We start from the raw sequence: 461,373 nt of genomic DNA, 5'->3' as shown, positions 1-461,373 counted from the left end.
GCAATGGCATTATCCCAGTTCTTTTCGTACAGGGCTGCACGTGCCTGTAATGCAGATACAGCGACTGATGTGATCCTGATCCTGTCGTCAAAACCAGCAGGTATCAGGTTTTTGGCATTGGTAAGATCTGTATTGATCCTGGCCATTGTTTGTGCAAAAGTGAGGCGGGCGGGTTTGCTGTTCATGGAGCTGTCCATATAAGGAACACCCAATGCATCCGGTTCATATCTCGCAGCAAAGTTCCTGATCAGTTCCAGATGGCAGTAGGCACGCAGGGCCAGCAATTCTCCCCTGTACTGACTGATAGCTTCCTGCTCTGAGGGTTTTACCGGAATTTTCCAGGAAGCACTCAAAGCCCTGTTCAAACGATCGATGGCAACATAGTTATCCTTAAAGGCCGGGTGCAGGAAACTACCATCATATTGCCAGCGGTGTGTGGCAAAACCTGATCCGGTGCTGTTTTCGGAAGGCAGCATGTTCTCATCCGTGATGATGGAAGTGTAATACATGCTGGAACGGAAATCGAGTGTGGAATAAGCTCCCAGCAATCCTTTATTGATATCGTCCACTTTCTGGTAAGCGCCCTCCGGGTCTATGAAATCGGAAGGGCGCAGGTCTATCTGCTTATTGCAGGCAGTTGTGGCAAAGGCTATGAGGAGTGTATATAGAGAATATTTTCTGATGCGCATAATGAAGGATTAAAAGTTAACATTTAAACCAACCACGTAAGTTCTCGGAGCAGGATAACTGAAACGGGCATATTCGTTACCATTTTCAGGATCGAAACCTCTCCATTTTGTCCAGGTGAAAAGGTTTTGCCCCTGTACATAGATCTGTAATCCTTTTATGTATTTCATGTTACCCAATGCACTCTTCGGAAGATTGTACCCGATGTTTGCATTCCTTAAGCGCAGGAAAGAAGCATCCTGTATATCCCTGGAAGTGTAATTACGATCTGCATCTATGCGAGGCAGGATAGCATTATCACCTGGTTTCTTCCAGCGGTTGTACAACAAGCGGGTGGATTGATTACTGGTGATGAAGCTGGGATTCTCATTAAAATAATCCTCATTATTATACCGCATCACTCTTGCATTAAAGCTCAGTAAAGCATTGGCATAAAAGTTCTTCCAGGTGAGGGAAGTATTGAAACCACCGGTTATTTCAGGAATGTAGGTACCAAATTCTGCTACACTCATGGTAGCTGCATTGTAGTCTGTGGTGATCTCTCCTGTTGCTGTATAATACTGCGGATCTCCGTTAGCAGGATTCACGCCTGCCCATTTAGGTGCATAGTGTGCGCCAAAAGGAAGGCCCACACGGATGATACCGGTATAACCATTTTCAAATTCTTCCGCACCACCCAGGTCCAGCACTTTGTTTTTGTTGTAAGCCATGTTCACACCCACCGTCCAGGTTAGGTCGTTCTTTCGTACGATATCTCCCTGCAGATCTATCTCCACGCCCCTGTTCCTCATTTTACCGGAACTGATCGGTAATGTTTCATCCGGTACACCGGCAGTGAAAGACAATCGCTGATCTATGAACAGGTTACTGGTGATCCTGTTGTAATACTCCATCGTCAGGCGGATGCGGTTGCTTTTTGTGAGCCCGATATCGAAACCTGCGTTGAACTCTTTTGCATATTCCCAATCATACTCAGGGTTACCGGGCTGGCTGGGAACAATAGCGGCATTACCTCCATAAGAAGCCCTGGCAAAAGTGGCCAGGTAAGCAAAGTCGCTACCAAACTGGCTGGCAGTGGTACCATAGCTGGCCCTGAAACGCAGTGTAGCAATAAAGCTGACATCTTCCAGGAACTGTTCGCGCTTAGCTTCCCAGGCTACCCCTGCAGAATAGAAACCATGCCACCTGTTAGTGGGCGGCACCATGGAAGAACCATCCCTTCTGTAACTTCCGTTGAAGGTATACTTATTGTTGTAGGTGTAACGCAGCAAACCGATGTAAGAAGCGGTAGCATTCTTAGACTTGCCCCCGGTAAGCAGCGGCGTATATGTTCCCGGGTCTCCCACACCAGCAGGTGTTTCAGGTAATCTCGGATCTAATCCGTAACCGGTAAAACCGAAAGTGCTGTACCTGTTCTGCAGGTATTCAAAATAACCGGAGACCTCCAGTTCATGTTTTGAATTGAATGTAGTATTATAAGTAAGCCCGGAAGTGGAGATCAGGGAAGAATTCTTTACAGAACCTTCATTATAACTACCAAGTCTTCCGTTAGATACCCTGCGGCCTGCATAAGAATCCGGGTTGATCCATTCTTCATTCACCTGATCGCGGTAATCGATACCCAATCTTGTTTTAGCCACGAGTCCTTTTACGATCTCATAACTGAGCGAAGTGCTCACAATCAGTTTCAGTTGGTTCTGTTTCCTGGTAGTGTTCAGCATCCTTTCATAGGAATCACTTCCTTCCCTTAAGTCCAGCACCGGATAATTGGAACCATCGCCTGTGGTAACCAATTTGCCATCAGGCGCAAAAGGGTATTCATAGGGCAACGCATAGTACACGGCAGATAAAGGGTTATTAGCCCCTGAACCACCTTCGTTCTGAATGAGATTACCCTTTGAATACCCTGCGTTCACGTTTAAGTTGGCAGTTAATTTACCTGCCGTGAAGTCCAGATTGTTTTTTAGTGTGTAACGTTTAAGGTCTGATACTCTTACCAATCCCTGCTGATCAAAGTAATTGAGGGAGGAGTAAAAGCGGATATTTTCATTACCGCCGCTGGCGCTAACCTGTTGTTCCATATAACGGCCGTTGCGCATGAACAGGTCTCTCCAGTCTGTATCCAGGTGGAGAAGACTATCTACAATACGGTCTGCTTCAGCTTTTTCAGCAGGAGATTTACCTGCATAATCCGGGTTCAGTTTGGAATAGATCCAGAAAGGACCCGCTTCCGCGCCGGTTTCCACACCAATGCCCTCTTCAAATTCTTTCCGCTGTGCGGAGTTCATCATATCGAAACGGGGAGTGGTTAATGTAGAAACTCCATATTGTGACCTGTATTCCACGGCTACTTTTCCTGACTTCCCTTTTTTGGTAGTGATCACGATCACGCCATTGGAACCTCTTGAACCATACAGTGCTTTTGCAGAAGCATCTTTCAACACGGTTACAGATTCAATATCTCCGGGGTTAATAGACTGAAAAGTACCTGCTTCAATAGGCACACCATCCATCACATACAATACAGAGGTATTACCGGCAATGGTACCCACACCACGCAAAGTAACTTTAGCACTGGTACCCGGCTGACCGGATACAGCGTTTACCTGTAAACCGGGAACGCGGCCCTGCAGGGCCTGTTCAAAAGTGGCGGAAGGGACATCATTGATCTTATCACCACCGATAGTAGTGGCAGCAGAAACAGATTTACTTCTGTTATAACCGGTGTAACCTGTTACCACTACTTCACCAAGACTGGTGGTAGAAGGTTGCAGTACTACATTGATCTCTTCCCGGTCACCTATCGTTACCTGCTGGGCAATGAAGCCCAGGAGAGAGAAGTCCAGTGTTTTAGCGCCATCCGGCACAGCTACTGCAAAGCGGCCAGTCGCATCTGTTACGGTGCCGGTAGCGGTTCCGGTCACCTGGATGGTTACGCCCGGCAGGGCTTCATTAGAAGAACCTGTTACGCGCCCTTTCACTACTTTATCTACCGGGGCATTTTTGTTGGAAGGCATGATCACCACCAGGTTATCTTCCTTCACCACATAACCCAATCCCAGTCCTGCAAAAGCGCGGGAAAGTACCTGGGCCAGGTTGGCATTCTGTACAGAAATACTCACCCGCTGGTTATCCGGCAAAGTGCCTGTGTGGTATACAAAACGGTAGTCCGTTTGTTTTTCCACCTCGTTCAGGATCTGCCGGATGCTGCTTTTCCGCAGGTCCAAGCTGATCTTATCCTGCCCTGCACCGTTCACGGCATAAACCTGCAGGCCTAAAAGAAGCAGTAGCGTAATTAGTTTCATAGCTAATATTAGCGCGCGTTTAGATGGAAACGGGCATATAAAACCCGGCTCCAACACATTTTTTCTCATAACTTTGTTATGGTTTAGTGAATGAATACCCTAATTCTTTTAACTAACCGCCGGGAAGTGCGCCAACACTTCCCACTTTATTTTTATTTACTGATTACGATCCTGCTCTGCTCCATCTGAAAACTGAAGGGATAAGATAACTGTAGTGCTTCCAATGCTTTGATCACTGTTTCACTTTCAAAAGTGCCCGAATAGCTGTATTGCTTCACGGCTTCGTCTGTGATAACGATCTGTATGCCATACCATTTCTGCAAACGGATGGCGATCTGCTCTAATGATTCATCCTGGATCTTCAGCCTGCTTCTTACCCATGCAATTTCCTTTGCTTTATGGTCCTGGGGGTCTACCGCCAGGGAGCGTACTTTTAATGCAGCAGTATCTTTTGCCTTACCGGCATAGACTACGAGTTTTTGATTTGGTGTAAGGATGGTTTTGTGCTCCGGGTTTGTTTTAGAGGTAACGGATACCTTTCCCCTGAAAAGGGCTGTTTCTGTATATACGTTCTCCGGATAGGCGCTCACGTTGAATACGGTGCCTAATACTTCTATACTAACGTCTTTTGTATGTACGATGAAGGGATGTGCAGGATCTGGTTTTACATCAAAAAAGGCTTCACCGGAAAGGGTGAGAATCCGGTTGCTTTTTCCAAATCCTTCTGAGAGAGAGACGGTACTGTTGTTCCTCATGGTCAGTACGGAACCATCTGAAAGCACCAGTGTTTTCCTGGGTTCGGTGCCGGACTGGATGGTTGCGGCCAGTGCGGGCATCTTATCTTTATCAGTGGTGTATTTCCAGATCAGCGGAAGGCTGAGTAATACCACAAAAGCGGCGGCGATGGAGATGTAGCGGAATTTGCGTCTAGGTGTTTCTTCCAATGCTTCTTTCAGTAAGATAGAACGGTCCATCCCATCCTGCAGCTGGGCAGCCTGCTCCTGCAGGTTTCCCTGGTTGGCATTCAGGATAGCAAAGATCTTTTTGGCTTCTGCTATATCCGCAGCGGCTTCCGGATGCGCTTCCATCCATTCCTCCCACTGTGCAGTGGCAGATGGGTCTGTACCCAGGCAATAACGTTGAAAGGATTCATCACAGAGGAAATCCTCTGCGTTACGGTAATTTTGGTCCATCTACATACACCTTTCTACTACTGACGGCAGAAAGGTGCGTTTTACCCAAAGAAAATTTAAATTTTTTATTTGAGGAGCTGCCGGAGCAGGTGGATGGCATTATAGATGGTATTATATACCGTTTTTACACTTTGAGAAGTATGCTCTGCGATCTGCTGATAAGAATATCCTTCAAAAAACATCAGCCCGATCAATTCTTTCTGGCGGGGAGTTAACTGCTGCAGGGCATGATACAGTTTGCGTTTCAACTCTTCATCCTGCTGCACACGTACAATTATCTCTTCATAGGGCAGTTCTGTTGTTACCTCCTGCTGAGCCATCCGCTCAATAGCCGTGTCTATCTTTGCATGGTATTCCAGCTGATCTATCAGCATCCTGCGCAGGGAGGTGAACAGGTAAGCCCTTACCTGCGTTACTTCATTTAGCCTGTGCCGCTTTTCCCAGAGCTGCAGAAAGAGCTGCGTAACCGTATCTTTCACCAATTCATCATTGGCCGTGACTTTCAACCCAAACCGCACCAGGTGGAAATAGGTATTGTTATAGAGATCAAAAAAGGATTGTTTATTTCCTTTCCTGATGCCTTCCCAATAAGCGCTATTGTTTTCTTCCCCTGTCACTTCAGATCTTTTATCAGTTCCCGGATGGCTGCCTGCAGTTGCTGGTCCTCTCCTTTGGCCACTTTATCAAATTCATTCATCACCTCAACGTCCGGTTGTGTACTTACATTTTCAAGATATCTTCCCTGCAGGTCTTTTACTCCTACAGTGGGTACACTGAAGTGCATGGTATTGTCCATCATCGTTTGCCCCGTCATCCAGGTACAGCTTCCGGGAACAGGCATGCCTACCAGTTTGCCCATTTTCAATACCTGGTAATCATGTGCAAAACATTGGCCATCGCTGTAATTCGCTTCGCAGGCCAGTACGATGGAAGGTTTCGCCCACCTGAAAGAAGGCTCGCTGTTCACCAGGAAATGGTCTGTGGTGTTATCCCTTACCTTTTTACCACCGAGGAACATGATCAGTTCCGATGCCAGGTCCCCACCCCTGTTGAAGCGCGTATCCACCACAATGCCTTTCCTGCCGGGATATTTGCCCAGTACTTCTTCATAGGTCTGACGGTAAGCATTATCATTCATACGATAGAGATGCACGTATCCCAATGTGCCATGGCTGAGTTTACTCACTTCTTCCTCATTACGTTTCACCCACCGTTCATATACAAGATCAAATTCTGCTGCCGGATTGATGGGCTTTACTTTGATCTGCCTCCCTGATACGGTAAGTACGATCTCTTTCCCGGCTTTGCGGTTAAGGTAGGCTGCAAAGTCTTTGTCTGGTTGGTTTTTTTCTCCATCTATTGCTTCTATCACCTCACCGGGTTTCACTAAACCTTCCAGCGGGCCGCCCTTCATGATCTCCTTGATGGTTGTGCCCTGATAGAATACGCCCAAAGAAGCTGTGATATCCCCGTCCTTTCTGTCAGGGCGATAGGTAGCTCCAGTATGGCTTACATTTAATTCACCTAACAACTCATTGAGCATTTCAGCCATGTCATAATTATTATCGATGAAAGGAAGGAATTTTCCATAGCTTACTTTCAGTGCATCCCAATTTACACCATGCATGCCGGCAGTATAGAAGGTCTTTTTAGTTTTGTTCCAGATGTAATCAAACATCTCTTTTCTTTCTTCTCTTACATTTACAGGAAAGGTGCCTGTGAATACTATCTCCTCTTTCTTTCCGGCAAGGGGATCTACTTTTAGTATCTTTCCATCTGCCAGCATATAGATCAATTTCTTCTCTTTATCCCATTGCATGACTGTTTCCTCTATATTCAGCGACAGCAGCATTTTCGTTTCTTTTGTACGGAGGTTGCAGGACCAGAGGTCATAATTCTTTCCCTGTTTAGCCAGGTAATACAGCATTTCCCCGTTACCACTTACCAATGCACCGGCCAGCAGGGATGGATAATTTGTTAGCCTTATCTTCTTATTTGCGGGTAGTTCCAAAGCATACACATCATTCTGGCGGGTACTGCTATTTGCATAGCTATGTAAACCATTCCGGTCTGTGAACCAAACGATCATTTTCCCATTCATCGCCCAGTGCGGTTCCGTATCGCTGTATCCGCTTTGCGTGAGATTGATCAGTTTTCCTTTTCCCGATGTGCTGATCATACCTACTTCATCATTTCCGGCTCCCGGTTCATTGAATTTCACCAGCAGCCAGTTGCCGTCGGGGCTCCATTCAAAATACTGATCATGTTCCTTCCGGCTGGTGAGTTGATCAGGGCCAAGGATAGTGCGGAATTTCCCCGATGCTATATTGTAGATCTTCAGCGTTGTTCTGTCTTCAATAAAAGCAATCTCCTTTCCATCCGGGGAATATACCGGCTGGTAACAATCATGCTCACTGGCTATCACTGCAGACGAAGAAGTGATCCTCCATTTGCCCTCCATAAAACTGGCAAACAACAGATCTTTCCCATCCGGGGAAAAGCTGATGCCTGTTACCTGGTTACCTGCATAAACAGAACGCTTCCATGTTTTACCCGATGTACTACCGGTGAAAATATAACCTCGCGCAGTAAAAGCCAGTTCTTTACCGGAAGGTATAGCCAGTTCTGTTATATCCCTGAGTGGCACATTTATTTCATCTGTATGTTTTGCAGGTGCTACTATATCAATGGCTACCTTAACAGGCTTTTTGTTCTTAGCCTGCAGATATATATCACCGTCATAACCAAAACAAAGTGTGGCATCCTGCGATATGCTGAGGAAGCGGACAGGATGTTCTTTGAAGAAGGTCACCTGCTGTATGTTATTTCCCATATCAGTAGTGAATACATTAAAGCTGCCTCCTCTCTCACTCAGATAATAAATATTCTTTTCACCCGCCCATACGGGATTTCGATCTTCTCCTTCAAAAGAAGTGATCTTTTTATGTGTGCCTGTCTGGTTGTCGTACAACCAGATATCCCGTGCAATGGAAGATACCTGGTGTTTCCGCCAGATGTTTTCCCGGCCTTTTCTGTCGTGGTAGATGATATAACGGCCTGCCGGACTCACCTTTGCATCTTCAGCCGGTGTAGTAAGTAATTGCGTGACAGGGCCTCCATTTGCCGGCACTTCATATAGTTCCTGCAAAGCATCTGAAGGGAATTGACGGTTATCGGGATCATCGAGCCTTACTGCACCGAAGATCACTTTGCCGTTCTTTATATCATAAGGGTATTCATCCACAGAATGCCAGGTGAGGCGTTTAGGTGCTCCTCCTGTGGTAGGGATAATGTATATATCAAAGTTACCGTTCCTGTCACTTGCAAAAGCTATAGACTGTCCATCCGTGCTCCACACCGGCATGAATTCATAAGTCTTATCTGTAGTGAGTTGGGTAGCAGATCCCCCTGCTGCGGGCACCTTATAAAGATCTCCCCGGTATGTAAAAACAATGGTCTTCCCATCTGGTGAAATAGCGGGATAGCGTAGCCATGAGGGAATCTCAAAAGCAGACACGCTGTGGCATAGCAGGATAAAACATAGCAACGGGAAGATGCGTTTCATCCGAGAAAAGTACAAAAGATTTATGGAACCTGCTGATTTTAACTATTCATACCGCAAAGCCTCAATAGGATCCAGCCGGGAAGCGGCCTGTGCAGGATAATATCCAAAAAACACCCCAGTCAGCGCACACACCATAAAGGATAATACAATGGAGGATTCAGACACCAGCGTAGGCCATCCTAATGTGAGCGTGATCACCTGTGCTGCAGTGATACCCAATAATACCCCAATAATACCACCGGTGATGCTGATAATGATAGCTTCTACCAGGAACTGTAGTAGTATATCTACTCCCCTTGCCCCGATGGACATACGCAAGCCTATTTCCTTCGTTCGTTCCGTTACAGAAACATACATGATATTCATGATACCGATCCCTCCTATCACCAGGGAGATCCCTGCAATAGCAGTGAGCAGCACAGTTAACAAACTACTGGTGGAACCAAGTGTTTTGATCAGTTCCTCCATTGTTCTTACCTGGAAGTTATTTTCATCCGCTGGCCGCAGCCGGTGTGTTTCCCGAAGGATGGCAGTGATCTCATTTGTAGCCGGTACAGAGGAATTCTCATTGATAGCAGAAGCATAGATACTCTGAAAGTAGGTAGTGGCGAGTATTCTTTTCTGTACGGTTGTATATGGTGTGAGAATAATATCATCCTGATCCTGCCCGAAGGAACTTTGCCCCTTGGGTGCCAATGTACCTATTACCTGCAGGGGAATTGAGTTGAGGCGGATCACCTTGCCTACAGGGCTTTCACCACTGGGGAACAGATTGCTGATCACCGTTTGCCCCAATACACATACTTTAGCCGAGCTGACTACATCAGCATCCGTAAAACTCACGCCATCCTGTACCACCAGCTTGCGGATATCAAAATAGGAAGGTGCTACCCCCTGCAGACTGGTAGGCCAGTTCAATGCACCATAAATAGCCTGCCCTCTTGTAGAAGATACCGGCGATACTTCACTCACATATTCCGCATCCCGTTGTATGGCTTTTACATCTTCAATAGTAAGACTTTGAAAGCTGGTTCCTTCTATCCTTACACCACCGCTTACATTACTGCTGGGCAGGATAGTGATCATATTGGATCCCATACTGCTCAACTGCGACTGAATACTTTGCCTGGAACCCTCACCAATAGCTACCATGGCAATCACGGCGGCCACCCCAATGATGATACCCAGCATGGTGAGGAATGCCCGCAGCTTATTACGCTGCAGTGCTTTTAATGCGATCCGTATGAGGTTCATTGCATGCATACCCTCAGATTAATAGTCGTCCGTTACAGGTAATGCAGCCAGCGCTTCCTTTGCCGAACGTACGTTTTCATTCATACTGTCTTTTACCACTTTGCCATCCCGCAACATCACCGTTCTGCTGCTGAATGCGGCAATATCCGGTTCGTGCGTAACGAATACGATGGTCTTTCCCTGTTGCTGATTCAGTTCCTGCATCAGCAGCATGATCTCATAGGATGTGCGTGTATCCAGGTTACCGGTTGCTTCATCTGCTAAGATCATCACTGGTTCGTTCACTAATGCACGCGCAATGGCCACCCTTTGCTGCTGTCCGCCGGAAAGTTGATTGGGCATATGATCCAGCCGGTCTCCCAACTTTACGGACTGCAATGCTTTCACTGCTCTTGCTTTTCTTTCCTGCGTGCTTAGTGAAGGATTATAAAACAAAGGCAACTCTACATTTTCCAATGCAGAGGTACGCGGCAACAAGTTATATGCCTGGAACACAAAACCTATTTTATGATTGCGCAACCTTGCCAGTTCATTACGCGACAAGTCTTTTATATTCACACTATCCAGCAGGTAATTGCCGGATGTGGGCTTATCCAGGCAGCCCAGCAAATTCAACAGGGTTGTTTTGCCGGAGCCGCTGCTCCCCATGATGGTAACGAATTCACCAGCATGCACGTCAAAGGAAACACCCTTGAGCGCGCGCACTACTTCAGTGCCCATCACGAACTCACGCCGGATCTCCTGTAGTTCAAGTATTTTGTTGTTCATCGTCTGCGCCCTCCCATTCTTGGTAAAAAAGGACTGCCCGTGCCACTTGCCGCTATTGGGCCACTGCTGCCATTCATGGCCATCACCACCACGTCCTGAGGTGTTAAGCCAGACAGTACTTCAATATGTGTGTTATCATTTAAACCGGTGCGGATATGTTTCTGCTGCAGTGTATCGCCCCGCATCACCCAAACGTAATTGGATGAACCAACCCGTTGCTTTGGTTTGTCTTTAGTTGGATTCTTATGTACTGCACTCAGGATCACATAATCTTTCAAACCTGTGGAATCAGGACGGAACTTCAGCGCCTTTACCGGCAACAGTAAGGCAGTATCTTTTTCCGCGGTGAAGATGGTAACGTTGGCAGTCATGCCCGGTTTCAGCTTCATCGCTGAGTTGGTGGCATTGATAATAGTGTTGTAGGTAACTACGTTGGATGATACATACGGGGACAACCTGATCTCCTGCACCTTTCCATCAAACACATCATCGAGGTATGCATCTACTGTGAAGGTCACCCGCTGTGAATCTGCTACGTTGCCAATGTCTGCTTCATCCACACTCGTTTCCACCTGCATGTGTGCAATGTCTTTTGCGATCACAAACAAGGTGGGCGTATTAAAACTGGCGGCTACTGTTTGGCCCAGGCTCACATTTCTGTTGAGTACCACACCATCTATCGGGGAATATATTTCAGTGAAGGAAAAGTTCTTTAACGCCGTTTGCAGTTGTGCATTTACACTTGCCAGATTTGCCTTAGCCTGGTTGATCTGATTGTAGGCTATATCATAATCTGCTTTGGCAATTACGCCTTGTTTATATAACATTTCCTGTCTTGAAAAATTATTCTGCTGATATTCCAGGTTACTTTTCATTACCTGCAGGTTAGCCCTGAACTGGTCTACCTGTGCCTGGAACAAAGATTTATCCAGCTCCGCCAACAGTTGCCCCTTCTTTACCTGTGTATTATAATCCACATAAAGGTGCTTGATGGTACCGGATACCTGTGTACCTACTGCCACTGTATCTACAGGCCTGAGTGTGCCCGTTGCCGTGACCGTGGTGGCGATGTGCCCATATTCCGGCTGTGCGGTTTCAAAGCTCACAGGCACCTCCTTTTTCCTGATAAAGAAATACCAGATGGCCACCACTGCAACAAGGATCAGTATAATTGAAATAATACCCTTTCTATACTTTTTCATCTGTCATACCCATTAATGTTATCAATGACTACAAAGCTGGCAATAGGGTTTAAATAGATAATGTTATTTAACAAATATTATACAGATTATGCTGGTCCTAACGACAATGGTCCGCCGGCCATGTTTTCACATAACCGGCGGACCATTATCTTTCTTTTAAAGAGTTATTTCAGGTTATACAAGATCACAAACTCCACCCGGCGGTTCTTTGCTTTTCCGGCTTCCGTGGTATTATCCCCGATAGGATCACGATCTGCAAGGCCCCAGGTGAACATACGTTCATTATCTACCTTGTTATTATTGAGTAATTGTTTGGCACTTACCGCGCGTCTTTCAGACAGGTCCCTGTTATAAGACGCAACACCGGTATTATCTGTATGCCCGGTGATCATGATCTTTGTTTTATCATACTTATTCAGCACACCCGCAAAACGTTCAAACGTGGGTTTGATATCATCTTTTAACTGGTCAGATGCGGTAGCAAACAATATATGATCCGGGAAGATCACTTTCAGACTGTCGTTGAGGATACTTACTTCTGCTTCATTCAATGCCGTCTTTAGTTCTTTGTATTGCTTATTCATGTACTGCTGTTCAGCTGTTAGTTTTTTAGAAGCAGCGCAGGAGGTTAATACAATCAATGCGGTAATTACCGGGAGTAACATCTTTTTCATTATGCATAATTTTGCTGCGAAGATATCTAAAATATAGATTATCAGCGTTTTATGCGGTTTTAGTTTAATATTTTGGATTTGGATGATATGAGTTTCTCCAGGTTACGCCTGGCGCCGGCATTACTGGGATCTAATTGGAGGGACTTTTTGTACATGGCTATTGCCTGTGCATTCAGCCCACCATTCATCAAAGCTTCTGCATAGCTATCATATGCATTGGTACTTCCCGGGAACAGCAGCGTGTTCAGCTTAAAGACTTCCAGTGCTAATTCCACCCGGTTTTCGAAGTCGGACTTTAACAGCAGATGATACCCCAGTTCATTCATTTCGTGCTCATAAAAATACCATCCCGTATCTGCTTTTAACTCGTTAAACCTGCATGCGGCAGGATGAGGCCCGTACTTTACGAGCGTGGCTCCATATTCTCTTACAAGGGACTTTTGCAGCGAAACAGGAGCAGGTTTCCTGCCATCCATTATATTTTGAATAGCCAGGTACCTGCGGAAAAAGTTGGGAACATTGCGGTTTTCATACATCATATAAGTGATGCTGTCTGTGAGGTTCCTGAAAAATATAGTGGTGAGGCCAACGAGGCTGCCATCGTGCCAGACAGCGAACTTACCTGAAGCATCTTTTTCATTAACATTCCAGCCCAGCGTATATGTTTTTGAGCCGCCCATGAAAAAATTCTTCCCGTTTGCCAGCTTCACCGGTTGATACATGAGTTTGACCAGGTGAGATGGTAGCAGTTTTCCATTGTTCAGGGCTTTGTCGAACATTACCATATCCTGCAGGGTGGTGATCACATTATTATCTCCCTGTGTGCCACCCAGCGGATAGTCTGTATAAATCTTACGATTGGTTACCGAATCAACATGCTGAAATGCGGTATCATAAAAAGTGGGTAGAAAGTAACGTGCAGTGTTGGGGCTATTAGTACCACGAACATAAGTGTCCTTCATACCTGCTTTCCTGAAAATATTCCGTTGCATGTAGGCCTCAAACGGCGTCTTTGTAATTTTCTCTACTAGCACTGCCAATAAGATGAAGTTAAGATTGTTATAGAAGTGTTTCTCCCCTGCAGCTGCTAATGGCGGAGGTTTCAATTGTACCAGGTGTGCATAGATCTTCCTGTTAGAAAGTATTTCAGCGAAATAAGGTTTTTCAAACTGGTCTGCTTCCGGAAGACCTGATGTATGTGAAAGCAACTGCTCAATAGTAACAGCAGGATAAGGGAAGTCTGGTAAATATTGTGCGAGTGCATCATTCAGCTTCAGCTTGTTCTTGTGAACCAGCTGAAGGATCGCAATGGCAGTGAATGGTTTGGATACAGAGGCCAGGTTGAAAGGAGTTGTTTCAGTATTTCGAGCGCCTGTTTCAAAGTTGGCATAACCGGCGGACCGTTGGTAAACAACATGACCTTTTTGTACGATGATAACTCCGCCATTGAAAATGCCATGAGCGTTCCAGGTATTGATCATACTGTCTATAGACTGTGCCCGGCAGGGCAGGTATAATACCAGCAGCAATATGGCTAAAACTACATGTTTCATATGGATATAAATTTATCCGTATGGTGGGTATAAATGGGGGAAATGGTATGAACCGGATTGAAAATGGGGTAAACTGAACGTCTTGTGTGATGGTGTTATATGGGATGCCCGGCAGCAGTCTTACTACCGGGCATTGGCATAAAAAAATTGTGCATTTTCTATTTTATAACAATAGCATACATCATATAGCTTTTTTTATCCTCCGCAGGTTCTCTATATGCAGCAGGGGGCATTGTGGATCCAACCCTCACGCCTTCTACGTTGATGTTAGCAGAAGGAATGTCAATCCTGATACCAGAGATCTTGCTGGCAGTACGCCTGAATATTATGTAACCACCATATCGCTCTACCTTAAAAGTATCTGCTACCTGACGGCTCAGGTCTGCAGTACCAGCATGACTGCTGGCAGTAAGGATACCATCTTTCAAAATTACTTTCACTTCATCCTCATCATAGCCAGTGCCCACTTTATAGGTACCTACATATTCCATCATATCGTCTACACGAATACCTTCCACATCTATATTGGCTGCAGGAATGTTTACTTTGATACCGGAGATCTGTTTGGCGGGGTTACGAAGGAAGATGACTTCGCCACCATATTCATCAACAGAGAAGGTATCAGATTTCAGCATGCTGAGATTAGCACTCCCCCTGCTACCGCTGATAGTCAATTTGTCTTCTCTCAACTCCACCTTCGTATCTTGTGCGGCTTCACCTGTACCCAATTTGTAAGTACCCGGATATTCCGTTAATGAACTTTTCTGTGCATGCACCGCAAGCGTCATAAAAAGCGCTGTGGCCAATAAAACATGTTTCATAAAATGAATAGTTTAGGCAGGGAAATTAGTCTGGTTGCATGGGCCAAACAACAAAACAGGTATGAAATAATTGTTATAAAGTAAATGAGGCCCGGGGAGAGGTAATAAAAAAAGAGAAGACCTGTGAAGATCTTCTCTAACCCTTTGTTGTCCCACCTGGATTCGAACCAAGACAAACAGAACCAAAATCTGTCGTACTACCATTATACTATGGGACATCGTTGATTGGGATTGCAAAAGTATACTTTTTTTTATTTCTGCAAAAAAAACTTCCGCTTTTTTTGAAAAAAACCTTGGAATCCTTGTCCCCACAAGCATTTCATCAAATCAACATCCATATTTTTTCAACAATCCGTTCCGGGGATAATTGTTCCATACAAGCATGATCTCCTCTGAAACAGGGCTTATTTCCGAAAACAGAACATGGTCTGCAATACAGGTCGATCTGTGCCGCAAACTCCTCTTTTTGGCCATACCCCATAAACCCTGCATAAGGATGCGTAGCCCCCCAGACAGATACTACGGGTACGCCAAACAGGGAGGCCAGGTGCATATTAGCGGAATCCATACTTACCATCAGTTTTAACCTGCTGATAATGGATAATTCTTCTTTCAGGCTGAAATTCCCTGCCATTACCTGCACACGGCTAAACCTGGCAGCCAGTGCATTTAATTGTGCCACTTCCTGTGCTCCGCCGCCAAACAACAACACTTCCACCTCTTCTCTTGCAGTGAGCTGCCGGATCACCTCTTCCATTTTTTCAACGGGATAGGTCTTTTCCTTATATGTGGCAAAGGGGGCAATACCGATCTGGAGTTTATCATTGGCCTGCCGGGGTAATGTTCCTGAACCCGGTATTCCTGGTTCCAGCCCCAGCTCCCTGAAAACCTGCCGGTATCGTTCAATGGTAGTGGTCAGTGGCTGCAGCACCTTCCCTTCCTTCCTGGTCAGCCGTTTTTTCCCTTCCCGCCCTTTATCGATCACCGCCACCGGAATTCCCCCGAGCCGGAAAAAGGTTCTCACAATACGGGAACGCAGTACCTGGTGCAGGTCTGCTACCGCACTGATCTCCGGAAAGGCTTTACGCAGGGAAGAAAAGAGCCGGTACAGGCCCGGAATCCCTTTATGCACCCCTTTCAGATCAGCCGGCACAAATACCAGCCGGGGAATCCCCTCGCAAAGTGGCCCCCAGTTCTTATTGGTCACGAAAATGATGGTAAGTTCCGGATGCGCATCCAGCACCTCTTTCATCACGGGAATGGTCATAGCCACGTCTCCCATGGCAGAAAACCGTATAGCCAGGATACTACGGCTTTTGGCCATATAATACAGGATTGAGGGAAGGATCGTTGTACATCTTCATCTGTTTGTACACTTTCATGTATTTGCGGCCCTTGCTGATATCTTCCAGCAACTCCTCGATGGCGGTAGAAAGGTCTTTTTGCTGTTCCAGCAGGATGTCCAGCTTCCGCTGGCAGGTTTTGCGATGCTCTTCACTGGCATCCGGGCGGGTAGCTTCCTCCTGCATGTGGTAGATCTTGAGCCCCAGGATGGAGAGGCGGTCTATTGCCCAGGCGGGGCTTTCCGTGTTAATGGTAGCCTTCGGCTGGGGGATCGCGTCCTTATATTTATCAAGAAAGTAGCTGTCTATGTATTCCACCATATCTGTCCGTTCCTGGTTGGAGCGGTCGATCCAGCGTTTCAGGTCCAGGGCTTTTACCGGATCGATATGCGGGTCCCGTACCACATCTTCCAGGTGCCACTGAACAGTATCTATCCAGTTTTTCCCGTATAACAGGTGTTCCACGGTAGTTTTTCCGTATGGGTTCTCCACTTTCCGGTAAATATCATTGTGAACATGGTAATCCCGGATACTCTGGTCAAAAATGCCAATACAAAGTTCAGTAAACATGCAGCAAATGTAGTCTGGAATTTTGAAAATCCCATACCCGGCATCCCCCGGGCCAGGCAGGGGCTAACGCAGAACCCTACACGTTACCCACAAAAAAAAGCACACTGTAGATACAATGTGCCGGGCATAAATCATGTGAATGTTCGAGAATGCAATTGTGTAGGCTCTTAATGGTTCTCTAAAGAGGGCTTTTCAAAAAGCTCGCGCCATTGCAATCAGTTGAATACACATGCTGTTTATTAGCAAGTTGGTGACGACAGCAACAATGCTAATAACAGCATGGTAAATATCTTATCTGTGAGGAGGACCTTTTGGGGAGATCGTCCGTGTCTTTATCTGGTTATATTTCTAATTCAGGTATTGTTGGGTTATCAAGTTGACTGTTCACTTATTTGTCAGGCTAAACTGGTAAATCTGTCTTAAGTCTTTTGCTTGAGTGCACTACTAAATTACAACGCCCCGCTGTGATAATATTGCAGTGGTTAATTTTTTAACGAATGAAAAAAAGGACTTCGCAACGCATTGAAAACTGCGATGTTAGTGATCAGCACAAGGCTGAAACTTAATATTAATTTTACCCGGATTACTTGGTAGCGCTGAATTAGCGCGGTAGATTTATTCTACAATCAATCCCCGTGAAACCATTTTTTTGTTATATCCTTTGCCTTTTGCTGTTAACCGCTTGCCGCAAAAATGACACAACCCCGCCGCCTGAACGAAGAGACAGTCTGGGCCGCGTTAATCAATGGATACTGGATAGTATGCGGCGGTTCTATTACTGGCAGGATGAGATACCGGCCCAACCGGATTTTTCACTTCCTTCTGACCAGTTCTTTACCAGCCTGTTATCCAAAAAAGACCGTTTTTCCTACCTCAGCGGAAATGGTATCGCTCCATCTTCCAACAGCTATTTCATATTTGGTTTTCACTACATTATCACCCAGGTACGTAGCCAGGTTATTGGTGTGGTTACTTTTGTGAATACAAACGGCGCCGCCTACAATGCAGGATTGAGAAGAGGCAGTTACTTCATGGCAGTGAACGGGCAAACCATTACTGCGGAAAATATGAACACCATTAATAAAGTATTGAATAAAGCAGGGTCACTCACCATCGCAGCTGCTGTATATAAGAATGAGGTGTTTATGCAGGAAGGGGGCAACATCCAGCTCTCCCCCGGTTATGCCAATGAGAATGCTGTTCACTATACCCGTGTATTTCAGCAGGACGGGAAAAAAACAGGTTATCTCTATTATTCATCTTTCGATGAAAATTATGATGCCGCCCTCCTGACCGCTTTTAATAAATTCAAGCAGGCCGGTATTACAGAGCTGATCCTGGACCTGCGGTATAATGCGGGCGGCAGTGTAGCCAGCAGTGCAAAATTAGGTACGCTGATAGCTGATAAATTAACCCAGCAGGAAGTATATGTTATTTATCAGGGTAATAAATATGAAGGAAGAAAAACACAAACCCTGCAGGCAGCATTGCAAACATCCGCTTCCAATGCCGGAAAACAATATACAGAACTGGCCAGCGCCGGTATACATATAAATAAAGTATACATTCTTACCACAGGGGGTACCGGGTCCGCATCAGAATTATTGGTGAACAACCTTCCTCCCTTCCTGGAAGTGGTTCAGATAGGCAGTAATACCCATGGAAAGGACGAAGCCTCCTTTTCTCTAAGGGATCTCCGGAGCCCCAGGCAGGTGAACTGGGTACTTACACCTATTATATATAAGCTGCAAAATAAACTGGGGCAAGGAAGCTATGCAAACGGCATCCTGCCCAAATACCCGATAGATGAAACAGCTACCCTGCCGCTCAGCGAAGTGGGGGCTACACAGGATGTATTGTTACGCAAAGCGCTGGAACTGATCTATGGAGCCACAATCCCTTCAAACCCTGTGAACCTGCGCCTGGCGCATCCGGCTATACCCGCCAGAACCCTGTACCGTTCCAGCGACAATATTACCAAATTGTAAACTCCGTTTTCCGGTTGGTACATCGCTTAGTTGCTAACGTACTCTTTATATGGACCAGCAATTGATCGAAAAGTACTTTAAAGGAAACTGCACGGCGGAAGAAGTGGAGCGCGTGGAAGCGTATCTGCAAAAAGGGGAAACGGAGGAAATGGACGCTTACCTGCATGAAGTATGGTCTGCTACGGCAGAAGAAGAAGTAATTGTTCCGGTAAAAAAAATAAGCCGCTGGTACGGTATTGCTGCAACAGTAACTATGCTGATACTGGGGGGCACATGGCTATGGCAGTCTGAAAGGAAAGATACCGGCAGAGCCGCAACCGTTCATAATGATACCGTTGTTAACAAAAGCGACCATGTACAGTTGCTGACCCTTACAGACGGATCTAAAGTATTCATGGGACCATTTTCATCCATTATTTATACATCGCAGTACAATGACACCAGCAGAGAGTTGTGGCTGAACGGAGAAGCTTATTTTGAAGTGGCGAAGGACAGTCGCCGCGCATTTAAAGTACATACAGACGGGCTGGTTACTACTGCCCTGGGAACCGCTTTCAATATTGCTACCGGTAATCAGGCAGATGGAAGTATACAGGTGAGCCTTACTGCCGGAAAGGTGTCTGTATCTACAGTCTCCGAAAGCTACCTGTTAGAGCCGGGCCAAATGGTACGGTACAGGAAAGGTAAATCACTGGAACTACCTGCAGCATTTAATGTAGCAACAGTGCTGGATTGGAAGAACGGGAAGGTGGTCTTTGAAGGTACTTCGCTTGAGGATGCTTTTGCCAAATTACAAAGCCGCTATGGATGCACCATCATATTCGACAATGCCCAGTTAGGGAAACGGAAAGTAACCGGAGTATTTAACAGGAACGAAGGAGCCATACATATTCTGAACGTTTTACGGTATGTTCATAATTTTTCTTATCGCTTATCAGGAACTAATCATTTTATCATTACCGGGGATGAGCGCAAGCAATAAAACCTGTTTCCCACTTTCTTAACAATAAAAACAATTCAATCGCGTATGCAAAAATCTACACAAAGATTTTGTAAAGGGACCACTATGTTCTTTTGTGTGATCCTCCCGTCCTCTTTATTTGCACAATCTTATAAAGGACTGGCAGATAAGGTATCCCTTAATATGGAACATGCTACTGCCGTTCAGGTGGTAAAATCACTGGAAAAACAAACGAAGTACTCTTTTACCTATGACCCTGAATACCTGCAGGCCTGTACTTTAAGCAACCTTCGCTTTAAAGACAGTAAACTGGAAGATGTTCTGAGTTATATGGATATCTACGCACCATTGGATATTGAATTTTCAAACAATGCCATTGCACTACGCAAGGGCCGTCAGGAAAAAAAACCTGTGGAAGAAAAAGGCCGCATCAGCGGGAAAGTAGTGGACAACAAAAATGAACCGCTGCCAGGTGTAACTATCATAGCCGAGAATGGCCCCGGTGTTGTAAGTAATGTGGATGGAACATATGAATTAAACCTCTCTCCCGGCATATACAACCTTACCTTCAGCTATATCTCCTACGAAACACGCAAAGTAACAGAGATCACTGTAAAAAATAAAGAGAACGTTCCGCTGGATATCGTATTAAAAAGCGAGGGGTCACGTCTGAAAGGAGTAACTGTAACAGCCAATTACAAACGTGCTTCCGTAGAAGGTTTATACGCTATACAAAAGAATAACTCAGCTATTACAGATGGTATAAGTGCTGAACAGATCAGCCGCACACCGGATAAAAATATCGGGGAGGTATTAAAAAGAGTTAGCGGTTTGGCCACTGTGGATAATAAATATGTGGTAGTACGCGGATTAAGTGAGCGTTACAACCAGGCTGTACTGAATGGCCAGGTTATGCCCAGCACAGAACTGAACCGTAAAAACTTCAGCTTCGACCTGATCCCTTCTAACATTGTAGACAACGTAACGGTAGTAAAAACGTTAACTCCTGACAGGAATGCAGAATTTGGTGGCGGCCTGGTAGAAGTAAATACGCTGGACATTCCAGTCAATAACTTTTTAAACATCGGTGTTGGCGGTAGTGTAAACTCTAACACTACAAATAAGAACTTTCGCAGTCTTGAATTAGACGGAAGTGAATACCGGGCACAAGCAGCTCCCCACCGGAACCTTTTAGGTAAACTGGATTGGAGTAATACAAAGGATGTAATAGCTGCATATAATGCCGGTGGCAAAAATCCCCGGATGTTCAGCAACAACTGGGGCCTCTATGATATGAATGCCAGTCCTTCGCAGAACTATCAGCTCTCTGCAGGCCGCGCTATCCGTTTATCTGCAAAAGATCAGCTGGGTGTGATACTGGCACTGAGCTACAGGAATACCTTCGCTACCCAGGATATCCGCATGAGCCGTGATGGATTTGAAGGCAGTTCCGAAGGCGAGCAGGTTAGCTTTAATGGTAAAAGATATGGTTTCACCACCAACCTGGGAGGAATGTTCGGTATCGGTTACCGTAATGAAAAGCTACGGCTTTCTTACCAGGCTATGTACCTGCGTATGTACGACCAGCAACTTGTATTTGGTAAAGGTGCACACGCAAATCCTTCTGCAACGCTGTTAGGTTATTACGACCTTACCACGCAAACAGCGCTCACTCAGCACCAGCTGAAAGGAGAATACGCACTGGGTAACAAAGGTGTTAAACTTAAATGGCTGGGTGCTTATATTAACCTGGACCGTAATAAGCCAGACAATCATCAGTTTAAGGCTGACATTATTGAAAGCGACTACCTGGCAACAAATGATATGAACATCTCCAACCCATTTAGCAATGGGATCAATGCCGGGGCGCTGCGTTTATGGAGCCGTGCTTTCGAAAAGAACTATACATGGGATGTTTCTGCCTCCATACCGTTTAAACTGTTCAATTGGGACCATACATTTAAAACCGGCTACGGCGGATGGTCGAAAGATCGTTTGTTCTATGTACTGAATACCGGATCACAACAGTACAACACCCAGGATTTTCCACCCATTTCAAAAACATTTATACCGGAAAGAGGAGGACAGATAGTAGTAAGCCAGTTCGCAGATGACTTTGATAAAACCGCAAACCTGCACGCCGTATATGGTATGTTCGACAATAAATTTGGTGAGAAATTACGCCTCGTATGGGGTCTGAGAGCTGAGTATTATAACATGAACAATGTAAACGCATTACTGGACAGCACCTATAGTGACGCAGTAAAAGACAGAGACCCAAACTGGCGCCTCTTCCCTTCTGCTAATCTTACCTATAGCCTCACTTCAAAAATGAACCTCCGCCTGGCCTATGCCAATAGTATCATCCGTCCCGATCTGCGTGAATTATCCTATTTCAGTGAGTATGATTTTGAACTGGGAGGCCAATACCATAGCGCACTTGTAAGATCTACACTGGTAAGGCACCTCGATTTCAGATACGAATACTATCCAGGCCCCGGAGAGATACTTTCGCTCTCTCTCTTCCACAAAGAGTTTAAACACCCAATGGAAATATATAAAGAAGGAGATAACAGGAGTTACAAACTAGCCAATAACGCCAGCGCCACTAACCTTGGATTGGAAATAGAAATGCGGAAAACGTTGGCTTTCACAAAAGTACCGGTGTTGAAGAACGTCACTTTATATGGCAACTTTACGGCCCTGGATGCAAAAGTGAAACAAGGATACTCCAAGACTTTCACAGATCCGGCTACCAGCAAACTGATCATCATAGATTCTGTTGGCAGAACAGAAAAACGCCCACAAACAGGAGCCAGCAACTATATGGTGAACGCAGGTATTTATTATGATACCAAACCGTTCTCTCTCAGCCTTGTATACAATTATGTTACTAACAGGATGTTCCGCCCCTCTGAATTCTACAGGGAGTCGCTATTTGAAAGGCCAATACAGGCCCTGGATGGACAGGTTGCTTTCCGTTTCCTGAAACAAAAAGCGGAGGTGAGACTAGCCATTGCTAACCTGTTAGACAGCTACAACATTGTATACCGGAACTTTTATGCAGACGGGGAAATCACAAATGGAAGAAAGGACCCTTCCATAAAAGACTTACTCTATCAGAAAGGAAAAGACCAGATTGATTATGAAGCAAGACCAGGCCGCACATACAGCGCCACCCTTTCTTATAGTTTTTAACATGCACATATGTACGTACTATGTATAGCCCTGATCAGGCACTCATTGTTAACTTAAATCAGAAATCAAAATTTTATGAAAACGACAACCCTAATTCTCACAGTTGCAGCCGGTCTGATGGTACTCGGAACTGCATGTAAGAAGGAAAACAAAGTACAACAACAAGGTGATTTCCGTGCTCTGAATGCCGGCCCCACGCCATTGTCTCCGTGCACTGATACATTAGGCCCTGTAATTTTAAGTGGTAAGATCTCTACCAACACTACTTTAAACAGCAACACCCTTTATTATCTGGATGGTGTGGTAGCTGTTGAAGGTGCTACACTCACTATTCAGCCTGGTACTATCATCCGCGGTTTAGCTGGTACTCCTGCATCAGGTGGTAATCCTGGTACTCCAGGTGGTGTTCTCGTGATCACCAAAACAGGTTTTATTGATGCTCAGGGAACTGCATCATGCCCTATCGTATTCACTTCTTACAGAGAAAGGTCAGGAATTCCTGCTCCCGGAGATTGGGGTGGCATTGTGATCCTGGGTGAAGCGCCTACCAACAGATCAACTTCTTCTGTTGTTGAAGGCATTCCCAATAACCTCGCTGGCGGTGTTACTTATGATAACACCTATGGTGGTAGCTCAACAGGTGATAATTCCGGTATCCTCACGCACGTTCGTATTGAATATGCTGGTTGGGAACTGGCTGTTGACAATGAGCTCAATGGTTTAACCCTGGGTGGCGTTGGTAACGGTACTGTGATCAGGAATGTAGAAGTATTCAAATCAAATGATGATGGCTTCGAATTCTTTGGTGGTACTGTAAATGCTTCTCACCTTGTATCTATCGATGCACTGGATGATGCACTGGATTTTGACAATGGTTATGTAGGTACAATTGATACTGCTTTGGTTGTTGTTGACCCTGCCCGTGCAGATAAGAGCCAATCTAACGGTATCGAAAGTGATAACAACGCTGCAGGAGATTCTACTGCAACTCCTATCACTAAACCTGTACTCAGCCACATTACCCTGGTAGGTGTTTCTTCCGCTGCAGCAGCTTCCATTACTAATGGCGCTCCTTCAGGAACAGGTAGATATGGCCGTTCTGCACACATCCGCAGATCTTCTCAAACTACGCTTTCTAAAAGCATCTTTATCGGTTTCAACAACGGTATTGTTTTTGATCAGACCCCGATCATCAGCAATAGCTACAATGCATACAATAATGGTCAAACTGTTCTGACCAGCGTATTGTCTAATGCATTTGTTCGTCCGTACGCGCAAGAGGTAAGTGGTGTGTTCACTCCCCTGACTACGCCTTCAGGTAACCTGGGCTACACTGCTGCACAATCACTGAATGTAAGACTGGTGAATCCTTTTGTTCGCCCTTCTGAATTCGGTGGCGCAGCTAACTACTTCCCACAAGCCAGCAGCCCTGCAAATTCTCCGGTTGATGCTGGTGCATTTGTTTTCGGTGGTACAGACTGGACCGGATCATGGGTTAGATTCCAATAATCGGTATTCTTCAATTTCTAATTTTTGTAAGTGTGGAAAGGAAAGCTTTCCACACTTACTTTCAAATCAGAAAATATGTCACGGCTTTTCTATTACATCATTGCTGCAGTGCTATCCGTAGAAAATACTTCAGGCACAACAACCCTTACCATCGAATCCGGAACCCTTATTCGTGGCATACCTGGCATACTTCCTTCGGGCGGTAACCCAGGTACACCAGAGGGTGTAACAGATGCACAAGGCATTGCCAGTTGCCCGATCGTATTTACCTCCTGATAAGCCAACCACACAACAGTAGAAGGCGTTACCGGAACTAATGGTCATTCTCACTTACATTAAAATATATAAATCAACGAAAAGTATGCTAAGAACATTTACATTTTTGAGCGCTGCATTCCTCTTATTAACAATGGCCTGTAAAAAAGGTAATCCAGTGGAAGAACAATCCTTTGGGTTATTGGAACTGGAGTTGATACAACTACCAGGCACACCAGCATTGCAGGTATATATGGAAAGCAGCATGCTGAAAGATTCGCTGGTTGCAGGTCCTGCCGGGAGTTACAAAGCACAGATCCTGGCAGCTGACAAAAAAACAAAGGTCACTTTCCGCAAGAAGGGGTCAAATGAAGTATTGCTGGACACGAACGTACTGGTAAAGAGTGGAGAAAAAATGAATTTACGCCTGGCCTTCAGTGAAGATCTTGGCATTAAAAGTTTCCTGAAAGGTAAATCAGGCTTTGGTAACGATTCTGCATCCTTTCAGTTATTCAATAAACTGCCCACAGCCATACAGAGTAATACGTTAAAGGTAGATGTTGTGTTATATAAACTCAATAATACAACCGGTGAATTTGACGAATTAACCGTATTTGAAAATTATCAACGCCTGAAACTGCACCCAAAAGTGGTTATAGTGCCCATGAAAGACAGTGACCAAATGGATATTACCTATTTTATACGGTATAAAAATGCGGATACAGGTGAATTTATATTAGATACCAGTGGCAATGATCTGGCTGTACTGGGCTTTACTGCCGGAAAAGAACATATTATCAGCACCACAGCAGATGAATTAGATCTGGGAGGCGGAACAGTTATGTATTTCTATAGTGTGCAGCCAATTGAGCTCTAAAGTGATTTACCGGAAACCCGGCTTTGAAAACAGTGTTCAAATTTTTCGTGCATTCAGAAATGCATTCTCCACAAGTTCATTTATCAGATAGCAGATCACGCTGTTTTTACAGCGTGATCTTTTCCATATCATAACGAGCCATCAGCTCTCTTCGAATGAATTGTGCCGCCAGTTGCAGATGATTCCTGACGGTCATAGGTGATAGGGACAATTGGGCAGCAATTTCTTTGTGGGTATGCCCCTGATCCCGGCTCAACAGGTAAATATTCCTTCGCTGTTCCGGCAACCGGGCTATGAGTTGCTGCATTTCTTTACGCAACTCTTTGTACAATAAGGTATTCTCAGCAGATCCCTCTTCGCGGACCTCCTTTTTATGAAGGGTTAACTCACCAAGGTTTTTCTTTTCCCGGTATAACCTGCGGGTTTCATCAATGATGATATTCTTTACGTACACAAACAATAAAGGGAAAATATCCTGCCCTGGCTGCACTTTATCAATATTCTCCCATAACCTGATAAAGCATTGCTGCGTAACTTCTTCTGCTCTTGCGGCATCATTGGTTAGCTTGAACGCAAAGCGGTAGATCTTGTCCCGGTTTGTGACAAACAACTCGTCAAAAAGCACTTTAGCTGGGATTTCAGGCATTGCGGAACAATTGAAATTAACGTGGATAAATGTAAGCGTTACATGTTACTTGAATGTTAACATACTAAAAGCAAAAACCCCAAAGTGACGGATCACTTTGGGGCCTGCATACACATGGTTCTTTATTATTTTTTAGTCATCTGCAAAATAGCCACCAGCGGTAAATGGTCTGAGGCCAGCTTTCCGGTGACCGGGCCATAACTGATCACCCTGAAATGATTTCCGGGTTTATACATAATATAATCGATCGTTCTGTCCGGCTTATCCGAAGGAAAAGTATAAGCACAATTCAAACATCCCATGGTGAACTGCTGTTTTAAGATGCCAATCGTCTGGCTCGTTGGCAAAGCATTCAGGTCACCTGCCAGGATCAAAGGAGTTTGCGTGAGATCCTTCACCAACCTGTTTGCCTGGAGAATGCGGTTATCTTCTGCTCCCAGGTGATCCAGGTGCGTAGCAGCGAAGTTGAACTTCATACCTTCTGCTTCTACGGTGATCATAGCCACAGACCTTGGTTCAGAACCTGCCAGCGCGATCGGTAATTCCAGCCGCAGGGAATCCAGGATAGGGAAACGGGAAAGCACGGCATCTCCATACTCACCACCATCATATGCCATGGCTTTGGTGAAGTAATGATACATACCGGTTAACCTGCCCAATTCTTTTGCCTGATCTACTGTAGCACCACTGCGTTTTGTATAGCGGTCCACTTCAGAAAGGGCTACCAGGTCCGGCTGAATAGATTTGATCACATCTGCGGTTCCCTGCAAATCTATCGCAGTGCCGGTCATGGGAATACCCCTGCGGATATTATAACTCAGCACTTTAACACGCACCTTTACGGAAGTATCCACCGGTACCGGAGGATTGGTACCGCCATTACTTTTACCACAGGAGAGCGCCAGAAAGGACAATAAAATCAATCTTATCATACTACTAATAATAAACCTGCATTTGAGAAATTACAGGAAGGTGATCACTGGTGGAAACAGTTCCTACTCTATTCTCTACTACCCTGAAACGGTTAGCAGGTGAATAGATAATATAGTCTGTGTTACTGGCAGGGTTGGTAGCCGGGTAGTTGAAAGCGCAACCTTCTGTACAGATCAGCGTAAAGCGTGTTTTTAAGGCCAGGTAGGTATCTCCTGCCAATTGATCATTGAAGTTACCGCCAACAATAACCGGCCCGTCATAAGGCTGTAAGAACTCCAGTAACTTAGCCGGCTGGCCAGCTCTTAAAGTAACGTTCGCATTGAAATGTGTACCGGCAAATGTGAGGATCTGCCCTTCTTTTACTTTCACTTTGATCACAGCCAGCGGACCGGGTTCGCCGGAAGGTGTGGGCAGTATAAATGCCGCACTGTCTGTGATCGGGAATTTGGATAACACGGCGGTACCATATTCTCCGCCATCATGATTAATAGCTTTGGCAAAGTAGCTGAACATACCCAGCTTCTTCGCGATCTCCGCAGGCATATCTACGTAACCGCTGCGTTTAGTATTCTTGTCTATCTCCCTGATCACGATCAGATCTCCACCTAATGGACGTAAAACATCTGCCACCGCATTCACATCAAATACGGTTGACTTCTTACCATAAGAGATCACTTTCAGGTTCAGGCCGTCTCTTTGTGCTTCCACTAAAAAGTAGGCGGTGCGCAGGTTCTCATTCACCGGTAGATTTCCTGTTACCTGCTCTATCGTAACCGGTAAAAGATATTTCTTCAGTGATTCCAGTACACCCGCTGTTTTAATCTGCAACTTCAGCGGTGCAGTACTTTGCTGCCCTTTGGCAATGATACCGCTGGTTTGCAACAGTTCATAACTGCCGGCCGGCATCACTTCGTAGGCAGTGCCGTTCAATTGATTGTAAGCTGCTACAAGCGATGCATCTACCTTGAACTTTACTTCCAGGTTATTGCTGTTATTACGCGGCCCGCCAAAGGCAGCGCCGAAGATGATGGTCTGTGGTGTATCTGCCATCACCAGGTTCACGATGGAAGGCAGGTTCACGGCCTGTGGCATATATACCTTTTCATACAATTCCGGATGAGGGATATCCTTATCGTACTTACAGGCGGAAATGAGAATAATTGATAGTATACTGAGTAAATACTTCATATCGAATAATGTTAAACGTGATCAATTACCATCCCGGGTTCTGCACAATGTTCTTGTCAATGTCTATTTCAGATTGCGGTACCGGGAAGAGATAATAGTTCTTCCTGAACACTCTTGTTTCAAATACCGACCTGCGATAGAATGCCGGTGGATCTGCATCTACGTTCATACCATAAAATGCACCACCTTCTGTTTGTTCTGCGATCTTCCAGCGGCGGGTATCAAAATACCGGAGGTATTCAAATGCCAGTTCTACCTGCCGTTCATGACGGATGGCTTCTCTCATTGCTACCTGTCCATTGGGCACAGGCAAAGGATTGGCGCCCTGGCCGTATTGCGGCACACCTGCCCTGTCCCGGATCATGTTCAGGTACAAGAGGATATCGCTATGCCCGGGTTCTGCTTCATTCAATGCTTCTACATAATTCAGCAGCACTTCTCCGAAACGGAACATGAGATAGGCCCGGTCCTGGTATTTACTGAGACGTGGATTGGTTAAAGGCGATACATTTTTACGGTTCAGGTAACCAGTGCGGGAATGGTCCCAGGAGCCTTTCTTACCTGATTCTCCGGAGAACCAGGTCTGGATCACTTTATTCCCTTCTGAAGGATTGATCCAGTAGCTGCCCGGATAAGATACGGCTACATAAAAGCGGGGCTCTCTTCCCACATACATATTGTAGGTACCAACAGTCGTGTATTTGGTTGCTGCGGTAGACATGCCTGTTTCCTTATAACCGGAAGCTGTATTGATGACAGGAGAACCATCTGCATTATAGCCGGTAATGGGCCGCATACCATTTTCCATTTCATAGGCATCTACCTGTTTTTGTGTAGGGCCTGTTGCAGAATATCCTGCAGCAATACCTCTCGGTGTAGCGGTACGCTCCCAGGCAGAGATGGAACTTTTTGCACGTGCAAAGATCCATTCGCTGTTCCAGGTATCTAAGAAAAGATCACGCAGGGAAATGATGGGATCGCTCTTTTTATACAAAGAGAAAAGCCCTTCATCTATGATTGCCTTGGAGGCATCTGCTGCCCTGCGCCATTTGGTGATATCTTCTGTTTGGTTGATCAGTTGTTTACCATCTGTGTTCTTAAAATTTGCATAGTCTTTATTCCCGTTGAATAAAGGACTCGCCGCATACAGCAGCAGGCGTGCCTTCACAGCCATGCAGGCTGCTTTGGTAGCACGGCCATAATCCATTTCACTTTGTACAGTGAAATGCAGCGGTAATTCCGTAGCTGCTTTATCCAGTTCTTCCACTACATAATTCACACATTCATCAAAAGAACTGCGCGGCAGATTGAGCCGCGGATCACTGATCGGTAAGTCAACAGGAATAGCATCATCCCCTACCAATACTGCAGGACCATATTGCTCCATGATCAGGAAGTAACAGTAAGCCCTGAGGAACCTGGCTTCTCCTGTATATTGTTTGATCAGTTCTGCACCGTTCGGTTCAAGGAGCAATTGCTCATTCTTACCTATGCGGGATATAAAGTAAGTAGCAGAACGGATACCCTGGTAGTATCCCTGCCAGAAGTTGTAGTAATTGGACAATGCATTCCAGTTACCGATATTGATCTTGAAAGAATAGTAATCAACACGGTCGTAGGACACATCTCCTTCATCAGAGCAACCAATCCAGGGAATACCTGCGGTAACGCCTGCATGGTCCCTGATAGCAGTGTTGTAAATATTGGCCAGGTATTGTTCAGAGAGGTCTCTGCGGTTAAACACCTGGTCTATGGTAATACGGTCATCCGGCACCTGGTCCAGGAAATTCTTCTGGCAGGCAGTTAAGGAAAATATCGTCAGCAGAAAAAGAGCGATTCCTGATCTGTACATGAGTTTGTGATTTTAGAAAGTAAAGTCAATACCGGCGCTAAATGTTTTGATCAGCGGGAAGGCAGCACCACTGCCATTACCCAGTTCAACATCCCATAGTTTGAATGGAGAGAACGTAAGGATGTTCACACCCTCTACGAATACAGACGCACTCTTCACCTTTGCCCTGTTGAGGAAAGCTTTGGGCATACTGTAAGCCAGCTGTGCATTCCTTAAACGGATGTAGCGGCCATTCTGTAACCACCAGGTACTTTCTGCATAGTTATCATTTACGGTACCGGGCGCTAAGCGCGGATAGAATGCTTTGGGATTTGGGTTCTCTTCCGTCCACCGGTCCCCGATATTACTGAAGAGGTTGCCATTGGCCATACCTTGCTGGAAGGGGATCATACCCTGACCGGTGAGATAGATATCTACATTCCCAATACCCTGGAACAAACCAGAGAGGGTGAAGTTTTTATAAGAGAGCGTTAACCCTACGCCATATACAATCTCCGGAATAGGACCGTAACCGATCGCTGTTTTATCATTTGCATCGATCACACCATCAGCATTCAGATCCTTGTATTTAATATCACCTCTGCGGGTATCACCTGTTTGCCTTGGGCTGTTGGCTACTTCATGATCACTTTCAAAGATCCCCAAAGCAATGTATCCAAACTTCTGCTGCACTTTCAAACCACGCTCTTCCAGCCATGGATAACGGCGTGCTGGTTCATCATTTTCAATCACCTTGTTGCGGGTGAAAGTGAAGTTGCCCAATAGCTGGAACTTAATATCCTTGCCTATTTTGCCGGACCAGGTAACGGAACCATCCACACCTTTGTTCTCAATGATCCCTACGTTGCCGAAAGGTACTCTCCGCAAACCGGCATAAGCAGGCACAGATTCTTTACGCAGGAAGATGCCTTCTCTTCTTTCTTTAAACAGGTCCACCTGTACATTAATACCTTGCAGGATCTGCAGGTCAAAACCCAGGTTGGATTTCTCTGATGTTTCCCAGGTTACATCTGACGCATATTCTCCCAGTTCCCTTCCTATATAGTTATTGTTCATGTTCTTACCGAAGGTATAGGCATTGCCACTGGCAGGAATAGTTTCTACTGTAGCGATGTACGCAAACCTTCTGCCGGTGATGTTGCTGCTGCCCACAATACCATGTGAGAAACGTATTTTGGCCACCTGTACAACCTGTTTCAGCGGTTCAAAGAATTTCTCTTCAGATAACAGCCATCCTACACCACCTGAAGGGAAAAATCCATAACGGTTCTTCGGTGTAAAGTTTTCAGAACCATTATAACCAAAGTTCAACTCCAGGAAGTATTTGGAGTTATAGCCATAGGTAGCACGGCCGGATACTCCTCTGAAACGGGTAGGCAGGGAGAGGATGAGGTCTTCTGTCTGCGTGTCTATCTTATCGCTTTGGTTATAGATCAGCATAGCACCTATGCTGTGTTTACCAAATTCATTCACATAGTTCAGTGACGCTTCATTATACAGAGAACGGTTACCTTGCCTTGCATTGGAATAACCGAGGAAATCATCTCCGCGCAATACTTCCTGGTAGATCAGCTTGCCATCAGCATCTCTTCCGGTAGCGCGGTAGGTGCTTGGTTTTTTTGTACGGCGCTGGCTGGTGTAATTGTAAGCATCAAAAGCAAACATGGCATTAATGGAAAGGCCTTTCACAAGAAAATCCAGGTCCTGCCTTACCTGTAAGTTTGAATATAACTGATTGCGCCACTGATTCGCATAACCGGAGTGTGCCAGCAATGCCCAGGGGTTCTGTACGGCGGCACCTGCAGGGATATCAGGTATCTTTCCATCTTTGTACATGGTAGGATACATGATGGGCGTTACAAAGTAGGCTTTCGCAAAAATGTCCGCAGCATTGGAGCCGGGGTAATTCACATTCGCGAGCCAACCCTGTAAACCTAACTTAACATTCGTAGTGCGTGTAGGTTGTAAAGTGATGTTAGTGGTAACGTTGTATCGCTTCATAGCGATTTCACTATTATAGCTATTGAGTGCATCTTTTTTGTACATACCCACTTCATCAAAATAACCGGCGCCTACATAGTAGCTGGCTTTTTCCGCACCGCCATTGATATTGAGGTTCACGCGGCGGCTACGGCCATATTTATCGAACAGTTCTTTAAACCAGTTCACATCAGGATATAATTCAGGGTCCGTTTGGTTACGCGTCATTTCTATCATTTCATCCGAATACATAGGAGCACCGCCTCTTGTGGTCAGCGCTTCGTTGGAAGCTTTCATATAGGTAACGCCGTCTGCAAAGTCAGGGATCTTGGTGAGCTGTGTGATCCCTTCATTGTACCTTAAACGTACCACTGGTTTTCCGATCTTACCGGTTTTGGTGGTGATCAGTATTACACCGTTTGCACCACGCACACCATACACTGCAGTAGCAGATGCATCTTTCAGCACAGTAAAACTGGCAATGTCTTCAGGGTCCAGGCTGCCCATATCACGAGGCACCCCATCTACAAGGATCAATGGTTTACTCAGTGCATTATCGAAAGTAGATACACCCCTGATCCATACATCGGCGCCGGCGCCGATCTCACCATTACGCTGTACGGAAATAACACCGGAGAGGCGGCCACCCAGCACAGTACTTAAGTTAGAAGCCGGGATCTGCAGCTCCGAGGGTTTTACGGAAGATTGTGCGCCAACAAGACTGATCTTTTTCTGTTGCCCGAAACCGATCACCACTACTTCATTCAAACCACCTTCCAGCGCTTCCATCACTACATTGATCTCATCCCTGTTGCGCACGGCTATGGTTTGTATTTTGAAACCGATGTAGCTGAACTCCAGGGAGTCTTTGGGATCTGCATTGATCTTGTATACCCCTTTTTCGTCCGTGATGGTACCGCCGGATTTTGCTTTTACGCGTATCGTAACACCTGGCAGCGCATTGCCTAAACCATCTTTCACGAAACCCGTGATCTCAAGGTCTATGCGTTTTACAGCAGCAACAGGAGCTGGAGCTGCCGCACTGCGGATCACTACACTCCGGCCTACCAGTTCCCAGTTCAGCCTGGCCGGCAGTAATAACTGGTTGAGCAGGTCGCTCAGCTTCTGGTCTGTAACCTTTAAGTTCACAGGCTGAGACAGGGAGGCATGTGTGCTGTAGATAAAAGCCACATCGGCCCGCTCGCCCAGTAATTTCAGCGCAGTTTCGAGCGATTCGTTCCTTAGCTGCAAACTGACCTTTTTGTCTAATACAGTCTGACCTTCCGCACTGCGTGAAAATGCCATTTGCAGTGAAAATAACAGGAAGGCAAACCCAATAACTGACCCTCTCATAATGACAAGGATTGTGTGTTTAGAGAACCGGTAAAAATCCATACATTTGATCGTTTTTAGGAACATTAAACATGGCCCCCATGTGCAGGTTGGCGCTCGCACGGGGGGCTTTTTCTTTATAGCTACAGGAATCCCGTTCAGGCTTGTTGCCAAACCTGTCAGGTATTTTTAAACTTCCGGGAAATAATAATTTCTAGTCTTTAATGATGACAGCCGTTCTCTGCGTGGATAATGACCCTTTTTCCATCTGCTTTATACGTGGCATCAATTGTTTTACATATTAATTGCAATACTTCATCTATCGTTTGGTTGACATGGAACCTGCCTGTTATTTCACATTGTTTTGAACTATTATTACTGATCTCTATGCTGACATCATAATGGCGTTGCAATACCACCGTAACTTCTGACAGCGGCATATGGAAAAAGTTGAGCTCTCCTTTCACCCATGCTTCCGGCTCCTTCTGAAACACCCCATGGCTCAGCTTTCCCTGCTGTTTATCAAACACACCGGCTTCTCCTTTTTCCAGTATTATTTTTTCTGCGGCTTTACTCATTTCCACTTTCCCGGTGATCACACCTACACTGATCTTTCCATCTTTGGGATAAGCCTGGATGTTAAAACTCGTACCCAATACCCGCGTACGCACTTCACCGCTGGTGATCACAAAAGGCAATTCGCTGCTGGCCTTTACATCAAAGAAAGCTTCCCCTTCCAGGATCACTTCCCTTGTTTCCCAGTCTGCCATATAGTGCAGTTTACTTGCTGCATTCAGCACCACCACAGAACCATCGGGCAGCTGGATCCTTTTGGTGCCTGCAAGGCTCTCTATGGTTTCCATCTGCTCAGGCCTGTTCATCAATATATACATCAATGCAGCACCCAATACCACTACGGCAATGGCTGCTACGCGCAGGATCATACGCAGCGGCTGCCGGCGGGCCGGTATTTTAATTGACTGGCGAACATCCTTGTACAGCGCATCCAGGTATGCCTGCTGCGCCGTAGCCGTCATGTTATGCCATTCACCCTGATCTGTATTCCTGCTGTTTAACCAGTTCAGCACCTGCTCTTCCTCTTCAGGAGTACAGGTGCCGGCCTGGTATTTATCCAGTAGTTTGCTTAATTGCTCTTGATCCATCGTTGGACTTTACATCTATATTGTCGAATGAAAAAATACGGTGGTACTATAAGGGGCAAAAATATTTTCAGAGAAAGAAAAAGAACATCCGCTTCAGGGAAAAGCGCAATTGCTTCAAAACCATGGTGAGTTGATTCTTTACGGTTTGATTGGAGATATTGAGGGTGCTGGCAATCTCATTCACACTCATGTGCTGTTGCCTGCTGAGGCGGTAAATTTCACGGGCCCGGGGCGGCAAACGGTCCAGCTCTGCTGAAACCGCATTGTCAAGGTCTTTATAGATCAGGGTATTACCGGTGCTGTTATCTACATCATTATCCGATGTTTCTACTGCTGCCAGATAGTTTTCGTGTAACATATTACGGCGTAAATGATCGATCACCCTGAAACGCACGGCTTTCATCAGGTAAGCACGAAGGGATTGTTCAATGTGAAGCTGCGCACGTTTTCCCCAGAGTTCTACCAACAGGTCGTGAATGATATCTCTTGCCTCTTCCAGGGAAACCAGTTTCCCTGCAGCAACATCCATCATTTCCTTTGCATATTGATGGTATAACCATTCAAACGCAAGAAGATCACCTTCCCTGAAACGGCGCACCCATTCGGCTTCTTCTATGTTGGTCATTCCGCTCATGAATTGTTAAAATACCCAAAAATAACTAAGAATCAAATTAACAGTTAACCGCTGCCCTTTAGTTTATTGTTAAGAAAAAAGGCCCGATGGATCACCGGGCCTTTTCTTTATTTTTTACTGCGTTGTGCAATGAAGTATAGTGGTATACCTAACAGGATGATACCCAATCCCGGAATAGCGTAATTAGGCTCATAGATCAGGAGCAGAATAGCCAGTGACAATGCAATCAGGATGTACAATGCCGGCAATACAGGATACCCGAAAGCTTTGTAACTACGGGGAACATCCGGCCGTGTTTTACGCAGGATGAAGATCCCCAGGATGGTGATCACATAGAATACCAGTACACCAAATATCACCATGGCCAGCAGGTCGTTATACTTACCGCTGAGGCAAAGTACACAGGTCCAGGCACATTGGATCCAAAGGCCAAAACCCGGTACATCATCTTTATTCAGTTCACCGGCCTGTTTGAAGAACAGTCCGTCTTTAGCCATGGTATAATAGATGCGCGCACCGGATAAGATCAATCCGTTATTACAACCAAAAGTAGAGATGATGATCATCACTGCAATGGTTGCAGCACCAACCCCCGCTCCGAAAATGCGTTCTGCTGCTGCTACACCCACCCTGTCTGAAGGCGCAAAAGCAATCTCGTTGAAAGGCAGTACAGCCAGGTACATGAAGTTGGCGGCTACATAAATAATGGTTACAATAAAAGTACCCAGGAACAATGCCCTGCCAATGTTCTTCTGCGGATTTTTGATCTCTCCGGCAATGAAGGTTACATTATTCCAGGCATCGCTGGAAAACAGAGTACCTTTCATGGAAACAGCCACTGCACCAAAGAAAGCCATAGTGGTTAAACCGGTGGTCACCAGCTGGCCATCCGCCATACTGAGACTGTTCAGCTCCCAGGCATTTGCCCAGTTGGCATTCCAGATCTCTGCTTTGGCGCCGATGATCAATCCGAAGATGATTAATCCAAAAAGAGAGAACAGTTTGGTAAAGGTGAAAACAGTTTGAATGATCTTACCATTTTTCACTCCCTTTGTATTAATAAAAGTGAGCAGGATAACAGAGAGCATGGCCACCACCTGTGCTACAGACACATGAAAGCTGCCTATTTCAAAGAGATAATTCTTCTCCCCCAGTTCCGGCGCCAGGTAACCTACATACTTGGCAAAAGCCATGGCCACCGCAGCAATGGTACCCGTTTGGATCACCCCGAACTGCGTCCATCCAAAGAGGAAGGCGATGAATGGATTGTAAGCTTCCCGCAGGTACACATATTGCCCACCTGCTTTAGGGAACATGCCGGACAGTTCTCCATAACTGAGCGCAGCAATCAGGGTTACAATACCCGCCAATACCCACATGGCCATCATCCATCCGGAAGAGCCCATGGAGCGTGCTACCTCCGCGGATACAATAAAAATACCGGATCCTATCATGGAACCGGCTACGATCATGGTGGCATCCACCAGACTTAGACTTGGTTTGAAAGAGTTTTCCTGGTTGATTGACATGTGAGGTTGATAAGGTGGTTTATAAAAAAATCCCGGTGTAATATACCGGGATTAAATTTAATATATTTCAGGATTACATCCTGCGACTTATTTTTTAGCGGCTGCGTTCAACTCCTTGATCACCTCGGTGGTCACATTGTAAGCCTCATCCTTGTACAGGATATTGGTAGCTCCGCTGCGATAGGAGAAAATGAAAGCATAACGATTGTCTGCATTGAATTTCTTCACGCTTTCATCCAGGCGTTTTTGCAGGTCTTCATTGAACTGTGCTTCTTTGGTTTGCAGTTGTGCATACAGGTTCTGGCGATTTTGTTCATGCTGCTGGGCTTTCTTCTGAAGGCCCATTTGCGCTGCTTCACCTTCTGCCTGCGTCATAGTAGGCGCTTTTTGCTGCAATACCTGTAATTCGTTCTGTAATTGCCTTTCGCGGGCACTGATCTCATTCTGGGCTTGCTCTTTTTCTTTTTCAAGTGCCGCCTTTTTTTCTTTAAAGTAGTCGTAGTGTGCTTCCAGGGAATCAATATCTACATACGCCAGCTTTAGAACTGCGCCCGAGGCGGGTTGTTGTACAGAAGAATTATTAGCTGCGGCGTTCTTTTGATTAGCTTGTTGGCAGGATGCGAATACACCGGCTACCGCCGCCAGGAATAATCCATTTTTCACAAAAAGTTGACGAGTGTACATGTTGATCGGTAGATTTTTAACCCTTATAATATGAAATAGAAATCTTGAGGCGGCTAAAATAAGGTTTTTGGGATATAAAAAAACGTTAAAATGGATTTTTATAAAGATGTGCAATTAATCTTGTGAGGCCACCTGCCTGTTATATACAAAAGGCCGCCCCCATAAGGAAACGGCCTCTTAGTTGGCATATTAATGTCTTATTTAACTTTTTCCAGCAATATCTCGGGTTCATCGGTAGTCAGGTAATCCACACCTGCTTTCAGGTAAGCATCCATTTGCTCGGGTTTGTTCACCGTCCAGATATTCACGTTGATGCCGTTTTTCTTCGCATCCTTAATGATATTGATGTCTTTATCTATCACCTTGAAGTTGTAGTCAAAACCCCAGATCTTGTCTGCTTTCAGCTCTGCGGGTGTTTTATCTCCATTCAGGTAAGCCACCTTGGCAAAAGGGTTCAGTTCCACGATCTTTTTGCAGATATTATAGTCGAAGCTGATGTACAGCATCCAGGCCTCACATTGATGTTTGCGGATCAGTTCCACACATTTGGTGGCCAATTCCTCTCCCCTTACCTTGCCTAAACCGGAAGGTTTCAGCTCCAGTACCAGGTGGGTAGTATTCTGTTTCATGCCTTCGAGGATGTAATCTTCAAATAAAGGAACATGATCACCTTTATTTAATGGTATGGTGGTAAGATCTGCCACTAATGTTTCCTCGACCTTTTTACCCCCGATATGGTTATCATGAGAAAGTACGGGTATGCCGTCCTTTGACAGCCATACATCGAATTCAGTACCTTCTGCACCAATGCGGATAGCATCTTTCAGGGAGCTGAGGGAGTTCTGGCTGGAGCCTGTATTTTTCCAAGCACCGCGGTGAGCTACCACTTTATTACGGTGAAAATCATCTCTTACAAGGATAAAAGTTTCGCGCGCATCGCCACTCTGAACGGTTACGGCATATTTGAAGGAAGGCACATTCGCCGCCACACTGTTTTTCTTATTCAGGCGTAATTCCCCTTTTTTGCTGATGATGAAGAGGCCTGAGGTATCTTCCACCAGTTTAGCTGCCTGGGCAACACCCTGAGCATTAAACACCTGTCCCACCAGGGCACCTTTTTTAGCCGCGGGGATCTTGTAATTGTTCAACAGCAGGGAAGGCACCTGCCCATGAACCGCAACTGCTGCCATCAATGCAGGGATCATAATCAGACTTTTGCTCAGTCTATAACGTAGACGCATGGTATTGTGTTTTTATCTTTCAAATAGTTACTTTTCGGCTTACAATATACTTTTATATTGTTGTATTTTACTTACAATTTAATTTCTCGCCAAGGTAATATGAATCTCTTGTAAACGTGAATGGTTTTGATTAAATTACCATTAAAGAATAAAAACCGCCAAAACATTAACCATATACCATCGCATGCCCCTTCATATCCATGTAAAAATGATAATCCATGTGGCTTAAGCTCCAGATCCGCTCCATCCTGTATGCAGGCACCGCTAACATTACAGACGATGATCAGCGTGCCCGGATACTACGCAACAATGCTGTTGCGCTCTTCACCGGCATGCTGGCATTGATCTTTGGCCTCTATTATTATTTTATATCCAAAGAGGAAGGGATCCTCTATGGTGTACTCACAGAAGCTGCCTGTTTTTTTACGGGTATTTTATGTAACAGATTAAGGCTGTATACCGCAGCTACCATCATTGTTCAGTTCACCAACCTGCTGGCAGTGGTCTATTTCGGCTGCCTGCTCAGCCTGAATATGGAAGCCAGCCTGCTGGCCATCTTTATTGTTGGTACATCCTTCCTGATCCTGAAGGACATCAGCTCCCGGGTTATTTCCATTACCGCCACCTTTGTGGCCCTGGCTTTAATGGAACTTAACCGGCATTATCCGGTGATCATTCCTATTGTTTTTGAACCAGCCACTGCACTGATGGTGCATTATACAGCCCTGTTCGTGATTGTACTGCTTAGCTGCCTCACCATTGTATTATACGTCTGGCAGAACGACCGGCTGCTGCTTAAAATAAAAAGCACTACGCATAACCTTGAGCAGCATGCTGTGGAACTGGAACGCACGAATGAAGCTTTGGCAAAAGCCAATCTCACCAAAAGTATTTTCCTTCGGGAAACCAGCCACGAGATCCGCAATCCGCTGAATGCCATTTACGGGATCAGCCAGTTACTGATGATGGAAATGGATAAAACAGACCAGTTAAAGTCCATCTCCAAACTGATCATCCATCTTCATTCCGCCAGCTACAATGTTACCCAGATCATCAATAATGTGCTGGAATTATCCAAGCTGGAAGCCGGTGTGCTGGACGATGTGCGGAAGGATCATTTCAATATGCAGGAATGGATCAGCAACATTATCCATATCTACCAATATGTGGCTGACCTGAAGGGTGTAAAAATTGAACTGGAAATAGACCTGGATATGCCGGAAAGGATGATCAGCGATAAAGTAAAACTTACACAGGTTGCCAACAACCTGCTGATCAATGCTATTAAGTTCACCGCTGACAACAGCGTAATTAATGTTCACCTGTACCCGGAAAATGATCAGTGGGCTTTGGCCGTGAGTGACCAGGGCGCAGGCATTCCGGAAGAAATGGTGCAGGCCATCTTTGATCCTTTTATCACAAAGCAGGATGCCTTTATTGATGGCACCGGCCTTGGCCTGCCCATCGCCAAACGGCTGACGCAGTTACTGTATGGAGAGATCAAAGTGCGGCGTAATGAAGATGGCGGCAGCACTTTCATTGCCGCCTTCCCTAAGGAAGAACATGTGCTCCCTCCTGCCGCGGCTGAAACTAATTTCCTGCCAGATGATGTGGATTACAGCGATAAAGTAATATTAGTGGTGGAAGATAATATGATGAACCAGATGGTGTTCTCTAACTTCCTTTCCCGTTCCCGCTGCAAACTGATCCTGGCAGATAACGGCCTGCAGGCATTGGAAAAAGCCAGGGTCCAGGTACCGGACCTCATACTGCTGGATATGCATATGCCCGTGATGGATGGATATGAAACACTCCTTGAGCTGAAGAAAGACCCCAGGTTAAAAGATATTCCGGTGGTAGCTATCTCAGCAGATTCATTCAAAGAAGCGGTGGAAGAAGTGATGCAGGCCGGTGCGAATGACTATGTATTGAAACCTGTTCAGTTCAGGCCTTTGTATGAAGTGGTGGGGAAATACCTGAAACCACAACCCGTGGTTATCTGAAACCCGAACCGACAACAGCCTGCTTGCCTGCAATAATCTAAAAATCCTTTCCTATAAAAAAAGGGAGCACTTGTGGTGCCCCCTTTATTCTCTATCATTAACTACGTTCGAAGTTGTAACTATTCCTCTTCGTCAAACTGGAACACTTCTTTAGAAGATGCCAGGATATCATACTCTTCTTTAGAACCTACGATCATATTTTCAAACTCTCTCAAACCAGTACCGGCCGGGATCAGGTGACCAGTGATCACATTCTCTTTCAGGCCAAGCATGTCGTCTGTTTTACCGTTGATGGCTGCAGAAGACAGTACTTTGGTAGTTTCCTGGAAGGATGCGGCAGAGATCCAGCTGTGTGTACCCAGAGATGCTTTGGTGATACCAAGCAACAGCGGGCTGGACGTTGCAGATTCCGCATCGCGGTATTCCACAAGCTTTTTGTCCGCACGGCGCAGTACAGAGTTCTCTTCACGAACCTGGCGCAGGGAAACGATCTGACCAGCTTTCATGGTACTGGAATCACCTGCTTCGGTTACTACTTTCTTATCGTATATCTGATCGTTCTCTTCAAAGAATTCAAACTTATCGGTAGTATCGCCTTCCAGGAAGCGGGTATCTCCCGGATCCTCGATGGTTACTTTACGCATCATCTGACGCACGATCACCTCAATGTGTTTGTCGTTGATCTTCACACCCTGTAAGCGGTATACCTCCTGAATTTCATTCACCAGGTATTCCTGAACAGCAAACGGTCCTTTAATAGACAGGATGTCTGCAGGTGTGATAGAACCATCGGACAATGCGGTACCGGCTTTCACGAAGTCACCATCCTGTACAAGGATGTGGCGTGTCAACGGAACGAGGTACTTCTTGATATGTGATTCGCGGCTTTCGATGATGATCTCACGGTTACCACGTTTGATGTTACCAAATGCTACCACACCATCAATTTCAGAAACGATGGCAGGGTTGCTCGGGTTACGTGCTTCAAAGAGCTCCGTAACACGTGGCAGACCACCCGTGATATCCCTCAGCTTACCGATCACGCGTGGGATCTTCACGATCACCTGACCCGCTTTTACGGAAGCACCTTCTTCGAGTATTACGTGAGAACCTACAGGTAAGTTGTAAGATTTGCTTTCCTTGTTGCCATCAACGATGAGGGAAGGGATCTTATTCTTATCCTTAGTTTCGATAACCACTTTTTCACGGTGACCTGTTTGCTCATCCGCTTCTTCGCGGTAAGTGATACCATCGATGATGCTATCAAAACGGATCTTACCGGCAATTTCAGAAACGATAACGGCGTTGAACGGATCCCAGAAGCAGATCACATCACCTTTCACTACTTTCTGACCATCTTTCACTACCAGGGTAGATCCATAAGGTACGTTGTTAGTGATCAGGAGACGGTCGTTCTTCACATCCATGATCCTCAATTCACCGGTACGGCCGATAACCACCTGTACTTTCTCACCTTCGCTGTTTTCGAATGTGGTAGTACGCAGACCATCGAACTGAACAGTACCATCAAATTTAGCGGCGAGGGTAGACTCTACTGATGCAGAGCCGGCCACGCCACCCACGTGGAAGGTACGGAGTGTCAACTGTGTACCTGGTTCACCGATGGACTGTGCTGCGATGATACCAACGGCATCCCCACGTTGTGTGGTGTAACCGGTGGCAAGGTTTTTACCATAACATTTCACGCACACTCCTCTGCGGCTTTCGCAGGTAAGTACGGAACGGATCTCCACTGTTTCAATGGTGCTATCTTCAATATGTTTGGCAATTTCTTCTGTGATTTCCTGACCTGTAGATACGATCAGCTCTTCAGTGATCGGATCAAACACATCGTGCAGGGAAGTACGGCCCAGGATACGATCGTACAGTGGTTCTACCACCTCTTCGTTATCTTTCAGGGCAGATGTTGCAATACCACGCAGGGTACCGCAATCTTCTTCCGTGATCACCACATCCTGTGCAACGTCTACCAGACGGCGGGTCAGGTAACCCGCATCCGCCGTTTTCAACGCTGTATCCGCAAGACCCTTACGGGCACCGTGCGTAGAGATGAAGTACTCCAATACGTTCAGACCATCTTTGAAGTTGGAAAGGATCGGGTTCTCGATGATCTCGGAACCGGAAGAACCACTCTTACGTGGTTTTGCCATCAATCCTCTCAAACCAGCCAGCTGTTTGATCTGTTGTTTAGAACCACGCGCACCGGAATCCAACATCATGTATACTGAGTTGAAACCTTGCTTATCATTGGCGAGCTCACGGATCAGTGTTTCGGTCACTTTCGTGTCCACACGGCTCCAGATGTCAATGATCTGGTTGTAACGTTCGTTGTTGGTGATCAGACCTGTGTTGTAGTTATCCCACACTTCATCCACCTCGCCGGCCGCCCCATCGATCATGAGTTGTTTGGCTTCAGGGATGATCAGGTCATTGATATTAAAGGACAGTCCGCCACGGAATGCTGTACGGAAACCAAGGGTCTTGATATCGTCCAGGAATTTCGCGGTTTTTGGAATGTCTGTTGCTTTAATGATATCACCGATGATCTCGCGCAGTGATTTCTTGGTGAGCAGGGCATTTACGAAGCCTGCTTCACGCGGAACGAACTGGTTAAAGATCACACGGCCTACTGTAGTTTCGATCAGCTTTCTTTCCAGCGTGCCGTCCGCTTTACGCAGATCTGCTTTTACGCGGATATTAGCGTGAAGGTCAACACGGCCTTCGTTGTAAGCAATGATCACTTCTTCAGCAGAGTAGAAGGCTTTACCTTCTCCTTTGATCACTTCTTCAGCCGTAGTTTTCTTACCCTTGGAAATGTAGTACAGTCCGAGTACCATGTCCTGTGAAGGCAGGGTGATGGGCGTACCGTTCTGCGGGTTAAGGATATTGTGGCTGGAGAGCATCAGTAACTGGGCTTCCAGGATAGCAGCGTTGCTCAATGGAACGTGTACCGCCATCTGGTCACCGTCAAAGTCAGCGTTGAACGCAGAACACACCAGCGGGTGAAGCTGAATGGCTTTACCTTCCACCAGTTTGGGCTGGAATGCCTGGATAGACAAACGGTGAAGGGTTGGAGCACGGTTGAGCATCACCGGGTGACCTTTCAGTACATTCTCCAGGATATCCCAAACCACTGCTTCTTTTCTATCTACGAGCTTTTTAGCTGATTTAACTGTTTTTACGATACCTCTTTCGATGAGCTTACGGATAATGAACGGTTTAAACAGTTCAGCAGCCATATCTTTCGGTAAACCACATTCATGCAGTTTCAGTTCAGGCCCTACCACGATAACGGAACGACCGGAATAGTCAACACGTTTACCAAGCAGGTTCTGACGGAAACGGCCTTGTTTACCTTTCAGTACATCGGAGAGAGATTTCAGTGCACGTCCGCCTTCTGCTTTAACGGCATTGGATTTCCTGGAGTTATCGAACAGGGAATCCACGGCTTCCTGCAACATCCGTTTTTCGTTCCGTAAGATCACCTCTGGTGCCTTGATCTCGATCAGGCGTTTGAGACGATTGTTACGGATGATCACACGGCGATACAGGTCGTTCAGGTCAGAAGAAGCAAAACGGCCACCATCCAATGGTACAAGCGGACGTAATTCCGGTGGTACAACTGGAATGTATTGCATCACCATCCATTCAGGACGGTTATCAACACGGCCATTGGCATCACGGAAAGCTTCTACCACACTCAAACGTTTCAGCGCTTCCGCTTTACGTTGCTGGGAAGTTTCAGTGGCAGCCTGGTTACGGAGTTGGTAAGAAAGACCATCCAGATCTATGCGGGACAGCATCATTTCTACCGCTTCAGCACCCATTTTGGCGATGAATTTATTCGGATCTTCATCCGGCAGCATCTGGTTGTCTTTCGGAAGGGTATCCAGGATATCCAGGTACTCTTCTTCAGTCAGCAGATCGCTGTAGTTCAGTCCTTTCTCTTGTTTCACTCCGCTTTGGATGATCACGTATCTTTCATAATACACGATCGTTTCCAGTTTCTTGGAGCTCATACCGAGCAGGTAACCGATCTTATTAGGTAATGATTTGAAATACCAGATATGAACAACAGGCACTACTAAACGAATATGACCCATTCTTTCACGACGTACTTTCTTCTCTGTCACTTCAACACCACAACGGTCGCACACAATGCCTTTATAACGGATACGCTTATATTTTCCGCAATAACATTCGTAATCCTTTACAGGTCCGAATATCCTTTCGCAGAACAAACCATCACGCTCGGGCTTGTAAGTACGGTAGTTGATGGTTTCGGGTTTCAGCACCTCTCCATAAGAACGCTCCAGGATGGTATCCGGAGAAGCGAGACTAATGGTGATGTTACTGAAATTTGATTTAGGACGATTTTCTTTTTTGATGGCCATTATATGTTATTTAAAGAAAACTCATTGGAAATGCATGGTCTGAGATGCCATGGCCTGTTTGTCTTCACATGATTATACGACAGCTCCCGCTTGTGCGGGAACTGCCTATATATAATAATCTTAATCAAACTTCAGGTCCAGACCGAGACCACGTAACTCATGGATCAATACGTTGAAGGACTCTGGTACACCGGCTTTCGGTATATTGTCTCCCTTCACGATTGCTTCATAAGCTTTCGCACGGCCTACGATATCATCGGACTTAATTGTGAGCAACTCTTGCAGGATGTTGGCGGCACCGTATGCTTCCAGGGCCCATACCTCCATCTCACCAAAACGCTGACCACCGAACTGGGCTTTACCACCCAGGGGCTGTTGCGTAATGAGACTGTATGGTCCGATAGAACGGGCGTGCATCTTGTCGTCCACCATGTGGCTCAGTTTAAGCATGTAGATAATACCTACTGTTGCTTTCTGGTGGAAGCGCTCGCCGGTTTCTCCATCACTCAGGTAAGTGTGGCCGAAGCTTGGCAATTTAGCTTCAGTGATGTATTCTGCGATCTCTTCCACGCTCGCACCATCGAAGATAGGCGTGGCGAATCTTACACCCAGTTTCTGACCGGCCCATCCAAGAACGGTTTCATAGATCTGGCCAAGGTTCATCCGTGAAGGTACCCCAAGTGGGTTCAACACGATATCAACCGGGCTTCCATCTTCCAGGAATGGCATATCCTCATCGCGTACGATCTTGGCCACGATACCCTTGTTACCGTGACGGCCTGCCATCTTATCCCCTACTTTCAGCTTACGTTTGCTGGCCAGGTAAACCTTTGCCAGTTTCAGTACGCCCGCTGGCAGTTCATCACCGATAGAGATGTTGAACTTCTCACGTTTGTAGCGGCCCAGCTCCTCGTTGTACTTAATGTTAAAGTTGTGGAGGAGGAAGTTGATCTGGTCGTTTGTTTCCTGATCAGTTGTCCAACCCAATGGGTTTACAAACTGGAAGTCAACATTCGCCAGGTTCTTGTTGGAGAATTTAGAGCCTTTGGAGATCAGTACTTCACCGTAAGTGTTGGTGATACCTGCAGACGTTTTGTCTTTCAGCAGCAGCAACAGTTTACCCATCAGCACTTCCATCAGGTCTTCTTCATTCTTCTGATGTATTTTTTCCAATTTCTCCAATGCCGCTTTTTCACGGGTCTTGGAGTTCTTGTCTTTCTTAGCGCGGGAGAACAGCTTCTTGTCGATCACCACACCTTCTGTAGATGGTGGTGCCTTCAGGGAAGCATCTTTCGCATCGGAAGCTTTATCACCGAAGATCGCTCTTAAGAGTTTTTCTTCAGGAGAAGGGTCAGATTCACCACGTGGGGTGATCTTACCGATCAGGATATCTCCTTCTTTAATATGCGCACCTACACGGATGATACCGTTCTGATCCAGGTCCTTGGTGGCTTCTTCGCTCACGTTCGGAATATCCGGAGTCAGTTCTTCTTCACCCAGTTTGGTATCACGTACTTCCAGTTCGTATTCATCGATATGAATAGAGGTGAACCAATCTTCTTTGGCAACACGCTCAGAGATCACGATCGCATCCTCAAAGTTGTATCCTTTCCATGGCATGAAGGCCACTTTCAGGTTACGGCCGAGGGCCAGCTCACCTGCACGGGTAGCGTATCCTTCTGTTAAGAAGTCTCCTTCTACCACTCTTTGTCCTTTCTTCACGGCAGGACGGAGGTTGATACAGGTGCTTTGGTTGGTTTTAACGAACTTGGTCAGTTGGTAGATGATCAGATCATCTTCAAAGCTTACCAATTTCTGCATTTCGTCACGCTCATAGCGAACATGGATCTCATTTGCATCCACGAACTCTACCACACCCTTACCATTTGCAGTGATCTGCAGACGGGAGTCGCGTGCTGCTTTTCCTTCCAGGCCGGTACCTACGATAGGCACCTGTGGATTGATCAGCGGTACAGCCTGACGTTGCATGTTTGATCCCATCAACGCACGGTTGGCGTCATCATGTTCCAGGAACGGGATCAGGGAAGCACTCAAACCAACGATCTGGTTTGGAGCCACGTCCATATATTCTACTTCTCCACGGTCCAGGATCGGGAAGTCGCCGGTTTCGCGGGACTTCACTTTCTCGTTGGTGAAGGAGCCTTTATCGTCCAACGGAGCGTTGGCCTGGGCTATTTTAACAGAATCTTCTTCTTCAGCGCTCAGGTATTCGATCTTGCTCATATCCACTTTACCGTCTTTTACTTTACGGTAAGGCGTTTCAATGAATCCCATTTCATTCACCATGGCGTGTACGCACAGGGTGGAGATCAGACCGATGTTTGGTCCTTCAGGGGTTTCGATCGTACAGAGACGGCCGTAGTGGGAATAGTGTACGTCACGTACCTCAAAGCCTGCTCTTTCCCTGCTCAAACCGCCGGGCCCGAGTGCGGAGATCCTGCGTTTGTGCGTGATCTCAGACAGTGGGTTGGTCTGATCCAGGAATTGAGACAATTGAGAAGTACCGAAGAAGGAGTTGATCACGGAGGACAATGTTCTCGCATTGATCAGGTCCACTGGTGTGAACACCTCGTTATCCCTTACGTTCATTCTTTCACGGATGGTACGGGCCATACGAGCCAGACCTACGCCGAATTGTGCATAGAGCTGTTCTCCCACGGTACGTACACGGCGGTTGCTCAGGTGATCGATATCATCGATATCAGCTTTACCGTTGGTCAGTTGAACCAGGTATTTGATGATGGCGATAATATCCAGCTTGGTGAGCACCTTCATGTCCAGCGGAGTAGGCAGGCCCAACTTACGGTTGATCTTGTAACGGCCTACATCTCCGAGGTCATAACGTTTATCAGAGAAGAATAATTTATCAATGATACCCCTTGCTGTTTCATCATCCGGCGCATCGGCACCACGCAATTGGCGGTAGATGTGCTGAACGGCTTCCAGCTCGGAGTTAGATGTATCTTTGTTGAGGGTGTTGTAGATGATGGCAAAGTCGCCGCTCACCTCTTCTTTCTGTACAAATACAGATTTCACGCCCATGTCTGTGATCAGCTCGATATTGGTTTCATCCAGGAAACTGTCGCGTTCCAGAACGATCTCATTTCTTTCGATGCTCACCACCTCACCGGTGTCCTCATCCACGAAATCTTCCACCCAGCTACGTAAAACGCGGGCAGCCAGCTTTTTGCCGGTGTACTTTTCCAGGTTCTTGCGGTCTGCTTTAACTTCGTCAGCCATACCAAACAGCTCCAGGATATCCTTGTCTGTTTCGTAGCCGATGGCACGCAACAGGGTGGTTACCGGGAATTTCTTCTTACGGTCGATGTACGCGTACATCACATTATTGATGTCCGTTGCAAACTCCATCCAGGCTCCTTTGAAGGGGATTACCCTTGCAGAGTAGATCTTGGTACCGTTTGGATGTACAGATTGACCAAAGAATACACCAGGAGAACGATGGAGTTGAGATACAACTACCCGTTCAGCACCGTTGATCACGAAAGTGCCCCTTGGGGTCATGTAAGGGATATTCCCGAGGAATACGTCCTGTACAATTGTCTGGAAATCTACGTGCTCCTCGTCGTTACAGCTCAGACGGAGTTTTGCTTTGAGCGGCACGGAGTACGTAAGCCCCCGCTCAATACACTCTTCGATGGTATAACGCGGAGGGTCTACGAAATAATCAAGGAACTCCAGATTGAAGATATTTCTCGTATCTGTGATCGGGAAGTTTTCCTTGAATACTTTAAAAAGGCCTTCGTTGTTTCGCTTGTCTGGTGTGGTTTCTAATTGGAAGAAATCCTTGAAAGATTGAATTTGGATAGCCAACAGATCCGGTGTCTCAGCAACTTGTTTGATCTTTCCAAAATTAATTCTTTCGTTAGTTTGGGCTTTTTTTAGAGACATATTCGAAGTTAGCAGTTAATATAACTTGTATGAATAAGGGAAATTAATGATTCTTTGTCAAATACATCAAAATTCTTGTCTTTTGAAGGACACTTTCCCAAAGGGGTAAGGTCAAAAGTGCAAAAGCACTTTTGACCTCAAAAAGATGTATCTAAAACAAAGAATTACTGAATTTCAACTTCAGCGCCAGCTTCAGTCAGCTTCGCTTTCAGATCTTCTGCTTCAGCCTTGGCTACGCCTTCTTTGATAGCTTTAGGAGCACCGTCTACCAGTTCCTTAGCTTCTTTCAGACCAAGACCGGTCAGATCTTTAACGATCTTCACTACGTTCAGCTTGCTAGCGCCAGCAGATTTCAGGATTACGTTAAAGGCAGTTTTTTCCTCTACAGCAGCGGCTCCACCACCACCATCAGCAGCTACAACAACTGCAGCAGCAGCTGGTTCGATACCGTATTCGCTTTTCAGTACGTCTGCGAGTTCTTGAACTTCTTTAACAGTAAGACCTACTAATTGTTCAGCTAATGCTTTTACGTCTGCCATTGTATGATATTTTTGAAATTGTTTTTTAAAATTTGTTGTTGTTTATATTGTGACTTGGAAGCCATGTTAATTGGGCCACTGTAGCTTATTCAGCTGCAGGTGCTTCTGGTGCTGCATCAGCTGCGGGAGCTTCAGGAGCAGATGGTGCGGAAGCTTCGGGAGCTGCAGCAACTGCTTCTCCTTCTTTCTTTCCTTTCTCGAGCAAAGCAGCGATAACGCGTTTTGCAGGAGACTGCAACAGACCGATAACTTCGCCGATGAGTTCGTTCTTGGTTTTGATCTTCACCAGGCTAGCCAGCTGGTTGTCGCCCAGGTACAGTTCGTCAGCGATGAAAGCTGCTTTCAGTACTGGTTTTTCCAGTTTAGCGTTTTCCTTACGGAAAGTGGAGATGATCAGCGCAGGCTCTTTCGGGCTGTCTGAGAACATGAGGGCAGTTACGCCATGCAGTGCTTCGTAAACACCAGCATATTTCTCATTGTCCAGGCTTTCCAAAGCTTTTCTGATGAGGGTGTTTTTAGCCACCTTCATTTCTACCTTCTTATCGAAGCACACCTTTCTGAGGTGGTTCACCTGCTCAACGCTCAGTGACTCAGTATTGGTGATGTAGAAGTTGCTATATTGAGAGAACTTACCTTTCAGCAGCTCTATTGCCTCTGTTTTTTGATCTTTCGTCATTACTCAATAATTAGTTTTGAACAGATTTGGTGTCAATTACAATACCAGGGCTCATGGTGCTCGCCATGGATAAGCCTCTCAGGTAAGTACCTTTTGCAGTAGCCGGTTTCAGCTTGATGATCGCATTGATCAACTCCTGGGAGTTTTGCTCGATCTTATCAGGTGCAAATGAAATACGGCCGATAGAAGCGTGGATGATACCAGCTTTATCTACTTTAAAGGTGATCTTACCGCCTTTAACCTCGTTAACAGCAGCTGCTACATCGTTGGTAACAGTTCCTGTCTTAGGGTTCGGCATCAGGTTACGTGGACCGAGGATCTTACCCAGTTTACCGATCTTAGGCATCACGGAAGGAGTAGCGATGATTACATCGATATCCGTCCAGCCAGCTTCGATCTTTTGGATAAATTCATCCAGACCAACGAAATCTGCACCCGCTTCTTTAGCAGAAGCTTCTTTATCAGGTGTGCAAAGAACCAATACTTTCTTAGTCTTACCAGTACCGTGTGGAAGCGTAACAGAGCCACGGATCGCCTGGTCAGCTTTCTTAGGATCAACGCCTAAGCGGATATGTAAATCGACGGAAGAGTCGAATTTAGTACAGTTAATGTCTTTAACGAGCGTGGATGCCTCTTTCAGGCTGTATGATTTATTCTTGTCCACCTTCACGTCAGCCACTTTTCTTTTCTTCGTTGCCATTGCAGAATGATTTAAAAAAAGTTAAGATTAGTTTTCCCAGGGGGCTTTACCGTCTACAGTAATACCCATGCTACGTGCTGTACCGGCAACCATTTTCATAGCGCTTTCCAGGGTGAAGCAATTCAGGTCAGGCATCTTGTCTTGAGCAATAGCCTCAACTTGTGACCAGGATACTTTGCCTACCTTGTTACGGTTAGGCTCTTTAGAACCACTTTGCAGTTTGGCAGCTTCCAGCAGCTGTACAGGTGCAGGAGGCGTCTTAATTACGAAGTCGAATGATTTGTCAGTGTAAACTGTCAGCAAAACCGGCAATACCTTACCCATTTTATCCTGGGTACGGGCATTGAACTGTTTGCAGAACTCCATGATGTTCACACCTTTGGAACCCAAAGCGGGACCAATCGGAGGTGCAGGGTTGGCTTGGCCGCCTTTCACCTGCAATTTCACGTACGTTGCGATCTCTTTTGCCATTGATGTCTGTTTTAATTTGGTTAAACGTCCTCCTCCTCGTTTTACCGGGAAGAAAACTCCCAAAACTCAAAAGTCTTTAAAAGACCTTTCAAGGGGGATGCAAAGGTAGGTATTAATTAAATAAATAGCAAAAATTGTTTGGAGTTCGGCATTTTTTTTGCTATTATCCGGAGATTGGGAATAAAATTAATAGCTAAAGCCCTATTCATCAATATATTAGGTTTCTAATACAGCTTACAAAGATACGGATTTATATTGTATTTTATGCCACAAATACCTCGTATGCGTCTTTTGATCTCCCTTTTTAGTCTATTACCAGTTATTACCATGGCCCAGGCTCCTAAAGAATACCGCTTTCTCGTTGGCACCTACACAAAAGCAATGCATGTTTGCAGCTTTAATCCCGCCACCGGCAACATTTCACTGATAAATACAGTGGAAGGATTAAATAATCCCTCTTTCCTCACCATATCTGCCGATGGGCAACATGTATACGCCGTCAGCGAAGCAGGGAAAACGGAAGGCGGGGTCTATGCCTTTACATTCGAGAAAACCAGCAGTAAGCTAACGCTCCTCAATACCCAGCCTTCCGGGGGTACCAGCCCCTGCCATATCAGTATAGATAAAGCCGGGCGAAATGCGATTGTTTCCAATTACGGAAACGGCAGTGTAACCGTACTGCCCATCCTGGAAGACGGCAGCCTCGGCGCTCCGGTACAAACCATTCAGCATACAGGCTCGGGCCCTGTAGAAGGCCGGCAGGAAGGGCCGCATGCACATTCTGCCACTTTCTCCCCGGATGAGAAACAGGTGTTTGTAGCAGATCTGGGTATAGATAAGATCATGGTGTACGATTATCACCCGGAAAATAAACAGGCTCCCCTCACTCCTGCCGCCATTCCTTTTATTGTTACACCGCAGGGTATGGGCCCCCGTCACTTTACCTTCCACCCCAACGGCAAATATGCTTATGTGGTGGGAGAGCTCAGAGGGAATGTAGTATCCTACGCTTATGAGAACAAAACACTGAGACTACTCCAGTCCGTTTCCACCTCCCCCTGGGCAAGTCCCAAATTTGGCCTGGCGGATGTGCATATCTCCGCGGACGGCGATTTTCTTTATGTGAGCGACAGGGAGCGGCAGAATTACCTGGTTATCTTTACGATCGACAGCAGCAACGGGGAGATACGCTATTTCAAACGGGAACCCACTTTAGGCGAAACCCCACGGAACTTCCTCATAGGCCCTTCCGGTAAATTTGTGCTGGTGGCCAACCAAAACTCTGATAATATCGTTGCTTTTAAGAGGGATACCGCCACAGGCCTGCTCAGCCGACCTACCAATCAACAGTTCAGTATAAAGGCACCGGTCTGCCTGCAAATGATCCCGTAAAATAGGTGTGGCACCATGCATAAAGTTGTCAAAACAAGTATTTTGTAACTTTAGTGCCCTAAAAACCACCCCTTTATGAAACGCACATTGTTAATTCTCATCACCTGCTTTATTGCTTTTTCTGTGAATGCTCAGGATGAAGCTGCACAAAAGAACTGGATGGAATATGCTACTCCCGGTTCCATGCAAAAAATGATCGCCATGTCTGACGGAACATGGGCTACGGACATGACCTTCTGGATGGCCCCCGGTGCCCCTCCTTCCAAATCAAGCGGCACCTGTACCAACAAAATGATCCTTGGAGGCCGGTTCCAGGAATCCAAACACACCGCCTCCTTTGCCGGTCAGCCTTTTGAAGGCATTGGCACAATGGGGTACGACAATCTGAAAAAGGTATTCCAAAGCTCATGGGTGGATAACATGAGTACCGGTATTATGTACATGGAAGGCAAATGGGACGATGCCACCCGTTCCGTTACCTTTACGGGCAAATGCACCAATCCTGCCACAGGCAAGGAAATGACCGTTAGGGAGGTGTACAAGGTCATAGACGACAACACCCACCAGATGGAGATGTTCCAGATGGAAAACGGAACAGAATACAAGTCTATGGAAATGAAGATGACCCGTAAATAAGCTGATACTAAACAACATTTAAGCAAAAAAGCCTCCCGGAGTACCGGGAGGCTTTTTAAATATAATGAGCAGCTTAGCTGATCTTTTCTACCTGCATGAAGTTCAGTTCCACTGGTGTAGCACGGCCGAAGATCTTCACCGTTACTTTCAGTTTCTTCTTGTCTTCCAGTACTTCTTCGATCACGCCATTGAAATCGTTGAATGGTCCATCGATGATCTTGATGGTTTCTCCCACGATGTATGGTTCGCTCATGGTGAGGCCCTGATCGGAGATCTCATCCACTTTACCCAGCATTTTGTTTACTTCTGATTTGCGGAGTGCGATGGGTTTTTCTTTTCCGAGGAAGTGGATCACACCTGAAACGTTGCGGATAGCCTGGATCACTTCATCCGTCATCCTGCCTTCCATGGCTTCGATCATGATGTAGCCCGGATAGAAGTTCTTTTCGCGCATCACTTTTTTACCAGCCTGCACTTTATAGACTTTTTCCACGGGCAGGAAGATCTGGAAGATCACATTGCCCCAGTCGCTGCGGCGCACTTCGATATCGAGGTATTCTTTTACTTTCCGTTCTTTACCGCTAACTACGCGCAGCACGTACCATTTGGTTTCGTGAGCGGGAGCCTGCGGTGTTTCCACCTTTGGCTTTTCCGGTGCAGGGCTTTGTTCCTGTGGCGTTTCGTCCAGTGGGGTATCTTCTAATTGGATATCATCCATTATTGAAACAGTTTATAGTATTGCGATAAAACGAGGTGAGAGGCTGAATCCATTCCCCAAACCATCAGGGTGATGATGATAGTGGCGATCAGAACGATCATGGTAGAGGATTGCAGTTCCCGCCAGGTTGGCCAGGATACTTTATGAACCAGTTCGTGGTATGATTCTCTGAAGTAGTTGGTGATTTTGTTCATGGTAATAAGTTATCCTGATATGAACGATAAAATTGCCGAGGAGTAAAATTGTTTGTTTTCTTTCAAAACCAATCAATTTAACTATCCGGCAATTCAATTCTTAAGCACGGGTACTAGGATTCGAACCCAGATCAAAGGTTTTGGAGACCCGTATGCTACCGTTGCACCATACCCGTTTGTGAAAAAGCCATTAGCCGCAATTCTCTCTGCTCAGCAAATATAATCCGCTAATGAAAGCAAATTACAACTAATGGCCTTTTTATTATACAGTATTGCTACTGATATGATTATTTCAGGATTTCTGTAACCTGACCAGCACCTACGGTACGTCCGCCTTCGCGGATAGCGAATTTCAGACCTTTTTCCATAGCGATAGGCTGGATCAGTTTAACAACCAGACCGATGTTATCACCGGGCATAACCATTTCAACACCTGCTGGTAATTCAACCTCACCAGTTACGTCAGTTGTACGGAAGTAGAACTGAGGACGGTATTTTTGGAAGAATGGAGTGTGACGGCCACCTTCTTCTTTGCTCAGTACGTATACTTCGCATTTGAAGTCAGTGTGCGGAGTGATAGAACCTGGCTGGCAGATAACCATACCACGACGGATCTGAGTTTTCTCAATACCGCGGAGCAGCAGACCGGCGTTGTCACCAGCTTCACCTTCATCCAACAGTTTTTTGAACATCTCAACACCGGTGCAGGTAGATTTCAGAGACTCAGGGATCAGACCTACGATCTCAACGTTCTCACCAACTTTGATACGACCGCGTTCGATACGACCAGTAGCAACGGTACCACGACCAGTGATAGAGAATACGTCTTCTACAGACATCAGGAACGGTTGATCAACCGGACGAGGAGGCAGCGGAATGTAAGTATCTACAGCTTCCATCAGTTCATCGATCTTAGATACCCAGTTAGCATCGCCAGCGAGAGCGCCGGTTGCAGAACCTTGGATGATGGGCACATTATCGCCATCAAAACCGTATGAAGACAACAGGTCGCGGATCTCGATCTCAACCAGTTCCAGCAATTCCGGATCATCAACCAGGTCAACTTTGTTCATGAATACTACGATACGGGGAACACCTACCTGACGAGCGAGGAGGATGTGTTCTTTCGTTTGTGGCATTGGACCATCTGTAGCGGCTACCACGAGGATTGCACCATCCATCTGAGCTGCACCGGTGATCATGTTCTTCACATAGTCGGCGTGGCCTGGACAGTCAACGTGTGCGTAGTGACGGTTTACAGTCTGATACTCAACGTGTGCTGTATTGATGGTAATACCTCTTTCTTTTTCTTCAGGCGCTGCATCGATCTCATCATATCCTTTCTTCTCAGCCAGACCCTTGTTTGCCAGAATTGTAGTAATGGCAGCAGTCAAGGTAGTTTTACCGTGGTCCACGTGACCGATGGTACCAATGTTAACGTGGGGTTTATCCCGCTTAAAGGTTTCTTTTGCCATTGTATTTTTTTTTAAGATGGTTTGTAAAGTTGTATTATGTTGTTTTTTAAAAACTGTTTTTACAAACTTGAGCCAATGACGGGGATTGAACCCGCTCCTTTCTCTTTTCCCGGAGAACGCTCATCCATTGAGCTTATCGGCTTAGTTAAACTTCGAAATTCCGGATACTGATCTCCTGAACCTTCCCGAAGGATAATCCGTTGACCTGCTATCCGAAACTTATTTGATTTGATGATGAGGGTTACTCTTCAAAAATTCAAAAATATCTAGAGTAGATGTTGTGAATTGAACTTACGACCTTCCCGATTACATCGGGATTGCTCTATCGTAATCCCGTTCGCTTCAATCCCTTCTAAATTTCTAGAGCTGTTGATGAGAATTGAACTCACGACCTTCCCGATTACATCGGGATTGCTCTATCGTGAATCCTTTTCCTTTCAATAATCCTATAGAGCTGTTGATGAGAATTGAACTCACGACCTCTTCCTTACCAAGGAAGTGCTCTACCCCTGAGCTACAACAGCGAATTCAAAAACGAATTACGAATCTCTATTAAAAATTATCAACCCGTAATTCGTAATTGATAATCCGTATTGACTCAGAGCGGGAGACGAGGTTCGAACCCGCGACCTACAGCTTGGAAGGCTGTCGCTCTACCAACTGAGCTACTCCCGCATATATTGGTATCCTTATATCAATCACTCTATTTCCTTGCACAACTTTGTTCCGCCCCTGATTGCACAAAAGCGGAACAAAATAAAGCGTGGGCAGGATAGGATTCGAACCTATGAAGTCGAAAGACAGCGGATTTACAGTCCGCCCCATTTGGCCGCTCTGGAACCTGCCCAACTTACAAACTTTGCCCGGAGCCATCCGGTAAATCTGAGCCAGCAGAGGGATTCGAACCCCCGACCCACTGATTACAAATCAGTAGCTCTGGCCAACTGAGCTATGCTGGCATGTTTTGTCAAGAAAAAGATTCACACTCTTCTTAAAAGGAAGCGCAAAATAAATGGTTTACTTCTTAAGAAACAAATATTTTTTTCAGCTTCCGAGTGCCCATCAATTCCCTGATGTAAGTCGGCTAAAATGCCCTACAGTAAAGAACTTTACTACCCTTGCGGATCCCTTTTTGATTCGGGATGGCAAAGGTAGTAAAGAGAAAACTAACTTCAAAATATTTTTGGGAAATTAATGTAAATTCTTCTCCTTCTGGCGTTTGATCTGATTTACAAGCGCTTCGAAAGCAAGATCGACGGACTCTTCGAAAGATTTAGACTCGTGTTTCACGAAGAAATCGTGGCGGGGGATGTGTACTTTAATCTCGGCTATCTTATCTTTTACCTGGTGGGCTAACTGATCAAGTTTGAGGAACACTTCAACATTTACGATACGGTCATAAAAGGTGGTGAGTTTTTGAATACGTTTGTTCACATGATCAATAAGTTTTGCGTCAGCATCGAAACGCACAGTTTGAATTTGAACATTCATAGCACTAAAATTTAACATTTAACAATCTAATTTCAAGCAAGTAATCATCTTTTCATAGGCTGCTTTTTTGTGAGGAACTCTGTATTACTAATTTACTGAACTTTCAATGGCTTTCCAGTTTTTGTGCAAAAATTTTTGTTAAAATCAGTATACAGCAATAATAACTTCCCTCACAACAATAACAGCTGATCCGCATCAACTGTGTTTATGATCTTAGTGCATATAAAAAAATGTTGATAGCTGTGCTAGGCTTTGGGATGTGCCTGACGATATGCCTTTTTCAGACTTTCAATGGTATTATGGGTATATACCTGGGTGGAAGCAAGACTGGAGTGCCCCAGCAGATCCTTTACTGCATTGAGTTGTGCCCCGTTGTTCACCAGGTGGGTGGCAAAGGTATGCCGCAGTACATGGGGACTTCTTTTTGAAATGGTGGTCACCTGGCTAAGCGCAGCTTTTACCAGTCTGTACACATATCCTTTGCTGACCCTGCTTCCCTTTTCGTTCACCAACAGGTATTCCAGCTCAGGATTTTCCAGTTCCTGCCGTTTACGGGCATCGTAGGCCTGAATGTGATGAACCAGTTCATTGCTGAGGGGTATGATGCGTTCTTTATTGCCTTTTCCCAATACTTTGATCTGGCTGTTGCTTACATCTACATCATAAAGTTTAATGCCCAGCAGCTCTGCCTGCCGGATACCGGTTTGGTACAATAAGGCAATAATGAGTTGAGCAGTAGCTCCTTTGAAATCATCCCCAAAGATCTCCTCTCCTTCTACTGAATTCTGCTCCAGCTGCTCCATGCCCTTCTGTTCCACAAATACGGGCAGGCGTTTCCGCAGTTTTGGGCTGACTACTTTCACCATAGGACTCTGGCCGATCACCTGCTGGCGAACGGCGTATTTGAAAAACGACCTTAAGGTGGATATTTTATGACGGATGGTACCGGGGGCAATGGTATCAGGGCTTTCCGGCCTGCCTTTTAAGCCGTCTACTAACCAGGATTGGATGTGAAGGGAACGAATATCCTTTAAAGGGATTCCATCGTACTGAAGGGCCAGGTATTCGAAAAACTGGGAAAGGTTCACCGTGTACAGTTCCACTGTTCTCGGTGATTTCCGCTTAACGCCTGCATAGTAGGCGAGGAACTCTTTTGCCAGTGGTATCAGATGGTCTTCCTTCATGCCAACACAAAAAAATTGATGACTGTAAAGTTATAGAAAACCTTACAATCATCAATCTTATGTATTAGAAATTAATTTCTGATCTTAATTTACCAGATTACTCGAATTTACCGGAAGCTACCTGCAGTTTGTAAACAGCTTTCAGCACTTCAGTCCTGCGACGGATAGAAGGCTTGGTAAATGACTGACGCTCTCTGAGTTGCAGCAAAATCTTCGCTTTCTCAAATTTCTTCTTATACTTTTTAAGCGCTTTGTCTATGTTTTCGCAATCTTTAGAATCGATGATTAACATATTTCTCCTTTATTTTTACGGACAGCAAAGGTACTGCAAGTTTTTTATTTTCCAAAATTAAATCAGCTCCATTTTCCTCCCCCATCATGTTAGTGTGTAATTGCCTAATTTTGTGGTCCAATATTAAGACTATTTATGTTTACAGGCATTATTGAAACCATGGGTACGGTTACTTCGGCCGTAAAGGAAGGAGCAAACCTGGAATTAACCATCAGCTCGGCATTGGCACCTGAATTAAAGGTGGATCAAAGTATCTCTCATAACGGCGTTTGCCTCACTGTTACCGCTATTGCAGCGGACCAATATACAACTACCGCGGTGGCGGAAACTTTGTTAAAAAGCAACCTGGGCAGCCTGCAGACGGGCCAGACGGTGAACCTGGAAAGGGCTATGATCTTCAACAGCCGTATAGACGGGCATATTGTACAGGGGCATGTGGACAGTACCGGCACCTGCCTTTCCGTTGAAGAACAGAACGGCAGCTGGTTATACCGCATTGGCTTCCCTCCGCAATTTGCCTCCCTGATCGTGGAAAAGGGTTCTATCTGCATGAACGGCATCAGCCTTACGGTATTTGACATCACCAATGATGCTTTTTCAGTAGCCATCATCCCTTATACTTACGAGCACACTAATATTCAGCATCTTACGCCCGGTGCCTCCGTGAACCTGGAATTTGACATCCTTGGTAAATACGTGGCCCGGCAATTACAAATCAACAAATGAACCATCCTCTTTCCCGGGAACTGGGTATGAAATATCCGCTGATCATGGCGCCCATGTTCCTTGTGAGTAATGAACCCATGATAAAAGCAGCCATCCGTGCAGGTATTGCAGGCACTTTCCCTTCCCTCAACTATCGTAAGGAAGGAGAGCTCCAGGCTTTGCTGGAGAGGTTGAATGAAACCAGGGCACAGCACCAGCAAGGCACTTATGGTGTAAACCTGATTGTACAGAAAACAAACCCGCTCTATAAAAAACACCTGGATGCCAGTGTGGCGGCCAAAGTTCCTTTTTACATCACTTCCCTGGGAAATCCCAAAGAGGTGATAGAGGCCGCTCATGCTTATGGCGGCAAAGTGATCTGTGATGTAACGAACATGGAGCATGCGCAAAAAGCTGTGCAGTATGGAGCGGATGGCCTTATTGCCGTATGCTCGGGTGCAGGCGGCCATGCAGGCCCCTACCCTATGCATGTATTAATCCCGGCGCTTAAAAAAGCATTCCCGCATATTCCGATCATTGCCGCCGGTGGTATTGCTACGGGTCAGCAAATGGCCAGTGCTTTGGTATTGGGGGCAGATATGGTATCCATAGGCACCCGTTTTATTGCCAGCCTGGAAGCTACGGTAAGTGAGGAATACAAACAGGCGATTGTGGACCATGGCATGGAAGATATTGTACTCACGGAACGCCTTTCCGGCACTCCCTGCAACATCATCAATACACCTGAAGCAAAGAAGATGGGATATAAACAAACTGCCTGGGAGAAATGGCTTTCCCGTAATCCACGCACCAAGAAGTATTACAAAATGATGGTGCAGCTGAAGGGAATGAAGAAACTGCAAAAGGCCGTGAAACCCGGTAACTATGCGCATCTCTGGAGCGCAGGGCAGAGTGTGGAAATGGTGGATGATATCATTGGTGTGGAAGAGATCGTTGCACGCCTGATACATGAATATGATCAAAGCCTGCTGGCCTTCAAATCTTAATTATCTTTGCAAAATGTCCGAACCAATTAATTACCAGGAAGGCGCTGTGCTGTTGTTCAATAAACCGTTAACCTGGACCTCCTTTGATGTAGTAAGGAAGGTTAGAAATACCACCAAAGCCAAGATAGGCCATGCCGGCACTTTAGATCCCCTCGCAACGGGACTGCTGATCTGCTGCACAGGTAAAATGACCAAAAAGATCAACGAATACCAGGCACAGGAAAAAGAGTACACGGGCACTTTCACACTTGGCGCCACCACCCCTACTTTCGATCTGGAATCTGCGCCGGAAAACCAGCAACCTGTTCCCGCATTGGACCAGGCAGGGTTACAGGCTTTTGCGGATAAATTCGTGGGCGCCATTCAACAACTTCCTCCCATTCATTCCGCCATCAAACAAAATGGCACGCCTATTTACCACCTGGCCCGCAAAGGCGTGGATGTAAAAGTGGAGCCCCGGAATATTACGATCTATGCTTTTGAGATAACGAAAGTGGCTTTGCCTGTGGTGCATTTCAGGGTACAGTGCAGTACGGGTACTTATATCCGTTCACTGGCCAATGATTTTGGTGCTGCTATCGGCTGCGGAGGTTACCTGAGCAGTTTATGCCGTACGAAGATCGGTGCCTTTAAACTGGAAGATGCGATGGAGGTAGCTGATTTCATTGAGCAGTATAAACAGGCACATCAGAACGGATAACCGATCGCTACGTTCCAGGTTACGTTCTCCCGCCTCCAGCGGCTATCTCCCAATGTCCATTCACCAATATACCAGCCACTGTTATTTTTGGTGGGGTATGGCTTTTTGAGCGGGATACCAAAGTCCAGCCGGATCACGAAGTAACTGAAATCCACTCTCAGGCCCGCGCCTGTACCAATTGCAAGGTCTTTATACAAATTACCCACCTGGAACTCTGCACCAGGGCGGGAAGTATCTTTCCGCAACATCCAGATATTTCCGAGGTCCACAAAGGTGGCGCCTTTGAGGTTTATGCTGCCGCCAAATAAGCGGATCAGGTTAAAACGGTATTCTATGTTTCCTTCGAGTTTCATATCCCCCGTTTGATCCGGGAAGATCTGTGCTACCCTTGACGTGTCTGTATAAGAACCGGGGCCTAATGTACGTAACCGCCATGCGCGGATACTGTTAGGGCCACCAGCTGTGAACTGACGGATATAAGGCAATACGGAACTTTGCCCATAAGGAATACCCAGACCTACATAGGCACGGGTGGCAACAGCTGAACCCTCGTAATTCCAGTAGTGCCGGTAATCCAGCTCCAGCCTTACAAACTGGGAGATGTTCACCCTGGAAAGTGTTTCCAGGTTCTCTCCTTTACTGCTCAGTACATCCAGCGCGCCATTCACCCCTTTCAGCCAGAGACCGGATTCTTCGAAGTTAGCGCGGAAATAAGTGTTCTGCCGTTGATGGAACACATCGTTATTACTGAAAATGTAGGTGATATTCTCCCCTCCCACAAAGGCAGGCTCAAAGCTCCTTCGCAGGTATGGACTGGTGCTCACCACACTGTCTATGAATTCCTGGTTTAACACCACACCCACATACGTGAAAGTTAAAGGTTTTACATTCCAGCGTTTGTAAACAGATTCGTTCCATTCATATCCAAAAGAGCCGGTCACATTCCGGATATTGAACCTGTCGATACGCCGGAGATTATTGAAACCGGCAGAGATGCGTGTTTTAGCAGTGGAGCGGTTGTTCTGCCGCAAACGGAAAGGGGTCACAAAACGCGGCAGGATGAGGTCTGCCGTGATGCCATATTCCTGTGCCTGCAGATCGAACTTACTATCATTCTTCACTACTTCCACCCCTCCCTTTACATTTACATGCAGTTCATTGGCGGCGCGGTTCAGGTTGTAATGACGATAACCAAAAGACACGCCACTACCCACAAAGTAATCGCTACTGGTAGAGATATCGAAGTTGGTACTGATCTCCTGTTTTTTCCTGGGTGTCAGCTGAATGTAGGCATCCAGCTTCTGCACGGTGTCCGGGCTCTCCCTGTAAGTAAGCGTTACAAACTGCCAGAGATTGAGATCGTACAAACGATTTACAGTATTGTTATAGTTCTGGATAGAATACTTATCGTTGGTACGTAATTGAATGGCACGTGAAAGCACCCGCGGCCGGATAATATTCTCGTAGTACTTGATAGTGAGGAAGCGGCTTTGTGTAGTATGATAATTTGTATCATTCACATTTCCCTGCAGTTTGAAATCAGGGAACACATAGATCTTGTTCAGGTAAAAGAGTTTGGTAAGATCACTGGCGGAATCCTCCGGCAGCTTTATTTCCACGTCTATATCCAGTAAAGGCTTCTGGTCTGAACTCAATACCGTAGGCATGCTTTCAAAAGGGTTCAGCGGATCTACGAAGAGCGATTTGTTCAGCGTATCCACGGTAAAGGAGATCAGCTCCCGGTTGAACTTGTAATATCCTGCATCGCGGATCACCCTGGTGAGCCTTTCCCGCTCCCTGTCCAGGTTACCCGCTTTATAAGCATCGTTGGATTTTAGGAGGGAGAACTGCAGGTTGTCTTTTACGATCTTGGAAATGGCCGTGTCCGGTATATCGTAATTGATCTTTTTGATCACAAAGTTTTTGCCGGTGTTCACTTCATACTCCACGCTGGCTTTCTGGCGCCGGATGTTCTCTTTATAAGTAGCCGTGGCATAAAAGTATCCCTGGTTATTGAGATAAGAGATCATGCGGGTAACGGACTCCTTTGTTTTCAGGGAATCGTAAATAACAGGTTCCTGGAGGTTGCGCTCTGCCAGCATCAGGTTCCAGAACCAGTTACTTTTCTTTTCGTAATTCTTCTGATTGTACAGCCAGACCTTCAGGCGGGTGCCCAGTAATTTCTGGTTGGGCTGTTGCAGCATCAGGGATTTGGAGGAGAGATCGTTTTTCAGGTCCGTTTTTTCAGTTGAGCTGAGTTTACCCGTGATGTTCACATCCGTGCTGGTGAGCAGGTTCTGATCTTTCTGCAGGTACCGGGTGTTGGAACAGGCAGTCCATAACCCGCATACCATCAGCAGCACAGCCAGGTGAGGCATCTTTACATATAACGGGTATGTACTTCTCTTCAAGATATTCTGAATTAACGGGTATTGATACTTCCCGAAACTACGGGGCTGCTTGGCTGAATGCCGGAATTCCTGTAGGTTTGATCCTATGATTTCAAAGGCGCAAATTAAATATATTCAATCATTACAGCACAAAAAATACAGGCAAAAATTTGGCCAGTTTGTAGCGGAGGGCGATAAGATCGTGCAGGAACTGTTGCAGGGCACTTATGGTGTAAAAGCCGTATATGCTACTAAAACATGGCTGGAAGCACAGGCCCCGCTGGCCCAAAAGAGTATGGAAGTGCTGGAAGTGGATGAAGCGGTTTTGAAACAGCTCTCTTCTCTTTCCACCCCTAACCAGGCGGTGGCGCTGGTGGATATACCTTCTGCCCCGCAGCCTGTACTGCAGGGTAATATCACCCTGGCCCTGGAAGCCATCCGCGACCCCGGGAATATGGGTACCATTATTCGTATAGCCGACTGGTTTGGTGTGCGCCAGATCATCTGCACGCCGGATTGTGTGGATGCCTATAATGCTAAAACCATCCAGGCCACCATGGGCAGCATTATGCGGGTGCCCGTGATAGAAACGGACCTGGCGGCATTACTGAAAACTCCCGGCCAGGTGGCCAGCTACGCTGCTACCCTCCATGGACACAATATTGCCAACACCAAAAAGCTGCAGGAAGGAATTATCCTGATCGGTAACGAATCCCGCGGACTGAGCGAAGAAATTATAGCACTGAGCACTCACCAGATCACTATTCCAAGGATCGGACAGGCAGAATCGCTGAATGCTGCCGTGGCCACGGGGATTATCTGTGGCAGACTGCTTATTTGAACTGGATAGCTTTAACCGGGGTAATGGTGCGGATGAGTAAGGATGGAATGATCAGTATCAGTACGCAAATACCTAAGGTGCCCACGTTGATCATACCTACTTTCCACCATTCAATGGCAATGGGCGCCACGGCCATATAGTAAGATTCTTCCGGCAATTTAAAGAAACCCGTGTACTGCTGCAGCAGGGCTAAACCAATACCCAGCACATTACCGATAATGATCCCTGCCACTACAATATAGGCCGCCTGGTAAATGAACACCTGCTGGATGGTGAAATTAGGCATGCCTAATGCTTTGAGAATGCCCACCATATTGGTGCGTTCCAGGATAAGGATGAGGATGGCCGTGATCATGTTGATAACAGCCACGATGGTCATGATCACCAGGATAATGGTTTCGTTCTTATTCTGTAAACCCAGCCAGTCGAAGATATTAGGGTATACCTCTTCCATACTGCGGATGTTGAGCTCGTCAGACATCAATTCACCGATAGCGCTGCGGGCACTGTCTATCCTCCGGTAATCCTTCAGGTATATTTCGTAACCGCCGATCTCACTGGGTGCCCAGTCGTTCAGCCGGCGGATCAGGTCAATATCCCCGATCAGGTAAGCTTTATCATATTCTTCAATGCCGGTTTTGTAGATGCCGCAGATAGTGAGTTTCCTGGCGCGGGGTGGCAAACCGTCTCCCCTAACAAAGTAGACCACCACTGCATCGTTGAGTTTTAACTGTAACAGGGCCGCAGTGTTGGCGGATACAATGATCTCGGGCGCATAACCACTGTCCTGGAACCGGATATTGCGGCCTTCCGTAATAAAAGGCAGCTCGTTGTTCCGGTCTATCCCTTTGAAGATCATACCTTCTGTTTCCCGGTCTTTTTTGATGATCACGGATTTGGTGGCAAAATCGTGGATGGCAGTAACATCGGGGAGCGCGCGGATACCGGCTTCCAGCGAGGAATCTGCTTTAAAGGGAATTTGTTCTGTTAAAGGACCGGCATTGGCCTGATATTGGGTAATATGCATATGCCCCCAGAAACTGAAGATCTTTTCGGAGATCTTCTGCTGGAAACCGTTGATCATTGCTGTAGCCAGGATCATAACAGCCACACTGAAGGCTGTAGCGATCATCGCTATGTTGATGATGAATTTAGTAAAAGAGGAAAACCGGTTGAAGGCGATCCTCCGGGCAATGAACACTGATATGCGCATAGCGCTAATTTAATGGAATATTGTAAATTACAGTTATGAAGAAAGTAGCATCCACATGCTTCACCCTTATAGCGATCCTGGCAGGTTTCCACCTGAGTGCGCAGGAAAACAAGATCACGCCGGATCATGTTTACCATCAGAACATCAGAACAGTAAAGCTTAACCGTACAGGCGACCCGGTTAGTTTACCCCTGATAACACTGAACAGTGGTGAAAAACTTGAGTTGAACTTTGACGATCTTCAATACGAAGTTAAAAGTTATTACTATACTTTGGTATTATGTAATGCGGACTGGACGCCCGTACGCATGAACGCCATTGAATACCTCCGCGGATTTTCAGAGAACCAGATACAGGATTACCGTTTTTCCAGCGTGGCTTTGCAGAAGTATGTGCATTACCGCGTAGAGATCCCGAATAAGAACTGCACACCGGTTAAGTCAGGGAATTACCTGCTGAAAGTGTACCTGGACAGTGATACCAACAAACTCGCTTTCACGCGCAGGATGATGGTGATAGATAATAAAGCCAGTGTGGGCGGATTCGTTTCCCAGCCCATCAACCCTAAAGTATTCAGAACTTCGCAGAAGGTAAATGTTTCCATCAATACAAAAGGGCTGAACCTTCCCAATCCTTTCGATCAGTTAAAGGTGGTGATACAGCAGAACTTCCGCTGGGATAATGCCATCACCGGCATCAAACCACAGTTTATTAAAGGTGATGTACTGGAATACAACGCAGAGCAGAACATTATTTTTCCAGGTATGAAGGAATGGCGATGGATAGACCTGCGCAGCTTCCGGCTGCAGACAGAAAGAGTGGAGAAAACAGATTACCAGCGTACGGGCACCACCGTATTTGCCATGCCGGATTTCCCGCGGGATAACCAGGTGTACCAGTATATCAAAGACATCAACGGGCGTTATTTCCCCGCTACCATAGATGATTACAATCCCAACTTTGAAGGAGATTATGCACGGGTGAATTTTGTATTCCCTGCAAAAGAACCTTATGCCGGATACGATCTCTACATCTTTGGCGAGCTGACGGATTACGAATGTAACACTGCTAATAAGCTGGTTTATAACGGTGCCCGCAGGGCTTACGAAGGAGCCCTTTTTCTCAAACAGGGTTTTTATAACTATGTGTACGGCCTGATAGACAGAACTACTAACCAGTTCAGTACAGAATATACCGAAGGTGATTCCTGGGAAACAGAGAACGTTTATACCGTTCTGGTTTATTACAGGGCATTAGGCGGCCGGTACGATGAACTGATCGGCCAGCTTAACCTGAATTCCATTCAAAACCGCAGATGATCAGATATTGGAAGCCGTTGTCTGATCCATCGTTTTACCCAACTTCACAATATTTGCAGCTCCGCGTTTGATAATGATCCGCGTTCCGCGATCGTAGGTGAAATAGCGGTAGAACCAGTTGATGAACACTACCAGTTTATTCCGGAAACCTAAGAGGTTCAGTAAGTGTACTGCCATCCAGGCGATCCAGGCAATGTAACCGCTCAGGCGGAAGCCCGCAAATTCTGTTACTGCCCTGTTACGGCCAATGGTGGCCATACTGCCAAGGTCTTTATACCTGAAAGATTTCATCACCTTTCCACGCAAACTGTTTTTGATATTGGCACCCAATTGTGCACCCTGTTGTATAGCCACCTGCGCCACCATGGGGTATCCTTTCGGGAAACGTTCATCATTCAGCATTTGTGCCATATCCCCTATCGCATAGATATTGGAATATCCTTCCACGAGGTTCACTTCATTTACTTTCAAGCGGCCATTCGGTAAAATCACGCTATCCAGGAAACCTTCCAGCGGAAAGCCTTTCACACCTGCGGACCATAAGAGGGATTGTGTTTCAATGCTATCTCCATTACTCAGTTTCAGCGTAGTACCGTCATATTCCTTTACGGCAGTGTTCAGTAATACTTTCACGCCTAAGAAGTCCAGGCCCTTTAAGGTGTTAAGACTGGATGCTTCGGACATAGAGGCTAATACCCTTGGCCCTGCTTCTACCAGGTAGATGTTCATCATGTGGATGGGCAATTCAGGATAATCCTTAGGCAGAATGTACTTGCGCAATTCTGCAAAGGCGCCCGCCAACTCCACACCGGTGGGGCCACCGCCTACCATCACAAAATTCAGTTTCCGGCGGATAAGCTGTTCATCGTTCAGTAATAAACATTCTTCAAATTGTTTCAGCACATAGTTGCGGATCTGCACCGCTTCTATGAGCGATTTCATGCCAATGGCATTTTCCGCGATCTGGTTATTACCGAAGAAGTTGGTGTTACTGCCCGTGGCGATCACGAGGTAGTTATACCTGATCTCCCCGATATTGGTTTCCAGGATGTTTTCCTCAGAACGTACCGCTTTTACCTCGGCCATGCGGAAGTGCAGGTTCTTTTGGTTCTTGAAGATCCCCCTCAGCGGAAAGGCAATACTATCCGGTTCCAGGCCTGCGGTAGCTACCTGGTAAAGGAGGGGTTGAAAAAGATGATAATTGTTTCTGTCCAGCAACACTACTTGTACGGGCGCGTGTTTCAATGCCTTGGCCAGGTTAATGCCACCAAATCCACCTCCAACTATTACCACCCTGGGCCTGTCTGATTCCGGAATGTTCGGCTGTATCATGTCGTTTTTATTTTGCAGTATGGTCTTTCTAGGTTTCAAAAGCCATACCATCATATTACATATCAAAATTACAAAACTTTCAGTAAAAAATGAAAGATTAGTCTGAAAGGGATTGTTAAATTGTACAGTGCTGTGCAGAATTTATGCAATGGTAGTTTGATCTTTGCTTTATTCTTGTGTAAACCTTGCTTCATCCTAGCTTCATTGTTGTGCAAACCTGCTCCGGACAAGGGGATGAAGCTAGGATGAAGCATAGATAAAGCATAGATAAGGCAAGGATGAAGCAAGGGTGAAGCAAGGATGAAGCTAGGATGAAGCAAGGTTTAAGCATAGAAAAAGGGCTGCCTCTTTATGCGAGACAGCCCTTTTTGTGTATTGCAATTATTTTATTTCAGCGCCATGTGCAAGGCAGCAGCCAGCAATGCACCGATCACTGGTCCTACAACAGGGATCCATGCATATCCCCAATCGCTGTTCCGTTTGCCTTTGATAGGCAGGATGAAATGCGCGATCCTTGGGCCGAGGTCCCTTGCAGGATTGATGGCATACCCGGTAGGCCCGCCTAAAGAAAGGCCGATGGCTAATACCAGGAGTGCAACGGGCAAAGCATCTACAGCACCCAGCCCTACTTCTGACTTAGTAATGTAGAACACCCCGAAAATGAGTACGAAGGTGCCGATGATCTCTGTAACAAGGTTTGGAATGGTGCTTCTGATAGCCGGTGCTGTACAGAAACAGGCCAGGATACCATCTGCATCCGTAGTGGCATCAAAGTGCTGTTTGTAAGCAGCCCATACCAGGCTGGCTCCTATGATGGCACCGACCAGTTGGGCGAAGATATACACGGGCACGAGGTCCCAGGAAATACCGCCGGTAACAGCCAATGCCAGTGTTACGGCTGAATTGAGGTGAGCACCGCTGTAAGCACCTACTGTAAATACGCCTACAAAAACAGCCATGGCCCAGCCCATGGTGATCACCATCCACCCGCCGTTCTGACCTTTACTTTTATTCAATACGCAATTAGCTACTACCCCGTTCCCTAAAAGAATGAGCAATGCAGTGCCTAATATTTCTGCCAGGAAAATTGACATCGTTGGTTGTATTAAGGTGAGTGTTATTTTTCAGCCCAGGCTTTAGCTGCGCGGATAGCGCGCTGCCAGTCATTTGTGAGCGCCGTTCTTTTTTCTGCATCCATGGAGGGCGTGAACTTAGCATCTTCCTGCCACTGTTTGCGGATAGTTTCAATGCTATCCCAGAAACCGATAGCAAGGCCAGCGAGGTAAGCTGCACCCAGTGCGGTGGTTTCTGTTACTTTCGGGCGGATCACCTGGGTTTCCATGATATCTGCCTGGAACTGCATCAGCAGGTTATTGGCGGTAGCGCCGCCATCAACCCTTAATTCCCGGATCTTCATGCCGGCATCAGATTCCATGGCTTTGAGTACATCCATGGTCTGATAAGCGATACTGTCCAGTGCGGCGCGGGCAATGTGTGCGTCTTTTGTTCCGCGGGTCATACCAACGATAGTACCACGGGCATATTGATTCCAGTGTGGTGCACCCAGTCCTGCAAAAGCGGGGACCATATATACACCATCTGTGTCTTTTACAGAGGCGGCCAGTGCTTCCACATCTGCAGAATGGCGGATGATACCTAAACCATCACGCAGCCATTGAACAACGGCGCCGCCGATGAAAATGCTGCCTTCGAGGGCGTAATGAGTGGTATCACCGATCTTCCAGGCAATGGTGGTAAGGAGGTTATTGGCAGAGCTGATGGCTTTTTCGCCGGTGTTCAGCATCATGAAACAGCCGGTGCCGTAAGTGTTCTTCACCATACCTGGTTCTGTACACATCTGGCCGAAAAGGGCTGCCTGCTGGTCTCCTGCAATACCGGCAATGGGTATTTTGAAAGGTGTGAGTGTGGCTTCAGTTTCTCCATATACTTCGCTGGAAGCGCGTACTTCCGGAAGCATGGAGGCGGGAATATCCATCAGTTTCAGGAGGCTTTCGTCCCATGCCTGTTTGTGGATATTGTATAACATGGTGCGGGAGGCATTGCTTACATCTGTAACATGCAGTTTCCCTTTGGTGAAGTTCCAGATAAGCCAGGTGTCTACAGTACCGAATGCCAGTTCTCCGGCATTGGCTTTTGCACGGGCGCCTTCTACATTATCCAGGATCCATTTTACTTTGGTACCGGAGAAATAAGCGTCCAGGATAAGGCCCGTTTTGGAGCGGATATCTTCTGCCAGACCCTGTGCACGCAGTTCGTCACAGTAGGCGGAAGTCCGCCTGTCCTGCCAAACGATGGCGTTATACAAGGGTTTCCCTGTTTTACGATCCCATACGATAGTGGTTTCCCGTTGATTGGTGATGCCCATGGCTGCGATCTTGTCTCCTGTAGTGCCGGCTTTTGCGATCACTTCAGCAGCTACGCCTGCCTGGGTACTCCAGATCTCCTGCGGGTCATGTTCTACCCATCCTGGTTGCGGGTAGATCTGTGAAAATTCTTTCTGCGAAACGGCTACGATATCCCCTGCACGATTGAAGATGATAGCGCGAGAGCTGGTGGTTCCCTGATCCAGGGCCATAATGAATTGTGCTTCCATGCTTTTTAAGTATAGTTAAACGTGGTACCTTGGTTTACGAGGTAGTAAGATACTAGGAATAAATTAAAAGTAAAAAAAATTATCGGCGTGGGGAAAATGAGTGGGAGGAGGATGTGAGGGCTTGGCTAATGAGTGCAGGAAAAGGAAATGGTTGATGCTGCCAATAAGCCTGAGATGATGGAAGGCTGAGGGTTAATGTATGCAAGGGCAAGGAAATGATCACTGCCGCCTGAGGAATAAACCTGAGATGGGAGGCCTGGGTAATGTATGCAGGCAAGGAAATGATCACTGCCGCCTGAGGAATAAACCTGAGATAGGAGGCCTGGGTAATGTATGCAGGCAAGGAATTGATCGCTGCCGCCTGAGGAATAAACCTGAGATAGGAGGCCTGGGTAATGTATGCAGGCAAGGAAATGATCACTGCCGCCTGAGGAATAAACCTGAGATGGGAGGCCTGAGTAATGTATGCAGGCAAGGAAATGATCACTGCCGCCTGAGGAATAAACCTGAGATGATGGAAAGCTCAGGGCTATTGCCTGCAATGACGAGTTTTCTTTGAATCATCAACGAAGATAGGATCAACTGTTCTTTAGCCTTAGATAACCCATAGATAAGCCGTATCTATAAGGGACGGCTTATCTACGGGTTATATACGGGTTATATACGACTTATATACGGCTTATCCTATCTTAAACTCACTGTAGAGAAGACTTTAAGAATACCTCCAAAACGCAAAAAGGCCGCCCGAAGGCAGCCTTTTCTGAGAAATATCGTTAGTTCAGGAACTACATTTTCTTAGCATCTTCCAGGAACTTGGCGAGGCCAATGTCCGTGAGCGGGTGTTTCAGCAGTCCGAGGATGGAATCCAGCGGGCAGGTGCAAACATCAGCACCGCTTTCAGCACATTTCACAATGTGGAGGGCGTTACGGATAGACGCTGCCAGGATCTCAGTTTTGAATCCCTGAATGCTGTAGATCTGAGCGATCTGCGCAATCAGTTCAACACCATCCCAGCTGCTATCATCAATACGGCCGATGAAAGGAGATACATAAGCAGCACCGGCTTTTGCTGCCAGGATAGCCTGACCAGCGGAGAACACCAGGGTGCAGTTAGTACGGATACCGTTATCAGTGAACCATTTGATGGCTTTCACACCGTCTTTGATCATAGGCACTTTCACCACGATGTTCGGGTGAATAGCCGCCAGTTTCTTACCTTCTTCCACGATGGAAGCAAAGTCTGTAGATAAAACCTCCGCACTTACATCGCCGCCTTCCACGATCTCGCAGATAGCTTCATAGTGCTTAATGATGGCAGCCTCGCCTTTGATCCCTTCCTTAGCCATGAGCGAAGGATTGGTTGTTACACCGTCCAGGATACCTAAATCCTGTGCTTCTTGTATCTGTGCGAGATTTGCTGTATCAATAAAGAATTTCATAAAGTAATATTAATGTTGAATAGTTTAATGTCCAATATATGCATTTGTTCTCTGTTCCGAAATGTGTTCCGGGCAATTTCAACAAACCATCAAACTAATTTCGGAAAAAATGAAGAGAGAACTTTCTGCCAGGAGGAAAAAAAAATGGCAAGTTACTTATATCGCACCGCTACAACCACCTACCCTTGCTACATTCCTGTCCTGGGGGAGTTCAGCAGGAGCTGGTCGTATAAGACTTGCCGTTGCAAAGGTAACTGAAGGAGGGATAATATGCAAATTAAATTGCGGAAAGAAATGTTAACTGCTACTGTTTCTTCTTTTTTGAAGGCTTCTTAAAAACATCCTTTTCATTCTCTATAAGGCCTGTCTGATCCTCGGGGCCCTGTTTCACGGGAATATCTGAAGCAGCATTTATATCAGCATTGCCGCGGTAAACTGCTTTTACTGCGATGTGCTTTGTAATGCTGTCTGTGGCAGGAATTAACAGGTCCTGCCCTATTATCTGGCCGGTATTGGTATATAAACGAACGCGTGCGGTATCCAGGGGGTAGATCTTTCCGGTGTTGTAAATGCCTTCGACGTTCAGGTAAAAATGCAGGCCGCGCTTGAGACTGTCCGCATAATGATGAAAGCGGATACCTGTGAGATAAGGCAGTTGCAGGAAAACCTCATGTTGTTTGGAAGGGTTCTCGTGCAGGGTCACCAATAGTTTAATGCGGTAATTATCAGGGCGTATCCTGTTCCTGTTGAAATGCAGGATGCCGTTATTGCATTCGCCATCAGGGGATTCCACTTTGAGCTGGCTCCAGCGGTAATCTCCTTTGAGCAGGCCGGTGGTGCTGCGTTTGCTGCTATCCGCATAGGTGATCTCAAACCCTATGGGGGTGGTGCTGTATAACTCTGCCACAGCGCCGGAGTCAAATGCGGCGCGGATGTTTACTACCTCTTTTTGCTGTGCCATGGCGGGTAGCGCACATATTATCAATAGCAACGTTCTGAACATACTGTACATAGGCTAAAACCATTCCAAATTTAAGGATTGCGAAAGCAATGCACGACACTTGAAAAAATATTCTATTTTCACGCAATTTTAGAAAGCATGTCATTACCACAACATTCTGATGCCACTTTGCGCTACCAGCAGCAGGTAGATAATTCCAGGAATTACGTTTTGCCTTTTATAGCGCAGGAGTTTCCGGATATGAAAGGACTGCGTGTGATGGAGATCGGCTGTGGAGAAGGTGGTGTGCTCACCCCTTTCCTGGAGCAGGGTGCTCTATGCACGGGGGTTGATCTTTTCCCGGAAAGGATTGAACTGGCGAAGGGTTTCCTGGGGGATTATGTGGCCAGCGGGCAGTTGCAGCTGATTGCCAAGAATATTTACGATGTGGATTTCTTTGGTGAGTTCCAGCATGCTTTTGACCTCATTATCCTGAAAGACGCTATTGAACATATTCCTGATCAGGACAAACTGATCGAATACCTCAAACAATTGCTCAATCCACGCGGGCAGGTGTATTTTGGGTTTCCGCCCTGGTATATGCCGCATGGGGGGCATCAGCAGATCTGCCATAGCAAGGTGCTGAGTTTTCTGCCTTATATCCATTTACTGCCGAGGCCTTTGTATCGTGGTTTGCTGAAGGCGTTTGGAGAGCATGAGAATACGATCAAAGAATTAATGGAACTGGTGGATACCGGTATTTCCATTGAAAGGTTTGAGAAGATCGCTAAGGCTTCCGGGTTTGCTATTACGCAGCGGAAATACTACCTCATCAATCCTATCTATAAATACAAGTTTAATCTCAAGCCGAGGGAGCAGTTTGGCTGGATGAAGGGGATTCCTTTTGTGAGGAATTTCTTTACTACCTGCATGTATTACCTGATCAAGCCTGCGAAGTGATCTTTGTGTTCAAATAATTCCGCCGCTCCCAATAAGCATAAAAAAAATTCGACCGAAAAAACTAGCCCATTGGTTATCTGAGGCAATAGGGATCAGTTTTCGGTCGAATTTTTTTTATGCTTATTTCCGCTGGTGTTTTTTTTTGGATTAGTTTAAAGCTCAGTAGCGAACCCTTTGTACAAGCGTGCGACGCAACGGATGTTCAATTCTTTTTCTACTGCCGGGTCAATGAGCATTCCATATCTCCCAGGAGGCTTCTGCCTGCAGGATGAGCATTTCGTGGCCATTTTTTACAGTGGCTCCTTTTGCGGCGCCGTTCTGCATGAACCGGGTTTCTGCGGGATTGTAGATGAGATCGTATAGTAAATGTTGCGGTGTGATGAATTCGTAAAGGATGGGAGGTGCTTCCGTTATGTTGGGGTACATGCCTACGGGTGTGGTATTGATGATCAGTGTATGCTCCTGCATGATGGACTCGTTCAGGGATTCATACAGGATGGTGCCTGTAAAATATTTCCTGCTCACTTCTGTATAGGTTATACCTAACTGCTCCAGGCTGAACTTCACTGCTTTGGCTGCTCCGCCGGCACCTAATATCAATGCTTTGGTATGCTGTGGTTGCAATAAAGGTTCCAGGGAACGCTGGAAGCCGATCACATCTGTATTATGCCCTGTTAGTTTATTTCCCTGTTTGCGGATGCAATTCACGGCACCAATGGTTTTGGCGGCTTCGCTGAAATCGTCCAGGAAAGGGATCACGGCTTGTTTGTAAGGGATGGTTACGTTCAGCCCTTCCAGTTGCGGGTTGTTTTTCCAGAGATCGGGAAACTGATCTATATCGGGAATGGGAAAGTTTTCATAACTGCAACCGGTAATACCTTCCTGTGAGAACTTATCAGCGAAGAATCCTTTGGAAAAGGAATGGGAGAGCGGAAAACCAATAAGGCCGAATAAACGCATAATGATGTATATACGAATACGGATTGCCATGGGCTGACAATCCGTATCTGTTGCTATTCTTTATCTAAGAAGAGATGGAATGTGTCTCCACGGAGACCAACGCGCATAGCTTCCAAAGGAATCACTTCATTAGGAGCCAGGTTGCCGAGGTTGGCATTGCAACCTACGAGTTCCAGGAAATAGAGCTGCTGATCTTTCTGGGGTGCTTCCCAGATGATCTTTTCTGCCGGGATCTGTGTGAGGATCTCCTGCACCAGGCCTTCGCGCACTTCTCCTGAACCACGGTAAATCCCTACATTACCGCCTTCGCGGGCTTCTGCAATCACATAAGTGGCGCCGGCTTCTAATTCCGCACGCATCAGTTCAATCCATTTATAAGGAGGAATGATATGTTCTGCATCTTTGGAGCCTACTTCGCTGAGTACCAGGCCATGTTTGGTGAGTTGTTCAATATAACCGCACTTTTCTGCGTGGGGAATTGTGATGGATCCATCGGATACTTCCATCCAGGTGATACCGTAATCCTTGATTGTTTTCACATAATCATCAAACTGGTTACGGATCAGGAATGCTTCAAACAGCGTGCCGCCAAAATACACGGGAATGTTGGCTGCCTGGTATAGTTCAATCTTTGCGCGCAGGTTTGGCGTTACGAATGAGGTACCAAATCCTAACTTTACAACATCTACATGTGGTGCTGCTGCTGAGATAAAATGCTTTGCCTCCTCTACACTCAGGCCCTTGTCCATCACCATGGTTAACCCATAAGTACGTGGCTGTGTGGTTCTTTCAGGAATTTGCGTGAGATTAAAATTCATTTTTCACAATTTTATTCTTCTTAATGGTCATTCACCAAACGTTCATACGTAGCTCTTCCTACCTTGTAATTGGATTGGTTTTGGTTTTTTCAAAATGATGATCAAATTGTAAAACCGCGGCAAAAATAAGAAGTAATACAATATGTGAGGCAAAAAATAGACAAGCAGGCTAACGTTTCCGGCGATACCGGGCTATCAGCTCTACTACACTGTTATGCTGAAGGATGGAAGGGTCCAGTTCCGTGACCTTTTTAAATTGCCTTGGATGCAGCTGCAGAGCGGTTTCCAGCTGAATAAGGCCTTCTTTGGTCCTTCCCATAGAGATGAGGATCACGGCTTTATAATACAGGAATACGGGTTTGCGGCCGATCTTGCCTTCCGCGATCTCCAGCTGGGCATAGGCTTCTTCCACATGGCCAACAAGGTAAAGGCCGCGGATCAGTTCTTTCCAGGCTGCAGCACTGCCGGGGCGGATCCTGACAGCGTTGAGGAAATACACCAGGGCTTCTTTGTCGCTCCCGATCTGGAGCAGGCACTGGCCCAGGGTGATATTGTATTCCAGGTTCTGCTTATTCAGCCGGATAGCGGTCTGGAGGGACTTTATGGCATTTTCCCAGTTCTCTTCCGTCATGTACGCTTTGGCGATCTTGAGATAGAGCTTATCGTCGTTCGGGCTGAGGTGGGAGGCTTTCCGGTAGTAGTAACGGGCCTGCGTGAACTTGCGCATCTTTTCATAGCAATGGCCGATGGCTTCGTAGATCACGTCCTCCGGTTTGGCTACTTCCAGGTGTTTTTGCAGTACTTCAATGGCTTCGTTGAACTTACGCAGATGGATATACGCATCGCCCATGTTGCGGTAGGCGTAGTCGAAACGTTCGTCTATCACTACGGCATACTGGTATGCATCTACGGCCTTTTCATACAGCTTGAGGCCCTGGTAGGCGGTTCCCAGGTTGAACCAGGCGAGCTGGTTGTAAGGGTGCTCGTTGATGATGGAAGTGTGCAGGCGGATGCTTTCTTCGTTGCGGCCGGTGAACTCCGTCCAGAAGCAGATCTTGTGCAAGGCTTCTTCATTGGTGGGATCAAACTCCAGCAGCATCTTCAGGCAGTCGAACACTTTTTCGAACTCTTCCCAGTCGTCATACACATCGGCGAGTTCCAGCAGCAGGTCTGTACGATCTTCTCCATCGAACACTTTGATCTGTTCTTCGAGGAGTTTCGCGGCCTTTTCGTGCTGGTTCATGGCCAGGTAAACGTCTGTTTTGAGGATATAAAGGTTAATATCGTTACTATCCAGTACGGCGGCTTTCTCCAGCAGCTGCAGGGCTTCGCGGTATTTTTTGGTTTCGATAAGTAATGCAGATTTCTTGAGGAGCAGTGCAGAAGAAAAGGGGAACTGCTCTATAGCGATCTCAACGGCTTGCATGGCATTATTGAGTTCGTCATGCTCGTCATAATAGTCGATGATCTGTTCGAAAGAATCCTCGTCCAGAAAGGAGTGAGAACGCCCTTCTTTTAGATTTTCAAATTGCTGAAGCAAGTCCCTTAAATCTTCAAAATCCTCGTTAAACTCGTTAAATGATGGGAAATCGTGATTCATTAATACGAATATAGTGGAAATTCAAGCTGCCACCAAACCTGCCCAGCCTACCGTTTGTGTATATTTTTTAACATTTTATTAAGATAAAGGGTATCTTTGCTTTAAGATTCCGTTATGATAGATAGAAAATTCGTATATTTGTGGTACAATGAAGAAGATAAATAACATAATCAACAGATTCTCATTGTCTTGCCTCATGGTGAGTGCTTTATTCATGGTTGCACTTAACGTACAAGCCAATGATTCAGGCGGTAATTTCGATAACAACAACGATAAAGTTGTAAAAAAGACCGAAACTAAGTACACTTTAACCGCCATGCCTAAAACAAATCTGAGCCTCGATGCGGGATTCACTGCGAGTGGTATCCTGAGGACAGATTTTAAACTGAGCTCTGACAATACTGTGAATGTAAGATCTGTAGTGACTTACAAGCGCGGTAATGTTACCTATATAGTTCCTTACATTGTGCAGGTTCCGCCACCCAATGTGTCGACCCAGCATTATCATCAGCTGCAGGTGCAGGTTAAACTGCCTTTCAGGAAGAATTAAGGACAATTTGAAAAGAGATTTTACAGAAAGGGCTGCTCGGAAGAGTGGCCTTTTTTGTTTTGGGTGGGTTGAGAGCCTGCCGCGAGGTAGAGGGCGGAGTTTTTTTCTTTTTGGGGTGTTTTTAGAGAAAGAACAGGGTTGTTTCCTTTTGGGTGAGGGCGTTCTTTTGAGGGCGGGTAGAGAGCCTGCCGCGCAGTAGAGGACGGAGGTTTCTTTTTGAGTGAGGGTGTTTTTAGAGAAAGAACAGGGGTGTTTCCTTTTGGGTGAGGATGTTCTTGTGAGGGCGGGCAGAGAGCTTACCGCGCGGTAGAGGGCGGAGGTTTTTCTTTTTGGTGTGAGGGTGTTTTTTTTAGGGACGAACGGGTTGTTCCTTTTTGGGTGTTCTTTTGAGGAAGGAAAGGATGTTTTCTTTTAGAAGAAAGCGAGCTTTTTGCAGCAAACGGGCAGCGTCAGGCGAGTTGTTTTATTTAACAGAAAAACTTCTTTATACAACAAAGGCCATTCTTGCGAATGGCCTTTGTTTTTATGTTTCAGAGAGTTTTATTTTACCCCCTTATCTTCTTCAATTCATCCTGCGTGATCTCCTTATACCCTTTTGGTTCATCAAAAGTGGAGGCGGGTACGGGGCTGAGGTCTACTTTCGTAGCTACGGCCTTCATTTTGGAGCCGGCTTTGATGATGATCTCAAACTCCAGGGGAATACCTTTCAGGTTCATGAACCGGCGGTTATAGAACTTGTTCTCCGGCAGGATATCAATGGTGTAGAATACATCAAAGGTAGTACCGTCCTCATTTTTACCAATGGCTTTGCGGCATCTGTAACCGGCTATTTCCTTGGTTTCCTGCTGGTCTGTGAACTGGGTGCCCTGGTATTTCTTCAGGTCCTGTTCATAACCTTTCCTGTCTGTACGGATTAGGTATTTATCCCCATGATTATCCATGAGCGTCACTACCGTTTCATTCTGCGTATTGATCAGGTAGATGTAATTCACCACATTGAAGTTCATGTCTATACGGCTCTGATTACCCCGTATATACTGTGTCATGGAACTACCGGCAAACATAGCCTCCATCTGGAGCTGCTCGGGTGGCAATTCCACTTTATAGGTGATCCTGGCGTCCGATATGGTACGTTGTGCCAACAGCGGCGTTGCCAGGCCTGCGATGCAGCCTACCAGCAATCCCCCTATTTGTAACAATTTTCGCATAATGGTTCAATTAATTCATAGGTATAATGAAAATTCTATGCCAAAGGCAGCAGATCCGCTACCAGTCTGGTTTTAGCTTATTCAAAAATGCCCCTATCCCCTTTTGGCAATCCGGGTGCTGCCTGGTTTCCGCATTTGTGCGGGCCGCAGCTTCCAAAGCATCCTGAAGTGGCTTATCCAAAGCGGCACTTACCAGTTGCTTGGTGATCTTCAACGAGTTAGCGGAAGTTTCCACGCATAACTTTTCTGCTAAGGCCTGTACTTCCTCCTGAATTGATCCGGCAGCTATTACCCCATTGATCAGGCCATACTTTACAGCTTCTTCCGCACTGATCAGTCTGCCTGTTAAAAGCAATTCCCGGGCGCGGCCTTCTCCTATCTTCCTCACTAAAAACACACTCACCAAAGCGGGCACAAATCCTATCCTTACTTCTGTATAGCCAAATTTTGCATCCGGTACAGAATAACTCAGATCAGCTACAGAAGCCAATCCACATCCTCCTGCAATGGCATCTCCTTCTATCCGGGCAATCACCACCTTTTCCAGTGAGTAGATGTCCTGCATCAATTGCATGAGTTCCTTTGAATCGATTAAGTTCTCCTCAAAGCTGTTGCGTTGCAGCTGCTGCAGGTATTCCAGATCAGCTCCTGCACAGAACGCTTTTCCATTGCCTGCCAGTATCACCACCTTCACATTTTCATCTGCTTCTGCCTCTGCAAAAGCAGCCCTTAATTCCCGCACTACTTCCCCATTCAATGCATTCCGTTTGTCCGGGCGATTCAGTGTAATAGTAGCGATCCTGTTGCTGATATGATAGGTGATACCCTGCATGATCCAAATGTAAGGGAATTATTTTTAACGATTAAAGTGCATGTATAACATATTGTAAATTAAAAGCCTCTGTGGGAATTTACGTTCCAACAGAGGCTCTCTTTCCTGTTATTTTATACACCTATTGTGTTACTTCTTCTATCACTTTTCCTACATTACCATTTGGCATCTGGATGCGCAGGAGTGCTGCCAGGGTTGGCGCAATATCTGTCATCGCAGTTGTTCTGTTGGTTTTACCGTTACGAATACCCCATCCCATAAATACTAATGGAATATGTGCATCGTAAGGGTTCCATAGACCGTGGGTGGTTCCGGTTTTGATACCATCCAGCCAGCCGGGGAGCAGTGTGATCATGATGTCTCCACTTCTTTGTACATTGTAACCATTCACCACCATAGTTTTCAGTGGCTCAGGCAAAGCGGTGGTACCGAGTTTATGCAGGTCGAAAGCATTGGAAACACCGGGATACTTAATAGCATTTGCCAGGATCCAGCTCTTTACTGCTTCCAGTTTACCAGCTTTGGTTAACCCTTCATTATCCAGCGTGAACTGGTAGTTGTAAGTGGCAATAACCGCTTTTTTATATCCGAATTCAATGTCTATGGCGGTATTCATTGCTTTTAACATCGTAGCATCGTCCCACAAACCATTAGGCAGTTTATTCTCTTCCAGGAAACCGGGTACATGTGCCACACCGTGGTCTGCCGTGATAAAAAACAGCCATTGGCCTTTTCCTACTTTCTTATCCAGGTATTTGAAGAACTCTGCGAGGTCTTTATCCAAACGCAGGTAAGTATCTTCTGTTTCCACCGAGTTTGGTCCGTGCTGGTGACCAACGTAGTCAGGAGAAGAAAGGCTCACTGCCAGGAAATCCGTGGTGTTGCCATGGCCCAGCTTTTCGTTGTCAAGTGCTTTCTTGGCAAACTCCAGTGTGAAAGTGTTACCAAACGGTGTGGAAGATAATATGCCAAAGCTGTTACCCATCTGGCCTGCCAGTGCGTGCGGGAAAGAAGTATTGTTCTGACCTTTGAAACGGGCTTCATAAGGCTTTTCGTCAGCCGTACTTTGTACGTAAGTATCTACCGGGTACAAAGTGTTCCAGGGTTGTGCCAGGTATTTTGCAGGCAGTTTCTCATTATTGAAGGCATCTACCCAGGCAGGCAGTGCGTTCATGTAATAAGAGCTGGTCATAAAATTACCGGTAACGCCATCATACCAATAGGCTGCGTTTGCACTGTGCCCTGCGGGTAATATAGCTCCGCGGTCCTTAATAGCGATACCTATTGTTTTATTACGGAAGTTCTGCGCCAGGCGGAGTTCATCTGTAATGGTATTGGTGAGCATGTTCTTCGGGCTCATTCTTCCGGCTGCATTACTGCCGCCGATTGCGTTAACTGTCGTATCTTCCGTGCAGTACATACTGGTGTTGGAAGTCCTGTCGTTCCAGTTATTTCCGATAATGCCATGAATGGCAGGTACAGATCCGGTATAAGCACAGGTATGGCCACATGCAGTGATGGTTGGTGTGTAGGGAATAAGGGTGTTTTCACAGGAGAAACCCTCATTCAACAAACGTTTGAACCCATCATTGGAATAACGGTCATAATAACGGTACAGGAAGTCCCAGCGCATCTGGTCTACTACCATACCCACCACTAATTTAGGGCGGGCCACTTCTTTGGCTGTTTTTTTGCCATAGTTCGGCGGGAATCCGTGCGTAGGCGATGTGGCTTTTTGGCCAAATGTCACGGATGCCGTCAATAGTAATGCGACAGTTAAAAAAAATTTACGGCTCATATAAATCATTGATTGTTGCTAATTTACTCTCCGTTCAGACGTGGAAAAAATTGATTGGCAAAAGTAACCTAAGTTTACAAAAAATATAATTTTAATACCTTTGTAGGCAAATTTTAAACACTTTTTAATAATCGTCATGGATATATTCGAGAAACTGAAGCACATGGGGCCTATCGGAGAGCACTCTGAGAGAGCCCACGGTTATTTTGCTTTTCCCAAACTGGAAGGCGAAATAGGACCCCGCATGAAATTCCGGGGCAAGGAAAAGATTGTATGGAGCCTGAACAACTACCTGGGATTGGCTAACCACCCGGAAGTTCGTGCCACTGACGCAAAAGCTGCAGCTGATTTTGGATTGGCGGCCCCCATGGGTGCGCGGATGATGAGTGGAAACACTAATTATCATGAGCAACTGGAGAAAGAACTGAGCGATTACATGGGTAAAGAAGATACTACCCTGCTCAACTATGGCTACCAGGGTATCATGAGCGCTATCGATGCCATCTGTAACCGCCGTGATGTGATTGTGTATGATGCAGAATGCCACGCTTCCATTGTGGATGGTCTGCGTTTACACCAGGGACATCGTTATGTATTCAAACACAATGACATTGAAGATTGCGAAAAACAACTGAAACGTGCGGTGGAAATGTGCAAAACCACCGGTGGTGGTATCCTCGTGATCACGGAAGGTGTGTTCGGTATGGCCGGCGACCAGGGTAAACTGAAAGAGATCGTTGCTTTGAAAGAAACGTATGAATTCCGTTTAATGGTGGACGATGCCCATGGTTTTGGTACAATGGGTAAAACCGGTGCAGGTACTGGTGAAGAACAGAATGTACAGGATCAGATAGACCTGCTGTTCAACACTTTCGCCAAGTCTGGTGCTTCTATCGGTGCTTTTATGAGCGGCGACAAAGCGATCATCAACTACATCCGTTACAACAGCCGCTCGCAGATCTTTGCTAAATCCATTCCTTTACCACTCGTGATCGGGCACCTGAAACGCGTTCAAATGATGCGTCAGCAACCGGAACTGAAAGATAAACTGTGGAGCAATGTAAATAAACTGCAACAGGGCCTGCGTGAAAGAGGTTTCAATATCGGAAAAACCAATTCTCCTGTAACGCCTATCTACCTGCAGGGAGATATTCCTGAGGCAACCGCTATGTGCCTGGACCTGCGTGAGAATTATAACATTTTCTGTTCTATTGTAGTGTACCCGGTGATCCCGAAAGGCCAGATCATTTACCGCCTGATCCCCACTGCGGCACACTCTGATGAAGATATTGAACTAACGCTGAAGGCTTTCACTGAAACAAAGGCTAAGCTGGACCAGAAGGTGTATGCAGTAGCAGAAATTCCAATGGTATAAGTACGTATTTTACTGATATGTTAAGGGCATTCGCAAGGATGCCCTTTTCTATTTCAAACTATTAACAAAAGGGCAAAAAAAGAGGGCTGATGGTTAGTCAGCCCTGGCAAACAAATCGTTCTTTCACTAGGTGTAATACATGATCATAAGAATCGATCGTTCATGAGGACATGGTAATAAAAAAAGTTTGGTCATCATAGAATATGGATAACTATGAAGTAACCCATAAATATATTTTATGATAATTTTAGAACTTTAATGTCTTAAGGGGATTTTTTGAAAGCACGGCTCTATGCGCTTTTCTCGAACAAAACTAGCTGCTATCCAGCGTTTAACCAAAAATAACGTACTTCTACGGTATATCAATAACACTAACGTGGTATTTTGTTAACGCGCTGTTAAACTTCCGGTTTATTTTGTTAACGAGCTTTGTTTTTGCGTGCAAACGGACATAAAAAAGCTGGTCCGTTAACGAACCAGCTTTTCCTTTTTTTATTTCTTACAGGTGATTTTCCAAGGCTACATCGTACTTCACTTTCCAATCAGCTACCTTGCCCCAATCTTCTCCGTCTACTACAATCCCTTCTCCTTTCACCGTACCTATCTTCTCATAACGAACGGATTGATCAGAAGCATCTACCAGGCCATGCAGCAGGGCTTCAAACTTCTCTTTATCCGCAGGGCTCACACTCACTACCACACGGCTTTGTGATTCACCAAAGAGGTAAGCATCTTTACGGTATTTTTTATTGGTCACCACATCAAAGCCCAGCCCTCTTGCCATACCGCTTTCCAGCAATGTGGTAAAGAGGCCGCCTTCACTTACATCGTGGGCAGATTGGATCAATCCCGCCCCGATCAGTTTAGTGATGGCCTGTTGCAGTTTAAATTCTTCTTCCAGGTTAAAATGCGGAGCAGGGCTATGTTCAACACCTATCAGCTTGTGCAGGTATTCAGAGCTGCTGATATCATTATAGCTGCGGCCTACCAGGTAAACCAGGTCGCCGGCTTCTTTGAAATCCAGCGTCATCCGTTGCTCCATGGAATCCAGTACACCCAGCATACCTATAGTAGGGGTCGGGTAAACAGGGCCATCGGGAGACTGGTTGTAGAAGCTCACGTTACCACCTGTAACAGGGGTATTGAACTTACGGCAGGCTTCACCCATTCCTTTCAGTGCGTGTACGAACTGATAGTATACTTCCGGATCGTAAGGATTACCAAAGTTGAGACAGTTGGTGATGGCTACAGGTTCACCGCCACTGCAAACAATGTTACGGGCAGCTTCTGCCACTGCAATCTGACCACCTTTGTGCGGATCTGCATATACATAGCGGCTGTTACAGTCAGTAGTTACCGCCAGTGCTTTAGGTGTACCTTTTACGAGTACAATAGAAGCATCACTGGGGGCATTGGTGCTGGCATTGGCCGTACCTACCATGCTGTCATATTGCGTATATACCCAACGTTTGGATGCGATGTTAGGTAACTGGCTGATCTTTTCAGCTATTATTTTTGCGTTGGTGATATCCGGGATGTTCTGGATATCAAAAGCTTTGATCTTTTCAAAATACTTAGGCTCTACATAAGCGCGGTGGTATTGGGGAGCACCGCCACCCAGTACCATACTTTCTGCAGGTACTTCTGCTTCCAGTACACCATTCATATAGAAACGCAGCATAGGGTCCTTGGTTACTTCACCGATCTGTACGCAGTGGAGGTCCCATTTATCGAAGATGTCCAGTACTTCTTTTTCACGGCCTTTATGTACAACAATGAGCATGCGCTCCTGGCTTTCAGAAAGCAGCATTTCCCATCCTTTCATATTTTCCTGGCGGGTAGGTACTTTATCCAGGTGGATGATCATACCATGTTCGCCTTTTGCGCTCATTTCTGCAGTAGAGCAGGTGATACCGGCTGCGCCCATATCCTGCATACCTACCAATGCATTGGTTTTCACTACTTCCAGGCAGGCTTCCAGCAGTTTCTTTTCCTGGAAGGGGTCTCCAACCTGTACGGCAGGAAGGTCTTTGGCACTTTCTTCCGTGATATCTGCGGAAGCAAAGGAAGCACCGCCGATACCATCTTTACCGGTAGCGGAACCTACAATAAATACAGGGTTACCCGCTCCGTGAGAAGTGGCGGATACCATGGTACCTACTTTCAGTACACCCACGCTCATGGCATTCACGAGGGGGTTGGTACCGTAGCAGTCTTCAAAATATACTTCGCCACCTACTGTAGGTACGCCAAAGCAGTTGCCATAATGGCCAATGCCGTCTACCACACCTTTCAGTAAATGTTGTGTTTTCTTATCATTGATATTACCAAAACGCAGCGAGTTCAACGCAGCGATCGGGCGGGCGCCCATGGTAAATATATCGCGGTGGATACCACCTACCCCGGTTGCAGCTCCCTGGAATGGTTCCAGTGCAGAGGGGTGGTTATGGGATTCTATTTTAAATACGCAAGCCCAGCCATCTCCAATGTCTACCAGGCCGGCATTTTCTTCACCGGCTTTTACCAGCAGGCGGCCACCTTCCCTGGGGAGGCTTTTCAGCCATACAATAGAATTTTTATAGCTACAGTGTTCACTCCACATTACGGAGTACATGCTGAGTTCTGTAAAATTCGGTGTGCGGCCCAGGATGGATTTAATACGTTCAAATTCGTCAGCGGTGAGTCCTAACTGCTCGGCAGTTTCTACTGTGGTTTGCATGAATTGATGTAGATTTAGAAAAGAAGATGCAAAACTACATAGTTTTCCTGCAATTGACAAGAAGGAGTATTGATATACCTATATACACATAACATTATTTTTAATGTATCAGTTTTAGGATACCCGACCTTCAAATATTTGTTCAAATTTTAAAAATATATGCTTTTTTAGGGACAAATGCAATTTTTTGTTCGATAGAGCAGAAACAACTTGTAATTTCGACGATTCTGCCGTTCTTTTGTGGTAAAATAATTCTGACATCATGCAATCGTTACGCTTTCAAGCGCTGGAGAATCTGACCGGCGTAGATTTCAAAGTAAGTCCCGAACTGAATGGTAAGATCACAGACGTGTTCGGCACAAATGTTTTTACTGGTAAAGTAATGCGGGAACACCTGAGTGACGAGGCTTATAAGAGCCTGATGAACTCAATTAAAGGTGGTAATAAGATCGAGCGTAAGATGGCCGATCAGATTGCTTCAGGTCTCAAATCCTGGGCAATGAAAAAGGGCGTTACCCACTATACCCACTGGTTCCAACCCCTCACAGGTACAACTGCTGAAAAACATGACTCCTTCTTCACTATCAAAGGAGACGGTTCCAGCATCGAAACTTTCGATGGCGATGCACTGGTTCAACAAGAGCCTGACGCATCCAGCTTCCCTAACGGTGGTATCCGTGCTACATTCGAAGCACGCGGTTATACTGCATGGGATCCTTCCTCCCCTGCTTTCATCATTGATCAGGGCGCAGGTAAAACACTTTGCATCCCAACTATCTTCGTAGCTTATACCGGTGAATCACTGGATTACAAAGCGCCTTTGCTGAAAGCATTGTCTGCTCTGGATAAAGCTGCTGTTGACGTGTGCAACTACTTCGACAAAAACGTAACTAAAGTAACTGCTACCCTTGGCTGGGAACAGGAATATTTCATGATCGATGAAGGTCTGGCTAACGCCCGCCCTGACCTGGTGCTGACTGGCCGCACTGTTGTAGGCCACGCTCCTGCTAAAGGACAGCAACTGGAAGATCATTATTTCGGCGCTATTCCTGAGCGTGTATATGGCTTCATGCGCGATTTCGAACTGGAATCCTACAAACTGGGTATTCCTTTAAGAACCCGTCACAATGAAGTTGCACCTGCTCAGTTTGAGTGTGCTCCTATCTTTGAAGAAGTGAACATTGCAGTTGACCACAACTCCCTGCTGATGGACGTAATGAGCAAAGTTGCTAAACGTCACAAACTGAGAGTGTTACTGCACGAGAAACCATTTGCAGGTATCAACGGTTCAGGTAAACACAACAACTGGAGCCTTGCTACAGATACTGGTGTGAACCTGCTGGCTCCCGGTAAAACACCGAAGACCAACCTGATGTTCCTCACTTTCTTTGTGAACACTATTAAAGCCGTACATGATTATGATGATCTGTTACGTGCTGCCATCGCATCACCAAGCAACGACTTCCGTTTAGGTGCTAACGAAGCGCCTCCCGCAATCATCTCTGTATTCACCGGTAAATACCTCGCAGAAGTTCTGCAGGAAGTTAAGAGCCGCGTGAACAACAAGTTTGATGAGCAGGACGAAGCTATCCTGAAATTAGACCTTCACCGTCATATCCCTGAGCTGCTGCTCGATAACACAGACCGTAACCGTACTTCTCCGTTCGCCTTCACTGGTAACAAGTTCGAGTTCCGCGCTGTAGGTTCTTCCGCTAACTGCGCTTCTGCAATGACCGTGTTGAACACTATCATGGCTAAAACACTCGCTAACTTTAAAGTAGAGGTAGATGGCCTGATCGAAAAAGGTGAAAAGAAAGAGATCGCTATCATGCAAACCCTCCGCAAATACATTGTTGATTCTGAGAGGATCCTCTTCGAAGGCGATGGTTATAGCGATGAGTGGGCAGCTGAAGCTGAAAAACGTGGCTTAGCTAACGTTAAAACCACACCAAAAGCATTGGATGCAATGGTTACTCCTAAAGCTACCAAGCTGTATGTTGAAACCGGCGTTTACAATGAAAGAGAACTGCATGCCCGTCACGAGATCCTCCTGGAAGATTACGTGAAGAAAGTGCAGATCGAAGCCCGCGTGATCGGAGACCTGGCTACAAACCAGATCCTGCCTGCGGCTATCAATTACCTGAACTCGCTCCTTGCTAACATCAAGGGCCTGAAGGAAATTGGCCTGAAGGAAGATGCTTACAAAGCACAACTTCAGATTGCAACGAAAATATCTGAACACATAAATGTCATCAGTGAGAGTGTACAAGCGATGATCGAAGCACGTAAAGTAGCCAACAACCTGACTGACCAACGTCAGAAAGCAATTGACTACTGTGAGAAAATCAAAGAGAAATACTTTGACGTGATCCGCTACCACTCAGACAAACTGGAGTTTTTGGTAGATGACAAGATCTGGGGACTCCCCAAGTACAGAGAGCTGCTTTTCTTGCGATAAAAAACCGTAAGATTGTTTTGGTGTATGATGGCCCCCGGTATTTACCGGGGGTTTTTGTTTTGTTAAAATGGCTGGGTAGATTAAACCCGGGCCTTTTCCCATGGTCTATTCTCTAAATCGTCATCTATTATGAAGAAATTACTGTTATTAGCATTTCTCGCAGGTTCGGTGAGCCTGGGCTATGCACAAATCAAGCCTTCGAATGACCTGAAGCTGAGTGAACAACAAAGTCAGAAATTAAAAGACATCAATAAATCTTTCCTCGCCAGCACACAGGACATCCGCAAGAATGATGCACTGAGCAAAGAAGACAAAAAAGCGAAGTTGGAAAGCCTGCAGGCAGACCGCACCGGGCAGATCAAATCTGTGCTGGATGCCGGCCAGTTTGAGCAATGGCAGAAGAATCAATCCGCCAATAAAGAGAAAATGGCTGATCTGATGGAAAAACGGAAAGGAAAAGAAGGTAAAAAAGGTGCCGGCCGCATGAAGGATCACAGCGATGCTACCATCAAAGAACTGGGACTGACTGAAAAACAGGGTGCAGATCTGAAATCCATCAACATGGAGTATGCAGCTAAGGCAAAAGAGCTGAAGGATAAAACAGACCTTACCCAGGAACAAAAGAAGGAACAAGCGAAAGCCCTGAAAGCTGAAAGGTCCGCGAAGTTAAAAACATCTCTTGGCGATGCCCAGTATGAAAAGTATGAAGCACTGAGGAAAGAGGCTAAGGGAGAGAAAAGCAGGAAGAAGAAAACAGCACTATAATTTTCACAAGTGTATATATTTTTAAGGTTTTGAGGTTCAAGAAAAAAGGCCCCGCTTAATGCGGAGCCTTTTTCTTTTAAACTATCTTAAACGTTTCTGTGAACTTGGTAGTGAAGTTTCCTTTCCTGAAGTTCTCATCCTGCATTAACTGCTGATGGAACGGAATGGTTGTTTTAACCCCTTCGATCACGAATTCACTCAATGCCCTTTCCATTGTATTGATGGCCTCTTCCCGCGTTTGCGCAATGGCAATCACTTTAGATACCATGGAATCATAGTAAGGAGGAATTACGTAGCCTGCATAGATATGAGAATCCACCCGCACACCATGACCGCCTGGTGTATGTAACACCGTTATACGGCCAGGAGAAGGACGGAAATCATTATGTGGATCTTCCGCATTGATACGGCATTCGATCGCGTGCATTTGCGGCGTATAGTTCTTACCGGAAATTGGAATACCGGCTGCAATTTTGATCTGTTCTTTGATCAGGTCGAAATTGATCACCTCTTCCGTAACACCGTGCTCCACCTGGATACGGGTGTTCATTTCCATGAAGTAGAAATTGCGGTGTTTATCTACCAGGAACTCAATGGTACCTACACTTTCGTAATTGATGGCACTGGCAGCTTTAATAGCAGCCTCACCCATTTTCTCACGCAGTTCAGGTGTCATAAAAGGAGAAGGAGATTCTTCCACCAGTTTCTGGTGACGGCGCTGGATAGAGCAGTCGCGCTCACTGAGGTGGCACACTTTACCGTATTGGTCACCGGCAATCTGTATCTCAATGTGGCGGGGTTCTTCCACGAACTTTTCCATGTAAATGCCATCATTGCTGAAAGCAGCTTTTGCTTCTGCTTTAGCCATGGTGTAAGCATTTTCGATCTCATTTTCGTCCCAAACAACCCGCATCCCTTTACCACCGCCACCGGCAGTGGCTTTCATGATCACAGGGAGACCCATGGATTTGGCAATTGACTTTGCTTCTTCCACACTCTGCAGGAGTCCGTCTGATCCGGGAATAACCGGAACACCGGCTTTGATCATTGTTTCTTTAGCGGTTATCTTGTCTCCCATTTTACGGATCATCTCCGGTGTGGGGCCAATAAACTTAATACCGTGTTCTCCGCAGATCTCTGCAAAACGGGCATTCTCTGCTAAGAAACCATAACCGGGATGGATAGCATCTGCATTGGTGATCTCTGCAGCTGCCATCAGGTGAGGTATGTTAAGGTAAGAATCGCTGCTCTGTGGTTTTCCAATACATACGGCTTCGTCTGCAAATCTGACGTGCAGGCTGTCTTTATCCGCCGTTGAATATACTGCCACCGTTTTGATGCCCATTTCCTTACAGGTACGGATGATCCGCAGGGCAATTTCGCCACGGTTGGCGATCAGTATCTTTTTGAACATGTTTTTCTTATAGGTTATAAAAACTCAAAGGAAAAAGGTTGCAAGCAACCTTACAACCTTCCTTCCACTATCAAAGAGTTATGGTTCTACTAGGAACAAAGGCTGGTCGTATTCTACCGGAGAAGCATCGTCTACCAATACTTTCACGATCTTGCCACTTACTTCGCTTTCAATTTCATTGAACAGTTTCATGGCTTCGATGATGCACACTACCTTACCGGTGGTTACTTCATCTCCCACATTCACGAAAGCCGCTTTATCAGGCCCTGCACTACGGTAGAAAGTACCGATCATAGGAGATTTGATAGTGATCAGGTTACTGGCAGCAGGAGCTGTGGCAGCCGGAGCGCTGGCTGCAGGAGCCGTGGCAGCTGGTTGTGGGGCTACTGCTACAGGTTGTTGAACCGCTTGTATGGCAGGTACTGTTACAATCTGCTGTACTTCGTTATCCTTCTGTTTTATAGTTATTTTAAACTGGTCCTGCTCAATGCTCAGTTCGCTGATATTTGACTTATTGATCATTTTAATCAGCTCCTGAATCTGTTTAAAGTCCATGTAGACAGTTTTTGGTTTTAGTAATTTGCTGGTTCTCTGTGATAGAAATAGATAAGTATATGGCTATTCTTTTACTCTCTCGATATAGTCACCTGTTTTGGTGTTCACACGGATCAATTCTCCTTCATTCACAAATAATGGTACCATTACAGTAGCACCACCTTCAACAGTAGCTGGTTTCAGGGTACGGGTTGCAGTGTCCCCTTTCATGCCAGGCTCGGAATAAGTTACTTTCAGCACAATCTTGTCCGGTAACTCTACGCCCATGGGCAGTTCAGTTTCCGTGTTGATGGAGATAGACACTTCATCTCCGTCTTTCAGGAACTGGGGAGCGTCAATCATTGATTCATTTACAACTATCTGCTCAAAGGTTTCTTTATCCATGAAGTTGTAACCGCTCTCATCTTTGTATAAATACTGATAAGCTTTCTTTTCCACACGAACCGGGAAGATGTTATCTCCGGAGTTCCAGGTATGCTCAATTGAACGGTTGTTATCAACGCCTTTCAATTTAGCCCACACTTTTGCAGCTGCACGGGCGGTTTTGTTCTGACCAAACTCTACAACAGAATATAAGCTGTTATCCAGCTTAATGATTAATCCTGTTCTGATATCTGCGGTGGTAGCCATAAAAGGTCACTGATTTTAAAGTTAAAAATTTACGTTAGGATTGCAAAAGTAAAAATTTTCGCATATGAACAAACAAAACTTATCGGAAATTCCACAAAAGCGGTATAGTTTTGGTGCTGTTATAGCAGATTGATTATCACTTTAACAATATAAAAATATGAAAATGAGAAGATGGATGTTCCTGCTTTTATGCCTTCCTACCCTACTGAAAGCACAAACCAATACGAATACAACCACCAATATTTCTCCTTTTAAGCAATATTCGATCATTTCTCCCCTGCCGCTGACATTATATGATGGAAGCACCTTTTCCAAGAACGACCTCCCCAAAAACAAGCCGGTACTGGTATTTGTTTTCAGTGTGGAGTGCGATCACTGTGCCCATATGACGGAGGAGATCCTCAAAAACATCGGCAAGTTCGGAAAAACCCAGCTATTAATGATCACTCCTTTTAAATTGGAGCGGATGAAGGCCTGGTACGATGAATATAAGATCAAAAACTACCCCAGTATTATCATGGCAGCCGAGCCCACACGGCAGATCCTGTCTTATTACGACCTCCGCAACTTCCCCGGAACTTATATTTACAATAAGAAGCACCGGTTGGAAGCGGACTACGAAGGTACCGTTAAACTGGACACATTGTTAAAGCACTTATAAATTTCCCGTTTGGCCTGATCGAATTGGGAATTTTTAGGGGAATTGGCTGAAATTCACGTTTCGATGTCCTACTTTTGTTTTCCAAATTTATTCTTCACCTTTTTTAAAATACTCAGATACGATGAAAGTTACTGTTGTAGGAGCTGGTAATGTAGGCGCAACCTGTGCCAATGTGCTGGCCCACAGAGATTTCTTGCAGGAAGTTGTTTTGCTTGACATCAAGGAAGGCACTGCAGAAGGTAAGGCACTGGACACGTGGCAGCAAGCGCCTATTGATTATTACAGCACAAAGGTGACCGGTGTTACCAACGATTACACCAAGACCGCCAACAGCGATGTTGTAGTGATCACCTCCGGCCTCCCCCGCAAACCGGGTATGAGCAGGGACGATTTGATCTCCACCAATGCCAATATCGTAAAATCTGTGACAGAGAATGTTACCAAACACTCTCCTAACGCTATTATCATCATCGTATCCAATCCTTTGGATGTAATGACCTACTGCTCTTACCTGACTGCCAAGAAAGACAGCAGCAAGGTGTTCGGTATGGCCGGCATCCTGGATACAGCCCGTTACCGTGCCTTCCTGGCAGACGAGATCGGCTGTTCTCCTAAGGACATCCAGGCCATCCTGATGGGCGGCCACGGTGATACCATGGTTCCGCTGCCACGTTATACCACCGTTTCCGGTATTCCGGTAACTGAGCTGGTAGCAGCAGACAAACTGGAAGCTATCATTCAACGCACCAAAGTTGGTGGCGGTGAGATCGTGAACCTCCTGGGCACTTCTGCCTGGTATGCTCCCGGCGCTGCTGCTGCACAAATGGTGGAAGCCATCCTGAAAGATGAAAAACGCATCTTCCCCGTTTGCGCATGGCTCACCGGCGAATATGGCCTGAAAGATATCTACCTCGGCGTTCCGGTTGTACTGGGCAAGAATGGTATCGAAAAGATCATCGAACTGCAACTGAACGCAGAAGAGAAAGCATTGCTCTCCACTTCAGCCGTTCACGTGAAAGAAGTGATGGACGTACTGGACAATATGAAAACACCTGCGTAATCAGGGTTACCAGATACTTTATAAAGAGAGCATTCCGTTGCAAATGGGATGCTCTCTTTTTTTGTAGAACTACTACTACATATTTTGAGCGTTATAACAACTGATCTTCGTAACTTTAGGGCGCGTTTAGGGTTAACAGTTTGTCAGGTACACCAATAGCACGGCCAGAATCTATATTACATCTCATCCCAAAAAGACCATATCATGAAAAGGCTACTTTTTGTAGTGCTGATATGCAGCCCGCTAAGCATACTGGCACAGGCAGCAACATGGAAGGTAGACAGGGACCACTCTTCCGTTAATTTTTCTGTAGAACACCTGGTGATCTCTGAAGTAGACGGCAGTTTTAAAAGTTTCGATGGTGAATTGAAGGCCGCTAAGCCGGATTTTTCAGATGCACGGATCAACTTTACAGTAGATGTATCAAGCGTAAACACAGGCAATGAGCCAAGAGACAAACACCTCAGATCAAATGATTTTTTAAATGCAGAGCAGTATCCCAAAATGTCGTTTAAGAGTACTTCACTTACCAAGGTTTCAGAAGGCAAGTACTTACTGGAAGGGGATCTCACGATCCGTGACGTGACTAAACGGGTAAAATTCAACGTCAGCTACGGCGGCACTGTAAAAGATGCAGAAAACAGGCAACGGGCAGGATTCAAAGCAAATACTTACATTAACCGGTTTGATTATAACCTTAAATGGGATAAGCTCACCGAAGCAGGGGGAACAGTAGTGGACAAAATGGTGGACATAGAACTAAAACTGGAGTTTATTAAACAATAACTGTGTAGAATTTACACGTAAACCTAACTGGATGAAGGCGTTAGCAATTGCGCTTTGTATCTCCATATCATTTAAATTGCGCTATATTTTTTGCCACATATGTCCAATATCGAAAAGCTGATTTCAATCAAAACCTTTACCAGCGAACACCACAAGGGGTTAGTAAGTCTGATCTTCGTCGGAAACTGGATCATTTCAAAACACCAGCATTTTTTCAAGCAGTATGACATTACAATGCAGCAGTTCAACATCCTGCGTATCCTGCGCGGCCAACATCCAAAAGCAGCGAGCATCAATATGCTCAAAGAAAGGATGCTGGACAAAATGAGCGATGTTTCCCGCCTCGTGGAAAGATTGCGCAAAGCAGGTCTCGTAGAACGTAAAAGCTGTGAGCTCGACAGAAGAGCAGTAGACGTTATTATTTCACCTAAAGGCCTGCAGTTACTCAAGACCATCGATGGGGAAATAGGCTCGCTGGAGGATACATTGAAGTCGTCCCTCAACGAAAAGGAAGTTGTACAATTGAATAAGCTGCTGGATAAACTACTGAACGGCTATTAAACATCGTCCGCCAAAGGCTGTCCAAAATTAAGCACATACCCGTTGCAATCCCTGATCGCAAATTCACGCATGTTATAATCGAAATCCGCTAAGGGGTATACAACATCTGTGGAATCCTTTAATCGTTCCCAGAGCTGCGTTACATTGCCTGTACGGAAATACAAACTCCCCGTTAATGCGGGTGTTTGTTCATCCATATGGGCATTAAGCAACCGGAACATGATAACAGCTTCCCCATTACGCAAGGATGCCCAGCTAACAATCCCCTCTTCATCCCGAAGGGAGTTATCTAATACAAAGCCAAGAGTGTTAATGTAAAAGTCAATTGTTGCCTGCACATTACCCGTACTCAGCATGGGTGTTAGTGAACTGAACATAGTTATGTTTCTTCTACATAATCAAGGTCCTTACCAAACGTTTCCTGCATAGAAAATGCAAAAACAAAAGCCAGTGCAATACAAACAATACCGGTAATAAAACCGCTGTGCAGGTAACTGACACCTGCTGACTGTAAGCCCGTGAAAAGTAATGAGATCACCGGAAGCAATCCCCGTGCATAATTAGGAACCGTAGTGGCAGCCGTTGCACGCAGGTTGGTACCAAACTGCTCTGCAGCCACTGTTACAAATATCGCCCAGAACCCAACACTAAAGCCCATCAAACCACAGATGGTATAGAAGGCCGCAGCGGAGATCCCGTATGCGTTAAAGTATAAAATAACGCTGATCAGCGTAAGGGTGTAAAAGATATATAACACCTTCTTTCTGCTGCGCATCATCTGGCTGATAAAGCCGCTGGCAAAATCGCCGAAAGTAAGCGCAGCATAACAGATCATAATGGCCTTGCCCGGATCAATAGCTCCCTCCACGCCCATTTCTTTGGCAAATTTATTAGAGAACGTCATAAGGATCCCCACAACAAACCAGGTAGGCAACCCTATCATAATACATTTCAGGTAACGGAGGAAACGCTCCTTGCTGGTAAAGAATTTAAAGTAGTTACCACGACTTACATTTCCACTTTGCTTGATACTATTATACATACCGGACTCTACCACACTCACCCGCAGGATCAGTAAGGCCAGGCCCAACGATCCGCCGATATAATAACAAATGCGCCAGTTATCCCCGAAATACTCTGATACAAAATAAGCAACCACTGCACCGGAGATCCCAACACTGGCTACGATCATAGTACCCAGGCCACGTTTTTCCTTTGGCAGTATTTCAGACACCAGAGTGATGCCTGCTCCCAATTCACCAGCCAGGCCCAACCCGGCCACAAAACGCCAGATCATGTACCATGCAATGGCATGCTCTCCACCGATCATACCATTGGCAATATTAGCCACGGAATACAAAAGGATAGAACCGAACAGTACGGATAAACGCCCGCGTTTATCGCCCAGCACGCCCCATATGATACCACCAATAAGCATACCCACCATCTGAATATTGATGAGGTACATGCCTATCCTGTCTATATCATCACCCGTAACACCAAGGGACGTAAGGCTTTTAATACGAATAATACCAAATAAGAGAAGATCGTAGATGTCTACAAAGTAACCCAGGGATGCTACAATTACAGCTGCGTTGATCAGCTTAACGGGTTTGCCGGCGGAATTCATAAAGGTTGATATTTAATGGTATACCCTAAAAAAGAAAGAGACACAAAATAATTGTGTCTCTTCATATTATGAAATAATATTACGATTTTATTTCCTCTTTTTCTGCAGGTGTTTCTATTGGATTGCCAAATTCATCAAAATGCGCGTGAATAGTGGTTTTCCCAAATACCAGTTTAATGATCACAGGCAGGGTGGTGATCACTACTATAATGATAATGATCCATTCCAGGTGATCCTTCAGGTTCGGGAACGCTTTATTCAGGTAATGGCCTGCCAGCATCATGGAAAAAACCCAGGCAACAGAGCCTACCACATTCCAGAACATAAATTTCTTACGTTCCATATTTACGATCCCTGCTACTATAGGCGTGAACGTACGTACCACCGGCAGGAAGCGGGCAATGAAAACGGCTCCCGCACCATATTTATCAAACACTTCTTTGGCTTGCCAAAGGTGTTTCTTCTTAAATAAGAAAGTATCTTTTCTTTTAAATAAAAGCGGCCCTGATTTTTTACCAAACCAGAAACCTACCATATTTCCAAGGATACCCATGATCGCAATCAGGGCCATCACTACCACAAAGGGCATATTAAAAAAGCTCGCGCTTAATTCTTCTCCATAAATACCGGCAACAAAAAGCAACGAATCTCCCGGAAGGAAGAAACCTACAAACAGCCCTGTTTCAGCAAAAATAATTCCCAGGATCAGATACAATCCTCCATGTTGAATAATCCACTCCGGGCTAATTAAATGTTTAAAAAACTCAATGATCTGATCCATGCTAATGTTTAAAAATTGAATAGACGGCCAAAAATAGCCTATTATTTGTCAAGAGTAAGTTAATATTTTATGAAAAGCCGCACTAGGCTTTTGTTTCAGGCGGAAGCTTGGTAAAGTCCACCTCCCCTTCCCACCTGCCGATCACTGCAGTGGCCAGGCAATTTCCGATCACATTTACGGAAGTACGCGCCATGTCCATCAGTTCATCAATACCCAGGATCAGGAAAACGGGCCAGGTAGGCAGGTTAAAAGAATGTACCGTACCTAAGATTATTACCAGCGTAGCTCTGGGTACGCCAGCTACCCCTTTACTGGTCAGCATCAGGGTGAAAACCATCAGGATCTGCTGACCCCAGCTCAGTGGATGACCTGCAGCCTGGGCAACAAATATAGATGCAAGCGCCAGGTATAAGGTAGAACCGTCCAGGTTAAAACTATATCCTGTAGGCATTACAAAAGCAATCACTTTACGCGGCACCCCCATCCTTTCCATAGCCTCCATGGCTTTGGGCAGGGCAGACTCGGAGCTGGTGGTAGCAAAGGCTATAGATACCGGCTCTGAGATCTCCCGGATAAACCGGCCAATAGGCAGCTTGATGATCAGGGCTACCGGCACAAATACAATAAGCATGAAAGCCAGCAAGGCTACATATAATGTGGCCAGCAATTGTAAAAGATTACCCAATACTGCCAAACCTCCGTGCCCAACGGTAAAGGCTATTGCAGCCCCTACCCCTATCGGGGCATAGTACATCACAATATTGGTGAACTTGAACATTACTTCTGATAAGCTTTCACAGAAACTGAGCATAGGCCCGCGGAACTTCTCCTTCACCAGCAATAAAGAAATACCAAAGATCACACTGAACACTACTATAGGAAGAATGTCTCCATGGTAAATGGATTTGGCAATGTTTTCAGGGAATACATGGAGTATAACATCCTGCCAGTTCTGAGGTTTGGTTTCCGGAAGCTTTTCGTGTAAGGCATTGGGTGGCATATTGATCCCAACACCTGCCTGGCTGATATTGATAGCAGCAAGACCAATAAATAAAGCAATAGTGGTAACGATCTCAAAATAGAGCAGGGACTTCCAGCCCATCCTTCCCACCTGTTTGATATCCGAATGGCCGGCAATACCCACCACCAGTGTACCAAATAACAAAGGGGCAATAATGGTTTTGATCATGGAAAGGAAGATCTTACTCATCACCTGGAAGTTAACCGCAACCGTTGGCCAGTCGTGCCCCACTTCGGCACCCACAACCATACTTACCAGGATCCAGGTGGTCAGTGAACGCTTTTTGATAGCGAACCATATAATAGAAGCAATAGCGAGCCAACGGCTTACAGCCAAACCTATCCCGGGTATGCTGACCAGTTGCAAATGCACCAGCGTATGAAGGATAGCTACGATAGATATAAGGACCAATGCAATCAGGGCTGCCTGCTTCTTATTCATTAGAGGTGGTTTAGTTTAGTGTAATAACGCAAAAAAGATCACATGGAATACCAGCCCTGGTACCCAATGCAATAAAAATCGCCCAAAAATAAGGTTCTGGACTGAAAATCCCCATAAATGTTGACAGAAGGAGGCAGGAATAGATGGATTGCAAGCAAAATGCAATTGCATGCATTCATAAAATAAAAATACGGTGTTAGAGTTTTAGATACTATATTTGACGATCTGTAAAAAATCTAAACAAACAAAGCTTATATCAACCACCACAACTACTAAGTATGAGCATGCTCTTTGCTAAAAAACCTCTGTCAACTTTGCTCGCTGAAGCTTCCGATTCGGAAAAAGGTCTTAAACGTACATTGGGTGCCTGGGCACTGGTGGCCTTGGGTATCGGTGCTATCATCGGTGCGGGACTTTTTGTTAGAACAGCTGCTGCTGCCGGAGCGCATGCAGGTTCTGCGGTTACCATTTCCTTCATCATTGCTGCTATCGGATGTGCGCTGGCGGGTTTGTGTTACGCTGAATTTGCCTCCATGATCCCCATCGCGGGAAGTGCCTATACATATTCTTACGCCACCATGGGTGAGTTTGTTGCCTGGATCATCGGCTGGGACCTTGTATTGGAATATGCCCTGGGAGCGGCTACTGTAGCTATCGGCTGGAGTCAGTATCTCAACAAACTGCTATTCATTACATTCGGCCAGACTATACCTTATGAATGGAGCCACTCTCCCTTCCAGGTATCTGAAGCTGGTGTGAGCGGTATCGTGAACCTTCCGGCAATGTTTATCCTGCTGCTTATCTCCCTCCTGCTGGTAAGAGGTACGCAACAATCTGCCGTGGTAAATACCGTCATTGTAATAGTAAAGGTTTGTATCGTTATCCTTTTCATTGTACTTGGCTGGCAGTTCATTAACCCTGCTAACCACACTCCTTATATGATCCCTGAAACTGCAGGTGTAGTAAACCTAAGTGATGGGTCCACGGTGGATTATTCCAAGTTCTGGAACAATGGCTTTGCCGGGGTGATGACGGGCGCAGGTATCGTATTCTTTGCCTTCATTGGTTTTGATGCGGTTTCTACTGCGGCACAGGAAACAAAGAACCCTTCCAAGACTATGCCTTTCGGTATCCTTATTTCCCTCGCAGTTTGTACTATCCTGTACATCCTGTTCTCTCACGTACTCACCGGCGTTGCTCCCTATCAGGATTTCCTGAAATCAGGTAGTGAAGCATCCGTTGCATATGCTATTGACACTTACATGCCTGGTTACGGCTGGCTGTCTACCCTTATTACTGTAGCTATCCTCGCTGGTTTCAGCTCTGTGATACTGGTGATGTTACTGGGTCAGACGCGTGTATTCTACTCCATGTCTAAAGACGGATTAGTACCTAAGATATTCTCTGATCTGCATCCTAAATTCCGCACACCTTACAAATCCCAGTTGTTATTCCTGGTATTTGTATCCCTGTTCGCGGGCTTTATTCCGGATCATGTGGTAGGAAACATGACCAGTATCGGTACCTTGTTTGCCTTCGTGCTGGTTTGCATCGGCGTGATCGTAATGCGCAAAAGCAATCCGGAAGCAGTACGTACTTTCAAAACACCACTGGTTCCTTTTGTTCCCATCCTGGGAGCACTCGTTTGCCTGGCCATGATTGTGAGCCTCGGCAGAGAAAACTGGGAACGTTTAGGTGTTTGGCTGCTGATAGGTATGCTCATCTACTTTGGCTACAGCGTTAAGAACAGTAAAGTGCGCAAAAGCCTGAAATAAGAAATTACATTATAACGCAAAAAGCTGCCTTCTACTCAGAGGCAGCTTTTTGCTTTCAGGGCGCATAACTACAAATTTTTGCGCCACTACAAAGGAATTTAATAAATTTGCACCCACGTTACGCAATGCAGGATGCTCACCATTCATATTGCGTGATCTATAATTTGTAATTCTTTATGGGACGTATATTTGAAGTAAGAAAACATACCATGTTTGCCCGCTGGGACCGCATGGCCAAACAGTTTACCCGGATCGGCAAGGAAATAGCCATGGCAGTTAAGCAAGGCGGTCCTGACCCAGACAATAACCCTGCCCTCCGTCGCTGCTATGCGAATGCGAAAGGTGTGAATATGCCTAAAGACCGTGTGGAAGCTGCTATCAAGCGCGCCATGGGTAAGGATACAACCAATTATGATGAAGTTGTGTATGAGGGATATGCACCGCATGGCGTGGCCGTAATAGTAGAAACTGCTACAGACAACACCACCCGCACCGTTGCCAATGTAAGGATGCACTTCAATAAAGGCGGCGGAAGCCTCGGGAACAGTGGCTCCGTAGGATTTCTGTTCAACAGGATGGGCGTTTTCAAGATCAAGAATGAAGGACAGAACCTGGAAGAACTGGAGCTGGAACTGATAGATTTTGGGCTGGAAGACATCGGAGAGGATACAGAAGGTAATATTATCCTTCGTGCTGCCTTCAGCGAGTTCGGCAATATGTCCAAGGCACTGGAAGAAAGAGGCATGCCTGTTATCAGCGCTGAATTACACAGGATCCCAACCACACAGGTGGAATTAAATGAAGAACAAACAAAAGAAGTACTGGAAATGATTGACAGGCTGGAGCAGGATGAAGACGTGCAACAGGTGTTCTATAATCTCAAGTAAATTCTCTTTTATACTATACAACCCGGAATCAGGCGCAGTACGCCAGATTCCGGGTTCTTTTTTTAGCCTGTTACTATATTCTGAGCATTGCCTTGCTGAAAAGCCTGTACATTCTCCACCGTTTTATTCATCAGCCGCCTGCGGGCGTCCAGTGTGGCCCAGGCAATGTGCGGCGTGATCAGGCAATTCCGTGCAGAGAAAAGCGGATGATCTGCCGCAGGGGGTTCAACAGACAGTACATCCAATCCCGCCCCGGCAATAACACCATTATTTAGTGCGGCAGCCAGATCCGGTTCATTGATAAGCGGCCCCCTACTGGTATTGATCAGAAAAGCCGAAGGTTTCATGGTAGCCAGCAGACCTGCATTCACAAAACCCTTATTTTCTGCATTCAGCGGACAATGAAGGGATACAATATCTGCTTCCCGGAAGCAGGTGGCCTGGTCTTTAAAAGTAACACCGGCCATTTTATCCCTTTCCGGATGCTTATGACTAACGATCACCTCCATCCCAAATGCCAACGCAATGGTGGCAACCGCCCTGCCGATCTGCCCGAAGCCGATGATGGCGATGGTTTTATCCTGCAGTTCCATTAAGGGCATCTTCCAATAGCTAAAGTCTTTACTTTGCGCCCACTCTCCTTTTCTGACACTTTCCGCATGAACACCCACTCCCAGGCATAGTTCAAGAATAAGGGCAAAAGTAAGCTGAGCAACAGAAGCCGAGCCATATGCAGGTACATTGGCAACGATGATACCCTGCGCATGAGCAGCTTTGATATCCACCACATTATAACCTGTAGCCATTACGCCGATATACCGCAAACGGGTCAAACGCCTGATCGTATCTCCATCTACGATGGCTTTATTGGTGAGGATAATATCCGCCTGGCTGGCTCGTTCTGCCACCTGTTCAGGCAGCGATCTGTCATAGACTGTTACATTACCAAGAGCGTGAAGAGGATCCCAGCTTAAGTCTCCGGGATTGAGGGCATAGCCATCCAATACAACTATATTCATGAGAAAAAGTGCTGATCAGGGATAAATTTACGGGATAAATCAGCAAAAGGGCAGGCGCCGCCATTATTATATAAAAAGGCTCAACCAAAACCATACAAAAAGCCCTTTATATAACGCTGGCAGCGCCGGAGATTAACAATACAATTCTAATTTGCGGAGAAAAGAATCTTTATGGCATATTGATCTTTGTGAAAATGTTATTCACCTTGTCGATAATGAAATTACCATACACAGAACGATAAGTGCCGTAACATAGTTTACCATTAAGTTGGAGATTGTGTTCTTTGCCAAGTGGGTGCATACCTTCAATCAGCCGGATAAAACGCATCCTTTGCAGTTGGCCTCCGCATTTGCATCTGCTCTCTGAGATTTTTTTGTGTGACTGCACAATGTTGCTACACCTGATACATCTTGCTTCCATAAAACGTAGGTTTGAACGCTTTTAAATTAGACAATACAATTTTGATGCACTATTGTACTCAATTGTCTAATGGATACATATATCAGTGGCTTGAGCCCGGGCTGACAAACAGTAAAGACGATAATAAGCTAAATGGAATTTATGCAGGCTTAGATAGGAACGTAATGGTTGATTATAAACTACATTCCAATGTACAAAAAAAATAAAATCAGGGTAGGATAATTTTTAAAAGAACCTGGTCAGTTTTTTCTGACATTGTCAGCAATCAAAGGATGATGGTTAAAGTATTTAAATAAAAACCTGGCCAGGTTTACTGAACGCTGTCAGTGATCAATCGCGTTTGCAGAAGCATTTTCGATAGATTTCGATTATTCATGGATGATGGTTAATACTATTCTGCACTAAAGTTACGAATATCAAAGGAAAAAGAACTCATGGTTTGGTCAAAACTGAAGAGGCCGCCCCATTGAGAACGGCCCCTGTTTTCAGCCTATTTGAACCGTCTAAGCAATTTTCTTCTGTATTGATGTATCAGTGATACCCTTGCAATATAGATATTTCCATTATCCAACTTTAGTTGTATGGATAATGAACAGGGAATGAATAAAAAACGAGAATGAACAGATAAATAATTGCAAAACAGTAGATTACATTTTACAATGAACGGTACTTTCTTAGAATATGCAGTTGCGCGCTGGCCACTGCAGGATGGGAGGGATCACAATTTATGACCAGGAAATAACCGGCCAAAGGGGTCAATTGCCAGTCTTCATTCATCTGGCCTTGATAGCAACAATAGGTTCTTCTGAAATTTAAGGCTACGGGCATACCCAGGGCCGCACATGCCCTCATAGCCCGGGCCAGTGCTTCTGCAGCCTGGTCCGGTTGATAACCCAACACTTCCAGTAATTCGCTTGCATAATACGCAGGCAATGTATTTACCTCATGGCGATGTTGCGTAGCCAATACCTCATCCAGGTAATCAAATGATTGTAGCATATCATTGGATTTTATGGTTTCTTCCTCATCTCCGCTAATTGAGTGAATAACTTACGTTCTTCTTCTGTTAACTGATCCGGTACCGTGATTTTTACCTTTACATAAAGGTCTCCGGCTACTTCTTTACTCCCCTCAGGAACAGGTAAACCTTTTGCTTTTAACCGGAACAGCCGTCCGCTATCCGTACCTGCAGGTATGCTTAATTGTAAAGGACTTCCCGGCACTGCCACCTGCACCTTCCCGCCTAAAACAGCCGTGAAGAGATCAACAGGCACTTCCATATACACATCTTTTCCTTTCAGTTCGAATTGTGCATCAGGGGCAATACTTACTTCTATCAACAGATCACCTGCCTCTCCTCCACTTCTTCCCGGCTGGCCTTTTCCTTTTAACCTGAGTACCTGCCCTGAATAAGTGCCGGGTTTTATTTTGAGGTTGAGCTTCTGCCCATTTACCTCTATCTGGCGCGTAGCTCCGGTATACACATCCTGCAAACTCACCTGCATAGTAGCCTGGAGGTCGCCACCCCGGCGGTTACCACGGCCGCGCCCCTGCTGTGCACGACTGCCAAAACCACCACCAAAAAGATGCTCAAAGAAATCTGAAAACTGATTCCCCTCTCCGAACATATCATCATCATACGGCTGTTGCCGACCAGCCCCTTGCCCTGAGCGCCATTTGCTCCAGTCAAAATCTCCGCCATTACTTCCTGCCTGTTCGTAGTATTTCCAGTTCTCACCAAATTCATCATACTTTTTGCGCTTTTCTTCATCCCCCAACACCTCATAGGCCTCATTCAGTTCTTTGAACTTTTCTTCCGCCAGCTTATCATCCGGATTCTTATCAGGATGGTATTTCACGGCCAGTTTGCGGTATGCTTTTTTGATATCCGCTGAACTGGCTTTTTTATCTATGCCTAATACTTTGTAATAATCTTTGTATTCCATATCTCTTAAAATATAACGTTAAACCGGCGTTCCTTGTTTTAAACAGTTAACGGTAAAACACCGCACCCCCTGCAATGATACAGGGGGCGCGTTATTTATTATACAATAAATTAAAACTGCTACTCTCTGATCATCTCCAGTACAACCTTTACCACATCTTCCACATTCGGTTTGGAGAAATAATCCCCGTCAGTTCCATATGCCGGACGATGCGGTTGGGCAGCCAGTGTACGCGGCGCTACGTCCAGGTAACGATACCCTCCCTGTTTTTCCATCACATGCTGGAACATAAATGCTGTTCCACTTCCCGGAACATCTTCATCTACAAACAGGATGCGGTTTGTTTTCTTTAAAGACTCCACGATAGAATGGTGAATATCGAAAGGCAGTAAAGTCTGTACATCTATTAACTCACAGGAAATACCCTGCTGATCAAGGCTCTGCATGGCTTCTTCTATGATGCGTAAAGTAGAACCATAAGAAACGATGGTAATATCCGATCCTTTATGCAACACTTCCGGAATTCCCAATGGTACGGTAAATTCTTTAAGATTCTCCGGCAGCCGCTCTTTCAGGCGGTAACCGTTCAATGATTCGATCACTATTGCAGGTTCATGTGCCTGCAGTAACGTATTGTACATACCAGCCGCCTGTACCATGTTCCTCGGAACACAGATGTGCATGCCACGCAAAGAATTAATGATCATCCCCATTGGTGAACCGGAGTGCCAGATACCTTCCAGGCGGTGACCGCGTGTACGTACAATGATCGGGCAGAATTGCGTACCCTTTGTTCTGTATTGTAAGGAAGCAACATCATCACTGAGTGGCTGCAGACCATATAACATATAATCCAGGTACTGGATCTCTGCTATTGGACGAAGACCACGTAAAGCCATACCAATGCCCTGCCCCATAATAGTCAGTTCACGGATACCGGTATCGGATATACGCTCTTTGCCATGTTTCTGTTGCAAACCTGCAAAACCCTGGTTCACATCACCGATCTTACCTACATCTTCCCCGAAAGCGAATACCAGCGGGTGATAAGAGAATAATTGATCGAAATATTTATTCAGTATTTCATAACCATTCAGCAGCTGTGCATCTTCAGCATATTCAGCAGGTACTTCCGCTACTTCAAGCGCGGAGTTGGCTCCAGTGGCATGAAGGAAAGTATTGTAATTCTCTTTTTCCTGCAGAAGAAGGTTATCGTAATAAGACTGCATTTCATCCAGGCCAGCGGAGAAATTACGTGGGTGCCTGAAAATAATGCCGAAAGCACTTTTCAGAATATCCCTACGCTGTGGTTCACGGTTAGCCGCAATCTCCTCCATCAGTTGTGAAACATATGCAACATCTCCACGGCCTTCATCCAGGATAACCTGGCAACGCTCAAGGAACAATTGCACCTGGTCTTTAATAGGTGCTATATATTTATTCCATGCGTTTCTACGGCCTTCCTGCGCGATGATCTTTGCTTCTGCTTCAATCTGCTGCAGGGCAGCATCATCAGCCAGTGCATTTTCCAGCAGCCATTGACGCATCTTTCTGTTACAGTCAAAATCTTTTTCCCATGCCAGGCGCTCACGGCTTTTGTAACGTTCATGAGAACCTGAAGTAGAGTGCCCTTGTGGCTGTGTGATCTCTTCCACATGGAAAAGAACAGGAACATGTGTTTCGCGCGCTTTGCGGATCCCTTCCTCGAAAGTTTCACACAAGCCCGCATAATCCCATCCCTTTACATTATATATTTCGAAACCGTTTGTATTCTCTGTTTTTCTGAATCCTTCCAATGCAGCACTGATAGAGCCTTTTGTGGTTTGATACTTCTTGGGTACAGAAATACCATAACCATCATCCCAAACAAAAACAACTAAAGGCACCTGTAAAACGCCTGCCGCATTCATGGTTTCCCAAAAATGCCCTTCGCTGGTGGAAGCATCGCCAATAGTAGCAAAACAAACCTCGTTTCCATTACGGGAAAGGTGCTCATACTGCTGTAATTCAGGCACTTCGCGGAACAGCTTGGAAGCATAAGCAAGCCCCAGTGCCCTTGGCATCTGTGCAGCTGTTGGCGCCATGTCTGCAGCGCTGTTCTTCATGGAGGCAAGGTTTAACCAATTGCCTTCCATATCTATATTGGAAGTGGAAAAATGAGAATTCATCTGCCGGCCGGCAGAGAAAGGATCATGATTGATATCAGGATCAGCATAGAGTTGCGAGAAAAACTGCTCTACAGTAGCAATTCCGCTGGCAAACGCAAACGTCTGGTCACGGTAATACCCTGAACGGAAATCACCCGGCTTAAAGTATTTAGCCATAGCGATCTGCGCAATTTCCTTACCATCGCCAAAAATGCCAAACTTGGCCTTACCGGTCAATACTTCCCGGCGGCCCAATAAGCTAACTTCCCTACTGATACAGGCTAGCCTGAAATCACTCAATACTTCCTTGCGGAACTGCTCAAATGACAACTGGCTCTGCATATTCATAGCTAATTCGTTGTTTTCGATCATGCTTACCTGGTTAAAGCACAAATGTAGTGGAAATTGATGAATGGGTAAATGCCCTGTTGATTTCCTCAAATATTTAAATTTTTAAGAAATTTTTAATATCTTGATATCTGCGGTTCAATTTTTGGCCGTAAATTTGTTGAGGAAACTGGTAGGAACTATTACGTTTTAACCGATCGATAAAAACCAAATTAAAAAAGATGAAAACAATTATCTTATCCCTATTTGCAAGTTTGCTGGTAAGCACTGCGGTGTTTGCCCAGGCACAGAATGGATCTGGTGCAACGAATGCTGTTGATGCCAAGGTGAAATTTAAAAAAGATAATATTGATTTTGGTGTAACCAAATTCAATAAACCCGTAACGATCACATTCGAATTCACGAATATCTCCAAAGAGCCTGTATTGATCGAAAAGGCCACCGCCAGTTGCGGTTGTACTGTTCCTAACTGGACGGTAGAACCTATCCTTCCTGGTAAAGCCGGTAAGATCACTGCAACTTACAGCGCCAATCAGGTAGGTAAACCGCAAAAAACGATCTATCTTAAATTGAAAGGAGTTGAACAGGAGAAAGAATTGATCCTTACCGGTACGGTAGAAAACTAATCACACAAATCTTTCGCATATAAAGCCTCCGTTCATCACGGGGGCTTTTTTTGTTATACTTCATTACAATACCTTTGCACCGCTAAACAATACACCAAATGCCTAACATCAGTCAGCGTGGACAGATCATGCCACCCTCTCCCATTCGTAAGCTGGTCCCCTATGCTGAAGCAGCTAAGAAGAAAGGGGTTACCGTTTACCATCTTAACATTGGCCAACCGGATATTGAAACCCCTCAGCCAGTGCTGGACGCGGTAAGACATTCCACTTTTAAGATCCTGGACTACAGCCATAGCGCCGGTAATGAAAGCTATCGCCGCAAACTCATTAGTTATTATAAGAAGTTTGATATTACGGTAGATCATACGGAGATCATTGTAACCACCGGTGGTTCAGAAGCTATCCTGTTTGGTTTTATGGCCTGCCTGGATCCCCAGGATGAGGTGATTGTACCGGAACCTTTTTACGCAAACTATAATGGATTTGCCACAGAAGCGAACATCAGCATCGTTCCTGTTACTTCATCTATTGATACCGGCTTTGCTTTGCCGCCAATAGCAGACTTTGAAAAAAAGATCACGCCTAAAACAAAGGCCATCCTCATCTGCAACCCTAACAACCCTACCGGTTATTTATATAGCCGTGCAGAAATGGAAGTGTTAAAAGAGATCTGCCTTAAACATAATCTCTTCCTCTTCTCTGATGAAGCCTACAGAGAATTCTGTTATGACGGGGAAAATATCTCCGCCCTGAACCTTACGGGTATGGATAACCATGTGGTGGTATTCGACACTATATCCAAACGGTACAGCGCCTGTGGTGCACGTATCGGGGCTGTAGTTACCCACAACAGAACAATCCTTGACTCCGTGATGAAGTTTGCACAGGCCCGCCTTAGCCCGCCCAGTTTCGCTCAAATTGCTGCAGAAGCTGCGGTAGACCTTCCTGATAACTACTTCGATGGCATCAAGGCTGAATACCAAAGCCGCCGCGATACCCTGGTATCCTTACTGAATAAGATCCCCGGCGTATTCTGCCCTAATCCGGGCGGAGCATTCTATGCAATGGCGCGTTTACCCATTGATGATGCGGATAAGTTCTGTCAGTGGCTGCTGGAGTCCTTTTCATATGAAGAGCAAACCGTTATGTTATCTCCTGCTACCGGTTTTTATGCCACTCCGGGGCTTGGAAAGCAGGAAGTGCGGTTAGCTTATGTAATAAATAAGGAATCTATCACAAAAGCGATGAAAGCGCTGGAAAAAGCGCTGGAAATCTACCCCGGAAAAATTTAAATCTTGCCAATAACCGGGTAAAAACCGGGAAGATCATGTTAAAAAAACATTATTCTTCTGAAACATGACAAAAATCATGTTTCTCAATTTGGTGGCTGGAATGCTTATGAATAGTGGATATTTGCATTAAAATAAATTCTATATATCATATTTTGGCAAAAACATCCATTTTTTACAACATTGTTGTTTTGAAATACGATTTTATTGTCTATTTTTACTGTGTAATCAGGACGCAAAGGAAGATAAGTTAGATAGTAAAAATTTGAATACATGTTAGACAAAATTCTAAACCTGCTTAGCAAAAATTTAACTTGTATAATTTTGACAAATGGGAAAATGGCGCGACCTTTGCATTATCAACATTATGTAAAAAAACGGCGACAAACTAAAACGTTTTAGCTAATCAACATATTTTTGTATCAGTTTTTCATAACGTGGAATTTATAAAGGCAAACGGCTCTGTTCACAGAGCCGTATTTTTTTTCCCTAATATCAAGAATTATCTTTTTCCAACCGATTGCAATTTAAAATCCACGATTTCAAGGAAATTTCCGTCATAATAGCGGGCAGATCATTATTATTTTTTCATATTATTGTCATGTAATGAAAAGACAAGGTGGGTATTGTGCTTAACTGCATAGTACCTTTCGCTAGTTTTCATAACGTGGAATTTTAAAATGCAAAGGTCCCGATTCCTCGGGACCTTTCCTTTTAAATGAGGTCAATGAAATGGGGTCTCCCCCATTCCATTATATTTCTACATATTCGACTTGATCATAGTAAAGAAGTCATCAAACAAATAGCGGGAATCGTGCGGACCGGGAGTAGATTCCGGGTGGTATTGCACAGAAAACGCAGGTTTGTTCTTAATGCGGATCCCTTCTACAGAATTGTCGTTCAGATTAATGTGGGTAATTTCCACATTTTCAGAAGCTGCCACAGCCTTTGCGTCTATCGCAAAACCATGGTTCTGGGTAGTGATCTCACATTTACCGGTCAACAGGTTCTTCACCGGATGGTTCAGTCCACGGTGACCGTGATGCATTTTATAAGTAGGAATGCCATTAGCCATAGCCAATAACTGATGCCCCAGGCAAATTCCAAACAGCGGACGATCTGCGGCCAACACCTGTTTGATCGTATCTACCGCATAAGTCAGGGGAGCCGGATCGCCAGGACCATTGGAGATGAAATAAGCGTGAGGTTTGAAAGTTTCGCATTCTGCAAAAGTAGTTTGCGTAGGATGTACTTTCAGGTAAGCACCTTTTTCTGAAAGGCATTTCAGCATGTTACGCTTTACGCCGTTGTCAATTACTGCTATACGGATCTCTGCATTGGGATCACCAATGAAATAAGGTTCTTTCGTTGAAACTTCTGCACACAATGCCAGCCCTTCCATGGATGGAACTTTGGCCAGTTGCGCCTTTAATTCCGCTTCATCGAGTATTTCGGAAGAAATGATACAATTCATGGCTCCTTTACTGCGGATATGCGAAACAAGCGCGCGTGTATCCACTTCATGTATGGCTACCAGATTGTTTTCTTCAAGGAATTGAGCGAGGGAAGTATCCGCCATCTTGCGGGAGAAATTATGGGCGATATTCTTACAGATCAACCCGCTGATCTTTACACTGCTGCTCTCCACATCTTCATTCTTGGTACCATAGTTACCTACGTAACAGTTGTTCATGATCAGCACCTGTCCCTTGTAGGAAGGATCTGTGAACACTTCCTGGTAGCCCGTCATCCCTGTATTGAAACAAAGTTCTCCGGAAGCTGTTCCAACTTTTCCGAAAGCTTTACCATGGAAAACGGTGCCATCTTCTAATAACAGCATGGCTGGCTGTGATGATCTGGTAGTCTGCGGCATTTCTTCTTACCCTTTCTTTTTTTATGTTCCCGGAAGGAACGGTTAAAACTGTGCAAAGTTAGGGCATGATTTTGAATTTTGGACAGGTTATTTAAGATCAATTTAATCTCGCTGATCCCATCACCTTTTCCGCTATCTTTCTGCCGGTTTCATCATTCCCCCGGTGTGTTACCAACAACTGTACCCGGGTACCTCCTTTTACCGCTACCAGGCTGTTGAACTCTATGGGTGAGGATTGTTTGTAAATATAACTACCATGCTGCAGTATAGCCTGCTGCCCCAGGATGATGACCGGTTTTTCTGTATAAGTGAACTGTGATACCCCCTCTTCCCTGCTCAGTTGATTGGCCGCCTCTTTAGATGCCAGTTCCAGGCCAATATAATTGTCTGCCAGGTAAACCACTTCGTCCATCCTTATCACCAGCCCTTCCCCGGTACTTCCCCCTTTAAAGGCTTTCAGGCGCATATTCGGCTGATCCTTAACAGATACAGGAGATAAGGACAAGGGAGTCTGTATTTGAAGCATATTCCCTCTGAAAGTACGCCAGTTATCAGTATTCAGCATAGTAACAGGAACGGCCGGTTCCTGGAACATTTTAACCAATGCTGGTCCATAATAAGCGCCCAGCGTACTGCAGGCAATCAATACCACAATACTGGTGATCAAAGCTGTTTTTTTCCGGAGATCAAACCCCTGGCGGCGGCGCTTTTTCATGATCGCTTCATACTTTGCTTCCGGTACGCCTATTTCCATTTCATATGCAGCAAAAGTGCTGTTGGGGTGCTGAACCTTCCAGTCTGCATAATTAAAGGGGAATTTTTTACTGCAATGGTCGCAGAAAGTGATGTATTCGGATTTTAAGGGGCTATGCTCTGCGCAATAACCGCACTTCAGGTAGTACATAGGATATAGGTTTTCGACATATCAAATATAGTAAATATTTAATTTGTTTTAACCTTTAGGCTGGGAATGTTCACAATAAAAAAGGGACAAAGCGAAATGCTCTGTCCCTCTTAATATAATATTCAGTTCTTTAAAACTATTCAGCAGCTTTTTCTTCAGCAGCAGGTGCAGCAGCATCATCTGCTTTTTTCTTAGCACCACCGGCACGACGAGTTTTCTTAGCAGGTGCTTTTTCAGCTTCCGCAGTTTTACCATAGATCTCGTTGAAGTCTACCAGTTCGATCAAAGCTACTTCAGCATTGTCACCATGACGTTTGCCCAGCTTGATGATACGGGTGTAACCACCTGGACGGGCAGCGATCTTTTCGCTGATGGTTCCGAACAGTTCCTTGATGGCTTCTTTATCCTGCAGGTAGCTGAATACAACACGGCGGTTGTGTGTATCGTCTGATTTACCACGTGTTAACAGTGGTTCGATATACACGCGCAGCGCTTTTGCTTTAGCTAATGTAGTTTGAATACGTTTGTGGCTGATCAGCTCGCAAGCGAGGTTACTCATCAGACTCTTACGGTGAGCAGCAGTGCGGCTCAGCTTGTTTAATTTTACTCCGTGACGCATGACATTGTTTTGTTTGTGTTCCCTTGCACCGTGTCAGGAATTACAAGGTACTTGTTATAAAATACAAATCACGGATGCTTTACAGCTATCCGTGATTTGTGCTATACAGATTTTATTCTTCGTCCAGTTTCAGTTTGGACAGGTCCATACCGAAGTGAAGACCTCTTTCGCCGAGTACCTGCTCGATCTCGCTGAGTGATTTCTGACCGAAGTTCCTGAATTTCATCAGTTCCTCCTGCTCGTATTGAACGAGTTCGCTCAGGGAGTTGATCTTTGCAGCTTTCAGGCAGTTGAATGCACGAACGCTCAGGTCCAGATCTTCCAGCGGAGTTTTCAGGATCTTGCGGAGTTGCAATGTTTGCTCGTCTACAACATCTTCTTTCTCAGTATCCTTGGTATCAAAGCTGATATTTTCATCAGTGATGATCATCAGGTGCTGGATCAGAATGCGGGAAGCTTGTTTAACTGCTTCTTCAGGATGGATAGTACCGTCCGTGTGAACTTCCATGATCAACTTCTCATAGTCAGTCTTTTGTTCAACCCGGGTGTTCTCGATGCTATACTTTACATTCTTGATGGGTGTAAATACAGAGTCGATGGCGATGTATCCGAAGATTGCATCTTTGGGTCTGTTCTCTTCAGCAGGAACGTAACCGCGACCTTTACCGATCGTCAGTTCAATATCCAGCTTAGCAGAAGGATCCAGGGTGCAGATCAGCAGTTCAGGGTTCATGATCTGGAAAGAGTTGGTTGCTTTCTCGATCATATCTGCACGGAACTCTGTTTTACCTTTGATAGAGATCTGAATTTTCTCGCTTCCTACTTCATTCTCAACAATCTTCTTGAAACGTACCTGTTTCAGGTTGAGGATGATCTCAGTAACGTCTTCAGTGATCCCTTTCAGGGTAGCAAACTCGTGATCGGCGCCTTCAATCTTTATTCCCACAATGGCATAGCCCTCCAATGAAGACAACAGTACACGGCGGAGCGCGTTACCAACTGTCACACCGTAACCTGGTTCTAATGGACGGAATTCGAATTGAGCTTCAAAGTCCGTGGACTTCTGCAAAACGATCTTGTCAGGCTTTTGGAAATTAAGAATTGCCATTGATATGCTTGATTTATGAGTTTAACTTATGTTACACAGCTATAGCCACCAGCAGGCGGCTATAACATATTACTTAGAGTACAATTCCACGATCAGTTGTTCCTTGATGTTCTCAGGAACGCTTTCTCTTTCAGGATATGCAATGAAAATACCTTTCATGTCTTTTTCATTCCAATCCAACCAGCTGAACTTTGGATTCTTTCCGCGGATGTTGCTGGTGAGGGAAGTGTTACCGGCTGTTTTATTTTTCAGACCGATCACATCTCCTGGTTTCAGTTGTAAAGAAGGAACGTTCACTACAGTACCGTTTACAGTGATGTGCTTATGCGCAACAAGCTGACGGGCTGCAGGGCGTGAAGGTGCGATACCAAGACGGAAAACTGCGTTATCTAAACGAGCTTCCAGTAATTTGATCAATACTTCACCGGTAACGCCTTTTCTACGGGTAGCTTCTTCGAAAAGGTTACGGAACTGGCGCTCTAATACACCGTAAGTGTATTTAGCTTTTTGTTTCTCTCTCAGCTGTAAGGCATATTCGCCCAGTTGTTTACGTTTGCGTTGTGCACCGTGTTGACCGGGAGGATTGCTGTTCTTACCTAAATACTTGCCATTTCCTAAAATGGGCTCGCCAAAAATCCTTGAGATCTTGGTCTTGGGTCCTGTGTACCTTGCCATGTTGTTTGGTTCAGATTTTTAGTTTCGATGTACGCTCATTTAAAAATCTTAAAATTCGATCGTACACCCACATTGTTTAAAATAAATATACTAATTATACATTACGAATACGAATTACCTGATACAAATGTTCATTGTAACAGATAATTCGTAAAAATAAATGTCTTTTCTATACCCTTCTCTTCTTAGGAGGACGGCAACCGTTGTGAGGCAGCGGCGTCACGTCTTTGATCAGGGTTACCTCGATACCGGAGTTAGCGATAGCGCGGATAGCACTTTCACGACCGGCACCTGGGCCTTTTACAAATACATCTGCTCTTTTCAAACCTGCGTCAAAAGCGGTTTTTGCAGCATCTGAAGCAGCCAGTTGAGCAGCATAAGGAGTGTTCTTTTTGGAACCCTTAAAGCCCATTTTACCGGCAGAAGACCAGGAGATCACCTGACCTTGCTTGTTAGTGATGCTTACAATGATGTTATTGAAACTAGCAGAGATATGTACGTCTCCGAAGTTATCCACCTTTACTACCCTCTTCTTAGCGGCAGCTTTTGTATTAGTTGCTTTTGCCATAATTCGTTAAAATTCCAACTATGAGATTCCAAATCCCGTTTTATATAAAAACCCTTTATGCTGCCAGTTCCCGGATCTGGAAAGAGGGAGACCAGCAAAGGGATCTTACTATTTCTTTGGTGCCTTCTTCTTTCCGGCAACGGTTTTACGTTTACCTTTACGGGTACGGCTGTTGGTACGGGTACGCTGACCTCTAACCGGCAGACCTTTCCTGTGACGGAGACCACGGTAGCATGCAATATCCAGCAAACGTTTGATGTTCATCTGAACCTCAGAACGCAGCTGACCTTCTACCTTCAGTTCGCTGTTAATGATATTCCGGATGGCGCCTTGCTCGTCATCATTCCAGTCTTTCACTTTTTTGTTAAGATCAATGCCTGCTTTCTCCAGGATATACACTGAGGTAGAGTGACCAATACCAAAGATATAAGTCAGACCTATTTCGCCTCTTTTATTTTTAGGAAGATCAATACCGGCTATACGTGCCATATTAATTGTTTAATTTATAATTCGTTTAAATGAATACAGAAACTGATTAACCCTGACGTTGCTTAAAACGAGGATTCTTTTTGTTGATCACCAGCAAAACACCTTTGCGGCGAACGATTTTGCAGTCTGCACTTCTTTTTTTGATGGAAGCTCTTACTTTCATGAGTCAAAAGTTATAGTCTAAAGTTATTTTCTATTTATACCTGAAAATTATACGGCCCCTGCTCAGATCGTAAGGACTCATCTCAACGCCGACTTTATCACCGGGCAGGATGCGGATATAGTGCATTCTCATTTTTCCAGAGATGGTGGCCAAAATCTCATGTCCGTTTTCCAGTTTTACCCGGAACATAGCATTTGATAAGGCTTCTAGAATAATACCATCCTGTTTAATGAGTGCCTGTTTCGCCATAAAAAATTTTAGGAATGCAAAGATACCACAAAAAGTTATTAAACTGAAAAAAATACCATAAATAATCTTTGGAAAAGCGGCACTGTGTGGATAACTTTTGACAGACGTGGTTATGACCGCAAAAACTCATTCAATATCAGGCTATTACAAAGTGTTTTATTTCAGAATCTGCAACGGGGTTTGATCTATGATCTACCCGGTTTTTAAAACCAGATGGCAAATATAGGCTTTTCTAGTGACTTCCGGCACTAAATGCCCTAGTTCAGATAAGCAGAGTTAATAGCAGGATTGTTCTTCTCCGCCACTTCTATTCCTGCAAAAGTGGATAAAACATCCGGTTTACCTTTCATGACTGCTACTGTATGTTCATAGTGTACAGAAGACTTACGGTCGCGTGTTACCACTGTCCAGCCATCTTCCAGGTATTCCACATCACGGGTACCCAGGTTCACCATAGGTTCAATGGCTATCACCAGGCCTTCTTTCAATACGGCTCCGCTGCCCCTGCGGCCATAATTCGGCACTTGCGGATCTTCATGCAGGTTACGGCCCAAACCATGCCCTACCAGCTCTCTAACCACCCCGTAGCCACGTTCTTTCTCCACATACTCCTGGATAGCATAAGCAATGTCTCCTACCCTGTTGCCTACAATCGCTTTTTCAATCCCTTTGTTAAGGGCTGTTTTGGTAGCAGCCATCAGTTTTTGTACATGGCTGGGGATCTCTCCTATGGCAAAAGTGTATGCGCTGTCTCCATGAAATCCTTCACTAAATACGCCTACATCCACGGAAACGATATCTCCGTCCTTTATAGTGTACCCGTTGGGGATGCCGTGTACTACGGCTTCATTTACGGAGATACAGCATGTATTGGGAAAACCTTTGTAGTTCTTGAAGGAGGGCACTGCCCCGTGATCCCTGATGAATTGCTCTGCAATCGCATCCACATCCAAGGTACTCATGCCGGGTTTCAGCCTGCTGGCCACTTCTGCCAGTGTAGCACTAACGAGTTGAGCGCTTTTACGGATCAGTTCTATTTCTTCTTTCGTCTTGTAATGGATCATAACGTGCAAAATTATGGAAAAATCTGATTGTTTCCTTATGAACAGCAGAATGACCGCAGTGGTTCAGGAAGCTGAAAAGTATGACAAAAAAAACACCAGGAATCAGAGACTCCTGGTGCACTATATCTTTAATTCTTAAGACTGTTTTGATCAGGCGTTAGCCGGGCTGGTTCTGCCTTTGATCCTGCCGGAACTCATCAGGCCATCATAGTGGCGCATGAGCAACTGGCTTTCGATCTGCTGCAGGGTATCCAGGATAACCCCTACCATGATCAGCAGTGATGTACCACCGAAGAAGGTAGCGAATGCTCCGTTGATACCTACCGCGGCTGCAACACCGGGGAGGATACCTACCAGTGCCAGGAAACATGCACCGGGAAGGGTGATGCGGTCCATAACAGCTCCGATATAATCTGCGGTGGCTTTACCGGGTTTAACACCAGGTACAAAACCATTATTACGTTTCATCTCATCCGCCATTTGGGTAGGATTGAAGATCAGTGCTGTGTAGAAGAAGGTGAATACTACTACCAGTACTGCGTAGATCAGGTTATAATAAGCATTTGTATGATCGCTGAATATGCGGATAAATGCAGATGCTCCTTCGTTGTTTGTTGCAAATCCGATGGCAGTAGCCGGGATGAACATGATGGCCTGGGCAAAGATGATGGGCATTACACCGGCAGCATTCACTTTCAGGGGAATGAACTGGCGTACACCACCATATTGTTTGTTACCAACAATGCGTTTTGCATAGTTCACAGGGATCTTGCGGGTACCTTGTACCAGCAGGATAAGACCTACTGTGATCAGGATGAAGAAAGCGATCTCTACCAGGAATATCAGCAATCCGCCACCTGCACCGGTTGTTTTGAGCGACAGCTCCTGCAACAGGGCTTCTGGCAGACGGGCGAGGATCCCGGTCATGATGATGATAGAAGTACCGTTACCAATACCTTTATCTGTGATCTTTTCTCCTAACCACATTACGAACAATGTACCAGCAGTGAGCACAACGGTAGTAGACAACCAGAACATGAATGAACCATATTCAGGGATGAGTGCGCTACCGGATTGTGTTCTGAGGTAAGCCACATACGCGCTGGCCTGGAAAGCCGTAACAATTACGGTCAGGATACGGGTATATTGGTTGATCTTCTTCCTTCCGCTATCTCCTTCTTTCTGCAGTTTCTGGAAATAAGGTACAGCGATGGTGAGCAGTTGAATAGCGATAGACGCTGAGATATAGGGCATGATACCCAGGGCAAAGATGGAAGCGCGGGAGAATGAACCGCCGGCGAACATATTGAAGAGGCCCAGGATGCCTTTTTGAGACGTCTCAGAGAATTTTGCCAGCTCATTGGGATCGAGACCGGGAAGGGTGATATAGGAACCTACGCGGTACACCAGTACCAGAAGCAGCGTGGTACCAATGCGTTTACGCAGGTCCTCGATGCTCCAGATGTTCTTTATGGTTTCGATAAATTTCTTCACAGGAAGATAAGAGTTTAATAACGCGTGTAAAATTCGAAAAGACGCACTACTCCGTAGGCGCCTTCTCTATCGTAATTTCTTAAACCAGTTCTATTGATCCGCCAGCTGCTTCGATTGCTGCTTTAGCTTTTTCACTGATCGCGTTCACTTTCAAAACAACTTTGCTTTTCACTTCTCCTTGACCGAGTACTTTCACTTTAGCTGTTTTGTTGATCAGGCCGTTCATGTACAGGTTTTCAACGGAGAATTCCTGCAGACCGTATTTTTCGATGATCACATCCAGGTCACCTATGTTGAATACTTTATATTCAGTACGGGTGATAGGAATGAAACCACGTTTAGGCAAACGACGTTGAATAGGCATCTGACCACCTTCGTGACCTCTTTTGCTGGCATAACCAGTATTGGATTGAGCACCTTTGTTACCTTTCGTAGCAGTACCACCTTTACCGGATGCTTCACCACGACCTAAACGTTTTGATTTATGTACTGCGCCTTGTGCAGGCCTTAAATTCTGTAAACTCATAATTTTAATTGTTTTACTTACGCGGAAATCAACCGCTCGCTTTTACAATGATAGTTCAAAAAAGTAAGAAGCCAAATGTAATTGTTTTTTTTACATTATGCGTTTACATTCTCCACCTTTACCAGATGGTTCACGGCACGCACCATACCCAGTACCTGGGGGGTTGCTTCTACTTCAACAGTGGCATGCATCTTTTTCAGACCAAGCGCCTTAAGGGTCAGCTTTTGTCTTTCCGGACGGTCGATACCACTTTTTACCTGAGTGACTTTAATCTTTGCCATTTTACTTTATATATTCCTAATTAGAAATAATGCTTATCCGTTGAATACCTTCTTCAGGGAAATGCTACGGGTTTTAGCAATCTGCATCGGTTCGCGCAACAGGCCCAACGCTTTGAAAGTAGCTTTCACCACGTTGTGGGGATTTGCAGAACCCAGGGATTTAGCCAGAACGTCTGTAATACCAGCGCTTTCCAGCACAGCACGCATAGAACCCCCCGCGATCACACCAGTACCGTGAGCGGCTGGTTTGATCAGTACTTTCGCTGCACCTTCCTTCGCCAATTGGTCGTGAGGAATAGTACCGTGGTGTACGGGGATTTTAATCAGGTTCTTTTTAGCGTCATCGATCCCTTTAGTGATGGCTTCCTGTACTTCCTTGGCTTTACCAAGGCCGTGACCTACCACACCGTTCTCATTACCTACTACTACCAGCGCGGAGAAACTGAAAGTCCGGCCGCCTTTGGTGGTTTTGGTAACCCTGTTGATAGCTACAACCTTCTCTTTCAGCTCAAGATCGCCAGCTTTTACTTTATTGAATGAATTCTTTGCCATTTTTATTTAATAAGAATTACGATATCAGATTGATTAAAATTGCAGTCCACCTTCACGCGCGCCTTCAGCTGCTGCTTTTACACGACCATGGTAGAGGTAACCACTCCTGTCGAATACGCAGGTTGTGAGTCCCAATGCTTTGGCTTTAGTAGCCAATGCAGCGCCCACCAGCTTTGATTTCTCGGATTTGGTACCTTGCTGGGCTTTGATATCCTTATCACGGGAAGAAGCGGATGCCAGGGTAGTGCCATTGGTATCGTCAATCAGCTGCACATAGATATCCGCGTTGCTGCGGTAAACCGCTAAACGAGGGTGTTGTGCAGTTCCGCTGATCTTTTTACGGATCCGGTAGCGGATATTTTGTCTTCTGTCTGTTCTTGTACTCATTATGAAGTGTATTTAAGGCCCGATGCTGCCGGGACTATTACTCTTTATTAATTATTAATGCTGTTAGCTTTTACCGTTTATGCCGCGTTGCGGATGGTATTATTACTTACCGGCAGATTTACCAGCTTTCTTACGTACCACTTCACCTGCATAACGAACACCTTTACCTTTGTATGGTTCTGGTTTGCGGAGGCTGCGGATCTTGGCAGCAACCTGGCCCAACAGTTGATTGTCTATACCTTCCAGCATGATCTTCGGGTTCTGACCTTTTTCTGTGAGGGTTGCAACCTTCAGTTCAGATGGTATTTCGAAGATAATGTTGTGAGAATAACCTAAAGATAGATCTAACAACTGACCCTGGTTCGCAGCTTTGTAACCCACACCCACCAGCTCGAGTTGTTTTTTGAATCCTTCAGATACGCCTGTAACCATGTTAGCTACGAGTGCACGATACAAACCATGCAAAGCGCGGTGACGGATCTGATCAGTAGGACGGGAGATAATGATCTCACCATCTTTTACTTCCAGTTTGATATCACGGTCCATTTCTTTCTTCAGTTCACCCTTGGGACCTTTAACCGTGATCTCGTTAGCAGGGGATACAGTTACTGTAACGCCGCTGGCCAATTTAATAGGACTTCTTCCTATACGTGACATAATCAGTCAGTTTAATTGTGTTGTGTAATTCAGGCATTCCGTGTTCAGCGCCGGAAAAAGAAGAGCTTAATTGTCAGAATGCCATCAATCCCGCCTTTTGCAAGGCGGGATCAGTTATATTAATAAACGAAGCAAACTACTTCGCCACCTACGTTCTGTTGTTTCGCTTCCTTATCGGTCATAACACCTTTGGAAGTAGAAATGATAGCGATACCGAGACCATTCTTGATGCGTGTAAAACCATCAGGTTTGGAATACTGGCGCAGACCCGGGCGGCTGATCCTTTGCAGGTCAGTGATCGCTGGTACTTTAGTTTGCGCATCGTATTTCAATGCTATCTTAATGAGGCCTTGTTTGTTGTCCTCTTCGAACTTGTATTTCAGGATATAACCTTTGTCATACAAGATTTCGGTAATACGTTTCTTCAGTTTTGAAGCCGGAATTTCCACGATCCTGTGATTTGCCATTTGGGCGTTACGGATGCGTGTTAAAAAATCTGCTATTGGATCAGTAACCATTGTTTCGAAAAAATTTAAAACAGTTAGTACAATGCGATATCCAATCGAAAAAGAAAGGAATCAAGTTAATCTGCGAGTAAGTAATTCAATCGGAATTACCAGCTTGCTTTTCTTACACCAGGGATCTTACCTGCCAGTGCCATGTCGCGGAACATGTTACGACATACGCCAAACATGCGGATATATCCTTTTGGACGACCGGAGAGTTGGCATCTGTTGTGCAGGCGAACGGGAGATGCGTTTTTAGGCAGTTTGTCCAGCTCAGCATAATTACCCTCTGCTTTCAAAGCAGCGCGTTTTTCTGCGAACTTGGCTACCATCGCTTCTCTCTTCCTTTGTCTGGCTTTTACGGATTCTTTTGCCATAATTGATTATGAAATATTAATATTAGTTTTCTTTTCTGATGTTCTTGAAAGGCATACCCAGTTCTTTCAACAGCTCATAAGCTTCTTCGTTGGTTTTGGCAGTGGTCACGAAAGTGATATCCATACCAGTCATACGGGAAACTTTATCGATGTCGATCTCAGGGAAGATGATCTGCTCTGTAACACCCAGGGTATAGTTACCACGGCCGTCAAAAGCTTTTTCGTTGATACCTTTAAAGTCACGAACACGGGGCAGGGATACAGAGATCAGCCTGTCCAGGAACTCGTACATATTTACACCACGCAGCGTAACACGTGCACCAATTGGCATGTTTTTACGCAGTTTGAAGTTGGAGATGTCCTTTTTAGACATAGTAGCAATAGCTTTCTGACCAGCGATACGGGTCATTTCATCTACTGCAACATCTACCAGTTTCTTATCACCAACCGCACCGTTGATACCCTGGTTCAGGCATATCTTGGTAAGGCGGGGAACCTGCATTACGCTTTTATAATTGAATTTCTTATGCAAAGCAGACACCACTTCGTTACGGTATTTAGTTTGCAGCCTGGGTTGATATGATGTGTTTGCCATTATTTGATTACCTCCCCTGATTTTTTAGCGATACGAACTACTTTACCATCCTGTTTCTGACGAGCTACACGTGTAGGTGCGCCAGCCTTTGCATCCCATAACATTACGTTAGAGATAGCAATAGGAGCTTCTACCTTTACAATACCACCTTTGGTATTCTGGGCAGAAGGTTTGGTGTGTTTAGTGATGATGTTCACGCCTTCCACTAATACACGGCTTTTGTCAAGAATTACTTCCAACACCTTGCGGGGTTTGGTCCGGTCTTTGTCATCACCGGTAACCACCACAACCAGGTCGCCTTTCTTAATGTTGAACTTAGGCTTAAATCTAGTTTTCATCTGTTTGTTTATTTATAAACGCCAAACGGAACACCTGTTCCACTTGATTAATATTTATGTCGTTTTTTAAACGGGCTGCAAAGATATGCAAAGAATTCGGATCTTGAATTCCAGCTTTCAGATAAAGGTAATTTTCATATATATTACCCTTATTCTCAAAATCTTTAATTCCAGATCCGAACGTATATTTTACTCCTTAAAGCACTTCTGGTGCCAGGGAGATGATCTTCATATATCCTTTATCGCGAAGCTCACGTGCAACCGGACCGAATATACGGGTACCGCGTGGCTCGTCTGAGTTATTCAGCAATACAACGGCGTTGTCATCGAAGCGGATGTAAGAACCATCTTTACGACGGAGTTTCTTCTTTGTTCTTACAATAACAGCTTTGGTTACTGTGCCTTTCTTTACACCACCACCGGGGATAGCGTCTTTTACAGTCACTACAATCTTATCACCCACACCTGCATAATCCTGACCGGAGTTGCCGAGTACGCGGATACAGAGCACTTCTTTAGCGCCACTATTATCAGCTACGTTCAGCCTTGATTCTTGTTGTATCATCGTAATACGTTGTTAATTGTTTAAGCAGAGGCTGCGTATCAGTTGATGACGGGCAGCTTGAAACAAATGAATAATTACTTTACTTTAGCGATCACTTCCACCATGCGCCAGTTCTTGTTTTTGCTTAACGGGCGGGATTCCATGATACGTACGGTATCACCAATGCTGCACTCGTTCTTTTCATCGTGTGCCATGAACTTGGTGGTTTTCTTAATGAACTTACCATAGATCGGGTGTTTCACTTTACGTTCAACTTCAACAGTAATGGTTTTATCCATTTTATTGCTGGATACCAGTCCGATCCTGGTTTTTCTTACTTTTCTTTCTTCGGTCATTTTGAAAGGTATTTTACTCCCTAAAGAGATAATTTATCGTTTTTACTGGTTAATAGCTATCACTAGAAACCCAACGCTCTTCTGCGCAGTTCAGTCTGGATACGTGCGATGTCCCTTCTGATGAAGCGGATGCTCATCGGATTTTCGATCGGTGTTACCGCGTGGCTGAACGTGACCTTTTTCAAGCGCAACTTCTCTTCAGACAATTTGTCTTTCAGATCTTGTTCAGTCAGGCCTTTAAGGTCCAGTATTGCTTTTGGCATTTTTTAAAATTTTGTTCTGGTTATCAGGTTTGTTTACTTGATCAGGTTTAATACGCTGGTGCAATTAAGCAACATAGTCGCGGCGCACTACGAATTTCACTTTGATCGGCAGTTTCTGTGCAGCCAATTCCATAGCTTCTTTAGCTACTTGCATGGGAACACCGTCTGCTTCAAACAGGATGCGACCGGGCTTTACTACGCATGCCCAATGGTCTGGAGCACCTTTACCTTTACCCATCCTCACTTCCAACGGCTTGGCGGTGATTGGTTTGTCCGGGAAAATGCGGATCCACACGTTACCTTCACGCTTCATATGCCTGGTCAGCGCCACCCGCGCAGCTTCTATCTGACGGTCTGTGATCCACTTAGGTTCCAATGCTTTAAGGCCGAATGAACCGAAAGAAAGAGCTGCGCCCCTCTTTGCGTTACCTTTGATGCGGCCTTTGTGCATCTTCCTGTGTTTCGTTCTCTTGGGCTGTAACATCGTTTATGTTGTTAAAAAGTTTGTTTAATTAAGTTTCAACAGCTGTGTGATTATTTACGAGGACCACGGTCTCCACCACCTCTTCTATCACCGCCACCACCACGGTTGTCTCTTCTTTCACCACCACGATCTCCGCCACCACGGTTTCCACCGCCCTGATGACCACCGCCTACGCGGCCTTCACCATCTTTGCCGGATACAGCGTTAGGATTCAGATCACGTTTACCCAGTACTTCACCTTTACAGATCCACACTTTGATACCGATCTTACCGTAAACAGTAAGCGCGAATAAAGAAGCGTAGTCGATATCCATACGGAAAGTATGCAGGGGCACGCGGCCTTGTTTCATTTCTTCGGAACGGGCGATCTCAGCACCACCTAAACGACCACCGATCTTAACCTTGATACCTTCTGCACCCATACGGAGAGCGGTAGCAATAGCCATTTTGATAGCACGTTTGTAGTTGATACGGCTTTCGATCTGTTTAGCGATCGTCTCAGCAACGATGGTAGCATCTATCTCCGGACGGCGGATCTCCAGAATGTTGATCTGAACATCTTCTTTTCCGGTCAGTTTCTTCAATTCTTCCTTGATGCGGTCCACTTCGTTACCACCTTTACCTATGATGATACCAGGCTTAGAGGTATGAATGGTGATGATGAGCTTACCGAGTGTTCTTTCGATCACTACGCGTGAAATGCCGCCTTTGTTGATACGTGCATTCAGGTAAGTCCTGATCTTATTATCCTCGATCAGCTTGGAAGCATAATCCTTTTTGCTCCCATACCAATTAGAGTCCCATCCTCTGATGATACCTAACCTGTTACCAATAGGATTTGTTTTCTGACCCATGTTCTGGTTTTATTTGTCTATGAGTTTTAAATATATTTTTTTCCTACAGCTGGTCTGCTTACTTAGCAGCGCGACCATCTACCACCAGTGTTACGTGATTACTTCTTTTGCGCACACGGTAACCTCTACCTTGTGGAGCCGGACGCATCCTTTTGAGAACACGGCCACCGTCTACAAAAACAGTTTTTACGAACAGGTTAGCATCTTCAACCCTCGCGCCTTCGTTTTTGATCTTCCAGTTTGCTATAGCTGATAGCAAAAGTTTCTCCAGCGGCACGCTAGGGTGTTTAGGATGGAATTTCAAAATATTCAAAGCTTTCTCTGCATCAAGGCCGCGGATAAGGTCTGCGAGCAAACGCATTTTGCGGGTAGATGTAGGATTGTTGTTCAGCTTAGCTACTGCTTCCATTGTGATTAATTTCTGTGTTATATAAGTTTTGTGTCAGCGTTCAGAGAACGGAATGACTACATTTTTTTGTTTGCGTGTCCCTTGAAGTTGCGGGTAGGTGCAAATTCACCCAGTTTGTGACCCACCATGAACTCGGTTACGTAAACCGGGATGAACTTGTTACCGTTGTGTACGGCAAAAGTATGGCCTACGAAATCGGGAGTGATAGTAGAACGACGACTCCAGGTTTTGATAACGGTCCTTTTAGAACCACCCTCGTTCTGTTTTTCTACTTTCTTCTCTAATTTGAAGTCTACGTAAGGACCTTTTTTAATGGAACGACCCATAGTCTTGTTTATTTAAGATTTCAATCCCGGGTTTAACGGGATTGAAACTTGTTAAGCGTTATTATAATTTCTTACCGTTTTTACGGGTGATGATCAGTTTATCTGAGCTCTTATGCGTTTTCCTGGTTTTCAGACCTTTCGCATATTTGCCATTCCTTGATCTTGGGTGACCGCCTGAAGCTCTACCTTCACCACCACCCATCGGGTGATCCACAGGGTTCATGGCCACACCACGCGTACGGGGCTTAATACCTCTCCAACGGTTGGCACCAGCCTTACCGATAGATTGCAGCGCGTGATCAGAGTTAGAAACTGTACCTACGGTAGCCATACAAGTGTTCAGCACTTTACGCAGCTCGCCGGAAGGCATTTTCAACACAGCGTATTTTTCTTCCTTGTTGCTCAATTGTGCATAAGTACCGGCACTGCGTGCGATAGCGGCACCTTTACCAGGTTGCAGCTCGATATTATGAACAACAGTACCCAAAGGCATATTCTTCAACGGTAATGCATTACCCAGTTCCGGAGCAACTTCAGGACCACTGATAACAGTAGCGCCTACCTGCAGCCCGTTCGGAGCAATGATGTAACGTTTTTCACCATCTGCATAGTTCAGCAGAGCGATGAATGCGCTACGGTTTGGATCGTACTCGATCGTTTTTACTGTAGCCGGGATGCTTACCTTATCACGTTTGAAATCGATGATACGGTATTGTTTCTTGTGTCCACCGCCAATGTAGCGCATAGACCTTCTACCTTGCACGTTTCTACCGCCAGTTCTCTGAGCTGGAGCCAGGAGGCTTTTCTCAGGAGTGTCGGATGTCAGCTCTGCATATGCATTACCTATTTTCCAACGGGTACCGGCTGTAATCGGTTTGTACTTTTTCAGTGCCATTTTTCTACTTAATTCAAAATGATTAATAGACTATTTATAATTTGATCTGTATATACATCCAGGTTAGCAGCTTACGCCGCTAACGGCACTGGTATATTATATGTTAGCATACAGATCTATGGATTCTCCTTTCGCCAGTGTTACCACTGCTTTCTTATGGGAAGGTTTGCGGCCTGAGATAAAGCCTGCTTTAGTAAAGCGGGTTTTATTCTTACCTGGAACCACCATTGTGTTAACTTCTGCAACAGTTACGCCGTAGAAATCTTCCACTGCTTTCTTTATCTCCAGTTTGTTGGCTTTTTTGTCAACAATGAAGTAAAAGCGGTTAAACTTTTCAGTCGCCTTGTTTACCTTCTCCGATATCACCGGTTTGATTAAAACATCAGACAGTTTCATCTGTGAATATTTAATTTGCTCTCGGGCCAGATGGGATCTTACGATCTCATATCATTATAGCTTTGAGCTGTTATTTAAATTATTATGCTTCTACAATGTCAGCAGTCTCTTCAGTGAAGATCTTTGCTGCACTTTCAGTGAACACCAGGTAGTTGCTGTTCATGATCTCGTAAGTGTTCACATCGCTCAATACAGTACCGTCAACGGTAGGGATATTGCGGAGGGACAGGTATACGTTATCATTGTACTCAGGAAGAACCACCAGGGTTTTCTTTCCACCTACATTGATGTTCAGGTTTTTGAGAATGCTTTGGAACTGTTTGGTCTTAGGTGCATCCAGGTTGATATCCTCAACAATGATGATGCTGTTCTCTTTAGCCTTTGTAGACAGTGCAGAGATCTTAGCCACATCTTTCACTTTACGGTTCAGTTTGAAATCGTAACTGTGAGGTTTTGGCCCGAAGATGGTACCACCACCTTTATACAATGGGTTACGGATGTTACCTTTACGGGAACCGCCGGTACCTTTTTGTTTGTGTAGTTTGCGGGAAGCACCTTTCACTTCAGCACGGGTCTTTACCTTGTGCGTACCCTGACGTTGTGCAGCCAGGTATTGCTTTACAGCGAGGTAGATCACGTGATTGTTCGGCTCAACACCAAATATCTCTTCAGGAAGCTCAATAGTTCTTCCGGTCTTCTTACCTTCTATATTTAAAATATCTAGTTGCATATTACTTCTGGATTAAAACGATTGAACCAATGTGGCCGGGAACGGAACCACTTACCAGGATATAATTCTTCTCAGGGAAAATCTTCAGGATCTTCAGGCCTTTCACTTTCACTCTTTCATTACCCATTTGGCCAGCCATACGCATACCCTTGAAAACACGGGAAGGATAAGATGAACCACCTACAGAACCGGGTGCTCTCTGACGGTCGTGCTGACCATGGGAAGCTTCACCCACACCGCTGAATCCGTGGCGTTTAACAACACCCTGGAAACCTTTACCTTTGGAAGTACCTACAATGTCGATTTTCTCACCCTCAGCGAAGATCTCGCAGGTGATAGTTTCGCCAAGTGCTTTTGCAACGGCAGCATCCGGGTTGCGGAATTCTTTTACGTAACGTTTAGGGGAGGTTTGTGCTTTCGCGAAGTGATTTTGTTCTGCTTTGGGAGTGTTCTTAACTTTCTTCTCGCCATAAGCTACCTGAACAGCGTCATACCCATCAGATGATTGAGATTTCACCTGGGTAACCACGCATGGACCAGCCTCGATAATGGTACAAGCAGTTTGCTTACCATTGGCCTCGAAGATACTGGTCATACCAATCTTTTTACCAATAATACCTTTCATTGTGTTATATAATTTAGCCCAGCGCCTGAGGGATCTCTAGCTATCCTCAGGATGAGCGGTTTAAATACTGTTTATTGGGCGGCTACCCTGAAGGCGTAGCCTATTGTTTGTTGCTTTTGTCACAAAACACCTCAGGCGGGCCTTTCGCCCACCATTGCTGAGGTCTCTTAGTTACCTACGCTTTAATTTCCACTTCTACTCCGGAAGGCAGATCCAGCTTACTCAGCGCGTCTACAGTTCTGGAAGAAGAGGTGTAAATGTCTAACAAACGCTTGTGCGTGCACAGTTGGAATTGCTCACGCGCTTTTTTGTTAACGTGCGGAGAACGCAGTACCGTAAAGATTTTCTTCTCTGTTGGTAAAGGAATTGGACCTGTTACCACGGCACCCGTGTTACGCACGGTTTTAACGATCTTCTCGGCAGACTTATCCACCAGATTGTGATCGTAGGACTTCAGCTTGATTCTAATTCTCTGAGACATATGCAATGAACTTCTTCTTTATTACCCCTTACAATTTGGGAGGGCAAAGGTATGCTTTATTTTATTTATGACAAATATTTTGAGGTATATTTCTGGAGAATATTGACTTTATGCGTTTCAATCTTTAGTTTTAAAGCTATTTAGGTTAACAGCTGCAAGGTAAGAAATTTGTTTAATCATTTTATTACCAAAGCATTACATTCTTCTATGCGGTTTTTATCTATTGTATTATGCCTGTTTGTTTATTTTCCTGTTTTTGCCCAGAATCAGGACTCCATACCCCTTAGCCAGGCAGAATTAGAAGAAGCCCTCGAACAGGAACTCATAGCACTGAAAGCCGATGTACTCCCCGAATTCCCCGGCGGCTCCCGGAATATGGCAGGCTGGCTTAATTATAACCTTAACGTACCCTACTTCAACCTGCGGGAAGATACCCTGGTGAAGGTATATGTGGATTTCACAGTGGAACATACCGGCTTTGTGACGGGCGTAAAGCTCCGGCGCTCATCTGGGTTCAAACAGCTGGACAGGGAGGTACTCCTCCTGTTTTCCCGCATGCCCAAATGGAAACCAGGTGCGCTGAACGGAAAGCCGGTGGACCTGAACCTCACCATCCCCATGAATGTACAACTGGGTAACAGCATGCGTAAGCCCTACAATGTGCCCACCCCGGAAGTCTCCCGGCTACCGCAGTACGTGGGTGGCGGTAAAGCGCTGGCCTATTTCATCAGAAAAAACCTCCAGTACCCCAAAGAGGCAAAAAGCGCCGGCATCAGCGGGGCAGTAACGGTGGAATTCCTCATCCTCGCCAACGGGCGGGTGGATAATGCTGCTACCATCGGTGACGCTATTGGTTATGGCCTGGAAGAAGAGGCTACCCGTATTGTGGAAAAAATGCCCAAATGGATACCAGCGGAGCTGGATGGCAGGAAAGTACCCAGCAAACACCAGGTGATCATCCGCTTTGAACTGCCTAAACACTAAGCGAAACAGGCTGCCTCCCGCTTTTTACGCCGGGAACACAGCCTGTTTGTGATATATACGCTACTTTTTAAGGGGCTTACCTCTTCATATTTTCGCGCTCTTCCTTATAGATCTGTTTAGCCTTTGAAGTAGGGAGATAGATCTGGAAACCCAGGTTTATACCTACACCATGTGTGGTAGTGGAATTCCCAAAACCAACTGTCAGATCATATTTCAGCAACGCTTCCAATCCTACATTAGGGGTAATAAAATAGGCCAGACCCGGTCCAAAGCCAATACCTAAACCATTGGTATTGGTCTTAATGTCGCCTGCTTTGCGGTTGATGCCATTTATGCCGGCATTGGCTTCCAGGAACCAACGGCTCCTTTTGGATAGTTCCACTTTCTTATCCTTGATGTAATAGCGGCCGAAAGCCCCTACCCCATAGGAGAAATTAGTGAAACCATCGCCTGTGGATAAACCCAGCTTAACTTCACCTCCAATAGCAATGTCGTCTTTAATAAACCATCCAAGTTTTGGTGTAAGGTTGAGGTTGAAGGTACTCGCCCCACTTTGGAAAATACCGCCAATGTTAGCCAGGTTGGCGCCTACCAGCATATTGCCTTTTTCAGTTTGTGCAAACGTGGCAGTAGAACATAATACTGCAGCCAGAATAAGGGTTAAGTGACCAATTTTTCTCATAATATGTGTTTTTGATGAATGCTTGCTCATGATTTCAAGGGCCAAGGGGATAAAAAGGCGGGAGGGTTAAACTTCTTTCTTAACAGCAGGATTTGAAAAAGGTTGACTGTCAGCACATTATTTTTAATCATGGAAAAAATAACGTGGCAAACATTTTGATCATTATATATATAAATTACCTTCTTATCCGTTTTAAAATAAAACCTGCATGAAACCTGTTACCATATCTGTGGCCACCCTGGCTTTTCTCACTACTGCGGCCTGCATATTTGCCTTTGCCTGCAAAAAGAACAACACTCCCAATAATCCGCCACCGGAAGACCCGGATTGGCCAACGGATAATATCCGCACTGTGGTAGGTGCCGGTATTTCCCGCCCATGGGAGATCCTTTGGGGCCCTGATAACTTTATCTGGATGACGGAACGGAACGGCAAGGTGAGCCGCGTAAACCCTAAAACAGGGGCACTCAGCCCGCTCCTCACTATCCCGGATGCTGTTCAGGATGGAGAAGGTGGTTTATTAGGCATGGTGCTTCACCCGGACTTTACCACCACCCCGCAGGTGTTCATTGTGTATAATTACAGGAATGCCGGCAACTACCGGGAAAAGGTGGTGCGCTACCAGTATGCAGACAATACTTTAAAAGATCCCGTAATTCTGCTGGACAACATTCCGGCAGCGGGTATCCATAATGGTTCCAGGCTGCTCATTACGCCTGACCGTAAATTATTCATTACAGCAGGTGATGCGAATGTTCAGGCAAATGCACAGCTCACTACCTCCCTTAGCGGCAAAGTGCTCCGTATTAACCTGGATGGTACCATTCCGGCGGATAATCCCTTCCCGGGCAGTGCCGTATGGAGTTATGGTCACCGTAATCCACAGGGTATGGTGATGAACAATGGCATCCTCTACACTTCTGAACATGGTGCGGGTGTGGAAGATGAAGTGAACATTATTGAAAAGCAGCGTAATTATGGATGGCCGAATGTGGAGGGCCCCTGCAATCCCGGCGGCGAAGCCACTTTCTGCACGGCCAATAATGTGAAGGAACCACTCTGGTCTACCGGCAACAGTACCTTTGCACTTTGCGGGCTGGATTATTACAATAACGACCGTATACCGCAGTGGAAAGGCTCCCTGCTGGTACTGAGCCTGAAAAACCAGACCCTGTACCAGCTGAAGCTGGGTGCAGATGGCAAAACAATAGCCAGCACCAAGAATTACTTTACTAACCAGTATGGCCGGTTAAGGGACCTTTGCATCTCTCCTGCCGGCAGAGTATATATCTGCACGGATGATAATGCCGGTAAAATCATTGAGATCAGCAAACCGGAATAAAACTATTCCAGATCTCCTGCATGAATGTTGCCTGCGCTGGCCTTCCGCCAGGCAGCTTCATGCAGGATCATACAATCCCTCGCAGTGTCTACGGACGCGGAGATCCAACCCAGGTAAGGCTCATTGCCTATCATAAACTGCACCCCTATATATTTCCGGTTAGCGGCAGTCCAGGCGCCCCGCCAGGTAGTATCCGCCGGATTACCCGCCGGCAGGAGGATCTCGCACAGGTAGGTATCATAGCCATTCCATTCCCTCGGATGATCGGGGATCACAGGAATTACCTCCCCCTTTGTTAGTTTAAGAACAGAATCCGGCTGGGAAAGCAATTTTGCATGTTTCACGGCAAGTGCGGCAAACTTTGCGTGAACACCTTCTGTGTCATTGATCAGGCCTACTACGAAATACACATCATGGAGCGTATCTCCATCGATGTTAATAAACTGGGGATGCAGGTAACGCACTTCCTTATCCTGAAGAGAACGGCGTTCCAGCTTAGGCTTTGGTGTGTTGTTCCGGGATTTTTTGCAGGCAGTTGCCAGCAGCACGCAGGCTGCGAAGAGGTAAATGAGGTTACGCATGGTTTAATTGTTTGAGGTCTGCTGTAAGACGGGGCAGGAGGCAGAATGGTTACAGCCAGGCCTCAAAAAAAGACCCTCCGGAATCCGGAGGGCCTTCTTTATTTCTATCTATCAACTTGTGCTTAGGCGTTCACTTTACCTTTCACCTTAGCCACCACTTCTTCAGCGATGTTGTTCGGTGCAGGGTTATAGTGAGAGAATTCCATGATGGAAGAAGCACGTCCGGAAGACAGGGAACGCAGTTGCGTTACGTATCCGAACATTTCGCTCAATGGCACTTTGGCTTTGATCACCTGTGCACCATTGCGTGATTCCATACCTTCCAGCATACCACGGCGACGGTTAAGGTCTCCCGTAACATCACCCATGTATTGGTCAGGCGTGGTCACTTCTACTTTCATGATAGGTTCCAGCAATACTGGTTTCGCTTTTCTGCCAGCTTCACGGAAGGCTGATTTGGCGCAAAGCTCAAAGGACATTGCATCAGAGTCAACCGCGTGGAAAGAACCGTCAAACAAACGAACTTTCAGGCTCACGAGCGGGAAGTTAGCCAGTACACCATTAGTCATTGAGTTTTCAAAGCCTTTTGCTACCGCAGGAATGAACTCTTTAGGGATGGCTCCACCAAATACATCATTCACAAACTGGAAGCTCTTGCCTTCGTTCTCTTTCAACCAAACTTCGTCAGCAGGCCCGATCTCGATCTGGATGTCCGCAAACTTACCACGACCACCTGTTTGCTTCTTGTAAACCTCACGGTGTTCAACAACTTTGGTGAACGCTTCTTTGTAAGCAACCTGCGGCGCACCTTGATTCACTTCTACCTTGAACTCGCGACGCATACGGTCTACGATGATCTCCAGGTGAAGCTCACCCATACCACTCAGGATGGTTTGGCCGGTTTCTTCATCTGTCCTTGCTCTCAGGGTAGGATCTTCTTCTACCAGCTTAGAGATGGCCAGACCCATTTTATCAACGTCTGCCTGAGTTTTAGGCTCGATAGCAACGTGGATAACGGGCTCAGGGAAGGTCATTGACTCGAGGATGATCGGATGATCTTCCGCGCACAATGTGTCGCCTGTTTTGATATCTTTAAAACCAACAGCTGCTCCGATATCACCGGCTTCGATGAAGTCGATCGGGTTTTGCTTGTTAGCGTGCATTTGCATGATACGGCTGATACGCTCGTTCTTACCGGTACGGGTGTTCAGTACATAAGAACCACCGTCCAGGCGGCCTGAGTAAACCCGGAAGAATGCCAGACGACCTACGAAAGGATCGGTAGCGATCTTGAATGCCAGGGCAGCAAAAGGTTCTTTTGCGTTAGGGTGGCGCTCAATTTCTTCGTTATTATCAGGGTTGATACCTTTTACGGATTCAACGTCCAGCGGAGAAGGCAGGTAACGGCAAACGCCATCCAGCATCTTCTGAACACCTTTATTCTTGAAAGAAGAACCGCACATCATCGGGATGATCGCCATATCGATGGTGGCTTTACGGATCGCATTGTGGATCTCGTCTTCAGAAATAGAATTAGGATCTTCGAAGAATTTCTCCAGCAAAGTTTCATCGTAGTCAGCTACTGCTTCCACGAGTTTCGCTCTCCATTCTTCTGCTTCCGCCTGCATGTCTGCAGGGATAGCAATTTCCTGGTAAGTAGCGCCTTTACCTTCTTCATCCCAGATGATACCTTTCATGGTGATCAGGTCTACCACGCCTTTGAAGCTATCTTCAGCGCCGATAGGCAGCGTCAGGGGAACAGGGTTTGCGCCGAGCATTTCCTTCACTTGTTTTACCACGTTCAGGAAGTCAGCACCGGAACGGTCCATTTTGTTAACGAAACCGATACGGGGTACCTTGTACTTGTTAGCCTGGCGCCATACAGTTTCAGACTGAGGTTCAACGCCGGATACGGCGCAGAATAATGCTACCAGACCATCCAGAACACGCAGGGAACGTTCTACCTCAACGGTGAAGTCCACGTGGCCGGGAGTATCAATGATATTGAATTTGTAGTTCTTTGTATCTGCAATAGGTAAACCCTGTTGAGTCGGGAAGTTCCAGAAACAGGTAGTAGCAGCAGATGTGATGGTAATACCTCTCTCCTGCTCTTGCGCCATCCAGTCCATGGTAGCTGCCCCTTCGTGAACCTCACCGATTTTGTGGGTCTTCCCTGTATAATACAGGATACGCTCTGTGGTAGTGGTTTTACCGGCATCGATGTGAGCCGCAATACCAAAGTTTCTTTGAAATCTTAAGTCTGCCATAAAAGTAAAATGACTATAAGTAATGCAATTTGGGGGGCAAAGGTAGTCTTTTTAAATCAATTAATAAAGCTGGATTTAATGTCAAATTGTTAAATCCCCGATCCTCCGGCTGCTTTCAAAATTCAGCCAGCTATCATCAAAAATCCGCCAAATGTTAAATGAGGGTCTCCTACGTTTGGCCGGAAACGTTTTTTATCTACCTTTATTGCGTTCTAGGCTGAATTTGAACCCCAATTTCTAAGTAGCATATTTAATAACTAAAACCGGGTAACACAAAACGCACGGGAACCCCAAATACATTTCCCGATGCAGGGCAATGCATGCTTATAGGTATGTATAACCAATAGTCAGGAGCATTTAGTATCAATTACTTACAGTTTGTTTTGACGTGCAGATCTGCATGCAGGCCCTCTATTATACAGCATTTTCCATTTTCACTCATTAACCTCACACTCATGAAGCATCTTTTTACAAAGTATCTGCTTATTGCCGTGCTTATGGCAATAGCATGGCTGCCCACGAGCGCCCAGCTGGTACTGGTCCGTGATGTTGCAGCCAGTAGCGGAGGCACCGGCACGGCCGGTGGTATCACCTTCGACTATACCATCGGCGAACCCGCCGTAGCCACCATCGCCGCAGGCAGCTGGATGTTATCCCAGGGATTTCAGCAACCGGAAATCCTTCCCCCGCTGGCACCGGGAGTCAGCCCCCTTATGGATTTTATCCTCTTCCCCAACCCCGCCTCCACTACGGCCAGAATGCAGTTCAACCTCCTTGCAGAGAATATGATCACCCTCATGCTGGTGAATACGGCCGGCCAGGTGATCTATTCAGAAAGACGGATGTACGGCGCGGGTAAGGTGACCATCCCCACGCCGGTAGACAAACTTGCAGCGGGGATCTACACGGTGATCATTAAAGCGGGCGGCATGATCTACACTGAAAAGCTCATTGTTCAGTAGGCGCTCTATTCAAAATGTTTAAAATATTCATCATGAAGCATAAGCTATTGCTGTTAGTGCTTTGTTGTGCAGGAGCCATCCATCCTCTACTGGCCCAGAAATCACAACAACAGCCTATGAACATAGGCGCAGCATTCTTACTCGTTAACCCGGATGCCCGCAGCAGCGGCATGGGGGATGCGGTCACCGGCATTGAGCCGGATGCCAACGCCCTTTTCGGTAATGCTGCCAAGATCCCATTCGCCGGAAGCTGGGGCGTTAGCGCCTCGTATTCCCCCTGGATGTATGATCTGAACGACAGTAAAACCCATATGGGTTATGTATCTGCCTTCAAAACCTTTAACGACATGGAAGGCGTTGGGTTTTCCGTTAAATACTTCAACCACGGAGAAGTGACTTTCCGCGATGATAATGGCATGGAACTGCAACAATATCGTCCCAGAGAATACGCTGTGGATGGTAGTTACGCCAGAAAGCTTTCCAAAAAACTGGCTGTTGCCGTATCGCTGCGGTACATCCGCAGCGAACTGGGTTCCGGCACCTATAACGGCCTGGAACAAAAACCGGCCTCCTCTTTTGCAGGTGATATAGGACTGTATTACCAGGGCTTTGCGGACCATATCGATTATGGCAACCGTTACTGCTGGGGCATCAGTTTTACCAATCTCGGCACCAAACTGAAGTATACGGACGATAACAACCGTAAATCCTTTCTTCCCATGAACCTGCGCATTGGCGGCGGTTATTCCTTTGTACATACCCAGGATCACCAGTTCACGGTAGCAGCAGATATCAATAAACTGCTGGTGCCCACCCCTCCTATCTACAAGCTGGATGCAGGCGGCAACCCCACCAGCGAAATTGAGAAAGGAAAAGACCCCAACCGCGGCATCGTGGAATCCATCTTCTCCTCCTTTGGAGATGCACCAGGCGGGTTCGGCGAAGAGATACGGGAATTCACAATTGCATCCGGGCTTGAATATGCCTACCAGCGTAAGTTCTTCATCCGCACAGGCTATTTCTACGAGCATCCGAATAAGGGTAACCGTCAGCATTTTGCGGCGGGGATCGGCGTGAATATCCAGGGTTTCCAGGTGGACATGTCTTACCAGATGCCCACCGGAACAAGCCTGCTGCAGCGCAAAAGTTTAAAATTCACTTTGTTATACACACCTTTCACAGATCGTTAAATCTTTCACTCATGAAATCAATTACTTTCTTAATAACCGTTTTACTGGTGATGGGCCTTTCAGCAGCCCACGCACAACAAAGGACCCGGGACATCCTGTTCCCCGATTATGCAAAAGATCAGATCAGGTTAAAAGGGGCGGGCACAATACAGCCCCTGTCAGCAAAACCAGCCGAAACATTGATCACCACCCCCAAAGCGCTGCGGGAAAGGATCTTTAAAACCACTGGTGGCGGTGCAGCATCTGCACCTTCCTCTCCTGCAGTGAACAAAGAAACCAAACAGTTAGGCTCTTCCAAAAGCGCTGCAGACGCGGTGAAAGAAATGAAAGAGCAGCAGGCTGCTGTACAGGCTAAAACCGTAGCGCCTAAACTGGAACAACAGGAAACAGAACAAAAACCCAAAAACTGATCATCATGAAAAAACTATTAACCCTTTCTATATTCTTACTCATGCTGGCGGCGCAGGAAAGCTTTGCGCAAAACGGACTTTCAGGTATCAATTACCAGGCCGTGGCACGCAATGCCAACGGTACCATTGCCGCTAACCAGAACCTTACGGTAAGGTTCTCCATCCGTGGAGGATCTGCCGCAGGCCCGGTTCAGTACCAGGAAACACATACTACCAGCACAAACGCTATTGGTCTCTTCACTTTACAGTTAGGGCGCGGTACTCCTGTTAGCGGCACTTTTGCTGCTGTTCCCTGGGTGGCTGCCAACCAGTACCTGCAAGTAGAAGTGAACCCTGGTGGCGGTTTTACCACTTTGGGCACCACCCAGCTGATGAGCGTGCCCTTTGCGCAGTTTGCAGCGAATGGCGTAGCCGGTCCTGCCGGCCCCGCTGGCCCTGCTGGTCCCGCCGGCCCGGTTGGAGCAGCTGGTCCTGCCGGAGCAGTAGGCCCTGTTGGCCCTGCCGGTCCGGCTGGCGTTGCAGGCGCTCCTGGTCCGATAGGTCCTATGGGTCTTCCCGGAGCAGCTGGTCCCGCTGGTGCTCCAGGAGCCCCCGGGGTTGCTGGTCCCGCCGGCCCGGTTGGTCCAGTTGGTCCGGTTGGTCCTGCTGGTCCCGCAGGCTCGATTGCAGGTGCTCCTGCTGGTGGAGATCTTACCGGTACTTATCCTAACCCTGTGGTTGCTCAGATACAAGGTAAAGCCGTTAACAATGCGGCACCTGTTGCTGACCAGGTATTGAAATTCAATGGTGTGGAATGGGCTCCGGGCAGTGTGGTAGGTGCTTTTGTGCTTCCATACGTAGCCAACGAAAATAATCCCGCTACCCTCTTTTCCATCACCAATTCCGGGGATGGTACCTCACTGGAGGGTGTGAACAATACCACCACCAGCAATATCTCCTCTATCCGTGGGATCGTTAGCAGCACCTCTCCGGGTGGTTTCTCTTCCGGTGTCCGCGGTATCAACAATGGCACCGGTGGATTGGGTGTGGGTGTTTACGGTTCCCAGAATGGTTCAGGCTGGGGCGTTTACGGCGTTACACCCAATGGTCTTGGCGTATATGGTAACTCCTCCGCCGCGGGGATCGGGGTCTATGCTAATAGTAATACAGGAACAGGTTTGACTGCCACCAGTAACAATGGCATCCCTGCCAATATAGCCATCTTCAACAATGCCAATAATAATGCTGCGCTCACTGCTTCCACTGTGGGTAACGGTACCGTGATAAATGCTACCACTACAGGAAACGGTACGGGCGTAAACGCAACCAGCACTGGCGGGCATGGTGTCCGCGGAAGCACCGCTGCTCAGACAGCCGCCGGTGTTATCGGTTATAACACAGGTGGCGGAGAAGCCGTGGTAGGCCTCACCACCAGCGATATCGCAGGTGCTGTAGTGGGCCGTAATGACGGTGGGGCGTATGGCGTAAGAGGCTTTGTTGCCACCAATGCTACCGGTACGGGAATTGGTGTACTGGGGCAGATAGGCCTGAACGGGAGTACAGGAAGGGCCGGCCGTTTCGAAAACTTCAATCAAACCAATACAACGGGTAACGCTTTGGAAGTAGAAACCAACGGCAATGGTAACATCCCTGATAACACACAAGGTAATGCCTCCTCCTTCCTGGTAAACAATACCAACAGCGTTGCTGCAGCAGTACGCGCAGAAGTAAAAACTATCTTCGGCAACTTCGGCGCGGCGGGCCTGTTCGGCATTTCTTCCGGTACAGGTGGTTTTGCTGGTCTTTTCCATGCATCAAATCCTGCGGGTAATGGCGCCTCCCTGGTAGCTATCACCGATGGCAATGGTAACGCTATTACTGCCAATGCAAGCAAGGACGGTAACGGCGTAGAAACCAATATCGATGGCGCCGGTAATGCCCTGTATGCCTGGGTACCGAGCTTTGCCACAGGCAGGGCCGGACGCTTCAATATCTTCAATGAAAACAATACCAGCGATGTGATCACGGTAACCACTGTAGGTAATGGTACTGCCGGTAACTTCAAGGTAGATAGAGTAACAGGTACCTCTCCCGCCGTAAGAGGAGAAGTGAATTCTCAATTCGCCAACTTCGGTACCGCCGGTATCTATGGGATTAGCTCCGGCACAGGTGGTTATGCAGGTCTGTTCCATGCTTCCAACCCTGCCGGTAACGGCCCTGCACTCATCGCGATAGCTGATGGTAACGGTAATGGTATCACCGCCACTGCTTCCAACAGCGGAGATGGTGTGGAAACCACCGCAGATGGTACCGGTAGTGCAATCTATGCCTGGGTACCCAATTTCGGCGATGGCAGAGCTGCCCGGTTTGTGAATTACAATACCGGCAATACCAACCCGGTATTGACAGTTGAACAACACAGCAACGGGTCCATTGCATTATTCAAAAGCGGCAACCCCGGTACAGTGAACGTAGCCAGGATCAATGCAGCCGGCCGCGGCTTCTTCAATGGCGGCACACAGGCGAGTGGCGCTGACGTAGCGGAAGCATTTGATGTAACCGGTGCGCTGAGTGCCTATGAACCCGGTGATGTGCTGGTGATCGCTACTACCCAGGACAGGGCAATGGAAAAATCGGCTGAACCTTACTCTGCCCTGGTAGCAGGCGTATATGCAACCAAACCAGGTGTATTGCTTACAGAAAGAGAAGGGGTAGAAGATATCACAGACCAGGTACCTTTAGGTGTAGTGGGAGTGATCCCTACCAAAGTATGCGATGAAGGCGGTGCTATCAAACGTGGCGACCTGCTTGTTACTTCCAGCAAACCCGGTTATGCCATGAAGGCCGATCCTGAAAAAGTGAAACCTGGTCAGGTGATCGGTAAAGCATTACAGGAACTGGCTTCCGGTAATGGCAAGATCAAAGTACTGGTGAATGTAAAATAATGGATCTGATGGCAGACCTAAACGCTTGAGTGAAGGTTAATGTCTGGATTATGTGGTGAGGCTGTTCCGGGAGGAGCAGCCTCCTTTTTTATTTGTATATTGTTTTATGCATATCACTTTCCGCCATCTATGGAATAATAAACTCTATTCCGCCATCAACATTACCGGGCTTGCCATTGGCATCAGCTGCGTGATCCTTGCCGTGCTTTACTGGCAGGATGAAAGAAGTTATGATACTTTCCACCCACCACATCTCTACCGCGTTACCACCACCGTGAAAGGCGAAACCTCCGGTGGTACCGGCCAGGTGCAGGGACCGGCTTTTAAAGAAAGTATTCCCGAAATAACCAGGTCCACCAGGGTAATGGGTGGAGAGATCTATGGAGATGTTGTGGGAAATGATAAAGCCCTGCGCCTCCAGTTCCTCTTTGTGGACAATAGTTTTTTCAAAACATTTTCCTTTCCGCTACTCAGGGGAAATGCAGAAACAGTATTGAAAGACATCGGTTCTGCGGTGATCACAGAAAGCACAGCACTGCGGTATTTTAACAGCACAGACGTGGTAGGCAAACTGCTGCATATGGATGCAGACCCTTCCGCCAAACGTTTAGGCAGGCCCATGATGATCACAGGGGTGGTAAAAGATCCGCCAAAGAATTCTTCTATCCGTTTCGATGCTTTATTCCCTATATCATTCCTGCAACTCTCTTTTGAAGATAACAGCTGGGAAAGCTTTTACCTTGGCACTTATGTAACATTGCAAAAAGACGCAGACCCTGCGGCCGTGATGCGTAAATTCGACCGTATCCACCCTGCAAAAACAGCAGCGGTGCACTATGGTCTGCAACGCATGACGGACATACACCTTGCCCCCTACGGCCATCACATCAACAACGAAGAATCCGGCGTTACAGATGTGAGCAGCCCTGTTTACTCCTATATGTTCATGGGCATAGCCTGCTTCATCCTGCTGATGGCGGGCATTAATTTTATCAATATCAGCCTGGCCAATTCCCTGAAAAGAGCAAAGGAAGTGGGCGTAAGAAAAATAATTGGCGGAAACCGGCTGCAGATCATCCGGCAATTCCTGGGAGAATCTGCTGTTTTATGTTTGCTGGCTTTCCTCATTGCTATCCTGATCACTTATGGCGTACTGCCCGTTTTCAACCAGCTAACGGGTAAGTATATACGCTTACAGGATAGCCTGCACCCTATGCTGATCCTTTCTTTTGCGGGTATACTTTCGGCCATCATCCTTTTAACCGGTCTGTATCCGGCAAGGATCTTATCCAACTTCAAACCCACAGCTGTATTATATAACAGCCCTAAATTATCCGGTCGCAATTTACTGGGCCGCAGCCTGGTGGTGGTACAGTTCTCCCTCGCCGTTTTCCTGTTGATAGCTACGCTGGTCTATTACAGCCAGATGGATTTTATCCGTACAAAAAACCTTGGATATAATCCCATGCAGGTGATCAGAACAAACATCAGTGGCGACCGTGATCTCACACAGGTAACAGATCAGTTCCGGCGGGAATTAAGCCGTGTACCATCTGTAGAATCAGTGTCCTTTGGCGGAGAACGTGGAGGAACAGCAGACGTGATACTGAATGGAAAAACCATTCCAGCAGTGCATAGTATCATTGATGAAAACTTCCTGGCAACGTTGGAGATACCACTTAAAACAGGCCACAATCTTTCCTCAGAAAAAACCGGTACAGCCATCGTGAACGAAGCCTTTTTGAAAGCAGCCGGACTGGCAGACCCGATTGGTGTGCAGATAAAAACAGATCCCTATTTTGATACCATTCCAAAAACTATTGTGGGCGTGGTAAAAGATTTTCATTACGGCTCGCTACGCGAATCCATTCAGCCATTAGTGATGTTCAAAAGTAACTGGTATGGTGGTAGTATCTGGCTGAAGTTTAAAAAAGAAGAACATGCAGCAGCCCTGAGTGGTTTACAGGAAGTGTATGCGAAAATACTTCCGCAGGCATCATTTCAATATGATTTTCTGCATGAGCGTAATGCGAAGGAATATCTGCAGGAAGCCCAATGGCAGCAGGTGATCCGGATCGCTACATTCCTTTCCGTGTTCATATGCTCCCTGGGATTGTTTGGCCTGGCGCATCTTTCCACCCGTCAGCGTTTTAAAGAGATAGGTGTACGAAAAGTACTGGGCGCATCCGTACAACAGATCGTTGCATTGCTGGCAGCCGATTTTTTAAAACTGGTGCTGATCGCTTTTGTAATTGCCTGCCCTTTTGCATGGATAGTGATGAATAACTGGCTGGAAGATTTTGCCTATCGTATTCACCTGGGTGCAGGCACATTTGCGCTGGCCGGGGGGATCGCTATTGTGATAGCATTCGCCGCCGTAAGCATCCAGTCCATCGCGGCTGCGATGACCAATCCTGTGCGAAGCCTCCGGTCGGAATAATTTCATCCGGCAATACTTCTGCTTTGAATCCCCATTCATTCAAAAGCGCAATCAGTCCGGAAGCGTGAACAGGGCCTGTAGTGCATTTAACACGCAGTATCCTGTCGCAATCTTCGAGATCGAAATTGGCTTTGTAATCAGCATATCGCTGATGGATCTGATCTACCAGTTTGTAAGCGAAAATGGGTTCCCTTACATTGGTTTTAAATACTTCTACCATGATACAAATGTAGCTGGGCAAAAGTATTTTAACAGGGTGCATATACGTCAATCTAAGGGCTGATTTGCGACAGTTTCAATAGTGAACATTTCATGTATCAAAAGCGGACAGGAAGTTAAAAAACGTCTCTTTTAAATCATTGATTATTAATAGGATCACTATCTGGCACTACCTTTGGGCTGCAGCTGTCACTATCAATTAAAACAAGCGCATGATCCGCAATTATTTCAAACTCGCTTTCCGTAATCTGCTGAGGAATAAAGTCTTCACAACCATCAATATCTCAGGCCTGGCCATGGGCATTGCCATCTGCCTGGTGATCATGCTTTTTATAAAGAACGAATGGAGTTACGACCGCTATAATGAAAAGGCAGACAGGATAGTACGGGTTGTGTTTAAAGGCTCGGTGCAGGGCCAGGCCATGAAAGAAGCCAATGTAATGCCTCCTACTGCACAGACCCTGTTGAAAGATTATCCCGAAGTGGAAGCTGCTACCCGCATACGAACCGGCGGTTCTGCCACCTTCAGCCATAAAGAAAAAAGTTTTAAAGAAGAAAACCTGGCTTTTGCAGATGCCAGTTTATTCAGCGTATTCACACTTCCTTTTGTGAAAGGGAATCCTGAAACGGCCCTGCTGGAACCCAACAGCATCGTGATATCGGAGGCGTTGGCACAAAAGTATTTCGGGCAGGAAGACCCCATTGGTCAGCTACTGGAAATAAAAGACGAACAGAAGGCCTTTAAAGTGACCGGTGTGATGAAAGCCATTCCCGTTCAATCCCACTTTCATTTTGACCTTTTTCTTTCCATGCAGGGCTTATCCGATCAAAGTTCTGATTCATGGATGACTTCCGGTTATTTCACCTACCTCCTGCTGAAACCGGGCACCGCCTGGCAAAAGCTGGAAGCCAAATTGCCACAGGTGGTAGAGAAATACATGGGGCCGCAGTTACATCAATCCATGGGTTTCACGCTGGATGAATTCCGCAAAAAAGGTAACGACATTGGCCTGTACCTTCAACCGCTTACAGATATCCACCTGCGCTCAAACCTGATGCCCATGACGGAGATGGAGCCTCCGGGAGATATGCGGTACGTGTATATTTTTGGCGCTGTAGCTATATTCATGCTCCTGATTGCCTGTATTAATTTCATGAACCTTTCCACAGCCAGTGCCTCCAAACGCGCCAGGGAAGTAGGTATAAGAAAGGTACTGGGCTCTGCCAAAACAGACCTGGTACGCCAGTTCCTGCTGGAATCCATCCTGCTCACCGCTTTTGCCATGGTATTAGGCCTGGTACTGGTATATTTCACCCTGCCTGTTTTCAATCACCTTACCGGTAAAGAACTCAGCCTGGGCTTAACCACTAATCCCTGGCTGATCCCCTCCCTGCTGCTTTTCGGTTTGTTTGTGGGGGTACTGGCCGGCAGTTATCCTGCTTTCATGCTGTCTTCTTTCAATCCTGTAAAAGTGCTGAAAGGCCGGTTTACAGGCGGCAGGGGTACCATGAGTTTACGAAGCGGCCTGGTGGTTTTCCAGTTCGCCGTTTCCATTATACTGATCGTAGGAACAGTGGTGGTGTATAAACAACTGACGTACATCCAGAACAAAAAACTGGGGTATGACAGGGACCAGGTGATCGTACTGCCGGAAACCTCCCGGCTGGGTGCCAATGAAAATGCCTTCAGGGAACAGCTGCTGCAGGACCCACGTGTAGTAAACATCAGTACCTCCGGTTATCTTCCTGCAGGCCCTACTTATAACAATAACTTCTTTATTTATGCCAAAGAGCAGGCCGAGCAAATTAAGACGCTGCGGTACGATGTAGATGAGAACTACATCCCTACCATGAGCATGCAGGTGATAGCAGGCCGCAATTTCTCTCAAAACTATGGTACAGACTCTACCGGAGCCATCCTCAATGAAACGGCCGTAAAAGCCCTGGGCTGGACCGTGCAGAATGCCCTGGGTCAAACGATCACCCGTTCCCATAATAAGGCTGGTACAGATAAGATCACTTACCATGTGATCGGCATCGTGAAAGATTTCCATTTCAGGTCTCTCCACGAGCCAATATCTCCGCTGGTGATGGTATTGGCCCATTACAACGGCACCATGATCGTGAAAGCGAAAACAAAAGATATCAGCGGCCTGCTGGCGGACATGAATAAAACATGGAGTAATCTCAAGGCATCTGCCCCGCTTAACTATTCTTTCCTGGATGAACGTTTTAAAGCAACTTACGAAGCAGAACAAAAGATAGCCCTGATCCTGGGTATCTCTGCCGGCCTGACTATTTTCGTAGCCTGCCTGGGCCTGTTTGGCCTGGCTACTTTTACCGCAGAGCAGCGTACTAAGGAAATTGGCGTCAGGAAAGTATTGGGCGCTACCGTAACAAGTATCGTGGCTTTGCTCTCGAAGGATTTCCTGAAACTGGTATTGATCGCCAATGTGCTTGCCTTGCCAGTGGCCTGGTGGATCATGAACAAGTGGCTGCAGGAGTTTGCCTACCGGATCAATATCAGCTGGAGCGTATTTGTGATTGCCATTCTCTCCGCCATCCTGATAGCCTTAGCAGCGGTGAGTTTCCATTCCGTGAAAGCGGCATTGACGAACCCTGTGCGCAGCCTGAGGGGGGAGTAAAAATATTATTGGGTCAGCTTTTTTCTATCACTCAACCGCCGTTGTGTCACTCACTTCGGCGGCTGAATAATTTTGGGCAGGAGGCGGAGGGAAAATGCTTCCCCTTAGAGATGGTAAAAAAGCGAACATCCCTTTGCAGGATCCTCACCTGAATATTTTCTAAAAACCTTCCCTCGGAGAGAGCATAAAAAGCGAACATTCTTATAAAGAAACGTTCGCCTGAATATTCTCTAAAAACCTCCCTTGGAGAGGGCACAAAAAAGCACCCATTCTTGTAAAGAAACGTTCGCCCGAATATTCTCTAAAAAACCTTCCCCCGGAGAGGGCACAAAAAAAGCGAACATCCCTTTACAGGAATGTTCGCTTGAATATATTCTGAAAAATACTACACTTTGAAGTGGGAGAAAGCCTTGTTGGCTTCAGCCATACGGTGTGTATCTTCTTTCTTCTTGAATGCAGCGCCTTCACCTTTGCTGGCAGCGATGATCTCGTTAGCCAGTTTCTCAGCCATGCTCTTACCGTTTCTTTCACCAGCGTAACGCACGAGCCATTTGATGCTCAGGGACACTTTTCTGTCCGCACGAACCTCTGCAGGGATCTGGAAGGTAGCACCACCGATACGGCGGCTACGAACTTCAACAGCAGGAGTTACGTTAGTTAATGCTTTTCTCCAAACATCGTAACCATTTTCGTTAGTTGCTTGACTAACGCGGTCAACGGCATCGTAGAATATTTTATAGGCAATGCTCTTTTTTCCTTGTTCCATGATATTATTCACAAAACGAGTTACCAGTTTATCCTGGAACCTGGGATCCGGAGCCAGGGGTAATTTTTTCGCAGCTTGCTTTCTCATTTATTAGAAAAATTTCGACTTTTTAATTAATTATTTCTTAGCCTTTTCCTTCTTAGTACCATACTTGGAACGGCTTTGTTTCCTGTCCTTCACACCAGCGGTATCCAATGAACCACGTACGATGTGATAACGTACACCTGGTAAATCTTTTACCCTTCCGCCACGGATCAGAACGATGGAGTGCTCTTGCAAGTTGTGGCCTTCACCCGGAATATAGGCGATCACCTCTACTTTGTTTGTCAAGCGCACCTTAGCTACTTTACGCAAAGCAGAGTTCGGTTTCTTCGGAGTGGTAGTGTACACACGGGTACAAACGCCACGGCGCTGAGGACAAGCATCCAATGCTCTGGACTTGGACTTAGCCCTGATAATTTCTCTTCCTTTTCTTACTAATTGCTGTATTGTAGGCATTCTTACCTAGTTTATTTTTCTTGCTGGTTTACAATGTCAGCCAAATATCTCAGTATGAGAATTTGGGACGGCAAAGGTATCACTTACTAATTAGAATACAAAATTGTCCGGGAAGAAATTTCCAAAAAATCCCGCTTACCGGGCATTTTCTTCCAGTAAAGCGCTGGCAATCAGCTCCCATTCTGCTTCCAGCGCGCCTCCCGGCATAGATCTGCCGGCCCTGGCATACCAGTATGCTGCATTTCCCGGATCTCCCTCCTTCCTGTGCAGGTAAGCATGCACCCAGGAGCCATCCTTGGTTTCAATATCCTGGGCCAGGGTGTGCGACTGATCCCAATCCCCCTTTCCATCCCACCATAAAGCCTCCAGCAAGGGAGATAACCCTGCAGGCGGAGCTGAATTAGCCAAAGATGCCTTGAATTCCGTAATGGTCATGTCTGTGCCTGATTTGGAAGGCAAAGGTCAGGAAAACTATGCAGAAGTGCAAAATATGGCTGCCAGGGGAGCTGGTGGAGAGTGAGTATCCCCGGGTAAGCCTGGCTATGGACTTGCAGGGATAATGAATATGGCTGCCAGGGAGCTGGAGGAGAGTGAGTATCCCGGGTAAGCCTGGCTATGGACTTGCAGGGATAATGAATATGGCTGCCAGGGGAGCTGGTGGAGAGTGAGTATCCCGGGTAAGCCTGGCTATGGACTTGCAGGGATAATGAAATAAGCTGGTCATCGGCCTGCAGGAAAATCCAATAGCCCGATTATAGAACCTGCAAGATACACAGATAGGCCTGTCATTGACCTCTAGGCCCCGATAAGCTCATGATTATGAACCTCCGGGATTTCCCTACCCGGATCTAAAATCTGGCTCTGATTAGTATAAACCCTCCATAAGATATAGATAAGTCATAGATAAGCCGTATCTATAAGGGACGACTTATCTACGGCTTATATACGGGTTATATACGACTTATATACGGCTTATCCTATCTTAAATGCACTATAAGAGAGACTTTAGGGATACCTCCAAAACGCAAAAAGGCCGCCAGAAGGCAGCCTTTTTGAACTGTATATAATATTATAGGATCCTTAGATCTTAAAATTCCATCCTTTCACATCCTCCACTTTCCCGGTACGGATAGCATCCAGGCGGTCGATCACCTCTGCACCTACCTCGTATTTAGTGGTGTCCAGGGAGATCTTATGCTCCTTATAGTCCAGCTGTTCCACATAAGCCACGCTGGCGGCAGTACCTGTACCGAATACTTCCCGGAGGGTACCGTCCTTCCAGGCGGTTACCACTTCCTCAATGGAAATAGGGCGTTCTTCCACTTCAAAACCCATATCTGCCAGCACATCCATCACGCTGGCGCGGGTAACGCCCGCCAGGATGGTGCCATTGGTGAGGTCCGGCGTGATGGCCCGGTTGCCTATGATCACGAATACGTTCATGGTACCGCACTCCTGCAGGTATTTATAGTCAAAGCCATCTACCCAGAGGATCTGGTCGTAGCCCTGCTTTTTAGCCTGCATAGTGGGGTACATAGCTCCTCCGTAGTTACCGGCTGCTTTGGCATAACCAACCCCGCCAGGGAAAGCACGTACATATTTATCCTGCACCAGCAGGTGAATAGGTTTATTAAAATAAGGCCCTGAAGGGGAGTTGATGATAGCGAACTTGTAAGTATCAGAAGGGCGCACCCCTATAAATTCATCCGCAGCGATCATGAACGGACGCAGGTAAAGGGAACATCCTTCATTGGAAGGTACCCATCCCCTATCCAGGTCAATCAGCATGGCCATACCACCCACAAAAAGCCATTCCGGCACTTCGGGCATCCCCATACGCTCGGCGCTCTTGTTAAAACGGGCATAGTTGTCGTACGGGCGGAAGATCATGGGATTACCTTCCTGGTCGTTATATGCTTTGATGCCTTCAAAGATAGCCTGGCCGTAATGCCAGGCGGCGTTGGAGGGACTTACACTCAGGTTTTGAAAAGGGATGATCTCTGCGTTCTTCCATTCTTTTCCATCAAAATCGGCCACTAACATGTGGTCCGCGTATTTCTTGCCAAAAGCCAGGTTAGAAAAATCCACTTCACTCAAGCGGCTCTTTGTTGTTTTGGTTACCTTTATCTTCCGTTTCGCCTCTTCCATTACTGTAGATTTAGCGGTGGGATAGTCTGCTACCATCATGGTTTATTAGTTTTATCTCAATATTTTTGAACTTTCAAAGCAGGTTCGTTCCACCGAACGATCCGCAAATAAACGTTTTTTCCCGTACATGGGATCGTCATATTAAACCATAACAATATATTTATGAGCCTAGAGCAATTGCAACTGGATCCTTACCTGTTGGCGCAAATGTACCACCAGCCTATCATTCCGGAGATGCGGAGCGCGCAACCTGCAGTGGAGAAAGCATTGCCCAAAGTGAAATATTTAGGCGAAAATCAAAAAAACGTATTACTGCTTATACAAAATGAAAGCGAAGCGTATTTGAACGATGAATTGTTCAATCTGCTCACGAATATATTGAGTGCATGCAAGCTCGGGATGCAGGAAGTTGCATTGGTAAATGTTGCACAATATCCCGGTTTAACGCTGGCGGACTATAAACAGCTGATACCAACGCAGCAATGCATCTTTTTTGCTATTCCCCCGGAAATACTGGGCCTTCCGCCGATGCAAGCTTACCGGCTGGAGACGCATTTACAGATCCCGGTGTTGTATTCGGACCATTTGCAACAAATTGCAACCGACAAAACTTCGAAAGGGAAATTATGGATGGCACTGAAACAACTTTTTGGAATTTAATATACCTGATTGGCTATGACCTTAGTATTTGCTACCAATAACGAGAACAAAGTAAAAGAGATCCGCTCCATGCTGGGAGACGCTTTTGCGATCATCACCCTGCAGGAAGCGGGCATAGATATCGATATCCCGGAACCCCATGATACGCTGGAAGCGAATGCCCGGGAAAAATCGGAAACCATTTATAAGCTCACCGGTAAAAATTCCTTCTCTGAAGACACAGGCATGGAAGTGGATGCCTTGAACGGGGAACCAGGTGTATTGTCTGCCCGTTATGCGGGTGAACAGAAGAACGCCGCAGACAATGTGGCCAAAGTACTGCAACTGCTGGAAGGCCAGACCAATAGAACAGCCCGCTTCAGAACGGTTATTTCCCTTATAATAGATGGAACGGAACACCAGTTCGAAGGTATCGCGGAAGGTAATATCCTCCCTGCTGCACGTGGCAGCAAAGGTTTTGGGTATGATCCCATCTTTCAGCCAATAGGCAGCGATAAGGCTTTCGCCGAAATGGAACTAACAGAAAAGAACGAATACAGCCACCGCGCAAAAGCTTTTAAAAAGCTGATCGCATTCCTCCAAACACGATAGGCATGGCAAGAGTTAAGATAGATATGCCGGCATCTTTCCGGTTTTCCACTCAGATACCGGTACGGATAGGCGATGTTAATTACGGCGGCCATGTAGGGAACGATGCCATCGTGTCCATCCTCCATGAATCCCGGATGCAATACCTCCACGCTATCGGCTGCACGGAATTGAAAGCCTACGGCACCGGGCTGATCATGGCAGACCTGGCTGTCGTATATAAAGGAGAGTCCTTTTACGGCGATCAACTGACTGTTGCGGTAGCGGCAGACGAGATCAGCAGCGTGGGCTTTGACCTGTTCTACCGGATAAGCATGGAAAAAGAAGGCAAAACAGTATTGGTGGCGGAAGCAAAAACCGCCATGGTCTGTTACGATTACGATAACCATAAAGTAAGCAGAATACCTGATGCTTTAAAACAACAATTAATTTAACAGCATGGCATATAAGGACATTGAGCATGTGATCACACATCGCCGGACAGTGAAGCCGGCCAATATGAACGGGAAAAAGATAGACGATGCCATTGTGCAGGAATTACTGCAGCTGGCAGACTGGGCGCCTACTCACGGCCATACAGAACCCTGGTATTTTATGGTATATGCCGGCGAAAAAGCCCAGGCTTTTGCGGCAGACCATGCAGAGATGTATAAATCATTCACCCCTGCAGCCCAGTATATCCAGGGGAATTACGAGAAGCTGAAAACGCAGGCAGATCTTGCCTCGCATGTGATTGCCATTTGTATGAAGAGGGGCAGCAACCCCAAGATCCCGGAAATAGAGGAGATAGCGGCGGTATCCTGTGCGGTGGAAAATATCTGGCTCGGCGCTACAGCAAAACAGATAGCTGTTTACTGGGGTTCAGGCGGCATGACCTATCACCCTGCCATGCAAGATTACCTGGGTTTGGGTGATGATGATAAAGTGCTGGGATTCCTTTACCTCGGGTATTCCGAGGAAGCTCCACGCACCGGACGGCGCGTGAAGCCCCTGGAAGAAAAAGTGAAGTGGATGTAGGGATCACTACAGCCGGTAGGTTGGAATCACCCTGTAAGATTTAGTACAGCCGGATACCATGTATCCGCAGCGGTACGTTTTGCGGCGGCCTGTAAAAGTTACTACAGCAGGCACATTTTTGGCGTGCTTGAATACAATACACCGGAATTACTGCAGCTGGTAAGTTTTAGCCAGGTCCCGGAAAGAACGCACCTGCTGTTCCTCCCACTCCTTGCCTTTCCCCATTTCAGTGGCCATGATAGCGGCTACTTTGGGTGCTACCCGTACTGCTTCTTCCGCATCCAGGAATAATGCCCGGGTACGGCGGGCCAGTACATCTTCTACTGTATGCGCCATTTCTGTGCGCACTGCCCACAATACCTGCGCTTTAATAATGCTCAGCGATTCGCTAAGCGTTCCTTCGTTTCCGTTTGATAAGTTCCTAATGGCAACTGCATCAGAGCCATAATAATATAGTGGGTCCTTTTCGTCTATTTTCACCGCGGAGCCGTGAATAGGTAAATTCCGGGTCACAGAAGTGGTGGCCGGCCATTGTTTCACCTTCTCCAGTTTATCTATCACATCTTCCCCCATGCGCCGGTAGGTGGTCCATTTACCCCCCAGGATAGTCACCAGCCCGGAGGCTGAAACCATGATCTTGTGGTTACGGGAGATCTCCTTCGTTTTTTCACTCTTTTCCGGTTTAGCCAATGGCCTCAACCCTGCCCATACACTTTTCACATCAGCCCTTGTTGGGGCACGCTGCAGATATTGGCCTGCAGTGGATAGAATGAAACTGATCTCTTTTTCCATGGCCACAGGGTCCAGGCTGATATCGTTCACCGGGTTATCCGTAGTACCTACCACAATCTTATTGTGCCAGGGAACGGCAAAAAGTACGCGGCCATCGCTGGTCTTGGGGATCATGAGGGCATTCTCACCAGGCAGGAAAGAACGGTCCAGCACCAGGTGAACACCCTGGCTGGCTACGATCTTACGTTTCACGGTAGGGTCGTCCATTTCAAGGATATCGTCTACAAAAACGCCGGTGGCGTTAATGATACCTTTCGTTTTTACTTTGTACTCACGGCCGGTTTCCACATCTTCTATCGTTACCAGGGAAAGCTGTCCGTTCCCGTTCTTACCTAATCCTTTCACCCGCATATAGTTCAGGGCAATACCACCCTGTTCATAAATGGTCTGCATCAGGTTCACCGCCAGGCGGGCATCATCAAACTGGCCATCGTGGTAAAGGATACCGGCGGAAAGATTGTTGTCTTTTAAGCCGGGAAGTTTCTCAAGGGTCTTTTTCCGGGAGATATGAATAGAACGGCCCAGGCTGAGGCGCCCGGCCATCCAGTCGTACATTTTCAGACCGATCGTGTAAAAAATGCCTTCCCACCAGCTGTAGGCGGGAATAATAAAGGAGAGGTTCTTGGCCAGGTGTTTGGCGTTTTTCAACAGCAGGCCCCTTTCTACGCTGGCTTCGCGTACCAGGGCTACATCCCCCTGGGCGAGGTATCTTACACCCCCATGAAGTAATTTTGTGGCTTTGCTGGACGTGGATTTAGCGAAATCCGACTGTTCTAACAGCAGTGTTTTGTATCCTCTTGTTGCAGACTCCACCGCGGCTCCAAGGCCGGTAGCTCCACCCCCGATTATGATCACATCCCACTCCTGCGCGGTCTCCATCGCTTTCAGTTGTTCTATACGATTCATTTTCTCTTTTATTCAAGCATTATTATACAATATACATCGTAATCCGATACGTGCAAATTTAAATCATTTCCACAGGCTTTTTTGTCCTTTTTAAAGAGACGGTGCATACTGTTGAATTTTAGGGTATTAGAAAATCTGCTTGCGTATCTATGCTAAAAGTCCCAGTTCTTCACCCTTGCGATAGCCTTCTGCCATTTCTCCCGCAATACCGATTGCCCTTCCACAGGTGGATTGGGCGAAAAGGTTCTGGCCACGGTATATTGTTCCCGGATCTGCTGCAGGGTCCAGAAGTTGGTAGCTAGGCCTGCCAGGTAAGCAACACCGGTGGCACCGGAGGGCATTACCTGCGGCCGCATGACCGGGTATTGCAGGATATCGGTTTGCATCTGCATGAAGAAATCGTAAGTAGCGGAGGTGCCATCTACCCTTAATTCGGTAATGGCCCGGCCACTGTCCTTTTCCATGGCTTCCAGCGCATCGGCAATGCCAAGGGCTACTCCTTCAAGCGCGGCGCGGGCAATGTGACCGGAGGAAGTACCCCGGGTGATGCCTATGATCATGCCCCGGGCATAAGGGTCCCAGTAAGGGGTGCCCAAGCCGGAGAGGGCCGGAACAAAAAGTACCCCGCCATTATCCGGTTCGGTTTGCGCCAGTGCTTCTATCTCTGCGGTGGATTCAATGAGGCCCAGGCCATCTCTGATCCAGCGGAATACAGAACTGCCGCCAAATACACTGCCTTCCAGTGCATAGGTGACTTCTCCGCCGATCCGCCAGGCAATGGTGGTGAGCAGGTGGTTATCTGAAATAATGGGTTTGGAGCCGATGTTCATCAGTGCAAAACATCCGCTGCCGTAGGTATTTTTAACCATGCCCGGTTCCAGGCACATCTGCCCGAACAATGCCGCCTGCTGATCGCCTGCCATGGCGGCGATGGGGATGGCAGCATTCAGGATAGCCGTTTCTGTATAAGCGATCACCTCGCTGTTGGAACAGGTGTCCGGTAAAAGTTTATGGGGAATATTAAAGAGACGGAGTAATTCTTCATCCCATTGCAGGGTATGAATATTGAAAAGCATGGTACGGGAGGCATTGGTAACATCCGTTACATGTTTTTTGCCGGCGGTGAGTTTCCATACCAGCCATGCATCTATTGTTCCAAAGGCCAGCTGGCCCTGTTCTGCCCGGATGCGGGCATCTTTGATATGATCCAGTATCCAGGTGATCTTGCTGGCAGAGAAATAGGCATCAAGGATCAGCCCGGTTTTCTGGCGGATGAGGCCGGAGAAGCCCTGGTAGCGGAATTCATCACAGAGTTTAGAGGTGCGCCTGTCCTGCCAGGCAATGGCATTGTACACCGGCTCCCCGGTGATACGGTCCCAGAGCACGGTTGTTTCCCGCTGGCTGGCAATGCCTATACCGGCAATCTCTTCTGCTGCAATACCGGCGCTGGCGATGAGTTCCTCAATGGCAGACAACATGGTAAACCAGATCTCATTAGGGTCTACCTCTATCCAGCCGGGCTGGGGATAATACTTTTCGTATTCCTTCTGCACCTGCCTGATCACCTTTCCTTCCCGGGAAAACAGCACAGCCCCGGCAGCGCTGGAGCCGAGATCAAGGGAGAGGATATATTTCTTTTGACCGTTCATATCGTTTATAGCTTTTTCAGGTCTCCAATAGCCTGCATGAGTTCACCAAGGTACAGGTACATCGCTTCCAGGTATTCATTTCCCAGATCTGTGAGCTGGTAATATTTACGGGGAACGCCTTCATCCATTTCCACCCAGCGTGATTCCACGAGTTTCTCTTTCTTCAACCTGCTGAGCAGCGGATAGATAGTACCTTCAGCAATATCCATATCAGCCAGCTTTTTGATCTCGCTGATCAATTCATACCCGTAACGCTCCTTCTTTTGCAGCAGGAGCATAATGATGTATTCAAACAGTCCTTTTTTGATCTGGGATTGCCATCGGGTAATGAAATAGGCATTTTGCTTACTCTCCATAAGGGAATTAGTACATTGATAATACGTTAGATGGCTAAAAGTAATCAAAAAAAGGCTGACCGTAAGGCCAGCCTTTTAGCTATTTCAATAAATGAGGTCTTTCCTTATACAGCTTCCAGATCAATTCTCCGAAGATGGTGTTAGCCCATGCAAACCAGGCGCGGCTGAACTTGGTGGCATCATCCTTGTCGAACGACTCATGCATGAATCCTTTACCGGCATGGCATTTCTGTAATGTCTGCAGGCATTGCCTGATCTCTGCCTCATTGTTACTGGTCAGGCCCTGCATCACTAAACTGATCGTCCAGATCCTGTTCAGGCCAGTATGCGGACTACCAATTCCCTTTCCGGCTTTCCCTGAGAAAAAGAAGGGATTTTCTGAAGAGAGGATCAGTTTGCGGGTATTGATATAAACGGGGTCATTCGGTTTTATCGCACCCAGGTAAGGCAGTGATAGCAGGCTGGGTACATTGGCATCGTCCATCAGGTTGAAGCTACCGAAGCCGTTCACTTCAAACGCATATACTTTACCAAACTGCGGATGCGTAACGATGGCATATTTCTGCAGTGCATTCTCCACTTCTGTAGCCAGTGTGCGGCAGGCATTGGCCAGATTGGCATCTTTATGTAAAGCCTGCACCATTTCTGCCGCCTGCCTTAAACTCACTACAGCAAAGAAGTTGGAAGGAACGAGGAAAGGAAAGATAGTGGCATCGTCACTCGGGCGGAACATGGAACAGATCAGCCCAACGGGTTTAACCGGGTAACCGTATCCGCCAATGGGTACACCATCTGTTGCCCAGGAGGTGGTCCGCTGGAAGTGATAAGGGCCGGGGCCATCCTTACGTTGCTGCTCCTTAAATGTTTTCAGCGTCAGCTCTATGGATTGCTTCCAGGTGGCATCAAACGGAGAAGTATCCCCTGTTATTTTCCAGTACTGGTATGCCAGGCGGATGGGATAACATAAGGAATCTATTTCCCATTTGCGTTCATGGATACCGGGCTTCATATCTGTGAGGTCACTTTTCCATTCGCCCTGTTTGGTTTCATCTCCATAGAACGCATTGGCATAAGGGTCTTTCAACACGCACTTCACCTGGTGATTGATCACCCCCGCAATAAGGTGGCGCAGCTGCTCATCTTCTTTTACAAGAGGAAGGTAAGGCGATACCTGTGCGGTACTGTCCCTCAGCCACATGGCATCAATATCCCCGGTGATCACGTAAGTGTCCGGACGGCCATCTTTCATTTTATATTCTACTGTAGTGTCCAGCGTATTGGGGAAGCAATTCTCAAAAAGCCAGGATAATTCTGTGTTGGTGCTTTTGCTCTTTACAGCAGCAATTGCCTTTTCCACTGCTTCACTGCGGAACTTGCGCTGTGCTGCAGGGATACGTACAACGGGGAATTCTGCCTGGCCGGCCCAGGAAAGTGCAGGGCGTAAAATAACGGCGGACGATAATAACGCGGATTGACGTAGGAACTTTCTTCTGCTCATATTTTATGTTTGATCCTGAAAAATAGGAACTTCTTTGCCAATGGAGGCTGCTAAAATATTGCTAACGAGCAAAAAAAAACCGGTCTATAGAAATAGACCGGCCGTCATTACAGTGAACTTGAACAATTTGTTCAACTATTTTTCCAGGGAACCGCCGTAAAGAGGATCCTGAGATTATTGCTTTTGTACGCCGATCAGTATTTTTCTGCTGCGCACTGCAGGCCTGGCTTCGCCAACCGGCAATACCACTTTATTATTCCATATCACCAATGGTGTGGTAACAGGTGCGTATACATTCTCTGCTTTAATATAACCCGTTACAGACCATGTGTCTTTAACCGTATTATAACGAAGCACTTCCCTGTTAAAACCGGGATGTGCATCTTTCAGCTCAGTAACGCGTGCAGCATTTGCGCCATCATCTCCACCAAACAGTAACAGATCCGCCCGGCCGTTATTGTAGACTGGTGTAGGTGCAGCGGCCAGTACCCCGGGGAGGTCTGCGATCTGCTTCCATCCTGCACCGGGTTGATATACCCAGCTATCTTTTAAATATTTTCGTTGTAAAGTACTATCAAGGTATACGCCGCCGAAAACATAAAACTTACCTTTCTCCGTACCTGCCATGGCCAGCATGCGTGGCTGGCCGGGTAAGGGTTCCAGCACTTTCCACTGCGGAGCAGGTGCATTGAGGTCAAGGCTCCAGCAGTGTTGTGTTGCCCTGCCGGTGGGCGATGCAATCCCTCCGGCCATGTAAATGGTTTCGTTGATCAGCACACCGCAGGCATTGATCGCCGGGCCAGGCATAGGAGGTAAAGCAGTGATAGTTACTTTTCCCTTTTTATAACTGATGATGAAGGCATCTGCATAATTCAATCTGGCGTCTCCCCCACCCAGGCATACTAATCCTTTCTTGCTGCTGAGCGCTACACCATACCCTAAGGGACGTGGTAATCTGCCGGCCTGTTTCCATTTGCCATTTTCCTTTTCCAATACCCAGATAGTATCATACCAGGTTTTTACACCGCCATCCCAGGGCCTTTTATTGCCGGGGAAATTGGTGCCGCCTGCTATGATCAGGGCGCCGTTGCTTACACCGGCATAAGCTCCTGCCAAACCATCTGCCACCGGCAACTGCGTAGCCTGTTTCCAGCTAAACTGTGCTTTGGTTTGTATAGTCAGGAGGCATATAATAAATGCCAGTAATCCTCTCATTTAAGTTCTTTAAGTTTCCTTGCAGGTGCCTTTTCAAAGAAAGACAGTGCAGACAGTTGTTCATGGAACTTATCGTATGCGGCCGCATCCAGCGTAGTCAATGGAAGCCGGCATGGTCCAAGGTTCCAGCCTAACATATGCATGATTGCCTTTTGCCCTGGTATGGGCGGATATTTCACCAATATACGGATCACTTCTACCATATAAGCATGTGATGCCTGCGCTTTGGCAATATCTCCATTGCGGAACGCCGCTATTGTTTGCAGGTAAAGCGGTGCAGCAAAAGTATACGTGCTGCCAATGGCTCCCTGCGCGCCTATTGCCAATGCAGGTAATAACATTTCATCCAGCCCGTACAGGATATCAAACTTACCGTTCTCAAAATTCAGGCAGGCCTGGTATTCATGCAAAGTAGTGGCAGTGTATTTAATGCCTGCCAGGTTAGGAATGGCCGGGGCTGCTATTTTCAGGAACTCTATCATATCCATGCCCACACCTGTAAGGTGCGGGATGTGATAATAGTAGAAAGGTAATTGCGGTGCTGCCGAAGCAATCTCCGCCATACTATCTGCCAGGTTTTGAACACTAACAGGTTTGAAGTAAAAAGCTGCTACTGCGGAAATAGCATCTGCCCCTATCTCCTGTGCATGTGCCGCCAATGCCCTTGCTTCTGCAATACTGCTATGCCCAACGTGAACGAAGATCAGCAATCTCTTCTGTGCCGCTTTTACAAATGATTCCGCTACGGCCATCCTTTCGGCGGTGGTCATATTGGGCCCTTCGCCATTACTGCCGCATACAAAGATTCCTGTTAACCCATCCGCTACCAGTTTATCCACCAGGGGCTGGATGAGGGCATGATTTACAGATCCGTCCTCATGCATGGGAGTGAATGCCGCAGCAATTAATCCTTTTACCTTTTCCATGTTATAGTTATTGATAACCTTCTGTTTGTTTGATCAGTTTGTTATTGGCCAGTACCGTTGTGTTCAATGGCCAGAACAGCGGTGTTGTTTTACCAGCCAGGTTGGGCACAACTGTATAGACATTGATGGTACCACCTTTGTGGAACCTCACCAGATCGTACCAGCGTTTTTGTTCAAAGAAAAGCTCACGGCCTCTTTCATTCAGCACTTCTTTCTCTACGGTAACTTTATCTGTTGCGCCGGTGTAATCTCCGTTGCCGGTACGCACCCGCACTTTATTAAGATATCCGATGGCCAGCCCTGTCTGATCCAATGCTGCATAGGCTTCTGCTTTCAGCAGGAAGATATCTGCGAGGCGGTACATGATCACATCGTTATCTGCCACACGGTCGTCTGTATATTTAGTACCGGGATACTTAGTGATCCAGGATATTTTCGGGCCACTTGCCTGCCGTTCCGTAACCCAGGTATAAGGTTTCCGCTTGTCTGCAGGGTATTGATTGAATAAAGCTCTCGACTGAAGGCTTATCTGGTAAGCACCCTGCCCATTTGCGGTAGTATTGCAGTAAGGGAGACTATCCAGGTTGAGGGCTCCCTGCACACCGGTAAGGTAAGGTAATGCATTTACCACATAATGGCTGGCATTAGGTACCACGCTGCTACCTGTAACGGGTTCATCCCGCTGATAATAGGCAGCCAGCAACACTTCCGGGTTGGTAGCTGCACGTAAGCCTGTTACATTTTTGAAATCGGTGTTCAAAGTAGTGCCTGTTTTTTCCACTTCATCAATCGCTGCAATCGCGGCATTCAGGTCAGCAGCTCCGCCACCCAGCACTTTAGCGCTCCATAATTTCACATCTGCTTTCATGGCCTGTGCAGAGCCATAGGCAAAACGGTATTTTGAAGGGAAGGATGTAGCTGCAAACTGGCTCATAGACTTATAGATGGTAATAGCCGTGTCCAGGTCTGCATTGATCTGCTTCATCACATCTGTTGCCGGAGAACGCGCCAGCAGCGGTACATTTTCATCCACTACAGCGGTTAACATCAAAGGTGCATCTCCGATAACGCGGGTGAGATGGAAATAAAAATATGCGCGCAGGCAATACGTTTCTGCAATGATCCTTTTACGGGTATCCGGGTTGGCAGCAAATTCAAAAGCCTTGATCTTTTCCAACAACAGGTTGCAATGCCCGATGGCTTTGTACCAGTCGTTGTAATTGATAGCACCGTTAGCAGGGGTGATGATCTGCGTCCAGGCTACACCAAAGCGGGAGTTTAAGGCGGAGATCAGTTCATCTCCGCGCTCAGTACCATAGGTTATGTTGTTGGCGAAGAACCGCATAAAACCATATATACCGGTTACATAAGGATCAAAATCACCTTCGCTCTGAAAATAGGTTTCTTCCGTAATACTGGATTGCGGTGTTACTTCCAGGAGTTTCTTACATCCGGTCAATCCCACTACAACTATCAAACTAAACAGGAATATCTTTTTCATGACTGAATTTTTTATTACTTAAAACTTAACCGTTGCACCCAGTGAGAATTGTCTTGGGCGGGGATATCCTATCGCATCAAAACCTGTATAGGATTCAGGATTGATCCCTTCATATTTGGTGAGGTACCCCAGGTTGTACACACTGGCAAAAACGTTCATGCCGGTGGAACGGATCTTTTTCATGATGTTACGTGGAATATCGTAAGAGAGGGTGATCTCACGGAAAGCCAGGAAATCTCCTTTTTGATACATCACAGATACATCGGAGGAATAACTGTTATTCACACCCAGTGTTGCACCACGCAGATAGTTCCTTTGGCCGAAATCAAAATCCGCAAAAGAGAAACGTGCGTATTTCTTACCCACATCTCCTGATTTTTGCCAGATGTCCGGTCCTAAAGCCTGTTCAGGTGCGCCTTCGTTAAAGGCCCTGCCCTGTCCTAAAGAGCGGGCCAGTGCACCATTGGTGATCATATGCCCCATGGCATAGTCCATGGCCACTCTTAACGTAATGCCTTTATAGGAAAATGTATTCTGCCATCCGCCTATTTTATCCGGTGTACGGTATCCCATAAACACCTGGTCTTTGGTATCTATCACCCCATCATTATTCACATCATTAAAAATGAAATCGCCTGCTCGTTTTCCAACAGCGATGCCGGATGCGGAAGCCAGGTTATCTTTCTTTGTGGCATTCCAGGCAGCTGCTTCAGCATCTGTGGAGAACACGCCTAACACCTGGTAAGCATATAAAGCAAAAGGTCTTTCACCTTCTGCAAAACCACCGGCTTCCACAAGGGATTTAGTAGCAGGATCCCATACCACATCTCCACCCTGGCGGTTTTTCGGTCTGCCATTAGCAGGCAGTGCTTTGATCATTTGCTTATTGTAAGCAAATGAGAAGTTGGTGTTCCAGATGAAATCTTTCACCTGTAATACGGTGCCCCCTAACTCGATCTCTATACCCGTATTCTGTAAGGTCCCGTTGTTATAAAAGATAGAAGCAAATGGTGCTTCAGAAGGCAAAGGTTTTGACGCCAGCCTGTCTTTTGTGAGCTTGTTATACCAATCCACGGTAAGATTGATGCGGTTATTGAGGAAACCGGCTTCAATGGCAACGTCCATGGACTCAGTGCCTTCCCATTTCAGGTTGGGGTTGCTGAGATTAGCTCTCAATATACCAGAACCCTGGGCATAAGAATAAGCATTGTATCCACCATAAGTATCTACTACCCGCAGGTCGCTGGCACCTACCAATCCATAGCTGCCCCTGAGTTTGAGGTTGCTGATAGGTTTTACATGCCAGAAGCGTTCCTTGTGGATATTCCATCCGGCAGAGAAAGAAGGGAAATAAGCATATTTATTTTCCGGTGCAAAATTGGAGAACCCGTCATAACGCAGTGAGGCACTGAAGAGATATTTTGCTTCGTAATCATAATTCAACTGCCCGAACAAACTGGCTGATTTTGATTCTCCCAGCGAAGTACCAAAGTAGTCTGGTATTGTATTTGAAGTAGGAACGCCACCGATAACAGAGGTTGGCGGTTCATTGATCGTATAGATATAATCGTTGGTAGCTCTTTGTGAGCTGATATTAATATTGCTGTTGGTATTCCTGGTATAGTTAAACCCTCCCAATAAAGTAAAGTTATGTTTCTTGTTCAGATCAAAATCGTACTGCAATACCTGGTCTACCATTAACTGGCGGCTGTTATTAGTGGCCTCCCTCTTTTCACGCTGGTAAGTAGGTTGAATTTCATCAGCCGGCGTGGCTTTCCGCATGAACATGTAGCGGTAATCTGAAATGAGGTAAGAGATGGACGGTCTGAAATGCAGACCAGGCAGGATGGTCCAGTCTCCGGCCAGCCTTGTTACCACACGTTCTGTAGAGGTCCTGGTATCATCATATTTCACAGTATGCAACCTGTTGCGGGCAGACCATAATTCACCCAATGCAGGATTACCGTCATCCTTATAAATGCGGATCAATGGCGTGATACGCGTAGCTCTTGTGAGATCATTCGTAAAATTATCCACGTAGTTGGGTAATACATTCTGGTAGTTCAGCATGGCATCCACTTTGAAATTGTTGGTGGCCTGGAAGCTGAAGTTGCCTAATGCATCATAACGTTTATAGTTAGTACCAATAAAGGTTCCCCGCTGATCTGTATATCCGAGTGAAACGTTATAATTCGCTCTCTCGGAACCACCGTCTATAGATACATTCGTATTGCTGGACAGGCCTGTTTTCCAGATAAGGTCCTCGTAGTTATTATCTGCATATAATAATTTGGTGCCCGGATTAATGGGATCGTCCATGGTCATGTAACCATGTGCCAGCAGGTTATCCACGTAGGCCTGACCTTCAATGGCCACAATGTTATCATACAATGCCGTGAGGTTCACATTCCTTCCGTACTGACCTTTAGCCGTGTATACACGCGTACCGGCAGAGAAACCGCCATTGTTCAGCAGGTTGTTCTTATCGAGGTTATCCGCTGTATTCCTTACCGTAGTGCGGGCCAGTTTCAGGTAATCTGTTGCATTGAGGTATTTATAATCACGTGCCGGGGTTTCCCAGGTGGTGCGGTGATTCACGGCAAGGTTCATTTTGCTGTTATTCTTTCCGCCTTTTGTTTTAATCACAATTACACCGTTAGCACCACGCGCACCGTAGATTGCAGTAGAGGCTGCATCCTTCATCACTTGTATGGATTCAATGTTATCCGGGTTCACATCGCTCATGGAACGGAACACCCCATCGATCACTACCAGCGGGCTTCCTCCGTCTGTATTCACCACATTTCCGCCACTGGTACCAATACCTGTTCCATACACATTCAGCTTGGTACTACCGCGAATGATGATGTTATTCGCGCCTTCACCAGGCTGGCCGGAAGAAATGGGAATGGACATACCGGCGATCTTTCCCTGCATAGCCTGTATGGGATTGGGATTGGGAGAGTGTTTGAGTTCTTCCACATCCAGTTTGGAAATAGCGGCAGTAGCTTTTGTACGGGATTGCTGCATATACCCTACGATCACCACATCTTCCAGCGTTGTGTTGGCCGAAGCGAGTTGAACGTTCAAAACTGTACGCCCCCCTACACTCTGCTCCTTATTAAGGTAGCCGAGGTAAGAGAATATCAATATTCCATCCGCCGGAACATTGATGGAATAGCTACCATCAGCACCTGTAAAAGTGCCTCGTGTAGTGCCTTTCAGCTGTACACTGGCCCTTTCAATGGGCACACCGGTAGAGTCAGTGACCTTGCCACTAACTGTAGACTGTGCCATTGCAGCGAAAGCAGGCAACAGTAACATAGATACAAAGAATAAAAGTCCCGATCTGGAGATTAAGAGAGATAAGTTCATAACGGATCACTGTTTAGACAGAGATGGAATTTTTAACGATAGCTATGTAGATATGTACTACATATCAAATGTAAAATAAAAAGACACAACCAACCAAATTAATTTTTGGGGAATAAAAAAAGGGAACTGCTTTCCGGCAGTTCCCTTCCCATATGTTGCATGAATTATTTCAAGCGGTCGAAGTGTGGTTTGAGGTGCTCCATCATACCAGCCCTGAATTCTTCCTTGCTGCCATCCTTCAGTATGTTCACCAGGTCTATGTGGGATACGGTACCGATCTTGGGCACTTTTTCCAGGCTGATCACATAACCAAAAATAGGGAGGAGCATATTCTGGAAACGGGTGAGCGTATCGTTCCCCGTCATCTGGTAGATCTTTCCGTGAAAAGCTACTTCATTGCTGATACGGAAGGCCTGTCCTTTCCCCTTGGGCTCCTGGCTTTTGGCGATGGCTTCCAGTTCCTTCAGATCTTTTTTAGTTTTGCGGAGGTAGAGAATATCCGCCAGTCCCATTTCCAGGGTAAGCCTCAGTTCAAAGATATCCTGCAGGGTACTGTCGTCTATGATCAAGGGGTCTAATACTCTTTCGAAAGATCCAAGTATATCAGGGCGGGAAAGGATCATACCTCTTCTCTTTTTCGTTTCCACCATACCTAACATACGGAGGCGGCTTAATGCTTCTCTCACTACGTTGCGGCTCACGCCTAATGCTTCTGCCAGTTCCAGTTCTGAAGGAAGTGCATCCCCGGGTTTAAAGGATTTCTTTTTTAAATAATCGCGCAGCTCTTTCTCGACAATATCTGCCATCGTGTTCTGAGCAATGGGGACAAGATCTTTGATCAGATCAATTTTAGCCATACGGGTAGGTTAATTTTTGTATAAATGTAGTACATTATAAATAATCTCACCTGGTAAGTAAACCTATCAGCCCTGCATGCTGCGGAAACAACTGTGAGAGTGCCGCTCTTTCTGCCAGTTCAAAATCAGCAAAATCAAATCCCGGCGCAACGGTACAACCCACAAGTGCAAAGCCGCCGGTTTCTTCTACGGAGGAGGCAAACCAGCTGCCGGCGGGGATCACTAACTGCAGTTGTTCTCCCTGTGTAATGTCTCTGCCTAAGCGGTGTACATGTAATGTACCGTTTGGTTTGATCTCGTAGATATGCAGGGTAACGCCATCATAGAAATGCCACATTTCATCAGATGCGATCCTGTGAAAGGCTGAGAACTCTCCATCTTCCAGTAAGAAATAAATGCCTGTTGAAGCAGCCCTTGGCCCGGCTGGTTGTTGTAATACCAATGGTGCTCTATAAGTTTCCCTGAAAGAGCCCCCTTCTACATGTTGCGTTAATTGGAGCGTTTCGCGCCAGTAGGCTGCCGTAGTTTTCATGGCTTAAACTTACAGCGTTTTTTTCCAAATTAAAGCGCTGCCTGCTGGTATATTCTTTTTTTCAGGGATGGTTTGCCCTTTTTCCGCCTTCCCCACCAGATATAAATACCGGTAATGGGTAAGCTGGCACAGATAAGGCTGGCGAAGAACATCAGGATCTTGCCCGGTAGTGCCAGTACTGCTCCCGTATGGATATCGTAATTCATCCGGCGCAGTTTATCACCAAAACCCGCGTCTTTGTAGAATCCGGCATAGGGCCCATCTTCTTTTAATGGCTTCAGGGTGTACTGATCAAACTGGTAATTATCTGTTTTATAGTAAGTACCGGGGCGGTGATTGATGGTAACGCTTATGGGAGCATTTTTGGTAGCAGCAAAATATACACTGATCCCTGCACCTTCCGGCATGTGCTGGCGTACCTGGTTCCAGGCCATGTCAGTGGCTTTTTCAACGGCATATTCTTTTGTATAAGCAGTGGTATCAGAAGTTGCGTAGATAGCGTCATCGAGGGACTTTCCGCCGGAGGTGGCATAATACAGGGAATTGCTCCACCATTGGAAACCCCATACCAGCCCGGTGATCACAAGTACCAATGCAATAAACATGGCGTAAAAACCCAGTACGTTGTGCAGGTCGTAATTCTTCCTGCGCCATTTTGCATCCCATTTGATGCTGAACCTTTGTTTGCGTGCAGCTTTGTTCTTTGGCCACCAGAGGATTAAACCGGTTACCAGCATTACAAAGAATATGAGCGTGGCGTAAGCAACAATGGGCTGGCCGATGTGATCAGGCAGCCAGAGATAGAAGTGGCCATCGAGGATAAAGCGGAAGAAATCGTTTTCTGCATTCCAGACCTTTAGCACTTTGCCGGTGTAGGGGTCCATGAACACCTGGTAATAATATTCGGGATCGCCGCCGTAGAATTGTACAACGGTGCTGTATTTGCCCCCCTGGTAACTGATGCCGTTAGCTACTTTGCCGGGGAATTGTTTTTCAGCAATCGGGCGGAGCACAGAGGGGGGCAATGGTTGCACGTTTGCTTTTGGCTCAGTGTAGTACCAGGAACCATTCACCAGGCCACGCAGTTCCCACTCAAATGCGAGCAAACAACCGGTAATGCTTATAACAAATACAACCAGCCCGGATGTAAATCCGAGCCAGAGATGTACTTTCCCTACTATTTTTTTCATCTTACCTGTCAGGCTAAAAATTGAATATCCGGTGCAAATATGCACCGGTAATTTCCCGGTAACAAGACGGATCGGGAAAAACTATTGCGCAATCAGGAAAATGCTTTTAAATGCTAACGCCAGGCACCTAAAATGAGGCCCACAAGGGTAAAGTAAACAGTGATAAAACCTCCATTGATAAGGATGTACGCCCAGGAGCGCATTTCAAATAATGCGATAATGGCAAAGATGAGGGAGGAAAATCCAAAGCCGGCGAGGAAACCTGCGGTAGCACCCCATTGCCAGTCTGTTTGGGCATCGCCCAGGAAAAAGGCCATGTTGTAGCTGATGATCAGCGAAAAGATGAAAGCCAGCGTGTAGGTGACTGCAGGTTTTACACTTTTCAGCTGCTCGTCTGTAAAGTGGTTCGCTCTTTTCCAGCCGTTGTAGAAAAGCATGGGAGAATACCAGATAGCGCCCAGTACAAGGTTTAGAATGGCGCAGACCAATACTGCCCAGTGGTTGATAATGAAATCCATAGGTGCGACAGTTTATGTGAAAGATAGATTTGCTGCATCCGGGGTGTTAGTTCTCGTTCACTGTTTAACTAATTTAAGGAAATTATCCACGCTGCATCACATTTGCAATAAATTCGTTATATTACATACGTGCGACCTTTCCTCGCCATATGCCTTTTTGCAGTGATCAGCCTGCAGCTTGCCTTCCGGATAACCGGATATCTGCAATGTATTGTGAAGATATACATGCATGATAAAAACGTTCCGGCAGATTGCGGTTGCGTTCACTTCCTCACTCAGGCATTTGATGGTAAGGACCCTGATGCTCAATTGCAGCAGTTAAGTTCCACGCTTAAAATGCAGGACTACGTTCCTTCTCTGAACGGCCCTGTGTTGGGAACTCAGCTAATGCAGTCCCCCGTTGTGTATGGTGTTGTTTCATCACACTACCATTACAAGGGGTTGAAAAACATCTTCCATCCTCCCTGCACTATTACCTCTCTGATCTGACATTCATTATCTCACACGCGATCTGTTTTCGTGTACCCTGCCAGTTTCCAAACCTAACAGGCGTACATATATCCTCGTGTGCAATTTTGATTTTTTATTTCTCACACGCGATCAGTTTACGTGTACCCTGCCAGTTTCCAAACCTATAAAGGCAAACGTATACCCGTTGTGTGCCATTCCGGCTATGTACGGCGCATTTTGCGTTGTACGTATGCCATCACCCTTTTATGCATTTTTTATGAAAACAATATGGCTATACATGTGCTGCATAGCCGGGCTCATCACACTTATCCGATGCAGCCCACCTGCTATCGTGCAGCAATCATCATTACCTTCTCCTCCCGCCACGGTGTTATTAGGTGAACAGCTAAGATCTGCATTTGATCAACTGCCTTTTAAACACTGGTTTGATTCCATTTATCACGGCTATACTGCAGATGCTGCCCTGCTGAAAAGTGCATGGACGGATGAACAGGTGGACGTGTTCATGGGTACCTGGTGTGGAGACAGCCGAAGGGAAGTGCCGCATTTTCTCAAGATCATGGACAGCCTGGGGGTACCTCCCCAAAAAGTCCGGATCATTTGTACCAAAAGCGGCAATCCGGGTCATAAAACCAGTCCCGGCAGGGAAGAACAGGGATTGTACATTTTCCGCGTACCTACTTTCATTGTCAGAAAAAACGGCAGAGAAATAGGGAGGATCGTGGAATTCCCCGTGCAGTCACTGGAAAAAGACCTGCTGGCCATTATCCGGGGGCAACCCTACGAACCCAATTACGCCGCCGGCGATCGTTTGCGCAGGATGTTTGAAGTGAAAAGCCCGGGTATGCTGCATGCACAGTTACCCCTGCTGGCTGAGAAAGTGAAGCCTGTCAGCAAAAGCGATGGCGAATTGAACGGGTTCGGGTCTGTGCTCCTGTCTGCCGGTTATATGGAACATGCCATCACAGCTTTCCAGCTCAACACTCTCCTCTACCCCGAAAAACCGGATAGCTGGAAGTGGCTGGCAGAGGGCTACAGGCAGAACCATGATAATGAAAAGGCGGTGACCGCTTACCGGAAACTGCTGGAATTATCGCCGGGGCTGGAGCTCGCCCAGGTAAGGCTGGACAGTCTTAAAGCTTTGTAATCAAATAGTTGCAGGGAGGATGGGTCGTACAAACTCCTGAAAGGCGCTCTTTTAAAGAGCGCCTTTTTTTATCTAGAAAAAATATATTTCGTAAATAAGCGATCGCTCACTTATCTTTGTATCCTGATGAGAACAAGGGACGAAAATAAGATATGTGAACTCCATCGCAGAACGGTAGAAATGATCGTGAGGGATGGACTGGATGGCTTTGGCGTGAATAAGCTGGCCAAAGCTGCCGGTGTTTCTCCTGCCACCATTTACATCTATTATAAGGACCGGGAGGACCTCATTGTGCAAACGGCTATCCGTGTAACTGAACGTATGCTGAAGGAAAGCCTGGATGGTTTTGATCCGGATAACATGTCTTTGGAAGAGGGTTTACGGAACCAATGGCAGAACCGCGCCAGGCATTTTTTCAATAATCCGCTGGACACCCAGTTCATGGAAAAAATGCGGTATTCCCATTTGTACGATAAAGTATCCAAAGATGTGTACCATACTTTCAAAGAAATGATGGGCCGTTTCTGCCACAATGCGATAAAAAGGGGCGAACTGATCCCGCTGTCTACAGAAGTATATTGGTCGGTAGCCTATGCCCCTTTATACCAGCTGATCAAGTTCCACTCCCAGGATAAAACTTTTGGCGATACGAAATTTCATTTTACGGAAGAAGCCATGGAGCAAGCCTTACAGTTAGTATTGAAAGCCTTAAAACCCTGATCCGTCAGATCATTCATTCACCCTTAAATGAGCAACTTTATGAACAATGGTTATATCGCAGCACCCATTACGGAGGTATTGGTTTTCCGCACCAATATCAGGTTCAAGAAAGATCTCAGGCAGGTAGGTCCTTTTTTAGATAAACAACCTGGCATTCAGCGATGGAATGTAGACAGGGAGGACTCCGATAAAGTGCTCCGCATAGAAGCCCGGCACCTACTGCCACAAGATATTATCCACCTTATTACCCGGGCAGGTTTCTTCTGCGAAGAACTGCCTGAATAACCTGACAATTTCTAACACACACAATGGAAACAATGCAAGCACCTAAAGAAAGGGTATTTTCCCGGTACCAGGTTTTCGTCATTGCCGCACTTTCTTTACTTCAATTTACCGTGATCCTCGACTTCATGGTACTTAACCCCCTCGGTGAAATACTGATCACCAAAATGAACATCACCACACAACAGTTTGGACTGGTTGTATCTGCTTATGCTTTCAGTGCCGGGATCTCCGGTATCCTGGCAGCGGGTTTTGCGGATAAGTTTGACCGGAAGAAAATGCTGATGGTATTTTACTCCGGTTTCACGATCGGTACTTTCCTTTGCGCACTGGCACCTAATTATCACTTCCTGCTGGCCGCCCGCATCTTTACGGGTTTGTTTGGCGGTGTGATCAGTGCCATTGGTATGGCTATCGTGGTAGATCTTTTCCAGCCGCAGGTGAGAGGCCGTGTAATGGGATTTATGCAAATGGCATTTGCACTCAGCCAGATCCTGGGGATGCCTGTGGGCTGGGAACTGGCCAACAGGTTCAGCTGGCATGCTCCTTTCTGGGTGATTGGTGTAATGGCTGCTATCCTGGGAGGCGCTATCCTTTTTTACATGAAACCTATTACGGAACACCTGAATGCCAGAACAGAAAAGAACGTGGTGGAGCACCTGGTGCATACGGTGAGCAACAGAAAGTACACACTTGCTTTTTGCACTACCATTCTGCTGGCAACGGGAGGTTACATGCTGATGCCTTTCGGCAGTACTTTTTCCCGACATAATATGGGATTGTCCCCACAGGATATCACCTGGCTGTATGTAGCTACGGGAGCCGTTTCGCTGATAGTCAGCCCTATTATTGGTAAGCTGAGTGATAAGCTGGGCAGGATCAATGTATTTTATGCTGCCACCTTATTAACCTGTATCATGGTTTTGATCTTCACAAGGCTACACATTACACCGCTATATCTTGCTATTATCATTAACGGGTTGATGTTTGCAGGTGTACTGGGCCGGATCATTCCTGTTCAGGCTTCACTGGCCTCCATTCCCTCCCTGCAGGACAGGGGTGCTTTTATGAGCATCAATGCGTCCATCCAGCAGATCTCCGGCGGTTTTGCTTCCGTGATCGCAGGCCTGATCGTTTACAAGACAAGCAGCGGATTTTTGCTGAACTATGATATACTTGGGATTGTGATCGTTGGAGCCTTTATTATTACCCTGGTGATGATGAACCGGTTGAACAAGCAGATCGTCACGAATGCTGCGAACGCAGCTGTTGAGAAGAAAAAGGAAGAAATAGTTCCTGCATAAAGAAAAGGCGCCGGTGATCCCGGCGCCTTTTTCATTTAAATAAAGGATTGTAGATCAACCCCAGGATATTCCCCCAGGGATCTTTCACCATTGCCACCTGGATAGGTTCCCCCACGGTACGCGGTTCGCTGTGAGCAGTAGCTCCAAGTGATAACAGGTGCTCATAGGCAGCCTGGATATCCTCTACACCCCAGTAGGTTTCCACTCCTCCAGCTCCGGGATGCTCCTCTCCTTCCGGTATTGGCTGCAATCCCAGTTCATATCCTTCTATTTCAAATCCTACATAATACGGCTCGTTGTAATAAGGAATAACACCGAATGCTTTGGTATACCATGCGGTTGCTTTTGGCAGATCATTTACCCTGTAAATGGTGGTGCGCAGACCTAAAAAATGTTTACTGATATTTATCATAAAATGTCAATTGGCGAATATTTAACAAAACCGGTTAACGGTTGCCCAGTAAGGTTCTCCGCTAATATAACCCCTATCCTCCTAAATATTTATTTTTATTTCGTTCGTGGTAATTCACCGCATCGTAAATTTGTAATACCAGGCACCTGACCCATCTCCTGGAATCATCTAAAACAGTTCTTAATATGGAAAAGCATACCATTCGCGAAGCGTACAAACGCTACTGGCTCGAAAACGGTAAAAGACCCGTATCTGTTTTTGCCCTCTGCAAGATCATAGACATCCCCGAATCTGCATTTTATGAAAGTTATAGTTCATTGGACGGTGTTGAGTCAGACATCTGGCTGAGCTTCTTTGAACGTACACTTGAACAGTTGCAGGCGGATGAAACTTATCTGCAGTATTCCGCACAGGAAAAACTGCTGGCCTTTTACTTTTTGTGGGTACAAAAACTGAAAGAAGACCGTAGTTACATCCTCCTGCAAAAGGAGCGTTACCAGCTGCCCTCCCCGGCTCAATTCAAACAACTCGCTACTTTCAAACAAGCCTTCTTTGAATATGCCACCGGCTTAATTAAAGAAGGATACCTCAGTACAGAGATCAAGGAAAGAAAATTCATTTCCGATAAATATGTACATGGGTTCTGGGTACAGGCATTATTTGTTTTACAGTATTGGATAGATGACAGAAGTATCAATTTTGAAATGACGGATGCAGCTATTGAAAAAGCGGTGAACCTGAGTTTCCAGCTGATCCATTCCAACACTTTGGACAGCCTGCTTGATTTCGGAAAATTCATTTTCACCAGGAAATAGCTAATATGAAGGAGCAAACGAATATTCCTACAGGCAAAGTTGAAAGGGCAGGACGTTTTGTGACCACAGGATTAAAAGTAGGAACGAACTATATCAAACACTACACCCGCAAACTGATGGACCCTTCCACCACAAAGGATGCCCTCCACCAGGAAAATGCGGAAGACATATACGAAACATTAAGCAATCTCAAAGGCAGTGCCCTCAAGGTGGCACAGATGTTAAGCATGGATAAAGGCATGCTGCCAAAGGCTTATACGGAACGTTTTGCGATGAGCCAATACAGCGCACCTCCTTTATCAGGCCCCTTAGTGGTGAACACTTTCACGAAAACGCTGGGCAAAACACCCGCGCAGTTGTATGACAAGTTCGATATGAAAGCAACAAATGCTGCATCTATCGGGCAGGTGCATAAAGCATGGAAGGACGGGAAACCACTGGCGGTGAAGATCCAGTATCCCGGCGTAGCCAACAGTGTTAAATCAGACCTGCGCCTCGTAAAACCTTTTGCGATCAGGATCGTGGGGATGAATGAAGTGGATATGGATAAGTACTTTGATGAGATTGAATCGAAGTTACTGGAAGAAACAGATTATAAGCTGGAACTGCACCGTTCGCAGGAATTATCTGCACAATGTGCGCATATTCCCAACCTTGTTTTCCCGGTGTATTACCCGGAGCTTTCTTCAGACCGGATCATTACCATGGACTGGCTGAACGGCCAGCACCTGAAAGAATTCCTGCTCACCAATCCTTCGCAGGAAGTGCGTAATAAGATCGGGCAGGCCATGTGGGACTTTTACCAGTTCCAGGTGCATAAGCTCAAGAAAGTGCATGCAGATCCGCATCCCGGTAATTTCCTGTTGCGGCCGGATGGTACAGTAGGCATATTTGATTTCGGTTGTGTGAAAGAAGTACCGGAAGATTTTTATGTGAACTATTTCCTGCTCACGGATAAAGAGGTGTTGAAAGATGAAAAACGGCGCAGAGAGATCTACACCAACCTGGAAATGATCCATCCTTCGGATACGGAAAAAGAGATCACTTTCTTCTCAGGGCTTTTCCAGGAAATGATCCGTTTACTCACCCATCCTTTTACCGTAGAACGTTTCGATTTTGGGAACGAAGATTATTTTAATGAGATCTATGCGTATATGGATCACCTGTATAACCTCAAGGAAGTGCGGGAATCGAAAGTGGCAAGAGGAAGCAGGCATTCGCTTTATATCAACAGAACTTATTTCGGATTGTATTCCATGCTGAGTGATCTGAAGGCCGATGTGGTCACGGGGCAAGGCAGGATCCAGGAGATGATCAATGCTTCGAACTAAAACCAATGCTGATCATATTATAGCCGTATCTGTCTGATACGGCTTTTTCATTCCACGGAACTGAGTATCCCTTTCCCCAATCTGCCCCATTTTTCCATCTCTTATTCCTGCTGTTATTGATGGACTGGATTTTGTCCCTTTTCATCTTAAAAAGGATAACCATGAAAAACACACCCATTGGCATCATCAGCATTTTTGTTGTGATGATGCTTGCACAGGCAAGTATCAGTTATTCCACACAGCCGGTTATGACCGTTCAGCAGGAACAACAGGATACTATTCCCAAACACAAAAAGGATTCTTCGGTGAAGAAGAAGAAAAACAAAGACAACGACTGGCCAAAGGACACATTGAACAAGCCGCGCAGGGATACTTTCCCAAGGCTGTACAAACCTTAAAGAACAGTAGCAGGTCAGGCTTTCCTGGAAGCCAGGCCGGTCTGACCAGCTACTTTTTTTAACTAAAACTGATTTTATGAGTATAGGATTCTGGATATTTGTAGGGTTAATATCGCTATTAGTGATCTACATCATCCTGCAAACCAACAGCAGCACAAGAGACAAAGGAGTGGATAAACTTATCAACAGGAATAAACCTCCTTATGATATTGATAATAAAGCAGCGGGTAGCGGAGATTGAGATTATACAGAAGATAGTTCCGCCCCAAAATAGGGCGGAACCATTTTAAATTTTCTTCAGGCCAAAGAACCTTTCCTGCAAAGCCTGAAATATCACAAACAACACCGGAATAATAAACAACCCCAGCACTACACCAAACAACATCCCCCCTATAGCACTTGATGCAATGGAACGGTTCCCCTGTTCCGTTGCCCCCTTCGCAAACAGTAAAGGTAACAGGCCAACAATGAATGCAAAAGAAGTCATGAGAATGGGACGCAACCTGAGCGTGGCTGCTTCCAATGCCGCTTCCAGTAATGCTTTCCCTGCTCTTCTTCTCTGAATAGCAAACTCCACGATGAGGATAGCGTTCTTTGCCAGGAGGCCTATCAACATGATCAGGCTGATCTGTACATAAATATTGTTGGTAACATCCATCATGCGGATGAAAGCAAATACACCCAGGATCCCTGCAGGCAATGATAACATTACTGCCATGGGAAGAATGTAACTTTCATACTGTGCGGCCAGCAGAAAATACACGAACACTACGCATAATCCAAAGATGAAAAGGGTTTCTGAACCGGAGGATTGTTCTTCTCTTGCCATACCGATATATTCATGAGAGAAACCCATGGGTAATGCAGCCGCTACTTCATTCACAGCCTTCATGGCATCGCCGGAGGAGAAACCTTTTTTGGCCTGCACACTTACCGTGATGGCATTTGCCTGGTTCAGGTGATTGATCACTTCAGGGCCATACACACGTTCCAGGTGGGCAATAGATTTCACAGGCACCATTTCTCCGAATGCATTTTTAACATGGATATGTTCCAGGCTGTTTTCATCCACACGATAGGGAACATCTGCCTGTACCACTACGCGGTAGTATTTCCCAAAGCGGTTAAAGTCTGAAGCATATACACTGCCGTAATAGGCCTGCATAGTATTGAGCACTTCACTTACTTCTACGCCCAGTTGTTTAGCTTTCACCTCATCTACCTCCAGCTGGAATTGCGGAAAACTGGCATTGAAGGAAGTATAGGCCGTACCAATTTCAGGACGTTCCTGCAAGGTGGCAATGAAACGGTCTGCCTCTCCTGCCAGTTTACTGATAGGGCCGCCGGTATTATCTTTCAGCACAACATCCAACCCATCTATTGCTCCGAAACCTTGTACAGTAGGCATGATAAAGGTGAAGGAATTACCTTCAGGGTAACTGTAAAAGAGGGTATTTATAGAATCAACAATGCTGTTGATCTCTGAAAATTCCCCTCTTTCTTTTTTTGGCCGTAAAGTGGCGTATATAGAACCATAGGAGGGTGAAACGCTGGCTGCCATGAGGTTCTCTCCTACCACCATGGAACTGAATTCCACCGCTTCCATCTGGTTGATCTTTTTGTGTACACTGTCCAGCACTTTTTTTGTACGGGCATATCCTGCGCCGGGTTGCATATTCAAAGTAGAAATAACAATGTTCTGATCTTCTGTGGGAATAAAAGCTTTAGGTGTGGTGCGTGCCAGCGCAAAAGTAGCAACACCTACCAGTAGCAAAGCTCCCATTGCCAGCCACTTCCGGCCGATCAGGAAATGTGCGGCCCTGATATATCTTGCAGACACTGCTTCAAATCCTGCATTGAAGTAATGGAAGAAACGGCGCCATCCTTTCTTATTATCAGCATGATCTGTTTTTAATAAGAGCGCGCATAATGCAGGACTCAGGGTTAAGGCATTCACAGCAGAGAGTATAATGGCGATGGCCAGGGTAAAAGCAAACTGCCGGTAGAAAACACCTACAGGGCCTTCTGTAAGACCAATGGGCAGGAACACCGCAGCCATTACCAGTGTGATGGAAAAGATGGCGCCGGTGATCTCACTCATGGCAGTAACGGTAGCTGTTTTAGCATCAGTGCCATGGCTCATTTTACTATGCACTGCTTCCACTACCACTACAGCATCGTCTACCACAATCCCAATGGCCAGCACCAACGCAAACAAGGTCAGGAAATTGATGGTGAGGCCAAACAACTGCATGAAGAAAAAGGTACCGATGATAGAAACCGGTACTGCAATTGCCGGGATCAGGGTGGAACGAAAATCCTGCAGGAAGATGAACACTACAATGAATACAAGAATGAAAGCCTCTATCAGCGTACCTTTCACTTGTGCAACAGCTTCGTCCAGGAACCCTTTTGTACTGAAGCTTACAAGGTATTCCAATCCTGATGGGAAAGATTTCTTTGCATTCTCCATCACTTTGAGGATCTCCGTTTGGATATCATTTGCATTGGAACCCGGTGTCTGGTAAATGAACATACCTGCATCCGGCCTGCCTTTGGAGGTTACGGCGGAAGCGTAGGCATGGTCCAGCGATCCCAATTCCACACGGGCTACATCTTTCAGGCGCATCACTTTTCCGCCTGGTTCTGCACGGATCACGATGTTTTCATAATCCGGTTCTTTATTCATTTTGCCTTTATAACGGATCGCATATTCATACGCTACTGCACTTCCTTCTCCCAAACGGCCCGGCGCCGCTTCCAGGTTCTGGTTGTTGATCGCATCTATCACTTCCTGCGGGCTCATGTTGTATGCTGCCAGCTGTGCGGGATTGAGCCAGATGCGCATAGCGTAATCCTTGCTCCCGTACATTGCTACCTTGCCCACCCCCTGCACCCTTTGAATTTGAGGAATAAGGTTTATGAGCATATAGTTATTGACGAACTCTCCATCATAACGGCCATCCGTTGCCAGCAGATCAATGAACATGATCATGCTGTTCTGTTGTTTGGAAGTGATCACACCTGCCTGCACCACTTCTTTCGGCAATTGGTTAGTGGCCTGTGCAATACGGTTCTGAACGTTAACTGCTGCCTGGTCCGGATCAGTACCTGGTTTGAAAAAGACCGTGAGCACCAAAGTACCATCGTTAGAGGAGGAAGAAGACATATACGTCATATTATCCACGCCATTGATCACCTGCTCCAGCGGAGTAGCTACTGCACGGGCCACGGTTTCAGCATTGGCACCGGGGTACCTGGCAGAAACAGCCACAGCCGGAGGGGCAATATCAGGGAAGATCTCCATGGGCAGGCTTTTCAAAGCCAATAATCCCAGTATGAGTAAAATGACGGATACTACAGAGGCCAAAACGGGCCGGTCGATTATTTTTCTGAGCATAATAATTAGGGAATCCCCATTTTTTACAATGCAAAAATGTTCCGAATAAGGGGCCTAAACAATCAGGGAACAAAGATTCCATAAGGGATAAATTTATCCCTATGCGCCACTGGCGGGTATTGCCGGGAACCTTTTCAGACCAGCCGGCATTATGATATATTTGTTGTCCTTAAACCCTCCATCATGTATGTAAAAAAGCTCCCGGAATCACTGGAATATGGTGTAAATATGACGATCAAGGTATTGGGCGGGAAATGGAAAGCCTGTTTACTGGATAGTATCCATTCCGGCATCCGCAGGCCCAGTGACCTCCATCGTAGTATTCCTGAAGCCCCTCCCCGCGTGTTGAACCAGCAATTGAAAGTGCTGGAGGAACTACACATCATATATAAAAAAATCTATCCTGAAGTACCTCCCAAAGTGGAATATTATCTCACGGAATGGGGCACCAGCCTGCTTCCGGTGATTATGCAGATGGAACGCTGGGGGAATAACTATTTTGAAAAATCCACTGAAAATTCCCTATTGCGTAAATAAAATTCCGCATCCGATCCACCCGGCCACTCATTGTACCTGAATTTTGCGGCGGATTAAAGACCGGCGGTTTGTTACCGCTATCAGCCAATAAATATATTACGATGAGAAAATTTACAGCGTTTATCCTCCTGCTGATGGTATCTGCCCTCAGTCTGCAGGCACAAAATCCCACCGGACATATCAAAGGCACCATCAAAACCAATGATGGACAACTGGCTCCTTTTGTATCGGTTCAGATCAAGAACAAAAACCGCGGCGTTATAACAGATGAAAAGGGCGTATTCAATTTCCGCAGGATCGCTCCGGGACAATATACACTGCTCGTATCCCTGCTGGGTTATGAAACTACAGAACAGGATGTGACGGTAACTGCCAATGAAACGGCTACTGTAGCCATGGAGATCAAAATTTCCAATACGCAGTTACAGGAAGTGATCATCAAAGGCAATCAGAATAAATTCGGCAGAAAGGAAAGTGACCAGGTAGCCCGTTTGCCGATCAAAAATATTGAGAACCCACAGGTATATAATGTGATCGGGAAAGAACTGATGAAAGAACAGGTGGTCACTACTTTTGATGATGCTATCAAAAATGCACCGGGTGTGAACCGTTTATGGTCTTCTACCGGCCGCCCGGGTGATGGTGCCGGCTTTTTCTCTATCCGTGGTTTCTCTGTGCAACCTACTATGATCAATGGCATTGCAGGTTTAACCAATGGTGCTATCGACCCGGCTAATATTGAAAGGATTGAAACCATCAAAGGGCCCTCTGGTACTTTGTTCGGTAGCAGCCTGATCTCTTTTGGCGGATTGATCAATATAGTGACCAAACGCCCCTATGAGAATTTCGGCGGAGAGATCAGTTATACAGGTGGTGGTTTTGGATTGAGCCGTATCACGGCTGACATCAATACGCCATTGAATGATGACAAAACTGCTTTGCTGCGTTTCAATGGTGCTTATCATTCTGAAAACAGTTTCCAGGATGCAGGGTTTAAGAAGTCTTTCTTCCTGGCTCCCAGCTTATCTTACAAGGCGAGCGACAAACTCTCCTTCCTTGTGAATGCAGAGATCTATAATAGTGAAGGTACCAATGCAACGATGATTTTCCTGAACCGCAGCCGTCCTCTGAAAGCTACTACGCCTAAGGAACTGAACATGGATTTCAACCGGTCCTATACTGCTAACGATATCACTTATAAAAACCCTACCGTGAACATCTACGGCCAGGCTAATTATAAACTCTCCGATAAATGGACTTCTCAAACAAACCTTTCCAGGAGTGTGCGTAAAAGCGAAGGTTATTATTCTTACATCATGTTCCTGGACCAGGGTTTAAAAATGCCTGATGGCTCAAATCCGCCAGTGCCGTTGCCTGCTTCCATGCAAAATGATACGCTTATCAGCAGGTTCGTGTATAACCAGAATTCTATTTCTACCACTACGGGTGTTCAGCAGAACTTCATTGGCGATTTCAAAATCGGCAAAATGCGGAACAGGTTGGTATTTGGACTGGATTACCTGAGCCAGCAGACCACCAATAACCACTCTCCCTATCTGACCTTTGATTTTGTGAACGTAACCAATGCAAAAGATCCGCGTTACGGTCAACTGAGCAGGCAGGCTGTAGATGCCAAGCTGGCTGCTACTGTAGGGGGCCAGACAAAGAATGCTACCACTAACGATACTTACAGTGCCTATGTGTCTGATGTATTGAACATCACGGAGAAATTCATTGCCATGGCGAGTGTACGTGTGGATTATTTCGATAATAAAGGAACAACTGATCACCTGACGGGTGTGAAGGGTACTGGTAAGTATAACCAGACTTCCGTATCTCCAAAATTCGGCTTGGTTTACCAGATCGTAAAAGATAAGGTGGGGGTCTTTGCCAACTATATGAATGGTTTCCGTAACGTAGCTCCTGTGGTAAACCCTCCGCAGGTGAAAGTGGATGGTAACTTAAAACCACAACAGGCTAACCAGTTTGAAGGAGGTGTTAAGCTGGATGCATTGGACCACAGGCTGAGCTTCACTGCGAGCTATTATGATCTGTTGGTGACCAATATGACCCGCTCTGCTTCTATGACCGTTGAAAACGTTACCTACAACTATACGATCCAGGATGGCTCTCAACGCAGTAAAGGCGTTGAACTGGACCTTGCCGCGAATCCTGTGAACGGGCTGAACATTGTTGCGGGTTATTCTTATAACGATAGCAAAATGGAGAAGTCTGCAGTGTTTGTGTTGGGCAGACGGCCTGTTACGGCTGGTCCTGAGCACCTGGCGAACCTTTGGATCAGTTATACTATTACCGGCGGTAAAGCACAAGGTTTGGGTGCTGGTGTAGGTGGAAATTATGCGAGTGATAATAAGATCACGAATGATTCCAGAACTGGGGTGTTCACTTTGCCTTCCTATGCTATTCTGAATGCGAGTGTGTTCTATAATGCGAAGGCTTTCCGGCTGGCCTTGAAGCTGGATAATGCTACGAATAAAGAATATTTTGGTGGATGGACGACTGTTGAGAAGCAAATGCCGAGGCGGTTGGCTGCGAGTGCTACGTTTAAGTTCTAATTATATTACTAACCGTTTTAAGAAGAGGGTGTTCTTTCGGGAGCACCCTCTTTTTTTATCTTCAAAATATTCCGCCGCTCCCAATAAGCATAAAAAAAATTCGACCGAAAAAACTAGCCCAGTGGTTATAAGAGGCAAGAGGGAACAGCTTTCGGACGAATTTTTTTTATGCTTATTTCCGCTGGTGGGCTTTTTGGTTGGATTGGGGGTGAGTGGTGGTGTGTGTTTTTTGGGGAGCGTGTTTTTTTTGAAGGGGATTGTTGAGAGGGATGGCTTTTTGTGGCCGTTTTGGCCGGTAAACGGAGGTCATCTATGGCTCTACCATGGGCCTGCCATGGGCCAACCCCGGGTTTACTACGGGTCTGCGATGGTTTTATGGTGTTTTTGCATGGGCTTTGGCCATATTTCTGTTCAGTTATGCACTGCCGCAGAAGGGAGTGACACAACGATAGCTGATAGTATGGTAAAGCTGGTTCCCTAAAACTACTTATGCACTACCCTGGGTATAGGATGAGAGAAGGATTCTCCTATCTTGAGCCTATGTGAAGCCTATGTCAAGGATAGGAGGATACTACCATAAAGCAAGGAGGCGTCTCTGTTAGACACCTCCTTGTTCTTTTTTTGTTGATTATCAGAAGTTTAGTGTGATATTCTCTGAACTCAACTGTTTGTGCAGGAGGAGCAGGATCTCGCTTCTTGCTTCGGCGGATTTGGCTACGTCTATGCTCCAGCAGAAGGCTTTCAGTTCAAAACCCTCTTCCATTACTTTGGTGAATAATATCTGTGGTTCCCGGTTGGGGACTATGTATTTGGATTGAAGGATGGCTTTTTTGATGCTGGCGGATACTACTTCCATATCTGTGTTGCCGGTTACGGTCAGGTCTATTTCGAGGCGTTGCTGGCTATTGGAGAGGGTCCAGTTCACGATCTGCTGGGAGAGGATGTCGCCGTTGGGGATGATCACTTCGGCGCCATTCTGGGTGAGCAGGGTGCTGGAACGCAGGCCTATTTCTCTTACGCGGCCGGATTTATCGCCTATTTCTACTACATCGCCTATTTGCAGGGGCCTGTCGAATATGAGGATGATGCCTGATACGAAGTTGTTCACGATGTTCTGTAAGCCGAGACCAATACCAACACCTAAGGCTCCCAGTACAATGGTGATCTTGTCTACCGGAACGCCGGAGGCGGCAACGGCCAGGAGGTAACCGAGGCAGAGGAGTATCAGTCTTGCTATAAGCAGGCGCGAGCGCTGGCCTTTGTTGCTTATTTCATCATCATTTCCTGTATCGCCAAAGAAGTAACCTACGTACTTCTGCAATAAGTGTGCTATCCATATGATCAGGAAGAAGAGTAATATACCACCGATGGTAAAGGTAGCATTTCCGATGCTGCGCGGGGTTTCCAGGAATTCTATCAGGCTGTTTAATACGGTGGTATAGATATTCAGATTGGTGGTGAACACAATCAGCCACAGGATCACTACCAGGAATAAAACGGGGCGGCGGAAGCTGGTGAGCACATGCTGGAATTCAAAGTGTGTGGTAACCCCTCTTTTGATCCGGCTGGTCACAATCTGCAGCAGGATGGCTTCCATACAGATCTTGCTGAATACTGCCAGGCCAACTGCCTGCGTAAAGGCGAAAATGGCAGCATGGCCAAAGATCTGTGCGAGTGAAAAGCGGCCAAATAAATTAAAGAAGATGGCCAGGATATTCATGATATTATGCAGGATGATCACAAAACGCAGGAAACCTCTCAAATGCAGGTTTTCCTTTAGCCTTGTGAGGAAGAGCCATCCGAATACTACAGACAGGATATTGAGGATAATGAACCAGCTGCGTTGCCAGAAACTTGGATCGATAATATGATGTGCGAAAGAGAAGAAGATATACAATAACACCATCACGATCCAGTACACGAATAACCTGCGCGGCCATTTTTTCCAGCAGATAATGGTGAGAATGATCAGTAACAGGAACTGCATGGATTCAATGTAGGCAGAAGGTGCATGCAGATCAAACAGCGGAGCAATGGAGAACATGATCACGAAAGAGGAAACAATGTAACCGGAGGGCAGGTATTCAAATTCCATTTCGCGGATAGTTCCCATGCCATTGAGACGGCGCAGGGCACGGATGCTGCGGAAGATCCATATAAAGAACAGGATGCCGATGAGCAGCAGGAATAATCTTTTATTGCCGCTGTCTTTAAAATAATAATCCAGTGCTTTCCTTTCTCCCCTGACTGCTTTGTAGAAAGAGGAACGGGTGGCGGCAGATACATCCAGCGTATCTTTTTCCCAGAGGTAATTATATTCTTTTCCAAAAATGCGGGTGGCAGAAGTGTTCAGGAGGTTGTTCACTTTGTCCAGCAGTTTGGAAGTGGTGATGGCATTGGCGGAAGTATGTGTTTGCAGCAGGTTGATGGTTGCCAGGCTTTCACGCAGATGGCGGGTGCTGCTGCGCCAGGCCTCCCGCATATCTTTTAACTGCGGCGCAAACTGGATGCGCAGCAAAGAGTCTCTCATCAGTTGACGGAGTACGGTATCGCTTCTGAGGGTTGCCAGGTTGTTCCTGAGGTTATTCAGTTTGGTTTCAGCGCTGTCCAATAGTTTGCGGTGTGCCCTGAGGTCCATTTGGATATTTTGCAGCAAGGTCCTGAACACCTGGAGGTTGCGGAGGTTGAGGGCCTGGCTGTTATTGAGCACATTGTCTTTCAGCACACTGAGTACCGAATCACTGTCTGCCAGTTTTGCTACGATCAGGTCTATACCTATGCCCAATTCACTTTTGTTATCAATGTTATCCAGTACTACGTAGGAGTTTTCGATCTTCAGTTGATAATCGCTGCTGGTGAGCGCGGCGGAATCAGCAAAGATGGCAGACATTCCTCCGCCCCTTCTTGTGCGGGTGGAATCTCTTTTTATACGGGAAGTGTCCTGGGCAACGGAGACCAAAGTGGCCAACCCGAAAATGCAGCATAAAAGCAGCCGGTTTCTCATGAAGTGATGTTTTTCTGTAGCTAAACTATGAAAAGAAATTAATATGTGAGTTGGGGATTTTGAATCCGGATAAGAAGCTTAATATTCAGTTTACATCCAACCGGTAAGTTTGCTGATGATATGGAAAAGCTTTCAGATAACCGGTTGATCGATCTGATAAAAGAAGACAACCACCCGGCATTTACCATTCTGGTAAACAGGTACTGGGAGGAGTTATACCGCCATATCCATGCCAGGCTTAAGGATGAAGAAGACACCCGGGATATTCTGCAGGAAATATTTATCACTGCCTGGAAGAACAGAACTACTATTTATACGGATGCAAATGGTACACTGGCATCCTATCTTTTTAAAGCTGCCCGTTACTGCATCATCAGGCAATTCAGCCGCACAAAACAAACTATTTTTTCTGAGGAGCTGCTTGAAAACCTGTTAAACCAGCAATCAACAACATCCGCACAGGAGATGCTGGAAACGAAAGAACTGGAAAAAAGGGTAACAGATGAACTGAACCGCATGCCGGAAAGATTACAGATCGCTTACCGCTTAAGTCGTTATGCGCATTTATCCAATAAAGAAATAGCCGCTCATCTTTCATTATCTGAACAAACGGTTAAAAACAATATTTCCATCGCGCTTCATCATTTGCGTGTGTTTGTGGAGAAAAATACTTTACTCGTCATACTCTTCTTAATAATTCCTTAACGCATCTCAGCAGTACTTCCCGTCCGTAACGATCATATATAGGGTGTTATGGACAAAGAACATCTGATCAAAACTATTTTAAACAAGTATCTGCGGGGAACAGCCACGCCTGAAGAAGTGCGACAGGTAGAGCTTTGGTATGATTCTTTTCCGGAGGATGAAAGTCTTTTACAGGATGCTGACCAGAAGGAAGCATTCCGCAAGGCGCTGGTATTCCGTATCATTTCCAAAACCACCCGCCGCCGTTACAGATGGCCGAGCGTGGCAGCTGCTGCTGTTTTATTGATAGCAGCCGGCCTGGGGCTTTATCAATTTACAGCAAAGGCGCCTGCTGCATTAAAAGCAGAACTGGTGAATGTACCATTCGGGACGCATCGCTCCATCAAACTTTCTGATGGTTCAGTCGTACATCTGAATGCGGGTTCACAACTTACCATCGGAGCAGGCTATGGAAAAAAAGAACGAAAGATAACATTAAGCGGGGAAGCTTTCTTTGATATTGTAAAAGATCCTGAACATCCTTTCCTCATACAATCCGGTGGAATAACCACCACTGTGTTGGGTACCTCTTTTAACATCAAAGCCTATCCGGAACAAAAGGACTGGCAGATCAATGTAGCCAGCGGTGCGGTGAAAGTAATGAGGGAGCGGGAAGTGCTTGCGGCAGTGCTTACCGCCGATAAAGCATTGCGATATGATACAGCCACCAGATCCCTGGCCATTACAACCATGCAGGCATCTGAGGTTGCACAGTGGCGTAATAACATCCTGTATTTTAATAACAGTTCGCTGGAAGAGATGGCGCGGGAACTGGAGCGGCAGTACAACATTCCCATTTCCGTGCAGGGCAAACAGGAAGGGCATTACAAGATCAGCTTTAACAAACAGCCTTTGCCGGAAGTACTCAACATCCTGGTTGATCTAACAGGCATTACCTATACAACAGAAGATGGTAAAATTATTATTCACGCACAAAAACCTAACTAGTATATGATGGAGTAATACTAAACCAACAAAAAACCGGAAGCGGTTACGACGCTTCCGGCGAGCATGCACGCCACTGAGGGCGGGCAGGATTTTAACGGATTCACATACATTAAAACATGACAAAGATGCAAAAAATTATTGCAGGTTATACTAACCTGCTGGGACCTTTTTTTTCGCTAAAAATGAGAATCACCACCTTCCTCTTGTTATTTTCTACCATGCTTTCCTTTGCCACTACAGGTATAGGGCAATCCATGTACGAGAAGAAAGTAAGTCTCTCTGTAAAAGACCAGTTATTAAAGGATGTGCTGTCGCTCATTGAGCAACGGTCTTCTTTTGTAATAGGTTATAACAGTGACAATATCCCTGATAACATACGGATAAGTTATTCTGCCATTAATAAACCTGTCAGCAAGATATTAAGTGATCTGCTGAACGATTATCCTGTTATTGCGAAGCAGGTAAGCGAACGGCACATCCTTCTCAGGAAAGTACAACCTGCCGAAAAACTTTTATGGCAGCAGGAACTGATCATTTCGGGGAAAGTAACAGATAAGGCTTCCGGGCAGGCATTACCTGGCGTAAGCATTGGTGTTAAAGGTACTTCCGCCGGAACAATCACAGCTGAGAACGGTGTTTTCGCTCTTCATTTTCCACAGGGGAAAGAGGAGATTGTGATGGTGGTGTATTATCTCGGGTTTAAAAGACAGGAAATCAGCATTACACGTGCCAATGCAGGGAAGACCTACAACATTGCACTGGAAGCAGACCGGCTGGGGTTGGACGAAGTTGTGGTAACGGGTCAGGGCCTGGATATCAGCAAAAGAAGATTATCCACGAATGTAGTGAGCATTGGAAGCAAAGAACTGAGTGAAGCACCTTCCGGAAGAATAGACCGTATGCTGCAGGGCAAACTGCCCAATGCACAGATCAGGCTTACAGGCGGACAGGCTGGTGCAACTTCCCTGATACGCGCCAGGGGTGTGAATTCTGCCTTTGTGAACTCCACACCTGTTATTTACGTGGATGGTGTTAGGATGGATAATCTTAACACAGTATCCGCATTAGGAGGTGGAAGTACACAGGGCTCGGCCATTAGTGCTATCTCTGATATCCCTACTGACAATATTGAGAAGATCGAATACATCAATGGTGGCGCTGCTACTACTTTGTATGGTTCGGATGCAGCCAACGGCGTGATCCAGATCTTCACTAAAAAAGGAGGTGCCAACAAAACAGCCATCACAGTAGAAACACAAATGGGCATTGAAACGCCTACGAATGACTTCCTTCATTTCTCCCGCACGAAAGAATTACTGTTCCAACAAGGCCTGTACCAAAAACATCACCTTGCCATTAATGGCGGTCAGGGTAATTTCGGATACAGTTTTTCCGGCAATTACAGTAACAGCCAGGGCGTGCAGATCTTTGATCAGAACCGGAACGAACGTTTTGATTTTTCCAGCGGCTTCCGGGCAGGCATGGGCAGCAAGGTTACTTACGAAAGCTCTTTCACCTTCACGAGCAATACTTTCAAACGCAACCGCAATGGCAACCAGGGTGGCTATACGGGATTGTGGTTTGCAGAAAGCGGTGCGTCTTCCATTACGGGGCCTAAGTTCAGTCCTATTATTGATACCTTGTCTGCTGCTTCTTTTGAAAAGATGAAAGCATATGTACATGAAGCAGAAAGACTGCAGGACAACAGTATTAAAGTAAAACGGTTCCAGACCTCCCAGGTATTCAAATACATGCCACTGAAGAACCTGGTGTTTAAAGCAACAGGCGGGATCGATTACCGCGTGCAGAAGAACCAAACGATACAAACCAACCAATACCTTTCCTTTACCACTAATACGTCAGTAAAAGATCAGGGCAGTGTTTCCAATGCAGACCGTAAATACCTTGGTATTACACTTGACCTGAACGGGCAGTACGAAGCAAAGCTGCAAAACTTCTCTTTCATTACAACAGCTGGCGCACAATTATTCCGCAATGAAGATCAGCAGATAGCTTATACTGGCAGTAATATCAGGGATGGTTCGCGCAACATCAGGGATGCTGCTACAAAAACCAGCGATGAATATTACCTGGAGGTAGTGAACTATGGTATTTATATCCAGGAGAACATTGGCTACAAGAATAAATTGTTTGTGGACATGGGGCTTCGGGCAGATGGCAACCCTGCATTTGGGAGTAATATCGGTTTGCAATATTATCCCAAGGTTGGTATCTCATACATCCCCAGTGCAGAGCCCTGGTTTAATTCCCGGGTTATCTCCTCTGCCAAGATCAGGGGTAGTTTTGGTGTAGCGGGTAACCTTCCTACGGCGTTCACGAATGAAAGAACGATTGCTTTCCAGGGATACCAGTCTGAACAGGCGGCATTTTTCGGCCAGCCCGGTAATGAGGATCTGAAACCGGAGAAAACACAAACTGCAGAAGGAGCTATTGACCTGGGATTCATGCAGGACAGGTTCCTTTTGTCTGCCGGATATTATCATTCCATTACGAACAATGCATTGTTCTATGTACCCCCTACCCCCTCTACCGGGCAATCTCAATCGCAACTATATAATGTTGGGCGCATCCTGAATAAAGGATTTGAGTTCAATGTTACTGCTATCGCCATTCAACAAAAGGATATGACACTGCGCCTGAATGTGTCGGTAAATACACTTTACAACAAAGTACTGAGTTCCGGTGGTGTAGCGCCTTTCAATATCAATGGTTTCAGTGCCAGAACTATTCAGACGGTGGTACAGGAAGGATTCCCTATTGGTTTCCTGCGCGGAAACTATGGTGTGTTTGGTGCTGACGGTACATTGGCTACTACTACTGCTCAACAGAACCTGGGTACTACCATTCCGGACCTCTTTGGCAGTATGAACCTCAACTTCCGGTACAAACAATTTGACCTCTATGCCAGTGCTGATTATCAGCAGGGTGCATATGCCAACTCCTTTGATGCACAATTCCGCTTTAATTACGGCGCAGGCAATGAAGGCATCCCACAGGCGGAAATAGACAAGAACAAACGTACCAACTGGCTCAACTTTACGAATATGTTCGTGGAGAAAACGGATTTTATTAAGGTAAGGACTATCGGTATGAACTATACGATAAAATCCGGTTTGTTCCGTAATACTGTGAAGACCTTAACGATAGGGCTCATGGCTGTGAACCCGCTTAATTTCGCTGCATCCAGCTTTGACCCGGAAGCCACTATCAGTGGCGCCGCGCAAGGGCAGGGAGGTGCAACAACGGGTGGCATAGCCTACGCAACTTATTCCGCACCACGCCAGTTCCTGGGTACGCTCCGGTTAAACTTTTAAATGATCAAACCATGAAAAGACTATTATCATATTGTCTGCTGGCAGTTGTATGCTGCATGACGGCCTGTAATGTATTAAATCCGAATGTTACAGACCAGGTATACCTGAATAATCCAAATGCCGCCAAAAGCTGGGTGAACGGACTTCGCCGCCAGTTGGCACTGACCATGAACCAGGTAGTGGTAAGTACTGAACTTACATCTGATAATTATTTCAACAACCGCACTTTAAGCAGTAAAGTGTTCGACATTCCGCAGATCGATTATTTTGACCTGGATGTGAACAATCTGCAGGTACAGGTGCAGCGCCTCCGTGAAATGGCGGACTATGGATTGAACAAGGTACTGCCGGCAGACCGTTCTGCTACTGCGGCGGACTCTGCAGAGATCTATTTCAGCAAAGCATTTGCCCATTTGCTGAGTGGCGAATTATTTGTGGCATTACCCGGTAGCAGCACAGGCCCTGTATTATCTTCCACAGAACACCTGAACCTGGCACTGGCTAACCTGGACAAAGCCATAACATTAGCCACTGATGTGAATGAGAAAAAGGCTTATGCTTTATTGAAGGCCCGTGTTTATTATGCAGCAGGCGATGCCGTAAATGCTGCCAAGTTTGCCAGCGCTGCTTTAGCAGATAAAACCCTGCTGCGCCAGGTGAAGTATGATGGCGTAAATGGTACTTCCAATGATATGCAAACCTATCTCTACTCTTCCACCAATAATGAATTTGCGCCATTACCCAGGCTGGATTTCCTGGACCCTAAATATTACCACACGGGCCTTGCCAATGCAGATCAGAAACCGGTTACGATCGTAAAAGCTGAAGAAGCTTACCTCATCCTCGCAGAAACACAGCTTGCCTCCAATGAACTTCCGGCAGCAAAACTTACCCTGAAGAACCTGTTAACAGAAGTAGTAGCCTTACGCCCTGTTGTGATGATAGATGACAGTAAAGAAACCCGCAATGGCGGTAACAGAACGGATTATCCTTTAACCGCAGTGCAGGTGAAATTTGATGCCGCAGATGCTCCCCGCAGTAATCATGTGCTCAACAGAAAGGCGGGTAACATCAAAGCCTATACGGTTTCAGGCACACTGGTAACTACTGCAGACATAGATGCAACTGTTACGCAGGATGATATACTGTACCTGTTGTACCGGCTGCGCCAGGAAATATTTATAGCAGAAGGCCGCCGCATGACGGACCTGGGTATCAAATTCCCTGTGTCGCAAACAGAGCAGCTGAACAACAGTTATGTAAAAGCGGAACATACAAAAGCACAAATACCAACATTCATTCCATTGAACAGAGGTATGGATGATTTCACGGTTGCTGCCGGTATTGTGACGATGAAATATGATATGAACAAAGTGCTGGTTCAGAATAAGTCTGCAAAAGAAATATTTCCTTTTATTAATCAATAAGTATTACCGAGCATGAAAAAAGCCGTTGCTATATTTTCCTTTATTCTTTTCTTTACGCCATCACTCTTTGCACAGAAAGCAAAGTATGTAGTGCTGGTGAGTGTGGATGGCTTCCGTCCTGATTTCTATCTTGATCCATCCTGGCCTGCGCCAAACATGCAGCAGATGCTGAAAAAAGGTGTACATGCGCAAGGTGTGAGAGGTGTGTTCCCCACTGTTACCTATCCTTCTCATACTACATTGATCACAGGTGCCAAACCAGCCAAACATGGTATAGTGTACAACACCCCTTTTGAACCAAAGGGCCAGACGGGGCGCTGGTACATGGAAGCAAAAGAGATCAAAACAGAAACCCTCTGGGATGCATTGCGTAATGCAGGATTGAAATCCTCTGCAGTGTCCTGGCCGGTTACAGTAGGTGCGCCTATTGATTACAATATTCCGGAAACATGGTCTTCCAATACACCGGGAGACCGCAGAGGTGCTACCAGCGAGCAGGCGACACCTAAAGGACTGTTTGAAGAAGTACAGGAATTTGCCACCGGCAAAATGGACGCTAATGGCCTCAATCTGAAGTATAATGGCATGAACGAAAACCTGGCCAGGATAACGGCATATCTCATCGGTAAATACAAGCCTAACCTGATAGCCGTACACCTTCCCTGCACGGATGGGGCCCAGCATGAAGATGGCCGTGAAAGTGATAATGTGCGGACAGCGGTTGCTTCTGCAGACCATGCCATTGGTACTATTATCGAAGCACTGGAAAAAGCAGGGATTAAAGACAGTACTGCTATTATTATTACCGGCGACCATGGTTTTGTTGATACCCATACAGGCATCTCTCCCAATGTATGGCTGGAACAGGCGGGTTTAACCGGTAAAACAGCAGACCGCGGTAACTGGAAAGCTTCTTTCTTATCCTCCGGCGGTGCAGCTTTTCTGCATCTGAAAGATCCTAAGGATGAGAAAACGCTGATGCAGGTAAAGAAAATACTGGCAGCACTTCCCGCCAACCAACAAAACCTTTTCCGTGTAGTGGAACGCGCAGAACTGGACAGAGTGGGTGCCAGTCCTGATGCAGTTTTGGCGCTGGCCGCGAAGCAGGGCATCCGGTTCGGCAATTCTGCTGACGGTGCAGTTTTCAACCCTGCTCCCGGAGGCGCACATGGTTACTATCCTGATTTTAATGAAATACGTACCGGCTTCATCGCAACGGGTGCAGGCATTAATAAACAAGGTGTATACCAGGAAATTGGATTGGAAGATATTGCCCCGCTCATTGCTTCATTACTGGGCATTGAGTTAAAGCAGGCAGATGGCATGGTGTACCCGGGTATGTTTACACCGGTTAAGAAAAGATAAAAAGCGAGGGCCGGCTAAAAAACCGGCCCCTTTTTTTGCTTATGAGAAATCCAATCGACCTATCTTCTTTTCCGGCGGATCAGTAATACCACAGCGGAAATCAACAGTAAGGCGGGGAGGACGATAAGTAAAATGATCCGTAGGATGGTCACATCCTCTTTAGCGATCAGGATCTTGTTATCCGGTGCTTTTGGCCGGGATACATCTACGGGGTATTCATCATAGCTCAGCCATTTGAACATTTCGAACATGAAAAAGAAATTGCCCACCCTGATGTTGTAACGGCCGAGTTCCGAAGCACTCATAAAATCTGCATCACCCAACACCATGATACGTTGTTCTTTTCCTTTCATTTGCCTGGTCAGTGAAAGGGCGATGGGAGTAGTTGTTTTCACATCACCTGCTGCCGGATCAAACTGTACATATCCGGTATCCTGGTTTAGCTGACCTGTTTTGTTCCAGCTTTTGCTGCTGTCTGTAGCCAGGATTTCCGTTACTTTAAAATCACCTGGTGTATACTGCAGGCCCACTGAAGTGATCATGGACATTTTCACACTGTCTGCCCAGAAATTTTTATAGCTATTAGAACTGGCGGCAGCCGCTGTTGTAACATATCCCATTACGAGGTCAGGCGCAAAATCCCTGCTTTCCTGCAACAGGATGCCTTCTTTCAGTTGCACACCCAGTTTACTTAAGAGCGGGTTCAATACTTCCTGGCGGCCGGGCTCTCCCGCGATCAGTAAGTTTCCGCCACGATCTATATAATCGGTTATTTTTTTTGATACGGCTTCCGGGATAGGTCTTTTAGGATCAGCGATCACCAATACGGCAAGGTCTTCCGGCACTTCGCCTCCTTCCAGTGAAATGGCTGTTACATTAAAACCCTGGTTCACCAGTGATTTACGGATACTGAGTTCAGAAGTGCTGCCTTTATAATCTTTATCCCCTACTTTATCTATGGCACGTTCATTATTCCCGGTGAGGAAACCAATCTTAGGTGATGTTACCACTAATTTTTTGATGGCAGCCAGCACTTCCGCTTCTCCGGGATTGGGGTCCATTTCTCCTGCATACTCTCTGAGGAAAGACCGTTTACCATTGTATTCCAGGCATCTGACAAAACGATATTCCTCAGGCCTTAGATCAATGATCTTGCGGATCTCTGCCGGCGGCATAAACATTTTCAGGTTCAGTTCCCGCGCTTTTGCCATTCTTTTTGCGAGTGTATCCAGGGATACTCCTTTGTTGCCTTTGTATAACCACTCTGCCATGGAGGTATCATAGTAGTATACGTAGTTTATTTTCATGTCTGGCATGAAGCGCTGATAAGGCTGCCAGAAATTCACGTCTTTGTTACGGCTTTTGGGTATGCCCATATGCCAGAAATCATCCATCAGGTTCACATAGGTGGTCACCTTCAATGGTTCTTTCAATTGTTTGATGATCTGCTGGCTGGTGGCAGTGAGCGTTCTGGTTTTGGTGGCGGTCATATCTACATACAATGCCAGCCTTGGCCTGGAGCTGATATAACCCAGCATCAGCACTGTTATGGTGAGGAGCGAATAACGGGCTATCTTTACCCATAGTGGTTTTGCTTCCCTCCCGGATTGCAGCAGCATATTGGTAAGCCCCAGGAACAGCGCGATCACTAAAACAAAATAGCAGAGATCTTTACTGATGATCAAACCATCTCTCATCTGATCAGCTCTTCCGGAGATGGAAAGGAAATAGGTGAGGTCTCTTACAAAATTTACATCCTGCCATAACAAACCTACATAGTTTAATGCGGCCAGTACTACCAGGGTGCTCACTGCAGCCACTACCTGGTACCCGGTAAGGCTGGACATAAACAGGCCGATGGCAGAATAGGCGCAGATCAACAGGTAGATACCCAGCAGGCCGGATGATATGTACAGCAGATCAAAAGCCTGTATTGAATACATACCAAATACTGCGAGTATAGCCAGTATAGCTATCAGTAACAGGCAATAGACCATCATGGCCAGGTATTTGCCAAGTACGATCTCCCTGGTTTTAACAGGTGACGATAATAAGAGTTTGATGGAACCACTGCTCAGTTCCCGGCTCATCAAACCCATGGTGAGCAGGGGTATATACAGGTATACATTCCGCTGGATCTCTGCAAATAATCCCAGCGGGCCACCAAAGATGGTGGAGGTGATGAAGCTCAGCCGGCTGCCCATTTCCTGGTAACCTGCATAGAGTTTCAATTTATCTACAAATGTAAGACCGGTTTGAAATGTGAAAACAATCAGCACCAGCCATGCGATGGGAGAGAAAAATAACGTACTTAATTCAACTCTTGCTATTCTGAGTGTAACTTTCATTGCTTAATATTAATTGGTGCTTTTACCCGATAACTGCGCAAACACTTCATCCAAAGAACTTCTTTCCAGGTTGATCTCTGTTAAGCGCCATCCATTGGCTACACTGGTTTCCACTATCTTTTCCGTGATATGTTTCACACCTGAGAAATGCAGGCGGAAGGTATTTCCGTATTGCAAGGCTGCTTTTGTAATACCTTCTATCGCCTGCAGATCTGCCAGTGCTGGTGGGTTTTCGAAAGTTACGATGAGGCTGTGCGGTACGATGTAGTTGTTGAATGCATCTATTGTATCTGCAAAAACCATCCTCCCGTTTTCGATCATTTTGATGTCCTTACAGGTAGCTTGTATTTCTGAGAGAATGTGCGAAGAGAAGATAACCGACCTTTCTTCTGCGATCTCTTTGATCAATGCTCTTACTTCCGTGATCTGGTTAGGGTCCAATCCATTGGTAGGTTCGTCCAGCACCACCAGGTCCGGTTTATGAATGATGGCTTGTGCAATTCCAACCCGCTGGCGGTAACCACCGGAGAGGTTTTTGATGAGACGTTTGGAGAAATGCGCAACGCCACATTTCTCCTTTGCCTCCGCCAGTGCGGCTGGAATGTTTTTCTTTTCCATTAAGCGGATGTACGCACAATGGGTCAGGTATTCATCTACCGTGAGGTCAAGATGCAGGGGAGCGCTCTGGGGTAGGAAGCCGATCTTTTTCTTTGCTTCTTCCGGTTGTTTGCGCATATTGATGCCGCCTACAAACACTTCTCCTTCTGTTTGATTCAGTACGCCACACATGATATTCATGGTAGTGGATTTACCGGCGCCATTTGACCCCAGTAATCCCAGCACGCCTTTCTGGCTGATCTCGAAATTAATATCCCGGATAGCCCAGGCAGTACTATACCTGTGCGAGAGTCCGCGGACGCTCACAATACACTCATTGGTCATATTTCTCTGCTTAGTATTTAGTTATTATAACCGGGATTTTGATGCCCTATTAAACCGGGTGCGGTAGTTACTTCACCAGTTGGTAAAGGACATAATGCACGGAATGGCTGCCAGGTAACGGCTGGATTCTTAAGTGGCGTCACTACCGTCATTACAGCATTCAGCCTGTCTGTACGTTTAAGGTCAAACCAGCGGTGACCCCATTCCACGAACAATTCAACCTGGCGTTCATGTTCTACAGCTTGTATTGCAGCGTCCTGCGACATTGTTTTAGAAAGGTCCGGCAGGTCTCCCGGATTGGTTCCGCGGGCACGTTTCCGGAGGGCGTTGAGATCATCGATGCCCTCTCCTACTTTATTTTGTTTGATACGTGCTTCTCCCCTGATCAGGTATTGTTCTGCGAGGCGGAGCATCATCACGTATTCTGTTACAGGTTTATCTATATCCCATACTTTGTACTTGTTTGCAAACTTAAAGCCGGAACTATCGCCTACCCATTTTGTGCTGCGGGTATCTCCTGTTTCAAAAGCATTTTTCAGGAAAGGCGTGAGTACAAAAGGATAATCAGGCTTGGGACCATTGGGAACTCCGGGAGTAGTTCTCAGGATCAGGTACTTACCATCCTGTGTATTGAACCGTGCCACCAATGCAGGCAGTTGCCAGATGGCTTCCTTACTGCTCCGAAGGAAAACACTGTTCAGTTCCGGCAATTCGTAGATCGGGTTGGCGATCACTTCAGATGCTTCTGCTTCTGCTTTGGCATATTCCTTCAGGTAGAGATATACTCTTGCCAGCATAGCCGTGGCTACTGCTTTTGTGGGACGGAGGCGTTCTGTGGAAACAGTGGTTATATCTGCATTAAAATACTTATCGCTTAATAATGCTTTTGCTTCTACCAGATCGTTCACGATCAGCTGGTAGATCTCTGCTGTGGCGGTACGGCCTTTGCCGATGTTTTCGCGGTAATCCGTAGAAGTGATCAGGGGTACATCTCCATAAATATTAACGAGATAGAAATAACAGAATGCCCGTGCGAACCTGGCTTCACCCATCAATTGATTCCTCACCGGATCTGTAACTCCTTTTGAAAGCGGCAGCATTTCCAGGGCATCGTTTGTGGTGTAGATGTATTTATACATATCATACCACCAGTAAGTAGCATCTCTCATGATCCTGTTGCTGTACATGTCCTGCGTGAAGGCGTCAGATGCTGCGGCGCCATTGAGATCATCTCCTGCAACACTCATTAGAATGGGAACGCCGTATGAGCCTTCTGAAAATGATCCGAAATCCGCAAAAAGCCTGGACAATACAGATGAAGCTGTTTTGTTGTTTGCATATACGGCACTCACTCCGATCTTGTTACCAGGTGCTGATGGATCTACGAGTTTCTTACAACCTGTTTGTAGTAATGCTATGAGTAGGAGAAGTTTTATGACTGATTTCATGTTGATACTTTAAATGGTTATTTTAATACCGCCGGTTAACACACGCAGGGGAGGAAGGCTGGTGCCACTCTGGTTTTCAGGATCCATGCCTTTGAAGCTTGTAATGGTCAGCAGGTTTTGGGCCTGAATAAAGATCCTTGATTGATTCAATCCGATCTTCCTGTTAATGGCATTAGAGAAGCTGTATGTAAGTTGTACGTTCTTTAAACGGATGAAAGATGCATCTGAATAAGAACCATCACTTTCCCTGAAATAAGTATTAGGCCATGATAATGCCCTGTCTGCATTAAATCGTTGGTTCATGCTTACGTCACCAGGTTTCTGCCATCTGTCCAGCACTTCAATATGCTGGTTACCCTGCATGGCTGTACCTGCACCGGCCAGTACTGCTCCACGATAAGCCTGCCCTATCTGTTTTGCGAACTGGAAGATAAAATCAAGATCAAATCCTTTATATCTTATGCTGTTCTGAAAACCACCATAATACTCAGGGGTTCTGTTCACTGATCCTACTTTATCTGTGAGGCTGTTCAGGCTGAGGGATTGTTTTTTATTATCCTTGTCCAGGAACTGGTACATACCGGTTGCGGGGTCTACTCCCACGTAGCGGTATACCCTGGTGATATCCAGTGACTGGCCAATGAAAAGTGTTGATTTGTAACTGGTGTTATCAATACCGGGGAAGGCCACCAGTTTATTTTTAGCAAAGGTGACATTGAATGAACTGTTCCAGGTGACTTCTCCGATCTTTACATTGTTGGTACCCAATACAAATTCCCATCCTTTATTTTCAACTACAGCAGGCCAGTTAGAGGTTACGGAGGTAAAACCTGTATGAGCAGGTACACGGTAACCTACTAACTGATTATCTGAACGGTTCCTGTAATAACTGGCGCTCACAGAGATCTGATCGTTCAGGAAACCAAATTCCAACCCTCCTTCCAGTTTCTTATTCACTTCCCAGTGATAGGAAGGATTGTGCAGGTTATTAGGGCCTAATCCTCTCACACCCTGGTAAGGGTTTCCTCCAATTGTATAGTAGCGCATGAATTCATAGTCACCTATTGCATCATTACCGGTTGTACCATAACTACCGCGTAATTTACCGAAGCTGATAAAGGGCAGATGGTTTTCAATAAATTTTTCTTTGGAGAAGATCCATGCTGCGCCTACGGCACCGAAATTCCCGAAACGGTTATCCGGTCCAAACCTGTCTGAACCATCCCTTCTCATGGTGAGGTTCAGGATATATTTCTCTTCTATATTATAGTTAGCCCTTGCGAACAGGGAGTTATACTTATAACTCCTGATCAGGGAATTCATGGGAGTGATAGTGGAAGCGGAAGCCAGGTTCCCGATCAACCCGTCACTGATAAATCCGGAAGCGGTGATATACTGGCCATTCGCTGCGTTCTGCTGAATGGTTGATCCCACCAGTGTATTCAGGCGGCCTTTCCAAAGATCTTTGGTATAGGTGATCTGTGGTTCTACCAGCCATGTTTTATTATTACTGTTAGAGAATTCTGCAGACCCGTTTATATTTATCGAGGGGTTATAAGAAGAGATGGGGAAGTTCGCGGTTTCATCCACATGCATGTAAGTATAACCAAAAGTGGATTTGAGATCCAGCCCTGGTAAAATCTGATAACTGATGGCTGCATTGGTAATGAAATTATTCACCTTCCGGTTGAATTTAGCATTGAACCGGCCTAAAGGATTCGTCCAGAGCCCGCCTTGCCAGTTCAGTGAACCATCGTTGTTATACAGTTTTGGTGCAATAGGAGGTAATGAAAAGGCAAGGTCAATGATGTCATAACGTGGCATGTTATTATCTCCAATAGTGTATCCTCCGGTTAAGAGTACTTTTAATTTCTGATTGTTGGAGCTGCTGCTGATATTAAAGTGCATTGTTCCCCGCTGATCTGCTGCTTTTCCTGGAAACACGGTGGTTTCACGGTGATAACTTCCTCCTACCAGGTATTGTGTTTGTGAATTTCCGCCGGTCATGGATATCTGCGCATCTGTATAGGAGGCGGTGTTACCGAGGAATAATTTCTGCCAGTCCGTATACCTGGTAGTATCATAATTTTTCAGATCAGCGGCAGTAAACACAGTGGGGCTTCTCCAATCTGCACCATCGTTCCTATATGCTTCATAGCGCATATCCAAATACTGTCTGGTGTTGAGCAAGGGCATCATTTTGGAAACAACGGCGGTACCCTGCGCAATATTTGCGGTGATGAGGGTTTTGCCTACTTTACCTTTCTTAGTGGAGATCAGGATCACACCGTTGGCGCCACGGGAACCATAAATGGCAGTGGCATCTGCATCCTTCAATATATCGATGGATTCAATATCCAGGGGGTTGATAAAATTCAGCGGGCTTCCTCCGTTAGTGAGATCATTTGGCGCAACCCCCATGACCATGTTTGCGAGATAAGGCACACCATCTACTATATATAACGGATCGTTAGCTGTAACGCGTATGCTGTTACGGCCACGGATCTGTACTTTAAAAGAGCTGCCTGGTACACCGGTGCTTTGTGTGATCGTCATACCAGGTACTCTGCCCTGCAGCGCAGAGAGAGGATTGCTTACCGGCTGCCTTTCAATATCTTCTGCTTTAACGGTTGAGATGTTACCGGTATTGAAACGTTTGGAAGTAGTACCATATCCCATCACCTGCACCTGATCCAGTTTATTTTCTGAGGGGGAAATACGGATGGTTATACCGGTCGTAGTCTTACCATTGACACGGAATGTTGCTTCTTCAAAACCCACAAAGCTGATCACAAGCACATCCCCTTCTTCAGCATTGATCATAAAACGACCATTAGCATCCGTGACCGTACCGCTCTTATTTCCTTTGATCTTTACAGAGGCGCCGGGAAGTGGTGTGCCATCAGCGGATAATATTGTTCCCGAGACAGGAACAAAAACCGGTGCTGTTGTTACATTTTTAGGCGATAACATGATCGTCTTATCCGCCATTTCATAAGTAATAGGCTGGTCTTTCAGTATAGCAGCCAGGAATTCTGCCAGCGGCATGTTCTGTACTGTAAGGGAAACAGACCTCGCATTGCGGAGCAGGTTTTTGTTGTAGAAAACAACATATCCCGTCTGCTTTTCAATAGCAGAAAAGATTGTTTCCAGCTTAACGTCTTTACCCGCAAGCGTTACCACCTGCGACCATCCTTTTGCACTTACCTGCAAAAAGGCGACTGTTAGAAAAATGAAAGTCAGTTTCATCGCATTCACAATTGTTTTGTTCACTGTGAGCGGAAACTTCCGTCTCATCAGCATCAGATCTTTGGTTGTGAACCAGCCTTGTGAATTTGGTTGGCTTAGGCCAGGCACAGGGATTGGCCGGTTACAATTAGCATTTTTTTGCATAGATTGCAATAGTTTGGTTGATTAAAAATTGAGTTTGAACGCTCTGATTTGGATCTGACTGAACTACCTGCCGCTACAGATCTCCAGTCTGTGGCGGTTTCATTTTCAGTCGGCTCCGGTTATATATACATGTCTAAGGTGTTACGATCAGTTTAGGTCCTTCTTCCATCCGGAATTGCACGCCAGCTCCTTTTAGTCCTTTCAGTACGTCTGACAATTTGATGTTCCGGCTCATTTTACCGCCGAATTCAATATCCGGCACGTTCCCTTCGTAGCTGATATCTATATCATACCAGCGGGCAAGCTGGCGCATCACTTCTTTGAGATGTGCGTCCTGGAAGTTGAACAACCCGTTCTTCCATGCCATGGTTTTATCAAGGTCTGTATTGGATATCACTTCTATGCCCTGATCTGAAACCCTGGCCTGCTGGCCGGGAGCGAGCACTGCTTTTTCCGTACCTGCATCTATGCGTATGGCACCCTCCAGCAGGGTGGTGCGGATATAATCTTCATCGCGGTAAGCATTGATATTAAAATGAGTGCCTAATACTTCTATGGAAGTACGGTTATTCACTTTCACCTTAAAAGGTGCCTGTGCCTGTTTGGCCACTTCAAAATAAACCTCCCCGGAGATCTCCACATTTCTTTCATTATCCGGGAAGGCGGTTGGATAGGTGAGGGAACTTTCTGCGTTAAGCCATGCTTTTGTGCCATCCGGTAACTGGATGCGAAATTGGCCGCCACGGGGTGTTCTAAGCGTATTATAACTTACAGTGCCTGTATTTTCCACTGCATCATATTGCAATTGATCTCCCTGTTGGGTGATGCCTTTTAAAATTACCTGGTTGCCCGCACTATCCAAAGTAACAGTGGAACCATCTCCCAGTGTGAGGATAGCCTTGCTGTTGCCAGGGTTTACATCTTGTATGCTGGCTATGGCAGGAGTGGTTTTCCTGGGAGCCGGCTGCCAGAGGAAAGTTCCGGCAGCCAGCGCTATGATCAGAATGGCGGCGGCATAGCGGAACCAGGATCTTTTGAACAGGTGAACGCGGCGAACCGGCACGGGGCGGTCCTCCGACTCAAAGATGGCCGCCATAACAGACTGCATGGTTTCCGCTGAAATATCTTCCAGTTCTTTAGGTGACTCCAGTAATTGTGCAATGTGAGATCTGATCTGTTCCTCATTCTCTGCGTCTTTCAGCAAGGCATATAGTTCCTGCTTCTCTTCTGCCGTAGCTTGCTGAGTAAGACATAAATTAAACAGGTCCTCCAATCTATTTTGAGACATGATCCTCCCCTTTTACCTATATAGTGTAGTTAAAAATTAAAGTTGGGGGGGTTAATGGATAAATATTCTTTTATTTAATATTAACGAGCAGTAACAAAACGCTGAGTGGCAATTGGGCCAGGCAATAGGCCCTTACTTTACGGGTAGCCTCTTCCAGATTGTGTTTAACTGTTTCCGGGGAAACATTCATGGCTTTGGCGGCTTCTTCCCGTTTCAGGCCTTCCTGCCTGATCAGCTGATAAGTTTGTTTCTGGCGTGCCGGCAGGCGGTCTATGGCTTTTTGCAGTAAAGTGGTGTATTCTTTCTCCTGGAGCTGCTGTTCAGGTTGCAGTGCGGAGATGATTGATCCTTCTAATCCTTCTGTGGTATCTGTTCCTTTCTCTTTCAGCGAGCGCTGGAAGCTGTTGTAAATGGTATTCCGGGCCACGGCATTGAGCCATGCAGGGAAATTGTCTATGGTTACCAGGTCTTTACGCTGGAGCCAGACTTTCAGGAAGATGTCCTGCAGTGTTTCCTCAGCCAGCACGGTGGAATGCAGCAGGCGCAGGGCAGTGGTATAGATATTCTTTCTATACTCCTCCACCATCCTCGTAAATGCCTGTTGGTCTCCCTCCGCTATGCGGTGCAACAATTCCTTCGTATCATACATGGCCGCCTTTTGGTTGATTTCTCCGGTTAAAAATAGGCGAAAAAAAGGTTTACTGCAAACGGGGATATTTGGATATATTTAATTCACATATTAAAGAACTATGCTGATGACATCTTTTTGGGCTTTCATGCTGCTATGTTTTGCAGGCAACGAAATACAGGGCCTTACAGGGAAAGTACGTTTTGAGCTGCTGCTCTTTGATCCCGTTTCAAAAGATTTCACTACACCGGTTCTTCCCCCTTCAGAATTATGGGTTCATAATCAATATGTAATTGAAGTGAACCGCATTTATAAACAGACTATGGTGGGTGACCAGGTAGAAAAAGACAGCTATCCCGTGCAGGGTTATTTCTTTATTGACATAGATAAAAACATTTGCGCGGAGTACGATCAACTTTCAGTGAACGGGCAAAAGAAAAAATCGTATCCATTAGGGGAGAAAAAGAATGGATACCGGTTCCATAATGCGGAAGATCTATTTAAGAATACGCTGTCAAAAATAAAGATCAGCGACAGTGTTATAAATAATACTTTTTATAAAAAGTTTACACTGATAACAGACGGGCCTTCAACAATGATAACCGCCTATCTTGATACCACCATCACTACGCTACCGTTATATATGTCCAAAACCATCCGGGATAAGTACAAAGGTCATATAGCCAGAATGGATATTGAAGACCTGGCCCTTTATGCAAAAATGAGTTATAGGATGAGTTTCGAAAAGATGGCACTGCCAGACTCTGTTGCTGCGGTTATTCAGAAATGGGCACTATATTAGCTTAAAAAAAACTATTCTCTATGAAATTTTATTTATTAATGGCGGTACTGTTTTGCTCCCTGCAGGTGTTTGCGCAGGAGGGGGCCAGTAAGGAAAGCCTTGCTTATCATGAATACCGCACTAAAGTGAGCGTTCCTCCCTATGAACTGGCGAAGATTAAAAAGCTGGTGGCAGGTTTAAAAACTGTTTATGAGGAGAATGACGAAGGTCACGAGAAGATGCCTTCAAATACCTATAATTCCCTTTCTCTTCGGGAAAAGTTCACTTACAATATGATCCATGCAGAGGATTTCAGCCAGAACTGTGACGTTTTCTTTATGCAGGATGAACATAAAAAGATCTTCGGGCATTTGCCGGATATTTTCGGTGAAAGTAACTGGAGCGACCGCCAGTACAATTTCTTCAAAGAGAACCGTGATTCTGTGATGGCGTTGATCAAAGAATCTGTGCTGCGCAGCAAAAGGATGGGAGCGAATTATAAACATGCTATTGTAGAGATAAACGGATGGGAAATGATCCCTTTCCTGATCAGTACTTACAATGCAGACCGAAAAGATCATGACATTCTCACTGTATTGATGTTATTGATGGAGAAGAACAAATATCCGGCGTTTATAACCTCCGCTTCTTATACAAAACTATATAGTGAGCAGGCCGCCTACGATGGTTACATCGAATTGAATAAACCCAACCAGGACCTAATCTTGGAGCGTGCAGACAAATTCTATAAAAGCAAAAAATGATCTACGCACTGTTACTGGCAGCATATGTGCAGATCCCTGCAGGCACTTATACCCTCGGGGAAAAAGGGCATGTGCTAAATCCCTTGCGTAAAGTAACAACAACAGGCTTCCAGATCTCCACTACAGAACTCACCAATACAGACTTCGAAAAGTTTGTGCACAGCACGGGATATGTCACGGATGCTGAAAAGTATAAGAATGCCATGGTATTTGTTCCCGGGCTTGCTGAATTCAGGTGGTTAGAAGACAGTACAGCCTCATGGCGATACCCTAATGGAAAGAGCAGGGGTGGCATTGAACGGAAAATGGACCATCCTGTTACTACTATCAGTTATCATGATGCGGAAGCCTATTGCAAATGGGCGAAGGTGAGGCTTCCCTCTCTGGATGAATGGGAAATTGCTGCACGCGGGCTTAAAACAGCACCGGGTAATATCTGGCATGGACGAAATCATTTGCAGGCAGATACCAGTGATGGCTTTATGTACACTGCACCGGTTGGGAGTTTCCGGCCCAATATCATCGGGCTGTATGATATGTTCGGGAATGTGTTTGAATTCTGCTCAGGGGCTTTGCCTGGTGATAGCAAACAGGTGGTGCATGCACGGGGAGGGTCCTGGTGGTGCAGCAAAAATGCCTGTAAATTCTTTAACGCTACAGATATCGGGAGAGTGAACAGGAGGGCTTCTTTCAGCAACCAGGGGTTCAGGGTAGTGAAGATATAATCCTTAACTTTGCCCCATTATGTTTTCAGTATTAGATAACCCGGCATGGCATGCGCTTAACAGCAAACACAAAGAATTTGCTATCGGAACAGCACAGGCAAAAAGATATTCTCCTGATATAGTTTCCTTTATTGGTTTTGAGACGTCACCTGATCCATTAGATCCTTTTATGAAAGCAGGCGAGTCCTTTTTTATTATTGGTGACCTTCCTCCCCTGCCTGCTCATTGGGAAATGCAGCATAACCTGGTTTGTTTGCAGATGGTTTGTGAGCAGCCGGTTACTTTGGATAAAGATGCGCCCGTTATTGAAGAATTATCCGATAGCCAGGAGATGTATGAGCTGGTCACTAAAGTACAACCGGGATATTATCTTCCGGGAACACACCGTATGGGGAATTATTTTGGTATCAGGCAGGAAGGCAAACTGGTGGCCATGGCGGGTGAGCGAATGCGTTTAGATGGACTTACAGAACTGAGTGCTATTGTTACGCTGCCCGAATTTACGGGAAGGAAATATGCACGGCACCTGATCACACATCTGGTGAACCGAAATCTAGCAGCGGGGATCATTCCTTTCCTGCATGTATCACAATCAAATGAAAGGGCCATCGGGCTCTATGAACACCTCGGGTTTGTTACACGCAGAAAAATATCTTTCTATCTCGTAAAAAAAAGGACTGCTCAATAGTGAACAGTCCTTTAGGGGATGTTAAAATTTCCTGGAGCTTTCGATCTTTATATCTGCATACTTCCAGGCTTCGTTAAACCGGGCTTTTACTGCAAGGGCTTCCGTTTCTTTTCCTTGTCCTTTCAGACTGTTGAACAAGCCTTTGAGTGCCCAACCATTTTCTTTAAACGTTTCGAGATCTTTTTCATACACCTTTTCTGCTTCAGCATGTTTGCCTGCTTTCACCAGCCAGTGGCCTAAAGACAGGCGCACAGAGAAAAACCAATCCGGCGGTTCTGTGTAAGCCAGTTTATCTTCTATTTCAATTGCTTTTGTAAAGCGATCTGCTGCTGTTGCGTAATCTCCTTTGTAACCAGCCAGTTCACCTTCCAGGGAATATGCCGCAATCTGCACCAGGTCCATTACAGTATTCATATCCCAAATACTCAGCTCTTTCAATGATCCATCTGCCAACATGTTCTGAATAATTTTCAGTTCCTGTTCAGCTGCTTCTCTATTTCCTTTTGCGGCCAGCGCCATTCCGCGGGCATAATGCCAGATGGCAGTTGGATACTTCAGCGGTTCTCCCGGATGAGGTTCCTGCAGGATCTCATCCCAGCGGCCGAGGTGGATCATTACATAGAGCGGAATGATATAGAAATGCTGCACACCGGCCATTTCTGCGAGATACTTCCTATCCGCTTTGCGGGATACCATTCTTGCAGCATCGAGGGCTTTCTTACTACTGCCTTCCAGGAAAGCACAAGCTGCCAGGAAGTGAATGTTGTGCGGGTATAACACCAGCGGATAAAATCCTTCTGCGCGGCATTGGGCAATGTAAACACTGTCTGCCAACGAGGCTTTTTCATTTGCTACCACACCTTTGTGATAATGACCGGTGCGGATGTAAGTATGAGATGGCATATGTACCATATGTCCTGCTGCGGGCATGGCCGTACGCAGTTTATCCGCATAGGGCAAAGCAACTTCTGCCCTGTTGGATGCTTCTGTGGCATGAATATAATAATGCATGGCACCTGGATGATCCGGTATTTTCTGCAGGATCTTTTCGATCAACGCTACGATCTCCGGTGTCCAGGGTTGCGGGGTACCATCTTTAAACCAGAGGTTCCAGGGATGCAGGTTCATTAATGCATCCGCATAGATGGTAGCGATGTCCATATCCTTCGGGAATGCTTCATGCGCTTCTTTTAACGCTAGTGCATATGCTTCGTAATAAGGCGTCATGTCTTTCACCTCTTCCCTGGGGAAACGTTTCGTCATCGTATGGATCAGGGCTTTTTCTTCGGGCCTGCCCTCTTTCGAATATTTAACGGCCTTGTCGATGGCCTCGTTAATATCCGCAAGGCTCGCAGGGTTCAGGGGAGCATTGTAGTTAGGGCCCAATACCAAAGCAATTCCCCAATAAGCCATTGCACAGGTGGAATCATGTTTCAGAGCGGTTTTGAAAGAGCGGAATGCTTCGCCGTGGTTGAAACCATAAGTGAGTGCAAGGCCCTGGTTAAAGAATTTCTGGGCTTTGGCGGAACGGGTGTTCACTTTGTAATGTACGCTTCCCAATCCTTTCAGCAGGGGCGCATCGCCTTTTTTCCAGATATCCGGATCAAAGGAAGGTGCACAGTACATAAATGTTCTTTTGGCGATGGGCACTTCTTTGGAGGAAATGGCTTGCCAAAGGCCCATCATAAATAATGCAATTAATAATACATACAGTTTCATGGAAGGGGGTTGTTTTTTATTTGAAGGGGATACGCTGGGGTGTCTTATTTACAAACTCGTTGCATAATAAAGTTATTTATAATTTCTGAATAAACCCCAGCAGATCGTATACAAAGCGCTCTGGGTCTTCCCAATGCAGGGCATGGCCGGTTCCTTTGTAAGTGATCCTGGTTGAATACCTTAAAGCGGCTGCCAGGATCCGCTGGTCTGTTTCCGGCATGATGGTATCCTTATCACCATATAAGATCAGCGCGGGAGTTTTTACCTTTCTCAGCTCCTTCTCATAATCTGCTTCCAGCATGCCGTAATGAACTTCTTTCCAAACTCTTGCAGGTACTAACCGGCTTTCGGAGACATAGGTGTGCAGTTCCATTCCGTCCAGTTCTTTGGCGAGTGTGCCTTTCTGGAATTCATGTATGAAGGTAGAATCAATAGGATCCTGCAGCTGTTCTATCATTTTGCCGAACTCCTGGATAGCGGGGTTCTTTTTAAGGCTGGCGATAGCACCTACCAGCACCAGGCCTTTTGTACGCCCGGGATAATCAATGGCAAAACGCTGTGCAATGAGCGAGCCCATAGAATGACCTACTATGACAGCAGAAGTGATCTGCAGTTCTTCCATAAAAGCATCCACATCCGCGGCAAAATCTTCCGGCTTATATCCTTTCTGGGGTTTGGATGAAAGGCCGTGACCACGTTGGGAAAGTGCATATGCATGTACAGATGGCGGTAAATGCATCATCACTTTCTCATAAGAGTACCATGAATCTGTATAGCCATGGAGAAAGATAACAGGCATGCCGGAAACGGCTCCCTGTTCCACATACTGTATTTCCACACCTGTGGAAAGCTGAATTGTTTTAACGATGGGCAATTCCATAAGTGCCGCATCATAAGAAGCCTGAGCAAAAGAGAGATGGGTGCTGACGATGCAGGAAGCCATCAGCAGTACATTACGTTTATTCATCCTAATAGTTTTGAAGTCAACAATACTGCAAAACTACCTTACCGGGCATAACACAGCAATCCCGCAAGCAGGTATTATATATCCCCGAAAGCGGGCAGGAATAAGGGAGTAGATAAGTTTATACGATGCGGTTGTTGATGGCTTTGGCCACTACTTCCGTGAGTGAGGCAACATGGAGTTTTTCATAGATCTTTTTTACGTGAGAGCGAACGGTTTCATAGCTGATAGAAAGGTCTGCGGCAATCATTTTATAACTGAGTCCATTTACGAGGGCAGCCAGTACTTCTTTCTCGCGGGGTGTCAACTGGTAATCTACCTTTTCTTCCGGACGAATATGCGTGGCTACCGTCTGCATTTTATTGAGCACTTTCCTGGCAATGGAAGGGCTCATGGGAGAACCGCCATATTGTAACTCCTGTATTGAATCCAGCAATTTGGTATGCAGGAAATTTTTGAGGATATAGCCGGATGCCCCGCTACAGATAGAATCAAATACACGATCATCATCTTCAAAAACAGTTTGCATCAGGATCTGGATCTGCGGAAATTCCTTTTTGATCTTTACCACTGCTTCTATGCCCGTCATACCAGGCATTTCAATATCCATGAGGATGATATCGGGCTTACATTCCTTTACATCTGCCACACAATCCAGCACATGAGAAAAGGAGCCGACCACTTCAAACTGGGGAACGGTGGAAAGCAGCATACTGATACTTTCACGGATGTTCTTATTATCATCGAATATGGCAATCCTTAGGCTCATGGGACAAATCTGTTTATATAAAGTTCAGTTAAAATTATCAAAATAACATCCCCAAATCAGGGGATAGGGAACCTCAAAGTAAGGGTAGTACCCTCCCCCGGAACGCTATTGATCACACATTCCCCTCTCATTTCCTTTGCCCTGCGCTGCATGTTCTGCAACCCGTTACCGGAAAGGGTATTGGCAGACTTAACCGTTTTGGCATCAAAGCCTTTTCCATCGTCCTTTACTATGAGTTGCAACATATGTGGTCCCTCCTTTACTTCCACCCAGAGATTCCGGCACTGGGCATATTTGTAAGCATTGCTAACTGCTTCTTTGAAGATGAGGTAAAAGTTCTTCCGCTTCGTCATTTCCAGGTTCAGTTCCGTGATATCTATATCGAAGTTCAGGTGGAAGTTAACACCCTGTGCCTTGAGCAATGGGCGAGCAAAGGAGTCCATCCTTTGCAGGATGGTGCTCATATGATCGTTACGCGGGTTGATGGTCCATACGGTATCACTCAGTTCACTGATCATTTCACCGCAGGCATCCCGGATCTTTTCCAATGTACTTCGCAGATCGTTGTGTTTTTGCTGTTGCAGATAGATCTGTGCCACTTCGCTGTATACGCCGATGCTGCTGAGGGTGGAACCCACATTATCATGGAGGTCCTGCGCAATCTTGTTCCGGATAGCTTGCCTGTCCAGCAGTTCATTGATGCGGTAACGGTACACAGCATAAGTGGCTGTGGCAATCACGGCGGCACAGAGCAGGAAAAACCACCAGGCTTTCCAGAAGGGGGGTATAATCCTTATGCGGATGGCGGTGAACTCATTTCCCCAGTTGCCTTTGCTGCTGCTGGCTTTTACTTTCAGGATGTAATAACCGCCATCCAGGTTGGAATAGCTGGCATAGTTACGGTCACCAGCTTCTATCCAGTCTTTATCGAAACCTTCCAGCATATAAGCGTAGGTGGTATTACGCTGCATAAATTCCGGGGCGGAAAAAGTAAAGGTGAAATAATTTTCATTGTGGGGCAGCCTGATCTCTTTTTCTTTCAGCCGTTCGCTGAAAGAAGCATTAAATACCTGGAAGTCCGTAAAGAATACTTTCGGATATTTTCTTTCCTCTTTTATCTTTTCCGGCCGGAAAGCAACGATGTAATTATTTCCGGCCACATACATCTGACCGTCCGCATCTTTGAATACACTTCCGCTTACGCCACCTGACTTCTCCAGGTCCGGTAACTGATAGGTGGAATAACTGGCGATGTAAGGATCATATTTATGGAGATTGCCGTTGCTGACCATCCATACGTTCTGCCAGCCATCCAGTTGTAATCCTTCCAGCAGGTTGCTGGATGTAGTAATATGCGTGAAAGAATCCGTTACGGGATCAAACTGATTCAAACCTCCGCCATAGGTACTGATCCACAGTTTTCCTGTAGGAGCTTCCACTACATCGTATATATTATTGTTGATAGCTCCGCTGTAATAAGTAAGCCAGGGTAGTGCGTTCTTTATATTCCATTTTCCCAGACCCATTTTTCCGGTAGCCATCCAGATGTTACCTTTTGAAGTTTTATAGAGTTTCCTGATGAGGTGATCTGCTAAATTGAATTTTTTGATGATGTCGATGGTAGTGTCTTCACGGGAAGTCCAGCGTTGGGTGATAAAATCATAGTAAGCAATAAAATGCCCATAAGGCACCGTGATCAATACAGGATGCCCTGCAATGGTGTCTTTGATGATGGATATAATGCGGGAGTCTATGATGTTATAGATCACTTCATCTTTTTCTGTATTCGGTAGCAGCGATAAAGTAAGGGTTTCCGGATTGCAGATAAATAGGGTAAAGTTGGTGCCCAGATAAAGCGTACCATCATCATCCCGGAAGATCTTTGACACCACCAGTGGACGGCCTTTATATTGTAATGGAATATGGCTGAATGCAGTGTTACCTTTTGTTCTGATATACAGCCCATCGCTGGTGCCAGCCCAGAGATTACCGTTTATGGTTTGCAGATCGTAGATCTGCAGGTCTTTACCGTTTTTATCGAGGAACTGTTGTGAAAAAGGTTGCTGTGACGGGTTGAAAATACTAACACCTCGGTTGGTGCCCAGCCAAACCATTCCATCTTTTCCTATGTATATGCAGTTAATGCGATCGTCTGCTATGGTACCTTCCAGCGCAGGATCATAACGGAGATTACTGAAACTGTTCTTTTCCGGATCGTAAATGAATAAACCATTGTTCTTCCCTCCCATCCAGATATGGCCGGCTGTATCTTCTGCGAAAGACAATATATCATCTGCCGGGGATGCAAAAGCTTCTTCCCGTTGCTGTTCTTTATTAAAGCGGTACAATACCTTATCCCAGGAACCGAACCAGATATTTCCCCGTTTATCTTTATACAGTGAACTGACAGATGCATGCGGGAGATCTGCATAGAGATCGCTGTAACGATGGTCCATGTTATATTTCAGGTTGTGAATATTCACTTTCAACATACCCCCGCCCTGCCTGCCTACCCATAATGTATCGCTGTTATCTATTACAAGAGACAATGCGTTTCGGGTGCCTTCCTTCACAGGGGCTTCGAATTTCTCCGTTTGTTTATTGAAGCGTAATACCCTGTTGCCGCCGGTGGCCAGCCAGAGATAACCTTCTTTATCCGCTGTAATTGCGTTGATGATATTAATGGGGATGGAGGAGGAATCTTTCGGATTGTGGCGGTATTGTTTGAATTGCTGCGCGGCGGGCAGGCGATGATCATATCTTGTAAGACCTGCATCTGCAGAGGCGATCCATATGATGCCCTGTTCATCTTCGAGCAGAGAGGTAATGATATTTTTTGAGATGGTAGCGGTATTACCCGGTGTGTTCCTGAAAAGGGAAAAGTATTTTCCATCGAAGCGGTTCAGGCCGTCTTCCGTACCCAGCCATACAAATCCTCTTTTATCCTGGAGGATGCAATTCACTTTATTATGAGAAAGGCCGTTCTGCACGGTCAGCCGCGAGAAGATCAGTTGGGGGTGCTGCGCATGAACGAATGCACTATAATAAAGAAAAAGAGCGGTGTATAATAACCTGCTGAACATGCCGGGGTTTGTAGATAACGTATAAAAGTACAAAAATCTCCTAAATACGTTATCACCGGATTCGGGGATAGCAAAGATCATCCCTCCGGTGAGAGGGATGATCAAACTTATGGGGTTAGCTTTATTGGAGCGCTATGGGTTCACTATAAAAGAAATCGTCATACGCTACCAGGTCTTTTGTACCGCCATCGCTGAGGTCTTTTACCCCGGTGGCCAGTTTAGCATTACCTGCAATTATCCTGACTTTTGTTACCTGGGCATCCGGAAAAAACAGACCGAGGAAAGAGAATGCCGCCCCGGCTTTTTTAACAGGGGCTTTCACTACCCCAAGGCTCGTATTGCCGCTAAAGCATTCCAGGAAGGTGGAATTAACATCATCCACATCAGAGAAAATGATCCCGAAACCTTTCACAAAGGCGCTGGTGTTGGTGCCGGCTACTTTAAATTCTACCTCTGATACGTTTGAATTAACAGAAATGATCAGTTTCTTCTGGCTGAAGGGAATGAATTCATCCGCATAAGATGCATCTATCTGTGCAAAGCTGGTGCTATCCAATCTTAAAGGCAAACTGGCAGCGGTATATACCAATCCTCTTTTACGGCCGTTTGCCCCTGCAGGATCAGTGAGATTGAAGAAGTCCGCCGGAAAAAGATCGTTATTGGTAAGATTAGGGGGCACGCCATCCCAATTCACTTCTCTTCTGCCTGCCGTAGCTCCCGGTGCATTATTTACCGGATCGCCAATGAGTGCGCGGAAGTTGTTGATCTGTGTAATGATGGTGGCACTGTCTCCCGCTGATTGAAAAACGGTGACCTTTACTTTGGGGGGTGCTTCGTAATGATCGTTATTGTCCTTATCGCAACTGACCTGTAAAAGGCCCAGCAGGAATATTACGCCGAACGTGATCTGTTTCATGTGTAAGATTTGGGGTTATAAATAATGGTGCAAAGATGAAGATGGATGGAAAAGTGTGCAATCCCCGGATGTGTTAGCGGGGATCACCCAAAGTGGGGATGGCTATGTTAATTTTACCCGTTAGTGTAACCTTTGCTAAACATCCCCGTTTTACGAACAGTTGCATTCACTCTTAAAACGACCAAAATGAAATTGCCCAAAACTTTACTTAGCGCTGTTCTTATTGGCATTGCTGTTCACACAATGACATCCTGTGAAAAAGAAAAAGCACCCGATCCAAAGGAAAAGCAAAAGGAAGAGAAAAAACTGCCTGACGGCTGCCCTGCTTGCGGAATGGGTTAATCTCCCTGAACACACCATGTTATTTGATCATCTTTTAAATCGGAAGGGTGCCCAAAATATTATCAGCAGTTGCCTGCAACCTGGACAACGATATACTTGCTGCCTGCCTTCCATTAATGCAGGAATCAAGAGTGGAAGCGCTGGAATGGTCATTTGATGCATTGTATAAAGTAAAAGATGTTCCATCCTGGTTTATAGAATTATTAACCGCCTTCAGCGATGAGAAAAGGCTGATCGGGCATGGTGTGTTTTTCTCCCTCTTTTCCGGCAAATGGCTGAAAGAACAGGAGAACTGGCTGCAACAACTCAAACAGACCTGTACCGAGTTCCAGTTTGATCATATCACGGAACATTTTGGTTTCATGACAGGAAAAGATTTCCATCATGGTGCTCCTTTAAACATCCCTTATACTTCCTGCACACTTAATATTGGCCGGGACAGGCTGAAAAGGATCTATGATGTTTGTAGATGTCCCGTAGGATTAGAAAATCTTGCCTTCTCCTATTCTTTTGATGAAGTAAAACGGCATGGCGAGTTTTTAGAACAACTCCTTTCACCTGTAAATGGTTTCATCATCCTGGACCTGCACAATCTCTACTGCCAGATCCACAACTTCAATATTTCCTTTGATGATATCATTGCGTTGTATCCGCTAGACATGGTGAGAGAGATCCATATTTCAGGAGGCAGCTGGGAAGATTCTTTGGCTGATCCACCCCGGCAGATCAGGCGGGATACGCATGATGATGCTGTTCCGGAAGAAGTTTTTCAGCTTCTGGAAAATACTATTACACGATGCCCTAACCTCAAATACATTGTACTGGAACAATTGGGAAACGGCTTATCATCTGATGAAAGTAAAGCCGCATTCTATCAAGACTTCCTGAAAATGGAAAGTATCGCCGGTCGTTTTTCTGCTCCGGGCAAGCAGAGCTTTGCTCCTTTGTTACCTTTGCTCACAGGGGATCCTGTTGAAGATGAAACCCTTTACAGGCAACAGCTGGAACTTTCTTCTATCCTGGAATCTGCTACTTCTTATGAAGATGCCATGAACGCATTACAAACTTCTTCTCTTGCACGATCCGACTGGGAGATTGAGCATTGGGAGCCTTACATGATAGAGACGGCAATTAAGATAGCTCAGAAGTGGAAGAAATAAATTGGCTATATTTACTATAATAGCCTCCCTCATGAGAAAGATCATCTTAGACCTTGCTGTAACCCTGGACGGCTTCATTGAAGGCCCTAATGGAGAAATTGACTGGATATATGCCAGTCAGGATCCCAATGCTACATTTGACTCCATCTTTGGAGAACTCCTTTCCCGCATTGATACTATTTTTTATGGAAGGACCAGTTATGATCTCTGGGGAAATTTCATGACGGGAGAACAGGCGCCTCCTATGATACAGGAGTTATATCGGACTATCCATACTAAGAAGAAGTATGTTTTCTCACGTACGAAAACAGCAAATTTCATTACAATGGACCAGGTGCCCGAAATCTTACAACAGCCAGGGAAAGATATCTGGTTGTATGGTGGCGGGCAATTGGTCACAAGCTTCATTAACCAGGGGCTGGTGGATATTTACAGATTAGCGGTGTTCCCTGTTATTTTAGGAGCCGGGAAACCGTTGTTTAGCAATATTCAGGAGAGAGTGGGATTGCAATTGAATGAGGTGAAGTCTTCTAAGGCAGGAGTGGTGACGTTGAATTATGACAGGGTGAAATGAACTACCGTGAAAAACGCGGTAGTTGCAAAAAGCCAACTATCAAGAATTCCTTGACAGTTGAAAACTCACAGCTACTTAACAAAAAAGGGACTGCCCCAAAATGAGGCAGTCCGTTCCTTATCTTATACGCTATTTCATTCTTGCCATCACGTTAATTTGTAGGTAGTGGGTAATCAGTCAATGGCTTTTTATCCCACCATACTCTTGTAAAGTTTTCATCAGCTCCTTTCAACATCCCAACTGCTGCATCATATGCCGCTCTGTTAGTAGATATTTCCACCGGCGGATAAGTAACCCTTCTTACTAATTGTGTTCTGGTGATAGCCGGGCTTTCTGAAGCAATGAGTGCATACCCTCTCGGATAACCTGTTCTTCTGCGTTCTGCCCATGCTTCCCATCCATCAGGATACAGCGCCAGCCATTTCTGGGTGATGATCTGTTCCAGCCTTCTTTCAAAAGTGCCGGCATCATCATATAACACAGGAATATCACTCATGGATGGTGTGTTCCATTTATCAGCCACAGGTGCTGGTAACGAAGTGCTGGTTTGGTAAGTTGTGATCTGACCAGGCGTAGCAGCTACCCGTTCTGAAAGAGAAAGGCTGATCCCCTGGTTATACAGATCTTTTGGCGTACCACCCATGTTCCATCCTCTCAAAGCTCCTTCTGCGCGTAAGAAAGCAACCTCCGCAGCTGAAAGTACCCTGTTTGGCGTCAGCGTTCCCTTCCTGTCCGGCGACAACCATTTTGTGCCCACAAAAGAATTGAGATTCGCTAATTGTGTTCCTCTTTCCGCAGCGGGTAAACCATTGCGGATGCCGGTAAACTGGCCACCTGTTACCGCCGGTGATAAATAATCCGGTAACCTTGGATCGTTGTATCCTTTTAATGCGCTGATCAGGGAAGTACTGGCACGGAAGTCTATCAGGTAAGTAATACGTGAAAGGATATTCACGCTGTTAGTGGTGGTGAGCACATTGGCATTATCCGCATTGGTTGTGATCACCCCTTCTGTGATAGCCTTCTCTGCTTCTGTTTTGGCTTTGGCCGCATCTGCATAGGCAATGCGTAACGCGAAACGGAGCCGCAGGGAGTTGGCGAGTTTCAGCCATTTGTCTGCACTGCCGGCATACACCTGATCGTGTGCGCCGAAACCGTTGCCGCCGGGGTTTTGTTTTAATACGGCTGTTGCTTCGTCCAGTGTTTTGAAAAAATCAGCATAGATATCCTCCTGTGCATCGTAAGGCACGCTGGTGGTCTGATCACCGAAATGAGAATAGATAACAGGGCCGAAGTAATCTGTCATCCTGCTATAGATCACTACTCTCCATATTTTAGCGATGGCATTGGCTACATTCATGTTGTTTTCCCTGGTCACTTTTTCTGTGAGGAACAACTGCGGTGCTGCATTCACATAAAAATCCTTCCAGAAAAGATCTACCCAGGAACCGTTAGGGATGAACTGTTCTGTACTGAAAGCCGCAGGCACGGAGGCAAAGTATTGCGCGTAGATATCTGCATGCAGCGTTTGCCCTACTTCCACATACACGGCACATAATCCATGATACTGTGAAAAGGCAAATGACTGCCCGATCAATGCAGCGGTTATCTCATTCTCCGGCAACAGGTTTTCCGGTGTGTTCATGGCATCGAACCGCTTCGTACAGCTTTGGCTGAACATTACCAGCATGCCCATGGAAAGCAGGCTGTATATTGAAAAATGCTTTTTCATCTTTATTTATTTAAAGTTGATCTTAATGTTGGCCCCAAATGAACGGGAAGGCGGCAAGGCAAACGACTGGAAACCTTCTGAAATAGTGCCGGTGCCTTGTGTGTAATCAGGATCAAGGCCTCTTGCATCCCTGTGGATGAAGAAAAGGTTCCTGCCTACCAGGGATACCTGAATAGCTGCCAGCGGCCCTCTGTTAAAAAGAGAAGATGGTAACTGATATCCCAGTGTGAATTCACGTAACCTGGTATTGGTGGCTTTGCGCATGAACATCTCTCCTACCGGTGCTGTTCTTCCTCCCAGGAATTGCCAGAGCTGCTGTGCATTCACCGTCTTATCATTTTCTGATCCATCCGGTTTGGCAGAAGCATATCGGGTGAGGATGTTCTTTCCAAATAACAAACCTCCATCCCTGCCTTGCAGTGTAGCTTCTGTTAAACCTTCTCCATAAAGGATGGCATCTGTGAAAGAAGCAATATCTCCTCCCTGTTTGTGACTGATCACAATGCCTGCACTCCAGTTCTTATAAGCGAAGGAAGTGGAAATACCGCCCGTCCAGTCAGGGTTTACGTTTCCCAGCAATACAGTTTTTCCTGGTGTGGTCTGAGGGAGCCCATTTGTACCTACGAGCACGCGGCCTTTGCTGTCACGCACAAATCCTTTTCCATAGATCTGTCCGAAAGGGCGGCCTTCTTCCAGTACAAAATTCCGCATGTAGGTATCACCACCCACTATTAAAGAAGGGATGGCATCGGAAAGTTCCAATACTACGTTATCGTTCTTGGCAAAATTGAAATTGAGGTCCCAGGAGAAATTGCCGGATCTTATGGGCGTGGTGTTCAGGATCACTTCAATTCCTTTGTTCCTTACATCGCCGCCATTTGTGTATAAGCTCAACGCGCCGCTCCCAACAGGTAACGCCTGCAGGAAGATCTGGTTACTGGTATTAGTCTGATAGGCTGTAACATCCAGGCTTATACGATCATGTAACAGGCGTAGCTCAAGACCTGCTTCTGTAGAACGGGTTATTTCCGGTTTCAGGTTTTTATTGGGTAAAGTAGAGCTGAGTGATAAATAACCCAGGTTGCCGCCGGGGGCGCTGGCTGCAAAACGTTGTAACAGTCCGGGTGAAGCGCCGTTACCCACTTGAGCCAGGGAACCTCTCAGTTTCAGGTAAGTGATGGCTTGCGGCAGCTTCACCAGTTCTGACAGCACTGCACTGATACCCGCCGAAGGATAAAAATACGAACGGTTATTTGCTGCTAAGGTAGAACTCCAATCGTTCCTGCCCGTTAATTCCAGGAAGATGGCATCTTTCCACCCCACTTGTGCATTTGCATACAGGGACTGTGTTTCCATTTCCACCACTGGTGTGTAACCGGCAACGGCAGCTAATGAGATATTTGATAATGCAAAGAAATTAGGTACGCTCATACCGGTTCCGGTATTGGCAGTCAATAAATCTCCCGTAGTATTCCTTATTTCACCACCAGCATTTACGCCCAGCGACCAGTCTTTATTCAATTGTTTTTTATAGCTCAGCAGGAAGTCGCCATTCAGCAATAAGGCAGAACCTTTCCCTACAGCATATCTTCCGGAAGGATCGCGATAGGTGCCGTAATAAGACTTTTCTTCCGATGAATTATTTTCTCCATCAAAAGATCCACGCACCATCACACGGAATTCTTCTGTAAACTGGTAAGAAAGGGAAACCAGTCCCATCAGGCGATCCACTTTATTATAGCGCAGATTACGCAACAATGCCCAGTAAGGGTTAGCCCCTGTAACAGTACCCGCACTCCAGTAATTCTGCTTCATTACGCCTAATACGGGATCTTTATATTCAAAATGAGTAAGTTCCTGGTCCCTGATGCTGGAAGGCATGGTAGCGATCTGGCGGAGCGGATTAAAGGAAGACTCTCCTTCATCCAGTTGATTGCTGATCTTTTGCTTCATGTAGTCCAGTTTGGTATCCAGTGTTAGTTTTTTAGTGAGCTGATTAGTAACACGTAATGCCGCGTTGTGACGGGAAAGTTCGTTGCCTGGCAATACACCGTCTCCACTGGTATGGGTATAAGTGAAGAGGGTTTTGGATTTTTCTGTGCCGGTGCTTACAGAAAGATTGGTGGCGAAGTTGCTGCCGTTATTGAATACATTCTCCCGGGCTTTTCTATCCGGCAGGTAACTGTATTGTTTACCTGCATCCGCGGGATCCAGCGACCAGGTGTCCACCATACGACCATCCATTTTTGGACCCCAGGAAGATTCTGAAGTTTTCAGGAAAGTACCGGAAACACCCTGCCCGTATTCATATTGATAAGGGGTGGAATGAATGGGCGTTTCCACCATGTAAGTGGAGTTCAGGCTAACATTCACACCTTGTCTTCCTTTTTTTGTTTCGATCACGATCACCCCGTTCTGCCCTGCGCTGCCGTATAACGCAGCAGCGTTTGCTCCTTTCAGTACGTTCAGGGAAGCGATGTTATCTGTATTGATATCAGCAGGACTGGCACGGGTAACTACTCCATCTATCACATATAAAGGCTGGCTGTTACCACTGATAGATCTGTTACCGCGCAGGATCACCCTTGCCTGAGAACCTACTCCGCTGGAACCGGAACTAATATTCAAACCGGCCACTTTACCCTGCAGGGCATTCACCATATTGAGCTCTCTTGCTTCTGTAAGTTCTTTGGCGCTAACGCCCTGTGTACTGTAGGTGAGCGTTTTCTTCTTACGCTCCAGACCCAATGCTGTTACTACCACTGTTTCCAGTGCTGTAACGGAAGGTGCCATTTGAACGGTTAATTCCGCCTGTCCATTTACGGATACTTCTTTTTTCTCGTACCCCGTAAAGGTGAAAACCAGGATGGCATCTGCACCTGCACTGATACTAAAACGGCCATTCTCATCCGTAATAGCGTGACGCTCTCCTCCTTTCAGGAGAATGGTTACACCCGGCATGGGTTTACCATCTTCTCCATTTACCACTCCTTTAACAGCGCGGTCCTGCGCATGGGCGAGTATGGAGATCAGGAGCAGTATGCATCCTGCCGAAAGCCATGATGCGGCTTTGCGTAACATTCGGGAATAGCTGTGAGTTACAGGCATACAATATCCCGTACTCAACAGATAGTTTACAGCCATATACTTTTATTTTTTGGTTGACAGTACGCTCCCATGGGGGACGTTAACGTACCCGTAAAATGAATAAATGAATCCTCGTCCTATTGACCAGCTAATGATATGGTATTATTTACGCAATAATTGGTTCATGGCTTTCAGCAGCACTTTTTCTGCCTCTGCTGTAACAGCTGAGGCCTGGCCGGTTTCATACCCTCCTTCATTATAGGCTTCTGCTGTTCCTATATACCCCGGTGCATAATCTCCGTAGGCAGCCACGGTCACAAAGAGATCAGGACGCATTGCTTTGGCTGCCAGCTGGTATTCAATAAAACATTCTCCCGGCAGATGTACCATACGTGCATTGCCTATCTTTAAACAACTGATATCTACTTTCTTTCCCTGTTTTGTTCTTTCCATGAAAACCTGCTTGGATGCATTGTTGGCAACAAACACGCTGGTTTCCCTGTGTAATAGTTTTCCCAGGCTATCAAGACTGGGTTTGATGGGTAAAGCCACTGGTAATGATTCCCACTTCACATCTGCTGCGCTGATCTTTTCTTTTTTTGTCTGCTGCCAGGCTCTTAACATACCATCTGCTAAACGCTCCGCTAATAAGAGACGGTTCTCTTTTGCACCATCGTTGTATTTACCCACGGTAATATTTCCGCCGGCACCATTGAAATGCAGGTGTAGTGCATCGGGTACAGACAGTTGCCTGAAGAACCTTGCTACGCCCGGAATATCAGGATTGGCTACTCCTGTGCGGTAATAACTTTGCGGATGTGTGGCGTAATAACTTAATACAGCCAGCGGTTTGTTATTGTTCCAGAAACTAATGAGCGATACGATCGGATCTATCAGTCCCTCCGGCCTTGCCCTTATGCCTGAATCCTTTGTAGCAGAAGTGCGGGAAGCGATCACCTTTTTATCGTCCCCAAGTATACGCCTGTTGGAAGCTACTTTATATACCTCTGCTTTGCCCAGCCCGATGTGCGTAACAGGTTGTGCATTCTTCAAAGCACCAGTCATGGCAACCTTTAGCCTGCTGATCACTTCGCGGGCAAATGTACCTTCAAAACCCTGTGGGTTCATGCCTTCTTTTTTCAGCCATTGTTCTGCACCGAAATCACAAACAGGCGCATCATGCTGATGCAGTGCATGCAGTGCTACCCTGTCCGGCGTAGTGCCTGCCGCTTCAGCCATTGCTTTCCGGAATTCATCATATCCTTCATTGGCAATGCCTATCCAGTCAATGGCACAAAGTACAATTGGTTTGCCGGCGCCGGTGAGGATGATGCCTTTGGCGCGCAGGCTCTGGTCCCAGCTATTGGTCATCTTATCATACACCAATGCAGTACCTACCGGTGGGGTGGCATCTACATCAAAGCTGCATACCTTTAAAGTATCTGCCGCTTTTACGGTAGTGTGAAAACATAAGATGATCAAACCAATGCTGAGGATGTGTTTCATATATTCTTCAATTGTTCCCGCTGCTCATATACTTTCATCACAGCGTTAATAATATCGTCCATATCTGCAGTGGTGCCGAGCAAATTGCCGGAACCATGCATGGCCACCATTTCTGCACATACAGTATCGCAACCTGGCAGTGAAGCCATCTGTTCCCTGTATTGTTTTAAACGTGCAGCGGGGAACATCTTTTTGTATTCACTTAAAGAAAGGATATGATCTATCCATGCTTCTCTATGCAGGCCGTTGGGAATATATGGACTGAACGGAATACCTTCAGCCGCTATGGCTTTCAGGAATTGCTGACGGGTAGCACCTGCAAAATGTTCAGATTTATAAGACATGGCGTAGTTATAAAAACCGCCGCTTTCTGTGCCTGCATATCTTTTTTGTGGTACCAGCCCTTTGAATCCTTTCAATTTTTCATTCAGGTAAGCCACATTCCTGTTCCGTATTTCAAAACGCTCTGTTGCTGTAGGCAACTGGCCATTGAGGATAGCGCCTTCAAATTCATTCATCCTGTTCTTAGGACCAATGGTGGTATGTTTCCCTTTTCGTGTAGTACCATGGTTGTGCACGGTAAAACATTCGTCCATCAGTTGTTCATCGTTACCTAAGATGGCGCCGCCTTCTCCACAGGCGATGGCTTTACTTGCCTGGAAGCTGATACAGCCCAGATCTCCGATAGTACCCAATGTTTTGCCACGGAATTTAGCGAGTGCAGCCTGGCAGGCATCTTCGATCACTTTCAGTTTATGCTTTTGTGCCATGGCCATGAACCTGTCCATATCAGCAGCGAGGCCCATCATATGTACAGGCATGATGGCTTTTGTAGCGGAAGTTATTTTACGTTGTGTATCGTCAGGATCCATCTGATAAGAAGCAGGATCGAGATCAGCCAGTACAGGTAATGCTCTGCTGGTGAGGATTGCAGACACCGTACCGAAATCTGTGTAAGGAGAAGTGATCACTTCATCGCCGGGGCCAATGCCTAAGGCCTCTACGCAAATGGCCAATGCCTGTGTGCCGGAACCTGTGCCGATGCAGAATTTAGCACCGGTCATGCTGGCAAACTGTTTTTCAAAGGTCACTACCGTTCCATCCAGCGGGGCATTGATCCTGCTCCATTTTCCGCTTTTGGTGGTTTTCACAATTTCTTCAATCATCCTGTCATCCACATGTGGCCACTTGGGCCACTTCTTTGCTTTGGACCTTACAGGTTCTCCACCTAATACGGCAAGTTTATCACTGACCTTTGGGCCGGCAAAAACCTGTAAAGAAGCGGGTATCATTCCTGCAAGAGAAACTGCGGTGAATGTACCAATGAATTTACGGCGACCGATCTCTTTGTTAGGCATGATGACAATTATTTATTTACTGAGGCTTGTAATTATAATGTCTGAATATCTCCTGCATGCTCACGGGTTTTCCTCCATTCAATTTACTTTTCTGTGCGGCTTCAATAAAAGCACAGATCTCCAGTGTTTCTGCTGCGGGTACAGGCGGGTTGCCTGTTTCAAAGAAGAGGATAATCTCGTTCAGCAGGCTTTCATAGGAAAAAGCACCATAGGTGGCATTGCCATTCTCGCCAAAGATGGTGCCACCATACAGTGCTTTGCCGGCACGGGTTCCCCTGAAGGTACCTATCCGTCCGTCTCCCCAGACGCCTACCACAACGTCCATATTATCCTGGTAAAAACGTGTGACCGTTTTGCAACCGGTACCCATGGCCGTGAATAACATTTCCACGCCGTGAATACCGTACCAGTAAAAGTCGGTATGTGTTTTTTCAAGTTTAGCGGGGCTATATGTATCCGCTCCAATGATCTTTCCGATCTTCTTTCCGCTTTTCACCTCTTCCATACCTGCCGTGAAACGCAGGGAAGAGGAAGAGAATACGGGTACATTTTTCTCCTTCGCCGCTTTGAAGATGGCAATGGCATCTTTCATGCTATTGGCAATCGGTTTGTCTATAAACAGTTTCTTGCCAGCCTTGATCACTTCCATGGCCTGCTCATAATGCAAACGGCCATCGTTGGTTTCCAGCAGCACCACATCCACCATACCCAGTAACTCCGCAATAGAACCCGTGATCTGCACACCTTTTGCTTTTACCTGGTTGATATAATCCGGTATTCTGCTGGCACTGCTTTCAATGTCTTTACTACCATAAGGATAAGCAGCCGCTACTTTGTATCCTTTGAGTTTGTCTCCTGCTTCAGGATTGTTCAGTAAGTTGGTGAAAGCGATACTGTGAGAAGTATCCAACCCGATGATACCAATGCGTTTACCTGCTTCTCCTTTTGCGGAACCGGCAAATGCCTGGAAAGGCAACTGGGAAAGTATGCCTGCACCGATGCCTGCATATAGTGTTTGTTTGATGAACTGTCTACGCGGTTGATTCTTTTGCATCGCTTAAAGCTGTTTAGTGATAGGCTCCGTTTACGTACCCGTAAAATACACAAAAAATAATAAGATACTTATAAAATATTCCTGCCAGACTTAATAATTGTAAAACTTGTAATTCTCCCGGGTGATGATATCAATAGGCATGAAAGTGACCTTTTCCACCGGTGCGGAGGCAGCCAAGTGCTGATAGATGGTCATCACTCCTTTGTAAGCCTGCTCGAGTGGTTTCTGACAGATCAGGAAGTCGATCACTCCTTTCTCAATATATTCTATGTTCTCGTTCACAAAGTCGTACCCTACGAGGATCACCTTCCTGTCCAGGTCCTTCACAAATGCGGCCACATTGGATACCCGGGAATTGGTGACGAACACTACTTTGATCCCCGGATTTTCTTTGAACACGGTGGACAGTCCCTTTTCTATAGACTTAACATCTGTTTTATTGATATTGATCTTCAGGATCTTGTTATCCCAGCGGTGGGTTCGGAAATAATTCCTGAAACCTTCTTCTTTCTTCAACAGATGGTGCTGACCGTCCAGCTCCTTAGAGATATTCACGATCAGGATACTGTCGTTTTTCCCGATCAGGTAACTGATGAGGTGTGCAGAGAGGTTACCGCTGGCGTTCAACTGGGGGCCAATATAGGCTAGGCTTCCTTCAACCGGCAGATCAGAGTCCATCAGTACATAAGGGATGTTCTGTTTCTGGCATTTCTGTACAAAGCTCACGGACTCTTCAATAAAAGAGGGCGCGAGCAGGATGCCATCCGGTTTGCTTTTCAGCACCAGTTGCGACTGTTGCTGAAAGGAGGAGATGGAATCCTGGTCATAGAAGAATTTCTCCAGCACTACGCCATACTGGCTTATTTCGGCAGAAGCCGTGTCTATTCCTTTCAGCGGACCCTCCCAGTAACTGGTTTCTTTGGACCGTTGGGGAATGAGCGTGGCTATCCTGAACTGTTTAGCCAGGGCCAGGCGCCGGGCATGTATATTAGGCTGATAGTTTAATTCCTTGATAATATCGAGGATCTTCTCCTTCGTTTTCTTGGCGATACCAGTTCTGTTGTGGATCACACGGTCTACCGTGGCAATGGACACATTTGCTCTGCGGGCAATTTCCTTGATGCCTGACAGCTGGTTATTCTTATTGTCTTTGTCTTTATTTGATAATTTCATGAGCTTTGGTAGTTAAGGATGAACATCCGGCGTCAAATTTAACATAATTACGTGTACGCTCCCTCATTCTCAAATAAAGCAAATTTATAACTTCAGGAACCTGCTGACGTTACCGGAACAGAACAGTGCCTTATCAGCCTCCGTAGCCTCCTCTTTCCGCAAGCTCTCAATCCGCAACAGGCCGGAGTAATAGTCCAGTATGGGGAAGTGAGTGCCAAAGGCAAACCGCTCCTTCCCGAAACGTTTGAAAACAGAGGCAAAGTTCACGATATGGCGGCCGGAGGTATCAAACAGTACATTGCTGCTCTTTACCAACGCCTCTTCTTCCGGGCTCAAGGCTATACCTGTGGCCAGGTTCATCAGCATATACCTGGCATCCGGTACTGCTTTGAGCAATGGCAGGTAATCTTTCAGGGACCATTCCTTTGGCAGGTCCATCCAGGAACGCTGGCGTACATCTACCATGCGCATGGTGAGTACAATGGCCACATCTTTATCCCTGGCCATTTTGGTCAGTTCTACCAGGTTTGGATCATCTATTTCGTAATCGTGGTACCCGGGAAACACGCGGATGGCCTTCATCCCGAATTTTTCCACGCATGTTTTAAAGTCGTCCTTCCAGCCCGCATAAATGGGGTTGATGATGCCGAAGGGCATGAAACGGTCCTTATATGCTTTCTTTGAACGTATTTCCTCCATCAGCTCTTCATTGGCGGACTGGGTATTTTTATAGAAAATGCCATGGATATTGGTCACGAGGGAAAGATCCACCCCGTATTCATTCATCCTGCCCAGCAGGCCCTCGCAATTATTACTATGCAGGCGTTTGAAAGGCCAGTGGCCTACAAACGAATTAATATCAATTAACATGATAGCCTCCTTTTTTCAGGATGTTATTGTAATTATCGAAGAAGATCTTCTTTTTCTGTTCCTCTGTTAAACGGGCATCCATGATCTTACCCACAGACTGATAATACATGTTATCAGAACCAAAGAACACCCTCTCTAAACCTAATGTGGCAACAGCAAACTCCACCATATTATTTTCATTATTGCTGCCGGAAACATCCACATATACATTAGGACTATTGCGCAGACACTTGCAGGCATATTCCCAATCAGGGCCGCCGCCGGTATGTGCATACTGGAACATGGCCTCGGGGTATCTTGCAGCGATCTCCACAAAATTCTCCGGGAGGGAAACCTGTGGTTTGATCTTCTGATCATACTTCATACGATAACCGGCAATACCCAGTGTAGCTTCCGCATGCATGAGCATGATCATTTTCAGGTCTATCAGTTTTTCCACGATGGGGTAGAATAAAGGATCATTGATCTTTACCTGGTAATACACCTTCACCCCTATCATACCTTCTCCCACACAACGTTTTATCTCTTCCAGCGATTCCTTTCCATACTGCGGATTGAGGGTGAGCATACCAGCCAGTTTGTTTGGATACTTCTTCATAGCAGCCAGGATCACATCATTGCAGGCACGGAATTCATCCGGCGTGCCCAAACCCCTAGTCACGGGTTTTGAGAGGAACATCTTATCTATTCCCAACCTGTCAGCAAAATCCACATTTACTTCCGGCAGGTCCGCGGAAAGGCCCAGGTGCACGTGTGCATCTAATTTCCGGTACCCCAACATTTTTTTGATCCGGCCTTCGGGAGAATACGGCGGAATAGCGGTTTCTGCTTCAGCAGCTGCGAGCATTGTACTTCCCAGGATAATACCGGAAGCAGATGCTGCCATGTTCCTGACGAAATTCCGCCTGTCCATTGAATTTGACATGTTTGCTATTTTTAAGAAATGAACATCTCTTCATAATGGCGGGGCACTTCATAAATGCCACCGCTGGTGTTGTAGAAATCCTGGTTGAGTTCAAACACGCCATTCTTCCTTTGCATCCAGGAAGCGCCTGCTAACTTTTGATAACCGGTCATCTTTTCCCAGTTCTCATAATTCAGGTCCCCGTTGGTTTCCATGAGGCCCATTCCAATACCCGGAAAGGGCGCTATCCTTGCAGCCAGATTCTTATGCCATTCAACCAATACCGGGTTCACCGTAAGGTCTGCACAAAGGCAGGGAATGTTAAACTCCTGTGCAAAAGCCGCAATCTTCATGGACTGGCTTAGTGTTTTGGCAATACCCTTCAGCACCAGTGCACCGTAGCCCTGCGCTATCCTTTTCTCTGCATCTGCCACTACATGCACACTTTCATCTGCTGCAATGCGGATGCCCAGATCTCCCACCTCCTCATCATTGGATCCCACAAAAGGTTCTTCATACAACAGCACCTGATCCAGTGCGCCGATCTTCTTTGCATGGTCCAGGTATTTTAGCAGCAAGGATTTTGTTTCATACCGGCCGTTTGCATCCATGGTGTAAATGAGTTTGCCATTGGCGGTATGCGGCGTTCTGTAGTCTTTCAGTGTTTGATGGATCTGCGTGAGCCTTTCCATATCACGCGCCAGCATCACTTCCTGCGATCCCGGAAACCCGGTTTTAATTTTTATAACAAAGTAGCCTTCTTTCATAGCATTCACCAGGTGGGACATTGGCATGTCGTACGGCACCTGGTACATAATGGCGATCCGTTTATTATGATGCTTAAGTGCTGACTGGTAAGGAGCTGGCACCATGTCATCAAAGGAAGTGATCCCATTTTCTTTAGCGTACAACAACCAGGCAGCATTGTCTATGCTCACCATGGCGTTGTATATAAAATTCTGATTCAGGTCCTCTTTCCCCGTAACCCGCTTTGCCGTTTCCTGTAAGGCAGGCATGATCTTTTCCATCAACTCTACCGGGTGCTGAAAAGGTGTTTCCTTTACCAGCTTCAGGGCTTCATTCACCAGCACAAACATGAGCGCATTCCCGCCTGGTTCCGTATTATTCACAAAGAGGTCCGCATCCGCATACAGGATACTTTGCGTGGCTACACCAATGGCACTTTCGCCGGAGGTGGCTTTTAACTTTGATACTGCCTGCCAGAGTTCAGAAAGGTAAGCTCCCTTGAAGCCAAACGGCCCGTTCAGTTTCTCCCGTTCAAATTCTGCACCTGTATTTACAACCCTGATCGTTTTCATGAATAGTTCTGCAGATTAAACATCAAGGCCAGCAAGCAAACTTCCGCTCTTCTGATCTATGAACATTATAGCGTTTTCATGTTCCCTCAATGCAGTAGCCGGTACTGATTCCCTTAATTCCCCATGCAGCGTGTTGTATACTGCGTTTGCTTTTGTGGGACCGGGCACAATGCAATAAACAAACCTGGCGGCCATCAATGCTGGTATGGTTAACGTAATAGCGTGTGTAGGTACATCTGCAAAGGTGGCGAAACATTTATCATTCACCTGTTGTATGCGGCATGCTTCATCCAGTTCTACTACCTTCACCCGGTATGGATCGTTAAAATCTGCCACCGGCGGATCGTTGAATGCGATGTGTGCATTTTCGCCAATACCCATACATACAATATCTGTTGGATACTGTGTCAGCAGATCGCTGTACCGGGTGATGTCCTGCTCATTGCCATTCAGGTAATGAACAGAACGGAAAGGTACCTTTCCGAATATGGCATTGTAAAGAAAACTGCCGAAACGTTCCGGTGCATTTCCTTTCAACCCGATGTATTCATCCATGTGAAAGGCATTGATCCGCTCCCATTCTAATGGCGCTTTCCGCAATGCCTGCAGGAATTCGTTCTGAGAGGGTGCTGCTGCAAAGATGATATTCACCTGCGGCTGAACAGCCAATAGCTCCTGTACTTTTTCTATCACGCAACGGGCTGCATCGCTGCCAGATGCTGCGCGATCTTCATACAGCCGTACTTCCAGCTTGTCTTTCTTAAATTTCCGTATCATAATTTCTCATATAAAAACTCTCCCATTACCATTACGGCCTGTACATTGAAAGCAGCATCACAAATGGTAATGTCTGCATCCATGCCTTCCGTTAATCTTCCCTTTCTGTCCTCTACCCCTACTATCCTTGCGGGAGTGGAGGTGATCATTTGTACAGCTTCATGCACAGGCACTTCTGCCAGGTTCACCATGTTACGTACCAGTTCATTGGCGGTGGCTACACTTCCTGCAAATGCAGTTCTGTCCGGCAGTTTGGCAACACCCTCTTCAATGATCACTTTCATACCGGATTGTTTGTTGCCCAGGATGCTGCGCCCTTCCGGCATAGCCGCACCACGCATAGCGTCTGTAATGAGTGCAATGCGGCCGGGGCCTTTGATCTTATAGATCAGTTTTAATAAAGCGGCAGGAAGATGTTTGCCATCGGCAATGATCTCCACATCCATTTCATCCAGTAGAAAAGCAGTTTCTATGACACCTGCATAACGGAAAGCATTTCTGCGGGTAACGCCAGACATACCAGAATATAAATGTGTGGCCAGTGTATACCCATTCTTAAATCCTTCCAGCGCTTCTTCATAAATAGCATCTGTATGTGCGAGGGAAGGCAGTATGCCCTGTTTCACCAGGAAACGCGCAAATGCATTGGCACCCGGTAATTCAGGCGCTGCACTCCATCTTTTGACAGCACCGGCAGCTACCTGTATGATCTCTTCATACTCCGCGGGATCAGGATTGCGGATGTACTCAGGGTCCTGTGCACCGCGCTGTTCCATTGAAAAGTACGGGCCTTCCAGGTGCATACCCAGGAACTGTGCGCCTGTTTTATTTTTAGCTACTGCGCGCTGATAACATTGAACGGTTTTCAGTATACCTGCCTTATCACTTGTAAGTGTGGTAGGCAGCATGGCTGTGGTTCCATATTGCAGATGCGTACGGGCTATCTTTAAAAAGCCTTCTTCTTCCCCATCCATGAAATCGTCCCCGCCGCCGCCATGTACATGAATGTCAATAAAACCCGGCATCACATAATTCCCATGTGCATCCCATTCTTCTGCTCCTGCGGCTTCGATATTTCCTTCCTCTATCCCCACTATCCTGTTTCCCCTGATCAGTATGCTCCCGTTCGGGATCACTTTGGCAGGTGTAACAATGCGGGCATTATAAATCTTTCTTAATTTCATTCCTCTTTATTGAATAGCGACGTTTCCTTCACTGCTGCGTTTGTTGGCAGACCAATATCTCACACGGTGACCATACACCGCATAGAACACCAGGTAGAGATAACAGGGGATCAATACCCAGTATGCCTGCCTTAATCCATGTGTATCTGCAAACAGTCCGTAGATCTGTGGCAGGATAGCATTACCGCTTAATCCCATGATCAATACGGATGCCCCTACTTTTGTAAACTTGCCCAAACCATCGAGCGCCAGTGGCCAGATGCCTGCCCATATCAATGAGTTGGCTAATCCCAGCAACACTACAAACCAGATGGAAATATTTGCCTGATGCCCCAGGAAGTTCACCTGCCCGTTCGTGAAAATAATAAGCAGGGAAAACAAGGTGCCCAGTATCGTACAAACCCTCAATGCATTCACCTGGCTGATGAAGCGGGGTATAATTATGATGCCTATGATATATCCGCAAATGGTGCAGAACAAAGTATAAGAAGGAAATACTTTTGCCTCCAGCAAAGAGATATTCATTGAACCTGCATAACCAATAATGGTATCTATCGCTATTACCTGTGTACCTACATGCAGGAATATAGCAATGGCTCCCAGCACCAGGTGCGGGAACTGCATGATCTTTGATTTGCCTTCATTTGCACGTTGCTGTTCAGGAGATTCTTCGTCCGTATCAATATCCGGTAAAGGAGAAAAACGGATCATGAGGCCCAGCAGGAAAAGAAAAACACCTACACAGATGTAAGGCACAATTACCCGGCTGATCAATTCATCCAATGCTGCCGCCTTCTGTACGGCATCCATACCAGGCAACTGTTTGAACAGGTCTGTATCCGTAGCTTTCAGCACTACCGCTGCGAAGATCAATGGAGCCAGGATACCGGCTGCTTTGTTACAGATACCCATGATACTGATCCGCTGTGCTGCTCTTTCCTTAGGCCCTAATATGGTAATATAAGGATTGGCAGCCGTTTGCAGGATAGCCAGGCCTGTACCCAGGATAAACAAAGCGATCAGGAAAATGGCATAAGTGCGCGTAGCCGCGGCAGGTACAAAAAGGAATGCCCCAAATGCCATGATCCAGAAACCTACCATCATCCCTTTTTTGAAACCCGTTGCCTTCAACAGATAGGAAGCAGGTACAGACATGATGAAATAGGAAATGTAGAAAGCAAAAGTGACCAGGTATGCCTGAGAATGACTTAACTCACAGGCAATCTTGAAATATGGGATGAGAATAGCATTCACCCATGACACGAATCCAAACATGAAGAACATCACACCGATGATGGCAATGGAAATCACCACCTGCTTACGGCTGAGTGATTCTACAGAGATTTTTGCGTTTTTACTCATTCGATATTTTTTTATCAGGGCGTGATGGTCAGATCGAGCTGCTTCACCACTGTTTTCGTTTCTTCCTTATTGTGATTATAAGCTATGAAATAAACTTTATAATTTCCAGGAGTTTTATAAGTATATACATATTCCTCTACAGCATCTGTGTTAATACCCTTTACGGAAATAGCCCTATCAGGTCCGAGACTTACCGTATCTCCCTGAAGTGGTTTGGAGATCACCCATGTTTCCGTCAGCGGATCGTTATAAGGGCTGGCTGGATCGTATGGAACAAATACCGGTATCCTTGCCGATGGCTGGTAAACAGGGCTCTTGGGATCATAGATAGGGTTAAGGGGATTATAGAGCGAATAATTCCGATTGTAAATGGAATCGTTCGGATCTTTATATTTATTCCCCAATAAAGTGACCCTGGATGCAGTAATGGTGTTTTGCGCAGGTGCATCTACCGGGAACTGATTGATGGTCCTGAAACCAATATTCTCCTGGTTTGCGATCAGCAGCTCCTGTGTTCCTACAAAAGGAGCTTTGCTCCTTACTGCCATGTTCTGGATCCACCATATCCGTGCGAGGCCGTTAACAGCCTGGGGCTTTGTAATGTACCTGAAGCCGAGATAAACAGGCTTATCTGCATCTATCCATGTACTGATGTCCAGCTTACCGGAGGCTACGTTCGTAGTGGTAGTAGCGAGGGTAAAGCTGCTGGTTATATCCGTCCAGTTGGCCGCTTTTACGCTTGCAAAATCATCCTTGCCGTTGTAGTTATCAGACAGCCATACGGACACCTGGCCTGTTTGTGTGCCGGTACCTGCCAGCTGCGTGCTGAAATCCAGTGTAGCACCTTTACCGGTCACTACTATTTTACGGCCATCTTTAAATGCGTAATCGTTAAAGCCTTCTCCGGAATATAAGGAAATATTATCCTGCACGCCACTGATAGTGAATACCACCGGCTCATTTACCTTAAAGGTTGTTTTTGTGACCTTCACATCGAATACCGGATCTTCCAGTTCGCCCAGCTTATCGGAGCATGCGCCCAGAGCGAGGCCCATGCATATTAACCACAAGAATTTATGTTGCATGTCTTTATTTTTTAAGCGTGATCACCAACCGGTGTTTTGAACCATTTTATTATTCGTCACCATTTCAGCATTAGGAATTGGGAGGAACAAATGTTTCGGTATTTCTATGTTGGAATAATAAGAGATAAACACATTACCGGGAATATCAACCGTCATTGTTGCAGCCATATCGCGGTGTGTTTGTTCATATATTTCCCAACGTACAAGATCTGCCCTGCGGATGTTCTCAAAGTTTAGCTCCCGCAGGCGCTCATCCTGGAGGAATTTCCGGAATGTTTCCTTAGAGGCCGTGAATGCGGGTTTCACATCTGCATCTTCGGGTACGTAAATAGTAGCAGTTGCCTGAGCACCGGTTCCCCCTCCACCGGTTAAAGTGATGGTAGGTGCGGTTGTGTATTTTCCAGACAGGGAAAATTCAACACCGGTGGGGTCCCTGTCCAGATCAATCTTCGTTACAACACCTCCTGCAACAGTAGCTTTACCGGTAGCAGTACTTCCATTTCCCGCGGAGAAGGTTACTGTTGGTGCGGTGGTATATCCACTGCCGCCGTTTGTGATGGTGATGTTCTTCACGCCGGTAGACCAGCCTCTGCGTCTTACCTGATTCACAACGCCCTGCACTTCCGCAGTAGGCCCCTGCATCTCATTCAGCGCTTCAGCATACATAAGCAATACATCTGTATATCTTAATAGCTGTACATTAATAGGTGAACGGGTAGCACTTTTAGGGATCAGTGTTTCATATTCCCTTCTGAACTTACCCGGCGTTCTCAAATATTTAGTGCTTTCCAGCGGAACTTCGGAGATCAAAGTTTTTACGCCGTTGGCGGCAGGCAACACTGCATAATTGAAAAGCGGGATACACCAGAACTTTCTCAGGTCACCCGGCTCATAGATATTATATAATTTGGCAGTATAGGCCATGTAAGCATCTGCCCTGCCGGTATTGGTATTGGCAGTAGAAATACCATTGATCCAGCCATTCCTGCCGGTTTCAGCATAGGCTTCCGTTCCGTTGCCTATAAATTCAACTTCCCAGATACTTTCCTTTATGTCGTATTTCTCCGAAGCAAGTGTGATGAAGATATTGGAAAAACTGGGATTGAGGCGGTGTGCAGCCAAACCGTCCTCCATGATCTTCTTTCCCCAGTTGATCACTTCCTGGTAGCGGCTGGCATCTTTCAGCGGAAAACCTGCCATATAGAGGTTTACCCGCATCAATATTCCGCGGACAGCAGATTTGGAAACGCGGCCACCAAAGCCATAACTGCTGATATCTCCTACCAGCGGTTCTGCCTCCGTCATATCCTTTACTATCTGATCATACACTTCTTTGATGGTATTCTTTGGTATATGTACATCTATTGCGGACTTGCTGGATGCGAGCTTCAGCGGAACGGCACCAAAGTTCTGCACCAGCAAAAAGTGAAAATAGGCCCTCAGGAAAAGCGCTTCTCCCTTTACTGTATTCCTTTTAGCTTCCGGAATTGCGGGGTTATTATTCACTCCTTCCAATAAGGCATTCGCACGGTTGATACCATTATAACACTCTCTCCAGAAAGCTGTCACATATTGATCGCCGGGTGTATGATTCAAACGGAAAGCCCCGGTTGCAATAGAAGAACGGTTCATAAACCCCTCATCGCCGGACCAGCCTAAAAGGTAAAGTGCATTATTGCCATATAGGGCATCTGCTCCCAGGCTGGAATAAACAGCGGTCAGTGCATAATCGAGTTCCTGTTCTGTTTTGTAATAACCTCCCGGGAACAGCGCATCTTTTGGTTTGGTATCCAGGAACTTGTTACAGGAGGCTGATGATATTATTATAAAACTCAACAAAATGAAATACTTGATTTTCATATTTGAGATTTTAAGCGGGTTTAGAAATTAGCTTTTAGTCCAAAGGTGATCGTTCTCGCCTGCGGATAGGCAGAGTAGTCATAGCCGGGGGTGAGCACACTATTCCGGGTAGACACCTCCGGGTCAAGCCCTGTGTACTTCGTCCAGGTAAAAAGGTTCTGCATGGCCACGTTCAGGGACAGGCCGGACATAAACGCCCTTTTGATAAAACGCTGTGGCAGTGAATAATCAAGCGATACTGTTTTCAGGCGCAGATAAGATCCGTCTTCCAGGTATTTGGTAGAATGGTAACCGATCACCCCTTCCCCTCCTGCTCTGAAATGCTCATTGGTCTGGTTCTCGGGCGTCCACCTGTTTGCATAACTTGCAAACTGGTTCATGTTCCTTCTGCCATTTGTATTTCCTTCAAAGGTGATGCGGTTAGCATTATAGATATCGTTACCATAGGACCATTGGAAGAAAATGTTCAGGCTGAATCCTTTGTAGCTTAAATTATTCACGAACCCGCCGTAATGGATAGGAAGGCCTCTGCCAATGATGGTCTTATCATCCGCATTTACGTTTCCATCCCCGTTAAGGTCTCTGTACCTGATGTCTCCGGGTTGTATTACATTCCGTGGCCTTCCGTTGGCAGGTACCTCTGATTTCAAAATGTAAACGCCGGGAGCAGGACTGTCAAAATCGCTATACTGATAATTCCCTTCCCATACATATCCTACCATCATACCGGCAGACTGGCCGATAGTAGCAGTATACAGGTTATCACTATAGTTCACGTCTGTTTGTACTGCATTATCCAGAGACCGTTGGCCTTCTGTAAGCGCCAGAACTTTGTTCTTATTGAAGGTAATATTGAAGTTACTTTCCCACCTGAAATCTTTGGATTCAAAGATGCGTGCATTCAGGGTGAATTCAAACCCCTTATTTTCCATCTTGCCAATGTTCTTGAAAGCCGTTCCAAAACCAACCGTAGGCGGCAATTGCGCATTCAACAACAGATGATCTGTTGTCTTTTTATATACACCAGCCGTGAGTTCTATCCTGTTTTTGAACAAACCGAGCGTGTAATCGAGGTCCATGGAAGTGGTTGTTTCCCAGGTGAGGTCTTCGTTACCGAGATTATTCTGATACACAGCCAGTAAAGGCGTACCATTATTGAAGGAATATCCGGAGATATTAGTTGTGAGCTGAGAGATATAACTGAAATCTCCCACCCTATCGTTACCTATCTGGCCGTAACTACCCCTGAGCTTTGAAGTGCTGATCACCGGATGATCCTTCAGGAATGCCTCGTTGTGCATATTCCAGGCCGCAGAGGCTCCGGGAAAATATCCCCATCTGTTGCCATCTGCAAACTTGGAAGAACCATCTGCCCGAAAGTTGATGGTAAGCAGGTAGCGGGAATCATAATTATAATCTATCCTTCCACCATAAGAATTACGGGTATTATAAGAAGTAGATGCAACGGGATTGTAAGGCACACCTTCATTCAGCCCTGCAATACCCAGACTTTCATTCGGTAACAGTTTGGAAGAAAATCCGTCAGACCTGTACACCGTTTTTTGCAGACTTACCAGGCCGAGTGCAGCGATCGTATGTTTCTTATTAAATGTCTTGTTATAGGTAAGGGTATTTTCACTGGACCAGCTATTGATGAAATTATGTGCAAGGGAACCGTTAATACCTTCATTATTGCTGGGATTGGAAGGGCTTCCTTTACTTGTTTTAGAGTTATAGAATCTTTCGGCGGTACCGCTCGTTTTCCTGATCCCTCCTCCTGCTTTCAGTACGAGACCATCTATGATATCGATACTCACACTTCCCAGTCCTTCTAATACACCTGTATAATCGTACTGGTATTGATTTTCCAGGTCCCTTACAGGATTGATCCTGAAATCGCTTGCATTCACTGCGGCGTCATCAGCATCTTCTTCCAGCAGGCTCTCCTCAGAATCGGGGAAACCGATAGGGCGGTAAGCCCAGGTACGGAACATTACATAACTGGAGGTGCTGCTGGTTGGGCTGCTATTGATCACCTGGCCCCATTGCGTTACATCAGAATAGCCGGCTGTAAAATTTGCCCTTACGCGGTTACTGATGGTATGGTCGAGCGTTATCCTGCCGGTATATCTTTTGAGGCCGGTATTGATCACAATACCCTGCTGATCAAAGAAAGAGCCTGAGACGGAATACTTCGTCTGCTCATTCCCCCCTCTTACGGCCACGTTGTAGATGTTGATCTTACCCTGAGTGAAAACATGCTCCTGAAAATCTTCACCTTTCACATTTTTGTAGTCGTCCAATGTTTTGCCACCGGCCAGGTAACGCCATCCTTCACCTGAAGTGGGGAATCTTTCCAGCTGATACCTGATGTACTCATAGGGACTCATGAGTTCGATCTTCTTTCTTTCCAGCTGAAAACCGCTGGAAGCACCCAGCGATACAATTGGCCTACCCATCCGGCCTTTCTTTGTTTGGATGAGTATTACCCCATTGGCAGCCCTTGATCCATAGATAGCTGTGGAAGAGGCATCTTTCAGGATGGTCATGGATTCAATGTCGTCAGGGTTAATGGTAGAGGGATCGAGATCTTCCACGGGGAAACCATCTATCACATACAAAGGCGCTACGCTGTTTGTAAGTGATCCGGCTCCGCGGATAACAATGTTCACGCCGCCACCGGGTTGACCATCTGAGCTGGAAACCTGTACACCAGCCACACGGCCGGCAAGGGCTTCAGCAAAAGATCCCACAGGGGCCTTGGACATGTCCTTTACATTTACCACACTTACAGAACCAGTGAGGTCTTTTTTTCTTACGGTGTTATAACCTACTACCACTACTTCTCCCAAAGCTTCTTCTTTGGGAACCATGGTGAGGTTCACAATAGCGCGGCCATTCACTTTTAATTCAGTTGTTTCCATACTGATGAAGGAAAAAACGAGCACATCGTTTGGCCCGGCGTTAATGGAGTACCGGCCATTGTCATCTGAATAAACTTTACGGGTAGTACCCTTAACGGCGATTGTTACGCCAGGCATAGGGAGATTGGTTCCTGTTTCCAGCACCCTTCCGGTTACTGCAGGTTGTGTTTGTGCCTGTGCCTGCGCTTTGGACTCAAAAGGCAGGAGCACAGTGAATGACAATGCAAATAGAAGCGCGACATGAAGGAAATTCGACTTTCGTTCCATAGCAGAATAGTTGTTTTAAGTAAATGTTGGCTTTACTACTACGGGTACGTACACGACAATGAATGTAAAGAAACAGGTTAAATGAGTAGATTTTGCGTATTGAATAACGGCTGGATCAAAAATGAATTCCTTATCTGTTAAGCCCTTCCCTGATAACGTTATATTTTGCAGCAAACTTCACCGGATCCTGGTGGCAGTAGATCAGTACCCCGTCAGCATATTTTCTACTGAAAGCAAGTACCTCTTTTACGTAATCCACCGAGGACTGTCCTAATCTTGAATGACCTGTTGCATAGATATCCACGAATACCGGGAAATCTTTTTTGAATAATTTACGGATGGATGCTATCTCCGGCTCTACTTTAGTAGGATCGGTCAGGTTGCCACCTCCGGTTTCCGCCCTGTAAGGAAATAAGATGCCATCTATCAGCTCACCATAATTTGTGGCAAATGTTGGTGTGATCTGGCGGTAATAGACGCAGGGTACGAATGCCAGGTTCGGATTGATGGCCCTTGCACCTTTCAGGCAGGAGTCTGTATATGACGTTGTAAAAAGTTTCAGGTTGTGTGCAAAGTCATCGATACTCCAGGCTACCAGGTTAGGATATTTTACACTTAAACGTGCTATTTCTACCGCCCAGGTTTTGTAATCCATCTGATAAGGTTCAGAGGAATGTTTAGCTATTGGTTTTGATTCGCTGGGCGGTACCAGGCTTACCCATACTTTCAGGCCTTGTTTTTTTGCCAGGGGGAGAAAGATCTGAAGATCATCCCAGTCATTTTCATTCATCCAGATCAGCCAGTGATAAGTAGTGGCATTAATTTCTTTCAGTTCAGCCAGCAGCTGCTGCTGGTTTACACGGCCATTGGGCAGCCGCGGCGGAGCGGCATATGTGCCATAAGTGTTTTTCAGGTGCAGGGACTTTACTGCATCCGGTTGTTGCGCGATCTTCCTGTTGGAACAGGCTGTGAGCGCCAGCAGGCAGGTGAAAAAAAAGAGTTTCTGTAGCATGTGAAAATATTAATTGCTTACTTACTAACGCCTACTTTTTGCATGACCTGCTGAATAGCAGTGTTCACTTTCTTTTCCACGCTTTTGTTAAAAGGGCCGGGCATGCCGTAATAGATCATATTCGACACCGCCTCGTACCCTCCTTCTTCCAATATCTTTTCAGTAGGTATATAACAGACCACCTGGTTGCAATATCCGGCTACAAATAACTGTTCGCCGGCATATCGTTTTTTTGCATTGAGGGAATAATCCACTACTGTTTCTCCACTGAGGGATAACAGGGTGAGTTTATTTCCAATGCGCATGGCTTGCACGGGATAGCTGTGGTTAGAGATATCCCATCCTTTGTTACTTGCTTCCATGATCAGCTTCGCCCTTCTCTTTTCATACTTATTGCCATTCAGTACTTCCTGCTCTAATGTTTCCGTTTTCACAGGCTCAAAAGGCAAATCCGCTCTCACGAATGCGCTGCGCAATGGTGCGCCGATGTTCGTCGTTTTTCCGATCAGCACTTTCTGAACAGCATCCGCGAGTTCTTTGCCGTGTTGCTCAGCCAATGCCATGGTACCCCTGGGAGCAGGGTTCTGATCACCAGCGCATCCGATGAAAAAGAGGGCAGTGGCGCCGGGATATTTCTTTTCTAGTTCAATCTGCGCAAAACCCGCATAGTCTCCGCTTACCATATTATTGGTGCCGGTTAATGTAGTATTGTGACAGGCATACCCAAAAAGGATCCCCTTTTCTTTTCCCTGTGCATCCCTGGCTATGAGTACCGGTACATCATGGTCCACATGATCTGCTCTGCCCGGTGCTTTGCGGCGATTGATGGCAAAACCGGCAGATCCGTTCCCATAACTGAGCTGCATGGGTTCAAGATGTTGCATAGCCATGTCTACCACCGCTACCAGTTTATCCGTAAGGCTCATGGCGTACTTCGTGAAGCCTTTAATGGTAGTGGTATCATAATCACCGATCATGCTCAGGGCCGGCCAGATCATGGGACCTGCATGTGTATGCGAGGAATTGAACATGATCTGTGAACGGGTGATGCCATACTTAGCCATCAGCTTTTGTGCGGCAGCTTCAGAGATAGCGGGCGTAAGACCCAATACATCTGCTGTAACAATAACGATCCTGTTGGAAGGATTTTCTTCTATCACCATGGCCTTAGCCCAGAGATCATGCACTTTCTGTGTAGCCAGTGAATCCCTGCCGGCATAACCAGTCAGCTGAAAAGGCAGGTCCGGTGTGATCACGATCCTTCCTATCCCCACTTTAATAAAAGCGGCGGACGCGATCTGCTGGAGCAATACCAGCCCTATGAACAGGATATATTTCTTCATTATGCTTCCATGAGTGGATTAGGAATACTGATCAGGTCTGTAATTATTTTTCCATTCCTGTTGATACGCGCCAGGGTGTAGATAGTACCATCTGCAGCCACGGCGATTGAATTCACATACAAAGGCCTTTCTCCATTCTCATAAAATATAGGACCATGGTCCGTATACTTTGCAGAGGGAATGTGATAGGTAACGAGATGCAGGTTCTCCAAACCTTTGGCTGCGCCTTTTGCAATCTGGTTAAGCCCTCCTACCCTTTTTCCATTCACATAGATGGGGCCACCGGTGAGGTAATAGATCGTTTCTTTATCCGGCCCCAGCTGAAAACCAAGGTATCCATAACTGAACTGATCGTACATACCACTCTTCCTGGAGAGGTCTGAAGTGATCCGCTCTACCAGTTCGATCTTTTGCGCTACAGGATCAAATCTGAAGAGGTAACCGGAATTGCCGTGCACCCCATATGCCATTTCATCTTCTTCGTGCCAGCAGATCTTTCTCCAGTTGTATCCCATGCTCCCCGGTTGTTTCGGGTCGTACTTTCCAAAATAATCTATGCGGAGGTCCACTTCTTCCAGTTTCTTCAGCAGCTTCTTCTCAGGTGCATAGGTGAAAATATCCCCTTCTGCAGTAGAGAAATAAGCAGCCCCGCTGCGTGGGTCTACAAAGAGAGAGCGGCAGAGGGAACGAAAATCTGATCCCGGTGTTCCTGCTTCTCCTTTAGCTGCCGTTGCGCCCAACTGGTGCAACTCTCCTGACTCCACGTTAAAGTGAATAAATTTACCGGTAGGCCAGCTGATGCAATAAATATTCCCCCTTTCCGTGTCCATAGTCATGGATACGGCACCTTCTCCGTCAGGGATGATAGCCAGGTCCTCAAACTTGCCGCTGCGCATATCATAACACAGTATATGGCCGCCTTTGTATAATTTATAACCAGCCGGTGCATTTACCGGCAGGCGGTCCATTCCATCTATCAGTTCATAAAATCCCACATGGGTGGAAAAATATAATTTGGCATTCCTTTCAAAGAACTCCACATGGCTTTTGCCCTGTGAAATAAACTGCTGCCCCTTTTCACCACAGATCTCCGTGAGATCAGCCAATAAAGTAGTGGTATTGTTTTCCGGGTCAAATACATACACCCTTCCTGCCACATCATGTTTCTCTGAAGACAATACATAATACACCCTTCCATCACTTCCTACGGTTATTGCATTATAAGAGTCATGCGCGAACTCAAATCCGGAATCATATGTTTTGGCGATCAGTTTTTCTTCTTGTGCACTATAAGGCTCTAGTATGGATTGCTCACTTTTCTTTTCTACTTGCATGAATAATATTTAAATCCTTTACTGATTAGATCTTGTCAGCGTTTTTGCTGATATTTTTAATAACTGTTGCAATCCCTTCCATATCCTGACGGGAACCCAGTAACACATTCTGCGTGAACCATACGGCATCACTGCAGAGCTTTTCGTTTTCAGGGCAGTTGTTGCGTTGTTTGTAATTTTCGAAGTCCAGCATCTTCTTGTCGTAGAATCCTTTGTATACACGGGAGTTGAGTGCATTGCGCATGAACTCCTGGGTGTGCATCACTTTATAGCCACCGGAAGCCGGCAAGCCTTCTTTGCGTAATGCCTCGAGGAATTTTGCCCTGCTCAGCCCTTTGAACTTAGCGGGATCGTACCGGAAAGAATAAAGGTGATATGCGCCCTGTGTTACTTTGTCGTACAATTTGATAGGTGTAATGCCATCTATCTCCTTGAGCATGGAAGCAAGATATCTGGCATTTTCGTGACGGGTAGCCGTTTGTGACTCCAGTCTTTTTATTTGCGCAAGACCAATGGCTGCGGCATATTCCGTTAACCTTATTTTTGAAGCCTTCATGAAACTATCCCCTGCTACAGCACCTGTGGAAGTACCATAAGCGTAACCCAGGTTATGTGCAGCAAAACAATTGTCTATGAATTTATCGTTGTTGGATACGATAGCGCCACCTTCACCGATAGGCAGGTTCTTTGAGTTCTGGAAGCTGAAACAGCCGGCGTTGCCGATAGACCCTACCCGCTTGTTTTCATATTCCGCCAGGTGTGCCTGGCAGGCATCTTCAATAACAATGAGATTGTGCTTTTTTGCAATTGCCATAATCTTATCCATGTCTGCCGGCAGACCGAGGATATGTACCACCAGGATAGCTTTTGTGCGTTTGGTTATTTTGCTTTCCAGCTTTGCAGGATCGATCTGGTAAGTAGCCGGATCGATGTCAGCAAATACAGGCATGGCATTATTAGCCAGGATAGCCTGTACCGAGGCAATGAAAGTATAAGGAGTAGTGATCACTTCATCTCCTGCCCCGATATCGAACTGGTTGATGGCAGTGATCAGTGCGTTAGTACCATTGGAAACAGTGAGGCACCTTTTGGTACCTATGGCTGCAGCCCATTTAGCTTCAAATTCATCCACCAGTTTTGCACGGGACCATACACCACTGCGGATACTATCGATCACTATTTTTTCATCTTCGCTTTGCACCCACATTGGCCATTTCACCCAGCTTGCAGCTGTCCATAACGGTGTACCACCCAGGATAGCAGGTGTACGGCTGATGAATGATGATGCAAACGAACTATTAACAAGGCCAGATGCGAGTAACATGCCGGCTGTGCCCAATGAACCCTGCCGGATAAACTCCCTTCTTGAAGTATGACCCATTTGAATGTGTTTATGAATTTAATAAAATGTTTTGCGCCTGCGTGATGAAGGGCGTGCCCGCATCGTTATGAAACAGTTACGAAATAACTCCCTTTGCTATTGTATTCTGGTTGACCGTTAACGTACCCGAAAATAACAAAAAATATGATTGCCAGTTACTCTTTTTCCTGTTTTCTTAAAAAATATTTACTCATTGCGCTACTGCATAGACTTTTACCCCATCGAGGCTCACTTTCAGGGTGGCACTGTTCTTACTTTTACGGATAATTTCCACCGGGACCTTGCGGTCTTTCAGTTCCGGGCTGAGGATGTTCAGCGCGGTGAGCGGAACTTTCCTGGTATCCACCTCAAAAACAAGGGCATTATTCCGCATGTTGGCACCTATATGCAGTAAAATGGGGGAATTTCCCATATCGCGGATAGTTTCGTGCGGAACGGCCACCATATCTGTATTCATAAAATGCAGGATCATTTTTCCTTTGTGGTCCCTGCATCTTACAGCCCATCTTTTATCGCCCCCTGTTTGCAGAACAGCTGGTTTGAGCCATCCTTTTTTGATCAGTGTTTCTACAACCGGGCCACTCGTTGCGGTTTCTACAATTTGCAGTCCTTTCCCCTTCAATTCACCGGAAAGCGGTTTGCTGCGCTTGTTACCCTTTTCATCATGCGTACCAAATGGTAATGCCAGGAAGGCTTTTCCACCGGCAGCAAGATATTGTTGTATGGCTTTAAACTGCGCGTCTGACACACAGCCCATACTATCCAGTACAAGTGGCGTTTTTCCAGCCTGTAATGCAGCAGCATCCGCCAGTTCCTCAGCACGCAGGAAACGGTATCCTATATTATTGGCCACGAACTGTTCCGACCATTCTTTTACCTTATGCCAGTGCTCCTTTCCATCGGTTCCTCTCCAGCCATTGGCCCTGTTATAACTGTTGTTGACCAGCCTTACCTCCACCAGGTCTTTTCCCTCCATAAAATCCAGCGGGCCATGTTTCATTTCCCAATTGTTCACATCCCGGATGGCATCTTCCATTTCCAGGCTATCCACAGGATCTTCTACCAGCCTGTATTGCATGGTACTGGCCCAGTTTGCCACTCCCCAGAACCTGGCGAGGCCCCAGCCCAGGTATGCACCTTCCTCATAAATTGTATAACTCAGGGCGATAGTGGGAGAATTGCCCCTCTTTGCAGCAATATCTTTCTGCTGCAGTGCTTCAGCATCTTTTTCAACCCAGTTCACGGATTTTATATTCGTGCCTACATTTTCCAGCATGAAAAAATCCACATGCTGCGCTATCCTTTCCAGGTTGAGGGAAATAGCATTTAATGATACCGGGCCCGTGCTGGAACAGCAGGTCATCAGTGGTTTTTTACCAACAGTTTCCTTCACTAACTTAACATGATCTGCCACACTATCATCCTTCATTTTGAGCCAATCGCGGAACACAGGGTTTTCGTAATTCCCCCATTGCAGCATGGGCTTCTTTGTATCTCCCCAGAAACTTTTATCTCCGAACGGTGGTATCACATGCCCGTAATCCTTTTTAAACCTATCCCGGCAGTATTTGCAACCACAGGTAGCGAGGCCGGCATAGTTACACATATCATCTACCTGGTACCCGTCAAAACTCACTTCTTTTTCCAGTCTTTGCAGGTATTTGCGGTGCATATCCAAGAAGCCGGGATTATTATGGCAAAAGGTTTCCATCTGGTACTGCAATGCATATCCGCGGCTGCCATCCCTGAGGTCCACTTCACAGATGTCCTGGAAAAGATGGCCTTCATACTGTGCATGTGCAGCCGCCTTCGGATCATGGAAGAGCAGGGTATGGTGCCGTTGTGTTCTGTGCAGTTTTTTGAATTCTGCTTCACCCCGCGGGCGTTCCACATGATTGCAGGAATAGTGCTCTATGAATTTGATATTGTACTTATGCAATTCGTTACATACTTCCGCCAGGTAGCCATGTAACTGCCCGAAATAATTAGCAAAGTCGAAACGAATATGGAAGCCGTAGCTTACCGCCGTATCGATATCCGCTTCTGCAAAGGCGGCAGCCCTCCTTTTTATCTTGTCCGTGATCTTTTTCTGCGACCAGAGCAGGTCTTCCAGGGTACACCACCAGGACCCCAGGCGTTTAGGGACAAAAGGTATATCTGGACCGATGCCAGCATGTGTACCAGGTGCTATTATTAAGGATTGTCCCGCGACTGCAGAAAGCGGCAGTGAATGCACCACTCCCATACCCAGACCTGTTAATGAAATTGTGCGGATAAAAGCCCGCCTGCTGTTTTCCTCCTTGTGTTTCATGGTTGTACGATTAGCTGGTTGATATGATTATCCAAGCCGCCATCCCATAAATATTTTCAATTTTGAAGGGTGGACGCTACCTAGTGTTGAAAATTTAGCTATATATTCGTGTACGTTAACGGAGTTGAACAAATCTAGATGTAATAAGTTTTAAAAGCAAGCATTTTTTGCTGCGGTAAAAAAAATAATACTGTTCGATCAATCAAATTCACAAACTCAATTCATAATGCGGAATACGTTCACACTTCTCTTCGCTGCGCTGCTGATCACACTCGTTGGTTGCAAAAACAAAGAAAAATATCCCGGCCCGCTTACACCGGAAAAGGCCCTGGAAAGTATCCAGGTGATTGAGGGCTTAAAAGTGGAGCTGTTTGCAGCGGAACCACTTGTTACCGATCCCGTATCCATGGAATTTGATGAAGACGGCAATTGCTACGTGGTAGTGATGTCCGACTATCCCAACAAACCAGAACCGGGTAAAGAAAAAGGGCATATCCGTGTGCTCCGTGATACAGATGGCGATGGTAAGGCAGACACTTCTATTGTTTTTGCAGGCAAGTTATCTGAAGGCACCAGCATTCTGCCCTGGAAAGGCGGTTTACTTGTAACTGCCGCACCGGAGATACTATACATGAAAGATACTACGGGAGACTTTGTAGCAGACACCCGCGAAGTACTCTTCAGCGGTTTCTTCAAAGACAATCCTGAAACACAGATCACCAACCTACGCTTTGGCGTTGATAACTGGATATATGCCAATAACAGGGGACAAGACGGTAACGTTACCTACAAAGAGAAACCCGGTACTCCTCCCCTTTCCGTAAAGGGAGCTGACTTCAGGTTCCGCCTGGACCGCGGTCTTTTTGAACTCGAAACAGGCCCCGGTCAATTTGGCCAGGCGCTGGATGATTACCGCAACCGTTTTGTAACAGAAAACTCCATTCACATTCAGCAGATCCTGATCCCATGGCGGTACACCCACCGGCATGCTTTCCTTCCTTCCACCCGTTCCATCAAAAACATTTCCGATCATGAGCCTATCATGTTCCAGGAATCTGCCACGCCCTGGTGGAGAGCAGAAAGGACCAAGAGAAGGAACCAGGAGTTCCAGGAGAAAAAGCTGAAACGTGTAGAATACGAAAGAGATCATTTTACCGGTGCATCCGGTGGTACATTCTATAACGGCGATGCATTGCCTAAACAATTCTACGGCAACATCTTTACCGGTGAAGTAGCCGGTAACCTTGTACACAGGGATATCCTGACATCATCACCAGACAGTGTGTACTTCATTGCAAAACGCCCTGCAGAAGAAGTAAAAAGGGAATTCATCTATTCCAAAGACAACTGGTTCCGCCCCGTTAACTTCTCCGTTGGCCCTGATGGGTATCTTTATGTATTAGATTACTACCGCCAGCATATTGAAACCCCTGTATCCATCCCTGATGATCTGAAAGCAGATATGGATTTCTATGCCGGGTCAGACAAAGGCCGCATCTACCGGGTAATGCCTGCAGGCGGCACTTATAAAAAAGCAACACCCGTTTTGAGCAAAGCCAGCAGCGACAGCCTGGTACAACTTTTCAGTCATCCCAACCAGTGGTATGCATCACAGGCACACCGCCTACTGGTAGAAAGACAGGATAAAACAGTGATCCCTGCCTTACAAAAAGTTTTCCGTGAAAGCGCTGATCCGCGGGCACGTTTGCATGCATTGTATGTACTGGAAGCGTATGATGCGCTGAATGCCGGCATTGTGAAAGAAGCACTGGCAGACAGTTCCAATGATGTAAAAGAACATGCTGTGATACTGGCTGAAAATTATACTGCCTTATTGCCAGAACTGCTGGCACTGGTAAAAGATGCACCTGCCAAACTTGCTTTACAGGTGGCTTTAAGCCTTGGCCAGTTCAATGCTCCACAAGTAACGCCTGCACTGGTACAAGTGATGGAACGTTTTGGATACGACAGAACCATTCAGATGGCCGTACTTAGCTCCAATGCAGGATCCACTCCTGCCACGCTGGATGCTTTATTCAAGAGCAGCCTGGCTTCCGATTCCACTAAACTGCCCAACGTTTTTGTGCATGATTGCAGTTATGTGATCGGCAACAGGAATAACAAAGCACAGCTGCAACAATTTGTTTCCCTGCTGGAGCAACCGGCTATGGTTTTCAATAAAAGACAAGCGAATGCGATAAAAGGATTGGTGAACGGATGGGAAAAATCCACTACGATTGATGCAGACCTGAAAACAAAGGTGACTGCATTAAAAGGCAAGCTGAAAAAGATCAACGGTGAAACTATTACTCAACTGAAGGAACTGGTTGCTTCTACAAAATATTGAGATGAATACGCGCAGACATTTTATCAAAAACGCTATGAGCCTGGGCGGCCTGTTATTAGGCGGGGCCTTTATATTCAGTGGTTGCGGAGATGGCCAAAAACCTGCTGCTACCAAAGATAAAAAACCAACTTCCTGCAGTGACCTTTCCGGGATCAGCGCAGAAGAGAAAGACAAAAGGAAAAAACTGGGCTATGTAGAGAAATCGCCTATCCCGGATAGCAAATGCGGCAACTGCAAATTATACCTTCCTCCCGGCAAAGATGAACATTGCGGCAGCTGCTCCCTGTTCAAAGGCCCTATAGAAGTAGAAGGATATTGTACCTATTATGCTCCTCTTACTGAAGGGGAATAACACTTACACCATGTCAACTATCAAATACTCACTGGTTTTGCTCGCATGCTGGCTGGTAGCATTTAAACCTGCTCCGCAGGTAGCTATCACCAGGGAGCGCGCAGATGAATTATTTGCCAAACTGCCTGCAGGGGATCCCTGGGTAAGGAGTCCGGACGCCAGCACCCTGGCCTGGGGCGAATCCCCTACCCTGCATGCACTGGCAGATATGTATGAAGCCACAAATGATCCGCGTTACCTTGAAATTCTGGCTCAGCGTGGCCAGAACGTACTTTCTCACCGGGACGACAGACGCCAGGTAGCAGATGGTTCCGGGAAAATAAGGCCGGGATGGAGTATGGCCTCCAAGTATGTAGTAGCAGCAGGTAAACTAAATGATGTTTTAGATATCCGTTCCACTCCCAGTGCCTATAATAATCAAACCACCGTGGAAGTGATCCCGGCCAACGAGTCATTTACCCTCGTGGTCAATAATAAATTCTTTAAAAGGAAAGAAGTATTTACAGATCTGAGCCTTAATACTTCGGACGTGCGTTTTGTTGAAAAGGTGGTTAATGATCCCATGGCACCTTATTCCTGCGCAGCCGGCGAGTATACCGATAAATCCAACCTGATCAGGGTAAAGCTGCTGAAAAAAGGAGCATTAACAGCACAGACCATTACACTGCAGCCCATTCCATTAGCATATGGAGGATACTATGGTGTGATCTATCAACCGATGTTGCGATTTGCAGAACATGTAAAAAAGGATCCGGCATTAGCGGCCCTGGTACCTGCCGCAGACAGCTTTATTGTTGCAGCCTGTGCTTCTTATGACGATATCATCAAAAGGATCTGGCGTGAAGGACCGAATAAAGGGGAAGGATATTTTCTGACCTGTGAGAAAGGAGAATCCTTCCCGGCAGATAATGTGGGAGCACCTTTCAATTTCCAGGGCAGGCAGGTATGTGCCTTGCTGGCTTTATACCGCTTAACAGGCAAACAGGTATATAAAGAGAAAGCAGAAAAGATGTGCAGGATGTTCAAGAACCGTTTACGTTATAACCAGCAAAAAGACCTGTACGAATGGAATTATTGGTTTGAACCTATGACGACTGTAGGATGGAAACCGGAAGATAACCTCTCCGCCAACGTAAAATACTTTAAACCTTATGCCATCACAGAGGATGTATCTCATGGCATACTTGATATTGCCATGATCACCCAGGCAGCAGAACAAGGAATTGTATTTGACAACACCGATCTGAAACGCTTTGCCAATACCCTCCTGGAGCATGTAATGACACCCGATGGCTGTGATATGAGAAGAAGGGTAGATGGCTTAGGGCCTGCTCACCCGGACTACTTTAACCAATTGCATGGCTGGCTGGAACTGGCGCCGGGGAATGCCAAAGTATTTCCTGTTATTAAAAAGGCTTATCTCTGCCGGGAACGGGAGTCGTTTGAATTTTGTGCGCGGTTATTAAAATGGGAAAAGAAACTACATTAAATTCCTGATGGCCACATAAGCCATCAGGCCTGGACTTAAACGAAGTGCATCTTCATCAATATTAAAACCGGGGGTATGGAGGGAAGCGGTGATATTACGATCAGCGTTTCCCACTCCCAATAAATAAAAACAAGCGGGGAGCTCTCTGCCGTAGTAAGCAAAATCCTCCGAAGCCATCCAGATATCCAGATCTATGATATTTTCCCTGCCGGCATATTCTGCTATGTAAGTGATAACATTCTCTGTGAGCCCTTCTTCATTCACCAAAGCCGGATATCCTTTAACAATATTGAGCTCACAGGTAGCCCCCATTCCTTCCACCGTTGCTTCCACCATCTTACGGATCCGCTGATGCGCTTCTTCCCGCCATTCTTCATTCATGGTACGGAAAGTTCCTTCAATATAAACAGAATCCGGGATCACATTGATAGCCCCGTCTGCAATAAAGCGACCAAAGGATAATACACTGGGAATAGAAGGGTTCGCGGCCCTGCTCACTACCTGTTGTAAAGACACAATGACCTGTGCCGCAATGGCCACAGGATCTATATTCAAATGCGGTTGTGCGCCATGCCCTCCCCTGCCGTGAATATGCAGTGTGATCTCATCCATGGAAGCCATGAACTTACCTTTTCTTATCCCGATCTTTCCTACCGGTATGGAAGGCATCACATGTTGCCCTATGGCTGCGATGGGTGCAGGGTTCTGCAAAACACCATCGCGGATCATGTGGGTGGCCCCTCCCGGTAGTTTTTCTTCTCCGGGCTGGAATAAGAGTTTGATGGTGCCGCCAAATGTATGTTTGAGCGATTGCAGGATCTTTGCAGTACCCAGTAAGGAAGCCGTATGTGCATCATGGCCGCAGGCATGCATTACACCTTTTTGCTTTGATGCATAAGGTACTTCGTTACTTTCTGTAATGGGCAATGCATCCATGTCCGCACGCAACGCTATCACTTTGGTTCCCGAAAGGTCTCCTTTTATCAGCGCCAGCACTCCTGTTTCTGCAACAGGCGTCCATTCAATACCCAGGTTGCTCAAAGCCTTTTTTACATACGCACAAGTTTCATGCTCATGAAAAGAAAGCTCCGGATTGGCATGCAGGTGCCGCCGGTCTTTTATGACATCCGGGAAAATGGATGCGGACAATTTTTTGATCTCATCTAATAACATATCCATCAATGGTCAGTTTCTAAGAATTTCTTCACAAATTCATCATCCACCAGGTGCGGGTATGCATTCATCACCCTGGTAATTTCTTCAGCCTGCCCCGGAGAAAGCTGCTCATGGGGATTCAGGCACCAGATACCTTTCATCAGGCCCTGCCTCCTCAATACTTCATGAATACCGGCAATACATCCTTTAAATGCATTTTTAGGATCAAAGATAGCCGCATTCATATCTGTTACCTCTATGCCGGTAGCCAGCAGTGTATCCAGATCTGTATGCCCCTCCCTGATCCGGCGGAACAGTTCTACAGACTTATGCGTCCAAACTGCATAATGCCCCAGCAACCCTCCAGTGAACCGTTTTTCCTTTTCGCCAAAACGGTAAGGCGTTACCAGGTCCGCCACTATATTATCATCATTACCCGTGTAAAGTATGATATCCGTATCAGCAATAGCCCTTACCACATCCAGGGTCTGGTAGCGGTTGAAAGCAGCCACTTTAATGGCCTGCACATTGGGGATAGCAGCAAAAGCCTTCCAGAAATCATAACTCAGCACACGGCCACCAACAGCAGGTTGCAGGTAAAATCCGAAAACGGGGATCATCTCTGCAATCACCTTTGTTCTTTCAATTAATTCCTGCTCCGTGGCATTCTGCAAACCACCCATGCTCAACAGGCCCAAATCGTACCCGTATTTCAAAGCCAGTTCCGCATCTTTCACTGCACTTTCCAATGGGCCGCAGATCCCGGCAACTTTAATGAGGGGCTTATCTCCCACCTCTTCCGCAGCCATCCTTAATACCGGTTCAAGATAGTTAAATTCCGGCTGACGGACTTCAAATTGCGTAGTGTGTACCCCTACAGCAATACCATCCACCCCACTGGCCATATAATACCTGGTGAGCCTGCGCTGGCTTTTTTCATCTATAGAAAGATCTTCATTCAGCGCCAGCGGATGTGCCGGGATGAAAGCGCCTTTTTGCACCAGGGCTTTGATATGTTCTTTTAATTGTGCCATAATTAATTATTCCTTGTTAGAAATTTCCTTCCCTCTCCTGGAAATGCGTTGGTTTATTCAAAGTTTTACCGCCGGTTACCACCCATTCAGCAATGAGGTCTATCATTTGCTTGAGCGTTACCTGCGGATAACCGAAGAGTTTGAAACATTCTGCTGAATTGCTCAGCAATGCATCCGGCTGTTCCTCATTCGCCAGGATGGGCTGTTTATTGAGCCTCTTGCCAAATTCAGCCGCCAGCCAGCGAACGGGTACTGTTTCCGGGCCTGATACATTCAGCAACTTTGCAGGGGTGGAACAATGCAGTAATGCGCGGATAGCGATCTCATTCGCATCGCCCTGCCAGATCACATTCACATGGCCCATGCGCAGATCAATCTCCCGTTGTTCATTCACGGCTTTTGCTATTTCCAGCAGTACACCGTAACTCACATCATTTGCATAATTGAGCCGGTAGATACATAAAGGTGTTCCGTACAGAGAAGAGAAATACTGGAACATTCTTTCCCTGCCCAGGCAGGATTGGGCATATTCGCCTAAGGGAGCAGCAGGATCCTCTTCCGTCATTCCGCCTTTTATTACAGGGGAGAGCGGGTAAACGTTGCCGGTGGAGAAAGCCACTATCCTGGAATCCCTGTATTTTTCTGCTACTCTTCCGGGCAGGTAAGTGTTCATTGCCCAAGTGTAGGATTCTTTGCCCGTGGTGCCGAATTTCTGGCCTGCGAGGTAGATCACGTTTTTTGCAGTGGGGAGGTTTTGTAATTCTTCATCATTCAACAGATTGGCCGCGATGGTTTTAATGCCTAAACCGTTTAGTTCTGCCTGCAATCCATTCTCTGAGAAACGCGAGATACCGATAATCCTTTTATTGATGCCGGCTTTATTTACAGCCGCTTTTGCCAGCTTGGCCATAGCAGGGCCCATTTTGCCGCCAACGCCTAACAAAATGATATCTCCTTCTATTTTGGCGATATCATTCACCAATGCATCTGAAGGCGCTAACATGGCCTGATAGATCTTTTCCATTATTGCTGTTTTATTTCAAAAAGATGTCTTTAAAATTGATGATGGCCAGTGCGAGGATAACCAGTAAACCTAATGCACCGGCTACTTTTACGAAGGCACTGTTCTTGTCCTTCCCCATGATCTTTTCATCATTAGCGATGAGGTACATAGCAATCCCTACTACGGGCACAACGAAAATTGTTACACTTTGTGCAAACACTATCAGCTCCAGCGGCAGCTTTCCGAATGCGATTGCGATTATGGCCCCGGCCAGCATTACCAGTGCTATGAAGAAGCGGATGCTCTTTGCACTGAAATTGTTGCCGTAGCCTAAGGCATCACCTAATAAAAGCCCGCCTACTCCTGCATTACCGATAATAGAAGAGAAAGAGGCGCCAAATAAACCAATCAGGAATAAACCGGAGGCGTAACTACCAAAAAGTGGTTCCAGGGCCAGGGACATATCCGATGCTGTATTTACCGTTATATTCCTGGGATGCAGGATAGCTGCAGCACAGATCAAAACGATGGCGCTCATGAAACCCAGGATGATGATACCGGTGACGCTGTCGCTTCTTCTCCTGGGCTCCGCCTGGTTTGGCTGCAGCCCACGGATCCGTCTTCTTTCCTGTACCAAGTAAGATTGGTAGAATGCCCCTACGATAGAAAAGCAGGAAGCCATAAAGGCGATCACGAGGCCCTGTGAGCCTTCCGGTATGGAAGGAATGAAACCAGCGGCTGTTTGCTGCAGATCAGGGTTGATCATAAAAACGGTTACAATAAAAGACAGTAACATCAATCCTATCAAGGCAATCATCAGCCATTCCAATACTTTATAGAAGGCCCTGAAGAAGAGGAGTGCAATGCTTATAATATTAAAGGCAATGATCCATGGCGTGGTAGAAGTGTGTGTTAATTCAGCCATGGCAACTCCTACTCCAACTGAATTCCCTGCCTGGAAGGAGGTACAGACCAGGAAAACACCTATACCAATAATGATCCCCACTCCTTTTCCCCAACGTGCTTTAATGCTGCTCAAAAGAGATTGTTGCGTAGCATATCCAATACGGGCAGACATGTTGGTGAAGATCACCATAAAGAAGATGGCTACCGCAATGATCCATAATAGATCAAAGCCGTAGTTGGCACCTAATTTAGAGGTGATAGTCATTTTACTGGGCCCGAAAACAAGCGCGGCGATGATTAATCCAGGGCCGAGGCCTTTGAGCCAGGAGAGGATGTTTGATTGTTTCTGATCTGCCATATTTTAAGAAATGATGGGTGGAATGAAGATTTCGGTAACGTACCCGAAAATACTCATTTAAATGAATTATTTATAGGAAAGTGGGGAAGTGGTAAAGTTTTTTTGGGGGAATTTAAATCATAATATATGATTGAAAAAACACCAGCAATTATATTAACACACAAATGATAGCATTTATACACTTATCGTATGTTTTCCCTTCAAGAAGTGATAATTTTCATCTCTTTATATTTGTGCCATCATGCCTATAAGCACCGCAGATATAATCGTATAAAAGCAATGCTTGCCTTAAAACATAGGACTGCTAAGGAATTAGCCCATTATTTACAGATCGCCCCGCAAACCGTATCTTACTGGGCTACAAACTCCCGCCAGCCACACCTGGACGAGTTGTTTGCTATTGCAGAGTTTTTGAAAGTTGGCCCTTGCGAGTTGTTGGAGATTTAGATACCAGAGATTCTTTGCCTAAGCCTTAAAAAAGGTTCTTCCACTGTTTTGTATAAAATAAATGCAGCCAGAATAGTTCCTGCCCAACATAACAGGAACATCAGTTCCCCTTTAGGTTCAATACCCATTTTTGCAAACAATGGCTGTATCACGTGCTGAATGAGGTAGTGGGTTTTGGATGGGCGGGAGTAGACCCCGGCGTTTTGTTCCAGCGCAAGAATTATTTCCTTAAAGCGCTTGTATTACTCTTTTAGGTTGAACAGCTTAAATACTTCCCTGGTGATGATGCGGCAATTCTCCGTCAATTCATTTAATGTGCAGCCGATTATTTTTACGTTGAGCGGTAATTCATCACGCGATTCAATCAATCCTATAGAGAGTACCTGGGATTCATCAATATCCGGTTTGCCTTTCAGGGTATTAAACAATGTATATGCCATCTGCCTGTCAGTTCCTAAATAAAATCTGCCAAAAGTTTCCAGTCCATTTAGGGTTCTGATATAAAGTACAATGCAAAAAGTATTCTTCATAAACCGGTCATTGATGTGTAGCACAAAGGTAAGAAGCTGCGCTTACCGGCGGCAGGATGTTAAGGCCGATGGCACATGCCGCGGGAAAACATAAGATCAGCAAAGGAGGGCAAGCCCTCCTTTGCTGTAAATAAGCATTAGCTGATCTCAATAACACGCGACAGCTGCTGCGCTTTTTGGCTTTTGGGAAGTGTCAGGTACAAGATCCCGTTTTCGTACCTGGCAGAGATACCTCCGGCCTCAATGGAATCATCAATGGTAAAGTCACGGCTGAAAAACATTTTCTTAAATTCCTGTTTGATCCAGCCATTGTTTGTGTTCTCTTCTTTTTTCTCCTGTTCCTGCCCGCCGGAAACAGTAAGGGTGTTGCCTGCAAGATTGAGATGAAAATCCTGTTTTTGGAAACCGGGAGCCAAAATTTCCAGCTCAAAACTTTTTTCTGTTTCCCGGATGTTCACAGGGGCCTGATTCCGTTGTATCTTACCATTGAAACCCCAGAAATCGTCATCTAAAAAATGGGACAGGTTGCTTTGGAAGACCTGATCAATAACACTTCCAAAGATGGCCGGTTGGCGGCCGTTTTCTTTTTTAACCATGTTAGTCATATTTCCTCCTTTTTTATTAAGAGATGTTTTTTAATAGTCCATTCCGCCCATACCTGCAGGTGCTGCGGAGCTGGTTTCTTTCTTAGGCGTGTCTGCCACCACACATTCTGTTGTTAACAGCATGCCGGCTATTGAAGCTGCATTTTCAAGTGCAATGCGTGTAACCTTGGCCGGATCAATAACACCTGTTTCCAGCAAAGGCTCATATTGTTCTGTACGCGCATTGAAGCCATAATCGCCGGAACCTTCTTTTATTTTCTGTACCACCACGCTGCCTTCGATGCCACAGTTGTGAACGATCTGGCGCAGCGGTTCCTCAATGGCACGTTTAACAAGGTTAATGCCTGTATTCTCATCTTCATTCACTCCTTTCAGATCCTGCAGCGAGGCAATTGCACGTACGTAAGCAACACCGCCGCCTGGCACAATCCCCTCTTCAACTGCTGCACGGGTAGCATGCAATGCATCATCCACACGGTCTTTCTTTTCCTTCATTTCTACTTCCGTTGCTGCGCCAACATATAATACGGCCACGCCTCCACTGAGTTTGGCCAGTCTTTCCTGCAGCTTTTCCTTATCATAGTCTGAAGTGACCCCGGTCAACTGGGCCTTGATCTCATTTACCCTGGCGGTGATATTTTCTTTGGTACCAGCGCCGCCTACAATGGTTGTATTGTCTTTTGTAATGACCACTGATTCTGCAGAGCCCAGGTGGCTGAGTTCCACGTTCTCCAGTTTGTAGCCCTGTTCTTCGCTGATCACTATACCATTGGTAAGAACGGCAATATCCTGCAGCATCTCCTTCCTTCTGTCACCAAAACCGGGTGCCTTCACCGCTGCGATCTTAAGTGTTCCCCGAAGTTTATTAACTACAAGTGTGGCCAGGGCTTCTCCTTCAAGATCTTCCGCAATGATCATCAATGGCCTTCCGCTCTGTGCTGTTTTCTCAAGGATATGGATGATATCCTTCATCACAGTGATCTTTTTATCGCAGATGAGGATATAAGGGGCCTCCAGCTCCGTCTGCATTTTTTCTGAATTGGTAACAAAATATGCAGAAAGGTATCCACGGTCGAATTGCATACCTTCTACTACCTGTACCGTGGTATCCGTTCCTTTTGCTTCTTCTACGGTTATTACGCCATCTTTACTTACTTTCTCAAATGCTTCCGCAATCAGGTTCCCGATATTCTCATCGTTATTGGCAGAAATAGCCGCCACCTGCCGGATCTTTTGAGCACTGCTGCCTACGGGCTGCGCCTGTTCTTTCAGGTTGGCCACAACAGCAGCTACACCTTTATCAATTCCCCGTTTCAGGTCCATAGGGTTAGCGCCGGCTGCCACATTTTTCAATCCTTCGCCGATAAGCACCTGTGCCAGCACGGTAGCTGTGGTAGTTCCGTCTCCCGCGATGTCTGCAGTTTTGGAAGCCACTTCCTTCACCATTTGAGCGCCGATGTTTTCAATAGGATCGTCCAGCTCAATCTCTTTTGCCACACTTACGCCGTCCTTGGTGATATTAGAGGCGCCGAATTTCTTTTCCAGTACAACATTCCGACCTTTTGGGCCCAGTGTGACTTTTACGGCGTTGGCCAGGGTGTCCACGCCTTTTTTCATTTTGTTCCTTGCTTCAATGTCAAAGAAAATTTGCTTTGCCATAGGAGTTTAATTTTTTGTTTGAAATAAAATCTGACAAGGCTGTCATCAAATGATAGCGAGTATATCAGACTCGCGCATAATAAGCAGGTCTTCATCGCCGATGCGTACCTCTGTGCCTGCATATTTCCCATAGAGTACCATGTCACCGGCTTTTACAGTCACCGGCTCGTCTTTTTTGCCGGGGCCTGCGGCAACGATCACGCCACGCTGTGGCTTTTCCTTTGCGGTATCCGGAATGATAATGCCGCCGCTGGTTTTCTCTTCTGCCTGGGAGGGTTTAACAATCACCCTGTCGTGTAGTGGAGTAGCTGTTAGGTTGTTTGCCATTGTTGTATGATTTTGAATTTATTAGATACAAAGTCATATATGGTAATCACAATCTTAGAAGCCAAGATTGTTTTTTTTCGCTTTTCAACTTGTATGCCAATTACATTTTGTCAGATTTTTTTGAAAAACTGACATTGAAGGAGGGAAAGGGGCTTGAAAATTTGACAGTTTTTTGCAGGTTTTACCTGTGCCAATAGTGTATTTTTTTAACGCTTGCTTACTGCTGTTCAGGCATCAGATGGACCTTTGTAACAGGGTTAGTAATTTCCTGTCTAGTTTTTGGCCATACCAGTCTTCATATTGCACATCCGCTCTGCGGGAATTGAGCACGCCAAAATCGCCACTAAACTCCCATAATCCGAAGCCGATCTTATTACTTTGCAGGATATCCAGCACATCACCAAACCAGGCCAGGAAAACGGCATGCGGCGTTTTGTTCCAGCAACCGCATTCCCCGCAATGCACCCCTACTCCTTTTTTCACGAGATCGATCCAGGGTTGGTAATGTTTTTCCAGCATTTCACGGCTCAGGTATGCATTACCAACCTGCCCCGGCCATTTTGGTTCCGGCAGGTTTTCCGGATCTTTATTGGCCCAGGGGGCTTTGTAATGGGATATTATCCCGGGATAGTATCCCCGGCAACTCTGGGCAATATCCAGATCTACAATTTCAGGGATCACAGATGTACCTACATTATTGCCATCAGCAATGATCAGGCGGGAAGGGTTTTCTTTACGGATGGCAATTGCTGCCGCCTGTGCTACTTTACGATAAACTTCCCCTGGTACTGCACTCATCTTTGAATGCTGATCATTCATATCCTCCCGCATAGCAGGTTCATTTAAAAGATCGAAACTGATCTTCTTTTCGGATACTCCTTTAAAGCGTTTTGCCCAGTAATTCCAGTGGAAGCAAAATGCTTTCAATGCCTCTTCATCTTTCCATAAATTGTAGGGTTCATGAAACCCGGCATTGATGCAGTAACCCGGTGCGCGGTGAAGGTTCAGGCTTACATGCATATTGTAGCGATGGGCCATTACTACCAGTTTTTCAATTTCTTCCACCCGCTGCTCATCAATATTATATACTTCCTCCGGGGTGATCTGTTTATTGCGGTCAAAAGCCAGATAACTGGGATAAGCTACGGGGATACGCACGAAGTCAAAGCCCCAGTCACGCATCCAGCGAAAGTGATCTTCCGTTGTTTTATTAGCAGTGCCGGCAGGTTTAGGTGAGAAAAAGTCAAGGAGATTAAAGCCTTTCCAATTAGGCAGTGTATTAGCAGGTAAGCCTGCTGCGAAGGCTGCTGTGCCGGCAAGGCCTGCGCCCATAGCTAATAATCCTGTGCTTTTTATAAAGGAGCGCCTTTCCATTACTGTTTATTTAACGTGAAAATTCATGCGGTAGAAAAATATACAATTTTCAGCGTTAATCAAATACCTGTAATGCGCTATGCTCCCCATGCTGTGATCACCAGTTCTCTTTCTCCTCCTGCATCCCTGTGTTCGCAAAGGTAAATGCCCTGCCAGGTGCCCAGGGCTAGCCTTCCATTATGTATGGGGATAAGCACAGAACTGCCTAACAAGGAAGCTTTAAGATGTGCAGGCATATCGTCAGATCCCTCATAGTTATGCAGGTAATCCGGATCATCTTCCGGCGCCACCTTATTGAAGTAGGTTTCAAAATCCATTCTCACTGTGGGATCTGCATTTTCATTGATGGTAAGCGAAGCAGAGGTATGCCTGATAAATACCTGGCACATGCCGGTTTTCAACTCACTGATCTGTGGTAAAGCCCTGGTGACTTCAGTAGTGATCAGGTGAAAGCCCCTGTTCCTTTGTTTCAGCCGTAATGCCTGCTGGAATATTCTCATGCTGTAAAAGTACCTACACTTTTCTAAAATCTGTTTCTCTTCCAAAGCGGTCTCTTAACCGGAAAGAGATAACCAGATCCACCTCTCCTTCAAGGATAGTAAAACCATACGTTTCCTCCCTCGTATAATTGAATAAGATTTCCAGCTGGTCTTTTAAAAACCGGTAGGTACCTTGTTTATCGGCATTGGGAGACTGCCATATAAACTTATGACCTTCCGTGCCTGGATAGAACTCGATCGTTTGATCCGAGTTTACGGACCGAAAAACTGTGCGTGTAGCGAACAACATGGATATAATATAACAAAAAAACGCGAATACCGGCCTCAGACAATAAACCAGGCCGAAGATGCGTTAAACCCACAGAGTCATTTACCATGCGTTTTCTTCTGCAGATAATAACCATATTGTTTATTACACTACTGCTGTATAGCTGTTCCGGTGGCAGAGGAGTATTTCAGCGAAAGGAACGTATTTACCAGCCTCCCAGGCTGGGTGCCGAGTACCGCTTTGAAGAAGGCCTTCGCAGGCAAAAGAATCCGCAGAACCTGTTCAGCAAAAAAGAAAGGAAAGATATGGAGAAGATGGGGCTTGGCATGAACTCCAGGCAGCAGGAACGCTCTGCACCCAATGTACGAATTACAGCTATGCAGGCTGACAGTATACTGACTGGTAAAACAAGAGATACTACCCGTATAGACAGTACACAAACCGTACCCATTGATACTACCCTCAGGCAGCCGGCAGATACTGCCCGGCAGCAATAGATTAATGTAAAAGCCCATCGTTGGATGGGCTTTTTAGATAAGATCATTTTACCACTTCCGGGCCAGTAAGCGGTTCATCACTTCCGTGATGGCAGGTATAACATGTAACCGCTACTGCTTCATGACTTTTAAAATACTTTTTATTCAGACGTGCAGTCATCCGCATCATATCACGGGCTATCTTTTTGTGGTGATTATCATCGCTGGCAAAGTCGAGTTTCTTAGGATCATCTTTGCGGGGTGCATGGCAAAAATTACATTTTACGCCCAGTGCATCCTTAAATTCCTTCATCACTCTTTCGAGTTCTTCGTGGCTGGTATCTTTAGGGAGCACCTTCAGGTTTTTGGCTTTCTCTTGCTGTTGCGGCAGCGAAAGTGAGCAAAGCGTGACGGAAAGTAACACCGCTGCCATTAGTACAATACTGTTCTTCCTTTTCATACGTACGATTTTAATTGAGTTAGTCTATTTTGATAAAAGGGGCTACGTTAATATAGTAAAAGTAATACAAGTTGTCACTTTTATATTTGAAAATTAAAGTATTACATTGAGTTAACACTATGAAACTACGTTTTAGTCCACTATATTTCAGCCTTGCCGTTCTGATATTTGTTATTGAAGTACTTATTGCGGCCTATCTCCATGATGGATTTATCCGGCCTTATGCAGGCGATTTCCTGGTAGTTATCCTGATCTACTGTTTTGTGCGCAGTTTTGTTCAGGCTCCTGTTATACCAGTGGCACTGGCTGTGCTGGCATTCTCCTATCTCGTGGAAACCTTGCAGTACTTTAACCTGGTGAAACATCTGGGACTTGAACATTCACGGATAGCCAACATTGTTATCGGTAATTATTTCACCTGGGCAGATATCATTGCTTATACGCTTGGGATTGTGTTTACGATATTCATTGAAAAGGTCAGGTCATAATAATGGTTTGTCTTCTGCTGCTTTCTTAATCTTAAAAACAGTGGTCCTCCAATAGAACTCCAGGTGTTTACGGATAACTTCTGTGGGGAAGTTTTCGATATTCAGGGTTAACTCCGTTTCTTCTCCGGCAGGCGTTAGTACAAACTCAAGAATGGTATAGTTTTCCGGGAGATCCGGTAAACGGGATACATTACTCAGGTGGCTGTAGCTTAACCTCTTCCCTTCGTCATATTGCAGTACAATACCCTTATTCTCAAACTTCGCGTGGTGAAAACCCCGGATCAGTATAGGGAAATTAACTTTCCAGTCGGTAAATATTTCTATCTGCATCTCAGGTTCCCCCATCCATTCCACCTGGGTGGTTAAAATGGACCAAACCTGCATGGGTGCTGCGTTTACTGTAACTGTCGTTGAAAACTTCTCTGCCATATTCTGAAACTATATAAATCCGCCCTGTAAATTCTCAAATTTATTCTTAAAAATGGCTAAAGTTTAACATTTCTGGCTTGATTCTCGTATAACTTTTCTCAGTTTTTGTCGTCTTATATTATGTAACAACAGCGAATCGTATGAGAATTTTACATTCATTGCCAGCCGTACTGTTCAGCTTAATGCTGACTACCGGCGTACAGGCGCAGGACGAAACGGGTTTGCCTGGGGACAACTTTAGCCTTGAAGGCGCCCTGGAGATGTTCAAAAAGGCTCAAAATCCCGAAGAATTTGAGAAAATGCTGAATACCAAAGAGAATGGCGTAAATAACCTCGATTTGAATGAGGACGGTGAGATAGATTATATCCGCGTTGTCAGTAAAAAAGATGGAAATGTACAACTCTTTGTATTACAGTCATTAGTGTCATCCTCAGAAAGTCAGGACATTGCCGTGATAGAATTGGAGAAAACAGGAAATGAACAAGCAGTGGTACAGATCGTAGGGGATGAAGATATTTATGGTGAGTCAAAGATTGTGGAACCCACTGATGATGAAGTGAGTGCATTTAATGACGCCACGATGTCAGACAGACCACATGGACCGAATGCTGCTTTTGCACCATCCGGACTGGTGGTGAATGTGTGGTTCTGGCCTTCCGTGCGTTTTGTGTTCGCACCATATTATACCATTTGGGTATCTCCCTGGAGCTGGTATCACTATCCAAGATGGTGGCGCCCCTGGAGGCCGCTGGCATGGCAAGTTTATGAGCCCATCTGCTACCGCTACAGGCCAAGATATGTGATAGTGCATAGCTATCGTATTTCACGGGCTCCGCATATCTATCGCCCGATGCGTGTTTATTCGAGGAGTGTTTATGACAGGAACCGGGTAGTGGTAACTAACTATCGCAACAATTACAGAAGTGCGCCCTCCCGCGCTAATGGGGTGGACAGGAATGTACCATCAAGACAGTTCGACCGCAATGGCGTGAACAGAAGCGCACCATCGAGACAATTTGATCGTAGCCCTGCAGTAGTAGACAGAAATACACCTTCGCGGCAGTTTGATCGTAGCCCTGATGTGGACAGAAATGTACCGTCAAGGCAGTTCGACCGAAATGGCGTGAATAGAAGCGCACCATCAAGACAATTTGATCGTAGCCCTGCTGTAGTAGACAGAAATACACCTTCGCGGCAGTTTGATCGTAACCCTGATGTGGACAGGACTGTACCGTCAAGACAGTATGATCGTTCTAATCCGGTAACCAGACCAGAAAGGCGGATAGACCGTAGTCCCGAGAACGTTACCAGTCCAAGGCCTGAATACAATCGTAACGCTGCTCCTCAACGTCAATATAACCCGGGACCACAGCGTCAGTTTGACCGCAGCCCACGTTCAGTTGACAGACCACAGCGCCAGTTCGATCGCAGCCCACGCTCCATCTCCAGACCACAGGGAGGACAATCAGCACCACAAAGGGGTGGTGAACATGGCCGGTCCGGACGTCAAAGATCTTAGTTGAACATACATATAAGGAAAGGGAACACGTCAGGCGATGTGTTCCCTTTCTTTTTTACCATTGTTGAATGATAATACAAACATCGGATTCATCCCTCAATGCAAATTCCTTCGCTCCCCAGGGCCGAAGTGTAACTTTATTGAGATTAGGATGGAGTAATTCAGGGTGCGTTGATGCTACTTTCTCATAAACCTCTTCAATATTGTTTGTCACAAGTCTAATTTCAGGTCTGTCTTTTTCAGCGTATTCCTTATTTTGAAAAAGGTTTACCCGCAGTTCATCTTTTTCAATCACGCAAAAGGGATTATCTGAGTTCAATTCGTCATAACCAATCCTGAATTCAAGGCATTCGACAAAAAGTTTGAGACCTACTTGAATGTCTGTGTAAAATACATTCGGAACGAGCCTGGTAAATTTCATTTTGAACCAATTTACAACTGATGAAATTTTATGTGTGATGAAAGATACGAATTAGCTACGTTTATTTAGGATCAAGAAACCCCGGGATCATTGCCATTAATAAATCAGTTCTTTGTGTTAGTGCAGTATGCATTGTTCCTGGTAATATGGCAAGTTGTGATGCAGGCATCGATAATTCCCCAAGGCTCCCTCCTCCCAATAACCGATACAACTCCACGGTATGCTCTGGCTGAATGATATCCGCATCACCGGCTATGATCAAAGCAGGAGCTTTGATGTTCCTGATCTCACCAGCTGACCAGTTTTGTTCCTGTTGTTCAAATGCTCTTACTTTAGCAAGGAGCTGAGGCCAGTATCCAGGTTTCGAAGCCGTATTCAGATATTCTGTTTCGTATGGACTGCCTTTTAACACAGCCTCCATGAATTCAGGGTTAAACAGGGTGGTAAGTTCCGGATGACGCCCACTGCTCTTGTAGCTAACGGAGGCCAGTATGAGCTTTCTGACAAGGTCAGGTCTGCGGATTGCCACCTGTAAAGCTACTCCTGCCCCTGTGCTATACCCGAAAAGATCTGCTTGCGGGATATTCAAAGCACCTAATAATTCAATAACGTCATCCGTAAGCTGCTCATAAGAAAGCAGGCGTTCCGGAATATCGGCGGTATGGCCATATCCCTGAAATTCAATAGCAATAACCTTTCTTTCCGTTGCAAGTAAAGGGATTAATTTTCCAAATGCAGTACCAATCCCGGAAAGCGCTCCGGGTAAAAGCAGGAGTGGTTTTCCTTCTCCATATACTTCATAATACATCTTTAGACCATTGACATCAGCATAACCTTTTATGTTCATTTGTATTCGTTTGCTTACAAAGTTCGAAACCTGCCGGCAAACAAATCTTGGTATACACCAACATCAAAATTTAACGCTGTTGAACAGCTTACTGAAATTAGTGGCATCTATGCCCAGATAAGAGGCGATGTACTTATGCGGTACAAGTTGAAGCAGGTCAGGGTTCTTCCGGCAAAATGTTTTGTACCGTTCTTCAATGGTCATGGCGCGCAATTCTATATGGAGATCGATCATCCCTGCTAACATGGCTTCCGTCATCCGCCTGAAGAGTCTTTCTATCTGTTGTGATTGATTGACCAGGTCCTGAAGATCATCAAAGGTGATGTACTCCAATTCACTGTCGGTCAAACAAACCAGGTAATATTTGGAAGGGACCTGAAAGGAGAAGGATTCAGCTATGGCGCATAGATAAGGGAAATAAGTAAAGGAAAGGGTATAGATCTTGTCATCGGCATCAAAGTAAGACATCTGCACGCCGCTTTTCACAAAGTAAAGATCCCGCTGAACCTGCCCTGGGATGGTAATGAAATCTCCCTTCTTAAACGATCTTGTTTTAAGACGATCAGTCAACAAATGATAGTCTGCTATACTGATGCTGTGGAATTGTTTAAAAAATTCATATCGCTCCATAAGATCACGTTCAGTTCTCCCAAATATATGCAAATCGTCATCCTATTTTTGGGTAAATTGGGGGTATGAAAAGTATTACTGTTTTCTGCGGCTCCAGTTTCGGTCATGACGAAATTTATAAAAGCCAGGCAATCCTGCTCGGGCAAACATTGGCGAAGAAAAAGATCCGGTTGGTTTATGGCGGAGCAAATGTTGGTTTAATGGGTGCCATTGCAGATGGTGCTTTACATGCAGGAGGAGAAGTGACGGGTGTATTGCCAAAATTCTTACAGGAAAAGGAAATTGCCCACAAACACCTGACAGAGCTGATCCTTGTGGAAAGCATGCACGAACGAAAAATAAAAATGAACGATCTGTGTGAAGGTGTAATCGCTTTACCAGGGGGTTATGGAACATTGGAAGAGCTTTTTGAAATGCTGACCTGGGCACAGCTCGGGCTCCATAAAAAACCTATAGCGCTTTTAAATATAAACGGGTATTATGATTGTTTAACAGTATTGACAAAAAGCATGGTTGACAATGGCTTTTTGAAACAGGTGAATCAGGACATGCTTTTAATTAGTGATGATATTGAGGATCTTTTAAACAAAATGTCCGCCTATAAAGCACCTGAAGTTGGTAAGTGGGTGACAAAGGAGCGTTTGTAAACCACTCAGCTTGCAGCTACCATTGTTTGTTCATGATACTGAACAGGGGCTACGGCTTTAATTACATCATTTCGTTTGCTCATATCAATAGGATAATTCCTTTTAATTCTTTTATAGCTATAGAACGAATTCATGAACAGGGACAGCAGAAATGCTCCCATTCTTAAAGTGAATGCTCCCCGCAGGATTCGCCTGAAAGCATATAAGGGTGAAAATGATTTCTTCCACAAGGCCCTATGCGCCTGCAGTAATTGCTCCTCGTTTATCTTTTTGGGGATAAAAGCAACATTATAGCCATTGTAAAAGTTCCAGTTCCTTTCACCCAGGATCCGCCCTTCCTTATTTAAGGTGGTATAAATAGGTGTTCCTCTGAATGGCGTCATGATACTAAGAAAGGGAACATCAATACCAATCTTCATCAATTGGTCTGCCATATTGATGATACTTTGTTCATCGTCATGGTCAAATCCTGCAATGAAACCGGCCATTACCGCAATACCTCTTTTCCTGATCTCCTTTACGGCGGCGCTATAGTTATCGATCTTGTTCTGCCGCTTATTGGCGTCAGCCAGGGAATCTACTCCGAAAGACTCAATCCCTAAAAATACGCCGATGCAGCCTGAGGCCTTCATTAGATCGAGCAATTCCGGATCTTTGGCAATATCCATGCTCGCCTGTGTGAGCCACCACTTTTTCAGCGGGATCATCTTTCGCAAAAGCTCCCTGATGTAGGGCCGTTTGATAGTGAGATTATCGTCCCAAAACCAGACAATTTTTCTTTGCCACCAGTAGCTGAACTTATCATAAGAGGCATCGCGTATCACATCTTCCACCGGGCGTAACCTAAAGCCGGGATTCAGGGAAGGAACTGTACAAAAGGAACAGGAGAAAGGGCAGCCCCTGGTTGCCTGTATCACCTTTTTAATAAAGAAGCGGTCCGGCAACAGGTCGTATCGCGGAGTGGGTAAGTCCTTCATATCGCAGGGACTTCCGGTATATGCCTGTTTTAACTGCCCAAGCGTAAAATCCTTGAGCAGCTCAGACCAAACGTTCTCAGCTTCCCCGGTAACAATAGCATCAAAGTAAGCGAGCGCTTCTGACTGACAGTAAGTAACATGCGGGCCTCCTGCCACTACCGTTTTTCCTCTTTTCCTAAACTCAACCGCCAGATTGTAGGCGGCCATGGCGAATCCGCTAAAAAAAGAAATAGCGATGAGATCAGCATCCGTATCGAGGTTAATCTTGTCGATCTGCTGGTGGAATACATTTACTGTATGTTCGGCAGGCGTAATGGCAGCTAAATGAATACCCGTGATGGGTGGCACGAAATCACGTTCATGCCCGAATTCATATCGTTGTACGTATGCTATGATGATGTCTATTTTCATAAACTGATATAGGTTGTTTGAAACAAATATACATATACTTTGTATTTCAAAGTGCTTTTTATCATTATTATTTACACCCGGCTTTGTGCAACAAAATTTGGAGAAATGTAATCTATACATTACTTTTAGTATTGTAAACATTACATTTATGAGTCGAAATTCTTTCCCCTATTCCTACTGGACTAAAATATTGGGGATCCTGATAATCATTGCCGGTATTATCAGTTTCTTCCTGCAACACCATAAAAAGGGAATTTATGATTTCAATGAACTAGCTGTGGGATTAAGCTGGGGATTTGTATTTATTTTCTTTTCTAAGGAAAGGACGGATGATGAAATGGTACGAAGTCTAAAATTCAAAGCGTTGGCAATAGCAGTGATTGTTGCATTTTCAATTACCCATCTATACAATTACGTCTTCCTTAATTGGCGCTTTGAGCGTGGGAAGGATGTAATTCTTTCCATCTCAGCTTACCAGTTTTTAGCGTTAACATTAATGATCGCTACTGCTTACTTTTACTACCTGAAGTATCAGATGACTTTAAATGAAGGGGAATGAAAAATCTTATAAAGGTGGAGCGGGCGAGACAGAATTTAACACAGGCAGAATTAGCTGAAAGAGTAAAAGTAGCACGGCAAACTATTATTGCGATTGAAGCAGGTAAGTTCCTTCCTTCTACGATATTAGCCTTTAAAATTGCCAAAGTACTCAATTGTAAAGCTGATGAGCTTTTTGAGCTGGAGGACCGGGATTGGCTGTAAGTATTTACCGCCATGGTAGCTTCATCCAAGCTTAATCCTTGCTTGGTGTTAGCTCCTGGAGCGGTTTAGAGCAAGGATGAAGCTAGGATGAAGCAAGGGTTAAGCTTGGATGAAGCCACCATAGCGGATTTCAGGTAGGCTGACTTTCTAATTAGCTGATAATCAAAAGAATACTATCACATTATGTTAAATAAAATCAATGATCCATCAAATATTTGAACCGAACAGCGACTTAGCGGCATTCGTCAAATGTTATTGGACATTGGAAAGCCCGAAAGAAAAAACACCTGAGAAAAACACCATTGTTCCCGATGGCTGTATGAAAATGATCTTTCATTATGGTGATCCCTACAAATATTATCCTCCAAACGGAGACAGCATCTTCTTACCAAAATGTTTTGTAATCGGGCAACTGACCGGACCATATGAAGTAGAACCCACAGGAGAAACAGGCACTTTCTTTGTTTGCTTTCACCCACATGGATTTCTGCCGTTTGCAACCTTTCCGATCAGGGAAATGGAAAACACTGCCGTCCCTTTGGAAAAACTATTTGGAAAGGACGGACGGGAAATAGCACAAAAGATCCTACATGCCAGCACAACTCCGGAAAGGATAAACCTGATCGAAACATTTCTATTCAACCGGTTAACTGATACAGAAACCATTGATCATATTGTACAATCAGCCATTGAAACCATTTTGACCGCAAACGGGCAGCTTTCCGTTGATGAACTATCCAGAAAGAACAATACCAACCGCAGACAACTGGTACGTAAATTCGCATCCTCCATTGGCCTAAGCCCGAAACAACTTTCAAAAACCATAAGGCTACAGGCAACACTCAAAATGCTGCTGAGCAGGAAAATTACCAGCCTTACCGACCTGGCTTACGAAAGCGAATACTACGACCAGGCACATTTTATTAAAGATTTCAAGGAATTCACCGGATTGACGCCTAAAGAGTTCTACGGAGATCATTTAAAGATGTCTTTGATTTTTGACAGCACTGATTAACATTGTCCCATTTTTACAATTTTAGGGTGTAAAGTCTCTGCAACTTTGCTACCTAATAATTTGACAATGGAGAACATCATCACTTTTTTTGACATCCCAGCAACAGATTTCAGCAGGGCAGTATCCTTTTACAAAGCCATTTTAGGCGTGGAAATAAACGAAACAGATATGTTTGGTACTAAAATGGGCTTCTTCCCTACTGACGGCGCAAACGTATCGGGAGCAATTGTTGAAGGTAAAGACTACAAGCCCTCCACAGATGGAGTTATTGTTTATCTAAACGGTGGCAAAGACCTACAGAACGTATTAAACAAAGTAGAAAGCAATAACGGACAAGTAATTGTTCCGAAAACGCATATCAGCCCTGAAGTTGGATATATTGCCATGTTCATTGATACTGAAGGAAACAAAATGGCACTTCATTCCCTCAACTAAAACAGATGGAGATATCCACACTTAACTTTCTAAAAAAGTTAGAACAGAACAACAACCGTGAATGGTTTAATGAGCATAAAAAACTATTCACGGCTGCACGTGAAGATGTGCTTTCATTTGTGGAAGAACTCATAAGGGAAATTGCCGGATTTGATAAAGAAATAGGGAAAGTGGATGCGCAAAAGTCGCTTTTCAGGATATATCGTGACACGAGATTTTCCCATAACAAAGACCCTTATAAAACCAATTTCGGTGCAAATATCGGATACAGAAATGCGGGGTACTACCTCAATATTCAGCCTAAACAGTCTTTTTTGGCAGGCGGCATCTATATGCTCGAAAATGATAAGCTGAAAGCGCTTCGGAAAGAGATTTCCGGTAATGCAGAAGCCTTTCAAAAGATTGTGGACGAAGAATCTTTTCGCCGTTATTTCGGAGGTTTGAGTGAAGAGGGGAAACTAAAACGGGTACCTGCGGGCTTTGAAAAAGAAGATCCGATGGCTGAATACCTGAAACTAAAACATTTTGTAGCGGTGCGGCCTGTTTCTGATAAAGAGCTTTTGGAAAAAGATGCTCCGAAAAAATTTGCTGAGATTTATAGATCACTTAAGCCACTTAAGGATTTTTTGAATGCGCCTTTTCTGTAGAATTGAGCTTTCTGAGCCTCACAGCGATGCTGTTGTGAGGTTTGTTTTTATTACAGATCAGGTGGCATTCTTAATACCCAAACTCTTCGAAATTAGCCTTCATCATATCTACCCATCCCATCCAATAATCCCTACCCGATTTACCAGCTCCTGCCTGATCGATTTGAAAAAAATCGGGAATGATCTCAAAGCCTTTTCTATGTTTCAACTCCCGGCAATAATGCGTCATGCATTCAATCAGCTTGCTGAAAGAAGAAAAAATCACTTCTCTTAAACCAGCAATATCACCTTCATAATCATAGTCATACATTCTTACCGGAAATTCATTATCACCTTTCTGCTCCCTTCCATCAAACACCAGCATACCGGCGTCATTACCTTCTGTTGCAAAAGGATAAAGCTGTTGGGGGATAAGCTGCTCAGGTATAAACCAATTCAATCTGGTTTCCATTTCCTCCAATGGTCTCGCGGGGTTTGAATGTGGCAATCTCAGAAGGGAGCAGTCCCCATCTAAAAAGAAATAGGATCGATGCCAGGCGATAAAGCTTTGAGGAAACTGCACACTAAATTGGTCTTCCAATTTCCGGTATGCGTCTTCAGGCAACGTTCCTTTCATCAAACGCCATTCAAACCATCCGCTATTATCTACAGGTGACGATATTATTTCCTGAGGTATTTCTCCTGTATAAACCGTCCTGGGAGGGAAAGCCTCTAAATACGCCTCAAAAAATTGATCTATCCAGTTCTGCATAAATACCAAATTGAAAGAATATAAAGCCTTAAATTGTTTGTAGGCTTGTTAGTGTTGACTAAGTTGCCAAGGGAAGCATTCCTCCTTGTTTCCATAACTTTATAACTTCCATCTCCACCCCACATTCGATAAGAATCACTTCAAAATCAGCATCACTGTGCCCTTCAATGGACCAGTCAATAGCATATACAGCAAAGTTTTCAGTAACCTGTAATCTACCAAAGAGTTTGCTTTTGGTTAGAAGACCGGCAGTTTTTCTTAGCATAGTTCTACCAAGTTCCCAATCATCTTCTGCTTCCATCATTTGCTCAAGTTGTGCGAAAAGCCTCTCAAAAGGCTTTGTTTCCACATCCAGCAAATTGCTATAATCATTGACAAAGACATTTTCTTTGCCAGCCAGTTTCACGGCAACCTCTTCTTCGGATTGGCATATCAGATACGGTATGTAATTATACGCATACTGATAACTGAGTTCCAGCAGAGCAATGGGTAGTTCATTAACCTGACGGGCCAGTTTTTCACAAATTGACTTAGCCAATTCCCTGGCAAGGCTATCAGTAAGCGTTTCCGAGTCTATATGTTCCAGGGGCCTTGCATAAGTCAGGTGGTTGGTTCCATCCTCAAAAAATCTCCGTACTGCTTCAAGGACCTGGTTTTGATCATAAGTATATTCATCGTAGGAAGTAAATTTTCCAATGCCTGGAGAAATATGAATACTGGAAGCCCTTTCAATTTTGCCTTCGGTGCCATACTCATAACGTGTTACTGTTGAAATAAAAGCGCCCTCATCATTTCTTATCTTGTTAATGATCTCTTCTTTGGGCAGCTGTGAAATGGAATACACACCTGCTCTTCCATTAACCATTAAACGTTGCAGGGAAATCTTTCGGCCTTCTTTGAATTCCATACGTGTAAGAGCTGAAGGCACACCGGTATTAACGCAGAATTCTACATATTCCACAAGGTCATCACTATATCTATAAAAGCCTTCCCAGGTTACCCCATTGTAGTTGTGGTTGAATGTTACATAGCAGGGAAGACCTCCAACGTTGAAGCCATACTCGTACAGCGATTCTTTGTTCAGATCATCGTTTCTATCCAACATTGGACCATCACCGGGGAAAAAAGCCCAATCAAATTTTTCAAGGTTATATCGCGAACCCTCTGAATACCGGGTTGTTTTTACTTGTGTTTTATATACTGGAAGTGTTTGCAGATCATCGAAAGTTTGCTCCCACCGGTGAAGTAATTGTTCGAGTAGTTTCTCCATAATAATTAAAGGGAGTAAAGTATGATCTGATAAAAATACAATACTTAAGCGCTACATTCCTATTCAAAACCACAAGGCTTGCATCTAATTGATTACCAATTAAGTACAAACCTTTTGGTGAGATGAGGCGAAATATCTATCCGGTTAATACAAAATTTGATTGCTTTTACCAACTTGTCTGCTGCTTTTCCACGTTTCATGTAAGCCATTATTTTTGTAATTTATGATTTTGCAGGTATAATTTTTCATTCGGGCTAAAACATTTTTTATCGTATGGATCCAAAACAACTTCTGAAAGAACATATAACGAAAACCGTCAAACTCTCAGACGATGAATTTGACGAATTCTTCGGTTATTTCACGACCGAATCCCATAAAAAAGGACAATACATGATTACCGCAGGCGATAGAATAGATTGTGAATATTTTGTACTGCGTGGTTGTATCAAGACTTTCTACATAAATGATAACCTTAAAATGTTTGTGCTGCAGTTTGCAATGCCTGGATATTGGGCATCTGATTACAGTGCCTTATACGGTGGTTCAAGAGCGACTATCAATATAGGTTGCATTACAGATACGGAAGTACTATGTCTGTCCAACAAAGGCCGGGAAGAAGCTTGTAAAAAGATCCACCATGTAGAACATTTCTTTCGCCACCGTATGACCAGTGAATACGTGGCTTCGCAGAAAAGATTATTAAGCACCATGAACAACGATGTGAAATACCGGTATGAAGAACTTATAACTTTGTTCCCTGAATTGTATAATATAGTGCCTAAACGACTAATCGCTGCTTATTTGGGTGTTTCGAGAGAAACGCTCTACCGCCTGAATAACTCCTGAGATGTGATGCGCAAAAAAAGATGTGATCTACATCACACAATTTCTTTTTATACCCTTCCTACCTTCATGCCCTACTAAATACTCAATTAGGATGACAACGCATCAAACAGATGAAACCTCCATTGCGCAGGCATTGGAAGAATACTATTTCATGGGAAGTTATGAAGGTGATTTGAATAAGCTGAAGTTTATCTTTCATCCGGGCACCTTGCTATTCGGCGATGTTAAAGGACAGCCTTACGCCAAAACATTGGCTGAATGGCTGGACCTGGTCGCAAACCGGCAAAGCCCGAAGGATTCCGGCAAACCATTCAAAGGGGATATTCTGAACATTAGCGTGGTGAACTCTGTGGCTATTGCCGAGGTACAGGTCAAAGCATATGACATGCTGTATCATGATTTCCTGTCATTGCACCGGATTGATGGTAATTGGCTGATCGTTAATAAGATCATGAGCGGGGTCAACCAATAAACATCTCCCCACAGATCCAACCTGATTTACAACCTTTTATGATTCCGGATCCGGGAAATCACCATCAGCAGGATGCTCTATCAAATTCATCCATGATATGCGTATATTTATAGTAAACCCGGGTGATGCAACATTATTTTGATACCCTTTTTAAATATATCTCCCTGATAATTGATATTCCAGAGCATGACAGGGCTCAATGCCGCGATACCTTTAAACCACTGTGGGTAGCCAGGGATACTATGTTAGAGGTAGCCGGAAAGGTTCCGGTGTATCATAATTTCATCGTATCAGGTTTCATGCGAAAGTTTTACATCAATGATAAAGGAGAAGAAGTAACCGTTGACTTAAATAATGGCCCCCGGTTCTTTACTTCCTATTTCCCTTTCGTAAATCAGAGCATCTCCAATGAATACCTTCAATGCATTACTGATTGTGAGTTGCTTCGGATCACTAAGGCAGATGCCGACAGTTCTTCAAAAACCAGCATTACACAAAAAGATTACACGATCAGGTTATTTCAGCAAATACAGGAAGAAGACAGGCAACGGATGAATGATCTGGCCACACTTACAGCCGAGCAGCGGTATGTAAAGCTTATGAAGGATTCACCGGCTATAATAAAAAATGTGCCCCTTAAATATATTGCCTCCTATCTCGGGATAAAACCTGAAAGTCTTAGCAGGATAAGGCGAGAGATCATTTCTTAACAATTGTTAAGTAGAAAATCATGAGGCTGAAGCTATCTTTAATCAACCACTTCAGCCACATGAAACAAGTAATCCAAACTATAGCTATACCCCTCTTCAGGAATGTTACCCGTTTTTGGTTTGTGGTAACCTATTCAGGGCAATTGATCTTTGCATACTATATACTAATGCTGTATTACAGATCTGCTGCTCTTGGTGATTTCGAAAAGTGGAATACCGCCAATCCGCATTTCTACATTAAAGGTGATGTTACCGGAAACCTGATCTTTGGCATACACGTTGCATTGGCCGCTGTAATAACTATTCTGGGACCTTTACAATTAGTAAGTAAGATCAGAAATAAAGCCCCCAGGATTCATAGGATCTGCGGCAGGATATACATTTTTTCAGCGTTCCTGATTAGTGCTGCAGGCTTATACCTTACCTGGGTAAGAGGCTCCATTGGCGGGCCATTTAGTGCGATCAGTATAAGTATTAATGCGCTGATTATTATTGTGTCCGCATTTTTCGCAATCAAGTATGCCATGCAAAGGAATATAAAGTTGCATAATCAATGGGCTGTACACCTGTTATTAGCAATGAGTGGCGTATGGCTATTCCGGGTGTTTTTTATGCTTTGGATGCTCATTCACAGCGCTCCTGTTGGTTTTGATCCTGAAACATTCACAGGGCCTTTTTTAAGTGCCCTTGGAGTGTTTGTTTACATCCTTCCCCAGGCTGTAGTAGCTTTGTATTTTAGCGCTAAATTCTCAAACTCCGCCAATAAAAAACTGGCATTTTCATTATTGCTTCTTGTTATCACGATTGGCATTGCAGTGGGTACAATGGGGGCTATCCTTGGCATGTGGCTTCCCCGGATATGATGTGCTGCAAATGCAAAAAGCCTCGTATCTGTGAAGCTTTTTTGTAGCGAGAATGAGACTGCTGACTGAGCAATTCGCAGTAAGACCGCGACAGTGCCGAAGAATTAACTTTTCTCTTTTACTTTTTTGATACGATAAGCATCTGGAATCAGGACACCTTACCTGCGGCTTGTGCGATTATTGAAATGTGCTCTCTCAATTTGACTTTCTGAAGGTTCTCCGGTTTTTCAGAACCACCCAAGCTCAGTAATGGAACATATCCATAACACTCATCGGCATTCAGATCCCCGATCATTTCTTTGGCAGGTTGATAGTTTTCTAAATGTAGCTGGTCGGAAATATAGTCCCAATCGACAAGTATATTATTAAAAAATACGCTCACCTTTCTACCGACAACCGTTGAAAGCCCATGCCTTACATTAAGGTAAACTATACTTCCATTTTCCCAAACAAACAGACCTCCAAAAGCATCTCTGGCAAAGCAAATGCTAGGTTGTTCAACAGGCGAGTATATTTCCTCAGCTATGTCTTTATACTCCTCGGGATTGATGATCCAAAGATACCCATTCATATAGCTGCCTTTACCCTGTGATAACAGGGAATGTAATTCCTCTGGCAGAACGGATTTGAGCGCTGCCAGACTTTGGGGATCGATTTCCGCCTTACTTTGCAATGGGCCACATTGAGCATAAAAAGATTCAAGCATTATATTTGTATAAAAGGTGAATAATAATCGTCACAAAAGCGATGTAATTTCCAATCCAATTTTTTGAATGATTGGTCGATGAAATTTAAACTATTTTTTTTGTATCGAAGCGCGTTTGTCAATTGTAATTTTTGCTGCTGAACAGAAACTTCTGCGAAAAGTGTTTGAAGCCGGTGTAGCATTGAAGGGAATGTATTCTCTGCGGCAACAGGCGAACTCATAAAAAATTAAAAAGGTTGCCATTTTCAGCAACTTTTTTAATTGTGTATAACATTCTGTAGCGAGATCGGGAGATTTATCTAACCAAATATTGCAGGATTTGTTATCTTTTAGCTATCTAATATAACATTGGCTTAAAAACCTATTCTAAGAAGGATACAAGAATGTAAATACTATATGAATTTTCAAAGAGATAAAAAGAATATTATTAAATATCCATCAGAAAAATTAAGAACTTTCAGGGTTCTGATGTATGAGTGGATTGATAACCTGAATTTTACCCTCGCACCTGAAGATTGTTTAGCAAACGCAGAGGACTATACCAGGATTGCAACAGAAATGTTCATAGAAGCCGGTTGGGATGGAGACGGGAAAATAGAACTAATGTGGATACCTCCCTTTATGTTCAATGGAGATAGAACGGAAGAATTCACAGCTGGTATAACAATTTGGCATGTCAAGCAACTTGAAGATGGAATATCCTGGCTTCTGACACCTGTGAAATTACCTTTTGAAGATGAATAAATAATGAGTGGAAATAATCAAGTCTTCTGCCCTATGACACATGCGGAATTTTTTGAGGCTTACAAGAACATCGTTTCCTGGGATTAGATTTAAGTACTTCTTGGCAAGAGGAGGCTTAATGTCCACAACTCCATTCATTAACTAAGGAAGCGACATTGTGTCACATAAAAAAAGGTTTTCAGATGTAAGTCCAAAAACCTTTATCGTAGCGAGATCGGGCGGATTACCTAACCGGTTCATGCAAGATTTGCTGGCTTTTGGCAATCTGCCTAGCTAACGTTTTGACAGTAATAAAAATTGCCAATTAAGGCAGATACAAATTTATTACTACATTTACACTCTCTTTAGCATGTAAGACACGAGTTATAAAATCATTTTATTCAAACTCCTCCATTAATGTCTACAATTTCAAACCTTGAGAAATTCAAAGAAGACCTCAAAAAATTAATTTCAGATGGTAGAAAGCTGGATACCGCAATAAAGTATGAATGTTTTCCTTCAGAAATTGAAAACCAGTTGAAAGTAATCCATAAAACAAATTATCAAGAAGAAATAAAGAAAATCCCTGTATTTAGCAACAAATATCAGATGTGGTATTCGGAAGCAAAATCATTGATCAAACTATTACTTCCTGACCGTTTAGCTGACTTTGTAAAGCTATATGAGAAACCAAAAACAAGAAAGGATCTTGGATATGGCAATTATGTTATTGAAGATTACTTACAAGGGGTAATTGTTACTAGAGGCTCTTCTAGCTATAATAAAGAAACAATAGTAGGTAAAGATGCGGCGATTCCTCAATTCGAGCAACAATTAAATATTCTAAAATCCGTAGAAGTCAGGTTCGAAAGCTCCCTTTTTGACATTAAGCAATTAGTTCAAGCAGACTTATTTGATTCTGAATTAGACGTAGCGAAAGAGTTATTAAAAAAGAATTTCTTTCGGGCTGCGGGCGCTATTGCTGGTGTTGTGCTCGAAGAGCACCTTAAACAGGTTTGCGAGAATCATTGTCTTACATTAACTAGAACCGCAACAATTTCAAATTGTAATGACCTTTTAAAGCAGAATGATGTAATAGAAGTACCGCAATGGCGTACTATCCAATTTCTCGGAGATCTCAGGAATAAATGCGACCACCATACAGGTACAGAGCCAACTAAAGAACAAATCGATGATTTAATAAATGGCGTTGATAAACTCACAAAAACACTTTTCTAAAAAGCAGCTATAATAATAAATTATCCTCCCATGACTACTAATCTTGAAAAAGGTGACGAACTAGAAGATGCGGTTGAAGCGGTAGAAAAATTCTTAATCGCTCAGAATCCAGGGTTACGGACTCAAAACATTCGCATTCAAAGAAAAAAAATAATTATTGTTGATGGAGTGAAACATGAAATAGATCTGTACGTTGAAATTGATTTCGGCTTAGGCTCCCCCTTTATTTATATTTTCGAATGCAAAAACTGGGAAGAAAACGTCAACAAAAATGAGATAATAGTGTTCTCAGAAAAAATACAGTGCGTAAATGCCCAAAATGGATACTTTATTGCGAAGGGATTTTCTACATATGCAGAAGCTCAGGCAAAACGCGATTCTCGAATAAAATTATTAATAGCAACAAAAGAGCTAGATAAATTCCCTTTCATAGGTTTTTCTAACAGTTTTAGTACCGAAACAGCTCAAGCCGAATTTGGATTTCTGGATGAATCTGGAAGCTTGATTAAGTTTGAACCTGATGTATCCTCCTTAGTTGCGGAAGGGGGAAATCTCCTTGATTTCAAAGAATTCGGAAGTAGATTAATTAATAATTTCGTTACGAAAAAGTATGATGTTCCCATGACGATTATTGAAAGCACCGAAAAAACAGGATTTTATATGGGCTATACAGATTCTACTGAAACGGGGCTTCCTGTGGGAGAACATATATTTGAAGATCAATTTATGTCACAGATCAATGGAGGGAAAATCTATGTCAATGGAACTACAGCTATTGCAAAGGTAACTTGTAAAGTGAAGCATAAAATTGTTATAACAGCACCAATATTCATCTGGCAATATGATGTAGAAAGTAAGGGTAAAGTAGCTTTAATCAGATATGAGTTAACAAGAGGTCAGGTAGATATAAAGGCCGTGGGAGCAGATCAATATAAAGTGGTTCATCTTCATACAACAAGAAAAGATATATTGACCTAAGAAATAATTTAATTTACAAATACAAAACGGCTTCGAAGCATACTTCAAAGCCGTTTTCTGTGTAGCGAGATCGGGAGTTGAACCCGAGACCTTTGGGTTATGAATCCAACGCTCTAACCACCTGAGCTACCTCGCCATATCCAAACTGATATTTCAAATTTGGAGTGCAAAGATACAGGCTAAACCTTTAAAAGTCAAAAGTTCAGGAGAAAAATTTTCATCCCCTCCTGTAGCAGGTTTCAGCGGAATCAGGGCTGATATGGGCCTCCGGTTTCCCCCCAGCCCCACATGGGCATAGGCTCATTTTCGTTAATCGGGTTCTCTGTTGTATTGGAGTTAATGACCGCCAGGCGGCTCCCCCATTCCAGGTATCCTACCAGGGCAGAACGGAATTCCGGGTCATCGGCCAGGCCAATTTCGTCCGCACTGTCCAGCAAGAGGCTGATCCACCGGCGGCGCTGGGTTTCTGTGAGGGATTTTCCGATGTGATGCTGTACCATCCTGGCATGGCTGCCTTCATCTTCCCCGGTATAAACCGGCGGGCCGCCAAACACCTGGCCAATAAAATGGGCCACATGTTTGCTGTGCTCCGGGCTCATATGGCGAAATACAGGTTCCAGGAGTTCATCCTTCAGCACTTTGGCGTAAAAAACAGCGGTAAGCTTTTCAAGAGCAGGTTGCCCGCCTGCCCAGGTATAAAGACTTGGTATCTCTTTCATGCAATAATCACTTAGACCAGGAAATGGAAGTTTGATCGTAATGTTTCATTTCCTCAATATTATCGAAAAAAGGCCTTACCTCCTTAAAAAAGCTCCTGAACGCTGCGCTTTGCCGGAAAAGTTTCTCATGGTCTTCTTTGGACGTCCAGTGGATCCTTACGATGTACTTCTCCGGTTCTTCTATTCCGTGGATCACTTCATAATGAAGACAATAAGGAGATGCCTTCAGGGACTTCCCTCCTTCTGTATAAGCTGCTTCGAAATTCTTCTGCTGGTCTGCAGGGATCTTGTAGCGGATGATTTCAACTACGTAATTGTCTTTAGGAGGCAAACTGCTACTTCCGAAGAGTAACACGCACCACAGGGTGATCATTTTCATTTTGTGTAAATTTGTGAAAGCAATGTTACAGGAATTCACTTTTTCAAAAAATAGCTTACCAAAAGGTAAGCCCGCTTCCATATGATCACCTTACACGAAAAAACATTCACCTGCCCAATAGATGTATCCCTTTCCTTCATCAACGGGAAATGGAAAGTATTGATCCTTGGTCACCTCCATCGCTTTCACCAGAGCAGCTTCAGTAATCTGCGGGAACAGATGCCCGGCATCTCCGAGAAAATGCTCACACAGCAACTGAAGGACCTGGAGAAAGATCAGCTCATCGTAAAACAGGTGTTGTCTGCCAAACCCTACAGAGTGGAGTATACCCTTACCCCACTGGGGCAATCCCTTTCACCTGTTACAGAATTCCTCAGCCAGTGGGGTATCAGGTATCTAAAAGATAATGGTATTGATTACCTGAAGGATCAGCACCTGTACAAATAGTTATTTGGCCATTAGCTTTGCCAGGGCTTTTCTTCCCTGTTCATTGTTCGGGTTCATCAGCAGTGATTTCTGGTACATCAGGATGGCTTCTTCTTTCTTGTTGGCTAATCTTAGTGCGAGGCCATAACTATCGTATGTATTGGAACTTTTAGGATATAACATCGTATTCAACTTAAGCACTTCACAGGCCAGTTGGTAACGACCTTCAAATTTGGCATTATAGAGCAGGTTATAACCCAGGTTATTCATTTCAAACTCATCTATATAATAATTCGCTGTATCACTTTTCAGGTTATTAAAAATAACGGCAGCATGATCCGAACCTTTTTCCACGAGGGCACGGGCATAGACCTTCACCAGGGATTTGGTAAGCCGGAATGGCTTCCCTCCTCTTCCATTCAGGTAATGATAGATACTATTAATCTTTTGAAAGAAGGCTTCTGAAGAATGGTTATCATAGAAGAAAATCGTCTGGTCTTTTCTTTTAGTTTTCATCATCATCGTCACTATCCCGGACACATGACCATCGTGATATACAATTGTATCACCAAACTGATTATATACAATGTTCCATCCAAATCCGTACGAACGGCTTTTGCCATCGTTCATCTGTATAGGTGTTTGCGCTACGCGCAGTAATGCGGTATCCAATATTTTTCCGGCACTGAGGGCATTATCAAAACGCAGCATGTCTTCCAGGGTACTGAAGATATTTCCGCTTCCCTGCGTTCCTCGCAGGCTCTCGTACTCAAATAATTGAACTTTGTTTAATGAGGAGATGGATACGTATGCAGTATCATACATGTTGGGAACAATATACCTCACTACGCAATTCTCCGCTTCTTTATTTCCTACAAATGAGGATTTCATACCGGCAGGAAGGAATACATTCTTTTTCATGTATTCTCCGAAAGATAATCCGCTCAGTTTTTCCACCATTAATGCCAGGGTAATGTATCCCATGTTACTGTAATCCCATTTGTCTCCGGCAGGGAATTTTGTTTGTCCTTTCAGTGCAAGCAGGTATCCATATACATCTGTATTCGTGAATACCCTGCCTTTGTTCTTTCCAATAATGCTGTCCATGAACCGCTCCAGCTGCGGCAAACCTCCTGTATGTGAAAGTAAATGACGAATGGTGATGGCGGGATAAGGAAAGTCCGGAAGATATTTCATTACCGGGTCTGCCAGTTTGCATTTTCCACGCTGTACCTGTTGTAATACGGCTACGGCTGTCAGGGGTTTGGTAACAGATGCCAGGTTGAAGCAGGAAGTGGTGGAATTGGGGATCTTTCGCTCTTCATCTGCATAACCTGCGGCATAACTATAAATAATCTTTCCTTTTTCACTCACCATTACACAGCCGTTGAAATAGTCGTTATTGGCTGCTACGGTTAAAAAGGAGTCTAAACGGTGTTTGATCTCCTGGGCTTTTAAGGAATTGAAGATCAATACTAAATGTAATGAAAGCAGGATGTGGATTCTTTTCATGACGCAAATTTTTCAGCTAAAAGTAAGGTAATATTTGTTTCGTACGAAATATTTCCTACCTTTAAAGTATGAAGACGAACAAAAACGAAAACAACCCGGAACCAACAAAATCCGAGCTGGAGATCCTGCAGGTATTATGGCAGCATGGCCCCTCTACGGTAAGGGCTGTAAATGATATCCTGAATGAACAAAAGCGGGAAGTGCAGTATACTTCTACCCTTAAGCTCATGCAGATCATGGTGGAAAAGGAATTGCTCAGCAGGGATGAAAGCCAGATGAAACATGTTTACAGTGCAGCTGTGGAGGAACAATCCACCAAAGGCCATTTGCTGGACAGGTTTGTGGATACGATGTACAATGGGTCTGCCAGCAGCCTGATGATGCAATTACTGGGTAATAAGAAAACTTCTAAAAAAGAACTGGATGCTATCCGGGAGTTGCTGAAGAAAATGGACAAGTGATCATGTCTTAAACTAATGCTTTATGTTCCTGACGAATGAAACATTACAGGCTATCTGCCGTACCTTCCTCCATTCCATCTGGCAAGGCATGATTGCTGCTGCGCTTGCAGGGATCATACTTTGGGGCACACGTCACTCTTCTGCCCGTACACGTTATAACCTGCTGGGCTTCCTTTTACTCTTAAGCCTGCTTACATCCGGCATTACTTTCTATACTGAACTGGGTGATACTGCAGCCGCCATTGCAAATATTCCTGGTAATGATATAGACGCCGCAACTGCTGTATTACCACAACACCCCGGGCAGTTGATCATTCAATATATGAACCAGCACGCTCCCTGGTTCATGATGGTATGGGCCCTTATTTTCCTGGTAAAATGTATCAGGTTGCTGAGTGGCTTTTATTATATACACCGGATCAGAAGGATCAATATCCAACCGGCTCCGGCACATTGGGAGGAAACATTGATAAGACTATCTCATTCATTGGGTATTCAAAAAGCAATTCGTTTATTAGAATCCGGTATCGTTAAAACGCCTGTTACTATTGGATTCTTTAAACCTGTTATCTTCCTTCCCCTCGGGCTGTTAACACAATTACCTGCAGACCAGGTAGAAACCATCCTGCTGCATGAACTGGCTCATATCCGCAGGAAAGATTACCTCGTGAACATACTGCACAGCTTCACGGAAACGATCTTCTTCTTCAATCCTGCATTCCTCTGGATCTCTGCGCGCCTGCGTGAAGAACGGGAAGCATGTTGCGATGATATTGTAGTGGCGCATACCCCACACAAGGCTACCTATCTGCATGCGCTTGTTGCATTTGAAGAGCAGGCTGTTTCAGGAACTTCTCTGCAGTTAAGACTTGGTAGCACACAGGAACATTTATTACAACGTGTGAAACGTATGCTTACACGCGAAAACAAAAAGTTAACTATCATGGAAAGAATTTCACTGATCTTTGGCCTGATCGCTATAACCGCCTTTAGCTTCATGCCGGAGAAAGAACCTGAAAAACCTGCGCCGGTTAGTCCGCATTCAGCAGAATCGCTGGCGGTTTATTATGCTCCTGCACAGGTAGCTGATACTTACAGGATTAAAAAAGATAAATGGGTTTCTAAACCAGCTCCCAGGAAAAAGCTTTCATCCACAGATACTGTACGGTTCTCTAAACCTGTATTGAAGGATAAATATGTAACAACTGCCGATACAGTACGGTTCTCTAAACCTGTGTTGAAGGATAAATATTTAACAACTGCCGATACGGTACGGTTCTCTAAACTTAAATCCAGGGATAAATACCGGACAACTACCGATACAGTACAATTTGCTAAACCTAAATTCAAGGATAAAAAGGATAAATATCTAACGGATACGGTACGGTTCATCAAACCTAAATCCAGGGATAAATACGTAAAAGATACGGCAGGATTCAGCAAACCCATTCTTAAAAAGAAGAAGTATACCACTACGGATACTGTTCTGTTTAAAAAACCCGTCATCAAAAAATCTGAGAAACCTGCACAAAGCAGCCTGTACCTGAAGGAAAAATGGACAGAACTGCCACAGGAAAAGATGACTGAAAAAAAGAAAGTATTTGCCTTGGTGGAAACCAGGCTTTCAACTCATACAGATCGCCCCCGCACCAAGAAAGCTCCGCCTGCCTTAAAGCCGGCAGATAAAGATATTAAAAAGAAGAAAGAAGGTACTCAACAATTCCGTTCTAAATTCTTTGGTGATTACTTACCTGAAGGAATACGCGAGAAGGTAAACCCTAAGGAACCAACTTGTTAATCCCTGATTGCTATTTTAATGTTATAAAAAAGGCCCGTTTTTATTACGGGCCTTTGATTTGTATTACACACCAGCGATCCTTTCTTTGTAAGTAGCCAGGGCATCTTCCAATCTTTCCTTCGCTGTACTATCTCCCGGTACATTATGGGAGGGATGAATATGCAGTTTAATTCCCCTCTCTGCCAGTATTTCCGCAACAGTGCATACCGTCATCCAAACACAGGTTATAAATGCCATGGTGGAAACAGGCCCTATTTTATCCTGGTGCCCTTTTAAGGTTACGGAGGCATCTCCTATCGGTGCGCAGGAATCTACCACAATATCCGCCACATCAAAGATTGTTTTGCCGCTGGAATGGCGGGTCTGTTTACCCTTCGCTTCTGCAGCAGAACCAAAGGCAATCACTTTCATGCCTCGTTTCTTAGCATCCAGCGCTATATCTATGTTTACATTATTAATACCGGAATGGGAGAATAACCACATGGTATCCCTTGTATCAAAGTTGTAACCTTTCATGATCTCAATGCCATATCCTTCTACCCTTTCCAGGAATACAAACTGATGTACCCCCATTTCTCCAGTGATACGGGTAAAGAAAGTGAGCGGCAGTTCTATCATGGGATGAAAACCAACAAATCCACCAATGCGGGGATACATTTCTTCAATGGGAATGGTGGCATGCCCGCAACCGAAAGTATGTACCCAACGGCCGCATGCGATGCTATCCGCCATTGTTTCCGCAGCTTTACGGATATTGTCCATCTGCGTTTCTTCTATCCGGGTCATTACTTCCCGGGCATTGGTGAGCCATTTTTTTGCAAGCATATGTTGATGTTTTTATTTTAATCTCCGTACAATACTGCTGCAGATAAGCATCATCACCAGCCATTCAGCGAATGCCACCGTTATCAGATGCTGCACGCCATAATGCTGCACTACCAATCCCATCATGTAATTCACCAGCATATTACCGGTTAGGGCAATAACCAGCACAAAACTGAAAGCGGTAGCGGACTGTGTGCTATAACGCTCTCCCACAAAACCGAGCATAATAGGAAATCCCCCTGCCAGCCCTGCTCCCAATAGTATCAGTCCTGCTGCGGATACCGGGAAGGTGGTACCTGAACGTAACAGCAGGATCCCCACGGGCATGAGCAGTAATGAAATGAGTAACATATGCTGCGGGGAAACGGTACGGAAAATACTACCGGTAAGCAAACGCATAACAGTCATTCCGGCTACGTAGAGAGAAAGTGCATATAAAGCGCTGCTTTGCTCCATATGATCCCCGGCGGTTAAGTAGGTAGTGGTCCAGTTATTAATGATGGCTTCAAAGCTGCTCTGGCAGAACAGAAAGAAACCGATCAGTACCAGGGTGAGATCGGCAAACATCTTTCCACTATTCGCTAAAGGAAAACCCTTTTGTTGTTTGGCAGGCGGGAAAGTGATGCAGGTATACATGAGTGCCATCGCCAGTGTAAGCCATCCTATTGCGGAAACTATTTCATTCCATGCATAGTGATCTTTTAAAGCACCCAGTACCTGCGGCATTCCTAATGCACCAATACCAAACGATACACCCAAGAGGCTCAGCGAAGCGCCTTTTCCGCGTGTACTGATATCCGCCACCACGGCATTGGTAGCACCATTGATCACTCCGCCTGATAATCCGAAAATAAAGATGCAGCCTTTTAGCAGGTCAATTCCGGAGGCGTGTGCGATACCTTGAAAACCTGCACACAGCCCAATACAGGCCAATATCAACATCAGCTTATAACCATACCTGTCACTGATCGGGCCAAACAATAATGAACCGGTAAGGATACCAATGGGCATGATAGAAAAAAGTGTTCCTGCTTCAATGCCATCCAGTCCAAATTTCAACCGGAGGTCCAGCACTACGGTTCCTAATGTGATCAGCGTTACGCCGAATAACAACAATCCCAAACAGGCTGACCAGAATACGAGGTGTTTATTGTACATACTTTTCTAACAAATTAAACATGCAATGCGCTATACGCTGCTCCATATAATCCCGCATCATTCCCCAATCCCGAGACTTCCAGCCTTACCTGCTTCATGCTGATAGGCTGTGCCCACCTTGTTGCTTCAGCTGCAATCACAGGCAGGAATTCTGCTGCCGGGCCAAATACACCGCCACCAAAGATTATCTTCTCCGGGTTGAACAAGCTTACCAGGTTAGCTGTAGCCATGGCCCACAGCGATATACTTTGCAGGATAACTTCCACAGCGATATGATCATTTTTCCGGTAGGCTGCAAACACATCCTGCGCACTTAATGCATCCTTGCGAAGTATTCCATTATAGGCAGGATCTTTCAGGATGAGCTGAAGCGCAACTTTAACAATGCCTTCTCCGGAAGCCATACTCTCAAAACAGCCACAGTTCACATAGCTATTCTGAAAGGGCCGGTCCAGTGCCATCCAGCCGATAGCCCCGGCAATTCCTTTTGCGCCCTGTAATACTTCCCCGTTAATAAGGATCCCCGCACCTATCCCTGTTCCTACTGCCAGGAATATAGCATCTTTGCAGCCCTGTGCATTGCCCTGCCAGATCTCTCCCAGTATATAACAGGAACGATCGCTTTCAATGAAAACAGGTGTATCTCCTGCAATAGCTTTTATTTCCGCCAGTAAAGGATAATCTTCCCAGCCGGGAATATTGGGAGCCCATACGGTACCGCTCTGATGCCTGCAGATACCGGGAATGGCAATGCCTATTGCATTCACTTGTATGGGTATCCGCTGCACCGCATCTGTGATCAGTGCTCCCACAGCTTTGCCCACACGTTTATCCAGGGGATATGCAGTTCTATGCAGCACTTCGCCATCATCAGAAAAAACAGCCAGTGCCAATTTTGTTCCTCCAAGGTCAACCGCCAGTACAGCCATGAGTTAAAGCTTAAGGGTTCATAACGTATTATAAGGGTAGACAAACAAATAATTCCCATCCGTTACTTGGCGGCATAAAAAAGCCGTCCTGATAAATCAGGACGGCTTCATTAAGCAGGGTTTCAACATTAGTAACCGGGAAATTGGACCAGCTTTTTATTCCGGTCGATCTCACTTTGAGGGATGGGGTAGAAATAATATTTAGGATTCCAGGCAGCCCTGGTGAACACTACGGTTCTTTTATGGAACGCAGGATCTGAGAGGGAAGTTCCTCCTTCTATGTTCATGCCATAAAACTGGCCGCCCTGATGAGAGGCTGCATCATCTGTTACTTTCCAGCGGCGGACATCCCAGTAACGATGCCCTTCAAACATGAGTTCAATCTGCCTTTCCTGACGGATGTGTTTCCTCATTTCTTCCTGCGTACCTCCTGTTAATGCAGGAAGGCCGGAACGCTCACGCACGAGGTTGAGGTAAATAAGGATATTGGGATCAGCAGGATTGTATTCATTCATTGCTTCTGCATAGTTCAGATAGATCTCTGCCAGGCGGATCATCATGGCAGGGCGTGCGGTGGATTTATTATTCCTGAAATCTGTATTGGGGTGAATGTTCTTTCTGGCGGTATAACCTGTGCTGGGCCAGTCTCTTGCTGAACCCTGTTTACCACTGTTGCCAGTGAAATAGAACTCCACCCTTGTTTGGCCGGAGGTTGCTATCACGGGAATGGTAGCGCCATTAAAGGTCACACTCACATAGAACCTTGGTTCGCGGCCAACATACATATTGTTGGTACCTGCAACATAGTGAATGTTACCTGTGGTGGTATAACCGGTTTCAGTATAAGTGCTGGTGGGGTCTGTAATTGCCTTCCCATCTGCCATACGGTAAACATCCACACTCTCCTGCGGAACGGCAATGCCATTCCATGCATTTCCATTGGAAGCACGGGGAGCGCAGTGGCGTTCCCATTGCCCGTTTGCGGTATTGGACCTGATCCAGACACCTTCTTTAGAGTAACCATCAAAGAAGAGATTACGGTAAGAAAGGAATCCTGCCATGAAGGGATTGGGATCTGTTACTTTAAACAGCTGGAAACGGTTGATCTGGATCACTGCCAAGGCCGCATCTGCAGCAGCTTTCCAACGTTCCTTATCATACGTTTGATTAAACAGCGCGGCGCCATCCGGGTTTTTGAAACTGGCCAAAGCAGTGTTACCATTAAATAATGGGCTGGCATGGAATAACAGGATCTGTGATTTCACGGCGGCGATCACGGCTTTGTTGATACGGCCGGTTTGTGTATTATCCACTTCTGAAGGGTTACCGGGATTCATATGTTGTACCGGTACATCTTCATTGGCTTTGTCCATTTCTGCCAGTACATAAGCCACACATTCATCCCAGGTGCTTCTTGGGATCTGAAAATTTGCATTGGCTTCTGCCGGCTCCTCCCCCATTAATACTACCGGGCCATATTGTTTCATCATCAGCCAGTAATAGTAGGCTCTTAAGAACCGGGCTTCTGCTTTATACTGTTTCAACAACTGCACACCATTAGGTTGTTCCTGTATCTCCTTGTTCTGATCTGCATTCTGGAGGAAGATACCACAGAGGCGAATGGTCTGGTAGTATGGATTCCAGTTATTAGGACTGGCATTATCCGGTGTAATGGCACCAGAGTTCATGCCGGGTTGTACCCATGCGTAATCCGCTTCATCACATTGCCCGCTCCAGCCATTGGCATAAGGTTGATCCCACATATCCGGCATAGAGTTATAGCAACGGGCCAGCCATTGTTCGGTCATGCTTCTATTGGTGAAAATATCTTTCATGGTGGTGATATTGTCCGGCACCGTATCCAGGAAGCCCTTTCTGCAACCTGCCATTAATAGCAGGCTCACCATGAGTATCGCGATTTTATTTTTGTAGATCATTGTACGCAGTTTTAAAGGAAGTTTACACGAATTCCAAAATTGAAAGCGGAGAGCTGCGGATAGCGGTAACCTCTGCCTTCCGTTAATTCAGGGTCCCATATTTTCCATGGAGAGAAAGTGACCAGGTTAGTGGCCTGCAGGTATGCCCTTAAGTTCTTCACGCCGAAACGTTGCAGACTTTTTACGCCGAAGTTGTATCCGATCATCACTTCCTTGAGACGGATATAATCAGCTCTCTTTATCCACCAGGTGCTTTCATAATAGTTGGTGGTAATATCCTGGCGGGTAGACATGCGCGGGTAGAATGGACGGGGATTTGGATTATCCGGTGTCCATCTGTCAAGCGCCTGCGTGTACAGGTTACCAATGGTGGGGCCTTCATAGAATGGGTTGGTGCTATGCCCGGAAGCATACATGAAATCTACGAGTGCGGCACCCTGCCAGAACATGAAGAGGTCAAAACGTTTAACGCCAGCACTCAGGTTGAGACCATATAAGATACGTGGTACTTCTCCATAGCCGATCGCTTTTGTATCAAAGCTGTTGATCTGGCCATCGCCGTTGAGGTCCTGGTATTTGATATCTCCCGGGCGAATATCTCCTGCCTGTCTGGGGGACCGCAGGATCTCTGCCGAATCAGCAAACAGCCCGAGTGCCACATATCCGAAACGCTGACTGATGGGATGCCCTGTACGGTTCAGCCAGGGATACTGCCATGGTGGCAACCCGTCTGCTATCGCCAGGTTTTTGTTGACGTTGAAATTACCACGGAAATTGATCCGGTAATCTTTGTTGAATTCATGATTATATTCGAGTGTAAGATCTATTCCTTTATTGGAAGTAATACCTACGTTACCGTAAGGCAGGTTAGCTGCAGTATAACCGGAAGAATATGGCACATCCAGCTGGCGGGTAAGGATGCCGGTGCGGTGTTCTTTAAACAGGTCAACAATGAGTGATAACCTGTTCCGCAATACTTTTATTTCAATACCCAGGTTCTGACGTTTGCCTGTTTCCCAGCTTACATCAGATCCTGCCAGCCCTTCTTCATATCCATTATAAGATACCTGGCTGCCAGGTATGCCGAATGTAAATCCACCTGCTGTGTTGATCCTTGTCAGGAACAGGAAACGGTTACCGGTGTTACTGTTACCTGTTAATCCATATGTGTAACGGAATTTCAGGTAAGAGATGGTGTTTTTAAATGGTTCGAAAAATGCTTCGTTAGACGCTACCCAGCCTGCACCGAAAGAGGGGAAGAAACCGAAACGTTTTTTAGGCGTAAAGTTCTCCGCACCATTATACCCGAAGTTTCCTTCTATAAAGTAACGGTTGCTATAACCATAGGTAACCCTTCCGCTAAAACCCCTGATCCGGAAAGGGATAGATGCTACCAGGTCAGTAGCATCCCCGTTGATATAATCAGACTGGTTGAACAATGCTAATGCGGATACTTCATGTTTACCAAAATTATTGGCATAATTAAGTGCTGTTTCTGTATAGAAATTCCTGTTACCACCTCTTGAACCTTCATATCCCAACACGTTGGAACCTGGTTCCACGAGCATCATTTTGAGGGAAGAATCCGGGCTCCTGCCTTCTGCGAAATAGGTCTGTACATTTCTTTTCCTGTTCAGGTTATTCCAGCTATAGCTATCGAAGGCAAACATGGTAGTGAAGCTGAGCCCTTTCACCAGGAAATCCAGGTTCTGTTTTAAACGGATATTGGAACGAACGGTGTTACGGTACTCTGTTGCATAACCGCTTTGCGTCATATCACGATATGGACTGTAGAAACCACCGTTAGGTATCTTCGGCCATAAGCCATTTGAATACCGGGGAGGGATCATATGTGGCGGTACCTGTGCGGCAAGGTTGAAGAGGGTATTGGTGCCGATACCGGGATAGTTACTATTGATGATAAACCCGTTTACACCTAATTCGATTTTAGTAGTTTTAGTTACATTGACATCTACGTTTGTGGTGAAATTAAAACGGTCCAGTTTGATGGAAGAATTATAGGACTGGATCTTATCTCTTTTCAGCATGCCTGTTTCAGAGTAGTAACCTGCACCAATGTAATAAGTGGCAAATTCAGATCCGCCTCTTACGTTCAATAATGCTTTTCTGTTAGTGGCCCATTTGTTGAACAGTACATCAAACCAGTTCACGTTGGGATACAGATCGGGATCTTCTCCTGTTTCATGTTTCTTGATCCTTTCTTCTGTATACAATGGTGTGCGGCCCCGCATCTGCAGGCCTTCATTGTACATGCGCATAAATTCAGGAGCGTTCACAAACTTAGGTAATTGTGTGAAACGGGTGATGGCCTGGTTCAGTTCAACATTGATATTGGGCTTGCCTATCTTACCTGCTTTTGTATTAACGATAATTACACCGTTAGCACCACGGGTACCATATACGGCAGTAGCAGAAGCATCTTTGAGGATGGTGAATGTTTCAATATCCTCCGGATCGATATCTGTGATACTACGGCCGGGAACGCCATCCACAATAACCAGGGGGCCTTGCGGACTGGAACTGTAAGTGGAAATACCGCGGATATAAATATCTGCTCCGTCATATCCGGGCTCACCGCTTTTCTGTACGGAAACTATTCCGGCAAGGCGGCCTCCGAGTGCGTTAGTTAAACTACGGGCAGGTAATTTCAGTTCAGAAGGCCTGATGGTGGACTGTGCACCTACCAGGCTTACTTTCTTTTGTATACCAAAACCTACTACCACTACTTCATTCAAACCACCTTCTTTAGGTTCCAGTATTACATTCAGGTCCATCCGGTTCCGCACACTGATACGCTGGGATTCATAACCAATAAATGAAAACTCAAGCGTATCTGTGGGCTCTACATCAATACTGTAGAAGCCCTCCGCGTTAGTGGTAGTTCCCGTCTGGGTGCCGGGTACCCTGATACTCACGCCGATAATGATACCGCCTATCTTATCCCTGACGGTACCAGATACCTTCATTTTAACCAATTCATTCTTTATTACTTCTACTGTTGGTTTTTTTTCGGTATCCGGTGCTATGATATATTGCTGATCACTGATCTTGTTCACAACGAGGTGATAAGGTTTGAGGGCAACCTGGATAGATGCAATGACCTTTTCATTATCCTCCTGCAATACCTGCTCGGGTAATAACACATCTTTAGTGTATTTCTCATTGTGTACGATCCTCAGTTTGTATTTGCGATATACTGTTTCCAGTACGCTCTTTAGCGGGATCATCCGCCCTGTTTTGCGGGTGTCCTGGAACACCCCAGGCACTGTACTGGCAAATGATTGCTGGGCCTGCAGATCGGCAATGGCTACCTGCATGAATAGGCACAGGCCGGCCACTCTCAGGCATAGCCTTAGAGATCCAAATTTCATAACGTTTAAATTTTGGTTAGGTTTGAGGAACTATAAAGAAATGAATTCCGGTTTTCGTTCGGTTACTTTGGTTGAATAGTTAATATATCTCCCTTCCTTATAATACTGGCATTTAACATAGCTGACAGTATCTTTACTAAAGAGGCTTCATCTGCGATCTTCATATATCCGCTGATAGCGCTTCCTTCAAATGCGGAAGGAGTTATCACGGTTACTTCTAGTCCATAATTGCTATTAATCATGTCTTTTAACTCATCAATGGTTGTATTGTCAAACTGATAGTCTCCATCTTTCCAGGCGCCATATATTTGTGCGTTCACTTTATCTTTCTGTAAACCGGCTGTAGTTATCTGTACCCTTTCATTAGGCAGCACCAGCATTTCCTGGCCTTGCGCGGTTGTTTTCACTTTACCGCTGTTTACGATAATGGCTTTTTCATGTATGGTAAAGGAAGTACCGAGTACGGCAATTTCCATATTGGCGGCATGTATATTAAAAGGCGTTTCTTCTTTTGCCACATCAAAGAATGCAGTACCTGTTACCCAGATATCCCTGTCTCCTTTACCGAAAGAGGAACGATAAGATAAAGTTCCCCCGGCTTTCAGCCATACTTTGGTACCATCAGGCAAAATCTTTGATTGCAGGGTAGTTGTTTGCACCAGCTGCATTTCAGGCGTAGCAGGGCGGCCGGAATTAAAATAAGTGATAAGCCCACCAGCCAGGATCAATACGGCAACCATGGCTGCGTATTTGAGCCATTTCATCCGTTTTACCCTGGTGCGCTCTTTCAGTTGGCGTGTTACATCTTCCCAAGCGGCTGCAGGATCAATATTCAATGTATCTGCCTTTTGCTGATCAAGGATGTCCTTGACCCTGAAATAGAGTTCCCTGTTTTCTTCGGAAGCTGATAACCAGGTTTCAACCAGGGTCATTTCTTCCGGTGTGGCATTGCCATCAATTACATTTACCAGGAGGTTATAATCTATTTCTTGCATCATTTCAATATATAGACGATCAGTGATTGTTTTCTACGTACGGGAATTCAAAAAAAATTTAAAACAGGATACTAAGCAGGTAATTGAGCTTTTTGATCATACTGCGGAGTTGCTTGATACCTTTATATAACTGTGTTTCCACAGTACGGGAGGAGATTCCCATGGCATCGGAGATTTCAATTGTCTTGAGCCCTTCCTGGTAGCGGAGTTTAACGATTTCCCGGCATTTAGGGGGTAATTGTTCTATGGCATTCCAAACATTACTTTCTTCTTCCAACAGGCTTTTATTGCCGGTATCAGGGTGGAAGTACGTTAACTCGTCCTGGAGTATCCTGGCCTCATTCACATATCTGCGGTGAACTTCCTGGTGTTTGAAATAGTCCTGGCATTTATTATGGACACTACGGAACAGGTAGCTGCGGGCGTTCTCCGGTATCTTATCATACGTTTGGATAAATACATCCTGCACAAGGTCTTCTGCGGTTTGCAGCTCTACAAACTTACAGGCATACCCTACCAGCGCTACATAATATTTATGAAATATCTGCGCTGTGTCCAGGGGGTCCATGTCTTCACGCTGCGGGTCCTGCTGCATATGTGGATCTTGGTTTAATAGGCTTCTAATGAGTAGTCTGAAAACGTGGCGCCAATCTATTATTGTTCACTGTATTATTACAGGTAAAACTATCCATTTACCCAAATAATGCTATACGTATTTTACCCCAAAGTAATATAATATTAACAAAAAAAGACTGTCCGGGAACAGTCTTTTTTGTCTTTTTACAGGAATATTATTTTTCTTCTTTGATGTTTTCGGGTTCTTTTCCGGCAGCCTGCGCATCGCGGGTATTCTTTTGTACGGCAATGGCACCAAAAACGCTCAGCAGGAAGGCAAATGCATAAAATCCTTTTTCACTGGGCAGCAGGGTAGCGTTCCATAAACCTACGACCAGCAGGATCAGCGTCAGTAACATAGAGGTCCAGCTGATACCATAATAGATATCTGTTACGGGGATCCCTTCCAGCCTGTCCCGCACACATTTCTGTACTGAAACAGCTGCAAAGAGGCCATACATCAGGATGGTGAAGTAATACCCTTTTTCATTCAACTGCATAGTGGCATTCCATAACCCGATAATAAAGCCCAGCATGCCTGTAAATAAAGCAACCCAGGAAGCTGCAACAAACGCAATAGACGGTTTTTGTTTCATGGTAATAGTATAAACAGGTTAAAATGAATGGGCAAAATAAGCATTACAGGTCAGAATACTCCGTTGGACGCAGAAAGAATTGTTCGTTCTTAGATACGTTATTCTTATAGGATTCAATGGCGGAGAGGGTTTTCCAATCGGGGTCAGCTGAAAACGCTTTCCAATGGGCATCCCTGTCTGCCTTATCTTTAAAGGTGGTCATGTACATGAGATTGGGCATTTTGCTGCCTGCCAGTACTTCCCCGCAAAATACGGTGTTGAAGTTGAGCTTACGGAAAATGCCGAACTCGTTTCCTTCATTGAACATTTTTATTTTATTCACCGCATATTTCTCCGTAGGGCTTTCATAGCTGCGCAATTCATATACACGTTCGCTTTTAGGGCCTGTTACTGTTGAGGGAGTCAGTACCGGCATATCTTTAAACGCCTTCAGCAGGATGTCTTCTATACGTGCATAAGGCTTATTGTTATAGGCTGCATCCAGGTAATCCTTTCCGGCACTGGCATGGGCAGCGTCTTTTTCCAGCAGGGCTGGCAACTCCTCAAACCGGGTCAGCGTTTTAAAGGGTATCAGTACATAGATCCGCAGATCGGCCGTGTCCTGTGTAATGGGTTTAAACACACCTACCTGTTTAATACCTGCGCGGTGCAATGCAGGCAGGAAAGCCTGGCTGAGGTAGTTTTCTACCACTTGTACCTGTGCATCTGTTTTGAGATGGTAGATCCTGATCTGATAATACTCCCTTGCCGGCGGCTTTTCTCCTGCAAATACGGATAAACTGCAAAGGAGCAACAGCAGAAAAGATAAGGTGGAATTTTTCATGTAGTTCTGATTATTTAGGCACAAAATATAAAAAAATAGTAGGGAATGCTATCTGCCTGGTAAAGGGTATATTGCTTTGCTTAACGCTAAATTATTAAACATATAAATGTTTTTTTGGTAGTTTAGGCGCCAGAAACAGACCATTATTTATGTCGAATGCACCTGTAGTTTTATTAGAGCAACCCAATAACCGCGGCACGATCACGGCTGTGGTGGAGCAAGATGACCGAACAGCTTATTTTTATCTTTACCCGTCTGATGCATTAGGTGGCCGTTATAATATGCGCCCATGCTGGCTTCGTAATTTAATACCTGCGCCTGCTTCAAAAGATGTACAGGGCATGCAGCAAGGTATGGCCCCTTTACTGGAAGCGCGTTTTTGCAACCATCCGGAAGGGAAAGCACCACTTGATCCGGAAGAACTGGCCATTATGTGGACGGAAGAAGATGATGGAGCGGCTGTTTTCTACCAGGGCCAGCCCCTGGGTGTTATTCCCGGCTGGAGTTTATCCTCAGACCGCCCGGTGGGTTATGCCGTAGACTGCATAGGTTCTGAGGATGAAAGCATTTTATTCCCCCTCGGCAATCCGGAATCGAATGTATTACATCAACGGATAGCACGCAGTGCAGCTTTCTGGGAGAAGTGGGGAGATGAAGAGAATAATCCCTGGATGCCCATACAACAGGAATTTCTGAATGCTTATGAAGAGCAGTTCGATAAGATGTTGCAGTACTATGCGATCGATGAACAGAAATGGCCGCCCATGGCATTGGTCCGGTTTGAAAAAGATAACATCGTTTATTTTATATCTATAGGTATTAGTATCCGCCCTATGCCCTGGGTAGAATTATTGTATAACGACAAATCACCGGGATTCAGAAGAATGGAACTGGGCATAGCGGTTGACAAAAATGAATTCACGGAAGCAGAGATCATGGCTATGGCACAAGGGCTTTCCGGTATTGCGGATAGTCCCTGGCGGAATCTCAGCTGGTTTGGGGAAGGTCATACGATCAGTTCCCAGGTGGTACCTGCTTCTTTCGAGAGCTTCATCCTTTCTTCAGCATTATATAATGGGCCAACTATTAACCTGCCGGAAATGGAAGGAGATAAAGTGAATTTATACTGGGCCAGCCCTATTACAAAAGCAGAGCGCGAGTTTGCACACAGTAAAGCAAATGGGGGTTATGATCTTTTGGAGAAGATGATCCAAAGCGGGATCACACATGTGGTGAAAAAGCGGAAAGGTATTATATCCTAAAAATATTAAAGGGCAACCATGATGGTTGCCCTTTGCTTTTCTATTGATGTGCTCCGATACTAATTTTGCCATTCACCATCCTTGGGTTGCCTTCTATATCCAATGTTCCCTGCTTCTCTGCGGAGATCACAAACCCGGCGTTCTTTGCAGGGGATGTGGTCTGTATCCGCAGATCAGGCAGTGAGAGGTCAGTGATCAGGGGATCTGAACCATATATTGAGTTAGCATCTACATTTGTGGCTGCTTTCCATGCAGTAAAATCCGTGTAAGGTGTACCGTTAGTGTTATTCCAGATCCAACCGGGTGTGCTGGTGGTAAAGTACAGGTTATTATCAATGACGTTACCGCTTCCGGTGTTGGTGTATTTGTGCACGAACAGATCAGCCGGCCCTCCATATACAAGATTATTGCGGATCACATTATCAAAGCAATTTTCTGTGAGCCGCAGTTCTCCTTCTATTTCATCAAATGCCCCTAATACCCTGTTGTTCTTATACAGTGTGTTATTCACTACATAACAATTACGGGTGCCGCCGCCGGTATATCCCAGGTAACCTCCCAGGTATATTCCTACCCTGAAATTATTATACACAAAGTTGTTGCGGACAATGCAATCGCTGGTAGGGAAAGCATCATTCTCACTAACGATACCGATACCCCGGTCTGTATCATGCACCTTATTCCTTTCTACAATAATATTACGTGCTCCATCAATATAGATACCAATAGCACCGTAACTGTGAATACCGCCAATGGGGCCTGTTCTCATATTGATATTGTATAAATGGTTTTCGGTGATGAGGCCGTTGCGGGCATAATTGTAGGCTGGAACTGTGTTTGCAGCATATCCACCGGCAGCATCGATGCCAATGTTCTCTGCATTGTAAATGGTATTCTTCCTGATCACAAAACCATCCACGTACCCATTGATGGTCAGATTCTCGCTGTAGCCGGTATTGCAGTCATGGATCTCATTCTCTTCTACAAGAATGTTCTTCATGGGCGTAGCCGTATTACCGATGATCTCAATGGCGTGGCCGCTCCTCCCATCTTCCGGATTAACGTTGTGTTCTATGTTATAGATCTTGTTCTTCCGGATAATGATATTGCTTGATCCCTGGTCTGCCACAATGCCGTTGATATTCACCCAAGGTGTACTGCTTTTGTAGTTGCACACCTCAAATCCTTCAAACACAACGTAACTGGCATTGCGGATAAAGACCAATGCTTCTTTTCCGGTGATGGAAAGGCCAGTACCATCAATGATCGCTCTTTCTCCCGGAAAGGCTTTTAAGGTGATCAGCTTTTCAAGTCTGCCGGATCTAGGGAACACTACTTTCTCGTAATAGGTACCTCCTTTCACGATAACGGTATCTCCAGGAGTTACTTTTCCAAGCGCGGTATTGATGCTGCGCAGAGGAGCAGCAGTAGTGCCCGCATTGGCATCATTCCCTGTGATGGCAACATAGAAAGTATTCTGGCGCGGAGGTTCCTGTGTGCCGGCAGGATTGTTCTTTTTGCTGCAGGCAGAAGTCGTAACTCCCGCCAGTAGTATGATTGTTAGTAATACTCGCATGGCTATTCTGAAACTATTTTTCTAACCCTGTTATTGTTTTTGTCCAGTACATACACAGTACCGTTCTTATCAATGGCAACTCCGCCTGGTGCGCTGAATGCAGCAGATTCTCCAATGGCATCCGAATAACCGGCTGAACCACTTCCTGCATAGGTTGACACCATCCAGGTATTGGCCGCAATGAAACGGATACTTTGATCAGGGCTGTTCACATCTCCACCACCGGTACCATTTCCTGCCACGAAAATGTTGCCGGCTGCATCTACTTCCAGGCCCCAGGGGTTGGAGAACTTAGCAGTAGGTCCCGTACCATTCTGGTAACCGGCCACTCCTTTCTGCCCTGCAATGATGGTGGGTGCCCAGGTTCCTTTGGTGAATTTTGTAATGGTATGATCGCCGTTGCCTGACAAATACAGGTTACCCTCTTTATCAAAATCAAAACCAGCAGGCCAAAAAAGATCACCGATTATCTTTTCTCCTGTGTTTTGTGCTGTTATTTTATAAATGGCACCCGGATTACCACAATTAGCGTAATAAGGCAGGTTAGTAGACCTGTCTACTGCAACTGACCAGGGCTCTGCTGCAGCCCAGCACCAGGTGGTAGCTGTACCGTCCGGTGTGATCTTTCGGATATCCCAGTTGATAGGATCTACACAGAATACATTACCATCCTTATCTACCGCCACATCATAGGGATAGATGAATTTGGCTTCTATACCTTTACCATCTGCATAACCGCTGCTGTTGGGGTTACCGCAGAACAGGGTTACTTTTCCGGTGCTGTCTATTTTGCGGATGCAGTGATTACCGGGATCGGCTACATATACATTCAGGTCGTTATCTACTGTGATACCCTGACTTCTGTACCAGGGTTCTCCTTTGAAATTAAACTGTACTTCATCTCCTTTACCATTGGCATAACCTGCTACACCATTGCCTGCGAGTGTGCTCACTGTTCTGGTGAATACATAGTTGAAATCCACAGTGCTGGACACTATGTCTTTCCCGATCTTCACCGTCACCTTTCCTGATCCGCATTTTTTTGGTACTACGGCCATGATCTGTTTGGTATTGGCCCCCACGATGGCGAGTTTGTTCCCGTTGATGGTAATCTCCAGTTGGGAAGTATCACCAGTGAAATTCACACCGCTGATGAGGATGGATGTTCCGCCACCGCCTTGCAGTGGCACGAAACTTTCTACCGACATGGGTGCGCCATCCACATGAACATTTTTATCGTCCTTTTTACAACCTGTTATGAAAGCGGCTGTGAATATGATAGATCTTATTAAAGGCTTGATCATTTCCAAAAATTAAATTGTCAATAATTGATTACCATCCCGGATTCTGCACCAATGCCCTGTCTCTTTCAATATCCCCCAGGCTGATGGGGAAGAGATACATTTTATTATCCCAGAACCTTTGCTGGAAAAGTTTGCGATTATAGAAACCCGTGAAAGAGAAACCCATACCGTTATCATTGGCATTTACGTCCAACCCGTAGATGGCGGTGTATTTAGGCTGACCGAGTAATAACCTGCGTACCAGTGTGGAGTAGCGATCACTTTCAAAACAAAGTTCCACCTGGCGTTCTCTTAAAATATGCTCCCGCATTTTGGTGGTGTTCCCAACAGCGTCAGGGTAAACGGTTTCAATTCCCGGAATACCTGCGCGTGTTCTGATCATGTTCAGGTACTTTACAATATCTGCATTGTTAGGATCGTATTCATTCAATGCCTCTACATAGTCCAGCAGGATCTCTGCATAGCGGATGAGGATGTATGGGCCATGGAAGGATACATTATCCTGGCGGATATTACTATTTGGACTGATCCTTTTTAATGGCAAATAACCGGTGATGTTATTGCTGCCTGAAGATTTCTGGCCGGATTTTCCGTTGTAATAGAATTCTACGCGGCCGGTACCATCTATATTATTGTCTGAAGAAAAATAATTCTTATCATCTACGGTTTGCGCCGGCACTACTGGCCTGGCGTTGTACATGATATTAGCATAGAACCTTGGTTCACGGTTGGCGTACATGTTCCACTCTCCTTTTCTATGACCACCCCAGCTGGCGGTACTGTTGGCAGGAGCAAAACCTGTTTCAACATAATTGGAAGCAGGGTCATTGATGGTGCGGCCATTGATCATGGAAAATGCATCTACCAGGTTCTGTGTAGCATTGTACATATTGTAAGCGCCCGGGCCGGGAGAGGCACATTTCGTCCAACCCCAGCGGCTCCAGCCTACGTTCGCAAAAATGATCTCATCGTTCCAGTTGGTTAAGTGTACATCTCTTACGGATTCGTATGGGTTGAAGGTGGTTCCGCCATTATCCAGGTTGGTGAATAATTTATACTGTGCGGAGTCGATCAGTCTTTTTGCGGCGTCTGCTGCTATTTTCCATTTGTTCACATCTGCTGTGGCAGGCGCCAGGGCAGTACCGTCCTGATTTTTGAAATTAGCGAAAGCAGGATTGCCATTCCAGAGAGGGCTGGCTGCCAGTACTGCGGTTTTTACTTTTATAGCCATGCAGGAACCCTTGGTGGGTCTGCCCAGGTTGCTGGAACTGGACCAGGCTGATGGAAGTCCTTGCATAGCCTGATCCATCAATTGATTGATATAGGTTACACAGGTATCGAAAGGTGCGCGGGGGAATTTATTAAAGTCTGCATCCTGTTCAATGAGGCCTGTCACTTTTACATAAGGGCCATATTGTTTGAGCAGCATCCAGTAAAAATAGCCACGCAGGAAAAGGTTCTCTGCTTTGTATTGTGCTTTCAGGTCACTACTAAGTTGCACAGCAGGTACTTTATCGATATTCTGTTCAAAGATGAAAGACTTCCGTAGCGCGGAGTAGTATGCGCCCCAGTTGTAAAAATAACCACTGGAAACACTCCAGTTGCCGCTTACCATTTGCCTTACATTCACGGTGGAGATAGATACGGAACTTTCGTCCGATGCGCCTATGGTGGCATAGTCCCCTCCATCCATGTAATTATATACTGTGAAATAAATATTATTCAGATAAGCTTCTGCATTTGCTCTTGTTTTCCAGATCTGATCTTCTGTGAGAAGGTTATCTGGTTTTTTATCCAGGTATTTACTACAGGAGAGCAATATGCCGGCACAAAACAGTAACAGGTATTTATGCTTATTCATATGATGATCTTTATCTTATTAGAAATTAGCTCTTAGTCCCAGGGTAGCTGTTTTTGCAAACGGATAGTTTGCACCATTGCTGCCTAACTCAGGATCCCATAATTTAAACTTCGAGAAAGTGAGCAGATTGGTACCTGCCACATATACCAGTAGGCTACTGATCCCTTTTTTCCGCATGGCTGGTGTAATAATATTGTAGCTGAGCGTGGCTTGTTTCAATCGCATGAAGCTGCCATCTTTTAACCAGCGAGTGCTGTGCTGGTAGTTATTATCACTGGAATTGGTGATGGTCAGGCGAGGGTAGTAAGCATCCTGGCGGGGATTATCTTTCGTCCAGCGGTCAGATGCAATGCTGAGTATATTCGCGGGATACTGGCCAATACCTGTAAAGGGTACAACGCCCACTCCATTAGCCGAACCATCGTTCAGTGTATGCAGAGATCCGTTTGCCATGATCCATACATCTTCTATGCCCGCGAAGATGGCAGACAGCTCAAATCTCTTTATTCCCAGGTTAAAGCCCATTCCATAAGACCAGGTAGGGAAAGAATTTTTGCCCAGGTAGGTTTGGTCATTACTGTTGATCTCACCATCTCCGTTCAGATCTTTGTATTTGATATCGCCAGGAAACATAGGCCTCAACTGTCTGGGGCTTTTATCTACATCATTCTGATCTACGAATAATCCAAGATCCTCATAACCAATATATTCAAACTGAGAATGGCCTTCCCGTTGCTGATAGGCGTACAGCATTTTAGGATTATCAGCAAAAAGCACTTTGTTCCGGGCATAAGTAATGTTTCCAAACAAGCGAAGGCTAACATCATTACTGATCTTGTCAATATATTCCAGGCTGGCATCAAAACCTTTGTTCTCCATTTCTCCCATATTGGCAAAGATCTTTTGGCCACCGTAACCACCAATGGAAGAGATAGATCCTCGTTCAATAAGAATATTCTTCCTGCTATCTTTAAATACATCAAAATTCAGGGTTAGTTTATTCCAGAGGCTGAGATCCAATCCGATATTGGATTTGGTAGCTGTTTCCCATGTGAGATTTTCTGTACCGATCACATTCGCAGCAATTCCATTGTAGCTTCTGGGGGAAGAACCGAATTGAAAACCGTTAGCTCCATCCACATAAGTGAGATATCCAAAGCGGTCACCGTAAATGGCATCATTACCTGTGGTACCAATGGAAGCTCTCAATTTCAAGAGGGTAAGCGTATTTGAAATGCCCTCCATGAAATTCTCTTTGGAAATTACCCAGCCTGCAGCCACAGCTGGAAACGTGCCCCACCTTTTTCCTTTCTCAAAATTCTCTGATCCGGTAGCGCCTATATTTACTTCCGCCAGGTATTTATCCATGTAACCATATGTTACCCTGGCAGCGGCACTTTGATTGCGGAAAGGGATGGCATTTTTCAGGGTGCCTGAGTTCCCCCATTGCCTGTTCCGCATGGTACCTACTACCAATGCACCAATATTATGTTTACCAAAAGTGCGGTCGTAGGTAACATTTCCTTCCAGGTACATGACTCTTTCTCCCTGTGAACTGGAGCTATAACCCAGGAAAGAAGAACCTGTTCTTACCTGTTCAAAGATCAGTTTACCATCTGAGCCGCGGGAGCCTGCATACCAGAGATCGTTATCTCCTGTTCTGCTGGTATTGAATTCTCCATAAGTATCAAAAGAAAAACGGCCGGTAGCTTTCAGGCCTTTTGTAATTCCATCCAGGTTCTGTACGAGCGACAGAACGGATTGAACGGATGGTTTGAACTCTGTGCTGTAGCCCCTGTTCTGTACAAGATTGAAAGGATTGGCGCCTCCGTTGTTACGGGGGCCAGCCCACATATTATCCGGGTATTGCACCGGAAATGCGATTGGATTCGTGGAATATGAATTGTACCAGATAACATTTGCAGGGGAACCGGGATACCGGCTATTTACCAGCATAGCTGCAAGGTTCAGCGATAAGGTGGTTGTTTTGGTAACGTTCAGATCTATATTACTTCTGAAATCGTAACGTTTAAAATTAAGGTTGGGATTATAATCGTTGATCTTTGAAACATTGTATTGCCCATCCTGGTTGTAAAAACTCATGGACACATAGTAACGCATGGATTCACCACCACCGCTTACATTTACGTTGGCATTGGTCATGGAGGCCCAGTCTTTATAGATACGGTCTATCCAATTCACATTGGGATATAAGTAAGGATCAAGCCCACTGGCTGTTTTAGCGATCTGTTCATCAGAATAAACGGGTGTTTCACCTGCATTTTCACGGGCTTCGTTATACAGTTTCATGTAAGTAACACCATCCAGCATTTTGGGCATACGTGTTAAACCATTGAAACCACTTTCTACTTTGGCTGCCACTTTCGGTTTCCCGGCTACCCCTCTTTTAGTGGTGATGATCAGTACACCGTTTGCCCCTTTCGCTCCATATACTGCTGTGGCAGAAGCATCCTTTAACAGGGTAATACTTTGTACATCTTCCGGATCAATATTGTTGAATGCACCTCCATAAGTACTATTCACATCTTCTCTCTGCACGCCATCTACAATAATTAATGGAGAAGTGCTTCCGGTAAAAGTACCAATACCACGAATGGTGAACTGCGGGTTATCATATCCCGGTTCGCCACCACCACTCTGCATGGAGATCACACCCGCCACTTTACCAGCCAGTGCATTTGTGAGAGAGCGCACAGGGGTTTGCATATCCGCCATATTCACAGAGGATACAGAGCCGGTAACCGTTACTTTCTTTTGCTGACCAAAACCCACAACAACGAGTTCGTTGAGGTTATCTACTTTGGGAAGCAGTGTTACCTTCAGCGTTTTCTGACCGGTTATCTTTAACTCTTCCGGTTTCATGCCCAGCATAGCTACTCTCAATACTTCATTAGGAGCAGCATCGATGGTAAAGATCCCCAGGGCATCTGACACTACGCCTCTGTTAGTGCCAGGCACAGAAACAGTAGCGCCAGGAATAGGATTCCCTTCAGGGTCCATTACCTGGCCTTTTACTGTTTGCGTTTTCTTTTCCTCCTGGGCTAAGTTGGGTTTGGCGGGCGTGGCTTCCGGCGCCTTCCTGTCCAGCACAATACGGTTGCTGCGTAATTCGTAAATGATGCCTTTGTTCTTCAATACAAAGTCCAGCACTTCCTGCAAGGCAGTGTTCCTGAAATTGAGGTTCAGTTTCTCACCATCGTCCAACAATTGATTGTTGTACACCAGCGTAAAGCCCGTCTGTTTTTTAATAGCCCTGAAAACCTGTAACAGGGACATGTTGTTGCCGGAAACGGTAACCGGGGATTGAAGCGACTTTACCTGTGCTTCTGCAACATGGAATACGGAAAAAAGGATGCAGCTAAGCACAAGGGTTTGCAATGCCCTTCGCGTAGCCTGCCGGCAATCGCGCATACATTTTCTCATGTGGAAAAAATCGTTTAATTAGTTTATACGATGGTGTCAGCAATAATTCAAACTAACTACACCTGCTTTCCTCAAATGGGTGACAGCGGTATAAAAAAATTTTAGGGGGATAAGCTATTTAAGGAGGATTGTCTGTTGTTCGAAATGAAAATCCGCATTGGCGGTGGTTTTCAGATCTGTCAGGAATTCAGAGAGTTTGTCCCTGTCCATCAGGCCGGTGACAGCTATGCCGGCAAATTTATGATTATCAGGAATGAATTTTACGCCATAGAACCGGGAGGCGATCACAGTAAGTTCAGCGAGCGGCATTTTATGGAAATAGTACACGCCTTTCATCCAGGAGAGTACTTCCTCTTCATCAAATTCCTGGGTGGAATAGGTTTTACCGGAAGCTACAATTCCCTGCATGCCGGGTTTCAGCTCCCATTGGTTTTGCAGCATCACCTTCCCTTCCACCAACGAGGTTTTTTCCCGTGCGGGATCGTAAGTGTTCACATTGAAGGAAGTACCCAATACTGTTACATTGGATTGGGGCAGATGTACCACAAAAGGATGGGCAGCGTCTTTGGCCACTTTAAAATATGCCTCTCCATCCACATACACGTCCCGGGTAGTTTTGCCGAAGTGGAAAGGGAAACGTAACCTGGTAGATGCATTGAGGCGTACTTCCGTACCATCAGACAAAATGAGTTTATAGGTTTCTCCGGGAGGCACCATCAGGGTATTTTCTGTGGTATCCAGGGAATTGTAAGCCAGGGTTCCATTGCCAGCATTCAGAACAGCATTGTTGAGCTGAATGGTTTTTGCGGCACTATCCTGGCTAAGTGTAACAGATTGGCCATTAGCCGTAATAAGGCTCACGGCCTGTTTATTCTTAGCTACCAATTCAGCCAGGCTGGTTTCTTTCTCTTTAGAAGGGAACATGAAATAAGCCCCCGTGGATATTAATATTAATACAGCGGCGGCGGCAGACATGATCCTCAGCCTGCGGGTACGGGCGGACCTTTTTGATTTCAGCTGCTGTAATGCAGCTTCGGGGTCCAGGCCTTGCAGATAGTCTGTGGCCTGAATGGAGCGGTCCTGTTCTTCCAATGCATTCCAGGTATCCCGGAAACCGGCATCCTGCGCCAACATGTTCTTTACATGGGCTTCCTCTTCCGGGGAAAGATGCCCCGAAAGTTTTTGAATGTATAACTGAAATATTTTTTCCTGTGTTTCCAATTGGGTGAACAAGTTAATACTTTTTACTATTTACTGCGAACCGCAGTAGTTTCAATCCTCTTTTCAGATGCGTCTTAAAAGAATTAATGCTGATACCCATTTCTTCTGCTGCTTCCTGGTAACGTTTTCCCTGGATGTACACCATTTGAATGGCCATTTTCTTCTGGCCTGAAATGTCGTTCAGGGAGGTATGCAATTGTTTATAATAATCCGGAACGGCATCGGGTTGCGCCTGGCAGGTATTTTCCTGCAGGTTCGAAAATGCTTCCTGGTGTTCGTAACGGAGTTTTTGTTTCTTAATATAATTAAGGCAACGATTCTTCACGGCGGTATGCAGATAACCTTTTACATCCCCATCGAACTGGAGGTATAATTTCTTATCCCATATATCCATAAAGAAAGTCTGGATCAGGTCTTTTGCTTCCTGTTCATTCTGAAGGAACCAGTAGGCGTTCACGCAAAGCATCTTATAATACTTTACAAATAAAGCATCAAACGCAGTTTGGTCTCCCTCCTTTAATTGTTCCACCAAAAGTGTATCTGGAGAATGATTCATTCTATCCTATTTCCTTGGTTGATACTTGCTTATCGTAATGAATAATTCTGGTTGATTGAGAAGTAAGATAGAAAATACTTTTTATTTCCAGCCGGATTTTAAATGAGGCCGGGGAGCCAGATTGTCGTTTTTTAAGCTTTTTAAAGGCCACGGCGCAAATTTTAACGTTTTCTTTTAAAGTGTAAAATTGACGTGAAGCCTTGAAACACACTAGCCAAACTCATATTATTAATTTATACTATAATGTTTTTACACATATTGAAAAACCCTATTATCAGGATTGTTGGGTTAATAATGGTAATTTTGCACTATGAATATTTCAACTATTTCAAGACCGAGGATTCATTTTACACAGGAACATGAATGGATTGATTTTAATGGAACCGTTGGATTTGTAGGTTTATCCATGTTCAGACTCGCAGGAATAAAGAAAATAGACAATATCGAATGGGTCAATAATAAGGGCACCATTGAAAAGAACACACTCATCGCAAATATCCACTCGGGCAGTACTGTTATCCCATTGCACTCCCCGTTGCGTTGCAAATTCCTGGGCATTAATGCAAAACTAAAGACCAATCTCAACCTGATACTGGAAAGTCCGCAGGACCAGGGTTGGATCTTCTTTGTAACGCCTATGAAGTTCCAGAATAAAGATAAAGAAGAGTTACTGCAACCGGCAGACTATCAAAAACTCATTCGCAGCATTAAAGTATCCTGATACAGCGTATGCAAAATTCAAGTCTTGTAGTTAAACCTGCCAGATATACAACCGACTCTGCTTTTGACTGGTTGTACCCGGAAAGGATCCAACAACTGTCTAAACGGCACTGGACTCCCATGAGCGTAGCAAGAAAATCAGCCCAGTTCCTGGCCAACGGCCCGGGCAAAAAGGTGCTGGATATTGGCAGCGGCGTGGGTAAATTTTGTATCCTTGGCGGCATCAGCTTCCCGCATGTGAATTTTTACGGCGTGGAGCAAAGAGAGGAATTATATCATCTTTCTTTAGAAGCGAGGGAAGCGGCTAATGTGCAGAACGTGGATTTCATTCATGCCAACTTCACGCAGATAGACCTGGATGCATATGATAACTACTATTTCTACAATTCCTTCTTTGAGAATATTGATGAGGGAGATAAGATCGATCATGATGTAGAATGCTCCGCCAGCCTCTATGTTTATTACTCGCGTTTCCTTTGCAGAGCGCTGGATAAAAAACCCAGCGGCACAAGGCTGGTCACTTTCCATAGCCTGGAAAATGAAGTACCCACCAGTTACCAGGTAGTGGATGTTTCTCCGGACCTGCAATTAAAAATGTGGATTAAGCGCTAGTGGCCTGAAGGGTTACCACAAGAGTACCGGATCAAATGTTAGTGGACTGAAGGGTTACCACAAAAACACCGGCTCAAGCGCTAATAGATCTCAGGATTCACCACAAACGGCAACCGTTCTCCTTTTAAACCGGCAATGATATTCTTTGCTGCCATGATAGCCATCGCATCTCTTGCTTCAACAGTGGCAGAACCAATATGCGGGAGTATAGCCACATTGGGCAGATCCAGCAATGGACTATCAGCTGCCATTGGCTCCGGATTGGTTACATCCAGCCCTGCACCCCAGATCACTTTTTCATTAAGGGCATTCAGGAGATCTGTTTCATTATGAATACTTCCTCTCGCAGCATTGATAAAAATGGCGCTGCGTTTCATTTTATCAAAAGCTGCTTTATTGAACATACCCTGTGTTTCCGGCGTAAGGGCCGTATGCACGGATAATACATCGCTTTGTGTGAGCAGTTCATCAAAGGATACTTTTTCAGCTTTCAGCACTTCTTCTGCTTCCCGGTTGGTATGGCGGTTGTGATAGATCACTTTCATGCCGTATGCGCCAATGCAACGTTTGGCCATTTCAAAACCGATCTTTCCTAAACCGGCGATGCCCAGTGTTTTACCGGTTAGTTCTATTCCCAGGTTAGCGGTGGGTTCAAAAAAGCCCCATTGCCCTTTGGCGATCTGTTTATGCATATAAAATGCCTTGCGTGAAACGGCCAGCATCAGTAAAAAGGCCGTATCGGCCGTCGCGTTGCTTAATACGCCGGGGGTATTGCCAACAGGGATCTTTAAAGCGGTGGCAGCAGGTACATCCACATTATCAAAACCTACTGCATGTAAGGCAATTACTTTAAGGTGGCGGCATTCCTGCAAAAAACTGCTGCTGATCTTATTGGGGCCTACGCTTAATAATGCATCATGTTGTTTACAATATGCTATCAGTTCAGCCGGCGTGAGATCTCTTTTCTCCGTCCACTGTGTAAGCTGAAGACCCGCTTCCTGTAATAGTTGTAGCCCTTCTTCGGGGATCACTCTTGTAATAAAAACCTTCATGCGCTAAAAGTAAGTTTTTCTGCATTGCTTTGCCGTGAATTATTAATTAAATTAGCTGGAAATTCCATGTACATGAAACACGTAAAGCGCGCCTTACTTGCCGGCATTGCCATGCTTGCCCTGTATGGCTTTGTTACACAACAGGCTCCGGCTAAGTTCAAATGGTCCGGCGCATGGCAGCCTACCCGCAAAAGCGCAGGGGATGGGGTCACCAAACTGGATATCAAGATCGGCACCTTCATCAATCTCCCCGATCCGGCTTCACTGGCAAAAGTTATCTTTCATGTGAACAGGAAGTTTCCCGGCTCTGCCCCTCTTGCTACCTGGGCTGTAGGTGATCTCTCCAAACTTACACCTGCACATAAAGGTTTATCTGCCGAAGAGCATGAACAATATCTATCCCATATGGACAAAGCGGGAGTGACTGTGTTCCTGGAAGTATTTCCTTTTAAAGGGGATGATGTTCCGGCCATGATTGATCAATGGCTGGGAGAATTCAAGCACCACCGTTGTATTGCAGGGGTAGGGGTTGAACTGGAATATTTTGGAAAAGCAACGGACTCGCTTACAAAGGCCTGGGATGAAAAAGTAAAATCGCATAAACCCGGTTATCGTTTATTCCTCCGTCATTACAATCCTTCTTATATGCCTCCTGCTTATCGGGGCAAGGGCGATCTTTTATTCATTGACGATGCTTCTGAAGGTACCCTTGCAGAACTGAACAAAGGGTTTGCGGATTGGGCGAATCACTTCTATCCAACTGCCTGTGCATTTCAATTGGGTTATCCTGCAGATGAAGATGGTATGAATGGCAGCCAGGAACTGGGATGGTGGAAACTGAAAGATCCCATTCGTGATTGGGGAAATGACATCCTTCCGCTGATCCAGCATCCGGACCAGGAATTAGGATTGATATGGGTAACGGCTAAATCCGGGAAGTCGTACAATACTGCATGGGACCTCACTAAATAATCCGTAAAAATGGCAGATTTAAAAAGGAGCAGTAACCGCTTTCTTCATATCCTGCCTTACGGATAAAGAGCAGTCGTGGATTGGGGTACAGCCGGTGGATAATTACCTGCCCTAACAATAAAATCATGTTGCACAGCCCAACATAATTTATAATTTAGTGCCCGATACGGAACCATTTATTAGAAAATATCACGTTTACAATGGATAACAGAAGAGAGTTTCTAAAAAAATCTATGTTATTATCCGGGGCTGCCAGCGTTTCTTCTATTTTGCCGGCTTCCATACAAAGGGCCATGGCAATAGATCCGCAGCCGGGTAGTACTTTCCTGGATGCAGAACATGTGGTGATCCTCATGCAGGAAAACCGCTCCTTTGATCACTGCTTTGGCACCTTAAAAGGTGTAAGGGGCTTTAATGATCCCCGCGCAGTGACCTTACCGGACGGCAAACCAGTATGGCTGCAGACCAATGCAAAAGATGAAACCTACTCTCCTTTCCGGCTGGACATCAAGGATACCAAAGTAACCTGGATGGGCGCACTGCCCCATTCCAGAGCCAGCCAGGTAGATGCACACAACGGCGGTAAATATGATAAATGGCTGATCGCCAAAAAGCCGGGTAACAAACAATTTGATCATATCCCCTTAACCATGGGATATTATACCCGTGAAGACATTCCGTTCAACTTCGCCATGGCAGATGCTTTCACAGTATGTGACCAGAACTTCTGTTCCGCCATGACCAGCACCACGCCTAACCGTTCTTTCTTCTGGACAGGCCAGATCAATAGTAAAGAAGAAGGACTTACCAAAGCAAACATCCGCAATACGGATTACAGTTATGGTAAACTGGGCTGGAAAACCTTCCCTGAATTACTCACAGAGAACGATATCAAATGGAAATTCTATCAGAACGATATTAGTGCAGGTGGTGGTTACACAGGAGATGAACGTTCCTGGTTAGCCAACTTCGGCTGCAACCTGCTGGAATTCTTCGCTGCCTATAATGTAAAGTTCAATGAAAGATATGTGCGGAACCTGCAAAAGCAGATAGACACTTTACCGGATGAGATCAACAAATTACAGGAAGCATCCCCCTCTTCAGAAGCAACCGCTAAAAAGATCAAAACGGATATCGCTAAAAAACAGGAAGTACTGGATAATGCCATCGCTGAACTAGCAAAGTGGAATAAAGAGAGCTATGAGAAATTAACACCTAAACAGAAAGAACTTTACAATAATGCATTCGTGACCAACTCCGGCGATCCCGGTTACCGCTCCATCACTAACTTAAAGTATGATGATAACGGAACTCCGCGTGAAATGACAGTGCCTGCAGGGGATGTACTCTATCAATTACGCAAAGACGCTAAAGAAAATAAGCTGCCGACTGTATCCTGGATCGCAGGACCACAGAAATTCTCAGATCACCCCAGCGCTCCATGGTATGGTGCATTGTATGTTTCTGAGATCATGGACATCCTCACCAGTAATCCTGAAGTATGGAAAAAAACCATCTTCATTGTAACGTACGATGAGAACGATGGCTACTTCGATCACTTCGTTCCTTTCTCTATCCCTGATGAGAACAAACCTGGTACAGGTAAAGTGTCTCCGGGCATTGATACAGAAGTAGAACATGTAAGATTAGCCAATGAACTGGCACAGGGCATAGAGAAAAAACAGGCTCGTGAAGCTCCAATCGGGCTAGGTTTCAGGGTACCGCTGATGATTGCATCTCCCTGGAGCCGTGGTGGCAAAGTGAACTCTCAGATCTTTGATCATACTTCTACCCTGCAGTTCCTGGAAGAATTCGTGAATAAAAAATTCTCAAAGAAAATTCACCTGGACAATATCAGTCAATGGAGGCGTACGATCTGTGGGAATCTCACTTCTGCATTCACACCTTTTGACGGAGCCAAATCAGACCTGCCTTTCCTCCAGAAAGAAAAATTCATAGAAACCATTCATAACGCGCAGTTTAAACCAGAACCTTCAGGGTTTAAGAAATTCTCTTCCCGTGAGATTGATGAGATGATCAAACAACCAGCTACCGCCAATCCACTGGCAAAACAGGAGCCCGGTGTTCGTCCATCCTGTGCTTTGCCTTATGAGTTGTATGCAGAAGGAAAATGGAACCCTTCTACTAAGAGTTTTGATCTTTCTATGTCTGCCGGCAACCAGATATTCGGTGCAACCTCTGCGGGTTCTCCTTTCAGGGTGTATGCGCCTGTTGCGTTTGCCGGTGAAGGTTTCCGCAACTGGGATTTTGCAGTGAAAGCCGGTGATGCTTTACAATACAGCTGGCCTTTAGAACAATTTTCAGAAGGTAAGTACCACCTGCGTTTACATGGGCCTAATGGATTCTACAGAGAGTTTACAGGTAATGCAAATGATCCGGCCATGGAAGTGAGCTGTGAATATGTTCGCGATAAAAGTGGCGGGCTTGTGATTAAGGTCCGCAATACTTCTGCTGAGTCGCTGAAGCTAACAGTGAAGGATAATGGTTATAAACAGGCGGATGCGCAGCATATTATTGGAAAGAACAGTTCAAAGGATATTTTCCTGGAGCTGGGGAAGAACCATAACTGGTATGATTTCAGCATCAAGGCGAATGGGTTTAACGCTTTTGAGAAACGTTATGCCGGCAGGGTGGAGAATGGAGAGGAAGGGTTTAGCGATCCGCTGATCGGGCGTGTATAAATTTTTCGAAAGGGCTGCTGTTAAAGTGGCCCTTTTTGTTAACTTCCATGATCTTTAATCTTTAACCCATACTTATGTTACAAGTATCTAAAAGTTCCCTGTTAATTCTTCTTATCACTTTCTCCTTTGTTCCTCTTCATGCTCAAACCCTGCAGTCTGTAACAGATGGAGGAGGCAATATTTCCGCGCGTAACGGAGAAAACATCGTTTTTAAAAATGTTACAACCGGCCAGGCCAACTATTTAAGATGGTACGAGGCTAATGACCTGGCTATGGGATATATTGGTTACGGTTCGGCGAGTAATCGTTGGTTCCATATTGATAACAGCCAGAATAATCCTGTAAGGATCTGGCCCAGGTTAATTGTCGGGCTAAATACAGATGATACTGCAACAGGCCTGCAAGTAGCCAACAATATTAAGATATCAGGGCAGTTTCCCAGCATGCAGCTTACCAATGGAAAAAACTGGGACATTTCATCTCACCTAAACGGCCTTGCATTCAACGAAACCGGGATACAAACAGGTTTATATCTAAAAGATGGAGGAAATGTAGGAATTGGAACACTAAATCCCCAAAGCAGGTTGCAGATAGGAGAATTTACCAGCAATAATGCGAATAAGCTAGTTATTCCAGGCGTATATAATTTTGAAACTGTCAATTTAGGGCAGGGTGGAAATGGCAGTGCTATGCTTGAATTCATTAATCATAGTGGAGTTAGCACCTCATATGGCGTAAAAATTGGCGCGAATGTAGATACTTACGGTAATGGCCTTTATATTGTCGCTGCTCCTTCATCCAATAGTTATAACACCTTACAATACGCGGGCAACCCTGCAATATTTGTAAATACAGATAACCAGGTTGCAATAGGCACTACCAATCCCGCAGGATATAAACTGGCTGTAGCCGGAAATATGATCGCAGAAAAAATAAAGGTGAAACTGCAAACAGGCTGGCCGGATTATGTGTTTGATGAATCCTATGTTTTGCCTACACTGCAGGAAGTAGCTGCCTTTGCTGCAAAGAACAAACATCTTCCCGGTATTCCAACCGCTGAAGAGGTAAAAGCAAATGGCCTTGACCTTGGGGAAACAGACAAAAAACTTCTGCAAAAGATAGAAGAGCTTACACTGTACCTGATCGGCCAGGATAAACAACTCAGTTCCCAGCAGCAAATGATCCTCCAACAACAAAAATTAGTGCAGGCATTGGAGAAAAGAGTAAAGGAACTGGAGAAGTAGGTTTTCATCAATGACCAAACAGCTTCATCATTTCCAGCTTGGAAGATAATTTTTAATCCTTTTATCTTTGCATCATCATGAAACATACTATATCATATTGCCTTTTGTCACTGAGTTGCTCCTATAGCAACCGGGAGGTCGTGTGATTACTTGAATAAAGGATTTCGAACGCCTCTTGGTTTATACTGAGAGGCGTTTTTGTTTTTATACCTCTGTGGGCAAATAGGAAAAGTCGCCTGACTTAGGATCAGGAGTTTTGTGGGTTCGACTCCCACCAGGGGCACTTATGGGTGATCGGCTACGATGGTGGAGTAGCGTTGGACTGTAAATCCAAAACATCAGAAACGTCATAGGTTCGAATCCTATATCACCCACAAATGGAGGATAGGCAAATGTTGGTTTGTTGCGGCACCCTGCTAAGGTGTTCCGGCTATCCGGTGATGGTTCGATTCCATTGTCCTCCGCATATGATCATGTACCCAATGTTGATAGAGGGATTGGTCTGCAAAACCAATTTAACGCAGGTTCAATTCCTGTCATGATCTCTTATCCGGAAGATTGCCAGAGTTGGTAATGGCGCAGTCTTGAAAACTGACGGCGGTGAAAACCGGCAAAGGTTCGAATCCTTTATCTTCCTCCTGTCGCAAAAAGCCCCTTTAAGGGGCTTTATTTATTCCTATATCCTATCTTGAGCCTATGTCAAACCTATGTGAAGTATCCGTAACCCCTATTTAGGATAATTTAGGTTAGGATTACTGCTGATCTGTCAAAAAGCACTATATTCAGTTAAAACATTCATAGCCATACTTAAAATCGCCCTTTCCGATGAAAACGGACCAACATTATGGAGAGGAAATCCATATCCAAAAAGCCTTACAACTTGCTCCGATAGGTGCTTTTCTGACAGACGTAGAGGGAAACTGTTTCTTTGTGAACGGGGAATGGGAGAAAATGACAGGTCTCAGTTCCGGTAAATCCCAAGGCAAGGGCTGGTTAAAGATCATCCTTGAGGAAGACCTGTCAACTGTTGAAGACGTTATCAAAAAGTCTGTTGCAACACCACATACCACCCTCGTTTTTTACTTTCGGATCAAACATCCCAAAACAGGTCTGCTCTATTGCAAAGCTAATATTCGCTCGGTGACGGATGAAGAGGATAACAGCCGGTACCTCGTAGGATATGTTCAGGATATTACGGAAGAAAAGATCAGTGAGAACAGGCAGATGGAATTAAGCACCCATTTGCAGGCACTTATTATGTCCATGGAGGATATTGTGTTTGAGGTAGACGGTAATATGATCTTCAAGAATGTATGGGTGCATGATGAAAAAGTGCTGTTCATGCCTAAAAAGGAATTCCTGGGTAAAAAGATACAGGAAGTATTAGGCCCCCAGGCGGAAATGTTCATAGAAGCGTTGCAAAAAGTGTTGGAAACAGGGGAAGCAAACGATATCACTTATAAACACCTGGATGATTCCAAAGACCAATGGTTCAAAGCCAGGATCAAACCCGTGCTCAAACATCCTGATCCTTCGCAGTATCTGCTAATACTAAGCATACAGGATGTTACTGCCGAAAAGCAAGCCGAACTATCCCTTCAGGAAACCAGGGCAAGGCTTCAGCTCAGTAATCAATTGCTGGATGTTAGCCAGGGGCTCAGTGGTACGGGAGGCTGGGAATACAACATACAAACCGGCGAAATATTCTGGACCAAACATACCTACTTCATCTACGACCTGGATGAGTCATTTGTTCCTACCCTTGATACCGCCAATGCTTTTATTGCGGAAGAAGACAGCGAGATGATGAAAGCATATTTTGAGGCCGCCATGAACCAGGGTAAATCTTATGATATTGAACTGAGGATCGTTACAGCGAAAAATAACAAAAAATGGATCCGTGCAATTGGCGTACCCGTTTTTTCAGATTACAATAAGGTGGTCATGCTCCGGGGCGCTTTGAGGGATATCACCAACGAGAAAAAGGGAGAACTGGAATTGATCCAGGCGAAGAACTCCGCGGAAGACGCAGCAAAGGCTAAATCTGATTTCCTTTCTATCATGAGCCATGAGATAAGGACTCCACTGAACGGTATCATCGGCATTGCCAATCTTCTCAAACTAAACTATATCCCTGAACAGGAAGAATACATCCACAACCTTCTTTTCTCTGCAGATCACCTGTTACAACTGGTCAATGATATCCTCGATCTTAATAAAATAGAAAGGGAACAGTTCGAACTCAACTATTCTGTGGTGAACCTCCACGAACAGATCAGGAATATCCAGAACCAGTTCAAATCCCTGGCAGACATCAAGGGACTTTCCCTCGTTGGTACTATTGACGACAACATTCCAAGGAAGATCATAGCAGATGTTACGCGCCTGAACCAGATATTAAATAACCTGCTTAGCAATGCTATAAAATATACAGAAAAAGGGCAGGTGAGCATTGACGTAGAACTGGTAAAAAAGCAAACGGAAAAAGTAACGGTTCGTTTCTCTGTAAAAGATACGGGCATCGGTATTCCGAAAGAACACCTGGAAACAGTGTTTGAAAGTTTCCGGCAGGTACAACAGACCACCGCCAGAAAACAGGCTGGTACAGGGCTTGGACTAGCCATCACACAAAAACTCATCACCTTACATAACAGCCAGATCTTCCTGCAAAGTGAACCGGGTGTAGGAACTGAATTCTATTTCGACCTCGTTTTTGACCTGCCTACCAAAAAGAACAGGCCGGCTAAACGGGAAGATCTGCCTGAGATATCCAGCTATGCAAAGAAATTCAAAGACATGCGTCTGATCTTTGTGGAGGACAATCCTATTAACATACTCGTAGCAAAACGACAGCTGGAATACTTTGGTATACAGCCGGATTGCGCACTAAGCGGGCCAGAGGCACTGGAACTTTTGAAGAAGAATAAATATGATATTGCCTTGCTGGACCTCCATATGCCGGAGATGGATGGTTACGCTTTGGCAGACATCATCCGGAACGAATACAATGAAGTACACATTGTTATTTTTACGGCAGATATTATGCCGGAAGTAAGAAGGAAATTTGCGCAGAAGGGCGTGTTCGATATTCTTAATAAACCTTTCTTCCCAAAGGAGATGCTGGCTACCTTACTGAAGATTGCGCAGGTGATGAAGCTGAAGATATAGTAGGATCCCAGTTATCAGAACCTTGCAGGATGTTTTTGATGGTGTACTTCTTCGCTTCTGCCGCAGTCAATTGGTTTGACCAGGAAACACGTTCCTTTACAACAGCCCCCGGCCCTGTATTTCCATATTCAGCATAATAAGTTGTTTTCTCTTTATCCGGGAACCTTGCGTCACCAGCCCAGGGATCCCAGCCTGCGGGTACAATGTGAGGTCCTAACTCACAATGCATGAATACGGTTCGGGCATAAGGGCGCCATGGTCTTCCTAAATAGACTTTTTTTGCGGCAGTGTCCGCTATCAGTTTGCAATTCATCAGTACAAAACCGAAGGATTGTCTTGGTGAGGTAGCAGCTGCCGTAATAAAGGAATTCACCAGGCTTTTGATGGTACAGTTTTGGAAAACAACGGTGGCTTCTCCAAAAATGTAATCGGTGGTGCCTTCAATATAGCAGTTCTGGTAATACTGCCTGCTGTTTTCTTTTCCTGCATACAAAGTATCCTGGTTACCCAGCAGTTTGCAATTCTTTATAACAGCGCGGTCTCCTTCCACATGTAAGGCAACGCCCTGTCCTACCCTGCCAGCCGTGTTTTGAATGGTGATATTCTCTGCGCTGAAATCATTTCCCTGCACAAGAACCGTGTAAGATGTGAAAGTACTGAACTTCCCTTCCGGCCTGGGTTTACCTGAAAAATCATCATTGGTGATGACGGTACTGTCTTTATCTTCTCCTACGAATGCAATATTGGTTTTCCAGGAAGGGATCACTATCTTTTCATGATAGATCCCTTTCTTTATATAGATCTTTACCTGTTGCTGTGAAAGATCGCGAATGGAGTTCACAGCTTCCTGTATTGTTTTAAAGTTCCCTGTGCCATTGGCATCTACAATGATCTGCTGCGCCCTTAAGCATAGTGGAGATAATAGAATGAGCAATAATAAGGATTTCATGCTTTGGAGGTATGCGTCCTTTCAAATTTAAGCAATTTATTATATACCTCATTAAGCCCGGGCGTTTAAGGGCTGCATTTACTATCTTTATCATCATGGAAGAAGTATACGAAGTAGAAAAAACATTCGATAAGATCGATTTCTCTCAAAGTCCGTTTCCCAAAGGTGAATATGAGGAATGCCGTTTTATTAACTGCGATCTCTCCAACGCAGATCTTTCTGGTAGCAGCTTTTCCGAATGCAGTTTTTTGGGATGTAATTTAAATATGGCTAATCTTGTAAAGACGGCTTTCACAGATGTCAAATTCAGGGATAGTAAAATGCTGGGATTACAATTTGGGAACTGTAATCCTTTCCGCTTTGCTGTTGATTTTGAGAACTGCATCCTCAATCATTCTTCCTTTTACAATACCAAACTGAAAAAGGCGCTCTTTAAAAACTCCAACCTTCATGAGGTGGACTTCACTTCCTGTGATCTGAGTGAGGCTACTTTTGATAATTGTGATCTGGCGCTGGCTACTTTTCAAAGTGCCATTCTTGAGAAGGCTAATTTCCTGACAGCTTATAATTATTCTATTGATCCGGAGATGAATAAAATTAAGAAAGCCCGTTTTTCCCAAATGGGGATAGCCGGGCTTTTGGATAAATATGATATTGAGATTGAGCCTTAATACCGCAACAACTCCCCAATCTTCGCTCCTACTTTTTCTGCATTCGGTAACATCTCCTTCTCGAGTGCCATATTCAAAGGCACAGCCGGCAGGTCCATTGCGCCCATTGTCATTACAGGGGCATCCAATGCGCGGAAGCATTCTAAGGAAATGCGGCCGGCGAGGCTTTCAGCGAATGAGTTATTCAGTTGTTCTTCCGTTAACACCAAACACTTGCCATGTTTGCGTACGGTGGCAAAGATCAATTCTTCATCCAGCGGATATAATGTGCGCAGATCAATAATCTCAACTTTTCCGGGATAAGCTGCTGCAGCAGCTTTTGCCCAATAGACACCCATTCCATATGTGATGATACACATACCATCTCCTTCCTGCACTACACGGCCTTTTCCCAATGGGAGGATGTAATCTGCAGCAGGTTCTATGGTCATGGCTTCGAGGGTGCCGGGTACTTTGCTCCAGTACAGCCCTTTATGTTCCAGCATCACAACGGGATTGGGATCAAGGAAAGCGGCTTTCATCAAACCTTTCAGGTCTGCGGCATTGGAAGGATAAACGATCTTGATCCCTTTAATGCTTAGCAAAGTTGATTCCACACTTCCGGAGTGATAAGGGCCTCCTCCTCCATAAGCTCCGATAGGCACACGAATGAGTGTCTGGATCGGAAACTTACCTGCAGTGAGGTAACAACTCTTGGAGATCTCACTGACCAGTTGGTTAAAACCGGGGTAGATATAATCGGCAAACTGTACTTCCACAATAGGTTTTACACCTACTGCTGAAAGGCCAACAGTGCTACCGATAATATAGGCTTCCTGTATGGCTGTATTGTAAACACGGTGATCACCGAATTTTTCTGCCAGCGTGGCTGCTTCTCTGAATACACCTCCTAAACGGCGGCCTACATCCTGTCCGAAAAGTATTGCTTCCGGATAAGCATGCATGATCTCTTCAATGGCATGTAATGCGGCATCTACCATTACTACCTTGCTTCCATTGACAGGTATTCTTTCTCCCACTTCTTCTGCAATGGGCGTGGGTGCAAATACATGATCCGCAACAGTAGTAATATCAGGTTCGGGGCTATTGCAGGCAGCTTCAAATTCTGCATCTATGCGTTGTTTTGCTTCTTGCTCTATTTTCAGTGCCATGCCCGGCTCCAGTAATTGTTTAAGACGTGGCAGGGGATCACGCATCTGGTGTTTGCTAAGATCGTCTGTAGTGCGGTACCATTCTTTTCTGACACCGGAGGTATGATGGCCCAGCAAAGGAGTGGTGGCATGGACCAGCACAGGTTTTCTTTCTGTTCTTACATAAAGCATAGCAGATTCCATGGCATGGTAACTCGCTTCAAAATCACTTCCATCTACCCTTATCCTTTCCAAACCTTTGAAACCGGCGGCATATTCAAAGGCATCCATGGCCCTTGCTTCTGCAGAACTTACAGAAATGCCCCATTCATTATCCTGCACGAGATAGATCACCGGCAGGCCTTTTAATACGGCAAACTGGAGGGCTTCGCTTACTTCTCCTTCCGTTACACTGCCATCGCCAAGGGAGCAAAGTACCACGGGGCTTTCCGGTGTATCCATCAAGCCAACACTTTCCAGGTATTGGATGCCCTGGGCCATGCCGGTGGTGGGAATTACCTGCATACCGGTGGCACTGCTTTGATGCGGGATCACTGGTTTGCCTGCCTCGCGGCTGCTGGGATGACAATAATAGGAACGGCCGGCGCTAAAGGGATCCTCTCCTTTTGCCAGTAATTGCAGCATAAGGGTGTAGGGGGAGAAACCCATGGCCAGCATCATGCTATCGTCCCGGTAATAAGGGCTTACATAATCCCATGGCTTCAGGAGCAGGCCTGCAGCTATCTGGATGGCTTCGTGGCCAGAGGAGGTAGAATGTACGTATTTGCAGATGGGGCGGTTGGCTTCATATTTCTCTGCCATATTCCTGGCCAGGCACATCATGCGGTATGCCTTCAGTAGCAGTGCCTGAAATGCCGTATCCTGCTCGTGGTGAGTAATGGTGGCTTCCAAAGTCGGATTGCTTATACTATCTTTAAGCACAGTAAAACTGTTTTGGTGTGATGACATGGCAAATTAGCATTATTAGTTGCTACACCAACTATTGCTAATGCAAATTAAATAATATGCACGATACTTTTGTAAGTAATCCATCTTTTTTTAAGCTGGATGCAACCCTGAAAAAAATACGTAACTATTGGCAAAAGAGCTTTGATGCTTTGAATAAGGACATTACGGTAGACCAATGGCTGCTGGTTGAAAACCTCTATAAGCATAAACGCATCACACACAATGAGTTAGCCCGGTTAACCTCAAAGGACATTACTACGGTTTCCCGGATCATTGAATTATTGGTAAAAAAGGAGCTGGTGGAAAGGCAGGGGTCTACAGACGACCGCAGGAAGGTATTTGTTCAGCTTACGCCGGCTGGTGTGAATAAGTACAAAGATGTGAGGCCTTTGGTACTGGAAATGCGTAAAACGGGGTGGAAAAATCTAACGGAGGCAGATTATTCGGAGTTAACGAGGATCCTTGATGTGATCTACAGCAACATTCCGGAAGAAAGTAAAAAAGGAAAAAATTAATACGAAAAAGACTAAAAACGCTTAAGCTAAGCAGGCACGCATCCTTTTTACTTTATAATTTTTTCTTTTTACTCCTTACCTACTTCACCTGGAATTCCAGCAGGCTATCATCTTCAATGAAGGCTTCCAGGCCATCACCGATCTGAACAGGCCCAACGCCTTCAGGTGTTCCGGTAAACACAAGATCTCCGATATTCAGGGTAAAGAATCGTGAGATATACGCAATCAATTTGTCGAAAGAAAATAACAGGTCCTTCGTGTTGCCTTGCTGTACAATTTCCTTGTTCTTGTAAAGACAAAAATTGATGTCTTTCAGATCTGTGTCTTCTTTCAATGGAATAAACTTTCCCACCACAGCGGAATTATCGAACGACTTTGCAATTTCCCAGGGAAGGCCTTTGGCCTTTTGCTTCTCCTGCAAATCTCTCGCCGTGAAGTCGATGCCTACGGAAATACTATCATAGTATTTTGAGGCGAACCGCTCCTGAATGTGTTTCCCGTTCTTCGAAATCCGCAACACCAGTTCACATTCATAATGAAGGTTATCCGTAAATTCCGGATAATAGAAAGGATGGTTGTTTTGCAGCAGTGCATTCTTTGGTTTCATGAAAATCACGGGATCGGAGGGCACTTCGTTCTTCAATTCTTCTGCATGTTTGGCATAGTTTCTTCCAACGCAGATAATTTTCATAATGCGTGTATTTTGTAAGGTTAATAAAGCCTATGGTTTGACCCATAGTCCACAATACATTGCCCACTGTGCGCACTATAATTCTAATTAGCAGGTGCAATTCTGAATTATATAACGATCAGTGGTACACGGATCATGACCTATAGCGGTTAAGGTAGAGGTACCTTTCAGGCATGAAATATACAATTTACTTCTATAATGGAAAAGTAAGGTTGTTATAATTGTTCATACATCGTTGTAAACCAATGGTAGCAAAACTTTCAACAATTTCCACACACTTATCAATCTTCTGCAAAACCACAGGCTCTTCCTGGGCAGACCACCTTCCCAAAACGTAATCTACCTGCCTTCCTTTGGGGAAATTGTTTCCAATACCAAAGCGCAGCCGGGGATACTGATTGGTAGCAATGGATTCCTGAATACTTGTGAGGCCATTATGCCCGGCATCACTGCCGCCGGGGCGTAAACGGATAGATTCAAGTGGTAATGCCAGATCATCCAGGATCACCAGCATATTTTCTACGGGGATCTTTTCTTTGTCGAGCCAATACTTTACAGCTCTGCCACTCAGGTTCATATAGGTAGTTGGTTTTATAACTACTATTACCCTTCCTTTCCACTTCACTTCTGCCACATCCGCCAACCGGTCGCTTTTAAACACCACATTATGTTTTTGGGCAAGAGCATCCGCAACATCGAAGCCGATGTTGTGGCGGGTATGATGATAATCCGCTCCAATGTTTCCTAATCCAACAATGAGATATTTCATATACCAGGTAATTGATCCCTGTCAATAATAATGTATTGATCGGGATGCCAAAAATAAAAAGCCCGGCTGATATTACGCCGGGCTTTCTAATATAATTATTTTGCCAATTTATTTTTTCTTGGCATCCTTTGCTGCTTCAGCTTCTTCTTGTTTCAGCTGACGTGTCATTACCACGGATGCAACAGGGATACGGGGAGAGTTCATGATCTCGATCCCTTCTGCTTTTACATCCTGTACGCGGATGTTTGCATTCAGGTCCAGTTCAGTGATATCCACTTCCAGGTTTTCACGCAGGTGTTTAGGCAAAGCCTTCACCTTCAGTGATTTCATTTTCACTACCAGTTTACCACCGCTTTTTACACCGATGGAAGAACCTGTAAATTTCAATGGCATGGTTGCAACTACCTTCTTATCCTCTACCAGTTCCAGGAAGTCAACGTGAATCAACTCGTCTGTTACTGTATCAAATTGCAGGTCTTTCAAAATGCAACGATAAGATTTACCGCCTAATTTAACTTCAGCGATCTGGAAGTCAGGTGTATACACCAATGTTTTGAAAGCAGTGACAGGAGCTGAAAAGCTAACTGTATCTGCACCCCCGTAAATAACGCAAGGCACTTGTTGCTCAGAACGAAGTAAGCGGGTGGCTTGTTTGCCGAATTCGCTCCTGAGTTGTCCTTCGATGGTTATTGTTTTCATTGTTTAACTTTTATATAAATGATAAATAAACTTGTTGTTATTGCATCTTACGCTGGCTGTGCACAAATAAGCTTGTGATAGACTTATTCTCGTGCATATTCCTGATAGCTACTGCAAACAGATCGGCTACACTGATCACTTTCACTTTGCTGCTGTGTTGTTTTAACGGAATGGTATCACATACCACCAGTTCTTCCAGCACAGAGTTTTCAATGTTTTCGTAAGCCTTACCACTGAATACAGGGTGCGTACAAAATGCTCTTACGCTCCTTGCTCCTTTTTCCATCAGCAAAGCGGCTGATTTGGTGAGGGTGCCTGCTGTATCGCAGATATCATCTATCAACACAATATCCCTGTTAGTTACATCACCGATCACCACCATAGACGCAATTTCATTTGCCCGTTTACGATGCTTGTCGCAGATCACCATTTCAGCATTGAAATAGCTGGCCACTTCACGCACCCGGGTGGTAGAACCCACGTCAGGGGACGCAAAGGTAAGGTTTTCCAGCTTTAGATTCTCTATATAGGGAATAAAAATGGCTGAGCTATCCAGGTGATCCACGGGGATATCAAAGAAACCCTGGATCTGGGGAGCATGTAAGTCCATGGTTATCACCCTGTTAGCCCCCGCTGCGGTGAGCAGGTTGGCGATCAGTTTGGAACCTATGGCTACCCGGGGCTTGTCTTTCCTGTCCTGCCTGGCGAACCCAAAATAAGGGATTACAGCCGTAATGTGCCCTGCCGAAGCGCGTTTTGCAGCATCGATCATTAGCAGCAGTTCCATCAGGTTATCTGTTGGCGCACAGGTGCTTTGTACCAGGAAAACGTAGTGGCCACGAATGCTTTCAAGGAACACCGGCTGAAATTCGCCATCGCTGAACTTCTGGATGTTGACCTTTCCAATGCCACCGTTACCATACCTGGAGGCGATACGCTCTGCCAGAGCGGGATTACTATTTCCCGTAAAGATTTTTACAGATGAATTCATGGTTCAAGAAAAGAGGTGGCAAAACTATGACTTTATATGGGGATATGCAGAAAAAAAAATCAAACAGAATTAACATAGAGGAATACTAAAAAAATTAGTGAGGATTGTACTAAACCAATTAGTATTTTGTACATTTGGGAAAGTTGTTTTTTATGATAGTTAGCCCAACATTTCTGCCTGGTATCGGCAATTACCTTGAGCCTAAGCGTGTGTTACCTCCTATTCGCAAATGGTCTATCGATGACCGTCCCCGGGAAAAACTCGTTTCAAAAGGTGCCAGGTCTTTAAGTCACGCTGAATTACTGGCCATTCTTATCAATTGCGGCAATGCCAAACAATCTGCCATTGAGCTGGCCCAGGAAATTCTGCTTAGCTGCGAAAATGATCTTTCCGGCCTGGCCGCTATGGATGTGGAACAGTTAATGCAGTTCAAGGGTATAGGGTTTAAGAAAGCCGTTACTATCCTGGCCTCCCTGGAACTTTCCCGCCGTAAACAATCCCAGCTGCCTTGCAGCAAACCGGTGATCACCTGCGCAGATGACGTAGCCTCCTTATTAAGGCCTCTCCTCGAAGATCAATGTTATGAAACGTTTTACGTGCTCTATCTTAATCATGCCAACAAACTCCTTCATTACAGCTGTATCAGTTCAGGCGGCCTTACTTCCACTACCGTAGATCCCCGCATGATCTTCCTGGAAGCGTTGCGGCAGAAAGCCACCCGCATCATGTTATGCCACAACCATCCTTCCGGAAGCCTGCGGCCCAGTAATGCAGATGTCAATATCACGCATAAATTAAAAGCGGGAGGTAAGTTGCTGGATATCGAGGTTTTAGATCATGTGATCGTTTCTTCTGAAGGGCATTTCAGTTTTAAAGAAGATGGCATGCTCTGATCATCGCAGCAAAGTGGTCACTCCTTTCTGAAACACCCGGTTCCCTAATTCCGTATTGGTGTATTCAAGTACCCAGGCGTATGTTCCAATGCCGGCAGGAGATCCGTTGATCTTACCATCCCATTTATTCATCCAGTTGCGGGATTCAAATACCAGCTGCCCGTTCCGGCCAAATACACGGAACACGAGATCTGCAGTTTTGTATCCGTTCAGCGGATAGAGGAAATCGTTAATGCCATCATTGTTAGGCGAGAAAGCAGTGGGTACTGCTACCCTGCAACTGGCCACAGCCTTAACGGAATGAAAAACAGTATCGGCACATTGCAGATCATCTTCCACGATCAGCCTTACCTGGTAAACCTGATCCCGCCCTGATAGCGGATAACGGAAAGGTTGCGGGTCCACCATCCGGGAACCAGGCCCATAGTTGAAATCCCAGCGATGCGATATAATGTTGCCAATACTCTGGTTAGTGAAGGAAGCCATATCCAGGGGACATAAAACCGGCGTATTCACGAGGAATTCTGCTTTCAGGGTATTATTCAGCAACATCGTTTCTGTATGATCATCTGTACAAACACCATTGGAGACTTCCAGCTTTACCGTTTTCTGTCCAAATACAGTATACACTTTCTCTGGTGTACGTGTAGTCATCACAGAGCCATCCTCGAAAGTCCACTTCCAGTCATTGGCACCATGTGCGCCATTGTGTTGCAGGAAGATGGTGTCATACACACAATCCAGGCTTATCCTGTAACTGAACAATGCATTTACGGTATCCTTTGTAATGAACGGCACTACATATCCCAGCGGCGTTTGTACACCACATTCACTGATCATGGTGTTGCCATCACTCCCCCTGACCAGTTCGATCCGGTAATTACCATCGAGATAAACAGGTGCGCTGAGTGACAGTTCTATACTATCTGTCAACTGACCGGCACAAAAAGTATTGGCTTGCACAATTGTAACGGCAGGCCCTGTTCCGCTTAGCTGAAAATCACTGCCATTCGGCGCAATGGAGCTGCAAAGTACGGGATCAGGCAAACGGACTTTAATTTTTGTGGGCACACAGCCTACGGGATCAATTTTATCAAAAGGTACGGCCTGCGGAATGCTTATCACAAATGGTACATCCCTGCCAGCCTGTATGGGATTATCACAGGCATCCAGTAATGTATTGCCATCTGAGCCGTTGCGGATCCTTACGGTGTAATTTCCCCCGGGCAAAGGTCTGTCCAGCGTAAGTACAACAGAATCCATATCAAAACTTCCCGTACAATTCACTCCCACTGCGCTAATCACATTTGCTGTGCCAGCACCTGTGATCTCAAATTCACTGCCGCTTGCGGTAAGTGTGGCACATTGAAAACGTTTGTTCAATTTGATAGCTACTCGGTTATTGAGGCAATGATATCTGGCAGTGAGGAATGCACCCGGCAAAGGGTCTGTAATATTAGCTGTTCCACCCCCAAAAGCTAATTCGTACCCACTTTGTGATGTTGATGTAAAGTGGCTGACCATCAATAAATACTGATGCCCTGCCACCAATGTAGGCATGCTGCTCCATTTAGGCTCACTCAAACCTTCACAGGCCATTGGCTTTGTACCTGCTGCAGAGGCTCCTGTTGCTCCGGGAATGGCACTCCAGTTACCACCTACCTGCAGATTTGTGTTGGAATATACATCATCCACATTCCGGCCGGTAACATCAAAAAGCTGCCAGTCGTAATCATCACCGGCATCGTTAGGCGTGATCGTAAAACCAAGAGTACCTGCATCATAGCAGGTAAATTTATACCAGAAGGGGTTCAGGTCCCTGTATTCTACGTTTGGAGGACAAGTAGGGAGGCGGATCACTCTTCCTGCACATGCGGGCACAGAAGTTTGTTTCAGCGCTTTAGTTCCGCAGATGGGAAAAGCGCTGCGCGGCGTTTGTCCCAATGGCGTACAGCCCTGACCCAAAGTCTGGTTCACCGCAAATAAAAGGGGTATTATGCATATGATTAGAAAACGCATGTAATTACAGCTAGCAATATATAGATAATATATAAAGCAATAACGGCCTCTTTTGTTACATTTGCTGGAATTTTCTCTAAAAAAAATAACTCATGCTCAAAATAGGCTTGTTCGGTGTAGGGCATTTAGGCAAGATCCATTTATCTCAGCTGTCCACTATGAAGGATGTGGAAGTAACCGGTTACTTTGATCCCAGTGATGCCAATGCCGAAGGTGTACAAGCACTCTATAATAATCTCAAACGGTACACTTCAGCAGAAGAATTGATCCTTGCTTCCGATGCGATTGATATTGTGGCGCCTACCACACAGCACTTTAAATTGTGCGAAATGGCTATCCGTAACGGAAAGCATGTTTTTGTGGAGAAGCCTATGACCAATACCATGGAAGAAGCCAAACTGCTGGTGAAACTGGTGGAAGAAGCCAATATAAAATTCCAGGTAGGGCACGTAGAAAGATTTAACCCTGCTTTCCTGGCGTTGAAAGGGCATGATCTGAAACCGATGTTCATTGAGGTGCACCGCCTCGCAGAATTCAATCCACGCGGAACAGATGTGAGTGTGATCCTGGACCTGATGATCCATGATATTGATATTGTACTGAGCATTGTGAAGTCCAGCATCAGCCGTATTTCAGCGAGTGGCGTAGCCGTGATGAGCGATACCCCTGATATTGCCAACGTGCGTATAGAATTCCATAATGGCTGTGTGGCCAACCTCACTTCCAGCCGTATCTCCCTCAAAAAGATGCGCAAAATGCGCCTCTTCCAGAAGGATGCTTACATCGGTATTGATTTCCTTGATAAGAAAACAGAGATCATCAAACTGAAAACACCGGCAGATGAAGGTTTGTTCACGCTTGATATTGAAACCAATGCCGGCAAGAAAACCATTGCCATTGCTAATCCGGAGATCAAACAATCCAATGCCATCCGTATGGAACTGGAATTCTTCAGGGACAGCATCCTGGAAAACAAACCGGTGGAAGTGAATGTGATAGATGGTTTCCAGGCACTGGAAGTAGCTCACCAGATCTTGCAGAAGATTGGGAAAGGACAATCAGAGTAAAAATAAATGTAACCTTTTGAAGACGGCCCCCGTTTCATATTAAACACCCCCAACATGAAACATGCGCTAACTATTGCTATTTGCCTGCTCATGCTGGCAGGCGTTGCCTGCAAGAAACGCAGATCGGAACCAGCTCCTCCTCCGGCCAATGAACTGCATTATAAAGAAACACACTGTGCCAATCCATGGACAAGCATAGGCAATCACCTGGTTCCCAGATCAGATACGCAGGCAATAAAGACCTGGTTATTGGAAAAAGACATTACAACATTGAAAGTAACGATCACACCCTATACTGGTGGAGTAACCTGCGAAGCCTGCCATTGCCTTTCCACCAGGATAGTAAAAGTATTATTCAATCCGGCAGATATTGAAAAAGCAAAAGCACTGGGATTTTATAAGCCCTGATGCAAAAAAGCCGCTGCTATCACAAGATCCTGTGGCTTTGTGATCTTGATGTTCTGTTCCTCTCCTTCTACCAGGTTCACTTCTTCTCCAAATCGTTCCACAACTGTGGCTTCGTCTGTAAACAACGGATCGTAGGGTTGATCGAATGCGGGTAATAATATTTCTGATAAAAAGGTCTGTGGTGTTTGAATGATCCTGAAACGGGTCCTGTCTGCCGCCATATTGCCTTCATCATCTACTTCGCGGATACTATCTTTCAGTGCAATGGCCGGAATAGCGCTGCCTTTAGCTAAGGCCTGTTCATAACAGGTACGGATCAACGCAGGGCTTACCAATGGTCTCACTCCATCATGCACAAAGATCACAGCATCCTGTTTTATCAGCTTCAGGCCATTCAGTACAGAGTGGAAGCGGGTTTCTCCTCCATCCACCAAAGTAACGGAAGGCGGCTTGTCAAATGCAGTGAGCACTGCTGCTACACTGGCTTTATGGGCTTCCGGTAAAACGAGGATGATATGCATATCCTCATAGGCTGCCAGAAATGCGGCGATGGTATGATACAATACGGGTTTACCGGCCAATTCCAGGAATTGTTTGGGCACAGTGCTGCCCATCCGTTGACCGGAACCTCCGGCCACTATTATGGCAATTTTGCTACGAGACGACATTACAGAATGGAATTTAAAAAAGAAAAGGCAAACAGCAGCGAGCTATTTGCCTTTTCAAATATCCTTGGCGATGCAGATCAGATGATCAGCATAGCATCACCATAGCTGAAAAAGCGGTACTTCTCTTTAATAGCCTGTTGATAAGCTTCCATTACCAGGTCATAACCGGCAAAGGCGCAAACCATGATCAGGAGACTTGTTTTTGGCAGGTGGAAGTTGGTTACCAGTGCATTGGGAATAGAAAAATCGTAAGGAGGATGGATGAAGGTATTCGTCCAGCCTTCTGCAGCTTTCAGATGATTCTGTGCTGTTACGGAAGATTCTACTGCTCTAACGGTAGTGGTACCAATGGCGCAGATCTTGCGGTTCTCTTCTTTTGCTTTGTTCACGATCTTCACGGCATATTCATCTATGTGGAAATATTCCGCATCCATTTTATGCTTGCTCAGGTCCTCTACCTCAATGGGGCGGAATGTACCCAAACCGGTGTGCAGGGTTACTTCTGCAAATTTAACACCTTTGATCTCCAGGCGTTTGATCAGCTCACGGCTGAAGTGCAAACCAGCAGTTGGTGCAGCAACAGCTCCTTCATACTTAGCGTAAACAGTCTGATAACGCTCTTTATCGTCATCTTCGGGTTTGCGTTTGATGTACTTTGGCAATGGTGTTTCACCCAAGCTGTCCAGAACGGCTTTGAACTCTTCATCGTTTCCTTCAAAGAGGAAGCGGATGGTACGGCCACGGGAAGTAGTGTTGTCGATCACTTCTGCAACCAGGCTCTCATCATCTCCAAAATAGAGTTTGTTACCTACCCTGATCTTACGGGCGGGATCCACGATCACATCCCACAAACGGTTCAGTTTGTTCAGTTCACGGAGCAGGAACACTTCAATTTTAGCACCGGTCTTTTCTTTACGGCCATAGAGCCTGGCAGGGAATACTTTCGTATTGTTCACTACCATTACATCTTTGTCGTTGAAATACCCGAGTACGTCCTTGAAAACTTTGTGCTCAATTTTGCCGGTTGCACGGTTAACAACCATCAGGCGGCTCTCGTCTCTTGTCTTGGTGGGATGCTGTGCGATCAGGTTTAAAGGAAGATCGAACTTGAATTGTGATAATTTCATATTACGGTATGAATGAATTTTAAAGTGTGCAAAGGTACTGAATATAACGCATTGTTTCAAATATATTGCTATTTGCCGGGAATAGCCGCTATTAAATGGCGGGTATATTCCGAGGCCGGATGATGATATACCTGCCTTGCTTGCCCCATTTCCTCAATTTTCCCCTTATTCATCACCATCATCCTGTCACTCATAAAGTGTACCACAGAAAGGTTATGGGAGATAAATATATAGGTGAAATTGAATTCCTGCTGTAATTGCATCAGCAGATTGAGCACCTGGGCCTGAACACTCACGTCCAGTGCGGAAACGGATTCGTCACAGATAATAAATTCAGGATTAAGCGCTAATGCCCGGGCAATCACTATCCGCTGGCGTTGCCCTCCGGAAAACTCATGTGGGTAACGGTCGTAATGCTCCGGCAGCAGGTTCACCTTTTCCAGTAGTTCCAGTACTTTTTCCTTCCGGGCGGCATCATTCCCATACAAACCATGCACTTTCATGGGTTCCTGGATGGCCCGGCCTACCGTGATCCGCGGATTTAAGGAGGAATAGGGATCCTGGAAGATCAGCTGGATGTGCTTCCGCATATCGCACATTTCCCGGGGAGACAAACTCCTCAGGTCCCTGCCTTTATAATAAATGCTTCCGCCGGTTGGTTCTATCAGCCGGAGAAGCGTTCTGCTCAATGTTGTTTTCCCGCAACCGGATTCTCCTACCAGTCCGAGTGTTTCTCCTTCCCGCACTTCAAAGCTTACATTATCCACAGCTTTTGTCCACCCGCCCACTTTTCCCAGGAAGCTCCGCTTTTTGGGGAACCAGGTGCTCAGGCCTTCCACTTTCAATAAGGGTGGCCTTGTTGCCAGCATTTGTTCCCTGGCCAGCATTTCTGTTTCCGGAAGTTCCAGGGCCTGCACAAAAGCACTAACGTCCGCAGCTTTTTCCTTAAGGCCGCCATCTGCATCTATTTCCATAAAGTCCCGCACTACGGGCAAACGGCGGAGCCGTTTTTCCAATGGCGGACGGCAGGCCAGTAAACCTTTGGTGTAGGGATGCTGAGGATGATGGAAGATCTCAGCCACAGGGCCTTCCTCTACGATCTTCCCTTTATACATTACAGCTACGCGGGAAGCGATCTCAGCGATCACTCCCAGATCATGTGTGATAAAAACTACGCTCATGCCCATTTCCTGCTGGAGTTCTTTCAGCAGGGCCAGGATGGTTTTCTGTACGGTTACGTCCAAAGCGGTGGTGGGTTCGTCTGCTATCAGCAAACGGGGGCCACAGCTGATGGCCATGGCTATCATCACTCTTTGTTTCTGGCCGCCGGACAATTCATGGGGATATTTATCAAAAGCCAGGTCCGGATCGGGGATCCGTACTTTTTCAAACAGGCTGAGCACCTGTTGGCGGGCTTGCTTTCCGGGTATTTTTTTGTGCAGGGAAATAGCTTCGGCTACCTGGTTTCCGCAGGTATGCAATGGGTTCAGGGAAGTCATGGGTTCCTGGAAGATCATGGCTATTTCGCTGCCCCTGAAACTACGCATCTGTGCAGGGCTCAGACTTAACAGGTCAACAGGAGCCTTTTCTGGCGCGGTGTAAATGATCTTTCCACTCAGGGAGGTTGCCTCAACCAATCTCATCAGGCTGAGCGCCGTAACAGATTTCCCGGAGCCGGACTCTCCAACGATCCCTACAATTTCTCCTGGCTGAATATCCAGGGAAATACCTTTAACAGCAGTAACGGTATTAAAGGTCACTGTAAGATCCTGGAGCGATACTAGCGGTGCTGCACTCAAAAGAGGAGGTGTTTAACGGTCTGGTGATTATTGATCAGGTTTTGCAGGGAATCAATTCCCACTCTTAAATGCCTTTCTACAAATTCGGAGGTCACTTTCTTATCGCTTTCCTCTGTTTTCACACCTTCAGGTACCATGGGTGAATCAGAAACGAGCAGTAATGCTCCGGTAGGGATCTTATTATAAAAACCTACTGAAAAGATGGTGGCGGTTTCCATGTCTATGGCCATAGCACGGATCTTTTCCAGGTATTTCTTGAATTCAGCATCATGTTCCCATACCCGGCGGTTGGTACTGTAACAGGTGCCTGTCCAGTAATCGCAACCCAGTTCCCTGATGGTGGTAGAGATGGCCTTCTGCAAAGCAAAGGCTGGCAAAGCAGGTACTTCCGGTGGAAAATAATCATTAGAGGTACCTTCTCCCCGGATGGCCGCAATAGGCAGGATCAGGTCGCCAATACTGTTCTTCTTTTTCAAGCCCCCGCATTTACCTAGGAACAATACGGCTTTGGGAGAGATAGCACTCAGCAGGTCCATCACAGTGGCTGCTCCCGGACTTCCCATTCCGAAATTTATAATAGAGATATCTCCCGCCGTACAACATTGCATGGGCCTGTCCACTCCAACAACCTTCGCGTTGTGCTCCTTGGCAAACATCGACACATAATTGGAAAAGTTAGTCAGGAGGATATGAGAGCCGAAGTTCTCCAGCTTCTCTCCTGTATAACGGGGAAGCCAATTAGCTACTATTTCTTCTTTCGTCTTCATAGCTTTTTTTGACAAATGAATGTAATGTTTTTTCCCGAAACAGCCACGATTCCCTAGTTTTACAACATGATCAACATCCAGTTCCCTCCCCCGGATTTTCGCATTCAGGCTACCAACGGGCAAGAAATGATCTTTGACCCTTTCCGAAAAAAATATGTGGTACTAACCCCTGAAGAATGGGTACGTCAGAATTTCCTGAACTACCTCGTGAAAAGCCTGGAGTATCCCGGCGCACTCATGAGCATAGAAAAGGAAATGCACCTGGGGGAATTGCGTAAACGCTGTGATATTGTTATTTACAGCCGGGAAGCTGTTCCCTGGATGATTGTGGAATGTAAGGAGATGGGTGTTCCATTGGGTATGCCTGTGCTGGAACAGATCGTAAGATACAATATGGCATTGCCTGTACCTTACCTGGTGATCACCAATGGCAGTAATACCTGGTGCTGCAGACTGAATGCAGAAGCTGGGAATTGGGTGTTCGAAAATGCGTTGCCGAAATATCCGGATGTGGCTACGCCTCCTGCATAAAAAAATGGGGCCGACCCAAAAGGCCGGCCCCACCGAAAATATCCTTATGATCCTTATGGGAAAATACCCAGCTGCTCATATGCTGCGCCTACTTTATCGATAGCACATACATAAGCTGCGGAACGCATGTCCCTGATCTTTTTATGTTCCATAAATTTCTCACGTACTTCATGCAAAGCAGTGTGCATGGTTTCTTCCAGGCCGGAATATACCAGGTCTACTTCATCTGCACCATGTGCAATGAATTTCCTTTCTTTTTCTGATACCTTTTTACCGGTCAGTTCTTCTATCTGCCCCAGGATGTGAATGTTCATGTTCTCATCGAAGCGCTTACCCAAACGGCCATAACGAACATGGCTCAGGTTTTTCAGCCACTCAAAGTAAGAAACGGTAACACCTCCTGCGTTGAGGAACATATCCGGTACAACGATCACCCCTTTTTTAGCGAGGATCTCATCTGCTTCAGGAGTGAGGGGGCCGTTAGCAGCTTCGCCGATGATCTTAGCTTTGATCTTTGGCGCATTGCCGGCGTGGATCACATTCTCCAGTGCTGCGGGAATGAGGATATCGCATTCCAGTTCTAATCCATCTGTGTTTTTCTTCAGGCTTTTAGCATCGGGGAAACCAACGATAGAACCTGTTTCTTTACGATGTTTCAATACTGCATCCGGGTTCAGTCCCTTAGGATTGAAGATGGCGCCATCCCATTCTATCAGGCAGATCACTTTGGCACCTGCTTCATGGAAATATTTGGCAGCGTGGTATCCCACATTACCCATCCCCTGCACTACAACTTTTTTACCTTCAATGCCGGGTTCCAGTCCAAGGCGTTTCATGTCCTCTTTTACATTACATAATTCACGAAGACCATAAAATACACCAAGGCCGGTAGCTTCCGTACGGCCGCGAACGCCACCCTGGGAAACAGGTTTACCGGTTACACAACCATAACCGTCAATCTCTCCGGGGCGAAGGCTCATGTATGTATCCAGGATCCAGCTCATTTCGCGTTCGCCTGTTCCGTAGTCAGGAGCAGGTACGTCAATGCCGGGGCCTATAAAGTTCTTTTTTACCAGTTCAGCAGTGTAACGGCGGGTAATGTTTTCCAGCTGAAAAGGGGTATAGTTGCGGGGATTGATCTTGATACCTCCTTTGGCACCGCCAAAAGGAACGTTCACGATAGCACATTTGTAGGTCATCAGGGCGGCGAGGGCCATTACTTCATCCTGGTTCACTTCATCACTGAAACGGATACCTCCTTTACAGGGCAGTTTGTGATGCGAGTGTTGTACCCTGTAAGCTTCAATTACGTCAATACTATTTCCCACTCTCACAGGGAATTTAATACGATACACAGCATTACAGGCTTTGATCTGCTCCAGTATCCCCTTTTCCCATTTGGTGAACTGCGCAGCCTTGTCGAAACTTTGTTCCACGCTGTGGAAAAAGTTATAATGCTGTTCTTGCGCCAGCGCTTTAGCTTTAGCCATAAAAAACGGTTTTATGTATATTGTTTTGGTGTTGTACGATGCAGGGTTCCTAACTGATAATTGATATGTTATTCTTTTTCCAGCTTGCCGATCCTACGGTCCAGCCTTACAAGGTATACGATGATACAGGTGAATATGATAACCAGGATGCCCACTGCCACGTAAATTTTGTTATCACTGCGGAAGAACTCATTTATGGGACCGGTTTCCGTGTCTTGTTGATCCACCGTTTGCGCAATGGCAGTGGTGAATGATAATATCATGCAAAGAAGCAGATAGCTAAGCTTTTTAGCCATGGAGAATATTTTTTAATACTAATCTTTTATAACGTGCCCGCAGGGTGTAGATCCAGATGCCCAGTAAGGTCCATCCGATGAATGCAGGCCAGAGTACCATTTTGATGGTGCCGGCAGTATCCTGGGAACTGAAGCCCGGGCTGCTGGCGCTACCTGGATGGAGGGATTCCACCATCCGGGGAATAATATAAGTGAGCGGAATCAGTAAAGCGAATGCAAATACGTTGAAGATAGCGGAAACGCGTGCTCTTTTATCCAGATCTGTAAAAGACAGCCGCAATACGAGGTAAGCCATGTAGATGGTCAGCGCGATGGCAGTGGTCATTTGTTTGGGATCATTCACGAGCGTGCCGCCCCAGGTATAAGTGGCCCACAGCATGCCGGTAAAAAAGCCCATCACGCCAAACAGTACCCCAACACTGCCGGCACTGGAAGCACGGACATCCCGGCGAAGATCATTTGTAGCGAGGTACCAGACGGAATTCACCACAGAAATGGTGAAGAGAGTATACATGCTCATCCACATAGGTAAGTGAAAGAAGATGCTCCGGGCAGCCTGCTGATTATTACCGATCACCGGTACTTTTACCATAAAACCACCTATGATTACGTATAGTAGGATCACTACACTCAAGATTTTCCACCAATGCTTTGCCATTGTTCTAATACAATATGTGGGGGCAAACCTACACGTTTTAAAGGTAACGGCAAAGCTATTTACGTATTTTAATGAACCTGCAAAAGCCCTGCAAATCCTTAAAAAACCTTTACCATAGGGAGGTTTTTGTTAAAAAACGTATGGATTATTCCTTCCAGAGATAAGGAAATAAGATCAGTGCCAGGGCAATGACCAGTACATCCATTCCTGCCAGTAAAGCAAACATGCCCGGCAGGCCGGGTTGTACTACAGGAGCAAAAGCACTCTGCGAAATACCGGTTAACAGCATCAGGATGGGCATTACCAGGGGAAAACCCATGATGGCCATGAGCGCTGCATTCTGGCTGGCCTGTGCGGCAATGGCTGCCAGCATGGTAAAAAGAAGGGACAAACTGATCCCGCCCAGCAATACCACCCCCAGGAAATACAATGGGTGAATGAGCGGGTTACCGAGGAAGAGGATGCAGCAGAGCAGGGAAACCCCGCTGAACAAGATCATCAGCAGAACGTTATAGATCAGTTTTGCAGCAATAAAGTAACGGGGATGAACCAACGAATAGAAATACAATAAACGGCCTTTGTTCTCCTGGAGAAAGCTTTTAGCCACCGCATTCACACAAACAAAAAGCTGCACCACCCAGAACATGGCATTCCAGATGGTATCTTCCGGTTCCTTCACCATGAGGTTGATCACAAAAACGGTGGAGAACACATAGAGCAGGATGCCAAACAGCGCATGCCGCTGACGCCATTCCAGCAGCAGGTCTTTTTTTACGAGGGCGATGATCTGGGAAAGAGGACTTTTCACGGGGGCAAAGATAATAAAACCGGCTGCCCCGCATCACAATTCTAAATCCATTAACTTTAGCCCCTTATTCAAAAACAACCGGATGAAAAAGATTGTAGTAGCCAACCGTGGGGAAATAGCCCTGCGGGTAATGCGTTCAGCCAGGGAAATGGGTATAGCCACGGTAGCTGTTTTTTCGGAAGCAGACCGTACCATGCCTTTTGTGCAATATGCGGACGAAGCTGTTTGTATAGGGCCGGCCCCTTCCAGCCAAAGCTATTTACTGGGCGACAAGATCATTGCAGTTGCGCAGCAAACAGGTGCGGACGCTATTCATCCGGGATATGGCTTCCTGAGTGAGAACGCGAAGTTTGCGCAGAAAGTAACTGAGGCGGGCCTCATCTTCATAGGTCCTTCTGCTGCTTCCATTGAAGTGATGGGTAGTAAACTGGCCGCTAAACAAGCCGCGCAAAGTTTTGGGGTACCCATGGTACCAGGCACGGAAACACCTCTCCGGAGTGTGGAAGAAGCAAAAGAAGTAGTGAAGAAAACCGGGTTCCCCATTCTCATTAAAGCTTCTGCCGGCGGCGGAGGAAAGGGTATGCGGGTTGTGCAGCAGGAAAGTGAGCTGGAAGAGCAGATCCGTCTTGCTAAAAGTGAAGCCCTGAATGCTTTTGGAGACGATGCGGTTTTTATAGAGAAATATGTAGGTGCACCACGTCATATAGAAATACAGGTGCTGGGAGATAAACATGGCAATTGTGTGTACCTCTTTGAAAGAGAATGTTCCATTCAGCGGCGCCATCAGAAACTGATTGAAGAAGCCCCATCTTCATGCCTGACCCCTGCTATCCGTTCTGCGATGGGCAAATGCGCAGTGGATGTTGCCCGCGCCTGTAATTATTATGGAGCAGGCACAGTGGAATTCCTGGTGGATGAGCAGTTGAACTTTTACTTCCTTGAAATGAATACCCGCCTGCAGGTAGAACATCCTGTAACAGAAATGATCACAGGGCTTGATCTTGTGAAAGAACAGATCAGGATCGCCGATGGAGGTAAACTCCCTTTTACACAGGAAGAATTACAGATCAACGGGCATGCTATTGAACTGCGCATCTGTGCAGAAGACCCTGCCAATAATTTCTTACCGGATACCGGCAAACTGGAAACCTATATCCGCCCGCAGGGATATGGTGTTAGAGTGGATGACGGGTATGAACAGGGCATGGATATTCCTATCTATTATGATCCCATGATCGCTAAACTGATTGCCTGGGGCGCAAACCGCGAAGAAGCAAGGGAACGTTTGCTGCGGGCAATAGACGAGTACCAGGTGACGGGAATTAAAACAACACTTCCTTTCGGCAAATGGGCATTACAGCAAGTTCCTTTTATTGCCGGTAATTTCGACACGAATTTCATTGGTAAATATTTCACAGCAGCAGCGCTGGAACAGCAAGATGATGATGCCGCCAAAGCCGCAGCCATCCTGGCTTCGCAATTGTGGATATCTACAGTAAAACCTTCACAGGCAGCGCCTGTTACAGCCAATGGAGAAACGTCTCAATGGAAACAGCGCAGGACTTTACGATAGCCGCATGCTATCAAATGAATGTTAAAATCCACCTGCATTATGCTTTATTAGCATTTGATTCGTAGTTTTGCGGCGTTTTATGAAGCAATTGATCCTGGATATTCTGGCATTTTTCTATCAACCTTTTGCAAAGGTGATGCCTTTTCAAACTTTCCGTTACATCGTTTGCGGGGGTGGAAATACGGCTATGGACATCCTGCTGTATTTCATCAGCTTCAACTTTATCCTGCACAAGGAAATGGTACATTTACCATTTTTCACCATCAGTGCGCATATTGCTGCCTTTCTCATGGCTTTTGTGATCACTTTCCCTACCGGCTTCCTGTTGAATAAATACATTGTATTCTCAGAATCCAATCTCAGAGGCAGGGTACAGCTGGTTCGTTACTTTTTGCTGGTAGCTATCTGCTTCCTGTTCAACCTGGTATTCATAAAATTCTTTGTGGAGGTATGCCACTTCTACCCTACCATTGCAAAGATCCTCACTACCATCCTGGTGGTTTGTTTCAGCTACTTCACACAAAAGAAGTTCACCTTTAAAGTGAAGGTGCAGGACTAATTAATCTATTTATTATAAAAACAATGCCGGCACCGGGGTTCGTATAAATCTTTCTCCCCCAGTAATATCGTATGTGTACTGGTGCTTTTCCGATAGGAGAAGGTAGCAATGTTGCCGCATACCACGCAGATGGCATGCAGCTTGGTGATATAATCCGCTTTGGCTAAAAGGTTGGGAATAGGGCCAAACGGCTCTCCCTGGAAGTTCATATCAAGGCCTGCAACGATCACACGGATACCGCTGAGGGCCAGCTGATCACATACGTTGGGCAGCTCTGCATCAAAGAACTGCGCTTCGTCAATCCCCACTACGTCCATCCCCTGCCCTAAAAGCAGGATCTGTTGGGAACTATCCACAGGCGTAGATAAGATCTTTGATTCATCATGGGAAACAATGTTCATTTCATCGTACCGGGTATCCATTGCCGGCTTGAAAATTTCCAGAGAGAGATTAGCGATCCGGGCACGTTTCATCCTGCGTATCAACTCTTCTGTTTTACCGGAAAACATTGATCCACATATCACTTCGATCCACCCTCTTCGGCCTCCCGTAAGAGAAGGTTCAATAAACATATTCTAGTATTTTGATTATTAGATTATTAGGTTGTCAAAAAAAGTTTAACTTAGTGCAATTATAATAATTTCTACCAGATGGCGTTAACAGTTAAGGCATGGAAAAGATAAGTGCATTAATTGACAAATTACAGGAATTGAAAAATTCCAATGCTGGTCTGCAAACCATATCCTACTACACTCAGTTGCTTCAGGCGGAGATATTACATCAACGCAATAAGCAAAAGCAACAGGAGTTAAAGGGGAATAATGGTCATGTAGCCGCATCTGTGCCTGTCCAGGCTCCGGCACCTGCTCCTGTAGCAGCCACCATAACACCTCCGCCGCCTGTACAAATTCCTCCTCCTCCAGCTGAAGTGGTATTGCAATCCAATGGTTATGCACCTGATCGTGTACCTGTAAAACGGCCGGAAGAGAGACCAGTAACAGCCACGCTGTTTGATCCGCCACCGCCGCCACAACAACCTCCTTCTCCTCCGCAGCGCCCTGCCAATACGGAAAACAATAATGGCATCCGCAAGGAGTTGAATGAGCTGATCGGCAAACACAGCACTTCCCTGAATGATTCACTGCGCTCCAGCCATACGGTGGAAGTGGGTGAAAAATTAAGTGGAATGGGTGTGAATGATCTTAAGAATGCTATCGGCATCAATGATAAATTCCAATTCATCCAGGAGCTCTTCCGGGGTGATAAAACCATGTATGAACGTTCCATTAAAACTATCAATGAAAGCACTTCCCTTCAGGAAGCTGAATATTGGATAGAAAGAGAACTGAAGATCAAACTGGGTTGGAATGAAACAGACGAACTGGTGAGCCAGTTCTACTCTCTTGTGAGGAAACGTTTTTCCTGAATAAAATGCATGATCTTATTGGTAGCCCCCTGATGCTCTTCCACGAAGCGGCTCGCTATTTCTGTGATCTGCTGATGGTAATAGGGATCATTCAAAGCTTCAATAGCCCTGTTCAGGTCGTTCAGGTTAGCCACTACAATAGCACCTCTCAATTGCACCAGCGAAACTGCTTCATCAAATTGCTGGTAAACAGGCCCGATGATCACAGGTTTGGCATAGGTAGCAGGCTCCAGGATATTATGAATACCTGCTTTCCCGAATCCTCCGCCTACATAAGACACGCGGCTGTAGCGGTATAAGGCAGACAACATGCCAACATTATCTATGATCAGCACTTTGCCTTTAGGCACTTCCCCATTCACAAAAGCAGAATAACGGATGGCATCCGGGAACAATTGTTCTATTCCTTTAAGGCGGGCCTCCGTGATCTCATGCGGTGCCAGGATCATCTGACGGATATCCTGTGCTCCTCCATACCACCATTCAGCCAGTAATTTTTCATCTTCCTCCCAGGTACTACCCGCCACCATTACCTTAGGCACATTGATAAAACGCTCTATTTCAGGAAGTACCACGGGATTCTCCCGCAAAGCCCATACCCTGTCGAACCGGGTATCTCCGGCCAGTATAACCTGCCGGATACCAATGTTATGCAAAAGGGTGAGGGATACTTCATTCTGCACAAAGAGCTGGTCCATTCCCTTCAAAAGCTTCCTGAACAAACCTCCATACCATTTAAAAAAGATCTGTTTTCTCCTGAAAATGCCGGAAATCAGCAAAACGGGCACATTCCTGGCTTTTAAACCAGATAAATAATGGTACCAGAACTCATATTTTATGAAGATAGCCAGCCTGGGTTGTACTGTGGAAAGGAAACGCCGGGCATTTTCCGGGGTATCTAACGGCAAATAACATACGTAATCGGCTCCTTTATAGGCTTTTCTTACCTCGTAACCAGAAGGGGAAAAAAAGCTGAGCAGGATGCGATGACCTGGGTACTGCTGGCGTAATTCCTCCAGTACGGGCCTTCCCTGTTCGAACTCTCCCAATGAGGCGGCATGTATCCAAACAACAGGTACATCCCCTTTCATGGCGGCTTCCAGCTCAGGCCACATACTTTCCCGCCCGGCTAACCATAGCTGTGCTTTCTTATTACCACCTAACTTTGCGGCCAGCCCGAGGGAAAACCTGTAAAGACGTATACCAGTATTGTAAAAGAGAATCGATAAACCCACAGAATTGATACTTAACTCAATAATTCGAATATCTCACAAAGATAGTCCTCCTGCCTATCCCAAAATTTGTAAATTTGCGGACTCAAAAAAAGATATCCTACATGGTTCCTATTCAGATGGTGGATCTCAAACGCCAGTATAGTAAGATTAAGCCGCAGGTTGACGCAGCCATTCAGGATGTGCTGGAAAGTGCTGCCTTTATAAATGGCGCGCCCGTACAACAGTTTTCCCAGGAACTGGGTCAATACCTGGGCAGCAAACATGTGATCCCCTGCGCCAATGGCACAGATGCACTTCAAATAGCCATGATGGCCCTTGGACTGGAACCAGGAGATGAAGTGATCACCCCTTCCTTTACTTTTATTGCCACCGCTGAAGTGATTGCCCTGTTACGCCTGAAGCCGGTTTTCGTAGATATTGATCCGCAGACCTATTGCATTGATCCTGCGGCAATTGAAAAGGCCATCACCCCTAAAACGAAAGCAATTGTACCGGTTCACCTGTATGGCCATAGCGCAGCAATTGAACCGATCATGGAAATTGCCCGCAGGCATAATCTTTATGTGATCGAAGATAATGCCCAGGCTATCGGCAGCCACTATACGATGAAAGATGGTACCACAAAGAAAGTGGGTACCTTTGGCCATATCGGCTGCACCTCCTTCTTCCCTTCCAAAAACCTGGGATGTTACGGAGATGGCGGCGCGCTCTTTACAGACGATGATGCACTGGCAGCAAAGATCAGGATGATTGCCAACCATGGCCAGTCTCAACGGTATTATCATGATGAAGTTGGCGTAAACAGCCGCCTGGATACAATTCAGGCAGTAGTACTCCGTATCAAACTACAGTTGCTGGACGAGTACATAGCTGCCCGCCGTGCAGTAGCAACTGCCTATGACACAGGCTTTGCCACTATACCGCAGATCGTAACGCCTTTCCAGGCCACCAATCAATTACATGTGTTCCATCAATATACTATGCAACTTAATGGGGCAGACCGGAATAAACTTCAGGCTTACCTGCAGGAAAAACAGGTGCCAGCCATGATCTACTATCCTGTACCGGCACACCGCCAGAAAATGTTCGAGAGTATGGTTGATCCTAAGCTGTCACTGCCTGTTACAGATAGTTTAACCGGAAAAGTAATATCCCTACCCATTCACACAGAGATGGACGAGGATCAATTAACGCACATCATAGATTCAGTTAAATCTTTTTTAAACTAAGCCCCACATGAAGATTACCGTTGTTGGGACCGGATACGTTGGACTCGTTACCGGTACCTGTTTTGCCGAAACTGGCAACCAAGTTACTTGTGTTGACATTGATGTTAATAAAGTAAACAAACTCTCCGCTGGCCAGATAACGATCTACGAGCCAGGTCTCGAAAAATTATTTGAAAGGAACCTCAAAGAAGGGCGCCTTAATTTTACAACTGATCTTGAAAAAGGGATCAGTGAAGCAAAAGTGATCTTCCTGGCCCTGCCAACTCCTCCGGGAGAAGATGGTTCAGCAGACCTTTCCTATATCCTTGGCGTTTCGGAGAAATTAGGCCCTATGCTGAAGGATTACAAAGTGATCGTAGACAAGAGTACAGTACCTGTAGGCACAGCGGATAAAGTACATGCCGCTATCGCCAAAAACGCAAAGGTGGAATTTGATGTGGTATCCAATCCAGAATTCCTCCGGGAAGGCGTGGCTGTGGAAGACTTCATGAAGCCCGACCGCGTGGTGATCGGAACACAATCAGAAAAAGCCCGTAAAGTAATGGGAGATCTCTATGCACCTTTTGTGCGTCAGGGTAACCCTATCATTTATATGGATGAGAAGTCTGCAGAGCTTACCAAATATGCAGCGAACTCTTTCCTGGCTACCAAAATATCTTTCATGAACGAGATCGCCATCCTTTGCGAAAAGCTGGGAGCGGACGTAGATATGGTACGCAGAGGTATTGGCAGTGACGACCGTATTGGTAAACGTTTCCTCTTCCCGGGTATCGGATATGGTGGCAGTTGCTTTCCAAAAGATGTACAGGCGCTGGTAAAATCTTCACAGGAAGTGAATTATTCCTTCCGGATACTGGATGCTGTAATGGATGTGAATGAGAAACAAAAATTATTCCTCCTGCCAAAGGTCACCGCGCACTTCAACAACAATCTCAAAGGTAAACACTTTGCACTCTGGGGCCTGGCCTTCAAACCCAATACGGATGATATACGTGAAGCTCCGGCTTTATATATCATCGATGCATTGGTGAATGCAGGTGCTACTATATCTGTATTTGACCCGGAAGCCATGCCTAACGTAAAAGGCGTGATCGGCGATAAGGTTGTATATGCGGAAAACCAGTACGCTACACTCGAAAATGCAGATGCACTGATCATTGCAACAGAATGGAGCGTGTTCCGCACGCCTGATTTTGACAAGATCGGCACTACCCTGAAACATAAAGTTATCTTTGATGGCCGGAACCTGTTTGATGTTGCGCACATGCAGGAGCTTGGTTTCCATTATGAAAGCGTAGGCCGTTTGCCTGCCAAATCTTAAATCCCTTGCTGAACATGACTACTAAAAGAGTATTGATCACCGGTGCTGCCGGATTCCTTGGTTCCCATCTCTGTGATCGTTTCATCAAAGAAGGGTATCACGTGATCGGCATGGATAACCTCCTCACCGGGAATATCAAAAATATTGAACATCTTTTTCCCCTGAAGAATTTCGAATACTATCATCATGATGTAACGAAGTTTGTGCATGTTGCCGGGGATCTGGATTATATCCTGCATTTTGCTTCTCCTGCCAGCCCGATAGATTACCTGAAAATGCCCATCCAGACGCTGAAAGTAAGCTCCCTGGGTACGCATAACCTGTTAGGCCTGGCCAAAGATAAGAAAGCACGCATCCTGGTAGCTTCCACCTCTGAGGTATATGGCGATCCTGCTGTACATCCACAACCGGAAGAATACTGGGGTAATGTGAATCCTATCGGACCTCGTGGTGTATACGATGAAGCCAAACGTTTTATGGAGTCCATGACAATGGCATACCATAATTTCCATGGTGTAGATACCCGTATCATCCGTATATTCAATACTTACGGCCCCCGTATGCGACTGGATGACGGACGTGCATTACCTGCTTTTATGAGCCAGGCACTTACCGGTCAGGACCTCACTTTGTTTGGCGATGGCTCTCAAACACGTTCTTTCTGTTATGTGGATGACCTCGTGGAAGGCATTTACCGCCTGCTGCTGAGTGACTATCACCTGCCGGTGAACATCGGTAATCCCGTAGAGATCACACTGCTGCAATTTGCACAGGAGATCGTAGAACTTACAGGCACTAATCAGAAGATCGTTTACCGTCCGTTACCAACAGATGATCCCAAACAACGGAAACCAGATATCACCAAGGCAAAAGCGATCCTTGGCTGGGAACCGAAAGTAGACAGGAAGGAAGGTTTGAAGATCACCTACGAATACTTTAAACAGGCTTTAGGTAAATAGAGTTTATAATGAAAAGTTATTAGTATGGTCATGCTGCAAGCGCTGATCTGTTTTTAACTTTTCATTTTTTATTTTCCTCCATACATTGAATTATGAAAAGAACACTTCTTATTACAGGTGGGGCCGGCTTTATCGGCTCACATGTTGTCAGGCTCTTTGTTAATAAATACCCCGAATACACCATTGTTAACGGTGATAGTCTCACCTATGCAGGTAACCTCGAGAACCTGAAGGACGTTAAAGACCTCCCCAATTACCGTTTTGAAAAGGTAGACATCACGGATGAAAATACCGTGAATGCGCTTTTCGAAAAATATGCATTTGATGGTGTGATCCACCTGGCTGCTGAAAGTCATGTTGACCGCTCTATCCTCGATCCCCTGGCCTTTATTAAAACCAATGTGCTGGGAACAGCGGTATTGCTGAATGCATGCAGAAAATACTGGCAGAACGATCTGGAAAACAAACGTTTCTACCATGTGTCTACAGATGAAGTATTCGGCTCCCTGGGTGAAGAAGGTTTCTTTACTGAAGAAACCGCTTACGATCCCCGTTCGCCCTACTCTGCTTCCAAAGCCAGTTCGGACCATTTTGTAAAAGCATACTATCATACATATAAGCTACCGGTGGTATTGAGCAACTGTTCCAACAACTACGGTTCTCATCACTTCCCTGAAAAGCTGATCCCCTTAGCCATTCATAATATCAGGAACAATAAACCTGTACCGGTGTATGGTAAAGGTGAAAACGTTCGCGATTGGCTTTTCGTGGAAGATCATGCCCGGGCAATTGATACCATCTTTCATAATGGACGCATCGGTGAAACATACAACATCGGCGGTTTTAATGAATGGAAGAACATAGACCTTATCATGCTTTTATGCGAAGTAATGGATCGCAAACTGGGCCGGCCTGCCGGTACTTCCGCACAATTGATCACTTATGTGAAAGACCGTGCCGGTCACGATCTCCGTTATGCCATTGATGCTACAAAGCTGAACAAAGAATTAGGATGGGCTCCCAGCCTGCAATTTGAAGAAGGGCTGGAGAAAACAGTAGACTGGTACCTGGCTAACGAAGAATGGCTGCAACATGTTACCAGCGGCGCTTATCAACAATTTTACGAAACGCAATACCTAAAGAGATAATGCCTTTTATTGAAACAGGAATTCCTGATCTGCTGATCTATGAACCCAAAGTTCATGGGGACAGCCGGGGATATTTTTTTGAAAGCTATAATGCTAATACTTTCCGGGAAGAAGGTGTGGAGATTGTATTTGTGCAGGACAACCAGGCCCGTTCTACTTATGGCGTGCTGCGTGGCCTGCATTTTCAACAGGAGCCGCATGCGCAGACCAAACTGATCCGTGCACTGGAAGGTACCATACTGGATGTGGTGGTAGACCTGCGTACCGGATCCCCTGCCTACGGCAAGGTATATACGATTGAGCTATCTGCTGAAAACAAACGCCAGCTGCTGGTGCCCAAGGGTTTTGCGCATGGATATTCCGTACTGAGCCCTACCGCAGAGGTAATGTACAAATGTGATAACTTTTATCATAAAGCCAGCGAGGGCGGAATCATTTACAATGATCCTGCCTTACAGATCGACTGGGGTATTCCGTTAACGGAAGCCCTTGTTTCTGAAAAAGACCTGGTGTTGCCGGTTTTAGCGGACTGCAAGCACAATTTTGTTTATAAGTCATAATTCTGAATTCATGAAAAACATCCTGGTAACAGGCGCCAAAGGCCAATTAGGTCAGGCGCTGCAATCCATCGCCGCTCAGTATCCTGATCTTTCTTTTTTGTATACAGACAGGGAGGAGCTGGATATTACCGATGCTGCTGCTGTTAACGATTTCTTTGGTCAGCAAACGATAGATGCGGTGATCAACTGTGCTGCCTACACTGCTGTTGATAAAGCAGAGCAGGATGAAGAAGCAGCCTTTCTGCTGAATTTCCAGGCTCCCCTGATCCTTGCGGAAGCTTGTGCAGGGCATAATGCTACCCTTATTCATGTTTCTACGGATTATGTTTTTGACGGTAATGCCAACCGCCCCTACCAGGAAACAGATGATGCCTCTCCCCATGGGATCTATGGCGCGTCCAAACTTCGCGGGGAAGCTGCTGTACTGGGCTATCATCCCAATGCAGTGGTGATACGTACTTCCTGGCTCTATTCCCGCACAGGGGTGAACTTTGCGCTGCGCATGCAGCAACTCATGCAGGAAAAAGAAAGCCTGAACGTGGTATTCGATCAAACGGGTACGCCTACTTATGCTCCAGACCTGGCTGCAGCTATTTTAACCATTCTGCAACATCCGGACGGGATCACCGGCGGCATATATCACTATAGTAACGAAGGTGTTGCCAGCTGGTATGATTTTGCAGTGGCCATTAAGGCCCTTACGGGCTCCAAATGCGAGATCAAAGCTGTGACCTCAGACCAATACCCCACCGCAGCAAAACGCCCTGCTTACAGCGTTCTTAATAAAGCAAAAATAAAAGCAGCCTTTGGGTTGGAGATACCTTATTGGAGGGACAGTTTGGCAGTTTGCCTCGGAAAATAGGAATTAACTGACTATTTTCCCGTCTTTCATGACTAACTGGCGATCACTCATGGTCGCCAGTTCTTCATTATGGGTAACGATAATGAAGGTTTGCTCAAACTGGTCGCGGAGTTGCAGGAAAAGCTGGTGTAATTCCCTTGCATTGTGAGAATCCAGGTTACCGGTAGGCTCATCTGCCATGATCACATCCGGATTATTGATCAGCGCCCTGGCTACAGCCACTCTTTGCTGCTCTCCCCCGGAAAGTTCTTTCGGACGGTGTTCCAGACGGTCTTTGAGCCCCAGGGTGTCCAGCAAAAAGGCCGCCCGCTCTTTCACAGCGCTTTTACGGGTACCGGCAATATATCCGGGAATGCAAACATTCTCGAGTGCCGTGAACTCAGGTAAAAGGTGATGGAACTGAAAAATGAAGCCGATGTGGCGGTTACGGAAGTCTGCCAGCCGGGTACCTTTTAAGTCGCTGGTTTGCACGTTATTGATAAAGATCTCCCCGTTGGTAGGGCTATCCAGCGTTCCCAGTATGTGCAGCAAGGTACTTTTACCCGCCCCGGAGGACCCAACAATGGTCACGATTTCACCTTTACTGACAGAAATATCAACTCCCTGAAGGACCTGCAGATTGGAATAATTTTTGGTAACATTGCGGGCAGTAAGCATATCCGAACAAAGTAATTAGGCCGTTAAAATAGTAATAGTTGTTTATTTCAAATTAAATAATACTTTTGCGAAAATTCGGAAAAGTAAAAATTTATATACGATGTACTGGACTCTAGAATTAGCTTCGTACCTGGAGGATGCTCCATGGCCTGCTACAAAAGACGAACTCATAGATTACGCCATCCGTTCCGGTGCACCCATCGAAGTTATCGAAAACTTACAGGAACTGGAGGATGAGGGAGAAATTTACGAAGGGATCGAGGATATCTGGTCTGATTACCCGTCGCAGGACGACTTCTTCTTTAACGAAGACGAGTACTGATATTCCACAAGCCCCGTTCGTAGTAATGCGCTAATGCCCTCAGCGTATTCCTATGCTTCTAAAAAATTAACCGTCCCGGTAAACTACCAGGACGGTTTTTTATGCACATAAGTGAAAGCAAATCACAACTATGCACCTAAGCGAACAATTCTTCTTTATTTTTCCATCTGATCCACCACAGCCTGGGAGATACCGGTGAAAGAGAACCCGCCATCATGGAAAAGGTTCTGCATGGTCACCATTTTGGTATAGTCTGAGAACAGGGATACGGTGTAATCCGCACACTGATCTGCAGAAGCGTTACCCAGGGGGCTCATTTTCTCTGCATAGCTGATAAATCCGTCAAAACCTTTCACACCGCTACCGGCTGTGGTTCTGGTCGGAGACTGGGAAATGGTATTGATCCGCACTTTATTCTTCACACCATAGTGGTAGCCAAAGCTGCGGGCAATAGATTCCAGCATGGATTTGGCATCCGCCATATCGCTGTAATCAGGGAATACCCTTTGTGCGGCAATGTAGGTCAGCGCCACAACAGAACCCCATTCATTCAGCGCATCCAGCTTATAGGCTGTTTGCAATACGCGGTGGAGGGACATAGCTGAGATATCCAGTCCTTTATGGTAAAAGTCGTAATCCAGGTCAGTATAGGGCTTTCCTTTACGAACGTTCACACTCATACCAATAGAATGGAGGATAAAATCGATCTTTCCACCGAAATGCTCCATTGATTTGGTAAACAGGTTATTAAGGTCATCCATGCTGGTGGCATCGGCAGGTATTACCGGGGCATTACAGCTTTCAGCGAGTTTGTTGATCTCACCCATACGCAATGCAATAGGAGCATTGGTCAACACAATCTGCGCTCCTTCCTGTACGCAACGCTCTGCTGTTTTCCACGCAATGGAATTTGCATCCAATGCGCCAAAGATGATACCTTTCTTCCCTTGTAATAAGTTATGAGCCATTGATTAAAATTTGGGCAAATTTAGCAGTTAAAGTCGAAAATTGAAATGTTATTGCATAACCATCTCCCTGGCATTCTCTAAAGCAGCAGGAGTAGGCTTTTCCCCACTCAGCATTTTAGCAATGGCAGTGATCCTTTCATCCTGCGACAAAAGGCGTACATGTGTCTGCACTTTTTCACCTTCCATGTGTTTGTAAACAAAATAATGTGCGTCTGCTTTGCCTGCCAGTTGCGGCTGGTGGGTAATACAGATCACCTGGTGGCCACGGGCCAGCTCTTTCATGATAATACCTACCTGGCGTGCCGCCTCTCCGGAAATACCGGTATCTATCTCATCAAAGATCAGGGTGGGTAAAGCCACAGAACGTGCTACCAGTGATTTTATACAAAGCATTAAGCGGCTCAGTTCCCCGCCGGATGCCACTTTTCTTATCGGGCCAAAGTTGTTACTCTTGTTGGCATCAAACAGGAATTCAATCGTATCCTGCCCATACTGCTGCAATGCACCCTGCTGAATAGATACTTTGATCCTTGCATTGGGCATGCCTACCTGCGCCAGCAAAGCATTCACCTTTTGTTCAAAAGGCGCTACCTGCGCTATCCTTTTTTTAGTGATCTCCGCTGCTGCTTTTTCCAGTTCCTCTTTAAGTCCGGCGATCTGTTTTTCCAGTTCCAGGATACGGCCATCCAGGTTCAGCACATTTTCCAGTCCCTGTTCCAGCTGAGCTTTGATCTGCAACAGCTCTGCCGTGTTTTGCGCGTTATGTTTTTTCTGGAGCCTGTAGATCACTGCAATCCGGTCATTCAGCTGTTCCATGCGCTCCCCGTCATACTGCACCTGGTCATTTAACCTGTCCACTTCAGCAGCAATGTCCTGCAGTTCCACATAGGTGGATTGCATACGGGCTGAAAGCCCCGGTACATCCTTATGAAATTCAGACAGTGTTTGCAAAGAAGCCTGTAACTGGCGTAATTGCTGGAGCACGGGTTGTTCATCCTCCTTTAACTGAAAATGAACACGGGTGAGTGTGGCTTTGATCTCTTCTGAATGGCTGAGCATCTGTTGCTCTGCTTCCAGTGATTCCATTTCACCATCCTGCAGGTCTGCTTCGAGTAATTCATCGAGCAGGAATTTATTGTAGTCGGATTCTTTATTGGCACTGTCGCGCTGCTGGATACATTCTTTCAGTTCCTTCTGCAGGCGGGCGTATTGCTGGAACTTGCGGATATATTCCTGCAATTGATCCTGGTGGCCGGCCAATGCATCAATTACCTCCCGTTGAAAGTCTGATTTCTCCAGTTCCAGTGTATCAAACTGCTGATGCAGGTCTACCAGCAGCAACGTCAATTGAGACAACTGGGAAAGGTTCACCGGCGTATCGTTGATGAATGCGCGCGATTTACCGGCAGAGCTGATCTCCCGGCGCAGGATCACCTGGTCTTCTGCGTCCAGTTCATGCGCTTCAAAAAATGCCTGTACCTCCGGGGTTTTCACTTTGAACATTCCCTCAATCACACATTTCCTTGTTTTATCAAACAGCACGGAAGGGTCTGCACGTTCTCCCAGGATAAGGCTTAAAGCACCAAGCAGGATAGATTTACCTGCTCCCGTTTCACCGGTGATCACATTGAGGTTGCCGGAGAAATCAACCTCCAGATTGTCTATGATCGCGTAATTCTGAATAACCAGTCGGTATAACATAACTAAATTTCCAAATGCAATATCCCAATATAATTATGAATTATCAATTCGACTTATGCACGTCTATTTCCCATCCAGCCTTAACATCCCGGCTTTTGCTTTCTGGTCGAGGGAATTTTTGTAGTCATGCCCTTCCATATCCAGGCAGGTCTGAAAACTTTGCCTTGCTTTTGGCTTATCTCCCCGTTTTTCATAGATATATCCCATTTGCAGGGCTGAACGTGCGGCAAAATATTCCGGGCGGTTGCTGCCTGCTTTGATGGTGGCTTCATAGAGGCGGATGGCATTGGTATCCTGCCCCATTTCATCATAGATACGGCCAAGGCGGTACGCATACTCCAGTTTTTCTTCTATAGTATTGAAGTCGTTGGAACGTTTGGTCAGCATCAGGGTAAGGGCATTCTGGTAGAAACCGCCATCGCTGAGCAGCCTGGCTTTCAGTAATACAGGATTGGGCCAGGTACCTTTCTTCGCTTCTTTCTGCGCCTGTTTATCTGCTTCAGTTTCGGTATTACCTCTCTGGAATATCAGGCTGCGATACCTGTTTGCCTTCGCCATATCCCCTTTCATATACCAGGCCCAACTCAAACGCTGCAGCGCTTCTTTTACGTAGAACTTACCTTTGAAGTTATTCACGAAATATTCAAGATGCTCAATGGCATCATCATCCTGGCGTTCCAGTTTCATAAGCCCCAGCACATAATCCTTGTAGAATATTTCAGCGTACTCAGGACTTTGTTTACGTTCTTCCAGCACTTTGATACCTTGAGCCGCCTTTTGGTTGTTGAGGGACAGGTTGGCGACCATTAGCGCGAACAGGTAGTTGTTATGCGTATCCAGCTGTTTAGCCTGGATGAACTGCCACAACTGGTCCGGTTTATTTTCGATGAATAGTTTGAGATAGCAATAGTAGTAATAGGATTCTTCACGAAAAATTACGGCAACAGGGTCGTTGCTGTCTATAAAACCCTGTAGCAGGCGCATACCTTCTTTGATACTGCCGCGCATGCCCAGAGTATTGGTGATCCATTTGTACCCGTCCGGAATAGTGCCGAATACGGTTTGCATGGAACCCAGCAACAAATTATTGGGCAGGAACTGCGGGAATTTTCGCTGGTTATCTTTCAGCGTTACATATGCTTTACGCACCTCCCATACCGCGTCCCACCTTTCTCCGAACTTCACTTTCACCATGGCCCACTGGAATTTGATGGCCGCCTGTGTATACAGGTAATAAGGAGAATCCTCCGGGCCTTCCGCCATCAGGTCCAGCCTTACAGCCCGTTGCTTTTTCTGGCGGGCATAGATAACCGGGTCTTCATTAAAGAACAGGATAAAAAAATCTGCGTAGTTATCCAGGAAGTATGGAATGAGGTTATCAGGGTTTGCACGTTTCTCTTCTTCCAGCAATGCCTTGCCGGTGTTCAGCCGTAATTGCATGATGGCATCATAAGCCTGCTGGCAGCGGGAATTGAACTCGTATTTTTTTTGCCGCGCATGTACTGAAAGAGAAATGCCACAACAAAGTGCAATGATGAAAATAAAACGCATAGGGGCAAAAATAAGGAACTCCGCGTAATGGATATGCGCGGAGTTCTTTTAAATAAAAAAGGACATCTTTCGATGTCCTTTCAATATTATGCCTGTACAGTAGCATCGAGGTCGTTGTCTACCAGGATGCGGCCGCAATGTTCGCACACTACGATCTTTTTACGCTGGCGGATCTCAGCCTGCCTTTGCGGAGGGATAGCATTGAAGCAACCACCGCAGGAATCACGTATCACTGTTACAACAGCCAGGCCGTTGCGATAGTTCTTACGGATCTTTTCATACGCCTGCAGTAAACGCGGGTCTACTTTTTCGCGTGCGTCTTCGGTGAGTTTCTGCAATCCTTTCTCTTCCTTGTCAGTTTCACTGATGATCTTTTCCAGCTCGCCTTTCTTATGTTTCAGGTTAGACTCCTTGTCTGCCACCGCTTTTTTGGCAACATCCAGGGCGCGTGTTTTGTCTTTTACTTCTTCGTTAGCATCTTTGATATGCTTTTCAGCCAGTTTGATCTCGAGGTTCTGCATCTCCACTTCTTTGGTGATGGCTTCAAACTCACGGCTGTTTTTTACGTTATCCTGCTGCTTCTCGTATTTTTTGGCGAGGGCCTCAGCTTCTTTGATCGCCGCTTTTTTGCTGGCAATAAAATCAGTGATGCTTTTAATCTCATCCTCAATATGCCCCTGGCGGAGGTTCAAACCTTCAATCTCATCTTCCAGGTCCCGCACTTCCATCGGCAACTCTCCTTTCAGGATCTGGATTTCGTCCAACTTGGAGTCGATCTTCTGTAATTTCAGTACAGAAACCAATTTTTCCTCAACGTTGTATTCTTTAACAGTAGCCATGTATTATAAATAATTTACCGGGTTTGTACTAATGGTAGATTTAAGAGGCGCAAAATTACGGAAATTTTCGGTCAATATATGATAAAATAACTCCACTGCGAACTGTTCACTCTCAAAATGTCCCACATCTGCTATAATCAATTGATTTTCAGCATCAAAAAATTCATGGTATTTAAAATCGGCAGACACATAGGCATCTGCCCCGGCGGCAATTGCTTTCTTCAGGAGAAAGCTTCCGGCTCCTCCGCAAACGGCCACTTTCTGAACCTTTTTGCCTCTGAGAGGGGTATACCGCACGCAGCCGGTCTTAAATTGCTCCTTTACCAGCCGGAGGAAGTCCATTTCCTCCATCGCTTCCGGCAGGGAGCCGATCAGTCCGGAACCTACTTCTGCCCATTCATTTTCCAGCTTTACGATATCGTAGGCCACTTCCTCATAAGGGTGGTGTTGCAGCATGGCCCGGATCACCTGGCCTTCCAGGTGGGCGGGAAAGATCACCTCTATCTTTATTTCTCCCTCCAGGTGGCGTTCCCCGGGTTTCCCCACATAGGGATCTGTATCCGGTGATCCTTTAAAGGTGCCTGTACCATCGTGGTAAAAGCTGCATTCGCTGTATTTGCCAATATGCCCCGCTCCTGCTTCAAAAAGTGCCTGCCGTACTATCTCCGCATCTGCTGCCGGGGCAAAAGTGAATAGTTTCCGGAGCAGTTCCCTTTTGGGAGCCAGCACCCTGGTATTTTTCAGGTTCAGCCGGCCGGCCATCATGGCGCTCACCCCTGCCCGCACATTATCCAGGTTGGTATGGGCGGCATAAACGGCAATATCATTTTTGATAGCTTTAATAGCCACCCTTTCCACATAGTTTTTGCCATTGATCTTTTTCAGGCCGCCAAAAACGATGGGGTGATGGGCTATCACAAGATTACAGCCTTTTTCCAAAGCTTCGTCCAGCACAGCTTCTGTGGCATCCAGGGTGAGTAATACGCCCTTCACCTCCGTATCCCCGCTTCCGAAGATAAGCCCGGCATTATCATACGATTCCTGGTAAGATAAGGGAGCAAATGCTTCAATTACTTGTATTATATCGCGGATGGTCATATCTTTTATTGCTGGTTCAGCTTGTTCGTTAGATTTGTAAAATAAAATTGTTTTAATGACAGTGCAAAAAACTTCATCCGGGCTTTACGAAGAATATAAGGCAAAAATGCAAAAAGTGGCAGACGTAAGGAATGCCATGTCTGTCTTGGGCTGGGACCAGGAAACCTATCTGCCTGAAAAAGGCGCGTCTTTCCGTGGCCAGCAGTTGACCACCCTCAGTTCCATAGCCCACGAGCTCTTCTCTGAGGATGCACTGGGCGATATCCTGAAAGAACTCAGTTCCCGCAGCGACCTCAATGCTGTTCAGCAAAAGAATGTGGCCCTCTCCCTGGAAGATTATGAGAAAAACCGCAGGTACCCGGCAGCTTTTGTTGCCGAGCTGTCCACCGCTACCAATGCAGCCTATCATGCATGGATCCGCGCCAGGAAGGAAAATAATTTTGATGTGTTTGAGCCGCTGCTGGCCAACATGGTGGAACTGAAAAAGCGGGAGGCAGAGATCCTTGGCTATAAAGGCCATCCTTATGATGCGCTGCTGAATGAATATGAAAAAGGAGCAGATGTGCAAATGCTGGATAAAATATTCAGCGGGGTAAATGAATCCCTGTTGCCCATCCTGCAAAAAATAGCCTTACAGGAGGTGCCTGATAAACAATTCCTGCACCGGCATTACCCTAAAGATCAGCAATGGCAATTTGGCCTGAACCTTTTGAAAGACATGGGATATGATTTCAAAGCAGGCCGGCAGGATATTTCAGAACATCCTTTCACCACCAGCTTCAGCCCCCAGGATGTAAGGGTGACCACCCGCATAGATGAGCAGGACCTTGGCAACATGACCTGGAGCTGCATCCATGAAGGCGGGCATGCGCTTTATGAGCAGGGGCTTCCCACAGAAGAATATGGGCTCCCCAGCGGAGAAGCTGCCAGCCTGGGTATTCACGAATCCCAGTCACGCTTATGGGAAAACAACTTAGGCCGCAGCCTTACCTTCTGGCAATATCATTACGGCAACCTGCAGGCCACTTTCCGCAGCAGTTTGCTGGCAGTACCTATCCAGGATTTCTACAGGGCCATTAACCTTGTGCAGCCTTCCCTGATCCGCACAGAGGCAGATGAACTCACCTATCATTTCCATGTAATGATCCGGTATGAAATTGAAAAAGGATTGATCGGTGGAACATTGCAGACAAAAGACCTGCGCGAAATATGGAACCAGTACTACCGCGACTACCTGCAGCAGGAAGTGCCGGACGACCTGAGAGGTGTTTTGCAGGATATTCACTGGTCTCACGGCAGCTTTGGTTATTTCCCTACCTATTCATTAGGAAGTTTCTATGCCGCGCAGTTATATGCTTCTGCACAGAAACAGGTACCAGGGCTGGAAAATGCTATTGCAGATGGTAAATACGGTCCATTGCTGCAATGGTTAAGGGAGAACATCCATCAGTACGGCAGGTTCTATACTTCCAATGAACTATGTGAAAAGGTGACAGGGGAAAAGCTGGAGTTCAAATATTTCCTGGATTATGCGAAGAAGAAATTTGGGGAGATCTATCAACTATAATTTTGCTGAACCTGTAAAAATCTTATCTCAATATTGTACAATCCTTCGTTCATCCTTGTGCAAACCTTAGCCAGTACTGAGGTTCAACGAAGGATGAACGAACGATGAACGAAGGTTTAAACAACAAAGGACTGTTTTGAAACAGTCCTTTGTTGTTTATCTGATCGCTGATCTGAATTCTTCCAGTGTTACCACACCTTCCTTCCGCCATACTTCTTTTCCATCTTTATACAACACAAAGGTAGGCGGTGCTTTAGCTTGAATGCTGTTCATCACATCCGTATCCTTGCCGGCGTCCACATTCACCAATTTCAATTGTTTTTCTTTAACGATCTGTTTCACAACAGGTTCCATCTTCCGGCATGGCGGGCACCATGCGGCACCAACATCTACCAGCACCCATTTTCCATTGCTCACCGCTTTCTCAAAATCAGGTATGCTGAACTGCGGGCCGGTGGTACCACCTGCCAATGCTTTACCTGCTTGTTTCCAGGCTATTACACCTCCTTCCATCTCTACCACTTTCGAATATCCGTTCTCACGCATCCATTTGGCAGCAGCAGTACTGCGGCCGCCACTCAGGCAGTAGATATATACTGGTTTGGATTTATCAAGGTATTTGATGCGGTCGAAAAACTCGCTCTTCTTTGTAAAATCAGCCTGCAGGGCATCCTGCAGATGGCCTGTATTAAATTCTTTCGCGGTACGTACATCCAGCAACTGGATCTCCGGTTGCTGCATCCCTTTTTCAAAAGCATCTGCCGGTACTGCATCCTGCGCAAAACCAGCCAATACAGCCATTAATAAACAGGCTGTTAAAAGCATCTTTTTCATACCGTAAAGATACTATCGCTTCTTTGAAAGCTGGTCCAGTTTCCGGAAATTAATGAACACCTCTTTACCCTGGCGGGCCGGATGAGAATTGTAACAGGGTGCGAAGATCTTGAAATTGAAATACGGCTCGAACATTCTGCGGTATACTTTGATACCACCTCCGAAAGGAGGACCTGGCTCATCAAATTCCCTGTTGAAAAGCAGGCCTACAAGGGCACCCTTTTCCCAAAGAAGGTCATACATATGACGGGCATACGCCATCCGCAATGCAGGGTCCAGCGCGCATAAGAAGGTTTGTTCAATAATGAGGTCGTACTCGGATTCGTGCTCAAAAAAATCTCCTACAACAAATTTGATCCCTGTTTGCTGATGTTCTCTTTTTAGCCTGTCGATCAATACGGAGGATATATCCAATACCGTTATATCCTTAAACCCATTGTCCCATAGATACCTGGCTTCGTAGCTGTTGCCACCGCCGGGAATTAATACACGAAGATTTTTGTTGGGAAGCTGATCGATGTACTCTCTGAGAGGGGGGGAAACTGCTCCCATATCCCACTCCGTTTCGCCACGCTCGTAACGGGCGTTCCAATAAGACTTGTCTAATGCAGGCATACCTGTTAACTGTTTGTACTAATTGCTTGATTCAAATGGTAGAAAGGCCTGAGAATGATTGAGTAGCATACCTCCGCCAGGCAGCAAATAAGTGATAATTCAGTTAACAGTATGAAAACATAATGTTAATATAGACAGATAATTGTTTTTTAAATATTAATTTTAGATCAGATTACGAATTGGGCACATTGCCCCATGCACCTGCGACTATATCCGATATCCATGAACTACCAAAAACAGTTGTGCTGTTTTAGAACGTATTGCGCCATCCTACTGCTTGCATGTACTGCGGCTTCCCTGCATTCCAGTGCACAGACAGTAAGGTTTACTATTAATGGCAAACAAAACGATTGCGCTCCACACGCCCTTTCCTTTACCAACATGTCTGACAACGGTGCCACCGCCTACCTGTGGGACTTTGGACAAGGTTCTACCGCTACCACAAGGGATGCCGGTATCACCTATCTCAACCCCGGTACTTACAAAGTAACCTTAACGGTTACTTATCCAGGTGGCCCAAAAACATATAGCGAGAACATTGAAGTATATGCGAGACCGGTACCCCAGTTCTCAGTGTCCAACGTAGTCGGATGTACGCCCTTACCTATCCAGTTTACAGACCAGAGTACCCCCGGTTCCGGTACCCTGCAAAATGTGACCTGGGACTTTGGGGATGGTGTGATCACTTCTGACCCCAACCCTACCCATACCTATAACGTGGGCGGGAACTTTTCCATTAACATCATCGCTACCAATAGTTTCGGTTGTTCAGCCGGTCTTGAAAAAGCCCGGCTGATCAATGTTGGGGAAACGCCAAACGTGGATTTCACCTCTGATGCCTTCAGCAGCTGCACCACACCCCTGACTGTTAATTTCACCAGTACCGGCCCGGCAGGTTTAACCTATGCCTGGGACTTTGGGAACGGCACTACTTCAACAGCTGCCAACCCTACCGTGGAATACCAGCAGGAAGGGCGTTTTACTGTAACCTTAAGGGCAAGGAATGCACAAGGTTGCGAAGCAGTGATCACTAAACCTGCGTTCATCACCATTGAAAAAACAAGGGCTGATTTTACCACGCAGGGCCCGGTTTGTACAGGTGTTAATGTACCCCTGATCAATACCACCATGCCACGCCCAACGCTTTCTACCTGGACCTTACCGGATGGAAGACAAACATATGGCACGGATGCTTCCTATTACTTTTCGGCGCCAGGTGATTATGTTTTCACGCTGGAATCCGGCCTGCCGGGTTGTATGGAAACCATTACCAAAACCATTACAGTGCATCCCTCTCCGGTGGCCAGCTTTACGGCAACACCTCCACAGGGTTGCGCTATTCCTTTCAACACACAATTCACTTCTACATCCACCGGCGCCACAGAATGGTTCTGGAATTTCGGAGATGGTACTACAGGTACAGGATTGAACCCAACCCATAGCTATACACGATTTGGCAGTTATGATGTTGCATTGCGGGTGAGGTCTGACCAGGGTTGTGAGGCCAGTGTAACACTGCCTGATTACATCCGCGTGGAAGAACCGGATGTACAGATGTATATCTCAAATCCTGAAGGCTGTTTGCCGCTCAGCACTACATTCAGTGCCACCTTACTGAGTGCCGGCATGATCACCGGTTATAGCTGGGATTTTGGAGACGGCACCACTTCTACTGCTGTACAACCTTCTCATACTTATACCACAGAAGGTATATTTAACGTACGGCTGGTGGTGAATATAACGGGGGGCTGCCAATATACTATAGACACTACTGTACGCGCCGGCAGAATACCTGTTGTGCAATTTGACGGAGATCCGAAGAATCCCTGCCAGCGATTCCCGGTTAACTTTGTGAATCAATCTGTTCCCCGCGGCACAGAATGGCTTTGGTATTTCCCGGACGATGGAGGCAGTACGGAAACAGCGGAAAACCCTTCACATATTTTCCGCAATATCGGCAGGCACGATGTAACACTTACCGTGAGCAATTATGGTTGCCGCCGTACCCTTACTAAAATAGACTTTATCACTATCCTGCCTCCTATTGCCAATTTCATGATCAACAGGAATTGTAACGACAGGTATACGGTGAACTTCACAGACCTTTCAGACTTTGGCCCTATAGCGGGAACACCCCGTTTCTGGTCATGGGATTTTGGAGATAATACCCCGCTGGTGACCACTCCTTCACCTACGCACGTGTATGCAGCACCGGGAGTATATACCATCCGCCTTACGGTGAATGACGGCAATTGCGAATCTGTACATGCGGTAACGATAGAAGTGATTGATGAAAAGCCCATTATCTCTGCGCTTAATACAGAAATATGCGCAGGCGGTTCAGTTACTTTTACAAGAAGTAATACCAACCCTGCCAACATTGCTTCCTATGCATGGAATTGGGGAGATGGTACATATGCTCCGGTTCCGGGTACTTCCATTTCCAAAACATATAACACACCCGGTGATTACAATGTTGTACTGACGGTGTTAGACAGGAACGGCTGTGTCAGCGCATCCAACATCATCCCTGTAAAAGTGAACGGCGCTACAGCTGATTTCAATTTTACCGGCCGGAATTGTAAGGGAGATGAACAATTATTCACAGATGCCTCTGTTGCTTCTCATGGTTATAACATCCGCTCCTGGACATGGAATTTTGGAGACGGTACTACACCCCAGGTATTGCAAACCAAACCGGTAGATTACAAACATGCCTTTGCGCAAACCGGTACATATAATGTGCGGTTACAGGTAGAAGACAATGCAGGATGTGTGACGTCCATCACCAAACCGGTTCCAGTAACAGGCGTTACTTCAAACTTCCGTACACCTTCCACCATTGCCTGCAGGGACCAGCCTATTCAATTCAGCAATACTTCAACAGGCAGCGGGCTTACGTATGCATGGGAATTCGGAGATGGCGCTACAAGTAACCTGCAGCATCCGGTAAAAGCCTATTCAACACCCGGTGAGTATGATGTAACATTGACTGTTACTAACACCATCGGCTGTACGGAAACAGTAACGAAAGGCAAATTTGTTATTATTCCTGATCCGGTTGCAAAGTTCAGCATGCCATCCGATTTGCAGGCATGCCCTCCGGTACTCGTACAGTTCACAAATGAAAGCAGCCAATACGTGCGTTCCGTATGGGATTTTGGAGATGGCAGCCGCTCCAGCCTGCAAAACCCTTCACACGTATTTAACCTGCCCGGCACCTACACCATCCGCCTGGATGTTTATTCCGCCGGTGAGTGCATCAATTCTACCTCGCGGCAGATCACTATCAAGGGTCCTACCGGTACCCGCGACATGACACCGAAAACCGGTTGCGTGCCACATGAAATGACGATCTCTGCTACCTCTACGAATGCTGTGAAGTACATATGGGACTTTGATAACGGGAATGTTCAGATCACTACCACTAACTCTTACAAATACACTTACGATAAAGAGGGTATCTATCATCCAAGGGTGATCCTGGAAGATGCGCAAGGTTGCAGAGTGCCTGCACAAGGCCCCGAGGAAACGATCATCGTAGATAAGGCGAATGCATCTTTTGCGGTAGACGATGCACTGGCATGTGATGCAGGTGATGTATTCTTCACCAATAGCAGTACCAGCCTTTCTTATCTGAGGCTTCAGCAGCCGCAAACCTATCTCTGGGATTTTGGTATTACCAACAGAACAGATGATGTAAGCACAGCGCTCAACCCAACCTATTTTTACAGCGGCGTAGGTACCTACCAGGCTAAACTGGTGGTGACCAGTTTCTATGGATGTACAGCTGAACTCACAATGCCTGTAAAAGTAGAACCACTTCCGGAAGCACTTTTAAGCCCCGTGAATCCTATCTGTGCCGGCGATTCTATTGTTTTCATGGGATCAGAGGGCAAGGGACTGCCAGGTACCAGATGGGTATGGCAGCTGGACAATGTGCCCACCAACGCTACCGGCGCCAATCCGCGGATGGTGTTCAGAACACCCGGCAACCACCAGGTAAAACTGTTGATCCGCAACGAGAACAATAAATGCCCGGATTCAGCTATAGTACCCGTTTCGGTGAATCCATTACCGACTGTGAATGTGATGCCGAAACAAGCTGTACTCTGCGAAGGGCAGTCGCTTCAACTACAATCCAATGCAAGCCCCGGAACATACTCCTGGACCAATTACAATATTTCAGATGCAGGCAACGCCAACCCAAATGTGAATCCTGTAATGGATACTACTTACCGTGTACGCGTGATAAACAACTTCGGCTGCATAGCTAACGATTCTATGCGCATAACCGTATCACATCCTTTCGATGTAAGATCTAATAATGCGGTGATCTGCAGTGGTAAGCAAACACAGCTTTCTGCAAGCGGCGCCATGCGTTATCGCTGGATACCGGCCACCGGCCTGAGCAGGGCTGATATTGCCAATCCGTTTGCAAGACCGGCTACCACTACACAATACCAGGTGATCGGTTATGGTAATGATGCCTGCTTTACAGATACAGTGAATGTGCTGGTAACTGTAAATCCTTCCCCGGTGGTTAATCCCGGTCCGGGAAGAGTAGTGCCGGCAGGTGCCGAAGTGACCTTGGGTGTACAGGGTTCCCCTGATATCGTTCAATGGCAGTGGTATCCTGACAAATGGATCACCTGCACAGACTGCCCATCCCCTATAGCCACGCCCAAAGGAGATGTGACCTACAACATTACTGCCACTAACCAATATGGCTGCGCCACCATCGCACTGTTGCCGATCAAACTGGTCTGCCCGGCCAGCACCGCTTTTATTCCTAACTCTTTCAGCCCCAACGGAGATGGGCAGAACGACATCTTCTATGTAAGGGGGAGAGGCATAAGCGGTATCAAATCATTTAAAATATTCAACCGCTGGGGACAAATGGTATTTGAAAGAAGTAACTGCAATACAGACGATCCGGGCTGCGGATGGGATGGCAAGTTCGGCGGCGTATTGCTTAACCCGGATGTTTATATCTATTACGTGGAAATGACCTGTGATTCTAATGAACCATTGCTAGTCAAAGGGAACATCACCCTTTTGCGGTAATTTGACAATAATATTATATATTTGTATAATTCATAAGTATCCCATATCCTTTGTAAATGATGAGAACCGTCCCTGCACCTCATATGAAAAACCCGCATGCTATACGTAGCCGGCCCTTGCTGTTGCTGCTTTGCATGCTGGTTGCTCCGGCATTCATAAAAGCGCAGCAGGCTGGCTTTACTTATACCGCTTCCCCCGCTAGCCAGTGTGCCCCTGCTGTTTTTACCTTTCGGAATACCAGCACCGGTACACCTCTTTCCTGTATATGGAACTTTGGTAATGGCAACACTTCCAATGACCTCAACCCGGTGATCACCTTTCCGAATGCAGGGCCTGTAACGGTTATCCTTACTGCTTATTATTCAAACAGTACCAGCAGCGCCACGCAAAACTTTGTAGTGTATGCTCCGCCGGTACCAGACTTTTCAGTAAATACGCCCATCGCCTGTGGCCCTTACACCGCCACTTTTACAGACCTGACACCCGGAGGAGTTCAACGGATATGGGACTTCGGGGATGGCACACCAATAGTTACCACCAACTCCCCTACTGTTCAGCATCAATTCACCCGTATAGATACATTTGATATCACACTCACCGTCAGCAATACAACAGGCTGTACAAAAACACTTAAGAAGCAGGACTTTATCAGGCTGGCTGCACCTGTGATCAATGTTTCCGGAGCAGGATTGCAGGGCTGCGTACCTTTTACTGCGAATCTTTCCGCCAGTGTTACCACTATCAATAACGACCCTGTAGCCTCCTATGCCTGGGTTTTCGGAGATAGCCAAAGTAGCAATGGTACAACGCCAGGTATTACACATACCTATAACTCGGCGGGTAATTTCAATGTAAGTCTTGCCGTTACCACACAGCAGGGTTGTACAGCAACCCACAACTTTCCACAACTGGTAAAAACAGGTGCTGCACCTTCCAACGTAAGTTTTACGGCTACGCGGCCGGACAATTGTGCAGGTACCAGTGCCCGCCTCCTGGCAACTGCCACCAACGCCAGCCGCTACCGCTGGGACTTTGGAGATGGTACAACTTACGAGGGCCCCGAGAACGACATCAATCGTGTATTTCGTACAAGCGGCCCCGTTACCATACAAATGAGTGCAGGTTCCAATGGATGTTTCACCGCTGCAACACCTATCACGCTCACCAATACTGGTCCTGTAGCTGATTTCAGCTTTACCCGCCGATGTGATAACAAGAACGCTTATAACTTTACAAATACTTCTGCCGGTTCAGCTACCGATACTTATGAGTGGGATTTTGCTGATAACTCTCCATTTGACAACAGCATGCATCCTGTCCATGCCTATACCCAACCCGGCACTTACAATGTGCGGCTGACAGTAAGGAATGCAGCACAGAATTGCATGAGCACCATCTTCAAAACAATACAGGTTTTCACAGCAGATTTTCATACCGGTGTAGGTACCATTTGCCGCAGCAGCGAAGTAGATTATGGCGTGGTGCATGTGCCGCATACCCTGGTAGACAGCTACAACTGGAGGTTCGGGGATGGTACCAGCTTAACCACCACGGATGTAGACATCAAAAAAACAATGCTGGTGAAAGGGCTTTTTACAGACACACTGATCATCCGGTATAACGATCCTGCCTATTGTGCAGATACGATTGTGAAAAGAGATCATTTAAATGTAATAGCGCCTATTGCGGGTTTTACACTGGCAGCAACAGCCTGCGAAGGCCAACCGGTAAGGTTTTCCGAATCTTCTGTTCCTTCTCCCAACATCCCTCTGACAAACTGGAAATGGGATCTGGGGAATGGAACAACATCCGTCATACAGGTTCCTGCACCAACAAAATATAATGCCAGTGGCCCTTTCCCGGTGAAGCTGATCGTAACAGATGCACGTAACTGTGTGGATTCTGTTACAGTTCAAATCCCTGTGCGCCCTACTCCATTTGTGCATGCCACAACACCACAGGCTAAAATATGTGAAGGCAACAGCGTAACACTGCAGGCGATCAGCAACGATCCGGTGGCCTGGCAACCTGCTTACCAGTTAAGTTGTACCAATTGCATTAATCCTGTTGTTTCTCCATTAAAAGACACTTCTTATATAGCCATTGCCACTAATGTCTACGGTTGTTCGGCCAGTGATACGGTACAGTTGAAAGTAGTGCCTGTTGTTCGTTTACAGGTAAGCGCGGATACAGCCATCTGCCTGGGCATGAGTGCACAACTGCGTGCCGAAGGAGCTGCCACTTACAGCTGGACGCCTAATACGGATGCCATCAGCGGGCCGGCTACTGCCATGCCTATTGTTACGCCAACAGCCAATACTACTTATACCGTAGTGGCCGGTAACGATGTGGCCTGCCCTTCTGCCAGCGCACAGGTGACCGTGACCGTGAAACCGGTACCTGCCGTAAATGTGGGGCCGGACCAGGTAGTAACAGTTGGCAGCCTGGTGAACCTTACTTCCACTTACAGCAATGATGTGATCAAGTGGGAATGGAAACCTAGCACGTATCTTGATTGTTCAACATGTCCGCAAACGGTATCTGCCATCCGCCAGTCTATGGACTACGCGCTGGAAGTAACAAACAATAATGGCTGTAAAAAAACAGATGTGGTGAACATCAAGCTGGTATGTGATCAGGGCATTGTGTTCTTCCCCACCGGTTTTACACCCAACGGAGATGGTGCGAACGATGTATTTTATCCACGCGGAAAGGGTGTGCAGGTGATCAGATCCCTGCGGATCTTTAACCGTTTCGGGCAGGAAGTATTCAAAAGAGAGAATTTCAATGTAGAAGATATCAGCCAGGGTTGGGACGGTACGCTGAAGGGAAAAGCTTTGCCGCCGGACGTGTATATTTATCTTTTTGAGGCGGTTTGTGACACAAAAGAGAAATTCCAACTAAAAGGAAACGTAACTTTATTCCGATAACACCATACCATGAAAAAGCCGAAGACGATGAAAACGCTGTGGAAAAGTGCGCGCCTGCTCCTTTGCTGTAGTATGGCGCTTAGTGCTGAGGCCCAGGATATACATCTGTCACAGTTTGCTGAAACACCTATACTGCGCAATCCGGCATTGATCGGCCTGTTTAAAGGAGATGTGCGCATACAGGGAGTTTACCGCAATCAATGGAACAGTGTTACCATTCCTTATCAGACGGGCACCATGAGCGGGGAAATGAAATTCCCCATCGGGCAATATAACGACCATATCACGGCAGGTTTACAAATGTCGTACGACCGGGCAGGCTCTTCCAGGCTGCAGTCCGTTCAGGTATTGCCGGCCCTGAACTACCACAAATCGTTGAGTGAAGACAAAAGCAGCTTCCTTTCCCTGGGTTTTATGGGAGGTATGGTACAGCGGCAGTTTGATCCTACTCACCTCACTTTCAATAACCAATATACCAATGGCCGTTTTGATCCTGCCGCCGCTACCGGGGAAGAAGGAAGAATGGCCAGGATAGGTTATACTTACTGGGATGCAGGTGTGGGCATGAGTTACAATGGGTCTTTGGGAGAAGAAAGCAATTACTTTGTCGGCGCGGCCTATTATCATTTCAACCGGCCCAAGGTTTCCTTTTACGATGATAAGACTATTACGCTGGACCCGAAGTTGAGTTTTAACATGGGCATTACGGTTCCCGTGGCTGAACGGATCAAGGTGATTGCACATTACAACCAGGTGCACCAGGGCTCTTATTCAGAATTTATTGGCGGGGCCATGATAGGTTACAGCTTGTACGATGAGGGGCTGGAATCAGACAGGGGTTTCTATGGCGGGCTGTTCTTCAGATGGAACGATGCCGTGGTTCCCATGATCAGGCTGGATATGGGTACCTACGAAATTGGAATGAGTTACGATGTGAATGTTTCCCGGCTGCGGACTGCCAGCCAGGCAATGGGAGGGTTTGAACTGTCTATGGTTTTCAAAAGTTTCCTGAACAGCCGGAACTCAACTTTGAACAGTGTAACCTGTCCGAGCTTCTGAAAAACGTTAACAAGCGTTAAAATTTTCAAAAAACCGCTGCAAACAGATACATTTTGGCTTAGGTTTTGTTATATTTATAATAGGATCAAAACCGAAAAAGTTTGACAGATATTTAAAAAAATCATTATCTTTGGATACTATGTTGAAGAACTCTACACTCATTTTATTTATCCTACTCTGTACCATATCCCTTCCGGCATGGTCTCAAAGTACTAAATCCCTTCCCGAAACGGAGGGTGTGAGTAAAGTTGTCAAAGCCTATCCTAATCCTGCTACTACTAAGATCTTTTTCGAGATCCAGCGTAATAACGATAAGGTTTACGAAATTATTGTTTACAACTTCCTCGGTAAAAAAGTAGATCACCTGAAGAATATAGCACAACGCACACAGGTGAACCTCGATAACTATTATAGCGGCCTATATATCTTCCAGTTACGTGAAAAGAACGGAAACCTCGTAGAATCGGGGAAATTCAATGTGGTCAAGTAACAAGGAAGTTCCAAGATATTGAAAAAGGCTACCGCTATGGTAGCCTTTTCTTATTTAAGTTAACTTCTGAACCACATCCAGTCCGCATCAAGTCCACATCCCGTCCACATCCCGTCCACATCAAGTCCACATCAAGTCCACCTATCTCTCTACTACCTCCTTACTACCGCAGGTCTTCCCCATATCTTCCCCCCATACATGCCAGCATCCTGCCTTCCTCAAATCAGCCTTCTACTGCACCTCTACGATCAGGAACTTCAGATAGGTGGTATTCTCAATATTCCAAAGGATAGGATGGTCCTGCGCCTGTGTCATGAACGTAACCTGCCGTAACTTCTTCCGCGCATCCTTTGCCGCCATATCAATGGTTTCCAGAAACATAGAAGGATCTACCAGGTTGGTGCAACTGGCGGTAACCAGGAACCCTCCGGGCTTCAGCAACTTCATCCCCCTCAGGTTAATCTCCTTATAACCGGTGATCGCTTTCTGGATGTTCTCCCGGCTTTTGGTAAAGGCCGGCGGGTCCAGGATCACTACATCGAACTTCTTGTCTTCTTTGGTCCATTGCTTCAACTGGTCGAAAGCATTCACGGCCTGGAACTGGCAGATATCCTGCAGGCCATTCAGCTCGGCATTCCGGCGGGCAGTGGCTACGGCATGTTCTGAGATATCCAGCCCCAGCACGCTTTTAGCCCCGTAATGGGCAGCGTGGCAGGAGAAAGTACCGGTATAGCAGAACGCTTCCAGTACATCAGCACCTTTTACAATATGCTGGATAGCCCGGCGGTTATCCTGCTGGTCCAGGAAATACCCTGTTTTCTGGCCGTTTACAATATCCACATGGAACTTTAACCCATTCTCTTTCAAGATGATATTAGTGTCGAAAGGAGCGCTTAAAAAGCCCTTTTGCTGTGGTAAACCTTCCAGTTCGCGCACAGGTACATCGTTCCTTTCATAGATCCCTTTGGGAGAGAAAATCTTTTCCAGCGCAGCCACAATGGCTGGTTTCCAACGGTCTATCCCCAGCGCCAGGGTCTGGATCACGAGGTAATCGTTGAATTTATCGATCACAAGGGCAGGCAGCTCATCTGCCTCCCCGAACACGAGTCGGCAGTTTTCCACATACCCTATCTTTTTCCGGTAATCCCAGGCCTTTTGGAGTCTGTTCAGGAAGAAACCATCATTCACCTGTTCATTCCGGTCCCGGGTGAGCAAACGAACGAGGATCTGGGATTGGGGATTGATATAACCCCTCCCCACAAACACGCCTGTGTGGGTAAACACGTCTACAATATCCCCGGGATTCACTTCTCCGTCTATCTGCCCTACTTCATTCCCGAAGATCCAGGGATGACCCAGCAAAACCCTGTTCTGTATCTTTTTCTTTAGAAAAACCTTTGTCATGTATTTTATTTCGAAGGCGCAAAGGTACACATTCCCTGCTTTATGCTGCGGGACGGAAATTTCTGCCAATTTGTCCCCATTACATCCCTTGGCAAAATAATTGACCGTTGTACTTTTGCAGTTAATTTATACCATCATGACAGAAAAAGACAAAGATATGCAGGCAAATGGGCAGCCGGAGGCAGAAGGCTTCCAGGATATTAATTCAGACGAGAATATGAGTGGGTCTACTCATTTGAATGATGCCGTACCAGAGGAGAATGAACTGGATAAGGTGAAAAGCGAGCTGGATGAACTGCGGAAGAAATACCTGCTGTTAAATGCCGATTTCGATAACTTTAAGAAACGTAATGCAAAAGAGCGCATTGAACTCATAAATACTGCCAACAAGGAAGTGATCATTGCCTTACTGGATGTGCTGGACGATTCCGAGAGAGCTGCCAAGCAACTGGAAACCGCTACGGACATCAATGTTGTTAAAGACGGCGTATCCTTGGTTTTCAACAAGTTACACAGCGTATTGCAATCCAAAGGCCTGAAACCTATGGAAAGCCTCAATGAAGAATTCAATGCAGACCTGCACGATGCCATCACGGAGATCCCTGCCCCTGCAGAAGAAAAAATAGGAAAGGTCCTGGACGTTTTACAGAAAGGCTACTACCTGAATGACAAGATCATTCGTCATGCCCGCGTAGTAGTAGGAAAATGACGATGTGACAGCAATATTAAAGTCCTCATAAATCCATAACAGCCCGCTCAGAGGAGTGGGCTATTCAAGTGTATAAACATGTCCACCAAAAGAGATTTTTACGAAATTTTAGGGGTGTCCAAAACCTCGTCCCAGGACGAGATTAAGAAGGCCTACCGCAAGGTGGCTATGCAATACCATCCTGACCGTAATCCCGGTAATAAAGAAGCAGAGGAACATTTCAAGGAAGCTGCAGAAGCCTATGAAGTGTTGAGCGACCCTGATAAACGTGCGCAGTACGACCGGTTCGGTCATGCCGGTATGGGCAACCGTGGCGGACATGGCGGCAATATGAACATGGACGATATCTTCTCCAACTTTGGAGACATTTTCGGTGAAGATATCTTCGGTAGTTTCTTTGGCGGCGGCGGACGTGGCGGCGGTGGCGGAAGCCGCCGTGGCAGAGGAACCCGTGGCAGCAACCTGCGGGTGAAGATCAAACTCAATTTTGAAGAGATCGCCAAAGGCGCCAACAAAAAGATCAAGGTTAAGAAACATGTGACCTGTACCACCTGTAGTGGCCTGGGCGCAAAAGATAAAAATGCATTCCAGACCTGTACCACCTGCCAGGGTTCCGGACAGGTAAGGAAAGTGACCCAGACCTTCCTGGGCCAGATGCAAACAGTTACCACCTGCCCTACCTGTAACGGAGAAGGTCAGATCATTACCAATAAATGTTCTTCCTGTAAAGGAGAAGGCCGCCAATATGGAGAAGAAACAGTATCCATAGATATTCCGGCCGGTGTAATGGAAGGCATGCAGCTGAGCATGAGCGGCAAAGGAAATGCCGGCGAAAGAGGCGGTGCTCCCGGAGATCTGCTCATCCTTATAGAAGAAGAGCCGCATCCTGAATTACAGCGGGACGGGCTGAACGTAGCTTACGATCTTTATATCTCCTTCCCCGATGCTGCCTTTGGCACACAGGTGGAAGTACCCACCATCGATGGAAAGGCAAAGATCAAAGTACCACCCGGCACGCAAAGCGGAAAGATCTTCCGTTTGAAAGGTAAAGGTTTCCCTTCCGTGAACAGTTACGAGAAAGGTGATCAGCTGATCCACGTAAATGTGTGGACGCCGCAAACACTTACTTCAGAAGAAAAGAGTATGCTGGAGAAATTGCAGGACTCAGGAAACTTTAAACCGAATCCGGAGAAAAGTGAGAAAGGGTTCTTCGAGAAAGTAAAGGACATCTTCAGTTGATAATAAGAGATTACAATAAAAAAGGGCTGCATCACACTTTCGATGCAGCCCTTTTTTTATTGATACCAAAGAAAATTAGCAAACCGGGTTTCAGCCCCTTTTTGTAAATTTATGCGGTTGCAGTTATGCTGCTGTCTCAGTTATTTATGCGAGATACCAATGATATAGCTTTATTAGCGTTGTTGAAAGACGGGGATGAAACTGCTTTTACCGAAATTTACAACCAGTATTGGGAGCCGCTGTATTTCATGGCGCACAAGCGCCTGCAATCGGCACAGGATGCGGAAGAAATTGTTCAGCAGGTTTTTCTAACACTCTGGCACAAAAGAGCCGATCTCTCCATACAATCCCTTCCATTTTACCTGGCAGCGATGGTGCGGTATGCTATTTACCGCCACTTCGCCAATCTGAACCGTAAAAAGGAACAAACTGATACTTTACAGGCCATCACTGCTGAACAATCTCCTGCTTTTGATATCGACAATAAATTTCTACTTGAAATACTGAACAAACTGGCCAACGAACTACCTGCCAAACATCGTATTGTTTTTCTGCAGCACAAGCTGATGGATCGGCCGTTGGAAGAGGTGGCCGGAGAACTGGGTGTATCTGTACGTACCGCCGAGGGTTACGTTGCCCGTGTAATGCAGGTAATGCGCCAAAGGCGGGAATACCTGACCCTTGCGATGATCTTTATGCTGATCAAATAACCCTGAATTTTTTTTCTCCTTTTTTGCGTGTTAATTTCTTTGACAATACTCTATTATAATAAAGAGGCATAGTTTATTCTTTAATTGTAATTAATGGATACAGCGCAGATCAGTGTTCTGGCAGAAAAATATCTTAATGGCACCGCAACCGAAGCTGAAAAGGAAGCGTTGCATGAATGGTATAACCATGTGAACGAAGGCGATACGGAAATCGTTGTCAGTGCACAGCCGGATACATTGAGTGGAACTAAGGCACGGATACTAAGCCAGTTGCAGGAACAGATTGCACGGGATAAAAAACCGGATGCTCCCGTGCGGCCCATGCGTCGCCGGAAATGGCTGCCATGGGTGGCTGCGGCTTTTATAATAATGGCTGCCGGCACTTACCTGCTGCAACAGCCGTTAAAACAGAAAAAAACAACTGCTGTATTACCCATAGCCCCTGCGGGCAACAAGGCGATGCTTACACTGGGCAATGGTACCGTGGTAGATCTTAACGCAGCCACAGATGGGGCTATTACAGAACAGGGCGGCGCTACCGTAAACAAACAACAGGCCTTGCTTATATATGATGCAGGTAATAATGAAGCACAACCAACCATCAACAAACTGTCCGTTCCAAGAGGCGGCAAATACCGGCTTATATTACCTGATGGCACTAAAGTATGGTTGAATGCCGCCAGTGAACTGCAATTCCCCACTGCCTTCACTAAAGCAGAGCGAATAGTAGAACTGGACGGCGAGGGTTACTTTGAGGTAGCCCCGGATGCAGACCAACCATTCATTGTTAAAACCGCCGGACTCCGCGTAGAAGTATTGGGTACACATTTTAACGTGAAAGCTTACGCTGATGAATCCACCATCAATACTGCCCTGCTGGAAGGAAGCGTAAAAATAGTGACCCTAAATGGAAGTAGCAGCTTGTTGAAACCCGGAGACCTGGCAAAAGTAGCTGCGGATAACAACATCAGCATCACGCAAAATTCAGATCTGAACCTGGCTGTTGCCTGGAAAGATGGGGTCTTTGCTTTCAGGAACGCGGATATAGCCGTTATACTCAGAGAGATCGGCCGCTGGTATGATGTGGAAATAAATTATGAAGGCCCGGTTACACGACGCCGCTTTACCGGAAAAGTATCGCGCAGCTATAGCCTCGCTGAAACACTTTCGATATTGGAAGCCAGTGACCTGCATTTCAGGCAGGCAGGAAATAAGATCATCGTTTTACCATAAAAGCATACAAAGAACTTTACCAAAAACTAAATTACACAGGACACAAAGACCAAAATCGTACACCAGCTTCTGATAGTATTTTATTTTAATCATTAACCAACCAGTTTTATGATCTCAACTACCTTTTGCCCAAAGAGGCAAGGCAGGTTATGCCTATCAACCAAATCCGGGCTACGCCCGTTCACAAAAAGACTGATCACCGTGAAGCTGTCAATTATCATTTTATTACTTGGCGCAATGCATGTAAACGCCGCGTCTGCACAAAAGATCTCCATTTCGCAAAAGAATGCGCCGCTGGAAAAAGTACTTGGTGAAATAGAACGACAGAGTGGCTACCAGGTCTGGTACGAAGAAGGCACCCTGCCTTCCGGCGAAGTAGTGAGCATTGCAGTGAAGAATGTTTCCCTGGAGGAGGCACTCAATGCCTGCCTCAATGGCCGGCATCTCAAATGGACCATTATCCAGAAAACGATCGTGCTTAAAAAAGAAGCACAACTCCTCCCCTTTATACCCAAGCCACCGCAAAAGATCAGTGGCGTGGTAAAAGATGCCGGTACCGGCAAACCTTTGCAGGGAGCCACCGTACAGCTGAGGGGAACTTCAAAAGCAACACTTACCAATGCCAACGGCGAGTTTGAGCTGGAAACAGATGCCCGGGAAGTTATGCTGGACGTATCTTTCATCGGGTATGATGCGCAACGGGTGAAAGCAAACGGCAATCAGCCGGTGACCATCCTGCTTTCCGTAGGTACTTCAAAGCTGGATGAATTGATCATCACCGGTTACTCCGCCAAAAAAACGGGAGAACTAACCGGCGCTGTACAAAAGATCAGTGGTGACCAGCTCCGGAAAGGTATCACAACCGCGGATCCGGTTTCTTTATTAAAAGGCCGTGCTACCGGCCTGTATATTTCAGAACAGAACGCAGGCGACCCTACCAGTACAGGAGGACAGATCTTTGTGCGTGGGCAAAGCAGTGTTGTGGGAGTAGGTGTGGACCAGGTGAATGAATTTGTAATGCCCACCCAGAACTATGGGCCGCTGCTTGTGCTGGACGGGGTAATCATGCCCAACCAGAACCTCAAGGAGCTGATCAATCCGCAGGACATAGATAACCTCACCATCCTGAAAGATGCTGCCGCCACGGCCATTTATGGCTCCCGTGCCGCAGCCGGTGTAATTGTGGTCACTACCAAAAAAGGAGTAGCCGGCAAACCACAGTTGGTGGCGGAAGTAAAATACGGACTGAATGTACCCAACCGTGGATCACTGCGGTTCCTCACAGGCCCGGAATTATATGAAGTGCAAAAACGTTACTATACAGAAGACTATCGTATCAACAACGGCAGTCTCGCCCCGCAATATCCTACGCTGCAGGCATACCTGGACAATCGCCTGCCTGCTCTGGCAGATGTACAGAACAGTTTCGACTGGCAGAAATACGCCTTCCTCAACAGCAATACCAAACAGGTAAATCTCTCCGCAAGAGGCGGCACGGAAAACACCCGTTACTATGTTGGCGGCACCTATTACGATGAACAATCCACCGGTGTTAACAATGGCCTGCAACGTGGTACATTCCGCATCAACCTGGAAACCAAACTCAGCAAAAGACTCACCACCAACATATCCCTCAATGGTATTTTTGACAACGGCAGAAGGGAGAACTCCAACAGTGGAGTGTTTTTGTATGGCATGATCCCCTGGGTAAATCCATATAACGCAGACGGCTCTCCGAAACCGGTACTGGAATATAAACTGAACGGCAGAATCCAGAAGGATGAAAACCCTATCTACGAAAACCTGTTTAACTACATCCATCCAAAAGCGCAACGTTTTGCCGGTTCTATCAAGGCGGATTACAAGCTGACCGAGTGGCTTAGTTTTTCCAGTACCAACTCTGCCAACCTCAACTATACCAAAGATGAACGATATATAGATGCCCGAAGCTTTGCTGGTTCCGGCACAACTACTTCCTCAAAGGGTTTCCTGGGTACTAATACCAATTACATCAATACTTTCCTCACCTCTAACCAGCTGAATTTCCACAAAATGCTTGGCAAACATTCCCTGCGCGCTTTGGCAGCTACGGAATATGGCAGAACAAAAATGGAAAACATGCTGGTGAACGTTAACAATGTAAGGGCAGGTTATCCTGTGATATCATTGGGCAGGCAGGTAGGAAACCGGTACGACTATTCGATATATGGCATTCCTACAACCAAGAACGGCAACATAGAAGGCGGCAAGGAAGATCGTGCATCCTTCTCTGCTTTCGGCGAAGCGGGATATACCTATGATGACAGATACAGCATCAGTGCCTCTCTGAGAACGGATGCCTCCAGTAGTTTTGGTCAGGATAAACGTTACGGAACATTCTATTCCGTTGGCGGGGCCTGGGTGATCAGCAATGAGCAGTTTGCCCAACATTTCAACTTCCTCAGCAATCTCAAATTGCGCAGCAACTATGGTACCAGTGGCTCCCAGCTGGGAGATAACTTCCTTACCCGCACACTATACGATCCTCGTTATACCTATAGTACACAACCAGGTGCTACCATTTCCGTGCTTGCCAACCCTGAACTGCAATGGGAGATCACCAAAACTTTCAGTGCCGGCCTGGATATAGGATTGTTCAACAAAATTACGGCCAGTGTAGATTACTATAATCGCCGCTCGGAAGACCTGCTGCAGAAAGTTACACTGGATGCTATCAGCGGTTTTCCTACACAATGGCAGAACGTGGCTACTGTGCAGAACAAAGGATGGGAAGTGCTGATCAACTCTGATAATATCACCGGCAAAAATTTCCGCTGGAACACCTCTTTTAATATCAGCTTTAACAAGAACAAGATCGTCAGCGTAGCCAACGATTCTCTTCGGCAGGGCTTCTACAATGCCAACAGTTTTTACCTGTTCGCCGGTGATGATATCAATTCACTGAAGGCCGTTAAATATGCAGGAGTAGATCCTCAAACAGGCAAACCCCGGTTTGAAAAACTGATCTTCGATGACAAGGGGCAGGCAACCGGCATAGAGTATGTGAATACCGTATCCGAAGTGGGCGCAGCTGCTGACCCACGGCAATTCCAGTACATTGGCAACTTCCAGCCGAAATTCTACGGAGGGCTTACCAATACCTTCACCTATAAAAATTTCTCCCTGGACGTGCTGATCACATATGCATACGGCTACGTGATCACAGACGATTTGGCTGCGCAGAACCAGGGGACCAATATCACCAGCTTTAACCAGATCGCTTTCCGCAAACACCAGAAGCAATGGACCACACCCGGGCAAACAGATGCAACAGAGCCAGAGCTTTACACACATGCCACTACTGACTATTTCGGTTCCAGCAAATACATGCACGATGGCAGTCATGCCCGTCTTCGCAGCGTTCGCCTGGGATATGAGTTTCCTAAATCATTCCTGAAAAAACTAAACCTCGCGCAGGCGAATATTTATGTAAGCGGCGATAACCTGTACACACTTTATTCCAGGGACATCATTTCCTCTGACCCCGAAGGTCCGTCTGTAGGGCAGGCGCAGGACTTCGGCGGCTCCATTGGTTCCGGCATTGGTATTCCAAGACGTTATGTGTTTGGCTTACAGGTTGGGTTTTAATTTTCAGGCTTCAAATCGAAAACAACATGAGACACACTATCATAATTATATTTACCGGTCTGCTGATCACTGCCTGCAACAAGCAGATAGACAGTGTGCGGCCGTTGACGAAGATCGACAAAGAAGGAGAACTGGCCTCACTCGCCGGTATCGAGGAAACAACGGTTGGCAACTATAGCCTGCTGCAAGGCAGCGGGTTTAACAACTTCGATGTACCCATGCATGATTTTGCGGAAAGCCGTGGCAACAACGTTACGCTGCAAACCTGGGGAGCGGTGGGCAAAACTACTGACGCGTTCTTTTTCAGGAACAGCGGCAGCCCAACACAAGGCAACAGTACTGATTTTTACCGCGGCGCCTACCAGGTTATTGTGAGTGTGAACACTACACTCGAAGGGATTGCCGCTATGGAGAACACCTCGTTTTCCACTTTAACGGAAGCAGAGAAGAACCGCTTCCGTTATGCCAAAGGAGAAAATCTTTTCCTCCGTGCGCTGGTTTATTTTAATCTCGTAAGGGTATATGGTAAACCCTATTACCAATCCACCGGCGGAAACCCTGGCGTGATCATCAAAACCAGCAGTGATATTAAAGACGTTCCGCAACGAAGTACCGTAAAACAGGTGTACGACTTTATAATCAATGATCTGCAAACCGCAGCGCAACTGATGAAAGCGCCCGTCAATAAAACCAATGCCTTTGGCAGTTCAGCTGCCGCATGGTCGCTGCTCTCCCGTGCATACCTTTACATGGGTGGCACCGTTGCCGCACCTGACGCTACATCCAATCAACGCGCTATTGATTATGCGGACAGTGTGATCACCCAAACCGGCGGAAAATATATACTGCTGCAGGGAGATGCTTATAACAAGATGTTTGCTGATGACGAGTTTGGCGGCATTGGCCGTGCTAATGGCACTACCAACAAGGAAATCATCTTTGCATACGATAATGCTACCGGCGGCAGTTCCATTGGTGAATTCTATCACTATGACGCCAATTATAACGTTGGCGCTACTTTCCTCCCTTCCGCCAGTTTTAAAAGCCTGCTGCTGCCAGGAGATATCAGGGGTACTTTCCTCAAGCTGAATACCAATACCAACTTTGTGGAAACTACCAAGTATCTGGTGCTGAATGAAGCCTGGCTCACCCGTGCACCGTATATCCATTTCCGTTTGGCCGAACTGTATCTCAACCGGGCCGAAGCATATGCCAAGCTGGGTAACATGGCCAAAGCAAAAGAAAACCTGAAAGCAATTCATACCCGCGCCGGGCTGCCCGCAGCAGATGTAGACAACTTGGCCGCACAGGATGTACTGGCTGCCGTACTAAAGGAAAGAAGAATAGAACTGGCCTTTGAAGGCCATAACAGTTTCGATTATTTCCGTAACGGCCTGCCCATGACAAGGACAGCGGCGGACAATAACGGTACGGCATTCACCATCGAACCTACAGACCCGAAAGTAGTACTTGATCTACCTAAAAACTAATTGAACCAGCCATGATTAAACAAACCATTCTTGCAACATTTGCTATCGCGCTTCTGTCCGCACATGAACCCGGCGGTTTCCGGATAAAAGGAAAGATCAGCGGCCAGGTGGAAGGAAAAAAAGTATACCTGAAGTATGCGGACATTCCTTCCAAAACAGTACTGGACAGTACCGTGATCCGCAACGGGGAGTTCACTTTCAGCGGAACTGCCGCTACACCGCGCTTCTATTCCCTTGTATTCAAAAATGACGAACCTACAAACAGGATGCTGCAGGACCGCGTGATCAACCTGTTCGCCGCAAACAACGACAATATCAGTGTAACCGCGCCATACGACAGTCTGAAGAAAGAAATAGACCTCTATTCAGGCGGCGGTACTTCCCTTGCAGCAATGGTAAGCGGCAGCGCAGGAAACGATCTTTTTCTGCAGTATTACCGCCAGAAAAATGTTTTTGATGAAGAGACCGATCAATATTTTGATGGCTATATCGCATATCTGAATCCCGGGAAAGATAAGGAGAAAGGGCCACGGGAAATTGGCATGAACCTTTGCAGGAATATGGATGTGGTGGAAAAGAAGCGAAAAGCATTCCTGATGGATTTTGTGCTCCATAACAAACCTTCTGAAGTGCTGGCATTCATCGCATTGCAGGCTGCAGAGCAGCGTAGCATTGATATAAAAGAGATTGACAGGTTAATGCAGCATTTCGTGGGCGCTTCAGAAAAAGGCATGCTCACGGAACATTTCCTGCAAAAGGCGGCATCCAACAAACAGGCTGCAGTTGGCTCTATGGTAATGGACTTCACCTTGCAGGATACTACCGGTGCTCAACATCGTTTGAAAGATTACATCGGCAAAGGCAAATATGTGTTGTTTGAATTCTGGGCTTCCTGGTGCGGCCCCTGCAGGGCAGACATTCCTCATCTCCGGGAAGTGCATGCGTTGTACAATAAAAAAGGATTTGAGATCGTGAGCATTTCTCTGGATGACGACAAGGAGAAATGGCTGAAAGCCATCCGGGAAGAAAAAATGAAATGGACGCAGCTGTCTGACCTGAAAGCCTTTGACAGCGAACTGGCCAAAAACTACCGCATCCGTGGCATTCCCTCCTGCCTGTTGTTTGATCCCCAGGGAAAACTTGTAACCCGGAATATGCGCGGCTCCTGGATGGATGCTGCTTTGATAGACATGTACGGAGATCTCTTTGCGAAACATTAAAAACCCAACTATTATGCAATTAAAAAGCATCTTTATCTGCCTCTCCGCCGCTGCCATATGCGCCTGCGGCCAGGCGAAAAAACACCAGGCTACTATTACAGCCGATATCACGGGTCTTAAAGACAGCGTAGTATACCTTTCCATACCGGTAGCAGATTCCGCAAAAACGGACACCATTCCTGTTAAAGACGGCAAATTCACCTGGTCCGGAGAAGCAGCCGAGCCGGTAAAAGTATTTTTGATGTTCCCTACCCGCTACGTAGATTTCTTTCTCGAGAACGCGGATATTCACATCACCGGGCATGCGGATTCATTGAGTAATTTAAAGGTCACTGGTTCTGCAAGTAACGATGAAAACGGGGTCTATGAGGCCTCCATTAAAAGCATCACTGATCAGGAGCAGCAACATTACGGTAAATATGAGGAAGCAAAGGGCAATGATTCCGCAATGGGTGCCTGGGAAGAAAAAGCGGCTGAGCTGAGAAAGCAACGCAGAACAGAAACGATGCATTACATTACAGCACATCCTAAAAGCCCGGTAAGTCTTTCTCTCCTTTCAGACATGGCTGTGATGGGAGAATACAAGCAACTGGATAGCCTGTATCAGCTACTGGATGCTTCCGCACAAAAGACGGCTGTAGGCGGACGCCTTGCAGCGCGGATCGCTATATTGAAGAAGAGTGCTATCGGTGAACCGATGATAGACTTTACACAACCGGATGTAAATGGCAAACCTGTAAAGCTCTCTGACTTCAAAGGAAAATATGTGCTACTCGATTTCTGGGCAAGCTGGTGCGGCCCCTGCAGAGCGGAGAACCCTAATGTGCTGAAAGCTTATAATGCCTATAAGGATAAAAACTTTACAGTAGTAGGCGTATCACTGGATGAAAGCGGAGAGAAGTGGCGCGAGGCCATCAATCAGGACGGCATGCCCTGGATACAGCTGTCTGACCTGAAAGGCTTCAGGAATGATGTAGCCCATCAATACGGCATCCAGGCTATTCCATCCACTTTCCTGCTTAGCCCCGAGGGTATTATTATTGCAAAGGATCTCAGAGGCGAAGCGCTGCATAAAAAACTTCAGGAGTTATTGAACTAAATCATCCATTATGAAACAAATGTCATTGCTGATCGCCGCCTGTTTATTACAACAGGCAGCCGTACAGGCACAATCTTTCACCCTTAACGGTACGGTGGAAGGCAAACAAACAGGATATGTATATTTAAACTATTCAACAGGCGGTGACAATTACCGGATGGATAGTGCTAAACTGCAGGAAGGCCGGTTTACCTTCAAGGGTAATATCGATGGCCCCTCCATGAGCAGCCTGTTCCTGGACAGGCCGGGCCCCATGTCCTACGAAAGCGATGTAGCCAGCTTGTTCCTGGAGCCGGTCACCATGACGGCTTCCCTGAAGAAAGGTTATCTGAAAGATGCTACCCTGAAGGGGTCCAAAGCACAGGACGATATGGAACTGCTGAATGCAGCAAGGAAACCTGTTATGACCGGGCTTGCCCCATTGTCCGCCAATTACAACAAACTCAACATGGCGTACATCGCTGCCCGGAAAGCAAAGAAGGATAGCGCAACCCTGGCTTCCATGCTGGACGAGCTGGAGAAAGTAAAAGAGAAAATGGAACCTTACTATGAAAAGATGAACGCCATCGACAAAGGTTTTATTGAAAAGCATCCTGCATCATATGCCAGCGCTTATCTGCTCCGTTTCCGCATCAGCAGTATGTCTCTCCGGGAAGCAGAATCCGCTTACAATAGAATGCCACCCGTCCTGCAGCAGAGCAGCTTTGGGAAAGAGATTAAAAAAGAAGTGGATGGCTTACGCAGCGGTTCTCCCGGCAGCGCCGCCTATGTTTTCAGCAAAACGGATATTAATGGCCAGCCCCTTAGCCTGAGTGACTATAAAGGCCGGTATGTGCTGATCGATTTCTGGGCAAGCTGGTGCGTACCCTGCAGGAAAGGCAATCCCCACCTGAAAGACTTGTATGCAAAGTACAAGAGCAAAGGCCTGGAGATCATCGGTATTTCTGATGACGACAGCCGCCCGGAAGAATGGAAAAAAGCCGTCAACCAGGATGGCATCAGTATATGGAAACACGTGCTGCGGGGGCTTGATATGCAGAAAAGGCAACGCAAAGAACCCAACCCGGAAGATATCAGCGATCACTATGGCATCCATTCCCTGCCCACAAAAATATTAATTGACCCCAATGGGATGATCATCGGCAGATACGGAGGAGGAGGAGAAAACGATGAAGCCATGGATAAAAAACTGGCGGAAGTGTTGGGGAAATGATTTTCTTCCCACATACGGGGCTTCGGCCCCGTTTTTTTATGCATCTTTGCGGCTATGTCGCACAAATTCGAGATGTTCGAGAACCGGCTGACGAAAGTGCTGAAACACCTTCGTAAAACTGCAAAGCGGCAGGGCATTACCTGTTTCCGCATCTACGATCGTGACCTCCCCGAATTCCCCCTGATCATTGAACTGTACGAAGATAAAGTATATGTAGCTGAATACCGCAGCCAGCACGGCATGGAAGAAGAAGCCTATGATGAATGGCTGCATGCCAGCCTCGATGTGATCGCCAAAGTACTGCAGGTACCCGCAGACGATCTTCATCTCCGCACCCGCCAGCGTAAACAGAACCGGCAGAGCCAGTACGAGAAAATGGATTTCAGTAAAGAAGAACTGATCGTACAGGAAGACGGGCTGAAGTTCAAAGTGAACCTCTCTGATTATTTAGACAGCGGCCTTTTCCTGGACCATCGTATCACACGGCATATGGTGCGGGAAGAAGCAAAGGATAAAAAAGTGCTGAACCTCTTTTGCTACACCGGTTCCTTTTCCGTGTATGCGGCAGCGGGAGGCGCAGCCAGTGTAACTTCTATCGACCTGTCTAAAACCTATCTCCAGTGGGCAGAAGAGAATATGCGGCTCAATGAACTCTTTGATCCTGCCAAACATCAATACATCCATGCAGATGTATTACAACACCTGGATGAACTTAAAATGAATACCTACGACCTGGTGGTACTGGACCCTCCCACTTTCTCCAACAGCAAGCGCATGAAGGATATCCTGGATATACAGCGGGACCATGTGGAGATCATCAACAAAGTATTACTGGCCACAAAAAAGGAAGGTGTGATCTACTTCAGTAATAACCTGCGCAGGTTTGTGCTGGAAGAAGAAAGTATACAGGCAGGCTCCATTAAGAACATCACTGCGCAGACCGTTCCTTTCGATTTCCAGGGAAAGCTGCAGCGGCATTGCTTCCGGATCGTTAAATAAGTATATTAGCCTTTCATGTTAGTAGCATTTATCCTGGTCTACCTCCTGGTGACCATCCTCATCGGCCGTTGGGCAGCACAACGCGTAAAAAGCGCCAATGACTTTATGGTAGCGGGGCGCAGCCTTCCGTTAGGTATCAGTACCTGCGTAATTTTTGCTACCTGGTTTGGCTCTGAAACCATGCTGGGTGCTACCAGCGAGTTTGCGCAACATGGCCTGCAGGGTGTGATGGAAGATCCTTTCGGGGCATCGCTTTGCCTGCTGCTGGTGGGGTTGTTCTACGCCAGGAAACTTTATCGCAGCAATGTGCTCACTTTCTGCGACTACTTCAAAATACGGTTCGGTAAAAAAGCAGAAGTGATCTCTGCCCTGCTGATGGTGCCCTCCTATTTCGGATGGATCGCCGCACAGATCGTAGCCATGGGGATTGTGATCAATACCGTGATGGGCATCCCTTCTTCCATTGCCATGCTGGCCAGCGGGCTTATTGTAATGGCCTATACTTATATGGGTGGGATGTGGTCTGTTTCCATTACGGATTTTATTCAGACTATCATGATCATCATTGGCATACTCGTGATCACCTACAATGTAGTTGATCAGGCAGGAGGACTACAAACCGTGATAGATAAAGCGCCACCGGGCACCTTTCAGTTCTTTCCCCATAACGACTGGAACAGCTGGCTGAAATATATGGCAGCATGGTTCACAATAGGCCTAGGCTCCATCCCACAGCAGGATGTGTTCCAGCGGCTCATGAGCAGCAAGAGTGAAAAAGTGGCGCAGTACTCTTCTTACCTGGGTGCATTGATGTACCTGGTGATCGGTTCCCTACCATTACTGATCGTATTATGCGCACAACAATTATATCCCGCATTATCAGCTGGTGATACGGAAAAGATCTTACCCAACATGGTATTGCAGCATGGTAACCTGTTCACACAGGTGTTATTCTTCGGAGCTTTATTATCTGCTATCATGAGTACCACCAGTGGTGCTATCCTGGCTCCTTCCACCGTATTGGGAGAAAACATTATCCGCCCTTTCTTTAAAGATATCCCCGATGCAAAATTCCTGCGCATCATCCGCTTATCTGTTGTGATCGTATCTGCTATTTCCATGCTGATGGCATTGGGCAGTCAGAATATCTATGAGCTGGTAGCTTCTTCTTCAGTATTAAGTCTTGTTTCCTTATTTGTGCCACTTACGGCCGGGTTGTACTGGAAACGGGCTAATGAAGCGGGGGCTATACTTTCCATTATAACAGGTACAGTGGGTTATATCCTCAGTGAAATATTTGAACCGGAAACACCGTCTTTATTTATTGGATTGCTGAGTAGTATTGCGGGAATGTTGATAGGTACTTTTTTTTGGAAGAAAAAAGACACTACTCCTTCAGCCAGTTCGTATTCTTCTTCACCAGTTTGATCAGCTTTAAAAATTCACCTCTGTATCCACCGGGGTCATAACCCAGTGAATGTTTGGCAATGTCCGTTACCATATTGATGGTGCCGGTGCCTTTGTAGTGGGATTTCCTGACCAGCATGCCGAACAGTGCTACAGAAGCAGCGAACCGGAAATCATCCGAAGCTTTTACAAATTCGCCTTTGTTATTCGTGAGGGATTTTTCGAGGCTATGCATAGTGGTATCCAATGCAGGGCGGTACCAGATCTTTACATCCGTTAAAGCGCCGCCGGGGTCTGCTGCTACCGGTTCAATCTCATAGATCGCAACTACGCAATGCCCTGATCCAACGATCCCTCCTACTATCTTTTCACCATTACTATTATCTTCTTTCAATACTTTATTTTCATATCCTATCAGCCTGTAAGACTTAACCCTTGCAGGATTGAAGTTCACCTGCGCCCGCACATCCCTGGCCACGGTAAAGAGTGTGCTGCCGAATTCCTGTGCAAATACTTTCGTGGCTTCTTCCAGGTCATCTATATAAGCGAAGTTACCATTCCCTTTACTGGCAAGTGTTTCCAGCTTTGAATCCTTATAATCCTTCATCCCGAAACCAAGGCAGGTTAATAAAACGCCACCTTCCTTCTTTTTCATGATAAGGTCTTCCATATCCTGGTCACTTGTTTGGCCTACATTGAAATCGCCGTCTGTAGCCAGTATCACGCGGTTGTTACCATTGAGGATGAAGTTCTCATCTGCTATCTGGTATGCCATCTGTATAGCAGCTTCTCCTGCAGTAGCACCACCGGCACTGAGATAGTCGATAGCATTTAATATTTTCTCTTTCTGATCACCGGGTGTGCAGGGCAATACCAGGCCTGGTGCACCTGCATATGCAACAATGGCTACCCTGTCCCGCGGACGGAGGTTATTCACCAATACCCTGAAGGCAGCCTGCAATAGCGGCAGCTTATTAGGCGTACCCATGGAGCCGGAAATATCAATGAGGAATACCAGGTTACTGGCAGGCAGGCTGTCTGTTGCAATCTGCTGCGCGCGTACGGCTATCTCCAGGAGGTTGTGGGCTTTATTCCAGGGACAGTCTGTGTAGTTGGAATAAATGGTAAAAAGGCTATCGTTGCGGGGGGCGGGATAGCTGTAATGGAAATAATTAATCAGCTCTTCTACCCTTACGGCATCTACGGGAATAGGTTCACGGAGTTTTACGAAGCGGCGCATATTACTATAAGCTGCCCTGTCCACATCTATCGCAAAAGAAGAAATGCTGCTTTTCTTAGCTTCTACAAATTTGTTCTCGTAAAGTTTGCCGTATGTTTCATCAAAAAAGGAGGATACCCCCATGCCTATATTACTATAGTTGGGATTAGTGCTATGGGCAAACCTTGCCCGGGCTTTCGCTTTGGCAATAGTCGCGTTATCTTCAACAGTTTTCCTTAACGGGCTCAGCTCAATGAGCATGCGGTCATAATTGACGAGGGGCACAATTTTAGTTCTATACCCGGGGTGTTCAAAAACGAGGTGGGTGCTGCCAACTGGAATGTCTATACGAAATAGTCCATACTGGTTTGTCTTAACATTGACCGTATCTCCTAAAATACTGATCCTCACCTGTTGTACCGGACCGCGGCTGATGCTGTCCTGTACTGCTCCTGTTACCCATCCTCTCTGTTGTGCCTCTGCCATCATGCTCCCACATAGCCAACAAAGCAGTATGAGGAGTTTATGCATCGTAATTTTATTACATACAACGACACATAAAATTAAGGAAATATTTAATTAGTTGTTAAAACCGGGCTAAATTTTAGTCCGTTAACTGGTATATTTCCGGCAGATTTCTTCCTAAGCCATCATAATCAAGGCCATAGCCTAACAGAAATTTATTAGGAACGGTGAAGCCCAGGTAATCGATCTGCACTTTATGGGTCATTGCATCGGGTTTATTGAGCAGGGAAGCTACCAGGAGTTGTTTGGGCTGCTGGTGTTCCAGTTGGGGGAGGAACTGGCTGAGGGTTTTGCCTGTGTCCACAATATCTTCCACGATCACTACGGTGCGGCCATAGAGATCTTCTTCCAGGCCAATGGCCGTTATCACATTACCGGTGGATTTGGTGCCTTTATAAGAAGCCAGTTTGATAAAAGAGATCTCCGCTTCAATGGAGAGGTATTTGAACAGGTCCGCCGCAAACATAAAGGATCCATTCAGGATACCGATGAATAAGGGCTTCGTGCCATTCAGGTCATCGCTGATCTGTTTTGCCAGCTCTTTAATACGCTGCTGCAATGTAGCTTCATCCAGGTACGGCGCAAAGTGTTTATCGTGTACTTTTATCTTCATAAGCAGACTATTTTCTTACGATCAGTTGCTGACCTATTTTAATACTGTTCTCCTGTAAGTTATTCCATTGCTGCAATTGAGCAACAGTTACGCTGTATTGGCGGGAGATGCTGTAAAGTGTTTCTTTTCCTGTTACGGTATGGTATTTAGTGCCCGCTGCTGTTACTGAGCCTATTTTCTTCAGATCATCTACCATCTCAGGGGGAATGCCTTTTTCGGGAGCCTTGGCAACAGGTGCCTCGGGAGCCCTGCCTACCGGAGCAGCAGTTGCTTTCGCGATCTCTTCTTTTACATCTTTGATCACCTGGCGGGGATTCAGGTCTTTATAGTCATCCACTTTCGCTACCGTGTTACTGCCCAATTTGGGTTTTGAAGAAGCATAACCATCCAGCGCAACTCTTTCTCCAACAGCAGGCTGCTCTCCTTCTTCCATCTTATTCCGTTTACGCAGCCATTTCAGCTGTATACCTTCTGCCTGTGCAATATCGTGCATTGTTTCACCCCGGGCAACAATATGATAATCGTTCTGGCCACGTTTGTTCTTGCTTTGCAGGAAAATGAGCATGTCTTTTTCCAGTGGCACATCTTCTTCCATATCATTATAGCTTAACAGGCTGCTGAGGCGGATATTCTTTTCGCTGGCCAGTTGTATCAATGCAGTGCCTTCTTTCACCAATATCACTTTACGGCCGTTGATACGGAACTCTGTACCCTGCGGGTACTGCGGTTTAACTTCAGTTTCGTATGCTTCTTCTGTTTTCCCTGCTACCACCGGAGCGGATTCGCTGCCCGGCTCCCCGACAAATACCGGCCCTGTTGGTAGCGGTGCATTGCTCATAGCCAGGGCATTGTATTGTTGCAGGTTGTATGTTTCAATGATCTGGATCAATTGCTGCGGATAGGTTTTGCTGGTGGCATAACCTGCTGTTTTGAGTCCGTAGGCCCATGACTTATAATCTTCCGGGTTAAAGTCGAACAGGAATTTATAGCGGGGATTGTTATGCAGGAAATCAGAATGGTCCTTCCAGGATTCTGCTGCGGACTCATATTTACGGAAACATTCCTGGCGTGCATCATCGTCATAGTTCACACTTTTGCCCGTCCAGTTATTTTTGCATTTGATGCCGAAGTGATTGTTGGAATTGAGCACCAGCCAGCCGTTGCCGGATTGTGTTTCCAGGATGCCCTGTGCCAGCTTGATAGCAGCCGGAACGCCGGAGCGGCGCATCTCTTCCATCGCCAGGTTCTTGTACGTTTCAATGTACTGCGGGGTGCTTAAGCTTTGTGCTGAAGTTTTAAAAACTCCCGCCAGCACCAGGCAGATCATCAGGCAGTAAGATTTGATTTGCATGAATATGGAAAATTTAATGGGTCTTGCTGATTGATGATCTTACTTCTTGCGGATCATCAGAACGCCATCGCGCAGGCTCAACAGGAGCGTTTCTGCACGATTGTCGGCAATGGCTTTGTCTGCAAAGCGGATCATGGCCTTCGCATTATTGCTCTGCTCACTTTCTGCCAGCACTACTTCTCCATGATACAGGATATTATCCGCAAGGATAAAACCGCCCGGGCGGAGTTTCTCCCATATCATATCGTAATATCCGCCATAGCCTGCTTTATCCGCGTCAATGAACACCAGATCAAACACTTCATCCAGTTGCGGAATAATACCGGCGGCTTTACCAATGTGCTGGGTGATCCTGCTTTCCAGGCCCGCTTCTGCCACATATTTTGCACAGATGGCTTCCAGCTCTTCATTCATATCTATTGTATGTAAATGGCCGTCTTCTGCCAGCCCCTGTGCCAGGCATATGGCAGAATATCCTGTGTAAGTGCCTATCTCCAGTATCCTTTTTGGCCTGATCATCTGGCTGATCATGGTGAGGAACCTTCCCTGCAGATGGCCGCTCAGCATGTGTGGCTGTTCCACTTTCAGGTACGTTTCCCGGTGCAGACGGTACAACAGATCCGTTTCCGGAGTTGTGTACTTCTCAGCAAACGCCTGAATCTCCTGTGGTATTACCTCCATGCCAAATATTTTTTGCAAACCTATATAAAAAAAATGAGCCTGATAATAATACCAGGCTCTTTACCCCATGTTAACCATTAATAGACACAACTATTGACCTGAAAAAATTCGGGTTCAATGATAGGCGTGACTAAAGTAAATATATACAATATTTTTACGCTGGATAAATATATAGCATATGTATATATGCTAATTATAATACCTAGAAGTTCGGGCGTAACCTGTTAGTAGTGTAGAATACACGGAAATAATCCACTACTTCATCTGCAGTATCAAATACTTTCAGCAGGTTCAGATCTTCCGGATGGATATTGCTTTCCTTTTTCATCATCACGGCATCTATCCATTCCAGCAAACCACTCCAGTATTCCTTACCTACCAGCACTAACGGCGTTTCCGTCATCTTTTTGGTTTGAATGAGTGTGGCTACTTCAAAGAATTCGTCCATTGTTCCAAAACCACCTGGCATCATGATAAAGCCCTGGGAGTATTTGGCGAACATTACTTTGCGAACGAAGAAATAATCGAAGTTGACGCTTTTATCATGATCGATAAAAGTATTGGGATATTGTTCATGTGGCAGGGTAATGTTCAGGCCCACGCTTTTACCTTTTGCTTTTTGTGCGCCTTTGTTAGCTGCTTCCATGATACCGGGGCCTCCGCCTGAGATAATGCCAAATCCGTCCTCCGCCAGGCGGCTGGCCACTTCGCAGGCCAGTTCATAGTAGGGGTTACCTTCTCTTGTTCGGGCGGAACCAAATATGGAAATACAGGGGCCGATCTTCGCCAATGTTTCAAAGCCTTCCACAAATTCCGCCATGATCTTAAATATCTGCCAGCTCGAGTGTGCTTTTGTTTCTGTCCAATCACGGTCCTTCAGGTTCTTTAAAGAGTCATTCATCTGCTACGCTTTTTATTTTAGTCAAATAAAAATAACGAATTCAACTCAAAGCTGAGCAGTAAGCTCTTTTGCCAGACCAAAAGACAAGGTCATACCTGCACCTCCTAATCCATTCACAATGGTTACTCCTTTCTCCGGATGCAGCACCAGGTCGTGCTCTCCGTTGGTGAGTTTAGGATATACACCATGCCAGCGCTCCTGGATATCCAGTGTGGGCGCCTGCAGAAAATTGGGCAGGTATTGTAAGATCATTTGATTGATATGTTCTTTATCGAAAGGATCTACCGTGTGGCCGTATTCATGTGAATCACCCAGGGATAATTCACCCGCGCCATTCTGCGACACCAGCAGGTGTACACCATACTTTTGATATTCAGGGAAAGATTCGTTTATTCTTTGCTTTAATGCACTCAGGCTTTTACAATGTGCGAAAGAAGCATAATATACCATGGAAAGTCCTGTGCTCAGCGCCGGGCCTAATTGCCAGTTGCCCGGCTGCGGCACTGTACGCAGCATCTGCAATTTGCACTTTGTAAGTGGCGCCTCGGCAAATGCTTTTGGGTAAAGGGTTTCAAAGTCTGCACCGGCACAAACATACACCTGCCCTACCGTCCATTTTTCTGTGGGTGTTTCAATAAACGGCATGCTGATACCATTCACCGCTGTATTAAAACGGAAACTGACAGCATGCTGTTCTTCCAGCCAGGATGCAATGGTGGCACTGGCCTGCCGGGGATCCAGCATCATTTCCATAGGGCTCCATAATGCTGCTTTGAGTCCCTGCTGTTTATACGCTTTGCTTTTATCTGCGGTTTGTGCCGCTGTGAGCATACTACAGTGTATACCTTCCGTTTGCGCAAACTCTTCTATCACGGCAGCTTCATCATCATGATAAGCGAGATGGAGGGAACCTGTTTCCAGGCAGCGCAGACCCGTTTTTGCGGCAATATCCTTCCAAACGCTTCTGCCATACAGGGCACGTTCATAAATTCGCCCTGGAGGCTGCCCGATCGTCCAAACCAGGCCAAAGTTACGGAAGGAAGCTCCCAGGGCACGGGAGTTCCGTTCAAACACCACCACGCTCTTCCCTTGCTGAACAAGGTGATAAGCCATGGCGAGGCCTACTATGCCGGCCCCTATTATGGCAATGTCTGCTTGTTTTTGCTGCATCATACGCTCACAAATATAGCAGTATTAGTAAACAAAAGTTTACTAATTATAAACTGATAACAATTTAATATCAGAAGCCCACATTGATACCGCCGGAGAAAATGGGGCGGTTCATATAAGGAGAGTTCTTATCCTGCAGTACATCGTAGAGGATCATAAACGTGAAGGCGGAGTTTGCACCTATGGGTTGTGCATAACCACCACCTAAAAGAAGACTGGGTGCACCGTAATTATCCCTTGTTCTTTTAACAGGATCAAAATCGTATTCGGAACGTTTCAGGGTGATGCTGTTATATTCCGGCTGCGCATGCAGGAAGAATTGTTCGATGGGATAGAAACGGCCAAATATGCCACCACCGAACATGGTATAATTATTCCTTTCGTAGGTGAACCCCGTATTGTCTTTTAAACGCTGGGAAGCATACTGTGCATTGATATTGATACCTGCCGCAAATTTGGGAGAGAGGCGGTAGCCGATTAAAGGGGAAATATTGATGAATGTATAATCGCCAAATGAAAAACCCACAGATCCGCCAATGAGTAAACGGCTGGGATCAAAACCCTTTGCAGAATCTGTCTGATAGTATTGTGCTGAAGCTGCCTGAGCGCTCACGAGGAGCATAACAGCAAAGATCATACGTTTCATGGGTAGTAATTATGCCCGCTAAATTATCTGTTTTTTGCCGATCTGCATTGTACATTAACGTTTCTTTAATGCCCTTAGAAAGACGGGCATAAAGTATACCTTTTTGCATTTGCAAAACTGCGGTTCGGATAAAGGCCTGTGTAGATCAGGCTCAATTCATATGCACCCTGCCGCTGGTTGGAAGCAGCCAGCTGACTGGCCGTTACATCATAGTTGAACATCAGTTTGAACTGGTTCAACTGGTATCCTACCAGCAATGCAAAGGCATCCCCAAAACGATAATAAGCGCCACCAAAAACCTGTTTCTCTCCATTGCCGGAAAGATTGTACGCTGCATAAGCACCTGCCATCACTTCACTGGAACCTGCCTGGCGTGCGTAATATGCACTGGGGTTTAAGATGATATAATCATTCAATTTGAAACTCGCATTTAAAAAACCAATGTACCTTCTGTCTATCTGGTTATCCCCACCATAGAAAGTTTCGCGGGGTTCATTGATGTGATGCACAGAAAAACCACCATTGATATAGATCTGTTCGTTGGGGAAGAAAGCATAGTTCATCCCTACCTGCATATCAAGATATCCTACGGCAGAGTTCACAATCGGTTCGCCGGATGCCATCTGTGAGTCAAAGAAATTGCCGTTCCATTGTGTGCCAAAGGTGAGCTTATTCAGGTCCACTCGCTTATTGGCATATCCCACATTAAAACCGGCAGAGATCAGACTGCTCTGTCCCAACAACTGGTGATAAGCAATGGAGCCATATCCTTTTGTGGAAGTAAGGTTACCGGAACCCGCCACATCGCGCAGCAGCAAACCACCGATACCTACCCAGCCATACGTTAGCTTATCACGGAAAAGCTGGAAATCTCCAAATAAAGACATCGTTTTATACGGCACCGGAATGGTAGCCCACTGATTGCGGTAATTGATACCTATGCGATAGTTGCCATCCGGTATAAAACCTGTATTGGCCGGATTCGTAGACAAAGGAGAATTAAAGTATTGAGAAAAATGCAGGTCTTGCGCGGACGCCGGTAAGGCTGCCGCGAGGCAACAGATCAGTATTATATGGTAACGGTTCTTTCTCATATCCAACAATCTATCTTAACAATGTTACATTACCCGTTTTGTTGGCGGTGACGCCATCTGAGAACTCTATAGAGAGTACATAAGCATACGCATCCATTGGCTGAATGGCTCCATTGAAACGCCCATCCCATCCCTGTTTCTGAGAGGTTGAATGGAACATTAACTGACCCCAGCGGTTAAATACTTTCATATCATACTTGCTCACACCAAAACCTTTGATCTCCCATACATCATTGATACCATCTCCATTCGGTGAGAAAGCAGTAGGCACATCAAATAACGGGTTCACAATTGCACTCACGGTCTGGCAAACAGTATCCTGGCAACCAAACTTTGTGGTTGCGATCAGGCATACTTCATACGTTCCCGTTTTAACATATTGGTAGGTAGGATTCATTACCCTGGATGTATTGCCATCCCCAAAATCCCACCAGTAATGATCTGCGCCGGTAGATTCATTAGTGAAAGTAGTAGGTGTATTCTCCTGCGGCTTGTTTGGCTGGAAGGAGAATGCTGCTGTTGGTGGCGGCATGACGGTGATGATCATGGTTGTATCATCTACCAGGTTACAGGTGTTCGGATCATTTGCGATCAGCCTTACAGGATACGTGCCCGGCTGTGTGTACATATGCTCAGGGTAGATCTCTGTGGAAGAAGTACCATCTCCAAAATCCCACTGGAAGGTAACACCGCCTTTGGAGATGTTATCAAAGCGGGCAAGATATGGTGCACAGGCACTGTCCGGCAATGCAAATGCCGCGACTACGTTAGCGGCCACACGCAATTGATGTGTGATCACTTCCGGCGCGTTACAATAATTAGTATCTGTAAGGGTAAGCGTTACATTGTATATACCTTCACTGGCATAGGAATGTTGTTGTGTAGCCGTACCCGTAGTTACCCTTGGTGTACCATCTCCAAAATCCCATGTGAAAGAGGTATTCGTAAACGGTTTGCCCGCGGGCGCCACCGAGTTATTTACAAATTCATAGATGAGTGAAGTACAGGGTGGCAGTCTTGTTTCCGTGAAACCAACTGTAGCCTGGTCTGCACGGATACGGATATCCATATACGCCGTATCATATACATTACAACTTCCCGGATCATATTTGATCAGCCGCACCCTGTAATCACCGATCGCGGTGTAGGTATGCGTCATGGAAGTGCTGGTATTAGTTACTTCAGGTGAACCATCTCCAAAATTCCAGGTCCAGCTTTGTGCCGGAATCAACGTGGTGTCAATGAATGTGATGGTAGACGGTACGCAGTAATTCCTTTTTCTTTCCTGCGTGGTAAATCCTGCCCTCACCCCATCGAGGTTAAAGGCAATCTTTAAAGCGCCAAGGTTACAGCCATCCGGAATACCGGTGTAATAAGAACCTGGTGTAGTAGGGAAACGCAATCTTCTGTCTTCCTGCGGGCAGGCTGCACAAATGGCCTGGTAGATCACACCGTTCTGATCAAAGCGGCTGGTACCGCCATCCACGTGTTCCAGTAATCCGGTACCGCCATAGAAAGAACCATAAAGGATATCTGTAGCATCTCTCTTCATTACGAAGAAGTAGAAGTCGCTGTTGTCTGTTGTGGGTTTCCGCGCATCCGGCGTAACGCGCAGGCCGGCAGTTCCGGAGTTGCTGAAATGACTGCCGCTGTTCAGCAAACCACCCCAGCCGGATACGTATACGTTCTGGCACCTGTCCACCAAAAATGCCACTGGTGATAAACTTGGCTGCGGTGCTGCTTTTCCGAAAGTGGTAGAGTAGATCAGCGCAGAAAGATCCGGGCGTAATTTAGTGATGAACTGTTTTGAATTATCGTTGTAGAAAGTAGCCGTACCGGTAGGTTGAAGCACCGGCCATGTACCTTCTGTTGTTCCCATTACATATACATCTCCGTTCCTGTCCAGCTGAATACCATACACCTGGTCTGCCCTGCCGTTATCAGAGCCAATGAAAGTAGATTGCAGGATAGTGCTGCCATCTGCGGAAACGTGGGTGATATAACCATCACAGGCGCCGCCTCTGAAAGTTGGATATACGGCACCACCGCGTGAAGGAAAATTAGCACTGGCTGTTCCTCCTGCCACGTACACACTGTTTCCTCCATTCACGGCCAATACATATGCTGCATCTTCTGCGCTGCCTCCGATGAAGCTGCCCCAGATCAGGCTGTTACAGGTAGGATTTATTTTCAGCAGTACACCGTCCTGCCGGCCACCGCCATAAGTGGGCTGGAAGGTTCCCGCTGTTGCAGGGAAGTTGGAAGACTGGGTGGAACTGGCTACATAAATATTGCCTCCACCATCTACCACTACTTCACTACGGGCATCGTCACCATAATTGCGTAACAGCACATCCGTACCGCTTCCTTTACTGGCCGTCATATTAGCACCATCATTGGAGCTGCCGCCAATACGCATGGAACCGATCAATGCAGAACCGGCTGCATTCAGTTTGGTAACAACAATATCAAAACCACCCAGCGGGCCTACGGTAGCAGTAGTAGGATAATTGCTGGCGTTGGACCTTCCGGAGATAACGAGGTTGCCCTGCCCATCCACAAAAAGACTATGGGGCTGATCTTCACCGGCACCACCGATGTAAGTAGAATAAATGATTCGGGAGCCTTGCGGATTGAATTTGGTGATGGCCATATCAAACGCTTTCCCGTTAAAGGAGTTATCGTAAGCACCGGCAGATACGGGGTAACCTACGTCAAATGCGATACCGCCGCCATAGAAATTCCCCTGCGCATCGTATGTTGCGGTAAAACCCCAGTTATCAGCCCTTGAGCCGGACAGGGTAGCAAATACAATGGTGGGGTCTATCACCAGCGGATATTGATTATCATATTTACCGGATACTTTGAAGGATACCTGTTTGCCTTTCACTTCATACTGCACATTCACGGATTTCCGCTGATTATCGATATACTGGTAGGCAAAAGGCATGAGCTCAATAGTTTCCCCTACGGATGTTTGCACATGCAGGTTCCCTTTTTTCAGGGTAAGTGCAGTGGCTCCCGTGTAGGCAAATTGGATCTTGCCGGGGTCGCTGCCGGGATGTACGATCAGATCGTATTTCATCTGGCCGGTTTCTGAGTAAACCTGCAGGTCAATCCCCTGGTACAGATCTTTGTACAGCAGATTGGTATAAGCGCCGATATCTGATTTCCATTTAGAAGGGTCATTGCCTATGATATACGAGATATTCTCCTGTGTAGGTTTGGAAGGAATGATCTCCGGGTTGGGAGATGCATTGAGGAATTCCAGATCGTAAGCATGCCCCCTTACCTGGCCGGGCACATATCCGCCGCCGCCACTGCCGGGTTTGCCTAAAGTGGCATCGGGATTATTTTTTGAGCCATCGCCGGATTTGGGATAATATACGGGAGGTTTGTTGGGATCACTTACCTGGCCATGTTTGGAGGATTCCAGTTTGCTCATGTCCTCTTTGTGAAGAAGCAGGAAACGGAAACCGTTCTTCTTTGTAAAAACGCTCACATTTCCTAAAGCCGCCCTGTACTGAAAATCACCCTCCCATTGCCCCTTGTTCTCCACAAACTCAATGGGAGCGAGGTTGCTGGAGTGTGTATGTTCCTGTGCCATTGCTGGCAAACCAATCATAACCAGTATCCAGACTTGCAATACACTAAAAATGCCGATAGGGCGAGTAGATTTCAAAGCGGTTCCAATTTAAGATTGTCTGTGTAAAACTAATATACTTATAAAAACGGTTAGAGACGTCAATTTGTTACGGGGAAACAGAATTGGTTGGCGGCTGGCAGGTGACAGTACACGAAGGTTAGGGCAAGCAACTTATTCGGTATCAACCATCCCTGCCAACCAGTCCAATGCTTCAACGTAAAAGTGATTAAGATATTTTACTCCAGGAAGATTTTGACCTTTGTGTGGCCAAATATTCTGAAAGCGGTTTATTCTCAGGTAGTTCTAATTCGGGGTCTTCTGACAGTATCTTTTCTGCACATTCCCTCGCGGCTGCAAGCATCGCCCTGTCCTGTACAATATCGGCGAGTTTCAGGTCCAGCAAACCACTCTGGCGGGTACCTTCCATATCTCCCGGTCCTCTCAGTTCCATATCCTTTTCGGAGATCACAAATCCATCGTTTGTTTTCACCATTACCTTTACCCGTTCCTGCGAATCTTTTCCTAACTTATTGCCCGTCATGAGGATACAAAAACTCTGTTCTGCCCCCCTGCCTACCCGGCCTCTTAACTGGTGAAGCTGGGATAAGCCAAAACGTTCTGTACTTTCTATCACCATCACGGAAGCGTTCGGTACGTTCACCCCTACTTCAATCACTGTGGTGGCTACCATGATCTGGGTATCGCCGGCAACAAAACGTTGCATATTGGTTTCTTTCTGGGCCTGTGGCTGGCGCCCATGCACCATACTGATGTAATATTTAGGTTCGGGGAAGAAGGCTTTCACTTCTTCATACCCTTTCGTCAGGTTTTCGTAGTCCATATTGGCGGACTCTTCTATCAGCGGGTACACGATATAGGCCTGGCGCCCTTTCCGTATTTCCTCCCTGATAAAATCCATCACCGATGGCCGCTGGAATTCTGTGCGGTGTACTGTGGTGATGGGTTTACGGCCCGGGGGCATTTCATCTATGATGGACACATCCAGGTCGCCATACACGGTCATGGCCAATGTTCTGGGAATAGGTGTGGCTGTCATTACCAGGATGTGTGGCGGGGTATTGTTCTTTTCCCACAACCGCGCCCGTTGCGCTACACCAAACCTGTGTTGTTCATCCACAATGGCCATGCCAAGATGTTTAAATTTCACTTCATTTTCCAGCAGGGCATGGGTACCAATGAGGATGTGTATCGTTCCTTCAATAGTTTCCGCTAGGATGGTTTTACGGGCTTTCCCTTTTACATTCCCGGTAAGCAGGGCTACTTTTACGGGCGTGTCTTTCAACAGTTCTGAAAGACCAATATAATGTTGCTGCGCCAGTATTTCCGTGGGCGCCATCAAACATCCCTGGAAACCATTATCAATGGCCATCAGCAGGGTAAGCAGGGCTACCATGGTTTTTCCGCTGCCCACATCTCCCTGGAGCAAACGGTTCATCTGGCGGCCGGTGACGGTATCTTTCCTGATCTCTTTCAGTACACGTTTTTGCGCGCCTGTTAAAGGGAAAGGCATATGGTTATTGTAGAAATTATTGAAAACCTCCCCCACGGCATTGAACACAAAACCATGGCTCTGGTGGTGCCGCCGGATCTTGAGGCGGCAGATCCTGATCTGTGCCAGGAAAAGTTCCTCAAACTTCAGGCGCCGCTGGGCCTGTTTGGCTTCTTCTTCTGAAGCGGGCAAATGGATCTTAAAAAATGCCTGTGCCCGGGGCATGAGGCGGAAAGCCTGCAATACCGGCTGGGGAATATTCTCCCTTATTTCTGCCAGCTGCAATTGCTGCAACAGGTTGGCGGAGAGTTTTCCGATAGCCTTTGCCGTTAGGCCTTTTACTTTCAGTTTTTCTGTGGTGTAATACACCGGCTCCAGATGCTGTTTGCCGGTTGCGGTCTCTTCCGTTACCAGGTCTATTTCAGGATGCGCCATCTGCAGCGTGCTGTTGAACTGCGAGAGCCTGCCGAAAACGAGGTAGGTTACATTCTGCCGCAGGGACTTTTCCATCCACTGCCAGCCCTGGAACCACACCAGTTCTATTCTGCCGGTTTCATCCTGCAGGGTGGCCACCAGTCTTTTAGACCGTTTTTCTCCCATCACTTCCATATACACAATACGCCCGCGGATTTGTACAAAGTCCTCGATCCCGCTCAGATGCGCGATCTTGTCTACTTTGGTCCTGTCCACATACCGGAAAGGATAATATTCCAGCAGGTCGCGGAAGGTGTGCAGGTTTATCTCCTTGCGCAACAGTTCTCCCCGCTGGGGACCTACCCCTTTGAGGTATTCTATCGGATTGGATAATATGGAAGAGATAAGGTTCATCTACGATGCACGAAGTACGGTATTTTAACAAAAAAAGGCAAACAGCCGGGTGGCTATTTACCTTTTTTAAATATGCTGATCTTAATTGAGTTATTCAGCGATCGCTTCTACTTTACCTTCCACGAAAAGTTTCATCCATTCAGAAGTAACGGATTTAGGTCTTTCCAGGGAGAGGCCCAGTGCGCGGTCCCAGCAGAGGGAAGCTAAAACACCCAGTGCGCGGGATACACCAAACAGCACGGTGTAGAATTCATATTCCACCAGTCCGTAGTGCAGCAATAATGCGCCGGAGTGAGCATCCACGTTAGGCCATGGATTTTTCACTTTGCCCAGGTCCTGTAAAATTGGCGGAACGGTTTCGTATACGCTCCAAACAATTTTCACCAGTTCATCATCGGGGATGTGGTTCTTGGCAAATTCCATTTGTGCTGTGAAGCGGGGATCAGTTTTGCGGAGTACGGCGTGGCCATAACCCGGTACTACTTTACCTTCAGACAGTGTCTTCTTTACGTAAGCAGCGATTTGATCTTTTGTGGGAACACCACCACCCAGTTCTTCGCGCATGGCAAGGATCCATTTGATCACTTCCTGGTTAGCGAGGCCGTGTAAAGGACCAGCCAGACCATTCATACCGGCAGCGAAAGAAAGGTAAGCATCGCTCAGTGCAGAACCTACGAGGTGTGTAGTATGTGCGCTCACGTTACCGCCTTCGTGGTCTGCGTGGATCACCATGTACAAACGCATCAGTTCTTTAAAGCCTTCATCTTCATAACCCAGCATGTGAGCGAAGTTGCCGGCCCAATCGAGCATGCCATCCGGTTGGATGTGCTCACCATTTTTATATTTACGGCGATAGATATAAGCCGCAACACGGGGTAAACGTGCAATGAGGTTCAAAGAATCCTCATACATGTAACTCCAGTAATCTTTTTTATTCATCCCGTCAGCATAAGCTTTTGCAAACAGCGATTCAGTTTGCAGGGCCATAACCGCAACGGTAAACATCGTCATGGGGTGAGCGGAGATAGGTAATGCTTCGATAGCGTCAAACACATGGTTTGGCACATGAGAGCGGCGGCCTAATACACTGCTGATGTTCTGTACATCTGCTTCTGTTGGCAGTTCACCGATCAGCATCAGGTAGAACAGGCCTTCCGGTAATGGTTCCGCACCATTCACCGCCTTTGGCAGTTGTTCTCTCAATTCTGGTATGGAGTAGCCACGGAAGCGAATACCTTCATTTGCATCCAGCAGGGAAGTTTCTGTAACCAACCCGGTAACACCGCGCATACCCTGATAAGCCTGGGCAAGGGTTACCCCCTCATCAATCTTTTTTGTGCCATGATTCTTCAGCAGATCCTTAACCTCTGTGTTCAGCTCGTCTGCCTTAGCCTTGAATTTCTCTTTTATATAACTCATTTTTCCCCAATAATTTAGAAAAATTAACGAATTCGATCAATGAACAAAAGTAACGATTAATCGTAAAAAGTTTAGGCGAAACAGGAGATTTAACGTTTTTATTTTGGTGCACGGAAATACAGCCAGAGCGCCAGCAATCCAAACATGAAGTTGGGTATCCATGCCGCCAGTAAGGGGTCCAGGTTAGCTTTGGTGGCAAATACCGTTGAAAACTGCATAAAGAGGATGTAAGTAGCGCTGATCACAATCCCCAGGGCCAGGTGTAAACCACTTCCTCCCCTCACCTTCCGGCTGGAGATAATGGCCCCTATCAGTACCAGGATCACTACAGCCACTGCTGCAGAGGTCCTGCGGTATTTTTCCACATAATAAGTGTTCAGGCCCTCTGCCCCTCTCAGTTCCTCCCGTTCCAGGAAACGGTTCAGTTCAGGAGTGGTCATGGCTTCCTGTTTATTCTTTTCCTCTATCAGTTCCGAGGGTAATAAAGGTATCTTAATAGTGGTATCGTTCTTAAACGTGAGCTTTTCTTTCAAGCCGTCTATTGTGCGTTCTGAGGCAAACTCCAGTTTCCACTTCCTGGTAGTGGAATCCCAGGTCACCCTTTCCGCACGCATGTTATAGATCACTTTTTGCCCATCCACCCGTTTCAGCACAAAGTCAGAGCCGTTCTTATAATTGGGATCGTAATAACCGAAAGTGATATAGGTATTGCTGTCTACCCGCAAAGTCTTATCCCGCAGGGCTTCTGAATTGGTGGGAGCGCTAACGTATTTATTTTCAAAGGTGGTACGGATGCGGTTGGCATTGGGCACTACCCATTGATTCGCAGCCCAGAGGATGCCTCCGAAAAGGATGGCCCCTACCCAGTATGGACGGAGGAACCGGCGGAAACTTACGCCGGAACTGAGAATAGCTACAATCTCTGTTTTATAGGCCAGTTTGGACGTGAAGAAGATCACGGAGATAAAAATAAATAGCGGGAACAACAGGGCAGCAATGTGCGGGATGAAACCGATGTAGTAGTTCATGAGCACAAAACCGAAGGAGAGGTTGTGCGTCATGAAGTCATCTATCTTTTCCGTGATGTCTATCACTACCGAGATCACCAGCAGGATCATCAGGGAGTAAATGAATGTGCCGATGAACTTGCGTAATATGTACCAGTCTATCTTCTTCATATAATTTTTGCGGACAGGCTTTAGCGCTCCAAAGCTAGCGATCCTTCTGCATGAAATATGCAATTTTATTCTACGATGTACAATTTTAACATTGTGCTTACAGCCTGGTCTTCAGCTGCGGGATCATTTTGGCCTTCCAGGGTCCGTAAGTTCCCTGCAGGATCTGTTCCCTGGCGGCTTTTACCAGTTCCAGGTAAAAGCAGAGGTTGTGGATGCTGGCCAGGGTCATGCCCAGGATCTCACCTGCCACAAACAAATGACGCACATAGGCTTTGGTATAATTCTGACTGGCAAAACAGGGGTTTTCCGCATCCAGCTGACTGAAGTCTGTTGCCCATTTCTTATTCCGGATATTTATCACACCCTGCCAGGTGAACAGCATACCGTTCCGGCCATTGCGGGTAGGCATTACACAGTCGAACATATCAATACCCAGCTCAATGTTCTGCAGGATATTCCAGGGGGTACCCACACCCATCAGGTAACGGGGTTTTTCTTTGGGGAGGATCTCTGTAACCAGGCCGCACATTTCATACATATCTGCTTCCGGTTCTCCCACACTCAGGCCGCCAATGGCATTCCCGGCACAATTGCGGGAGGCAATGGCTTCTGCGGAGATCTTTCTGAGGTCTTTATAAGTACTTCCCTGTACAATAGGGAACAGCGTTTGCTCATGCCCGTATTCTGGGGAAGTTTCATTGAGGCGTTTAATACACCTGTCCAGCCAGCGGTGTGTGAGTTCCATACTGCGTTTGGCATACTGGTACTCGCTGGGGTATGGAGGGCATTCGTCAAAAGCCATGATGATGTCTGCTCCTATCACCCGCTGAATGTCCATCACGTTTTCCGGTGTGAACAGGTGCCGGCTCCCGTCTATATGGCTCTGGAAAAGGCAGCCCTCTTCCTTGATCTTACGGTTGGCGGCCAGGGAAAATACCTGGTATCCCCCACTGTCTGTCAGCAAAGGGCGGTCCCAGCCATTAAATTTATGTAAACCACCGGCCTGTTTCAGCACATCCAGTCCCGGCCGGAGATATAAATGATAGGTATTACCCAGGATGATCCGGGCATTGATATCGTTGCGTAATTGTTCCTGGGTGACCGCTTTCACACTGCCCACAGTGCCTACAGGCATGAAGATGGGCGTTTGGATAGTCCCATGATCTGTAGTGAGGGTACCTGCCCTTGCGCCCGAAGGATCCGTTTTTGTTAACTCAAAATTCAAAACGATGATGTTTTTAAGGGGGCAAAGGTATTGAATATTGGGGAGGTAATTTTTCCACAAACTTATATAGATAATAAAAATCTTATATTTTTGCTTCCTATGTCGGACAATCTCGGGATTATCATCTTTTATATTTTTGCCTCGGCGGCAGGTGTTCAGGTTCTCTATTACCTCATCTTCTTTTCCCGGGTAGCCTTTTATAATCGAAAGTTTGAAGAAGAGCTTCCTCCACAGGAGCCTCTTTCCGTAATTATATGCGCTAAAAATGAGGAGCGGAGCCTTCCGAAAAACCTCCCCACCGTATTACAGCAACGGTATCATGAGCGTTCGGAACCAGCCTATGAAGTGATTGTGGTGAACGACAATTCAGAGGATGATTCCAAATATTACCTTGCCTCCATTGAAAACGGTTATCCACATTACCGCCATATTGAGATCAAACAGGCTGCCCAGTTCATACCCGGTAAAAAGTACCCGCTTTCCATCGGTATCAAAGGAGCCAAACATGAAACACTGGTACTGACGGACGCGGATTGCAAACCGGGCAGTACTTACTGGCTGTCTATGATGGGCCAGGGTTTTGAGAATGGAAAAGAAATAGTGCTGGGTTACGGGCCTTACTATAAAAAGGCAGGGTTCCTCAATAAAGTGATCCGTTACGAAACGTTCTTCAGTGCCCTGCAATATCTGTCCTTTGCCCTGAGCGGCATTCCCTATATGGGGGTAGGCCGTAACCTGGCTTATAAAAAAGACCTGTTCTTCCGGCATAAAGGGTTCACTTCTCATCAGCACCTGGCTTCCGGGGATGATGACCTGTTTGTGAACAAGGCAGCCAATAGCAGGAATGTGGGGGTAGTGATCAATAAACACGCCTTCGCCTATTCAGAGCCTAAAACAAAATGGGAACACTGGTTTAATCAGAAAACCCGGCATATGAGCACCGGCAAGCATTACCGCTTTGGCCACAAACTGCTGCTGGGCCTGTTCTCGCTTTCTCATTTCGTTTTCTACCCTGCACTGGTAGCAGCCTTGTTCTATCCGCCCCTGCTGGAGATCACCTTATATATAATAGGTGCGAAAGTATTGATCCAGTCTGTGATCACCTTCTTTGCGCTGAGGAAGCTGGATGAGAAGGACCTGTTCTGGTACAGCTGGCTGCTGGACATTCTCATGTTCCTATATTACGTTATCTTTACGCCCGCTTTGTTCTTCAAAAAAGGAAAGAGCAAGTGGAAATAAGCGATGGAGATCATTCTTAAGTACTTTTCTGATTTTACGCCGAAGCAACTGGACCAGTTCCGGGCGCTGGCGCCTGTTTACAAAGAGTGGAATGAAAAGATCAATGTAATATCCCGCAAGGATATTGATGCCCTCTATGAAAAACACATCCTGCATTCCCTGGCCATTGCGGCCGTTACGGAACTGCCGGATGGTTTGCAGGTACTGGACCTTGGTACCGGCGGAGGTTTTCCCGGTATCCCCCTCGCTATTTTCTTTCCGGAAGTAAAGTTTCACCTGGTAGATTCTATCGGTAAAAAGATCAAAGTGGTGGAAGCGGTGGCCGAAGCCCTGAACCTGACTAATGTAACCACAGCCCATTCCCGTGCGGAGGAAATAAAGAACCGTAAGTTTGACCTGGTGGTATCCCGTGCGGTAGCTCCCCTGAAAGACCTCCTGCATTGGAGTAAACCCCTGATCCGTAAAGGGGCAGCTGAGGATAAACCCTCAGGATTGATCTGCCTGAAGGGTGGAGACCTGGCCCAGGAGATCTCAGAAAGTGGCAGCAGGCCCAAAATGGTGAATATCTATAAACTCTTCCCGGAGGAGTATTTCCAGGAAAAGTATGTGGTAGCTGTACGTTAATCCCCTTGAAAATCAACAGATTTTGCAGTGATCAATAAGAATCGCTAAAAATATTCTGCACCTTTACAATATGCCCCTGTAGTTGTTCGTCTACCTAATTAAGATGAATGAGGGGCTTTCCATACAACAATCCATGGCATCGGAACAAAACGAGCGCATAAAACAAACGGTGGAAAAAGAACGCCAGCGACTGCTGCATTTCATCCGGAAACGGGTGGATAATGTAGCGGATGCGGAAGATATCCTACAGGATGTGCTGTTCCAGTTCACCCAGTATTTACGCGTTGGTCCAAATATTAACTCACTCACCGGATGGCTGTTTGCAGTTACCAGGAATAGAATTACAGACTGGTTCAGGAAAAAGAAAGAAGACAGGTTCTCTGATACTGCATTGCCATCTGTGGAGGGAGACGGCCCCTTGTACCTCTCAGACATCCTGCCGGATACCGCGGCTAAAACTGATGAACCCCTGGTGCGTAAGATCATTGCAGAGGCCATCATGGAAGCCACGGACGAATTACCGGAAGAACAGCGTTACGTATTCCTGCAACATGAAGTGGAAGGCCGGTCCTTTAAAGATATCTCCGCTGAAACAGGTATATCCGTGAACACGCTCCTTTCCCGTAAACGCTACGCAGTACTATACCTGCGGGAAAAACTGGCAGCATTGTATAAAGAATTAATGAACGATTAAACTCATGAAAATGAACAAAAGATATCTTGGCTGGAAAATAGCAGGAGGCATCGTACTGGCGGTAGTATTTTTCTTCGCCCTTGGTTACGGTACCATGTACCTCTGGAACTGGCTGATCCCTTCCCTCTTTAACGGCCCCGTGATCACATTCTGGCAGGCCTGGGGATTGTTCCTGCTCGCGAAGATCCTCTTCGGTTTCGGAGGTGGTGGCGGACATGAAAAAAAGAGAAGATGGAAAGAAAAGATGAAAGCCAAAATGCAGCATATGAGCCCTGAAGAAAGGGAACGCGTGAGGAACCAATTTGAAAAATGCATGGGCGGCCGCTGGGGATGGAACGCTCCTAAAGAAGAACTTCCGAACGAAACAAAAGAACAAGTGTAACGTTTTATATAACCATATCCGTTATAAGACCACAGTATTCTTTAACCTGGCAATATGCAACTGCTTACAAACACCAGCGCTATGATCGGTATTTTCAAAACCAATGTAGCCACGTACCGGGAACGAAATCTCGTAATAAAGGCAATTTGTAATAACTTTGATGTTGGCTCCTGCCATATAGATATCGAAGATTGTGACAAGGTATTACGCATTGTTGATCTTAAAGTAGAAGAACATCACATCATCGATTTTGTAAAACAGCAGGGCTTTCATTGTGAAGTATTAGAATGATCTTTTAAAGACGAATAAACGGGACCATATGAACAAGCAAGCTATAAAAACCTTATTGAACACAAGTTTTACAGATTTCTCCACTTTTATAGACACCCTTTCCAATCACCGCTTTGTGGTTTCGCCGGAAGGCAAATGGTCCGCCGGTCAACAGCTGGACCATCTGATCCGCAGCGCCAAACCAGTGAATAAAGCACTTGGATCACCAAAATTCCTTTTACGTTTCTTTGGTAAACCCGCTGCTAAATCCCGCTCCTACGAGCAGATGAAAGAGGCTTATGTAACAGAACTGGGCAGAGGCGGCGTAACCACCAGGCCTTATATACCGCCTGTTACGGAAGCGGATCAACGGGAGATCCTACAGCAACAGATGCATGCACAACGGGATAAAATGATTGCGCTCCTGGATAAATGGACGGAAGAAGAACTGGATAAATACCAGGTGCCGCATCCCCTGCTGGGAAAGATCACCATACGGGAGTGCCTGTACTTTACGGCTTATCATAATCACCATCACTTACATACATTACAGGTGAGAGAAAAGCCCAACCAGCCCTGGGCAGAACAACTGGAAAGGGCATTATTCTAAATAGAATGGCATCTCCATATAGAAGGGGGAAATAAGGTCGGCCGGCCTTGTTTCCCTCTTTTGTTTTTGCGTAAGTGATTACTTTCGCATATTATTGTATCATGAGAAGAGATGTATTCCAGGCTATTGCCGATCCCAATAGAAGGGCCATACTGGGCATGCTGGCAGAAAACCAGCTGAACCTGAACCAGGTGGCGCAGCATTTTGATATTACCCGCTCTGCGGTATCGCAGCACATGAAGATCCTCACGGAATGCGGCCTGGTGGTGATCACCCAGAAAGGCAGGGAACGTTACTGTGAAGCAAAACTGGACAGGCTGAGTGAAGTGGCGGACTGGATGAACCAATATAAAAAGTTCTGGGAAGGCAAGTTCGACCTGATGGAAAAGGCATTGAAAACGATCCAGGCTAAACGCAAAAAACAATGACAGAACATAGAATGTCCAGCTTCCGTGTGTTTGATGCTCCGCGTGAACTTGTTTTTAAAATGTGGACGGACCCTGAGTATTTAGCCATGTGGTGGGGACCGAAAGGATTCACCAATCCTGTTTGCGAAATAGGCGTGCAACCCGGAGGGCGTATTCTCATTATGATGACGGCGCCTGACGGATCAGTATATCCTATGCGTGGCGTATTCAATGAAATCCAGGAACCGGAACGGATTGTTTTTACCGCATGGCCGGAAGATGGGAATGGAAATGTGATCCTTGAAGTAACACATACGGTTACGTTCATTGCTGAGAACGATAAAACCAGGCAGGTGATTGAATCCGTTGTGCGTAATTCTACTTTGCCACCGGAAGTGTATGAAAGTGAAATGAAGAAGGGATGGAATTCCAGCCTGGAAAAACTGGAGGCACTGCTGCAGAAGCTGGTAAAGAGTTCTTGATCCTTTTGTAACGTTGCCTGTACGTGCGGGATATAAACCTTTCAGGCGTTAGTGGCAATGCCACTAACGCTTTTTTCATTATCTTTATAGCGCAACCCCTTTCTTCATCACAGGCAGGTTCCAGGCATACCCCAAAACAAAAAACATCGCGCCTGCTACCTCCTGCTAATCGTCAATTCCATGAAAAGTAAATTCATTTTACTGTTCCTGCTATGTTGCTATCCGCTGCGGAATTTTGCGCAAAGTGAATTTCCCAAAGGATGGATCTTCCCGCTGGAACTAAGCCAGGGTGCAGTTACGGCATTTGATCAAAGCCCCGATCTGTACCTGGCCACTCTTGCATTTTCTCCGCAGATAGCTGTGATCCCCGGCAGGCTGCGCCTCGGCGTTACCGGTGGTGGGGCCTTCACCAACAAACGCATTTATGGCATCGGTGGCGGACGGCTTTCACTCATGTTATCAGATGGACCCAAAGTGATTGAAAGCACCGTGTTCAACATTCAGCTGGTGGCAGAACATCTCTGGGGCACCAAAGATCAAAGACTGGTTGGCGGAGGCCTGGCTGTTGAGATCGGTACACTTGCTACCATCTCCATTAAATCCCACAGGGATTATATGCTGAACAACTGGTGGTTCCAAGGTACACTGGGCATTAACCTGTTCAGGAAAAAGATTGCTCCCCCACCCGATCTATAACTTTTAAAACCCAACACTTATGCCCAAAACTGCATTGGTGATCAGCGGCGGTGGCTCTAAAGGAGCATTTGCCGTAGGCGTGCTGAAATACATGGCCGCTACACCCAAAATAACCTTCGATACTATCTGTGGAACCAGCACCGGCTCCTTAATTGCGCCCATGGCTGCATTAGGAGAGATCAACCTGCTGGAAAAACTCTACACCACTCATATTACCAGCGATGTGATCACTACCGGCAATGTGATCAACCGCTTTGCCAGCAAAGATTCCTATTCGCTCTTTGATGCACAACCCTTAGCTACGCTCATTAAAAACACTTTCACAGATGCACATTATGATGCGTTGCTGAAAAGTAAAAAAGAAGTATACCTCACTACGGTATGCCTGCAATCCGGCAGGATAGTGTATTTCACGAACAGTGATCTGCCCATGACCTCTTCTGATTATGATGTGATCCGCGTGCAGAACAGTAGTGAATTACGCCGTGCCATGTTTGCTTCCTCCTGCCAGCCTGTTTTTATGCCGCCTTACCAGGTGATTGAAAAGGAAAGATGGCAGTATGTGGATGGTGGCCTGCGGGAATATGCCCCTATTGAACTGGCTATTGATAATGGCGCTACGGAAGTATATGCCATCCTGCTTACACCGGAAACACCGGAAGTAGATGATCATCATTTTAAAAGCCCGTTCGAGATACTGCAGCAAACACTGGATTGGTTCACCATGGATGTGGCCATTAACGACCTGAAAATGCCAAAGTATGTGAACAGAAGCCTGCAGTATATCAAGGCCGTGAAAGCAAAAATGAAGGAAGCCGGATTGAAGCCAAAAGAGATCGAAGCCTTCTTTGATATTCCCTTTGATAATCCCTTCCTGGGGAAAACAGACCTGAAATTGCATGTTATCCGGCCGGAGAAACCCTTAGGCGGTGGCCCGGGCGGACTGACATTTGAACCGGCGGCTATGAAGAAAATGGTAGCTTATGGGGAGGAAATTGCCCGGAATTACTTTGAGGGGCTTTAGCTTATCCATGCTTCATCCTAGCTTCAAAGTAGCTTAAACCCGCACCAAATCACAACATGAAGCTAGGATGAAGCATGGATGAAGCTACCATAGCGGGTTTATAAATTCTGTTTAACATAATTAAGGGCTGTCTTTATGACAGCCCTTAAAATATTTATCTGGCAACTGCTTTGTTATTCCTTCGTTCTATATCCGCCATCCGCTGGCTGGGATCTATCTCCAGGCTTTTCAACTGGCCCAGCGGTACATCCAGCGTAAAAGTATAGGTAGGATGCGTCCATCTCCAGCCGTCATGTACTACCTGCCTGATAACAGGGTCTTCATTGGGCTTGTTGGCAAACATCAGGGTTAAAGGGATATAGTGCATTTCCTTCCTGCCATCTGCATATTCCACCTGCAGATCAATGGGCATGGGGAATTCCTCTACGCGGCGGAGGCGTATAGTGGCTTTGCCGTTCACTTCGTAAATGCTGTCCAGCGCATAATCGATATGTTTGGTGCTGTTCACAAAGTATTGCAGGTACCAGTCCAACTGAATACCGCTTTCCTTTTCCATCACCCGGATAAAATCACGGGAGTTGGGATGTTTGAAACGCCAGTCCTTATAGTAGCGTAAAAGCCCTGCATCCCGGTTAGCGGCGCCGATCACATATCCCAGTTGTTCCAGGAACACAGCGCCCTTGGAATAAGCGGAAGTGCTGTAACCATAATTGGTATTGTAATGATCGGAGTGGGTGCTCATGGGTTCTTCAAAAGGGCTGCTCACCAGGTTAAAATAACTGCGGTAAGATTCCGATTGATGCCAGCGGCCTTTGAGGGAATCCAGCGTATTACCGATCACGTTGTTTTCTGCGAATGTGGTAAACCCTTCGTCCATCCAGGGGTAGAGGCTTTCGTTGGTGCCCAGCATACACTGGTACCAGCTGTGCATCCATTCATGGATAGCCACGCCGTAAAGGCCTCTCATTTTACCGTTACCCATGATCAGTGTGGCCATGGGATATTCCATACCACCATCTCCACCCTGGATAAAGGAGTATTGTTTATAGCCGTAAGCGCCGTAGTGTTTTTTAATGTAAGCATATGCAGCAGGGATCATTTCAACCAGCTGCGGCCAGGTCTGGCGCGTGGTATCATTTTCCTGGTAGAAGAAATGTGCGGTGAAACCATCTATTTCTTTGGTGATGTGTTTATAGTCACGGTCTGCGGCCCACACGAAATCAAATACATTCGGGGCCAGGAACTTCCAGGTGAGTGTATTGCCTGCGGGCTGTGTTACTTTCACACCTTTTGCTTCATAACCGTAGCCAATGTTGTTCGGGTTCTGGAGATATCCTGTAGCTGCAATTACATATTTCTTATCCATGGTGATGTTCACCTCAAAGTCCCCCCAAACACCGTAGAATTCACGGGCAATGTAGGGAGTAGGGTGCCATCCTTCTGCATCGTACTCGCATAATTTAGGATACCACTGCGCCATGGAATAGTCGATCCCTTCTTTGTTGTTCCGGCCGCTGCGGCGGATCTGTATGGGTACCTGTGCTTCAAATTCCATGTCAAACACTGTACTGCTTTTGGGCAGGATGGGTTTATCCAGGTCTACCACCAGGACGGTTTCTTCCGTGCGGTATACCTGTTGGCGTCCATCGCGTTTGAGGGAGATCACTTTCTGGTAGCCGATCTCATCCGGCTGCAGTTTGGAGATACGGTCTGTTACCCTGGAGTCCCAGTCGTATTTATCGTTTCCCTTGGCATCTTTGCCTATAGGGCTTTTCCCCAGCTCCCTGCTACGCACATCCATCATGCTGTTGGGTTGAAAAGCATTCCATTGTAAATGGTAGAATACCCGGAACAAAGTGTCCGGTGAATTATTCGTGTACTCCAGTCGTTGTTTTCCGGTAAGGCGGTTGGTCTTTACATCCATCTGTACGTCCATTTTATACTTCACCCTTTGCTGCCAGCGGTCTGGTTGTGCCCAGGCTGTGGAAGTGGCGAGTAAGCATAAAAACGCCGGAAATAATGATTTACTCATATTCAGATCGTTGGTATAAGGGACGAAAATAATGAATTTAGAATAGGGTGCAGGGGTTTTAGGATGTATGGTTTAAGGCGCTTTCTTAATATGGCCGGCATACCGCGGATCATCAGGAAGTATGGGATCAACCGGATCAGGGAAACTATGTGACAACATATTGAGATAACGGCTTCTTAAATACGCTTCTCCCTTGAGCTTTTTCTCCAGTTCTGCGGCGGTTTCCTTTTTAATGCCATAGTTCTGCGCAACCAGCCAGTTGGCGAAAGCCGAAGGATACTTGTCATTATCCATGATGATCTTGGGTTTGTTCCCACTCAGGAACATATGCGCTTTCCCGCCACGAATATCTTTTTCGTAATCAGCCTGCGTGATTTCCGCGGAGATGTAACCGGTTTTGGCAGAGAGTGCTGCCGGAGCTACTTCGATGATCTGTCCTGCCGTCAGCTTATCGGGATCTTTGATACCCGGATTATTCTTGAGAATGTCTGCCTTCATCCCTGTACCATTAAAATGTTTGGTACAAAAATCATCCATGGTGGTAACACCTGCATCCACCGGTATCTGGCGTGCCTTCAACCAGATTTCCTGACCGAGGCTCAAATTATCAGGGTCTTTCATTTCCGGATTCAACTGCTTTATTTCGGCGGCAGAAAGTGAAAGGCTGTAACGGGTGATCACCTGATCCAACTTCGTATCCGCATTGCTGGCTACCTTGATCAGGTCCTTCTTTCGTAACCGGTTGTAGAAGTTGTAATCTTTGCCGAATTGTGCGTCATTCGCCCACAGGTCCTGCATTGATTTGGTATCTGCAGGGCTTCCGGTGAAGTTTTGAAAAGTAAGCGCGAAGAAATATTCAAACAGGTCCGGCGCAGTCACCATGGGCTGGTTTCCTGCAGAACCGAAGAAACTCCTGAAGCTTTCCAGCACATTTTTATCCTTTCCTACATTACATCCGCGGATTTCCAGATGTGTTGCGCTGGTAATGGGCTTACGGCCACTCTCCAGGTTCTTCAAAAAAGATCCTTTGCCGGAACCTTCCCGGATCCCTACTTTGATTTCATCCACCAAATCAGTCCCGGCATCATTTTTCAGTCCTTCGCCCAGGTTATCCGCTTCCGATTGGGTAAATTTTACAGTTGTTTTTTTAGCAGCCAGTGCAGTAACAGCTGCTGCCGGCAATGCTGCCAGGTTTTTCTTAAATGTAGCCGTAGCTTTCACATCCATACCTGTTGTAAGTGCTTCCGAATAACTGTTCCTCCGGAGGTTATTGAATTTGTCCAACAGGGCCTTGTTCTTGAATGTAACGGGACCACCAGTATCCGACACCGCAATATCCATAAAAACACCTTCCAGCACACCACGCAACATCAACCCTGCATTTGAACTGACGCCAGGTACAGCGGTGATCCCCAGCCCTGCTAATATAGGCTGTACGGCAGGGTCTCCCAACAATGTGGTAGTCCAGCTCGCAAAAGTAGCGTCATCCATCAATACTGCCGGAGCTACCAGATTATTAAACGCCTGTTTGGTATTAAGTTCCGCATGCGATTTACCGAACCCGCCGGGAGACAGGTCTTTCATCATTCCCAATTTCAAACCCGTTGGGTTCGCATGGGCCACAATACGGAACTTGTCGATATTGGTTTTACTTTTTGCAAGGTCCAGTAATATGTCTTCCACGGTATCTACTTTTTTGACATTGGGGTAGCCCCAATTCTTAAAGTAGCCCTCTGCTCCATTGATAAATTCTTTTCCATCCTCTGTGTTCGTGGAAATATAAGTGGCGTATTCCGCACGCTGAATACTGCGCTGCACGTTGCCGGAACGCTGCTGCATCACATGCGTCAGTTCATGGGACAGCAGGTGCTGCCCGCTTGCAGATTCCGGTGCATATTCGCCTTTATTAAAATAAATATCATTCTGATGGGTGAATGCTTTTGCCTGGATGTGGCTGCTCAATTGTGCAGCCTTCGCATCATGATGAACACGTACATTACTAAAGTCTCCCCCCATTCTGCTTTCCATAAAACCACGGGTATGTGCAGGCAAACTATCTCCACTGCCGCCGTTTGCCAATGCTTCTTCAAAACCTTCTCCGGCCTGGTTGCCATTTTCTTTTTCCTTTGCCTGTACTACGGGCGCAAAAAAAGTCTGCGGCGCTTCCTGTTGCTGGAGAGGTGTTGTGCTTTGTTGCCTGCAAATGCGTGTTCTGTAATTCATGTTTTGGATGTTTTATTCAAAACGGATCGGTATACCATAGAATTGTTGTTTCCATTGGAAGAAAGAGCCCTTCGCGGTTTTATTCATAATAAAGATAGCTGTTGCCGCAGCAATATCGGTTTTGCTCTTGTCTTTAGGCGAGAGTACAATTTGCCAGCCATCCCCTTCCTTAATCTCATCCAGGTTATGGAATTCTCCGATGGCCAGCCATTTATTTACTTTTTCTCCTTTTATTTCAGTTTCGATGAACTTGATATAAGCGCCTACCCTAGCATTGCTTTCCAGCTTCAGAAGTATCATGGCGCGCCCGTCTATCTTCGTGAACTTGCCGCTGTCCGTATCTATACTGCTCCAATCATAGCCAGTAAGGTCTGCTGTTAATTGTGCTCTGCTTGGCCAGGGGGCATCCCATACTTTTTGTTCTGCCTTGTCGATCGCTTCTTTTTCCAGGGTCTTTTCCGCCTTTTCAAATATGTTATCCTTTTTAATGCCATTCTTATTATAGAAGGCCATGGTGGTAGCCGCACCCGCAATCCCGTCCGCATGCGCACCAACGGCTTTCTGCATATCATAAACAGCATCCGCAAATTCTCTGGAGTCGGCTTTCAGGCCGGGCTTCTTCACAAAGAAGAAAGGCGTCCAGCCAAGCAGGCTTTCATACCATGCGTTGTTACGGGTTGCATTATCATAATCAATTTTACGTTCTTCTGTTCCCCCGCCTTTTTTATCACCATCCTTTTGTTCACCTGCGCCCTTTTGATCACCTGAGCCCTTAGGTTTGTCTTCTTTCGGTTTTTCTCCTGCCGGCTTATCCTCTTTCGGTTTTTCTTCCGGCACCTTGCCACTTTCCACATTTTCCAGTGCCTTTAACAGGTTGATCTTGCCGGTTTTTGCATTCCGCCCTGCTTCCACCATCTTCCTCAATTCATCCGGTGTTTTGTTGGCTTTCTTCAGCGCTTCCACCATTTTCTGCATGTCTTCCTCAGACATTTTTCCTTTACTCACTTCAAACACCTGTTGCAGATCACCCATCATCTGGTCTTTATACTCAGCTTCCCATTCTTTCCTGATCTTCACGATAGCAGGGTCATTGGGATTGATATTTTCAAGACCTTTGCCGATGGCGCCCATCCCTCCGCCACTGCCGCCGACCACTTTCTCTTTACGTTTGCAGGCAATGTCCACCATATATGGTTTCAGTGGGGTTGTTGCTAACAAGTCTATCATCAGGTTATGCAGCTTGTCACCCACAATAGCATCCATCAGCGCCTGCGCTGCAGGTTTTGCTATGTTATTTTCAAAATATTCCGTGCGGGTCAATAACTTGAGTGCGGCAGACATCCCTATTTGCGCTACCAGCCCCCACAAACAACCCAATGCCGGCGGTGTACCGCAGGAAATGACCTGCACACCCACGCGTACGGCAATCTCCACTTTATCCAGTATTTCCCGCCAGCTGTTGATCGTATCCACCGCATCAGAGAATTGTTCAATCAGTTTTTCATGTTTCTTCACTTCTTCATCCAGCTTATCGCGGAACGACATGAACTGGCAACATTCAGGTTCAATTTCCTTCAGTACTTCTTCCTTACTTTCATCCAATGCTTTTTCCAGCTTGCCTACTGCACTGTCAATGATCGAGTTGATGCAGTTCACAAACCCCTGGAATGCAATACCGATCATCTTTTTGAAGATATCTATGCCCAGCTTCACAATGAGGTTAACGGCCTCTTTCTTCCAGCCATCAAACAGCCCTTTTGACTTAACACCGCTACTCATCTTATCCCGGTGTTTCTTAAACCTTTCCTTGATCTTGTTGAACATTGCTTCGAGCTTGTCCAGCGTTTTGCCGAAACGGAAGCGCAAAGCACCGTAGATCCGGCCTTTATAACTGCTCCATAGCTTGATGCTCTGCACATCTTTGATCTGATCTGCCATTGGTTTCGGTGGCGTCAGCTTCAGTTCTTTATCTACCTTGGCTTTTTTGAGCAGCCCCTTCGCTTTTTCTTTCAGGAACTTCTTGGGCTTGGCCGTGCTATTCACCCAGTCCTTCCGTTTCTTTTCCCAATCTTTGGCCTTTACATCCCATTCATTATCTTTTTTCTGCACCCTGTTCCCCGCCTTACTCTGGATCAACGGAACTGCCGGCGCTGCATTACTGATGCGCTTGGCATCCAGCCCTGACATTTTGGGCTTCTTCTCGTGCAATGCTTTTAATACCGGGTCTATTGCCTTACGCTGGTCAGCAATTGCAACGGAGACATCTTTTTTTGGGTCAATATCCTTGATCAGGAAGTACACCATTAATCCATCTCCTACATTGTACACCCAGCACCGTTGTCCGGTATTCTTTTTCAGAATGGCGCCCTTCCCAGTTTTCAGATGTTCGGTATCAAATTTTTTGTAGTTGATGGCGTCCGGGATCAAGGGCTCCAGGTCCAGGTAATGCCCGGAAATAGTAGGCGGTGCGGGTGAACCGATATCTTTATGCACCTGCTCCACAAATTTCGGGAAGCCCTCTTTATAATAACTTTTCTGGTTAACACCGGTGCCGACTAATTCTTTTGATAATGGGAAGTCAGCAAAGAAAAGTGGTTTCAATTCACCCACCCAGAAATTAGCCGGGAAGTTCGGGCTCCAATCCCACTTATTGTTTTTGTCAAGCTTAGGCCCACGTGCGATCTTACCGGCATTCTGTTTCATCTCTGCGGCCTTCTTACCACTCTGCATGAACCGTTTGTAGGAATACTGCACGTCTTTCACATCTCCCCCGGCACCGCGTATTTCAGCCTGTACAGCGGAAACAACATGTCCGTCTGCTTTATAAAAGTCGGCATACCCTGCATTATTGATCTTCATCCCGAAGCGCGTAGCACCAGGCACGCCGGCTTCTGTGATCAGGTCTTTATCATTGCCCCGAAGCCCTTCCTGGATCCAGCTGTGCGCCCAGTTACCGATCTTTGTTTCTTCCGCCCGCTGGATCTTTGGCTGAACAGGGGAACTGCCTGTCTGTTGTACCACATGCGTCAGTTCATGGGCCAGAAGTCTTTGCCCCACAGGCGAACCCCCATCATATTTATTCTGATTGAAGTAGATGTCTGGCCCGTGCGTAAAGGCCTGGGCATTAATAGAACTGCTCATGGAAGCGGCCCGGCTGTTATTGTGAATACGCACGTCACTGAAATCCTGCCCGAACCGGCTTTCCATATTTTCCCTCACGTCTGGGGCCATGGGCTGCCCGCTTCCTTTTGTGGCGTGCAGATCTGATTCAAAAGTGCTGGTGGCTGGCGATGGTCCACCGGCTTCTGCTTTAGGGCTTACGGTTTCTTCTTCTCCCACTGATTCACCACTATCACTGTCTTTCGCCTGTTCATCTGCCGGTTCCTTATCATCATCCAACTCTTCTTTGGAAGGGGCTGGAATAAAACAATCATCGCATTTGCGTTGTACCACCGGCGAATCAAGGGAAGCACCGCTGTATGGCGAACGTTGCAATTTCCCCTCCTCCTCGCACTGACTGCATTTACGTTGCAACAAACCATTGGTTTTCGGCTGGAGTTTTTCCTCTTCTTCACAGTGCGCACATTTCCGCTGTAACGGCAGCTCCTCTTCGCTGCTTTCTTCTTCCCGCTGTAATTTTTCCTCGGCATCGCAATGCGCACATTTCCGCTGAACAGCCACAGCAGGGGCTGCGGAAAAAGGTATTCCTGATGATCCCGCTTCCGGCATCCGCATTACTGTATCTGCGACCATATCCGCTTCTCTTTCCTGCGGGTCATCGGGTGGACTGATACTCAATTTCGCCTGCACAGGCAATCCACCGAAGAAGGATGATCTGCCTTCACTGTCGAAAAAAGAACCTGACCCGGCTTCCTGCGTGAAGGCCGGTGCAGTCGGGTGTTGCACATGTGTGGTATGCCCGGTTGTTCCTGTTTGTGCGTTTGTCTGCAAGTACCTGGTTTAAACGATAGTTTTTCCTTGTGTGGTCACCGGTTGATCCAGCATCCAGTTCCCGCGTTTCATTTCATTCAGAAAACAATTAGCGCGGTAAACAGTAGGCCGCAGTACTTTTTTGGAATGTGTTGCCAGCCAATGTTTCCTGGCATTTGTATACGCAGCGATCCAGCCCTTTTCATCTCCGCCACGCAAAGGGGTGCGTTCAGAAAAACGGGTGCGCAGAAAACCGGGAATACTTCCGGAATGGATATAACTGTCATAGATCACGAGTAAACTTAATGGCAGCGCAAACTGTTCCCCATTAAAAAAATGCAGGGCTGGTTGAAAATAGAGGATCTCGAATGTTTCATCCTGAGCCTGGTGCATAATAGGATCTTCCCGCGCGCTTTTTTTCAGCAGTTCTTTAAATGCTTTGTTATCTACCAATGGAACACTACCCACTTTCGGCAGAAACACCTGGAAGTCCGCAGCAAAAACACCATTCAGGGATACATACCGTTCCAGCAAATTGCGCAGATTCCCCTGCTCCGTGGTCTGGCTTCTCCCATATGTGATCTGGCGGCTGTTATTCCTGCCGTCAGGAAATATTGCAATCAGGTCGTACTCCCCTTCCGGCGTACCGGTTTCGAATACGTTCACGATCTGCATGATCTTGGTTTTTATAACTGGAGTGATCATCTTTAAAAGATTATGGTAATGAGTGAATACTTATTTTCCTTCTTTTTCCAGCTCTCTCTTCACACCGCGGATAATGTCATTATTAGATACCGTGTACACCCCTTTTTCAAGGGCAGCCAGGCAAACGTACTGTACCACATTCATGATATGTGAACCGGTCAGTTCGTAACTGGCAGCGATGCCCCGAAGGTCCACATTTTCTTCCATGGAGATCTCCGGCGGGAAAGCTTTCTGTAGCAACAGCAACCTTTCTTCCTGCCGTGGTGGTGGGAAATAAACGATGGAGTTGAAGCGCCGGATAAATGCATCATCCATATTACTTTTGAAATTAGATGCCAGAATGGTCAGCCCGGAATGCATTTCTATCCGCTGCAACAGATAAGAAACTTCCTGGTTGGCATATTTATCATGCGCGTCCCTCACCCCTGTCCGTTTCCCGAAAATGGCATCTGCTTCGTCAAAAAAGAGGATCCAGTTTTTATGTTCCGCTTTATCGAAAAGCGTGGCCAGGTTCTTTTCCGTTTCTCCAATGTATTTGGAAATAACCATGGACAGATCGATCCTGAATACTTCCCTTCCGGTATATTTGCCGAGCAATGTGGAAGTGAGTGTTTTACCGGTACCTGGAGGACCATAGAACAACACGCGGTAACCGGGTTTCAGCTTTCTGCCCATCCCCCATCCGCGCATTAAAGTATCATGATGTTTAACCCAGCTTTCCAGTTCGCGGATCTGTTGCCACACACCTTCCGGCAATACCAGGTCATCCCATTCCATTTGTGTGGAGATATGTTCTGCCGGGAAGTTCATGGACAGTTGCGGCAATCCTACTTTTCCTGTCGTGAACACTTCGGCAAACTCTGCATCCAACAGCAGGCGCCCGCTCAGAGCAGGTTCACCATTACGCATGGCTTCAAGAGAAAGTATTTTCTCCCGGAATAAAAAACTATCCTCACTGAAGAGCGGTAATAATGCCAGCCTTGCTTTAGCATCAGATCCTGCCAGCAGGAACATGACGGTTTCTCCCGTTGGCAATGTACCCCGGTGGTTCTGGCCTTTTACACCGCCGAACTCGGGAAATTCTCCGCCCTGCGTCAGGAACTCATGGATGATACCATCAAAGAACCCGGAAACGATGTGCGGAGCCAGTGCGCTCAGCAGCAATATTGTTTCAGCTGTAGATGGCCGCGCATGCCGCACGAATCGTGCAAATGCCGATCCATCCAGCTCATTGGGCAGGCCCAGCGTAATCGGCGTAGGTTCGGCACCGGTGAAATGCATCTTCAATCTGCCTCGTACATAATGTTGCAGATAGTCCAGTCCGCTGATGAGGTAATTATCCATCAGGCCGTTAGCCTGGTTATCTGTTGCGAATGTTGTATCGGTTGCCTGATTCATGGTCTGTTATTTTTTTCAAAAACGGCGTCTTGTCCAGTTCAACGCCGGGAATCTGTTGATCATCAACTCCCGGAAAACGTTCTTTTGCGTGGTCGTCCACCCGCTTTGTGTAAACGCGATCGTTTCTTCCAGGTACGCCGTCACGTCCGCGCAATCACAATGGCAACGCAATGACTTCAGGATCCCTTCAATGCTTTCACTGCAATTGGTGATGGTTTCATTGTATTCATTCCGGAGGTTTGTCATCATCGTACTATAATCCGGCGATCTGCGCCTTACATTCTCAAAGAGTGGCGGAAATTCACTCATCTCAGCGCTCATCTCGCTCAGGAAAAATCTTACCGTATGGCCATCTATGACGGTGGTACGCAGACAGGTAACACCAGGCAGAGCAGGCCGTGCTACGGCATCGTATATGATATGCTGCAGCTCATGTGTCATGGCTATCTTGAGTTGCATCAACCAATTGTTTCTTGTCATACCACCGATCGTTGCCTGAGCCGGGTTATTCTGGAAAGTATCCGCTTCCTGTTCGAGACGATTCGGAACAAAAATACAACGGGCTGTAGCCGGGCCGGCGAATGGCGGCACCCAGGTGTCGAAGCTGGAACAGCGCATGGTAAATGCTCCGGTGTTGGGTGAAACATCCAGGTCCACAAATACGCCATGCGACGTAGGGGTAACGGCAACACCATTAGCTGCCAGCACCGCTTCTATATTTGCCGCCCTGCGCGAATGTCCGGTTGCTGCCTGCCCTACAGGATCCGCTAAAATAGCAGCCCTTCTGGCCGTTCGCGCGGGTGCTTCTATCGCTTCTTCCGATGTACCAAACGTACCCGGCGAGCCACAGATCGGAGGTGTACAAACAGCACCTGTCAGGCAACTGCGCTGGATCTTCCGCATTACGGCGGACTGTTGTTGTATGACGTGCGTTAATTCATGCGCCATTAGTCTTCTCCCACTATCTGTCCCAGGCTGATACTGATGAGAGCGGAATACTATATTGTTCCCGAGTGTATAAGCATGTGCATTAAGACTGCGGGCCGATTCATTGGCCGCGCTATCCGTATGTAACTGCACTTTTGAAAAATCATATCCAAACCTGGGCTCAAAAAAATCCCGTTCACTTTGCGGCATGCTGCTTCCCTTTCCGTTCAATGAACCGGTATAACTTTCTGCTTGTGTTGCAACGCCGCTTTCCTTTCGTTGCACTGTTTCTTCATTTTCACAGGCCGCACATTTACGCTGTACAGGTCCTTCCATATCCTCATCTTCCTGCCGCTGAATGAGGGGTCCCACTTCTTTTCGCTGTGCTTCTTCCTCTTCACAATGCACACATTTCCTTTGCAGCATTGTTGCAGGCCTGAAAAATGAGCTTTCATTTCCTCCCGCAGCTGCCGGCATGCGCATCACCTTATCTGCCATCGCGTCTGCTTCCTGCTCATAACGATCCCCCGGCTCATTTACCGTTAACTTAGTTTGAATAGCCGGGTTAAAAAAGATACCGTTTCCCGCATGCCGCCCGGCACCGGAAGTATCCTTTTTGTTTTGTATAAGCGTTTCAGACATATTTTTGTTTTAGCGTCCTTTCTATCATCATGGCGGCAATATTCCGCGCAATTCCGTTTGCTGGTCGGCCTTTAATTTTTTGAATACAATCGCCAGCGGATCTTTTGCATCATCCAGCCTCTTGACGATCTTCTTTTTCGTTTCCGGTAGCCCGACCATTCTTCTGAAGAGTTCCCGCAATATGTTCATCATCGTATCCGGGTCTTTTACCTGCAGCTTCGAGATACAATTCAGTATCTTTTCATCGTAGGTAACAAATTTGTTTATTTCCTTGAAGGCCTTTGCCGTGTCTTCTCTTGATTTAACACAGGTTGCCACATTCAGGCCTGCTACATTGCAGATATCATCATCAAGCGGGCTGCTTCCACTTGCCATAATGGATTGCGGATTATTGTACCCGGGTGTTTTGGTCAGTTCTTTACCGAACCAATACAAGCGGGTAGGAATGGCCATGATGGAATTATCCGAGTGAGCATCAATGTAATTATACCGGTCCAGTTCAAATTGCAGAATGTGATGCAGTTCATGTGCATACCCGGTAGGGCCGCCACCCGCCCAGTTCGTAGCTACTTCCGGCTGAGATGGATCCACCCCTATTTTAAACGTATTGGGATCAGCCGCCGCCTGTGCCGGCGTAACAAAATCTATGTCCACAATATATCCCATAGCAGAGGCGGCCTTTTCAATGGCATCTTCCATCCCTTTGATGGAGTCCACATAAGGATCTGTTCCGGTACCTCTCTTCTCAAGCAGTATTTTGATCTTCACATAAATATTATTCGGATCGCGGCCATCTATCTCGAATTTTCCGCCACCATACTTTCCCGCTTTAGTTGTGTATACCCGGCCTGCGCTCTTTACTGCAGCCTCTTCCAGCCCTAAACGCAGTTTCTCACCAGGATCAGCTACCCGTTTTGCCTCTGCCGTCACAGCTGTAGCAGTGGCTCCTGTATAAACGGCCGTAGCAGCGGCTGGTGTTCCCAGCGGTGTATCCATCATCAATTTCAGCTTATCGATATAATAAATACAATTAGGTTTCGGTTTTGTATCTGTTACTAATTTATCCGCAACCGCTTTATCTGCAGGAGAAAGCTTTCCATATTCCGCTGTTGCCTTCATGGCAGTTGCAGTTGCATCAAACTTAGCGTCTGTGGCAGGATCAGGGCATCGCTGAATCGCCTTTCGCTGCACGCTTCGCTGTTGCACAACATGCGTCAGTTCATGCGCAAGCAACCTGTTGCCGGATTCGGTATCCGGCTGATATTGCCGGGACGCAAACACAATATCATTCCCGTGTGTGTACGCACGCGCGCCGAGATCTTTCGCAGAAGCATTGGCAGTAGTATCTGTATGTAATTGCACATTTGAAAAATCCTGCCCGAACCTCGGCTCAAAAAAAGCACGTTCGCCGGCACTTAACTTCTGTCCCTTACCCGGTAATGCCCCCACATAACTTTCAGTCTGCGGGCCTATATGATTCGCGGTATCAGGCATTCTTTGAACCGCCGGATGAAAAAAGGTTTCACCCGGCCTTTGATGAGCCGGGGTAGAAAGTTGTACCTTATCTTTTTTATCTCTGTACATCTTGTTTATTTATGGTGTATTGCCATCTACAAGTATCATTAACTTATAAGGCACCTCAATTCCCGGGCTTGTACTTAATCGCGTCTGCACCTTCCAATCTCCATTGAATCTCGTGATCAATTCATCCTTAAAGGAGGTATGGAATGCAAGTGTTACAAATCCATCGCCTTTCGTTTTAACTGCATATTGAATCAATTCCTTACCTCCTGCTTTAACCGATGTCACTTCAGGCTCATATTGATTTGGCGTAAATAGCGTAACAGTCACCGTGTTAATTCCTTTCCTGACAGAAAAAGAATCTGTGATTATTGGAGAGGACGGGAGGCTTCCGTATTGGGCAATCGGAAATTTGCCATTGCGGACATTCACAAATTCCAGGCTGTCTCCACTTAAAATGTTTGCAAGATGACGTGTAAACATGATTGCGAAATGCGCTTCCGTTTCAAAAGTTGTCTGAAGATGCTGGTTCACAAAAGCCCCTCCATTTGCATTGCCAATGCCCTGCATCAATACAGCACCAGGATTGTTGGTCCCCAGGGAGATGGTATAGATCTTTATCTCATTGTTATCCCCCCGGAGCTTGTGCCCGTTTCCTGTGCGGATGAAAGCATCCGGACCCACGGTCTGAACAGTGTCTGTCATGAAACCCCGGCGCTGAAGCCCGTCAGAAAACACGATCATCGCCTTGTTGTTGCCGGTAGTACCGGGAATCATTTTAAAAGCAAGCCTAAGGATACCATCCGCCAAAGCATTACGGGCACGAGGTTCGTGCGTATTGTATATTGTTTGCAGCAGGGTAACATTTCCCTCCATATCTATAAGGCCACCGTTAAAGGGGGGAGGAGAAAATGTTAATTCGGCATCAGAGGTACACAACTGCACCGCGATCTTATCTCCGGGAATACGGACCGCGTCCAACTGGGCACTCAGAACGTGAAGTCCTCTTATCTGCCCCGCAAAGCGACTAAGCGTATGGTCTGTCGTAGAACTACCATCATACTTTAAACGCATGTTGCCGGACCGGTCCAGTGCTATACCAAGGTCTATCGGTTTACGCGGCGGACGCGGCGCACGCTCAAAATTTAATGTATAAGATCGTTGACATATCTCGCCATTAACGCTGGCAACAATGGTGAACCGGATGATCTTCCCAATCGCAACCGGCAAGGGAACACCTGTCATCGTTACCTTATCACCTATTGCCTGGAATGTTATTCCATGTACTGACTGCGCGCCTGCACAAGGACTGCATATATTGGTTTCGCCCACGCCATCATCAACACTCAGATTTGTAATGGTCATCGTGACCGGTGGTTTCGCTGCAGCCTTCACAGGAGAAATCGTAACATTCAGGGCAGGTCCGCCAACTATCACGGCCGGGAAAGTAAACGGCGGATTAGGATTGCCGTTAGCATATATAATATCCTGCGCCTGCAAGCTTACACTACAGCAGCATGCGATGATCAAAAAGATCCAACGCTGCTTTGCAGCCCGGCATAAAATTGAAAGCGCAGTTTGCATGTTATCGTTTATTTAGATGTTCATTTCTATGTGTATTTGTTCCGGGTCATATTTTAAGGCGTAGCCGCATCTTCCGGCGGAATTATCGGACTGCTGCCGGTGTACATCTGCCGCGGATACCAGTTCACGCGAAATGCGCTTCCACTGTACGGCGTAGGACAGGTAGCTGAACAATTTGACCTGTCAGGCGCTGGTGTACCTGCCGCCGGCCAACCGGCATAACCAGCCCCAGCCCATGCCTGCGATTCCCTGAAGTTACCGGCGGGTGTTGCCAATCCGGTGAAACCGGTGCCCTTATAAAGATTGATCAGATCCATCATAGCCCTTCTCGTAAACCTTGCATAACCTGTATTGATAGGCCCATGTGCTAAAAAGTGGTCCGCACATAATTTGCACATCGCACCAAAAACCACATAATTCGCGGACCCTGCATAGTGGCAACCGGAATTGATCTGCACAGTTGAACCGCAAAGCGGAGTGGCCCCTGCGCTCGCGCAAGCGGGCCGGTAACCTAATATCCATGCATTATTGTGCAATTCTACAATGTCCCAGGCCATGCCTCCCGTTGATAAACTATCCAAAGCATCGCATGCTTCCACTTTCTGATCATTCGTCCAACCGCCAAACCTGGTACGGATCATAGACAATGCATCTGATACCTGGGTGGTCACGTTAGGGCCACAAAGAAATGCCGGTGGCGGTGCAGGCCTCGGCACGGTCACAGATTCCGGGTCCATCGTGACCTCGCGGGACATCACGATCTCTACGCGCCTGTTTTCTTCACGGGTTGGATAAGTAGTATCCTCTCCATGCCCCTCTGTTCTGATGCGCGTTGTATCCACCCTGCCGGAACGCAGTAGCCGTAATACGATCTGGCTCCTTCTGCGGGAGAGGTCCAGATTGAAATCAGGCGTACCTTCTTCACTGGCATAACCGTGTAATACCACATTCCCATCAGGATTGGCGGCAAGGTAACTGCGGATGGAAGCCATACAGGCTGCAAACTCCCGCGCATCGGTAAATTCCGTTGTACCCTGCCTGAAATGGATCCTGCAGGAACTTAATGCAGTCGGTGTTAGCGGAGCATCCTGCCGTTGGATCTTCTTCCTGGCAAGACCTGTGTTCTGCTGCACCACATGCGTGAGTTCATGCGCCATTAATTTTCTGCTGACTGTAGAATCAGACTGATATTGATTTGCGCCAAAAACAATATTGTTACCATGCGTATAGGCATGCGCATTCAGGCTTTTTGCCGAGTTAGCAGCTGCAGTATCCGTATGTAACCTGACCGTTGAAAAATCATATCCGAATTTGGGTTCATAAAAATCCCGCTCGCTTTGCGACATGCTGCTTCCCTTCCCATTTAACGAACCGATATAACTTTCTGTTTGAGAAGACGGGCTTACAGCGGCAGTTGAAGATTCATTCCGTTGTACGCTCTTTTCCTCTTCTTCGCAATGCGCGCATTTCCGTTGTACCAAAGCTGTCCGTTGTACAGCCGGCATTTCTTCACCGCAATGTTCGCATTTACGCTGAATAGCGGGAAACCGTTGCAGTTTTTCTTCTTCTTCGCAATGCGCACATTTGCGCTGCACCGGCGTAAATGAAGGTTTGAAAGAACCCGGTAATTCCATGGAAGGATCCGATGCCATGCGCATCACACGGTCTGCCATCGCGTCCGCTTCCTGCTCATGCATATCGCCCGGTTCATTAACGGTAAGCTTGGGTTGAAAGAATAACGGAGCCTCCGTCCTTACGGTTGCAGGAGGATGATTTGTTATGATCCTATGTGATAATGTTTCAGGCATACGCCCTTTATTTTAGTTTGTATATTTATTACGGAACCGGCGGCGGTGTTCTGCTTTCAGGGCCTCCGCCCGGTAGATCGAACATAAAGTTCACGCCCAATATGTGTGAGTAACCACTGTTGCCCAGCACATCTACAAGGCCTGTGTAATTAACACCTCCGCTGAAACCACTTCCGCGGAACCCTGCCGTGAGGGACAACGGAATATTGAGTGATTCAGGGCGGGTAGGATCTGCGGGATCGTACAACAGGCCGGTATGTACATCCAGGTAGATCGGGTGCTGGAAACGATTCAGATCAAACCCGATGGTTGGTCCGAACATAAAATTGCCGCTTCCTGTATTCATCAGCGTTTCAAAACCTAAACGTGGTGTAAAAAGTCCCAACAGGTCCGTATTGCCCAGCCTGCGGTCTAACCGAAGGTCCACCACGAACTGGGGATTTGCATCCAGGGTAATACCGGTGGTGATACCAAAACGCGCCACAGGATTCACAAGAGAAGAGGATGTTAATCCGGCAGGCCGGTATGTACATCCTTCTACCGTATTACTGATAATATCCGCAAACGGCTGATAATGCCTGGGCCGCACATCATCACCGGAATGCATGATGGAGGTCCGGTCATTATGACCAGGTACTCCCCAAAAGCTCGCCCATCCGGTATATTCATCCCGCATATTCAAAGCATGCCCGAATTCATGGGCAATTCTCTGCTGCGTAATGCCATCGCCCATATTAACCGGTGTATCATGCGTATCAGATAAAGTCATATCCCGCAATGGTAAAGTAGTAAGCCCGGTTGTTGGAGCAGTGGTCACATTTGCACTGTAGCCATGCCTCCCCCGCTGCGCTTCATTGTGCGTTCGGAGATCCACTGCCACATCTACGCCGTCAGGACTGCAGGGACAACTGCCTGCAGTTGGGATCAGCCTGTGCTTGTGCGACCAGACGCCTTCCACCTGGGACTCCGCAGCAGACATATAAGCTGTCCGCCTTGTGGCATCCATTGAATCAGGGAATTGAAAATACCAATCCTGGCTATAGTTCAGCGTACACGCGGTATCATTGAACTCGTACCTTCCTGCCCAATCTGTTCCGTTATGCACTGCCCGCTGGATCATATTCCCAGGTGCGGCGCTCATTTGTATTGACTGTGCAAGTTGATGCGCCGGGATAAATGCATCATGCGTATTCGTTTTGGCATGAGGAGTAATGGCGCTGCTGGTGGCAAAATCGCTTGCACTCAGGTCTGTCTTTCTTTGTAATTTTTCTTCCTTTTCACATTCCTCGCATTTCCGTTGTATCGCAGGTTTGTAAGATGCGGGCAATCCCATCACAGGGGCCGGCATCCGCATCACCCGGTCAGCCATAGCATCCGCTTCCTGCTCATGTACATCTCCCGGCTCATTTACGGCGAGCTTGGGCTGGATATGTGCAGGTGGGAAGAAGCTACCCGTGGTTTGCGGGTAGCTTCTGTGAGTTGTTGTTGCGCTATGTATTTCCGGCGCATGCATATACACGGCTTATTTTTTCTTTTTCCTGAACAATAAGATAAGCAGCAGTAATAACAACAGGAGTATTATCCAGATCGTCCATGCAGGCAGGCCGATGCTTTCCAACCAGCACTGTATACGTTTGAAGAAGCCCTGGTTTGGCATGTAACAATCAATACTGCCAATCTTGCCGTCAATTACTTTTTCACCGGCAACACTGAGTTTGATATTACCGGAGAGATCACCTTTTACAATGATATCGTAGCTGCCATCTCCCTTATCTACTACTTTCTCAATGGTTGCACTGCCAGCGTCAAGGCTGATCGCTCCTCCCCAACCTGCACCGATCAATCTGCCATTGCTTGCCTGCGGGCGGAAAGTAATCACCGTGAAACTGTCATTACGGGTAACGGTCAGTTGTGAATTCGGCACATCGATATCCGGGAAACGAACGTAGAAATTTTCAGTGTGATAACGCTGTATTTCACCCATCAGTGAATCCGTTGCCGTTACGCGATAGATCACCTGGTAAACACCGGTTACATCTGTTCCGTTAAAACTACCGGTATAGGACTTGCTGCCAGCATCATATAAAAGATCTACCAGTTGGTCTTTTGCTTTGATCTTATTGAGGAATGCCGTGTCTTCCATCAGTTTCGCCAGTTTGGCTACGTCAGGAGATCCCGGATCATCGGCTGGTACCTGGAAGTCTACATTTGCGCGGGCAATCAGATCATTCAGGTCATCTCCCGGTTTCAGGAAAATGGCCAGTACCTTAGCGTTCGCAACAGATTGGCCACGGCGCTCCAATGTTACTTTGGGTTTAACTGCCTGGTTCACTTTAAAGGAACTGTCAACTAAAGAATAATTTGCCTTCAGATTATGATCATCTACCATCACCATCAGCACATAGGGCACAACGATCCCGGGGTTTGCACTTAGGCGGGATTCTACTTTCCACTCGCCATTGAGTTTAGTGGTATTCTCGCTGTTAAATGGCGTACGGAATGCAAAAGTTGTAAATCCATCGCCGCTCGTTTTGGTGGCATACTGTATCAGTTCTGTACTGCCCACCTTAATGGATGTCACCATCGGCTTGTATCGGGCCGGAGCAAATAATGTCACAGTGGCTATATTAATTCCCTTATTAACAGAGAAAGAATCTGTCACCATCGGAGGAGGAGGGAATTCGCCACCGGAAGAAACCGGGAATTTACCATTGCGGATATCTACAAATTGCGGACTATTCCCTTTCAGGATATTGGCAAGATGAAGGGTGAACATCGCAGCAAACTGGGCCTCCGATTCAAAGGTGGTTACCAGGTTGGGGTTGAGGGACAAACCTCCATTCGCGCCACCGATATCCTGCATTAATTGCGGGTTATGGCCGGTAGTACCCAGGCAGATCGTATAGAGTTTTATTTCATTTGCATTACCACGGAGCTTTTGCCCGCCAATGGTTTGTGTAAATGCATTTGGTGCAACGGCTTTCACTTCGTCTCCTGTATTCTGAACACCATCTGAAAACACGATCATTGCTTTATTATTCCCAACTGTGCCTGGTAACAATTGATCCCGAACGGCAATTATACCATCTCCCAAAGCAGTATTGCCAGCGGGGTTGATGGGATTGTAGGTTGCCTGCAATTGGTTGGCATTGGGATCCATCGCAACGAGACCGGCATCAAAAGGAGCAGGAGAAGCAATCACGCCGGGAGAAGCAAACATCCTCACAACGATCTTGTCCCCGGGAATATCCAAAGCAGCTACCTGCGCACTCAGCACATTAAGCCCTCTTACCAGCCCCGCCCAACGGCTAAGCGTTTTGTCTGGCGTTGTACTGCCATCATACTTCCAGCTCATACTGCCTGAGCGGTCCAGCACCAGTCCCAGATCAATCGGCCTGCGTTCCACGTTTAACGTATAGGAACGCTGGCAGGGCTCGCCGGCAACACTGGCAAGAATAGTAAACCGTATGATTTTCCCCACGCCTGCCGCCAAGGGAGCACCAGTAATGGTTACTGTTTCTCCCGTAGACTGGAATGTTATCCCGTCTATCACCTGTGCGCCTGCGCAAGGGCCGCATATAACGGTTTCGCCCAAGCCATCTTCAAAGCTCAGGGAGGTAATGGTCATCGTTATCGGCGGAACTGCACCGGCTTTAACCGGGGAAATTGTTACATTCAATGCGGCTCCCCCTCCTACTGCTGTCCCTGGAGGGAAATTGAAAGGTGGATTCGGGTTTCCGTCAGCATATATAATATCCTGTGCCTGCGATGAGAAGCTGCCACATAGTGCAATGGCCAGGAAAAAGACCCAAACGGGTCTTATTGCCCGGAATACAGATGAAAATACAGTTTGCATGTTCTTCGTTATTTAGATTCATAAATAAATACTAATTAAGCCCAGTCCACATAAACACCGGTATCCTTCATCCAGGGCAACCGGATCATAGAAATACCCCAGGGGAGCTTTCCCATCAAAACATCCTGTGCCTTCTTTTCAACAGTGATCAACCAGCCGTCTTTCTTTTCTTCCACTTTGCCCCTGCGCATGATAAATCCTTCGCGAAGCCCATCGGCAGACGTTTTACCCAGTACGCTCCAGTGATCGATCACAGCCTCCAGCAACTCCGTTCCTGATTGCCTGTGATGATCTTCCAATGGAATGGAAATATCCAGTGTTTCTTCCCAGGGCATTCCACAAAGAAGCTTAGGGATGATCAGATTGTATTCCGGTATATCTGTATGCCCATACCCCAGCCAGGTAACGAGCAACACAGCTGTGTGCTGCGCTTGTACGGAAACCCATCCTTCAGCTTGCCAGAGATCGCTGATACGGAATAATTCCGGTAGAAAAGGATGTAATAACACAAGCCCCGCCGCATCGGCGTAGAGTGCCTCTCCTTCAGTCCCGGATCCAGGCATATCATTGCCATCATTGCCCGAAACATTTTTTGTTCCGGCAACACTTTTTATATTAGAAGGTGCTGTTCCTGTCCCACGATTTTCTCTTCCGGTCTGTTCATGTGTTGCATCGCTTGTTTGCGCAACATTGTTTTTTTTGTTTGCATCCTGCTTTCCGTTGGGAAGGCCGGTATGATCATCGCCGGAAGAACTTCCCTGTTTGTCCGGCCCCAGCTCCATCGCCTCCGTCAATAATGCCTTTAACATCACAGCATCGACAGGTATGCCTGTGCCTGGCTGAGCAGGTTGCCTGGTCCGTATTTCTTTTACTAATTCTTTTTTCAACCCGGAATGATCTTCCAGCCAATATTTTAGTGCGGCAACAAGTTGTGTACCTGTAACATCATCACTGATACACCGGCTGACCACGTACGTCCAATAAGCTTTACGTAATGCCTGAGAACTGGCACCGGATATCTTTTCTATCCAACTCCAGCCTGTACTTGTTTCCTGAATAAGTTTGGGATTATGCCGCTCCAGCAGTTTTTCAATAAATGTTATGCTGAATTGTTGCACAAGGCGCTCCTGCGAATGCTTCCATCTCCGCAGCGTGGCAATAATATGTTCGTATTGTGGGGCACCAAGCTGTGCGATCCATTCATCATCCCACTCCGGTTTATTCATCTTATCCGGCTCTGCCCACCATGGCAGTCTTCCGTACACCAGGAAATGAATAAAACATTCCTGCATTGCTTCGCGCCGGCTAAAGCGCCGGTTCTGAAATTTTTCCTTTTCCTGCTCCCCGGCCCCGAAAGGCTTCGTGAGATCAGCGGCCTGCCTGATATGAGCAGCCGGCACAATTTTTTGCAGCGCAGCCGCTACAACTGCTTCCACCTTCTCGCGGATCTGCTGATCAGAAATATCCGCTGAAAGCATACCAAGGTCTACTTCCAGCCGGTTCAGCAGAATCACCTCATCTTCCTTCACAAACCGGTTAAAACATTGTTCAATACAAGGTGTGATCACATGACGCAACATATTGGCGGCACGGGATTCCCATTGCTGCGCCAGCAAAAGTGACGGGGCAGAAATGTTGAATACCTGTTTTTGAACAAGGTGTTGCATATCGTGATATCAGGTTGTAAAATATTCGCTGTATAAATTGTTCATCACCTGAACCAGGGCTTCCCGTGCAAGGTCCAGTTCCGCAGGATCTACTTCATCCGTCAGGTAAGTCCGGAGCCAGTTGAAGTATACCAGTTCAAATTCCTCGATGCACGGAGGGTCCAGGCTAAAATCGGTGCCTGCAACTGCGCGGTCTACCCACAAAACACGGGGCAGGATGTGAGCAGGACAATGTTTGCGGACCTGTTCCTCTGCATATTTCCTGAATTCGCCATCACGGTACAATGCAGGGCTGGAAAGGATTGGCGGGCTATCAACAACTGCAAAGTCACGTTCGTAACCAGAAGGGAATACGAATGTGATCTGAAATGAATGCGGATCTGTTTGTCCGGAGATCTGCAACAAATCATTTTCGTTTGCCGTATCTGAAAAAAGGAGGTGATGTTCTACCAGGAAAAATCCCTGTGCGCTCAGCATCCTGAAAATATGTTCCCTGATCCTGCGGATGCGGCTTTTTGCTGCAGCAACAGTCAGAAAAACATCGGGGGATCGGGCCAGTATTGTATTATCTGCGAGTTTCAGGGCTATGCGGAAAGTACCGCCACCGGCATCTTCCATCACATAATTCACCAGTTCCGTACCCTGGTCTATCATCAGCTGTGCGGCAGCCCTGGCCGCAGCGATGGCTTCAGGATTGGTAACGCCGGGATAATTTCCTGCGCTTTCCAGCAGTATACCCGCCGGGCCCGGTGCATCGCGAAGCCGGAAACGTTTCCTGTTCTCTGCGTTTGGAACAGGCTCGTCATAAATCTCTGCGTAATCGCTGAAAGTATGTATGAGCGGGCGCCGCTCTTTCAGATCGATGCCCAGCATGTGATATAGTCTGTATTCAAGCGGAATGAGTGTATAGGCAGACCAGACAAAACGTATCATATCCGCGATCTCGTCCATTCCGTCTTCTGCCTCTGGTAATGAAGGATAACTATCCACGCTTTCAGCCAGCCTCGTCACACCGTCCGTACTCAATATTTCCAGGATATGATCAGGGCCGTCAAGCCGGAAGGTATAATGTGATGCGTTGGTCGCAAACTTCAATGCCAGCTCTGCTGTCTGCAATGCTTCCTTCCTGGAACCGGCCAGCTCAAATTCCTTGAGCACCGGCACTCCGCGCAGATTTGAAATCTCCCAGGCAAATCCGTTATTTACCGGAGTGATGTTCATAAAATGCGTGGTATGCCACATGGGATGACCGTAAGCCTGCGGCTTGTTCTGGTTCAGTTCGGGAAGCGCATAATAAAAAGCAGATTTGTCATAGATCAGTTCCTGTAAGGTATTCATCCGCCGTTGTTGCTGCGCGGCGAGCAGCTGGATTAAATTCATGCTTTCCGCTCCCGGTACCTGCATGGCCAGCCGTAACAGCAGGTTGGTGCGATCGCGCATATCTTCACCAAGTGCAGCCAGCAAATGATCTAACAAAGCATTCCGCCGCTGCAGGAATTGCTCACGCGTTTCCGTTGTCTCTTCCAGCATTTTTGTATACTCATTCTCCTGGTCATCCACAAAATCCTGCCAGGTGGCATACTGCGGCCCGAATGCCTTATACAGCGGCGCAATATCCGGAAGATGATATAAAGGTTGTTGAAAGATCGTTTGGTTTACTTCCGGATCGGCGCTGAAAAATGTATTGAACTGTGAAAGCTGTGCCTGGTATCCGGCCAGTAATTGTTCAAATAAAAAGAGATAGCCTTTCAACTGTTTGGATTGTGCACGACGGGCGATGGTGGCATGATCAGGCAGGCCTGCTTCTCCAACTCCGTATGCCAAAGGCAAATCGTTTTGTATGGGATAATATTCAGCAATGGGGTATACTTCTCCCTGCGGCACGGCAATATCCATGGCAGTGGAAGCACTGGCCTGTATGTCCGCTTCCTTTTTATTATTGAAGATCTCCAGAACACGAACAATATTATAGGCCACTTTAACGCCATTCCGGAATATAATAATCTGGGATTTTGTTACACTCAGCACAGGGATATGCTTCTGGCTCTTTACGAGTTGCAGGCAATCCCGCGCCTTGGTGGTAATGGGACGATTGTCCATGTAATTGGCCAGTGAAAGCCCTCTTACGCCGATGATCTTCCGGGCACTTACATCCTCACGGCGATCCACATCATCTGCGGCATTGGCGTTCCGCAGTTGATAAATGATCCTTAAAATATCCGAGGTATAAAGAATAGAGGTGATCTGTTGCGCACCGATATCTTCGTTGGCCAGGAATCCTGCATCCGTCAGCGGACCGTCAAACACAAGGTCCGCACTGCCGGCCAGCTGCAGTTGCGCATCCAGGGTACTGAAATGAATACCTGTGGCAATCAGGTTGCTGACGCGGAAGAACATTTCCGCCAGCAGTTCTTCGATATTTACATCACTGCCCACTTCAATAGTGGCAGTGATGCCTACTTCCTGCTGCCGCACTGCATTGAATGTTGCAATGCTTTCACCGAGACTGCGATAAGGCAGGATATACCTCCGTATGTGCCGCATCGCGGCGTGCGCTTCCAGCACGTGCGCGTATAATTTTGGCAATGGTCTGTTTGGTCCCAGATCGCTGATCAGTGTGGTCAATTGCGCCAGTACGCCCGGTGCTTCCAATGCAACGTCCTCCATTTCAGTGGTGATCTGCGCTACGATCCACAGGTTCATTTGCAATACCGTCACGTCCGGCGGAAACTGATAATTGACGGTAGCTCTTGCGAAGAACGATGTATCGCCTTCCATCTGTTTCCATTCATTGCCGGGTTCAAACACGACGGATTGCAGAACAGCTCCTTGTAACATCGGTAAAACATCTTCATCATCCCAATGCGGGAAAGCAATGTCTATCGTATAATCACGCGGCGGGATTCCCGGCACCGTTACTACTACCGTAAGGTTGTTGCTGTTAAGTGCTTCTTGCTCAAATTCCAGCAACACGCTGTATCGGCCAAGCGGCAATGATTTCTGGGGAAACGCCCAGGCATTCCGTACCTGTGGATGGTTAATAAGCACTTTTCGTACATCCACAGCCGTTACCGGGGCGGTTGGCAGTACCCTGGATGCCGTAAAAAATTCGGGAGAACGGACCGTTCCGCTACTCGCCAGGAGGTCCTTCATATCCATTCCTGTACGAAGACCGGCTTCGGTCACAGCGTAACACATGGCCTCCAGCAATGTGATGCCGGGATCATGCAGGTTATGATCCGTCCAGGACCCGGATGCCAGTGCCTGAATGATGGTCAGGCCTTCCGAGCGCAGAAAACTGAAATCCTGGCTTTTAAGCGGAGGGGGTAATGTTGATATTTGGGGTGCTGTTTCCATATTACCTGGATCAGATTAATTCTTGGTATTTTTCTTTGCAGCAAGCTGGGCTTCCAGTTTTTCAACCCTTTCTGTCAACTCACGAACAGCGTTGATCAGCATGAAAGTCAGCGGACCGGAATCATAGGTAAGCAGATCCTTATGTGCTTCATCTTCCAGTATGCTCTTCTTTACGATAGAAGGGATCACCTTTTGAACATCGTTGGCGATCAGGCCTACATACTGCTTTTCGTCATCGGGCGTACCTACCACACCATTGAACTTATAATACACCGGCTCCAGTTTGCAAAGCTCCTTCAAGCCAATTGTAAGTGGCTGAATATCTTTTTTTACGCGCCTGTCTGATGCAAGTACGTCAAACGGGCCTCCGCCTGTTTTTGCTGCAGTACCGTTCACAGAAAAAGCTCTTGGGGTACCCGCGGTGCCGATGATGGTGTTTCCATTAATGTTCACGCTCGTTGCGGGTGATATCTGGAAATTGCCGGAAGTTGATAACTGCAGGCGCGGAGTAGCTGTTCCTCCCTGGTTCAGGCTCAACGCTGAGAACTGGCCGCAATTAAGAATGGTATTTGCAGCAGCATCCTGCTTCAGGGCAAAACTTGTATCGCCGGTCTGGCTTTCATGGCTAATGAATGCACCATCATTGGGAGCCACCGGTCCGGTATGCACCACCAGTTTTCCGAAGCGGACACGCTCGCCGGCACCTGAATTCGTACCCAGTTGTACATCCAGTTTATGTGTTGGCGCCATGTTAGTGATCCCTACATTCCCACCAGTGAATCCAACATTCGGTCCTACGCCTATTATCTGGAATGCGCCACTCTCCCCGGCAATATCACTCCATACGCCTCCAACAGAAACCTGCACCTTGGTGCCGTTAAAACGGATCGTTCCGTTCGGCCCGGCAGGTGAATTAAAAAGCGTTAAGCCTGCCGGAACAGTCAGGTTCTTATTTACGTCCAGGCTTACCTTATCATCTTCAATATTGATAAATGAATCGAAGATATCGGCGAAGTCTTTACCCGTGGGACGTTCACCATCATCGAACCCTTCCTTGAGATAAACTCTGCTTTGTGCTGACATGATACTTTAATTTAGAGTTATGAACAATAGAATACACTTATGTAATAATGATAAAATCAAGTCCGATCACCATTTGCCCGATGCCAATGGATTGTGTGCCTTCGCAAACCGATCCGTTGTCTGACAACACGCCGATGCGGTGCCGTTCATTTGATACCAGGATGGCATCTGGCCGTGTAGCCGTTGCGATATCCACCGGCACGCCGATCACAAAATCCTCCCCGATCATTTTGCCGATCCCTTCTCCTCCGATTGTGGCGTCAGGCGTAACACCCACCACAAAGTCAATCCCTATCTGCATTTCACCAATCCCGCCGCCGGCAATTCCTTTATGGCGGTGATATAATTCAAAGTCTGTTACATGCTCCACATAATCCCGCCCTTCAATGAAAGCAAGGATCTCGGATGCAGGGATCTTACCGTCAAAGACAATATCCTGTCCTTCCTCGTAAGCCCAGGGGCTGAGAAAACGCTTCAGTTCATCTTCCAGTAAGATGGAATGATATCCTGGATCAAATCCTTCTTTGAACTTAACTTTACTATCTACCAGCAGCGTTTCATATTCAGGGTTGGTGACATGTACATTGGCGAATGGTGTTGCATGCGTTGTTTCTACAAACGTTTCTACCGATCTCAGGAAAGCGCCGTTTGCTTTGGGTTTAAGCGGATTACCCGTAGCGCGTTTCCGCCAGTCCGGCACAATCACGGCTTTCACATCACCGGGAGAAAGCAGGTTCTCTTCATTGGTATGCGGCAGGCATTTCACTTTGAAGATCTCCGGAAAGGCTTCCAGTATCAGGCGCTCATGATCCCATGCAGACACTGCCCTGCTGCGGTGGCGAAGCCGTTCGTGTACGCGGCGGTGGTATGCCTGGTCAGATTCGGAAGCCCTGCCTCCGAAAGATGGATAAGGTTGTTGTACTTTTTTTACGCCCACCAATTTTTTGGTGAGCGATGAAATGGTTTCTGCAGGCAACAGTGTTGCAAGATGATCATCGTATTCTTTTTCTAAGCCAGCGGGGATCTGCAGAGACGCTCTTGCAGCCTGCGTATGCAACGCTTGCACACTACCGGCGCCATTGGCTTTAGAGAGTACACTTGCCCTCACCCAAAGCCGGTTATCCGGCATCAGTGTATGATGGAGCGTAGCATCATCTCCGATCACAAGTCGTACAAGGCCTGATACCTGGAACCCGTCTGTTTTGTCTTCCAGCACATCGGCTCTTGAAATGGTTATCCATTGCCCGCCTGCCAGGTAACTCCATGAAATTTCTTCGGAGCGCAACAGCTCGGCGCCGGGTGTGCTTCCTTCTTCCAGTTGAAAGAGCAAAGACAGCAATTGTGGCGCCACGGCATTTTCCAGTCCGATATACAGTGCCGCCTCGGGATCATGCTTCGGTATCAGACTGAGGCCGCTTCCCCTGGTGACTTCTACAGCGCCAAAAACATCCAGTTGAAATAACTGATCAGTATGGTTGGGATTATCCGGACTGAATGTATCAGCCGCCGTATAATCCAGCGCTACTTCTGTGAGTGTTGGGGTATAAGGTTGTTGTGGCAGGACCACATCCGCAACGCCAAGGGCTTTGTCAATAGCATGCCGGCTATAGACCGTTGGAAAAGTTTTATGGCCGAATGCTTCAAATGGCACATCAGCAGGCAGATTGCCAAGCTCCGTTTTAGTTGGTTTGGTCAATACCAGTTTTATGAATCCCTGCTGGGAAAACTGATCAAATGCCGTTGGCGGCGCAAGCCTTGGTTGCCTTTTGTAAGGTGTACCGGGAACATGTTGCGTGATGACAGGGGCCGGAATAATAAGTTGATGCGTGGCTGAAGGATCGGCATGATCAAACAGTAATTCAGAAAGGTTATTCAGCTTCGTCCATTTCCTGCCGGCAAGCAGATGTACGTCCGTTTTGAATTTTTCATTATTGACATTCGGATTTTCATACCCCGCATAGTGATCCACGAACGATGCCGGAGGATCCTGCCATTTTAATGATACGGCAAAGGAAGTAATGGATTTCCTGAATGCTTCTGCACTGCCGATATAAAAGTTGCCGTCTACACGCGGGAAGGAAGTAAATGGAAGTACGGGGGTACCAGCTGCTTGTACGGACAGGTCATTCTGCAATATGAGGTCTTTTACGCCTTTTACGTCCACCCCTACCGTTACTTCTGTTACGGAATACTGCCCAAGTGTTTCCAGCAGGAATACGTCCGGTTTCAATCGTATGCTGCAAGCCGGCCATCCGGTGGCAAGCCTTGCCTGGTGGATGACTTCATCATAAGCTGTAATAGCGGGCGATGACTCATTATACAGGACGGAAATATCGAGGATTGCTTCAAATTCTTTCGGATCAGGAAGCGTTGGCGCAACGGGCGTAAGCGTTATTTTCTGCACTACATCAGGAATGATCCATCCTTCAAGGCCCGTCATTTTAACGTCCATCAGATTCGTGAGTGCGATATCATCCGGTAGTTCTTCCCGTGATTTCAATCGCATGGTGATATTGATCACACGAATACCCTCTGCCAGGAAAAAGTTTGGAGACGCCAGTGCAAAGCCGATATCAGCATGTTCCATCGGAGGCAGTGTACCGGTTTTTTGCAATTGAGGTGTTCCGAAAGGTCTCCAGCTGGCACCATTCTCACGCATCAGCGTAGCATCACCGGTTTTAAAAATAATGCGTTGCCCTCCGGGATTCACATCTGCAAAACTGCTCATTAACCCCGATATCGCGGCGTGATTAAATACATGATCACTGTCCAATGCGTAATCCAGGGGCATGCCGTTAGCCGTTTTACCACCCTTCAGCAACGTTCCTTTTGTCAGTAAAGTAGGTGCTGCACTTTTCGCCAGTTCAACGAGCACGTGTACCTGGTCTGCAATAGCAGAACGGCGTTGGAGGCGCAGTACATCTTCGTAATAAAAATTGAGGCGGCTGGCCGGCAATTGGTTGAGATCGTTCTGCGCGTGTGCATATACCTGCAGGAAAGCGATTAACAGCGTGATGTGCGGCGACCAGTCTTTCCGTGACAACAGCAACCTGGTCAACGTTGTTTCATCCGGCACATTACCGCTTGCAGTAAGTACGTCCAGGAATGGCTGCCAGTCACCCATCGGCTGATTATTCAGATCAAAGAACCTGATCTGCCGGCTGAGTGCATGTAAAAAACGAAGGATATCGTGCTTGGACCGCCCATCAATTTTCACCAGTGAGGGATCCAGGGAGAGCGCACTACGATCCAGCTGGTTCACACCATCGGTGGCTAACAGGTACTGGTAAATATTTTTATCGGTCGTTTTCATTTTATTTTTCTGTTAGGTAGAAGGGGAAGACGAGGTTGCTCCGGGTATTGGTGTTGCGCACCGTATAGTCCACCAGTATCTCTATTTTCCCTGATTCTTTTGGTCCGGGCAGTAGCCGTACTTCATTGAGGTCAATACGGGGCTCGTACACCAGCAGGGCTGTTTCTATTTCATTGCGGATTGCGGTTGCCGATGTGGTAGAGAGCGCTTCAAACAGCCAGCGTTCGCGTTTCCAGCCAAAGCCGGGTTGCATCACTCTTTCTCCCAGCTCTGTGGAAAGGATGATCTCGATGCTGCTGCGAACATCTGCTTCTGCTTCCAGCATGACCACTTCTTTTTCAACCCGGTTAAAAACTGGCGGGAAGCTCCAGCCTCTTCCTAAAAATGATTCGTTTGCCATAATCAGATGAGTTTTTTTATCCGCCGATCATTACGGTAGGACATCCTACAACGATCGAGCCTCCATGAGCAGTACTGTCTCCCATGCGGGCAGCCGGCATACCGCCAATCATCACCGTGCCTGATCCTTTCACTACGGTATCCGGCGGCCCTGTGCAGGTGAGCATATCCCCAACGCGCAGGGCCGGCATTCCGCCAACGAGTACCGTGGGGCAGCCGGGAGGTAGTGCGGGGCCTCCTACATGTGGCACTGTTCCGGTTACCATCGGACAAACGTGCATATCACCTGCTCTTGCTGCTAAAGACATACTTTGAATATTTTAATTGATCTGAACCATACTTCCTTTTACGACCGTAATAGCGCTGGAGTTTAATTCCAACCCCGCAGTACCTTCTGCTTTAAATTGCATCCCTCCCTTCAGTTCCATGTTTTTGGTACTTTCTATTTTCACATCACCTGAAGCCTTTAACTCCAGATCACCTGCACTTTCTATCGTAATACCGGATGATGTCATCTCTATTTTGTTCCCATTCTTGTCTTTGATGGAAATTTTTCCATTGTCTTCATCGAGTAACAAAACATTTCCGGGGGTATCGATTGTGATCGTCTTTTTTTCATCATTAAAAAGGATCCGCATTTTCTCGCGGGAGAAGTACCCTTTTTCAGGATTGGCATCTGCTGCTTCCAATGGTGGCACTTTTGCGCTGCTGAACAGGCAGCCGAGCACAACGGGTAACCGGGGATCATCATTCAAAAAGCCCACCACCACTTCGTCATCTACCTCCGGCAGAAAAAATGTACCCCGCTCATTCCCTGCGTCCAGTGTTGCTACTCTCGCCCATACCCCGTCTCCATCCAGGCTAACGGAAGGTATCTTGACGCGGATACGTGCTTCACCATCAGGATCTGATTCCAGTGCCGCTACAACGGCTGTATGCAAACCGCTGATACCCGGCAGTAATGCGCCTGCACTCTGCGTCTGCTGCGGAAAGGTATTTGCGTGCAGCTTGGGCGTTAGCCCCAGCTGCAAATCTGTGTACCAGTTACCGCCGCTTAGTTCATGCCGTACGCCGCTTACCCATGCGAATCCGTTAAAGCGGTCCCCCAACCCTTCAAGGGCCACCGTAATGCCGGGTAATGCCGTAGCAAACCCTTCTACTTTTGCTCTGCCGCACATAAATGCCATCCTGCTGCGAAGCAGGCGTGCATCGGCCCAGCTTTGTACTTCTTCCTCCGTCAGGCGGCCGGGCTGACGAAGCGTGTAGCTGGCAGCGCCTGTTGTAGACCCTACTTCCACAGGATCTATATTGCCGGGGGCGGTCCACTCCGGCTCTGCTGATTCCGCTTCAAGCAATACCTGGCCGGAAGGGTCCCATGCCTGGGCCTTTACGCTGCCGTATTGTTTGCTCCCATCTATTTCCGCGTCAAATTCAACGAGGTTGGTTCCAAACCTGAGCGTGGCCACTCCCTCTGCAGCCACTTCGGGTTTCACGATATTGATCTTCCCTTCGTTAGCGATAGCCACAAATCCGATAGCATCCAGTCTCGTGATAAGAAAATCCCAATCCGTACAATCATACTGTACCATTTCAGCATGCGTTACGGGTGTATCGGCAATATCTCCCGTGAGCTCATAAACGTCCAGCAAAGTGGATGCGATCTCCGCATCACTCATTTCGGCAAACTGGCTGCTGTTAGGAGCAATGGTCATCGCGATGGCCTTGTGCCTGCACTCCACCAGCAACTCTGTTCTTTGATGACGCACGCGCAGCGAATGTTTGGTGACAATACCCGAAAAGATCAGTTCGTCTTCACTATGGTAACCGGCGAGTATTTCTATTTCATTTCCGGGCACAAAAAAGGTGTCGTTGCTGACCACCCATTCAGTAGATGCCGCATCGCCGTCAGCAATGCGCAGTTGTGCCATGGTGATGCGATTCGCTTCATTATGTATAATGATCGATTCAATCGGAACGTCTGTCGGCAATTGATCTCCGTTCACCTTTACGGTGAAGGTCACGAGGCTCGTGTCCAGTGCTATCGGTAATAATGGTTCTTCGTTGCTCATACCTTCGTAGTTTTTGCCGGCGGGAAAAAGATATTGCCACCTTCCTTCAGCTTGCGGAAGTTGAATAATTTATTCACCCGCGCCACTTCGATGTAATAATTCGGTACGCCATAAATGCCATGGCTCAACAGCGGGAGGGTATCACCTGCAAGCACTGTTTTCACGTGGGTAAGATCAGGAGAAGATTTTTTCTCCATCGCTTCCCGCACCATGTCTTCAATTGTACCGCTAAAACCGGCTCTGGCCTCGCAGCGCAGCGGAGTTCCGTCCGGCTTGAATAATTTATAGTTCAGGGAGAGGCTGCTCAATACGCCACGAAATACCAGCTTGCCCCAGGTCAATTGTACCTGTCTCGGACTATGCCCGGTGCCTTTGTATGTATAACAGACAAAGGCAAATTTGGCCAGCTCCGTCATTACATCATATTCCTCCTTCTCTCCTAAAAGTCCTGCTATTGCACCGGCCACAGCACCGGCAATAGGGATGCCATCGAGCGGACCGGCAGGAGGTGGAATCACACCGGTGCCATCAAAGAGGAAGGTGAATTCCAGTACCGGCGGTGAAGTATCCCGGTACTTTGCCCTGCTTCCCGATGCTCCGGCTACCCGTGTGCGGGAATAATTAACATGGTGATTGATCGAATAACTATCCGGGTTAACCTGTACCATGTATTTATCCTCTTCCACGGTGCTCAGCGCCGCAGGCTCTTTGGGGTTCTTTTGAGGCATCAGGGCACAAATGGTCATCTTCTCCATCTTGCCCGTACCGAATAAGGAATCCAGCATTATCGTTCAGTTTGTCTTTTCAGAATGCTCAATACTTCTTCCGCACACATGGCTATAATATGCTGCATTTCTTCTTCACCCAGGCCGCCCTGTGACACTGCTCCGTTGCCACCACCGCCGGTGCTTTCCCCGGCATCGCCCCCGGATGATTCCACCTGGGCTCTGATAATTATTTCACGTACTTCTATCGGCATGTGCGCAATGTTTTTTTAGATTCCGATATTAACATCCAGCGAAGCAGTAAGCCCTGCAGCAAGATCCAGTCCCACACTGATGGGATCATAGTATTTGAAATACTGGTAACTAAGCACCAGTGTTTCTACTACAATCTCATTGTTGCCCGCATTGATCCCGGAAACTTCCAGGTGCTTGGGAATGGCATTGATAAGGTACCAGTTGTACAGCGGGATGTGATCCGCATTCAGCAGGGAGATCATCACATTGCTGGGTTTGAACTTAAACTCATCAATGGCCTGGCGGGCCCAGTGAAGGATGCCCGAGCCCAGGAATTTTCCCCGCTTCAGCGTAACATCGCCATACTTGGCGCGCACCGGAAGGTTGTGCACAAAACGGTGTTCACCACCTTCCGGTTTTGTTTCCATTTCAATGTCTACACTCAGCCCGCTTACCTCCTGGAAACGAAGGTCATTCGGGAATTGAGGGAAGATCTCGAAGAATACAACGAAATGGAATCCTACCTGTGGATATTCAAATGACATCGGATCAGTCGTTTTGGATTACAAGCCCTTCATGCACCAGCTCAATGGATTCAATGGCTACTTCATTACCGTCTGCTTTCAGATCAGTACTTGTTACCTTAATAGGCCATGCACTCTTCACCTTCCATACGATCACCGGTTCATGGTTTTCGTTGAGAAGGCTGATCGTTACATCACGGCGTTCAATGGTATTCAGTGCCACAGTGTTCCACCAGTTGTAGAATTCATTGTCTCCCTGGAACGTACCACGTTTGAGGGTGATGTTGCTGAACTTCTGCATGCCCGGCATTTTTGTTTTCACATACTCCGGGCTTGCACCATCGCGGTACTCGATCGGATCTGTTTGAACATCCAGTCCGGATACTTCTGTGAACCCGATGTTTGCACCACCCCATTCAACCTGGAAGTGGAATTTAGGAAGCGGATAATTCGCCATAACTTATGGTTTTTGTTGTTTAGTCAATGATTATGATTCCTGCATTTTATGAGAGAAACGAAGGATGATAAATTCAGCAGGACGAACCGCTGCCATGCCGATCTCTACGATCAGTCGGCCTTCTAGAATGTCCAGTGCCGTCATCGTTTCGTTAAGTCCTACCTTAACATAGAAAGCTTCTTTCGTGGAAGCGCCCGCTAATGCTCCCTGCCGCCACTGCAGCGTAAGGAAGTTTTCGATCATGGCGCGGATACGGATCCAGGTATTGGCATCATTCGCTTCGAACACAAAAGGTTCGGATGCTTTTTTCGTAGATTCTTCCACGTAGTTAAAGAAGCGGCGCACGTTTACATAGCGCCATTCGTTATCATTTCCTGCGAGGGTTCGTGCGCCCCATACGAGAATACCTTTGCCTGTGAATGCGCGGATGGCGTTCACTGATTTGCCGGTATCATGCAGGTTAAGCGAGGCCTGTTCCTGGTCCGTAAGTTTGTAAGCCGGGGCTATTACACCACGGAGACTTACGTTGGCCGGAGCTTTCCAGACACCGCGGGAACGGTCTGTATTCGCATACACACCCGCTACGGCTCCTGATGGCGGCATCAGGCTCATGTCTTTCCTGATCCTTTCCTGTACTGCTTTGTAGAAAGGATGTTTCGCGAAGAGCTGTTTTTCTGCCTGATCCGTACGGAACATCGCATCTTCTACCAGCGCTGTGAACGCCGTTGCAATGGCATTAAAAGCGGTTTGCAGAATGGGTGAATTCGCGGCCGTTTTTGCAATCTGGGCAACCGTAACACCGCCGGTGGAGTAATCTGTAGGGTCAACAGGAATAGCCGTTGTTGCCGGCTGATTGATCCAGTTTTGTCCATCCAGCGAATTGTAATCTTCTTCCGCATTTTCCTCCGTGCGTGCCAGCGCAATGGAACCGAATACCTGCGGATTCTTTTCGTAACCGATCAGCAGGCTGATCTGCGTACGCAATGCTACGTCTGCTTCCAACGCAGTGAGTGCCGTACTCAATGCCGTTGAATTACCTCCATCATTTTCCAGATCGGCGAACGATAGTGCAAGTTGCCGTACGAAGGTCATCATGGCAGCAAACGCTGTTCTTGCATCGTCAGCCACCGTTGTTCCCATCAGCACACCGCGCAGTTGGTCCAGCTTTGCGGAAAGCGGATTGTAATTGCTCCTGCCGAGTGCTGGTACGGTCACTACTTTTGAGAATATGCGCTGCTCTTCGAGGATGTTCGGGCCAAGCGCCGTCAAAAGCCCATCGATCTCAGCATTTCCCGTTACTATGTTGACAGGGGCCGGGGGATCAGCGGTATCCAAAAGACTGATCTGCGTAAAACCAACTTCTTTTAAGTAAGTGCTATATAACCAGGGGTAGTAAGCTGCTGCGTATTTGAGATTATTATTTCCCACAGCATCCCGGAACTCGTCAATTGGTTGTGTAACGAGGTTATCGGGAGCGAGGTTCCCTTCCAGCACATCCAGGATACCAAAGCGGTCCTGCAGGCGGTTGCATTGTTCAATGATGGCCTGATGCAAATTGCCTGCGGCAACGAAATCCGGATCGCCGTCTCCTTCACGGAGCGCGATGGTATCCGGTGCTACCAGCAATGTAGGTTCATCAAATTTTTCCAATGCACGCAGTCCGCCACGCAGGCCTGTTGTATCATTGCCGAATGCAACAGCAGTGCTGTAATCGCCTACGGTCACGATGTAACAGGGGCCGCCGCCATTATCGAAGTAATGCCGGAGTGCATCAAACAGGTAATACCGTCTGCCGGTTGCAGGTTCGGTGCTGACAATATTGAAGGTAGCATCTACCACCACATTGTACAGCGTGGGGTTGTATTCACCGCCGAACATTGTTGTGTAATCCAGCAGAGAAGTGATGCGGATCGGCCGGTTGATCAATGTAGCGCCGGCTGTGTCCACAATCACCGCTGTATGGCCAATGAAAGCGGGAACGGCGGTAGCTACGGAGGCTACGGAAGGTGGAATCAGGGATAATTCCTCTACAAATACGCCGGGTGTTTTATAATCCATGATCGTTGTGCTTTAGAGATTAAGATTCCTGCATTTTGTGGGAGAAGCGGAGTACAATGAACTCTGCGGGGCGAACCACTGCCATGCCTATTTCCACGATCATCCTGCCTTCCAGGATATCCTGCGCGGTCATCGTTTGCCCCAGCCCTACCCTTACATAAAAGGCGTGTTCTGTTTTGGCACCTGCCAGTGCGCCTGCGCGCCATTGAAGGATGAGGAAATTTTCGATCATCGCACGCACTTTCACCCAGGTATTAGCATCGTTGGGCTCAAACACGAAGGGCTCGGAAGCTTTTTTAGTGCTTTCTTCCACCATGTTGAAGAAACGGCGGACACTTACGTAACGCCATTCATTATCATTACCGGCCAATGTACGGGCGCCCCAAACGAGATGGCCCTTGCCGGTGAAGGTGCGGATGGCATTGATGGACTTACCCGTAGTGTGCACGTTCAGATCCTTCTGCCCGGCATCGTCCACTGCGATGACCGGACGGCGTACAAAGCTCAGGCTTACATTAGCAGGAGCTTTCCAAACACCACGGGATGCATCTACCTGTGCATACACTCCTGCTATGGTGCTGCTCGGTGGTAATACTACCGGCATAGCAAGGATAGCATTGCGGATCTGGTGGTACAGGGCATTGGAGCTATGATACAATGAGCGTAACTCCTCGGCTGCATTCGCCGGAGCGGCAAGCCGTAAAAAAGTATTGGCAGGAACACCGGCACCGGTAATAGTCACCGCTTCTTCGTTATAATTAAAAGTAAGTGAGGTCACCAGGTGTGGATAATAAGCAGCACCATACAACAGGAAGTTATTTCCGATCATGGTACGGAAACCATCTGTTACATGATCAATCGGATTTTCATTGGCAGGGTTGGTATAATCCAGGTGGCCATTGAAAACATCTGCGATCGTAAAACGATCTTTGAGCCTGTCGCACTGCGCCAATGCAGCCTGATATACCTGGTAAAACTCGGAACGGCTGAGGCGTAAAGCATCAGGGAATACGAGCAGCGTAGGCTCATCTTCCTTCCCGATGGCCGCAAGCCCGGCCGTGTGATTTGCGAATGAAGGCGCTACGTTATCCTGCCCGATGGACACGATGTAACAAGGTCCGCCACCATTTGCGAAATACATTTGCAGGGAGTAGTACATGCGATACAAAGCAGCTTCAGCGGGAGCTACAGGTGGCGTGGTGATCACGCGTTGACCCTGCGGGTTATTGCCTACCACTGCCGTAAAAGTTTCAAGCCTTGCGCCGAATATGGTTTCATATTCCACGAGCGACTTGATGCGCACCGGCCTGTTCACCAGTGTATCGCCGTTCAAAAGGATATTGCGGGTATACCCGATAAAGGCCGGTATGGCCGTTTCAACCTGCGCCACGGAGGGCGGGAACTTCGGCACCTCGTCGATGTAAACGCCGGGTGTTTTGAGGTCTGCTAGATTTAACATGTTGTAATTAGTTTAATCAAGTACTTAAGAAATTAATCCTGTATTCCCGTGGCTGCGGGGCCATATGCCAGGCGTCTTTATATATTTCAATTATGCCGTTGGTAGTTGAGCCGTTTGCCTGCTGATCGAAAACAACGTGTTCCTGCACCGGTACACCACCTTCCAATCTCACCTCGTAGGCTCCTTTGGGCAGCATACTTACATCCAGGCCAACATTACTTTGCGTTACAGCTACCGGATCATTGATTGTAAAGCTGATGGGCGCTCCTGCAGCGATCTTCCCGGCTCTGAAAGTGTTATAGTCTCCCGGGACGATATCTGCCGAAAGCAGGAATGTGCTCAGGGCGCCGCGCTCTGCATTGCCTGCCGTCGCAGCTGCTGTCAGCCGTACGCTATTGGCAGCAAGATTGCTGTCAATTAAACCTGCGGCAGATAAATTATTTGCGTAGAAAATATGCCTTCCGAACCGCCGTTCACCGGTATTAAAAAAATCGACCGCATGCGAAATGCTCAGCCAGAATGTAAAGGTGATGGGCTGCGTAAGCTCCACAGCGGGCACCCACGTAACACCACTACGGTGCTGCCGCATATACGCTATCAGTCCTCCCGGAACTGCGCGCGTAATTACGCCATAGTTTCTGCACACCACCGCTGCTGCCGGTGACAGCATCACTTTGACGGCATCTCCGGCACTCGTTCCGTTGATCAGAACACCTATCCTGAACTCCGGCTGGTAGCGCCATGCATACACATCCATAAATTTTATTTTTCGGGTGACTGGTTCGCCAAAACTTTTGTTCCGAGATTGATCTCTGTAATAATGCCTGCTCCCTGGGGTTCTGCATTCTGGATCACGGCCAGGCGCATTTTGTACACAACAGAAGGAATATATTTTCCTCCCATCACACTCCATAACTGATTTAATTCTTCAAAACTGGTGGAATACAGATCTAATATGATCCGGTCAAGATTGAATGTTGCAAGTACAGGAATATCTGTTGCCGTAAACACAAACTTGCGCTGGAAGAATCCGATCACCTGCGATATGCGGTTCAGTGCTGTGCTGTAATTATTTTTGTTCGCACCGAACAACACATAGATGTTCAGATAAATCTCCGGCTGCCTTTCCTGGCCCTGCGGAATGCCTCCGGGAGTATGCACAGTTCGCCTGAAAGGCAGATTGCGCAAGCTTTCTTCCTGCTCAATATTTACAACGGAAGCAATGATCTTATCGCTAAGATTCTGTGAAGAATTATCCTGGAATGCATCTGCAAATGATACATTGCCAAGTATGACTTCAGGGTCCACAGTTCCGATGTAGGTATTGAGTTGCGTAATGATTGCATTCAAAACCTGATCAATCATATCTGATTTGATTTTTTTGGGGGTGCTACCTAAATACTCGGAATTTTTAGTTTTTCATATAAAACCAGCCTGTTAAATATATGCAGCAAGTTATCAGGGTTCACACTTTTTGGGGGACACTTATGCTGCGTTTAAAATATCGGGGTAATTACTCTCTATGTAATATTAGTTAATAAATTTCATTCGACAAAAAAATACGGATGCGTATTAATACCTTTTTTTCTGTAATTTATATCGACCTAAACATATGCTCCAAACACCAAAACAATAAGTCTATGTCAACCAGAAAGTTGATCGAGGGTTATCCTTTTGTGAGTTATTCCCGCGAAACATTTGACCAGAACACCATGGTCCGGCGCTCTGCAGAGATGCTCCAATGGATGGATACACGTAGAACCGTGCGTGATTTTTCCGGCAAACCCATCCCCCGCGAAGTCATTGAAAACATCATTCTTGCCGCAAGTACGGCACCTTCGGGTGCGCACAAGCAGCCATGGACGTTTTGCCTGATCGAAAACCCGGCGTTGAAAAAAGAGATCCGTATGGCTGCCGAACAGGAAGAGTACAAGAGTTATCACAACCGTATGAGTGAGGAATGGCTGAAGGATCTGCAGCCCTTGCAAACGAATTGGGACAAACCTTTCCTTGAGATAGCGCCCTGGCTGATTATAATGTTTAAACGCATATATGAACTGGAACCGGACGGGCACAAACACAATAACTACTATGTGCAGGAAAGTATCGGCATCGCTGCCGGTTTTTTATTATCGGCTATTCATCATGCAGGATTGGTGGCATTAACACATACACCCAGCCCCATGAATTTCTTAGGCGATATTTTAGGAAGGCCTGAAAATGAAAAAGCGTTTTTATTAATTCCGGTGGGGTATCCTGCACAGGAATGTTGGGTGCCGGATCTAGAACGAAAATCTTTAGAAGAGGTGGCGGTGTTTTATTGAGGTTGTGAATTTTTATTACGCCGGAATATGGCTGAATATTTTATTCCTCATCATCCTGCTGTGATTTTTTGCCTGGTGCTGTAAACCCTTCCACGATGATTACAATTTCGCCTTTCACACCTTTCTCCTGAAAATAATCATGTACTTCCTGCAAAGTACCGCGTTTATTTTCTTCAAACATTTTAGTGAGCTCGCGGGAAACGCAGCATTGCCTTTCTGCACCAAAGTATTTGATAAAATCGTTCAACGTTCTTACAAGGCGGTGTGGAGATTCGTAGAAAACGAGCGCACGTTCTTCCGTGGCCAGTTGCGTGAATAAGGTCTGACGACCTTTTTTAAGGGGAGGAAACCCTTCAAAAGCAAAGCGGTTCATGGGAATGCCGCTGTTAACGAGTGCGGGAACAAATGCCGTGGCGCCTGGTAAACATTCTACGGGTATACCGGCACGGATACATTCCCTTACCAGCAGAAAGCCCGGATCAGAAACACCTGGCGTACCAGCATCTGTGAGCAAGGCCATTTCTTTGCCTCCCTGCATCTGCTGTACAAGATGCTGCAACACCTTATGCTCATTGTGCTGATGATAAGGTGTTACAGGCTTGTTGATGCCATAATGCTTCAGGAGAACACCCGAGGTACGGGTATCTTCTGCCAGGATCAGTTCTACCGTTTCCAAAACCTTCACGGCCCTGTACGTTATATCCGCCAGGTTACCGATGGGGGAAGGAATGAGGAAGAGTTTTGACAAGGCTATTGAAGTTTAAGATCCGGGTATTGATAAGTAAACAGATCTATTGAATATTAACTTCGTAAGATTCCATTACCTGGTTAGCGAGCAGTTTCTGGCAGGCATTCTCCGCCAGGTGTTGCGCTTCTTCTTTGGAAGATGCTTCGATCTGAAGCGTGATATGTTTACCTATGCGCACGTCATGTACATTTCCGAGGCCCAGGTTTTTCAATCCGCCTAATACAGCTTTGCCCTGAGGGTCCAGCAATTCTTTCAGCGGCATCACGTTGATATGTGCAGTAAATGTCATTTGTCTCAAAAATTTAAGACGCAAACCTACGAGTTTTTTATCGAATTTTTAGGCGGCACTGCCAGTGAAAGGCCCACATATGCGATAAATACAAATGGTACGGCAGCATAACGCAATACAGGTATGCTTATCAGCGTAAGCACCACCAGCAGGAAGCGGGGCCAGTTATCTTTCAGGGAGAAATTCTTAAACTTCAGGCTGATCATGGGATGCGAGCTCACCATCAGGTAGCAGAGCACAAAAATGATCCCGTATAATACCCAGATATTTTCCAGCCAGTGGGCCAGGTTATAAGGGTTGTATAACATGATCAGGGGGAAAGAAGCCACCAGGAAACCTACGGCCGGCGTGGGCACTCCTATGAAATGCTCGGCCTGGCGGGTATCCAGGTTGAAAACTGCCAGGCGGTAAGCTGCAAAACAGGGGATCAGCAGGGCCGGCGCCAGGTTAAAGTAGGAAACGTCAAATACATCCGGACTTTGAAAATAAGCGCTGCGCAGCAGGCGGAACATGATCATGCCAGGCACTACGCCAAAGGACACTACGTCTGCCAGCGAATCCAGCTGTTTGCCTAATTCAGAAGAAACTTTGAGTAAACGGGCTACAAATCCATCAAAGAAATCGATAATCCCGGCCAGCACTACCAGTGCGGAAGCCCAGTAGACGGGTTCAGGATTGGTGACAACGTAATCTGTGCCATTGAATTCTGCGATATACTCCGGTGCGTGTAGGATGAAGATAATGGCGAGTGCGCCACAAAAGAGATTAGACAGGGTAAGGATATTCGGAATTTGTTTCATCAGTATTTTTTCGTTGTGCCAAAATGGAAAGGGGGTGTTCCCCCCTTCCACAATATATTACTTCTTCATTAAAGCTTCTATCTCATCCGCCGTAATGGGGATGTTCTGCATCAGGTCCACATTCCCGCCGGCTTTCAGCCAGATGTTGTTTTCAATGCGGATGCCCAGTTGTTCTTCTTCAATATAAATACCCGGCTCTACGGTCAGCACTGCTCCTTCCGGAATAGGCTGGAAGAAAGAAGGCCCCAGGTCATGCACATCCACACCCAGGTGGTGAGAGATGCCATGGTACAGGTATTTGCGGTATGCAGGTGTTTCAGGGTCCTGGTTTTTGATATCCCCTTCCGTGAGCAACCCTATCTTCACAAACTCTTTCCCAGCTTCCACGCCTACCATCTCATGATATTTGGCGATCGTGATACCGGGTTTGAGGATAGACTTGGCATAGTTATGCAGGTGAAGGCAGGCATTGTACACTTCTCGCTGGCGGGCAGTGAACTTTCCGTTCACAGGTACGCTGCGGGTAAGGTCTGCATTGTAACCACCATAGGCAGCGCCAAAGTCCATCAGGATCACTTCTCCATCTTTACATTCCCGGCTGTTCTCTACATAATGTAAAGTACGGGCACGGTCGCCGGAAGCGAGGATAGAACCATAGGCTTCTCCGGTAGCGCGGTTGCGCAGGAACTCGTGCAGGATCTCTGCATGGATCTCATATTCAAATACGCCGGGTTTAATAAATTGTAAAAGGCGGCGGAATGTTTTCTCTGTGATATCGATCGCCACCTGCTGTACTTTCACTTCCTCCGCTGTTTTCACAGCACGCAATTCTTTCAGGATCTTAGCGGCACGCAGGTAATTATGCAAAGGATAACGCTCCCGGAGTTCTGCAGCATAACGGTAATCCCTTACCGGAACGAGGTTTGCCTTACGGTTATTTTCGTTGGAATTGAGATAGATATTGGAAGCTTCATGGATCCATTGTTGTAAAAACGCATCCAGGCTGTCCAGCCACACAATGGTTTGTATACCGGAAATAGCTGTTGCTTCTTCTTTCCGCAGGCGGTGACCATCCCATTTCTCTTTCAGTTCATTCGGGCGTACGAGTACCAGCACCTCCCGGTGTTTAGGATCCGGATTGTTGGGATATAATACCAGCATGGTATCTTCCTGGTCGATACCGGTCAGCCAGTACAGGTCTGAATTCTGACGGAATGTAAAAAGTGCGTCTCCGTTAGTGGGCAGTTCATCGTTTGAGTTGAAGATGGCAATGGAATCAGGCTGCATTTTTGCAGTAAAACGTTCACGGTTCCTGATAAAAAGCTGTTGATCCAGCGGCAGATATTTCATTGAATACTTTTTTCTGATGTATGAGGGCTCAAACTTACCAGAAAATCAGCAACCTGCAAAACCTTATCCTTCCCTCTGCTGTGGCTAAACCTCACACAAAAGTTATAGTTGATTACCCAAAACTGATGCGCTATTAACAAATAATTATTCCAGCAGTCTTTTGATTTTCGCTTAAAATGAAATCGATAGAATTGAATAATATCTAAAAAACGAGGTTTTAACATGTATAATTTCATAAATTTTCGTGGTGCAACACCTATAAAATTTGATAACATCAAAAAAAGCCTAGTTTTGCCTATACACCAAAACAATCTTTCTTTATGCAAATCAGCAGTGTAAGGGACACACTCAGGGAATTGCGGGAATTGGGCATAGAGAACACCGCCGATGTACATTACCAATTAACCCCGGAAGAGCTGACTGCTCAAACCCTGGCACGCAAGCAGGGTAGTCTTAGCGAAACGGGCGCATTGGTGGTGAATACGGGGGAGTTTACCGGCCGTTCTCCTAAAGACAAGTTCATAGTGAAAGACAGCATCACTGCTACAACTGTGAACTGGAACGATTTCAACCTACCGTTCTCTGCCGAAAATTTTGACAGGCTCTATCAGAAAGTGACCCGTTATTTTGCGGGAAAATCAGTTTGGGTGAGAGATTGCCAGGCATGTGCTGATCCGGAGTACCGGCTCAACATCCGGGTAATTACAGAGACCCCATGGGCCAGCCTCTTTGCCTACAATATGTTCCTCCGCCCCCACGAGGAAGAACTGGAGCAAACGGACCCTGACTGGACGGTTATCCAGGCTCCGGGCTGTGTAGCAGATCCAGCTACAGATGGTACCCGCCAGCACAATTTTGCGGTAGTGAACTTTACCAAAAAGATGATCATCATTGGTGGCTCTGCCTATACCGGTGAGATCAAGAAAGGTATCTTCACCATCCTTAATTATGTACTGCCGCATGAAAAGAATGTACTGAGTATGCACTGCTCTGCCAACCAGGGCCGCAATGGTGATACCGCTGTATTCTTTGGCCTGAGTGGTACCGGCAAAACCACGCTGAGTGCAGATCCGGAACGTAAGCTCATTGGAGACGATGAACATGGATGGACCAACACCGGCGTTTTCAATTTTGAAGGTGGCTGTTACGCCAAAACTATCGACCTCAGCGAGGAGAAGGAACCACAGATCTTCCATGCCATCCGCGAATATGCGCTGGTAGAGAACACCGGCTTCTTCCCCGGCACACACAGGATCAATTATGCAGATAAGAGCATCACGGAAAACACCCGTGTTTCTTACCCCCTGCATTATATAGATAATGCCCTGGAACCTTCCATCGGCAGTCTTCCTAAAAACATTTTCTTCCTCACCTGCGATGCATATGGCGTGTTACCGCCCATTTCCAGGCTAAGCCCGGGACAGGCTATGTACCAGTTCATTTCCGGTTATACTGCTAAAGTAGCAGGTACGGAAGCAGGTGTTACAGAACCAAAATCCACATTCAGCGCATGTTTCGGCGCACCATTCCTTCCCTTACACCCTGCCCGTTACGCGCAGATGCTGGGAGAAAGGTTGCGTAAACACCAGGTGAATGTATGGCTCATCAATACCGGCTGGACGGGTGGCGCTTATGGTACAGGCAGCAGGATCAAACTGAACCTGACCCGCGCTATGATCAGCGCAGCGCTGAAAGGAGAACTGGAAAAGGTAGCTTACAAAAACCACGAGGTTTTTGGTGTATCCATTCCTGAATCCTGCCCCGGCGTACCTGCAGAAATCCTGGATCCCCGTAATACCTGGGCTGATGGCGCAGCGTACGACAAACAGGCAAAAGACCTTGCAGGCCAGTTCGTTAAAAATTTTGAAAAATATGCAGCACAGGCCGATAAAGAGATCCTGGCTGCCGCCCCCAAAGCATAACAGCCGCTTGGCTTTATAAATTCCTTCGTTCAATTACAATTTGGTTAGAGGGGCTGTCTGGCTGACAGCCCCTTTTCCTTGTCCCCAATTTTCTGTACCTTTGCGCATGCAAATTTTAGACGGTAAACTTGTTTCCAAGGCAATTAAAGATCAACTGGCGCTCAATGTAGCTGAACTGAAAGCGCAAGGCAAAAAGGTTCCTCACCTCGCCGCCATCCTGGTAGGCAATGACGGAGCAAGCGAGACTTACGTAGCTTCTAAAGTAAAATCCTGTGCAGAGATCGGCTACCATTCCACCCTTCTGCGTTTCGATGATCACATTTCAGAAAAGCATTTGCTGGACCACATCAATATGCTGAATGAAAATCCGGATGTGGATGGCATCCTCGTGCAATTGCCGTTACCTAAAAGCATCAACGAAGAACTGGTGATCAACACCATTGATCCCAGTAAGGATGTAGACGGCTTTCATCCCATGAACGTGGGTAAAATGGTGAGCGGCCTCCCTACTTTTATTCCTGCCACTCCTTACGGCATCATGCTGATGCTGGAGCATTATAATATTGAAACAAAAGGCAAACATGCCGTAGTGATAGGCCGCAGTCATATTGTGGGTACCCCCATGAGCATTCTGCTGAGCCGCAACAGCAATCCCGGCAACTGTACCGTTACGCTGTGCCACTCTCAAACAAAGAACCTGAAAGAACTGTGCCTGCAGGCAGACATCGTGGTAGCCGCTATCGGCCGTCCTGATTTTGTAACGGCAGACATGGTGAAAGAAGGTGCTGTGGTAATTGACGTAGGGATCAACCGTGTAGTGGATGCCAGCAAGAAAAGCGGTTTCCGCCTTGTTGGTGATGTGAAATTTGATGAAGTAGCGCCTAAATGCAGCTTTATTACCCCGGTGCCTGGTGGTGTTGGTCCCATGACCATTGCAGCATTGCTAAAAAACACCTATCATTCAGCTATTGGCCAGAAAGGTAACCGCAATTAAGCATCCAGTACTTCTGTTCTATATACAAAGCACCGTTATATATACTGCCACATTACCTGTTATGGAATCTTTCTACCCTCCCAGGGTGAGGGATTCCATCAGGGAATTAATGTACCTTAAGCATACCAATCCCGTAGTAATCCCGTATCATTCCCGTATCCATCCCGTATTAAGGTGGGGTACCTGTCAAAATAGCAGCATCAAATTACCTCAAAAGCAGCTAAATACCGCAAAACACATCAAATCCCCTCTTTTGATTTCTGCCATCACTGTAAGAGATTTACTTTCACTGCATAGTACTTAAACCGCATAATTTATCGTTATTTAGTGATCGACTATGAAACACTACCTGTTATTTTTATGCTGCATGATCAGCATCCGCCTGACGGCACAAACAGTCACGTATGAAACGGCCGGCAAAAAAGCCCAGGCCTTTTTTGATCTGGCCATTGATGCCATGCGTGTTTATCAACCAAAAGAAGCTATCAAACATTTACAGGATGCCATCAAAGCACAACCGAAATTTGCAGATGCCTACGGGCAGATGGGGCTTTCCTATGTAGAACTGAAACAATACACCCAGGCCCTGGAAGCCTTTACCAAACTACAGGAACTGGCTCCCGATGATATGCGTAGAGTACGTTTGGCCAATGCAAAAGCACTTGCCGGCAACGGCCGTTTCAAGGAAGCGCTGGACATGGTGAACCAATTCATCGAAACAGCCAAAGCGCCTGTTGCTAATGCAGATAAGCTGAAGAAAAACATGGAATTTGCGGTGACCACCACACCAGTTCCCTTTCAACCGCAAAACCTGGGAGATCATATCAATTCCATAGATCCTGAATATTTCCCTTCCCTCACCATAGACGGTAAAACGTTAGTGTATACACGAAGAGTGAAAGGAAGGAATGAAGATTTCTTTGTTTCTGCGAAAGACAGCATTCAATGGCAGGCAGCAAAAGATATGGGAGAACCTGTGAACTCCGCTTTCAATGAAGGTGCGCAGAATATTTCGCAGGACGGGGAAATGCTGGTGTTCACCGGTTGCGATTTCCCGGATGGGCGTGGCAGTTGTGATATCTATTATGCAGTTAAAACAGCAGAAGGCTGGCAGGCTCCGAAGAACATAGGCGGCGCTATCAATACCCGCGCCTGGGAATCACAGCCCTGCCTCTCTCCTGATAAACAAACATTGTACTTTGCCCGTGAAACAGATGATGCAGGTGCAGATATTTTTGTAAGCCAGCTGGGAAAAGACGGGCAATGGTCCCGCGCAGAAAAGCTGGGGCCGAATATCAATACTCCCGGCCGGGAAACTACGCCGTTCCTGCATGCAGATGGACAAACTTTATACTTCGCTTCCAACGGGCACCCCGGTTACGGTGGTCTGGATATTTTCTATTCCCGCAAACAGGCGGATGGCAGCTGGGGGCCTGCTGTAAATCTTGGTTATCCTATCAACACCATAGAAGAAGATGCAAGCCTTGCAGTAGCCGCAGATGGTAAAACCGCTTATTTTGCATCAGACAGATCGGATAGCCGTGGCGCATTGGATATCTATAGTTTTGAATTGTACGAGGCTGCAAGGCCTTTGCCTACACTGTACCTGAAAGGATATGTGTATGATGCCAAAACGAATGCAAGATTAACAGCATCACTTGAACTGATAGATCTGCAGAACAAACTGACCATTGCTACGATCCGCAGTAATGAGAACGGAGATTTTATTGTACCGCTTCCTACCGGTAAGGATTATGCATTTTCTGTAAATAAAAAAGGATACCTTTTCTATTCAGAGAACTTCTCTTTAAAGGAAGTAAAAACAGGAGAACCATTTGAAAAGAACCTTCCCCTGCAACCACTGGAAGCAAATGCTGTAGTGATCCTCCGCAACATCTTCTTTGAAACAAAACAATATGCACTGCAACCCGCTTCTGCTACCGAACTGGATAAACTCGTAGCCTTGCTGAAAGATAATCCCACCATGCAGATAGAGATCAGCGGGCACACGGATAATGTGGGCAGCGATGCAGATAATCAATTACTGTCTGAGAACCGCGCGAAATCTGTTGTACAGTACCTCATTCAAAAAGGCATTGCTGCTGAGCGCCTGAAAGCAAAAGGTTTTGGTGAAACAAAAGCTATTGACACAAATGATACAGAAGCAGGCCGTGCGCAGAACAGGAGAACAGAATTAAAGGTGATCAGTTTGTAGCGGAGGCATAATTCTGCTTAAACGTGATCAGCTTCCAACGGAATTCATCAGCAACGCCATTTATCAGGGGTTCATCAAAAACATTGCTATAACCCTCTCACGGCGTGCCGTAACACGCTGTCCATTTGTTGCGCATCCAACTTTACATTCTTTGGAAACAGAGAGGAGAGCCAGTCTCCATACATCACATTCGGCAGCATAATAAAACGCCTGCCAAACTCTGCATGTAATCTTTCCACGGCAGCATTCCTTTCATCAGATGTTTTCTTATAGAACACATCAGAAAAATCGCCGAGGTTATCCCCTACCAGCATAGCAATCTCATACTTCTTTTCTATTGCGGAACGGCGAGGCTCTTTATCTGAGCTACCGGAAGAAAGGACCAGGTGTTCATTATCTGCAAAAGGAAAATCCCATTTCTGCAGGTTCTTTAAAGTAGCTGCACGTTCAGATTCCTGCCTGTTGGTGATGTAATAAATGGTGAGCCCTGTTGAAGCCGCATATTTAAAAAAGGCCAATGCACCGGGAACGGTATCACAGATAGCTTTGGAGGTCCATTGTTCCCATGCCTGCTGTGTAAAAGGTTGGCCATTGAATGCAGATGTTACGGAGAAGGGACTGTTATCCAGCACTGTTTCATCAATGTCCGTAACAATCGCACGTGGGCGAAGCGTTTGCTGATGACTCATTTCCTCCACACGTATGGCAGCTAACTGGTAAGCCTGCAGGCATAACGCTTTATACTCTGCGGCACGCTGTTGCCATAGTGCACCCCATGCCGGACCATGCTGTAATGATGTGGTGCTTTGCGTAACTTTTTGCGTACGGCATGCGGTGATGGTTAATAACAAACAGATAAGAAAAGAGGTGTGCTTCATCCAACAAATCTAAAGTAAATTGGGGTATAAAATTGTTGGCCCATGTGTGAAGAAATGTTTAACCGGGTAGCCCTTACTTTAATCCCGCAGATCGGCGATGTGGTAGCTAAAGAATTACTGCATCACTTTGGAAACGCCGCCGATGTTTTCGCTGCCAAAAAAAGAGAACTGGAACGTATTCCCGGTGTTGGGGAATACCGGGCCAATGCCATTAAAAGTTTCTGCGAACACCACATCGTTGAAAAAGAAATACAGTTCATGGAAAGGAACGATGTGGAAGCTGTTTTTTATACAGATGCCACCTATCCTGAACGTCTGCGGCACTGCTATGACAGCCCTGTGATGTTATACCATAAGGGCAGCACTGCATTACAAGCTCCTAAAATGCTGGGCATTGTGGGTACCCGCCAGCCTACTGCTTATGGTATACAACTCTGCGAACAATTCATCGATGCATTCAAGGCAGAAGATATCACCATTGTAAGCGGTTTGGCTTATGGCATAGATATCACTGCGCACCGTGCTGCTTTACAGGCTGGTTTACCTACCATCGGTGTACTGGCGCATGGCCTGCAAACCCTCTACCCTGCAGCACATTATTATACAGCACAGCAAATGTTGCAGCAGGGCGGGTTGCTCACAGATTTTCACAGCAGCGCCAGCCTGAACAAACAAAACTTCCCCCGCAGGAACCGGATCGTTGCCGGGATCTGCGATGCCATCCTGGTCATAGAAAGTGGTGTTAAGGGAGGTTCGCTGATCACCGCAGATATAGCAGCCGGTTATAACAGGGATGTAATGGCTCTGCCGGGAAGGGTCGGAGATCCGGGATCTGCAGGTTGCCTGGAACTCATTAAACAAAATAAGGCCTCCCTGGTCACCAGCCCGCAGGATGTACTGGAAATATTAAATTGGAGGCCCCTGGCCCCGGTGGCTCAGCCCGTTTTGCAACAAACTCTTTTTAATACCCTGGATGCTGACGAAAAAGTGCTCCTTCAGTTACTGGAAGCACACAAAGCCCTCCACCTGGATGAACTCCAGCAGCGCAGCGCTTTGAGCAGATCGCAGGTATCTGAGAAGCTCATGCACCTGGAAATGATGGCATTGCTAAGGCCCTTACCGGGAAATACATACGAATTAATCAATACATGAAGTTCCGCAAAAAACCCGTACATTTGCGTGCAATTATTTACGAACTATCAAAATAATTGCGATATGCCTGCGGGAAAATCCAAACAGAAATTTGTAGCTGACGGTCTCACCTTTGACGATGTACTCCTTGTACCGGCTTACTCCGAAGTGCTGCCCAGAGAAGTAAATATCTCTACCCAACTTACCAAAAACATCCGAATCAACATACCCATGGTGTCTGCCGCTATGGATACCGTTACTGAAGCTAAATTGGCCATTGCACTGGCACGTGAAGGCGGCATCGGCATCCTGCACAAGAACATGAGCACAGAGAAACAGGCGGAACTGGTAAGGAAAGTGAAACGCAGCGAGAGCGGAATGATCCTGGACCCGCTGACACTCAGTGCCGATTCTACTATAGGACAGGCTTTGAAGATGATGCGGGAAAACGGCATCGGTGGTATTCCCATCGTTGACGGTGACAAGAAACTGAAAGGCATTCTCACCAATCGTGACCTCCGTTTCGAGAAACACAATACAAAAAGGCTCATCAGTGAAGTGATGACCAAAGAAAACCTGATCCTTGCCCCGGAAGGCACTGATCTGAAAAAAGCAGAAAAGATCCTCCAGCAACACCGCATTGAAAAACTGCCGGTGGTGAATAAACAAGGTAAACTGGTAGGCCTTATTACTTACCGGGACATCCTCCAACTCCAAAGTTTCCCTCAATCTGCTAAGGACAGCTATGGCCGTTTACTCGTAGGTGCAGCCCTGGGTATTACACCAGACGTACTGGACCGCGCAGCCGCTTTATTACATGAAGGCGTGGACGTTGTGACACTGGATAGTGCGCATGGCCACTCCATCTATGTACTGGAAGCATTGAAGAAACTCAAGAAAACATTCCCTAAACTGCAGGTGATAGGCGGAAACGTAGCAACGGCAGAAGGTGCACTGGCACTGGCTGCAGCAGGTGCTGACGCCGTAAAAGTGGGGGTAGGCCCCGGCTCCATCTGTACTACCCGCGTAGTAACAGGTGCCGGTTTCCCTCAACTGTCTGCTATCCTCAATGCTGCACAGGCATTGAAAAAATCAGGCGTTCCCGTGATTGCAGATGGTGGTATCCGTTATACCGGTGATATGGTGAAAGCCCTGGTGGCAGGCGCCTCCACCATCATGGCAGGTTCCATCTTTGCCGGTGTGGAAGAAAGCCCCGGAGAAACCATCATCTACGAAGGCCGTAAGTTCAAATCTTATCGTGGTATGGGTTCCATCGAAGCCATGTCTGAAGGCAGCAAGGACCGTTATTTCCAGGATGTGGAAGCGGATATCAAAAAGCTGGTACCGGAAGGAATTGTGGGTCGCGTACCTTACAAAGGCAACCTCTCTGAAGTGGTACAGCAATTTGCAGGCGGATTACGTGCAGGTATGGGTTACTCCGGTTCCAAAGATATCAAAACCTTACAGGAAGCGCAGTTTGTGAAGATCACTTCCGCTACTGTAAAAGAGAACCATCCGCATGATGTGGTGATCACCAAAGAAGCGCCGAATTACAGCCGCTAAGCATATTAAAAAAGAGATGTGAGTTTTCACATCTCTTTTTTTTAATCTAATCATATCCAGTTAGCAGGTTACCAGTATCTTAAGCCAGGGTTAAGCTTATATGAACAAAACAGCCGGAGAAATTATCCTCAAAGGACTTATTTTTGAGCGATATGATGCACCCGACCTTGCGCAAACGTCTTCCCCTGCTACTTAGCCTGCTTGCAGGGATCCTTATGTGGGCTGCCTGGCCTACCTCTCCTCTTACCTTCCTGGTATTTGTAGGATTAGTGCCCCTGCTGGCGCTCACAGATATGGTCAAAGGCCGCGGGGTATACTGGGGGCTTACTTTCCTCAGCTTCTGGATCTGGAACACCGGCACCACCTGGTGGGTAGGCAATACTACTGTTCCTGCCAGTGGCATCTTTGCCAATGCATTCAATGCGCTGATCATGACCATTCCCTGGCTGGGCTATAAAATAGCAAGGGACAGGATGAGCACAGCCATGAGTTATTTTGCACTCATCATTTACTGGTTAACTTTTGAATACATTCACCTGGAATGGGACTTCAGCTGGCCATGGCTTATGCTGGGCAATGCATTTGCGATGCGGCCGGACTGGGTGCAATGGTATGAATATACCGGCACCTCCGGCGGAACACTATGGGTATTGCTGGCCAACATCCTCTTCTACAGTGTGATAAAAGCCAAACCTTCTGCCGTATGGAAACCTTTAACATTAGTGATTGTTCCGCTGGCGCTTTCCTATGGGCTGTTTCCGAAACCGGGCAAAACAGATGGCATACATGTAGTAGTTGTGCAACCTAATATTGACCCCTATGATGAAAAGTTCAGTGAAGGATCTGCGCAACAGCAACTGGAAAAATTCTTTACGCTCACCAAACAAAAGATCAGGCCGGAAACACGGTATGTGATCTGGCCGGAAACAGCCCTTTTTACACAAGGGGCCTGGGAGCATGAACTGAACCTTATGCCGGATGTGATCCAGGTGCGAGCATTCTTACAGCAATATCCCAATGCTAAGATCATTGCAGGAGCTACTACCTTTAAACAATATACCGGAACAGCTGAAGTACCATTAACCGCAAGAACACGTGCAGATGGTGGCCCTCCTTATGATGCGTTTAATTCTGCTATACAGATCGATACCTCCGGCAATATACAGGTGTATCATAAAGCGAAATTAGTGCCCGGGGTAGAACTGACTCCGTATATGCGTTATTTCCCATTCATGAAAAAACTGGCCTTGGACTTTGGCGGAATTTCCGGTAGTTATGGTCTTACCCCCGGGGTAAACTTATTTACAGATTCCGCGCGGGGCTGTAATGTTTTTGATGCCATCTGTTATGAATCCGTATATGGTGATTTTGTAGCACAAAAAGTGCGGGAAGGAGCTAACATATTGGCTATTAGCACTAATGACGGATGGTGGGGCAATACCCAGGGCCATAAACAGCATTTACAATATGCAAGGCTGAGAGCGATAGAAACCAGGCGCTGGGTTGCGCGCAGTGCAAATACCGGCACCTCCGCTTTTATTGATCCCTGGGGCGCAGTGATTGATCCTCAGCCTTATTGGCAACAAGGAATTATTGCACATGATGTAACACCACGATATGATCTTACGTTTTACGTAAAATATAGCAGCAGCATCGCCAAAGCTCCCCTGATCTTTTGTATATTGCTCTTGTCATACACCATTGTTTTACGTGTAATACGCAGGCAACATGTGGAAAAAAATCAGTAACGGGAACCATGAAGGTGCCTATTGGGCAGAAGGCGAAGGCAAAGCAGTTGTATTAATACATGGATTTGCGGAAGATCATTCGGTTTGGGAACATCAAACGGCGTTCCTGAGGGTACATTACCGCGTATTGGTACCAGACCTGCCGGGAACCGGCAACTCTCCGTTAACACAACCTTTAAGCGTAGAGAGCATGGCAGAATTCATCTACGCCATGCTGGTAGCAGAAGGAGTCAGCGAGGCTACAATTATCGGGCATTCCATGGGCGGATATGTGTCTCTCGCCTTTGCAGAAAAATATCCCCATCTGCTGGAAGGGCTGGGTTTATTCAGCTCCACTGCCAAAGCAGATACCCCGGAGAAAGTGGAAGCGCGGCAGAAATCTATCCGTATGATGCAGCAATACGACAGGGAACCATTTCTGCGGCAGTTACTGCCCAATATGTTCTCTGAAGTGTTCCGCAACAAACAGGCGGCCCGTGTGGAAAGTTTTGTGCAACAGGCCCTGCCGGGCAATAAAGAACCGCTCATTGCGTATTATGAAGCAATGATCGCCAGGCCGGACAGAACAGCGGTATTAAAAGAGATTAAAGTACCGGTGCTGTTTTTCATCGGCAAAGATGACCAGGCAGTACCGCCAGATAATACATTAGGACAAGTAACGCTCCCGGCTATTGCCAGCGTACATATTTTTGACCAGGTAGGACACATGGGGCTATTAGAGGTTTACGAAGAAAGTAATCTCGTCCTTCATCATTTTATAGCTTTTTGCCAGCGGGCGTTGTAAAAGAAATTTGCGGAAAATATTAATCATCACTTTATTGGGCCTGGTATCCATGGCTGCAAGGGCCGATCATATCATCGGTGGTGAGATGTATTATACCTACCTGGGTAAAGTTGGTGTGAACAATCAGTACTCCATTACGCTCAAGCTCTTTATCCGCTGCGACGCTACTCCCACACAAATAGATCAGGATGTAAATATTACCATTTATAATGCCGGCGGTGGCAGGGTAAGGGACTTAGAGGACATTCCCCTCGGTAACCTGCAACGTTATTCCGTCAATGAAGTGGATCCCTGCATCATCAATCCACCCAATGTATGTTACCAGATCGGTTACTATACCAGAACGGTAGACCTGCCTCCTAACGCCAGCGGCTATATTGCCACTTTTGAACGTTGCTGCCGGCGTATTGGACTTGCCAATATGTTTTCCGACAACAATAATGTGGGCGGTACTTATTTCTGTAATATCCCT

At 46.3% G+C, this 461,373-nt stretch carries 398 protein-coding genes, 13 tRNA genes, 1 other RNA gene and 2 pseudogenes (2 of these 414 only partly in view); 150 read left to right on the top strand and 264 right to left on the bottom strand.

Annotated features, from left to right (window positions below):
- The 14 genes from AAHN97_RS02530 to AAHN97_RS02465 all read right to left on the bottom strand — a co-directional run.
- Positions 1-689, bottom strand: partial view of a RagB/SusD family nutrient uptake outer membrane protein gene (locus tag AAHN97_RS02530; protein WP_343305983.1) — the beginning only. Its footprint begins 718 nt before the window's first position; the window shows 689 of its 1,407 coding nt (coding positions 1-689); it begins with the start codon at positions 687-689; its stop codon lies beyond the left edge, outside the window.
- 9 nt (positions 690-698) lie between these two features.
- Entirely contained in the window at positions 699-3,992 is a 3,294-nt protein-coding gene (locus AAHN97_RS02525) for a SusC/RagA family TonB-linked outer membrane protein (protein WP_343305982.1), read from the bottom strand.
- Positions 3,993-4,144: 152 nt separating this feature from the next.
- Positions 4,145-5,185 carry a FecR family protein gene (locus AAHN97_RS02520; RefSeq protein ID WP_343305981.1) on the bottom strand — a complete coding sequence of 347 codons (1,041 nt, stop codon included), beginning with the start codon at positions 5,183-5,185 and terminating at the stop codon, positions 4,145-4,147.
- 65 nt (positions 5,186-5,250) lie between these two features.
- Positions 5,251-5,802 (bottom strand): RNA polymerase sigma factor, encoded by a 552-nt coding sequence (locus tag AAHN97_RS02515; protein ID WP_343305980.1) that lies wholly within the window; start codon positions 5,800-5,802, stop codon positions 5,251-5,253.
- Positions 5,799-8,750 (bottom strand): S41 family peptidase, encoded by a 2,952-nt coding sequence (locus AAHN97_RS02510; protein WP_343305979.1) that lies wholly within the window; start codon positions 8,748-8,750, stop codon positions 5,799-5,801. Before AAHN97_RS02510 ends, AAHN97_RS02515 begins: the two co-directional genes overlap by 4 nt.
- 42 nt (positions 8,751-8,792) lie before the next feature.
- Positions 8,793-10,013, bottom strand: coding sequence for an ABC transporter permease (locus tag AAHN97_RS02505; protein WP_343305978.1), 1,221 nt, complete (start codon positions 10,011-10,013; stop codon positions 8,793-8,795).
- 9 nt (positions 10,014-10,022) lie between these two features.
- On the bottom strand, positions 10,023-10,772 hold the full coding sequence (locus AAHN97_RS02500; RefSeq protein ID WP_343305976.1) for an ABC transporter ATP-binding protein: 750 nt from the start codon (positions 10,770-10,772) through the stop codon (positions 10,023-10,025).
- A complete protein-coding gene (locus AAHN97_RS02495) occupies positions 10,769-11,974 on the bottom strand; it encodes an efflux RND transporter periplasmic adaptor subunit (RefSeq protein ID WP_343305975.1) in 1,206 nt (401 codons plus the stop codon). Before AAHN97_RS02495 ends, AAHN97_RS02500 begins: the two co-directional genes overlap by 4 nt.
- A 164-nt stretch (positions 11,975-12,138) precedes the next feature.
- Entirely contained in the window at positions 12,139-12,648 is a 510-nt protein-coding gene (locus tag AAHN97_RS02490; protein WP_343305974.1) for an OmpA family protein, read from the bottom strand.
- Between the two features lie 59 nt (positions 12,649-12,707).
- Positions 12,708-14,201: a serine hydrolase domain-containing protein gene (locus tag AAHN97_RS02485; protein ID WP_343305973.1), complete on the bottom strand. Its 1,494-nt coding sequence runs from the start codon at positions 14,199-14,201 to the stop codon at positions 12,708-12,710.
- 158 nt (positions 14,202-14,359) lie between these two features.
- Complete coding sequence (locus tag AAHN97_RS02480) at positions 14,360-15,022, bottom strand: hypothetical protein (RefSeq protein WP_343305972.1); 663 nt, start codon at positions 15,020-15,022, stop codon at positions 14,360-14,362.
- A 147-nt stretch (positions 15,023-15,169) separates the two neighbouring features.
- Positions 15,170-15,240 (bottom strand) — tRNA-Gln (locus tag AAHN97_RS02475).
- Between the two features lie 104 nt (positions 15,241-15,344).
- The gene (locus AAHN97_RS02470; RefSeq protein ID WP_343305971.1) at positions 15,345-16,346 is read right to left on the bottom strand and encodes a glycosyltransferase family 9 protein; all 1,002 of its coding nucleotides are present in this window, start codon (positions 16,344-16,346) and stop codon (positions 15,345-15,347) included.
- On the bottom strand, positions 16,330-16,935 hold the full coding sequence (locus AAHN97_RS02465) for a DUF4254 domain-containing protein (protein WP_343305970.1): 606 nt from the start codon (positions 16,933-16,935) through the stop codon (positions 16,330-16,332). The genes AAHN97_RS02470 and AAHN97_RS02465 overlap by 17 nt, the downstream gene beginning before the upstream one ends.
- A 635-nt stretch (positions 16,936-17,570) precedes the next feature.
- Here AAHN97_RS02465 and AAHN97_RS02460 point away from each other — a divergent pair.
- The 6 genes from AAHN97_RS02460 (at position 17,571) to AAHN97_RS02435 (ending at position 25,723) form a co-directional block, all read left to right on the top strand.
- The gene (locus AAHN97_RS02460) at positions 17,571-18,923 is read left to right on the top strand and encodes a S41 family peptidase (protein ID WP_343305969.1); all 1,353 of its coding nucleotides are present in this window, start codon (positions 17,571-17,573) and stop codon (positions 18,921-18,923) included.
- Between the two features lie 49 nt (positions 18,924-18,972).
- A complete protein-coding gene (locus AAHN97_RS02455) occupies positions 18,973-19,905 on the top strand; it encodes a FecR family protein (RefSeq protein ID WP_343305967.1) in 933 nt (310 codons plus the stop codon).
- A gap of 45 nt (positions 19,906-19,950) precedes the next feature.
- Positions 19,951-23,082, top strand: coding sequence for a TonB-dependent receptor (locus AAHN97_RS02450; protein ID WP_343305966.1), 3,132 nt, complete (start codon positions 19,951-19,953; stop codon positions 23,080-23,082).
- 75 nt (positions 23,083-23,157) lie between these two features.
- Positions 23,158-24,591 (top strand): hypothetical protein, encoded by a 1,434-nt coding sequence (locus AAHN97_RS02445; protein WP_343305965.1) that lies wholly within the window; start codon positions 23,158-23,160, stop codon positions 24,589-24,591.
- Between the two features lie 75 nt (positions 24,592-24,666).
- Positions 24,667-24,867, top strand: coding sequence for a hypothetical protein (locus AAHN97_RS02440; RefSeq protein WP_343305964.1), 201 nt, complete (start codon positions 24,667-24,669; stop codon positions 24,865-24,867).
- 85 nt (positions 24,868-24,952) lie between these two features.
- Positions 24,953-25,723, top strand: coding sequence for a hypothetical protein (locus AAHN97_RS02435; RefSeq protein WP_343305963.1), 771 nt, complete (start codon positions 24,953-24,955; stop codon positions 25,721-25,723).
- Between the two features lie 106 nt (positions 25,724-25,829).
- Here AAHN97_RS02435 and AAHN97_RS02430 read toward each other — a convergent pair whose 3' ends face one another.
- The 10 genes from AAHN97_RS02430 to AAHN97_RS02385 all read right to left on the bottom strand — a co-directional run bounded on the left by AAHN97_RS02430 (position 25,830) and on the right by AAHN97_RS02385 (position 38,905).
- Positions 25,830-26,369, bottom strand: coding sequence for an RNA polymerase sigma-70 factor (locus AAHN97_RS02430; RefSeq protein WP_343305962.1), 540 nt, complete (start codon positions 26,367-26,369; stop codon positions 25,830-25,832).
- A 125-nt stretch (positions 26,370-26,494) separates the two neighbouring features.
- Entirely contained in the window at positions 26,495-27,301 is an 807-nt protein-coding gene (locus AAHN97_RS02425; RefSeq protein ID WP_343305961.1) for an endonuclease/exonuclease/phosphatase family protein, read from the bottom strand.
- Between the two features lie 4 nt (positions 27,302-27,305).
- Positions 27,306-28,490: a BT_3987 domain-containing protein gene (locus AAHN97_RS02420; protein WP_343305960.1), complete on the bottom strand. Its 1,185-nt coding sequence runs from the start codon at positions 28,488-28,490 to the stop codon at positions 27,306-27,308.
- 25 nt (positions 28,491-28,515) lie between these two features.
- A complete protein-coding gene (locus AAHN97_RS02415) occupies positions 28,516-30,342 on the bottom strand; it encodes a RagB/SusD family nutrient uptake outer membrane protein (protein WP_343305959.1) in 1,827 nt (608 codons plus the stop codon).
- A gap of 12 nt (positions 30,343-30,354) precedes the next feature.
- Positions 30,355-33,675: a SusC/RagA family TonB-linked outer membrane protein gene (locus AAHN97_RS02410; RefSeq protein ID WP_343305958.1), complete on the bottom strand. Its 3,321-nt coding sequence runs from the start codon at positions 33,673-33,675 to the stop codon at positions 30,355-30,357.
- A gap of 200 nt (positions 33,676-33,875) precedes the next feature.
- Entirely contained in the window at positions 33,876-34,817 is a 942-nt protein-coding gene (locus AAHN97_RS02405; protein WP_343305957.1) for a FecR family protein, read from the bottom strand.
- 67 nt (positions 34,818-34,884) lie between these two features.
- Positions 34,885-35,442: an RNA polymerase sigma factor gene (locus AAHN97_RS02400; RefSeq protein WP_343305956.1), complete on the bottom strand. Its 558-nt coding sequence runs from the start codon at positions 35,440-35,442 to the stop codon at positions 34,885-34,887.
- A gap of 116 nt (positions 35,443-35,558) precedes the next feature.
- On the bottom strand, positions 35,559-36,980 hold the full coding sequence (locus AAHN97_RS02395; RefSeq protein ID WP_343305955.1) for an APC family permease: 1,422 nt from the start codon (positions 36,978-36,980) through the stop codon (positions 35,559-35,561).
- 87 nt (positions 36,981-37,067) lie between these two features.
- On the bottom strand, positions 37,068-37,664 hold the full coding sequence (locus tag AAHN97_RS02390) for an OmpH family outer membrane protein (protein ID WP_343305954.1): 597 nt from the start codon (positions 37,662-37,664) through the stop codon (positions 37,068-37,070).
- Positions 37,665-37,861: 197 nt separating this feature from the next.
- Positions 37,862-38,905, bottom strand: coding sequence for a glycerophosphodiester phosphodiesterase (locus AAHN97_RS02385; RefSeq protein ID WP_343305953.1), 1,044 nt, complete (start codon positions 38,903-38,905; stop codon positions 37,862-37,864).
- 218 nt (positions 38,906-39,123) lie between these two features.
- Between AAHN97_RS02385 and AAHN97_RS02380 the strand changes: the two genes are divergently transcribed.
- Entirely contained in the window at positions 39,124-40,908 is a 1,785-nt protein-coding gene (locus AAHN97_RS02380; protein ID WP_343305952.1) for a hybrid sensor histidine kinase/response regulator, read from the top strand.
- A 119-nt stretch (positions 40,909-41,027) separates the two neighbouring features.
- On the opposite strand, the gene rpoC is transcribed toward AAHN97_RS02380, so the two are convergent.
- The 6 genes from rpoC to rplK form a co-directional block, all read right to left on the bottom strand.
- Positions 41,028-45,323: a DNA-directed RNA polymerase subunit beta' gene (rpoC, locus tag AAHN97_RS02375; protein ID WP_343305951.1), complete on the bottom strand. Its 4,296-nt coding sequence runs from the start codon at positions 45,321-45,323 to the stop codon at positions 41,028-41,030.
- Positions 45,324-45,443: 120 nt separating this feature from the next.
- Positions 45,444-49,253: a DNA-directed RNA polymerase subunit beta gene (gene rpoB, locus AAHN97_RS02370; RefSeq protein WP_343305950.1), complete on the bottom strand. Its 3,810-nt coding sequence runs from the start codon at positions 49,251-49,253 to the stop codon at positions 45,444-45,446.
- A 164-nt stretch (positions 49,254-49,417) separates the two neighbouring features.
- Positions 49,418-49,792, bottom strand: coding sequence for a 50S ribosomal protein L7/L12 (rplL, locus tag AAHN97_RS02365; RefSeq protein WP_343305949.1), 375 nt, complete (start codon positions 49,790-49,792; stop codon positions 49,418-49,420).
- A gap of 85 nt (positions 49,793-49,877) precedes the next feature.
- Positions 49,878-50,468, bottom strand: a complete 591-nt coding sequence (rplJ, locus tag AAHN97_RS02360; RefSeq protein WP_074239950.1) for a 50S ribosomal protein L10 — start codon at positions 50,466-50,468, stop codon at positions 49,878-49,880.
- Positions 50,469-50,478: 10 nt separating this feature from the next.
- Positions 50,479-51,168: a 50S ribosomal protein L1 gene (gene rplA / locus AAHN97_RS02355; RefSeq protein WP_074239951.1), complete on the bottom strand. Its 690-nt coding sequence runs from the start codon at positions 51,166-51,168 to the stop codon at positions 50,479-50,481.
- A gap of 27 nt (positions 51,169-51,195) precedes the next feature.
- The gene (gene rplK / locus AAHN97_RS02350) at positions 51,196-51,639 is read right to left on the bottom strand and encodes a 50S ribosomal protein L11 (RefSeq protein ID WP_074239952.1); all 444 of its coding nucleotides are present in this window, start codon (positions 51,637-51,639) and stop codon (positions 51,196-51,198) included.
- Positions 51,640-51,921: 282 nt separating this feature from the next.
- On the opposite strand from rplK, the gene AAHN97_RS02345 reads away from it, so the two are divergent.
- Together AAHN97_RS02345 and AAHN97_RS02340 are read left to right on the top strand one after the other, a co-directional pair.
- Positions 51,922-53,031 carry a lactonase family protein gene (locus AAHN97_RS02345; protein WP_343305948.1) on the top strand — a complete coding sequence of 370 codons (1,110 nt, stop codon included), beginning with the start codon at positions 51,922-51,924 and terminating at the stop codon, positions 53,029-53,031.
- Positions 53,032-53,106: 75 nt separating this feature from the next.
- Complete coding sequence (locus AAHN97_RS02340) at positions 53,107-53,667, top strand: DUF1579 domain-containing protein (protein ID WP_343305947.1); 561 nt, start codon at positions 53,107-53,109, stop codon at positions 53,665-53,667.
- 73 nt (positions 53,668-53,740) lie between these two features.
- On the opposite strand, the gene nusG is transcribed toward AAHN97_RS02340, so the two are convergent.
- The 12 genes from nusG to rpsU all read right to left on the bottom strand — a co-directional run bounded on the left by nusG (position 53,741) and on the right by rpsU (position 59,021).
- Positions 53,741-54,385, bottom strand: coding sequence for a transcription termination/antitermination protein NusG (gene nusG / locus AAHN97_RS02335; protein WP_343305946.1), 645 nt, complete (start codon positions 54,383-54,385; stop codon positions 53,741-53,743).
- Positions 54,385-54,579 carry a preprotein translocase subunit SecE gene (gene secE, locus AAHN97_RS02330; RefSeq protein ID WP_074239955.1) on the bottom strand — a complete coding sequence of 65 codons (195 nt, stop codon included), beginning with the start codon at positions 54,577-54,579 and terminating at the stop codon, positions 54,385-54,387. The genes nusG and secE overlap by 1 nt, the downstream gene beginning before the upstream one ends.
- 105 nt (positions 54,580-54,684) lie before the next feature.
- Positions 54,685-54,755: transfer RNA gene (locus tag AAHN97_RS02325), tRNA-Trp, on the bottom strand.
- 111 nt (positions 54,756-54,866) lie between these two features.
- Positions 54,867-56,054: an elongation factor Tu gene (gene tuf, locus AAHN97_RS02320; RefSeq protein WP_074239956.1), complete on the bottom strand. Its 1,188-nt coding sequence runs from the start codon at positions 56,052-56,054 to the stop codon at positions 54,867-54,869.
- 70 nt (positions 56,055-56,124) lie between these two features.
- A tRNA-Pro gene (locus tag AAHN97_RS02315) sits at positions 56,125-56,195 on the bottom strand.
- A 311-nt stretch (positions 56,196-56,506) separates the two neighbouring features.
- Positions 56,507-56,578 (bottom strand) — tRNA-Thr (locus AAHN97_RS02310).
- Positions 56,579-56,656: 78 nt separating this feature from the next.
- Positions 56,657-56,729 (bottom strand) — tRNA-Gly (locus AAHN97_RS02305).
- Positions 56,730-56,818: 89 nt separating this feature from the next.
- Positions 56,819-56,901, bottom strand: a tRNA-Tyr gene (locus AAHN97_RS02300).
- A 38-nt stretch (positions 56,902-56,939) separates the two neighbouring features.
- Positions 56,940-57,013 (bottom strand) — tRNA-Thr (locus AAHN97_RS02295).
- Between the two features lie 232 nt (positions 57,014-57,245).
- Positions 57,246-57,545, bottom strand: a complete 300-nt coding sequence (locus tag AAHN97_RS02290; protein ID WP_343305945.1) for an HPF/RaiA family ribosome-associated protein — start codon at positions 57,543-57,545, stop codon at positions 57,246-57,248.
- A 245-nt stretch (positions 57,546-57,790) separates the two neighbouring features.
- Positions 57,791-58,729: a tyrosine-type recombinase/integrase gene (locus AAHN97_RS02285; protein WP_343305944.1), complete on the bottom strand. Its 939-nt coding sequence runs from the start codon at positions 58,727-58,729 to the stop codon at positions 57,791-57,793.
- A 97-nt stretch (positions 58,730-58,826) separates the two neighbouring features.
- Positions 58,827-59,021 carry a 30S ribosomal protein S21 gene (gene rpsU, locus AAHN97_RS02280; protein ID WP_074239958.1) on the bottom strand — a complete coding sequence of 65 codons (195 nt, stop codon included), beginning with the start codon at positions 59,019-59,021 and terminating at the stop codon, positions 58,827-58,829.
- Between the two features lie 135 nt (positions 59,022-59,156).
- On the opposite strand from rpsU, the gene AAHN97_RS02275 reads away from it, so the two are divergent.
- Genes AAHN97_RS02275 through truB form a run of 3 tightly spaced genes read left to right on the top strand, consistent with a single transcriptional unit; the run spans position 59,157 to position 61,433 of the window.
- The gene (locus AAHN97_RS02275; protein ID WP_343305943.1) at positions 59,157-59,747 is read left to right on the top strand and encodes a riboflavin synthase; all 591 of its coding nucleotides are present in this window, start codon (positions 59,157-59,159) and stop codon (positions 59,745-59,747) included.
- Entirely contained in the window at positions 59,744-60,733 is a 990-nt protein-coding gene (locus AAHN97_RS02270; RefSeq protein ID WP_343305942.1) for an NAD(P)H-dependent flavin oxidoreductase, read from the top strand. The genes AAHN97_RS02275 and AAHN97_RS02270 overlap by 4 nt, the downstream gene beginning before the upstream one ends.
- Positions 60,734-60,746: 13 nt before the next feature.
- Entirely contained in the window at positions 60,747-61,433 is a 687-nt protein-coding gene (gene truB / locus AAHN97_RS02265; RefSeq protein WP_343305941.1) for a tRNA pseudouridine(55) synthase TruB, read from the top strand.
- Here the strand turns inward: truB and AAHN97_RS02260 are convergent.
- Positions 61,421-63,844, bottom strand: a complete 2,424-nt coding sequence (locus tag AAHN97_RS02260) for a BamA/TamA family outer membrane protein (protein WP_343305940.1) — start codon at positions 63,842-63,844, stop codon at positions 61,421-61,423. The two genes, truB and AAHN97_RS02260, sit on opposite strands and share 13 nt — an antisense overlap.
- An 85-nt stretch (positions 63,845-63,929) precedes the next feature.
- Here AAHN97_RS02260 and AAHN97_RS02255 point away from each other — a divergent pair, with 85 nt between their 5' ends.
- Positions 63,930-64,664, top strand: coding sequence for a TrmH family RNA methyltransferase (locus AAHN97_RS02255; protein ID WP_343305939.1), 735 nt, complete (start codon positions 63,930-63,932; stop codon positions 64,662-64,664).
- Here the strand turns inward: AAHN97_RS02255 and AAHN97_RS02250 are convergent.
- The gene (locus AAHN97_RS02250; protein ID WP_343305938.1) at positions 64,657-65,877 is read right to left on the bottom strand and encodes an ABC transporter permease; all 1,221 of its coding nucleotides are present in this window, start codon (positions 65,875-65,877) and stop codon (positions 64,657-64,659) included. The two genes, AAHN97_RS02255 and AAHN97_RS02250, sit on opposite strands and share 8 nt — an antisense overlap.
- Before the next feature lie 35 nt (positions 65,878-65,912).
- Here AAHN97_RS02250 and AAHN97_RS02245 point away from each other — a divergent pair, with 35 nt between their 5' ends.
- Complete coding sequence (locus AAHN97_RS02245; RefSeq protein WP_343305937.1) at positions 65,913-67,196, top strand: DUF5103 domain-containing protein; 1,284 nt, start codon at positions 65,913-65,915, stop codon at positions 67,194-67,196.
- Here AAHN97_RS02245 and AAHN97_RS02240 read toward each other — a convergent pair whose 3' ends face one another.
- From AAHN97_RS02240 to glpK (AAHN97_RS02230), 3 genes are all read right to left on the bottom strand, one after another.
- On the bottom strand, positions 67,197-68,528 hold the full coding sequence (locus AAHN97_RS02240; protein WP_343305936.1) for an NAD(P)/FAD-dependent oxidoreductase: 1,332 nt from the start codon (positions 68,526-68,528) through the stop codon (positions 67,197-67,199).
- 386 nt (positions 68,529-68,914) lie between these two features.
- Positions 68,915-69,622 (bottom strand): MIP/aquaporin family protein, encoded by a 708-nt coding sequence (locus tag AAHN97_RS02235; RefSeq protein WP_343305935.1) that lies wholly within the window; start codon positions 69,620-69,622, stop codon positions 68,915-68,917.
- 23 nt (positions 69,623-69,645) lie between these two features.
- Positions 69,646-71,142 carry a glycerol kinase GlpK gene (glpK, locus tag AAHN97_RS02230; RefSeq protein WP_343305934.1) on the bottom strand — a complete coding sequence of 499 codons (1,497 nt, stop codon included), beginning with the start codon at positions 71,140-71,142 and terminating at the stop codon, positions 69,646-69,648.
- Between the two features lie 199 nt (positions 71,143-71,341).
- Between glpK (AAHN97_RS02230) and AAHN97_RS02225 the strand changes: the two genes are divergently transcribed.
- Positions 71,342-71,701: a hypothetical protein gene (locus AAHN97_RS02225; RefSeq protein ID WP_343305933.1), complete on the top strand. Its 360-nt coding sequence runs from the start codon at positions 71,342-71,344 to the stop codon at positions 71,699-71,701.
- 226 nt (positions 71,702-71,927) lie between these two features.
- On the opposite strand, the gene fsa is transcribed toward AAHN97_RS02225, so the two are convergent.
- The 3 genes from fsa to AAHN97_RS02210 form a co-directional block, all read right to left on the bottom strand.
- Positions 71,928-72,581, bottom strand: coding sequence for a fructose-6-phosphate aldolase (fsa, locus tag AAHN97_RS02220; RefSeq protein ID WP_074239968.1), 654 nt, complete (start codon positions 72,579-72,581; stop codon positions 71,928-71,930).
- 142 nt (positions 72,582-72,723) lie between these two features.
- An RNA gene (gene ffs / locus AAHN97_RS02215) (signal recognition particle sRNA small type) lies at positions 72,724-72,823 on the bottom strand.
- Between the two features lie 62 nt (positions 72,824-72,885).
- Positions 72,886-73,542, bottom strand: a complete 657-nt coding sequence (locus tag AAHN97_RS02210) for a hypothetical protein (protein WP_343305932.1) — start codon at positions 73,540-73,542, stop codon at positions 72,886-72,888.
- 138 nt (positions 73,543-73,680) lie between these two features.
- Between AAHN97_RS02210 and AAHN97_RS02205 the strand changes: the two genes are divergently transcribed.
- Positions 73,681-74,481, top strand: a complete 801-nt coding sequence (locus tag AAHN97_RS02205; RefSeq protein WP_343305931.1) for a class I SAM-dependent methyltransferase — start codon at positions 73,681-73,683, stop codon at positions 74,479-74,481.
- Between the two features lie 225 nt (positions 74,482-74,706).
- Here AAHN97_RS02205 and aroE read toward each other — a convergent pair whose 3' ends face one another.
- From aroE to AAHN97_RS02190, 3 genes are all read right to left on the bottom strand, one after another.
- Positions 74,707-75,441 carry a shikimate dehydrogenase family protein gene (aroE, locus tag AAHN97_RS02200; protein ID WP_343305930.1) on the bottom strand — a complete coding sequence of 245 codons (735 nt, stop codon included), beginning with the start codon at positions 75,439-75,441 and terminating at the stop codon, positions 74,707-74,709.
- A 53-nt stretch (positions 75,442-75,494) separates the two neighbouring features.
- Entirely contained in the window at positions 75,495-76,259 is a 765-nt protein-coding gene (locus AAHN97_RS02195) for a phosphosulfolactate synthase (protein ID WP_343305929.1), read from the bottom strand.
- A gap of 169 nt (positions 76,260-76,428) precedes the next feature.
- Positions 76,429-77,859, bottom strand: a complete 1,431-nt coding sequence (locus tag AAHN97_RS02190; protein WP_343305928.1) for a tetratricopeptide repeat protein — start codon at positions 77,857-77,859, stop codon at positions 76,429-76,431.
- A gap of 148 nt (positions 77,860-78,007) precedes the next feature.
- Here AAHN97_RS02190 and AAHN97_RS02185 point away from each other — a divergent pair, with 148 nt between their 5' ends.
- Positions 78,008-78,409, top strand: a complete 402-nt coding sequence (locus tag AAHN97_RS02185) for a hypothetical protein (protein ID WP_343305927.1) — start codon at positions 78,008-78,010, stop codon at positions 78,407-78,409.
- A gap of 545 nt (positions 78,410-78,954) precedes the next feature.
- Here the strand turns inward: AAHN97_RS02185 and AAHN97_RS02180 are convergent.
- The 3 genes from AAHN97_RS02180 to pafA all read right to left on the bottom strand — a co-directional run bounded on the left by AAHN97_RS02180 (position 78,955) and on the right by pafA (position 82,247).
- Positions 78,955-79,617 carry a hypothetical protein gene (locus tag AAHN97_RS02180; protein ID WP_343305926.1) on the bottom strand — a complete coding sequence of 221 codons (663 nt, stop codon included), beginning with the start codon at positions 79,615-79,617 and terminating at the stop codon, positions 78,955-78,957.
- A gap of 58 nt (positions 79,618-79,675) precedes the next feature.
- The gene (locus AAHN97_RS02175; RefSeq protein WP_343305925.1) at positions 79,676-80,449 is read right to left on the bottom strand and encodes an enoyl-CoA hydratase/isomerase family protein; all 774 of its coding nucleotides are present in this window, start codon (positions 80,447-80,449) and stop codon (positions 79,676-79,678) included.
- Between the two features lie 121 nt (positions 80,450-80,570).
- Positions 80,571-82,247 (bottom strand): alkaline phosphatase PafA, encoded by a 1,677-nt coding sequence (gene pafA, locus AAHN97_RS02170; RefSeq protein WP_343305924.1) that lies wholly within the window; start codon positions 82,245-82,247, stop codon positions 80,571-80,573.
- A gap of 136 nt (positions 82,248-82,383) precedes the next feature.
- Here pafA and AAHN97_RS02165 point away from each other — a divergent pair, with 136 nt between their 5' ends.
- Positions 82,384-83,622 carry an aminotransferase class I/II-fold pyridoxal phosphate-dependent enzyme gene (locus tag AAHN97_RS02165; RefSeq protein WP_343305923.1) on the top strand — a complete coding sequence of 413 codons (1,239 nt, stop codon included), beginning with the start codon at positions 82,384-82,386 and terminating at the stop codon, positions 83,620-83,622.
- A 499-nt stretch (positions 83,623-84,121) separates the two neighbouring features.
- Here the strand turns inward: AAHN97_RS02165 and purL are convergent, their stop codons facing one another.
- Complete coding sequence (gene purL, locus AAHN97_RS02160) at positions 84,122-86,341, bottom strand: phosphoribosylformylglycinamidine synthase subunit PurL (protein WP_343305922.1); 2,220 nt, start codon at positions 86,339-86,341, stop codon at positions 84,122-84,124.
- 262 nt (positions 86,342-86,603) lie between these two features.
- Between purL and AAHN97_RS02155 the strand changes: the two genes are divergently transcribed.
- Both AAHN97_RS02155 and AAHN97_RS02150 read left to right on the top strand, forming a co-directional pair.
- Positions 86,604-88,799 carry a glutamine synthetase III gene (locus AAHN97_RS02155; RefSeq protein ID WP_343305921.1) on the top strand — a complete coding sequence of 732 codons (2,196 nt, stop codon included), beginning with the start codon at positions 86,604-86,606 and terminating at the stop codon, positions 88,797-88,799.
- 129 nt (positions 88,800-88,928) lie between these two features.
- Complete coding sequence (locus AAHN97_RS02150) at positions 88,929-89,564, top strand: hypothetical protein (protein WP_343305920.1); 636 nt, start codon at positions 88,929-88,931, stop codon at positions 89,562-89,564.
- Between the two features lie 76 nt (positions 89,565-89,640).
- Here AAHN97_RS02150 and accC (AAHN97_RS02145) read toward each other — a convergent pair whose 3' ends face one another.
- From accC (AAHN97_RS02145) to efp, 3 genes are all read right to left on the bottom strand, one after another.
- Complete coding sequence (gene accC / locus AAHN97_RS02145) at positions 89,641-90,978, bottom strand: acetyl-CoA carboxylase biotin carboxylase subunit (protein ID WP_343305919.1); 1,338 nt, start codon at positions 90,976-90,978, stop codon at positions 89,641-89,643.
- Between the two features lie 78 nt (positions 90,979-91,056).
- Positions 91,057-91,533, bottom strand: coding sequence for an acetyl-CoA carboxylase biotin carboxyl carrier protein (gene accB / locus AAHN97_RS02140; protein ID WP_343305918.1), 477 nt, complete (start codon positions 91,531-91,533; stop codon positions 91,057-91,059).
- A 63-nt stretch (positions 91,534-91,596) separates the two neighbouring features.
- Complete coding sequence (gene efp / locus AAHN97_RS02135; protein WP_074239985.1) at positions 91,597-92,163, bottom strand: elongation factor P; 567 nt, start codon at positions 92,161-92,163, stop codon at positions 91,597-91,599.
- A gap of 157 nt (positions 92,164-92,320) precedes the next feature.
- Here efp and AAHN97_RS02130 point away from each other — a divergent pair, with 157 nt between their 5' ends.
- The 4 genes from AAHN97_RS02130 to AAHN97_RS02115 all read left to right on the top strand — a co-directional run bounded on the left by AAHN97_RS02130 (position 92,321) and on the right by AAHN97_RS02115 (position 95,231).
- Positions 92,321-92,824 carry a peroxiredoxin family protein gene (locus AAHN97_RS02130; RefSeq protein WP_343305917.1) on the top strand — a complete coding sequence of 168 codons (504 nt, stop codon included), beginning with the start codon at positions 92,321-92,323 and terminating at the stop codon, positions 92,822-92,824.
- Between the two features lie 121 nt (positions 92,825-92,945).
- The gene (mdh, locus tag AAHN97_RS02125) at positions 92,946-93,884 is read left to right on the top strand and encodes a malate dehydrogenase (protein WP_074239987.1); all 939 of its coding nucleotides are present in this window, start codon (positions 92,946-92,948) and stop codon (positions 93,882-93,884) included.
- Between the two features lie 204 nt (positions 93,885-94,088).
- Positions 94,089-94,670: a YceI family protein gene (locus tag AAHN97_RS02120; RefSeq protein ID WP_343305916.1), complete on the top strand. Its 582-nt coding sequence runs from the start codon at positions 94,089-94,091 to the stop codon at positions 94,668-94,670.
- Between the two features lie 99 nt (positions 94,671-94,769).
- Positions 94,770-95,231 carry a MarR family winged helix-turn-helix transcriptional regulator gene (locus AAHN97_RS02115; protein WP_343305915.1) on the top strand — a complete coding sequence of 154 codons (462 nt, stop codon included), beginning with the start codon at positions 94,770-94,772 and terminating at the stop codon, positions 95,229-95,231.
- Here the strand turns inward: AAHN97_RS02115 and AAHN97_RS02110 are convergent.
- From AAHN97_RS02110 to AAHN97_RS02095, 4 genes are all read right to left on the bottom strand, one after another.
- The gene (locus AAHN97_RS02110; RefSeq protein WP_343305914.1) at positions 95,228-95,608 is read right to left on the bottom strand and encodes a VOC family protein; all 381 of its coding nucleotides are present in this window, start codon (positions 95,606-95,608) and stop codon (positions 95,228-95,230) included. The genes AAHN97_RS02115 and AAHN97_RS02110 overlap by 4 nt on opposite strands.
- 2 nt (positions 95,609-95,610) lie before the next feature.
- Complete coding sequence (locus tag AAHN97_RS02105; RefSeq protein WP_343305913.1) at positions 95,611-96,861, bottom strand: MFS transporter; 1,251 nt, start codon at positions 96,859-96,861, stop codon at positions 95,611-95,613.
- Positions 96,862-96,940: 79 nt separating this feature from the next.
- The gene (locus AAHN97_RS02100) at positions 96,941-97,642 is read right to left on the bottom strand and encodes a DedA family protein (protein ID WP_343305912.1); all 702 of its coding nucleotides are present in this window, start codon (positions 97,640-97,642) and stop codon (positions 96,941-96,943) included.
- An 82-nt stretch (positions 97,643-97,724) separates the two neighbouring features.
- Positions 97,725-99,104, bottom strand: a complete 1,380-nt coding sequence (locus AAHN97_RS02095) for a dicarboxylate/amino acid:cation symporter (RefSeq protein WP_343305911.1) — start codon at positions 99,102-99,104, stop codon at positions 97,725-97,727.
- 278 nt (positions 99,105-99,382) lie between these two features.
- Between AAHN97_RS02095 and AAHN97_RS02090 the strand changes: the two genes are divergently transcribed.
- Entirely contained in the window at positions 99,383-100,879 is a 1,497-nt protein-coding gene (locus tag AAHN97_RS02090; protein ID WP_343305910.1) for an amino acid permease, read from the top strand.
- A 176-nt stretch (positions 100,880-101,055) separates the two neighbouring features.
- The gene (locus tag AAHN97_RS02085) at positions 101,056-101,766 is read left to right on the top strand and encodes a YebC/PmpR family DNA-binding transcriptional regulator (protein WP_074239994.1); all 711 of its coding nucleotides are present in this window, start codon (positions 101,056-101,058) and stop codon (positions 101,764-101,766) included.
- 62 nt (positions 101,767-101,828) lie between these two features.
- Here the strand turns inward: AAHN97_RS02085 and AAHN97_RS02080 are convergent, their stop codons facing one another.
- From AAHN97_RS02080 to AAHN97_RS02060, 5 genes are all read right to left on the bottom strand, one after another.
- Positions 101,829-102,785, bottom strand: coding sequence for a D-2-hydroxyacid dehydrogenase (locus AAHN97_RS02080; RefSeq protein WP_343305909.1), 957 nt, complete (start codon positions 102,783-102,785; stop codon positions 101,829-101,831).
- A gap of 169 nt (positions 102,786-102,954) precedes the next feature.
- Positions 102,955-103,113, bottom strand: coding sequence for a hypothetical protein (locus AAHN97_RS02075; protein WP_159442276.1), 159 nt, complete (start codon positions 103,111-103,113; stop codon positions 102,955-102,957).
- A gap of 747 nt (positions 103,114-103,860) precedes the next feature.
- A complete protein-coding gene (locus AAHN97_RS02070) occupies positions 103,861-104,205 on the bottom strand; it encodes a hypothetical protein (RefSeq protein ID WP_343305908.1) in 345 nt (114 codons plus the stop codon).
- Between the two features lie 11 nt (positions 104,206-104,216).
- Complete coding sequence (locus AAHN97_RS02065; RefSeq protein ID WP_343305907.1) at positions 104,217-105,152, bottom strand: J domain-containing protein; 936 nt, start codon at positions 105,150-105,152, stop codon at positions 104,217-104,219.
- A 119-nt stretch (positions 105,153-105,271) separates the two neighbouring features.
- A complete protein-coding gene (locus tag AAHN97_RS02060; RefSeq protein WP_343305906.1) occupies positions 105,272-107,671 on the bottom strand; it encodes an alpha-ketoacid dehydrogenase subunit alpha/beta in 2,400 nt (799 codons plus the stop codon).
- Between the two features lie 197 nt (positions 107,672-107,868).
- Between AAHN97_RS02060 and AAHN97_RS02055 the strand changes: the two genes are divergently transcribed.
- Together AAHN97_RS02055 and AAHN97_RS02050 are read left to right on the top strand one after the other, a co-directional pair.
- The gene (locus AAHN97_RS02055) at positions 107,869-108,273 is read left to right on the top strand and encodes a DUF1573 domain-containing protein (RefSeq protein ID WP_343305905.1); all 405 of its coding nucleotides are present in this window, start codon (positions 107,869-107,871) and stop codon (positions 108,271-108,273) included.
- A gap of 98 nt (positions 108,274-108,371) precedes the next feature.
- Positions 108,372-109,565, top strand: a complete 1,194-nt coding sequence (locus AAHN97_RS02050) for a pyridoxal phosphate-dependent aminotransferase (RefSeq protein WP_343305904.1) — start codon at positions 108,372-108,374, stop codon at positions 109,563-109,565.
- Positions 109,566-110,322: 757 nt separating this feature from the next.
- Here the strand turns inward: AAHN97_RS02050 and carA are convergent.
- The 32 genes from carA to rpsJ all read right to left on the bottom strand — a co-directional run bounded on the left by carA (position 110,323) and on the right by rpsJ (position 129,350).
- A complete protein-coding gene (carA, locus tag AAHN97_RS02045) occupies positions 110,323-111,435 on the bottom strand; it encodes a glutamine-hydrolyzing carbamoyl-phosphate synthase small subunit (protein WP_343305903.1) in 1,113 nt (370 codons plus the stop codon).
- Positions 111,436-111,532: 97 nt separating this feature from the next.
- Positions 111,533-112,339 (bottom strand): hypothetical protein, encoded by an 807-nt coding sequence (locus AAHN97_RS02040; RefSeq protein WP_343305902.1) that lies wholly within the window; start codon positions 112,337-112,339, stop codon positions 111,533-111,535.
- 136 nt (positions 112,340-112,475) lie between these two features.
- Positions 112,476-112,958: a 50S ribosomal protein L17 gene (gene rplQ / locus AAHN97_RS02035; RefSeq protein ID WP_074240004.1), complete on the bottom strand. Its 483-nt coding sequence runs from the start codon at positions 112,956-112,958 to the stop codon at positions 112,476-112,478.
- Positions 112,959-113,070: 112 nt separating this feature from the next.
- Entirely contained in the window at positions 113,071-114,066 is a 996-nt protein-coding gene (locus AAHN97_RS02030) for a DNA-directed RNA polymerase subunit alpha (protein WP_074240005.1), read from the bottom strand.
- 69 nt (positions 114,067-114,135) lie between these two features.
- A complete protein-coding gene (gene rpsD, locus AAHN97_RS02025) occupies positions 114,136-114,741 on the bottom strand; it encodes a 30S ribosomal protein S4 (RefSeq protein WP_074240006.1) in 606 nt (201 codons plus the stop codon).
- Between the two features lie 169 nt (positions 114,742-114,910).
- Positions 114,911-115,309 (bottom strand): 30S ribosomal protein S11, encoded by a 399-nt coding sequence (gene rpsK, locus AAHN97_RS02020; RefSeq protein ID WP_074240007.1) that lies wholly within the window; start codon positions 115,307-115,309, stop codon positions 114,911-114,913.
- Between the two features lie 108 nt (positions 115,310-115,417).
- Positions 115,418-115,798 (bottom strand): 30S ribosomal protein S13, encoded by a 381-nt coding sequence (gene rpsM / locus AAHN97_RS02015; protein WP_074240008.1) that lies wholly within the window; start codon positions 115,796-115,798, stop codon positions 115,418-115,420.
- Between the two features lie 46 nt (positions 115,799-115,844).
- On the bottom strand, positions 115,845-115,961 hold the full coding sequence (gene rpmJ, locus AAHN97_RS02010; RefSeq protein WP_074240009.1) for a 50S ribosomal protein L36: 117 nt from the start codon (positions 115,959-115,961) through the stop codon (positions 115,845-115,847).
- Between the two features lie 30 nt (positions 115,962-115,991).
- Positions 115,992-116,210, bottom strand: a complete 219-nt coding sequence (infA, locus tag AAHN97_RS02005; RefSeq protein WP_012789309.1) for a translation initiation factor IF-1 — start codon at positions 116,208-116,210, stop codon at positions 115,992-115,994.
- A 257-nt stretch (positions 116,211-116,467) separates the two neighbouring features.
- A complete protein-coding gene (gene map, locus AAHN97_RS02000; protein WP_343305901.1) occupies positions 116,468-117,274 on the bottom strand; it encodes a type I methionyl aminopeptidase in 807 nt (268 codons plus the stop codon).
- Positions 117,275-117,424: 150 nt separating this feature from the next.
- Positions 117,425-118,768 carry a preprotein translocase subunit SecY gene (secY, locus tag AAHN97_RS01995; protein WP_343305900.1) on the bottom strand — a complete coding sequence of 448 codons (1,344 nt, stop codon included), beginning with the start codon at positions 118,766-118,768 and terminating at the stop codon, positions 117,425-117,427.
- Between the two features lie 79 nt (positions 118,769-118,847).
- A complete protein-coding gene (rplO, locus tag AAHN97_RS01990) occupies positions 118,848-119,294 on the bottom strand; it encodes a 50S ribosomal protein L15 (RefSeq protein ID WP_343305899.1) in 447 nt (148 codons plus the stop codon).
- Between the two features lie 95 nt (positions 119,295-119,389).
- Positions 119,390-119,575 carry a 50S ribosomal protein L30 gene (rpmD, locus tag AAHN97_RS01985; protein WP_074240013.1) on the bottom strand — a complete coding sequence of 62 codons (186 nt, stop codon included), beginning with the start codon at positions 119,573-119,575 and terminating at the stop codon, positions 119,390-119,392.
- A gap of 33 nt (positions 119,576-119,608) precedes the next feature.
- Positions 119,609-120,127, bottom strand: coding sequence for a 30S ribosomal protein S5 (rpsE, locus tag AAHN97_RS01980; protein ID WP_343305898.1), 519 nt, complete (start codon positions 120,125-120,127; stop codon positions 119,609-119,611).
- A gap of 33 nt (positions 120,128-120,160) precedes the next feature.
- On the bottom strand, positions 120,161-120,514 hold the full coding sequence (rplR, locus tag AAHN97_RS01975; protein WP_343305897.1) for a 50S ribosomal protein L18: 354 nt from the start codon (positions 120,512-120,514) through the stop codon (positions 120,161-120,163).
- Positions 120,515-120,616: 102 nt separating this feature from the next.
- Positions 120,617-121,171 carry a 50S ribosomal protein L6 gene (rplF, locus tag AAHN97_RS01970; RefSeq protein WP_343305896.1) on the bottom strand — a complete coding sequence of 185 codons (555 nt, stop codon included), beginning with the start codon at positions 121,169-121,171 and terminating at the stop codon, positions 120,617-120,619.
- A 119-nt stretch (positions 121,172-121,290) separates the two neighbouring features.
- Positions 121,291-121,689, bottom strand: a complete 399-nt coding sequence (rpsH, locus tag AAHN97_RS01965; RefSeq protein WP_343305895.1) for a 30S ribosomal protein S8 — start codon at positions 121,687-121,689, stop codon at positions 121,291-121,293.
- A gap of 95 nt (positions 121,690-121,784) precedes the next feature.
- Entirely contained in the window at positions 121,785-122,054 is a 270-nt protein-coding gene (rpsN, locus tag AAHN97_RS01960; protein ID WP_074240018.1) for a 30S ribosomal protein S14, read from the bottom strand.
- A 22-nt stretch (positions 122,055-122,076) separates the two neighbouring features.
- A complete protein-coding gene (gene rplE / locus AAHN97_RS01955) occupies positions 122,077-122,649 on the bottom strand; it encodes a 50S ribosomal protein L5 (RefSeq protein WP_074240019.1) in 573 nt (190 codons plus the stop codon).
- Positions 122,649-122,987, bottom strand: coding sequence for a 50S ribosomal protein L24 (gene rplX / locus AAHN97_RS01950; protein WP_074240020.1), 339 nt, complete (start codon positions 122,985-122,987; stop codon positions 122,649-122,651). Before rplX ends, rplE begins: the two co-directional genes overlap by 1 nt.
- A gap of 196 nt (positions 122,988-123,183) precedes the next feature.
- Positions 123,184-123,552 (bottom strand): 50S ribosomal protein L14, encoded by a 369-nt coding sequence (gene rplN, locus AAHN97_RS01945; RefSeq protein ID WP_074240021.1) that lies wholly within the window; start codon positions 123,550-123,552, stop codon positions 123,184-123,186.
- A 74-nt stretch (positions 123,553-123,626) separates the two neighbouring features.
- Positions 123,627-123,887, bottom strand: a complete 261-nt coding sequence (gene rpsQ, locus AAHN97_RS01940; RefSeq protein ID WP_074240022.1) for a 30S ribosomal protein S17 — start codon at positions 123,885-123,887, stop codon at positions 123,627-123,629.
- A 62-nt stretch (positions 123,888-123,949) separates the two neighbouring features.
- Entirely contained in the window at positions 123,950-124,150 is a 201-nt protein-coding gene (rpmC, locus tag AAHN97_RS01935; RefSeq protein WP_074240023.1) for a 50S ribosomal protein L29, read from the bottom strand.
- A 64-nt stretch (positions 124,151-124,214) separates the two neighbouring features.
- Positions 124,215-124,634 carry a 50S ribosomal protein L16 gene (rplP, locus tag AAHN97_RS01930; protein ID WP_343305894.1) on the bottom strand — a complete coding sequence of 140 codons (420 nt, stop codon included), beginning with the start codon at positions 124,632-124,634 and terminating at the stop codon, positions 124,215-124,217.
- 50 nt (positions 124,635-124,684) lie between these two features.
- Positions 124,685-125,488, bottom strand: coding sequence for a 30S ribosomal protein S3 (rpsC, locus tag AAHN97_RS01925; RefSeq protein WP_343305893.1), 804 nt, complete (start codon positions 125,486-125,488; stop codon positions 124,685-124,687).
- Positions 125,489-125,546: 58 nt separating this feature from the next.
- Positions 125,547-125,897: a 50S ribosomal protein L22 gene (gene rplV, locus AAHN97_RS01920; protein ID WP_074240026.1), complete on the bottom strand. Its 351-nt coding sequence runs from the start codon at positions 125,895-125,897 to the stop codon at positions 125,547-125,549.
- A gap of 56 nt (positions 125,898-125,953) precedes the next feature.
- Positions 125,954-126,223: a 30S ribosomal protein S19 gene (gene rpsS, locus AAHN97_RS01915; protein WP_074240027.1), complete on the bottom strand. Its 270-nt coding sequence runs from the start codon at positions 126,221-126,223 to the stop codon at positions 125,954-125,956.
- A gap of 61 nt (positions 126,224-126,284) precedes the next feature.
- Complete coding sequence (rplB, locus tag AAHN97_RS01910; protein WP_343305892.1) at positions 126,285-127,118, bottom strand: 50S ribosomal protein L2; 834 nt, start codon at positions 127,116-127,118, stop codon at positions 126,285-126,287.
- Between the two features lie 96 nt (positions 127,119-127,214).
- On the bottom strand, positions 127,215-127,514 hold the full coding sequence (gene rplW / locus AAHN97_RS01905) for a 50S ribosomal protein L23 (protein ID WP_074240029.1): 300 nt from the start codon (positions 127,512-127,514) through the stop codon (positions 127,215-127,217).
- An 82-nt stretch (positions 127,515-127,596) separates the two neighbouring features.
- Entirely contained in the window at positions 127,597-128,244 is a 648-nt protein-coding gene (rplD, locus tag AAHN97_RS01900) for a 50S ribosomal protein L4 (RefSeq protein WP_074240030.1), read from the bottom strand.
- Between the two features lies 1 nt (position 128,245).
- Positions 128,246-128,869 (bottom strand): 50S ribosomal protein L3, encoded by a 624-nt coding sequence (gene rplC, locus AAHN97_RS01895; protein ID WP_074240031.1) that lies wholly within the window; start codon positions 128,867-128,869, stop codon positions 128,246-128,248.
- 175 nt (positions 128,870-129,044) lie between these two features.
- Positions 129,045-129,350, bottom strand: a complete 306-nt coding sequence (rpsJ, locus tag AAHN97_RS01890; protein WP_012789286.1) for a 30S ribosomal protein S10 — start codon at positions 129,348-129,350, stop codon at positions 129,045-129,047.
- Positions 129,351-129,557: 207 nt separating this feature from the next.
- On the opposite strand from rpsJ, the gene AAHN97_RS01885 reads away from it, so the two are divergent.
- A complete protein-coding gene (locus tag AAHN97_RS01885; RefSeq protein WP_343305891.1) occupies positions 129,558-130,334 on the top strand; it encodes an energy transducer TonB in 777 nt (258 codons plus the stop codon).
- A gap of 76 nt (positions 130,335-130,410) precedes the next feature.
- Here the strand turns inward: AAHN97_RS01885 and AAHN97_RS01880 are convergent, their stop codons facing one another.
- Complete coding sequence (locus AAHN97_RS01880; RefSeq protein ID WP_343305890.1) at positions 130,411-131,016, bottom strand: hypothetical protein; 606 nt, start codon at positions 131,014-131,016, stop codon at positions 130,411-130,413.
- A gap of 208 nt (positions 131,017-131,224) precedes the next feature.
- On the opposite strand from AAHN97_RS01880, the gene AAHN97_RS01875 reads away from it, so the two are divergent.
- On the top strand, positions 131,225-132,358 hold the full coding sequence (locus AAHN97_RS01875; RefSeq protein WP_343305889.1) for a PQQ-dependent sugar dehydrogenase: 1,134 nt from the start codon (positions 131,225-131,227) through the stop codon (positions 132,356-132,358).
- 2 nt (positions 132,359-132,360) lie between these two features.
- Here the strand turns inward: AAHN97_RS01875 and AAHN97_RS01870 are convergent, their stop codons facing one another.
- Entirely contained in the window at positions 132,361-132,939 is a 579-nt protein-coding gene (locus AAHN97_RS01870; protein ID WP_343305888.1) for a hypothetical protein, read from the bottom strand.
- 122 nt (positions 132,940-133,061) lie between these two features.
- Complete coding sequence (gene fusA, locus AAHN97_RS01865) at positions 133,062-135,206, bottom strand: elongation factor G (protein WP_343305887.1); 2,145 nt, start codon at positions 135,204-135,206, stop codon at positions 133,062-133,064.
- A gap of 455 nt (positions 135,207-135,661) precedes the next feature.
- Here fusA and AAHN97_RS01860 point away from each other — a divergent pair, with 455 nt between their 5' ends.
- From AAHN97_RS01860 to AAHN97_RS01835, 6 genes are all read left to right on the top strand, one after another.
- Positions 135,662-136,168, top strand: a complete 507-nt coding sequence (locus AAHN97_RS01860; RefSeq protein ID WP_343305886.1) for a T9SS type A sorting domain-containing protein — start codon at positions 135,662-135,664, stop codon at positions 136,166-136,168.
- Positions 136,169-136,200: 32 nt separating this feature from the next.
- Complete coding sequence (porV, locus tag AAHN97_RS01855) at positions 136,201-137,358, top strand: type IX secretion system outer membrane channel protein PorV (protein ID WP_343305885.1); 1,158 nt, start codon at positions 136,201-136,203, stop codon at positions 137,356-137,358.
- Between the two features lie 11 nt (positions 137,359-137,369).
- Positions 137,370-137,768, top strand: a complete 399-nt coding sequence (locus tag AAHN97_RS01850; RefSeq protein WP_343305884.1) for a hypothetical protein — start codon at positions 137,370-137,372, stop codon at positions 137,766-137,768.
- A 5-nt stretch (positions 137,769-137,773) separates the two neighbouring features.
- Complete coding sequence (locus AAHN97_RS01845) at positions 137,774-140,692, top strand: beta strand repeat-containing protein (protein WP_343305883.1); 2,919 nt, start codon at positions 137,774-137,776, stop codon at positions 140,690-140,692.
- Between the two features lie 106 nt (positions 140,693-140,798).
- Positions 140,799-143,132, top strand: a complete 2,334-nt coding sequence (locus tag AAHN97_RS01840; protein ID WP_343305882.1) for an ABC transporter permease — start codon at positions 140,799-140,801, stop codon at positions 143,130-143,132.
- A 431-nt stretch (positions 143,133-143,563) separates the two neighbouring features.
- Positions 143,564-145,996: an ABC transporter permease gene (locus AAHN97_RS01835; protein ID WP_343305881.1), complete on the top strand. Its 2,433-nt coding sequence runs from the start codon at positions 143,564-143,566 to the stop codon at positions 145,994-145,996.
- Positions 145,997-146,381: 385 nt separating this feature from the next.
- Here the strand turns inward: AAHN97_RS01835 and rpsG are convergent, their stop codons facing one another.
- The 4 genes from rpsG to AAHN97_RS01815 form a co-directional block, all read right to left on the bottom strand.
- Positions 146,382-146,849 (bottom strand): 30S ribosomal protein S7, encoded by a 468-nt coding sequence (gene rpsG / locus AAHN97_RS01830; RefSeq protein ID WP_074240040.1) that lies wholly within the window; start codon positions 146,847-146,849, stop codon positions 146,382-146,384.
- 30 nt (positions 146,850-146,879) lie between these two features.
- Positions 146,880-147,260, bottom strand: coding sequence for a 30S ribosomal protein S12 (gene rpsL, locus AAHN97_RS01825; protein WP_026751391.1), 381 nt, complete (start codon positions 147,258-147,260; stop codon positions 146,880-146,882).
- Between the two features lie 135 nt (positions 147,261-147,395).
- Positions 147,396-147,695: a hypothetical protein gene (locus AAHN97_RS01820; RefSeq protein WP_343305880.1), complete on the bottom strand. Its 300-nt coding sequence runs from the start codon at positions 147,693-147,695 to the stop codon at positions 147,396-147,398.
- 645 nt (positions 147,696-148,340) lie between these two features.
- The gene (locus AAHN97_RS01815) at positions 148,341-149,447 is read right to left on the bottom strand and encodes a branched-chain amino acid aminotransferase (RefSeq protein ID WP_343305879.1); all 1,107 of its coding nucleotides are present in this window, start codon (positions 149,445-149,447) and stop codon (positions 148,341-148,343) included.
- Between the two features lie 123 nt (positions 149,448-149,570).
- Here AAHN97_RS01815 and AAHN97_RS01810 point away from each other — a divergent pair, with 123 nt between their 5' ends.
- From AAHN97_RS01810 to AAHN97_RS01795, 4 genes are read left to right on the top strand one after another with little or no spacing between them, the layout of a single operon-like run.
- Complete coding sequence (locus tag AAHN97_RS01810) at positions 149,571-150,068, top strand: hypothetical protein (protein ID WP_343305878.1); 498 nt, start codon at positions 149,571-149,573, stop codon at positions 150,066-150,068.
- Between the two features lie 15 nt (positions 150,069-150,083).
- Positions 150,084-150,659 (top strand): RdgB/HAM1 family non-canonical purine NTP pyrophosphatase, encoded by a 576-nt coding sequence (gene rdgB / locus AAHN97_RS01805; protein ID WP_343305877.1) that lies wholly within the window; start codon positions 150,084-150,086, stop codon positions 150,657-150,659.
- 2 nt (positions 150,660-150,661) lie between these two features.
- A complete protein-coding gene (locus AAHN97_RS01800; RefSeq protein WP_343305876.1) occupies positions 150,662-151,090 on the top strand; it encodes an acyl-CoA thioesterase in 429 nt (142 codons plus the stop codon).
- A 4-nt stretch (positions 151,091-151,094) separates the two neighbouring features.
- Positions 151,095-151,673: a nitroreductase family protein gene (locus AAHN97_RS01795; protein WP_343305875.1), complete on the top strand. Its 579-nt coding sequence runs from the start codon at positions 151,095-151,097 to the stop codon at positions 151,671-151,673.
- Positions 151,674-151,820: 147 nt separating this feature from the next.
- On the opposite strand, the gene AAHN97_RS01790 is transcribed toward AAHN97_RS01795, so the two are convergent.
- The 12 genes from AAHN97_RS01790 to AAHN97_RS01735 form a co-directional block, all read right to left on the bottom strand.
- Positions 151,821-153,371: a glycerol-3-phosphate dehydrogenase/oxidase gene (locus tag AAHN97_RS01790; RefSeq protein ID WP_343305874.1), complete on the bottom strand. Its 1,551-nt coding sequence runs from the start codon at positions 153,369-153,371 to the stop codon at positions 151,821-151,823.
- Positions 153,372-153,523: 152 nt separating this feature from the next.
- On the bottom strand, positions 153,524-155,020 hold the full coding sequence (gene glpK, locus AAHN97_RS01785; protein WP_343305873.1) for a glycerol kinase GlpK: 1,497 nt from the start codon (positions 155,018-155,020) through the stop codon (positions 153,524-153,526).
- A gap of 5 nt (positions 155,021-155,025) precedes the next feature.
- The gene (locus AAHN97_RS01780; RefSeq protein ID WP_074240048.1) at positions 155,026-155,376 is read right to left on the bottom strand and encodes a PadR family transcriptional regulator; all 351 of its coding nucleotides are present in this window, start codon (positions 155,374-155,376) and stop codon (positions 155,026-155,028) included.
- A 79-nt stretch (positions 155,377-155,455) separates the two neighbouring features.
- Complete coding sequence (locus AAHN97_RS01775; protein WP_343305872.1) at positions 155,456-156,874, bottom strand: glycoside hydrolase family 125 protein; 1,419 nt, start codon at positions 156,872-156,874, stop codon at positions 155,456-155,458.
- A gap of 174 nt (positions 156,875-157,048) precedes the next feature.
- Entirely contained in the window at positions 157,049-158,089 is a 1,041-nt protein-coding gene (locus AAHN97_RS01770; protein WP_343305871.1) for a galactose oxidase, read from the bottom strand.
- On the bottom strand, positions 158,086-159,015 hold the full coding sequence (locus tag AAHN97_RS01765; protein ID WP_343305870.1) for a dihydrodipicolinate synthase family protein: 930 nt from the start codon (positions 159,013-159,015) through the stop codon (positions 158,086-158,088). Before AAHN97_RS01765 ends, AAHN97_RS01770 begins: the two co-directional genes overlap by 4 nt.
- A gap of 7 nt (positions 159,016-159,022) precedes the next feature.
- The gene (locus AAHN97_RS01760; RefSeq protein WP_343305869.1) at positions 159,023-160,516 is read right to left on the bottom strand and encodes a RagB/SusD family nutrient uptake outer membrane protein; all 1,494 of its coding nucleotides are present in this window, start codon (positions 160,514-160,516) and stop codon (positions 159,023-159,025) included.
- Positions 160,517-160,534: 18 nt separating this feature from the next.
- On the bottom strand, positions 160,535-163,891 hold the full coding sequence (locus tag AAHN97_RS01755; RefSeq protein WP_343305868.1) for a SusC/RagA family TonB-linked outer membrane protein: 3,357 nt from the start codon (positions 163,889-163,891) through the stop codon (positions 160,535-160,537).
- A 164-nt stretch (positions 163,892-164,055) separates the two neighbouring features.
- Complete coding sequence (locus AAHN97_RS01750; protein WP_343305867.1) at positions 164,056-164,748, bottom strand: FadR/GntR family transcriptional regulator; 693 nt, start codon at positions 164,746-164,748, stop codon at positions 164,056-164,058.
- 46 nt (positions 164,749-164,794) lie between these two features.
- Positions 164,795-165,280, bottom strand: coding sequence for a cupin domain-containing protein (locus AAHN97_RS01745; protein WP_343305866.1), 486 nt, complete (start codon positions 165,278-165,280; stop codon positions 164,795-164,797).
- A 29-nt stretch (positions 165,281-165,309) separates the two neighbouring features.
- On the bottom strand, positions 165,310-166,470 hold the full coding sequence (locus tag AAHN97_RS01740) for a PepSY-associated TM helix domain-containing protein (RefSeq protein WP_343305865.1): 1,161 nt from the start codon (positions 166,468-166,470) through the stop codon (positions 165,310-165,312).
- 113 nt (positions 166,471-166,583) lie between these two features.
- Complete coding sequence (locus tag AAHN97_RS01735; protein ID WP_343305864.1) at positions 166,584-166,988, bottom strand: DUF1761 domain-containing protein; 405 nt, start codon at positions 166,986-166,988, stop codon at positions 166,584-166,586.
- Between the two features lie 129 nt (positions 166,989-167,117).
- Here AAHN97_RS01735 and AAHN97_RS01730 point away from each other — a divergent pair, with 129 nt between their 5' ends.
- From AAHN97_RS01730 to AAHN97_RS01710, 5 genes are all read left to right on the top strand, one after another.
- Positions 167,118-167,477 (top strand): hypothetical protein, encoded by a 360-nt coding sequence (locus tag AAHN97_RS01730; protein WP_343305863.1) that lies wholly within the window; start codon positions 167,118-167,120, stop codon positions 167,475-167,477.
- 238 nt (positions 167,478-167,715) lie between these two features.
- A complete protein-coding gene (locus AAHN97_RS01725; RefSeq protein ID WP_343305862.1) occupies positions 167,716-168,606 on the top strand; it encodes a TlpA family protein disulfide reductase in 891 nt (296 codons plus the stop codon).
- A gap of 126 nt (positions 168,607-168,732) precedes the next feature.
- On the top strand, positions 168,733-169,326 hold the full coding sequence (locus AAHN97_RS01720; RefSeq protein ID WP_343305861.1) for a TetR/AcrR family transcriptional regulator: 594 nt from the start codon (positions 168,733-168,735) through the stop codon (positions 169,324-169,326).
- 39 nt (positions 169,327-169,365) lie between these two features.
- Entirely contained in the window at positions 169,366-169,611 is a 246-nt protein-coding gene (locus AAHN97_RS01715; protein ID WP_343305860.1) for a hypothetical protein, read from the top strand.
- Positions 169,612-169,634: 23 nt separating this feature from the next.
- Positions 169,635-170,912, top strand: coding sequence for an MFS transporter (locus AAHN97_RS01710; protein WP_343305859.1), 1,278 nt, complete (start codon positions 169,635-169,637; stop codon positions 170,910-170,912).
- A 31-nt stretch (positions 170,913-170,943) separates the two neighbouring features.
- Here the strand turns inward: AAHN97_RS01710 and AAHN97_RS01705 are convergent, their stop codons facing one another.
- Positions 170,944-171,324 carry a VOC family protein gene (locus tag AAHN97_RS01705; RefSeq protein WP_343305858.1) on the bottom strand — a complete coding sequence of 127 codons (381 nt, stop codon included), beginning with the start codon at positions 171,322-171,324 and terminating at the stop codon, positions 170,944-170,946.
- Positions 171,325-171,509: 185 nt separating this feature from the next.
- Here AAHN97_RS01705 and AAHN97_RS01700 point away from each other — a divergent pair, with 185 nt between their 5' ends.
- The 4 genes from AAHN97_RS01700 to AAHN97_RS01685 all read left to right on the top strand — a co-directional run bounded on the left by AAHN97_RS01700 (position 171,510) and on the right by AAHN97_RS01685 (position 174,109).
- Positions 171,510-172,139, top strand: coding sequence for a TetR family transcriptional regulator C-terminal domain-containing protein (locus tag AAHN97_RS01700; protein WP_343305857.1), 630 nt, complete (start codon positions 171,510-171,512; stop codon positions 172,137-172,139).
- A gap of 5 nt (positions 172,140-172,144) precedes the next feature.
- Positions 172,145-173,470, top strand: a complete 1,326-nt coding sequence (locus AAHN97_RS01695) for an ABC1 kinase family protein (RefSeq protein WP_343305856.1) — start codon at positions 172,145-172,147, stop codon at positions 173,468-173,470.
- 161 nt (positions 173,471-173,631) lie between these two features.
- Complete coding sequence (locus tag AAHN97_RS01690; protein WP_343305855.1) at positions 173,632-173,868, top strand: hypothetical protein; 237 nt, start codon at positions 173,632-173,634, stop codon at positions 173,866-173,868.
- 76 nt (positions 173,869-173,944) lie between these two features.
- On the top strand, positions 173,945-174,109 hold the full coding sequence (locus AAHN97_RS01685; protein WP_343305854.1) for a hypothetical protein: 165 nt from the start codon (positions 173,945-173,947) through the stop codon (positions 174,107-174,109).
- A gap of 45 nt (positions 174,110-174,154) precedes the next feature.
- Here AAHN97_RS01685 and AAHN97_RS01680 read toward each other — a convergent pair whose 3' ends face one another.
- Entirely contained in the window at positions 174,155-177,268 is a 3,114-nt protein-coding gene (locus AAHN97_RS01680; RefSeq protein ID WP_343305853.1) for an efflux RND transporter permease subunit, read from the bottom strand.
- A 183-nt stretch (positions 177,269-177,451) separates the two neighbouring features.
- Here AAHN97_RS01680 and AAHN97_RS01675 point away from each other — a divergent pair, with 183 nt between their 5' ends.
- Positions 177,452-177,805, top strand: coding sequence for a winged helix-turn-helix transcriptional regulator (locus tag AAHN97_RS01675; RefSeq protein WP_343305852.1), 354 nt, complete (start codon positions 177,452-177,454; stop codon positions 177,803-177,805).
- A gap of 101 nt (positions 177,806-177,906) precedes the next feature.
- Positions 177,907-180,381, top strand: a complete 2,475-nt coding sequence (locus AAHN97_RS01670) for a TonB-dependent receptor (protein WP_343305851.1) — start codon at positions 177,907-177,909, stop codon at positions 180,379-180,381.
- Positions 180,382-181,012: 631 nt separating this feature from the next.
- Here AAHN97_RS01670 and AAHN97_RS01665 read toward each other — a convergent pair.
- Positions 181,013-183,385, bottom strand: a complete 2,373-nt coding sequence (locus AAHN97_RS01665; RefSeq protein WP_343305850.1) for a mechanosensitive ion channel family protein — start codon at positions 183,383-183,385, stop codon at positions 181,013-181,015.
- A 120-nt stretch (positions 183,386-183,505) separates the two neighbouring features.
- Between AAHN97_RS01665 and AAHN97_RS01660 the strand changes: the two genes are divergently transcribed.
- The 5 genes from AAHN97_RS01660 (at position 183,506) to AAHN97_RS01640 (ending at position 191,204) form a co-directional block, all read left to right on the top strand.
- A complete protein-coding gene (locus AAHN97_RS01660) occupies positions 183,506-184,090 on the top strand; it encodes an RNA polymerase sigma factor (RefSeq protein ID WP_343305849.1) in 585 nt (194 codons plus the stop codon).
- A gap of 48 nt (positions 184,091-184,138) precedes the next feature.
- Positions 184,139-185,077 (top strand): FecR family protein, encoded by a 939-nt coding sequence (locus AAHN97_RS01655; protein ID WP_343305848.1) that lies wholly within the window; start codon positions 184,139-184,141, stop codon positions 185,075-185,077.
- A gap of 125 nt (positions 185,078-185,202) precedes the next feature.
- Positions 185,203-188,412 (top strand): TonB-dependent receptor domain-containing protein, encoded by a 3,210-nt coding sequence (locus tag AAHN97_RS01650; RefSeq protein WP_343305847.1) that lies wholly within the window; start codon positions 185,203-185,205, stop codon positions 188,410-188,412.
- A gap of 11 nt (positions 188,413-188,423) precedes the next feature.
- The gene (locus AAHN97_RS01645) at positions 188,424-189,839 is read left to right on the top strand and encodes a hypothetical protein (RefSeq protein ID WP_343305846.1); all 1,416 of its coding nucleotides are present in this window, start codon (positions 188,424-188,426) and stop codon (positions 189,837-189,839) included.
- Positions 189,840-189,851: 12 nt separating this feature from the next.
- On the top strand, positions 189,852-191,204 hold the full coding sequence (locus AAHN97_RS01640; protein WP_343305845.1) for an alkaline phosphatase family protein: 1,353 nt from the start codon (positions 189,852-189,854) through the stop codon (positions 191,202-191,204).
- A gap of 59 nt (positions 191,205-191,263) precedes the next feature.
- Here AAHN97_RS01640 and AAHN97_RS01635 read toward each other — a convergent pair whose 3' ends face one another.
- The 6 genes from AAHN97_RS01635 to AAHN97_RS01610 form a co-directional block, all read right to left on the bottom strand.
- Positions 191,264-193,552, bottom strand: a complete 2,289-nt coding sequence (locus AAHN97_RS01635; protein WP_343305844.1) for a Gldg family protein — start codon at positions 193,550-193,552, stop codon at positions 191,264-191,266.
- A 9-nt stretch (positions 193,553-193,561) separates the two neighbouring features.
- Positions 193,562-194,494: an ABC transporter ATP-binding protein gene (locus tag AAHN97_RS01630; protein ID WP_343305843.1), complete on the bottom strand. Its 933-nt coding sequence runs from the start codon at positions 194,492-194,494 to the stop codon at positions 193,562-193,564.
- 17 nt (positions 194,495-194,511) lie between these two features.
- Positions 194,512-195,942 carry a RagB/SusD family nutrient uptake outer membrane protein gene (locus AAHN97_RS01625; RefSeq protein WP_343305842.1) on the bottom strand — a complete coding sequence of 477 codons (1,431 nt, stop codon included), beginning with the start codon at positions 195,940-195,942 and terminating at the stop codon, positions 194,512-194,514.
- A gap of 9 nt (positions 195,943-195,951) precedes the next feature.
- On the bottom strand, positions 195,952-199,239 hold the full coding sequence (locus AAHN97_RS01620; protein WP_343305841.1) for a SusC/RagA family TonB-linked outer membrane protein: 3,288 nt from the start codon (positions 199,237-199,239) through the stop codon (positions 195,952-195,954).
- Positions 199,240-199,468: 229 nt separating this feature from the next.
- Positions 199,469-200,623 (bottom strand): FecR family protein, encoded by a 1,155-nt coding sequence (locus tag AAHN97_RS01615; protein ID WP_343305840.1) that lies wholly within the window; start codon positions 200,621-200,623, stop codon positions 199,469-199,471.
- A gap of 70 nt (positions 200,624-200,693) precedes the next feature.
- Positions 200,694-201,272 (bottom strand): RNA polymerase sigma factor, encoded by a 579-nt coding sequence (locus AAHN97_RS01610; RefSeq protein WP_343305839.1) that lies wholly within the window; start codon positions 201,270-201,272, stop codon positions 200,694-200,696.
- A gap of 106 nt (positions 201,273-201,378) precedes the next feature.
- Here AAHN97_RS01610 and AAHN97_RS01605 point away from each other — a divergent pair, with 106 nt between their 5' ends.
- Genes AAHN97_RS01605 through AAHN97_RS01590 form a run of 4 tightly spaced genes read left to right on the top strand, consistent with a single transcriptional unit; the run spans position 201,379 to position 204,209 of the window.
- Entirely contained in the window at positions 201,379-202,053 is a 675-nt protein-coding gene (locus AAHN97_RS01605; protein ID WP_343305838.1) for a hypothetical protein, read from the top strand.
- 20 nt (positions 202,054-202,073) lie between these two features.
- Positions 202,074-202,796, top strand: a complete 723-nt coding sequence (locus AAHN97_RS01600; RefSeq protein ID WP_343305837.1) for a hypothetical protein — start codon at positions 202,074-202,076, stop codon at positions 202,794-202,796.
- Positions 202,793-203,521, top strand: coding sequence for an SUMF1/EgtB/PvdO family nonheme iron enzyme (locus AAHN97_RS01595; RefSeq protein ID WP_343305836.1), 729 nt, complete (start codon positions 202,793-202,795; stop codon positions 203,519-203,521). The genes AAHN97_RS01600 and AAHN97_RS01595 overlap by 4 nt, the downstream gene beginning before the upstream one ends.
- Before the next feature lie 19 nt (positions 203,522-203,540).
- On the top strand, positions 203,541-204,209 hold the full coding sequence (locus tag AAHN97_RS01590) for a GNAT family N-acetyltransferase (protein WP_343305835.1): 669 nt from the start codon (positions 203,541-203,543) through the stop codon (positions 204,207-204,209).
- Between the two features lie 21 nt (positions 204,210-204,230).
- Here the strand turns inward: AAHN97_RS01590 and AAHN97_RS01585 are convergent, their stop codons facing one another.
- The 5 genes from AAHN97_RS01585 to AAHN97_RS01565 all read right to left on the bottom strand — a co-directional run bounded on the left by AAHN97_RS01585 (position 204,231) and on the right by AAHN97_RS01565 (position 211,660).
- Complete coding sequence (locus AAHN97_RS01585) at positions 204,231-205,928, bottom strand: tetratricopeptide repeat protein (RefSeq protein ID WP_343305834.1); 1,698 nt, start codon at positions 205,926-205,928, stop codon at positions 204,231-204,233.
- A 76-nt stretch (positions 205,929-206,004) separates the two neighbouring features.
- Positions 206,005-206,895: an alpha/beta fold hydrolase gene (locus AAHN97_RS01580; protein WP_343305833.1), complete on the bottom strand. Its 891-nt coding sequence runs from the start codon at positions 206,893-206,895 to the stop codon at positions 206,005-206,007.
- Between the two features lie 118 nt (positions 206,896-207,013).
- The gene (locus AAHN97_RS01575) at positions 207,014-207,661 is read right to left on the bottom strand and encodes a response regulator transcription factor (protein ID WP_343305832.1); all 648 of its coding nucleotides are present in this window, start codon (positions 207,659-207,661) and stop codon (positions 207,014-207,016) included.
- A gap of 56 nt (positions 207,662-207,717) precedes the next feature.
- Positions 207,718-210,744, bottom strand: a complete 3,027-nt coding sequence (locus AAHN97_RS01570; RefSeq protein ID WP_343305831.1) for a sensor histidine kinase — start codon at positions 210,742-210,744, stop codon at positions 207,718-207,720.
- 121 nt (positions 210,745-210,865) lie between these two features.
- Complete coding sequence (locus tag AAHN97_RS01565; RefSeq protein ID WP_343305830.1) at positions 210,866-211,660, bottom strand: hypothetical protein; 795 nt, start codon at positions 211,658-211,660, stop codon at positions 210,866-210,868.
- Positions 211,661-211,846: 186 nt separating this feature from the next.
- Between AAHN97_RS01565 and AAHN97_RS01560 the strand changes: the two genes are divergently transcribed.
- From AAHN97_RS01560 to AAHN97_RS01550, 3 genes are read left to right on the top strand one after another with little or no spacing between them, the layout of a single operon-like run.
- On the top strand, positions 211,847-212,002 hold the full coding sequence (locus AAHN97_RS01560; RefSeq protein ID WP_343305829.1) for a chryseobasin-related MNIO class RiPP peptide: 156 nt from the start codon (positions 211,847-211,849) through the stop codon (positions 212,000-212,002).
- A 47-nt stretch (positions 212,003-212,049) separates the two neighbouring features.
- A complete protein-coding gene (locus AAHN97_RS01555) occupies positions 212,050-213,162 on the top strand; it encodes a multinuclear nonheme iron-dependent oxidase (protein ID WP_343305828.1) in 1,113 nt (370 codons plus the stop codon).
- 31 nt (positions 213,163-213,193) lie between these two features.
- Positions 213,194-213,736 (top strand): dihydrofolate reductase family protein, encoded by a 543-nt coding sequence (locus tag AAHN97_RS01550; protein ID WP_343305827.1) that lies wholly within the window; start codon positions 213,194-213,196, stop codon positions 213,734-213,736.
- Between the two features lie 151 nt (positions 213,737-213,887).
- On the opposite strand, the gene AAHN97_RS01545 is transcribed toward AAHN97_RS01550, so the two are convergent.
- The 20 genes from AAHN97_RS01545 to AAHN97_RS01450 form a co-directional block, all read right to left on the bottom strand.
- Positions 213,888-215,468, bottom strand: coding sequence for a SusD/RagB family nutrient-binding outer membrane lipoprotein (locus tag AAHN97_RS01545; protein ID WP_343305826.1), 1,581 nt, complete (start codon positions 215,466-215,468; stop codon positions 213,888-213,890).
- A 6-nt stretch (positions 215,469-215,474) separates the two neighbouring features.
- Positions 215,475-218,612: a SusC/RagA family TonB-linked outer membrane protein gene (locus AAHN97_RS01540; RefSeq protein ID WP_343305825.1), complete on the bottom strand. Its 3,138-nt coding sequence runs from the start codon at positions 218,610-218,612 to the stop codon at positions 215,475-215,477.
- A gap of 105 nt (positions 218,613-218,717) precedes the next feature.
- Positions 218,718-220,061 (bottom strand): hypothetical protein, encoded by a 1,344-nt coding sequence (locus AAHN97_RS01535; protein WP_343305824.1) that lies wholly within the window; start codon positions 220,059-220,061, stop codon positions 218,718-218,720.
- A complete protein-coding gene (locus tag AAHN97_RS01530) occupies positions 220,058-221,419 on the bottom strand; it encodes a DegT/DnrJ/EryC1/StrS family aminotransferase (RefSeq protein WP_343305823.1) in 1,362 nt (453 codons plus the stop codon). The genes AAHN97_RS01535 and AAHN97_RS01530 overlap by 4 nt, the downstream gene beginning before the upstream one ends.
- A 16-nt stretch (positions 221,420-221,435) precedes the next feature.
- Positions 221,436-222,473, bottom strand: a complete 1,038-nt coding sequence (locus AAHN97_RS01525; RefSeq protein WP_343305822.1) for a Gfo/Idh/MocA family protein — start codon at positions 222,471-222,473, stop codon at positions 221,436-221,438.
- A gap of 90 nt (positions 222,474-222,563) precedes the next feature.
- A complete protein-coding gene (locus tag AAHN97_RS01520) occupies positions 222,564-223,646 on the bottom strand; it encodes a LacI family DNA-binding transcriptional regulator (protein ID WP_343305821.1) in 1,083 nt (360 codons plus the stop codon).
- A gap of 84 nt (positions 223,647-223,730) precedes the next feature.
- On the bottom strand, positions 223,731-224,516 hold the full coding sequence (locus AAHN97_RS01515) for an amidohydrolase family protein (protein WP_343305820.1): 786 nt from the start codon (positions 224,514-224,516) through the stop codon (positions 223,731-223,733).
- Positions 224,506-225,441, bottom strand: a complete 936-nt coding sequence (locus tag AAHN97_RS01510; RefSeq protein ID WP_343305819.1) for an amidohydrolase family protein — start codon at positions 225,439-225,441, stop codon at positions 224,506-224,508. The genes AAHN97_RS01515 and AAHN97_RS01510 overlap by 11 nt, the downstream gene beginning before the upstream one ends.
- 11 nt (positions 225,442-225,452) lie before the next feature.
- Positions 225,453-226,739: a mandelate racemase/muconate lactonizing enzyme family protein gene (locus tag AAHN97_RS01505; protein WP_343305818.1), complete on the bottom strand. Its 1,287-nt coding sequence runs from the start codon at positions 226,737-226,739 to the stop codon at positions 225,453-225,455.
- A gap of 15 nt (positions 226,740-226,754) precedes the next feature.
- Complete coding sequence (locus tag AAHN97_RS01500) at positions 226,755-227,516, bottom strand: glucosamine-6-phosphate deaminase (RefSeq protein WP_343305817.1); 762 nt, start codon at positions 227,514-227,516, stop codon at positions 226,755-226,757.
- The gene (gene nagA / locus AAHN97_RS01495; protein ID WP_343305816.1) at positions 227,513-228,700 is read right to left on the bottom strand and encodes an N-acetylglucosamine-6-phosphate deacetylase; all 1,188 of its coding nucleotides are present in this window, start codon (positions 228,698-228,700) and stop codon (positions 227,513-227,515) included. The genes AAHN97_RS01500 and nagA overlap by 4 nt, the downstream gene beginning before the upstream one ends.
- Before the next feature lie 6 nt (positions 228,701-228,706).
- Positions 228,707-230,062 (bottom strand): sugar MFS transporter, encoded by a 1,356-nt coding sequence (locus AAHN97_RS01490; RefSeq protein ID WP_343305815.1) that lies wholly within the window; start codon positions 230,060-230,062, stop codon positions 228,707-228,709.
- 14 nt (positions 230,063-230,076) lie between these two features.
- Entirely contained in the window at positions 230,077-231,147 is a 1,071-nt protein-coding gene (locus AAHN97_RS01485) for a DUF5017 domain-containing protein (RefSeq protein ID WP_343305814.1), read from the bottom strand.
- A gap of 21 nt (positions 231,148-231,168) precedes the next feature.
- Positions 231,169-233,007, bottom strand: coding sequence for a RagB/SusD family nutrient uptake outer membrane protein (locus AAHN97_RS01480; RefSeq protein WP_343305813.1), 1,839 nt, complete (start codon positions 233,005-233,007; stop codon positions 231,169-231,171).
- 20 nt (positions 233,008-233,027) lie between these two features.
- Complete coding sequence (locus tag AAHN97_RS01475; protein ID WP_343305812.1) at positions 233,028-236,198, bottom strand: SusC/RagA family TonB-linked outer membrane protein; 3,171 nt, start codon at positions 236,196-236,198, stop codon at positions 233,028-233,030.
- 130 nt (positions 236,199-236,328) lie between these two features.
- Positions 236,329-237,210, bottom strand: a complete 882-nt coding sequence (locus AAHN97_RS01470; RefSeq protein ID WP_343305811.1) for a hypothetical protein — start codon at positions 237,208-237,210, stop codon at positions 236,329-236,331.
- Positions 237,211-237,227: 17 nt separating this feature from the next.
- Positions 237,228-238,553, bottom strand: a complete 1,326-nt coding sequence (locus tag AAHN97_RS01465; RefSeq protein WP_343305810.1) for a neutral/alkaline non-lysosomal ceramidase N-terminal domain-containing protein — start codon at positions 238,551-238,553, stop codon at positions 237,228-237,230.
- Entirely contained in the window at positions 238,553-239,887 is a 1,335-nt protein-coding gene (locus tag AAHN97_RS01460; RefSeq protein ID WP_343305809.1) for a hypothetical protein, read from the bottom strand. The genes AAHN97_RS01465 and AAHN97_RS01460 overlap by 1 nt, the downstream gene beginning before the upstream one ends.
- Before the next feature lie 25 nt (positions 239,888-239,912).
- Positions 239,913-241,268, bottom strand: a complete 1,356-nt coding sequence (locus AAHN97_RS01455) for a DegT/DnrJ/EryC1/StrS family aminotransferase (protein ID WP_343305808.1) — start codon at positions 241,266-241,268, stop codon at positions 239,913-239,915.
- A 190-nt stretch (positions 241,269-241,458) separates the two neighbouring features.
- Positions 241,459-243,579 (bottom strand): hypothetical protein, encoded by a 2,121-nt coding sequence (locus AAHN97_RS01450; protein ID WP_343305807.1) that lies wholly within the window; start codon positions 243,577-243,579, stop codon positions 241,459-241,461.
- Between the two features lie 226 nt (positions 243,580-243,805).
- On the opposite strand from AAHN97_RS01450, the gene AAHN97_RS01445 reads away from it, so the two are divergent.
- The 3 genes from AAHN97_RS01445 to AAHN97_RS01435 are packed head-to-tail and all read left to right on the top strand — an operon-like array spanning position 243,806 to position 247,767.
- Positions 243,806-245,926: a PVC-type heme-binding CxxCH protein gene (locus AAHN97_RS01445; RefSeq protein ID WP_343305806.1), complete on the top strand. Its 2,121-nt coding sequence runs from the start codon at positions 243,806-243,808 to the stop codon at positions 245,924-245,926.
- 1 nt (position 245,927) lies between these two features.
- On the top strand, positions 245,928-246,278 hold the full coding sequence (locus AAHN97_RS01440; protein ID WP_343305805.1) for a high-potential iron-sulfur protein: 351 nt from the start codon (positions 245,928-245,930) through the stop codon (positions 246,276-246,278).
- Between the two features lie 10 nt (positions 246,279-246,288).
- The gene (locus tag AAHN97_RS01435) at positions 246,289-247,767 is read left to right on the top strand and encodes a hypothetical protein (RefSeq protein WP_343305804.1); all 1,479 of its coding nucleotides are present in this window, start codon (positions 246,289-246,291) and stop codon (positions 247,765-247,767) included.
- Here the strand turns inward: AAHN97_RS01435 and AAHN97_RS01430 are convergent.
- Genes AAHN97_RS01430 through AAHN97_RS01415 form a run of 4 tightly spaced genes read right to left on the bottom strand, consistent with a single transcriptional unit; the run spans position 247,759 to position 252,223 of the window.
- On the bottom strand, positions 247,759-248,946 hold the full coding sequence (locus AAHN97_RS01430) for a M20 metallopeptidase family protein (RefSeq protein ID WP_343305803.1): 1,188 nt from the start codon (positions 248,944-248,946) through the stop codon (positions 247,759-247,761). The two genes, AAHN97_RS01435 and AAHN97_RS01430, sit on opposite strands and share 9 nt — an antisense overlap.
- A complete protein-coding gene (locus tag AAHN97_RS01425) occupies positions 248,946-249,956 on the bottom strand; it encodes a dihydrodipicolinate synthase family protein (protein WP_343305802.1) in 1,011 nt (336 codons plus the stop codon). The genes AAHN97_RS01430 and AAHN97_RS01425 overlap by 1 nt, the downstream gene beginning before the upstream one ends.
- A gap of 16 nt (positions 249,957-249,972) precedes the next feature.
- Positions 249,973-250,980 (bottom strand): NAD-dependent epimerase/dehydratase family protein, encoded by a 1,008-nt coding sequence (locus AAHN97_RS01420; protein ID WP_343305801.1) that lies wholly within the window; start codon positions 250,978-250,980, stop codon positions 249,973-249,975.
- A gap of 10 nt (positions 250,981-250,990) precedes the next feature.
- Complete coding sequence (locus AAHN97_RS01415; protein ID WP_343305800.1) at positions 250,991-252,223, bottom strand: Nramp family divalent metal transporter; 1,233 nt, start codon at positions 252,221-252,223, stop codon at positions 250,991-250,993.
- A gap of 189 nt (positions 252,224-252,412) precedes the next feature.
- Between AAHN97_RS01415 and AAHN97_RS01410 the strand changes: the two genes are divergently transcribed.
- The gene (locus AAHN97_RS01410) at positions 252,413-252,670 is read left to right on the top strand and encodes a helix-turn-helix transcriptional regulator (protein WP_343305799.1); all 258 of its coding nucleotides are present in this window, start codon (positions 252,413-252,415) and stop codon (positions 252,668-252,670) included.
- 242 nt (positions 252,671-252,912) lie between these two features.
- Here AAHN97_RS01410 and AAHN97_RS01405 read toward each other — a convergent pair whose 3' ends face one another.
- From AAHN97_RS01405 to AAHN97_RS01375, 7 genes are all read right to left on the bottom strand, one after another.
- Positions 252,913-253,110, bottom strand: coding sequence for a hypothetical protein (locus tag AAHN97_RS01405; RefSeq protein WP_343305798.1), 198 nt, complete (start codon positions 253,108-253,110; stop codon positions 252,913-252,915).
- A gap of 227 nt (positions 253,111-253,337) precedes the next feature.
- Positions 253,338-253,805, bottom strand: a complete 468-nt coding sequence (locus tag AAHN97_RS01400) for an Hsp20/alpha crystallin family protein (RefSeq protein ID WP_343305797.1) — start codon at positions 253,803-253,805, stop codon at positions 253,338-253,340.
- Between the two features lie 30 nt (positions 253,806-253,835).
- Entirely contained in the window at positions 253,836-255,464 is a 1,629-nt protein-coding gene (gene groL / locus AAHN97_RS01395) for a chaperonin GroEL (protein ID WP_343305796.1), read from the bottom strand.
- Between the two features lie 45 nt (positions 255,465-255,509).
- The gene (locus AAHN97_RS01390; protein ID WP_343305795.1) at positions 255,510-255,791 is read right to left on the bottom strand and encodes a co-chaperone GroES; all 282 of its coding nucleotides are present in this window, start codon (positions 255,789-255,791) and stop codon (positions 255,510-255,512) included.
- Between the two features lie 234 nt (positions 255,792-256,025).
- On the bottom strand, positions 256,026-257,165 hold the full coding sequence (locus AAHN97_RS01385) for a cellulase family glycosylhydrolase (protein WP_343305794.1): 1,140 nt from the start codon (positions 257,163-257,165) through the stop codon (positions 256,026-256,028).
- A 77-nt stretch (positions 257,166-257,242) separates the two neighbouring features.
- Positions 257,243-257,665: a secondary thiamine-phosphate synthase enzyme YjbQ gene (locus AAHN97_RS01380; protein WP_343305793.1), complete on the bottom strand. Its 423-nt coding sequence runs from the start codon at positions 257,663-257,665 to the stop codon at positions 257,243-257,245.
- Between the two features lie 13 nt (positions 257,666-257,678).
- Entirely contained in the window at positions 257,679-257,954 is a 276-nt protein-coding gene (locus AAHN97_RS01375) for a hypothetical protein (protein WP_343305792.1), read from the bottom strand.
- Positions 257,955-258,070: 116 nt separating this feature from the next.
- On the opposite strand from AAHN97_RS01375, the gene AAHN97_RS01370 reads away from it, so the two are divergent.
- A complete protein-coding gene (locus AAHN97_RS01370; RefSeq protein WP_343305791.1) occupies positions 258,071-258,430 on the top strand; it encodes a hypothetical protein in 360 nt (119 codons plus the stop codon).
- A 43-nt stretch (positions 258,431-258,473) separates the two neighbouring features.
- Here the strand turns inward: AAHN97_RS01370 and AAHN97_RS01365 are convergent, their stop codons facing one another.
- Complete coding sequence (locus tag AAHN97_RS01365) at positions 258,474-258,869, bottom strand: c-type cytochrome (RefSeq protein WP_343305790.1); 396 nt, start codon at positions 258,867-258,869, stop codon at positions 258,474-258,476.
- Between the two features lie 119 nt (positions 258,870-258,988).
- On the opposite strand from AAHN97_RS01365, the gene AAHN97_RS01360 reads away from it, so the two are divergent.
- Complete coding sequence (locus AAHN97_RS01360; protein ID WP_343305789.1) at positions 258,989-259,357, top strand: DUF2809 domain-containing protein; 369 nt, start codon at positions 258,989-258,991, stop codon at positions 259,355-259,357.
- Here AAHN97_RS01360 and AAHN97_RS01355 read toward each other — a convergent pair.
- On the bottom strand, positions 259,352-259,786 hold the full coding sequence (locus tag AAHN97_RS01355; protein WP_343305788.1) for an SRPBCC family protein: 435 nt from the start codon (positions 259,784-259,786) through the stop codon (positions 259,352-259,354). The two genes, AAHN97_RS01360 and AAHN97_RS01355, sit on opposite strands and share 6 nt — an antisense overlap.
- A 140-nt stretch (positions 259,787-259,926) precedes the next feature.
- Between AAHN97_RS01355 and AAHN97_RS01350 the strand changes: the two genes are divergently transcribed.
- A complete protein-coding gene (locus tag AAHN97_RS01350; RefSeq protein WP_343305787.1) occupies positions 259,927-261,306 on the top strand; it encodes a hypothetical protein in 1,380 nt (459 codons plus the stop codon).
- A gap of 55 nt (positions 261,307-261,361) precedes the next feature.
- Here AAHN97_RS01350 and AAHN97_RS01345 read toward each other — a convergent pair whose 3' ends face one another.
- The 3 genes from AAHN97_RS01345 to AAHN97_RS01335 form a co-directional block, all read right to left on the bottom strand.
- A complete protein-coding gene (locus AAHN97_RS01345) occupies positions 261,362-261,727 on the bottom strand; it encodes a hypothetical protein (protein ID WP_343305786.1) in 366 nt (121 codons plus the stop codon).
- 61 nt (positions 261,728-261,788) lie between these two features.
- On the bottom strand, positions 261,789-262,574 hold the full coding sequence (locus AAHN97_RS01340; protein ID WP_343305785.1) for an alpha/beta fold hydrolase: 786 nt from the start codon (positions 262,572-262,574) through the stop codon (positions 261,789-261,791).
- Between the two features lie 63 nt (positions 262,575-262,637).
- Complete coding sequence (locus AAHN97_RS01335; protein WP_343305784.1) at positions 262,638-263,204, bottom strand: Crp/Fnr family transcriptional regulator; 567 nt, start codon at positions 263,202-263,204, stop codon at positions 262,638-262,640.
- Positions 263,205-263,269: 65 nt separating this feature from the next.
- Here AAHN97_RS01335 and AAHN97_RS01330 point away from each other — a divergent pair, with 65 nt between their 5' ends.
- Positions 263,270-263,851, top strand: a complete 582-nt coding sequence (locus AAHN97_RS01330; protein WP_343305782.1) for a TIGR00730 family Rossman fold protein — start codon at positions 263,270-263,272, stop codon at positions 263,849-263,851.
- A 5-nt stretch (positions 263,852-263,856) separates the two neighbouring features.
- Here the strand turns inward: AAHN97_RS01330 and AAHN97_RS01325 are convergent, their stop codons facing one another.
- Positions 263,857-265,239 (bottom strand): B12-binding domain-containing radical SAM protein, encoded by a 1,383-nt coding sequence (locus AAHN97_RS01325; RefSeq protein WP_343305781.1) that lies wholly within the window; start codon positions 265,237-265,239, stop codon positions 263,857-263,859.
- A gap of 148 nt (positions 265,240-265,387) precedes the next feature.
- On the opposite strand from AAHN97_RS01325, the gene AAHN97_RS01320 reads away from it, so the two are divergent.
- The 5 genes from AAHN97_RS01320 to AAHN97_RS01300 all read left to right on the top strand — a co-directional run bounded on the left by AAHN97_RS01320 (position 265,388) and on the right by AAHN97_RS01300 (position 268,098).
- On the top strand, positions 265,388-265,798 hold the full coding sequence (locus AAHN97_RS01320; RefSeq protein WP_343305780.1) for a hypothetical protein: 411 nt from the start codon (positions 265,388-265,390) through the stop codon (positions 265,796-265,798).
- Positions 265,795-266,001, top strand: coding sequence for a helix-turn-helix transcriptional regulator (locus AAHN97_RS01315; RefSeq protein WP_343305779.1), 207 nt, complete (start codon positions 265,795-265,797; stop codon positions 265,999-266,001). The genes AAHN97_RS01320 and AAHN97_RS01315 overlap by 4 nt, the downstream gene beginning before the upstream one ends.
- Positions 266,002-266,200: 199 nt before the next feature.
- Complete coding sequence (locus tag AAHN97_RS01310; protein ID WP_343305778.1) at positions 266,201-267,016, top strand: helix-turn-helix domain-containing protein; 816 nt, start codon at positions 266,201-266,203, stop codon at positions 267,014-267,016.
- Positions 267,017-267,082: 66 nt separating this feature from the next.
- Entirely contained in the window at positions 267,083-267,451 is a 369-nt protein-coding gene (locus tag AAHN97_RS01305; RefSeq protein ID WP_343305777.1) for a VOC family protein, read from the top strand.
- A gap of 5 nt (positions 267,452-267,456) precedes the next feature.
- Positions 267,457-268,098, top strand: a complete 642-nt coding sequence (locus tag AAHN97_RS01300; protein ID WP_343305776.1) for a DUF2461 domain-containing protein — start codon at positions 267,457-267,459, stop codon at positions 268,096-268,098.
- A gap of 70 nt (positions 268,099-268,168) precedes the next feature.
- Here the strand turns inward: AAHN97_RS01300 and AAHN97_RS01295 are convergent, their stop codons facing one another.
- Both AAHN97_RS01295 and AAHN97_RS01290 read right to left on the bottom strand, forming a co-directional pair.
- Positions 268,169-268,849, bottom strand: a complete 681-nt coding sequence (locus AAHN97_RS01295) for a hypothetical protein (protein ID WP_343305775.1) — start codon at positions 268,847-268,849, stop codon at positions 268,169-268,171.
- 58 nt (positions 268,850-268,907) lie between these two features.
- Complete coding sequence (locus AAHN97_RS01290) at positions 268,908-270,119, bottom strand: hypothetical protein (protein ID WP_343305774.1); 1,212 nt, start codon at positions 270,117-270,119, stop codon at positions 268,908-268,910.
- Positions 270,120-270,392: 273 nt separating this feature from the next.
- Here AAHN97_RS01290 and AAHN97_RS01285 point away from each other — a divergent pair, with 273 nt between their 5' ends.
- The 4 genes from AAHN97_RS01285 to AAHN97_RS01270 all read left to right on the top strand — a co-directional run bounded on the left by AAHN97_RS01285 (position 270,393) and on the right by AAHN97_RS01270 (position 273,010).
- Positions 270,393-270,965 carry a Crp/Fnr family transcriptional regulator gene (locus AAHN97_RS01285; protein ID WP_343305773.1) on the top strand — a complete coding sequence of 191 codons (573 nt, stop codon included), beginning with the start codon at positions 270,393-270,395 and terminating at the stop codon, positions 270,963-270,965.
- 91 nt (positions 270,966-271,056) lie between these two features.
- On the top strand, positions 271,057-271,437 hold the full coding sequence (locus tag AAHN97_RS01280; protein WP_343305772.1) for a nuclear transport factor 2 family protein: 381 nt from the start codon (positions 271,057-271,059) through the stop codon (positions 271,435-271,437).
- Between the two features lie 125 nt (positions 271,438-271,562).
- Complete coding sequence (locus tag AAHN97_RS01275; RefSeq protein WP_343305771.1) at positions 271,563-272,147, top strand: Crp/Fnr family transcriptional regulator; 585 nt, start codon at positions 271,563-271,565, stop codon at positions 272,145-272,147.
- Positions 272,148-272,206: 59 nt separating this feature from the next.
- On the top strand, positions 272,207-273,010 hold the full coding sequence (locus AAHN97_RS01270; protein WP_343305770.1) for a DUF2306 domain-containing protein: 804 nt from the start codon (positions 272,207-272,209) through the stop codon (positions 273,008-273,010).
- A 148-nt stretch (positions 273,011-273,158) separates the two neighbouring features.
- Here the strand turns inward: AAHN97_RS01270 and AAHN97_RS01265 are convergent, their stop codons facing one another.
- A complete protein-coding gene (locus AAHN97_RS01265) occupies positions 273,159-273,716 on the bottom strand; it encodes a T6SS immunity protein Tdi1 domain-containing protein (RefSeq protein WP_343305769.1) in 558 nt (185 codons plus the stop codon).
- A 396-nt stretch (positions 273,717-274,112) separates the two neighbouring features.
- On the opposite strand from AAHN97_RS01265, the gene AAHN97_RS01260 reads away from it, so the two are divergent.
- The 3 genes from AAHN97_RS01260 (at position 274,113) to AAHN97_RS01250 (ending at position 276,656) form a co-directional block, all read left to right on the top strand.
- The gene (locus AAHN97_RS01260) at positions 274,113-274,460 is read left to right on the top strand and encodes a hypothetical protein (RefSeq protein WP_343305768.1); all 348 of its coding nucleotides are present in this window, start codon (positions 274,113-274,115) and stop codon (positions 274,458-274,460) included.
- 396 nt (positions 274,461-274,856) lie between these two features.
- Positions 274,857-275,678, top strand: coding sequence for a hypothetical protein (locus tag AAHN97_RS01255; protein ID WP_343305767.1), 822 nt, complete (start codon positions 274,857-274,859; stop codon positions 275,676-275,678).
- Between the two features lie 30 nt (positions 275,679-275,708).
- Entirely contained in the window at positions 275,709-276,656 is a 948-nt protein-coding gene (locus AAHN97_RS01250) for a restriction endonuclease (RefSeq protein WP_343305766.1), read from the top strand.
- Between the two features lie 62 nt (positions 276,657-276,718).
- On the opposite strand, the gene AAHN97_RS01245 is transcribed toward AAHN97_RS01250, so the two are convergent.
- The 3 genes from AAHN97_RS01245 to AAHN97_RS01235 form a co-directional block, all read right to left on the bottom strand.
- Positions 276,719-276,792, bottom strand: a tRNA-Met gene (locus AAHN97_RS01245).
- A gap of 112 nt (positions 276,793-276,904) precedes the next feature.
- Positions 276,905-277,375 carry a group II truncated hemoglobin gene (locus AAHN97_RS01240; RefSeq protein WP_343305765.1) on the bottom strand — a complete coding sequence of 157 codons (471 nt, stop codon included), beginning with the start codon at positions 277,373-277,375 and terminating at the stop codon, positions 276,905-276,907.
- Positions 277,376-277,382: 7 nt separating this feature from the next.
- Positions 277,383-277,754, bottom strand: coding sequence for an antibiotic biosynthesis monooxygenase family protein (locus AAHN97_RS01235; RefSeq protein WP_343305764.1), 372 nt, complete (start codon positions 277,752-277,754; stop codon positions 277,383-277,385).
- 81 nt (positions 277,755-277,835) lie between these two features.
- Here AAHN97_RS01235 and AAHN97_RS01230 point away from each other — a divergent pair, with 81 nt between their 5' ends.
- The gene (locus AAHN97_RS01230; RefSeq protein ID WP_343305763.1) at positions 277,836-278,201 is read left to right on the top strand and encodes a winged helix-turn-helix transcriptional regulator; all 366 of its coding nucleotides are present in this window, start codon (positions 277,836-277,838) and stop codon (positions 278,199-278,201) included.
- Here the strand turns inward: AAHN97_RS01230 and AAHN97_RS01225 are convergent, their stop codons facing one another.
- A complete protein-coding gene (locus tag AAHN97_RS01225) occupies positions 278,202-279,692 on the bottom strand; it encodes a serine hydrolase domain-containing protein (protein ID WP_343305762.1) in 1,491 nt (496 codons plus the stop codon).
- 68 nt (positions 279,693-279,760) lie between these two features.
- On the opposite strand from AAHN97_RS01225, the gene AAHN97_RS01220 reads away from it, so the two are divergent.
- The gene (locus AAHN97_RS01220) at positions 279,761-280,153 is read left to right on the top strand and encodes a BlaI/MecI/CopY family transcriptional regulator (RefSeq protein ID WP_343305761.1); all 393 of its coding nucleotides are present in this window, start codon (positions 279,761-279,763) and stop codon (positions 280,151-280,153) included.
- Between the two features lie 22 nt (positions 280,154-280,175).
- Entirely contained in the window at positions 280,176-281,951 is a 1,776-nt protein-coding gene (locus tag AAHN97_RS01215) for a M56 family metallopeptidase (protein WP_343305760.1), read from the top strand.
- Between the two features lie 63 nt (positions 281,952-282,014).
- Here the strand turns inward: AAHN97_RS01215 and AAHN97_RS01210 are convergent, their stop codons facing one another.
- The 9 genes from AAHN97_RS01210 to AAHN97_RS01170 form a co-directional block, all read right to left on the bottom strand.
- Entirely contained in the window at positions 282,015-282,776 is a 762-nt protein-coding gene (locus tag AAHN97_RS01210) for a sugar isomerase domain-containing protein (RefSeq protein ID WP_343305759.1), read from the bottom strand.
- A gap of 12 nt (positions 282,777-282,788) precedes the next feature.
- Positions 282,789-283,934: an MFS transporter gene (locus AAHN97_RS01205; protein WP_343305758.1), complete on the bottom strand. Its 1,146-nt coding sequence runs from the start codon at positions 283,932-283,934 to the stop codon at positions 282,789-282,791.
- Between the two features lie 14 nt (positions 283,935-283,948).
- Entirely contained in the window at positions 283,949-284,863 is a 915-nt protein-coding gene (locus tag AAHN97_RS01200) for an ROK family protein (protein ID WP_343305757.1), read from the bottom strand.
- 128 nt (positions 284,864-284,991) lie between these two features.
- Complete coding sequence (locus AAHN97_RS01195; protein WP_343305756.1) at positions 284,992-286,800, bottom strand: RagB/SusD family nutrient uptake outer membrane protein; 1,809 nt, start codon at positions 286,798-286,800, stop codon at positions 284,992-284,994.
- An 11-nt stretch (positions 286,801-286,811) separates the two neighbouring features.
- Positions 286,812-290,192 carry a SusC/RagA family TonB-linked outer membrane protein gene (locus tag AAHN97_RS01190; RefSeq protein WP_343305755.1) on the bottom strand — a complete coding sequence of 1,127 codons (3,381 nt, stop codon included), beginning with the start codon at positions 290,190-290,192 and terminating at the stop codon, positions 286,812-286,814.
- Between the two features lie 62 nt (positions 290,193-290,254).
- Positions 290,255-291,190 (bottom strand): FecR domain-containing protein, encoded by a 936-nt coding sequence (locus AAHN97_RS01185; RefSeq protein ID WP_343305754.1) that lies wholly within the window; start codon positions 291,188-291,190, stop codon positions 290,255-290,257.
- Between the two features lie 55 nt (positions 291,191-291,245).
- Positions 291,246-291,782, bottom strand: coding sequence for a sigma-70 family RNA polymerase sigma factor (locus tag AAHN97_RS01180; protein ID WP_343305753.1), 537 nt, complete (start codon positions 291,780-291,782; stop codon positions 291,246-291,248).
- 196 nt (positions 291,783-291,978) lie between these two features.
- Complete coding sequence (gene yiaA, locus AAHN97_RS01175; protein WP_343305752.1) at positions 291,979-292,398, bottom strand: inner membrane protein YiaA; 420 nt, start codon at positions 292,396-292,398, stop codon at positions 291,979-291,981.
- Positions 292,399-292,441: 43 nt separating this feature from the next.
- Entirely contained in the window at positions 292,442-293,221 is a 780-nt protein-coding gene (locus AAHN97_RS01170) for an NIPSNAP family protein (protein WP_343305751.1), read from the bottom strand.
- A gap of 149 nt (positions 293,222-293,370) precedes the next feature.
- Between AAHN97_RS01170 and AAHN97_RS01165 the strand changes: the two genes are divergently transcribed.
- Positions 293,371-294,483, top strand: coding sequence for a suppressor of fused domain protein (locus tag AAHN97_RS01165; RefSeq protein WP_343305750.1), 1,113 nt, complete (start codon positions 293,371-293,373; stop codon positions 294,481-294,483).
- 40 nt (positions 294,484-294,523) lie between these two features.
- Here AAHN97_RS01165 and AAHN97_RS01160 read toward each other — a convergent pair whose 3' ends face one another.
- The 6 genes from AAHN97_RS01160 to AAHN97_RS01135 all read right to left on the bottom strand — a co-directional run bounded on the left by AAHN97_RS01160 (position 294,524) and on the right by AAHN97_RS01135 (position 304,445).
- Positions 294,524-296,059 (bottom strand): DUF1565 domain-containing protein, encoded by a 1,536-nt coding sequence (locus AAHN97_RS01160; RefSeq protein ID WP_343305749.1) that lies wholly within the window; start codon positions 296,057-296,059, stop codon positions 294,524-294,526.
- A gap of 2 nt (positions 296,060-296,061) precedes the next feature.
- A complete protein-coding gene (locus AAHN97_RS01155) occupies positions 296,062-297,363 on the bottom strand; it encodes an IPT/TIG domain-containing protein (protein WP_343305748.1) in 1,302 nt (433 codons plus the stop codon).
- Positions 297,364-297,391: 28 nt separating this feature from the next.
- Entirely contained in the window at positions 297,392-299,224 is a 1,833-nt protein-coding gene (locus AAHN97_RS01150) for a RagB/SusD family nutrient uptake outer membrane protein (RefSeq protein ID WP_343305747.1), read from the bottom strand.
- A gap of 18 nt (positions 299,225-299,242) precedes the next feature.
- Positions 299,243-302,668 (bottom strand): TonB-dependent receptor, encoded by a 3,426-nt coding sequence (locus AAHN97_RS01145; RefSeq protein ID WP_343305746.1) that lies wholly within the window; start codon positions 302,666-302,668, stop codon positions 299,243-299,245.
- A gap of 114 nt (positions 302,669-302,782) precedes the next feature.
- A complete protein-coding gene (locus AAHN97_RS01140; RefSeq protein WP_343305745.1) occupies positions 302,783-303,901 on the bottom strand; it encodes a FecR domain-containing protein in 1,119 nt (372 codons plus the stop codon).
- Between the two features lies 1 nt (position 303,902).
- Positions 303,903-304,445 carry an RNA polymerase sigma factor gene (locus AAHN97_RS01135; RefSeq protein ID WP_343305744.1) on the bottom strand — a complete coding sequence of 181 codons (543 nt, stop codon included), beginning with the start codon at positions 304,443-304,445 and terminating at the stop codon, positions 303,903-303,905.
- A 310-nt stretch (positions 304,446-304,755) separates the two neighbouring features.
- On the opposite strand from AAHN97_RS01135, the gene AAHN97_RS01130 reads away from it, so the two are divergent.
- Both AAHN97_RS01130 and AAHN97_RS01125 read left to right on the top strand, forming a co-directional pair.
- Positions 304,756-305,166 carry a glycine cleavage system protein H gene (locus AAHN97_RS01130; protein ID WP_074240167.1) on the top strand — a complete coding sequence of 137 codons (411 nt, stop codon included), beginning with the start codon at positions 304,756-304,758 and terminating at the stop codon, positions 305,164-305,166.
- Between the two features lie 119 nt (positions 305,167-305,285).
- On the top strand, positions 305,286-305,777 hold the full coding sequence (locus AAHN97_RS01125) for a class I SAM-dependent methyltransferase (protein ID WP_343305743.1): 492 nt from the start codon (positions 305,286-305,288) through the stop codon (positions 305,775-305,777).
- A gap of 80 nt (positions 305,778-305,857) precedes the next feature.
- Here the strand turns inward: AAHN97_RS01125 and AAHN97_RS01120 are convergent, their stop codons facing one another.
- Complete coding sequence (locus AAHN97_RS01120; RefSeq protein WP_343305742.1) at positions 305,858-306,829, bottom strand: 2-hydroxyacid dehydrogenase; 972 nt, start codon at positions 306,827-306,829, stop codon at positions 305,858-305,860.
- Positions 306,830-306,901: 72 nt separating this feature from the next.
- On the opposite strand from AAHN97_RS01120, the gene AAHN97_RS01115 reads away from it, so the two are divergent.
- From AAHN97_RS01115 to AAHN97_RS01075, 9 genes are all read left to right on the top strand, one after another.
- On the top strand, positions 306,902-307,801 hold the full coding sequence (locus AAHN97_RS01115; RefSeq protein ID WP_343305740.1) for a hypothetical protein: 900 nt from the start codon (positions 306,902-306,904) through the stop codon (positions 307,799-307,801).
- 200 nt (positions 307,802-308,001) lie between these two features.
- The gene (locus tag AAHN97_RS01110; protein WP_343305738.1) at positions 308,002-310,503 is read left to right on the top strand and encodes a phosphocholine-specific phospholipase C; all 2,502 of its coding nucleotides are present in this window, start codon (positions 308,002-308,004) and stop codon (positions 310,501-310,503) included.
- A 74-nt stretch (positions 310,504-310,577) separates the two neighbouring features.
- On the top strand, positions 310,578-311,747 hold the full coding sequence (locus AAHN97_RS01105) for a hypothetical protein (RefSeq protein ID WP_343305737.1): 1,170 nt from the start codon (positions 310,578-310,580) through the stop codon (positions 311,745-311,747).
- 209 nt (positions 311,748-311,956) lie between these two features.
- Positions 311,957-312,030, top strand: a tRNA-Leu gene (locus AAHN97_RS01100).
- A gap of 5 nt (positions 312,031-312,035) precedes the next feature.
- Positions 312,036-312,121: transfer RNA gene (locus AAHN97_RS01095), tRNA-Tyr, on the top strand.
- Positions 312,122-312,126: 5 nt separating this feature from the next.
- Positions 312,127-312,211, top strand: a tRNA-Ser gene (locus tag AAHN97_RS01090).
- A gap of 5 nt (positions 312,212-312,216) precedes the next feature.
- A tRNA-Cys gene (locus AAHN97_RS01085) sits at positions 312,217-312,292 on the top strand.
- Between the two features lie 7 nt (positions 312,293-312,299).
- A tRNA-Ser gene (locus tag AAHN97_RS01080) sits at positions 312,300-312,384 on the top strand.
- A gap of 188 nt (positions 312,385-312,572) precedes the next feature.
- A complete protein-coding gene (locus tag AAHN97_RS01075) occupies positions 312,573-314,915 on the top strand; it encodes an ATP-binding protein (protein ID WP_343305736.1) in 2,343 nt (780 codons plus the stop codon).
- Here AAHN97_RS01075 and AAHN97_RS01070 read toward each other — a convergent pair.
- The gene (locus AAHN97_RS01070; RefSeq protein ID WP_343305735.1) at positions 314,872-315,864 is read right to left on the bottom strand and encodes a pectinesterase family protein; all 993 of its coding nucleotides are present in this window, start codon (positions 315,862-315,864) and stop codon (positions 314,872-314,874) included. The genes AAHN97_RS01075 and AAHN97_RS01070 overlap by 44 nt on opposite strands.
- 95 nt (positions 315,865-315,959) lie before the next feature.
- On the opposite strand from AAHN97_RS01070, the gene AAHN97_RS01065 reads away from it, so the two are divergent.
- The gene (locus tag AAHN97_RS01065) at positions 315,960-316,535 is read left to right on the top strand and encodes a pentapeptide repeat-containing protein (RefSeq protein ID WP_343305734.1); all 576 of its coding nucleotides are present in this window, start codon (positions 315,960-315,962) and stop codon (positions 316,533-316,535) included.
- Here the strand turns inward: AAHN97_RS01065 and AAHN97_RS01060 are convergent.
- On the bottom strand, positions 316,532-318,634 hold the full coding sequence (locus tag AAHN97_RS01060) for an alpha-ketoacid dehydrogenase subunit alpha/beta (RefSeq protein WP_343305733.1): 2,103 nt from the start codon (positions 318,632-318,634) through the stop codon (positions 316,532-316,534). The two genes, AAHN97_RS01065 and AAHN97_RS01060, sit on opposite strands and share 4 nt — an antisense overlap.
- A gap of 56 nt (positions 318,635-318,690) precedes the next feature.
- On the opposite strand from AAHN97_RS01060, the gene AAHN97_RS01055 reads away from it, so the two are divergent.
- Positions 318,691-319,149, top strand: coding sequence for a MarR family winged helix-turn-helix transcriptional regulator (locus AAHN97_RS01055; protein WP_343305732.1), 459 nt, complete (start codon positions 318,691-318,693; stop codon positions 319,147-319,149).
- Positions 319,150-319,228: 79 nt separating this feature from the next.
- Here the strand turns inward: AAHN97_RS01055 and AAHN97_RS01050 are convergent, their stop codons facing one another.
- From AAHN97_RS01050 to AAHN97_RS01035, 4 genes are all read right to left on the bottom strand, one after another.
- Positions 319,229-319,840: a fumarylacetoacetate hydrolase family protein gene (locus AAHN97_RS01050; RefSeq protein ID WP_074240178.1), complete on the bottom strand. Its 612-nt coding sequence runs from the start codon at positions 319,838-319,840 to the stop codon at positions 319,229-319,231.
- A 193-nt stretch (positions 319,841-320,033) separates the two neighbouring features.
- The gene (pth, locus tag AAHN97_RS01045) at positions 320,034-320,609 is read right to left on the bottom strand and encodes an aminoacyl-tRNA hydrolase (RefSeq protein ID WP_074240179.1); all 576 of its coding nucleotides are present in this window, start codon (positions 320,607-320,609) and stop codon (positions 320,034-320,036) included.
- Positions 320,610-320,717: 108 nt separating this feature from the next.
- Positions 320,718-321,308, bottom strand: coding sequence for a 50S ribosomal protein L25 (locus AAHN97_RS01040; RefSeq protein ID WP_343305731.1), 591 nt, complete (start codon positions 321,306-321,308; stop codon positions 320,718-320,720).
- Positions 321,309-321,345: 37 nt separating this feature from the next.
- Positions 321,346-322,299, bottom strand: coding sequence for a ribose-phosphate pyrophosphokinase (locus tag AAHN97_RS01035; protein WP_343305730.1), 954 nt, complete (start codon positions 322,297-322,299; stop codon positions 321,346-321,348).
- Between the two features lie 152 nt (positions 322,300-322,451).
- Between AAHN97_RS01035 and radC the strand changes: the two genes are divergently transcribed.
- Positions 322,452-323,192, top strand: coding sequence for a RadC family protein (gene radC / locus AAHN97_RS01030; RefSeq protein ID WP_343305729.1), 741 nt, complete (start codon positions 322,452-322,454; stop codon positions 323,190-323,192).
- Here the strand turns inward: radC and AAHN97_RS01025 are convergent, their stop codons facing one another.
- Complete coding sequence (locus tag AAHN97_RS01025) at positions 323,193-325,169, bottom strand: gliding motility-associated C-terminal domain-containing protein (RefSeq protein ID WP_343305728.1); 1,977 nt, start codon at positions 325,167-325,169, stop codon at positions 323,193-323,195.
- A 134-nt stretch (positions 325,170-325,303) separates the two neighbouring features.
- Between AAHN97_RS01025 and AAHN97_RS01020 the strand changes: the two genes are divergently transcribed.
- The gene (locus AAHN97_RS01020; protein ID WP_343305727.1) at positions 325,304-326,278 is read left to right on the top strand and encodes a Gfo/Idh/MocA family protein; all 975 of its coding nucleotides are present in this window, start codon (positions 325,304-325,306) and stop codon (positions 326,276-326,278) included.
- Between the two features lie 54 nt (positions 326,279-326,332).
- Positions 326,333-326,686 carry a hypothetical protein gene (locus AAHN97_RS01015; RefSeq protein ID WP_343305726.1) on the top strand — a complete coding sequence of 118 codons (354 nt, stop codon included), beginning with the start codon at positions 326,333-326,335 and terminating at the stop codon, positions 326,684-326,686.
- Here AAHN97_RS01015 and AAHN97_RS01010 read toward each other — a convergent pair.
- The 4 genes from AAHN97_RS01010 to AAHN97_RS00995 form a co-directional block, all read right to left on the bottom strand.
- Positions 326,674-327,354, bottom strand: coding sequence for a 2-C-methyl-D-erythritol 4-phosphate cytidylyltransferase (locus tag AAHN97_RS01010; RefSeq protein WP_343305725.1), 681 nt, complete (start codon positions 327,352-327,354; stop codon positions 326,674-326,676). The genes AAHN97_RS01015 and AAHN97_RS01010 overlap by 13 nt on opposite strands.
- A 77-nt stretch (positions 327,355-327,431) precedes the next feature.
- Complete coding sequence (queA, locus tag AAHN97_RS01005; protein WP_074240187.1) at positions 327,432-328,481, bottom strand: tRNA preQ1(34) S-adenosylmethionine ribosyltransferase-isomerase QueA; 1,050 nt, start codon at positions 328,479-328,481, stop codon at positions 327,432-327,434.
- Positions 328,482-328,549: 68 nt separating this feature from the next.
- Complete coding sequence (locus AAHN97_RS01000; RefSeq protein WP_343305724.1) at positions 328,550-330,280, bottom strand: ABC transporter ATP-binding protein; 1,731 nt, start codon at positions 330,278-330,280, stop codon at positions 328,550-328,552.
- Entirely contained in the window at positions 330,277-331,047 is a 771-nt protein-coding gene (locus tag AAHN97_RS00995; RefSeq protein ID WP_343305723.1) for an AMP nucleosidase, read from the bottom strand. The genes AAHN97_RS01000 and AAHN97_RS00995 overlap by 4 nt, the downstream gene beginning before the upstream one ends.
- 66 nt (positions 331,048-331,113) lie before the next feature.
- Between AAHN97_RS00995 and AAHN97_RS00990 the strand changes: the two genes are divergently transcribed.
- Positions 331,114-331,578, top strand: coding sequence for a type I restriction enzyme HsdR N-terminal domain-containing protein (locus tag AAHN97_RS00990; protein ID WP_343305722.1), 465 nt, complete (start codon positions 331,114-331,116; stop codon positions 331,576-331,578).
- Positions 331,579-331,631: 53 nt separating this feature from the next.
- Here the strand turns inward: AAHN97_RS00990 and AAHN97_RS00985 are convergent, their stop codons facing one another.
- The 4 genes from AAHN97_RS00985 to AAHN97_RS00970 form a co-directional block, all read right to left on the bottom strand.
- A complete protein-coding gene (locus AAHN97_RS00985) occupies positions 331,632-333,068 on the bottom strand; it encodes a Glu/Leu/Phe/Val family dehydrogenase (protein ID WP_343305721.1) in 1,437 nt (478 codons plus the stop codon).
- Positions 333,069-333,136: 68 nt separating this feature from the next.
- Positions 333,137-333,364 carry a CcmD family protein gene (locus AAHN97_RS00980; protein WP_343305720.1) on the bottom strand — a complete coding sequence of 76 codons (228 nt, stop codon included), beginning with the start codon at positions 333,362-333,364 and terminating at the stop codon, positions 333,137-333,139.
- On the bottom strand, positions 333,357-333,989 hold the full coding sequence (ccsA, locus tag AAHN97_RS00975; protein WP_343305719.1) for a cytochrome c biogenesis protein CcsA: 633 nt from the start codon (positions 333,987-333,989) through the stop codon (positions 333,357-333,359). Before ccsA ends, AAHN97_RS00980 begins: the two co-directional genes overlap by 8 nt.
- A 178-nt stretch (positions 333,990-334,167) precedes the next feature.
- Positions 334,168-334,830 carry a heme exporter protein CcmB gene (locus tag AAHN97_RS00970; protein ID WP_343305718.1) on the bottom strand — a complete coding sequence of 221 codons (663 nt, stop codon included), beginning with the start codon at positions 334,828-334,830 and terminating at the stop codon, positions 334,168-334,170.
- An 82-nt stretch (positions 334,831-334,912) separates the two neighbouring features.
- Between AAHN97_RS00970 and accC (AAHN97_RS00965) the strand changes: the two genes are divergently transcribed.
- Positions 334,913-336,403: an acetyl-CoA carboxylase biotin carboxylase subunit gene (gene accC, locus AAHN97_RS00965; protein ID WP_343305717.1), complete on the top strand. Its 1,491-nt coding sequence runs from the start codon at positions 334,913-334,915 to the stop codon at positions 336,401-336,403.
- Between the two features lie 79 nt (positions 336,404-336,482).
- Positions 336,483-336,962 (top strand): GtrA family protein, encoded by a 480-nt coding sequence (locus AAHN97_RS00960; protein ID WP_343305716.1) that lies wholly within the window; start codon positions 336,483-336,485, stop codon positions 336,960-336,962.
- Between the two features lie 5 nt (positions 336,963-336,967).
- On the opposite strand, the gene AAHN97_RS00955 is transcribed toward AAHN97_RS00960, so the two are convergent.
- The gene (locus tag AAHN97_RS00955; protein ID WP_343305715.1) at positions 336,968-337,534 is read right to left on the bottom strand and encodes a thymidine kinase; all 567 of its coding nucleotides are present in this window, start codon (positions 337,532-337,534) and stop codon (positions 336,968-336,970) included.
- 98 nt (positions 337,535-337,632) lie between these two features.
- Here AAHN97_RS00955 and AAHN97_RS00950 point away from each other — a divergent pair, with 98 nt between their 5' ends.
- Entirely contained in the window at positions 337,633-338,388 is a 756-nt protein-coding gene (locus AAHN97_RS00950) for a hypothetical protein (protein ID WP_343305714.1), read from the top strand.
- On the opposite strand, the gene AAHN97_RS00945 is transcribed toward AAHN97_RS00950, so the two are convergent.
- Positions 338,358-339,623 (bottom strand): 3-deoxy-D-manno-octulosonic acid transferase, encoded by a 1,266-nt coding sequence (locus AAHN97_RS00945; protein ID WP_343305713.1) that lies wholly within the window; start codon positions 339,621-339,623, stop codon positions 338,358-338,360. The genes AAHN97_RS00950 and AAHN97_RS00945 overlap by 31 nt on opposite strands.
- A 101-nt stretch (positions 339,624-339,724) precedes the next feature.
- On the opposite strand from AAHN97_RS00945, the gene AAHN97_RS00940 reads away from it, so the two are divergent.
- From AAHN97_RS00940 to rfbD, 6 genes are all read left to right on the top strand, one after another.
- Positions 339,725-340,852 (top strand): DegT/DnrJ/EryC1/StrS family aminotransferase, encoded by a 1,128-nt coding sequence (locus AAHN97_RS00940; protein WP_343305712.1) that lies wholly within the window; start codon positions 339,725-339,727, stop codon positions 340,850-340,852.
- 7 nt (positions 340,853-340,859) lie between these two features.
- Positions 340,860-342,173 carry a UDP-glucose dehydrogenase family protein gene (locus AAHN97_RS00935; RefSeq protein WP_343305711.1) on the top strand — a complete coding sequence of 438 codons (1,314 nt, stop codon included), beginning with the start codon at positions 340,860-340,862 and terminating at the stop codon, positions 342,171-342,173.
- 14 nt (positions 342,174-342,187) lie between these two features.
- On the top strand, positions 342,188-343,132 hold the full coding sequence (locus AAHN97_RS00930; RefSeq protein ID WP_343305710.1) for a UDP-glucuronic acid decarboxylase family protein: 945 nt from the start codon (positions 342,188-342,190) through the stop codon (positions 343,130-343,132).
- A 92-nt stretch (positions 343,133-343,224) separates the two neighbouring features.
- Complete coding sequence (gene rfbB / locus AAHN97_RS00925) at positions 343,225-344,280, top strand: dTDP-glucose 4,6-dehydratase (RefSeq protein WP_343305709.1); 1,056 nt, start codon at positions 343,225-343,227, stop codon at positions 344,278-344,280.
- Positions 344,280-344,840, top strand: coding sequence for a dTDP-4-dehydrorhamnose 3,5-epimerase (gene rfbC / locus AAHN97_RS00920; protein ID WP_343305708.1), 561 nt, complete (start codon positions 344,280-344,282; stop codon positions 344,838-344,840). The genes rfbB and rfbC overlap by 1 nt, the downstream gene beginning before the upstream one ends.
- 10 nt (positions 344,841-344,850) lie before the next feature.
- Positions 344,851-345,702: a dTDP-4-dehydrorhamnose reductase gene (gene rfbD / locus AAHN97_RS00915; protein ID WP_343305707.1), complete on the top strand. Its 852-nt coding sequence runs from the start codon at positions 344,851-344,853 to the stop codon at positions 345,700-345,702.
- 3 nt (positions 345,703-345,705) lie between these two features.
- On the opposite strand, the gene AAHN97_RS00910 is transcribed toward rfbD, so the two are convergent.
- Positions 345,706-346,359 carry an ABC transporter ATP-binding protein gene (locus AAHN97_RS00910; protein ID WP_343305706.1) on the bottom strand — a complete coding sequence of 218 codons (654 nt, stop codon included), beginning with the start codon at positions 346,357-346,359 and terminating at the stop codon, positions 345,706-345,708.
- 100 nt (positions 346,360-346,459) lie between these two features.
- On the opposite strand from AAHN97_RS00910, the gene AAHN97_RS00905 reads away from it, so the two are divergent.
- Positions 346,460-346,681, top strand: coding sequence for a DUF2795 domain-containing protein (locus AAHN97_RS00905; protein ID WP_012794455.1), 222 nt, complete (start codon positions 346,460-346,462; stop codon positions 346,679-346,681).
- Between the two features lie 155 nt (positions 346,682-346,836).
- On the opposite strand, the gene AAHN97_RS00900 is transcribed toward AAHN97_RS00905, so the two are convergent.
- The 5 genes from AAHN97_RS00900 to AAHN97_RS00880 form a co-directional block, all read right to left on the bottom strand.
- Positions 346,837-347,649 (bottom strand): enoyl-ACP reductase FabI, encoded by an 813-nt coding sequence (locus AAHN97_RS00900; protein WP_343305705.1) that lies wholly within the window; start codon positions 347,647-347,649, stop codon positions 346,837-346,839.
- 48 nt (positions 347,650-347,697) lie between these two features.
- Positions 347,698-349,350, bottom strand: coding sequence for a DNA repair protein RecN (gene recN, locus AAHN97_RS00895; RefSeq protein ID WP_343305704.1), 1,653 nt, complete (start codon positions 349,348-349,350; stop codon positions 347,698-347,700).
- A gap of 63 nt (positions 349,351-349,413) precedes the next feature.
- Complete coding sequence (locus AAHN97_RS00890) at positions 349,414-350,901, bottom strand: tetratricopeptide repeat protein (RefSeq protein WP_343305703.1); 1,488 nt, start codon at positions 350,899-350,901, stop codon at positions 349,414-349,416.
- Between the two features lie 86 nt (positions 350,902-350,987).
- A complete protein-coding gene (locus AAHN97_RS00885) occupies positions 350,988-351,740 on the bottom strand; it encodes a zinc ribbon domain-containing protein (RefSeq protein WP_343305702.1) in 753 nt (250 codons plus the stop codon).
- A 3-nt stretch (positions 351,741-351,743) separates the two neighbouring features.
- Positions 351,744-352,838, bottom strand: a complete 1,095-nt coding sequence (locus tag AAHN97_RS00880) for a Nif3-like dinuclear metal center hexameric protein (RefSeq protein ID WP_343305701.1) — start codon at positions 352,836-352,838, stop codon at positions 351,744-351,746.
- Positions 352,839-352,893: 55 nt separating this feature from the next.
- Here AAHN97_RS00880 and AAHN97_RS00875 point away from each other — a divergent pair, with 55 nt between their 5' ends.
- On the top strand, positions 352,894-354,405 hold the full coding sequence (locus AAHN97_RS00875; protein WP_343305700.1) for a carboxypeptidase M32: 1,512 nt from the start codon (positions 352,894-352,896) through the stop codon (positions 354,403-354,405).
- Between the two features lie 156 nt (positions 354,406-354,561).
- On the opposite strand, the gene AAHN97_RS00870 is transcribed toward AAHN97_RS00875, so the two are convergent.
- Together AAHN97_RS00870 and AAHN97_RS00865 are read right to left on the bottom strand one after the other, a co-directional pair.
- Positions 354,562-355,239, bottom strand: coding sequence for a rhodanese-like domain-containing protein (locus AAHN97_RS00870; protein ID WP_343305699.1), 678 nt, complete (start codon positions 355,237-355,239; stop codon positions 354,562-354,564).
- 12 nt (positions 355,240-355,251) lie between these two features.
- Positions 355,252-355,854 (bottom strand): methyltransferase domain-containing protein, encoded by a 603-nt coding sequence (locus AAHN97_RS00865; protein ID WP_343305698.1) that lies wholly within the window; start codon positions 355,852-355,854, stop codon positions 355,252-355,254.
- 222 nt (positions 355,855-356,076) lie between these two features.
- Between AAHN97_RS00865 and AAHN97_RS00860 the strand changes: the two genes are divergently transcribed.
- The 4 genes from AAHN97_RS00860 to AAHN97_RS00845 all read left to right on the top strand — a co-directional run bounded on the left by AAHN97_RS00860 (position 356,077) and on the right by AAHN97_RS00845 (position 365,400).
- Entirely contained in the window at positions 356,077-360,921 is a 4,845-nt protein-coding gene (locus AAHN97_RS00860) for a PKD domain-containing protein (RefSeq protein ID WP_343305697.1), read from the top strand.
- Between the two features lie 56 nt (positions 360,922-360,977).
- A complete protein-coding gene (locus AAHN97_RS00855) occupies positions 360,978-363,851 on the top strand; it encodes a PKD domain-containing protein (protein ID WP_343305696.1) in 2,874 nt (957 codons plus the stop codon).
- 9 nt (positions 363,852-363,860) lie between these two features.
- Positions 363,861-364,910, top strand: coding sequence for a PorP/SprF family type IX secretion system membrane protein (locus tag AAHN97_RS00850; RefSeq protein WP_343305695.1), 1,050 nt, complete (start codon positions 363,861-363,863; stop codon positions 364,908-364,910).
- 139 nt (positions 364,911-365,049) lie between these two features.
- Positions 365,050-365,400, top strand: a complete 351-nt coding sequence (locus tag AAHN97_RS00845) for a T9SS type A sorting domain-containing protein (protein ID WP_074240217.1) — start codon at positions 365,050-365,052, stop codon at positions 365,398-365,400.
- Between the two features lie 231 nt (positions 365,401-365,631).
- Here AAHN97_RS00845 and AAHN97_RS00840 read toward each other — a convergent pair whose 3' ends face one another.
- Positions 365,632-366,804: a class I SAM-dependent rRNA methyltransferase gene (locus tag AAHN97_RS00840; RefSeq protein WP_343305694.1), complete on the bottom strand. Its 1,173-nt coding sequence runs from the start codon at positions 366,802-366,804 to the stop codon at positions 365,632-365,634.
- Positions 366,805-366,940: 136 nt separating this feature from the next.
- Here AAHN97_RS00840 and AAHN97_RS00835 point away from each other — a divergent pair, with 136 nt between their 5' ends.
- The 12 genes and pseudogenes from AAHN97_RS00835 (at position 366,941) to AAHN97_RS00785 (ending at position 381,771) form a co-directional block, all read left to right on the top strand.
- The gene (locus tag AAHN97_RS00835) at positions 366,941-367,513 is read left to right on the top strand and encodes a nucleotide exchange factor GrpE (RefSeq protein ID WP_343305693.1); all 573 of its coding nucleotides are present in this window, start codon (positions 366,941-366,943) and stop codon (positions 367,511-367,513) included.
- Positions 367,514-367,591: 78 nt separating this feature from the next.
- Positions 367,592-368,752: a molecular chaperone DnaJ gene (gene dnaJ, locus AAHN97_RS00830; protein WP_343305692.1), complete on the top strand. Its 1,161-nt coding sequence runs from the start codon at positions 367,592-367,594 to the stop codon at positions 368,750-368,752.
- A 146-nt stretch (positions 368,753-368,898) separates the two neighbouring features.
- Complete coding sequence (locus tag AAHN97_RS00825) at positions 368,899-369,462, top strand: RNA polymerase sigma factor (protein ID WP_343305691.1); 564 nt, start codon at positions 368,899-368,901, stop codon at positions 369,460-369,462.
- Positions 369,463-369,555: 93 nt separating this feature from the next.
- Positions 369,556-370,695 (top strand): FecR domain-containing protein, encoded by a 1,140-nt coding sequence (locus tag AAHN97_RS00820; protein ID WP_343305690.1) that lies wholly within the window; start codon positions 369,556-369,558, stop codon positions 370,693-370,695.
- Positions 370,696-370,932: 237 nt separating this feature from the next.
- The gene (locus AAHN97_RS00815) at positions 370,933-374,322 is read left to right on the top strand and encodes a SusC/RagA family TonB-linked outer membrane protein (protein WP_343305689.1); all 3,390 of its coding nucleotides are present in this window, start codon (positions 370,933-370,935) and stop codon (positions 374,320-374,322) included.
- A gap of 26 nt (positions 374,323-374,348) precedes the next feature.
- Positions 374,349-375,812 carry a RagB/SusD family nutrient uptake outer membrane protein gene (locus tag AAHN97_RS00810; RefSeq protein WP_343305688.1) on the top strand — a complete coding sequence of 488 codons (1,464 nt, stop codon included), beginning with the start codon at positions 374,349-374,351 and terminating at the stop codon, positions 375,810-375,812.
- Between the two features lie 11 nt (positions 375,813-375,823).
- A complete protein-coding gene (locus AAHN97_RS00805; RefSeq protein WP_343305687.1) occupies positions 375,824-377,032 on the top strand; it encodes a TlpA disulfide reductase family protein in 1,209 nt (402 codons plus the stop codon).
- A gap of 13 nt (positions 377,033-377,045) precedes the next feature.
- A pseudogene (locus AAHN97_RS28960) lies at positions 377,046-377,375 on the top strand (DUF4369 domain-containing protein); the annotation flags it as partial.
- A gap of 384 nt (positions 377,376-377,759) precedes the next feature.
- Positions 377,760-378,131, top strand: a pseudogene (locus AAHN97_RS28955) (peroxiredoxin family protein); the annotation flags it as partial.
- Between the two features lie 10 nt (positions 378,132-378,141).
- The gene (locus AAHN97_RS00795; RefSeq protein WP_343305685.1) at positions 378,142-379,344 is read left to right on the top strand and encodes a TlpA disulfide reductase family protein; all 1,203 of its coding nucleotides are present in this window, start codon (positions 378,142-378,144) and stop codon (positions 379,342-379,344) included.
- Positions 379,345-379,398: 54 nt separating this feature from the next.
- Positions 379,399-380,343, top strand: coding sequence for a class I SAM-dependent methyltransferase (locus tag AAHN97_RS00790; RefSeq protein WP_343305684.1), 945 nt, complete (start codon positions 379,399-379,401; stop codon positions 380,341-380,343).
- A gap of 15 nt (positions 380,344-380,358) precedes the next feature.
- A complete protein-coding gene (locus AAHN97_RS00785) occupies positions 380,359-381,771 on the top strand; it encodes a sodium:solute symporter family protein (RefSeq protein ID WP_343305683.1) in 1,413 nt (470 codons plus the stop codon).
- Here AAHN97_RS00785 and AAHN97_RS00780 read toward each other — a convergent pair.
- The 13 genes from AAHN97_RS00780 to tgt form a co-directional block, all read right to left on the bottom strand.
- Complete coding sequence (locus AAHN97_RS00780) at positions 381,731-383,500, bottom strand: YfbK domain-containing protein (RefSeq protein WP_343305682.1); 1,770 nt, start codon at positions 383,498-383,500, stop codon at positions 381,731-381,733. The genes AAHN97_RS00785 and AAHN97_RS00780 overlap by 41 nt on opposite strands.
- Positions 383,501-383,573: 73 nt before the next feature.
- Positions 383,574-384,107 carry a hypoxanthine phosphoribosyltransferase gene (gene hpt / locus AAHN97_RS00775; protein ID WP_343305681.1) on the bottom strand — a complete coding sequence of 178 codons (534 nt, stop codon included), beginning with the start codon at positions 384,105-384,107 and terminating at the stop codon, positions 383,574-383,576.
- A 7-nt stretch (positions 384,108-384,114) separates the two neighbouring features.
- Positions 384,115-385,458 carry a glucosaminidase domain-containing protein gene (locus tag AAHN97_RS00770; protein WP_343305680.1) on the bottom strand — a complete coding sequence of 448 codons (1,344 nt, stop codon included), beginning with the start codon at positions 385,456-385,458 and terminating at the stop codon, positions 384,115-384,117.
- A gap of 39 nt (positions 385,459-385,497) precedes the next feature.
- Entirely contained in the window at positions 385,498-386,139 is a 642-nt protein-coding gene (locus AAHN97_RS00765; RefSeq protein ID WP_343305679.1) for an O-methyltransferase, read from the bottom strand.
- 202 nt (positions 386,140-386,341) lie between these two features.
- Positions 386,342-387,040, bottom strand: coding sequence for a TIGR00730 family Rossman fold protein (locus AAHN97_RS00760; protein WP_343305678.1), 699 nt, complete (start codon positions 387,038-387,040; stop codon positions 386,342-386,344).
- 45 nt (positions 387,041-387,085) lie between these two features.
- Positions 387,086-388,213 (bottom strand): TIGR03364 family FAD-dependent oxidoreductase, encoded by a 1,128-nt coding sequence (locus AAHN97_RS00755; protein WP_343305677.1) that lies wholly within the window; start codon positions 388,211-388,213, stop codon positions 387,086-387,088.
- Between the two features lie 67 nt (positions 388,214-388,280).
- Positions 388,281-388,856, bottom strand: coding sequence for a hypothetical protein (locus AAHN97_RS00750; protein WP_343305676.1), 576 nt, complete (start codon positions 388,854-388,856; stop codon positions 388,281-388,283).
- 74 nt (positions 388,857-388,930) lie between these two features.
- Positions 388,931-389,950 (bottom strand): PorP/SprF family type IX secretion system membrane protein, encoded by a 1,020-nt coding sequence (locus tag AAHN97_RS00745; protein WP_343305675.1) that lies wholly within the window; start codon positions 389,948-389,950, stop codon positions 388,931-388,933.
- Between the two features lie 10 nt (positions 389,951-389,960).
- Positions 389,961-393,632 carry a PKD domain-containing protein gene (locus AAHN97_RS00740; RefSeq protein ID WP_343305674.1) on the bottom strand — a complete coding sequence of 1,224 codons (3,672 nt, stop codon included), beginning with the start codon at positions 393,630-393,632 and terminating at the stop codon, positions 389,961-389,963.
- Positions 393,633-393,822: 190 nt separating this feature from the next.
- A complete protein-coding gene (gene recG, locus AAHN97_RS00735; RefSeq protein WP_343305673.1) occupies positions 393,823-395,934 on the bottom strand; it encodes an ATP-dependent DNA helicase RecG in 2,112 nt (703 codons plus the stop codon).
- Between the two features lie 90 nt (positions 395,935-396,024).
- On the bottom strand, positions 396,025-397,353 hold the full coding sequence (locus tag AAHN97_RS00730) for a citrate (Si)-synthase, eukaryotic (protein ID WP_343305672.1): 1,329 nt from the start codon (positions 397,351-397,353) through the stop codon (positions 396,025-396,027).
- Positions 397,354-397,451: 98 nt separating this feature from the next.
- Positions 397,452-398,531 (bottom strand): LptF/LptG family permease, encoded by a 1,080-nt coding sequence (locus tag AAHN97_RS00725; RefSeq protein ID WP_343305671.1) that lies wholly within the window; start codon positions 398,529-398,531, stop codon positions 397,452-397,454.
- Positions 398,532-398,628: 97 nt separating this feature from the next.
- Positions 398,629-399,756, bottom strand: coding sequence for a tRNA guanosine(34) transglycosylase Tgt (tgt, locus tag AAHN97_RS00720; protein WP_343305670.1), 1,128 nt, complete (start codon positions 399,754-399,756; stop codon positions 398,629-398,631).
- Positions 399,757-399,855: 99 nt separating this feature from the next.
- Between tgt and AAHN97_RS00715 the strand changes: the two genes are divergently transcribed.
- The 10 genes from AAHN97_RS00715 (at position 399,856) to AAHN97_RS00670 (ending at position 406,184) form a co-directional block, all read left to right on the top strand.
- Positions 399,856-400,995: a glycosyltransferase gene (locus tag AAHN97_RS00715; RefSeq protein ID WP_343305669.1), complete on the top strand. Its 1,140-nt coding sequence runs from the start codon at positions 399,856-399,858 to the stop codon at positions 400,993-400,995.
- Positions 400,996-400,998: 3 nt separating this feature from the next.
- Positions 400,999-401,619 (top strand): 16S rRNA (guanine(527)-N(7))-methyltransferase RsmG, encoded by a 621-nt coding sequence (gene rsmG, locus AAHN97_RS00710; protein WP_343305668.1) that lies wholly within the window; start codon positions 400,999-401,001, stop codon positions 401,617-401,619.
- Positions 401,620-401,752: 133 nt separating this feature from the next.
- A complete protein-coding gene (locus AAHN97_RS00705) occupies positions 401,753-402,313 on the top strand; it encodes an RNA polymerase sigma factor (RefSeq protein ID WP_343305667.1) in 561 nt (186 codons plus the stop codon).
- A 10-nt stretch (positions 402,314-402,323) separates the two neighbouring features.
- Complete coding sequence (locus AAHN97_RS00700; RefSeq protein WP_343305666.1) at positions 402,324-402,695, top strand: hypothetical protein; 372 nt, start codon at positions 402,324-402,326, stop codon at positions 402,693-402,695.
- A gap of 54 nt (positions 402,696-402,749) precedes the next feature.
- Entirely contained in the window at positions 402,750-402,986 is a 237-nt protein-coding gene (locus AAHN97_RS00695; RefSeq protein ID WP_234979686.1) for a hypothetical protein, read from the top strand.
- Positions 402,987-403,014: 28 nt separating this feature from the next.
- Positions 403,015-403,575 carry a DinB family protein gene (locus AAHN97_RS00690; RefSeq protein ID WP_343305665.1) on the top strand — a complete coding sequence of 187 codons (561 nt, stop codon included), beginning with the start codon at positions 403,015-403,017 and terminating at the stop codon, positions 403,573-403,575.
- 101 nt (positions 403,576-403,676) lie between these two features.
- Positions 403,677-404,003 (top strand): ArsR/SmtB family transcription factor, encoded by a 327-nt coding sequence (locus AAHN97_RS00685; protein ID WP_343305664.1) that lies wholly within the window; start codon positions 403,677-403,679, stop codon positions 404,001-404,003.
- A complete protein-coding gene (locus AAHN97_RS00680) occupies positions 404,000-404,464 on the top strand; it encodes an SRPBCC domain-containing protein (protein WP_343305663.1) in 465 nt (154 codons plus the stop codon). The genes AAHN97_RS00685 and AAHN97_RS00680 overlap by 4 nt, the downstream gene beginning before the upstream one ends.
- A gap of 180 nt (positions 404,465-404,644) precedes the next feature.
- The gene (locus AAHN97_RS00675; protein ID WP_343305662.1) at positions 404,645-405,160 is read left to right on the top strand and encodes a hypothetical protein; all 516 of its coding nucleotides are present in this window, start codon (positions 404,645-404,647) and stop codon (positions 405,158-405,160) included.
- Positions 405,161-405,179: 19 nt separating this feature from the next.
- A complete protein-coding gene (locus AAHN97_RS00670; RefSeq protein WP_343305661.1) occupies positions 405,180-406,184 on the top strand; it encodes a patatin-like phospholipase family protein in 1,005 nt (334 codons plus the stop codon).
- A 154-nt stretch (positions 406,185-406,338) separates the two neighbouring features.
- Here AAHN97_RS00670 and AAHN97_RS00665 read toward each other — a convergent pair whose 3' ends face one another.
- The 26 genes from AAHN97_RS00665 to AAHN97_RS00540 all read right to left on the bottom strand — a co-directional run bounded on the left by AAHN97_RS00665 (position 406,339) and on the right by AAHN97_RS00540 (position 445,520).
- Positions 406,339-408,216: a M1 family metallopeptidase gene (locus AAHN97_RS00665; protein WP_343305660.1), complete on the bottom strand. Its 1,878-nt coding sequence runs from the start codon at positions 408,214-408,216 to the stop codon at positions 406,339-406,341.
- 72 nt (positions 408,217-408,288) lie between these two features.
- Complete coding sequence (locus AAHN97_RS00660) at positions 408,289-410,439, bottom strand: DUF4157 domain-containing protein (RefSeq protein ID WP_343305659.1); 2,151 nt, start codon at positions 410,437-410,439, stop codon at positions 408,289-408,291.
- A gap of 12 nt (positions 410,440-410,451) precedes the next feature.
- Positions 410,452-414,390 carry a DUF4157 domain-containing protein gene (locus tag AAHN97_RS00655; RefSeq protein ID WP_343305658.1) on the bottom strand — a complete coding sequence of 1,313 codons (3,939 nt, stop codon included), beginning with the start codon at positions 414,388-414,390 and terminating at the stop codon, positions 410,452-410,454.
- A gap of 9 nt (positions 414,391-414,399) precedes the next feature.
- Positions 414,400-415,074 (bottom strand): chitosanase, encoded by a 675-nt coding sequence (locus AAHN97_RS00650; RefSeq protein WP_343305657.1) that lies wholly within the window; start codon positions 415,072-415,074, stop codon positions 414,400-414,402.
- Between the two features lie 30 nt (positions 415,075-415,104).
- Positions 415,105-416,472, bottom strand: a complete 1,368-nt coding sequence (locus tag AAHN97_RS00645; protein WP_343305656.1) for an ATP-binding protein — start codon at positions 416,470-416,472, stop codon at positions 415,105-415,107.
- Positions 416,473-416,487: 15 nt separating this feature from the next.
- Entirely contained in the window at positions 416,488-418,041 is a 1,554-nt protein-coding gene (locus tag AAHN97_RS00640) for a DUF4157 domain-containing protein (protein ID WP_343305655.1), read from the bottom strand.
- Positions 418,042-418,068: 27 nt separating this feature from the next.
- Positions 418,069-419,625, bottom strand: coding sequence for a DUF4157 domain-containing protein (locus AAHN97_RS00635; protein WP_343305654.1), 1,557 nt, complete (start codon positions 419,623-419,625; stop codon positions 418,069-418,071).
- A 9-nt stretch (positions 419,626-419,634) separates the two neighbouring features.
- A complete protein-coding gene (locus AAHN97_RS00630; protein ID WP_343305653.1) occupies positions 419,635-421,146 on the bottom strand; it encodes a vWA domain-containing protein in 1,512 nt (503 codons plus the stop codon).
- 53 nt (positions 421,147-421,199) lie between these two features.
- Positions 421,200-422,954 (bottom strand): eCIS core domain-containing protein, encoded by a 1,755-nt coding sequence (locus AAHN97_RS00625; RefSeq protein WP_343305652.1) that lies wholly within the window; start codon positions 422,952-422,954, stop codon positions 421,200-421,202.
- A 28-nt stretch (positions 422,955-422,982) separates the two neighbouring features.
- Positions 422,983-424,467 (bottom strand): hypothetical protein, encoded by a 1,485-nt coding sequence (locus AAHN97_RS00620; protein WP_343305651.1) that lies wholly within the window; start codon positions 424,465-424,467, stop codon positions 422,983-422,985.
- 9 nt (positions 424,468-424,476) lie between these two features.
- The gene (locus tag AAHN97_RS00615) at positions 424,477-426,810 is read right to left on the bottom strand and encodes a vWA domain-containing protein (RefSeq protein ID WP_343305650.1); all 2,334 of its coding nucleotides are present in this window, start codon (positions 426,808-426,810) and stop codon (positions 424,477-424,479) included.
- A 35-nt stretch (positions 426,811-426,845) separates the two neighbouring features.
- On the bottom strand, positions 426,846-428,477 hold the full coding sequence (locus tag AAHN97_RS00610) for a contractile injection system tape measure protein (RefSeq protein ID WP_343305649.1): 1,632 nt from the start codon (positions 428,475-428,477) through the stop codon (positions 426,846-426,848).
- A gap of 9 nt (positions 428,478-428,486) precedes the next feature.
- Positions 428,487-431,834, bottom strand: a complete 3,348-nt coding sequence (locus AAHN97_RS00605; protein ID WP_343305648.1) for a hypothetical protein — start codon at positions 431,832-431,834, stop codon at positions 428,487-428,489.
- Positions 431,835-431,849: 15 nt separating this feature from the next.
- Positions 431,850-432,917: a tail fiber domain-containing protein gene (locus AAHN97_RS00600; protein ID WP_343305647.1), complete on the bottom strand. Its 1,068-nt coding sequence runs from the start codon at positions 432,915-432,917 to the stop codon at positions 431,850-431,852.
- Between the two features lie 37 nt (positions 432,918-432,954).
- On the bottom strand, positions 432,955-436,230 hold the full coding sequence (locus AAHN97_RS00595) for a baseplate J/gp47 family protein (RefSeq protein ID WP_343305646.1): 3,276 nt from the start codon (positions 436,228-436,230) through the stop codon (positions 432,955-432,957).
- Between the two features lies 1 nt (position 436,231).
- Entirely contained in the window at positions 436,232-436,630 is a 399-nt protein-coding gene (locus tag AAHN97_RS00590) for a GPW/gp25 family protein (protein WP_343305645.1), read from the bottom strand.
- 16 nt (positions 436,631-436,646) lie between these two features.
- On the bottom strand, positions 436,647-436,937 hold the full coding sequence (locus tag AAHN97_RS00585) for a PAAR domain-containing protein (protein WP_343305644.1): 291 nt from the start codon (positions 436,935-436,937) through the stop codon (positions 436,647-436,649).
- Positions 436,938-436,949: 12 nt separating this feature from the next.
- Complete coding sequence (gene vgrG / locus AAHN97_RS00580) at positions 436,950-438,698, bottom strand: type VI secretion system tip protein VgrG (protein ID WP_343305643.1); 1,749 nt, start codon at positions 438,696-438,698, stop codon at positions 436,950-436,952.
- Positions 438,695-439,483, bottom strand: a complete 789-nt coding sequence (locus AAHN97_RS00575; protein WP_343305642.1) for a CIS tube protein — start codon at positions 439,481-439,483, stop codon at positions 438,695-438,697. The genes vgrG and AAHN97_RS00575 overlap by 4 nt, the downstream gene beginning before the upstream one ends.
- A complete protein-coding gene (locus AAHN97_RS00570; protein ID WP_343305641.1) occupies positions 439,483-439,677 on the bottom strand; it encodes a DUF5908 family protein in 195 nt (64 codons plus the stop codon). Before AAHN97_RS00570 ends, AAHN97_RS00575 begins: the two co-directional genes overlap by 1 nt.
- Before the next feature lie 15 nt (positions 439,678-439,692).
- On the bottom strand, positions 439,693-440,202 hold the full coding sequence (locus tag AAHN97_RS00565; RefSeq protein ID WP_343305640.1) for a phage tail protein: 510 nt from the start codon (positions 440,200-440,202) through the stop codon (positions 439,693-439,695).
- A gap of 4 nt (positions 440,203-440,206) precedes the next feature.
- On the bottom strand, positions 440,207-440,638 hold the full coding sequence (locus AAHN97_RS00560; protein WP_343305639.1) for a phage tail protein: 432 nt from the start codon (positions 440,636-440,638) through the stop codon (positions 440,207-440,209).
- Positions 440,639-440,668: 30 nt separating this feature from the next.
- Positions 440,669-442,696: a phage tail sheath C-terminal domain-containing protein gene (locus AAHN97_RS00555; RefSeq protein ID WP_343305638.1), complete on the bottom strand. Its 2,028-nt coding sequence runs from the start codon at positions 442,694-442,696 to the stop codon at positions 440,669-440,671.
- 19 nt (positions 442,697-442,715) lie between these two features.
- Entirely contained in the window at positions 442,716-444,155 is a 1,440-nt protein-coding gene (locus AAHN97_RS00550) for a phage tail sheath family protein (RefSeq protein ID WP_343305637.1), read from the bottom strand.
- A 16-nt stretch (positions 444,156-444,171) separates the two neighbouring features.
- Positions 444,172-444,912, bottom strand: coding sequence for a hypothetical protein (locus AAHN97_RS00545; protein ID WP_343305636.1), 741 nt, complete (start codon positions 444,910-444,912; stop codon positions 444,172-444,174).
- 5 nt (positions 444,913-444,917) lie between these two features.
- On the bottom strand, positions 444,918-445,520 hold the full coding sequence (locus AAHN97_RS00540; RefSeq protein ID WP_343305635.1) for a DUF4255 domain-containing protein: 603 nt from the start codon (positions 445,518-445,520) through the stop codon (positions 444,918-444,920).
- A 275-nt stretch (positions 445,521-445,795) separates the two neighbouring features.
- Between AAHN97_RS00540 and AAHN97_RS00535 the strand changes: the two genes are divergently transcribed.
- Positions 445,796-446,479, top strand: a complete 684-nt coding sequence (locus AAHN97_RS00535; RefSeq protein ID WP_343305634.1) for a nitroreductase family protein — start codon at positions 445,796-445,798, stop codon at positions 446,477-446,479.
- Between the two features lie 40 nt (positions 446,480-446,519).
- Here AAHN97_RS00535 and rsmI read toward each other — a convergent pair whose 3' ends face one another.
- Genes rsmI through AAHN97_RS00515 form a run of 4 tightly spaced genes read right to left on the bottom strand, consistent with a single transcriptional unit; the run spans position 446,520 to position 449,666 of the window.
- Complete coding sequence (gene rsmI / locus AAHN97_RS00530) at positions 446,520-447,227, bottom strand: 16S rRNA (cytidine(1402)-2'-O)-methyltransferase (protein ID WP_343305633.1); 708 nt, start codon at positions 447,225-447,227, stop codon at positions 446,520-446,522.
- Between the two features lie 43 nt (positions 447,228-447,270).
- Complete coding sequence (gene purS, locus AAHN97_RS00525) at positions 447,271-447,516, bottom strand: phosphoribosylformylglycinamidine synthase subunit PurS (RefSeq protein WP_074240264.1); 246 nt, start codon at positions 447,514-447,516, stop codon at positions 447,271-447,273.
- Between the two features lie 26 nt (positions 447,517-447,542).
- The gene (locus AAHN97_RS00520) at positions 447,543-448,316 is read right to left on the bottom strand and encodes a CDP-alcohol phosphatidyltransferase family protein (protein WP_343305632.1); all 774 of its coding nucleotides are present in this window, start codon (positions 448,314-448,316) and stop codon (positions 447,543-447,545) included.
- A gap of 57 nt (positions 448,317-448,373) precedes the next feature.
- Positions 448,374-449,666 carry an aminopeptidase P N-terminal domain-containing protein gene (locus AAHN97_RS00515; protein WP_343305631.1) on the bottom strand — a complete coding sequence of 431 codons (1,293 nt, stop codon included), beginning with the start codon at positions 449,664-449,666 and terminating at the stop codon, positions 448,374-448,376.
- 320 nt (positions 449,667-449,986) lie between these two features.
- Between AAHN97_RS00515 and pckA the strand changes: the two genes are divergently transcribed.
- The 3 genes from pckA (at position 449,987) to AAHN97_RS00500 (ending at position 454,797) form a co-directional block, all read left to right on the top strand.
- The gene (gene pckA / locus AAHN97_RS00510) at positions 449,987-451,588 is read left to right on the top strand and encodes a phosphoenolpyruvate carboxykinase (ATP) (RefSeq protein WP_343305630.1); all 1,602 of its coding nucleotides are present in this window, start codon (positions 449,987-449,989) and stop codon (positions 451,586-451,588) included.
- Positions 451,589-451,694: 106 nt separating this feature from the next.
- Positions 451,695-452,582 carry a bifunctional methylenetetrahydrofolate dehydrogenase/methenyltetrahydrofolate cyclohydrolase FolD gene (gene folD / locus AAHN97_RS00505; RefSeq protein ID WP_343305629.1) on the top strand — a complete coding sequence of 296 codons (888 nt, stop codon included), beginning with the start codon at positions 451,695-451,697 and terminating at the stop codon, positions 452,580-452,582.
- Positions 452,583-452,949: 367 nt separating this feature from the next.
- Positions 452,950-454,797 carry an OmpA family protein gene (locus AAHN97_RS00500; RefSeq protein WP_343305628.1) on the top strand — a complete coding sequence of 616 codons (1,848 nt, stop codon included), beginning with the start codon at positions 452,950-452,952 and terminating at the stop codon, positions 454,795-454,797.
- An 86-nt stretch (positions 454,798-454,883) separates the two neighbouring features.
- On the opposite strand, the gene AAHN97_RS00495 is transcribed toward AAHN97_RS00500, so the two are convergent.
- On the bottom strand, positions 454,884-455,675 hold the full coding sequence (locus AAHN97_RS00495; protein WP_343305627.1) for a 5'-nucleotidase, lipoprotein e(P4) family: 792 nt from the start codon (positions 455,673-455,675) through the stop codon (positions 454,884-454,886).
- Positions 455,676-455,717: 42 nt separating this feature from the next.
- Here AAHN97_RS00495 and dprA point away from each other — a divergent pair, with 42 nt between their 5' ends.
- From dprA to AAHN97_RS00470, 5 genes are all read left to right on the top strand, one after another.
- Positions 455,718-456,827: a DNA-processing protein DprA gene (gene dprA / locus AAHN97_RS00490; RefSeq protein ID WP_343305626.1), complete on the top strand. Its 1,110-nt coding sequence runs from the start codon at positions 455,718-455,720 to the stop codon at positions 456,825-456,827.
- Between the two features lie 63 nt (positions 456,828-456,890).
- Entirely contained in the window at positions 456,891-458,369 is a 1,479-nt protein-coding gene (gene guaB, locus AAHN97_RS00485) for an IMP dehydrogenase (protein ID WP_343305625.1), read from the top strand.
- Positions 458,370-458,521: 152 nt separating this feature from the next.
- Positions 458,522-460,117, top strand: a complete 1,596-nt coding sequence (gene lnt / locus AAHN97_RS00480; RefSeq protein ID WP_343305624.1) for an apolipoprotein N-acyltransferase — start codon at positions 458,522-458,524, stop codon at positions 460,115-460,117.
- Positions 460,098-460,901 (top strand): alpha/beta fold hydrolase, encoded by an 804-nt coding sequence (locus AAHN97_RS00475; RefSeq protein ID WP_343305623.1) that lies wholly within the window; start codon positions 460,098-460,100, stop codon positions 460,899-460,901. Before lnt ends, AAHN97_RS00475 begins: the two co-directional genes overlap by 20 nt.
- A gap of 7 nt (positions 460,902-460,908) precedes the next feature.
- Positions 460,909-461,373, top strand: the start of a protein-coding gene (locus AAHN97_RS00470) for a gliding motility-associated C-terminal domain-containing protein (protein ID WP_343305622.1). It continues 2,127 nt past the right edge of the window; only the first 465 of its 2,592 coding nucleotides appear in the window; the start codon lies at positions 460,909-460,911; its stop codon lies beyond the right edge, outside the window.

This window comes from Chitinophaga niabensis (assembly GCF_039545795.1).
GTDB lineage: Bacteria > Bacteroidota > Bacteroidia > Chitinophagales > Chitinophagaceae > Chitinophaga > Chitinophaga niabensis_B.
The sequence above is the reverse complement of the archived record's forward strand: the minus strand, read 5'-3'. Positions and strand labels throughout refer to the sequence as shown.

Bases quoted from the DNA above. Each gene is read 5' to 3' on its own strand.
- AAHN97_RS02120 (WP_343305916.1), top strand. From the start codon at position 94,089: ATGAAAAGGCTACTTTTTGTAGTGCTGATATGCAGCCCGCTAAGCATA.
- AAHN97_RS01840 (WP_343305882.1), top strand. From the start codon at position 140,799: ATGCATATCACTTTCCGCCATCTATGGAATAATAAACTCTATTCCGCC.
- AAHN97_RS00935 (WP_343305711.1), top strand. From the start codon at position 340,860: ATGAAGATTACCGTTGTTGGGACCGGATACGTTGGACTCGTTACCGGT.
- AAHN97_RS01635 (WP_343305844.1), bottom strand. From the start codon at position 193,552: ATGAAAGTTACACTCAGAATAGCAAGAGTTGAATTAAGTACGTTATTT.
- AAHN97_RS02195 (WP_343305929.1), bottom strand. From the start codon at position 76,259: ATGAATTTTAATCTCACGCAAATTCCTGAAAGAACCACACAGCCACGT.
- AAHN97_RS02090 (WP_343305910.1), top strand. From the start codon at position 99,383: ATGAGCATGCTCTTTGCTAAAAAACCTCTGTCAACTTTGCTCGCTGAA.
- AAHN97_RS01500 (WP_343305817.1), bottom strand. From the start codon at position 227,516: ATGATACGGAAATTTAAGAAAGACAAGCTGGAAGTACGGCTGTATGAA.
- hpt (WP_343305681.1), bottom strand. From the start codon at position 384,107: ATGAAGATAAAAGTACACGATAAACACTTTGCGCCGTACCTGGATGAA.
- AAHN97_RS00955 (WP_343305715.1), bottom strand. From the start codon at position 337,534: ATGTTTATTGAACCTTCTCTTACGGGAGGCCGAAGAGGGTGGATCGAA.
- rplB (WP_343305892.1), bottom strand. From the start codon at position 127,118: ATGGCACTGAAAAAGTACAAACCGATTACAGCCGGTACCCGTTGGAAA.
- rplQ (WP_074240004.1), bottom strand. From the start codon at position 112,958: ATGCGTCACGGAGTAAAATTAAACAAGCTGAGCCGCACTGCTGCTCAC.
- AAHN97_RS00795 (WP_343305685.1), top strand. From the start codon at position 378,142: ATGAAACAAATGTCATTGCTGATCGCCGCCTGTTTATTACAACAGGCA.
- AAHN97_RS00595 (WP_343305646.1), bottom strand. From the start codon at position 436,230: ATGAAAACGACCGATAAAAATATTTACCAGTACCTGTTAGCCACCGAT.
- AAHN97_RS01160 (WP_343305749.1), bottom strand. From the start codon at position 296,059: ATGCGAGTATTACTAACAATCATACTACTGGCGGGAGTTACGACTTCT.
- AAHN97_RS02445 (WP_343305965.1), top strand. From the start codon at position 23,158: ATGAAAACGACAACCCTAATTCTCACAGTTGCAGCCGGTCTGATGGTA.
- rplO (WP_343305899.1), bottom strand. From the start codon at position 119,294: ATGAGTTTACAGAATTTAAGGCCTGCACAAGGCGCAGTACATAAATCA.
- AAHN97_RS00835 (WP_343305693.1), top strand. From the start codon at position 366,941: ATGACAGAAAAAGACAAAGATATGCAGGCAAATGGGCAGCCGGAGGCA.
- AAHN97_RS00610 (WP_343305649.1), bottom strand. From the start codon at position 428,477: ATGCAACACCTTGTTCAAAAACAGGTATTCAACATTTCTGCCCCGTCA.
- rplF (WP_343305896.1), bottom strand. From the start codon at position 121,171: ATGTCACGTATAGGAAGAAGTCCTATTAAATTGGCCAGCGGCGTTACA.
- AAHN97_RS02075 (WP_159442276.1), bottom strand. From the start codon at position 103,113: ATGCGTTTTATCCGGCTGATTGAAGGTATGCACCCACTTGGCAAAGAA.
- infA (WP_012789309.1), bottom strand. From the start codon at position 116,210: ATGGCGAAACAGGCACTCATTAAACAGGATGGTATTATTCTAGAAGCC.
- AAHN97_RS01510 (WP_343305819.1), bottom strand. From the start codon at position 225,441: ATGTCAAATTCAATGGACAGGCGGAATTTCGTCAGGAACATGGCAGCA.
- AAHN97_RS02190 (WP_343305928.1), bottom strand. From the start codon at position 77,859: ATGAATCACGATTTCCCATCATTTAACGAGTTTAACGAGGATTTTGAA.
- AAHN97_RS02425 (WP_343305961.1), bottom strand. From the start codon at position 27,301: ATGATAAGATTGATTTTATTGTCCTTTCTGGCGCTCTCCTGTGGTAAA.
- queA (WP_074240187.1), bottom strand. From the start codon at position 328,481: ATGAAATTATCACAATTCAAGTTCGATCTTCCTTTAAACCTGATCGCA.
- AAHN97_RS02115 (WP_343305915.1), top strand. From the start codon at position 94,770: ATGTCCAATATCGAAAAGCTGATTTCAATCAAAACCTTTACCAGCGAA.
- AAHN97_RS01165 (WP_343305750.1), top strand. From the start codon at position 293,371: ATGTCGAATGCACCTGTAGTTTTATTAGAGCAACCCAATAACCGCGGC.
- purL (WP_343305922.1), bottom strand. From the start codon at position 86,341: ATGCAAACCACAGTAGAAACTGCCGAGCAGTTAGGACTCACCGCTGAC.
- AAHN97_RS02505 (WP_343305978.1), bottom strand. From the start codon at position 10,013: ATGCATGCAATGAACCTCATACGGATCGCATTAAAAGCACTGCAGCGT.
- rpmJ (WP_074240009.1), bottom strand. From the start codon at position 115,961: ATGAAAGTAAGAGCTTCCATCAAAAAAAGAAGTGCAGACTGCAAAATC.
- rpsM (WP_074240008.1), bottom strand. From the start codon at position 115,798: ATGGCACGTATAGCCGGTATTGATCTTCCTAAAAATAAAAGAGGCGAA.
- AAHN97_RS01735 (WP_343305864.1), bottom strand. From the start codon at position 166,988: ATGGATTTCATTATCAACCACTGGGCAGTATTGGTCTGCGCCATTCTA.
- AAHN97_RS01535 (WP_343305824.1), bottom strand. From the start codon at position 220,061: ATGAAACACATCCTCAGCATTGGTTTGATCATCTTATGTTTTCACACT.
- AAHN97_RS02175 (WP_343305925.1), bottom strand. From the start codon at position 80,449: ATGCAGGGTATCACCTATCATATCAGCAACAGGATCGCTACTATTACA.
- AAHN97_RS01625 (WP_343305842.1), bottom strand. From the start codon at position 195,942: ATGAAATCAGTCATAAAACTTCTCCTACTCATAGCATTACTACAAACA.
- AAHN97_RS00865 (WP_343305698.1), bottom strand. From the start codon at position 355,854: ATGCCTGCATTAGACAAGTCTTATTGGAACGCCCGTTACGAGCGTGGC.
- rpoB (WP_343305950.1), bottom strand. From the start codon at position 49,253: ATGTCTCTAAAAAAAGCCCAAACTAACGAAAGAATTAATTTTGGAAAG.
- AAHN97_RS00560 (WP_343305639.1), bottom strand. From the start codon at position 440,638: ATGGCGAATTATCCGCTTCCTAAATTCCACTTCCAGGTTGAATGGGGT.
- rpsN (WP_074240018.1), bottom strand. From the start codon at position 122,054: ATGGCAAAAGAATCCGTAAAAGCCAGACAAAGGAAGAGAGAAGCGATG.
- AAHN97_RS01845 (WP_343305883.1), top strand. From the start codon at position 137,774: ATGAAAAAACTATTAACCCTTTCTATATTCTTACTCATGCTGGCGGCG.
- AAHN97_RS02150 (WP_343305920.1), top strand. From the start codon at position 88,929: ATGAAGAAATTACTGTTATTAGCATTTCTCGCAGGTTCGGTGAGCCTG.
- AAHN97_RS01320 (WP_343305780.1), top strand. From the start codon at position 265,388: ATGAGTCGAAATTCTTTCCCCTATTCCTACTGGACTAAAATATTGGGG.
- AAHN97_RS01230 (WP_343305763.1), top strand. From the start codon at position 277,836: ATGATCACCTTACACGAAAAAACATTCACCTGCCCAATAGATGTATCC.
- AAHN97_RS00750 (WP_343305676.1), bottom strand. From the start codon at position 388,856: ATGAAACGTATGATCTTTGCTGTTATGCTCCTCGTGAGCGCTCAGGCA.
- AAHN97_RS00985 (WP_343305721.1), bottom strand. From the start codon at position 333,068: ATGGCTAAAGCTAAAGCGCTGGCGCAAGAACAGCATTATAACTTTTTC.
- AAHN97_RS01505 (WP_343305818.1), bottom strand. From the start codon at position 226,739: ATGAAAACGATCAGGGTTGTAAATACAGGTGCAGAATTTGAACGGGAG.
- rplV (WP_074240026.1), bottom strand. From the start codon at position 125,897: ATGGAAGCAGTAGCTAAGCTGAACAACAATCCTACATCTACCCGCAAA.
- AAHN97_RS01755 (WP_343305868.1), bottom strand. From the start codon at position 163,891: ATGAACTTATCTCTCTTAATCTCCAGATCGGGACTTTTATTCTTTGTA.
- AAHN97_RS01850 (WP_343305884.1), top strand. From the start codon at position 137,370: ATGAAATCAATTACTTTCTTAATAACCGTTTTACTGGTGATGGGCCTT.
- AAHN97_RS00815 (WP_343305689.1), top strand. From the start codon at position 370,933: ATGCATGTAAACGCCGCGTCTGCACAAAAGATCTCCATTTCGCAAAAG.
- AAHN97_RS00640 (WP_343305655.1), bottom strand. From the start codon at position 418,041: ATGTCTGAAACGCTTATACAAAACAAAAAGGATACTTCCGGTGCCGGG.
- AAHN97_RS00555 (WP_343305638.1), bottom strand. From the start codon at position 442,696: ATGGATTATAAAACACCCGGCGTATTTGTAGAGGAATTATCCCTGATT.
- AAHN97_RS00620 (WP_343305651.1), bottom strand. From the start codon at position 424,467: ATGCATGCGCCGGAAATACATAGCGCAACAACAACTCACAGAAGCTAC.
- AAHN97_RS00660 (WP_343305659.1), bottom strand. From the start codon at position 410,439: ATGAATTACAGAACACGCATTTGCAGGCAACAAAGCACAACACCTCTC.
- AAHN97_RS00880 (WP_343305701.1), bottom strand. From the start codon at position 352,838: ATGACCATCCGCGATATAATACAAGTAATTGAAGCATTTGCTCCCTTA.
- carA (WP_343305903.1), bottom strand. From the start codon at position 111,435: ATGCCGCAGACTACCAGATCATCACAGCCAGCCATGCTGTTATTAGAA.
- AAHN97_RS01020 (WP_343305727.1), top strand. From the start codon at position 325,304: ATGCTCAAAATAGGCTTGTTCGGTGTAGGGCATTTAGGCAAGATCCAT.
- AAHN97_RS01670 (WP_343305851.1), top strand. From the start codon at position 177,907: ATGAGAAAATTTACAGCGTTTATCCTCCTGCTGATGGTATCTGCCCTC.
- AAHN97_RS01145 (WP_343305746.1), bottom strand. From the start codon at position 302,668: ATGAGAAAATGTATGCGCGATTGCCGGCAGGCTACGCGAAGGGCATTG.
- AAHN97_RS00930 (WP_343305710.1), top strand. From the start codon at position 342,188: ATGACTACTAAAAGAGTATTGATCACCGGTGCTGCCGGATTCCTTGGT.
- AAHN97_RS00475 (WP_343305623.1), top strand. From the start codon at position 460,098: ATGTGGAAAAAAATCAGTAACGGGAACCATGAAGGTGCCTATTGGGCA.
- AAHN97_RS01630 (WP_343305843.1), bottom strand. From the start codon at position 194,494: ATGACCAATGAGTGTATTGTGAGCGTCCGCGGACTCTCGCACAGGTAT.
- pafA (WP_343305924.1), bottom strand. From the start codon at position 82,247: ATGAGCCGTAAATTTTTTTTAACTGTCGCATTACTATTGACGGCATCC.
- AAHN97_RS01595 (WP_343305836.1), top strand. From the start codon at position 202,793: ATGATCTACGCACTGTTACTGGCAGCATATGTGCAGATCCCTGCAGGC.
- AAHN97_RS01380 (WP_343305793.1), bottom strand. From the start codon at position 257,665: ATGAGAATATTCCAGCAGGCATTACGGCTGAAACAAAGGAACAGGGGC.
- AAHN97_RS01465 (WP_343305810.1), bottom strand. From the start codon at position 238,553: ATGAAGAAATATATCCTGTTCATAGGGCTGGTATTGCTCCAGCAGATC.
- AAHN97_RS01055 (WP_343305732.1), top strand. From the start codon at position 318,691: ATGCACGATACTTTTGTAAGTAATCCATCTTTTTTTAAGCTGGATGCA.
- AAHN97_RS02510 (WP_343305979.1), bottom strand. From the start codon at position 8,750: ATGAAACGCATCTTCCCGTTGCTATGTTTTATCCTGCTATGCCACAGC.
- AAHN97_RS01800 (WP_343305876.1), top strand. From the start codon at position 150,662: ATGGCAAGAGTTAAGATAGATATGCCGGCATCTTTCCGGTTTTCCACT.
- glpK (WP_343305934.1), bottom strand. From the start codon at position 71,142: ATGGAAGCACAATTCATTATGGCCCTGGATCAGGGAACCACCAGCTCT.
- AAHN97_RS00850 (WP_343305695.1), top strand. From the start codon at position 363,861: ATGAAAAAGCCGAAGACGATGAAAACGCTGTGGAAAAGTGCGCGCCTG.
- AAHN97_RS00630 (WP_343305653.1), bottom strand. From the start codon at position 421,146: ATGCAAACTGCGCTTTCAATTTTATGCCGGGCTGCAAAGCAGCGTTGG.
- AAHN97_RS00805 (WP_343305687.1), top strand. From the start codon at position 375,824: ATGATTAAACAAACCATTCTTGCAACATTTGCTATCGCGCTTCTGTCC.
- AAHN97_RS01275 (WP_343305771.1), top strand. From the start codon at position 271,563: ATGCAACATTATTTTGATACCCTTTTTAAATATATCTCCCTGATAATT.
- AAHN97_RS01070 (WP_343305735.1), bottom strand. From the start codon at position 315,864: ATGAAATCCTTATTATTGCTCATTCTATTATCTCCACTATGCTTAAGG.
- AAHN97_RS00905 (WP_012794455.1), top strand. From the start codon at position 346,460: ATGTACTGGACTCTAGAATTAGCTTCGTACCTGGAGGATGCTCCATGG.
- AAHN97_RS00910 (WP_343305706.1), bottom strand. From the start codon at position 346,359: ATGCTTACTGCCCGCAATGTTACCAAAAATTATTCCAATCTGCAGGTC.
- AAHN97_RS01265 (WP_343305769.1), bottom strand. From the start codon at position 273,716: ATGCTTGAATCTTTTTATGCTCAATGTGGCCCATTGCAAAGTAAGGCG.
- AAHN97_RS00575 (WP_343305642.1), bottom strand. From the start codon at position 439,483: ATGCTGGATTCCTTATTCGGTACGGGCAAGATGGAGAAGATGACCATT.
- AAHN97_RS01480 (WP_343305813.1), bottom strand. From the start codon at position 233,007: ATGAAAATCAAGTATTTCATTTTGTTGAGTTTTATAATAATATCATCA.
- AAHN97_RS01450 (WP_343305807.1), bottom strand. From the start codon at position 243,579: ATGAAACACAAGGAGGAAAACAGCAGGCGGGCTTTTATCCGCACAATT.
- AAHN97_RS02245 (WP_343305937.1), top strand. From the start codon at position 65,913: ATGAAGAAAGTAGCATCCACATGCTTCACCCTTATAGCGATCCTGGCA.
- AAHN97_RS01675 (WP_343305852.1), top strand. From the start codon at position 177,452: ATGTATGTAAAAAAGCTCCCGGAATCACTGGAATATGGTGTAAATATG.
- AAHN97_RS02500 (WP_343305976.1), bottom strand. From the start codon at position 10,772: ATGAACAACAAAATACTTGAACTACAGGAGATCCGGCGTGAGTTCGTG.
- AAHN97_RS01700 (WP_343305857.1), top strand. From the start codon at position 171,510: ATGGAAAAGCATACCATTCGCGAAGCGTACAAACGCTACTGGCTCGAA.
- AAHN97_RS01530 (WP_343305823.1), bottom strand. From the start codon at position 221,419: ATGCCTAACAAAGAGATCGGTCGCCGTAAATTCATTGGTACATTCACC.
- AAHN97_RS01585 (WP_343305834.1), bottom strand. From the start codon at position 205,928: ATGAAACTGTATGTATTATTAATTGCATTATTTATGATGGGCCTTTGG.
- AAHN97_RS01780 (WP_074240048.1), bottom strand. From the start codon at position 155,376: ATGGAGAGTAAGCAAAATGCCTATTTCATTACCCGATGGCAATCCCAG.
- AAHN97_RS01130 (WP_074240167.1), top strand. From the start codon at position 304,756: ATGAATATTTCAACTATTTCAAGACCGAGGATTCATTTTACACAGGAA.
- AAHN97_RS01285 (WP_343305773.1), top strand. From the start codon at position 270,393: ATGGATCCAAAACAACTTCTGAAAGAACATATAACGAAAACCGTCAAA.
- AAHN97_RS02065 (WP_343305907.1), bottom strand. From the start codon at position 105,152: ATGGAATACAAAGATTATTACAAAGTATTAGGCATAGATAAAAAAGCC.
- accC (WP_343305717.1), top strand. From the start codon at position 334,913: ATGAAAAAGATTGTAGTAGCCAACCGTGGGGAAATAGCCCTGCGGGTA.
- AAHN97_RS01065 (WP_343305734.1), top strand. From the start codon at position 315,960: ATGGAAGAAGTATACGAAGTAGAAAAAACATTCGATAAGATCGATTTC.
- AAHN97_RS00535 (WP_343305634.1), top strand. From the start codon at position 445,796: ATGTCAACCAGAAAGTTGATCGAGGGTTATCCTTTTGTGAGTTATTCC.
- AAHN97_RS01220 (WP_343305761.1), top strand. From the start codon at position 279,761: ATGAAGACGAACAAAAACGAAAACAACCCGGAACCAACAAAATCCGAG.
- rplW (WP_074240029.1), bottom strand. From the start codon at position 127,514: ATGAAACTGTCTGATGTTTTAATCAAACCGGTGATATCGGAGAAGGTA.
- AAHN97_RS01445 (WP_343305806.1), top strand. From the start codon at position 243,806: ATGCGGAATACGTTCACACTTCTCTTCGCTGCGCTGCTGATCACACTC.
- AAHN97_RS01685 (WP_343305854.1), top strand. From the start codon at position 173,945: ATGAGTATAGGATTCTGGATATTTGTAGGGTTAATATCGCTATTAGTG.
- AAHN97_RS02205 (WP_343305931.1), top strand. From the start codon at position 73,681: ATGTCATTACCACAACATTCTGATGCCACTTTGCGCTACCAGCAGCAG.
- AAHN97_RS02180 (WP_343305926.1), bottom strand. From the start codon at position 79,617: ATGCGAAAATTGTTACAAATAGGGGGATTGCTGGTAGGCTGCATCGCA.
- AAHN97_RS00885 (WP_343305702.1), bottom strand. From the start codon at position 351,740: ATGGCTACTGTTAAAGAATACAACGTTGAGGAAAAATTGGTTTCTGTA.
- AAHN97_RS00695 (WP_234979686.1), top strand. From the start codon at position 402,750: ATGCAACTGCTTACAAACACCAGCGCTATGATCGGTATTTTCAAAACC.
- AAHN97_RS01360 (WP_343305789.1), top strand. From the start codon at position 258,989: ATGAAACTACGTTTTAGTCCACTATATTTCAGCCTTGCCGTTCTGATA.
- AAHN97_RS01015 (WP_343305726.1), top strand. From the start codon at position 326,333: ATGAAACATGCGCTAACTATTGCTATTTGCCTGCTCATGCTGGCAGGC.
- secE (WP_074239955.1), bottom strand. From the start codon at position 54,579: ATGAACAAAATCACCAACTACTTCAGAGAATCATACCACGAACTGGTT.
- AAHN97_RS00585 (WP_343305644.1), bottom strand. From the start codon at position 436,937: ATGTCTTTAGCAGCAAGAGCAGGTGATATGCACGTTTGTCCGATGGTA.
- AAHN97_RS00605 (WP_343305648.1), bottom strand. From the start codon at position 431,834: ATGGAAACAGCACCCCAAATATCAACATTACCCCCTCCGCTTAAAAGC.
- AAHN97_RS00715 (WP_343305669.1), top strand. From the start codon at position 399,856: ATGTCGGACAATCTCGGGATTATCATCTTTTATATTTTTGCCTCGGCG.
- AAHN97_RS02380 (WP_343305952.1), top strand. From the start codon at position 39,124: ATGTGGCTTAAGCTCCAGATCCGCTCCATCCTGTATGCAGGCACCGCT.
- AAHN97_RS01565 (WP_343305830.1), bottom strand. From the start codon at position 211,660: ATGAAACAGATCACGTTCGGCGTAATATTCCTGCTGGGCCTTTTACAG.
- AAHN97_RS01340 (WP_343305785.1), bottom strand. From the start codon at position 262,574: ATGAACATAAAAGGTTATGCTGATGTCAATGGTCTAAAGATGTATTAT.
- accB (WP_343305918.1), bottom strand. From the start codon at position 91,533: ATGGACTTTAAACAGATTCAGGAGCTGATTAAAATGATCAATAAGTCA.
- AAHN97_RS02255 (WP_343305939.1), top strand. From the start codon at position 63,930: ATGATTTCAAAGGCGCAAATTAAATATATTCAATCATTACAGCACAAA.
- AAHN97_RS00940 (WP_343305712.1), top strand. From the start codon at position 339,725: ATGGTTCCTATTCAGATGGTGGATCTCAAACGCCAGTATAGTAAGATT.
- pckA (WP_343305630.1), top strand. From the start codon at position 449,987: ATGCAAATCAGCAGTGTAAGGGACACACTCAGGGAATTGCGGGAATTG.
- AAHN97_RS01600 (WP_343305837.1), top strand. From the start codon at position 202,074: ATGAAATTTTATTTATTAATGGCGGTACTGTTTTGCTCCCTGCAGGTG.
- rpsQ (WP_074240022.1), bottom strand. From the start codon at position 123,887: ATGACCGAAGAAAGAAAAGTAAGAAAAACCAGGATCGGACTGGTATCC.
- AAHN97_RS00730 (WP_343305672.1), bottom strand. From the start codon at position 397,353: ATGAGTTATATAAAAGAGAAATTCAAGGCTAAGGCAGACGAGCTGAAC.
- AAHN97_RS01645 (WP_343305846.1), top strand. From the start codon at position 188,424: ATGAAAAGACTATTATCATATTGTCTGCTGGCAGTTGTATGCTGCATG.
- AAHN97_RS02130 (WP_343305917.1), top strand. From the start codon at position 92,321: ATGAAAATGAGAAGATGGATGTTCCTGCTTTTATGCCTTCCTACCCTA.
- AAHN97_RS01650 (WP_343305847.1), top strand. From the start codon at position 185,203: ATGCAAAAAATTATTGCAGGTTATACTAACCTGCTGGGACCTTTTTTT.
- AAHN97_RS00960 (WP_343305716.1), top strand. From the start codon at position 336,483: ATGAAGCAATTGATCCTGGATATTCTGGCATTTTTCTATCAACCTTTT.
- AAHN97_RS01260 (WP_343305768.1), top strand. From the start codon at position 274,113: ATGAATTTTCAAAGAGATAAAAAGAATATTATTAAATATCCATCAGAA.
- AAHN97_RS01255 (WP_343305767.1), top strand. From the start codon at position 274,857: ATGTCTACAATTTCAAACCTTGAGAAATTCAAAGAAGACCTCAAAAAA.
- AAHN97_RS01580 (WP_343305833.1), bottom strand. From the start codon at position 206,895: ATGAATAAACGTAATGTACTGCTGATGGCTTCCTGCATCGTCAGCACC.
- AAHN97_RS02435 (WP_343305963.1), top strand. From the start codon at position 24,953: ATGCTAAGAACATTTACATTTTTGAGCGCTGCATTCCTCTTATTAACA.
- AAHN97_RS02465 (WP_343305970.1), bottom strand. From the start codon at position 16,935: ATGTTTACTGAACTTTGTATTGGCATTTTTGACCAGAGTATCCGGGAT.
- AAHN97_RS02095 (WP_343305911.1), bottom strand. From the start codon at position 99,104: ATGAATAAGAAGCAGGCAGCCCTGATTGCATTGGTCCTTATATCTATC.
- rfbD (WP_343305707.1), top strand. From the start codon at position 344,851: ATGAAAAACATCCTGGTAACAGGCGCCAAAGGCCAATTAGGTCAGGCG.
- AAHN97_RS02400 (WP_343305956.1), bottom strand. From the start codon at position 35,442: ATGACCAACATAGAAGAAGCCGAATGGGTGCGCCGTTTCAGGGAAGGT.
- AAHN97_RS01620 (WP_343305841.1), bottom strand. From the start codon at position 199,239: ATGAGACGGAAGTTTCCGCTCACAGTGAACAAAACAATTGTGAATGCG.
- AAHN97_RS00725 (WP_343305671.1), bottom strand. From the start codon at position 398,531: ATGAAGAAGATAGACTGGTACATATTACGCAAGTTCATCGGCACATTC.
- AAHN97_RS01120 (WP_343305742.1), bottom strand. From the start codon at position 306,829: ATGAAGGTTTTTATTACAAGAGTGATCCCCGAAGAAGGGCTACAACTA.
- AAHN97_RS01235 (WP_343305764.1), bottom strand. From the start codon at position 277,754: ATGAAAATGATCACCCTGTGGTGCGTGTTACTCTTCGGAAGTAGCAGT.
- rpsK (WP_074240007.1), bottom strand. From the start codon at position 115,309: ATGGCAAAAGCAACTAATACAAAAGCTGCCGCTAAGAAGAGGGTAGTA.
- AAHN97_RS02270 (WP_343305942.1), top strand. From the start codon at position 59,744: ATGAACCATCCTCTTTCCCGGGAACTGGGTATGAAATATCCGCTGATC.
- recG (WP_343305673.1), bottom strand. From the start codon at position 395,934: ATGAACCTTATCTCTTCCATATTATCCAATCCGATAGAATACCTCAAA.
- AAHN97_RS01745 (WP_343305866.1), bottom strand. From the start codon at position 165,280: ATGAAAACTACGGCAGCCTACTGGCGCGAAACGCTCCAATTAACGCAA.
- rsmG (WP_343305668.1), top strand. From the start codon at position 400,999: ATGGAGATCATTCTTAAGTACTTTTCTGATTTTACGCCGAAGCAACTG.
- AAHN97_RS00685 (WP_343305664.1), top strand. From the start codon at position 403,677: ATGAGAAGAGATGTATTCCAGGCTATTGCCGATCCCAATAGAAGGGCC.
- AAHN97_RS02085 (WP_074239994.1), top strand. From the start codon at position 101,056: ATGGGACGTATATTTGAAGTAAGAAAACATACCATGTTTGCCCGCTGG.
- AAHN97_RS00615 (WP_343305650.1), bottom strand. From the start codon at position 426,810: ATGCAAACTGTATTTTCATCTGTATTCCGGGCAATAAGACCCGTTTGG.
- AAHN97_RS01365 (WP_343305790.1), bottom strand. From the start codon at position 258,869: ATGAAAAGGAAGAACAGTATTGTACTAATGGCAGCGGTGTTACTTTCC.
- AAHN97_RS01195 (WP_343305756.1), bottom strand. From the start codon at position 286,800: ATGATCTACAAAAATAAAATCGCGATACTCATGGTGAGCCTGCTATTA.
- AAHN97_RS00745 (WP_343305675.1), bottom strand. From the start codon at position 389,950: ATGAGAAAGAACCGTTACCATATAATACTGATCTGTTGCCTCGCGGCA.
- AAHN97_RS01035 (WP_343305730.1), bottom strand. From the start codon at position 322,299: ATGAATTCATCTGTAAAAATCTTTACGGGAAATAGTAATCCCGCTCTG.
- AAHN97_RS01765 (WP_343305870.1), bottom strand. From the start codon at position 159,015: ATGGAAAAGGTAAAAGGATTAATTGCTGCGGCATTCACTCCCATGCAT.
- AAHN97_RS01105 (WP_343305737.1), top strand. From the start codon at position 310,578: ATGTTACAAGTATCTAAAAGTTCCCTGTTAATTCTTCTTATCACTTTC.
- AAHN97_RS00785 (WP_343305683.1), top strand. From the start codon at position 380,359: ATGTTAGTAGCATTTATCCTGGTCTACCTCCTGGTGACCATCCTCATC.
- rpsE (WP_343305898.1), bottom strand. From the start codon at position 120,127: ATGGCAAAGAATTCATTCAATAAAGTAAAAGCTGGCGATCTTGAGCTG.
- AAHN97_RS01640 (WP_343305845.1), top strand. From the start codon at position 189,852: ATGAAAAAAGCCGTTGCTATATTTTCCTTTATTCTTTTCTTTACGCCA.
- AAHN97_RS01125 (WP_343305743.1), top strand. From the start codon at position 305,286: ATGAGCGTAGCAAGAAAATCAGCCCAGTTCCTGGCCAACGGCCCGGGC.
- AAHN97_RS01545 (WP_343305826.1), bottom strand. From the start codon at position 215,468: ATGAAAAAGCATTTTTCAATATACAGCCTGCTTTCCATGGGCATGCTG.
- AAHN97_RS01330 (WP_343305782.1), top strand. From the start codon at position 263,270: ATGAAAAGTATTACTGTTTTCTGCGGCTCCAGTTTCGGTCATGACGAA.
- AAHN97_RS00540 (WP_343305635.1), bottom strand. From the start codon at position 445,520: ATGATTGATCAGGTTTTGAATGCAATCATTACGCAACTCAATACCTAC.
- AAHN97_RS01775 (WP_343305872.1), bottom strand. From the start codon at position 156,874: ATGAGCAGAAGAAAGTTCCTACGTCAATCCGCGTTATTATCGTCCGCC.
- lnt (WP_343305624.1), top strand. From the start codon at position 458,522: ATGATGCACCCGACCTTGCGCAAACGTCTTCCCCTGCTACTTAGCCTG.
- AAHN97_RS01655 (WP_343305848.1), top strand. From the start codon at position 184,139: ATGGACAAAGAACATCTGATCAAAACTATTTTAAACAAGTATCTGCGG.
- glpK (WP_343305873.1), bottom strand. From the start codon at position 155,020: ATGAACGGTCAAAAGAAATATATCCTCTCCCTTGATCTCGGCTCCAGC.
- AAHN97_RS00570 (WP_343305641.1), bottom strand. From the start codon at position 439,677: ATGCCGATAGAAGTACGTGAAATAATTATCAGAGCCCAGGTGGAATCA.
- AAHN97_RS01485 (WP_343305814.1), bottom strand. From the start codon at position 231,147: ATGCAACATAAATTCTTGTGGTTAATATGCATGGGCCTCGCTCTGGGC.
- AAHN97_RS00590 (WP_343305645.1), bottom strand. From the start codon at position 436,630: ATGGCAAACGAATCATTTTTAGGAAGAGGCTGGAGCTTCCCGCCAGTT.
- AAHN97_RS01870 (WP_343305888.1), bottom strand. From the start codon at position 132,939: ATGCGTAACCTCATTTACCTCTTCGCAGCCTGCGTGCTGCTGGCAACT.
- AAHN97_RS00645 (WP_343305656.1), bottom strand. From the start codon at position 416,472: ATGAATCAGGCAACCGATACAACATTCGCAACAGATAACCAGGCTAAC.
- AAHN97_RS00810 (WP_343305688.1), top strand. From the start codon at position 374,349: ATGAGACACACTATCATAATTATATTTACCGGTCTGCTGATCACTGCC.
- AAHN97_RS01240 (WP_343305765.1), bottom strand. From the start codon at position 277,375: ATGAAAGAGATACCAAGTCTTTATACCTGGGCAGGCGGGCAACCTGCT.
- recN (WP_343305704.1), bottom strand. From the start codon at position 349,350: ATGTTATACCGACTGGTTATTCAGAATTACGCGATCATAGACAATCTG.
- rpmC (WP_074240023.1), bottom strand. From the start codon at position 124,150: ATGCCAAAAGCAATACTGGACCTTAAAGGCCTGACTGAACAAGATCTG.
- AAHN97_RS01770 (WP_343305871.1), bottom strand. From the start codon at position 158,089: ATGAGAGGATTACTGGCATTTATTATATGCCTCCTGACTATACAAACC.
- AAHN97_RS00875 (WP_343305700.1), top strand. From the start codon at position 352,894: ATGACAGTGCAAAAAACTTCATCCGGGCTTTACGAAGAATATAAGGCA.
- rplX (WP_074240020.1), bottom strand. From the start codon at position 122,987: ATGAAAACTAGATTTAAGCCTAAGTTCAACATTAAGAAAGGCGACCTG.
- guaB (WP_343305625.1), top strand. From the start codon at position 456,891: ATGCCTGCGGGAAAATCCAAACAGAAATTTGTAGCTGACGGTCTCACC.
- rpsD (WP_074240006.1), bottom strand. From the start codon at position 114,741: ATGGCAAGGTACACAGGACCCAAGACCAAGATCTCAAGGATTTTTGGC.
- AAHN97_RS02410 (WP_343305958.1), bottom strand. From the start codon at position 33,675: ATGAGAGGGTCAGTTATTGGGTTTGCCTTCCTGTTATTTTCACTGCAA.
- rplC (WP_074240031.1), bottom strand. From the start codon at position 128,869: ATGAAAGGTATTATTGGTAAAAAGATTGGTATGACCAGTATCTTCGAG.
- AAHN97_RS01695 (WP_343305856.1), top strand. From the start codon at position 172,145: ATGAAGGAGCAAACGAATATTCCTACAGGCAAAGTTGAAAGGGCAGGA.
- AAHN97_RS00760 (WP_343305678.1), bottom strand. From the start codon at position 387,040: ATGAATGACTCTTTAAAGAACCTGAAGGACCGTGATTGGACAGAAACA.
- rpoC (WP_343305951.1), bottom strand. From the start codon at position 45,323: ATGGCCATCAAAAAAGAAAATCGTCCTAAATCAAATTTCAGTAACATC.
- AAHN97_RS01430 (WP_343305803.1), bottom strand. From the start codon at position 248,946: ATGGATATGTTATTAGATGAGATCAAAAAATTGTCCGCATCCATTTTC.
- AAHN97_RS01575 (WP_343305832.1), bottom strand. From the start codon at position 207,661: ATGAGCCTAAGGATTGCCATATTCGATGATAATAAGAACATCCGTGAA.
- AAHN97_RS00780 (WP_343305682.1), bottom strand. From the start codon at position 383,500: ATGCATAAACTCCTCATACTGCTTTGTTGGCTATGTGGGAGCATGATG.
- accC (WP_343305919.1), bottom strand. From the start codon at position 90,978: ATGTTCAAAAAGATACTGATCGCCAACCGTGGCGAAATTGCCCTGCGG.
- AAHN97_RS01790 (WP_343305874.1), bottom strand. From the start codon at position 153,371: ATGAATCGTATAGAACAACTGAAAGCGATGGAGACCGCGCAGGAGTGG.
- AAHN97_RS01690 (WP_343305855.1), top strand. From the start codon at position 173,632: ATGAAAAACACACCCATTGGCATCATCAGCATTTTTGTTGTGATGATG.
- fsa (WP_074239968.1), bottom strand. From the start codon at position 72,581: ATGAAATTCTTTATTGATACAGCAAATCTCGCACAGATACAAGAAGCA.
- AAHN97_RS01490 (WP_343305815.1), bottom strand. From the start codon at position 230,062: ATGAGTAAAAACGCAAAAATCTCTGTAGAATCACTCAGCCGTAAGCAG.
- AAHN97_RS02420 (WP_343305960.1), bottom strand. From the start codon at position 28,490: ATGAAGTATTTACTCAGTATACTATCAATTATTCTCATTTCCGCCTGT.
- AAHN97_RS00665 (WP_343305660.1), bottom strand. From the start codon at position 408,216: ATGAGTAAATCATTATTTCCGGCGTTTTTATGCTTACTCGCCACTTCC.
- AAHN97_RS01835 (WP_343305881.1), top strand. From the start codon at position 143,564: ATGATCCGCAATTATTTCAAACTCGCTTTCCGTAATCTGCTGAGGAAT.
- AAHN97_RS01425 (WP_343305802.1), bottom strand. From the start codon at position 249,956: ATGGCACAATTAAAAGAACATATCAAAGCCCTGGTGCAAAAAGGCGCT.
- rpsL (WP_026751391.1), bottom strand. From the start codon at position 147,260: ATGCCTACAATACAGCAATTAGTAAGAAAAGGAAGAGAAATTATCAGG.
- AAHN97_RS00495 (WP_343305627.1), bottom strand. From the start codon at position 455,675: ATGAAGCACACCTCTTTTCTTATCTGTTTGTTATTAACCATCACCGCA.
- AAHN97_RS00545 (WP_343305636.1), bottom strand. From the start codon at position 444,912: ATGGATGTGTATGCATGGCGCTACCAGCCGGAGTTCAGGATAGGTGTT.
- AAHN97_RS02395 (WP_343305955.1), bottom strand. From the start codon at position 36,980: ATGTCAATCAACCAGGAAAACTCTTTCAAACCAAGTCTAAGTCTGGTG.
- AAHN97_RS02210 (WP_343305932.1), bottom strand. From the start codon at position 73,542: ATGGCACAGCAAAAAGAGGTAGTAAACATCCGCGCCGCATTTGACTCC.
- AAHN97_RS01515 (WP_343305820.1), bottom strand. From the start codon at position 224,516: ATGTTAATTGATATTAATTCGTTTGTAGGCCACTGGCCTTTCAAACGC.
- AAHN97_RS01420 (WP_343305801.1), bottom strand. From the start codon at position 250,980: ATGGAAAAGATCTATCAGGCCATGTTAGCGCCTTCAGATGCATTGGTG.
- AAHN97_RS01010 (WP_343305725.1), bottom strand. From the start codon at position 327,354: ATGTCGTCTCGTAGCAAAATTGCCATAATAGTGGCCGGAGGTTCCGGT.
- AAHN97_RS01520 (WP_343305821.1), bottom strand. From the start codon at position 223,646: ATGAAATTATCAAATAAAGACAAAGACAATAAGAATAACCAGCTGTCA.
- AAHN97_RS01210 (WP_343305759.1), bottom strand. From the start codon at position 282,776: ATGCTTGCAAAAAAATGGCTCACCAATGCCCGGGAAGTAATGACCCGG.
- folD (WP_343305629.1), top strand. From the start codon at position 451,695: ATGCAAATTTTAGACGGTAAACTTGTTTCCAAGGCAATTAAAGATCAA.
- AAHN97_RS01345 (WP_343305786.1), bottom strand. From the start codon at position 261,727: ATGAAATTTACCAGGCTCGTTCCGAATGTATTTTACACAGACATTCAA.
- AAHN97_RS02030 (WP_074240005.1), bottom strand. From the start codon at position 114,066: ATGGCAATTCTTAATTTCCAAAAGCCTGACAAGATCGTTTTGCAGAAG.
- rpsJ (WP_012789286.1), bottom strand. From the start codon at position 129,350: ATGTCTCAGAGAATTAGAATCAAGCTGAAGTCCTACGATCACAATCTG.
- AAHN97_RS01590 (WP_343305835.1), top strand. From the start codon at position 203,541: ATGTTTTCAGTATTAGATAACCCGGCATGGCATGCGCTTAACAGCAAA.
- AAHN97_RS00565 (WP_343305640.1), bottom strand. From the start codon at position 440,202: ATGTCATTTGAATATCCACAGGTAGGATTCCATTTCGTTGTATTCTTC.
- purS (WP_074240264.1), bottom strand. From the start codon at position 447,516: ATGACATTTACTGCACATATCAACGTGATGCCGCTGAAAGAATTGCTG.
- AAHN97_RS01305 (WP_343305777.1), top strand. From the start codon at position 267,083: ATGGAGAACATCATCACTTTTTTTGACATCCCAGCAACAGATTTCAGC.
- AAHN97_RS01740 (WP_343305865.1), bottom strand. From the start codon at position 166,470: ATGAAAAAAATAGTAGGGAAAGTACATCTCTGGCTCGGATTTACATCC.
- AAHN97_RS01660 (WP_343305849.1), top strand. From the start codon at position 183,506: ATGGAAAAGCTTTCAGATAACCGGTTGATCGATCTGATAAAAGAAGAC.
- AAHN97_RS01725 (WP_343305862.1), top strand. From the start codon at position 167,716: ATGAAAACAATATGGCTATACATGTGCTGCATAGCCGGGCTCATCACA.
- AAHN97_RS00890 (WP_343305703.1), bottom strand. From the start codon at position 350,901: ATGCGTTTTATTTTCATCATTGCACTTTGTTGTGGCATTTCTCTTTCA.
- AAHN97_RS01560 (WP_343305829.1), top strand. From the start codon at position 211,847: ATGAAATTGCCCAAAACTTTACTTAGCGCTGTTCTTATTGGCATTGCT.
- rplL (WP_343305949.1), bottom strand. From the start codon at position 49,792: ATGGCAGACGTAAAAGCATTAGCTGAACAATTAGTAGGTCTTACTGTT.
- AAHN97_RS01680 (WP_343305853.1), bottom strand. From the start codon at position 177,268: ATGCTCAGAAAAATAATCGACCGGCCCGTTTTGGCCTCTGTAGTATCC.
- AAHN97_RS00825 (WP_343305691.1), top strand. From the start codon at position 368,899: ATGCGAGATACCAATGATATAGCTTTATTAGCGTTGTTGAAAGACGGG.
- AAHN97_RS00840 (WP_343305694.1), bottom strand. From the start codon at position 366,804: ATGACAAAGGTTTTTCTAAAGAAAAAGATACAGAACAGGGTTTTGCTG.
- map (WP_343305901.1), bottom strand. From the start codon at position 117,274: ATGATCCATTACAAGACGAAAGAAGAAATAGAACTGATCCGTAAAAGC.
- AAHN97_RS01150 (WP_343305747.1), bottom strand. From the start codon at position 299,224: ATGAATAAGCATAAATACCTGTTACTGTTTTGTGCCGGCATATTGCTC.
- AAHN97_RS00680 (WP_343305663.1), top strand. From the start codon at position 404,000: ATGACAGAACATAGAATGTCCAGCTTCCGTGTGTTTGATGCTCCGCGT.
- AAHN97_RS01205 (WP_343305758.1), bottom strand. From the start codon at position 283,934: ATGTACAATAAACACCTCGTATTCTGGTCAGCCTGTTTGGGATTGTTG.
- AAHN97_RS01795 (WP_343305875.1), top strand. From the start codon at position 151,095: ATGGCATATAAGGACATTGAGCATGTGATCACACATCGCCGGACAGTG.
- AAHN97_RS01460 (WP_343305809.1), bottom strand. From the start codon at position 239,887: ATGCAAGTAGAAAAGAAAAGTGAGCAATCCATACTAGAGCCTTATAGT.
- AAHN97_RS01355 (WP_343305788.1), bottom strand. From the start codon at position 259,786: ATGGCAGAGAAGTTTTCAACGACAGTTACAGTAAACGCAGCACCCATG.
- AAHN97_RS01185 (WP_343305754.1), bottom strand. From the start codon at position 291,190: ATGATGCAAGAAATAGATTATAACCTCCTGGTAAATGTAATTGATGGC.
- AAHN97_RS01325 (WP_343305781.1), bottom strand. From the start codon at position 265,239: ATGAAAATAGACATCATCATAGCATACGTACAACGATATGAATTCGGG.
- AAHN97_RS02440 (WP_343305964.1), top strand. From the start codon at position 24,667: ATGTCACGGCTTTTCTATTACATCATTGCTGCAGTGCTATCCGTAGAA.
- AAHN97_RS01415 (WP_343305800.1), bottom strand. From the start codon at position 252,223: ATGGCAGATCAGAAACAATCAAACATCCTCTCCTGGCTCAAAGGCCTC.
- AAHN97_RS01525 (WP_343305822.1), bottom strand. From the start codon at position 222,473: ATGCAAAAGAATCAACCGCGTAGACAGTTCATCAAACAAACACTATAT.
- AAHN97_RS01280 (WP_343305772.1), top strand. From the start codon at position 271,057: ATGACAACGCATCAAACAGATGAAACCTCCATTGCGCAGGCATTGGAA.
- AAHN97_RS00550 (WP_343305637.1), bottom strand. From the start codon at position 444,155: ATGTTAAATCTAGCAGACCTCAAAACACCCGGCGTTTACATCGACGAG.
- AAHN97_RS01350 (WP_343305787.1), top strand. From the start codon at position 259,927: ATGAGAATTTTACATTCATTGCCAGCCGTACTGTTCAGCTTAATGCTG.
- efp (WP_074239985.1), bottom strand. From the start codon at position 92,163: ATGGCTACCACCGCAGATATCAGAACAGGATTAATCATTAAGCTGGAT.
- AAHN97_RS01075 (WP_343305736.1), top strand. From the start codon at position 312,573: ATGAAAACGGACCAACATTATGGAGAGGAAATCCATATCCAAAAAGCC.
- AAHN97_RS01815 (WP_343305879.1), bottom strand. From the start codon at position 149,447: ATGATGGTAGCAGACTATCCCACCGCTAAATCTACAGTAATGGAAGAG.
- aroE (WP_343305930.1), bottom strand. From the start codon at position 75,441: ATGCGTTTATTCGGCCTTATTGGTTTTCCGCTCTCCCATTCCTTTTCC.
- rplP (WP_343305894.1), bottom strand. From the start codon at position 124,634: ATGTTACAGCCCAAGAGAACGAAACACAGGAAGATGCACAAAGGCCGC.
- rplD (WP_074240030.1), bottom strand. From the start codon at position 128,244: ATGCAACTAGATATTTTAAATATAGAAGGTAAGAAGACCGGAAGAACT.
- AAHN97_RS02040 (WP_343305902.1), bottom strand. From the start codon at position 112,339: ATGTACTACCTGAAGTGCGGTTATTGCGCAGAGCATAGCCCCTTAAAA.
- rpsS (WP_074240027.1), bottom strand. From the start codon at position 126,223: ATGGGTCGTTCCATTAAAAAAGGTCCTTACGTAGACTTCAAATTAGAG.
- groL (WP_343305796.1), bottom strand. From the start codon at position 255,464: ATGGCAAAGCAAATTTTCTTTGACATTGAAGCAAGGAACAAAATGAAA.
- AAHN97_RS02250 (WP_343305938.1), bottom strand. From the start codon at position 65,877: ATGCGCATATCAGTGTTCATTGCCCGGAGGATCGCCTTCAACCGGTTT.
- AAHN97_RS00700 (WP_343305666.1), top strand. From the start codon at position 402,324: ATGAACAAAAGATATCTTGGCTGGAAAATAGCAGGAGGCATCGTACTG.
- AAHN97_RS01540 (WP_343305825.1), bottom strand. From the start codon at position 218,612: ATGGCTGTAAACTATCTGTTGAGTACGGGATATTGTATGCCTGTAACT.
- AAHN97_RS00520 (WP_343305632.1), bottom strand. From the start codon at position 448,316: ATGAAACAAATTCCGAATATCCTTACCCTGTCTAATCTCTTTTGTGGC.
- AAHN97_RS01410 (WP_343305799.1), top strand. From the start codon at position 252,413: ATGTTTTCCCTTCAAGAAGTGATAATTTTCATCTCTTTATATTTGTGC.
- rpsC (WP_343305893.1), bottom strand. From the start codon at position 125,488: ATGGGTCAGAAAACAAATCCTATTGGTAACAGGTTAGGTATCATCAGA.
- AAHN97_RS00600 (WP_343305647.1), bottom strand. From the start codon at position 432,917: ATGTCAGCACAAAGCAGAGTTTATCTCAAGGAAGGGTTCGATGATGGT.
- tuf (WP_074239956.1), bottom strand. From the start codon at position 56,054: ATGGCAAAAGAAACCTTTAAGCGGGATAAACCCCACGTTAACATTGGT.
- AAHN97_RS02285 (WP_343305944.1), bottom strand. From the start codon at position 58,729: ATGAAGGAAGACCATCTGATACCACTGGCAAAAGAGTTCCTCGCCTAC.
- AAHN97_RS01470 (WP_343305811.1), bottom strand. From the start codon at position 237,210: ATGCTACAGAAACTCTTTTTTTTCACCTGCCTGCTGGCGCTCACAGCC.
- rpmD (WP_074240013.1), bottom strand. From the start codon at position 119,575: ATGGCAAAGATTAAAGTCACTCAGGTAAAAAGTGGTATCGACCGTCCG.
- rplA (WP_074239951.1), bottom strand. From the start codon at position 51,168: ATGGCAACGAAGAAAAGAAAAGTGGCTGACGTGAAGGTGGACAAGAAT.
- AAHN97_RS01215 (WP_343305760.1), top strand. From the start codon at position 280,176: ATGTTCCTGACGAATGAAACATTACAGGCTATCTGCCGTACCTTCCTC.
- AAHN97_RS01440 (WP_343305805.1), top strand. From the start codon at position 245,928: ATGAATACGCGCAGACATTTTATCAAAAACGCTATGAGCCTGGGCGGC.
- AAHN97_RS01295 (WP_343305775.1), bottom strand. From the start codon at position 268,849: ATGCAGAACTGGATAGATCAATTTTTTGAGGCGTATTTAGAGGCTTTC.
- rpsU (WP_074239958.1), bottom strand. From the start codon at position 59,021: ATGTTAATCATCGATTCTAAAGATTGCGAAAACATAGACAAAGCGCTT.
- AAHN97_RS02390 (WP_343305954.1), bottom strand. From the start codon at position 37,664: ATGTACACTCGTCAACTTTTTGTGAAAAATGGATTATTCCTGGCGGCG.
- AAHN97_RS01310 (WP_343305778.1), top strand. From the start codon at position 266,201: ATGATCCATCAAATATTTGAACCGAACAGCGACTTAGCGGCATTCGTC.
- AAHN97_RS00820 (WP_343305690.1), top strand. From the start codon at position 369,556: ATGGATACAGCGCAGATCAGTGTTCTGGCAGAAAAATATCTTAATGGC.
- pth (WP_074240179.1), bottom strand. From the start codon at position 320,609: ATGAAATATCTCATTGTTGGATTAGGAAACATTGGAGCGGATTATCAT.
- AAHN97_RS00625 (WP_343305652.1), bottom strand. From the start codon at position 422,954: ATGCCTGAAACATTATCACATAGGATCATAACAAATCATCCTCCTGCA.
- AAHN97_RS02455 (WP_343305967.1), top strand. From the start codon at position 18,973: ATGGACCAGCAATTGATCGAAAAGTACTTTAAAGGAAACTGCACGGCG.
- AAHN97_RS01270 (WP_343305770.1), top strand. From the start codon at position 272,207: ATGAAACAAGTAATCCAAACTATAGCTATACCCCTCTTCAGGAATGTT.
- AAHN97_RS01060 (WP_343305733.1), bottom strand. From the start codon at position 318,634: ATGTCATCACACCAAAACAGTTTTACTGTGCTTAAAGATAGTATAAGC.
- AAHN97_RS02415 (WP_343305959.1), bottom strand. From the start codon at position 30,342: ATGTACAGATCAGGAATCGCTCTTTTTCTGCTGACGATATTTTCCTTA.
- rplN (WP_074240021.1), bottom strand. From the start codon at position 123,552: ATGATACAACAAGAATCAAGGCTGAACGTAGCTGATAATAGTGGCGCT.
- AAHN97_RS02450 (WP_343305966.1), top strand. From the start codon at position 19,951: ATGCAAAAATCTACACAAAGATTTTGTAAAGGGACCACTATGTTCTTT.
- AAHN97_RS02110 (WP_343305914.1), bottom strand. From the start codon at position 95,608: ATGTTCAGTTCACTAACACCCATGCTGAGTACGGGTAATGTGCAGGCA.
- AAHN97_RS01475 (WP_343305812.1), bottom strand. From the start codon at position 236,198: ATGGAACGAAAGTCGAATTTCCTTCATGTCGCGCTTCTATTTGCATTG.
- AAHN97_RS01455 (WP_343305808.1), bottom strand. From the start codon at position 241,268: ATGGGTCATACTTCAAGAAGGGAGTTTATCCGGCAGGGTTCATTGGGC.
- AAHN97_RS01665 (WP_343305850.1), bottom strand. From the start codon at position 183,385: ATGAGAAACCGGCTGCTTTTATGCTGCATTTTCGGGTTGGCCACTTTG.
- AAHN97_RS00790 (WP_343305684.1), top strand. From the start codon at position 379,399: ATGTCGCACAAATTCGAGATGTTCGAGAACCGGCTGACGAAAGTGCTG.
- AAHN97_RS01715 (WP_343305860.1), top strand. From the start codon at position 169,366: ATGAACAATGGTTATATCGCAGCACCCATTACGGAGGTATTGGTTTTC.
- AAHN97_RS01315 (WP_343305779.1), top strand. From the start codon at position 265,795: ATGAAAAATCTTATAAAGGTGGAGCGGGCGAGACAGAATTTAACACAG.
- AAHN97_RS01040 (WP_343305731.1), bottom strand. From the start codon at position 321,308: ATGAAAACAATAACCATCGAAGGACAACTCAGGAGCGAATTCGGCAAA.
- AAHN97_RS02240 (WP_343305936.1), bottom strand. From the start codon at position 68,528: ATGATACAGCCGAACATTCCGGAATCAGACAGGCCCAGGGTGGTAATA.
- AAHN97_RS00950 (WP_343305714.1), top strand. From the start codon at position 337,633: ATGGAAAAGATAAGTGCATTAATTGACAAATTACAGGAATTGAAAAAT.
- AAHN97_RS00670 (WP_343305661.1), top strand. From the start codon at position 405,180: ATGCCCAAAACTGCATTGGTGATCAGCGGCGGTGGCTCTAAAGGAGCA.
- AAHN97_RS02105 (WP_343305913.1), bottom strand. From the start codon at position 96,861: ATGAATTCCGCCGGCAAACCCGTTAAGCTGATCAACGCAGCTGTAATT.
- AAHN97_RS02155 (WP_343305921.1), top strand. From the start codon at position 86,604: ATGCAATCGTTACGCTTTCAAGCGCTGGAGAATCTGACCGGCGTAGAT.
- AAHN97_RS01170 (WP_343305751.1), bottom strand. From the start codon at position 293,221: ATGAAAAATTCCACCTTATCTTTTCTGCTGTTGCTCCTTTGCAGTTTA.
- AAHN97_RS00845 (WP_074240217.1), top strand. From the start codon at position 365,050: ATGTTGAAGAACTCTACACTCATTTTATTTATCCTACTCTGTACCATA.
- AAHN97_RS00995 (WP_343305723.1), bottom strand. From the start codon at position 331,047: ATGAAGACGAAAGAAGAAATAGTAGCTAATTGGCTTCCCCGTTATACA.
- AAHN97_RS02050 (WP_343305904.1), top strand. From the start codon at position 108,372: ATGCCTAACATCAGTCAGCGTGGACAGATCATGCCACCCTCTCCCATT.
- yiaA (WP_343305752.1), bottom strand. From the start codon at position 292,398: ATGAAACAAAAACCGTCTATTGCGTTTGTTGCAGCTTCCTGGGTTGCT.
- AAHN97_RS02100 (WP_343305912.1), bottom strand. From the start codon at position 97,642: ATGGATCAGATCATTGAGTTTTTTAAACATTTAATTAGCCCGGAGTGG.
- AAHN97_RS02485 (WP_343305973.1), bottom strand. From the start codon at position 14,201: ATGAAACATGTAGTTTTAGCCATATTGCTGCTGGTATTATACCTGCCC.
- AAHN97_RS01880 (WP_343305890.1), bottom strand. From the start codon at position 131,016: ATGAGAAAAATTGGTCACTTAACCCTTATTCTGGCTGCAGTATTATGT.
- AAHN97_RS01435 (WP_343305804.1), top strand. From the start codon at position 246,289: ATGTCAACTATCAAATACTCACTGGTTTTGCTCGCATGCTGGCTGGTA.
- AAHN97_RS01570 (WP_343305831.1), bottom strand. From the start codon at position 210,744: ATGTTCAGCAGGTTATTATACACCGCTCTTTTTCTTTATTATAGTGCA.
- AAHN97_RS01110 (WP_343305738.1), top strand. From the start codon at position 308,002: ATGGATAACAGAAGAGAGTTTCTAAAAAAATCTATGTTATTATCCGGG.
- truB (WP_343305941.1), top strand. From the start codon at position 60,747: ATGTCCGAACCAATTAATTACCAGGAAGGCGCTGTGCTGTTGTTCAAT.
- AAHN97_RS01720 (WP_343305861.1), top strand. From the start codon at position 168,733: ATGAGAACAAGGGACGAAAATAAGATATGTGAACTCCATCGCAGAACG.
- AAHN97_RS02185 (WP_343305927.1), top strand. From the start codon at position 78,008: ATGAAGAAGATAAATAACATAATCAACAGATTCTCATTGTCTTGCCTC.
- rdgB (WP_343305877.1), top strand. From the start codon at position 150,084: ATGACCTTAGTATTTGCTACCAATAACGAGAACAAAGTAAAAGAGATC.
- AAHN97_RS01300 (WP_343305776.1), top strand. From the start codon at position 267,457: ATGGAGATATCCACACTTAACTTTCTAAAAAAGTTAGAACAGAACAAC.
- radC (WP_343305729.1), top strand. From the start codon at position 322,452: ATGATAGTTAGCCCAACATTTCTGCCTGGTATCGGCAATTACCTTGAG.
- AAHN97_RS01225 (WP_343305762.1), bottom strand. From the start codon at position 279,692: ATGAAAAGAATCCACATCCTGCTTTCATTACATTTAGTATTGATCTTC.
- rplJ (WP_074239950.1), bottom strand. From the start codon at position 50,468: ATGACGAAAGATCAAAAAACAGAGGCAATAGAGCTGCTGAAAGGTAAG.
- AAHN97_RS00705 (WP_343305667.1), top strand. From the start codon at position 401,753: ATGGCATCGGAACAAAACGAGCGCATAAAACAAACGGTGGAAAAAGAA.
- AAHN97_RS00900 (WP_343305705.1), bottom strand. From the start codon at position 347,649: ATGGCTCATAACTTATTACAAGGGAAGAAAGGTATCATCTTTGGCGCA.
- AAHN97_RS02070 (WP_343305908.1), bottom strand. From the start codon at position 104,205: ATGCTACAATCATTTGATTACCTGGATGAGGTATTGGCTACGCAACAT.
- AAHN97_RS01760 (WP_343305869.1), bottom strand. From the start codon at position 160,516: ATGAAAAAGATATTCCTGTTTAGTTTGATAGTTGTAGTGGGATTGACC.
- AAHN97_RS02275 (WP_343305943.1), top strand. From the start codon at position 59,157: ATGTTTACAGGCATTATTGAAACCATGGGTACGGTTACTTCGGCCGTA.
- AAHN97_RS01135 (WP_343305744.1), bottom strand. From the start codon at position 304,445: ATGAATCATTCTCCAGATACACTTTTGGTGGAACAATTAAAGGAGGGA.
- AAHN97_RS01885 (WP_343305891.1), top strand. From the start codon at position 129,558: ATGCGGTTTTTATCTATTGTATTATGCCTGTTTGTTTATTTTCCTGTT.
- AAHN97_RS02430 (WP_343305962.1), bottom strand. From the start codon at position 26,369: ATGCCTGAAATCCCAGCTAAAGTGCTTTTTGACGAGTTGTTTGTCACA.
- AAHN97_RS01875 (WP_343305889.1), top strand. From the start codon at position 131,225: ATGAAACCTGTTACCATATCTGTGGCCACCCTGGCTTTTCTCACTACT.
- AAHN97_RS00635 (WP_343305654.1), bottom strand. From the start codon at position 419,625: ATGTACAGAGATAAAAAAGATAAGGTACAACTTTCTACCCCGGCTCAT.
- AAHN97_RS00650 (WP_343305657.1), bottom strand. From the start codon at position 415,074: ATGATCACTCCAGTTATAAAAACCAAGATCATGCAGATCGTGAACGTA.
- AAHN97_RS02060 (WP_343305906.1), bottom strand. From the start codon at position 107,671: ATGATCGAAAACAACGAATTAGCTATGAATATGCAGAGCCAGTTGTCA.
- AAHN97_RS00990 (WP_343305722.1), top strand. From the start codon at position 331,114: ATGATCAACATCCAGTTCCCTCCCCCGGATTTTCGCATTCAGGCTACC.
- AAHN97_RS02225 (WP_343305933.1), top strand. From the start codon at position 71,342: ATGCAAGGGCAAGGAAATGATCACTGCCGCCTGAGGAATAAACCTGAG.
- rfbB (WP_343305709.1), top strand. From the start codon at position 343,225: ATGAAAAGAACACTTCTTATTACAGGTGGGGCCGGCTTTATCGGCTCA.
- AAHN97_RS02290 (WP_343305945.1), bottom strand. From the start codon at position 57,545: ATGAATGTTCAAATTCAAACTGTGCGTTTCGATGCTGACGCAAAACTT.
- AAHN97_RS01400 (WP_343305797.1), bottom strand. From the start codon at position 253,805: ATGACTAACATGGTTAAAAAAGAAAACGGCCGCCAACCGGCCATCTTT.
- AAHN97_RS02525 (WP_343305982.1), bottom strand. From the start codon at position 3,992: ATGAAACTAATTACGCTACTGCTTCTTTTAGGCCTGCAGGTTTATGCC.
- AAHN97_RS02055 (WP_343305905.1), top strand. From the start codon at position 107,869: ATGAAAACAATTATCTTATCCCTATTTGCAAGTTTGCTGGTAAGCACT.
- AAHN97_RS02340 (WP_343305947.1), top strand. From the start codon at position 53,107: ATGAAACGCACATTGTTAATTCTCATCACCTGCTTTATTGCTTTTTCT.
- porV (WP_343305885.1), top strand. From the start codon at position 136,201: ATGAAGCATAAGCTATTGCTGTTAGTGCTTTGTTGTGCAGGAGCCATC.
- AAHN97_RS01390 (WP_343305795.1), bottom strand. From the start codon at position 255,791: ATGGCAAACAACCTAACAGCTACTCCACTACACGACAGGGTGATTGTT.
- AAHN97_RS02235 (WP_343305935.1), bottom strand. From the start codon at position 69,622: ATGTCAATTTTCCTGGCAGAAATATTAGGCACTGCATTGCTCATTCTT.
- AAHN97_RS00515 (WP_343305631.1), bottom strand. From the start codon at position 449,666: ATGAAATATCTGCCGCTGGATCAACAGCTTTTTATCAGGAACCGTGAA.
- rpsG (WP_074240040.1), bottom strand. From the start codon at position 146,849: ATGAGAAAGCAAGCTGCGAAAAAATTACCCCTGGCTCCGGATCCCAGG.
- AAHN97_RS01405 (WP_343305798.1), bottom strand. From the start codon at position 253,110: ATGGCATATACATTGTTTAATACCCTGAAAGGCAAACCGGATATTGAT.
- AAHN97_RS02490 (WP_343305974.1), bottom strand. From the start codon at position 12,648: ATGAAAAAGATGTTACTCCCGGTAATTACCGCATTGATTGTATTAACC.
- rplE (WP_074240019.1), bottom strand. From the start codon at position 122,649: ATGGCAAACACATCATATCAACCCAGGCTGCAAACTAAATACCGTAAC.
- AAHN97_RS00980 (WP_343305720.1), bottom strand. From the start codon at position 333,364: ATGGCTAAAAAGCTTAGCTATCTGCTTCTTTGCATGATATTATCATTC.
- AAHN97_RS02345 (WP_343305948.1), top strand. From the start codon at position 51,922: ATGCGTCTTTTGATCTCCCTTTTTAGTCTATTACCAGTTATTACCATG.
- AAHN97_RS01550 (WP_343305827.1), top strand. From the start codon at position 213,194: ATGAGAAAGATCATCTTAGACCTTGCTGTAACCCTGGACGGCTTCATT.
- AAHN97_RS01615 (WP_343305840.1), bottom strand. From the start codon at position 200,623: ATGTCTCAAAATAGATTGGAGGACCTGTTTAATTTATGTCTTACTCAG.
- rpsH (WP_343305895.1), bottom strand. From the start codon at position 121,689: ATGGTTACTGATCCAATAGCAGATTTTTTAACACGCATCCGTAACGCC.
- AAHN97_RS01050 (WP_074240178.1), bottom strand. From the start codon at position 319,840: ATGAAAATTATCTGCGTTGGAAGAAACTATGCCAAACATGCAGAAGAA.
- AAHN97_RS01710 (WP_343305859.1), top strand. From the start codon at position 169,635: ATGGAAACAATGCAAGCACCTAAAGAAAGGGTATTTTCCCGGTACCAG.
- AAHN97_RS01375 (WP_343305792.1), bottom strand. From the start codon at position 257,954: ATGTTGTTCGCTACACGCACAGTTTTTCGGTCCGTAAACTCGGATCAA.
- AAHN97_RS00675 (WP_343305662.1), top strand. From the start codon at position 404,645: ATGAAAAGTAAATTCATTTTACTGTTCCTGCTATGTTGCTATCCGCTG.
- AAHN97_RS01180 (WP_343305753.1), bottom strand. From the start codon at position 291,782: ATGCAGCAGGACCCGCAGCGTGAAGACATGGACCCCCTGGACACAGCG.
- rplR (WP_343305897.1), bottom strand. From the start codon at position 120,514: ATGAGTACAAGAACAGACAGAAGACAAAATATCCGCTACCGGATCCGT.
- AAHN97_RS00765 (WP_343305679.1), bottom strand. From the start codon at position 386,139: ATGGAGGTAATACCACAGGAGATTCAGGCGTTTGCTGAGAAGTACACA.
- AAHN97_RS00860 (WP_343305697.1), top strand. From the start codon at position 356,077: ATGAACTACCAAAAACAGTTGTGCTGTTTTAGAACGTATTGCGCCATC.
- AAHN97_RS02385 (WP_343305953.1), bottom strand. From the start codon at position 38,905: ATGCGTCTACGTTATAGACTGAGCAAAAGTCTGATTATGATCCCTGCA.
- AAHN97_RS01385 (WP_343305794.1), bottom strand. From the start codon at position 257,165: ATGGAAAGGCGCTCCTTTATAAAAAGCACAGGATTATTAGCTATGGGC.
- AAHN97_RS01820 (WP_343305880.1), bottom strand. From the start codon at position 147,695: ATGACCATTACGGAATTCAAGGCATCTTTGGCTAATTCAGCTCCGCCT.
- AAHN97_RS02495 (WP_343305975.1), bottom strand. From the start codon at position 11,974: ATGAAAAAGTATAGAAAGGGTATTATTTCAATTATACTGATCCTTGTT.
- AAHN97_RS01290 (WP_343305774.1), bottom strand. From the start codon at position 270,119: ATGGAGAAACTACTCGAACAATTACTTCACCGGTGGGAGCAAACTTTC.
- AAHN97_RS01250 (WP_343305766.1), top strand. From the start codon at position 275,709: ATGACTACTAATCTTGAAAAAGGTGACGAACTAGAAGATGCGGTTGAA.
- AAHN97_RS00770 (WP_343305680.1), bottom strand. From the start codon at position 385,458: ATGCAAATCAAATCTTACTGCCTGATGATCTGCCTGGTGCTGGCGGGA.
- AAHN97_RS01200 (WP_343305757.1), bottom strand. From the start codon at position 284,863: ATGGCTGTACTGGCGGTTGACCTTGGAGGAACAAAATTGGCACTGGCT.
- AAHN97_RS02520 (WP_343305981.1), bottom strand. From the start codon at position 5,185: ATGGACCAAAATTACCGTAACGCAGAGGATTTCCTCTGTGATGAATCC.
- AAHN97_RS01335 (WP_343305784.1), bottom strand. From the start codon at position 263,204: ATGGAGCGATATGAATTTTTTAAACAATTCCACAGCATCAGTATAGCA.
- AAHN97_RS00870 (WP_343305699.1), bottom strand. From the start codon at position 355,239: ATGAAAAAGATGCTTTTAACAGCCTGTTTATTAATGGCTGTATTGGCT.
- AAHN97_RS02080 (WP_343305909.1), bottom strand. From the start codon at position 102,785: ATGAATATAGTTGTATTGGATGGCTATGCCCTCAATCCCGGAGACTTA.
- AAHN97_RS02405 (WP_343305957.1), bottom strand. From the start codon at position 34,817: ATGGATCAAGAGCAATTAAGCAAACTACTGGATAAATACCAGGCCGGC.
- dprA (WP_343305626.1), top strand. From the start codon at position 455,718: ATGTGTGAAGAAATGTTTAACCGGGTAGCCCTTACTTTAATCCCGCAG.
- AAHN97_RS00755 (WP_343305677.1), bottom strand. From the start codon at position 388,213: ATGATGCAGCAAAAACAAGCAGACATTGCCATAATAGGGGCCGGCATA.
- AAHN97_RS01705 (WP_343305858.1), bottom strand. From the start codon at position 171,324: ATGATAAATATCAGTAAACATTTTTTAGGTCTGCGCACCACCATTTAC.
- AAHN97_RS02480 (WP_343305972.1), bottom strand. From the start codon at position 15,022: ATGAAACATGTTTTATTGGCCACAGCGCTTTTTATGACGCTTGCGGTG.
- AAHN97_RS01115 (WP_343305740.1), top strand. From the start codon at position 306,902: ATGAAACACGTAAAGCGCGCCTTACTTGCCGGCATTGCCATGCTTGCC.
- AAHN97_RS01610 (WP_343305839.1), bottom strand. From the start codon at position 201,272: ATGTATGATACGAAGGAATTGTTGCACCGCATAGCGGAGGGAGACCAA.
- dnaJ (WP_343305692.1), top strand. From the start codon at position 367,592: ATGTCCACCAAAAGAGATTTTTACGAAATTTTAGGGGTGTCCAAAACC.
- AAHN97_RS00855 (WP_343305696.1), top strand. From the start codon at position 360,978: ATGATGAGAACCGTCCCTGCACCTCATATGAAAAACCCGCATGCTATA.
- rplK (WP_074239952.1), bottom strand. From the start codon at position 51,639: ATGGCAAAAGAGATCGCAACGTACGTGAAATTGCAGGTGAAAGGCGGC.
- AAHN97_RS00500 (WP_343305628.1), top strand. From the start codon at position 452,950: ATGATCAGCATCCGCCTGACGGCACAAACAGTCACGTATGAAACGGCC.
- AAHN97_RS01605 (WP_343305838.1), top strand. From the start codon at position 201,379: ATGACATCTTTTTGGGCTTTCATGCTGCTATGTTTTGCAGGCAACGAA.
- AAHN97_RS01190 (WP_343305755.1), bottom strand. From the start codon at position 290,192: ATGAAATTTGGATCTCTAAGGCTATGCCTGAGAGTGGCCGGCCTGTGC.
- AAHN97_RS02470 (WP_343305971.1), bottom strand. From the start codon at position 16,346: ATGGCCAAAAGCCGTAGTATCCTGGCTATACGGTTTTCTGCCATGGGA.
- rfbC (WP_343305708.1), top strand. From the start codon at position 344,280: ATGCCTTTTATTGAAACAGGAATTCCTGATCTGCTGATCTATGAACCC.
- AAHN97_RS00690 (WP_343305665.1), top strand. From the start codon at position 403,015: ATGAACAAGCAAGCTATAAAAACCTTATTGAACACAAGTTTTACAGAT.
- AAHN97_RS02165 (WP_343305923.1), top strand. From the start codon at position 82,384: ATGGATATATTCGAGAAACTGAAGCACATGGGGCCTATCGGAGAGCAC.
- nagA (WP_343305816.1), bottom strand. From the start codon at position 228,700: ATGAAATTAAGAAAGATTTATAATGCCCGCATTGTTACACCTGCCAAA.
- mdh (WP_074239987.1), top strand. From the start codon at position 92,946: ATGAAAGTTACTGTTGTAGGAGCTGGTAATGTAGGCGCAACCTGTGCC.
- AAHN97_RS01810 (WP_343305878.1), top strand. From the start codon at position 149,571: ATGAGCCTAGAGCAATTGCAACTGGATCCTTACCTGTTGGCGCAAATG.
- vgrG (WP_343305643.1), bottom strand. From the start codon at position 438,698: ATGAGCAACGAAGAACCATTATTACCGATAGCACTGGACACGAGCCTC.
- AAHN97_RS01860 (WP_343305886.1), top strand. From the start codon at position 135,662: ATGAAGCATCTTTTTACAAAGTATCTGCTTATTGCCGTGCTTATGGCA.
- AAHN97_RS01750 (WP_343305867.1), bottom strand. From the start codon at position 164,748: ATGGCTAAAATTGATCTGATCAAAGATCTTGTCCCCATTGCTCAGAAC.
- nusG (WP_343305946.1), bottom strand. From the start codon at position 54,385: ATGGATGATATCCAATTAGAAGATACCCCACTGGACGAAACGCCACAG.
- fusA (WP_343305887.1), bottom strand. From the start codon at position 135,206: ATGGCAGACTTAAGATTTCAAAGAAACTTTGGTATTGCGGCTCACATC.
- AAHN97_RS01155 (WP_343305748.1), bottom strand. From the start codon at position 297,363: ATGATCAAGCCTTTAATAAGATCTATCATATTCACAGCCGCTTTCATA.